The sequence below is a fragment of the Pseudomonas sp. NY15354 genome (assembly GCF_048068075.1).
GTDB lineage: Bacteria > Pseudomonadota > Gammaproteobacteria > Pseudomonadales > Pseudomonadaceae > Aquipseudomonas > Aquipseudomonas guariconensis_C.
On the sequence record NZ_JBLUPV010000003.1, the window covers coordinates 1 to 346,964 of the forward strand.

The window sequence follows — 346,964 nt, forward strand, 5'->3', positions numbered from 1 at the left end:
GGATTAACAATCGGATCAAGGTCATCAAACGGATGGCTTACGGCTACCGGGACAGCGAATTCTTCTTCATGAAGATCAAGAATGACTTTCCCGGCAATCCGTGAAGAACCTTTTTTTTGCATCTATGTTTTCCTCAAGACCCCGCAGGAGTGACGCGATGCAACCGGCCTTGACGCTTCAAACGCCTCACGTAAGCGATTACCCGGAACTGGTGCGGATCTGGGAGGCCTCGGTGCGTGCCACCCACGACTTCATGCCCGATGCCTATATCGTGCTGCTGCGAGAACATGTGCTGCGCCGCTATCTGGACGCCGTGATGCTGGTCTGCTGCAAGGACAGCGCCAGGCGCATCCGTGGCTTTGCCGGCGTCGCCAATGGCCGGGTGGACATGCTCTTCGTCGCCCCCGAGTACCGTGGCCAGGGTGTCGGCAAACGCCTCCTGCGCTATGCGATTGATGAGCTCAATGCCGAGCGCCTGGATGTCAACGAGCAAAACCCGCAGGCGCTGGGGTTCTACCTGCACGAAGGGTTCGAAGTCACTGGGCGTTCGGAAACCGATGGGCTGGGTCAACCCTACCCCTTACTGCACATGAGGCTGATTCGCACAGGCTCTTGAGCTTTATGGGCAGGATGCCGTACGCCGCCCCTGAAATGGCGTAAATGACATAGATTCCCAGCCCCAAGACCGCCCAGACAGGTACAATGGCGGTCTTCCCTGCCTTATTTTGCGAATTGCCTTCATGTCAGAACCCGTGCGCCTGTCCAAACGCCTCACCGAGCAACTCGGTTGCTCCCGCCGCGAGGCCGAGCTGTACATCGAGGGCGGCTGGGTCACGGTGGATGGCGTCGTGGTCGAGCAACCTCAATACAAGGTCGAGGCCCAACAGGTCGCCCTGCTACCGGGCGCACGCGCCGAGCAATTGCCACCGGTGACGCTCCTGCTCAACCAAGCGGCCGGTCAAGATGCCGAGGCAGGTCGCTGCAGCATGACCATGGCCACCCTCAGCGAAGCTCATCCCCCCTCGGTGCGACCGCTGCATGGTCACTTCGCCAGACTGTCCTGTGTCGTACCTCTGGAACCCGGCGCAAGCGGTTTGCAGCTCTACACCCAGGACTGGAGAGTCACCCGCAAGCTCGAGGCCGATCTGCATCGGATGGAGCAGGAATACATTGTCCAGGTCGAAGGCCAGGCATCGGCAGAGGCCCTGCAGCGCCTGGCCCGCGGCATTACCCGCAGCGGCCAGGAACTGCCCAAGGCCAAGGCCAGCTGGCAAAACGAAAGCCACTTGCGCCTGGCTCTGAAGAACCCACGGCCCGGACAGATCGCTGCCCTGTGCGCCAGCCTTGGGCTGAAGGTGCTGGGCATCCGCCGTATCCGCCTGGGCGGGGTGTCCATGGGCAAGCTGCCCGCCGGGCAATGGCGCTACCTGGCCACCAACGAACGCTTCTAAGGTCTGGGCGCAATGTATCCGCCCACGGCCACACTGCCCCACGCATTATCGCCACGCCGCTGGCGTGGCGCCTGAACAGGATTTTTCACCATGAACCACAACGATGTCCTGCGCAGCCTGCGCTACATGCTCAAGGTCAGCGACGCCCAAATGGCCGAGATCATTGGGCTGACCGGCCTCGAAGTTTCCGCCGAAGCGGTCGCCACCTACTTGAAGAAAGAGGATGAAGCCGGCTATGTGCGTTGCCCGGAACGGGTCATGGCGCATTTTCTCGATGGCTTGGTAGTTCATCGTCGAGGCCGCGACGACAGCCGCCCGGCGCAGCCGATCGAAGTACCGGTGAGCAACAACACTATCCTCAAGAAGCTGCGGGTGGCCTTCGAGCTCAAGGAAGAAGACCTGCATGTGATCCTGAAGTCGGTCAACTTCCCGGTGTCCAAGCCCGAGCTCAGTGCATTGTTCCGCAAAGTGGGTCATGACAACTACCGACCTTGTGGCGACCAGTTGCTGCGCAACTTCCTCAAGGGCCTGACCCTGCGTGTGCGTGGCTAAACACGATGCAACATACGGTTTCACCGGTCGGTATCGTGCGCTCCTGCTTCAAGGAGAAGTTCGCCATACCTCGTCAACCGCAGTTGGCACCCGCCGCACGTGGCGTGCTGGAGCTGCTGCCGCCGTTCGATCAGGGTGATGCAGTCGCCGGGCTCGAACAGGTCAGCCATGTCTGGCTGTTGTTTTTGTTCCACCAGGCCCTGGAGGACAAGCCCCGCCTGAAGGTGCGCCCACCGCGCCTGGGTGGCAACAAGAGCATCGGCGTGTTCGCCACCCGTGCCACTCACCGCCCCAATGGCATCGGCCAGTCGGTGGTGCGCCTTGAGGGCGTCGAGGCAGGTCGCCTGTTGCTGTCGGGTATCGATCTGCTCGACGGGACACCGGTGCTGGACATCAAGCCTTATGTACCCTACGCCGACAGCATCGGTGATGCGTCCAACCAGATGGCCAGCGATGCCCCTGAACCTATTGCCGTGGCCTGGAGCGAGACCGCCCTGCCCCAAGCCCATGCCCATGCCCTGCGCCTGGGAGAGCCCTTGGTCGAACTGATCGAGCAGTGCCTGGCGCAGGACCCACGCCCGGCCTACCAGATACCACCAGCTGAGCGGGTGTATGGGGTGAAGTTTTGGGATGTCCAGGTGCGCTGGCACTACCCACAGCCGGACCAAATCCGTGTACTGGAAGTCGTACCGGACGTATAGATCTTCGGCTCCTGGCACCGTTGCGTGCCCAATGACTGACTTCGCCAGCTTCTACAATGTGCAGTGCCGCTTTTCAGGCATAAAAAAACGCAGGCATTGGCCTGCGTTTTTGCGTTGCGCGGTTCGCCTTACTTCTCGACGAAAGCACGCTCGATCAGGTAGTCGCCCGGCTCACGCATGCGCGGGGAGATCTTCAGACCGAAGCTGTCGAGGACCTCGGCGGTTTCGTCGAGCATGCTCGGGCTACCGCAGATCATGGCGCGGTCGTCCTGAGGGTTGATCGGTGGCAGACCGATATCGCTGAACAGCTTGCCGCTGCGCATCAGGTCGGTCAGACGGCCCTGGTTCTCGAACGGCTCGCGGGTCACGGTCGGGTAGTAGATCAGCTTGTCGCGCACCGCCTCGCCGAAGAATTCGTTCTGCGGCAAGTGCTCGGTGATGAATTCGCGGTAGGCCACTTCGTTGACGTAGCGCACGCCGTGAACCAGGATCACTTTTTCGAAGCGCTCGTAGGTTTCCGGGTCCTGGATGACGCTCATGAACGGCGCCAGGCCAGTGCCGGTGCTCAGCAGGTAGAGGTGCTTGCCTGGGTTCAGGTCGTCGAGCACCAGAGTACCAGTGGGCTTCTTGCTGATGATGATCTCGTCACCTTCCTTCAGGTGCTGCAGCTGGGAGGTCAGCGGGCCGTCCGGCACCTTGATGCTGAAGAACTCCAAATGCTCTTCCCAGTTAGGCGAAGCGATGGAATAGGCGCGCATGAGCGGACGGCCGTTGTCCTGTTGCAGGCCGATCATCACGAACTGACCGTTCTCGAAGCGCAGCCCCGGATCACGGGTGCACTTGAAGCTGAACAGGGTGTCGTTCCAGTGGTGCACACTGAGGACACGTTCGTGGTTCATGTTGCTCATCGATGGGGCTCCTGAAGAAAGACGCGGCGCGGACCTAGCGCACTATTGCGCGATATTTTAGGGGCAGCGACAATATCTGTTAAATGGATTATCAAGATATGTCTTATCGGTTATATAGATATGCGATTCACGCTTCGTCAACTGCAAGTCTTCGTCGCCGTCGCCCAGCATCAAAGCGTCTCGCGGGCCGCAAGCCTGCTGGCTTTGTCACAGTCGGCCGCCAGTACCTCGATCACTGAACTCGAGCGTCAATCGAGCTGCCAGTTGTTCGATCGCGCGGGTAAACGGCTGAGCCTCAATGCCCTGGGCCATCAATTACTGCCCCAGGCCGTCGCCCTGCTCGACCAGGCCAAGGAGATCGAGGACCTGCTCAACGGCAAGTCCGGCTTCGGATCGCTCTCGGTAGGTGCCACCCTGACCATCGGCAACTACCTGGCCACCCTACTGATCGGCAGCTTCATGCAGGGCCATCCGGAGAGCCAGGTCAAACTCCATGTGCAGAACACCGTACATATCGTGCAGCAGGTCGCGCACTACGAAATTGACCTGGGTCTAATCGAAGGCGACTGCAATCATCCGGATCTGGAAGTGCAGCCGTGGGTGGAAGATGAACTGGTGGTCTTCTGCGCCCCCCAGCACCCCTTGGCCAAGGTGGGGCGGGCAGATGTGGAGACACTGTCCCACGAGGCCTGGATTCTTCGCGAACAAGGCTCAGGCACGCGACTGACGTTCGACCAAGCCATGCGCCATCACCGTGCCAACCTGAACATCCGCCTGGAGCTGGAACACACCGAGGCGATCAAACGCGCCGTGGAATCAGGCTTGGGCATTGGCTGCATCTCGCGCCTGGCTCTGCGCGACGCGTTCCGCCGCGGCAGCCTGGTGGCGGTGGAAACGCCCGAACTGGACCTGTCGCGGCAGTTCTATTTCATCTGGCACAAGCAGAAGTATCAGACTTCGGCCATGCGCGAATTCCTCGAACTGTGCCGCAACTTCACCGCTGGCGTCAGCCGCAGTGACGAAATCGTCCTGCCGCCGATTGCCTGATCAGAGCAGGATCACGCCCCAGACCAGCGCCACCATGGTCATCGCGACCAGTTGCGCGGCGCTGCCCATGTCCTTGGCGTTCTTGGACAAGGGGTGGCGTTCGAGGGAGATGCGGTCGATGGCCGCCTCCACTGCGGAGTTGAGCAACTCGACGATCAGCCCCAGCAGGCACACCGCGATGAGGATCGCGCGCTCCACACGGGTCACCGGCAGCCAGAAGGCCAACGGAATCAGCACGACGTTGGCCAGCACCAGCTGACGGAATGCCGCCTCGCCTTTGAAAGCGGTACGCAGGCCGTCCAGCGAGTAGCCGGCGGCATTGAAGATACGTTTGAGGCCAGTCTGGCCCTTGAATGGCGACATGAGCGGTTACTTCACCGATTAAAGGGCCGGCAGATTAGTCCAACCCGGGTCAAAAAAGCGTGAATATACGGGAACTTAGTTACCCGAAACCGATTCGAGTTGTTGCAGCAGCAACGCCGCCTGAGTCCGGGTACGGACCCCCAGCTTGCGGAAGATCGCAGTCACGTGAGCCTTGATGGTCGCCTCCGAAACGCTCAGCTCATAGGCGATCTGCTTGTTCAGCAAACCTTCGCAGACCATGGTCAGCACCCTGAACTGCTGCGGTGTCAGGCTGGCCAGTCCTTCGCTCGCGGCCTTGGCCTCGGCCGATACATCGACCTTCTCGAACGCCTGTGGCGGCCACCACACGTCACCGTCCAGTACCTTCTGCACCGCATCCTGGATGACATCCAGGTTGCTCGACTTGGGGATGAAGCCACTGGCGCCGAACTCGCGAGACTTGACCACCACGGCCGCCTCTTCCTGGGCCGAGACCATCACCACCGGAATCTGCGGGTACTGCCCACGCAGCAGGACCAGGCCGGAGAAACCATAGGCCCCGGGCATGTTCAGGTCCAGCAGGACCAGGTCCCAGTCGGCCTTCTCGGACAGGCGGGTTTCCAGCTCGGCGATGCTCGCCACCTCGACCAGACGCACATCCGGCCCCAGGCCGAGGGTAACGGCCTGGCGCAGCGCGCTGCGAAACAGTGGGTGGTCATCGGCAATCAGGATTTCGTATGTGGCCATCGATCTAAGGATCCTGTTCTGTGCCAGGCGCTAGGGGGTGGAGGAACGCCTGGCGGGCAACTCAAGGCGCAAACGGCAGGGCCGCCGGCCGCAATGGCACGGCGAAGTCCGGGATAACAGCATCTTCGTCGTGCCCGAATCGGCGCCAAGAATGCCGAGCACGGTCCGGGTGGTCAAGCCAATTGCCCGGTCGTCCCCGCCTCCCTGGCTGCCAGCTTGGTCATTATGAACCAATCCGCTGCGCCTGCCCCTTGGACTATAGGAAGGTATGCAAACGCCGATGCGCGTCGTCTTCCAGATCCAGCGGCAAGTGCCGCTTGGCACTCAAGTAATGCAGGCTGAACACATCCAGGTAAGCGTCCAGCGCCTCGCTGGCACGTTGGTCACCGGCCAGCTCCAGACACATCGCCGCGACCTCGGCGGTGCAGAAATGATCGTCACGCTTGGAACGACGCAGCTTGTAACGCGACATCTGCTCGGCCTGCAGGCTCAGGACCGGGAAACGGTCCAGGTAAGGGCTCTTGCGGAACATTTTGCGTGCTTCGGTCCAGGTGGCGTCGAGCAGGATGAACAGCGGACGCTTGCCTGGCTCGCGCACCACTTCGCTGACGACCCGCTCTGGCGCCACGAACTCGCCGGGGAAGACGATGTAGGGCTGCCATTGTGGGTCGTCGAGCAATGCGAGCAGGCGCGGGTCGACGTCGGTGCGAAGCCAGCCAAAGGCCGAGGTGTCCTCGACCAGGTCAGCGATCAGCCAGCCGGTATTGGTCGGTTTGAGTGGCTCGGTGTCATGCATCACCAGGCACACGCCGGCATCGGCGGTGACTTTGGGCTTCAAGGCGCACAGACAGTGACTGGCGATCACACGGCATTCCGGGCAACGCACCGCGCGCGAACCACGGGCGATGAAAGGCTTGTTGCTGCGGGCCAGGCGTTCGGTGCGCAGGCGTGCTACGGCGTGGCTCATGGCTGCACACCTCGCAGGAGGAAGGAAACAGGCACTGTTGCGACTCGGCGGGAAAAAGCCGCCAGTCTACCAGAGGCTTCGTCATTTGCCGTGCAGGTGGGTGGACGCCTCCTTTATAATCGCGCTTTTGGCGACCTGGGATACCCCACAGGCGGGTGGTTTCATGGAACGCCGCTCGCCGGCGCAGGTCAAAGTGCCAGTCATCGAACCAGGAGAGATTCATGCTGCGTCTTACCATCCCGACCTTGAGCCTGTTGCTCGCCCTGCCACTGATGGCCCAGGCGGCCTCCAAGCAGGAATACGAGCTGAACCAGATGCTGCAGAAGGTCGCCAAGGAAAGCAGCGTCGGCACTCCACGTGCCATCAACGAAGATATCCTCGACCAAGGCTACACCGTCGAGAAAGGCCGGGCATTGGTCAACCACCTGAGCGTGCGCGAAAGCCATGCCGAGCGGATGCGCGCCAACCCGGAACAGGTTCGCAGCCAGCTGGGCGACAGCGTGTGCCGTAACAACGGCTACCGTCAGTTGATGTCCAAGGGCGCGGTCCTGGTCTATCGTTTCTCGGTCTACAAGACCAACCAGCCGATCATGGACCAAGCCTTCGACGCCTCCAGCTGCGTGGCAGGCAACAAGAAGAAGTAACTCAGGCAACCCTGTCGTTGTCGCTGGCGCGCCGCTGTTCTTCATCGGCGCGCAACTCCGCCAGCAGAGCCTGGAGATAGCGCGAATGCCGCTCTCCGACCTCCAGCCTGCGCAGACATTCGGCTTCAAGGCTCACGTGATGGGCCTGGGCCGCCCGCTCCAGCAGCACATAAAGCTGCCTGTCCACTTCGATGATTAACCGATGCATACCGCAACCTCCTGCATCGAGACGTTGCGTTTCCAGTTAACCAGAGCTGCGTTACAGCTGGCCCCCGCCCGACGAGTGGAAAAAAACTGCTCTGTTGCCTGCCATTGCACTGACTTCAACCGGCGCGATCTAACGCTTGGGTCTAGATTGATAGCAAACACCCCGCCTGTTTCCCGCAACCCAAGGAAAGTGCCCAGGCGCGGCGTTCCTGATCCGTGATAACAACAACGTGATGGACATTTGTCACTGCATCATGGCCTTGAAGGCCCACTGCAATGCTCGGGAGGCATACTCGAGCAACAGCAGCCAGCGACACACGCAGTGTCGCGGCCGGGGTAACCCATCGACTCGGTCAGAGGTTTTGCTGCAGAAGGAGACGTTGAATGCCTTACCAACCGAACGAACTCTTGTTCAATCATTTCAAAGACAACGGCATCGACCTGAGCAAGATTGACCAACAGCTGCAACTGGTTGCGCCCAACAGTCCCAACCTGCCGCTTTATCGCGACATGATGCTGACCATCCTGCGCATGGCACACGACGATTCGAACCGCTGGAACGCCAAGATCACCCTGCAGGCCCTGCGCGAACTCGATCACTCCTTCCGCACCCTGGAACGCTACAAGGGGCGGCGCAAGGTCACCGTATTCGGCTCGGCGCGTACGCCGCTGGAGCACCCGATGTATGCGCTCGCCCGGGAACTGGGGGCTACCCTGGCACGCTCCGACCTGATGGTCATTACAGGGGCCGGCGGAGGCATCATGGCCGCAGCCCATGAAGGCGCCGGCACCGGACACAGCCTGGGATTCAACATCACCCTGCCTTTCGAGCAACATGCCAACGCCACAGTGGACGGCACCGACCAGTTGCTGCCCTTCCACTTCTTCTTCATTCGCAAGCTGTTCTTCGTCAAGGAAGCCGACGCCTTGGTGCTCTGCCCAGGCGGGTTCGGTACTCTCGACGAAGCTCTCGAAGTGCTCACCTTGATCCAGACAGGTAAAAGCCCGCTGGTGCCCGTGGTACTGCTGGACTCGCCGGGCGGGAGCTTCTGGCGCGACGCGCTGGCGTTCATCAGTAAGCAGTTGGAGGAAAACCGATACATTCTGCCCAGCGACATGAAGCTGCTGCGCCTGGTCCACAGTGCCGACGAAGCCGTGGAGGAGATCAATCAGTTCTACAGCAACTACCACTCCAGCCGCTGGTTGAAGAATCAGTTCGTGATCCGCATGCATCACCCCTTGAGTGATGCAGCGCTCTATGACATCCAGGAAGGGTTCGCCGATCTGCGCCTGAGTGGTAAATACCATCAACAGCCAGACAGCGGCCTTGAGCATGAGATAGGCAACTTCAACCACCTGACCCGGTTGACCTTTGCTTTCAATGGCCGTGATCAGGGCCGCCTACGTGAGCTGGTGGACTTCATCAATCTGCCGGAAAACTGGGCCAAGCCCCAGCCAATGCACACGACACAACGAGCAAGGGAAGCCTTGAAGGTCGATTGAAAACAGGTACCGCGAGAGACGGAAGGATCAGTCGTCGAGAGTGCGGCCGCTGAGCAGGCGGCCGATCAGCTCCATGGGGAATCCACGGTAGGCAAGGAATCGGGTCTGCTGGGCACGGCTTCGAGGATCCTGGGGGCGTTGCCCGGCGAACTTGCGTTGCCAGACATCCTGCAACCGAGCCGCCCAGTCCACCCCGCTTTCACGCAGAGCCTGGTCGATATCGCCACGGTTCAGGCCGCGTTGCCCCAGCTCTTCGCGAATACGCGCAGGGCCGTAGCCGGCATTGGAACGATAGGAAATGAAGCTTTCGAGATAGCGGGCTTCACTGAGCAGCCCTTCTTCGGCAAGCCGATCGAGCGCAGGCTCGATCAGCTCATCCGGTGCGCCGCGCTGACGCAGCTTGCGCGTCAGCTCGACACGACCATGCTCGCGGCGTGCGAGCAGGTCCATGGCTGTCCGCCGAACGGCGACGGGGTTGTCGAGTACGACGGACATTAGGCCACTCAATAACCGGCGTCGGCGTCAGCCATATCGTCGGCATCGGCTTCAGCAGCAGCGGCCTTGCCAGCAGCGGCAACGGCACCTGCGTTGAGCAGTTTTTCGCGGATCTGTTTCTCGATCTCAGTGCCCACGGCAGGGTTATCTTGCAGGAACTTGGCAGCGTTGGCCTTGCCCTGACCGATCTTGTTGCCCTGGTAGCTGTACCAAGCACCGGATTTTTCCACCAGGCCTTGGGATACACCCAGGTCGATGATCTCACCGTTGCGATAGATACCCTTGCCATAGAGTATCTGGAACTCGGCCTGGCGGAACGGCGGCGAGACCTTGTTCTTGACGATCTTGACGCGGGTTTCGCTACCGACCACCTCGTCGCCTTCCTTGACCGCGCCGGTGCGACGGATGTCCAGGCGCACGGAGGCGTAGAACTTCAGGGCGTTACCACCGGTGGTGGTTTCCGGGCTGCCGAACATCACGCCGATCTTCATACGAATCTGGTTGATGAAGATGACCAGGCAGTTGGCGTTCTTGATGTTACCGGTGATCTTGCGCAGCGCCTGGGACATCAGGCGAGCCTGCAGGCCCACGTGCATGTCGCCCATTTCACCTTCGATTTCAGCCTTCGGCACCAGCGCGGCCACGGAGTCGACGATGATCACGTCAACTGCGTTGGAACGCACCAGCATGTCGGTGATTTCCAGGGCTTGCTCGCCGGTGTCCGGCTGAGAAACCAGCAGGTCGTCGACGTTGACGCCCAGCTTGCCGGCATACTCGGGATCGAGGGCGTGCTCGGCGTCGACGAAGGCACAGGTGGCGCCGTTCTTCTGGGCTTCGGCAATGACCGACAGAGTCAGCGTGGTCTTACCCGAGGATTCCGGACCGTAGATTTCAACGATACGGCCTTTCGGCAGGCCGCCGATGCCAAGGGCGATGTCCAGGCCTAGGGAGCCGGTGGAGATGGCTGGGATGGCCTGACGCTCGTGGTCGCCCATGCGCATGACCGCGCCCTTGCCGAATTGGCGTTCGATCTGACCCAGGGCCGCAGCCAAGGCGCGCTTTTTGTTGTCGTCCATTGAAATCCTCACGTGTTCGACGGGCGGCCCTGCGGCCGGGAATAACTGTATAAGTAGCCAGTATTATTCCACAGGGATTCGCTTTGGCAAACCCCCGTCGGGTGATTTACTCCCCACCAAGCTGTAACAAGCCGTCTAACGCGGCGATCACCGTCTGTCGGCGCACCGCTTCACGGTCACCGTCGAAGTGTCGGCGCTCGCTAATCACGTGGTCGCCATCGCCCCATGCCAGCCATACCGTGCCCACCGGCTTGGCCGGCGAGCCTCCATCGGGCCCGGCTACGCCACTGACTGCCACAGCAAAGCGCGCCCCGCTGGCAGCCTGGGCGCCACGGACCATGGCTTCCACCACTTCCTGGCTCACCGCGCCCACCTGGCCGAACAACACTTCGGGGACACCCAACTGGCGGGTTTTCTGAGTGTTGGAATAAGTCACGTAACCGGCCTCGAACCAGGCCGAGCTGCCGGGAATTCGAGTGATGGCCTCGGCGATGCCGCCACCGGTGCAGGATTCGGCGGTGCTCACCTGGGCATTGAGTCGCCGCAGGTGCTCCCCCAGGCGGGTGGAAAGAATGGTGATCGGGTCCATGGCAGGGCTCCTTGAAAACTGCGCACTACCCTATCACCCTCGCCTGCCCAGGCAAGTGCTCAGCGCGCCAATGCCCGAATGTAATCCTGGCAGGCTCGCAGGGCGATCAGTCCGCGGTCTCCGGTGTCGGTGATGGCGATAATGCGTCGAGCATCCGCTGGGTCAAGTCGGGCGCGTACGGGGCCATGATCCACGCCGCTGGCGTCGGAGGGGGCAGGCACTGCGGGGCAGTTGGCGTCACGCTCGACCAGGACTGACAACCGCAGGTCAGCAGTAGCCAGACGGTCACGCAGGCGAGCTTGAGTCTGTTGGGCATTGGCGAGCTCCTGAAAATGTCGTGTTTCACTGCCTTGCAGGCGTTGTTCAAGTTGCTGACGCCCCTCGCGCTCGACAAGCAGCGCTCGCGCCGCCTGTTCCGCACGCATCTGCGCCTCATGGGCTTGAGCTTCGGCCTGCTGCGCGAGCAACCGACCGTAGCGCCAGGCCTGGACCTGCCAGGTCAATGCCGAGGACACCAGCACGAGCACCAGACAAAGTGCCAGCCACAGGCGGCTCAACACAGCACCTCCCGCGCCCTTGCCCAGAGGGCCAGGCGATCATCCAGACCATTGAGCCCACCATTGATGTGACGGGTGATGCGATTGAACTCACCCCGGTCCGCCAGCGCATTGAGCCCACGCGAATGCCAGAACCAGGCGGCCGACTCACAGGCCCAACGGGGCTGCTCAAGCATCTGCGGCTGCGCCAGCAGGCGTTCGTCACCGAATAGCGCCCGACTGCAGGCCTGATAGTTGTTGCGACCGGTCACTTGGATCAGGCCACGGCCACGATAGCGCTGGCCGTCACCGTCGGCATCGGGGGTGTTGCCCAGCCGCAGAGCCAGGCTCCCCGTGTCATAACGCGAGAGGTAACGATCATTGCCCAGCTCCTTGAGGTAGCGCAGTTGACCGGACTCATGGCCGACCTGGGCGAGGAACGCTGCGACGCGTTTGGGATTGTCGATTTCCCAGCGCGGCAGGGTGGTGTTCAGGGCTGGCAAAAACACGTCCGCGACAGGGCGGGCATTGGGGAAGATGGCGAGTAGTTGATCTTCCGTAAGCATGAAATATCTCCTTGATCACGCCGGGTTCGGACATAAAAAAGCCCGGCACGAACCCGGGCTTTATCGAGCCGATCGACATTATTGAAAAAGTGTCCGACGGTGTTTCCAGGCGACTCTAAGTGCCACGAAAAATGGCGCAAAAGATACAAACGCTAAAAGCACGACATTTCGCCAGATCGACTCATTGTTCCACTCGATTATTTGTCGATTGAAATCATCATCGAAAACAACCCGCCCTTCCTGAGTCGCCAGTTCACGCAGTACAGTATCCGGCTCGCCGTCTTCCACGGTCAGAAGTACCTTAGAACCAATCCGTAAGCCTGCCTGCTCGTAGATCGCCTGGTTGACATACACCGCCTTGACGTGTCTTGCTCCGTTCAACCTGAAAGTGATCCCCAGTGTTACGATAGCCGGATCATGCTCCCAAGATGAGGCATGGCCGTTAACACGCCCCTCTAAGTTCACAAGCCTAGTTACATCAATCGGTGCATACACTCGCAGCTGCGAGTAGTAGAGCGCAGCAAAAACCCAAAGTCCTACCGCAATAATAAAAAGATTGAAAACCTGTTGTCTTGGGAGCATTTTTAGCATTCAAGCGAATATTTCTATTGAAGATGTGCATCAACCATTGCCTATACATACTCCGTGAAGACTGCGGACTTCCATGAGTTGATATCGACTTACCAGCAGGGAGACGGAGAGAGCGACAGATCATGGGCGCTAAATAAAGCCACCCAACCTCCTCACTCAACCAATGGAGATTCCATATATCGGCTTGCCCCCATAACTATCACCTCCTGCCGCACGAAGCTCCACCAGGCCCAAGAGCTGATCAGCTAACTTGCATTATTGAAAAAGCGTCCTGCGACTTCTCCAAGCAATTCGAAGTGCCACGAACAAAGGGAATACTGCCACCAATACCAATAGACCGGCATTCCGCCAGACCGACTCATTGTTGCGCTCGATTATCTGCCGATGCAACTCATCATTGAACACAACACGTCCCTCTTGAGTTGTTAGCTCCCGCACCTCATTGTATTGCCCCAAGGGCTCTACAGCCAAATGCACCCGGCTACCTACTTGTAACCCCGATTGCTGGTAGATCGATGAGTCAGCATATACAGGCTGAATATATTTTTTACCCTGCACATTGTAAGCAACACCAAACTGGACCACGGTTCGGTCATATACCCAAATTTGTCCCTCACCATGGATCCGGCCCTCTACAAAAAGCAGATGGGTCAAAACAGGTAATGTATATGTCCGCAGCGTACTGTAATACAGTGCAGCGGACGCCAGCAGCACGACTGCAACCAGCAAGACATTAAAAATCTGTAGTTTAGGCGAGACCGTTTTCAGCAGTTCGCGAAACAAAATAATTGAAGACACTTTATGAGAATACCGACTTCTAAATTACCGAGAGGCCGCGGGACTGACTATTTCAATAGGACCAATATCGATTCGCCAATCAGGAAATTCGGAAAGGGGATAAATAATTGGAGGTGGATAGCCTCTATCTTCATCACCTACCCAAGCCCCCCAGTAGCGTTCAGGCTTACCTTCCACCAGGACAATGGATCTCGCCGGACGGCCCTCTCTATTCACTTCAGCACGGGCCGCAAAATGGATACCAAGGTGCGCGAGAGATACCCGTTTAAAATTTGGCGCCACCCAATAACTAGGGAAGCTCTCCTTCAGGCTCGCTCGAAGGTAGTTTTCCCACAACGTCTTAGTGAAGGCCACATGCAACAATTTCGCGGCATCTGACATGACGATACTTACCACGCTCGTCCCCACACCAATCGCAACGAAGGGTAGAGATATTTTTACCGCCCCAGCCAGCAATATCACGCTACCCACAATCCCAGCCACATTCCCAACAATACTGAGAACATCACCGGGATTAAAATTACCATGCTTCCGGTATTGAGCCGTTATCTTGAGGAATACTGTCGTTGCTGCAAACGTATTCATCTTGATATTCAGAAATGGCGTAAATCCAGCCGTCAATCTAACAATCGAAGTCACATTGGCCACCGCAGCCCCCGTCTGCGCGCTCTGGTTCACCAAGGCGAAGCCCGTCTTATCACTGTTGTACTGATCAACCAACGACGCTCCTGCCGCCGCCGCACCGACCGGTTTGTCGACATAACCCAAGATAATTTCAATTGTTCTAGCCATGCGGTACTACACCTCGGTCAACGTTTTGAACGTCGAGGAGCAGCCGATGGGTCTATACAGTTCTTCGCAACTTACTGTTCCACTCACTACCGGATCCCCCGTCATCCTCTGTATTGGACGACGGACAATAAAGGGGCAGTGAAAACCAAGGCGCGTGGAAATACGCCCCCTACCCTTATCTACTCGCTACTGACTCATCACGCCGGTTCGCTTGGACGTTCCTCCTTTTGCCTTTGCCTTCCCCCCATTACCGCCATTGCATTGCACGGTGGTACGCCAGCCCGACGTGGTGAACACCTGCTCGACCGATTCGACCAGATAGTCCCCGTCCAGGCCAGGAAGAAACCCTTGCAGATTGATACGTCGCTCGGCGAAGAGGTCGGTACGCCCTGGCATGTCCAGGCGTACGCTGGCGGTGTCGCGATTGAAGCTGGCCAGGCGGGCCTTGGCCGCTTGTTCGGCTGCGGCACGGTTGGGGTAGAGATGGCGGTCGGTGTACACCGGTTGCAGCCCGTCCGGCGCATCGCCGTTGGCGAGCTCGACCGTCTTGAGCTCACCGCTGGCGGGGTCTTGATGACGGGCGCGTACCGCTTTGTGCGTGGTTTTATCGCCCAGACGGAACTGCCATTGGCTGACATCGGTACGAGCAACGCTCACCGTCCCGAGGGCCTTGCCGCTGGCGCTGTGGCCTCCCTGACGCGGCAACACCAGCAGTTGGCCATTGGCGAGCTTGGCGGTGCAGTCGTGCAGTCGTGCCAGGCGGGTGACGAAATTGAAATCGGACTCACTGTACTGGTCGACGCGCGGCACCTGAACCGTCACCGGGCACACGGCCTGCCAGCCATTGCGCGCGCCGATGTCGGCAACGATGCGCTGCAGGGTGACCTGCTCCCAACTGCCGCTGCGTATGGTCTTGCCGCTGCCACGCAGGTCGCTCGCCTTGCCCCGGATCACCAAGGTGTCCGGTGGGCCGGACAGCTCAACCTCATCGACGGTGTAGCGCCCCAGCAGGTTCAGTGTTTGCCCCGCATAGCCCAGGTGCACTTCGAGCACAGCTCCCCGTGACGGCAGTGCGACCGCGCCGTCACGGGCATCGATGCGCAGTTCGAACTCGTCCGACTCCAGGCCAGGCTTGTCCGTGGTGCGCAGCGATAGCAGACGGTCGTTGATCAGGAGGGTTACGTCGCGCCCGTCGGCAGTAATGCGATATTGCGGTTGCATGGTCTCAGGCTCCTTTGGGAGGAACCGCTGCACGGGCCGGTCGAAACCGGCCGCGCATCAGTCCCACAGTTGCAGGGTGTCGCTCGCCACCACGGGCAGCTCCGGCAGACGAATCCTCACGCCTGCGCGAAACGGCTGAGGCTCATCCGCCAGCCCTTGATTGGCATCCAGCACCGCCTCGACGGTACCCACGAGTTGCCCGTAGTAGTGTTGGCAGAGGGTGTCGAGCAGGTCGCCCTCAGAGGTTGTGCAGGTCCTGGCCATAGCTCACGAACTCCAGTGAAAAACCTTGTTTGCGTGGAATACCACCGGCCAGCAGTTGGCCCTGCTCCTCTTCGATACTGGTCAAGCACCAGGTGCCGAGCACCTCGCCATAACCGGTGGTCAACGACAGCGGCAACAATTGGCGGCCAATACTGCGCAGCGCCTGCAACTGGCCGATCCCCCCCTTGAAGCCCGGGTAGATGGCCCCGCGGATGAAGATGTGCTCCTCGCCCAGGCTGACGGCCTGTTGGGCGTTGTCGCGGCTCAGGCGCTCCTGCCCAACCCAGCGATAGCGCGTCTGACGACGCAATTGATCGAAGGCGGCGGTGTCGAGGTTGAAGTAGTAAGGCGCAGCGCCCGGCTTCAAGGGCTGCAACACCAGCAGGTGGGGGAATGGCTTGACCGCTTCGGCGGCGGGTGTCGACTCGGGCGCGAAGCCCAGGGTCGACAGCACCCCCTCCACCGTCGTGCTCACCGCCCCGACCACTCGACGGATTGCCGCACCGGCCTTGACCGCATGGCCGGCAAAGCTGTCGATGCGATCTCGCACCTGCCGCACCACCGCCACTGTCTGGTCATACTTGGCCACCACTTTGGCCACACTGTCCTGGGCCCGGTTGATCGCGCCCAGGGTGCGCTGGAGTTTGGCACCGATGATCGGGCCGACCATCGGCAACCCCTCCAGATCAGTAACGGCGGCCTTGATATGGTCGATCGCCTCGTCCATCGGATCGAGCATGGCATCGGCACGCCGACGCCCTGCCTCTCCCGCCTTGACCAGGGCGTGCAGCGTAACTTGCAGCTGCTCCAGATAGGTCATGGATAGTCCTCAAAGTACGATATGTGGGGGGTCCGCCAATTGCGCCGGGCGGGCTTGGCGCATCAGCTCTTCCAGCTGACGCCGGGCGATCATCTCCAGTTGCTGGAGGACCGAGGGGTCGTCCAGGCTGTTGTTGAAGGTGACCGGCATGTTGGACGTGAAGGTGAATTGTTGGTTGACGGTGGCGGGAGGTGTCGTCGGCGACATCGCGGCGGGTGGAGCGGGCGACTGCGGCGGCGCGGGAGAAGCGTTCAGCGCTCGCGCCGCCTCACCCACAGCAGGTTTGCCAGCCGCCCCATCCTTGTTCGCACCCAGCGTCCTGCCAAGCCAGCCGCCAATGCTCTCACCTCCCATGCTGCCCAGCACACCCCCAATCAAGCCGCCGATCGCGGTCCCGATCACGGGTACTACCGAACCGATGGCCGCACCGGCGGCGGCACCGGCCAAACCGCCGCCCAAACCACCGACAGCGGTGCCATACCTTTCGAGCTTCTGCTCCTGAGTGGCGTCGCTGTTGAAGGTTTCGGCAAGTTGCTGGCCTGTGTCGAGCAACGCAACGCCCGGTATTCGTCTGAACGCCCGTCGAGCCAAGGGAGTGCCGAGAGAATCACGCCCGGTCTTACCTGCAAGGCCGGTGAAAGCGTTTCTGCCGAGACTCGGCGAGCCCCTTTGCATGGCGGCGGAAGCAGGCTCCTGTGTCTCGGAAAATTCCTCTTCTTCCTCCAGTTGCTCTGCGTTTTCGTCCGACGCCAATTCTTCAGGGACTTGACGTGCATTGCCTGCGGCGGAACGGCCTATGGCACTACCGGACGCCCGGGTGGCAAGGGGATCATTGGCAGCAGGTGTGTCGGAGAACAGCCCGTGGACCGTCTTGCCGATGAAGCCGCCGACGCCTTCACCGATCAATTCGCCGATCTCTGCGCCGTGTTGCTGGATCCGCTTGTTCTTGGTCAGGCCTCCCAACAGCTCTGCGCCGAGGTTCCCCATCGCACCGCCGAACGCGGTGCCGATGGCCTCAGCCTGGTCTTCGCCGTTGTCCTCGAGCAGGGCCAATCCCAAATTGCCGATCAGCTTGGCGCTTGCCTTGCCAGCACTCTTCCGAATACTGCCAGTGAGCTTTTTGCGCCGCTTACGCGGCAGACGCGAATACGCCCTATGCGCCTTTCGCCCCACCATGGCGAGAGCGGCGGCCCCCACGAGGGCCCCACCAACGACCACTCCCCCGTGAATGCCTTCCCGGGGGGCAGCCGCTGCCCCCTGAGGAAGGGGGTCCTGTTCAGGGGATTGCTGCGAGAGGGCCTGCGCCGTCAGCACTGCACTGTCGCCAGGCAGATCGTTCGGCCCCGTCTGGGAAAACCAGCCATGAAAGGTCTTGCCAATAAAGCCGCCAACACCCTCGCCGATCAGCTCACCGATCTCGCCGCCATGCCTCTGGATCTGCTTGTTCTTGGTGAGGCCACCCAACAGTTCCGCGCCCATGTTTCCGAGCGCGCCGCCCAGGGCCACCCCCACCGCTTCGGCCTGGTCCTGGCCACTGTCCTCCAACGTCGCCAGTCCGAGTTTGCTGACCAGCTTGGCGCCAGCCTTGCCAGCGTTTTCCCGGACACCACGGGTGATCTCTCGGCGCCTCTTAGGTGACCGGCGCTGATACATCCTCTGAGCGGCCACCCCAAGCACGGCAGCGGTAACGCTACCGCCGATGGCAGCCGTGCCGATGACGCCGCCCTTCTGAACGGTCGGTGTCGCGTTCGTCGACGTCAGGGGGCCAGTGCCGCCAGGGGGGGCAACGGTATCGCTGACAGCAGCCATCGATTGCTCACGGAGGTTTGCGAGTGACAGGTAGCACTTGCACTGACGCTCGAGCTCGTCGGTCAAGCGCCGCACCCGTTGGATCTGTGCCTCAGAAGCCCATGCCTGGTCACTGACCAATCGTTTTTGGGCCTGAGCCGTCGTGTCCATCTCCAATGCCAGACGGCTGATTTCGTTGATATAGGGCTCGACCGGCTTGCCCTCGAACGGCATGCGCATACGTTCGAATTGAGCACGCAACGTATTGAAGGTACTGCCCAGTGCGCGATCGCTGGTGACGCCAACGGTGAGCACCGATGTGTTCTCCATAGGTTCCTCCTGATCACTCCGCCAGCCACCAGACCATGTCGCTGTACGACATGGTCATGATTTCGCTCGCGGAAAAGTTCAGCTCCTTGGCCAGCCGCCGGGCGGCGGCCTTCTGCCGGGCAGGGTCAAAGCTCGTCGTCCTGCACCAGGCGAAAATAGCCCGTCTGCAGGCGGCTATAGTCCTTCAGGGCCAGGCCTTCGAGGTCCTTGACGCCGACTTCGGCGAGCGAGGCGAACAGGTTCAGTTCACGCTGTTCGTCGTCATTGGCGCCGCCAGCCTGGGCGTTGCGGATGTCGCGCACCGTCGGGGCGCGCAGCGACAGGCTGTCGACCTGCACGCCATTGGCTTCGGTGGGGCGCGACAGGCGCACGGTCACGCGTTCGGCGCTGAGGGTCAGCCATTGCGGAAGCTTTTTCGCTTGAGCCATCGCCAGGCCTCCTTACAAGCCAAGGGCCGCGCGCTGGGCGGCCAGTTGATCGACACCGTTGATCACGCGCTTCATGCCCAGGGCGTCGATTTCATAGACCGGGCGGCCATCGACTTCGAGCTTGTAGAAGGTCACAGCGACGCTGTGCTTGATCTCGGCTTTCTCAGCGGACTTCCAGTCGCCCATCTCGACCTCTTTGAGGGCGCCACGCAGGGTGACGACCACTGGCGTGATCTTGCCCTTCAGGCCTTTGAAGGCCCCGCGGAAAGTACCGTTGAAGGCGCTGGCATCGGCCAGGCCGAAGAACTTCAGCGACTCGCGGCGCACGCCGGTGGTGCTGAAGGCCGCTTCGAGTTTTTCCATGCCCAGGTCCATCTCGACCGGCATGTCCATGCCGCCAGGGCGGTGCTCCTCCATTTTCAGGGTGAGCTTGGGCAGGGTCAGGCTGGGCACATCGCCCTGGAAGCTGACGCCATCGACGAACAGGTTCAGGTTGGCCAGGGTTTCGGGAATCATTGCCATGTAATGCGCTCCTTAAGCAGCGGAATCGAGGACTTCGGTCAGCCACTGGTTGGTGACTTCGACGCGGAAGTTGGGGTTTTCGGCAGGCGGGACGTCGGTGAAGCGGATGTTCCAGTACACCTTGCCCTGCTCCAGCTGGCTGGCGGTATTCAGCTCGGGGTCGGCATAGACCTCGAAGTTGATGATCGCGCCCTGGTTCTTCAGGTCGCGCATGAAGGCCTGCAGGCCTTCGGTGACGTCCTTGACGTAGGTGGCGGTGATGGAGCGATCGACGGCCCATTTGTGGCCGTAGAGGATCGCGTCCATGACGATGTCCATGGTCCGCACGCGGGTGACGAAGGCCCATTTCGGGTCGCTCGACAGGGTGCGGTTACCCCACAGGCGGAAGCCGTCGTCGCGGATGATGGTGGCGACGTTGGCGTTGTTCAGCAGGTTGGCGCGGCAGCTGTCGTCACCGTCGAGGAACTCCACCGGGCGACCGGTGCCCGTGATACCGACGAACTCCTTGTTCGAGGGCGAGGCCCAGAAGCCGTATTCGTTGTCGGTCCAGGCGAACAGGCCGGCGACCCAGGCCGAGCCCGGTGCATCGACGGTGGCTTCGCTGTCGTTGTCCCAGTACCGCACGCCCGGGTCGACCATGTAGGCGCGCTTGGCGCCGAAGTTACCGGCATAGGCGATGGCGGCCTCGTCGGTGCTGTTGGGGCCGTCGATGATAGCGATGCCGCGCAGCTTGTCGGCCAGTGCCACCAGGGCCGTACCGACTGCGTCGGTGGCGCTGTGCTTGGGCGCCACCAGCAGGCGTGGCTGGGCGTTGAAGCGGCTCTTGCCATCGAGCAATGCCTGCAAGCCCGTGCGTTTGCCGTCGGCCTCGACCGCGCCGATGATGGCCGCCGTCTGCTCGGCCGGCGTTGCCACCTTGGCCACGCCGCAGGCGACGATGACCGCTTTGGCACGGGTGTAGATAGCGCGGCAGGCCTTGGTGATCGCCGCGTCCTTGCCGAATGCCGCGACCGCTTCGCGCTCGCTGGTGATCAGCACCAGATCATTGGCCTTGGCGGTGACGCCCGGGCCTTCAGTGAAGGTGTCGACCAGGCCGATGATCGAAGACGACGGCAGCGCGATGCTGCGTGCGCCGGTGTCGACGTTGGTCACGGTGACGCCGTGGAAGAATCCAGTCATTTAGTTCTCCAGATATGCAAAGGCCCCGCGGGGCGGGGCCAAGAGGGGTACAGCAGAAAAGAAAACGCCCCGTCGGTGCGGGGCGTCATTGGGTGTGTTCAGCGATCCAGGGCGGTGCCGGGGGGCGCTGGGTACTGTCGGGGAAGGCCTCGGTTGCAGGCCAGTCGCGTAGGGCTTGGAGGTACTCCAACAGCTCGGTGTATTGCTCGGCTGTCAGGGTGGTTTCGCGGCGCAGGTCGAGTTCGGCGCGATGGCGGGAGATCAGCCATTCGTTGGCGTCGATTTCGCTGTCGCGCCAGGTGCGTTCGGTTGTTGCGGGGTCGTCGGCCGGTAGCGGCCTGAATGCGCCGTCGTCGTAGCGGTTCCCTGGCATTACCTCGGCGCCACATTCAACCCAGTTCAGCGAGGGGTGGAAACGATTGTCGGGATCAATATCGGTGACTTCCAATACGACATCGTTTTCTATACGAGCCCATGTATTCAACATTGACATTGAATGGTTACCTCTCCTGGCATGCCACGCCCTCCGTTGCCGTTTTCATTGCCACCACCGCCACCAGTGCCGGGCAGTACCGCATCGCCTCCAGAACTACCCACAGTGCCAGAGCCATTACCAGCACCTCCACCACCTCCACCTGAGCCGCCACCATAGCTCGACCCCGCTGCCGAGTTATCATGTCGGGTCATATTTGCACCGGCTCCTAGGCTCAGATTGATATCGCCGCCGACACCAACTCCCCCCCTACCGCCAAACCATCTACTACCGCCCATACCACCTGTGGCGCTCAGGTACTCGCCGAATGAGGTAGAACCACCCGTCACGGCGTCACCATCCGATCCCGTGCGACCTGCTCCGCCCGCACCGACCGTCACAACTACGTTAGTTACGCCAGCAAGGCTCATACAGCGCTTTGCTTTTCCACCACCTCCGCCTCCTCCGCCGCCATTGATAAAACGGCCACCGCCTCCACCGCCACCCACAACTTCCACCGAAGCATAAAGACGGCCGGACCGAAACACAGGCGGAACGTCGTAGCTGTATACACCAGCTACAGAGAACTTCGTGATCAGCGAAGTAAGGCTAGGAGGTAACTGCGCCTGACCAACACACCACCATTTACCTGCGCCATCGGCGCGCAAAGTCAGATAGTCGCCATGGAAAATCAGCTCAGTGGCGGCGATGCCATTAGCTTCCCCAGGTAAGACAATCTTATCGGTGCCCGCCGCCTCGATACTTAGGACATTGGTCGTCACATCTTCGCGGCGCAGCGTGACCTCAAGCCCCCGCAGGGCCGCGCTGGAGCCTGGCAGCGTGACAGCCAGATCGCCGGCCGTAGAGTCAACCACGACATGCCCCATCTGGTCAGCGGTCAAAGCAGTGGATGCGGTGATTGGATCAACGCCCATACGCCAGGAACGCAGCAGGACGGTATCCAGCAGCGCCACGATGCTTGCCCGATTCATTGCATGTCCTCCAGGAAGGCCGGCTCCACGGGACGCTGCTCGGTATCAGGGAAGGCCTGGGAGTGGGGCCAGTCGCGCAAAGCCTGGCGGTACACCAGCAGCTCAGTGAACTGCTCTGCGCTCAGAGTGGTGACCAACTGCATGTCTAGCTCGTCACGGTGACGATTCATCAGCCATTCAGTCGAGGCCACAGCTGCATCGCGCCAGACGCGCTCGCTCATGCCCAGAGCCCCGGCCGAGGGCGGTGGCAGCGGCTGTTTAGTGATGACCCCGTCCAATCGGGACCAGACGCCATCTGTCTCCGATACCATCCGCGCCCAGAGTTCCGCTTGAATCTCAATGGCGCCATCAGGAATCACGTTCACAGCACTGTCGAAGCGCAGCAAAAGGCGCCCCTCTTCGTCAAAAGTGGCAAATTTTTTGGCCATGGTTATTTCCCTATTGCCAGGTAGCCGATGGAGGATGCACCAGAAACACTGATGCGCAGATTCACGCCTGTCAGCGTGCCGGGTGGGGAGCCCGTAGCTGCCGGCGTACCGCCGGTACCATGGGTCGCGAAGACCCGGAAGCACTTTTGGTTGAATGGAATAGGAAACGTCGCGTTGACGTTATCCGAGGCAATGGTAGTCGCCACTCCCCACTGCATTAGGAAACCACCGAGCCAACTGGGAAATGCGATGTAGCCGATGTTGTCAAACTGATAAGAGAAGCCCATTCGTAGCTTTTTCGGCGTCACAATCACATCATCTACAAGCCCTTCATCGACCTGGGTCTGAGGCGCGATTTTTGCCGTGCCCAACTTGGTTTCATTCGCCTGTCCCGCCAGAGGCGCAAGTGCGGCAATATCGACCTGCCCCTGACTCACTGGCGCGTTCCAAGCTTTGATGCACCACATTACCGCAAGGTTGCGCGGGCGTGTTTCACTACCGCCAGTCATACCTGTGCGGATGCCGGAAGAATTACCGATGTTATGAGGCGCCGCTGCGCCGGAGGCTCCAAGCGTCGCTGGCGACGAGTATTTATCGATGGAATATGCCAGATGGTCGTGACTCCTGAGCTCGTCAGCCTGGTAACTGCCCACTCCCCGACCAACATCCACCCCCCGTCCATGATCCCAGCCACGCAGAAACTCACCACGATAATCTGGCAATCGGAAGTAACCGGCTGGCTCATTGCCCTTGTTGTAGGCAGTATCAAGGTAAGCTGACAAATCGGGGTAGGCTGCACTACTGTGAACGCTACCATCCAGTTCCAAATACCCCGCAGGCACTTCAGCTCTCGGGAATGGCAAAATGGCGCCGATAGGAGTGGAAGAGCGTAGAGCGGCCAGTTCCTCAACTAGTGCGCCAATGTTGATTTGCCCCTGATTCACTGGCGTGTTCCAAGCTTTAATGCACCACATCACCGCCAGGTTACGTGGGCGGGTTTCAGTAGCTGTCCGAACCGAACGTGATGCATCAAACGACAGGCTGTCGTTTGCTAGCGCGGTAGTTCCCAGACCAACATTTATCCGAGTACCTGCATTACTGGAGGCTTGATCATTATAAAGAACGCCATGTCCTACACCTGAAAGCGACTCGCCACCAGACAACCGCCTAAGGTCGAGCGACCCGGTAATATTCTGCAGCGCATCCAACTGGGTAGAACCTACCGCGCGCCCACTATCCACTCCTCGCCCATGATCCCAACCACGCAAGAACTCGCCACGTGAATCGGGCAAACGAAAATAGCCCGCCCCCTCTCCGCCCTTGTTGAACGCCGCTCCCAGATAGGCTGCCAGGTCAGGGTAAGCCGCCGCACTCTGCACGCTACCATCGACCTCAAGGAAGCCAGGCGGGACAGTGCCTTGGGGAAACGGGAGCATGGTGCCCACCGGCAGCCCCGCCGAGGCGGTCAGCAGTGTGTCGACCTCCGCCTTGGTATAGGTATTCACCGCCTGGAACGAACTGAACGCCAAAACCTGCACCGAATCCCCAAACTCACACGGCTGCTGCAGCGTCACCTTCACGCCGTCCGAGACAAACTCGCTCACCTCCCGGCCGTTGCGCATCACGATGATATTGCCAACAGTATGCGGCACAGCAAACACGCTCTGCCCCACCGAGGCCTCGAACGAGAACCGCTCGAACGCCTTGCCCGCCCCCACGCCGCCACCGAGCTGGAAGTAGGTGCCATCGAAGTTCAGGTCGTACAAGGCGCCGGCACGAATGTCGCCGCCCACCAGGTCTACCAGGCCGTTGCCCTCGGACTTTTTCACCGCCACCGCCGCCAGAGCACCGATCTTGGCGGTGACCGGGCCGGTGTTGCTGGCGGTTGCCTTGAACTGGAAGCGTTGGCCGGCCGCGTAGGCCGTCAGGGTGGCTTCGCTGTGCTTGAGGGTCAGGGCCAGGGCGTTGGCCGTGCCGGCGGCATCGCCCAGCCAGGCCAGGAGACCGGAATCCTTGGCGACCGCAGAGCGCAGCAGATACTGCGGGTGCGGGTTCGCCGCATCGGTGTGGGCCTTGAGCTGGTTGCGGGCGTACAGCTCAGCCGCTTCCCGCGCCTTGTCCACATACTCACGGGTGGCCAGCACGATGCTGGGGTCGATCTTCAAATTGATGTTCGCGACATTGCCGAACACCACATGCATGCGGATCGTCTGCGTGCGGCCCGAGCCTTGGGCGAGCAGCGGCTTGTAGCTGGGCGCAGGCTTGGCCACGGCGACGAAATTGCCGTTGGCGTCTTCCAGCGCCAGCTCGCGAATCCACCAACCGCCGACTTCCGGTGGCAGCACCAGTTCAGCGACCAGCACAGCCGGGTCGGCTGGCGAGGGGTACAACGCATTGAGCTGCGCCCGCAGCACCTGGCGTACCAAGGCCGTCTGTGTCGGTTTCGGGGTGGGTTCTGGTGATTCGGAGGGGTCGCCACCCGCGTCCCCGATGAGCATGTGGGTGATGTTCCACGGTACGCCCAGCGCAGCGCTGTTAGCCTGCTGGGCGATCCCGATGTTGGTCAGGAACCCACCAAATTGCGTGGTTGAGTTAGCCATTGAGATAAACATCCAGTGTGTCTGTGATGTGCTCGTTCACGAGGTGGAAGCTGCCCAGGTACACGTCGATATCCGACGCCTCCCACGGGTACACCTCCATCACCTCGCCATCGATCACGGAAACGGCCTGATAGGCCGGAATAAGGGTTTCAAGGCTGATATCCAGGGCCAGCAAGTGCCGGCTGACGGGCTTGGCGTCGTCGATCAGATGCGTCAGCTCCTGATACGTCTGCTCGCTGATGCCTTCGTCGGCGACCCCGACCTTGAGCGAAAAAGTGCCCGGCGCACCGGGCGGTTGCAGCTCGAACCATTCGTTGATTTCGATCAGATAGCCGAACGGCTCGACCACCCGGCGCAACGCGCCGACGGTGCCTTTGTGGGCATGCACGGAAAACGCCGCGCGGATCACCGAGCGCTTGACCGCTTCGCTCCAACTGTCGTCCCAGCGGTCGACCGACCAGGCCCAGGCCAGTTGGTACAGCAGGTGCGGCGGGCAGGTGTCGGGGTTGTAGAGCGTGCGCAGGGCAGGCTTGAGGTCCTCGGCGCTGGTGCCGTCGAGCGCGCGCTCCAACGCTGTGCTGTTGATCGGCAGAAGGCCTGTCATGTCAGTCCCCCCGCACCACGGTGAACCCTTCGCACCAGGCCGCCTGGGCTTTGTTCGGGCGAACGTCGGTCCAATCGGCCAGTTCCACGCGGCTCACGCCGTTGATGTGCAACTGGGCGTCAATGCCCGAGCGGGATACTTCCATCCCGAGCCTGCGACGCGGGTTGATCCAGGCGGCCAGGCGACGCTCGCACTCGCCCAGCAACGCCTCGTTCTCCGGCCCCGTGCCGGCCATGTGCACCACCGCGTCGATGCGGTACGGCAGGATTTGCGCCGACTGCACGGTCAGCCGATCCGCCACGGGGCGTATGTCGTCATCGTTGAGGTACTGGCGCACCCCCTCCAGCAGGGCCGGGGTGGCTTCGCCATTGCCGTCCAGCGCCAGCACCGTCACCACCACCTCTGCCGGCGCCGGGCTCTCGGCGGTCGCGTCAGCGACCAGCCCCGAAGCGTTGCGGGCATGCAGGATGTAACTGTTGCGCGGGCCCGCGGTGGTCAGGCCCTCGTAGACCAGTTGCACCCGCTCGCGCAGGGCATCGTCGGATTCGAGCACCTGCACCAACGGCGGCACCGCCTGCAGGTCCTCGGCCTGGATCACCAGGCGCTGGAGATTGACGTTGGCCGCCAGTTGGTCGAGGTCACTCCCTTGGGCATAGGCCAGCAGCAGCGCCTTGGCCGCGTCGTTGATGCGGGCACGGTTGAGCAGCTTGCGGTAGGCCCCGACCTCCAGCAGCTTGGTCACCGGGTCGCTTTCCAGTTGGGCCGTCCAGCCGTCGCCCATCTGGGCGCGGAAGGCCTCCAGGTCGGCCTGGTACAGCGCCTCGTAGTCAAGGTCTTCGAGCAACTGGGGCGCGGGCAGTTTCGACAGATCGACCTGGCTCATACGCTCACCTCCACCAGGGCGTCATCGCCCAGGTAGCGGCCGTTCAGAGCAAGGTTGACCTGGCCGTCGAGCACTGACAGCACCCTCACCCGCTCAAGCTGCAGGCGCGGCTCCCAACGCCCCAGGGCGCGGGCGACTTCGGCCTGTACGGCGCTCTTCCAGCCTTCGTTGACGGGCAGATCGATGTAGCGACGTAACTGGCTGCCGTACTCGGGGCGCATGCGCCGGCTGCCGAGCGGGGTGGAAAGGATGTCCTCGATGGACTGGCGAAGGTGGGCGATGCCGGCCAAGGGTTGGCCGGTGCGGCGGTCCATGCCGATCATGGTGCGCCTCCCGTCGAGGGAGGCAAGATCCGTGGGTGGGATCGCATAAGAGTCTCCTGGTAGCAAAGAGCCAAAGACGGCAATACCCGCGAAGCAGACGCCACGAAGCAGAAAATCTGCTTTCCAGCGCCAGCGTTACCGATGCGGTGGGCCTTGATCAGTGCTTGTGGTTGGCGGTGTTGCCAGCGGTGTCGATGATCCGGCCGCCGCCGTTGATGTCGCCGCTGACGGTCAGCGGCCCGTTGATGGCGACCTGGCCGGTCAGGGTGATGGCCGTGGCCTCCAGCTCGATGGCTGCATCGCTGACCCGCAGCGTGCTGGCACCGACCTTGATGCTGGCGTTGCCGGCAGGCAGGTGAATGTCGTAGCGCTTGGCCTGCCAGTCGTAGGCCAGCGAGCCGCCATCCTCGAACCGCCACACCTCCACATGGTCGCGGTTGTCCGGCGCGCTGCCGGCATTGCCGTACAGGCCTGGCACGAAGGTGCCCTGGGCCGGCTCGCCACTGGGGCTGACCAGCACGCCCTGCTCGCCCAGGCTCGGGGCCCGCCAGTGACGCGCCTGGCCCGCGGCCAGGGCATGCCAGCGCAGCCAGGCGCTGGTCCAGGTGCCATCGGATACCCGCACCCGAGCGGCGGCGAGGTCGACCGCCACCACGCGACAAGGGATGACCAGGCTCGCCAGCATTCGGTCATGCATCGCGCTGGCGTAGCTCATGCAAGGTCCTCCGGCGCGATGTAGTCCGCTTCGTTGCCAGGCCCGGTATCGGGATCGGTACCGAACAGCAGAGAGCCCGGCGGCTCGTCGGGCCAATGCCACTGAGGCTCGCCCAACAACACCGGCTGCTCCCAGCGGACGATCCAGTGCCCGCCCTCGAACTGCGCCAGCGCGTTGCGGCTCGCCTCGACGAAGTCCAGGCCCCACAATTGTTGGCGCAGCAGGTCCATCATTTGCGCGGCCAGCAGGCTCCCTTGCAGGCGCGCGTCGGGGTTGCCAAGGTCGGGAGTGATGTCCGCCTCGAAGGTGGTGACCAGCACCGAGCGCCCATCCCGGGGCGTGGCATCCGCGGTCATGCGCACGATGCCATGGCGCAGCGACGGCAAGACGCTGCTGCTGCCGACATCCGAAGCGATGTCGACTGACGCAAGTTCAGGAATCGCCTCACGAATCATTGCGGTCAGTGCCGCATGTAAAGTGGCCAGCTCGCTCATTTCAACGCCTCCTATCGCTCGTCGGCCTGGGACACATCACGCAATCCCAGGCGTTTGGCCGCCCAGCGCTCGTAGAGCCCGATGGCCACGTCGGCACCTGCCATGGCGGTCATGCAGCCAAAGGCGCTGGCGCTCCAGATCGACATGCCGCTGGCGTACAGCAGCATCACCGTCGAGACCCCGCAGACCATGCAGGCCCCGGATCGCAACGCCAGCCGGCGCACCAACGACCATCCTCGCGCCCCTGCCTTGTCGGCACGCCACATCTCACCGCTCAGGCCGCCCAGCAATGCCAGGACGATCACCAGCCAGAGCGGTATCTCCAGCAACGTCTGTTGCTCGTTCGTCACTGTCCTGTCTCCTGTATGAATGCCCGCCAGTGCCACTGGCGGGTCGGTTGTGTATGAACTCGGCATTCCAAAAAGCCCGGGCTGCCAGGCTTTTCAGTAATGCGTTGTCGAACCGCCGGCCACGACTGGTGACGCCTGGCGGCTGCGCTTCAAATTGGTGTCTCCGACCGCGGCCACCTGCCCGCCGGATAACTGATCGTGGTGCTTTACGCTGCACACCCGGGCCAGTTGCCAACCCTCTGAACAGTCGAGGCCTGTTCATCGCTGCCTGTGTAACAACCGGTGTCGACCGGCTTGAGACACAGATTATGCATTAATGCATATGCAGTCAATGCGTTTATTCATATTTCTAGTGAAGAAATTTTGCGCAAATGCATGAGAGCTATGCGCGACGTGGCTTGTAGGGATTTTCTGCAGACGAAAAAAAACCCGCCGAAGCGGGTTTTCTTGAAAAGGGATAGCCTCAGCGCGCGTACATGCCCCACCAGAACACATGGCCCAGCAGGCTGATCTGCTCTTCCTGCATCTGCTGGAAGCTGTAGTCCTCGTCAGGGTGTTCATCGCGGTTAAAGCTGCGCAGACGGATGCCAGTGGGCAGGCGGTAGACCTGCTTCACGCGCAGCTGGCCGTTGTGGTTGATGGCGTAGAGGTCGCCATCGATGATGTCGCCGATCGCGCATTTACCGGTGTTGACCCCGACCGTCGCGCCGTCACGCAGGACCGGCAGCATACTGTTGCCGCGCACCGTCACGCACTTGGCCTGGTCGAACTGCACGCCATTGTGGCGCAGGCTGCGCTTGCCGAAGCGTAGGCGAGCCTTTTCGCTTTCTTCGATGACGAATCTTCCTGATCCTGCTGCCAATTCGACCTCTCGAAGAAAAGGAACGGAAACCTCGTCATCCTCGACAGGGGTTTCGTCGTCCCACAGGCTGATGTCGCTCAGGTCCGCATGGCCATGGGCCGGCTGGGCCGCCTCGCGGGACTCGCCCAGCTCGACGCGACCGCGCAGTTGGTCGGTGCTGACGCCGAAGTACTCGGCGATCTTCGACACGTGCTTGTCGGACGGGTCGACGATCTTCTCGCTGAGGATGCGCGACAACGTGGATTGAGGAACGCCCGTGCGCCGGTGCAGCTCCGTCGGGGACAGGCCGTGGCGGTCGAGCAGTGCTTTGAGTACGGAGGCTACGTTGCGTTTTTGCATACCGTGCATGATGGATGTGCTGCAGCGCAAATGCAATCCATGCATGCGCTTTCTGTCACCCATCACCCTCCAGAGGGTAATTCCCTGTACTCTCATGGGCCCTACACCGTGGGAAGACTCCCCACGATAGCGAGGTAAAAACAACAATGATCGGCTTTACCTTCCGCCAGCTCGAGTACTTCGTGGCCACCGCCGAACAGGGCAGCGTCAGTGCCGCGGCGCGGGCCAAGCACATTTCCCAGCCCTCGGTGTCGCTGGCGATCTCGCAGCTCGAGGCCATCCTGGGCGAAAAACTGTTCTTGCGTCAGGCCAGCCGTGGCCTGGAACTGAGCCCGGCGGGGCGGCAGTTGCTGGAACAGGCGCGCGAGATCCTGGCCATGGCGGCCGGCATTCGTAGCGCAGGAGATGAGCCGGAAGTGCTGCGGGGCAACTTGAGCCTGATCTGCTTCCAGGACCTGGGCCCGTGGTATGCACCGCGCCTGCTCAGTGGCTTTCGCGAGCGTCACCCGGAAGTCGCCATCACCTTGTTCGAGACGGACCTTGCCGGGGTCAACCGACGGCTGAACGAAGGCAAGGCAGAATTGGCGCTGACCTATGACGTGGGCCTAGACCCACAGATCGAGCGGCGAGTGCTGGCGCAGGTGGCACCTTATGCCCTGTTGCCGGCGGACCATCCCTTGGCCCGCCAAGAGCAGGTGTCACTGGCCGATCTGGCCGAAGAGTGTTTGATTCTCGAAGACATCGCCCGAACCCGCGAGTACTTCCTCTCGCTGTTCTGGGCCCATGACCTGCAACCACGCTCCCAGCAACTGACCCAGACCTTCGAGATGCAGCGTGGGCTGGTCGCCCATGGCTACGGCGTGGCGCTGTCCTGCACTCGCCCGGCGGGTGATCAGAGCTACGACGGCCGGCCCTTGGCGTGCCGGCCATTGCGTGAGGCGGTCAGCCCGCAGTCGGTGGTGCTGGCGCAGTCCAGCGCCATGCGCCCCTCCCCTGCGGCCCAGGCATTTCTGCGCTGGGCCAGCGAGCTGTTTTCCGTCTAGCTCAGGCGTTGACCGGCGCCTGGCGTGGCTGGCGCGCCACCCACAGCCAGTAGCCGACCGACAGTAGCGCCAACCAGCCAAGGCCGACGTACATCGCGGTGCGGGTATCGGGGAACCAGCCCAGCACACCGAAGATGAACAGCATGAACACAATGGCCAGGGCCGGCCCGACGGGCCACAGCGGCACCGGGAAGTCCAGCGCGGCAATTTCCTCGCGGCTCATGCCACGGCGCATGGCCACTTGGGACAGCAGGATCATCAGCCACACCCAGACAATCGAGAAGGTCACCACGGCGGCGAGAATCAGGAACAGGTTCTCCGGCGCCAGGTAGTTCAGGACCACACCCAGCAACAGCGCGACGCCCATCACCAGCACGGTCATCCATGGCACTCCGAAACGCGACAGCCGGGAGAAGCCGACCGGCGCCTGGCCGTTCTGGGCCATGCCATACATCATGCGCCCGGCGCTGAAGATGTCGCTGTTGATGGCCGACACGGCCGCCGAAATCACGACGATGTTGAGCAGGGTCGCCGCCGAACTGATGCCCAAACCACTGAAGATCTGCACGAACGGGCTGCCTTGGCTGCCGATGTTGGTCCAAGGGTAGATGGCCATCAGCACCACCAGGGTGAGCACATAGAACAGCAGGATACGCAGCGGCACCGAGTTGATCGCCTTGGGCAGCACGCGCTTGGGGTCCTTGGCTTCGCCGGCAGTGATGCCGATCATTTCGACGCCACCGAAAGCGAACATCACCACGGTGAAGGAGGCGATCATCCCGCCGACGCCATTGGGGAAGAACCCACCATGGCTCCACAGGTTGGACAACCCCGTCACCGTCTCGGCCCCGTTACCCAGCTGGATGCCGAACAGCAGCACCGCGCCCCCGGCCGCGATCATCGCCACGATGGCGGTGACCTTGAGCAACGAAAGCCAGAACTCCATCTCGCCGAACACCTTCACGCTGCACAGGTTCAGCGCACCGATGAAGCAGACGATGCCCAATACCCAGATCCAGCGCGGTGTATCGGGGAACCACAAGCCCATGTACACCCCGAACGCGGTGACGTCCGCCAGGCATACCACCAGCATGGAAAAGGCATAGCTCCAGCCGGTCAGAAAGCCCAGGTAACGCCCCAGGTATTGACTGGTGTACTGCCCGAAGGAACCGGACACGGGGTTGCGTACCGCCATTTCACCGAGGGCGCGCATCATCATATAGATCGCCGCGCCACCGATCAGGTAGGCCAACAGCACCGACGGCCCGGCCAGCTTGATCGCCGACGCCGAGCCATAGAACAGCCCGGTGCCGATCGCCGATCCCAATGCCATGAAGCGGATATGCCGGGTACTTAGGCCCCGTCGCAGGTTGTTGTGATCGTTCATCCCAGGGACTCCTCATTGTTCTTGTTCTTGGCCGGCAGTCACGCTGCCGTTGAAGGGTTCTCGCAAGGCCCGGAAACCGCAGGGCGCAGGGCTATTAACCGGCCAATCGCAGGGCAAGACAACAAGGTGGGGCATACAGAATAGCTATAGTGACGAATAGGAATTCTGTGATTTACCTCGCCCTCGCTGGCCCCCGATGCTGGTGCCACTACAACAACAACGAGAGGGCTGCTCCGATGAATCCCCATATCGAAGATTTCCAGCGAGACGGCGCGGTGATCCTGCGCGGCGTGTTCAAGGACTGGATCGAACGTCTGCGCGAAGGCTTCGAGCAAAACCTGGCCGAACCCAGTGCCTTTGCCATTGAGAACGTTGGCTCCGGCGAGGGCGGACGGTTCTTCGAGGACTACTGCAACTGGCAGCGCATCCCGGCGTTCACCGACTTCGTGCTGAACTCGCCCGCCGCAGGGCTTGCCGGCGAGTTGATGGGCTCGCAGCAGGTGCAGGTGTTCCACGACCACATCCTGGTGAAGGAGCCCGGGACCGCCAAGCCCACCCCCTGGCACCAGGACCTGCCCTACTACTGCGTCCAGGGCCTGCAGACCGCCAGCTACTGGATCCCCCTGGACCCGGTCACCCGCCACAACACCTTGAGCGTGGTGCTCGGCTCGCACCTCTGGCCCAAGCCTGTACGCCCCAAGCGCTGGGCCAGCAACCAGGACTTCTACGGCGCCACCGACGCCGAAGGCCAGAACCTGTTCATGGACATGCCGGACGTGGAGAACGGCGAGTACCAGATCCTCTCCCCTGAGATGGAACCTGGCGATGCCATCGTCTTCGATTTCCGCACCGTGCATGGCGCCGCCGGCAACACGGGCACGAACCGACGCCGCGCCTTTTCCACACGTTTCCTGGGAGACGACGTACGCTATGTGCAGCGCCCGGGGCGCACCTCGCCGCCCTTCCCGGGTATCAACCTGAGCGACGGCGAGCGCATGCGGGAGGACTGGTTCCCAGTGGTCTGGCAGCGCCGTTGATCCACTCCAGACACGACCACGCCCCGCCCCTTGATGCGCGGGGCGTGGCCGTTTCCATGAAGGTCGAAGGGCCAAGGCGGCCTGTGCCCGGCAGGCAAGAACCTGTAGACTTGGGCGTTTCGCATTTTGTCTGAGACAGCTTCAAGGCCTTGAATGTCTGACCTTTCCGCACACACACCAATGATGCAGCAGTAGTGTGGAAAATCGACCTCAGGCCGCGCCAGCAGCGGCCTATGCGTCGACCCTGTCTAATATGCATTGGCGATTTTGGGCGAGTTTCGCCCAGTAAAACCGAGAAGCTGCAGCGCGGTTTTAGACAGTCGAAGCCCCCTCCTCCGGCGTTCTGCCGACGGCCTACCTATCCTTGGGTGGGGCCTTGCCAACTCCCTTGAAGAACTGATTTCCCCATTCAGGCAACGGCTCGTGATGGCCAAATATCCCTAGCTCGTACCACTCATCAACTTCATTCAATCCGAAGTATCGCGCTGCCTCGACGAACTCCAGCATGTCAGACAGCTGATCTGAATCGACCTCTCGGCGCCGGTGAGCAGCGAATGCCATCTCGGCAAGGACGATTGCGCGGCCATCTGGGTCGTTGATCAGTTCGGCTTGGTCGTTGAGCTCATCCAGCCATGCTTGCGGTATCCCGACCATCATTCCTTCCTGCACCACCAGGACTGCGCGTACAGCACGCCGTCGATGTCCTCAACCCCGTTGATGTTCATCCCAAGCTGGGCCATGCCATTAACCTTGGCATCGTGTAGCCGCGGAATGATGTCGGGTCCTGGCGTCGGGTTGAACACCCAGGCCTGTGTGGCGACCCGGCCCAGCGGCTCGCTGTGGTGGTCGCCGATGTGGATGTCGGCGCGCAGGGGCTGGATCTTCCTGAGCTGCTTCGTAGGGATGGCCACGCCATTGACGCGGCGGCGCACGAGGAGGAAGTACATAGGGCACCAATACTGTATATAGATACAGTATCGTATCGTCCTGGCTTAGCCACGGGCAACTGCCGGTCAGCGGTTCAATGCGTAGGCGGCAGTTTCTTCCCGAGGGCGGTGGCCACTGATCGCATCTGGTAATCGGACACGGCCTGGAAGAGAGACTCGGCAATCAGGTGCAAGCGCTCCACTTCCTCCCGCGGCGCGCCGTAATCCTGGGCTTCGTGGTACCGGCGCATTGCGTCAATGGCCTGCTGGATCTGCGGTTCGCCCGCCTCAACCATGTCGCCGAACTTGCGATTTTCCACGGCCCTGCTCCGTCAAGGTAGACGGCCAGTATAGGCCGCTACCGAGACTTCATCCCATCCACCACCGCCTCACACGCCAGCCCCGCTATTCGGCTTCGGCCAAGCGCTTCGCCGAGGCTTCCCGCCATTTGGTCAAGTTCTCCAAGCAGTTGCCCGCACACCATGCTGGTAGTGGGTCTTGCCTCGCGCTGCTGGGCAGAGACGAGATCACAGGTAGCTCCCCTGCCGCGCTGCAGTCGGTCGACTTGCTGCTGCAGCCCGACACCAGCAGCGCGATACCTATCAACGTCATCTTGGAGCGCCAGCTTTTCACGTCTCGCATTCTCGTCCTCCTGATCCTTGATCTTCTGTTGTCGCTGCTCTTCAGTCCTGATCTGGGCCGCGGCGCGCCGGTCGCGCTCGGCCACCTGCAGTCGGTAGTCGGACAGTTCGCTGCGAGCGGTACCGGTCTCGCCCTGGGCAACCACCACCCGGTACTGCTGGCCGCCGGCGACCAGTACCAGGGCGATCAGCCACCAGCACCAGGCAGGCACCGCGCCCAGCCAGCTCATGCCAGCGCCCGCCGAACACCTTCGTCAATGATCGCCGGCGGGTACGGGTTGCCGCCGTTCTCGTGGATGATGATGCTGACCACCATGCCGCGCAGCGTGGCCGGATCCTTGATGTTGATCGGGTCAGTGGTGCGCACGCCCAGCCGCTTGGCCACGGCGCCTGCATAGGCTTGAGTGTCGTTCTCGTTGCTCGGAGCCCAGCGGTTGATGGTCTCCAGCACGGTGTCGATGCCCTTCCCGCCTACGCCAGGCATACCATCCTTGCCTCGGTAGTTGATGAGCAGCTTGCCCAGAGCGCGAATGCCGTTCTCGGCCTCGTCGAAGCGGGCGAACCGCGGCTTGGCCACACCTTCCTCCAGGCCGAGCTGGCCCTGCCATGCGTTGCGCGGGTTGTAATCGATGTTGCCGGGGTTGCAGTTGCGTACGCCGCGCGGTTGCGATTGAGTCATAAGTTTTCTCCAGACGAAAAAAAGCCCGCGCTAGGCGGGCTCAGTTTGAACGTAGCAATCTGCTATCTGCCGATCTTTGTCGCAATCCGATCAATCAGCGAAGGTTTGCTAAACCATCTTTTCGGTAACTGCAGCGGGATCTCGGCCCCGGCAGCGGTACCGATCTGCGGAATCCAGAAAAGAACGTCTCTGCCGACATTGGAATGCTGCTTTCGCTCAACGCCATGCCAGGAATGATCCGTCTTCATAAACACGAGCATGGTATTCGGACGATTTTCAAAGGTTTTAACCAAATTGAAGTCTTCATGCTTCATGTGCGGAGACGGCCAGGAGCTAAGGCTCGCATCTTTAGGCTTGTAGATGCTTGTCCCAAAGTCGCGCAAAGAATCATCTTTAGGTAGATAGAAGGCCCCAACAATAAACTTGCTTTCGCTATCAGTATGAGGACCAAGCGAAAAATGCTGATAATCCCGAACCAGCAGCGATCTTGGGCTCACTCGCACGCACTCGTCAGAAATGGAGTGCTTCTCAAGATCCTTTTCCCGGTACTTGTAGTTTACTTGAAGCCGTCTACCAAACTTCTCAACAAGCACATCAAGAAACTCCTGAGAATGAATCCAGGCCTCAAAATCCCTCCAGAACTGAGATACTGCCTCTGTTAATTTCTCGGTCCTACTTGGAGAAAGCTGAATATAGTGCCTTTGCTCATACGGAGCAGAATAAACATTATAATCGCTATCAGGAGGAAGTTTTAGCAGAAGCTCCGAATAAAAATCATCCGGCAAAACCTTCTCAACATAAATATGCGGGAATGGATCCAGCACAAGCTTTGCATTTTTTATGGACTTATATGCGTATAGCTTAACCTGACTGTCAATCATGAGCAGATCCGTGCTTTTCTCAAAGCCTCCATTGTACCCCTTGAGGCGCAGCCTGCGCCAGTCACAGGTGCGCGACGTAGCGTCATTCTGGCACAACGCCGCGCACCTGCAGGTCACTCATGGGCTTGACCTTCACCTATCCAAGCGCTCCATCAACAGTCTAAACAGCATCTGATTCCCGACCAGGGACAGGTGGTTTGAGTCTGAATACAAGATCGAATCACTTGATATGCTCGTACAATAGCCATCAGTACAAAGAAAATCGTCAGGATCGACGAAAACAACTCCAGGGTTATTTCTCAGAACGTTATCGATAATTTTTCTCGCCGGCACATCCCAGGCTTTAACTGCTGCATAGGGAACCTTCATCAGGGCTTGTCGTTCCTCGTTTGTTTCTGCAACGCCGACGTGCTCAATTCTGTAAAGCCTAGCTAAAGGATCCCAGCCAGGGGGCGCGACGGGGCCGACGATGACAACTCTGTGCCCCATAGCAATTAAATCTGCCACGACAGTAGCGAACGACTCGCCAATCTCAGCTGCCCTTTGCTCCATGCTAGTGCCAAGAGACTTTGCAGCGTAGTATGAAAGGCCGATCTCCTTCCCGCCAACAGTATTATCAAACCCTTGGCCACGAATATAAGAAGTGAATCGCGAAACCAGAAGAATAGTAGATGGCGGAAGCATTCTAAGCTCTGATAGTCGCTTTTCCTGATATCGCGGATCGCAACGATTAAAAACTGCGCCGTTGCTAAAAACGCTCAAGCCCGGCAAGAGTGGGCACCCGCTTGACGTTAAGTCAACCATCCTTGCTTTGTACTGCGCAAGCAGTGGCTCGATTGACTGGGTCATTCCCCTGGCATGCGAATCACCAATAACGACAAGCGTTTTATCGTACGACCCATTATTTATCTTGCACGCCTCCTCGGGATCGCGCCCTGAACAGTCCACCCCGTTTACTGAAACCCCTCTGAGCTTCTGCGGTATGCCTCCGTTCGTGGCCCAGGACATGCTGGGACTGGTTTCAATCGACAGGTTGCCTCGACCATAGATGCCAATCGTGAATATTGCACAAACCCCAGCAGCAGACATGGCGAATATCCAAGACCCGGCGATTTTCCCCTTCGCTCTGAATGGGGCCTCGACATACCGCCAGCTTACGCAAGCAAGCAGCAAGGAAAGGGCCGTCAAACCTATAAAGAGCATGCTCGAGGGCTCGCCTAGGCTTCGGTGCCGAGCGAACGCAAAGATAGGCTGATGCCAGAGGTATGCGCTATAGCTGATCAAGCCTATACCGACAAGCAGTTTCACTGAAAGAGCTTTGCCTACCACTGTATCTGGTCGGGCACACAACACGATTAGCGATGCTCCTAGAGTTGGGACCAGCGCATAGACTCCTGGGAACGGAGTTTCTTTGCTGAAACAAAGTATCGATATCGCAATCATCGAAAGGCCGATGAGGCTACCAATGTTTCTCAAAGAACGAGAAATCTCCTTGGCGCCTGGTGCGGTCAAGTAAATTGCACAGAGAGCTCCAACCAATAGCTCCCAAGCCCGAGTCGGCAGAAGGTAGAATGCTGTGGAAGGGCTATGCGTTGACGCCCACTCTGCACCGACAAAACTTGCCAAGCCTAGCAAGGAGAAGGTTACAGCAAGCCTCTTCCTACTTCTCCACAGAAGACAAATAATTATCGGGATAACGACATAATACTGTTCTTCTACCGCAAGGCTCCACGTATGAAGCAGAGGCTTAAGCTCGGATGCAGTATCGAAATAACCACTTTCCTTCCAAAACAGCAGGTTTGAAGAGAAAACAGAAACCGCCGCAAAGCTTTCGAAAAAGCTCTTCAAGTCAGCTGGCTGGAGCCAAGCCATAGCGAATGGCAGGCTAGCGGCCAGCACAAAATATAAAGCCGGCAGAATTCGTCTTGCCCTACGCTCATAGAATGACGCGAAAGAAAACCTGCCCTGCTGAAGGTCACTACATATAATTGTCGTAATAAGATACCCACTTATTACAAAGAAGATATCAACACCAACAAATCCACCACCAAACAACTCTAATCCTGCGTGAAACAGAATTACCGGAATCACTGCTATCGCTCGCAAACCATCTATTTCACGCCGATATTGCATACTAAACCTATCTATTCCCGCTACCGATATTTTCTATAGACGACTCAAAAATTAATCTTTAAACCGCACTCTATTTACTGCGCCAAAACTCTAAATCCGCCTTAGCGCAGCATTTGAAATCTATTCCAGAATCAATTGCTTTAGTGCCTCTTGACGAATAGGCGCAGCAAATTCATGAGGAATCGGCCAGGACTTAATCGACACATTGATATCGGGTGCGACTGCGTTGATCTGTGCCTTCGCCATATCTGCCTGCACAGGCGGGGACGTTGTATCAAGCGCTCCAACGTTCAGAATGATCGTTGCCGGCCCTTTAATTCCAGGCAAACGAGCGCGAGGGGATCGCGCCAAGTACGCTGGATCATCTGGCCCAGTCGGAGGGGCCCCGAGAACTGTCAGCATGTTGTCTTTCAGCGGCTGATCTTTGGTGGTGTTGTATAGCGATGCGAGATCGTCAATCACCAGCCATAGAGAAGCTAGGTGTACCTTTCCGGGGTACTTGCCCATGTAGTTGAGGGCCGCCATCGTTCCTCCAGAAACCGCCGTAAGGTAGACGCGAGATAGCCCTGTTTTGTACTGGACCTCCTTCAGGACGATATCGATACGGTCCATTGTGTCGTCGGAGCCTAGGGCCTGAGGGGTGTTGTTAGGTCCATTGAAATTTGGAGAGACGACGCAGGCGCGATCCAGGGTGGCAAGCTCCGGGAAAACTTGCTTGATCGTGCGGTAATCGTTTGACCAGGTGTGCAAGAACAAGATAATCCTGTTTGCTTGAGGCGTACACTTGATCAGGTAGGGCTCACCAGCAGCGTTTGCCTCAACGTAGTCAGAGGTCACCATGCTCGCTGGAAACACTGCGCTGGCCGCCATGTCGCTGGCTTTGCGTGCTACCGAAATCGCATCTTCAGAATGTGCATTGGCGGCAAGCGCCAACGCTGGAATCAGCGCGGCAAGCGCCATAAGCTTTTTGAGCTTGATCATCGTTAGTCCTTTTGATTAGTCAGAGGTGTCGGCAGCACCAAAAAGGCTGCATGTTACACAACGCTGATGACTTTGAGCGCCCTATTCAGGCATTGATGGCCAGACAGGGCTAGCCGAGGACAAATCAACAGATTTCAGGCTTCGGGAAAATGACTGCCATTTCCTTGCTTGAGATGTCTCATCTTCGGTGGCGTTGCCGAGCTGGAGCGCTAGAAGAAGTGGTGTAATCGCTTGAGATGCGATGATCTGCAAAGACTCCTGCTGAGCGGTATTTTTCTTGAGCAATTCTTCAACCGACAGGATATGCGGCTTAGGCTCGGAAAATTCCCCATCAGAGTATGACCATCCGGGCTCAGGCAACGGGCTCATCCCCGTCACCTCAACCCAAACGATATCAGGATGCCACATAGGCCTGATATCGCCGTCTGGTGGCAGATCAGCAGTCGGGAAATCTTCGGTAGGGAATTTTTCAATCACCAGGCCACCGTCGATTCTTGCGAAAATTCTCATGCGTACTCCTCAACGATGAAGAAGGCTGGAGCGCCGATCAACCCAGGCAATGCAGCTGACGAAGCAGTAGCGCGGGCACCCGCGCCGCCTACCCCGAAGCCTGATACGACTCCAAGACTATTAGTGGATCCGTACGGACCCTTACCGCCTGCGCCGCCCTCGGTACTATTCGACTGATAAAGCCTGCCAACCATTCCGCAGTCACCGGTTACGCCAAAAACATTAGCCCCCGAAGGGGCTGCACCTGGCCCCCCTCCGATACCTCCTTGCTGAGCAAATGTTGTGGCATTAACACCAACCTTGCCGCCAAGACCGCCAGGAAGTGTAAGCAGCGATCCAAATGTACTTGAGGCTGCATTACCGCCATCGAGACCAGCGGCTGGCGCGCCTGGAGCGCCGATGACTACGGATTGAGTTGTAAAACCGGTCGTGTCATAGATCCCTTCGCCCAAAGCTCCGGCTTGGCCTCCGCCGCCAGCAGCGGATTGACCTGCCGATGTAACCTGCGTTCCCCCGCCGGCACCGCCAGCTGCCTGCCCTCGAACACGAATCTTCGTTGTGCCAGGGGTCTTGGTATAGGTGCCGCTTGCAGTGATTACCTGGATATTGAGCAATCGGCCAGTTGCTTGCCCCAGCGGCATCGCGTGCTGGCTTTGGGTAGCCTGCGGGACCTGAATAGCGCCTCCAGAGCTATCGATCAGCACCCAGGAGCCTGTTCCGATGGAGCTGTTGTATTGCAGCCAGACCTCGCCATTCGCAACGATTTCACCGCCCTGCAGCGCGGCATGGGCGGCACCTACAATCGGCTTTGCCAGCAGGCCGTTCGGGCTAAAGGTACTGACCCCGGTGTTCGCCGTCTTCGCCTTGAACTTGAGCACCATACCATCGACAGGGGCTGACACCGCCGGGGTATAAGCAGCCAGGTAGGTGTTCGCGGTACCCGTATCCAGGGCGTAATTACCCGCTGCTTGCTGGAGCATCAGGCGCAGGGCTGCGGCCATCTGGGTGTTGTCATTCTCATCCGGTGTCAGGCCAGCTGCAGCAATGACCGCCAGAACCTCATCGGTGATGGCGTTGCCCCAGTCAGACGGGATCAGCGATCCTGGCGTGCCAGACCCGGTATCTTCGTCAACGAACTTGCCACCCACCAAACCGGCATTGGGCACACTCTTCGGGTAATCCACTCGTAATTCCTCAGTTGTAATCGGTGAAAACCACCGTGTGCGCAGGCGCGGCGCGGCGGATGACGCATTCCAGGGCGCTGCCTGGGTTGGTGCCGAAGCGCTCCCCCCAGTAGCTGACGCCGAATCGACGACCGACCCGCTGCCGGCCGCCGGTGTGCAACGTCCACATGAACTGAGCACCCCAAGTGCCGAAATGCGCCGCGCCGAAGCGCAGGCGACCCCACCGCGGGGCGCGGAACTCGGTGACACTCGCATTCGGGTACCCCTGGCCGACTGCCAGGGAGATGAAGTAGTTGATGGTCTGCCCGCCGACAGCGACCAGGCGCTGCTGCACCGCGAGGCGCCGATCCTCGAAGGATGGGTTCTGGCCCAGGCAGGAATCCGGCAGGTTCATCACCGCCTCCCAATCCGGCACCAGCTCGCTCACACCACCCAGGTCCATCTCGTTCAGGGCGGCAGCGGCGCGCGCCTCTACTCGGGCGAACTCCTGTGCCACACTCCCCAGCACCAGGTCGATCTCCGGCACGAGCTCCGGATCCCAGGCCGGGCCCAGCGGCAGAAGTGCCCGCAGTTGCTGCTTGTACTGGGCAGCCGTTCTCACGCCAGCCATACGCAGCCCCCGTAGGTCAGCAACTGATTCGCAGCAGGAACGATGTCAGCCGCTGGGCTCACCAGCTCATGATCCCATTCACCCCTGGCGCCACTGATGGCTTCGCGCATGTGGCTGACCAGCAGGGTTTCGCCAAGCCCAGCCTCACGGTCGTGCAGATCCTCCAGCTCTGCTTCAACGGCGCTACGCACAGTCGAAGTGTCAGGATTGAGCCGGACCTGGTAGACCACCGGCACGATTTCAGGGGCTAGCACATACACCTCAGCCGTCACCGGACGCCGCTCCTCGATATAGGCCTTCACCTCTGCCAGTTGGCCAGCATCAGGCACCGGATTGGCGTCTTCGTCGCGCATGAAGAACACGCCGACCGTGCCGGGGCCCATGTAGTTACGCACGCACCAGGCGCGAGTGACGCCAGCGCATTCGAGCGCCCAGGTCTCGTAGTCGTCCTTGTCACCGCCGTGCGGGATCACGCGGTAGGAGCGGATCACCCGGGAGCGCAGCGACTCGACGCTTTCCTGCGCAGTACCGCCAGTCAAACCGGGGTCCAGCACCGTGAAGGTATCGCCTATCCCCTCCACCGGCTGAACCAAGGTCAGAGTTAGCCCGACCTCGGCGTCACCCAGGGTGCCCGCGTCCACTGCCTCCACGGTGGTTTGGTTGACTCCGGCACTGGTCGTTACAGCGGTGGTGACCTTGTAGGATCGGCCGTCCTGGGCCTGCAGCACCGTGTCGACATCCAGCACAGCGCCGGCGGCGGCCTGGAAACTGACCGATCCATCCGCCGGCGCAGCGGCCTTGCGCGGTTGCTGCAAGCGCAGCGAGGCAATGCGCTCGAGGGTTTCTTCGTCGGCGGTGTCGGGCAGGATCTGTTCAATGATCCAGTTCAGGTAGCCATACAAGCCGAACGCCGTACCGGCTTGGGCTCTGGCCAGCACCTGCGAATCGGAGTGGCGCAAGGCGTTGCTGCCCAGGTCGGCCTGGGCCCGGCTGATCAGCGTGGGCAGCGAGGGCGTTTCAAACGGCATAGATCACCTGCCACAGTTGGTCAGAATCGATGATGAGGGTAGCGCCGCTGAGCAGCGTCAGCACCACACGCAGGTTGAGCCGGTCAGCGCCAGCCCGCTCGCTGGTGATGGCGATAGCGAGTACCTGCTCGTCATCGACCAGCCATTGCAGCGCCTCGTTGGCGTAGAACTCGGCATCACGCTGGGTGAGGTCGGTCAGCTTCACCCGGCGCAGCAGATAGAGGCGCGAGCCGATGCGGTCGTCGGCCACCTTCGGGAAGCTGTCGCCCCACCAGCCATAACGCTCCTCGTCGTCGACGGGGTCGTCGGGGCCAGCGCGGCGCCAGGTGAACAGGCTAATGACGACGGTGCGGATCAGGTTCTTCTCGGAGTCAGTCATGGTGCACCACCAACCGGCGCATTGGACTGGGCGCTGCCTCGGGTGATGCCGTCGTGCACGTGTTCCACCTGGCTGATCCCGGCAGCCACCTGGTCGCCGTCGGACTCGATACGCCCCGTGGTTTTGATCAGCGGCGTGTCGAACTCGACCGCCGTGCCCGCCTTGACCTTCAGCGTCATGGTTTCCAGCTCGACCACACGGCCGCGCTTGAACACAAAGGTGTCGCCTTCGTCGGTGTAGATGGCCACCTCTCCTGACTGCAGCCCCTTCAGGCGAAAACGCCGGTCGGCTACACAGACCACCACACCGTGCGAACGATCGCCACCCAGGAACAGCGCCACACCCTCGGCGCCCGGCTTCGGATTGCTGGTGAAACCATAAGGTTCGAAGTGCTCCAGGCCGTCCTTGACCTCGCCTGCGGTCAGGCGCATCTGCAGCGTTTGAAGCATGCTGCCCGCCGTGGCCAGCGCCACGGTGCCGCGGGCAATCATGCGCGTCAGCATGGTCATTTCTTCCCCCAGTCCTCAGGTAACAGGTATTCGAAGTTGTCGCCCTTCTTGCCTTTCTTGAGCTTGCGGCGCTTGAGTGGGTCAGAAGGCTCCGGCTCGTAGCCTTCGGGTGGACCGACCACCAGGGTGGTGATCATCCCGCTGTCGTTCAGGGTGTACGTCACCTCGGCGATGACCATGTCACGATCAAAGCCGATCAGCGGGTCGATCACCCGCACCACGGTGTTGTGCTTCCACAGCGCACCGTTGCTTTGCCGCCAACCCTGCACGGTGTAGGTGGTCTGCAGGGCCTTGCCGATGCGGTTGCCACGTTCCCAGTTGGCCCGGCTTTGAGCCAGTTCATCGGTCATCTGGCCGGTTTGGTGGATGATGTGCACGCGCTTGCGGGTGGTACGGTCATCGCTGACCGTGGCCGACACTTCGGCGGCCTGCTGGCCGAAGGCGCTGTCGGTGCCGCTGCGCTGGCCCAGCACCTGGTACTCGGAAAACACCCCGGAGAAGTCCAGACCTGCGCTGCCAGTCAGCACGTTATTGCCGACCTCGATGTGGTCAAAGGCACGGCCCTGACTGCCCACGCTGGCCAGCACGACCTGGCCCTGGGCGTCATCCGTGGAGAACACCCGGAACAGGGTCAGCAGGCGATCGATGGATTCGAACGCCGTTTCGCCAGGCTCGATGGTGTGGTCCGACAGCTTGCCGGTTGCTGAGATCTCGCTGGTGACGCGCAGACCGTAGGGGGCAGCCAACGCGGTGACGATTGACTGCACGCTTTGGTTCTTCCACTGGCCCGGCTTATTCACGGCAGCGCAATCAACCAGATCGGCGGCCAGCGAACGCCCGGACACCGACAAGGTGATCTGGTTGGCGTCGTGGTTGATCGGTGTGGCGAACACCCAGCCAGTCAGCACCAGGTCGCTTCCGATACGTACCTCGCACTTCGAGCCCTGGCGAATTGGCCGGATTACATCCTGGCCGGGCCAGCACCAGGTGATCCCCAGCCGAAAGTCCCGCGCCTGTCGCTCAAGCCCCGCCGATATCTCCACCTCTTTCCAGCCGCCATAATCCAAGCCATCCACCGACAAGGTGACGGCGTTCTGCTCTTCCATGGGTTACTCCTTGGCGACTTTCAGCGGCAATGGCGGGACGAAGCCCGGGTGCCTGATGCGGTTACGCTGCACCACCTCGTTCTCGCGGGTGGCATCACCGAAGCGGCGATAAGCCAGGACCAGCGCCGGCAGGCTCTGCGCGGGCGTCACCTCAATCAGGCGCACGCCGGACTCGGCCACCGCTGTGAGGTGTGCCGAAACCGCATGCCGGACCTCGGTCAGCGCCTGGTAGTGGTCGTGGTCGGCCTTCAAGGAGGCCTGCCAGATCGCTTCGTTCAGGTCGTCACGCAGTTGCAACACGTCATCCGCCACGGGCACTTCCGCTCGCTCGGTGGGCTGAATGACTTGCTGGTTGATCGCTGGCACGGAAGCCACCGGTTCCACCTTGGGCGCGATGGGCAGCTCGGCCACCAGGCTAGTCACCTGGACCAGCAGCGCGTCCTGAACGAAGTTGGCCGTGGCCTGGGCTGCGGCAGTGGTATCCTCACCGCCAGCCGGCGCGATGGTGTCGATCTCCGTGATGGAGTCCACGTGCTGGCTGGCCAGGCTCAGTGCACTTCGGTAGTTCGAGCCCGACGAGCTACCGCCCGAAGAGCTGCTGCCAAACGAGAACAGGCTGAAAAGCCCGCCGGTCAAGCTGGTGAGGTAGCTGCCGAACAACGACTGCAGCGAGCCCGGCGCATTGACGACCATCTGCACGAAGCCGCTCAAGTCGTTGAAGGCCGTCATCAGCGGTGCAAACTGCTGCTGCACCGCATTGAACACCCCGCTGACGCTGTTGCGCAGGCTGAGCAAGTTGATCCGGGCCGTGTTGACCTTATCCATGGCCGACGAGAACCGCCCCAACGCCGAGTCGAGCAGGCCGCCCGATGCCTTGAGCGCCTGCTGCTTGGTGTTGACCTTGGCGGTCGGGTACTTGCGCGGCAGGTCCGGGTGCATCTCCAGCTCGAACCGGACCATGCCACCTTCGCGAAGTTCGTGGCTGACCTCGCATGGGCCTGCCTTTACCAGCATACGGCCCAGCCAGGGGTGCACCAACTCACCGGCGCCCGGCACTTCCAAGGCCTCCAGAAGCTTGTCACGGCGCTCGAAGCAATCCGGGCCGATGATAAATGCCGTCAGCTTGTGCACCTGGGCGCGCTTGCCCAGTTGCTCGAAGTACGGCTCGTCACGCTGCACGAACTCGTGCAACTGGCCGCGCTGGCCCGCCGGCATCGAGGTGTTCTCGACTTCGAACGCCACGCCGCGGAATGAGGCCTTCAGCAGGCTGTCCCGCCATGTCGTAGTGGTCATGCCGGTGCTGCCCCCATGGTTCGATAGCCAACACTCGGCCTGACCTGCAGGCCCGGCTGATTAGTTTTAGGTTGTTCAACACGGGTGCCGGGTGGCGCGCCGTTGATATTGATGTTGAGCTCGCCGCTGACCTGAGCCTTGTTGTTGGCGGTGCTGTTCATGATCAGGCTGCCGGGCGTCGGCGCCTTGAGGAGCTCTCCGGTTGACGGAATGCCAAGCGTGGCGTTCATCCCCTGCTGCTGCGTCAGCGCTTGAGGTGCCGCATTGGCAGCAAGCAGCGATCCATCACCGCTGCCGACGGCCTCGCCGTTTCGCTGGTTCTGGGCGAATGCGGCACGCTGCACCTTCGCTGTGATGCCCTCCCCGCCCTCGTTCATCCCAAGGAATTTCATGATCCCTTCGATGTACGGGCTAACCGACTCCCACAGGGACTTGAAGAAACCGGCGATGGGCTCCCAGTTTTTCATGATGATTCCGAGCGGCGTCCAGGACGCGAACGCCTTGAACATCTCCCAGGCCGGGACGGTGTAGGCCTTGATCAGTTCCCACATCGCAGAGAAGAACGGCCCGACCGCCTCCCAGTTGGCAATGATCAGCCCAGCCGCCGCGGCGATTCCGACTGCGATCAAGCCGATAGGACTGGTGGCCAAGGCCAAATTCATTAACTTCGTGGCAGTCGTGGCCGCGACGATTGCGATTCGAATCGCGGTAAAAGCGATTCCGGCGCCGACCAGGCCGCGAACCAAGTTGGGGTTTGCAGAAATCAGGGCGCCGACATAGCTGATCATTGGCTGGATAGAGTCAATGGCGAGATTCAACCCTGGAAGCAGGGCCTCACCTAAAGCCTTGGCAACGTTCTCAATCGTGTTCCTCAGCAACTGCAGGTTGTTCGCCGTGGTTGCCGCCCGGGAGGCATACTCCTGGTCCATTGATCCTGCGTACAGGGTCGAGTCGCCGACCTTTGTAAGGTTGCCTTTCAGCAGATCGAGATTGGTTATCAGCGGAGTAATTGCCGCAATCGATTCGCTGCCGAATAAGTTCGTCAGCAGCGCCGGCCGCTTGGCGTCATCTACCTCGGAAATTCGCTTGAGCAAGTCAAGCATTGTGGCCTGCGAATCCTTCTGCATCGCGGCAGCGACATTCTTCGAGTCCAGGCGCAGCGCTTTGAAGGCTTCGGCCTGGGATTTGGTCGCAGCCGATCCCTTGGTCATTGCCAGCATGAAGTTCTTGATGCCCGTGGCAGCAACGTCCTGCTTGACGCCAACACCGGCCATGGTTGCACCAATCGCCGCCACTTGCGCCGAGCTCAGGCCTGCCACCTCGCCCAGTGCGCCCACCTCTGTAATGATTGAAGAGATCTGCTTTGTGTTGGCGGGCCCTGTATTGCCCAAGTAGTTGATCTGGTCGGCCAAGGCCACCACATCGGCCTGGCTCATTTTGAAAGCTGTGCGCCATTTAGCCATCATGTCGCCAGACTCATCAGCCGTCTGGTCAAAGGCCACGCCCATCTTCACCGCGGCTTCGGCGAAGCCCAAGAGCTCATCCTTGGCAATACCGGACTGACCGCCTGCCGCGACGATCTTCGCGATATCGCCAGCAGCCATCGGCAGCCGCTCGGACATGCGACTGATATCGTCGCCCATCTGTTTGAATTGCTGCGGCGTGTCGAAGTCGACCACCTTCCTCACGTCGGCCATCTGCGACTCAAACTCGATAGCCTTGTTGATCCCAGCCACAAACGGCGCAGTGATGGCGCCGCCGGCGATCAGATCGCGAAAGCCGATCTTGCCAAGGCCCGTCTTTTCGAGGTTTTTCTGGAAGGACGACACGTTCTTCCGAATACCAGCGAGCGTTGGCGAGAGCTTGTCGACGCCCGTGATGAGCGCCTTTAGCTGGAACTTGTCAGCCATCACGGCTCCTTCGGGATCGCGTTGATGCGTTGCGCATGCATCAACGATTCAAGGAAAAGATCCAGCGGCTTGGCCATGATCTGGTCAGGGTCTACCTTCCAGAACCAGGCCAAGTCATAGGCAAGTGCAATCAGGCTTCCGAGGTCTTGGAGGCCGCACTCATGAAAAAACCGGCGATGACCCAGCTTGCCGTGTTCAGGTCGGACAGGTCCAACTGGTTGACCGAAGACGGCGGAATGCCAGCGCACACCGCGATGTACTTGGCCGCCACGTCCATATCCAGCGTGACTTCCTCGCTCTTGTCGATGCGATACGGCAGCGCCTTGATGGTCCGTACCTCTTGCACCGTTGGCCGGCGCAAGGTCAGTTCCTGCATGGATTCGCCGTGCGCCTCAATTGGCGCGCTCAACTGAAGAACCTGGGTCATTGCCATACCCCCTTGAGGCCATCGAATTGCAGCTCTACGGTGCCGTCGTCACCGCTCAGTGCTGGCTCATCCACCAGGTAAGCGCCCGAGAGCACGTAGACCTTGCCGTTGTTGAATTCACAGGTGACGGTCATGTCGGTGCCCGTGGTCAGTTGCTTGAGCGGAAAGTCAGGCGTGTGCACCGCTGTGACCTTCACATAGGGCGTCAGCTGCTCTTCCTTGTAGAGGCCCGGCAAAATCGACTCGCGCTTCACATCCATCAAAGGGGCTTCGCAGCCGCCGGTGATGGTCAGCTGGGCACCGTCAACTTTGACGTAGCAGGTGCCCGCAACTCTTTGACCCATGGTCTTGTCTCCGAAAATGAAAAAGCCCGCTCAGGCGGGCTTGGGAAAGTGCGGGCCGGATCAGGCCGCGGCGTCGTACTGCAGGCGGAACTGGTTGAGCATCGCGAAGATGCGCAGGCCGTTGATGTAATCCGGCGGGAACAGCACATTGACTCGGCTCGGATCGTTGCTGTCGCGCTCGACGATCAGGTACTCGGCGAACAACTCGGCGTTCTCGACGTGACCTTCAGTTTCGAGCTTGCCGTACTGCGCGATCAGTTCCCCGCGCATGACGCTCGGCGTCACAATCGGCTGGCCAGGGCCAAAGCGGGTGCCGTCATTGGCCAGCTTGTGGCGGCCGTACTTGCTGGTGATGACGCCCTGCAGGCGGCGGATGATGAACGCCGACTGGTGCATGGTTTCACTGTCCAGGTACGAGTTGTCCGCCTGGCCGTAAGCATTCTTCTGGTAGGTGGTGATCGAGCGCTGGATGCGCATCGAGCCGCCTTCGTAGTAGGCCGTGGCGATGCCGTAGCTGAGCAGCGACTGACGCTCGGTCAGGGTGAAACGCTCGCTGGCCGGTGCCGGGTCGATCCCCGGCATGGTGCCGCTCTGGGTTGGCCGGCTGGCATCGGCAGAGATAAACGCCGAGGTTCGCGCCGCGAGGGCAGCAGCCACCAGCCAAACCGGCTGCGGCACGCCCTGCTCTACCCCTTGCACCGTCACGTGCTGATCGTTGCGAAGCTGACCGGCAGCCACCAACGTGCCGACGGTACCGCGCTTGGCGCTGTAGACGTGGCCAAACAGCTGCTTCGCCCAGGACCAGCGACCGGAACTGTCGTCCATGGCCAGCTTCCACGCATCCAGGCTGGTGGTATCAGTCCACGGCATGCAGATGAACTCGAACGGCTCGTCGCCCAAGGCAGCCAGCGCTTCAACTTGATCGGGTGTACCGGCACCGCTGGCCATTGCCACCACTGCGACGGCCAGCCCGGCCGGGGTAACTTCGCCATTGGTCTTGCCCAGGCGGTTCATCTGCAGGGCGATGTCGTTGCCGCTCTCGCCCTTCCACTTGCAGGTCAGGGTCACGACAGCATCGGCGACGGCGGCAGTTACGGGCAGATCGACCTTGGCATTCACCTGTACAGCCAGGGCCGACGCCACCTGAGCAGCGGTCGCGCCGGAAGTGACAGTCGCCTGAACGCGCACACCGCCCACGTACAGGCTGAGCAGACCAGACTCGGTCGCGGTGCCAGTTACCGTCAGGGTGCCTGTGGCTACGACGCCAGTGGCGGCCTTCAGCGGCAGGCACCAGATCTCGCCGACGGGGTCGGCCTTGCGCCAGATTTCGTACATGGCCGCTAGCATGGAGCCCTGACCACCGATGGACTTGGCCATGCTGACGCTGGGCACCAGGGCCAACTGGCCGATTTCTTCGGCCGTGGCGTCGTCGTTGACCTGGGCAACGATCAGCCGGCGCATGACCGACGACGCGGAGTTGGCCGCCGAGTTGTCCATTTCCGCATAGAACAGCGGAACACGGATATCGGCTGGAATGTTGCTGAATCCGATGGTCATTACTGGGTTACCTCTTTCTTGGCGGCCTTGGCCTGCTTGATGGTGATGTCGCCATCCGCCAGGCGGCGGCGCCACCAGACGCTGTCGGTCACTTCACGGCCCTCGGCGGGCAGCAAGTCGCCCGCCTGCGGGTCCGGCACGGCGCGGCCAACAGCCGGCACCACGGTGATGCGCTGGGTCATGGTTCGGGATCTCCGGAGAATTTCACTTCGATGCGCCCATCAGGGCCTGGGTACTGCAAGTTGCGGTCGGCCGGATCGATGCAGTCCATATCGATGGTGGCCCCGGTGAAGGCCGGCAGTCCGTCGAGCTCATGCTCATGCCAGGTCTCGGCCGGATCGCTCAAAAGGTTGCGTCCCAGCTGGAACGCCGCCGAGAAGCTGAAGCGGTAGACCACCCGGGCGCGGTTGATCAGCACCAGGCCGCCGCCGTCGTAGACGATCGGGTCGTACTCCGCCGCCGGCCGCCAGCCGACCAGTGCACGCCACAACTCCTTGCGGAAGTCGTGCAGCAGGTCGGTGGCCTGCTGGCCGCGTTCGTCCTTGGTATCCATGGCCAGGACCACCTCAAAGCGGTCCTCGATGTCCTGAATCACGGCGTTCTTTGCCTGGTTGTCGCCGGCCTTGTCATCAGCAGCGATCACGTAGGCCGAGGGGTTCTTCAGCAGCGCCGACCCGCTGACGGCATCCAGGTCGATACCGCCCGAGACCCTGTCAGCCAGGCTCGGGCAGTTCTCGCGCAGATGCGCGATGATGGGTGAGATTTTCATGGTCAAGTTCCGGCCCGGCGGGCCTGATGGTCAGCGAAGCGCAGCGGCAAACGCAGCGGCGAGGATCGATTGAACCTGGGCCTTTTCGTCCTGCAGGGCGTCCTCCATGTAGTTGGCCCGCGGCGCGATACGCCAACCACTGGCCGCACGTTGCGCGAGCGCGGCAGCCCGCTCCCCTTTGGCCCGGCGCTTGCCGGTGGCCAGCCCGCGAACACGCCCACCCTGCTTCACCCCGTAGTGCAGGTAAGCCGGGTAGTAATCCTTCATGTCTGGGGTTTTGCGCGGAGCGATCTTCACCAGGAAGCCGGCCCGCGAGACCTTGAACTTGATCGACTCAACAGTTCGACCGGTGCGGCTGACCGGGTAGTTATCCTGGCCGCGCGCCAGGGCGAGGTTCAGTTGTGCGCGGCGGCTGACCACCTGCCCAGCCTTGCGCATGCCTTTGCGGATCTGCTTCTTGTCGAAGATCTCACGTCCAAACTGATCGAAGCCTTCGATGTGCAGGTAACCATCAACCGATGCCGAGTTAGCCATACAGCCATCCGCCCGCCTGCTGCTGCCCGAGCTCCTCCACCTCAATCAGGGTGAAGCGTTTACCAGCGCCCCACGGTGCGCTGCGCTTGACGCGGTAAATCGCGCCGCCGGCGACCACCTCGTGCGAAGTGGTAACGCCATCCAGCAAGCGGACCCAAACACGGTGGGTGATCTTGTCGTCAGTCTGCACACTGTCGGTGTACACCGCCGTGCCGACCGCGCGGATCTTGGCCCAGCGGTGACGAGGCTGGGTGAACACTGCATCCAGATCTGCATCATCAATAGGCAGATCCTCACGCAGTCGAATAGTGATGCGCCGGTCCAGTTCACCAGATTCCGGCTCACGTGTGCCTATTGAACTAGCCATGGTCAGAACCTCGGAGGGACGGTGATATCCGCCAGCAAGTAATCGACAAACCCCGAAGGGATCTCGGTCAACGTTTGGCCAACAATGAGTAGCCCGCGCTGGGTGAATGCTGTTTCAGCAGCCATCAGCAGCCAGCTAAGAACTCCCGGGTGAGCCTCTAGGTCGACACCTGCACGGTAGCGAATCCGGAGGTGTCCTTCTGGACGCCCGCCGGGAAATACCACGTAGCTCTCTTTACCGCTTTGAATGAGCTCTACTGAACCGGTGAATTCCACCGGTGCTCCGGCAGCGCCGAGCATCATGATGGATTCGACGGCGACCGCCTGACCAACATCCAGAGAGTGGCCCGAAGGATAGTGCGCCGGCCAATCTTCCTCGTAGAGCGCTTCTCGAATCGCCGCTCCCGTTCTCGACTCACCTTGTGCAGTAACCCCTGGGATGATGATCTGATTGATCAACTCGGGCTGCAGATCTTCTGGTTCAGCCCGGCACTGAAACGCCACCTGATCCAGCGTCAGCACGGGCGCCCCTGTGTAGGCGATACGGCGCGCCATGGTTACGGCTTGCCTTCGTCATCCGCCGAAGCCGCTGTCCCGCCTTCATTGCCTGCGGCGCTGCCAGACTCATCCTTTTTTGCGGCGCCTGACGTGCTACCAGCGCCGCTCTTGGCGCTCTTCTTGCTGCCCTGCTTGCCGGCTTCTATGGCATAACCACCCTCGATCAAGCCTTGGGCCACAGAGGCTTCGAAGCCTGCAGTTTCGCCAGCGGCATAGCCGCGCCAGTTCTTCTCGAAAGTAACGATTACCTTGGACATGTGGTGCTCCTTGAATCAACAGATGAATCGCCCGGCATGCCGGGCGGATTGGTTACAGGGAGCTACCCCATTTGACATCGGTCATCACTGCAACCGACTCGACGTGACGCGGGCCGAAGTCGTGCTTGGCGATTACGCGGACGAGGGTTTGATCGCGCTGGAAAGCACTGATCACGTTGCCACCGGCGTCCTTGTAAGTCGCCTCCTTGCTGAAGTCGATGACCATGGCATCGTCCTCGCCGATGAAGCAGTCCGCGAAGTCGGCGAAGTGGATTTCCGACGCATCGCCATCAACGCCGAGGTTGATCGGGATCTGCGTGGTCGTGCCGACCGGGAAGCCCTTCAGGAGGTTCAGGTCCAGTTCCGGGTAAGCCTTGTTGCCGTTGCCATCCCGCAGTGCGGACAGCCAGCGCTTGGTGCGAGGGGCCATGGCAAAGCCTGGTGCCGTCATGTTGGAGTTGGCGTTCTCCAGGCGCAGGATCAGTGCGGAGAGCGCGTTCTCCACGGCTTGCAGGGTCACCTCTGCCGGCGCGGCAAAGACGTTGAAGGCCGGCGCCCAGAAACGTAGGCCCTTGGGAAGGTTGCCAGTACCGGCGCCACGCAGGAAGGACAAGTCTTCCGCTGTCGCCACCGAGGCGACCAGGTCATTCACAACGAGGCGATCGACACTCGGATTGGTGCCGGAGTAAGCCAGCAAGTCGTTGCTGATCGGCACCAGGGCAGCCAGCTTTTTTGACGACAGCTTCAGGTCGTCGAACTGCATGTCGGTGGTCGGCATATCTTCTTCGGTGCCGATGTAGCCGACGACTGCGCCACCTTTGATACGCGGTACGGTGAGGTTGCCGTTCTGCAGCGGCAACGAGACGGCACCGAGGCTGCGCACCACCGACTTGGGACGCAGCAGCTCAATGACTTCGCTGGAGAAACTCTGCGGCACCAGAACCCCGCCAGCACCTGGCGTCACGGTGCTGAGCGCCATGGCGATTTCAGGGTTGTAGCCCGAGTCGGCGGCCATCTTTGCGGCGGCCTGCTGGTCACCGCGAGAGGCCGCCAGGACGCGTACCATCTGCGCCATGTTGGCACCCGGTACCGGCTTGGCGGTGAACGGACCGCTAATGCTGCCGGGAGGGCCGTTCAGGCCTTGGGCACCTTCGTTCACGGGTACCGCGCTAGCGGTCGCCATGCGCTCGGCCGCTTCGGCCCGCGCGAGCTTCTCCGTCAGCTCGTTGAACTGGGTGCTGAGCTGCTCGAACTGAGCGAGCTGTTCGGCAGTGAGCGAGGTGCCGGCCGCTTCGAGCTGAGCCAGTGCCTGGATCTGGCCATTGATCGTGGCGCGTTCGCTACGCAATTGAGTTACGAGGGACATGCTGCCTCCTGGGCGAAAAAAAACCGCCGATAGGCGGTTGTGGTCACTGCCGCGAACGCGGTCAGAGTTGAGACTGAATGGCGAAGGCCGAAGCCCTCACGCTGATACGCTGTTGTGGCTGTGCGCCTTGGCGCTGCGCGCGACTGAGTGCGACTGCCCGCGAGAGGTTGTCTACCGCAAGCTGCGGCGACTCCAAGCGGTCTGCCAAGCCAATTGCGATGGCTGATGTACCGCGATAGCAGGCAGCCTCAGTGGCGATGATCTCGGCGACATCGCGGTCGCGGTATTCGGCAACGTGGGTCGTGAACAGCTGATAGCTCTCTTGCACGACTTCATTGAGCACTTGCAGAGATTGCTCGGTAATTGGCTCGTTCGGGCTCAAGTCATTCTTGTGCGCCCCGGCAAAGACCGTCGTGACCTTAACCCCCATGCCTTCGATCATCTTCGAGCGATCCATGTGGCTGGCCACCACGCCGATGGACCCCACGCCCGAGGTCAAACTGACCACGACCTCGGTGCAAGCGGACGCGATCAGGTAGCCCCCTGAGTACGCCATGAAGTTGACCAGGCCGGTGATTGGCTTGATCTTGGTCGCGGCGCGAATGTCTGCCGCCAGTTCGAAAGCACCGACCGCACTGCCACCTGGGCTGTCGATGTCGAGCACGATATGCTCGACCATGGGGTCAGCGATGGCCTTGTTCAGTGCTGCTCGCAGCCCTTCGTAGCTGGTCATGGTCTCGCAGGCGTTCAAGTGACTGCCGCGACTGACAAGAACGCCATGGACGGGAATCACCTCAACACCCGTCTGAGCAATGGCGGCACGGCGCTTTTCTTCGCGACGATCCTGCTCGGCCTGGTAGTCCTCATCGTCATAGAACATCGATGGGTTAGCAGCGGCGCCACTCATGTTCAGATTTACGATGTTCAGGCTCATGGTCTGGTTCGCCCAGCGCAATGCCAGGTCCAGCATGTCGGGTGTCGTCAGCAGCGGCTGGTTGAACAGCAAGCTGGCTGCACGCAGATGTCGTTTCATGCGGCAAGCATCCTCTGGATGTCGTCGCGCTGCTGCTCCAGCTGAGCGCGGACGTTGGGGTTGTTCATGTCGGGCAAGCCGTGCGCCACATCCGTCATGTTCAGCGGCTGCAAGTAGCTATCGCCATTAGCAACGGGCGGCATGTTTTCCAGGCGACGGATGTCGTTGATCGACAGCCACCCCCACTGCCTGCCGATTGCATAGGCGTCATAGCGGCTTTTCTGGTCGCCGCGCAGCAGGCCGGACAGGTTGAACTCGATGAAGTAGTCCCGCCGCTCAGATGGCAACAGGAAGTCGCGCATCATGGCCTGCTCGTGGCGCTTCACCCAAGGCATCAGGGCGAAGATCACGTATTGGATCAGTAGCTGTTCAAGGCTGTTGTAGCTGGCCTTCTCCAGCTCGTTGATCATGTGCGGAGGGATCTTGTAGATCCGGGCGATATCAAGCCCAGTGGCCTTGAGGATGCCGAGCAGCTCGGCGTCGACGTTGTTCATCGACACCGGCTTGAAGGTCATACCTTCCTGCAGCATCGCCACCTTCTTCGCGTTATCGATGCCCGAGAACTTGTTACCCCACTGATCAAGGATGCGATCGATACTGCCCTGCTCCTTGATCGGCGGAGCGTCCCGAGGCCGCTCGATGACGCCGCTGACAGCAGTGCCGTTGGCAAACGACTTGCCTGCGTACTGCCTCACCGCATGCGCAAGCCCAACGGCATCGGCATGCAGCTCAACGGGTGAAAGACCGGTGTAGTGATTCTTCGTGTGCCAGCGCACATGATGAATCAGGCGCATAGGCAGAGGATCGTGCCCGCCAACACGGTACACAGGCCGCAGATCGCCGCCCTTGAGGACCGTCACCTTGTCGTTTCGCAGCGGGTAAAGGGCTTTCACCGAACCATCGTCGTTGCGTTCGATGAAGCTGTAGCAGTTCCCTCGAAGCCCCAGGGCGAGCTGGCCGGATTCACGGTACTCATAGGGCGTCTGCCAGGGGTTCGGCTGGTAGCGCAGGACATCGTAGAGTGGATGGGCCGTCGCGGACTCACGCTTGCCATCGCCAAGCCGACGGTACAACTCAAGCGGCAGCTGGCCCACGCTCTCCGCCAGCAGCGTGACGCACGTCTGTAAAACGGTGATAGCCAGTGCGGTATCCGGCGTTACTGTTACCCCTGCTGCCGAACGACTGGAGCCGATCAGGCCTCTCCAGAAGCCCCCGCCGCTATCCGAAACCAGCCCTTCATTTCCGCCGAGAAGATTGCTGAAGAACATGATCAGCCTCCCTCTGGACTGCGTTTAAGTTGGATGCGTGCAGCTGCTTTGTCAGCCAGCCAGGCCCAGCCAATCAGGCCAAGCCCAGCAGCAATGAATGCAGCAGGCACATGGATGAGGGCGATCCCCGCGACCAGCAAACCGAAGCCCAGCAGGCCGGCAACCCACGCAGCGATTGCGATGGTGTTCAAACCCCTACTCCTTCGTCGTAAATGGAACTGCCGCTGCTGCCAGAAGACACAGCGCCGCTGATACCGGTGGCCATGATCGCGGCGATGATGCCGTCGATGCGGCCTGTGGCTTTCGCCTTGTCGGCCTTGCGATTGTTCGCGGGGTCAGAAACGATCACCGCGTTACCGGCGCACCAAGTCATTACCGGGTTGCCATCGTGTCGCAACGACTCCACAGCGGTGGCTGGCAGGCCATCGTCGAAGAACTCTGCCGAACCGCCCTCTTCCTCCGAAGGCAACTCGAGCATGCCAAGTAGGCGCCGCTCGAACTCGTCAACCGCGGGGCCCATGTCTTTGAAGCCTTGCCCAAACTCCACCAGCTCCGGCAGCGTGATGTCGTACTCGCTCATCAACTGCCGCATGTCCTCGATGCGCCAACGGTCATAGGCAATCTTGTCCACCTGGAAGTAGCTGCAGATGGTCTGCATCCGGCGGAGCACATGCAGCTTGCTGATGGCCCGGCCGGGTGTCGTTTCGAGATCCCGCGATTTGATCCATGCCGCGTAAGGCACCTTGTCGCGGGCTTCCCGTTTGTCCAGCTCGTGATCAGGAATCCAGAAATAAGGGAGTAGTCGCCAATGCGGATCCTCATAGGTCGGGTAGAACAACAAGACGAACGACGTCAGGTCTGTTGTGCTGGACAGGTCCAGGCCCCCAACACAGGGGCGATTGCGCAGCAGGGACATCGGGACGCGCTCTTCGGCCTGGCTCCAGACATCCCAGGAAATCCACGGCGATTCAGCACCGGTCCATTCGCAGAAGTTGAGCCGGCGTACCATCGCCTCCTTGCTCGGCATGCCTCGGGCCTCTGTGACCTGCTCACGCAGGTACTTCATACCCGGCAGATCGGCGTCCTGTAGCGATGGATTAGATTTGAACCAGCAGCTTTCGTCCTGGATCGGATCATCGCCCTCGTCCAGCGAGCAGATATAGGCAAAAAAGCCGTCATCAATGAGCGCTCCCGATGCCACCCGAGAGCCGTACTCGTGATATTCCCAGCAAGGCCCGCGCTTGTTCGAGCCGCTGTTGGTGATCATGAAAATGAGCGCCTGCTTACGACTCTTGGTGCCGGCGCGCATCATCTCCACGACCATGTTGGTCTTGTGCTCGTGTACCTCGTCGATCAGCGCCATGTGTGGCCTCGGGCCGGACTGGCCATCGTCCGAGCTAATCGGTCGGAAAAATGACCCCGACTTGAGATAGGCCAAGTTCCAGATGTTCTGGCCGGTGCCGCTACAGACCAAGCGCTTCGTCAGCTCTGGCGATTGCTGCACCATCGCGACGGCATCCCGGAATAGGATCATGGCCTGGTCTTTTTTAGTCGCAGCAGCGTAGATCTCAGCGCGCGCCTCGTTATCCGCGATCAGTCCAGTCAGTCCCACCCCCGCAGCCAAGGGCGACTTGCCCGAGCCCTTGCCACTCTCAACGTAGACAACACGGAAGCGGCGATACCCATCACTGGCTTTCCACCCGAAGATGCTACCAACGATAAATTTCTGCCATGGCAAGAGTTCGAACGGCAGCCCTTCAAACTCACCACCGTTGAGCTTGAGCACGGTGCGATAAAAGCGGATAGCCTTGTTAGCGGCTGCCAAATCCCAAGTCAGGCCGCGCTTTGGCCCTTCCTTCAAATCCCGGAGGTGGCGAGCGCATGCATTTCGAATGTCTGGCCCGGCTACCCGCTCACCAGAATGCACCTCCCTGGCGTACTGAGTCGCTGGGTCTTCAACCGAAGAACTCCGCGAACTGGTCTTCTTTTGGCTCATCGTCTTTTACTTGAACCTTGGATCGAGCGGCCGGTGTGAGGCCGAATTCGACCAGGTAACTTTTGAAGCGGCGGTCAACGTCGGCAAGCATGGCGACCGCAGGGTTTGCCTTGAGCACCAACTCACCCTGCGTGCTGGTGGTTTCGTAGGTGCGCCCCTGCGTCTCGACCAAGTCTCGGAGGGCAAGAATCTCGGCATAGCAATCGCAGAGTCGTTCGAGTGCAAAGCCATCGGCTTCTGTCAGAACGCCCATCCGATCAAGCAGAACAGTGAGACGGCCCCAAGCCACCTGACCTTCGGTGCTCAGATGGTCCGGGGCGCTTGGAATGCGCTTAGCTGGCTGGGGTTCGTTCTTGTTGATCGGACGCTTACCGGGGTTCCCTCTGACAAGCTTCAGCTCCGTCGGTGTGGGTCGTCTCCCGGCCATAATTTGCTTCCAAAAAAAATCATTTCATTTCGCGGCTTTGCACACGAAGGAGGGCGATCGGTCAGGAAACATTTCCGGAAAAACATTTTCACCCCCCCTACCCATTTCATGGGGCCCCGGCGCGCCCTGAGGCTTTCAGGAGCGTCGATTCCAGTGGTGCCGGGGGTCCAGCGGCCGGCCGCTCACGTCGCAGCCAGCCTCGCGCCCTGACTTCTCCAGGCGCTGCTTGTAGGAGTTGTGGCAGTTGGTGCACAGCGACTGCCAGTTGGTCCGAGCCCAGAACAGAGTCATGTCGCCGCGGTGCGGCTGAATGTGATCGACGACAGTGGCGGGCTTGCTCAGGCCTGACTGGAGGCAGCGAACACAGAGCGGGTTCTTGCGCAGCCATCCTTCACGAGCCTGCTGCCAGCGGTAACCGTATGGACTTGGCTTCTTTGCTGATCCGGGCAGAGGCATGAGTCACCCCTGCGCTTTACGAGACAAGAACAGGTCGGAGTAGCCACGCAGCTTTTCTACTCCCATGAACCCGACAGCACCGCCCGCGAAGGTGGCCATGCCCTGCGGCAGGCCCATCCATTCGAGCAGCGGGACCAAGGCCAGGGTGATGAGGCCGCAGAGCGCGCCCTCCAACATCATCTGCCGCCTGGTTCCACCGCCATACACCACCCGAAGAGCAGCGATCGCGACCGACAGGCCAGCGGCATACAGCTGAGGCTGGTGAGCCAGCACCCAGGCGAGCACAGCGGCCCACAGGCCAGGATCCTTCTCGGGCATGTTCGGCATCTCGGTTCCTCCCATCGTAGGGAGCGCAAAAGTGAAGCCCCAGAATTTGCCGGGGGCTCAGAAACGAACAGCCCCGCGCAAGAGGCGGGGCTGTTCTCAGTCGGAGGTCGCAATCATTGGGCCGCGTATGTATGCCCAGACCAAGTCATTTCAACTTTGTCGTACTTTCTATTTTCTGAGGAAGGAGAAACTTTGACGTATCCAGCAGTTGCAAGGAGGTGAATATGGTAGTCGACCACATTTTCAACTGGACCATGGATACTCTGTCCACTCCGGCTCACATAGCTGGAAAATTGGCTACGGATGTCGGACCTGTAGAGCCCAACACCAAATTCATCTTTGGCGATGATTGTTTCGATAATCTGCCGTGCCCATTTTTCGTTTCTGCGCATTCTTGTCCCTCCGCGCCATGTCAATTTGCTAGCACAGAGTACCTTAAGCCACCGGTCATAAAAAGGCGGGGCTCTCAGGGCCCAGAAACGACGAAGCCCGACACGATGGCCGGGCTTTCGATGGTCACTCCTCAACACGCGCAGAAATGACAGGATGGGATTAATTTCGCTCAGTCGCTCACTGATGTCAACAGGCAATCATGCGGCCTCTTTCATCAGCAACCCTTCTGCCTCCAAAATCACCCGAACCTCTGCCAGTGCGTCGTCGATCATACCGTCCAACTTCTCGTTGATCTCCAGCCTCCAACGGCGCCGAGTTGACTCCGGCGTAGCATCGTTGTCCCAGGTGTTCATGTCGTAGAAGCTGTCGGGCAGGATGATCACGCCCTCCTCAAGCGCCTCGATGCGCTTCTTCGCGGCCTGCCCTGCGGCGACAGCAGCATTCACGGTGGCTTCTCGGCGCCACGACGACGCATCCAGCGGGATATCGACCGAAACAGATCGCGGCGCCTTGCGACGAGCGCCCTTCAGCTTCGGAATGGCCCAGGCGGTAACCGCCTTGTAGATGAACAGCGCCGGCGCAGGGCTCGCGATCAACGGCCGCACCAGTGTGATGGCCTGCACCTTCTTGGCCTTGTTGGTGCTGTACTTGGCGACCAAGGCATCCCAGTGCCGCCCCTTGAGCATGTGATGCAGGCGCGCCGACAGCCAGTAATCTACCTGGGTTCGATCAATGCCGTCCGACCCACCACCCAGCGAGGCCAGACACCCACCCTCCTCTTCAGCCGATTTGTACAGCTTCTGCCAGGCCTGGGCCTTCGCCGATCCCTTCTCGCCCGCCGCTAGAGCGGCAACTACTGCACCCGATACGCTGCTGTAAACCATGTCCTTCCCCTCAATCCCCGGTGTAGTTGGTGCCGCCGGCGCCGAGCCGGTTGCCGTCCTGATATCCAGCCTCTGGCCCGCCGGCCCGAGGTCTTTTTAACTGCTCGATCTGCCGTGTCGCGGCCTGCAGCCTCATGCTGAGCTGGGTCACCAGTTCATCCAGAGCCAGGGCCTCGCCAGTTGCAGCCACTACCCAGCCCGAGGCGTTGCAGTGGTCGCACGGCAGTTCGTGAAACAGGCCCTGAGTGACCGCTCTCCCGCGGCACAAAGGGCACTCGTCCAACTCGATCACGGCCTTCTTGAAGGCTGGGCCGTGCTTCTTCATCAACCGATCACCCTCAAGCCTTGGTCCCGCAGCGACTTTTCGGCCACCTCTCGCGCCCAATCCCCATCCGGATCACCCATCTGGACGGGGAACGGGTTGGTGACCCGGAGTGTTTCGAGAGAGGTCTGCCAGCCCCACCAGGCGGACTGAACTTGCGGGATCACGTACTCGTCGTCACCGCCACGGGTGAGCACCGCCCTGTCAAAACGGCCGTTCCGCTCAAAGCTCCTGGCCTCATATGCCGCCTCGAACTGGACGCGCATCTTGTCGCTGTTCTTCATTTCGAATCCTCGCCTATTACTAATTCGTTAAGGTCGCCCGAGGCCTCGCCGCCAGTGGCTTGTGGCGATTTCTGCGGGATTTCAAATAAGGCCTCTTTAAGGCCGTGGATGGCTGCGAAACCGATCCGATCAAGCCACGCATGCCACTTCTCCAGCGCCAACTTGCGCTGCTCCATGGCCTGCGTGTGGATGTAGGTGCTGGCGATCTTGCCCAGCGTGTGGTTCAGCAGCATCTCGCCGATGTGGCCGTCGATCCCGAGATCGGTCCAGGTGGTGCGGGAGACCTTGCGCAGGTCGTGGCTGGTCCACTCGCCCTGCCCCAGGCGCGTGAACACCTGACTGGCCTGGGCCTCGCTCAGGCAGTGACCACGGCGGTTCGGGAACAGGTAAACGCCCTCGTACCCTTGCGCCTGCTGAATCGCCCGGTACCGAGTCAGCAGCGCCTTGAGCTGAGCGGTCAGTGGCAGGCGGTGCTCGGTGCGGGTCTTTGTGTGGGCGGCTGGAATGAACCATTCGGCAGCGGCCAGGGTGATGTCACTCCAGCGGGCCATGCGGGTCTCACCGATTCGGGTACCGTGAGCCAGCATCATCAGGGCCAGCAGGGCGTCATTTGGGGTGGAGTCGAAGGCCACGGTCAGCTGCTGCATCAGATCAGGCAGGTGGACACCACGTAACCGGGCAGCCTTGGGGGCGATTCGTGCCTTGGTGAAGTCACTGAAGCGCACTCCGGCCAGAGGATTGCTGTCGACCATTTCCAGCTTCAGGGCTTGGCGGAAGGCAGTCAGCAGCATGCCGAACATCTGCCGCAGGTAGGACAGCGATATCTTCGCCTGGGCCGGCCAGATCAGGTGCTTGTCGATCAGCTCGGCGGTGACGTACTTGACTGGCAGATCACCCAGACATGGGCGCAGGTGCTGCACGATGGCGGAGCGAGCGGCAGCCTTGCGCTTTGCAGACAGCGATCGATCACGCCCCATCCGGTCGACGTACCAGTCGAGCATCTGGCCCACGGTAGCCATGCCCGAAACCACAGGCGCCGTGCCGGGGTCACGCAGCAGGCGTTGCCGCAGCGCGGGCAACTCGGCGATCACCGCCGACGCGCTTAGGTCGGGCCAGCGGGCGATCGGCACCCAGCGCTTGCCGCGCACCAGGTGCCAGGTGCCACGGTCGCGAGTGCTCCAGAAGCGCAGGTACAGGCCGGGGTGACGCGGGTCGCGCAAGTCGCGTACCGACTTGTCGGCAGCCTGCCGGCGGACCTCGGCCTCGCTGAACTTCACTTCCCGGGTCGCGCTCATGCGGCCACCGTGGCTGGCTGCAGCAGGTAGGCGCGGATGGCCTCCACCGCGTCAATGCTGCCCCGGCACACAATGGCCAGGTAGCCCTGGCGGTGCAGGGCCTGCAAGTAGGCATCCTGGCTTGGCGAGACCGGTGCGTCGAACGGGGGCTGGGCCTTGAACTCGATGTACAGGCCGAACCAACCGCCGCGCGCCATCGGCAGAACCAAGTCAGGCACGCCGGCCTTGACGCCCTGCCCCTTCAACTTTGCGGCCACTGCCTTGACCCGGTGCCCGCCGTTCGGGACGTGATAGATCAGCGCGTAGGCCTCCGGGTAGCGCAGCTGCAGCTCCTGCATCAGGGCTGCTTGCTCCTGACCCTCGCGGTCGACGGGCTTGGCGCGGGCGGCCTTGGCCTTGAACGGTCGAAAGGCTGGGGCACTCATGCGACCAATACCCCCTCGCCGATCAGGATGGCCTGGGTGCGCATCACGCCCTCGGCGTGGTACTGCCGGGCGGTGTCGCGATCAATGATGCCGCTGCGACCGTCGCACGCGTCGTGGCAGGCGCTGCAGGCCCAGGCGCCCTGCATGTCGTGCGGCTTGATGCCCACGCCGCAGGTCCCGGCCATGCGGTAGTGGACCAGGACGGTGGTTTCGGGGTTGCCGTTGCACACGCCTGGGATACGTACCTGGCAGTCACGGCCACGGGCGGCCTTGGTCAGTTTGGATTGGCGCATGGATCGCCTCCTTGCAGATCGATGACGGTGAAGGCGCCGGGCCACATCCGGGCGCCGTGCGCCTGGGCCAACGCCTCTTCGCGGTACAGCGCCACGGGCTGCCGGGCGCCATAGGAAATGTCGAGCTGGTCGCTGCGGCAGTAGAGCGCGTAGCGGTACTCGGCGGGATTCGGGGTGAGCAGCGTGCTCATACAGCGACCTCCTTGCGGCGATAGCGGTCCGACAGCGGGCGGTCGCTGGCCGGCTGCGCCTTCACAGGCGGCTGCCAGCTGGGGGACAGGTTCTCGAAGCGGTTGTACTGGCCCAGGAAGGCTGCGCGGACGGTGCCGGTCTCGATGTCGCGGCCCTTGCCGATGATGATCTCGGCCACGCCCTTGTACTCGCTGTTCTCGTGGTAGACCTCGTCGCGGTACACGAACAGGATCACGTCGGCGTCCTGCTCGATTGCCCCCGATTCGCGCAGGTCGGAAGGCACCGGTCGCTTGTTCGGGCGTTTTTCGCACTCGCGGGACAGCTGGCTGAGCAGCACAACAGGAATGCCCAGCTCGCGGGCGAGTAGCTTGCAACCGCGGCTGATGCTACTGACTTCCTCGGTGCGGTTGCCGCCTTCACCGTCCATCAGCTGCAGGTAATCGATCACCAGCAAGTCCAAGCCGTAGCGCAGCTTGTGGCGGCGTGCCAGGGATCGGATGCGCCCCACAGTTCCGCCCGCGCGGTCAGCGATGAACAGATTCGCCTGTTGCACCTTACGCGCACCAATCCCCAGCTCGTTCGCATGGGACTGGCAGGCGGAGCCGTTCTTGATCAGGTTGAGCGGGACACGCCCTTCCGAAGCCACAGCGCGGTCGATCAGCTGGCTTTTGCTCATCTCCAGGCTGACCACCAAGGCCGACTTCTTCTGGCGCACTGCGGCATCGAGGGCAAACCCCATGGCCAGAGTGGTTTTGCCCATGGCAGGGCGGCCGGCAACGATGATCAACTGCTCCGGCTGCAGGCCGCCCAACTTCGCATCCAGGTCATCCAGCCCCGTGGACAGGCCGATCAAGGTCTCGCCGCGGCAATGGCGATCGTGCCGCTCCTGCCAAACTTCCACCTGATCAGCCATCAAGTCAGCAGCCTTCACGACCTCCTCGCCATCGCAGCCCGAATCGATGGCCATGGCGGCGGCCTGTACCGCTGCGATCTTGTCCTGGATGTTCCCGCCGCTCTGGACGATTTCCAGGGTCTTGTCGCTCAGGTCGTACAGGGCGCGCTCAATGGCACGCTCACGAACGATGCCCGCATAGGTGCCTGCGTTGGCCACGCTGGGGGTGTTGGCGACCAGGGAGGCGCAGTGACCCAAGGCCTTGTCGCCGTTGTCGAGCATGCCGATGTGATCCGCGACAGTCAGCAGGTCAACGGCCTTGCCAGCAGCGCGCAGCGCCATGATTCCGCGAAACACCTCGGCGTTCTCGGCGAAGTAGAAAGACTCAGGCGTCAGGTCGTCGGACAGGGTGTCGATCAGCTCCGGGCGCTGGAGCATGGCACCCAGCAGGCCGTGCTCGGCTTCGGCGTTGTAGGGCTCACGCATGGTAATTGCCCTCCACCACCTTGACGAAGTTGGACGGGGCGATCAGCCAGTCGAAGGTGGCGCGGAAAGGCTTGGAGCCGTTGCGGCCAGGAACCTGGCCCATCAGGAACTGGGAGGCCTTGACCTGGCAGAAGTAGTCAGCCCAGAAGCTCAGGTCACGGTGGACCTCGCTCTCACGCCAACGCGCCTGCAGGGCACGTTTGCGGCCGTCGTTCAGGATGGCCACGGCTGGAAGCTCAGGCAGCGCCTTGTGATACAGGTCGACAATGTCCTGGTACGGGCAGGCTTCCATCGCTGGCTTTTGCCGAGCCGGTTTCGCTTGGGCTGGTTGACGCTCGGCGTAGACGACTACTCCGTCAGGAGTAGTATTTGTATTTCTTTCTTTATTGTGTGGTAGAAACGCCACATTGGACGTGTTGGAAACGCCACACTGTGGCACTTCTTTTGGCTTGTTCGGATGAGTGTTTTTCTTGTCGATCTTCCACTCGCCGATCGGGGCAAAACCGATTGGGCTACGGCTACCGCCGTCCCGGTAAATCACACCCTGGCGGATCAGCTCGCAGATCGCACGGGACACGTCTTCGCGGCGAATGCCGGACATCTCAGCGATGTACGACGCCGCAATGCAGGCGCTCTCAAGGTTGTAACCAGCGGTTTGGCGATGGATTGCCAGGGCGACACGAAGCTCGCGGCCTGACAGCTCAGCCCCTATCAGGGCCTCGTACAGGTCGTTGTCCATTCGGGTGAATCCGCTTTTCGATTGGATGGGGGTGACGATGCTCATGCCCCACCTCCGCACAGCGATGCCCGCAGGTGCTCGACGCACTCGCGCCGGAGCGCGGCTTTCGAGGTGGCTGCGTACTGGAAGCGAATCATTCGCGCGGCATGGAGTGCGGCGGACTGGTGGTAGGCTTTCTGGTGCGAAACGGCCAAGGGTGCGGTGTTGCTTGCATCCATTGCAGAGTGCATAATCGACCTCGTTTTGAAGCTGTTGAAGAAGCCGGGCTGCCACCCGGTTTTTTTATGCCTGCGATTCAGGTACTGGACGGATGAACAGCAGGACGGTCTCACTACTGGCGCAAGGCCAGGTCACGCATAATTCACATCACAGCCACTCGATGCCTCGGGCTTATCCGGATAAATGTCGGGCCGCAGTTCGGACCGATGAACCCCGGTTAGCCTTTCGATATCCAGCACCCGCTCGGCAGGCACGCGTCCGGTAGCGCACATTTTCTGCACTGCCTGGGGCGTAACCTTGAGAGACCGCGCAAGCGCTGACTGGCCGCCGGCTGCAGATGCAGCCTTCTGGATTGCAGTCTGATTCATACCAACCTCAAAGTTACAGCTACAACCAAAGGTTACCCCATGCACGCGCCTAGCTACAACCAATATTCGCAATTACACCTACAACCATTGTTTGTATGATTGACACATGGAAAATATTGGTGAGCGCATAGCGCAGAAACGCGAAGAGGCAGGCCTGAGCCAATCCGAGCTCGGCAGGCGCCTAGGTCTAAGCGCCCAGGCAGTCCAGAAGTGGGAATCTGGAAAATCGACACCGAGAAACTCCAAGCTCGCTAGCATTGCGAGCATTCTCGGAACGACTGTCGGATTTCTGCTCCAGGCTGAGGACGGCGGCTCGGAAGGATCGGCTGTTCATGGTCTAGGCGAAATTGAGCCGTGGGATGAAACCACCCCTCTTGATGATGATGAGGTGGAGATCTCCTTTCTTAGAGAGGTTGAGCTCGCGGCCGGGTCAGGCAGATTTGTCATCCAGGAAGACGACGCTGACACCCTGAGGTTTCCGAAAAGGAAGCTTCGCGAGAATCACGTCCAGGCCGGCCAAGCCAAATGCGTCACAGTCCGTGGCAACAGCATGACCCCGGTTCTGCGTGATGGGGCGACCGTTGGGATTGATCTGGGAAAGACCAGGCTCGCAGACATTGTCGACGGCGACCTGTATGCGGTTAACCATGGTGGCCAGTTGCGGGTGAAGCAGCTTTTCCGCCTTCCTACCGGAATTCGACTCAGAAGCTTCAACCGAGATGATCATCCCGATGAGGATTACACCTTTGAGCAGATGCACGACTCGGAACTCCAGATCATCGGCCACGTATTCTGGTGGGCTATGTACGCAAGATAGCCATTCTAAGCACTGAAAAACCCCTCCCCTCCATCCCGCCTCTCTGGCGGGATTTTTTTTGCCCAATCAAACACCTACAACTTTCCCCGGCCTGTCGCCTGCATACCTATGCACGAACCTACAACTTTTATGCTTGCATAACACAACCATTGGTTGTAACTTTGCTTCAGCGCCGGATCAACACCGGCCAGAAGCAAGGCAGCGATGGACTGGCCTCAACAGTCCAGAGGGTTGGCAACTGACCCGGGCGTGCAGCGTAAAGCGCCAATGCAGTTATCCAGCGGGCGAGTGCCGCGGCTGGAAGAACAACCAGAAGATTGCCGCGCAACTGACGCCAGTAGCGGGTCGCGGCAGGTTTCACTGGCTGGCCTTCCAGCGAGGGCCAGACGGGAAATCAACCGGAGGGCAACCGATGCGAAAGATTTTTTGGAAGGGAGTTTTCTGGCTGATCGAGCCGATGCTCGATCAGCTTGACGCGAGAAAGTTAGCCGAGGCGCAAAAACGTCATGCGGCTACCCAGATCAAGGCCTCGGGAAATTGAATGATGGCGGAGTTGGCGAGTTAACAATCTTGGGAAATACGCCGTATACGTGGCCGCATACTCCGCAGAATGCAACTTCAAACCACGGATCACCACCCTTGCTCTCGAGGGTACTTGGTTTGCAGTGGATATGTTCAATTCCCGAAGTGTGACAGCCAGGGCATTTCGGTTCAGCGTGTTCTGACGACATCAGTATTGCCTCAATGGTTGTAGGGACTTGAGAGGCTACCACGGCCCGGCGTGGCTAAACATCCGGGCACCATCAATTTGCCACCACAACCAAGCAGCCCGATTCACCTGGTTCCCCATCACCAGGCTGCATCGGCCGTGACGCTCGCCCTCCCCTGGTCCGGGAGGTTCACGGCAGCGAGCGTCACGACCAATGCAGCCCCATCCCGAGAACACATCATGGACACGATCACCATCGGCGCATGGATAGGCCACCTCGGCCGTGGCCTGGCGCCTCGCGAATTGCAGTGCCTGCTGGACGTTGCCCAGGGCTTCACCACCAAGGAAATCGCCAGGCACTTCGGCATCAGCGAAAGCGGTGTCGAGAAGCGTATCGGCGACGCCATGCTCAAGCTGGGCGTTGCCCGCCGGGCCGCAGCAGTGGCCGAAGCCATGCGCCGCCAGATCATCAGCCCGATCTGCATCGCCATGGCCGCCCTCATCACCATGCACGCGGTGATCGACGACAGCGACCCCATGCGCCGCGACCGCCGCGCACCTGAGCGCCGCACCGCCCAAGTTCGAATCGTTCGCAAGGCCGAGGCCTTCGAGCTCCACGCCTGACCCACTGAGGACCAACTCATGCAAACAGCCGTGCATAAAGCTTTCGAGGACAAGCGGATGGTGCTCGCTGCCTTGCTTGAACGAAGCCAAGAAGCGCGCAACGAAGCTTTCGCCCGAATAGCCCAGGGAACGCCGCGCTACCAAGCCTCCGGCAAAGGCGGCACTTGGGATGTGGTGGAGATTGCCACTGGCACTGTCCAGGGGTTCGCCTTCAGCTATCGAGCCGCGCTGCGATTCGTGGATGCAATGGAAGCCGGGGCGGCGAGCAAGACAGGCACCCGGCAATGAGCAAGCGCAAGCCACACAACATGCGCTCCCGACTAGAGCGGACCTGCCGGGCTTTGGTCTCGGCCAACCACGCGGCCGTCGTGAACATTGACCCCAGCGGACAGCAGGTGTTGATCAACTGGAAAAACCTCAAGCAGATCTGCGTTCGCCAGGTGGTTGATGCCGTGTGCGACATCCCGCACCGATGGACCATCTACTTGAGCGTGCTGTGCCGGACAGAGCTCGGCGAGCGGTACCACAAGTCGATTGAGGTCGCGCCACAGGGCAACTACCGGGCCGACCACCTGACCGACGTAATCGAGACTACCTACACCGACCTGCGGGCCACGGCCAACCCTAACCACTTGGTCGCGGCCGGCTGGATCGCCATACCCACGGACACAACGCTCGACGAAGCAGAGGCCGCAAAGATCTTTGCCGCTGTCGGGGCCTGGAATCAGCAGAAAGCAGCATGAACCGCACCACCGCACGCGCCCGCCACGGCCGGCGCCAGCAACACATCAATCTGCCGCCCAGCGGCTTGAGAGGTATCGGCCATGGCGAAGACGCCAGCCCAGCGCAAGAAAGAGCAGCGCGAGCGGGACAAGCTGACGGCAGAGGAGCGCGAAGCTCGATTGCTGTCACGCCGCATTGTCACGGACCTGTATCACAACACGGACAGCGCGCTTAAGCGCTCGATGGCTCGCGCCGGGATCGAGGAAGAGCAGGATCTTATTTCCCGCCTCATCCACGGCGCCGACCGCCTCACGGACAAGCAATTCGAAAAGCTGATTCGCATAGCGTGACATCCCGCCGTGACAGGCGGACCCACAACACCTGACCCATTGCCACCATGCCGCCCACCGGCCACGGAGGAACACCCATGCCCATTCGCCACGCAGTGATGCACTTCATCGACAAGAAGCCAGACGGCAGCCCAGCAGCCCTGCACATGGCCAGCGCCAGCCTGCCAGAGAGCGGCGCCATCGAGAACCTGGTGAACGATGTCAACGACGGCTACAACGCCAAGACCGGCAAGGCCTGGGGATTCTTCCACAGCGAGTCCGGCGCCTACCCTCTCAGCGGCTGGCTGGCCAAGACGATCAGCGGCGACATGCAGTTCATCGAATTCACCCGCACAGCGGTTGAGCACCTGACGCGCCTCATGGAGGAATCCAATCTGGCAGTCGGCGGGCACGTCCTGTTCGCGCTGTATCAGCAGGGCCTGACTGACTTCCTGACCATCGCCATCCTGCGCGAAGCCGAGACGATCTCGGTTGCCGATGACCTCACCGTTTCGGTATCGCGTCACCTCGATACCAGCGCTCTGCACTTCGCCGCCCGGATCAACCTGAGCGAGTGGAAGCACAACCCGGGGTCTCGGCAGTACATTTCGTTCATCAAGAGCAAGAACGGGCGGAAGGCTTCGGACTACTTCCGCGACTTCATCGGCTGCCAAGAGGGCATCGACAGCCCGGGCGAAACACGCACCCTGCTCAAGGCATTCGCCGACTTCGTGAAGGCCGAAGACCTGCCCGACGACACCGCCAGCGAGAAGAGCCACCACCTGGTGGCCTATGCCCAGGCGCAAGACAAGCTTGGCGAGCCGGTCCGCCTGGACGAGATTTCCGAGGTGCTGGACCACGATCAGCCAAAGACGTTCGCTGAGTTCATCCAGGCAGGCGACTACGGGATCTCCGAGAGCTTCGCCGCTGACAAGCGAACCCTCAATCAGTACCGCCGATACACCGGCCGGGCCGAGGGAATGTCGATCAGCTTCGAAGCCCACCTGCTCGGCAAGCGCGTCGAGTTCGACCAGGACAGCGCCAGCCTGACCATCAAGAACCTGCCGACGCAGCTGGTCGATCAGCTCAAGCGCACTGCAGCAGCCTGATACCCACTGGCCATGCCGCCCAGCCACGGAGGGCGGCGTATGCATGGAGAAAGCCATGATCGAAGCGACCGAGAAGCAGCTTGAGCTGCTCTGGCATACGCTGGGCCTGCATCCAGAATGCCGACTCAGCAGCCGAAACCACTTCCTGACCAGCCCCGGCTATGACGACGCCAACAACCTCGATGTGCTGGTCGAGGCCGGCCTGATGACGCGCGGCAAGGCACCGGCCTTCTGTGAGCCTGGCGATGTCGTGTACCGGGCAACGCCAGAAGGGAAGCAGTTTGCGCGGGAAAAGCTGCCACCGGCTCCCCCGCCTCGGAAGTACACCAAGTTTGATGCCTACCTTGACGAGTGCGAGTGTTACGACGGCTTCGCTCACTTCCTCGGCATCAACATGCCGCAGTACCAAATGCGCGGCGAGTGGCGGAATCGGGAATATCGAATGGTCCGCTACCCCCGAGGAAGCGCCTACCAGCAGCATCGACGCCGTTACAGCTTCGACAGCTGGTCGCCCTACCAAGAACTTGAGGTTGCCGGCGAGTGGGCCCCGACCATGAAGGAAGCAAAGGCAACCTACAAGGCCGCACTCAAGGAGTTCCGGGCTCGTCCCAAGCTGCCGGCCAATGACTTCGAGCGCCTCTACTCCGCCTGACCCGCGCTGCCCGCCAGCGCCTTCCCCTATTCAACGATAACGCCTCCCCGGCGAGGGCGGCGCCTGCAATGGAGATTGCCGTGAGCATCCCTGTGAATGCCCTGAAAGAAGATGAGCTTCTGCACTACGCCGCGCTCGAGCCGGGCGCAGCAGCGGAGCTCGCACGACGTATCACCGAGCAAGGCCTTGACCCAAGCGCAGCTGCAGAAGAGCTGCGTGAGGAAATCCGCCGCCTGGAAGACCAGCTCGACGAAGAATCACGCGATGCCGATGAGCTGCGAGACAACGCCGAGGACGCCTGCCGCTGGATACGGAGCGCACTTGACCCCGATGATCACGAGCTTTCAGTAGAGCAGTTGCTGCAGAAAGCCCTGGACTGCCTGGAGTGAGCCATGAGCACGTTCGCAGTTTTTGGCATGACCGCCGCTCAGGCGCTTGCCGACGCCCGAAAAAGCACCAAGAACACCAGGCCCAGCGGCAAGCCTGGGGTTCCGCCAGTGGAGATCACGCTTGAAGAGTGGGTTGAGGCCGTTCAGCGCAACGCCGACGCCATCATGGCCGGCGTGAAGGTGAAGCAGCTCAGTGCCCTGTTCGACACGCCGCAGCACGCCAGGCAGTTCATCGAACTGGCTAAGAAGGCCGGCGCATGCCGCGACCTGAAGATTCGCTGCAAGGCCGCCCTGCTCGACGAGAAGGGAAAGAAGATCCTCAGCCCCAAGACCAGAATGCCAGTTATCGGCTGGGCCGACTGGACACCCGAAAGCCACAAGGCCGCCTGACACGGAGTTACCCATGCCCACAGAAAACCGATCCAGCAACACCGAGATGGTCAGCGACAAGCTGCCGCCCTGCGCAGATGACGTGTTCAAGAATGGCGTCAGCGCCTGCCTGGTTGGCGACGTGCCAAAGCATGCGGCAGAAACTATTTGCCAGAGCCTTTCCGCTGTCACCGGCTGGAAGATCGACTGGCACTACTTTGGCGGCCGGACGCACATCAAGGTGCTCGCGCCAGCCCCGCAGCCCCACCCCGAGCCAATAGCCTGGATGGTTGGTACTGCCTTCTGGTGGACCAAAGAAGAGGCAGATAGGGATGCGGCGACTAGCGGCAAGACCATCACGCCATTCGGGCCAATGTTCGACACCGGCGAGGTTGAGCGACTGAAGCAGGAGCTGCTGGTTGCCAGGGCGCAAGGCCGCGCAGAGGTAGTCGAGATGATCGCCCAGCTGGATGCCGAGACCGGCCTGGACGAATTCATCGGCAGCCACGCCATTGCCGATACCGGCGACTACGGCAGCCATTGGAATGAGGACGAGCTTCGCCAGCACTTCAATGCAGACCCAGCGGCAGCCAGCGAACTGGAGATGTGCCGGTACAGCGCACACCAGATCATCCAGCTTGAGGAAGAGGTCAAGCAACTCCAGGAAGAGCTTGGGGAGGCGAAGGGCGAATACGACCGATCCGCCAACAAGGTGGCGGCCATGGCCGCCCGGATGGCCGCGGGCGATGCGCTGCTGCACAAGCTGAAGGAGACACTTCAGCGCGAATACTGGGATGAGTACGCCGGCCTGGACGAGACGCGAGAGCTTATCGACGCAGCTCTATCCGCCAGCGCAGAGCCAATAAAGCCTGCTGCCCCATACCCGAATCGCCTTTGCCATATCGACTACACCGCCAACCCATACCTGTGCGGCTGCCTGAAAGGTGACGACGAGGCGCAACGGATATACGACGAGCATTGCCGCGCCGCCCTGGAACGCCAGCCATGAGCTGGGAACAGTGGTGGGCCGAGCTGGTGGCATTGGCCGCAAAGCACGGTCACACGCCCGGCATGCCAGAGCTGTGGAAGGAATACAACTGGGCGCGTGGACAGACCCCGCAAGAAGCCTACCAGGCTGAATACTCTCTCGATTTCTAACCCCTCTCCCCTCTATTCACTGCCGCGATATGGCGGCCAAGGAATCATCGTGCCCGAAGAAAAGATCTCCTTCGTCAATGGCAAGCCAGCGCAGTGCGGGTGCCGAATCGAGTACAGCTGCGGTGGCGGCGAGTACAGCGACGTGCACTACGTGACCCTTTGCTCCGCGCACAAGACGAAGCCGTTTGGCCCTGTAGAGGTCAAACGCGACAAGGAAGGCTGGTGGCGCCATCCAGGCATCCCGGATTTTGGCGGAACTGAAGACCCCGGCCCATTCAAAGCCTGGGCAGCCGAGCAGGGCCTTGAGCTGAAGACGAGCGACATGGATGGTGACCTGCTTCGCCACCCCTACTGGGACGGCGAAGCCCACTGCAACGGCTGGGATCCTCAGTCGCCTGGACCGGAGTGGTTCCTGATGGGCATCTTCGACACAGAAGACGGCCCGCATGTGCAGTGGGCACGCCGCAAGGATCAATGCGGGGCATGCGGGGGCTGCAACAACGGCTGCCAGCTTGACAAGGACAGCCCGGCGGTGCAGCCATGACCCGCCTCGCCCTCTGCCTCCTGCTGCTTGCCACCGGCGCCAGCGCAACCGAGAACGTCATCGACGTGCAGCACGACAGCCAGCGCGGCGTCACCTGCTACCTGCTCAATGGGGTCGGCATCAGCTGCATCCCCGACAGCCAGCTGCAGGCCGGCAACCAGCGCCAGCTCTCCCCGCACGAAACACAACCCGAACCTACACCCGCTATGGCGCCTGGGCGCTGGATTGATGAGAGGTATCAGCTGTGAGCAAGTATCGCAAAGGTCAGCTTTACACCCGTCGCATGCGCCCGTCCGACGACAGCGACAGTTGGCGCCTGGCAATGCGCCTGGCGTTCTACACAACGATGCTGCGCAGTGGCGATTACAAGAGTGCATACGTGCTCTGCCGCCATGGTGTGAAAGGGGTGATGGAAGTTGGTCGGAGTCGTAAGGACCTGACCTCCACCCTATTCATGTCCGGTTGCCGCAACTTCAAGGATATCCAGCGCAAGAGCAAGTTCTGCAACATCGAGCGCACCAAAGCGGCCAAGGCAAAGCAGGTGGCGCAATGACCGACCTGATCGAAGTGAAGACGGCAGACCTGCAGGGCTGGCAGTTGGCCTGGGCGGTAGCCGTTGCCGAAGAACTGGATCCCTACCTGGTTGGCCCGCATTACGGAAACCCGTGGCGCGTTTTTCGGATTCAGCACGGTGAAGCGCTCAAGTGGGAGCGACTGTACAACCCGCACGAGGACTGGGCGCTGGCCGGGCCGCTGATCGACAAGCATCACCCAACCTTCAGCTTTTCGGATGGGCTGATTCGTGCAGAGGTGATCGTAGCCTCAGGCGAGCCATTTTCGGCAATCGGGCCTGACTACCTTGTCGCCGCATGTCGTGCCATCGTCGCCGCCAAGCTTGGCGATACCGTCCAGGTGCCGAAGGAGCTGATGCCGTGACCGCCGCCGCAAAAGTGCTCGACCCTTGCAGCGCCAGCCGCATGATGTGGTTCGACAAACAGGACCAGCGGGCACTGTTCGGTGACATCCGCGACGAGGAACACCTGCTCTGCGATGGCAGGGTGTTGAAGGTTGAGCCCGACGTGCTGATGGACTTCCGTAGCCTGCCCTTCGAGGCCTCAACCTTCCGCCTGGTAGTGTTCGATCCACCCCACCTCACCCGCGCCGGCGTAGATAGCTGGATGCGCGCCAAGTACGGAGTGCTCACCAGCGACTGGCGAGAGGACATCCGACAAGGCTTTGCTGAGTGTTTCCGCGTGCTGGAACCCGAAGGAATCCTGATCTTCAAGTGGAACGAAACCCAGGTGCTGGTCAGCGAGCTGCTGGCCCTGACCGATGAGAAACCCCTGTTTGGCCACAAGTCCGGCAAGCGCGAAAAAACGCACTGGATCACCTTCATGAAGCGCCCAGCTTCAGCCTAACCCCTCCCACAACTACTCAAGCCCGCCGACATGCGCGGGCATGGAGAGCTATTGCCATGACGAAAGAAGAGCTGGCCGCCCAACTGAACGGCCTTGAGTATCCCGTCCGCATCCCTGGTGCACTGATCGTCGCCGCGCAGAGCTCCGGCTTGGTGATCCTCTGCGGCGCCAGCGACGACCTGATGGAATTCTACGGCGCCCGCCGTGAGGAGATCGGCTGCTACGACGGGGGCTATGCCTACGTCGACCAGGACGGCCCGCTTCCCGACCCAGATTGCCTCGACGATCGCGACAGCGATGGGGCCATGAAGTATTACCAGCGCAAGGCAAATGCCATGCCTATCGAAGCCCTGTGGTGCAAGGAGGATGGCTACTCCTGGACCTACAAGACCGACATTCCGCACGCGACCTTCGAAGTCGTAGAGGACGAAGCGCCCTACTGCCGCGGGATCGTGTTCGCCCTGGCTGATCTGGCCTGACCACCAACCTGCCGCCACCGGCGGCGTGGAGAAGAAACCATGTTCATGACACCGGATGAGGTAGCCGACATGACTGGCTACCTCCGCCCGAAGGACCAGGTCCGCTGGCTGCGGGATGAGAAATTTGGATTCGTGATTGGCGCCGACGGCAAGCCGAAGGTGTTGAGACAGGTCGTGCTCGCCCGTTTAGGCGGCATGGCCGAGAAGAAAGGGCCGGAACTCCGGTTTTGACAGAAGGGACGACCGATGAGGCCGCGAAAGAAGGACAGGCATCTACCGCCGTGCATGTACATGAAGCACGGAGCGTACTACCTGGTCAGGAAGGGAAAGTGGGAGCGTCTGGATAGCGACTATCAAGGCGCCCTTCTGGCCTATGCAAAACTCATGGGCGGGAAGGGCCAGGGCGGCATGCCCAAGTTGATCGATGACGCCCTCGACTCGATGCGGGGCCGACTGGCTGAAAACACCATCAAGCAATATGAGGCGGCGGCGGAGCGGCTCAAGAAGAACTTGGCAGAGTTCGAGCCGCGCCAGGTGCTACCGAGGCATGTTGCTGCACTCAAGCTACACATGTCGGATACGCCGAACATGGCAAACCGGGTTATCTCCTTCCTGCGCATGGTGTTCGCCTACGCCCTGGAGCAGCAGATCGTCGACTCGAACCCATGCACCGGCATCAAGCGACACGCCGAGAAGAAGCGGGATCGGTACATCACCGATGAAGAGTTCTCGGCCATTTGCGGCGCTGCATCGCCCTACATCCGCTCCATCCTAGAGATGTGCTATCTCACCGGTCAGCGGATCGGCGACGTGCTGGCCATCAAGCTGGCGGATATCAGCGACAAGGGTATCGCCTTCGACCAGCAGAAGACCGGAGCGAAGCTCATTGTAGGAATGACACCGGACCTGGAGGCGTTGATTGCCAGGGCGAAGGCGCTGCCCAGGAAGGTTCGCGGCCTGACGCTTTTCTGCACCCGCGGTGGCGGGAAGCCTGTCTCCTACGAAACCGTGAAACAGGCGTTCAAGAAAGCTTGCGAACAAGCCAATGTCTCCGGCGCCACCATTCATGACCTGCGAGCCAAGTCGCTGACTGACACCGATAAGCAGGGTAACGACGCCCAAAAGCTCGGCGGACACGCCGATGCCAGGATGACCAAGCGCTACCTTCGCCTGCGCGAAATTGACGTAGCACAGCCTCCAGCAATGCCGAAAAAAAGCCTGTAGTATTAGACGTTTCGCAATTGTCTAATAGACGCATCGCTTCAAGGCCTTGAATGTCCAGTCTTTCCGATCATACCCCGATGATGCAGCAGTACTGGAAGCTGAAAAACCAGCACCCAGACCAGCTGATGTTCTACCGCATGGGCGATTTCTACGAGATCTTCTACGAAGACGCGAAGAAAGCCGCCAAACTGCTTGATATCACCCTGACCGCCCGTGGCCAGTCCGCCGGCCAGTCGATCCCCATGTGCGGGATCCCCTTCCACTCGCTGGAAGGCTACCTGGCCAAGCTGGTCAAGTTGGGCGAGTCGGTGGTGATCTGCGAGCAGATCGGCGATCCGGCCACCAGCAAGGGCCCGGTGGAACGCCAGGTGGTGCGGATCATCACCCCTGGCACGGTCAGCGATGAAGCGCTGCTCGACGAGCGCCGCGACAATCTCATCGCTGCCCTGCTCGGTGACGAGCGCCTGTTCGGCCTGGCCGTACTGGACATCACCAGCGGCAACTTCACCGTGCAGGAGATCAAAGGCTGGGAAAACCTCTTGGCCGAGCTCGAACGCATCAACCCGGTCGAGCTGTTGATCCCCGACGACTGGCCCCAGGGCCTGCCAGCCGAGAAACGCCCAGGCTGCCGCCGCCGCGCGCCCTGGGACTTCGACCGAGACTCGGCGCGCAAGAGCCTGTGCCAGCAGTTCGCGACCCAGGACCTCAAGGGCTTTGGCTGCGACAAGCTGACCCTGGCCATCGGCGCCGCCGGCTGCCTGCTGACCTACGCCAAGGAAACCCAGCGCACCACCCTGCCTCACCTGCGCAGCCTGCGCCATGAGCGCATGGATGACACCGTGATCCTCGATGGCGCCAGCCGGCGCAACCTGGAGCTGGACATCAACCTGGCCGGTGGTCGCGACAACACCCTGCAATCGGTCATCGACCGTTGCCAGACCGCCATGGCCAGCCGCCTGCTGACCCGCTGGCTGAACCGCCCGTTGCGCGACCTCAAGGTACTCAAGGCCCGCCAGGACTCGATCCGCTGCCTGCTGGACAGCTACCGCTTCGAGAAGCTGCAACCGCAGCTCAAGGAAATCGGCGATATCGAGCGGATCCTCGCGCGTATCGGCCTGCGCAACGCCCGTCCGCGAGACCTCGCGCGCCTGCGCGATGCCCTCAGCGCCCTGCCCGAGCTGCAGAACGCCATGGCCGAGCTCGAAGCACCGCACCTTGCACGCCTGGCCGCCATCACCGGCACCTATCCGGAGCTGGCCAGCTTGCTGGAGCGCGCGATTCTGGACAATCCGCCAGCGGTCATCCGCGACGGCGGTGTACTCAAGACCGGCTACGACGCTGAGCTGGACGAACTGCTGGCCATGAGCGAGAACGCCGGCCAGTTCCTGATCGATCTGGAAGCCCGCGAAAAGGCCCGCACAGGCCTGGCCAACCTCAAGGTCGGCTACAACCGGGTGCACGGCTATTTCATCGAGCTGCCGACCAAGCAAGCCGAACAGGCGCCAGCCGACTACATCCGGCGCCAGACCCTCAAGGGCGCCGAGCGCTTCATCACCCCCGAGCTCAAGGCCTTCGAGGACAAGGCGCTGTCGGCCAAGAGCCGCGCCCTGGCCCGGGAAAAGATGCTCTATGACGCCTTGCTCGAGACCCTGATCGGCCACCTGGCACCGTTGCAGGACAGCGCCGCGGCCCTGGCCGAACTGGACGTGCTGAGCAACCTGGCCGAACGGGCCCTGAACCTGGACCTGAACTGCCCAAGCTTTGTCGACGAGCCTTGCCTGCGCATCGATCAAGGTCGCCACCCGGTCGTCGAGCAGGTGCTGACCACGCCGTTCGTGGCCAACGACCTGGCGCTGGACAACAGCACGCGCATGCTGATCATCACCGGCCCGAACATGGGTGGTAAATCCACCTATATGCGCCAGACCGCCTTGATCGTACTGATGGCGCACATCGGCAGCTTCGTGCCGGCGGCGCGCTGCGAACTGTCGCTGGTAGACCGCATCTTCACCCGTATTGGCTCGAGCGACGATTTGGCCGGTGGCCGCTCGACGTTCATGGTCGAGATGAGCGAAACCGCGAACATCCTGCACAACGCCACCGACCGCAGCCTGGTGCTGATGGACGAAGTGGGCCGTGGCACCAGCACCTTCGATGGCTTGTCCCTGGCCTGGGCCGCGGCCGAACGTCTGGCCCACTTACGCGCCTACACCCTGTTCGCCACGCACTACTTCGAGCTGACCGTGCTGCCGGAGAGCGAGCCGCTGGTGGCCAACGTGCACCTGAACGCCACCGAGCACAACGAGCGGATCGTCTTCCTGCACCACGTCCTGCCGGGCCCTGCCAGCCAGAGCTATGGCCTGGCCGTGGCGCAACTGGCTGGCGTGCCCTCGCCGGTGATCCAGCGAGCCCGCGAACACCTGGGCCGTCTGGAGACCACCAGCTTGCCCCATGAACAGCCGATCCAGGCTGCCAAGGGCGAGCCGCAGGTGCCGCACCAGAGCGATCTGTTCGCCAGCCTGCCACATCCAGCCATCGAGAAGCTGGGCAAGCTGGACCTGGACAACATGACGCCACGCCAAGCTATCGAAACGCTATATCAACTGAAAAACCTGTTATAACGGCGTCCATTACAAACTGGTAGAATCCGCCGCGGTTTGCTGGTGCTGCAGGTTATTAGCCTGGCCTGCAGCCAATGCCTGTAAACCGCGCGGCCCTGATGAGGAAGGGCCGCCGCCGTCGCCTGAGGAGAAAATTAGAAATGACCTTCGTCGTCACCGACAACTGCATCAAATGCAAGTACACCGACTGCGTGGAAGTCTGTCCGGTGGACTGCTTCTACGAAGGCCCGAACTTCCTGGTCATCCACCCGGACGAGTGCATCGACTGCGCCCTGTGCGAACCGGAATGCCCAGCCCAAGCCATTTTCTCGGAAGACGAAGTGCCTGCCGGCATGGAGAACTTCATCGAGCTCAACGCCGAACTGGCGGAGATCTGGCCGAACATCACCGAGCGTAAGGATGCCCTGCCTGACGCTGAAGAGTGGGATGGCAAGCCTGGCAAGATTGCAGATCTGGAACGCTGATAGCGTCTGGATACGAAAAGGCCCCAATTGGGGCCTTTTTCATTTGTGTGTATTCACTCGAAAGTACGCCCGTTTTTGTAGGGGCTGGCGAACTGGCGATGGGGCTGCAACGCAGCCTCAAGGGCCGAGATGACTTCATTCGAAGCCAAGCGGGGAATCGATCGGTTCGTGGGCGCTTCCACAAACCCGAGGGGTGGCCCCTGCCACTAAATTCAAGGCAAAAAAAGGGGCGGTTTGACCCGCCCACATTTTTTCCGTAGTCCCTGCTTGTCCTAAACATCATCCTGATGAATCGCATCTTGCGATGTCCTTGACCTTCATCCTTGAAGGCTGTGTCAGTCCGTCGACACAGTTCGAATACTAGCCATTCCTGCCTGGTGAGCAAGGGCTAAACCTCTCAAAACGCTACAGCCGACACATCTTTTAATATCAAAAAAGCCGTTATATTTCAGTTGTTTACCTAAATAGATCGCTTAGAAACGACAATGATTTACTGATCCTTACGGGGAAGTCTTACACCATGAGTAAGCGATCTCTTACACGCAAAGCAACGTAGGTAGCAAAGTAAACAATCCTTGCAGATACAAAAACGCCCCGAGATCGGGGCGTTGGGCGTTGCACTCGCGTTTACTGGAACAGCGACTCGCTCGAGAGACCGTTCTTTTCGAGGATCTCGCGCAGACGCTTGAGCCCCTCGACCTGGATCTGCCGCACTCGCTCCCGGGTCAGGCCGATTTCCAGCCCTACATCCTCAAGGGTACTGCTCTCGTGGCCACGCAGGCCGAATCGACGCACCACCACCTCACGCTGCTTGTCGGTCAGCTCGCCCAGCCATTGATCGATGCTCTGGGAGAGGTCGTCATCTTGCAGCAGCTCGCATGGGTCCGTCGGGCGATCGTCCGTCAGGGTATCGAGCAGGGTCTTATCGGAGTCCGGGCCGAGCGAAACGTCCACCGAAGAGACACGCTCGTTGAGCCCAAGCATGCGCTTGACCTCGGCTACCGGTTTTTCCAGCAGCCCGGCGATTTCCTCCGGGGATGGCTCATGGTCGAGCTTCTGGGTCAGCTCCCGCGCGGCACGCAGGTAGACGTTGAGTTCCTTGACCACGTGGATCGGCAGGCGGATGGTGCGGGTCTGGTTCATGATCGCCCGCTCGATCGTCTGGCGAATCCACCAGGTCGCATAGGTCGAGAATCGGAAACCACGCTCCGGGTCGAACTTCTCCACCGCGCGGATCAGGCCGAGGTTGCCCTCTTCGATCAGGTCGAGCAGCGACAGGCCACGATTGACGTAGCGACGCGCGATCTTGACCACCAGGCGCAGGTTGCTCTCGATCATGCGCTTACGGCCAGCCGGATCGCCTTTTTGCGACAGGCGTGCGTAGTGCACTTCCTCTTCGGGGGAGAGCAGTGGAGAGAAGCCGATTTCGTTGAGATACAGCTGGGTGGCGTCGAGCGCCCGGCTGTAATCGATGTACTTGTGCTGTTTGAGCGATGAGCCTTGTTTGGCCTTGGTCCGAACCGAAGGTACAGCAGGTTCGTCTGACACCACATCCGTTTCCAAAACGATGCCCGTCTCCATCAACAGGAGGTCATCGTCGATGTCAAACTCCGGCACTTCTTTGCTGAGAGCCATTGTTATAGTCCTTTGCTGAGTTCGAACTCAGACTCGAGCGGCACCTGTTTCCCTGGCAGCGCTGGAGCCTGTCCCCTCTACGTCAGCAGGAACAGGCCGGGTGCAAAGATCAACGACGTGGCAAGAACTGGAGCGGATCGACGGGTTTACCCTGGCGGCGAATCTCGAAATGCAGCTTCACCCGATCAGTGCCCGTGGACCCCATTTCAGCGATCGTCTGCCCTGCCTTGACCTGCTGCCCCTCCCGAACCAAAAGCCTGCGGTTATGACCGTAGGCACTGACGTAGGTATCGTTGTGCTTGATGATGATCAGCTCGCCGTAGCCCCTCAAGCCACTCCCGGCGTACACCACTGAACCACCAGACGCAGCAAAAACAGGCTGTCCCAAATCACCGGCGATATCAATGCCTTTATTCAAACTACCGTTTGAAGCGAATTTTCCAATCAGCACACCGTTGGCAGGCCAGGTCCAGCCCCCCACGGAACGCTCGGCGGCGGGCACCTGCGTGACCACTGGGGCGGTGGTCGTTGCGGGTGGTGTGACCGGTTTGCTGCTGTTGCTGGCAGGCGGCGTGGAGGTGCTTCCCACTGGGCGGCGGATGACCGTGGTCTTGCTCGAGGAGGATGGGCTGGACACCACCGTGGTGCTGCCACCGCTGCCGCTGCTGAAGCGGATCGGCTGGCCGGGGCGAATGGTATAGGGCGCCGGAATGCCGTTGCGCGCGGCCAGCTCCTTGTAGTCCCAGCCGTAGCGGAAGGCGATGGAGTACAGGGTGTCGCCAGGCTTGACCACATACTGCCCGGAGGTGACGGTCGGGCGCTTGGGTACCGTGTTATTGCGATCTACCACACGGGCGCCACTCGAACCGGTGCTGGAGCAGCCCGCCAGCGATGTCGCCATGGCCAGCGCAATCACCAGAAGCTTGAAAACCGACCGATCCTTGCGTTGCCGCATGATTGTGTGACCCACCCGCGCTCCCCTCATGGTGCCGAAAAACGATATGACGATACGAAATGCAATATTGTTGCAATTATAAACGAGACAGACCGGCTTGGGTGGCTGGCTCAGGCGCCGCGAAAAGCGCGACGAAACCCCGCACGATAGACAGGTTCGCGGCACAAGAATTCGTCGACGACGCAAATATTCAGCGCACCCTCACGCCACCGGGCCATTGAGCAATGGCACGAAACGCACGGCGCCCAGTACGCGGCGGGAGAACCCATGCTCCTCGCGCACGATCAACATCAACTGCTGGGACTCCCCGGCAGCGCCCACCGGGATCACCATGCGCCCGCCCGGTGCCAGCTGGTCCAGCAAGGCCTGGGGAACTTCCGGTGCCACGGCGGTCACGATGATGCCATTGTAGGGCGCCAGCGCAGGCCATCCCTCGCAGCCATCGCCCCAGCGAAACACCACGTTGCGCAGATTGAGCTCGACCAGACGCTCCTTGGCCCGATCCTGCAGAACCTTGATCCGCTCCACCGAAAACACCCGTTCCACCAACTGCGCCAGAATGGCGGTCTGGTAGCCCGAACCCGTACCGATCTCCAGGACCTTGTCCAACGGCCCCGCCTCCAGCAACAGCTCGCTCATGTGCGCCACCATGAACGGCTGAGAGATGGTCTGGTTGTGCCCGATCGGCAGCGCGGTGTCCTCATAGGCCCGGTGCGCCAGTGCCTCATCGACGAACAGATGGCGCGGGGTACGACGGATGACATCGAGCACCTGGGTGTTCGAGACGCCTTCTTCATACAGACGCTGGATCAATCGCTCCCGCGTACGCTGGGAGGTCATGCCGATACCTCGGCGCAGCAGATCGTCCTGTTCGCGCATCAGAGCAGTCCCTCCAGCCAGCCGTCGAGACGCTCGAAGGCTTCGTTGAAGGTGCGGTCCAGTTGCAGCGGGGTGATCGACACATACCCCTGCATCACCGCGTGGAAGTCGGTCCCAGGCCCGCCGTCCTCGGCGTCACCGGCCACGGCGATCCAGTAGCCTTCCTTGCCGCGCGGGTTGACCACCTTGGTCGGCGCCGCCGCCCGTGCCCGATGGCCGAGACGGGTGAGCTGGATGCCACGAATGTGTTCCAGGGGCAGGTTGGGGATGTTCACATTGAGCACGGTGCGAGGAGGCAGCTCCAGACGCGACTGCGCCTCCACCAGACGGCGGGCGATATAGGCCGCCGTCGGCAGGTTGTCCGGCAGGCGCGACAACAGCGAGAACGCCAGCGACGTACCGCCCAGGAAGCGCCCCTCCAATGCCGCGGCGACCGTGCCGGAATAGAGCACGTCGTCCCCCAGGTTGGCCCCCAGGTTGATACCGGACACGACCATCTCGGGCGTCTCGGGCAGCAACCCATTGAGCCCCAGGTGTACGCAGTCGGTCGGCGTGCCGTTGAGGCTGATGAAGCCGTTGGCCAGGGTCTGCGGATGCAGCGGTCGGTCCAGCGTCAGCGAACTGCTCGCACCGCTCTTGTCTTGATCCGGGGCAATCACCACGCACTCGGCATAGTCCACCAACGCAGCATGCAGCGCGGCAAGGCCGGGTGCGGTAACACCGTCGTCATTCGAAATCAGAATACGCATGGGCTGTCCGTCTGCCCTGCCGGCACCAGATCGACGAGCTCGCGCACCACTACGGTGGCGAAGCATCCGGCCGGAAGGACGAATTCCAGTTGCAGGATATCAGGCTCGGGATAATGCCACGTCAGCCCGCCAATAGGGAGCCGCAGGATGCGTCGTTCGTGACTCATGCCTGCCTGTGCCAACCACTGGCACAGCGCCAGATGCTGATCGCCGATGGCTGTCTCCAGCATAGACGTCTCGCCGCTGGCCGGTGAGGCGCCTTCGCCCCAGAGCGGTCCGGTGGGGTGCAGGTCGAGGATCGCCAGCCGTGGATCGGCACACTCCTGCTCGCCCGCTGCAAAGAAACTGCGGCTGTCGGTGAAGGCCAGCAAGTCGCCGACCTGCGCGGCGTTCCAGCTACGATCGGCGACACGCGCAGCCAGCACCTGGTTGAACACGTAGCTGCGCGCGGCGGACAACAGCCGCGAGCGGATATTACGCTGCTCTGGCAGGGCCTTGCGCTCGGCCCACTGACGGGCGTCATGCACGTTGCCGCCGTCATGGCCAAAGCGCTGGCTACCGAAATAGTTGGGCACCCCGTGCTGCTTGAGGTGCTCCAGACGTGCGTCGAGCGCCTGGTGATCGGCCGCAAGGGCCGTGAGGCGCAAGGTGAAGCCATTGGCCGAATGAGCGCCGCGCTGAAGCTTGCGCTGGTGACGCACCTGCTTGAGCACCCGCAGGCTGGCATCCTCGGCACGGGACAGGTCCGGGTCGGCCTTGCCCGGCAGGTGCAGGCTGAACCACTGGCGGGTCAGGGCCTGTCGGTCCTTGAGCCCGGCATAGCTGATCGAGCGCACCGGCACGCCGGCGGCGCGCGCCAGTCGACGGGCGGCTTCTTCGGTGTTCAGGTCACGTTTTTCGACCCACAGCCAGAGGTGCTCGCCCTGACCGGAGAGGGGAATATCCAGTACTTCATCGACCTGGAAGTCTTCGGCCACCGCCTTGAGCACGGCGTGCCCCAGCGACTCGCCCGAGGCACGCGGGCCCAGCAGATCCAGTTCGGTCATGCGGGCAGCAACAGGGCCACCGCATGCACGGCGATGCCCTCCTCACGGCCGGTGAAGCCCAGCTTCTCGGTGGTGGTGGCCTTGACGTTGACCTGATCGAGTTCGACCTGCAGGTCTTCGGCGATCAACTGGCGCATGGTCTGGATATGCGGTGCCATCTTGGGTGCCTGGGCAATGATGGTGGTGTCGACGTTGCCGACCTTCCAGCCCTTGGCCTGGACGATGCCGACCACATGGCGCAGCAGCACGCGGCTGTCAGCCCCTTTGAACTGAGGGTCGGTATCGGGGAAATGCTTGCCGATGTCGCCCAACGCCGCAGCGCCAAGCAAGGCATCGCTCAGCGCGTGCAGCAGCACATCGCCGTCGGAATGGGCCAGCAGGCCGTATTTGTGGGGGATACGCACCCCACCCAGGGTAATGAAATCACCGTCGCAGAAACGGTGCACATCGTAGCCGTGGCCAATACGCATAAGAAAAAGCCCTGAATGAGTCAGGGCTGGATTCTACCTGCTTTGCTGGATATTGGGGCTGCTTTGCAACCCCTTTCCCCACAGTGCCCTAAGCCGCGAAAGGGCCGCAAAGCGGCCCCCCCGGTTCAGACCCTGCCCAACGCCACCGCGTGATGACGCAGGTGTTCATCGATGAAGCTGGCGATGAAGTAATAGCTGTGGTCGTAGCCAGGCTGTAGACGTAGGGTCAGCTCATGCCCCCCCTTGCGCGCAGCTTGCTCCAGCGCCTGCGGCTTGAGCTGCTTCTCGAGAAAGTCATCCCGGTCACCCTGGTCGACCAGCAGCGGCGGACATTGCCCGGCGGCTGTCTCGGCCAGCAGCACGCTGGCATCCCATTCGCGCCAGCGCGCCCGGTCGTCCCCCAGGTAACGGGAGAAGGCTTTCTCGCCCCACGGGCAATCCATCGGATTGCTGATTGGCGAAAATGCCGACACCGAACGGTAGCGCCCGGGGTTGCGCAAAGCGCACACCAGGGCCCCATGGCCACCCATGGAGTGACCGCTGATGCTGCGAAGGCCAGAAGCCGGGAAATGCGCCTCGACCAAGGCGGGCAGCTCCTGCACCACATAGTCGTGCATGCGGTAATGCTGAGCCCAGGGCTGCTGGGTGGCGTTGAGGTAGAAGCCTGCGCCCAGGCCAAAGTCCCAGGCGCCATCCGGGTCTCCCGGCACCTGCTCGCCCCGCGGGCTGGTGTCGGGCGCGACGATGATCAGGCCAAGCTCTGCGGCCAGGCGCTGGGCGCCGGCCTTCTGCATGAAGTTCTCGTCCGTGCAAGTCAGACCGCTGAGCCAGTACAGCACCGGCAGCTTCTCGCCCTGCTCGGCCTGCGGCGGCAGGTACACGGCGAACACCATGTCGCAGCCCAGCACCTTGGAGTGGTGGCGGTAGCGCTTGTGCCAGCCGCCGAAGCTCTTCTGGCAGGAGATGTTTTCCAGGCTCATGACAGACCTCAGAAGTGGATGACGCTACGGATGCTCTTGCCTTCATGCATCAGGTCGAAGGCTTTGTTGATGTCCTCCAGGCCCATGGTGTGGGTGATGAAGGTATCCAGCGGGATTTCGCCTTTCTGCGACATTTCCACGTAGCTCGGCAGCTCGCTGCGACCACGCACGCCGCCGAATGCCGAACCACGCCAGACGCGGCCGGTCACCAGCTGGAACGGACGGGTGGAAATTTCCTGGCCGGCACCGGCCACGCCGATGATCACCGACTCGCCCCAGCCCTTGTGGCAGCACTCCAGCGCGGCACGCATCAGTTGCACATTGCCGATACATTCGAAGGAGAAGTCCACACCACCGTCGGTGAGATCGACGATCACTTCCTGGATAGGGCGGTCGTAGTCTTTCGGGTTGACGCAGTCGGTGGCGCCCAGTTGACGAGCGATCTCGAATTTGGCCGGGTTGATGTCGATGGCGATGATGCGCGAGGCTTTGGCCTTCACCGCGCCGATCACTGCCGACAGGCCGATGCCGCCCAGCCCGAAGATGGCCACGGTGTCGCCAGCCTTGACCTTGGCGGTGTTGAGCACGGCGCCGATACCGGTGGTGACGCCGCAACCGAGCAGGCAGACCTTCTCCAGCGGCGCATCCTTGGCGATCTTGGCCACGGAGATTTCCGGCAACACGGTGTACTCGGAGAAGGTCGAGGTGCCCATGTAGTGGAACAGTTGCTGGCCTTTGTAGGAGAAACGGGTGGTGCCGTCAGGCATCAGGCCCTTGCCTTGGGTGGCGCGAATGGCCTGGCACAGGTTGGTCTTGCCCGAGCGGCAGAATTTGCACTGTCCGCATTCGGGGGTGTACAGCGGGATCACATGGTCGCCGACGGCGACCGATGTAACGCCCTCGCCCACTGCTTCGACGATCGCACCGCCCTCGTGACCGAGAATCGACGGGAAGATGCCTTCCGGGTCAGCGCCCGACAGGGTGTAGGCATCGGTGTGGCAGACACCGCTGGCCACCACACGCAGGAGCACTTCGCCGGCCTTGGGCATGGCCACGTCGACTTCGACGATTTCCAGGGGTTTCTTGGCCTCGAAGGCAACAGCGGCGCGGGACTTGATCATCAACGGGACTCCAGACAAGGGATGGTTGCTGCGTGCCAGTGTAATTCAGGCGCTTTTGATGAATAATCCGACTGAAGTAAAAACATTATTGCCATACAGGGATAATCAATGAGCAGTCGCTGGGAAGGCATCGATGAATTCGTCGCGGTGGCCGAGTCAGGTCAGTTCACCGCCGCCGCCGAACGCCTGGGTGTTTCGTCCTCGCACATCAGCCGGCAGATCGCCCGCCTGGAAGAGCGCCTGCAAACACGGCTTCTGTACCGCAGTACCCGGCGGGTGACCTTGAGCGAGGCCGGCCAGACCTTCCTGCAACACTGCCAGCGCTTGCAGGACGGGCGCGAAGAAGCCCTGCGCGCCATGGGCGATCTGGCCAGCGAACCCAAAGGCCTGTTGCGCATGACCTGTGCGGTGGCTTACGGCGAACGCTTCATCGTGCCCCTGGTGACGCGCTTCATGGCCCTGTATCCGCAATTGCGCGTCGAAGTGGAACTGAGCAACCGCACATTGGACCTGGTGCATGAAGGGATGGACCTGGCCATACGCCTCGGGCGCTTGCAGGACTCACGCCTTGTGGCCACCCGCCTCGCCCCACGGCGCATGTACCTGTGCGCCTCCCCTGCCTACCTGGAGCGCTATGGACGGCCCCACAGTCTGTCGGAACTGGCGCGGCACAACTGCCTGATCGGCAGCTCCGACCTTTGGGTGTTGCAACAGGATGGGCGGGAGTTGAGCCAGCGGGTGCAAGGCAACTGGCGCTGCAACAGCGGGCAGGCGGTGCTGGATGCGGCGTTGCTGGGCATGGGGTTGTGCCAGTTGCCGGATTACTACGTGCTCGAGCACCTCAACAGCGGTGCGCTGGTGTCGTTGCTCGAAGCGCATCAGCCACCGAACACGGCGGTGTGGGCGCTGTACCCTCAGCAACGGCACTTGTCACCGAAAGTACGGCGGCTGGTGGATTATTTAAGGGAAGGGCTGGCGGGGCTGCCCGAGTATCGGCAAGGCTGAGAGATTCGGGCGACCTCTTCGCGGGTAACCCCCACAGGGATTGCGCAAGGCTTGAGCGCAGCGTCGTGGGAGCCGGTTTACCCGCGAAGAATCCGACGCAGGCGTCAAGCCTTCAGCGCCGCGTCGCCCAACGCTGGCGCAACCATTCCAGGTCTTCCGGGCGGGTGACCTTGATGTTGTCGCTGCGCCCTTCGATCAAGCGTGGTGCCTGCCCGGACCATTCGATGGCCGAGGCCTCGTCCGTGACCACCACATCGGAGACCAGGCACTCGGCCAGGGCCCGGTGCAAGGCGCCCAGACGGAACATCTGCGGTGTGTAGGCCTGCCAGATAGTGCTGCGATCCACCGTGACACTGACCCGCCCACTGGCATCGGCACGCTTGAGCGTGTCACGCGCGGGCACTGCCAGCAAACCACCAACAGGGTCATCGGCCAACTCCGAAAGCAGTCGGTCCAGGTCACTGCGCGCGAGGTTCGGCCGCGCCGCGTCATGCACCAGCACCCAGTCGTTGTCAGCCGCACCTTGGGCATGCAGCAGCAGCAATGCATTGAGCACCGAGTCAGCCCGCTCGCGACCACCGGCCGCCCGTTGGATGCGCGGGTCGCTGGCACAGCGCAGGCCGGGCCAATAGGGGTCATCAGGGGCAATGCTGACCACCACACCCTTGAGCGCGGGGTGGTCGAGAAAACAGTCGAGGCTATGCTCGAGAAGGGTCTGCCCGCCCAGCTGCAAGTACTGCTTGGGGCGATCGGCAGCCATGCGGGCACCAATGCCCGCAGCGGGAATCACGGCCCAGAAAGCCGGTAGCGTCTGCGTCATTTCTGCGGCAACTGGTAGAGGGTTTCGCCCTCCTTGACCATCCCCAACTCGTGACGAGCCCGCTCTTCCACGGTCTCCATACCTTTTTTCAACTCCAGAACTTCAGCATCCAGCACGCGATTGCGCTCGAGCAGCCGCTCGTTCTCCGCATGCTGTTCGGCGATCTGCTGCTTGAGCTCGGCCACTTGCGCCAGGCTGCCGTTACCCACCCAAAGGCGGTACTGCAGGCCGCCGAGCAGCAGGAGCAGGACGAGGAACAACCAATAGGGACTGCGCATCAAGATATCCAGAGGTAAAAGGCCGCCGCAGCGAGCTTCCGATAGCACGAAGCCTGGCCGAGGCCAGGCTTCGTCGACAGAAACCCGTAAGAGGCGTCTGACGGTTCAGTACGAACGTTCAGACGGCCTCGGCTGCTGCCTTTTTACCATCTCTTGCTCAGCCGCGAAACTCGGCGCGACCGCGGTACACGGCTTTGGCGCCCAGTTGCTCTTCGATACGCAGCAGCTGGTTGTACTTCGAGACGCGGTCGGAACGGCACAGCGAACCGGTCTTGATCTGACCAGCTGCGGTACCCACGGCCAGGTCGGCGATGGTGGAGTCCTCGGTTTCACCCGAACGGTGGGAGATCACCGCGGTGTAGCCGGCGGCCTTGGCCATTTGGATGGCTTCCAGGGTTTCGGTCAGCGAGCCGATCTGGTTGAACTTGATCAGGATCGAGTTACCGATGCCCTTCTCGATGCCTTCCTTGAGGATCTTGGTGTTGGTCACGAACAGGTCGTCGCCAACCAGCTGCACCTTGGCGCCGATCTTGTCGGTGAGGATCTTCCAGCCAGCCCAGTCGGACTCGTCCAGGCCGTCTTCGATCGAGATGATCGGGAAGCGCTCGGTCAGGCCCTTGAGGTAGTCGGCAAAGCCTTCGGCGTCGAACGACTTGCCTTCGCCGGACAGGTTGTACTTGCCGTCTTCATAGAACTCGGAAGCCGCGCAGTCCAGGGCCAGGGTCACGTCGGTGCCCAGCGTGTAGCCGGCCTTCTCGACAGCCTCGGCGATAGCGCCCAGGGCGTCTTCGTTGGAGGCCAGGTTAGGCGCGAAGCCACCTTCGTCACCCACGGCGGTGTTCAGGCCACGGGCCTTGAGCACGGATTTGAGGTGATGGAAGATTTCGGTACCCATACGCAGGGCATCGGAGAAGGTCTTGGCGCCAACCGGCTGAACCATGAACTCCTGGATGTCGACGTTGTTGTCAGCGTGCTCGCCGCCGTTGATGATGTTCATCATCGGAACCGGCATGGAGTACTGGCCTGGGGTGCCATTGAGGTTGGCGATGTGTGCGTACAGCGGCAGGTCCTGGTCCTGGGCAGCGGCCTTGGCGGCAGCCAGGGAGACGGCCAGGATGGCGTTGGCGCCCAGCTTGGCCTTGTTCTCGGTACCGTCCAGTTCGATCATGGCGCGGTCCAGGGCCTTCTGGTCGGCCGGGTCCTTGCCCAGCAGCAGGTCGCGGATCGGGCCATTGATGTTGGCGACAGCCTTCAGCACGCCCTTGCCCAGGTAACGGCTCTTGTCGCCATCACGCAGCTCCAGCGCTTCACGCGAGCCGGTGGAAGCACCGGACGGCGCGCAGGCGCTGCCGATGATGCCGTTGTCGAGCAGAACATCGGCTTCCACGGTGGGGTTGCCACGCGAATCGAGAACTTCACGACCTTTGATGTCGACGATTTTTGCCATTGTTGTAAGCACTCCAGAATTGACGAAAACAACGCAGCTAAGGAAATCCGGGCGTTCGCCAGGCAGTTCGAGAACGGGCAGGCCTGGCGAAGGCGGCCCCTGACCGTTCGGTCAGGGGTGAGGGCGGTACTTTACCGGAGAAATGAGCTTTACGCGGTCTCTACCGTCGGAAAACTTTTCACCAGGTCGTCCAGTTGCTTGAGCTGGGCCAGGAACGGCTCCAGCTTGTCCAGGCGCAGGGCGCAAGGACCGTCGCACTTGGCGTTGTCCGGGTCCGGGTGGGCTTCCAGGAACAGCCCGGCCAGGCCTTGGCTCATGCCGGCCTTGGCCAGGTCGGTGACCTGGGCACGGCGACCACCGGCGGAATCGGAGCGACCGCCTGGCATCTGCAGGGCATGGGTCACATCGAAGAACACCGGGTACTCGAACTGCTTCATGATGCCGAAGCCGAGCATATCCACGACGAGGTTGTTGTAGCCGAAGCTCGAACCACGCTCGCAGAGGATCAACTGGTCGTTACCGGCTTCCTCGCACTTGGTCAGGATGTGTTTCATTTCCTGGGGTGCGAGGAACTGGGCCTTCTTGATGTTGATCACAGCGCCGGTCTTGGCCATCGCCACGACCAGATCGGTCTGGCGCGACAGGAAGGCCGGCAGCTGGATGATGTCACACACCTTGGCGACGGGCTCGGCCTGGTAGGGCTCGTGCACGTCGGTGATCACCGGCACCTTGAAGGTCTGCTTGATCTCTTCGAAGATCTTGAGCCCTTCTTCCATGCCTGGGCCACGGTAGGAGTTGATCGACGAGCGGTTCGCCTTGTCGAAGCTGGCCTTGAACACGTACGGGATACCGAGTTTCTCGGTGACCCGCACGTACTCTTCGCAGACCTTCAGGGCCAGGTCACGGGACTCCAGGACGTTCATGCCGCCGAACAGGACGAACGGCTTGTCGTTGGCGATCTCGATGTTACCGACGCGAATGATCTTCTGGGTCATGGATCAGGCCTTGTTCTTCTGAGCCAGGGCCGCCTTGACGAAACCACTGAACAGCGGGTGGCCGTCACGCGGGGTCGAGGTGAACTCGGGGTGGAACTGGCAGGCGACAAACCATGGGTGCTCCTTGGACTCGACCACTTCGACCAGTGCACCGTCTTCAGAACGACCGGAAACCACCAGGCCGGCTTCGACCAGCTGTGGCAGCAGGTTGTTGTTCACTTCGTAGCGGTGACGGTGGCGCTCGGTGATCACGTCCTTGCCGTAGCAGTCATGAACCTTGGAGCCGGCCGCCAGCTGGCAGTCCTGCGCACCCAGACGCATGGTGCCGCCCAGGTCGGAAGCCTCGGAGCGGGTCTCGACCGCACCGGTGGCGTCAGCCCACTCGGTGATCAGGCCCACGACCGGGTGGCCGCTGTTGCGATCGAACTCGGTGGAGTTGGCGTCTTTCCAGCCCATCACGTTACGTGCGAACTCGATGACCGCGACCTGCATGCCCAGGCAGATGCCCAGGTACGGCACCTTGTTTTCGCGGGCGTACTGGACAGCGGTGATCTTGCCTTCCACGCCACGCAGGCCGAAACCGCCCGGCACGAGGATGGCGTCGGCGCCTTCGAGCAGGCTGGTGCCTTGGTTCTCGATGTCCTCGGAGTCGATGTAGCGCAGGTTGACCTTGGTGCGATTCTTGATGCCGGCGTGGCTCATCGCCTCGATCAGCGACTTGTACGCATCCAGCAGTTCCATGTACTTGCCGACCATGGCGATGGTGACTTCGTGCTCAGGGTTGAGCTTGGCGTCGACCACCTGGTCCCACTCGGACAGGTCAGCGCTGTTGCACTGCAGACCGAAGCGCTCGACGACGAAGTCGTCCAGGCCCTGGGCGTGCAATACACCAGGGATCTTGTAGATGGTGTCGACGTCCTGCAGGGAAATCACCGCACGCTCTTCGACGTTGGTGAACAGGGCGATCTTGCGGCGCGACGAGGCGTCGACCGGGTGGTCGGAACGGCAGATCAGCACATCTGGCTGCAGGCCGATGGAGCGCAGTTCCTTGACCGAGTGCTGGGTCGGTTTGGTCTTGGTCTCGCCGGCAGTGGCGATGTACGGGACCAGGGTCAGGTGCATCAGCATGGCGCGCTTGGAGCCCACTTCGACGCGCAGTTGGCGGATCGCCTCGAGGAACGGCTGCGACTCGATGTCGCCGACGGTGCCGCCGATCTCGACCAGGGCCACGTCGGCATCGCCGGCGCCCTTGATGATGCGGCGCTTGATCTCATCGGTGATGTGCGGGATGACCTGGATGGTTGCGCCCAGGTAGTCACCACGGCGCTCTTTGCGCAGCACGTGCTCGTAGATACGGCCGGTGGTGAAGTTGTTGTTCTGGGTCATGGTCGTGCGGATGAACCGCTCGTAGTGGCCCAGGTCGAGGTCGGTCTCGGCGCCATCGTGGGTGACGAACACCTCACCATGCTGGAACGGGCTCATGGTGCCGGGGTCGACGTTGATGTACGGATCCAGCTTGAGCATGGTGACCTTGAGCCCCCGCGCCTCCAGGATGGCCGCCAAGGAAGCCGAGGCAATGCCTTTCCCCAATGAAGAAACAACACCGCCCGTGACGAATATGTAGCGCGTCATGAAAAACCCTAGAAGTCTGCGTTAAAGCGGTCAGCGCCGCCGGAGAAAGCGAAGGAAGGCCGAAGCCCCCGATCACCTGCGTCAATCACAGTGCATCTCGAACAACTGCCGCGTCTGTACAAACCAGGGGTATCCCCGGCATGGAGCTCGCTCGTCATTTTAAGAATCAGCCCAGCAAAAAACTGCTTGGTAATCGGCAACTGCTGTGTTTTCGAGGAACCCACAGAAGCTGTATCAAGAAGGGAGGGTAGTCTACCCGAATGTACCCTTCAGCTCAAACCTTGCACGCTCGTCGGCGGCCGCCAGTGCAACTGGATACCGCCCTGCCCTGCCAGCGGCAGGTTGGCCACCGCCAGCAGGCGCTCGCCCTGCCACAGCAGCGGTAGACGCGAGCGCACGAAATGCGGGACCTGCAGCTCATTGAGCAGGCGCTTGAGGTCACGACGGCCTCGTCCTGGCACCTCGAGCACCTCGCCGCCCATGCGGTAGCGCACCTGCACCTCACCTGGCGGACAATCACCCAGCACGGACACGCAACCATTACCCGGCAGCGCCAACGGCTCGCCTGGGTCCAACCAGTGCAGCACGCCTTCGACCGGCGTCAGCCATGGGCCACTCAACCACCAGATGCGTCCGTGACTGCGCTGTAGCATGCCATCGCCCAACTGCCATACAGGCTGCGCATCGATGGCTGCATCACGCAGGCTGTCCCAGCCGGCCCAATGACGGGCGTCGGGTAATCGGGTCCGACTGCTCAACCAATACTGCAGGGCATTTCGCTGACGCGCGGGCGACAACGCCTCAAGCGTGGCCAGGTCAAGAGAATCCAGCCCGAGCCAGGCAAACGGCGCCCCTTGGACGGCACTCGCTAAGTCATCTGCCGCCACCTCATCCAGCAGGCCCAGCGCCTCACCCAGATGCCCGGCACTGCGCGCCAGGTTGCCCGCGGCCTGGGGCCAACGCTGATTCAGCACAGGGAACACTTCGCCACGCAGGTAGTTTCGGGCATAGGTGGTATCGGCGTTGGAGGGATCCTCGATCCAGCGAAGCCCCTGGGCATTGGCCTGCGCGAGCAACTGCGCCCGACCGACCGTCAGCAATGGCCGGGCCAGCCACCCTTGCCCCAAAGTCCGCACGCTCGGCATGGCCGCCAACCCGCGCAAGCCGGCACCACGCAACAGGCGAAAGAGCAAGGTCTCGGCCTGGTCCTCCCGATGCTGCCCCGTGAACAGCACCTCCCCGGCCCCGAGCATCTGCGTGAACGCCGCGTAGCGGGCATCGCGGGCCGCCTGTTCCAAGCTTGCACCAGGCGAGACCTGAACATGGATGACCTGGAGTTCAAGACCCAGCCCATCGCAGATCGACTGGCAATGTTGCGGCCAATCATCCGCAGCCGCTTGCAGGCCATGGTGAATGTGCACAGCGCGCAATGGCGGGGTCTCATGACGACGAGCGTAATCGGCCAGCAGGTGCAGGAGGACGGTGGAGTCGAGGCCGCCGGAGAAGGCGACGTGCCAGGCGGGGGCATTGAGCCAGGGGGAAAGCTGGGGGGTGAGGTTGATCATCTGGACCTCACATGACGGAGGATCATCGGGGTGCTTCACGCCCCTTTCGCGGGTAAACACGCTCCCACAACGACGGCATTGCTCCTGATGGCAGCGCTGTACCTGGGGGAGCGGGTTTACCCGCGAATGGGCCGCGATGCGGCCCCGGATGGATCAGACGCCGTAGCTCATCAGGCGGTCGTAACGACGGGCCAGCAGCGCATCGCTGTCGAACTTGCCCAGCATCTCCAACTGCTCGACCAGGTCGGCACGGATGCTTTCGGACATCTTTGCAGGGTCACGGTGGGCGCCGCCCAGAGGCTCGCCGATGACTTTGTCGACGATGTTCAGGCTCTTCAGGCGCTCGGCGGTGATGCCCATGGCCTCGGCAGCATCGGCAGCCTTGTCGGCGGTCTTCCACAGGATCGAGGCGCAGCCTTCCGGCGAGATCACCGAGTAGGTGGAGTACTGCAGCATGTTCAGCTGGTCGCATACACCGATGGCCAGCGCACCACCGGAACCACCCTCACCGATGACGGTGGCGATGATCGGGGTTTTCAGGCGCGCCATCACACGCAGGTTCCAGGCGATGGCCTCGCTCTGGTTGCGCTCTTCGGCGTCGATCCCAGGGTAGGCACCCGGGGTGTCGATGAAGGTCAGGATCGGCATCTTGAAGCGCTCGGCCATTTCCATCAGGCGGCAGGCCTTGCGGTAGCCTTCCGGACGCGGCATGCCGAAGTTGCGACGGACTTTCTCGCGCACTTCACGGCCCTTCTGGTGACCGATGACCATCACAGGCTTGCCGTCCAGACGCGCGGTACCGCCGACGATCGCGGCGTCGTCAGCGAAGTGACGGTCGCCGTGCAGCTCTTCGAACTCGGTGAAGATGTGGTCGATGTAGTCCAGGGTGTAGGGACGACGAGGATGACGGGCCAGGCGGGCGATCTGCCAGCTGGTCAGGTTGCCGAAGATGCTTTCGGTCAGGGTATTGCTCTTGTCTTGCAGACGGGCAATTTCATCGCTGATGTTCAGCGAATTGTCGTTGCCCACCAGGCGCAGCCCTTCGATCTTGGCTTGCAGGTCGGCAATCGGCTGTTCGAAATCGAGGAAATTCGGGTTCATAGGCATCCGTCTTGGGTCTACGGCCAGGCGGCCGGCCGGTTGATCCGTTTGGCGCCCTACCTTAAGGGATCAGGCGCATTCAGGTCGAGATTAAAATTCGTCGGTTCAGCGGTATTGCAGGAAGACGTTCTCACGTCCGAACTGGTCACGCAGCGCTTGAATCAGGCCGTCGGCAGGGTCGATCGACCACTCGTCGCCAAACTGCAGCATCGCCCGCGCATCGCTACCGGTGTACTCCAGGGTGATCGGACAGCCGCCGCGGTGACGTGTGATCAGCTCGCCCAGCCACGCCAGTCGGTCGCCCTTGAGGGCCTCATGGGCCACCTTCAGGCGCAGGCTTTCGGCCAGCTTGGTGCGGGCGTCCTCCATGGTCATCACCTGCTTGACCCGCAGGCGCAGGCCGCCGGAGAAGTCGTCATTGCTGACCTCCCCTTCCACCACCACCATCGCGTCGGTCTGCAGCAGGGCCTGTGCCGCCATGAACGCATCGGCGAACAGCGAGGCCTCGATACGCCCAGAGCGGTCGTCGAGGGTGACGAAGCCCATCTTGTCGCCCTTCTTGTTCTTCATCACCCGCAGCGCAATGATCATGCCGGCCACGGTCTGAGTGTCGCGGGACGGCTTGAGGTCGATGATGCGCTGGCGCGCGAAGCGGCGGATCTCGGTCTCATATTCATCGATCGGGTGACCGGTCAGGTACAAGCCCAGGGTGTCCTTCTCGCCCCGCAGACGCTCCTTGAGGGTCAGCTCGCGTACTTTGCGGTGATTGGCGTAGACATCGGAATCCTCTTCCACGAACAGGCCCCCGAACAGGTCCACGTGGCCGCTGTCGGCGGTACGGGCGATCTGCTCGGCTGCCTTGATCGCCTCTTCCAAGGCCGAGAGCAGCACTGCCCGGTTGCGGTCGATGTTGGCCTGGTAAGCCTTGATTTCATCGTGGAAGTACGGGCCCAGGCGGTCCAGCGCGCCACTGCGGATCAAGGCATCGAGTGTTCGCTTGTTGATGCGTTTGAGGTCGACACGTTCACAGAAGTCGAACAGGTCCTTGAACGGCCCGCCCTCGGCACGCGCCTCGACGATAGCCTCCACCGGCCCTTCGCCGACGCCCTTGATCGCACCCAGGCCATAGACGATGCGGCCGTCGTTGTTGACGGTGAACTTGAAGTCCGAGAAGTTCACATCCGGCGCATCGAGGCGCAGCTTCATGCTGCGCACTTCCTCGACCAGCACTACCACCTTATCGGTGTTGTGCATATCCGCCGACAGCACCGCGGCCATGAACGGCGCCGGGTGGTGGGTCTTGAGCCAGGCCGTCTGGTAGCTCACCAGACCATAAGCGGCGGAGTGGGATTTGTTGAAACCGTAACCTGCGAACTTTTCCACCAGGTCGAAGATGTTACCGGCCAGGTCCGCATCGATGCCGTTGTTGGCGCAGCCTTCGATGAAACCGCCGCGCTGCTTGGCCATTTCTTCGGGTTTCTTCTTACCCATGGCGCGGCGCAGCATGTCAGCGCCACCGAGGGTATAGCCGGCCATGACCTGGGCGATCTGCATCACCTGTTCCTGATACAGGATGATGCCGTAGGTCGGTGCCAGCACCGGCTTCAAGCCGTCGTACTGGTAGTCCGGGTGCGGATAGGCCAGCTCGGCGCGGCCGTGCTTGCGGTTGATGAAGTCGTCCACCATGCCCGATTGCAGCGGGCCTGGACGGAACAGCGCCACCAGTGCGATGAGGTCTTCCAGGCAGTCGGGCTTGAGCTTCTTGATCAGCTCTTTCATGCCGCGCGATTCGAGCTGGAACACCGCCGTGGTCTCGGCCTTCTGCAGCAGCTCGTAGGTCTTGCGGTCATCCAGCGGGATGAAGTCGATATTGACGTCGGGAAGGTTCTTCTTGGCCTGCTCGCGGTTGATGATTTCCATCGCCCACTTGATGATCGTCAAGGTACGCAGGCCGAGGAAGTCGAACTTCACCAGGCCTGCGGCCTCGACGTCGTCCTTGTCGAACTGGGTCACCAGGCCACCGCCCTCTTCGTCACAGGCGATTGGCGAGAAGTCGGTGAGCTTGGTCGGCGCGATCACCACGCCACCTGCGTGCTTGCCGGTACCCCGGGTGACGCCTTCGAGCTTCAGGGCCATGTCCCAGATCTCGCGGGCATCCTCGTCGCCCTTGAGGAAGTCGCGCAGGATCTCTTCCTGCTCGTAGGCCTTCTCCAGCGTCATGCCCACTTCGAACGGGATCATCTTCGACAGGCGGTCGGCCAGGCCGTAGGACTTGCCCTGGACCCGTGCCACGTCCCGCACCACCGCCTTGGCCGCCATGGTGCCGAAGGTGATGATCTGGCTCACCGCATTGCGCCCGTAGGCCTCAGCCACGTAGTCGATCACCCGGTCACGGCCATCCATGCAGAAGTCGACGTCGAAGTCGGGCATGGAAATACGTTCAGGGTTGAGGAAGCGCTCGAACAGCAGGTCATAGGCCAACGGGTCGAGGTCGGTGATCTTCAATACATAGGCGACCAGCGAGCCCGCACCCGACCCCCGGCCTGGCCCCACCGGCACGCCGTTGTTCTTGGCCCACTTGATGAAGTCCATAACGATCAGGAAGTAACCGGGGAAGCCCATCTGGATGATGATGTCCAGCTCGAACTTCAGGCGGTCCAGGTAGACCTGGCGCTTCTCTTCGTAATTGGGCGTGGTCTCCTTGGGCCAGAGCACCGCCAGGCGCTCTTCCAGGCCTTCGTGGGAGACATGGCGCAGGTAGTCGTCGATGCCCATGCCGTTGGGCGTCGGGAAATCGGGGAGGAAGTACTTGCCCAGCTGCACGGTGATGTTGCAGCGCTTGGCGATTTCCACGGTATTGGCGATGGCGTCCGGCAGGTCGCTGAACAGCTCGGTCATTTCCTCGGCGGACTTGAGGTACTGCTGATCGCTGTAGGACCGTGGCCGACGCGGATCGTCGAGGGTCCAGCCTTCGCCGATGCAGACCCGGGTCTCGTGGGCGTCGAAGTCGGATTGCTTGATGAAGCGCACATCGTTGGTCGCCACCAGCGGCGCGCCGAACTGGTCGGCCAGGGCCACGGCGGCGTGCACGTATTCTTCGTCCCCGGCGCGATTGGTACGTTGCACCTCGACGTAGAACCGGTCAGGGAACATGCCCATCCAATCGCTGAGCAGCGCCTGGGCCTCGTCCTGGCGCCCCGCCATCAGCGCCACGCCGATATCGCCCTCCTTGCCCGCCGACAGGGCGATCAAACCTTCACTCGCCGGGGCGATCCAGTCGCGCTGAATGATCACCAGGCCATTGCGCTGGCCGTCGGTCCAGCCGCGCGAGATCAATTCTGTGAGGTTGCGATAACCCTTGGGGTTCATGGCCAGGAAGCAAATACGCGAGAGCGGCGCTTCGGGATCGCTGCCAGCCAGCCACAGGTCGGCACCGCAGATCGGCTTGATGCCAGCGCCCATGGCGGTCTTGTAGAACTTCACCAGCGAGCACATGTTGCTCTGGTCGGTAATCGCCACCGCCGGCATGTTCATTCCGGCCAGCGCCTTGGCCAGCGGCTTGATCCGCACCAGGCCGTCGACCAGCGAGAATTCGGAGTGCACGCGAAGGTGAACGAAGGAAACCGACATGGAAAATCCTATAGCAGTGCCAGACAACAAGAGCGGGATTGTAGCGTAAAAGCCATGAAAGTTTTGGGGCCGCTGCGCGCCCCTTCGCAGCTAAACCCACCCCCTCAAAACGTCACAGCCCTCGAACGCGGCGCGACACCTGTGGGAGCGGGTTTACCCGCGAAGGGCCGCAAAGCGGCCCCAATGGATCAGATCAAAGAATCGGTAATGCCCTCACGGGCCTCCCACGCCGCACGTACCGGTGCAAAGGAACGCCGATGAATCGGCGTCGGCCCCAGACGCGCCAACGCCTCAAGGTGAACAGGCGTTGGATACCCCTTGTGCCCACCGATCCCATAGCCGGGATAGATCAACTCGAACGCGCTCATCTCCCGATCACGGGTGACCTTGGCCAGAATCGAGGCAGCGGCAATGGCCGGCACCTTGGCGTCTCCCTGAACAACTGGCGCCGCTGGCACCGCCAGCTTGGGGCAGCGGTTGCCGTCGATCAGGGCGAGCTTGGGCGTGATGCTCAACCCTTCCACGGCACGCTGCATGGCCAGCATGGTGGCCTGAAGAATATTCAGCCGGTCGATTTCCTCGACCTCAGCCCGGGCAATGCAGAAGCTCAAGGCTTTTTCGCAGATCTCGTCGAACAGTGCTTCACGCTTGGCTTCGGTGAGCTTCTTCGAATCATTGAGCCCCAGGATCGGACGCTGCGGATCGAGGATCACCGCGGCGGTGACCACAGCCCCGCACAGAGGGCCGCGGCCGACTTCATCGACGCCGGCGACCAATTCCTCGACCAGGTTGAAATCCAGCCCCATTTGCATCCTATCGGTCTCCCAGCAAGGCCAATACCGCCTCGGCCGCCTGGTTGGAGGCGTCACGGCGTAGGGTGCGGTGAATCTGGTCGAAGCTTTCGGTCTGCTGCGCACCATTGCTGATCAGCGGCGCCACGGTCTGGGCCAAGGCTTCGCTGGTGGCGGCATCCTGCAGCAACTCCGGCACCAGCAGGCGCTGGGCCAGCAGGTTAGGCAGCGACACGTAGGGGCTCTTCACCATGCGCTTGAGAATCCAGTAGGTCAGCGGCGCCAGGCGATAGGCGACCACCATGGGCCGCTTGTACAGCAGCGCCTCCAGGGTCGCGGTGCCCGATGCGATGAGCACGGCGTCACAGGCCGCCAGGGCCTGGTGTGAGCGACCATCGAGCAGGGTTACCGGCAGGTCGCGCCCTTGCAGCATCTGTTCGAGCTGAGCACGTCGCGCCGGGTTGGCGCAGGGCGAGACGAAACGCACGCCCGGCACCAGTTCGCGCAGGCGCTGGGCTGTATCGAGGAACAACTCGCCCAGACGACCGACTTCGCCGCCGCGACTGCCCGGCATCAAAGCCACCAATGGCCCATCGCCCGCACCTATCGCCTCACGAGCCGCCTGGCGGTCGGCCTCGAGAGGGATGGTGTCTGCCAGCGGATGGCCGACGAAGCGCACCGGCACGCCCTGCTCTTCGTAGAACTTCGCTTCGAAGGGGAACAGGGTGAGCATCAGGTCGCAGCCTTCGCGGATCTTGAGCACACGCTTCTGCCGCCAGGCCCATACCGAAGGGCTCACATAATGCACGGTCTTGATCCCGGCCTGACGCAGCTTCAGTTCGATATTGAGGGTGAAATCCGGCGCATCGATGCCGATGAACACGTCGGGCTTTTCGGCGATCAGGGTGCTGATCAGTTCCTTTCGGCGCTTGAGCAGCTCGCGCAGGCGCCCGAGCACTTCGACCAAGCCCATGACCGCCAGGCGCTCCATGGGGAAATAGGACACCAGGCCCTCGGCTTCCATCAAGGGGCCGCCGACACCAATGAAACGCACATCGGGATGGCGCGCCTTGAGGGCGCGCATCAGACCGGAGCCAAGAATATCGCCGCTGGCCTCACCTGCGACCAGCGCCACGCAAAGCTGGGCCATGTCAGCGGGTGATGCCGCGGGCGGAACTGAGAATCGACTGACGGAACAGCTCGACCTCGGGGAACTGGGAGGCAAGCTCGCCCAGCTCGTTGATCGCATCTTCCACGGTCAGGCCGTGGCGATAGACGATCTTGTAGGCGCGGCGCAGGGCGTGGATGACCTCGTCACTGAAGCCCCGACGACGCATGCCCTCGAAGTTCATGCTGCGGGCTTCGGCAGGGCTGCCGAATACCGTGACGAAGGCTGGCACGTCCTTGCCGATGGCCGTTCCCATGCCGGAGAAGGCGTGGGCGCCGATATGGCAGTACTGGTGCACCAGGGTATAGCCGGACAGGATCGCCCAGTCGCCCACATGCACATGACCGGCCAACGCGGTGTTGTTGACCAGGATGCAGTGGTTACCGATGACGCTGTCATGCCCGATATGGGCATAGGCCATGATCAGGTTGTGGTCGCCCAACGTGGTTTCCGAGCGATCCTGGATGGTGCCACGGTGAATGGTCACGCCTTCGCGGATCACATTGTGGTCCCCGATCACCAGACGCGTGGGCTCACCCTTGTACTTGAGGTCAGGGGTGTCCTCGCCGATGGAGGAGAACTGGAAGATACGGTTGTGCTTGCCGATGCGGGTCGGCCCTTTGAGCACCACATGAGGGCCGATGACGGTGCCCTCGCCAATTTCCACGCCTGGGCCTACGATCGACCAGGGGCCTACCTCGACACCGTCGGCAATCTTGGCCGACGGATCGATGATCGCCCGAGGATCAATCGAACTCATAGGGAGCGTTCCGCGCAAGTGATCTCCGCCGAGCAGACCGGCTTGCCGTCGACCAGGGCGCGGCACTCGAACTTCCAGATCATGCTCTTGCGGCTGAGGAACTTGGCTTCCAGCACCAACTGGTCACCTGGCAGCACCGGCTGGCGGAAGCGCAGCTTGTCGGAGCCGACGAAGTAGTAAAGGGTGCCGTCCGCCGGTTTGGCATCGAGCATCTTGAATCCGAGAATCCCGGCCGCCTGGGCCATCGCCTCGATGATCAGCACGCCCGGCATGATTGGATGCGCCGGGAAGTGGCCATTGAAGAACGGCTCGTTGATGCTGACATTCTTGTAGGCACGAATGCTCTGGGCCTCGAAATCCAGATCCGTCACCCGGTCCACCAGCAGGAACGGGTAACGGTGAGGCAGGTATTCGCGAATCTCGTTGATGTCCATCATTTCGGGGGGAAGCCTGTAATAAGAATAGGGAGCGCAGGTGCTGACCACACGCTCCTTTTGCAATCCAAAGAGGAGCCAGCTAGCGTCTGTTCACTCTTGCTCAGGGAATGGTATCAGCCTTCTGATGTCGGCTGGCCACCTGAGGTCACGGTATCGACGCGTTTTTCCAACTGCTGAAGACGCTTGGACATTTCATCCAGTTGGCGGATACGCGCGGCGCTCTTGCGCCATTCGGCCAAGGGTTGCATGGCCGTGCCGGAAGAATAGCCGCCCGGTTCGGTGATCGAACGGGTGACCATGGTCATACCGGAAACGAATACGTTGTCGCAGACATCAATGTGACCCACCATGCCAACGCCACCGGCGATCATGCAATGCTTGCCGATGCGCGTACTGCCGGAAATCCCGACACAGGCCGCCATCGCCGTGTGGTCACCGACCTGCACGTTGTGGGCGATCTGGATCTGGTTGTCGAGCTTGACGCCATTGCCGATCCGGGTGTCCGACAGGGCGCCGCGGTCAACGGCGGTGTTCACGCCGATCTCAACGTCGTCACCCAGGGTCACGCCGCCGATCTGGGCGATCTTCTGCCACACGCCCTTCTCGTTGGCAAAGCCAAAGCCTTCGCCACCGATCACGGCACCGGACTGGATCACCACGCGCTTACCGATGGTCACGTCGTGATACAACGTGACACGCGGTGCAAGCCAGCCGCCCTCACCGATCACGCAACGGGCGCCAATGAAGCAGTGGGCACCGATCGTCACGTTCGCGCCGATCCGCGCGCCGCTTTCGATCACCGCGAACGGGCCAATGCTGGCGCTGGCATCGACCTGCGCGTCCTCATGCACCACGGCGCTGGGATGGACTCCCGCCACAGCCTTGGGCTTGGGATCGAACAGGTGCGAAATGCGGGCGTACGCAAGGTAGGGGTCCGCCACGACCAGTGCGTTTCCGGCGAAGCCTTCGGCGTCCTCGGCCTTGAGCAGCACCGCGCCTGCCTGGGAATCGTCCAGGTATTTACGATACTGCTTGTTGGCAAGAAAGCTCAACTGCCCGGCGGTGGCCTCCTGCAAGGTGGCCAATCCGGTGATCTGCAGAGTCTCGGGGCCTTTGAGCTGCGCCCCGAGGGCCTCGGCCAGCTGGCCGAGCGTCATGGTCACGGTCATATCAACGGGCTTGGTTCATGCGCTCGATGACTTGGCGGGTGATGTCGTACTGCGGCTTGACATCGATTACCGCGCCGCGCTCGAGCACCAGGTCGTAGCCGCCTTTCTTGATCACTTCCTCGACAGCACCGTCCAGCTTGGGCTTGAGCTGCTTGAGCATGTCACGGTCAGCAACGGCCTTGGCTTCGTTCAGCTCCTTGGACTGGAACTGGAAGTCGCGAGCCTTTTGCTTGAACTCGAGCTCCAGACGCTCACGCTCTTGCTGCTGCATCTTGTCGCCACCTTTGATCAGGCGGTCCTGGATGCCTTTGGCGCTGCTTTCCAGGTTCTTGAGCTTGGTCAGCTGCGGTCCGAACTTTTTCTCGGCATCGACGGCGTATTTCTTGGCCGCGTCGGATTCGAGCAGTGCCATCTGATAGTTCAGCACGGCGACCTTCATTTCGGCGAAAGCCGGGGTGGCGACCAGCGCCGCGGCCATCACGGCCAGTTGGGTCAACTTACGCACGATGCACTCCTGGATAAACCGTTGTCGTTAAGCAAGGGCCGACCTTAGAAGGTCTGGCCCAGAGAGAATTGGAACACCTGGGTATCGGCGTCGTCCGGCTTCTTCACCGGCATCGCCAGGCTGAAGCTCAGCGGACCCAGCGCAGTGATCCAGGTGACGCCCAGACCGACAGAGCTTGCCATGCCCGAGAAACCGACCTTTTCGCAATCAGGCTTGTTGCCGCAATTGGTGTCGAACACGTTACCCACATCCCAGAACACGGAAGTGCGCAGGGAGCGCTGGTCCTTGACGAACGGCAGCGGGAACAGCAACTCGGCACCGCCCTGGACGAGGACGTTACCACCGAACGGCAGCGGGTCCTGATCCGGGTCCTTGATGGTGCCCGGCTTGTTGCCCTGGCTCGGAGTACTGCGTGGGCCCAGGCTGCTGTCCTTGAAGCCACGCACCGAGTTGAAGCCACCTGCGAAGTAGTTCTCGTAGAACGGCAGACCGTCGGTGGAACCGAAGCCATCACCATAGCCCAATTCGGTGTGCAGACGCAGGGTGTAGTCGTTGGTGATTGGCTTGAACAGCTGGCCGCGGTAGTCGATCTTGAAGAACGAAAGGTCGCTGCCCGGAGTGGTCACTTCGGCGCTCAGGCTCTGAGAGTGGCCACGGGTCGCCAGAACACCTTTGTTGAGGGTCGATTCCGACCAGCCGGCCGAGGCCTTGAAGTTCAGGAAGCTGTCATCGCCTTCCTTCTCCAGGAAGTCGAAGATCTCGTCGACGGTGTACTTGCCGGTCTTGATCTTGTCCTGCTGTACGTTCAGGCCGAAGGTCAGGCGCGAGGTTTCGCTGATCGGATAGCCCACGCTGACGCCAGCACCCAGGCTGTCCACCGCATAGCTGGCCACGTCGACGTCGAGGTCGTCGTAGTCGGTGCTGCGGTAGAAGGCGTTGTAACCCAGGCTGACGCCATCGGCGGTCCAGTAGGGGTCCACGAAGCCGAAGTTGTAGCGGGTCTGATATTCCGAACGGGTCAGGCCGACGGAGACCTTGTTACCGGTACCCAGGAAGTTGCTCTGGCTGATCGAACCACCCAGGATCAGGCCCGCGCTCTGTGCGAAACCGACGCTGGCGGTGATCGAACCGGAAGCCTGTTCCTCGACGCTGTAGTTGACGTCGACCTGGTCGTCGGTGCCTGGCACCGGCGGGGTCTCGACGTTGACTTCCTTGAAGAAGCCCAGACGCTCCAGACGGGTCTTGGACTGGTCGATCAGGTAGGTCGAAGCCCAGCCGCCTTCCATCTGACGCATTTCGCGGCGCAGCACTTCGTCTTCGGTCTTGGTGTTGCCGCGGTAGTTGATACGGTTGACGTAGGCACGCTTGCCCGGATCGACCACGAACATGATATCGACGGTGTGGTCTTCGTCGTGGGGCTGCGGTACGCCGTTGACGTTGGCGAAGGTGTAGCCTTCGTTGCCCAGGCGACGGGTGATCAGGTCGGAGGTGGTGGTCATCACCTTGCGCGAGAACACCTGGCCCGGCTGCACCAGCAGCAGAGACTTGACCTGGTCTTCCGGCACTTTGAGATCACCGGAGAGCTTCACGTCACGGACAGTGTACTTCTCGCCTTCATTGATGTTGACGGTGATGTAGACGTGCTTCTTGTCCGGGGTGATGGACACCTGGGTGGAGGCGATGTCCATGTTGATGTAGCCGCGGTCCAGGTAGTAGGAGCGCAGGCGCTCCAGGTCACCGGAGAGCTTCTCGCGGGCGTACTTGTCGTCGTTCTTGAAGAAGGACAGCCAGTTGGTGGTCTTGAGCTCGAACAGCTGGCCCAGCTCCTCGTCATCGAAGACGTTGTTGCCAACGATGTTGATGTGCTGGATGGCAGCGACGGTGCCTTCGTTGATCTTGATCTTCAGGCCGACACGGTTGCGTGGCTGCGGCACCACTTCGGCATCGACTTCGGCCGAGTAGCGGCCCTGGGCCACGTACTGGCGTTGCAGTTCGTTACGCACGCCTTCGAGGGTGGCGCGCTGGAAGATTTCACCTTCGGCCAGGCCGGACTGTTTCAGGCCCTTCATCAGGTCTTCGGTGCTGATCGCCTTGTTGCCTTCGATCTCGATGCTCGAAACCGATGGGCGCTCGACCACATTGATGATCAGGACATTGCCGTCGCGGTTCAGCTGGATGTCCTGGAAGAAGCCGGTCTTGAACAGGGAACGCGTGGATTCGACCAGGCGACGATCATCGGCCTGATCACCCACGTTCAAGGGCAAGGCACCGAACACGCTGCCCGCGGAGACCCGCTGCAGACCATTGACGCGAATATCGGAGATGGTGAAGGACTCGGCGTGAACTTCAGCGATCATCAGTGCGGAGAGGACCGCAGTTAGCAGCAGACGTTTCATGAAGTCCTTTTATTCCAACTGGCAATAAACAACCCGCCGCGATAAGGCGGCAGGTTCGTTCGCAATTGAGCGAAGCTTTTTATAGTCGACCCAGATCGTTGATCAGGGCGAGCAACATCACCCCAATGACCAAACTGATACCGATCTGGACCCCCCAACCTTGCACCCGATCCGAGAGCGGACGACCGCGCGCCAGCTCGATCAGGTAAAACAGCAAATGCCCCCCATCCAGTACTGGAATGGGCAGCAGGTTAAGAACCCCCAGGCTTATGCTCAGGTAGGCCAGGAAATTCAGGAAATCCCCCATGCCCGACTGGGCTGAAGCGCCCGCCACTTTAGCAATGGTTATCGGTCCGCTCAAGTTTTTTACCGAGAGCTCCCCGAACAGCATTTTCTTCAACGATTCAAGGGTCAGGACGCTCATGTTCCAGGTCCGGGAAAGGCTCTCGCCCACCGCATCCATCGGCCCGTAGCTGATTTCGCGCAGCATTTCGGCAGGCCATTCGACCGCCTTCACACCTGCTCCGAGATACCCCCCGGACGCCTGCCCTTCCCCGCGGCGAGCGAGGGTTACCGGGACCTCCAGCCGTGCGCCATCACGCTCGACGCTCAGCCGCACTTTGGCCTCGGGGCGTGCGCGAACGCTGTCCACGACTTGCTGCCAATCCTTGAGGGCGATACCGTCAAGAGCGAGCAATGTGTCGCCGGTCTTGAGCCCTGCAGCGGCCGCCGGCCCCTTGGGATCGATCTCGGCGAGCACCGGGTTTATGGCTGGACGCCAGGGGCGCAGACCGAGGGACTGGATCGGATCCGGCTCGTCGACACCCTTGAGCCAATGGTCCAGATTGATTTCGTGCTGGCGCTCGACGGTAGCGCCCTCATCGCGCACACCGACCTGCAAGGTGCCGCTCTCACCGAGGCGGCGTACCAGCTGCAGATTGACTGCAGACCAGCCGTTGGTCGGTTTGCCGTCGATCGATACCACTTCCTGACCTGCGACCAGGCCAGCGGAGGCCGCCAGGCTGCCCGACTCGACCGCACCGATAACCGGACGAACCTGCTGAGACCCGAGCAGAGCCACGACCCAGAAGAACAGGATCGCCAGGAGGAAGTTGGCAACAGGCCCCGCCGCGACGATAGCGATGCGCTGACCTACCGGCTTGCGGTTGAAGGACTGACCGAGCAGCGCAGGCGGCACTTCGCCTTCGCGCTCGTCCAGCATCTTGACGTAACCACCCAGGGGAATGGCCGCCACCACGAATTCGGTGCCATGGCGGTCATGCCAGCGCACCAGCGGCGTGCCGAAGCCCACGGAGAACCGCAGCACCTTCACACCACAGCGGCGGGCGACCCAAAAGTGGCCGAACTCATGGAAAGTGACCAGTACACCCAGGGCTACCAGGGTGCCGATTATCATGTAGAGCGCTGTCATAACCATCTCCGAATGACGTTCAGCCCATCCCTGGAACTCGTGGCCTGCGAGGTTCGAGCCTGCAGGCCACCAGCATCAGTAACCGCGACGCCTCAACCATTCCCGGGAAAGCTCCCGGGCCCGCTGATCGGCGGCGAACACCGCCTCCAGCGTCGGCAGCGCCACCACCGGTTCCTGGTCAAGCACCTGTTCGATCATACCCGCGATCTCGGGGAAGCGGATACGCCGCTGAAGAAATGCCTCCACAGCCACTTCGTTGGCGGCATTGAGCACGGCAGGCGCGCTGTTTCCGGCCTCGGCAGCCTGCCGCGCCAGGCGCAGACAAGGGAAGCGCGTTTCGTCGGGGGCCTGGAAATCCAGACGAGCGATCGCGAACAGATCCAGCGGCGCGACACCGGAATCGATGCGCTCCGGCCAGGCCAGGGCATTGGCGATCGGTGTGCGCATGTCCGGATTGCCCAACTGGGCGAGCACCGAACCGTCGATGTAATCCACCAGCGAGTGGATGACGCTCTGTGGATGCACCACCACTTCCACTTTGGCCGGCGCCGCATCGAACAGCCAGCAGGCCTCGATGAGCTCCAGCCCCTTGTTCATCATGCTGGCCGAATCGACCGAGATCTTGCGCCCCATGGACCAGTTGGGATGGGCGCAGGCCTGTTCGGGCGTCACATCCGCCAGCGCGGCCACAGGGGTCTCGCGGAACGGTCCGCCAGAAGCGGTCAGCAGGATACGGCGCACCCCCACCTGGGCCAGGCCCCGGGCATGGTCGGTCGGCAAGCACTGGAAGATCGCGTTGTGCTCACTGTCGATCGGCAGCAGCACGGCACCACTGCGCCGCACCGCATCCATGAACAGGGCACCGGACATCACCAGCGCTTCCTTGTTGGCCAGCAACACCTTCTTGCCCGCCTCGACGGCAGCCAAGGTCGGACGCAGGCCCGCAGCACCGACGATGGCCGCCATCACGGCGTCCACTTCGGATGCCGAGGCGACCTGGCACAGGCCAGCCTCCCCTTCCAGCACCTCGGTGACGCAACCCGCTGCGGCCAGGCCATCACGCAGACGCGCAGCGGCATCGGCACTCGGCACCACCGCATAGGCCGGGCGGTGCCGCACACATAGGGCAAGCAGGTCATCGAGGCGGGAGTAACCGCTCAGGGCAAATACCTGATAGCGCTCCGGATGGCGCGCGATGACATCCAAGGTGCTGAGGCCGATCGAACCGGTGGCACCCAGCACTGTGATGCGTTGCGGGCGACTCACATGACACCCCATTCGGCCGCCCAGAGCAGCACGGCGAACATCGGGATCGCCGCAGTCAGGCTATCGATGCGATCAAGCACGCCACCATGCCCTGGCAATAGATTGCTGCTGTCCTTGATGCCTTCGCGGCGCTTGAACATGCTCTCGGTCAGGTCACCGATCACCGAGGACATGACCACGACCACGGCCCCCAGCAGACCAAGCAGCACCTGCCCGAAGCTCCAGTCACGGGCCAGGCCCACGCCCAGGGCGATCAACAGGCTGACGGTCATGCCGCCATAGACGCCTTCCCAGCTCTTGCCCGGACTCACCTGTGGCGCCAGCTTGCGCTTACCGAAGGCACGCCCGGCAAAATAGGCACCGATGTCAGCCGCCCAGACCAGCACCATCACCGCCAGAATCAGCCAGTTGCCCAACTGCCAGTGCTTGAGCAGCACCAGGCCTTGCCAGGCCGGCAGCAACACCAGCAGCCCGATCAGCAGACGGCAAGCGGCACTGGCCCACAGGTCGCTGGTACGCGGATAGGTGAGTACCAGCCAAGTGGCAAGTGCCCACCAGATCACCGACGCCCCCAAGACCCAGGGCGCCAGATCCGGCATCAGGTAGAGCAGCATCAACGCCCCGGCCACCACGGCGGCGTAGGCCAAGCGCAGCGGCTGGGCCACCAGCCCTGCCAGCCGCGCCCACTCCCAGGCACCGATGGTCACCACGAGGCCGATGAACAAGGCGAACTCCCCACCGTTGAGCAGGAAGAAACCACCCAGCGCGATCGGCAGCAGGATCAGCGCGGTAATGATGCGTTGTTTAAGCATTAAGCACGAGCTCCAGCCTCGACCTGCTCGCTGGTCTTACCGAAGCGGCGCTGGCGCGAAGCGAAATCGGCCAGGGCATTGCGCATGGCCTCGTGTTTGAAGTCCGGCCAGTACAGGTCGGAGAAGTACAGCTCGGCATAGGCCAGCTGCCACAGCAGGAAGTTGCTGATGCGGTGCTCGCCCCCGGTGCGGATGCACAGGTCTGGCAGCGGCAGGTCACCGGTGGCCAGGCACGTCTGCAGCAGGTCAGGGGTGATGTCCTCGGGGCGCAAGTGGCCTGCCTGGACTTCACGCGCCAGTCGCTGTGCGGCCTGGGCGATATCCCACTGCCCACCGTAGTTGGCGGCGACCTGCAAGATGAAGCGGTCGTTGCCAGCAGTCAGGGCTTCGGCTTCGCGCATTGCAGCCTGCAACTCAGGATGAAAGCGCGAGCGATCGCCAATGATCCGCAGGCTGATCTTGTTCTCGTTGAGGCGCCTGGCTTCACGGCGCAGGGCCGTGAAGAACAGCTCCATCAGCGCACCGACCTCATCGGCCGGACGCTGCCAGTTCTCGCTGGAGAAAGCGAACAAGGTCAGCACCTCGACCCCGGCCTCGGCACAGACTTCGATCACCGCACGCACGGCATCGACGCCCGCCTTGTGCCCGGCAACGCCGGGCAGCAGGCGCCGCTTGGCCCAGCGATTGTTGCCATCCATGATGATCGCGACGTGACGCGGCACCGAAGGCGATGCCGCTGACTTGGTCTTTTCCATGAGAGAAACCCCCGGCCTCAAACGGCCATCAGGTCCTTCTCCTTGGCTTCCAGAGCCTTGTCGACTTCAGCGATGAACTTGTCGGTCAGCTTCTGCAGCTCGTCGGCGGCGCGACGCTCTTCGTCTTCGCTGATTTCCTTGTCCTTGGCCAGCTTCTTGAGGTCGGCCAGAGCATCGCGACGCACATTGCGCACCGAAACCTTGGCGTCTTCGGCAACGCCACGGGCCTGCTTGGTGTAACCCTTGCGGGTTTCCTCGGTCAGGGCTGGCATCGGCACACGAATGGTGGTGCCGGCGCTCGACGGGTTCAGGCCCAGGTCGGAGGTCAGGATGGCCTTCTCGATGGCAGCGCTGAGGTTTTTGTCGTGCGCCACGATCTTCAGGGTACGGGCGTCTTCAACGGTGATAGCAGCCACCTGGTTCAGCGGCATCTCGCTACCCCAAGCCGGCACCTTGACGCTGTCCAGGATGCTCGGGTGGGCGCGACCGGTGCGGATCGCCGCCAGGTTGCGACCCAGGGCCTCGATGGACTTGCCCATGCGCTCCTGAGCGTCTTTCTTGATGTCGTTGATCATGCTTCGCCTTCCTCGATCAGAGTACCTTCAGCGCCACCCACCACGATGTTCAGCAGGGCGCCAGGCTTGTTCATGTTGAATACCCGCAATGGCATCTTGTGGTCGCGGCACAGGCAGATTGCGGTCAGGTCCATGACACCGAGCTTGCGATCCAGAACCTCGTCGTAGGTCAGGTGATCGAACTTCTCGGCATGAGGATCCTTGAATGGATCGGCAGTGTAGACACCGTCGACCTTGGTCGCCTTCAGCACCACATCGGCATCGATTTCGATGGCACGCAGGCAGGCTGCGGAGTCGGTGGTGAAGAACGGGTTGCCGGTACCGGCGGAGAAAATTACCACATCCCCGGAGTTGAGGTGACGAATAGCTTTGCGACGATCGTAATGATCGGTGACGCCGACCATGGAAATGGCGGACATGACCAGGGCCGGGATATTCGAGCGCTCCAGGGCGTCACGCATGGCCAGGGCATTCATCACGGTCGCCAGCATCCCCATGTGGTCGCCAGTGACGCGGTCCATGCCGGCTGCGCTGAGCGCTGCGCCGCGGAACAGGTTGCCCCCACCGATCACCAGGCCGACCTGGACACCGATGCCGACCAGTTGGCCGACTTCCAGGGCCATGCGATCAAGTACTTTCGGGTCGATCCCGAACTCTTCCGAGCCCATCAGGGCCTCGCCGCTAAGTTTGAGCAAAATGCGTTTATAGCGAGGTTGGCGACCACTCACCTGCTGGGCCATTGCGAGTCTCTCCTGCGGCGTCTTAAGTAAATTCTGCGCGGGCTGGGTAACAGCCTGCTAACTGTAGCGTGGCGCTGCTTCAGCGCCAGCGGAGCCTGGCCGGATAAACCCGGCTCCGGTTTGACAAAGAGGCTGCGCGCGTGAGCGGGCAGCCTCTTTGGGGCGACAGACGAGTCCGTCTTACTGCTTGGCGGCAGCTACCTGGGCGGCAACTTCTTCAGCGAAGTTGTCGACAGGCTTCTCGATGCCTTCGCCGACCTTGAAGTAGGTGAAGGAAACGATTTCAGCACCGGCTTTCTTGGCCAGGTCGCCGACTTTGACTTCCGGGTTCATGACGAAAGCCTGCTCGACCAGGGAGGCTTCGGCCAGGAACTTCGAGATACGACCTTTGATCATGTTCTCGACGATGTTTTCTGGCTTGCCAGCGATCTTGTCAGCGTTCAGCTGCAGGAAGACGCCCTTCTCGCGCTCGATGGCTTCGGCCGAGACTTCCGATGGCAGCAGGAACTCTGGGTTCGAAGCTGCAACGTGCATGGCGATGTTCTTGGCCAGCTCGACGTCGCCGCCTTTCAGGACGACAGCGGCACCGATCTTGTTGCCGTGCAGGTAGGCACCGACAACGTCACCTTCAACGCGCGCCAGACGACGGATGTTGACGTTCTCGCCGCACTTGGCAACCAGGGCTTCACGAGCGGCTTCGCGCGAGGCGATCAGCGGGGCTGCGTCGGTCAGCTTCTGGGCGAAGGCTTCTTCGATGCTTTCAGCAACGAAGTTCTTGAAGTCGTCTTGCAGAGCCAGGAAGTCGGTCTGCGAGTTCACTTCCAGCAGGACGGCGGATTTGCCGTCGGTCTTGACGGCGATGGCGCCTTCAGCGGCAACGTTGCCGGCTTTCTTGGCAGCCTTGATGGCGCCCGAAGCGCGCATGTCATCAATGGCTTTTTCGATGTCGCCGCCGGCCTTTTCCAGGGCCTTCTTGCAATCCATCATGCCTTCGCCAGTACGCTCACGCAGTTCTTTTACCAGCGCTGCAGTAATTGCTGCCATTTCAAAATCCTCTTGGAAAGTTTTTCAACCATTCCACCCGCTCAATCACGGGCGTTCAATTCTGGAAATCCACTGTCTTGATGTCAGCGCCCTACAGGATGCGACGTGATGCTGACAGGAGGATTTCAGGTGGCAAAAAGGGGGCCAAGCCCCCTTTTTGCGTGCCAAGTAGACGCAGGCGTCAATTACTCGGCAGCTGGTGCCGCCGCTTCTTCAGCGTAAACTTCAGTGCCGCCAGCAACGTTGTTGCGGCCGCGGATGACGGCGTCAGCCATCGAAGTCATGTACAGCTCGATGGCGCGGATGGCGTCGTCGTTGCCTGGGATGATGTAATCAACACCTTCCGGGCTGCTGTTGGTATCGACAACGCCGATGACCGGGATGCCCAGCTTGTTGGCTTCGGTGATCGCGATGCGCTCGTGATCAACGTCGATGACGAACAGTGCGTCAGGCAGACCGCCCATGTCCTTGATGCCGCCCAGGCTGCGATCCAGTTTTTCCAGGTCGCGGGAGCGCATCAGGGCTTCTTTCTTGGTCAGCTTGGCGAAAGTGCCGTCTTCGGCCTGGGTTTCCAGGTCGCGCAGACGCTTGATCGAAGCGCGGATGGTCTTGTAGTTGGTCAGCATGCCGCCCAACCAGCGGTGATCAACGTATGGCGAACCGCAACGAGCAGCTTGCTCGGCGACGATCTTGCCAGCGGAACGCTTGGTGCCGACGAACAGGATCTTGTTCTTGCCCTGGGCCAGGCGCTCTACGAACGACAGAGCGTCGTTGAACATCGGCAGGGTTTTTTCCAGGTTGATGATGTGAATCTTGTTACGCGCGCCGAAAATGAACTTGCCCATTTTCGGGTTCCAGTAACGGGTCTGGTGGCCGAAGTGCACACCGGCCTTCAGCATATCGCGCATGTTGACTTGGGACATGATAGTTCCTTGATAAGTCGGGTTGGGCCTCCACGCATCCCAATGACCAACCCGCGAGCCCATCGGACTCGGAGCACCCAGGTCATCGTGTCGACACGTGTGTGGGTTTAAGCTTCCGGAGGACCTCCCCCGAAAGCGGCGCATTTTATACCACAGACCGCGAGCGAACGGAACCCGGTTGATGTCTCGTCCGTCAGCGGCTTTTGCAGCAGGCTGGCAATCGCGCCAGAATGCCTTCGATAGACAGCAGAACCTGCGCCTTTATCCCGACAGATTGCCGCCCTGCTCTGCTAGAATCCGGCCTTTCCCGTTTGTTCGCGCCCCCGTGGCGCCGTAGAGAGCCTGTAATGACCGTCACCATCAAGACCGCAGAAGACATCGAGAAGATGCGCATCGCCGGCCGCCTGGCCGCCGAAGTCCTCGAGATGATCGAGGAACACGTCAAGCCCGGTGTCACCACCGAAGAGCTGGACCGCATCTGCCACGACTACATCGTCAACGTCCAGCAGGCCATTCCGGCGCCGCTCAACTACAAAGGCTTCCCCAAGTCGATCTGCACCTCGATCAACCATGTGGTCTGCCACGGCATCCCCAACGAGAAGCCGCTCAAGGATGGCGACACCATCAACATCGACATCACCGTGATCAAGGATGGCTACCACGGCGATACCAGCCGCATGTTCCATGTCGGCACCGTCGCCCCGTGGGCCGAGCGCCTGTCCAAGGTGACCCAGGAGTGCATGTACAAGGCCATCGAACTGGTCAAGCCGGGTTGCCGCCTGGGCGATATCGGCGAAGTCATCCAGAAGCACGCCGAGAAGAACGGCTTCTCCGTGGTTCGCGAGTTCTGCGGCCATGGCATCGGCAAGGTGTTCCACGAGGAGCCGCAGGTGCTGCACTACGGCCGTGCTGGCACCGGCATGGAGCTCAAGGAAGGCATGACCTTCACCATCGAGCCGATGATCAACCAGGGCAAGGCCGACACCAAGGTGCTGGGCGACGGCTGGACCGCCATCACCAAGGACCGCAAGCTCTCGGCCCAGTGGGAACACACTATCCTGGTGACCGCCACCGGCTACGAGATCTTCACCCTGCGCAAGGACGACACCCTCCCGCGCACCTCGGCCTGACCCTGGGCCAACCACACAGGAACGCGACTCGATGACCCAGGTGGATCCCGAGCTGTTCGACCGGGGCCAGTTCCAAGCGGAACTGGCCCTCAAGGCAAGCCCCACCGCGGCCTTCAAGAAGGCCATCCGCCAGGCGGGCACGGTGCTCGACCGGCGTTTTCGGGAAGGCTGCGAGATCCGCCCCCTCATCGAGGCCCGTGCCTGGTTCGTCGATAACATCCTGCAACAGGCCTGGAACCAGTTCGATTGGCGCGACCAGGCCGGCATTGCCCTGGTGGCCGTCGGCGGCTACGGCCGTGGCGAGTTGCACCCCTGGTCGGACATTGACCTGCTGATCCTGCTCGACAGCGCCGAGCATGAGCAGTACCGCGATGCCATCGAGCGCTTCCTCACACTGCTCTGGGACATCGGCCTGGAAGTCGGCCAGAGCGTGCGCACGGTCGATGAATGCGCCGAACAGGCCCGTGCCGACTTGACCGTCATCACCAACCTGATGGAAAGCCGCACCATCGCCGGCCCCGAAGCCCTGCGCCAGCGCATGCTGGATGTGACCAGCACCGCGCACATGTGGCCGAGCAAGGAGTTCTTCCTGGCCAAGCGCGCCGAACTCAAGGCCCGCCACCACAAGTACAACGACACCGAATACAACCTGGAGCCCAACGTCAAAGGCTCCCCGGGCGGCCTGCGCGACATCCAGACCGTCCTCTGGGTGGCGCGCCGCCAGTACGGCACGCTGAACCTCCACGCCCTGGCCGGTGAAGACTTCCTGCTCGAAAGCGAGAACGAACTGCTGGCCTCCTCCCAGGCCTTTCTGTGGCGTGTGCGCTATGCCCTGCACATGCTTGCCGGACGCGCCGAGGACCGCCTGCTGTTCGACCATCAGCGCAGCATCGCCGCGTTGCTCGGCTACAGCGACGAGAACCCCAAGCGGGCCATCGAGCAGTTCATGCAGCAGTACTACCGGGTGGTGATGAGCATCAGCCAGCTGTGTGACCTGATCATCCAGCACTTCGAGGAAGTCATCCTCGCTGACGAGGACAGCGGCACCACCCAGCCGCTCAATGCACGCTTCCGCCTGCACGATGGCTACATCGAAGCGGTCAACCCGACCGTCTTCAAGCGCACACCATTCGCCATGCTGGAAATCTTCGTGCTGATGGCTCAGCATCCGGAGATCAAGGGCGTGCGCGCCGACACCGTGCGTCAGTTGCGCGAACACCGTCACCTGATCAACGACAAGTTCCGCAACGATATCCGCAACACCAGCCTGTTCATCGAGCTGTTCAAGTGCGAGATCGGTATCCATCGCAACCTGCGCCGAATGAACCGCTACGGCATCCTGGGCCGCTACCTGCCGGAATTCGGCCTGATCGTCGGGCAGATGCAGCACGACCTGTTCCACATCTATACGGTCGATGCCCACACCCTCAACCTGATCAAGCACCTGCGCAAACTTCAGTACACCCCGGTGTCGGAGAAATTCCCGCTGGCCAGCAAGCTCATGGGCCGCCTGCCCAAACCCGAGCTGATCTACCTTGCCGGCCTTTATCACGACATCGGCAAGGGTCGCCAAGGCGACCACTCCGAGCTGGGCGCGGTGGATGCCCAGGCGTTCTGCGAGCGCCATCAGTTACCGGCATGGGACAGCAAACTGATCGTCTGGTTGGTGCAGCAGCACCTGGTGATGTCCACCACTGCCCAGCGCAAGGACCTCTCCGATCCGCAGGTGATCAACGACTTCGCCCTGCTGGTGGGCGACGAGACACGCCTGGACTACCTCTACGTGCTGACCGTAGCCGACATCAACGCCACCAACCCCAGCCTGTGGAACTCCTGGCGCGCCAGCCTGCTGCGCCAACTCTATACCGAGACCAAGCGCGCCCTGCGCCGTGGCCTGGAAAACCCGCTGGACCGCGAGGAGCAGATCCGTCAGACGCAGACCGCGGCACTGGACATCCTGGTCCGCGAGGGCACCGACCCGGACGATGTGGAGCAGCTCTGGGCCCAGCTGGGCGATGATTACTTCCTGCGCCACACCGCCGCCGACGTGGCCTGGCACAGCGATGCGATCCTCCAGCAACCGGCCGATGGCGGCCCGCTGGTACTGATCAAGGAAACCACCCAGCGCGAGTTCGAAGGCGGCACGCAGATCTTCATCTATGCGCCGGACCAGCACGACTTCTTCGCCGTGACCGTGGCCGCGATGTCCCAGCTCAACCTGAACATCCATGATGCGCGGATCATCACCTCCAGCAGCCAGTTCACCCTCGATACCTATATCGTCCTGGACAACGACGGCGGCTCGATCGGCGACAACCCGCAGCGGGTCAAGCAGATCCGCGACGGCCTGACCGAAGCGCTGCGCACCCCCGAGGACTACCCGACCATCATCCAGCGCCGGGTGCCGCGCCAGCTCAAGCACTTCACCTTCGCCCCGCAGGTGACCATCCACAACGACGCCCAGCGGCCGGTGACCATCCTCGAGATCACCGCGCCCGACCGCCCTGGCCTGCTGGCCCGGATCGGCAGGATCTTCCTGGAGTTCGACCTGTCGCTGCAGAACGCCAAGATCGCCACCTTGGGCGAGCGCGTGGAAGACGTGTTCTTCATCACCGATGCCCACAATCAGCCGCTGTCCGACCCACAACTGTGCCTTCGCCTGCAGGAAGCCATCATCAAGCAGTTGCAGGCTGGCCAGGCCAGCGACGCCAGCCCGACCCGCGTGACCTTTTAACGATTAGACGATTGACGAGACCTTGCGCCGATGAACCATGCCCTGACCCAGCTTCAGCCCTACCCGTTCGAAAAACTCCGCGCCCTGCTGGGCAGCGTGAAGCCTGCGGCGGACAAGCGCGCCATCGCCCTGTCGATCGGCGAGCCGAAGCACGAATCGCCGGCGTTCGTCGCCCAGGCCATGGCCGACAACCTCGACAAGCTGGCGGTGTACCCGAGCACCATCGGCCTGCCGGCCCTGCGCCAGGCCATCGGCCAATGGTGCGAACGACGCTTCGGCGTACCGGCCGGCTGGCTCGACGCCGACCGCCATATCCTGCCGGTCAACGGTACCCGTGAGGCGCTGTTCGCCTTCACCCAGGCCGTGGTCAACCGCGCCGATGACGGCCTGGTGGTCAGCCCAAACCCGTTCTACCAGATCTACGAAGGCGCGGCCCTGCTGGCGGGCGCCACCCCGCACTACCTGCCGTGCCTGGAAAGCAATGGCTTCAACCCTGATTTCGACGCCGTACCGGCCGAGGTCTGGAAGCGTTGCCAGATACTCTTCCTGTGCTCCCCCGGCAACCCCACCGGCGCCCTGGTGCCGATGGAAACCCTGAAGAAGCTGATCGCCGTGGCCGATGAGCACGACTTCGTGATCGCCGCCGACGAGTGCTACAGCGAGCTGTACTTCGACGAAGACGCCCCGCCGCCTGGCCTGCTCAGCGCCTGCGCCGAGCTGGGCCGCAGCGACTTCGCGCGTTGCGTGGTGTTCCACAGCCTGTCCAAGCGCTCCAACTTGCCAGGCCTGCGCTCCGGCTTCGTGGCCGGCGATGCCAAGATCATCAAGCCATTCCTGCTCTATCGCACCTACCACGGCTGCGCCATGCCGGTGCAGACTCAACTGGCAAGCGTCGCGGCCTGGCAGGACGAAGCCCATGTGCGCGAGAACCGCGACCAGTACCGGGCCAAATACGACGCCGTGCTGGACATTCTCCAGCCCGTGATGGACGTGCAGCGTCCCGACGGCAGCTTCTACCTGTGGGCCAAGGTACCTGGCAGCGATGCCGACTTCACCCGCGACCTGTTCGAAGCCGAGCATGTGACCGTGGTGCCGGGCTCGTATCTGTCTCGTGAAGTGGATGGGGTCAACCCAGGCGCTGGCCGCGTGCGCATGGCGCTGGTCGCACCACTGGCCGAGTGCATCGAGGCGGCGGAACGGATCCGCGCATTCCTGACGCGCTGAAATAGCGACTCGCGCTTGAGCAATATGTACCGCACCTAGCCATTGGCGACAGGCAAAGCTCCGCAAACCTTTTCTCATTGCGGAGCTTTTCCCTTGAACTCACTGATCTTTCCTCGTCGACGCGCGCCCCTGGACATGCGACAAGCGCACGCCCTGGCCATCGCTGAAAACCCTCGCAACGCCGGCCCCGCGCCGCAGGCCAATCGCCGCAAACGCGCCCTTGCCGTGCATGGCAAGCTATGGCGCCCGGGCCGTACGATCTGGGTCTCATTCCTGGGCTCGCCTGACCGGCGCTTGAAGACCGATATCTTCGACCTGGCCAGCCAATGGCTGGACCAATCCGACGCCAACCTGTCGCTCGAGCTTGCACTGGATGACAACCCACGCGCACAGATCCGGGTACGTGCCCACCCGTCGCTGGTGCACAACGAGTCCCTGGTTGGCACCGACGCGCTGACGGCGAGGGGTGAAACCATGAACCTGAACGTCGTACCTACCCATCCCAGCTTCGAACATGTGGTGCTGCATGAATTCGGCCACGCCCTGGGCGCGGAGCACGAACATCAACACCCTGGGGCAAACATCCCCTGGAACCTGCCCGAGGTGCTGAAAAGCGTCACCGCGATGCCGGGCTGGACCTACCAGCAGGTGATGGAGGAAATGATCAGTACCCGGGATGACGTCGGCCTGGTCAAGACCGACTACGACCCCGGCTCGGTCATGCACTATCCGGTTCCCCAGACCTTCACCTTAGGCGACTGGGAAATTGGGCTGAACAGTCAACTGAGCGAAAAAGACCTGGCGTTCATGCGCCTGGCCTATCCCCATGACTGATGGGCTCAGCGCACCTGCCCGAGGTTCGCCTCGCTGAGGTCAAGTTCGCCCAGCACCTGGCGCACCACCTCATCGCCCACCAGATGCTGGCGATGCAGGTTATACAGTTCAAGGCGCTGGGCGCGCAGCGCACGCAGGCGTAGGCGACGTTCCAACAGGTCCATCTGCTCGGCCAGGGCTCGGGCCTCCGCCGAGTCGTTGTAGCTGTCCAGCTCATCGCGGTACTCGGCCATCAGACGCGCCTTCAACTCGGTGGCCAAGGTGGCCTGGGTTGCGTCCTGCGGGGCGCTGGTATCAATCACCTCCTCCGCTTCCAGCGCATGGATCGCTGCTTCTGCCGTGCGTCGCCAGGCCTCCTGGACTTCCTGGCGCAAGCGATCATCCGGGCTGCGGGTAACGCCGCGCAGCAGGAACGGCAAGGTGATCACGGCGCAGATCAGCGACAACAAGATCACCCCTGCGGCAATGAAGATGAGCAAGTCGCGCTCGGGGAAGGCCTTGCCGGCCCCCATCAGCAAAGGTATCGACATCACACCAGCCAGGGTCACGGCACCGCGCACCCCGCCCAAGGTCAGCAACCAGCACGAGCGCGCAGTCGGCAACAGCACCAGTTCCGGCTTGCCGCGCCAGCGCCGCACCACACCGATCGCCCGCCAGATGCTCTGCACCCAGATGAAACGCAACAGGATCAACGCCGCGAAGATGGCCACCACGTCCAGGCAGCGCCAGGCCAGGGTCGGCCACACCGCGGCTTCATCGGTGACCACGGCCTTGACGATGTCCGGCAACTGCAACCCCAGCAACAGGAAGATCAAGCCGTTGAAGGCAAATTCCAGCAGCGACCAGACACTGCGGTTGAGCAGGCGTGTGCTGGTCTGGCGCGGCAACAGGTCGAGCCAGCTCTGCATCATCCCCGCTGCCACCGCCGAGAGGATGCCCGACACCCCCAGGCGCTCGGCCAGCACATAGGCGGCGAACGGCAGCAGCAACATGAACACCACATGGGTCGCAGGATCGTCCCAGCCCCGGGCGATCATCCACATACGCAGGCGCCCGACCAACCAGCTCAATACCACACCCACACCCAGGCCACCCAGGGCGACAAGCACGAAGGTAAGGCTGGCATCGGCCAACGAAAACACGCCGGTAATGGCTGCGGCCAAAGCGAACTTGAAGGTCACCAGGCCCGAGGCATCGTTCATCAGCGCCTCACCCTGGAGCATGTGCATCAGCGGCGTGGGCAGGCGGTCCTGGGTGATGGCCGACACCGCCACCGCATCGGTAGGCGACAACACTGCCGCCAGGGCGAAGGCCACCGCCAGGGGAATGCTTGGCAGTAGCCAGTGAATGAAATACCCGGCACCGACGACGGTGAACAGCACCAGCCCCACTGCCAGCGCCACCACCGGACCGCGGATGCGCCAGAGTTCACGCTTGGGCATGCGCCAGCCGTCGGCGAACAGCAAGGGAGGCAGGAACAGAAACAGGAACAACTCCGGATCCAGCGCGACATGCAGCCCGAGGGTGGGCCAGGCCAACAGCGCCCCGGCGCCAATCTGCACCAGCGGCAGTGGCAGCGGAATCACCCGCCCCACCAACTTCGACAAGCTCACCAGCATCAGCAGGATTAGAACGGTATAGGCTGACTGCATCGGCAAAGCTTCCTCTATGAACGGACAAACGACAGCGCAGGCGAGACATCGTCTTTGAAACAATATGTTAGCGGTGGTCCGCTACCTTGAGCCGCTGCACGATAGTCGCAGCCGCCCGTCCAATATGTAACACAATGCTACCCACCTCGATGCGACAAGCCTGCGCGACCACAGCCGTGGCGCTCGATGGAACGATGCCGCATAATCCGGCGACTTACTTTCGGGAGAACATGGGGAGGATTGGGGAAGCCAATGATCCCCGATGAATTCAATGGCTTACACTCTCTACGGCATCAAAGCCTGCGACACCATGAAGAAGGCCCGTACCTGGCTTGACGAAAAAGCCGTCGGCTACGCCTTTCACGATTACAAGACCCAGGGCATCGACCGCGACAGCCTGAACCGCTGGTGCGACGAACATGGCTGGGAAGTGGTCCTCAACCGCGCCGGCACCACCTTCCGCAAGCTGGACGACGCCAGCAAGGCCGATCTCGACCAGGCCAAGGCCGTCGAACTGATGCTGGCCCAGCCTTCGATGATCAAACGCCCCGTGCTCGATCTCGGTGACCGCACCCTGGTTGGCTTCAAGCCCGACCTGTACGCCGCGGCACTGGCCTGAACCGCCTTCGCTTCAACCCCTTATTCGCATGAGGTAATTGCATGTCCACTACCCTGTTCAGCCTGGCCTTCGGTGTCGGCACCCAGAACCGCCAGGGCACCTGGCTGGAAGTCTTCTACGCTCAGCCCGTCCTCGCCCCGAGCGCCGAGTTGGTCGCAGCCATCGCGCCGATCCTCGGCTACGAAGGTGGCAACCAGGCCATTGCCTTCAGCAACGCCCAGGCCGCCCAGTTGGCTGAAGCCGTCAAGGGCGTGGACGCCGCCCAGGCCGCGCTGCTGACTCGCCTGGCCGAAAGCCAAAAGCCGCTGGTCGCCACCGTGCTGGCCGAAGACGGCGCACTGGCCTCCACCCCAGAGGCGTACCTGAAGCTGCACCTGCTGTCGCACCGTCTGGTCAAGCCGCACGGCGTGAGCCTGGCCGGCATCTTCCCGCTGCTGCCGAACGTCGCCTGGACCAACCAGGGCGCGGTGGACCTGAGCGAGCTGGCCGAGCTGCAACTGGAGGCGCGCCTGAAGGGCGAGCTGCTGGAAGTGTTCTCGGTGGACAAGTTCCCGAAGATGACCGACTACGTGGTTCCGGCCGGCGTGCGTATCGCCGACACCGCACGCGTACGCCTGGGCGCCTACATCGGCGAAGGCACTACCATCATGCACGAAGGCTTCGTCAACTTTAACGCCGGCACCGAAGGCCCAGGCATGATCGAAGGCCGCGTCTCCGCAGGCGTCTTCGTCGGCAAGGGTTCGGACCTGGGCGGCGGTTGCTCGACCATGGGTACCCTGTCCGGTGGCGGCAACATCGTGATCAAGGTCGGTGAAGGCTGCCTGATCGGCGCCAACGCCGGTATCGGCATCCCGTTGGGCGATCGCAACACTGTGGAAGCCGGCCTGTACATCACCGCCGGTACCAAGGTGAACCTGCTGGACGAAAACAACCAGCTGGTCAAAGTCGTCAAGGCGCGCGACCTGGCCGGCCAGACCGACCTGCTGTTCCGTCGCAACTCGCTCAATGGCGCGGTGGAATGCAAGACCCACAAGTCGGCCATCGAGCTGAACGAGGCGCTGCACGCCCACAACTGAGAACCTGCCCGGGTTTGAAGTGATAAGATCGGGGCTGACGTCGTGTCAGTCCCGATTTTTCATTCCAGGCCCCGCGATCATGTTCCAGCCCTCCCCCTGGCGTGCCGACTTCCCCGCCATCGCCGCCCTGCAACGCCAGCACCAGACCTACCTGGACAGCGCCGCCACCACCCAGAAGCCCCAGGCCTTGCTCGATGCCCTGAGCCACTACTACGGTCATGGCGCGGCCAATGTGCATCGTGCCCAGCATTTACCCGGCGCACTGGCGACCCAGGCCTTCGAGGCCAGCCGCGATAAAGTTGCCGCCTGGCTCAACGCCGCCGATTCCCGGCAGATCGTGTTCACCCATGGCGCCACCTCGGCCCTCAATCTGCTTGCCTATGGCCTGGAATACCGCTTCGAAGCGGGCGACGAGATCGCCATCAGCGCCCTTGAACACCACGCCAACCTGCTGCCCTGGCAACAATTGGCGCGTCGCCGCAACCTGCGCCTGGTGGTGCTGCCACTGGATGAACACGGCCGCATCGACCTGGACCAGGCCCTGCAACTGATCGGCCCACGCACCCGCCTGCTGGCAGTCAGCCAGCTGTCTAACGTGCTTGGCACCTGGCAGCCATTGCCGGCGCTGCTCGCCCATGCGCGTGCCCAAGGCGCGCTGACCGTGGTCGACGGAGCCCAGGGCGTGGTGCATGGCCGCCATGATGTGCAGCAGCTGGGCTGCGACTTCTACGTGTTCTCCAGCCACAAGCTCTATGGCCCTGAAGGTGTCGGCGTACTCTATGGCCGCCAGCAGGCGCTGGAGCAACTGCGCCATTGGCAGTTTGGGGGTGAGATGGTGCAACTGGCCGACTACCACAGCGCCAGCTTCCGTCCCGCGCCGCTGGGCTTTGAGGCCGGCACGCCGCCGATCGCGAGCGTCATCGGGCTTGGGGCGACACTCGATTACCTGGCCAGCCTCGATGCCACGGTCGTGACCCACCACGAAACCAGCCTGCATCAATACCTGCTGCGTGGCCTGGGCGATCGCGAAGGCGTCCGCATCCTGGGCACGCCACAAGCGGCCTTGGTGAGCTTTGTGGTGGAAGGTGTGCACAATGCCGATATCGCCCACCTGCTCACGGAGCAAGGCATCGCCGTACGAGCTGGCCATCACTGCGCCATGCCGCTGCTCAAAGGGCTGGGCCTGGAGGGGGCAATCCGCGTCTCCCTGGCTTTGTACAACGACAGCGACGACCTGCAGCGATTCTTCGACGCCTTGGATCAAGGCCTGGAGCTGCTGCGATGAGCCTGCCCATCGCCGCCAGCCAAGCGCTGGAGCACTTCGAGCAAGCCCGGGGCTGGGAGCAACGGGCGCGGTTGTTGATGCAGTGGGGCGATCGCCTGGAGCCGCTGACAGAGGCACAGAAGACCGAAGAGCATCGTGTGCACGGCTGCGAAAGCCTGGTGTGGCTGGTGGCCGAGCACAACGATGGCCAATGGCACTTCAAGGCCAGCAGCGACGCGCGCCTGCTGCGCGGGCTGTTGGCACTGTTGCTGGTGCGGGTGCAAGGCTTGCCCAATGAACAATTGGCGCAGGTCGATCTGCGTGGCTGGTTTACCCAGCTGGGGCTGGAACGTCAGCTCTCGCCGTCACGCAGCAATGGCTTGCATGCGGTGTTGCAGCGGATGGCTGAGTTGGCGGCTTGCCCGTGATTCGGCGCTACGCTCTTCGCGGGTGAACCCGCTCGCCCACAGGTTCTGTATTGCTCTCAAACATACCGCTGTGCCTGTAAGAGCCGGCTTACCCACGAAGGGTGCCTGAGGCCACCATCATCCGTCGCCCTTCGCGCCCACGAGGCAGTCGGCGAACGATCACCGGCTCACTCGGCCTTGATCCGCTCCGACGGCCGCCGGGCACCGCCCACCAGTTTTTCCACCGCCTTGCTCGCCGCGACCATGCCAAAGGTCGCGGTGACCATCATCACGGCCCCGAACCCGCCCGAACAGTCCAGCCGGACGCCCTCGCCCACGAAGCTCTTCTGCAGGCACACGCTGCCATCGCCCTTGGGGTAACGCAGTTGCTCGCTGGAGAACACACAGGGCACCCCGTAGTTGCGCGACACGTTGCGCGAGAAGTTGTAGTCACGCCGCAGGGTCGAGCGTACCCGCGAGGCCAGCGGGTCATTGAAGGTCTTGTTGAGATCGCCGATCTGGATCTGGGTCGGGTCGATCTGCCCGCCCGCGCCACCAGTGGTGACGATGGCGATCTTGCGACGCCGGCACCAGGCGATCAACGCGGCCTTGGCCATCACACTGTCGATGCAGTCGATGACGCAATCGAGTTGCTCGGTGATGTACTCGATCATGGTGTCGCGAGTGACGAAGTCGGCCACCGCATGCACGGTGCACGCCGGGTTGATCGCCCGCAGGCGCTCGGCCATGACCTCGACCTTGGGCCGTCCGACCTGCCCTTCCAGGGCATGGGCCTGCCGGTTGGTGTTGCTCACGCAGACATCGTCCAGATCGAACAGGGTGATCTCGCCTACACCACTGCGGACCATGGCTTCTGCGGCCCAGGACCCGACCCCGCCGATACCGACGATCGCCACGTGGGCCTGGCGCAGGCGCTCCAAGCCTTGCTCGCCATACAGCCGGGCAACGCCGGCGAAGCGTGGATCTTCTGTGCTCATGCTCACCCCCTGAAAAAACGGCGCGCATTATATGCCAACGGGCTCGTCCCGGGGCTGTCGCGCTGCCCGATCGTGGCACCAAGTTGCCCTCAGCCGGGGGCTGGTTAGTAAAGCCCCTACAAATCCTGCTTTAATATCCCACTAATCGCAGTGGTCCTGAGCAATAGCCGAGCGGCTTCAGAACTTCATCTCCAGCGGGAAATCCAAGCCATTGCCCGCCCCGCTCTCCTTCGGAATCTGAAACACCTATGTCATCACGCAAATTCGGTCTCAACCTGGTGGTGGTCCTGGCTATTGCCGCACTGTTCACTGGTTTCTGGGCACTGATCAACCGCCCGGTGTCCGCCCCCGCCTGGCCGGAACAGATCTCTGGTTTTTCCTATTCGCCGTTCCGCCTGGGGCAAAGCCCGCAAAAGGGGCAGTACCCCAGCGACGAGGAGATCCGCCAGGACCTGGAGCAGATGAGCAAGCTGACCGACAGCATCCGCATCTACACCGTCGAGGGCACCCAGGCCGACATCCCGCGTCTGGCTGAAGAACTGGGTCTGCGCGTCACCCTGGGCATTTGGATCAGCCCCGATCTGGAGCGCAACGAACGCGAAATTGCCAAGGCGATCGAATTGGCCAATACCTCCCGCAGCGTAGTCCGGGTCGTGGTAGGGAACGAGGCGCTGTTCCGTAAAGAGGTGACGCCCGAGGCGCTGATTGCCTACCTGGACCGGGTGCGCGCGGCGGTCAAAGTGCCGGTCACCACCAGCGAGCAATGGCATATCTGGAAGGAAACACCGGAACTGGCCAAGCATGTCGACCTGATCGCCGCGCACATCCTGCCCTATTGGGAATTCGTGCCGATGAAGGATTCGCTGCAGTTCGTTCTCGACCGTGCCCGCGAACTCAAGCATCAATTCCCACGCAAGCCATTGCTGCTTTCTGAAGTCGGCTGGCCAAGCAATGGCCGCATGCGCGGCGGTGCCGACGCCACCCAGGCCGATCAGGCCATCTACCTGCGCACGCTGGTCAATACACTCAACCGGCGCGGCTACAACTACTTTGTCATCGAGGCTTACGACCAACCCTGGAAAGCCAGCGACGAAGGTTCGGTGGGCGCGTACTGGGGCGTGCACAACGCCGCGCGCCAGCAGAAGTTCAACTTCGAGGGGCCGGTCGTGGCCATTCCGCAGTGGCGCGCCCTGGCGGTGGCATCGGTAGTACTGGCGATGATCGCCCTGACCGTGCTGCTGATCGATGGCTCGGCGCTGCGCCAGCGCGGTCGAACCTTCCTCACGTTCATCACCTTCCTGTGCGGGTCGGTGCTGGTGTGGATCGCCTATGACTACAGCCAGCAATACAGCACCTGGTTCAGCCTGACCGTGGGCGTGCTTCTGGCCCTGGGCGCACTGGGCGTGTTCATCGTGCTGCTGACCGAAGCCCACGAACTGGCCGAAGCGGTCTGGATCCACAAGCGTCGGCGCGAGTTTCTACCGGTGCAAGGCGATTCGGCCTACCGGCCCAAGGTGTCGATCCATGTGCCGTGCTACAACGAGCCGCCGGAGATGGTGAAGCAGACCCTGGACGCCCTCGCGGCACTGGACTACCCGGACTACGAAGTCCTGGTGATCGACAACAACACCAAGGACCCGGCCGTCTGGGAGCCGCTCAAAGCGCACTGCGAGCGCCTGGGCGAGCGCTTCCGCTTCTTCCACGTCGCGCCGCTTGCCGGCTTCAAGGGCGGCGCACTGAACTACCTGATCCCTCATACGGCCAAGGACGCCGAAGTGATCGCGGTGATCGACTCGGACTACTGCGTCGACCGCAACTGGCTCAAGCACATGGTGCCGCACTTCGCCGACCCGAAGATCGCCGTGGTGCAGTCGCCCCAGGACTACCGCGACCAGCACGAAAGCGCCTTCAAGAAGCTGTGCTACAGCGAATACAAAGGTTTCTTCCACATCGGCATGGTCACCCGCAACGACCGTGACGCGATCATCCAGCACGGCACCATGACCATGACCCGTCGCTCGGTCCTGGAAGAGCTGGGCTGGGCCGAATGGTGCATCTGCGAGGACGCCGAGTTGGGGCTGCGGGTGTTCGAGAAGGGGCTGTCGGCCGCCTATGCCCACAACAGCTACGGCAAGGGCCTGATGCCCGACACCTTCATCGACTTCAAGAAGCAGCGTTTCCGCTGGGCCTACGGCGCGATTCAGATCATCAAGCACCACGCCGCCGCCCTGCTGCGCGGCAAGGGCAGCGAACTGACCCGCGGCCAGCGCTACCACTTCCTGGCCGGCTGGCTGCCGTGGATCGCCGACGGCATGAACATCTTCTTCACGGTCGGCGCCCTGCTCTGGTCGGCGGCGATGATCATCGTTCCGCAGCGGGTCGACCCGCCGCTGATGATCTTCGCCATCCCGCCGCTGGCGCTGTTCTTCTTCAAGGTTGGCAAGATCATCTTCCTCTATCGCCGCGCGGTGGGCGTGAACCTCAAGGACGCCTTCGCCGCGGCCCTGGCGGGGCTTGCGCTGTCGCACACCATCGCCAAGGCCGTGTTGTATGGGTTCTTCACCAGCAGCATGCCGTTCTTCCGCACCCCGAAGAATGCCGACAGCCATGGCTTGCTGGTGGCGCTTTCGGAGGCGCGCGAGGAGTTGTTCATCATGCTGCTGCTCTGGGGCGCGGCGCTGGGCATCTATCTGGTCCAAGGCTTGCCGGGGGCGGACATGCGCTTCTGGGTGGCCATGCTGCTGGTGCAATCGCTGCCCTACCTGGCGGCCTTGGTGATGGCGATGCTGTCGTCCTTGCCAAAGCCCGGCGATGAGGCCGTCGAGGCCAAGGCAACCTGACCCCGGTGACTGGCCAGGGCTGCGCCCTGCTTCGCGGGTAAACACGCTCCTGCACGGTTGGCGGTGATCTCTGCAGGAGCGGCCTTGTGTCGCGAAAGGGCCGTTCAGCGGCCCCATTCCCAGTGCCCGTCGTACTCGTTTGATATAAGATAACGCCCCTGTTTCCCGCCCGCCTTGCCCCCGGAGTCCTTCATGACGGCCCCAGCCGAGCTTTCGCCCACCCTTCAACTGGCCTGCGACCTGATCCGTCGCCCCTCGGTCACTCCCGTCGATGCCGATTGCCAGGCCCAGATGATGCAGCGCCTGGGCGCCGTCGGCTTCGAGCTCGAACCGATGCGTATCGAGGACGTGGACAACTTCTGGGCCACCCACGGCAACCAGGAAGGCCCGGTGCTGTGCTTTGCCGGCCACACCGACGTGGTCCCCACCGGCCCCGTGCAAGCCTGGCAACATGAGCCCTTCGAAGCCCTGATCAATGCCGATGGCATGCTCTGCGGCCGTGGCGCCGCGGACATGAAAGGCAGCCTGGCCTCGATGGTGGTGGCCAGCGAACGCTTCGTGCGGGACTACCCGGACCACCGCGGCAAGGTCGCCTTCCTGATCACCAGCGACGAGGAAGGCCCGGCGCACCATGGCACCAAGGCCGTCGTCGAGCACCTGAAGGCACGCAACGAGCGCCTGGACTGGTGCATCGTGGGCGAACCTTCCAGCACCAGCCTGCTGGGCGATGTCGTGAAGAACGGCCGTCGCGGCTCGCTCGGCGCCAAGCTGACCGTGCGCGGCAAGCAGGGCCACGTGGCCTACCCACACCTGGCGCGCAACCCGATCCACCTGGCCGCACCGGCCCTGGCAGAACTGGCCGCCGAGCACTGGGACGAAGGCAATGCGTTCTTCCCGCCGACCAGTTTCCAGATCTCCAACCTCAACGCCGGTACCGGCGCCACCAACGTGGTGCCAGGCGAGCTGACAGCGTTGTTCAACTTCCGCTTCTCCACCGAATCCACGGTCGAAGGCCTCCAGGCGCGTGTGGCGGCGATCCTCGACAAGCATCAGCTCGAGTGGAGCATCGACTGGGCATTGTCGGGCCTGCCCTTCCTGACCGAACCGGGCGAGCTGCTCGACGCGGTGTCTTCGAGCATCAAGGCCGTCACCGGCCGCGAGACCCAGCCGTCGACCAGCGGCGGCACCTCCGATGGCCGCTTCATCGCCACCATGGGCACCCAAGTGGTCGAGCTGGGCCCGGTCAATGCGACCATCCACCAGGTAGACGAACGCATCCTGGCCAGTGACCTGGACCTGCTGACCGAGATCTACTACCAGACCCTGGTACGGTTGCTCGCCTGATGCTCGCCTGCCCCCTCTGCCAGGCCGTCTTGACGCGGCTCGACAATGGCGTCGCGTGCCCCGCCGGGCACCGCTTCGACCGCGCCCGTCAGGGTTACCTGAACCTGCTGCCGGTGCAGCACAAGAACAGCCGCGACCCAGGCGACAACCAGGCAATGGTCGAAGCCCGCCGCGATTTCCTCGACGCCGGCCACTACGCGCCGGTCGCCCGGCGCCTGGCTGAACTGGCCTCCGAACGCCAGCCTGGCGCCTGGCTCGACATCGGTTGCGGCGAAGGCTATTACACCGCGCAGATCGCCCAGGCACTGCCACAGGCCCAAGGCTATGCGCTGGATATCTCCCGCGAGGCAGTCAAGCGCGCCTGCCGCCGCGCCCCCCAGGTGACCTGGATGGTCGCGAGCATGGCCCGCGTGCCCCTGCTCGATGCCAGTTGCCAGTTCATCGCCAGCGTGTTCAGCCCGCTGGACTGGCAAGAGGCCAAGCGCCTGCTCAGCCCCGGCGGCGGCCTGATGCGGGTGGGGCCGACCAGCGGCCACCTGATGGAGCTGCGCCAGGTGCTCTACGATGAAGTGCGCCCTTACGCCGATGACAAGCATTTGGCCCTGATCCCCGACGGCATGCATCACGCCCATGGCGAAGTACTGGAGTTTCGCCTGAGCCTGGCCGAGCCCAAGGCCCGCGCCGACCTGCTGGCCATGACCCCGCATGGCTGGCGCGCCAGCGCCGAAAGACGCGCGCGGGTGATCGAGCAGCCCGAGCCGTTCGACGTGACGGTTTCCATGCGTTATGACTATTTCGTGCGCCAAGACTGAGCACACCCGGAGCCTTTTTATGCGCCAACCCGATATCGAGATCTACCTCAAGGACACTGACGTCGACCACAAGCAAGTGGCCGAATGGCTCAGCCAGGCATTGGGCGTTTGCAGCGAATGGCAGCAACGTGGCCAGACCTGGAAATGCATGGCCGGTAACATTCCGGTCACCTGGGTACCCAAGGCTGTGGGGAAATGGAACAGCCTGTTCCTCGAAAGCGACCAGACGCCATGGGACGACGACATCGCCTGTGCTCGCGCCGCCTACGCCGCACTGGGCGTCGAAGTGCGCTGCGCGCCGGGCAGTTGGGCCGAGGAAGATGGTGAAGAAGATGCCGATCGCTGGATCCGCATCAGCGCCGACGGTGAACAGGAAATCACCTGGCGCACCCACTGATGTTTCTGGCGACAAGCTGCAAGCTCCACGGACAGCTTGCAGCTTGAAGCTTATCGCTTCAGACGGCGGTCACAGACCGACGACGTCCTCAGCCTGCAGGCCTTTCTGGCCCTGCACGAGTGCATATTCCACTTGCTGTCCCTCGACCAGGGTGCGATGCCCCTCACCGCGGATAGCACGATAGTGGACGAAGACATCCGCACCACCTTCGCGCTGAATGAAGCCATAACCCTTGGCATCGTTGAACCACTTCACATTCCCAGTCTCACGAGACGACATCTGAACTACTCCGGATTTTTATTTTGAAGATCGCCTTGCAAGCACGGGGTCACCACCCCGTGCCGACGCAGCTCGCAGAAATATCTTGCAAGCTGCGGACCGAGTATATGACACCGAACAAAAAAATTTCATGACTGGGCGTCGAATTGGCGAATTTTGCCGAACTTGCACAGATACGGCAGACTTACTGGCTGGAATGTCACTTAAAAATCTCACCCAGGGCACACACCCATGACCCGTTCCCCCCTGCGCCGAATGATCTTCGGCGCCTTGCGTCGCCTGTTGTACCTGTGGGTGCGCTCCGAGACCATCAACCAGTCGTCCCTGTCCCTCAAGCTCGACCGCAGTCGCCCGGTGTTCTACGCATTGCCTTCGCCCTCGCTGACGGACCTTGCCGTCGTCGATCGCGAATGCACCAAGGCGGGGCTGCCACGTCCCGTGCTGCCTGTCACCGTCGGCTCGCTGCAAGAGCCTGCGGCCTTCTTCTACCTGACGCCTGACCCGGACTGGCTCGGCCGCCACGACAAACGCGGCGCGCCTCCAACCCTGGAGCGTCTGGTCGGCGCCGTGAGCCAGCACCCCGAGGAAGACGCACAGATCATTCCGGTCAGCGTGTTCTGGGGCCAGTCGCCGGCCAGCGAGTCCAGCCCCTGGAAACTGCTGTTCGCCGACAGCTGGGCGGTCACCGGGCGCTTGCGCCGTTTGCTCACGGTGCTGATCCTGGGGCGCAAGACCCGTGTGCAGTTTTCCGCGCCGATCCACCTGCGCGAGCTGGTCCAGCACAACAAAGGCCACGAGCGCACCGTGCGCATGGCCCAGCGCATCCTGCGCGTGCACTTTCGCAACCTCAAAACCGCCGTCATCGGCCCGGATATTTCCCACCGACGTAACCTGGTCAAGGGCTTGGTCCATGACCCGTTGGTGCGCCAGGCGATCACCGACGAAGCCGAGCGAGAGAAGATTCCCTACGCCAAGGCAGAAGCCCAGGCCCTGCGGTACGGCAATGAAATCGCCTCGGACTACACCTACACGGCGATCCGCTTCCTCGAGGTGGTGCTCAGCTGGTTCTGGAACAAGATCTACGACGGCATCAAGGTCAACCACATCGAGCAGGTGCAAGGCATCGCACCGGGACACGAGGTGATCTACGTCCCCTGTCACCGCAGCCACATCGACTACCTGCTGCTGTCGTACCTGTTGTTCCGCAACGGCCTCACGCCCCCGCACATCGCCGCCGGCATCAACCTCAACATGCCGGTGATCGGCGGTCTGCTGCGCCGTGGCGGCGCCTTCTTCATGCGCCGGACCTTCAAGGGCAACCCGCTGTACACAGCGGTGTTCAACGAGTACCTGCACACCTTGTTCACCAAGGGCTTCCCAGTGGAGTACTTCGTCGAAGGCGGGCGCTCGCGCACCGGGCGCATGCTGCAGCCGCGCACCGGAATGCTGGCCATCACCTTGCGCAGCTTCCTGCGCTCATCGCGCACGCCGATCGTCTTCGTGCCGGTGTACATTGGCTACGAACGCGTGCTCGAAGGCCGTACCTACCTGGGCGAACTGCGCGGGGCGAGCAAGAAGAAGGAGTCTATCTTCGACATCTTCAAGGTCATTGGCGCCCTCAAGCAGCGTTTCGGCCAGGTCTACGTCAACTTCGGTGAGCCGATCCGGCTCAACGCCTTCCTCGACCAGCAGCAACCCGGCTGGCGCGAGCAGGCCCTGGGCCCCCAGTTCCGCCCGGACTGGTTGAACGAAACCACCACCCGTCTAGGCGAAACCGTGGCCCGCCACCTGAACGAGGCGGCGGCGATCAACCCGGTCAACCTGGTGGCCCTGGCGCTGCTGTCCACCAGCCGTCTGGCCCTGGACGAACGCGCCCTGACCCGAGTGCTGGACCTGTACCTGGCCTTGCTTCGCCAGGTGCCCTACTCGCCACACACCACCCTGCCGGAGGGTGACGGCTCGGCCCTGATCGAACATGTCAGGGGCATGGACCTGCTCTCGGAGCAAAAGGACGCCCTGGGCCGCATCCTTTACCTGGATGAAGCCAATGCGGTGTTGATGACCTACTACCGCAACAATGTCCTGCACATCTTCGCCCTGCCGGCCTTGCTGGCGAGCTTCTTCCTGAGCAGCTCGCGCATGAGCCGCGAACTGGTCGGCCAGTACGTCAGGGCGCTGTATCCCTACCTGCAGGCCGAACTGTTCCTGCGCTGGACACCCGAGCAACTGGACGACGTCATCGACCAGTGGCTCGATGCGCTGGTGGAGCAAGGGCTGCTGCGCCTGGAGAACGGCGTCTACCTGCGCCCGGCACCCAGTTCGCGGCAGTTCGTGCTGTTGACCCTGCTGGCGCGGACCATCACCCAAACGTTGCAGCGCTTCTACATGGCCACGTCCCTGCTGCTCAACAGCGGCCAGAACACCCTGAGCGCCGAGGAGCTGGAAGACCTGTGTGTGATGATGGCCCAACGCCTGTCGATCCTGCATGGCCTGAACGCCCCGGAGTTCTTCGACAAGACGCTGTTCCGCCATTTCATCCAGACCTTGATCAGCCAGGATGTGCTGCGCCCCGACAGTCAGGGCAAGCTGGGCTATCACGACAAGCTCGGCGAACTGGCCGAGGGCGTGGCCAAGCGTGTGCTGTCGGCCGAGCTGCGCCTGTCGATCCGCCAGGTGGCACTGCATCGCGATGAATCGGTGGAATTGGCCTCCGCCTGAGGCCGAATCAAGTCATGGGCCGTTGCGCGGCCCTTTCGCGATACAAGGCCGCTCCTACACGCTGCGCTGTAGCTACAGCTGCCTGGCGGCGCCAACGCTGAATCCTGCGGAAAAATCCGCTAAAGTCCTTGAGGTTGGCCAAAAGCCAACGCCAAGGACACCGGAGATTCCATGAAAAAACGCTTCATGCTGTGTGGCGTATCCCTGCTCGCAGCCTGCACCAGCAACACCCCCTCCCACCAGGCGAGCCTGGATGGCGAAGTCTTCTATCTGCAGCGCATGGCCCTGCCGCCTGCGGCCACCCTGAGCGTGAGCCTGCAGGACGTGTCGCTGATGGACGCCCCCGCGGTTACCCTGGCCAACCAGGCCGGCCCAGTGAAGGGCAATGTCCCGCTGCCGTTCCACCTCACCTACGACCCGAGCCAGATCAAAGCCGGCCACCGCTATGCGGTCAGCGCGCGCATCGAGCTGGACGGCAAGCTGCTGTTCATCAATACCGAACACCATGGCGTGAACCTCGACGGCAGCGACCCGCAGCCTGTGCGCATCAAGGTCGACCCGGTGCGCTGAGCCCGCCCTCTCCCAGCTATAAGGAAATACCCAGCATGATTCGCACCTCCCTGCGCTTCACCACCCTGTGCGCCGGCCTGCTGCTGTCGGCCAGCGCACTGGCCCTGTCGCTCGGCGACCTGAGCCAGAAAGATGCCACCGGCGGCCTGAAGGACGCCCTGACCCAAGGCGCCCAGATCGCCGTCAAGCAACTGAGCACCCCTGGCGGCTTCAGCAACAACCCGGATGTGCGCATCGAGTTGCCAGGCAACCTCGGCAAGGCCGCCAAGGCCATGAAGATGTTCGGCAAGGGCGAGCAGGTCGAAGCCCTGGAAAACAGCATGAACAAGGCGGCCGAAGCGGCAGTGCCGCAGGCCCAGGCGATCCTGGTCGATGCGGTCAAGAAGATGACCGTCACCGACGCCAAGGACATCTTGAACGGCGGCCAGGACTCAGCCACCCAGTACCTGAACAAGAGCAGCCGTGAAGAGATCCGCGCCAAGTTCCTGCCAATCGTCAAGCAAGCCACCGACAAGGTTGGCCTGGCGCAGCAGTACAACAACTTCGCCGGCCAGGCCGTGGCCCTGGGCGTGGTGGACGCCAAGAGCGCGAGCATCGAGAACTACGTGACCGAGAAAGCGCTCGATGGCCTGTTCGAGATGATCGGCAAGCAGGAGCAGAGCATTCGCCAGAACCCGGCGCAGGCCGCGACCAGCCTGGCCAAGAAGGTCTTCGGCGCCCTCTGACCGTGCAGCCCCTTCGCGAGTAAACCCGCCCCACAGGGTCAGCGTCGATCCCTGTGACCGCGTGAGGGCTTGGGGCTGCTCACAGGGATTGCGCCGCTCTAAAGACTTGCGCAACCCCTGTGGGGTTTACCCGCGAATGGAGGGCAAAGCCCTCCCCGTTGATCTTCAGCCCTTCCTGACCCTGAACCACGCCGCATACAGCGCCGGCAGGAACAACAGCGTCAGCGCGGTCGCCACGATCAATCCGCCCATGATCGCCACCGCCATCGGCCCGTAGAACACGCTGCGCGACAGTGGAATCATCGCCAGCACCGCCGCCAGGGCCGTGAGCACGATCGGTCGGAAGCGTCGCACTGTGGCTTCGATGATCGCCTGCCAGCGATCCAGCCCCGCCGCGATGTCTTGTTCGATCTGGTCCACCAGGATCACCGAGTTGCGCATGATCATCCCCGCCAGGGCGATGGTGCCGAGCATGGCAACGAAGCCAAAGGGCTGGCGGAACACCAACAGGAACAGGGTCACGCCGATCAGCCCCAAGGGCGCGGTGAGGAACACCATCACCGTGCGCGAGAAACTGCGCAACTGCACCATCAGCAACGTCAGCACCACCACGATGAACAGCGGCATGCCGGCGTTCACCGAACGCTGTCCGCGCTCGGAGTCCTCGACCGCACCACCGACTTCCAGCAGGTAACCCTCTGGCAAGACATCACGCACCGGTTGCAAGGTCGGCAGGATCTGCTTTACCAGCGTCGCCGGCTGCTCCTTGTCGTAGATGTCGGCGCGCACGGTCACCGTGGGCAGACGGTTGCGGTGCCAGATCACCCCTTCTTCAAAGCCGTATTCCAAGGTCGCCACCTGGGAAAGCGCCACGCTCTGGCCATTGTCGGTGGGCAGCGCCAGACTGCCGAGGTTGCCCAGCTCGCGGCGTTCCTGGTCGGTGCCGCGCAGCAGGATCTCGATCAGTTCGTTGTCTTCGCGGTACTGGCTGACCGTCGTGCCGGTCAGTGAGCTGCGCAGGAAGCTCGACAGGTGCGCGGTGCTCACCCCCAGGGCGCGGGCACGGTCCTGGTCGATCTCGAGGAACACCGCCTTGCTCGGCTCCTCCCAATCCAGGTGCACGTTCACCACATGGGGGTTCTCGCGCACCTTGACCGCCACCTCCCGTGCCAAGGCACGGACCTTCTCGATATGCTCGCCCGTCACCCGGAACTGCACCGGGTAGCCCACCGGCGGTCCGTTCTCCAGACGAGTGACCCGCCCCCGCAGCTCAGGGAACCGTGCATCCAGCGTTGCGATCAGCCAACTGCGCAGGGCTTCCCGCGCTTGCAGGTTCTCGGCCAGGACCACGAACTGGGCAAAGCTCGCCGCGGGCAGTTGCTGGTCCAACGGCAGGTAGAAACGCGGCGAACCTGTGCCGATATAGGCCACATAGTTGGCGATGCCATCTTGCTGCTTGAGCAGCGTCTCCAGGCGCTTGACCTGCTCGGTCGTGTTGGCCAGCGATGCACCTTCGGTGAGCTTGAGATCGACCATCAGCTCAGGCCGGCCCGAAGCCGGGAAGAACTGCTGGGGCACGAAGCGGAACAGCAGGATGCTGCCGACGAAGGCCGCGCCCGTCAGCACGATCACCGTCTTGCGTCGGCGTACGCACCACTCCACCACGCGGCGCACGCGTTGGTAGAACGGCGTGCCATACGGGTCCGGGCCATGCCCGCCGTCGGCGTGACGCTTGGCCAGGTCTGGTAGCAGACGGTCGCCCAGGTAGGGCACGAAGACCACAGCGGCCACCCAGGACGTCAGCAAGGCGATGGTCACCACCTGGAAGATCGAACGGGTGTATTCGCCGGTACTGGAGGCCGCCGTGGCGATCGGTAGAAAGCCCGCCGCCGTGATCAAGGTGCCGGTGAGCATCGGGAACGCCGTGCTCGACCAGGCATAGCTCGCGGCCTTGAGCCGGTCGAAGCCCTGCTCCATCTTGATGGCCATCATCTCCACGGCAATGATCGCGTCATCCACCAATAGCCCCAATGCCAGCACCAGTGCCCCGAGAGAGATCTTGTGCAGGCCGATACCGAAGTAGTGCATCGTGGCGAAGGTCATGGCCAGCACCAGCGGAATGGCCAGGGCCACCACCAGCCCGGTGCGCAGGCCCAGGGAGAAGAAACTCACCAGCAGCACGATGGCCAGGGCCTCGACCAGCACTTGGACGAACTCCCCCACCCCGGCCTTCACCGCGGCAGGCTGATCCGACACCTTGCGCAGCTCCATGCCCGCCGGCAGGTTGCGCGCCAGGCGGGCGAACTCACCCTCCAGGGCCTTGCCCAGCACCAGGATATCGCCACCGTCCTTCATCGAGACTGCCAGGCCGATAGCGTCCTCGCCCATGAAGCGCATGCGTGGCGCAGGAGGGTCGTTGAAGCCGCGATGCACCTCGGCCACATCCCCGATGCGGAAGGTGCGATCACCCACACGGATCGGGAACTGACGAATCTGCTCGACGCTGTCGAAACGCCCGCTGACGCGCAGTTGCAGGCGCTCGCTCGGGGTCTCGAAGAAGCCTGCGGTACTCACTGCGTTCTGCTCGCTCAGCGCCTGCTGCACCGCCTGCAATGGCACGCCTAGGGTGGCCAGCTTGAGGTTTGACAGCTCGATCCAGATCTTTTCGTCCTGCAGGCCGATCAGCTCGACCTTGCCCACATCCTTGACCCGCTGCAGCTGGATCTGGATTCGGTCGGCGTAGTCCTTGAGCACCGCATAGTCGAAGCCTGGGCCTGTCAGGGCATAGATGTTGCCGAAGGTGGTACCGAATTCATCGTTGAAGAACGGCCCCTGAACCTCCGGTGGCAAGGTATGGCGAATGTCCGCGACCTTCTTGCGGATCTGGTACCACAGCTCGGGGATGGCATCGGAGTGCATGGAGTCCCGGGCCATGAACGTCACCTGGGACTCGCCTGGACGCGAGAACGACACGATCCGCTCGTACTCGCCGGTTTCCATCAGTTTCTTCTCGATGCGCTCGGTGACCTGCCGGGAGACCTCCTCAGCAGTGGCACCGGGCCAGATCGTACGGATGACCATGGCCTTGAACGTGAAGGGTGGATCCTCGCTTTGCCCCAGCTTTGTGTAGGACATCACGCCAATAGCGGCCAGGAGGATCATCAGGAACAGCACGATCTGCCGGTTGCGCAAGGCCCAGGCGGAAAGGTTGAAACCCATCGGGACTTACTCCTTGGTCACCAGGTTCACATCACGGTTGGAGCGGTCCACGGGCCGGACTTGCTGGCCCTCACGCAACACATGCCCCCCTGCGGCCACCAACCAGTCATCCGCCTCCAGGCCTTCGAGCACCGGCACGCTGTCATCGCCATAGGGGCCCAAGCGCACCACCGCGCGCTCGAGGCGGTTGTCCTTGCCGATGCGCCAGACGTAGGCCTGGCCCTGTTCGGCCGTGACCGCCGAAAGCGGTACCGACAGCGGCGCGCGTTCGGCGTGGGCGATGAACACACGAGCACTCTGCCCCAGCTCGGCCGGTGTGCCGGAGGTGGTGAAGGCAATCCGCGCGGCATAGGTGCGTGAGCGAGGGTCGGCCGCCGGAGACAGCTCACGGAGGCGCCCCGGATAGCGCGCGTTCGGGTGCGACCACAGCTCCACGCTCACCGCTTGCCCCACGCCAAAGCGGGCAAACTGCTGCTCCGGCAGGCCAATGAGCACTTCCCGCTCACCATCGGCGGCCAGGGTGAACACCGTCTGACCGGGCGCAACCACCTGGCCCACCTCGACCTGACGCTTGGCGATCACACCGGCCTGGGGAGCCCGTAACACGGCGTACTCGGCCTGGTTGCCGGCCACATCGAATTCCGCCTTGGCCTGCTTGAGACGCGCCTGACCTGCACGGTAGAGGTTCTCGGCGTTGTCGTACTGCGAACGGCTGACCATCTGTCGCTCCAGCAGCTTCTGGTAGCGATCGCGCTCGGCCCGCACCAGGGCCAGGTTGGCTTCGGCGGCGGCGAGCTGGGCGCGGTTGGCCTCCAGTTGCAGGCGGACGTCCTGTGGGTCGAGCTCGGCCAGCGGCTGGTCGGCCTTGACCCGCTGTCCCTCCTCCACCAGACGCTTGCTCACCTTGCCGCCAATACGAAAGGCCAGCTCCGGTTCGAAGCGGGCTCGCACCTCGCCGGGATAACTGTCGGCCGAAGCGACTGCTGGCTGAGGCTGGACCACCAGAGCCGGACGCGGCGCCGCTGGGGCCGCGGTTTCCTGACCACAGGCGACCAGCAGCAGCGCCAGAGTAGCGGGCAAAACGATGGGCAAGGTATGACGCAACATGATGGATGTCCTTTCGCGAAGCGCGTCTCGAATATTTATACTGGCGAGTATATTAAATCAGGACCTCGTGGTCGGGAAGCGGGCAGCGCAGAGAAAACGTATCGACGACATGACGCCCGTAGCAGCCGGATGGGTCGCGACCCGTTAAGATGGGGCTCTTTTCATCACGATGCGGATTCCCATGTCCAACGACGCACCCACTGGCCCTGGCCGACCCAAGGACCTGGCCAAGCGCGAGGCTATCCTCGAAGCCGCCAAGACCCTGTTTCTGAGTCTTGGCTATGCCAACACCAGCATGGATGCGGTCGCTGCGGCGGCAGGTGTTTCAAAACTCACGGTCTACAGCCATTTCAACGACAAGCAGACCCTGTTCGGTTCGGCGGTCATGGCGACGTGCCAGACCCAACTGCCCGACCTGATCTTCGAGTTGCCCGAGGACGTGCCGCTGGAACAGGTGCTGCTGAACATCGCGCGGGGGTTCCAGGCGTTGATCAGCAGTGACGAGTCGGTGAAGTTGAGTCGGTTGATCATTGCCCTGGGGAACCAGGACCCTGGGTTCGGTGAATACTTCTGGGAGGCGGGGCCCAAGCGGGTGCTGGCGGGGATGGAAGCGCTGCTGCGTGGTGTCGCGCAGCGGGGGTTGTTGGCGATCGACAATCCGTTGCGGGCGGCGGAGCATTTCTTCTGTCTGGTGAAGGGCGCGCCGGATTATCGGTTGCTGTTGGGGTGCGCGCCGGCGTTGACGGGGGATGAGGCGGAGGCGCATGTGCGGGAGGTGGTTGGGTTGTTCATGCGGGGGTATCGGGTTTAAGGGCTTGGGCTTGGGCTTGGGCTTGGGCTTGGGCTTGGGCTTGGGCTTGGGCTTGGGCTTGGGCTTGGGCTTGGGCTTGGGCTTGGGCTTGGGCTTGGGCTTGGGCTTGGGCTTTCAGATTGTGTGAATATCCGGTGTTGGTGGTGGCGCCACTGGCGCTTTTCGCCTTTACGGCGACCTACTTTTGCTCTTGGGCAAAAGTAGGCAAAAACCGCAGGCTCCCACATACGGCCCGGCGCTTCGCACCGGGTTCCCTCGTTGCGGTGTCTTGCGGGGCTTCGCGGCCTCCGGCTGGCTACGCCAGCCTCCATCTCGCGACTTCGGCTCCCGCCGAAGGGCGCTGCGCGCCTGCCCCTACAGACACCTACACTCGGCCTCCTGAGGTCGCGATTGGTGGCGCCTGGACTACCGCGCATCAAAAGCAACAGCAACGGCAAACAAGCTGATTAATTTGTTGTTTGTGCCGGTCTTTTCGCGGGTAAACCCGCTCCCACAGGTACAGCGCCGCTCTCATGGGCAGCGGTGAACCTGTGGGAGATTCTCTGGTGCCGGACAAGCTTGAATCGCCTTCAGTTGCTATTCCTTGACACTTTTCAGCCGTGCAAATACCAGCTCTGGCGCAGTTCCCACAGACACAGCGGTGTTGTTGAGAACACCGGAGAACCTGTGGGAGCGGGTTTACCCGCGAATGGGCGGAACATACCCCACAAAAACCACTGAATGAAACAACGCCAGCCCAGACGCCACCCGTAACTTGCGCCCCATCAGCAGGCCGAGCGGAGGTGTCTGTAGGGGCAGGCGCGTAGCGCCCTTCGGCATGCGAGATGGAGGCTGGCGCAGCCAGCCGGAGGCCGCGAGGCCCCGTAAGGCACCGCAGCGAGGGAACCCGGTGCGAAGCGCCGGGCCGTATGCGGGGGCGCAGCGGCTTTGGTTACTTTGGCCACCAAGACCAAAGTGACCCGCCGTAAGGGCGCAAAGGTGACTAAGCGTCACCCCAAAAAACGGATAAGCCCACAAACCTCAAAACCACAACCCAGCCCCAGCCCCAGCCCCAGCCCCAAACCTAATCAAGCCTTGAGCGCCTTCTTGGGATAAATGTCATACCGACTCGATTTCCCCTCCAAACTGTGACTCGGCTTGGGCCCGTCGATTATGGGCGCCTTGCGCGGTCGCTTGACCACCACCCGGTGTGAGGCCAACGCCAACGCCGCCTCCAGCAACGCCGGCGCATCCAGGTCATCGCCGACCAAGGGCCGGAACACTCGCATTTCCTTCTTCACCAGCGCGCTCTTGTCCCGATGCGGGAACATCGGATCCAGGTAGATCACCTGCGGAGGCTCTCCTTCCCACCCCCGCATGCGTTCGATGGCATTGCCGGTCAGCAGACGCATGCGCTCGACGATCGCACCCACTTCTTCATCCCCACGCGCTCGCGCCAGCCCATCCTCGAGCAAGGCAGCAATCAACGGCTGGCGCTCGATCAGGGTCATCTGACAACCCAGGCTGGCCAACACGAAGGCATCCTTGCCCAACCCAGCCGTGGCATCGAGCACCTGGGGGCGTACGCCCTGGGCGATGCCGACGGCCTTGGCGATCATCTGCCCGTTGCCCCCACCATAGAGCCGCCGATGCGCCGCCTGTCCCTCGACGAAGTCGACCCGCACCGGCCCTGGTGCCTGCGGCCCCAACTGCTGGATCTGCAACCCCTCGGGCCCGACCTGCACGGCAAATCCCGCCTCATCATCCACAAGCGGCACGCCCAGGCGCTCGGCCCACGCCTCTGCCTGGGCCTGGAACTCAGCCGACAACGCCTCGACCCTGATACCCATGCCCTGCTCTAGCTCCACCATCGGTTCCCGCACTCGAAAAAATTAATGAAATCCCGGCCACCGCCGATACACGCAGTATCCGCTATTCTGCCAGAGCACAACGCGCGCGACTGCCATGTCAGAAACCCTTCCCATCGGCTTGACCTACCTGTCGCCTGTCGGCAACTACGGTCGAAAGAACACCCAGGCACTCGGGGGCGTCAGCCACCTGTGGCAGGACTTCTTCGCCCGCGCGTTGGCTGAGCAGCAAGGAGCAGAGTCGGACCCGGTCAGCCAGGCCATTGCCCAGCAGATCGACAAGGACAGCGGTGAACCGCTGGGCGGCGTGCGCACCTTGGCGCAGATCCACGTCCAGCGCAGTTGCGATGTCCATGACAGCGAGATCAAGCCGCCCGAGCCGTTGTTCCTGCCCAAGGCCGAGTTCGAGACAGAGCTGCTGGAAAACGCGCCCGAGCCCTTCAGCACCGCCGAACTGATCGAACAACAGCGCCAGCTCGACTTGAGCAACAGCTGGTTGCGTCCAGTGGTCATGAGCCAGGGCCATCCGCTGCCCGAGCCTGGCCCGGCACCGTCGCCGCGGGCGTTGTTCCTGCCCATCGCCGAGTTCGAAACGGACCTGCTGGACAAGGCCCCCGAGCCCTACGACGAACCCACCCTGACCAAGCAGCAGAACGACCTGGAGTTCGACCTGCACTGGGCGCGCCCGGTGGTGCTGAACAACGTGCGCACGCACGCCTGAGTTCAGCGACAGACCTGCCAGAACCCCATATCCAGATGAAAGTGGTTGTGGTGCGCCGCGTTGTAATCCGGCCCCAGCACTGTACTGAAACTGTTGCAGGCCGCTTCATGGACCTCCCGTAGAAACGCCGCTTTCTGCCCACTGCCCTGCCAATCCTGCGCCAACACGATGCGTCGCCCATCCTTGAGGCGAAAGCCCGTGATATCCAGTGCATTGGCGCTGGCATGCTGGCTGAGCCGCCCCTGCTTGCGGTGATAGACATTGCGGCAGGCAAAGCTGCCCAAATGCTCGACCTGGGCCACAGGCTGGCCAAAAAACCGCTGCGCCGCGGGCTGCAGGCCATGGTTTTCGAACAGGGCATAGGCCACCGCCAATGGACAGGACGCCAGGAAGCTGCTGCTCAGACGCGCCTCGCCCGCTTCGATACGCCATACGTTGCGCAGCGGGCAGTTGGCGGTGGGGGCGCTGTCGGCCTGTTGGCGGTAGCGCAAGGCCGACGTCTGCAAGGCCTCCTGACACAAGCCAGGGTTCTCCCGCAGGCGCGCAAGCTTGTAAGGCGTCAACAGGTTGGGCGGCTGCCTCACATCCAGCACCGCCCAAGGGTTCCACGCCGCAGGTGGGCGCCAGCCCAGGTACCAGGCCAAACCCGCCATCAGTAGCAGGCAGGCACTGGACAGTACGGCAGCGCGCATGGCGGCTCAGCGACGGAACAGGTCGTTGAGCTCGGCGAACGGCAAGGCCTGCGCGCTGTAGTCGAACGTGCCTTGATCGCGGATCTCCAGCGCCGCCCGCTGAAACGCACCCAAGGCGGCACGCGCGAGCGAGGAGCCTACGCTGATGCGCTTCACGCCCAGATCCTGCAACTGGTTAACACTCAGCGGCACACCCGCCAGGCCCATCAGTACATTGACAGGCTTGGGCGCGACCGCCTGCACCACCGCGCGGATTTCATCGACATTGCGAAGGCCAGGGGCGTACAGCACATCCGCCCCGGCCTCGGCATAGGCCTGAAGGCGGCGGATGGTGTCATCCAGATCCAGGCGGCCATGCAGCAGGTTTTCCGCGCGAGCGCAGAGAGTGAAGGGAAAGGGCAATGCACGGGCCGCCTGCACCGCAGCGCGCACGCGCTCCACGGACAGGCCGAAGTCATAGATGGGGTCATCGGGGCGGCCGCTGGCGTCTTCGATCGAACCACCCACCAGCCCTGCCTCGGCCGCCCGCTGGATCGTCTCGGCGCACGCCTGCGGCAGATCACCGAAGCCGTTCTCGAGGTCAGCGGCCACGGGCAATGGCGTGGCGTCGACGATCGACTGGGCATTGCCCAGGGTTTCCTCCAGGCTCAAGGCACCTTCGGCATCCGGTCGCCCCAGGCTGAACGCAAAACCTGCGCTGGTGGTCGCCAAGGCCTCGAAGCCGAGGCTTGCCAGCAGTCGAGCGGAACCTGCGTCCCAGGGATTGGGAATGACGAAAGCGCCCTCGCGTTCATGCAAGGCCTTGAAGGCTTCGGCTCGCAGGGTTTGCACATCCATGATCACAACCTCCGGCAGCTAGTCAGGAGTCGTCAGAGTAGTCCCAGTTGTTCGACCTCGGGAGCACGCGGCAATTCCCGCAAAGGGGCAAGCCCCGGCAAACGCGCCATCAGGCGCTCATGAAAACGCTGGGCCAGTGCTGCAGCCTGAAGGTTGTCGGCGGTATGCAAAAAGACGTAGGGGCTGCGCCCTTCTTCGATCCAGTCGCCGACCTTTTCCACCCAGGGCGTGAGAAAGGTCTCGTTAGCCTCCAGCAGCGGATGCCCGATGAACCGAACCTGAGGGTGCTGGCTGAAAGCAGCCGGGCGTGGCGGAACCCGCGGCTTCTTGGACTGGGCATGCAATACGCCCGGCTCGCGCGAGGTGCAACTGAACAGCGCCCGGGGGTCCAGGCAGATGCGTTCGACACCCCGCTCGTGCAACAGCCGATTGAGCAGGCGCTCTTCTTCTCCACGGGCGAAAAACGCCTCGTTGCGCACCTCGACCGCCACCGGCACGCCGATCTGATCGAGAAACTGGCACAACTCGCCGAGCCGCGAAGGGCCGAACTGGGCCGATAGCTGTACCCAGTACGGCGAAACACGCTCGCCCAACGGCGCCATCAGGCGAGTGAACGCGAGCGCGGACTCCAGATGCTCACGCAGGTCACCCTCATGGGTCACATCGCCCGGAAACTTGGCCGTGAAGCGAAAATGCGCGGGCATGACCTGCGCCCAGCGCTCCACCGTGGCAGGCGCGGGGCGGGCATAGAAGGTGGTGTTGCCTTCGACGGCATTGAAGACCTGACTGTACAGGCCAAGGAATTCAGCAGGACGGGCGTCGGCGGGATAGAGGTAGTCGCGCCAGGCGTTTTCGCTCCAGGACGGACAACCGAGAAAATAAGGCAGGGGCGATGGATTCATCCATCAAATGTACAGGTCCAGCCCCAGCACTTCCATCTCCCAGTCGGTGAAGCCAGCGGTGGCCAGGTAGCTGGCCAGCGCGGTTGCGGTGCGCCGATCACGGGCACGGGGGAAGATCAGGTCCTGCTGGCGGGCCGGCAGACCACCGGAGCGGCGGTTGGTGCGAGCCTCCTGAGGGACTTCGACGTCTTCGACCAGTTCGGCGTCGTCGATGTTCTCGTCGCGCACCGGTGCCTTGCGCGGGGTGCGCTTGATCGGATAGGACTGCGAAGAGAAACCGTCGATACGCATGGACAGAGTACTCAGGATCAATGATGGCAATTTAGCAGCATCAGAGATCCCTCGCTAATGCCCAATTGATAACTGGACCACAGTTCGTACAAAAGGTTGCGACGTCGGTGCCTCGGACGACGAGAGGCTTCAGCGCGCCTTGGGTGTCGCTACATTATCGCGCAGATACACAGGTTGCGCCTGCTCGGCAGGAATCGCCTCACCGCGCGCCCAGGCGAAGCGGGCCAGTTCGAGGATATCCAGGGCATTGGGCAGCAGGCTGGCGTCGCTTGCGTTCACCGCCACCGTCAGACGCTCGCCATAACCCCATCCGGTGCCGGCGCCGAACCACTCCCCGGTGCTGGCGTCTGGCAGTTGTGCACGCTCCGGCGGCAGCACTGCCTCACGTCCTACCAGGCGCATTTCACCTTCGTGGGCCTGGTAGCAGCCCCAGTACACCTCATCCATGCGCGCATCGATGGCGGCGGCGACGTGCTGGACGCCGCGTTCGCGCAGCGCGCCCTGGGCCAGTGCAGCCAGGTTGGAGACCGGCAGCACCGGACGCTCGAGGGCGAAGGCCAGGCCCTGGACCACACCGATGGCGATCCGTACCCCGGTGAACGCCCCTGGGCCACGACCGAACGCAATGGCTTCCACGTCGCTGAGCGCCACGCCCGACTCGGCCAGCAACTGCTTGATCATCGGCAGCAGCTTTTGCGCATGCATGCGCGGGATCACCTCGTAATGGCTGGTCACCTTGCCGTCATGCAGCAGAGCGACGGAACAGGCTTCGGTAGCGGTATCCAGGGCCAGCAGGGTGGTCATCGAACGAGGTATCCAGGCAGCAGGGAAAAGAGCGGCAGTATAAACGACAACGGCCCGCAAGCGGGCCGTCGTGACACACGGTGGTGGATCAGCTCAGGGCTGCCAGCACCTTGGCGGTGATCGCCTCGACCGAGCCGACACCTTCGATGTGGCTGTACTTCGGCTTGCCATTGTTGGCGGCCGAGAGCTTCTGGTAGAAGTCCACCAGCGGCTTGGTCTGGCTGTGGTAAACCGACAGGCGATGACGCACGGTCTCTTCCTTGTCGTCATCACGCTGGATCAGGTCTTCACCGGTGACGTCGTCCTTGCCTTCCACTTTCGGCGGGTTGTGCTGAATGTGGTAGGTGCGGCCCGAAGCCAGGTGCACACGGCGACCGGCCATGCGGCCGACGATCTCTTCGTCGTCAACGGCGATCTCGATCACCGCGTCGATGTCGACACCTGCGGCGACCATGGCTTCGGCCTGGGGAATGGTGCGCGGGAAGCCGTCGAACAGGCAGCCCTTGGCGCAATCCGGCTGGGCGATGCGCTCCTTGACCAGGCTGATGATCAGCTCGTCGGAAACCAGCTGGCCGGCGTCCATGACTTTCTTGAGTTCCAGGCCCAGCGGAGTGCCGGCCTTGACGGCGGCACGCAGCATGTCACCGGTGGAGATCTGTGGAATACCGAACTTCTCGGTGATGAACTTTGCCTGAGTACCTTTACCGGCCCCGGGAGCTCCCAGCAGAATTACGCGCATCTTGTGCTCCTCATATTTTTCTATGTAAATCAGCGGATTCGGCGCAGAAGGCCAAGTCCGAAAAATCGGGTGAGACCGAAAATCGGTCAAAAGGCTGCTCAAGATACACAGCGCCCGGCAACCAGACAAGCGTCCCAAAGTTGCAGGAAATCGCCACTTGGGCCCGTTTCAAGGCACGGTTGCGCTCGGCGCAACCTGCCTGCGCAACCTGGGCCGAGGGGCCTGTGCCGCCCGGCCAAGGTCAGCCACCGGACGCCTCAACCGGTGTTGCGAAGGCCCGCGGCGATACCCGCCACCGTGACCAGCAGGGCCTGCTCCAATGGGCTGTCCAGAGCGGCTTCCCGGCTGCGCGAGCGCGCCAGCAACTCGGCCTGCAGGCGGTGCAACGGGTCCAGGTAGGTGTTGCGCAGGCTGATGAACTCCAGGGTTTCGGGGCTGTGCGCGAGTAGCACCGATTGGCCGGTCAGCCCCAGCACCACCTGGCACGACTGCGACAATAGGTCGCGCAGATGCGCCCCCAAGGAAAGCAAGTGCGGTTGCACCAGACGTTCGTCGTAGGCCTTGGCGATCTCGGCATCGGCCTTGGCCAGCACCATTTCCAGCATGTCGATGCGGGTGCGGAAGAACGGCCACTGTTCACGCATCTGCCCCAACAACTCGCCCTGGCCACGCGCCAGGGCATTGCTCAGGGCCGTCTCCCAGCCCAACCAGGCCGGCAGCATCAGGCGCGTCTGGGTCCAGCCGAAGATCCACGGAATGGCGCGCAGGCTCTCGATACCGCCAGCGCGGCGCTTGGCCGGGCGGCTGCCCAATGGCAGGCGGCCGAGTTCCTGCTCCGGCGTGGACTGGCGGAAGTACTCGACGAAGTCGGGGTTCTCCCGCACCACGGCGCGGTACGCCTTGACGCCGTCGGCGGCAAGCTGGTCCATCAGTTCGCGCCAGGCGGGCTGCGGGGGTGGCGGCGGCAGCAAGGTCGCCTCGAGCACCGCGGCCAAATAAAGATTGAGGTTCTGCTCGGCGATGCCCGGCAGGCCGAACTTGAAGCGGATCATCTCGCCCTGTTCGGTGGTGCGGAACCGCCCGCCCACCGAACCTGGAGGCTGCGACAGAATCGCCGCATGGGCCGGGCCACCGCCACGGCCGACCGTGCCGCCACGGCCATGGAACAGCAGCAGTTCGACCTGGTGCTCGCGGCAGATGCGCACGAGGTTTTCCTGGGCCCGGTACTGGGCCCAGGCCGCAGCGGTGGTGCCCGCATCCTTGGCCGAGTCGGAATAACCGATCATCACCTCCTGGGGCCCATGCAAGCTGGCACGATAGCCGGGCAGTCCAAGCAGGCGCTCCATTACCGGCCCTGCGTTGTCCAGGTCGGCCAGGGTCTCGAACAGCGGCACCACGCGCATGGGGCGGGTCAGGCCGGCTTCCTTGAGCAGCAACTGCACGGCCAGCACGTCGGATGCGGCCCCGGCCATGGAGATGACATAGGACCCCAGCGAGGCCGCCGGAGCGGCGGCGATCTCGCGGCAGGTAGCGAGCACCTCAGCGGTCTCGGCATCGGGCTTGAAGTGCGCGGGCAACAACGGCCTGCGGTTTTTCAGCTCCGCCTGCAGAAACGCGATGCGCTGCTCCTCGTCCCAGTCGGCATAGCGCCCCAGGCCCAGGTAGTCGGTGATTTCGGTCAGCGCATCGCGGTGCCGGGCGGCGTCCTGGCGCACGTCCAGACGCACCAGGAACAAGCCGAAAGTCACGGCCCGGCGCAGGGTGTCCAGCAAAGGGCCGTCGGCAATGACGCCCATGCCGCATTCATGCAGCGACTGGTAGCACAACTCAAGCGGCTCGATCAGCTCGCGGTTGCTGACCAGCACGTCGGGCCCGGGTGCCTGGGCGCTGGTGAGCGCAGCGTGAGCCCAGGCGCGGGTGGCGCGTAGCCGCTCACGCAGTTGCTTGAGCACGGTGCGATAGGGTTCGGCACTGTCGCCCACGCATTCGCGCAGCGCACTGCTGGCCTGCTGCATCGACAGTTCGGCAGCCAGGTAGTCGATGTCGCGCAGGAACAGGTCTGCCGCCATCCAACGGGCCAACAACAATACCTCGCGGGTCACCGTCGCAGTGACATTGGGGTTGCCATCGCGGTCACCGCCCATCCAGGAGGCGAAACGGATCGGCGCACACGTCAGCGGCAGGCGCAGGCCGGTCGCGTCGAACAACGCGTGATCGACCTTGCGCAGGTGGTTGGGAATCGCCTGCCACAAGGAATGCTCGATCACCGCGAAGCCCCACTTGGCCTCGTCCACCGGGGTTGGCCGGGTGCGACGGATTTCCTCGGTATGCCAGGCCTCGGCGATCAGACGACGTAGGCGCTCGCGCACCTGTTGGCGCTCGGCGGGGGTCAAGTCGCGGTGATCCTGGGCCGCCAGTTGTGCAGCAATGGCGTCGTATTTCTGGATCAGCGTGCGGCGGGCCACTTCGGTAGGGTGGGCGGTCAGTACCAACTGGATATCCAGCTTGGCCAATTGCCTGGCCAGAGCGTCGTTGGAATGCCCAGCCTGTTTCAGGCGGGCCAGCAACTCCGGCAGCACCTGCGCTTCGAACGGTTCGGGTTGGCCGGCATCGCGACGGCGGATCAACTGGTATTGCTCGGCGATGTTGGCCAGGTTGAGAAATTGGTTGAAGGCTCGCGCCACCGGCAGCAGGTCGTCATCGGCAAGGTCGCCCAGGGTCGAGCTCAGTTGCTCGGCGGCGCCACGGCGATCGGCCTTGGCACTGTGACGGATGTCCTCGATCTTCTGCAGGAACGCCTCGCCATGCTGCTGGCGAATGGTCTCGCCCAGCAGTTCCCCCAACAGATGGACATCCTCACGCAAGCGTACATCGATATCGGTCATCGGCCTTCTCTCCGGCGCGGCTCACCGCGCATCCGCTCAGGAACATTGCCCAAGAGTGCCTATGGCAAGGCCGTACTGGCAAGCCGGTTCGGCACCGAGCAACTAAAGTGAATGCAAGGCATCGGAAGTCATGCCGACTTCAGATTTCGAGCGAGGAGTTTTCCATGGACACCTTCAGGCACATGTTGGACAACTGGGAATCCAAGGCCCGCGAGCACTGCGAACGCGTCGAGTACACCCTTACCTTGCACAAGCAGGACCTGGTCAAGATCAAGGCATTCGCGCAGGCCTACGGGCTGGACGAAGCCTTCGTCACGGAGAGTTTGCTGCAATCGGCCATAAAGGAAGCGGAAAAGGCCATCCCCTATGTCAAAGGCTCGCAAGTGATCCGCGTCGAGGAAGGCGAGGAGATCTACGCCGATATCGGCAAGACACCGGCCTATGTCCAGGCCGAGCAGGCGCTCTCTAAAAGCCTTTCGGGTTGACGATTTCCGCCGCCGGTGGGGCAAAGGGCTGATGCCCTGCCCCGCCCGAACACCTGACTTCCCTGCTCGCTGCACATCTGGATCCCTGCCGGTTCTCTCCAATGACGCCCGCGCACCTGCGCATTCTCGGCATTTTTTCTGAACTATCGGAAAAACGCCCAAGTCACAGCCTGTAGCCATCACGCTAAAACCCTGCACACAGGCTGTTGTGCACAGTTCGGCTGAAATGCGCGCAGATGACAGGGAAAAAGCGATGGACTGCTATGGATACCGTCGTAAACAGGAGTGACCCCATGGAGCTGACCATCATGAAGACCCGCACATCCCACCCCTCCTCCACGCCGCTGCGCGGGCTCAAGCTCGTCGCGCTGGCGCTGGGCGGCAGCCTGGTGCTGGCCGGTTGTGCAGGAAAACCGCCCTCCGAGCAATATGCCGTCACCCAGTCCGCGGTCGATTCCGCGGTCAGCGCAGGTGGCACCGAGTTCGCGGCCGTGGAAATGAAGGCTGCCCAGGACAAGTTCAAGCAGGCCGAGATTGCCATGCATGACAAGCAGTACGACGAAGCCAAGCGCTTGGCCGAACAGGCCGAGTGGGACGCCCGTGTGGCCGAGCGCAAGGCTCAGGCCGCCAAGGCGCAGAAGGCCCTGCAGGACAGCCACGAGGGTGTCCAGGACCTGCGCGAGGAAGGCCTGCGCAGCGCCGAATGAGCGCTGCCATGCCCACTTGAGCCTTCGTCATTGATCAAAGGATGAACACTATGCGCAATTACCTACTCATTCCCACCCTGCTGGCCCTGAGCGTAGGCCTGACCGCCTGCTCCCACGACCCGAACCCCAACCTCGAGTCGGCCCGCACCAACTTCTCCAGCCTGCAGAGCGATCCGCAGGCCAGCAAACTGGCCGCCCTCGAGACCAAGGACGCACAGGACTGGCTGAACAAAGCCGACAAGGCGTTCATGGAGCGCGAGAACGACAAGACGGTCGACCAGTTGGCCTACCTGACCAACCAACGTGTGGAAGTGGCCAAGCAGACCATCGCCCTGCGCTCGGCCGAGAACGAGTTGAAGAACGCCTCCGCGCAACGTGCCCAGGCCCGACTGGACGCCCGTGATGCACAGATCCGCAAACTGCAGGAGAGCCTCAACGCCAAGCAGACCGACCGAGGCACCCTGGTGACCTTCGGTGACGTGCTGTTCGACTTCAACAAGGCCGAGCTCAAGAGCAGCGCCTATCCCAACATCACCAAGCTGGCGCAGTTCCTCCAGGAAAACCCTGAACGCAAGGTGATCGTCGAGGGCTACACCGACAGCGTCGGTTCGGCGAGCTACAACCAGGGTCTGTCGGAGCGTCGCGCCAACAGTGTGCGCATGGCGCTGGTACGCGCAGGCGTCGATCCGGCGCGCATCGTCGCCCAGGGCTACGGCAAGGAGTACCCGGTCGCCGACAACAGCAACAACACCGGCCGCGCCCAGAACCGCCGGGTGGAGGTGACCATCTCCAATGACAACCAGCCGGTGCAGCCGCGTTCGGTAAGCCAAGTCCAGCAGTAAGGCTGACAGCTGAAACAAGAAAGCCCCGCGATCATCGCGGGGCTTTCTTTTTCCTGCCAATGCAGGCGGTACAGCACCCAGGTCACTGCACCTGCTGCGGGGTCTCCTGCCCCATACAACGAATGGCGCGCTTGCGGTTGTCCACCAGCACACCGGTCAGGCCCTTCTGCTGGGTATCGAACAGCACCAGCACGCCATCGACGCACTGCGCCACTTGGGGCGCGGGGTCGAGGGAGACCTTGTAGTCCTCGCCGGGGAGGGTCTTGAGCATGGTGTAGTCCTGCAGCAACAGGGCGTCCTCGGGCTTGGCGAAATGCACGTAGCCGTAGTACCACAGGGTCCCGACCGTCACGATGATGGTGCCGACGGCCGTCAGGATCATCGGGATGGCGTTGCGTTCTTCACTCATTGCTCGTTCTTCTCATCAGGGTAGTTGGGCACTTCGGCCAGGCGCCGAAGGCCATTGAAATGGCTGGGGTCGTCGAGAAAGCGCAGCATCACCTGGCGCCAGGTCGGGTCGGCGAAGGTTTGCACATGCGCCCCCCGGGTCAATTGCAGCACCCGCGGCGGCGGGGCGTGCTGGTACAAGCGGATGCCGCTGTCCATGGGCACCAGATCGTCGTCGATGCTGTGGAAAAACAGCTTGGGCGGGGTGTCCAGGCGCTCGATCGAACGGATCGCGCTGTCGCCGTCCGGCACCAGCCAGGACAACGGCACCTGCAATGGCCAGGTCAGCCATGAGGTGCTCAGGGCAAAGCGCCCCACTTCCCGGTAGCTGGCGGGCACCCCATCGAAGACCAGGGCACTGAAGCGCTGGCGTTGCTCAGGATGGGCGGCCAGGTAGTGAATGGCCATGGCCCCACCGAGGCTCTGGCCCAGCAGCACCAAGGGCTTGTCCTTGACCTGCGGGGCCTTGTCCAGCCAATCCATGGCCGCCTGGATGTCCTGGTAGACCGCCGGCAGGCTCGCCTTGCCCTGGGACAGGCCATAGCCGCGATAGTCGATCATCAGCACCTGATAGCCCTGCTCCGGCAGCCAGTAGCTACCGCCCAGGTGCCAGGCCAGATTGCCGCCATTACCATGCAGGTGCAGCACCGTGCCCTTGACCTGAACCCCAGGCTTGGCGGGCATCCACCAGCCATGAAGACGCGTACCGTCGGCGGCGGTGAGGGTCACGTCACTAAACGCCAGCTTGGCCTTTTCCGGAGTGAACGGCTGGCCCGGCTCGGGGAAGAACAAGAGACTGCTGCACCCGGACAAGCCCAGCACTAGCAAGCCCAGGATCAGCTGGCGACAGGCGTCAGAGAATGTTCGCGTAGTCGGCTTCAATACGATCCAGGCTCAGGTGGTTGAGGAAGTTGGAGAAGCACATCCAGGCGGACAAGGCGTTGAGGTCGCGGAACTGTTCCGGCAGGTACTTGGGCGGCTCCACCAGGCCCTCCTCGACCAATTGGCGCAAGGTGCGCATATCTTCCAGGGTGGTCTTGCCGCAGAACAGCAGCGGGATTTGCTCGAGCTTGCCTTTCTTCACGGCCAACTGAATGTAGTTGTAAACCATGATGAAACCCTTGAGATAGGACAAGTCCTTGGTAAATGGCAGGCCATTGGGCACCGATCCCCGGAACACCCGGCTGGCATTGCTGTAGCTCTGGGCCATTTCGAAGCCCTGGCCGCGGAAGAACTCGTACACCTGCAAGAAGTCCGCGCCCTCCTCCACCATGTGGATGGCCCGGGTGCGGTTGGTGAGCTTGCGCAGGCGGCTGGGGTAGGAAGCGAATGCGATCACCTCCATGAGGATGGCCAGCCCCTCCTGGGTCACGTTCGACGAGGGCGGCCCCTTGGCCAGGAACGTGCAGATCGGCTGGTTGAGGCCGTTGAGCGTGGTGCCCACATGCACCAGCCCTTCATGGACCTCCAGCGCGCGCACGTCACGGCTGTTGAACATCGCGTCGGCCCGCACCTTGATGTAGTCGGCACCGGCCGCGGCGTCGGCGACGATCCCGTCGGATTCGAACACGCGGATGGTCTCCTCGGCCTCGCCGAACACCTTGTTCAAGCGCCGCTGAAGGATCGCCACGGCTTCCTTGGCGGTGAGGTTCTTCGGCTCGTCCTTCAGGTCACCCCGGCCGTCGATGTTGTTCAGGTAATCGGACAGCATCAGGCCAAGATCGGCCAGGGTCGGGTCGCCGGCATGGAAGGCGTCGGACGCCGCGCCATACAGCTCCTGGGAGATCAGGCCGAAGTCCTCGGTGCCGCGGGCTTCGAGCATGCGCACCACCATGCGGTACTCCTTGCACATGCGCCGCATGATCTGCCCGACCGGATTGAACTGGCCCAGCTGACGGGTGATGTCACGCTCGATGCTTTGGAACTCGGCCTTCACCGAGTTGGAATCGAACGACAGCGGCCGCCCCTGGTAATAGGCACGGTCCACAGCCGGAGGTTCTTTGCCCTTGGCCTTGAGAAAGCCGTTGCGGATGTTGTCGTCCCACTTCACCGCATCGAGCACGCGGATGGGCGTCTGCGCCGCGACGATGCGGTCGGAGAGCGCGCGTATGGTCTGCTGGTACTCGTCCACCCCGGACTCCTTACTGAATCAAGATCGTGGTCGGCCCCTTCGCGGGTAAACCCGCGCCCACAGGTACAGTGCGATCTCAGCGACCACGCTTCACCTGCGAAAAGGCCAGCCAGGCCAGCGATAGTGCGCTATTTGCCACTGCGCTGGAAGCGCGCCACTTCGACGAACAGATCGGAGTTGGCCGGATCATCCAGGTACGCCAGCACCCGCGCGGACGGGCTGTCGATCAGCACACCCTCGCCGTTGTCCTCCGGCACCTCGGTGCTGCGCCCGGTCAGTTCCTTCTTCTTGACCGCCTGCTGCACCTGTTCGACATCGAGGTTGTAGACCACCAACTCCTTGCCATCGACGACCTCGAAGCCACCGATCAGGAAATTGCCGCCCAGGCGCTTGGGCACACCCGCCGACAGGTACCAGCGGTTGCCGTGCCGGGAAACGGTGAAAACATACTCTTCAGGGGCCTTGCCCTTGGCCATGGCCACCGCTTTGTAGGCATCCCCGCCCACACGGCTGATGCTGAGCTTGAGCGGATCGCCCCAGGCGTCCTTGCTGCTCCATTTGCCAAGCAGCGCCTTGGGCGCGGCCTGGTTGCTGGGCAGGGGCTCATGGAAGGTCACCAGACAACCACCGAGCAGAAGGAATGACAGAGTCAACAACACCAGACGCCAGGCTTTCATCAGGTTCTCCTTGAAAGGGTCGGTCGCTCCTCAGGCCGATCGTGGCCTAGGCCGATGCCAGCACCAGGTGCAGGTATCGGGTAAGGATAGCGAGCATCTGCCCATCGGCTTGCGCATTCGCATCCTTGAGCAGGCCCTGATATTCCATCTGCTCGATTATGGCCGTCAACATCTGGGCGTCCTGCTCGGGCTGGCGCGACCCCACCACCTGCAGCATCTGCCGCGCGCCGTGCAAGAGAATCTGCTCGTGGGCGCTCACCAGCTCAGCCAGGCGGGGGCACAGCAAGGCCTCCTGGCGGAACGCTTGCTCGGCCATGATGAAGTCACGCCGGGTGTGCAACTGGCGGCTGACATAGTCGGCCATCATCCGTGCCACCTCGTCCGCCAGACGCGCCCGGGCTTCGGCACTGCCGTCGCCTTGGGCGAGCAACTGGCGCAGCACCACTTCGGAGCTGGCCCAGAGCTTGGCCATGTAGGCGGCGCTGCGCTCGACGTACTGGGCGAAGGTGTCGGTCAGCAGGTCTTCGATGTCCTTGAAGTAATAGGTGGTCGCCGACAGAGGAACGCCGGCCTCGGCGGCCACCGCTCGGTGGCGTACACCACGCACACCGTCGCGCACGATGATGCGCATGGCCGCATCTAGGATCTGCTGGCGGCGCTGTTCACTGCCCTGACGGGCGGTTTTGCGCCCCTGGTATTGCACGCTTTCAGCGACGGCGCTTGCCACGCCGGCTGCGCCTTGTTGGGCCATTGCGGGAGTCACGATGAGTACCTCATTGAATCTCGGTGAGGGAAAACCCCTCTTTTCCAGTAAAGGCTCGTAAATTATGACCGACTAGTCACGAATGAATGACAGGCAAGAAAAAACCGCCTGAGTGGCGGATGACATGATGCGCTGGTGCTCTTCGGTTTGCGGGGGCCGCTACGCGGCTCTTTCGCGGCACGAGGCCGCGCCTACAGGAACAGCGCATGACCTGCAGGAGCGGCCTCGTACCGCGAAAGGGCTGCGCAGCAGCCCTGTCAGGCGTTTTTTCAGGCCTGTGGACGCATGTGCGGGAACAGGATCACATCACGGATCGACGGCGAGTTGGTCAGCAGCATCACCAGGCGGTCGATGCCGATACCTTCACCGGCGGTGGGCGGCATGCCGTATTCCAGGGCACGGACGAAGTCGGCGTCGTAGTGCATGGCCTCGTCGTCACCGGCGTCCTTCTCGGCCACCTGGGCCAGGAAGCGCTCGGCCTGATCTTCGGCGTCATTGAGCTCGGAGTAGGCGTTGGCGATCTCGCGGCCACCGATGAACAACTCGAAGCGGTCGGTGACGGCCGGGTTGTCGTCGTTGCGACGGGCCAGCGGCGAAACTTCGAACGGGTATTCGGTGATGAAGTGCGGCTGTTCCAGCTTGTGCTCGACCAACTCTTCGAAAATCATTACCTGCAGCTTACCCAGGCCTTCATGGCCGAGGACCTTGGCGCCGGCCTTCTTGGCGATCTCGCGGGCGCGGTCGACGTCCTGCAGGTCGGCGGCGGTGAGCTCGGGGTTGTACTTGAGGATCGACTCGAACACCGACAGGCGGGCGAACGGCTCGCCGAAGTGGAACACCTTGTCGCCATAGGGCACGTCGGTGGTACCCAGTACCAGTTGCGCCAGCTCCCGGAACAGTTCCTCGGTGAGGTCCATGTTGTCGCGATAATCGGCGTAGGCCTGGTAGAACTCGAGCATGGTGAACTCGGGGTTGTGCCGGGTCGAGACGCCTTCGTTACGGAAGTTGCGGTTGATCTCGAACACTTTCTCGAAGCCGCCCACAACCAGACGCTTGAGGTAAAGCTCCGGCGCGATACGCAGGAACATGGCCATGTCCAGGGCGTTGTGGTGGGTTTCGAACGGCTTGGCCGCGGCGCCCCCTGGGATGGTCTGCAGCATCGGCGTCTCGACTTCGAGGAAGTCGCGCTCGATCAGGAACTTGCGGATGTGCGAGATGACCTGGGAGCGAACGCGGAAGGTGTGACGGGTTTCCTCGTTGACCATCAGGTCGACGTAGCGCTGGCGGTAGCGCTGCTCGGTGTCGGTCAGGCCGTGGTGCTTGTCCGGCAGCGGGCGCAGCGACTTGGTCAGCAGGCGCACGTTGGTCATCTCGACGTACAGGTCGCCCTTGCCCGAGCGGGCCAGGGTGCCTTCGGCGCTGATGATGTCGCCCAGGTCCCAGGTCTTGACCGCGGCCAGGGTCTCTTCGGGCAGGGTCTTGCGGTTGACGTAGACCTGGATGCGGCCGGTCATGTCCTGAATGACCATGAACGAGCCACGGTTGAGCATGATGCGACCGGCTACCTTGACCGGGATCGCGGCTGCTTCCAGCTCTTCCTTGGTCTTGTCCGCGTACTGTTTCTGCAGGTCGTTGCAGTAGCTGTCGCGACGGAAGTCGTTGGGGAAGGCGTTGCCCTTGGCACGCTCGGCGGCAAGTTTTTCCTTGCGCAGCGCGATCAGGGCGTTTTCTTCCTGTTGCAGGTCTTGCGATTCGGTCTTGAGGTCGCTCATGTCGTCATTGTTTCCATCAGGTGTTCGGTGCCCCTGTCGGGCAGGGCACGCGATACGGGCCTGTGGCCTCGTATCGCGGCGGTGGTGTGCGGTTTACAGCCCCTGCTTGAGGCTCGCTTCCAGGTACTGGTCGAGGTCGCCGTCCAGGACCTTCTGGCAGTCGCTGCGCTCGACGCCGGTCCGCAGGTCCTTGATGCGCGAGTCATCAAGCACGTAGGAGCGGATCTGGTGACCCCAGCCGATGTCCGACTTGCTGTCTTCCAGGGCTTGGGAAGCGGCGTTGCGCTTCTGCATCTCCAGCTCGTACAACTTGGCCCGCAGCATCTTCATGGCGGTGTCCTTGTTGGCGTGCTGGGAACGTTCGTTCTGGCAGGCCACCACGGTGTTGGTCGGCACGTGGGTGATACGGACCGCCGAGTCGGTGGTGTTCACGTGCTGGCCACCGGCACCGGAGGAGCGGTAGGTGTCGATGCGAAGGTCAGCCGGGTTGATCTCGATTTCGACCTTATCGTCGATCTCGGGCGAGACGAACACCGCCGAGAACGAGGTGTGGCGACGGGCGCCGGAGTCGAACGGGCTCTTGCGCACCAGGCGGTGCACGCCGATCTCGGTACGCAGCCAGCCGAATGCGTATTCGCCCTTGATGTGCACGGTGGCGCCCTTGATGCCGGCGACTTCACCTTCGGAGAGCTCGATGATGGTGGCATCGAAACCGCGCTTGTCGGCCCAGCGCAGGTACATGCGCAGCAGGATGTTGGCCCAGTCCTGCGCCTCGGTGCCGCCGGAACCGGCCTGGATGTCCAGGTAGGCGTTGTTCATGTCCATCTCGCCGCTGAACATGCGACGGAACTCAAGCTGGGCCAGGTTTTCTTCCAGGCCTTCCAGCTCGGTCACAACGTCGTTGACGGCGCTTTCGTCGTTTTCCTCGACGGCCATGTCGAGCAGGTCCTTGCAGTCGGAGAGACCGTTGGACAGTTTGTCCAGGGTTTCTACGACCTGCGCCAGCATGGCGCGCTCGCGGCCCAGGCCCTGAGCGTACTCGGGCTTGTTCCAGACAGCAGGGTCTTCCAGCTCGCGGTTGACTTCGATCAGGCGGTCAGCTTTTTGATCGTAGTCAAAGATACCCCCGAATGGACTGGGAGCGTTCGGAGAGGTCCTTGATGGTGTTCAGGATCGGTTGGATTTCCATGGGCGGGCTACTCGTGCGAATTCGGTGAAAAGCCCGCGAGTATAACGCAGTCCTCGCCCTGACGGCAGACCCGCCGGGCGGTAACCGCAAGGTCCGCCGCTGATCGTGTGGGAGCCGGCGACAGCCTGCGACGGGCTGCACAGCAGCCCCGCAGAGCGTCAGGCAACGCCTACCTGGTTGCGACCATTGTTCTTGGCCAGATACAGCCCTTTGTCCGCAGCCGAGATCAACTGCCGGCTGTGGCTACCGACGCCCGGCGTGAGAGTCGCCAGGCCGATGCTCACCGTCAGGCACGCGTCAGCCTCGGGCGCGGTGTGGGGGATGTTCAGGGCCAGAACGGTCTGACGCAGCTTCTCGGCGATCAGCCGCGCACCGCCGGGCGAAGTGTTGGGCAGCACCAGGGAGAACTCCTCGCCGCCATAGCGAGCCGGCAGGTCGGTCGGGCGCGAGCAAGAACCGCGAATGGCCTCGGCGACCTGACGCAGGGCCTCATCGCCCGCCAGATGGCCGAAGCTGTCGTTGTAGGCCTTGAAGTAGTCGACATCGATCATCAGTAGCGACAACTGCTGCTGCTCGCGCATCGCGCGTCGCCACTCAAGCTCCAGGTACTCGTCGAAATGGCGGCGATTGGACAGACCGGTGAGGCCGTCGGAGTTCATCAACCGCTGCAGCATCAGGTTGGTGTCCAGCAACTGCTGCTGGCTGACCCGCAGCGCGCGATAGGCTTCGTCACGTTGCAGCAGGGTCAGGTAGGAGCGGGAGTGATAGCGGATCCGCGCCACCAGCTCGATGGTGTCCGGCAGCTTGACCAGGTAGTCGTTGGCCCCGGCGGCGAACGCCGCACTCTTGACCAGCGGGTCCTCCTTGGTCGACAGGACGATGATCGGAATATCCTGCGTGGCCGGGTTGTTGCGGTATTCGCGCACCAACGTCAGCCCGTCCAATCCCGGCATGATCAGGTCCTGGAGGATCACCGTAGGCTTGATCCGCATGGCCTGGGCCACCGCCTGGTGGGGATCGGCGCAGAAATGGAAGTCGATGTTCTCCTCGTGGGCCAACCCACGGCGCACCGCCTCGCCGATCATTGCCTGATCGTCGACCAGCAGGACCATCGCCGCACTTTCGTTGATGGTCGTGAAACCTTCGATCGGTAGATCATTCATGCCTATTCACCAGGTCACTGCCGGTCAGGCGGCGTGACTCAATACATATCGTCATTTCGAAAAGATTTCCATCAGTCGGCCCGCGATGCGTTCCAGCGGCCGTATCTCCACGGCGGCCTCGATCGCCGCGGCAGCCTTGGGCATGCCATAGACCGCCGAACTCTGCTGGTCCTGGGCGATGGTCAGGAAGCCACGCTGACGCATCTGTTTCAGGCCCTGGGCGCCGTCGCGCCCCATGCCGGTGAGCAATACCCCTACGGCATCGCCGGTCCAGAAACGCGCCACGCTCTCGAAGAACACGTTGATCGAGGGGCGGTAGATTTCGCCGACAGGTTCGGCCGTATAGCTGAGCTGGCCGCCCTGCAGCAGGCGGATGTGGTGGTTGGTGCCGGCCAGCAGCACTTGCCCTGGCTGAGGCGGCTCGCCCTCCCGCGCCAGGCGCACAGGCAAGCCTGAAACCCCGCTGAGCCATTCGGCCATGCCACTGGCGAAGACCTGATCGACATGCTGCACCAGCACGATCGACGCCGGAAACTCCCGCGGCAACCCTTTGAGCAGGATTTCCAGCGCCGCAGGTCCACCCGCCGACGAACCGATGGCCACCAGGCCACGACGCTGGGACGCCCCCACCAGCGGAGCGGACACAGCCCGGGGCGCTGCGGGGCGTTGCTGGCCGATGAGCCAGCCGATGTTGAGGATCTTGCGCAATAGAGGGGCTGCTGCTTCACGTGCATCCCCTGCGCCCAGCGACGGTGTGTCCACCACGTCCAGGGCACCGTGGCCCATGGCTTCGAACACCCGATGCACATTCTGCTTGCGATCGACCGTGACAATGACGATAGCGCAGGGCGTTTCGGCCATGATCCGCCGGGTGGCCTCGACACCATCCATCACCGGCATGATCAGGTCCATGAGAATCAGGTCGGGCGTGAACTCGGCGCAGCGCGCCACGGCTTCGGCGCCATTGCTCGCGACCCAGACGACCTGGTGGTCGGGCTCGAAGGCCAATGCCCGGCGCAGGGCTTCCACAGCCATGGGCATATCGTTGACGATGGCGATCTTCATCCCTGGGCACCCCCGATCAACTCCACTACGGCGTCCAGCAACGCGTCGTCATGGAAACTGGCCTTAGCCAAATAGTAGTCGGCACCGGCGTCCAGTCCACGTCGCCGGTCTTCTTCACGATCCTTGTAGGACACCACCATGACCGGCAGCGATTGCAGGCGCTGGTCGCGGCGCACGAGGGTAACCAGCTCGATGCCGTCCATGCGTGGCATGTCGATATCGGTGATCAGCAGGTCGAAATCCTCGGCGCGCAGGGCATTCCAGCCATCCATGCCATCCACCGCCACGGCCACGTCGTAACCCTGGTTGCCCAACAGCTTGCGCTGCAGTTCACGTACGGTGAGCGAATCGTCGACCACCAGTACGCGTTTGCGCACCATGGCGCGCCCACCCCTGGCGCCACGTTCGATGCGCTCCAGCCGGCCGGTGCTGAGCAATTTCTCGACCGAGCGCAGCAAATCCTCGACGTCGATGATCAGCACCACCGAACCATCGTCGAGCAAGGCCCCCGCAGAAATGTCCTGGACCTTGCCCAGCCGTGCGTCCAGCGGCATCACCACCAGCACCCGCTCGCCAATCAAGCGCTCGACGGCCACGCCATACAGTTGGTCGCGTTCACGGATCACCACCACCGGCAGGCTGCGCTCGTCGTCCTGCCCGGCTGGGCGGTTAAGCAACTGGCTGGCCGACACCAGCCCGATGTGCCGCCCTTCATGCCAGAAATGCTGGCGCCCTTCGATCTGCACGATGTCCTCGGCTGACACCGCCAGGGTGCGCTCGATGTGCGCCAGCGGGAAGGCATAGGCCTCGCCCCCCACCTCCACCACCAGGCTGCGCACCACCGACAGCGTCAGCGGCACCTCCAGATGGAAGCAGCAGCCCTGGCCCGAAACCTGGGTCAGCTCGATCGAGCCGCGCAGTTCACGGACCATGTGCTGCACCGCATCCAGGCCGACGCCACGGCCCGACACCTCGGTGACCTTGTCGCGTAGGCTGAAGCCTGGAAGGAACAGGAATGTGAGCAGTTCCGCCTCGCTCATCTGCGCCACGGTCTCGGCCGGCGACAATGCCCGATCGACGATGCTGCGCTGCAGCCGCTCGAGGTCGATGCCGGCGCCATCGTCGCTCAGCTCGAGGATCAGCAGGCCCGCCTGATGGGAGGCGCGCAGTCGGATGGTACCGTCGACGGGTTTGCCCGCCAGCAGACGCCGCTCGGGTAGCTCGATACCGTGATCGACGGCATTGCGCAGCAGGTGGGTCAGGGGCGCTTCGAGCTTTTCCAGCACGTCACGGTCGACCTGGGTCTTCTCGCCCTCGATCTGCAATTGCACCTGTTTGCCCAGCGAACGCCCAAGGTCACGGACCATGCGGCTCTGTCCGGTCAGGACATCGGCGAAAGGCCGCATGCGGCAGGCCAGCGCGGTGTCGTAGAGATTCTGGGCGCGTTGGCTGGCCTGCCAGCCGAATTCGTCGATATCGGCCGCCTGCTGCTGCAGGATCTGCTGGGTTTCACCCAGCAGGCGTTGAGTCTGGGCCAAGGCCTCGAGCACCTCGTGGCTCTGGCCGCTGCCTTCGAGCTGTTGCTTCAGGCCATCGAGGGCCCGCATACCCTGGCCGTGCATGCGCTTGAGCCGCTGCAGGCTGGCCAGATAGGGCTTGAGCCGCTGGGTTTCCACCAGCGACTTGCTGGAGAGGTCGAGCAGGCTGTTCAGACGATCGGCGGTGACCCTGAGTACCCGTTCGGCACCCTCGCCACCGCGCTTGCCGACCTTGCGTGGCAGGCTGGGCTCGGGATCAGGCTCGGTTTCGGCCTCCGGTTCGGATTCGACCACCACCGGCTCTGCCTGCGCCGGTGCCGGCTCGACCGGAATGGCGGGAGCAGGGGCAGGCGCTGCCGTGGGGTCGAGCAAATTGGCCATCTGAACCAGAAACGCCGGTACCGCCGCTTCGCTGTCACGATCCTGGGGGGTTGCGATACGCATCAGCAGGTCGGTGCCGTGGAGCAAGGCATCGATGTGCTCGGGGCGCAATCGCAGGCGCCCTTCCTGGGCCGCCACCAGGCAATCTTCCATGACGTGGGCGACACTGACACCGGCATCGATGCCGACGATCCGCGCAGCGCCTTTCAGGGAATGGGCCGCGCGCATGCAGGCTTCGAGCTGGTCGGCCTGGGTCGGGTTGCGCTCCAATGCCATAAGGCCAGCGCTGAGCACCTGGGTCTGGGCCTCGGCCTCCAGGCTGAACAGCTCGAGCAGCGACGCGTCGCGCATTTGCTCAGGGGTCATGACAGGCTCCGCTTCACGGCCGACAGTACATGTTGTTCATCCAGCACCCGCACGCTGCGACCTCGCCATTGCAGCACCGCTGCGGTGAAGTGCGCGGCATCCTGGCCATCGACCAGACGTGCCGGGTCCAGCCGGTGGATACCGTCGATCTCGTCCACCGTCATCACCACCGGGCCACCCTCGGCAGCAAGGATCAGCATGCGCGGCATCACGCGCCCCATGCGCTCCTGGGCCGGCAGCACTTCCACGCCCAGAAGGCCCGCCAGCGACAGGCTCGGCACCAGCGCACCACGCACATTGGCCACCCCCTGCAACACCCCGGAACGCTGGTGCGGCAGCGAGTGCACCGACTGCAGCGGCGCGATCTCGGCCAGGCAGGCACAGGCCAGCGCCAGCCACTCCTCGCCCAGGCGGAACAGCAGCATCGAGCGCCCGACACTGTCTTCGTCCGGCGGCGGCGCCTCGACGTGCTCGTCCTGCAATAGTGCATAGCGATCGAGCAGCCGAGTGGCCGCGCTGGCATAGACCTGGCAGTTGCGGCAATGAATATGACGTTCGAGCAGCGGGCACTGTTTGTCGCCGTGCACGCCAATGCGGTTCCAGCAATCGTCGATGAGCTCATCGTCCCGTGCGATCAAGTGCATGGTTTCACTCATCGTTCAGACTCCCGTCCCACGCGCGCCGCCCGCGCCTGCATGCGCCGCGCGCCCGCCTCGTCGCCTTGGGAGGCCAGCAACGCCGCCAGGTGGATCAAGGTCTCACCATGTTGCGGCTCCAGATACAGCGCCTTGCGATACTGGCTGATGGCCTCCTGGGTGTCGCCTTCGGTGTCGGCCAGCAGACCGAGCCAGTAGAACACCTGCGCTTTGGGCGCGAACTGCTGCAGGTAACGCTGACAACTGGCGCGGGCCTGTGCGCTGTCGCCGGTATTGGCCTGACGGGCAATGGTGGCCAGCAACTCGCTCTCGCCCTGAGCGTGCGAGGGCGCGCTCACTGGCGACGGTATCGGACGCGGCATGCGCGCTGGACGGCTGACAGGCCGTGGGGCCAAGGGAGGCAGGGTCTGGGAGCGGTTGATCGGCGCGGCCTGAGCGACGGGCGCCGGTGCGGGTGCCGGTGCCGGTGCCTCCTGGCGTACATAGGCGAACGACTGGGCGATGCCCAACGGGCGCATGCCCAGCCGTGCCAGCAGGCTGCCCTCAGCCGGGCCAATGAAGAGCACGCCTTGGGCATGGGTCAGGGACTTGAGCACTTCGAACACCCGACGCTGGGTCGGCACGTCGAAGTAGATCAGCAAGTTGCGGCAGAACACGAAGTCGTACAGCCCTTGCTGGCTCTTGAGCGCGGGATCGAGCACGTTGCCGACCCGCAGATCGACCTGGCGTCGTACCCGCTCATCCAGCCGGTGGCCTTCGTCGGTTTCACTGAAATGCCGGTCACGGAAAGTCAGCTCGCTGCCCCGGAATGAGTTGCGCCCATAGACGGCCTGCTCTGCGCGGGCGATGGAGCTGGGGCTGATGTCCATGGCGTCGATTCGAAACGCCGCCGGGTCCAGGCCACCCTCGAGCAGCGCCATGGCGATCGAATAGGGCTCTTCGCCCGTGGAGCACGGTAGGCTGAGGATTCGCAGCGGCCGGATGCCGGCGAGCTCCACCTGGCGCTTCTGGGCCAGCCCCACAAGTGCGGTGAAGGATTCGGGATAGCGGAAGAACCACGTCTCCGGGACGATCACGGCCTCGATCAAGGCCTGCTGCTCGCTGGCCGATTGCTGCAGGCGAGACCAGTAGTCGTCCAGATCGCCGGCCTGCACCGCAGCGCAGCGCTGGCGCAAGGCACGCTCGACCATGGGAGCGCCGACCGACTCGACGTCCAGGCCGATACGCTCCTGCAGAAAACGGAAAAAGTGTTGTTCGATCATGCCGGCACCTGCCCTGGCGGCTCGGGGAACAGCAGGTCGCGGACATCGTCCGGCAGCAGGTCGTCCACTTGGATGCGCTGCAGCAGGCCGTGGGCATCCTGGCGCACTGGTCCCAGGTAAGGGGCCTCGGCGTTGTCCAGGCCATAGGGCTGGAACTCATCAGGGCTACAGCGCAAGGTGTCGGTGGCCTGCTCCAGGATCAACCCCAATTGCCGGTCGCCGCCATAGTGCACCAGTACCAGCCGCGTACTGGTACGCCGCGGCGCCGGGGTGGAGAAGCTCAGCGCCGACAGGTCGATCACCGGCACCAGGGCGCCGCGATGGGCCAGAATGCCGGCGACCCACGCGGGCGCCTGGGCGATGGGCTTGAGCGTCCGCCGCGGCAATACTTCGATCACCTCGCGCACATCCAGGGCAAAGCGCTGCTCGCCGATGCAGAACTGCAGGTACAGCACCGCCTTGGCGCCGTCGGCCTGCTCCTGATGGGGTTGCACGTCGTTCATCGTCGTCAGACTTTGAAGCGCGACACACCGCCGCGCAATCCGGCGGCTACCTGGCTCAACTCATCGATGGCGAAGCTGGCCTGGCGCAACGACTCCACGGTCTGGGTGCTGGCGTCGCTGAGCTGGGCCAGGGCCTGGTTGATCTGCTCGGCCCCCGTAGCCTGGGCCTGCATGCCTTCGTTGACCATCAGCACCCGCGGTGCCAGTGCCTGGACCTGGTGGATGATCTGGGTGAGCTGCTCGCCCACCTGCTGGACCTCGAACATGCCCCGTCGCACTTCCTCGGAGAACTTGTCCATGCCCATGACGCCGGCCGAGACGGCGGACTGGATCTCCCGCACCATCTGCTCGATATCGTAGGTGGCCACGGCGGTCTGATCGGCCAGGCGACGCACCTCGGTGGCCACCACAGCGAAACCACGGCCGTACTCCCCGGCCTTCTCCGCCTCAATGGCGGCGTTGAGCGACAGCAGGTTGGTCTGGTCGGCCACCTTGACGATGGTCACGACCACTTGGTTGATGTTGCTGGCCTTCTCGTTGAGGATCGCCAGCTTGGCGTTGACCAGATCGGCGGCGCCCATGACTTGGTGCATGGTCTCTTCCATACGCGCCAGGCCCTGCTGGCCAGAGCCTGCGAGCACCGAAGCCTGGTCGGCGGCGGAGGTCACCTCGGTCATGGTACGGACCAGGTCACGGGAGGTAGCGGCGATTTCCCGCGAGGTGGCACCGATCTCGGTGGTGGTGGCGGCGGTTTCGGTGGCAGTTGCTTGTTGCTGCTTGGACGTGGCGGCGATTTCAGTGACCGAGGTGGTCACCTGCACCGACGAACGCTGGGCCTGGGCGACCAGGTCGGCCAGTGCCACGGCCATTTCGTTGAAGCCGGTTTCGATGCTGCCGAACTCATCCTTGCGGGCCAGGCTCAGACGCATGCTCAGGTCACCCGAGCGCAGTTTGTCCAGGGCGTGCACGACGTGCTGCACGGGCGCGGTGATGGCACGTAGCAACAATAGGCCGCAAATACCGGCCGCCAGGATCGCCAGCAGCAACGATACGATCATGCTGCCCTTGGCCGTGGCAACCGCACTGACGATGTCATTGGTCGCCGCTTCGGCGGATGCGCGATTGCTTTCGATGACACGGTTCAGGTGCTGGCGGCCGTTGATCCAGGCCGGTGTGAGGGATTCGTTGATCAGACGCTCGGCTTCGGCATAGTGCTTCTGCCGGTACGCATCCAGCACCTGGTCGACGATCTTCATGTAGTCGGCTTCGAGCACCCTGAATGCGTCGAGTGCGGCCTGATCGTCCGGGTTATGGATAGTCGCCTGGTAACTGGCCATTTCCTGTTTGAGGCGCTCATCGAAGCCCTTGAAGTCCGCCAGGTCAGCCGGGGTGATGTCCCGCCGCCCGGACAACCCCACCAATTGCTGGCTGGTCACGTAGCTGTCGACCCAGGCGCTGCGAAGCATCGAGCTGTAGTAGAAGCCGGGAATGCTGTCCGAGCCCACTGCCTCTTCACTGGCCTCGATCGCCACGAGCCGCGAGTAGGCGGCGACGATCATCAGCAGCATGATGGCGATGATCACGGCGAAACTTGCCAGGATCCGTTGGCGCAAGGTCCAGTTCTTCACATTCAGCCCTCAGGAATTCATTACGAGCGGGGAAAAATCGCCAGAGTATAGCCTAGGCGCCCCGCCCGTTCGCGGCTGATTTTGCAGGCTGTCGAGGCCTCCCTGGCCCCCGGTGGAACAACGCCGCGCGGCCTACCCGGCAGCGAGGCGGACCTGGTCTTCCAGTTCTTGTCGCAGGCCGGGCTCCAGACGCAGTTGGCGAGCCAGTTCATCCAGGTAGGCGCGCTCCATGAAGTTCTCCTGATCGACCATCATCACGCTGGCCAGGTACATTTCCGCCGCCATCTCGGGCGTCTGCGCGGCGGCGGCCACTTCGGCAGGGTCGAGCGGTTTGTTCAGTTCGGCGTGCAGCCAATGCTGAAGCTCGCGGTCGTTGTCCAGGCGTACGAACTCGCCTTCGATCAAGGCGCGCTCGCGCTCATCGATGTGCCCGTCCGATTTGGCCGCCGCCACCAGAGCGCGCAGCACCGCCTGGCTATGCTGCTCGGCTTGGGCCGCAGGCACGCGGTCGAGGGTGCGCGGCTCGTGGGCCTGCGTCTCGCCCTGGCGCGCCTGCCAGTTGCCATAGGCCTTGTACGCCAGCACGCCGAGCGCCGCCAGGCCGCCGTAGGTGAGCACCTTGCCGCCATACTTGCGGGCCTTCTTGTTGCCCAGCAGCAGGCCCATGGCACCTGCTGCCAGGGCGCCGCCTCCGGCGCCGGAGAGCAGGCTGCCCAGCCCTCCCTTGCCTGACTGGCCGCCCAGCAAGTCACCACCCTTGCCTTGCTGGTTTTGCAGCAGCTGCTGGCCGGATTTGAGCAGTTGATCGAGCAAGCCACGGGTGTTCATCTGGCATTACCTCTTGCTGAAAAAGGAAAGGCCCAGATTAGGCCTGTGGACTGAACTCACGCTTAATGCATTTGCATCCGGATGTTGCGTAACCACCGGCCCAAAAGGAACTAGACTCGACATCGCATGCGCCTGCCCAACCGGGCCGCAGGTCCGCGACAAGCGCACTACGCTTATCCCATCGCTTCGCTGCTTTCTTGATGACTGCCCCGATCATAAAGTCCAAAAGAGGGAACACCATGTCAGTGCACAAGACCGCATTGTCCAGCGCCGTGATCGGCGCCCTGCTGGCCAGCGCCAACCTGCAGGCCGCAGGGCTGCCCCAGAACGTCGGCGATGGCGAAGGGCGCCTGGATATCGTCGCCTGGCCCGGCTACATCGAGCGCGGCGAAAGCGACAAGGCCTACGACTGGGTCACTGGGTTCGAGAAACAGACCGGCTGCAAGGTCAGCGTCAAGACCGCCGCGACCTCCGACGAGATGGTCAGCCTGATGACCAAGGGCGGCTATGACCTGGTGACTGCCTCGGGCGACGCCTCGCTGCGGCTGATCGCCGGCAAGCGGGTGCAGCCGATCAACACGGCGTTGATCCCCAACTGGAAGAACATCGACCCACGCCTGCAGAACGGCGGCTGGTACGTGGTCGACAAACAGGTCTATGGCACGCCTTACCAATGGGGCCCGAACGTGCTGCTCTACAGCACCGCGGTGTTCAAACAACCGCCCACCAGCTGGAGCGTGGTCTTCGAGCCTCAGAACCTGCCGGACGGCAAGCCGAACAAAGGGCGCGTCCAAGCCTACGATGGCCCGATCTACATCGCCGACGCTGCGCTCTACCTGAAATCGACCAAGCCTGAGCTGGGTATCCAGGACCCGTACGAGCTGAACGAAACCCAGTACAAGGCCGTCCTCGACCTGCTGCGCCAGCAACAGCCGCTGATTCACCGGTACTGGCACGATGCGACAGTGCAGATGAGCGATGTGAAGAACGAAGGCGTGGCGGCCTCCAGTTCCTGGGGCTACATGGTCAATGGCCTCAAGGCCGACAACCAGCCGGTCGCCTCGACCATACCGAAAGAAGGCGCCACTGGCTGGGCCGACACCACCATGCTGCACAGCGAAGCCAAGCACCCCAATTGCGCCTACAAGTGGATGGACTGGTCGCTGCAGCCGAAGGTCCAGGGCGACGTCGCGGCCTGGTTCGGCTCTGTGCCTGCGGTGCCTGCCGCCTGCACCGCCAGCGAGCTGCTGGGCGCCGAGGGCTGCAAGGTCAACGGGATCGACAACTTCGACAAGATCGCGTTCTGGAAAACCCCACAGTCCAGTGGCGGCAAGTTCGTGCCCTACAGCCGCTGGACCCAAGACTATATTGCGATCATGGGTGGGCGCTGACCGAGGTTGACGGGTTGTTGTTCCGGCTTCTTCGCGGTTGAACCCTCTCCCTCGGCGCCATAACCGTGGGATCGGGTTTAACCGCGAAAGGGGCCAGGCGGTAGACAAAATGCACGGAGTCAGCGCAATGCCCCTAGCTGTCCAGCTCACCGAGGTATCCCGCACGTTCGGCGACGTCAGGGCCGTCGATCGGGTCAGTATCGATATCCAGGAGGGCGAGTTCTTTTCCATGCTCGGCCCTTCGGGTTCGGGCAAGACCACCTGCCTACGCCTGATCGCAGGCTTCGAACAACCCAGCAGCGGCTCGATTCGCCTGCATGATGTGGAGGCTGCCGGCCTACCCCCTTACCAGCGTGACGTGAACACGGTATTCCAGGACTACGCCCTGTTTCCGCACATGAACGTGCGCGACAACATTGCCTATGGCCTGAAGGTCAAGGGTGTCGCCAAGACCGAACGCTATACCCGTGCCGACGAGGCCTTGGCGATGGTGGCCCTGGCCGGCTACGCCGAGCGCAAACCGGCGCAGCTCTCCGGTGGGCAGCGCCAGCGCGTGGCCCTGGCCCGCGCCCTGGTCAATCGGCCACGGGTACTGTTGCTCGACGAGCCACTCGGAGCCCTGGACCTCAAGCTGCGCGAACAAATGCAAGGCGAGCTGAAGAAACTCCAGCGCCAACTGGGCATCACCTTCATCTTCGTCACCCACGACCAGACCGAGGCCTTGTCGATGTCCGACCGCGTCGCGGTGTTCAATCGGGGTCGGATCGAACAGGTCGATACCCCACGCAATCTGTACATGAAACCGGCGACCACCTTCGTCGCCGAATTCGTCGGGACCTCCAACGTGATCCGGGGCGAGCTGGCCCAGCAACTCACCGGAGACGTCTCGCCTTTTTCCATCCGTCCTGAACACATCCGCCTGGCGGAGCACGCGGCAATCGCCGAGGACATCCAGGTCAGCGGCCTGCTGCACGACATTCAATACCAGGGCAGTGCCACGCGCTACGAAGTGCGGTTGGACAACGGCCTGCTGCTGACCGTCAGCCAGGCCAATGACCGCTGGCAGGAACGACCCCAGCCCTGGCAACCTGGCCAGCGTGTCCAGGCCCACTGGCCCCGCGCGGCAATGAGGGGTTTGCGCGAAACCGTCCTGGACGAGGGCCAGGCGCGATGACCCTGGCGATGGAAAAACCGTCGCTGATCAGACGGCTTGGCACCGTGCTCTACCGGCGACCGAACCTGTACCTGTCGCTGCTGTTGATCCCGCCATTGACCTGGTTCGGCGCAATCTACCTGGGTTCGCTGCTGAACCTGCTCTGGCAGGGTTTCTACACCTTCGACGACTTCACCATGGCGGTGACGCCGGAGCTGACGCTGGCCAACTTCACGGCCCTGTTCGCCCCGGCGAACTTCGACATCATCCTGCGCACCCTGGCCATGGCGCTCGCCGTGTCGGTGGCCAGCGCGGTACTGGCCTTTCCGATCGCCTACTACATGGCCCGCTACACCTCGGGGCGAACCAAAGCCTTTTTCTACATCGCCGTCATGATGCCGATGTGGGCCAGCTACATCGTCAAGACCTATGCCTGGACCCTGTTGCTGGCCAAGGGCGGGGTGGCCCAGTGGTTCATCCAGCAACTGCATCTGCAGCCCCTGCTGCAGGCAGTTCTCGCGGTGCCCGGCATCGGCGGCAGTACTCTGTCCACCTCGCACCTTGGGCGGTTCATGGTGTTTGTCTACATCTGGCTGCCGTTCATGATCCTGCCGGTCCAGGCCTCGCTGGAGCGCTTGCCGCCATCGCTGCTGCAAGCTTCGGCCGACCTGGGCGCCCGGCCGAGTCAGACCTTCCTGCTGGTGGTGCTGCCACTGGCCATACCCGGTATCGCGGCGGGGTCGATCTTCACCTTCTCCCTGACCCTGGGCGACTTCATCGTGCCGCAATTGATCGGGCCACCTGGCTACTTCATCGGCAGCATGGTGTATGCCCAGCAAGGGGCGATCGGCAACATGCCGATGGCGGCGGCGTTCACCCTGGTGCCCATCGTGCTGATCGCTGTCTACCTGTCGATCGTCAAACGGTTGGGGGCCTTCGATGCACTCTGAAAAAGCCTCGCTGGGCCTGCGCCTGGCGGCCTGGGGCGGGTTGGTGTTCCTGCACTTTCCGATCCTGATCATCCTGCTCTATGCCTTCAACACCGAAGACGCGGCCTTCAGCTTTCCCCCGCGCGGGTTCACCCTCAAGTGGTTCGCCGTGACCTTCGCCCGGCAGGATGTGCTGGAGGCGATCAAGCTGTCGCTACAAGTCGCCTGCCTGGCCACGGTGATTGCCCTGGTGCTCGGCACCCTGGCCGCCGCGGCGCTGTACCGACGCAGCTTCTTTGGCAAGGAGAGCATCTCGCTGATGTTGATCCTGCCCATCGCCCTGCCCGGCATCATCACCGGCATCGCCCTGCTCTCGGCCTTCAAGAGCCTGGGCATCGAGCCCGGGCTGTTCACCATCGTGGTGGGCCACGCCACGTTCTGCGTGGTGATCGTCTACAACAACGTCATCGCCCGCCTGCGCCGTACCTCCCAGAGCCTGATCGAAGCCTCGATGGACTTGGGCGCCGATGGCTGGCAGACCTTCCGTTACATCATCCTGCCCAATCTCGGCTCGGCGCTGCTCGCTGGCGGTATGCTGGCCTTTGCCTTGTCGTTCGACGAGATCATCGTCACCACCTTCACCGCCGGCCACGAGCGCACGCTGCCGATCTGGTTGCTCAACCAGCTCAGCCGCCCGCGCGATGTGCCGGTCACCAACGTGGTCGCCATGCTGGTGATGCTGGTGACCATGCTGCCGATACTCGGCGCCTATTACCTGACCCGTGGCGGCGAAAGCGTCGCGGGCAGCGGCAAATGACCTAGGAGGAGTCCTCATGCAAACCCGAATGCTGATAAACGGTCGCCTGGTCGCAGGCGAAGGCCCCGCCTGGACCGTATTGAACCCGGCCCTTGGCAGTGCCCTGGCACAGATCAACGAGGCGACCGCCGCCCAGGTCGATGCTGCCGTGCGCGCTGCCGACCTGGCCTTCGATACCTGGTCGCAGACCACCCCGAAAGAGCGCTCGCAGGTGTTGCTGGCCCTGGCCGACACCATCGAACAACATGGCGAGGAGCTGGCCAGGCTCGAATCGCAGAACTGCGGCAAGCCCTATGCCGCCGCACTGGGTGACGAGATTCCGGCCATCGCCGATGTATTGCGCTACTTCGCCGGCGCCGCGCGCTGTCTGGGCGGGTCTGCGGCGGGCGAGTACCTGCCGGGACACACCTCGATGATCCGCCGTGACCCCCTGGGCGTGATCGCGTCCATCGCGCCGTGGAACTACCCGCTGATGATGCTGGCCTGGAAGATCGCCCCGGCACTGGCGGCCGGCAATACCGTGGTGCTCAAACCCTCGGAGATGACCCCGCTCACAGCCCTGCGCCTGGCCGAGCTGGCCAAGGACCTGCTCCCGGCAGGCGTGCTCAATATCGTCTTCGGCCGCGGCCAGACGGTCGGCACACCCTTGGTCACTCATCCCAAGGTGCGCATGGTCTCGCTGACCGGCTCCATCCCCACCGGCGCCCACATCATCGGCGCCACCGCCGACAGCGTGAAACGCATGCACATGGAGCTAGGCGGCAAGGCACCGGTCCTGGTGTTCGACGACGCCGACCTGGACGCGGCCATCGAAGGGATCCGCACCTTCGGCTTCTACAACGCCGGCCAGGACTGCACCGCCGCCTGCCGCCTCTACGTACAGGACGGCATCTACGAACGCTTCGTCGAACGCCTGGGCGAGGCAGTGGCAAGCATCAAACCTGGCCTGCAGAATGCGTCCGACACCGAGCTGGGCCCCCTGATCAGTGCCCAGCACCGCGACAAGGTCGCAGGCATGGTCGAGCGTGCCATCGCCCAGCCGCACATCCGCTTGGTCACTGGCGGCAAGGTCATCCCGGGAGAAGGGTTCTTCTTCGAACCGACGGTGCTGGCCGATGCCCTGCAAGACGATGAAATCGTGCGCCATGAAGTCTTCGGGCCGGTGGTATCGGTGACACGCTTCAGCGACGAGGCCCAGGCCCTGGAGTGGGCCAACGACTCGGACTACGGGCTCGCCTCATCGGTCTGGACCCGCGACACCGGCCGCGCCCACCGCCTGGCCGCACGCCTGCAGTACGGCTGCACCTGGGTCAACACCCACTTCATGCTGGTCAGCGAAATGCCCCATGGCGGCCAGAAGCATTCGGGGTATGGCAAGGACATGTCGATGTATGGACTCGAGGACTACACCTGCGTGCGGCATGTGATGATCAAGCACTGAGTCCAAAACGGGCTGATCGAGGCGGTTTACCGTCTCGATTCTGGTTGCGCATGACGTTCTTGCTTGGCGCTCTCTTCGCGGGTAAACCCGCTCCTACAAGGCGTACACGGACTATGTGGGAGTGGGTTTACCCGCGAATACGTCAGCGAGATGGCCGTCGCATTCGCGGATAAACACGCCACACGCGTGGCTGTTAGATACATCCGGTGATGTGGTGCATCTGGAAATAAGCGGCGTTCAATCCCTCAAGTCCGACTCATGGATCGGGTTGGCCCGGCTGGTCGCGCGCTGGTATTGGGCCGGCCAAGTGGCTTTGTTGCCGCCCAGGTCATCGTCGGCATGCAGAGGCCAGTAGGGATCACGCAGCAGTTCGCGGGCGAGGAAGATGATGTCCGCCTGACCGGTTCGTAAAATATGCTCGGCCTGGGCCGGTTCGGTGATCATGCCGACCGTGCCGGTGGCGATTTCCGACTCCTTGCGCACTCGCTCGGCGAAACGGGTCTGATAACCAGGGCCAGTGGGGATCTCGGCGTTGACCGAGGTGCCGCCGGAGGACACGTCGATCAGGTCCACGCCAATCGCCCTCAACCGCCGGGCCAGTTCGACGGTCTCATCCGGGTTCCAGCCGTCCTCGACCCAATCGGTGGCCGACACCCGCACGAACAGCGGCAACTCCTGTGGCCAGACGCTGCGCACCGCCTCGGTCACCTCCAGGGTGAGGCGGATGCGGTTTTCGAAACAGCTGCCATAACGGTCCCGACGCTGGTTGCTCAACGGCGAAAGGAACTGGTGCAGCAGATACCCGTGGGCGGCATGGACCTCGACCACCTTGAAGCCCGCGGCCAGCGCCCGACGAGCGGCATCGGCAAAGGATTGGACGATACCGGCGATCTCCTCCTCGGAGAGTTCGCGGGGCACGGTGTGTTCTGGGTCGAAGGCAATTCGTGACGGGCCGACCGGCTGCCATCCGCCCTCCTCGACCGTGACGCTGCCATGTTTGCCCAGCCAGGGGCGATGGGTACTGGCCTTGCGCCCGGCGTGGGCAAGCTGGATGCCCGGCACGGCGCCTTGGGCGGTGATAAAACGGGTGATGCGCTGCAAGGGTGGGATCTGTGCGTCGCTCCACAGGCCCAGGTCCTCGGCGCTGATGCGACCGTCGGGGGTCACCGCCGTCGCTTCGGTGATCACCAGGCCAGCGCCGCCAACGGCACGGCTGCCCAGGTGCACCAGGTGCCAGTCATTGGCCAGACCATCGACAGCGGAGTACTGGCACATGGGGGAAACGGCGATGCGGTTGGGCAGGGTCAACTGACGCAGGGTGTAAGGCTCGAGCAGCAGGCTCATGAGGGCACCTCCCAGGGACTCCAATGGTTTGGCCGGTCCGGGCACTTGTGTGGGACCTTGGTCCGGTATCGGTCTTTTTCAGACTAGACCAGATAGGGGGTGGTGGTTTTTTTGTGTTGGTTTGGGGGCTTGGGCTTGGGCTTGGGCTTGGGCTTGGGCTTGGGCTTGGGCTTGGGCTTGGGCTTGGGCTTGGGCTTGGGCTTGGGCTTGGGCTTGGGCTTGGGCTTTCAGATTGTGTGAATATCCGGTGTTGGTGGTGGCACCACTGGCGCTTTTCGCCTTTACGGCGACCTACTTTTGCTCTTGGGCAAAAGTAGGCAAAAACCGCTGGCTCCCACATACGGCCCGGCGCTTCGCACCGGGTTCCCTCGCTGCGGTGTCTTGCGGGGCTTCGCGGCCTCCGGCTGGCTGCGCCAGCCTCCATCTCGCGACTTCGGCTCTCGCCGAAGGGCGCTGCGCGCCTGCCCCTACAGACACCTCCACTCGGCCTCCTGAGGTCGCGATTGGTGGCGCCTGGACTATCGCGCATCAAAAGCAACGGCAAACAGGCTAATTATTTGTTGTTTGTGCCGACCTATTCGCGGGTAAACCCGCACAGGTACAGCGCCGCTCTCATGGGCAGCGGTGAACCTGTGGGAGCGGGTTTACCCGCGAATGGGCGGAACATACCCCACAAAAACCACTGAATGAAACAACGCCAGCCCAGACGCCACCCGTAACTTGCGCCCCATCAGCAGGCCGAGCGGAGGTGTCTGTAGGGGCAGGCGCGCAGCGCCCTTCGGCGAGAGCCGAAGTCGCGAGATGGAGGCTGGCGCAGCCAGCCGGAGGCCGCGAAGCCCCGTAAGGCACCGCAGCGAGGGAACCCGGTGCGAAGCGCCGGGCCGTATGCGGGGGCGCAGCGGCTTTGGTTACTTTGGCCAAAGTGACCCACCAAGACCAAAGTGACCCGCCGTAAGGGCGGAAAGGTGACTAAGCGTCACCCCAAAAAACGGATAAGCCCACAAACCTCAAACTAACAACTAATCAGCTCACCGCGGCTCCATGTGCGCAATCATCAACTGCACACTCTCATTCCCCCGAAACTCATTCACATCCAACTTGTACGCCAACTCCACCCAGCGCACCGTCGGATTCGGCCAGACATCCCGATCGATACCAAAAGCAATGCCATCGAGCTTGACCGACCCACACTCGCTCTTGAGCACTACCTTCAAATGCCGCTCTCCCACCACCCGTTGCTCGACCAACTGGAACACGCCATGGAACAGCGGCTCGGGAAAGTGCTGCCCCCAAGGCCCCGCATGACGCAAGGCACGCGCCAGGTCCAAGTGGAACTCCTCGACCGCAAGGGTACCGTCAGAGAGCAATCGCCCGGTCAGGTCCTCTTCCACCAGATGCCGACGAACCTCCTCATCGAAAGCCGCGGCAAACGCCGGGAAGTTTTCCGCAGGCAAGGACAGCCCAGCCGCCATCGCGTGCCCGCCGAACTTGCTGATCAAGTGCGGCTGACGCGCCGCCACCGCATCCAGCGCATCGCGGATATGAAACCCCGGTACCGACCGTGCAGAGCCTTTGAGCATGCCCTCGCCGACATCGGCGAAGGCGATGGTCGGGCGGTGATAGCGTTCTTTCATACGCGAGGCAAGGATGCCGATCACGCCCTGGTGCCAGTCGGCCTCGAACAGGCACAGACCATACGGCATGGATTCGACCGGCAGGTCCTTGAGCTGAGCCAGCGCTTCACGCTGCATGCCTTGCTCGATGGACTTGCGGTCCTGGTTCAGGCTATCCAGCTCTTGGGCCATGTCCAACGCAACGGCCGGGTCGTCGCAGAGCAGGCATTCAATGCCCAGGCTCATGTCGTCCAGGCGACCGGCGGCATTCAGGCGCGGCCCCAGGATGAAGCCCAGGTCGGTGGAGGTGATACGCCGGTGATCGCGCCGGGCGACTTCCAGGATGGCCTTCAGGCCAGGGCGGGCGCGGCCGGCACGGATGCGCTCCAGCCCCTGGTGCACCAGAATGCGGTTGTTGGCGTCCAGCGGGACGACGTCAGCGACACTGCCCAGGGCGACCAGGTCGAGCAGTTCGCCGATATTAGGCTGCGGCTGTTGATCGTAGCGCCCTAGGGCGCGCAGGCGAGCCCGCAGCGCCATGAGGACGTAAAAGATCACCCCTACGCCGGCCAGCGCCTTGCTGGGGAAGTCGCACCCCGGCTGGTTCGGATTGACGATGGCATCGGCATCGGGCAATTGCGCGCCCGGCAGGTGGTGGTCGGTCACCAATACCTTGAGCCCGGCGGCCTTGGCTGCCGCCACACCCTCGACACTGGAGATACCGTTGTCCACCGTGATCAGCAGCTGTGGCTCACCCTGCAGAGCCACGTCGACGATCTCCGGTGTCAGGCCGTAGCCGTACTTGAAACGGTTGGGCACTAGATAATCGACTTGAGCCGCGCCCAACAGGCGTAGCCCCAGCACACCGACGGTACTGGCCGTGGCCCCGTCGGCATCGAAGTCGCCGACGATGACGATACGCTGGCGCTGATCCAGCGCCTCCAGCAGCAGGTCCACCGCCGCATCGATGCCCTTGAGCTGTTGATACGGCAGCAAGCGCGCCAGGCTCTTGTCCAGTTCGGCCTCGGACTGCACGCCACGGGCGGCGTACAGGCGGGTCAGCAAAGGGGGCAGGTTACCGAGGAACGGCAGGCTCGGCGGCAGGGGGCGGGGTTCGATACGCATGGGGCCTTCGACAATCAGGTTGGGAACAGGTCAGCCACGCTCACCGAGCAGCCACTCGAGCTGCACTTCGTGCTGGCCGCGGTCGTCGGTCACGAATACGGTGCCTTCGCTGATCATCACGTCCCACTTGATCGAGCGGGGCATGTCGGTGGCCAGGACCTCCAGCACCTCCTGGGGAACCGCGGCGATGCTGAGGTTCTTCAGGCCCTTGACTGCATCGACGACTTTGTTCTGCCAGACCCGCAGGCTGCCGTAGGCCAGCAGGCTGGTACGCTCGGTGCGACGCGAGCACCAGGTCAGGCGCTCGGCGTCCGGCTGGCCGACTTCGATCCAGTGCAGGATGCGGTCGTCCAGGCTCTTTTCCCACAGGGCCGCTTCATCCACGTCGGACAGGCCACGGCCAAACGACAGGTTCTCGTTGTACCAGAGCGCGTAGGCCAACAGGCGTACAGCCATGCGTTCCTCGGTTTCCGACGGGTGACGGGCGATGGTCTGACGGATGTTCTCGTACACACCGCGGTCGAGGTCGGTCAGATTCAGTTCGAACTTGTAAGTGGTGGACGGCTGGGCCATGGGCGGGGGCTTCTTGCGAAAATAAAAGTCACACAGTCTAACCGATCCCGCTCATCGTTGCGCCGCGGCAGTACCTGCCGTCGACGACCTATGATAAAACCACGGGCTAAGCCCAGCTGCCACGGATGCCCCATGCCCACGCCAAGCAAACCCCTCGCCGGCCTGAAAGTGATCGAGCTCGGCACCCTGATCGCCGGCCCCTTCGCCTCGCGTATCTGCGCCGAATTCGGTGCCGAGGTGATCAAGGTCGAGTCGCCCGATGGCGGCGACCCCCTGCGCAAATGGCGCAAGCTGTACGAGGGCACTTCGCTGTGGTGGTTCGTCCAGGCGCGCAACAAGCAATCGCTGACCCTCAACCTCAAGCACCCCGAAGGCCGTGAAGTGCTCAAGCGCCTGCTGGCAGAGGCAGACATCCTGATCGAGAACTTCCGCCCCGGTGTACTGGAAAAACTCGGCCTGGGCTGGGACGTGCTGCACGCGCTCAACCCACGCCTGGTGATGGTGCGCCTGTCCGGCTTCGGCCAGACCGGGCCGATGAAAGACCAGCCCGGTTTCGGCGCGGTAGGCGAGTCCATGGGTGGCCTGCGTTACATCACAGGCTTCGAGGACCGACCGCCGGTACGCACGGGCATCTCCATCGGCGACTCGATCGCCGCCCTGTGGGGCGTGATCGGTGCCTTGATGGCCCTGCGCCATCGCGAGGTCAATGGAGGCCAAGGGCAAGTGGTGGACGTGGCCCTGTACGAGGCTATCTTCGCGATGATGGAAAGCATGGTGCCGGAGTTCGACGTGTTCGGCTTCATCCGCGAGCGCACCGGCAACATCATGCCCGGTATCACGCCCTCCTCCATCCACACCAGCGCCGACGGCAAGCATGTGCAGATCGGCGCCAATGGCGATGCCATTTTCAAGCGTTTCATGCAGGCCATCGGCCGCGACGACCTGGCCAATGACCCAAGCCTGGCCACCAACGACGGCCGAGACCTGCGCCGCGACGAGCTATATGGCGTCATCGACCGTTGGGTCAACAGCCTGCCACTGGAAGAGGTCATGCAGGCCCTCACCCAGGCCGAGGTGCCGGCCAGCCGCATCTATTCGGCCGAGGACATGTTCAGCGACCCGCAGTACCTGGCTCGCGAAATGTTCCTCCAGGCCAAATTGCCCGATGGCAAACCATTCAAGATGCCTGGCATCGTCCCCAAGCTTTCGGATACGCCGGGCTCCAGCGAGTGGGTCGGCCCGACCCTGGGCGAACACACCGAATCGGTGTTGACGCGTCTGGGCTACGACGCTGCTGCCATCAGTCGGCTGCGCGAAACCGGTGCAGTCTGATCGCCTACCGATGCGCGGCCTTGTCAGGCGCCTGCTCGGGCTGCTGATCATCCTGTGCGGGATGCTGCCGGCCCTGGGACAAGCCAAGGAGCGCCTGATCTGGCTGGTGCGCGATCTGCCGCCGTTCACCATCTTCGAAGGTGCGGGCAAAGGCCAGGGCGTCGTTGACAACCTGCTGCCCCGATTGATCGCGCAGATGCCCGAGTACGATCACAGCATCGTCAGGGTCAACCGTGCGCGGGGCATCCAGATGCTCCAGGAGCCCAGCTTTACCTGCGATCCGACACTGCTCTGGACGCCGGAGCGGGCCAAGTTCGTGCATTACTCCATCCCATCGCTGGGTGTGCTGAGCAGTGGAGTGGTGATACGCAAGCAGGACCAGGCGCTCCTGGCGCCGTTTCTAGACAACCAACAGGTCGACCTCAAGCGCCTGCTGGGCCAGACTCGTCTCAAGCTTGGCATCGTCGCCGAACGCAGCTATAGCGTTCAAATCGACGAAATCCTCCGCCAGCTACCCGACACAGCCTTGAGCCGCCATTACGGCAATGACGCTACCGCCAATTTGCTACAAATGCAGCGCTTGGGCCGACTGCAGCTGGTATTGGGCTACTGGCCGGAAATGCGCTATCTGATCCAAGCCCAAGGCAATAACCCCGACGAGTATGCCTTTCACCCGATCCAAGGTGTGAACCGCTATCAGTTTCTGCACGTGGGCTGCTCCGATACGCCCTTGGGGCGTGAAGCCATCAGTCATATCAATCGCCTGCTGCCTACCCTGCGTCGCGAGACATTGCCAGGATTCTATGCCCGCTGGCTGGCCCCTGAAGAGCACGAGCGGTACCTCGCCGACAGTCTGCACTTTTTCGATACCCAGGCCGACAGCCCCGAGGAACACTGAGCTGGGCGATTGGCTGTAAAAAAAGAAACCCCGGGCGCAGGAAGGAACGCCGGGGGTCGAACGAAAGTCAGGGGACTTTCAGGAGCAGTCTTCAGCACCGGAGCAAAGCACTGTCGACCTGCTCTTACCGATTCCGATGAAACCTTCAGACAAAGGTTCCGGAAAATGCGCGCTGATGCTGCAAGGCAGCGATCACACAAGGTTGCAGACGCCCTTCGGCGATCTGAAGGTCTCGGTGCAGGCCATCGACCAGGTCAATCAGCAAGCGCTGGTCCTCCAGCTGGCGCAGGCTGACCGAACGCCTAAGTGTCACATCACCCTGCTGATCGATCACACTGAGTTGGCGGTTGCCGCTGGCGTCTGTTTCGCCGAGCTGGGCGTGGTAGGGGGTCAAGGCATCGTTGAGCAGTTTGCAGATTCTTTCCATCCGGCGTACTCGCTGTTCGAGGAAGCTATCGGAACTGACCACCAGACGCCGTGCAAAGTTCGCTATGCCGCGCCGGTATCAGTGAGCATGCGCGGGGTACATGACAGTTTGAATATGCCCCTCGGACCCTTGATGGATACGCTCCAACGCCCGTTGCAGGCTCGGCATCACCAATGGCCAGGACAGCTCGCCGACAACCCGAACACCCTGGCGCCGGGCCTCACGAACCAGGCCTTCGCCATGGTCGGTTGATTGTCCGACGAACAATAACGCACAAGGCCGCTGCGCCTGCGCCACCTGCCGGAGCAGGGTTCGGCCACAATGCACCGGCAAGCCATGATCGAGGATCAGCAGATCAACGACGCCCCGCTGGGACAGGCAGCCCTTTGCCTCGGCCAGGTCCTGGGCCACACGCACATTGAAGACGCCTTGGGCATTGCAGGCCTGGTGCAGCGAGATATCGTGGGAAGGTCGTGCGTGAATCAGTACGTTGAGCCAATGCATGAACCGCTCCTGGAGTAGCACTACGCCCTTGTGGATAGGCGAGCCACTCTAAAAGGCCCCATGCAGCGGCAGGAATAGGAAATTACTTAAGCTTCTGAAGAAAGATCTGACTCATCACTGGGGGGATGAGTAGGACGCCGCCCGGGGCCACTGCGCGCCCCCGGGCGGGTTGAGTCTTAGAGCGGTTTGCCGCGGTTGCCGTGCTGGGCGACGAAGGCCTGAACGGCCTTCAGGTCGTTGGCCAGGACTGTGCAACGCTCGTCACGGCTGAACAGGTCACTCAGGTGCGCGGGTAGCTCGAGGGCTTTGCCGACGCCTGCCTTTTCCACCGCGTCCGGGAACTTGACCGGATGCGCGGTACCCAGGACGACCATCGGCGTATCCAGGCTGCGACGGCACTCACGGGCGGCCTTGACCCCAATCGCAGTGTGCGGATCGAGCACCTCGCCGGTACTGGCAAACACTTCGGCGATGGTCTCGCAGGTCTGCTCGTCAGTCACGGCCAGCGAATCGAACAGCTTGCGCGCTTCGGTCCAGCGGTCCTGTTCGACGCTGAAGCCTCCGCCCTGCTTGAAGCGCTCCATCAGCTCGGCGATGGCGGCACCACTGCGCCCGTGCAGGTCGAACAGCAAGCGCTCGAAGTTGGAGGAGACCATGATGTCCATCGAGGGCGACAGGGTCGGATGCAGGGTGTCCTTGACGTACTGATTGCCGCTCATGAAGCGGTGCAGGATGTCGTTGCGGTTGGTCGCCACGATCAGTTGGCTGATCGGCAGGCCCATGTTGCGCGCCAGGTAACCGGCAAAGATGTCGCCGAAGTTGCCGGTCGGGACCGAGAAGGCCACCGAGCGGGCTGGGCCGCCCAGCTGCAGCGCTGCATGGAAGTAGTAGACGATCTGGGCCATGATCCGCGCCCAGTTGATCGAGTTCACGGCGACCAGGCGGGTGCCCTTGAGGAACGACTGGTCGGCGAAGCTGGCCTTGACCATTTCCTGGCAGTCGTCGAAGTTGCCTTCGATGGCGATGTTGTGGATGTTGTCGCCGAAGATGGTCGTCATCTGGCGACGCTGCACTTCCGAGACACGCTGGTGAGGATGCAGGATGAAGATGTCGACGTTGTCGCAGCGGCGGCAACCTTCGATGGCGGCGGAGCCGGTGTCACCGCTGGTGGCCCCGATGATCACCACGCGCTCGCCGCGCTTGGCCAGGACGTGGTCGAGCAGGCGGCCGAGCAGTTGCAGGGCGAAGTCCTTGAACGCCAGGGTCGGGCCGTGGAACAGCTCCATCACCCACTCGTTGCCCGCCAACTGGCGCAGCGGCGCGACGGCGGCATGGGCGAACTCGCCGTAGGTTTCTTCGAGGATCTTCTTGAAATCGGCGTCAGCGATGCTGCCATCGACGAACGGGCGCATCACCCGGAAAGCCAGCTCGTGATACGGCAGGCCAGCCCAGGAAGCGATCTCTTCCTGGGTGAAGCGTGGCAGGTTCTCCGGCACGTACAGACCGCCATCGCTGGCGAGGCCCGCCAGCAGGACGTCTTCGAAATTCAGGGCCGGTGCCTGGCCGCGGGTACTGATATAGCGCATGGGTGCAAACCTTCGGTTCTGGGCGCGGGCCGCCATCGCGGCCCGCCACTGACATTAATTGAGCTGTTCGACGCGGATGCGCACGACCTTGCCGACCACGTCCTGCAGAGCTTCGAGGGCGACGATGGCGTCGTTGATGCGCTGCTCCACCACGCGGTGGGTCAGGAGGATCATCGGCACCAGGCCGTCCTGCTCCTCGGCTTCCTTCTGCATGATCGACTCGATGTTGATGCCACGCTCGGAGAGGATGCTCGCCACCTGGGCCAGTACGCCTGGATGGTCCTTGGCCTGGATGCGCAGGTAGTAGGCGCTTTCACAGGCTTCGATCGGCAGGATCGGATGAGCCGACAGCGAATCGGGCTGGAAGGCCAGGTGCGGCACGCGGTTTTCAGGATCGGAAGTCATGGCGCGGACCACATCGACCAGGTCGGCGACCACCGACGAGGCGGTCGGCTCCATGCCGGCACCGGCGCCGTAGTACAGGGTGGAGCCGGCAGCATCACCGTTGACCATGACAGCGTTCATCACGCCGTTGACGTTGGCGATCAGGCGATCATTGGGGATCAGGGTCGGGTGGACGCGCAGCTCGATGCCGGCGTCAGTGCTGCGGGCCACGCCCAGGTGCTTGATGCGATAGCCCAGGGCCTCGGCGTAGTTGACGTCGGCGGTGGTCAGCTGGGTGATGCCTTCGGTGTAGGCCTTGTCGAACTGCAGCGGAATGCCGAAGGCGATGGAAGCGAGGATGGTCAGCTTGTGGGCGGCATCGATGCCTTCGACGTCGAAGGTCGGGTCGGCTTCGGCGTAACCCAGGGCCTGGGCTTCGGCCAGTACGTCAGGGAAGGCACGGCCCTTGTCGCGCATCTCGGTGAGGATGAAGTTGCCGGTACCGTTGATGATGCCCGCCAGCCAGTTGATACGGTTGGCCGACAGGCCTTCGCGGATTGCCTTGATCACCGGGATGCCGCCGGCCACGGCCGCTTCGAAGGCGACAATGACGCCCTTCTCGCGGGCCTTGGCGAAGATCTCGTTGCCGTGCACGGCAATCAGCGCCTTGTTGGCGGTGACCACGTGCTTGCCGTTCTCGATGGCCTTGAGGACCAGATCACGGGCGATGGTGTAGCCACCGATCAGTTCGATGACGATGTCGATCTCAGGGTTGCTCGCGACTTCGAACACATCAGCGGTAATGGGGGTACCGGTAATCTGGCAGTTCGGGTTCTGCGAGCGCATGGCGATCTGTGCCACTTCAATACCGCGCCCGGCACGGCGGGCAATCTCCTCGGCGTTGCGCTGAAGTACATTGAAGGTTCCGCCACCGACGGTCCCCAACCCACAGATGCCTACTTTGACCGGTTTCACTGTGAACTCCCCATTGAACGGCCGGCGCCTGCGCCGACCGTGAAACATGCCGTCTCCCCATGGCGACGGCGTAGTGATTGAATTACTTGGCGGCCTTTGCGTCGCTGGCCAGGGCCAGCTTGGCGACCTGCGGTGCCGGCTGGTAGCCCGGAATCACCTGGCCGCTCTGCAGGACGATCGCCGGCGTGCCATTGACACCGATCGACTGCCCCAGCTCGAACTGCTTGCTGACCGGGTTGGCGCACTTGGCGGCCTTGATTTCCTTGCCGTCGATCATCTTGTCCAGCGCCGCGCGGCGGTCGCTGGAGCACCAGACGGCCTGCAACTGCTCGTCACCCGGCGAGCCGAGGCCCTGGCGCGGGAAGGCGACATAGCGCACTTCGATACCGCGGCGATTGAGCTCAGGGACTTCGGCGTGCAGCTTGTGGCAATACGGGCAGGTGGTGTCGGTAAACACGGTGATGTGCGACTTGGTCTCGCCCTTGGCAGGATAAACCACCATTTCGGCGGCTGGAATGCCGTTGATGAGCTTGGCGATGCCCTGGCGCTCAGTCTTCTCGGTGAGGTTGACTGGCTTGCCATCCTGGATCTGGTACAGGTACCCCTGCATCACGAACTGGCCATCGCCACTGGCGTACAGCACACGACCACCTTGCAGCTTGACTTCATACAGGCCGTTGACCGGGCTGCTGGCGACGCTTTCGACCGGCACTTCCAGCGCGAGGGTCTTGAGGGTGTTGCGGATGGCCTGCTCGGCACCGGCGCTGGCATCGGTGGCCGCAGCGACGGCAAAGGTACTGGCCAACGCCAGGGCGGCGGCGGCGAAAATCTGGGTCACGCGCATGGGGTACTCCTGAAGGCGGACGGGGCCGGAGGATGTCGATCCGCGGCAAAAACGCGGCGAGCGGACGGCCCTTGGTGCAAACCGTCCAAGCCTACCACAACAGGCTGGCGCTAAATGCCCCCTCAACCTCCATAGGTCGGAACATGAAAATGATTCATCCACGCGGATGGTGCTGGGCGTGCAGTTGCTGCAAACGCGCCTTGGCCACATGGGTGTAGATCTGGGTAGTGGACAAGTCACTGTGCCCCAGCAGCATCTGCACCACCCGCAGGTCGGCCCCGTGATTGAGCAAGTGCGTGGCGAAGGCGTGGCGCAGGGTATGGGGCGACAGGGGCTTGTCGATCCCGGCGACCCGCGCCTGGTGCTTGATGCGGTGCCAGAAGGTCTGGCGGGTCATCTGCTCGCCACGCTGGCTGGGGAACAGCACATCGCTGGGACGCCCGTTCAACAGCTCATTGCGACCATCGCGCAGGTAGCGCTCGATCCACAGCACCGCCTCTTCGCCCATCGGCACCAGGCGTTCCTTGCTGCCCTTGCCCATCACCCGCAGAACCCCCTGTCGCAGGTTGACCTGATCGAGGGTCAGGCTGACCAGTTCGGTCACCCGCAGGCCACAGGCGTAGAGCACTTCGAGCATGGCTCGGTCGCGCTGACCGATGGCTTCGGCCAGGTCCGGCGCCTGCAACAAGGCCTCGACATCATCCTCCGACAAGGATTTGGGCAACGGCCGTCCCAATAGCGGCATTTCCACTTGCAGGGTCGGATCGACGCCTACGAGCTTTTCTCGCAGCAAATAACGAAAGAAGCCACGCAAACCCGAGAGAAAGCGTGCCGTGGAGCGCGGCTTGTAGCCTTGCTCCAGGCGCCAGGCCAGATGGTCCAGGATCAGGTCACGCCCGGCGTCAGGCAGCGCCACGTCGTGCTCCTGCAGCCAACCATTGAATAGCGCCAGGTCGCTGCGATAGGAGGCGCGGGTATTGTCGGACAGGCCTTTTTCCAGCCAGAGGGCATCAAGAAACTGGTCGATCAGGGGATGGTCGAGAGCGGGCATGAAAACTCGGTGGCAAACGGTGCAATGACGCTTAGTCTTTCATAACAACGTTGGCATAGGGAGTCCATATGAGCGAACAGCAGATTCTTCTGAGTTTCGGTGGCATCGGCGCAGCCGCTCTTGCCTGCCAATGGCTGGCCTGGCGCCTGAAACTGCCAGCGATACTCTTTCTGCTGCTGTGCGGCATTCTGGCCGGACCTGTGCTGGGCTGGCTATCGCCGCAGCAATTGTTCGGCCCGCTGCTGATGCCACTGGTGTCCCTGGCTGTGGCCCTGATCCTGTTCGAGGGCAGCCTGACCCTGCATTTGTCCCAATGGCGCGAGATCGGTAGCGTGGTGCATCGACTGGTGACAGTGGGCGCCTTGAGCACCTGGCTGGTGATCGCTCTCGCCACCCACTGGCTACTGGGCTTCGAGTGGCCCCTGGCGATCCTCTTCGGCACCCTCACCCTGGTGACAGGCCCGACCGTGATCGTGCCAATGCTGCGGGTGGTGCGCCCCAAGACCGCGATCGCCAACATCCTGCGCTGGGAGGGGATCGTCATCGATCCGATCGGTGCGCTGCTGGCCGTGGTGGTCTACAGCTTCATCATCGCCCGCACCGACGGCGACGGGCTGAGTCAGAGCCTGGTGACCTTTGCTGGCGTGATCTTCTGCGGCAGCGCCTTGGGCGCCGCGGGCGGTTGGCTGCTGGGCCAGATCATGCGCGCGCAATGGCTGCCAGAGTACCTGCACAACCTGGCGTCGCTGGCAGCGGTACTGGGCATCTTCATCGCCGCCAACCAGATCGTCCATGAGTCGGGTCTGCTGGCCGTGACGGTCATGGGCATGTGGTTGGCCAACATGCCCGGTGTGGATGTGCGGCAGATCCTGCACTTCAAGGAAAACCTCAGCGTGCTGTTGATCTCCGGGCTGTTCATTCTGCTGGCCGCCCGCCTCGACCTGCATGCCCTGCTGGCACTGGGCCCGGCGGTGTTGGCATTGCTGCTGGTCATTCAGTTGCTGGCGCGGCCGCTCAATGTCTTGTTGTCCACCTGGGGCTCGAACCTGAACTGGCGCGAGCGGCTGCTGCTGGCCTGGATCGCGCCAAGAGGCATCGTCGCCGCAGCGGTTTCGGCGATCTTCGCCATTCGCCTGGATGAAGCCGGCCACGAGGGGGCGCTGTTGCTGGTGCCTTTGACCTTCGCGGTCATCATCGGCACAGTGGTGTTGCAAAGCGCCACCGCCAGACCACTGGCCCGCCTGCTCAAAGTGGCCGAACCCGCCCCCAGCGGCTTTCTCATCGTCGGCGCCAATCCACCGGCCCGCGCCATCGCAAAAGCCTTGCAGCAATTGGGCAGCCGGGTACTGCTGACCGATTCGAGCTGGGAGAACATCCGCGCCGCGCGCATGGATGGACTGCCGACCTACTTCGGTAACCCGGCCTCTCAGCACGCCGACGCCCACCTGGACCTGGTGGGCCTGGGCCATCTACTTGGCCTTTCCCCCGCCGGTGAGCTCAACGCCCTGGCCTGCGCACGCTTTCGCCATGACTTCGGCCACAATCGACTGTTTGTATTGGCCAGCGGCCTGGAAAAGCAGCGCAGTGACAAGCACCGTGCCAGCGAAGAGCATCGCGGCCAACTGCTCGGTTCAAGCACGATGACCTACGGGCAACTGGCCAATCGTCTGCATCAAGGCGCTGAGCTGTACAGCACCCACCTCACCGATGGTTTCAACTGGCAGGACTACCAAGCGCTGCACGGCGAGCGCGCAACCTTGCTTTTTGCCCGCGATGGCAACGGCTGGGTCCATGTCGCCAGCCCGGACGCCCCCCTCAAGCCCCAGCCAGGCTGGACACTGGTGGCGCTGGTGGAGGCCGACCTGGAAACTAGCACCCAGGCCGAGGTACAGACCGCGAATCAGTGAGCGGGGAGCACCGGTACCGGGCGCTTGTCTTCGTCGATGGCGACGAAGCTGAACACACCATGGATGGCCCGTTCGCGGCCATCCAAGTACATGTTCTCGACAAAGACATCCACCTGCACCTGCAAGCTGGTGTTGCCCACCTTGACCACCGTCCCCACCAACTCGACGATCGAGCCCGCAGGAATCGGGTGCTTGAAGTCGATACGGTCGGTCGACACGGTCACCAGCGGCAAACGACAGAATCGGGTGGCGGCGATGAACGAGACCTCGTCCATCCAGGCCAAGGCGGTGCCGCCGAACAGGGTGTTGTGGTGGTTGGTGGTGCTGGGGAAGACAGCCTTCGTCACGCGGGTCACCGACAGTTCGGTGCGGCGCTGGATTTCCTGATCTCGAGGGGTGGTCATGAAGTGCTCTTGTCGCAACGGCTTGAAAGCGGTGCCGTCTGATTCGCGGGTAGACCCGTTCCAAAGCATTGGCGTGATTGTGGGTTTACCCGCAAAAAGCCTGCACCGCCGATACAGAAATACAAAAAGCAAAAAAGCAGCCCGAAGGCTGCTTTTTTCCTCGCAAGGTGGCCTCGAAGGCCACCAGGCAAACGGCACTTAGGCCAGTTTTTCCTTGATGCGAGCGGCTTTGCCGGACAGGTCGCGCAGGTAGTACAGCTTGGCCTTACGCACGTCACCACGACGTTTCACGGACAGGCTGTCGATCTGCGGGCTGTAGGTCTGGAAGGTACGCTCTACGCCAACGCCGCTGGAGATCTTGCGCACGGTGAAAGCGCTGTTCAGACCGCGGTTGCGCTTGGCGATAACGACACCTTCGAACGCCTGCAGACGGGAACGGTCACCTTCCTTCACTTTAACCTGGACGACAATGGTGTCGCCTGGTGCGAAGGCTGGGATTTCCTTGTTCATCTGCTCGGCTTCGAGCTGCTGGATGATCTTGTTGGTCATGCTGTGCTCCTAAGGCGGATAACTTGATCCACCATCGATACGTTAACTATCGTCCCGCTCGCGGAGATATTCCTCGAGCAGCTTCTTCTCTTCTCCAGAAAGCGAGCGACTTTCCAGAAGATCGGCGCGTCGTTCGAAGGTCCTACCAAGGGACTGCTTCAACCGCCAACGCCGGATGTGTGCATGGTTGCCACTAAGCAACACGTCGGGAACGCGCTGATCCGCATACACCTCCGGTCGGGTGTAGTGCGGGCAGTCGAGCAGACCGTCGGTAAAGGAATCTTCCTCCGCCGAGTCCACATGCCCTAAAGCTCCGGGCAGCAGTCGCGTAACCGCATCGATCAGCACCATGGCCGGCAGCTCGCCACCGGAAAGCACATAGTCACCAATCGACCACTCTTCATCGACATGAGCCTCGATAAAACGCTCGTCGATGCCTTCGTAACGACCGGCGATCAGGATCAACGATTCCTGTTGCGCCAAGTCTTTGACCGCCTGCTGAGTCAGCTTGCGGCCTTGTGGCGAGAGGTAGATCACCTTCGCCGATGCTCCGGTCGCTTGCCTGGCACTGGCCAGGGCGTCTTCCAGAGGCTTGATCTTCATCACCATGCCCGGACCACCGCCAAACGGCCGATCATCCACCGTATGGTGACGATCAGTGGTGTAGTCCCGCGGGTTCCAGCAGGTCACTTGCAGCAACCCCTGTTTCACCGCGCGGCTGGTAATGCCGTACTCCGTGATGGCCGAGAACATCTCGGGGAACAACGTGACGACTTCTACTCGAAGGTTACCCATCGTTTAGAAATCCGCGTCCCACTCGACCCGCATCACGCCTGCTTCCAGGTCGACTGCCAGCACACATTGCTCCGTATAGGGCAACAGTCGCTCGCGATCATCCAGGCTGCCTGCGCAAGGCTTGACCACCATTACATCGTTCGCACCGGTCTCCAACAGGTGATCGATCTTGCCGAACAGGTGTTCGTCCTGATTGATGACCTTCAGACCTACCAACTGGTACCAGTAGTACTCGTCAGCGGCCAGGTTGGGCAAAAGGCTCCGCGGAATGCAGATTTCATAACCGCTCAGAAGACGAGCTTCATCACGATCATCGAGGCCTTTCAGTTTCACGACCAGGCCCTTTTGGGAGCCACGACCGTTGACCAGCTCGACCTGTTTTACCTTGCCTTCGTGCCGAAGCGTCCAGCGTGGATAATCCAACAGGTTTTCAATCGGATCGGTAAAGGAATACACCTTCACCTCGCCGCGAACGCCGTGAACCGAAAAAATCTTGCCGACGACAATGAGGGCGTCAGCGTTTTCTGGCGTCGCGTTCATACTGCTCAGGCAGCGGCCTTGGCAGCGTCCTTCAGCAGCTGAGCAACGCGCTCAGACGGCTGTGCGCCCTGGCTCAGCCAGTAGTTGACGCGTTCCTGATTGACCGACAGCTTGACTTCAGCGCCGGAAGCAACCGGGTTGAAGAAGCCAACGCGCTCAACGAAACGGCCGTCACGGGCGTTACGGCTGTTGGTCACGGTCAGGTGATAGAAAGGGCGCTTCTTGGAGCCGCCACGGGCAAGACGGATGGTTACCATGTGAACATCGTTCCTATAGTCGGTGCTGCAAATCTGAATGCCCAAATGGGCACAGGGTGCCCAAAAGGCCGCATATTCTCGGGGAATACACGGACATTTGCAAATGCCTTTTTCGGCGTGGGGCTACCACACCGTTCAGATCTGCCGGTTAAGCCGCGAATTTCGCGACATCGTTCCCGCCGGAGCGGGATTTCGGGAGGGCTGCCTTATAAAAGGCAACCTCCCAGAATCGAATTAGATCTTCGGCATGCCGCCACCTGGCAGCATCCCGCCCAGGCCACGCATCATCTTGGCCATGCCGCCCTTGGCGGAGAATTTCTTCATCATCTTCTGCATCTGCTTGTGCTGCTTGATCAGCCGACCGACATCCTGCACCTGGGTGCCAGAGCCGAGGGCGATGCGGCGTTTGCGCGAACCGCTGATGATTTCCGGGTCGCGACGCTCGGCAGGCGTCATGGAGTCGATGATCGCCTCCATCTGCTTGAACTGCTTCTCGGCTGCGCCCTGGGCATTGCCCATCTGCGACAGGTTGACCCCACCGATGCTCGGCAACTTGTCCATCAGGCCGCCCAAGCCGCCCATGTTCTTCATCTGCTGCAGCTGGTCGCGGAAGTCTTCGAGGTCGAACCCCTTGCCCTTCTTGAGCTTCTTGGCGAGCTTGTCGGCCTTGGCCTTGTCGATGTTCTGCTCGGCCTGCTCGATCAGGCTGAGCACGTCACCCATGCCCAGAATGCGCGAGGCAATGCGGTCTGGGTGGAAGGGCTCGAGCGCTTCGGTCTTCTCGCCCATACCGATGAACTTGATCGGCTTGCCGGTAATGGCGCGAACCGACAGGGCAGCACCGCCACGGGCATCACCGTCGACCTTGGTCAGCACCACGCCGGTCAGCGGCAGGGCGTCGCCGAAGGCCTTGGCGGTATTGGCGGCGTCCTGACCGGTCATGGCGTCGACCACGAACAGCGTCTCGACCGGCTTGACCGCGGCGTGCAGCGCCTTGATCTCGTCCATCATGTCGGCATCGATGTGCAGACGGCCGGCGGTGTCGACGATGACCACATCGATGTATTTGAGCTTGGCCTCGCGGATCGCTGCTTCAGCGATGGCCACAGGCTTCTGGCTGATGTCGGACGGGAAGAAGGTCACGCCGATATCGTTGGCCAGGGTTTCGAGCTGCTTGATCGCCGCCGGACGATAGACGTCGGCCGACACCACCATCACGCTCTTTTTCTTGCGCTCTTTAAGGAAGCGCGCCAGCTTGCCGGCGGTCGTGGTCTTACCTGCACCCTGCAAGCCCGCCATCAGCACCACGGCCGGTGGCGCGGCATTGAGCGCCAGGTCTTCGTTGGCCGCGCCCATCAGCCCTTCGAGTTCAGCCTGGACGATCTTCACGAACGCCTGGCCTGGGGTCAGGCTGCGCGACACCTCGGTGCCGACCGCACGCTCCTTGACGCTGTTGACGAAATCCTTGACCACCGGCAGGGCAACGTCGGCCTCGAGCAGGGCCATGCGCACTTCGCGCAACGTGTCCTTGATGTTGTCTTCGGTCAGCTTGGCCTTGCCGGTGACATGGCGCAGCGTCTGTGACAGGCGGTCGGTCAGGTTTTCGAACATGGTGATCCTTTCAGGCCCTAATGAAAGCCGAGGTTTTTCAGGCGCCCAGGTGAATATGTACACGCGCTGGACGCAGCAAGGCGGCGATTATAGCGAAGAGCGAGGGCGGCGCACACCTTGGTGCTGACCACCGGGGGCGATGGTGGTCTATTGGCGGGTAAACCACGCTCACCAGGATCACCGCCAGGCCTGTGTGTTGGTTTGCCCGTGAATGAGCCCGTACACGCAATCAAGGCGGTTACCCCACAGATCTTGCCCATGGGTCAGGCCCTACTGCTCTGCGGTCTTCCTAGAGCGGCGGGATCTATGCCAAACTCCGTCCCTTTAGGGCTTGCCTACCAGGACTTATGCTCTCTTCCCCCAGCCTCATCCCCAACCTGCTCGCCGCCGGGCTCTACATCGCCGCCGCCCTCTATCAAGGCAGTCGCCTGGCCCAGGGCAGCCGCGCCGACAAACGGCTACTCGGCCTACTCGGCGCCCTCGCGGTCATCGCCCAGGGCAGCGCCCTGTTCTTCCAGCTGATTACACCGCTGGGCCTGAGCCTCGATTTCTTCAGCGCCGCCAGCCTGATCGCCGTCGCGGTCATCTCGCTGACTTTGCTGGCCTGCCTGCGCATCCCGGTCGAGAACCTGCTGATGCTGCTGTTCCCACTCGGTGCGGTGACCGCCCTGCTGGCCCAGTTCGCCCCGCCCGGCACCGTACCGCTGGTCAACGAAGAGCCTGGGATCCTGGCGCATATCCTGCTCTCGATCCTGGCCTATGGCTTGTTCACCATCGCCGTGTTCCAGGCCCTGCTCCTGTTACTGCAGGACCATCAGCTCAAGCACAAGCACCCGTCCGGCCTGATCCGTAACTTCCCGCCTCTGCAAACCATGGAGAGCCTGTTGTTCGGCTTCCTCTGGGCAGGTTGGGGCCTGCTGTCGCTGTCGCTGGTGTCCGGCTGGCTGTTCCTGGACAACCTGTTCGCCCAGCACCTGGTGCACAAGACGCTGCTATCCTGTGTGGCCTGGGTGGTGTTCGGCCTGCTGCTGTGGGGGCGCACCCGCCTGGGCTGGCGCGGTCACAAAGCGATCCGCTGGACCCTCGCCGGTTTCTGCCTGCTGATGCTGGCCTATTTCGGCAGCAAGCTGGTACGTGAATTCATCCTGCATATCTGACGACCGCCCATGGACACCCTGCCGTACGCTCCGCTATTCGGCACCCTGGCACTGGCGCTGCTCTGGTCGGCGCTGTTTACCGCCGTCGATGCGGCCCGCCAGCAACTGAACGGCCATCAGCGCCCCGCTGACAGCGCCGAACCCGCCCTGCCCGCCCAAGCCGTGGTGCTCTGCGCCAGCCTGGGCAAGCTGCTGGTGCTGGGTCTGGCCTGCCTGATCGGCCAGCGCTACAACGGCGAACACGGTTTCTGGATGGCAGGCCTGGCCGCCACCCTCACGCTACTGGTCCTGGCCGAATACCTGCCCAGGCGCGCCGCCCGGCGCAACCCGCACGCCTTCCTCGGCGTGGGCAGCCTGCTCAGATGGCCTCTGGTCGCGCTGCAACCACTGGCATGCCTGCTCGACGGCTGCGCCAAGCTGATCCTTCGCCCATTGCGCGCACAACCTGCCGCCGTGGCGCTGCACCCACAGGAACACGACGATTTCGACGAAGGCGAGCCTTTCGACGCGCCACGCCATGGCCTGCTCGAAGGCCTGCAATCGCTGGACAAGATCACTGTCAACGACATCCTGGTGCCCCGCAACGAGGTGGACGGCATCAACCTGGACGACTCGCTCGAGCAGATCGCCGAACAACTGATCGTCAGCCGCCATACCCGCCTGCCGGTCTACCACAGCGATATCAACCAGGTCGAAGCCATCCTCAACACCAAGCTGATCAGCCACTTGCTGCCCCGTGGCGAGTTGACCCTCCAGGCGCTGCGCGCGGCCTGCTACGAACCCTACTTCGTTCCCGAAAGCACCCCACTGCAACGACAATTGCTGAACTTCCACAAGCAGCAGCGGCGCCTGGGCGTGGTGGTGGATGAATATGGCGAGGTCCAGGGCATCGTCACCCTGGAAGACATCCTCGAGGAGATCGTCGGCGAGTTCGAGGATGAGCAATCGCTCGAAAACCCGCACGTCCACCCCCTGGCCGATGGCCGCTTCGTGATCGAAGGCACGGCCTCGCTGCGCGAAATCAACCGCAGCCTGGGGTGGCACCTGCCCTGCGACGGCGGCCCGAAAACCCTCAACGGGCTGGTCACCGAGGCGCTGGAAAGCATTCCGGAAAGCGCCGTATGCCTGAAGATCGGCCGCTATCGCCTGGAAATCCTCGAAACAGAGGACAATTGCGCCAGCAAGGTACTGGTCTGGACCGTGACCCGATAGCTATACTCCAGTCACGCTTACCCAGCCCTGCCGTCCCGCCTGCTACCCGCTCCCGGCGCCATACGGCCGGTGCGCTCCACTGACACGCCCCGCGGTCCTGCTTCAACACCCAGAACAGCCCGCTCCCGTCCCTACCCTTGGGCTATCGTCGGTCGAGCGACTCACACTATGACGCTCCGGCGCCCGCACGCCCATGCCTGCCCGGCAGGGTGCGGCCCGCCCATAGGGAGCAATGACTGTCAGGGACCTACACGATGACTACCAGCAGTACCTGCGCCGACGCCTCGGCAGCCCCCGTCAATTCCCCCGCCCGCGTGGCCACCGCCAGCTTCATCGGCACCGCCATCGAGTTCTACGACTTCTATGTCTACGCCACTGCCGCCGCGCTGGTGATCGGCCCGGTGTTCTTCCCGTCGGGATCAGGCACCGCGCAGATGCTCGCGGCCTTTCTGACCTTCGGTATCGCCTTCCTCGCCCGCCCACTGGGCTCGGCCCTGTTCGGCCACTTCGGTGACCGTATCGGCCGTAAATCCACCCTGGTCGCCTCATTGCTGCTGATGGGCGTGTCGACGACCCTGATCGGTGTACTTCCCGGGTATGACAGCATCGGCGTCTGGGCGCCGATCATCCTTTGCCTGCTGCGCTTTGGCCAAGGCCTCGGCTTGGGCGGCGAATGGGGCGGCGCGGCGCTGCTGGCCACCGAAAACGCCCCCGAAGGCAAGCGCGCCTGGTTCGGCATGTTCCCGCAGTTGGGCCCCTCCATTGGCTTTTTGGCGGCCAATGGGCTGTTCCTGACCCTGGCATTGACGCTCAGCGACGAGCAGTTCCGTGACTGGGGCTGGCGCATTCCGTTCCTGCTCAGCGCCGCGCTGGTGATCGTCGGCCTGTACGTGCGCCTGAAGCTCGAGGAAAGCCCGGTGTTCGCCAAGGCCGTGGCACGCCATGAGCGGGTGAAGCTGCCGGTGGTGGATCTGTTCGCCAAGTACTGGCTGCCGACCCTGCTGGGCGCTGCGGCAATGGTGGTGTGCTACGCGCTGTTCTACATCTCCACGGTGTTCTCCCTGAGCTACGGAGTATCGACTCTGGGCTACAGCCGCGAAAGCTTCCTGGGCATGCTGTGCTTTGCCGTGGTCTTCATGGCCTTGGCGACGCCGCTGTCGGCCTGGCTGAGCGACCGCTACGGGCGCAAGCCGGTGCTGATCGTCGGCGGCCTGCTGGCGGTGGCATCAGGCTTTACCATGGAGCCGCTGCTGACCTCGGGTTCGACCACCGGCGTTGCGCTGTTCCTGGCCATCGAGCTGTTCCTGATGGGCGTGACTTTCGCGCCGATGGGGGCATTGTTGCCTGAGCTGTTCCCGACCCATGTGCGCTACACCGGCGCCTCGGCGGCCTACAACCTGGGCGGTATCGTCGGCGCCTCGGCGGCCCCGTTCTTCGCCCAGCAGTTGGTGAGCATGGGGGGATTGAGCTGGGTGGGCGGGTATGTGTCGGTGGCGGCGGTGATCAGCCTGATTGCCGTCTTGTGCCTGAAAGAAACACGTAACACGGCACTCTGATACCAGAGGCGGCCAGGCGGCCCATTCGCGGGTAAACCGCTCCTACAGATCGAGCGATTCCCTGTGGGAGGGGTTACCCGCGAACAGGCTGCCAGGCAGTCTTCGCGTCAGATCAGAACTCGACCTTGACCGCCTGCGAAGCGCGGGTCGCCTTGGCCCGCGCCGCTTCGATCGACTCGTCTCGCGCCAGGCATACGCCCATGCGACGCTGGCCGTTGATTTCCGGCTTGCCGAACAGGCGAATGGCAGTGTCCGGCTCGCTCAGGGCCGCGCCCAGATTGGCGAAGGAGGTCTGCTGCGACTGGCCTTCAGGCAAGATCACCGCCGAGGCCGACGGACCGAACTGACGCACCACCGGGATCGGCAGGCCCAGGATCGCACGGGCATGCAGGGCGAACTGCGAAAGGTCCTGGGAAATCAGGGTCACCAGCCCGGTATCGTGGGGGCGCGGCGAGACTTCGCTGAACCACACCTGATCGCCCTTGACGAACAGCTCCACGCCGAACAGGCCACGCCCACCCAGGGCATCGGTGACCGCCTGGGCCACCCGCTGGGACTCGGCCAAAGCCTTCGGGCTCATGGCCTGCGGCTGCCAGGACTCCTGATAGTCGCCCTTCTCCTGGCGGTGACCAACCGGCGCGAGGAAGGTGGTGCCGCCCACATGGCGCACGGTCAACAGGGTGATTTCATACTCGAAATCGATGAAGCCCTCGATGATCACCCGGCCCTTGCCAGCGCGGCCACCTTCTTGCGCGTAGTCCCAGGCCTTCTGCAGGTCTGCTTCGCTGCGCAGCAGGCTTTGCCCCTTGCCCGAGGAACTCATCACCGGCTTGACCACACAGGGGTAGCCCAGGTCGGCGACGGCCTTGGTGTAGTCATCGAAGGTATCGGCGAAGTGGTATGGCGAGGTCGGCAGGTCCAGCTCTTCGGCGGCCAGACGACGGATGCCTTCGCGGTTCATGGTCAGCTGGGTGGCGCGGGCGGTGGGGACGACATTGAAGCCTTCGTTCTCCAGCTCCACCAGGGTCGCGGTGGCGATGGCTTCGATTTCCGGGACGATGTAGTGCGGCTTCTCGGCTTCGATCACCGCACGCAGGGCAACGCCATCGAGCATGTTGATGACATGGCTGCGGTGTGCAACCTGCATGGCGGGGGCATTGGCATAGCGGTCCACGGCGATGACTTCGACACCCAGGCGCTGCAGCTCGATCACCACTTCCTTGCCCAGCTCGCCGCAGCCACACAGCAGTACACGGGTCGCGGTGGGCGACAATGGGGTTCCGATACGGGTCATTTCAGGTCCTCGAAGGCGTCCGGGGCCGCGCCAGGTTGGCTGCCGCCCGCTGAAAAAGGACCGATATTCTACACCTGGCGAAGCGTTCCGGGGCCGCCGCGACCCCCCTCACATCACCCCGCGACGACCTCGCGCCGGGCGCGCCAGGTCATGGCCAGCCATACGGCGGTGACCCCGGCGAACTTGGAAGCCAGGGCCGTGCCGATGACCGCCGGAGTCAGAGCGCCAATCATGCCGAAGAAGATGAAAGTGTCCACCGGAATGCTCAGGGCCGAGCTGAGCCACAGACGGTCACGCAGCGGCCGACGGGTGATGCTGAACACCAGCCAGTCGATCAGCTCGGACACGAAGAACGCAGTGGCACTGGCCAGGGCAATGGCGGGCTCCGAGGTGACATAGGACAGCACCAACGCCGCCAGCATGGCCAGCAGCGCGCCATGACCATAGCGGGTCTGCACCATGTCGCGCAGGATGAACACCAGACCGCCCCAGGCAGACCAGATCACATCCAGGTGCGGGGCACTGGAGAAGGCGTAGTTGATCAGCACTACGCTACTGATATAGGCAATGAGATAGAACATGGGATCACACGTTGGGCAAGCGACACAGAATACTTGATTTTCGAGTCAACTACAGCCCCGACCCGATGACCAACCCCGCCGCCACCGCCCGCTCATGGCACAGCACCAACACCTGACGGCGCTCGTCGTTGCTCATGCGCGACCACCGGGTGATCTCGCTCACCGTGCGCTGGCAGCCGACGCAGATATCCTGCTCGTCCAGCGCACAGACGTTGACGCACGGTGAGGCGACCGGGCGTTCGGCGTTGTGCATGTCAGTCATCCTGGAGCGCCAGCTCGCGCGCGTAGCGCTCGGCATTGTGCACATAATGCGCGGCGCTGGCTTCGAGCATGCGCTTTTGTGCCTCGGTCAGCTCGCGCACCACCTTGCCTGGCGAGCCCATGACCAATGAGCCATCCGGGATCTCCTTGCCCTCCGGGATCAGTGCGTTGGCGCCGATGATGCAATGCTTGCCGATGCGCACGTTGTTGAGGATCACGGCATTGATACCGATCAGGCTGTAGTCGCCCACCGTGCAACCATGGAGCATGGCGTTATGGCCGACGGTTACCCCCTTGCCGAGGGTCAGCGGCGAGCCCATGTCGGTATGCATCACCGTGCCATCCTGGACATTGCTGCCTTCGCCGATATCGATCAGTTCGTTGTCGCCGCGCAGCACCGCGCCGAACCAGACACTGGCCCCGGCCTGCAGGCGCACCTTGCCGATCAAGGTGGCGTTGGGGGCGGCCCAACTGGTGGGGTGGGTTTCGACCCGCAGGTCGCCCAGGCGGTATTTCATGTCTCGCTCCTCACGGTTGAAGGCAGATGGCGGAGTGGGCCCCGCTCAGATCTGGGTATAGCGCTCTGGGGGCTGGTGCAGGCTGATGCCGGCGTCGAACAGCACATTGACCAGTTCGACGATCATGATCGCCGACAACCCCCAGATCTTGTATTCGCCGTAGCGATAGGCCGGCACGTACCAGCTGCGCCCTTGGTAGTCGATACGGTGGGTGTGATCGCGCGGATCCTGGCGGAAGAACGCCAACGGAACCGTGAACACCGCGGCAATCTCGGCGTCGTTGGCACGGTACTCGACGTAATCGGGGATGATCCCGACGAATGGCGTCACTTTAAGGCCATGCAGGGAAATCACCGGGCTCAACGGACCGATGACCTCCACCAGACCAGGCGGCAAGCCGATTTCCTCCTCGGCCTCGCGCAGGGCGGTGAACACCAGGTCCGGGTCCTCTGGGTCGCGCCGCCCGCCAGGAAAAGCTACCTCGCCCCCATGGGTGGAAAGCCCCTTGGCCCGCAGGGTCAGCACCAGCTCGGGCTCTTCGCTGCGAGTGATGGGCAAGAGTACCGCCGCCTCGGGGAAACGTCGGTCGGTTTCCAGTGACGCGGGGGTGTGATTGCTCATTCGGCGAAGAAGCTCGTCCAGCATTGCACTCTCTCGATTCCAAGGCCTGCCCAGCATGATGCACCAAAGCCGCGAAGCACCCAAGCCCCGCCCGAGGGCGGCTTGCGCAGCGCAGGCCGGCCACGCCAAGATAGCTGTATCTATAAGGAACCACAGCATGAAATTCTGCAGCGCGTGCGGCCAGGCGGTCATTCAGCGAATCCCCGAAGGCGAAAGCCGCCTGCGGTATGTCTGCGATCATTGCCATACCGTCCATTACCAGAACCCCAATATCGTCGCCGGCGTGCTCCCCACCTGGGGCAGCCAGGTATTACTGTGCCGGCGGGCGATCGAGCCGCGCCGAGGGTTCTGGACCTTGCCTGCCGGCTTCATGGAAAACGGCGAAACCCTCGATGCAGCCGCCCGGCGCGAAACCGTCGAGGAAGCCTGCGCCCGGGTTGGCCAGATGAGCCTGTACCAGCTCTTCGACCTGCCGCACATCGACCAGGTGCATGTGTTCTTCCGCGCAGAGTTGGCCGACCTGGATTTTGCCGTGGGCGTGGAGAGCCTGGAGGTGCGATTGTTCGAGGAACATGAAATTCCCTGGGACGAGCTGGCTTTCCGCACCGTCGCACGCACACTAGAATGCTATTATCGCGACCGCGTCGGGCAGCACTACCCCGTAGGCCATGAGTACCTGCCACCGATGAACGTCTCGTCGTCCACCACTTAGCTTTCAGGGATACGGTTTCATGCGTTGGTTGCTCGCCCTTTTCTGCCTTTCCATTGCCTCGGTGTCCCAGGCCGCCTTCACCGAGACCATCATCCGCAAGCCTGTCGACCAATCCGCTGTCGCCAACCAGCCGCTGATCGACAAGGTCCTGGTGCTCAAGTCCGAACGCCGCCTGCAACTGATCAGCCGTGGCGAACCGCTCAAGACCTACCGTATCTCCCTGGGCAAACAGCCCAAAGGCAGCAAAGAGCGCGAAGGCGACAGCAAAACGCCCGAAGGTCTGTACTGGCTGGACTGGCGCAAGGTCAGCGACCGCTTCAACCTGGCCATGCACATTTCCTACCCCAACATCAGCGATGCCGCCCGCGCCCGCCGCGAGGGCGTGAGCCCAGGCGGCATGATCATGATCCATGGCACGCCGATCAACGACGACTACCCGGAGTGGTACTTCCACACCCTGGACTGGACCGAAGGCTGCATCGCCATGCGCAACAATGACATGCGCGAGGTCTGGGACATGGTCAAGGACGGGACCCTGATCGAGATCCGTCCCTAATTCCTACATTTCGATTGGTTTTGTAGGAAATTACACACATTAAACCCACACCCACCTGACGCCCAGTTGGGTACGGGACCGCATCCAAACGGTAAGTCGGATTCTTAGAATCCACGCAAAAAAGCACATACGTGCAGACCTTGCGGGGCTTCTCCATGCCGACTTCCTTGCGTCGCATCGCCAGGCACATGCTTGCCAGCCTGGCCCTTGCCTTGATCGCCCACCCACCGGCGTGGGCCAACGATCCCGCCACTTCACAACTGCGCGAGCAACAGCGCGCCCTGCAACTCCAAGAGCGACGACAACGCCTCGAGCGTTGGCAACGCCGCCGTCAGCCAGGCCCGGCACCGGACGACCCCACCCCAGCCCCTTCAGACTCACGCTGCTGGCCCACCCCCGGGTTACGCCTGAGCGGCAACCACGTGGTGCCGAGCCCGGACCTGGAAGCCACCCTGCGTCCCCTGTGGCGCCCTTGCCTGAGCGTCGACGACGTCAACAGGCTGCTCAGGTCCATCACCGACACCTACGTACAAGCCGGGTACCCGGCCAGCCGCCCTTACCTGGCGCGCCCGCCCCAGGCAGGCGTGCCCTTGGATATCGTCATCGTCGAAGGCTTCGTCGAGTCCATCGAGCTGGCCGACGCCAGCCTGCCCCTTTCCTTGCGAGGCGCCTTTCCCGACCTGCTCGGCCAGCCCTTGTACCTCCCCGCGCTCGAGCAGGGCCTGGACCAGCTCAACCGCCTGCGTGCCTATGACCTGAACGCCGACCTGCTACCCGGCGAGCTGCAAAGCGGCACCCGCGTGATCATCCAGCCGCGCCGCACCAGCTCTCGCTGGCACCTGGACAGCCGCCTGGACAACCGTGGCAGCGACCTGACCGGCCGACATCGCCTGAACCTTGGGTTGGGGCTGGACAGCCCGTTGGGCGTGAACGACGACCTGCGCCTGGGCCTGGTCTCGACGGTCTTCGATGCACCTGGCCAAAGCCAAGGTGCGAACCTGTACTACAGCGTGCCCTACGGCCCATGGAGCCTGGCCCTGAACGCCAGCTGGATGCGCTATCGCGCGCCCCTGCCACAACGGCGTCAGGTCAGCTCCGGCGAGAGCAATCTCCAGGGCTTGAGCGTGGAGCGCCTGCTCTGGCGCAACAACCAAGGGATGTTGAGCGCCCTCGCCCGGCTGGACCGCAAGCAACTGGTCAATCGCATTCAAGGCACCCCGATCGCGCAGCAGAGCCCGACCCTGACCACCTGGGAAGCCGGCCTCAACCTGCTGTGGCTCGAAGGGGGCCTGTGGAACACCTATGTGGGCGTATCCCAGAACCTGGACTGGTTTGGCGCCGAGCATCCACTGCAGACCCGCGAGCGTGGTGCGCAAGCGCATTGGCGCAAGTACCGCGCCAGCTTCGTGCATTTGCGCCAGGGCCCTGCGCAATGGCCATGGCGCTGGCAGAGCGAGTTGAACCTGCAATACAGCGAGCAACCGCTTCCGGCGATCGAGCAACTGCTGCTAAGCGACGATGCCGCCGTCCGCGGCTGGCGTCGGGACACGGTCGCCGGTGCCAGCGGCGTGGTCTGGCGCAATACCTTCAGCCAGCCCCTGCCCTTCTCCCGCGCACTGGAGATACGCCCTCACCTGGGCCTGGACCTGGGCTGGACCCGCTTCACCCCTGCCAGCGCGCCCCAGCGGATCGCAGGTGGCGCACTGGGTGTGGAGATCGGGCCTGCGACCCATCGCCTGCGCCTGGACTACCAACGAGCCCTGTACGCCAGCGAACGCAGTCGGCGCGCGCTGGAGCCTGGCATCTGGGTCCTGGAGTGGACCCTGAGCCTCTGATCACCACAACAATAGAGAAAAGTGACTATGACTACCCACACCCCATCGGTACGCCCGGATGTCTTGCGCTGGGCCATTTTCATCGCCCTGGTGACATGCTCCTGCGCGGTGGTCGCAGAAGGCCTGCAACCGACCCTCGGGCCCGGCGGTACGCCAGTCGTCAACAACGGCCACGGCGTTCCGGTGATCGACATCGTCGCCCCCAACGCCAGCGGCCTATCCCATAACCAGTTTCTCGACTACAACGTCGCCAAGCCCGGCGTGGTGCTCAACAACGCCTTGCAGCCTGGCCAATCACAACTGGCCGGCGCCCTGAGCGCCAACCCACAATTCCAGGGCCAGGCCGCATCGACCATCTTGAACGAAGTCGTCAGTCGCAACGCCTCCCTCATCGAGGGGCCGCAGGAGATCTTCGGGCGCGCCGCCGACTACATCCTGGCCAACCCCAACGGCATCACCCTCAACGGCGGCAGTTTCATCAACACCACACGCGCCGGTTTGCTGGTCGGCACGCCGGAAATCCAGGACCAACAGATCCGCTTTCTCGACACGCTGAACGCCAGCGGCACGTTGCAGGTGCTCGAAGGTGGGCAGGCCAACCGCGAGGCGGCCCTGGAGCTGATCGCTCCACGCATCGACCAACAGGGCCCGCTCGAAGCCCGTACTGACCTGACCCTGACCGCCGGGCGCAATCGCATCGATGCCCAGGACGGGCAGATCGTTCAACACCTGCCCAGCGCCCCGGCCAGCATCGATGCCAGCCTGTTCGGCGCCATGCGTGCCGGACGGATCCGGGTGGTGAGCACCGCCGAAGGCGCAGGCGTACGCGTGGGCCCGTCCCAGTTGGACGCCGACAATGGCATCAGCGTCCGTTCAGCAGGCGCCCTGCAGGTCAGCGGCAGCGCCGCCGAACGTGCCCGCCTGCGTACCGAGCAAGGGGACCTGGCGCTGACCGCCGCAGACGACCTGACGCTCGAAGCCGTCGAGGCCAAGGCTGGGCGTATCGAATTCACTGCCGGCAACAAACTGACCCTGGACGCCAAGACCCGGGAAAGCCTTCAACGCGATCACGAACAGTGGGACAAGAAGTTCCTGTTCGTCACCACCGAGACCTACAACCGCCAGCGCACCACCACCGATCGCCAGCAGCAGGGATCGCTGCTGCAAGCCGACGAGGGGATCGCATTGCGATCAGGCAATGACATGCACCTGGTGGCCGCGGATCTTCGCACCCCAGGCGAGCTGACGCTCGACAGCGCGGCCAAGCTCGATGTCGAAGCCGGCATCGACAGTCAACGGATCGAGGAGCAGGTGCGCCACCGCAAGCATCTGTGGCGCGGCGACAGCGATACCGAGCGCTACAAAGAGACTGCCAACGCCAGCCACCTGGAAGGCGGACGCGTGGTGATGACGGCCGGCGATACGCTCAAGGTGCAGGGCAGCCGCCTGCAAAGCCAGGGCGACACAGTGTTCAAGGCACGTCAGGTGAGCGTGACCACGACCACCCTGGAGGACACAGGCACGCAGCGCGACTATCGGGGGGATCTGGTCTCCGGGGCCTTCTTCGGCTCACGCGACGGCAACGAGCGCCAAGGCCAGACCGTGGCCGGCAGCGACCTCGAGGCAGGTGGCGATCTCAACATCATCGCCGACCAAGTCACGATCAAGGGCAGTCGCCTGAGCAGCCAGGGCGATTCGATCCTGTTCAGCGAAAAGGGCCTGCTGGCCATCGAGGCCGACCGCGACCGCATCACCACGACCGAACACGCGCGCGACAGCACGCTGTTTGGCCTGTTCGGCAGCGACCAGACACGCACCACACGCCAGGACCAAGTGATCGTCAGCGACCTGAACGCCACCAGCGACCTGCGTCTGGCCAGTGCCGAAGAGATGCGCCTTATCGGTGCCAAGGCCACGGCAGGCAAAGCGCTGCAGGTGCAGGCCAAGGGCGACCTGCTGATCGCCAGCGCGCAAGCCCAGACCCACAGCGAGACCCAGCAGCAACAGCGCGGCCTCACAGCCGGCGCCCGCCAGACCCAGGATGCCCAGGACGGCAAGGCGCAGTCGCGCCAGTTCGAAGCGAGCCTGGGCTACCAGGTAACCAACACCCAACAGCAGGTCGATCAGACAGTGCAGACACCCAGTGAACTCAAAGGGGCAACGGTGGCCCTCGACAGCGGCACTCATCTACAGGTCAACGGATCCAAGGTCCAGGCCACTGAGGGCGCGCTCACGGCCCAGGCCCCGAAGATCACTCTCGGCGCAACGCACGATACCTTGCGTTCGGCCACCGAAAAGACCCGCATCGAAGGCGGCCTCACGGTCTCGGGCGGCATCGATCGGCTGGGCAGCGCCACCACCGGCCAATATCGCCAGGACACCACCGTCGAAAACGACGGCACGGCCGTGCGCAGCGAACTGCTGGCCAAGGGCGACCTGACGCTCGCCACCACAACCCTTGCCAGCGACGCCGCCCGGGTGCAGGCAAGCGGGACCTTGCAGGTGCAGGCCGAGCAGATCGACAACCGGGCCGTTGAAGACCTAAAAGCGCGCAAACAGGACACCACTGGCTGGCGCGCCGGCCTTGGCGCCAGCCTGGAATACCGCGACCTGACCCGTCCAGTCGAACGCCTGGTCCAGGGTGAGGAGGCTGCGCGCTTTCAACAAGCCTCGATCGAAGATGCCCTGGCCGCGCCCAGCATCGGCGGCGACATGACCGTCGAGCACATCAAACGCCTGGAGAACCAGCGTCGTGGGTATGCCCAGGTCAGCGAGTTCTCCGGGGCCTCGGTCCAGGTCAATGCCGACCGGATCGAGGATCAAGGCACCCAATGGCGCGCCACGGCAGGTACGTTGAAAATCGACGCCGGACACCATCAGCTGAACGCAGCGGCCGATACCCAGACCGATACCCTCCAGCGCCTGGATGCAGGCGGCGACCTGCGCGTGGACACCAGTACCGGGCAAGACATCAATGCCCGCGCCGCAGGCAAGGGCGGCTCACTGGACAAAACACAGCACCTGCTCACCGCCCGCCCCGGCGCACTGATCGGCCAACAGGGCATCCAGATCCAGCTCACAGGCCAGGGCCTTTATGAAGGCACACACATAGACGCAGGCGACGGCGATCTCTCCCTGGAGAGTACCGGCAGCCTGACCTTGACGCCGGCCACCGACAGCACGACCGAGCAGACGCTCCAGCTCGCAGGCAATGCCTGGGCCAAGGGTGGCAATCGCCCCGGCAGCACCGGCGTCGAAGGGCGGGGCTATCTCGATCACGCGCGTGAACAACGTCGGTCGAGCACCGTCCAGGTCGCGCAGATCGACGCCAAAGGCGACGTCACCCTCAAAAGCGGCGGCGACCTGCTGCTCGAAGGCACCCGTATCGGCAGCCGCGAGGCGCCCACAGGAGAAGTGACCCTAGACAGTGACGGCCTGCTGCTGGTCAAGGCCGCCCGCAATACCCAAGAGGCGAGCGGCGGCAAACTGGGTGGCGGCGTGGAACTGGCCGCCAAGACGGGTAACAGCAAGGGAGGTGCCGTGGGCGGCCATTTCACCCACGGCAAACTGGACGAAGACGCCAGCCAAGCGGTCGATGCCCGTATCGATACCCGCGCAGCGGTGCACATGAGCAGTCGCGCCCGAGAGGATGTCGCGCTGCATGCGCAAGGTCTGCAGGTCTCGGCCACACAGCTCGATCTGCAGACACCCAATGGCGGTTTGCTGCTGGAGGCCTCAGACAATCGGGACAAGCGCAATAGCCTGGACATCACCGCAGGCGCAGGCCTGAACCTCAGCCGAGGCGAACTTGACAGCCGCGGCCTGTATGGCCGGATCAAGGTCGACCTCGATAAACGCGACAACCAGACCTGGAATGCCAATACCCTGCGCGCCGAGCGCATCAACCTGTACACCCAGGGCGATGCCCGCATCGAAGGCACCAGCCTCGAGACCGGGCGCATAGCGGGCACCGTCGGCGGCGATCTGTTGGTGACCAGCCGCAAGGACCGCATCGACACCTTGACTGTCGGGGCAGACGCACGCTTGAGCCAGGAGAAAAACCCGCAGAGCTATACCAACGCAGCCAAGGCCCTGGCAGGCCCGGCAGGTGGCAAAGTCGGCGAGAAGGCCGGATCCGCACTGAGCCAGGCCGAACCCGGCCTCTCCCCTACCTTCAAGCTGGACCTGTCCCATCAGCAACGCGACACCGTGGCCCACCAGGCCACCCTCAAGGGCAGCGACGGCATCACCCTCAAGGTCGGTGGCGATGCGAAGCTGGTGGGTGCGCGCGTGTTATCGGCCAATGGCCCCGTCGAGCTGGATGCCGCCTCGGTCACCCGTCAAACCTTGTCAGGTAGCGACTATCGCCGGGATGTCTCGATCGATGCCTCCAACTCGCCGGTCGACCTGGGGACGGCCATCGCCGAATTGACCAAGGACAAGGGCGCGGCCCAGGGCGACAACCCGCTGGATCTGGGGCTGGTGCGCACCAGTGGGCACAACCGCAATGAACAATGGGCCTCTCAGATCGAGCAGAAGCGCCGCTAGGCCTCATGGCGGCCAGGCCACGCTGGCCGCCACACATTCTGAAAACCAATCCAGGCCCTGGAGAACGGCTTATGGCCCTCCTTTCATGTTTTTGCCAAAAAATCGTCATACTTTGCGTTCTAAAGTCGCGGTCTTCCTTTAACTCAGCAATGCAAGGACACCCTGATGAGTCGAGAAAGCGGCGATAACCTTGACCGCAACCACAGCGGCAACCTGCCAATGGCCAGTGTCATGGACGCCTACCTGAGCCGGCGCAGTGTCATGCGCGGCAGTTTGGGTGCGGCCATCGCCCTGATTGCAGGGGCAGGCCTGTCTGGCTGCCTTGGCAGCGGCGCCAATCGAGGCACGCCCGCTCCGGCTCGTCCCGCAACGCCCAGGCTCAAACTGGGGTTCCAATCCATCCCCGGTTCGCGCACCGATGGCTGCGCCGTGGCTGCCGGCTACAGTGCCTATGTCCTGGCGCCCTGGGGCACACCACTGAACAGCAAGGCCACCCCCTGGAAACCCGACGGCAGCAACAGCTCCACGGACCAGGCCAACGCCATGGGCATGCACCACGACGGCATGCACTTCTTCCCCATCGGTGGGCGTTCCGACGATGGCCTGCTGGCAATCAACTTCGAATACATCGACCCCGCCGCGCTGCATCCGAACGGCCCGACCACCACTGCCAATGGCAAGCGCCCGGCCGAAGAAGTGCGCAAGGAGATCAACGCCCACGGCGCCGGTGTGGTGCGCCTGCGCAAGCTCAACGGGCGCTGGCAGGTGGTGGATAACGATCCGCTCAACCGCCGCTTCACCACCGCCTCGTTGATGGACATCGCCGGCCCTCTGCGCGGCAGCGATCACGTCAAGACCCGATTCTCGCCCGCCGGCACCCAATGCCGAGGCACCAACAACAACTGCGGCAATGGCTACACCCCTTGGGGCACCTACCTCACGTGCGAGGAAAACTGGCCTGGCATCTTCGTCAATAAAGGCACACGCCCTGCCGACCAAGTGCGCATCGGCGTCGCCACCTCGAGCGGCCAGTACGGTTGGGAAAGCGCCGCAGGTGACCGCAGCGAGGCCCATGACGAGTTCGCCCGTTTCGACATCACGCCACGCGGCGCCAGCGCCACCGACGACTACCGCAACGAAGCCAGCACCTATGGCTACATCATCGAGATCGACCCCTACGATGCCCGCACGCGAGCGGTCAAACGCACTGCGTTGGGCCGGTTCCGCCATGAGGGCTGTTGCCCTGGGCTGCCGGTCGCCGGCAAGCCGCTGGTCTGGTACATGGGCGACGACTCCAACAACGAGTACCTGTACAAGTTCGTCTCCGATGCCGTCTGGGATCCTGCCGACGCCACCCCCAGCGACCGACTGGCCACCGGCGCCAAGTACCTTGACCACGGCAAGCTCTATGTGGCGCGCTTCGATGCTGATGGCACCGGGCACTGGTTGCTGCTGGCACCCAGCACTGCCACGACCGCCAGCAGCACCCTGGGCGCGCTGTATGGCGACCTGGCCGGGATCATCCTCAACACCCGCGGGGCTGGCGATGCAGTGGGGGCAACGCCCATGGACCGTCCGGAGTGGACAGCCGTCAACCCACTCAATGGCGACGCCTATGTCACCTTGACCAACAACAGCGAGCGCACAGCCGCAAAAGTCGATGCCGCCAACCCACGCGGGCCGAACCGCCACGGCCATATCATCCGCTGGCATGACAGTGACGATCAGCGCAGCTTCACCTGGGACATCTTCGTCTTTGGTGGCAATGCCGACGGTGGTACCGACATCAATCGTTCGGGCCTGACCGAACTGAACCAGTTCGCCAGCCCCGACGGGATGAGCTTCGATAGCCGTGGTGTGCTGTGGTTCGAGACCGATAACGGCGAATCGAGCGTGACCCGCTATACCAACGACCAGTTGCTCGCGGTGATTCCCACCGACCTGGTGGATGCCAACGGCAGGCAGGTGCCGATCGATGCCCGCAACCAGGCAGACCTGCGCCGCTTCTTCGTGGGCCCGAACGGCTGCGAAGTGACCGGCATCACCTTCACGCCGGACAACAAGACCTTGTTCGTCAACATCCAGCACCCGGCCAACTGGCCGCACAGCGACATCGCCACCGAGGCCACGCCTACGGGCAGCCGCGTTCGGCCCCGGTCATCGACCGTGGTGATTCAGCGTAAGGATGGGGGAGAAATCGGCATCGCCTGATGCCATGAAAAGAAAGGGGCCGCTACGCAGCCCCTCTCGATATCACGCGCGGGTGATCAGAACTCGGCGAGGCGCCAGACCTCATAGGCTGGCGTCTCGTACGGGTGGCTCGCCTTGAGCGCGGCGACAACCTGGGCGACCAGTTCGTCAGCCACCACCAACTCGACCTTCCACTCCTCCACCTGCTCGACTTGACCGGTCTGCCCAAGGTACGGCTGGCTGCCGTCCAACGGCCGGAACTGGCCCAGGCCCTGCGTCTGCCAGGCGCAGTGGTCATAGTCGCCGATGCGTCCGCCGCCTGCGGCGAACACAGCGGCCTTGACCACTTCCACATGGCTCGGCGGCACGAAGAAGGCGAGCTTGTACACGCTTAGTTCACCCAGACGCGCGCATTGCGGAACATGCGCATCCAGGCACCGTCTTCCTGCCACTCGTCCGGACGCCAGGAGTTCTGCACGGCACGGAACACACGCTCAGGGTGCGGCATCATGATGGTCACGCGACCGTCGCGGCTGGTGAGACCGGTGATACCACGCGGCGAGCCGTTCGGGTTGGCCGGATAGGCCTCGGTGACCTTGCCGTGGTTGTCGACGAAGCGCAGGGCCACGCAACCAGACAGGTCGGCTTCCAGCAGGGCTTCTTCGCTGGCGAACTCGGCATGGCCTTCACCGTGGGCGATAGCGATCGGCATGTGCGAACCGGCCATGCCCTGCAGGAAGATCGAGTTGGACTTCTGCACCTCGACCATCGCCACGCGCGCCTCGAACTGCTCCGAGCGGTTGCGCACGAAGTGCGGCCAGTACTCGGTGCCCGGGATCAGCTCGTGCAGGTTGGACATCATCTGGCAACCGTTGCACACGCCCAGGGCGAAGCTGTCGTTGCGCTCGAAGAATGCCTGGAAGGCTTCACGGGCGCGGCTGTTGAACAGCGCTGACTTGGCCCAGCCCTCACCGGCGCCCAGTACGTCACCGTAGGAGAAGCCGCCGCAGGCCACCAGGCCCTTGAAGGCTTCGAAGTCGACGCGACCGGCGAGAATATCGCTCATGTGCACGTCGATGGCGGCAAAGCCTGCGCGGTCGAAGGCGGCAGCCATCTCGACCTGGCCGTTGACGCCCTGCTCACGCAGGATGGCCACTTGCGGGCGCACACCCTTCTTGATGTAGGGCGCAGCGATGTCGTCGTTGACATCGAAGCCCAGCTTGACCGACAGGCCTGGGTTCTCTTCTTCCAGCAGAACGTCGAATTCCTGATCGGCGCAGTCGGCGTTGTCGCGCAGACGCTGGATCTGGTAGCTGGTCTCGGCCCACTGACGCTGCAGCAGACGACGCTGGTCGTCGAACAGCACTTCGCCGTTCAGGCTGATGGACACTTCGCCGTTGTTGACCGGCTTGCCGATCACCGCGACGCAGTCGTCCAGGCCTGCGGCACTGAACTGTGCCAGCACGTCCGGGGTGGCGTCCTGGCGAACCTGGATCACCGCACCGAGCTCTTCGTTGAAGAGGATGGCCGGCACTTCACCGCGGCTGTCGGTCAGCGGGTCGAGGTGCAGGTCCAGGCCACAGTGGCCGGCAAAGGCCATTTCCAGCACGCTGACCAGCAGGCCGCCGTCGGAACGGTCGTGGTAGGCCAGCAGGTGGCCGTCGGCGTTCAGGCCCTGGATGACCGCGAAGAAGGCCTTGAGGTCTTCGGCATCATCGACGTCCGGCGCCTGGGCGCCGAGCTTGCCGAAGGTCTGTGCCAGGATCGAGGCGCCCATGCGGTTCTTGCCGCGGCCCAGGTCGATCAGGATCAGATCAGTCTCGCCCTTGTCCATGCGCAGTTGCGGGGTCAGGGTGTCACGGATGTCGACCACCGGGGCGAAGCCGCTGACGATCAGCGACATCGGGGCGGTGACGCTCTTCTCGACGCCGTCCTCGCTCCACTTGGTCTTCATCGACATGGAGTCCTTGCCGACCGGAATGGTCAGGCCCAACTCAGGGCACAGCTCCATGCCGACCGCCTTGACGGTGTCGTACAGACGCGCGTCTTCACCTGGGTGACCGGCTGCGGACATCCAGTTGGCCGACAGTTTGATGTCGGACAGCTTCTCGATACGGGCACCGGCCAGGTTGGTCAGCACCTCGCCGATGGCCATGCGACCGGAGGCCGGGGCATCGAGCAGTGCCAGCGGGGTGCGCTCGCCCATGGCCATGGCTTCACCGGTGTAGACGTCGAAGCTGGTGGCGGTGACGGCGCAGTCGGCCACCGGAACCTGCCACGGACCGACCATTTGGTCGCGGGCGACCAGGCCGGTGATGGTGCGATCACCGATGGTGATCAGGAAACTCTTGCTGGCGACAGCCGGGTGATGCAGGACGCGCTCGACGGCGTTGTCCAGATCCAGCGCGCTCGGGTCGAAGTCATCGCCCAGCTCGGCTTCGCGGGTGACCGACCGGTGCATGCGCGGCGGCTTGCCCAACAGCACGTCCAGCGGCATGTCCACCGGGGTGTTGTCGAAATGGCTGTCGGTGACGGTGAGGTGTTTTTCCTCGGTGGCTTCGCCAACCACGGCGAACGGGCAACGCTCGCGCTCGCAGATGGCCTTGAAGCGCTCGAAGTCCTCGGCGCTGACCGCCAGCACGTAACGCTCCTGGGACTCGTTGCTCCAGATCTCGTGCGGGGCCATGCCCGGCTCGTCGTTGGGCACGTTGCGCAGTTCGAAACGGCCACCACGACCACCGTCGTTGACCAGCTCGGGGAAGGCGTTGGAAATACCGCCGGCGCCAACGTCGTGAATGAAAGCGATCGGGTTCTTGTCGCCCAGCTGCCAGCAGCGGTCGATGACCTCCTGGCAACGGCGTTCCATTTCAGGGTTTTCGCGCTGTACCGAGGCGAAGTCCAGGTCCGCGGAGCTGGCGCCGGTGGCAACCGACGAAGCCGCGCCGCCGCCCAGGCCGATCAGCATGGCTGGGCCACCGAGCACGATCAGCTTGGCGCCGACCGTGATCTCGCCCTTCTGCACGTGATCTTCACGGATATTGCCCATGCCGCCAGCGAGCATGATCGGCTTGTGGTAGCCACGCACTTCTTCACCACGCGGGGTGTCGATGGCCTGCTCGAAGGTACGGAAGTAGCCGGTCAGGGCCGGACGGCCGAACTCGTTGTTGAACGCGGCGCCGCCCAGGGGGCCTTCGACCATGATATCGAGGGCGTCGACGATGCGGCCCGGCTTGCCATAGGCCTGCTCCCACGGCTGTTCGAAGCCCGGGATGCGCAGGTTGGAAACGGTGAAGCCGGTCAGGCCGGCCTTGGGCTTGGCGCCACGACCGGTCGCGCCTTCGTCGCGGATCTCGCCGCCGGAGCCGGTGGAGGCGCCGGAGAACGGGGCGATGGCGGTCGGGTGGTTGTGGGTCTCGACCTTCATCAGGATGTGCACCGGCTCCTGCACCGCGCCGTACTGACGGGTTTCAGGGTTCGGGAAGAAGCGGCCCGCCACGTTGCCTACGATGACCGAGGCGTTGTCCTTGTATGCGGACAGCACGCCTTCGCTGTGCATCTGGTAGGTGTTCTTGATCATGCCGAACAGGCTCTTTTCCTGAGCCTGGCCGTCGATGTCCCAACTGGCGTTGAAGATCTTGTGGCGGCAGTGTTCGGAGTTGGCCTGGGCGAACATCATCAGTTCGATGTCGTTCGGGTTGCGCTTGAGGCCCTGGAAGGCATTGACCAGGTAGTCGATCTCGTCTTCGGCCAGGGCCAGGCCCAGGTCGATGTTGGCCTGGGCCAGCGCGGCGCGGCCACCACCGAGGATGTCCACGGAGGTCATCGGCTTGGGCTGGGCATGGCTGAACAGGTCCGCGGCGTCTTCCAGACGGGCCAGCACGCGCTGGGTCATGCGGTCGTGCAGCTCGGCGGCGATCAGCGCGGCGTCGGCATCGGAGAGCTCACCGGCGACGTAGTAGGCGATACCGCGCTCCAGGCGCTGGATGCTCTGCAGGCCGCAGTTGTGAGCGATGTCGCTGGCCTTGCTGGCCCAGGGCGAAATGGTGCCCAGGCGCGGGACCACCAGGAACAGGCGACCGGCCGGCTCCTGGACCGGAACGCTCGGACCGTATTTGAGCAGACGCCCCAGCACCTGCTGCTGGTCGGCGGTCAGCTCGCCATCGACATCGGCGAAGTGGGCGAATTCGGCATACAAACCAGTAACAGCGGGGACTTTCTGGCTCAGTTGCTCGAGTAACTTACCGTGGCGGAAGGCAGAAAGGGCAGGAGCGCCGCGCAGGATCAACATCGTCGGGACAGCCTCAGGAAGGGGTGTGCTTAGAGGCCGTGCATTCTAGCCTAATTCGCAGACTTTCGGCACCCGCTCTAAGCCAATGCTGCCGGGCGGCGGAACCGGACTTCGGGGTCAGAAATGCAGCTTCGAGCTGCAAGCCTCGAGCACAAAGAAAATGCAGGCCGCCACGGTCTGCTTTTCGCTTATCGCTTGCCGCTTGAATCAACTAGCAGACCTGCCAACCATTGTCGAGATATGGCGGGGCCGGTCCTTTGCGTATACTGCAACCTATGTTCGCCCTCACTGCTTTGCGCCAGCGCTGCGCCAGATGGCTCTTCGCAACCGGACTCTTCCTGCTGCTCGGTGCCTGTGTTGAAAAACCCAGCACCCTCGAGCGCGTCAAGGAGGACGGTGTGCTGCGCGTGATAACCCGCAACAGTCCGGCCACCTATTTCCAGGACCGCAACGGTGAAACCGGCTTCGAATACGAGCTGGTCAAGCGTTTCGCCGACGACCTGGGCGTGAAGCTCGAGATCGAGACCGCCGACAGCCTCGATGAACTGTTCGACCAGTTGGGCAAGCCGTCCGGCCCGGTGCTGGCCGCCGCCGGGTTGGTCAGCAGCGAAAAACGCAAGACCCAGGCGAGATTCTCCCACCCCTATCTGGAGGTGACCCCGCAGGTCATCTACCGCAATGGCCGCTCACGCCCCACCAACGTCAAGGGGCTCATCGGCAAGAAGATCATGGTGCTCAAGGGCAGCAGCCACGCCGATCAACTGGCCGAACTGAAAAAGCAGAACCCTGCCCTGGAATACGAAGAGTCCGACGCGGTCGAGGTCGTTGACCTCCTGCGCATGGTCGATGAAGGTCAGATCGACCTGACCCTGGTGGATTCCAACGAACTGGCCATGAACCAGGTCTACTTCCCCAATGTCCGGGTGGCCTTCGACCTCGGCGATTCCCGCGATCAACGCTGGGCGGTCGCCGCTGGCGAGGACAACAGCCTGCTCAACGAGGTCAACGAGTTTCTCGACAAGTCGCAGAAGAACGGCACCCTTCAGCGCCTGAAGGATCGCTACTACGGCCATGTCGACGTCCTCGGCTATGTGGGCGCCTACACGTTCGCCCAGCACCTGCAGCAGCGCCTGCCCAAGTACGAGAAGCACTTTCGCGCCACCGCCAAGACCGAGCAGGTGGACTGGCGCCTGCTGGCCGCGATCGGTTATCAGGAGTCCATGTGGCAGCCGGAGGTCACCTCCAAGACCGGCGTACGCGGCCTGATGATGCTGACCCAACGCACTGCCCAGGCCATGGGCGTGTCCAATCGCCTGGACCCGAAACAGAGCATCCAGGGCGGTGCCAAGTACTTCATGGTGGTCAAGGACCAGCTCGACGAGAGCATCAAAGAGCCCGATCGCACCTGGTTCGCCCTGGCCGCCTACAACGTCGGCAGCGGCCACTTGGACGATGCCCGCATGCTGGCCAAGCGCGAAGGCCTGAACCCGAACAAATGGCTTGACGTGAAGAAGATGCTGCCGCGCCTGTCGCAAAAGCAGTGGTACCGCAAGACGCGCTACGGCTACGCCCGCGGCGGCGAGCCGGTGCACTTCGTGGCCAACATCCGCCGCTACTACGACATCCTCACCTGGGTGACCCAGCCGCAGCTCGAAGGCCAGGTGGCCGAAGGCAATCTGCACGTGCCGGGGGTCAACAAGGACAAGCCGGCCGAACAGCCATCACCGATGTAATCAAAAGCACACCGCAGTACCTGAGCGGCCTTGCACCGCGATCGGATGCGAAGCGGCCGTAAATCGGTGCCCCACACCGACCAGAGCATCACCCCTTGGCCCGTCTGGCCTTGAAGAAGTCGCTCAGGATCTGCCCACACGCCTCGGCCAGCACCCCTCCTTCGAACATCACCCGGTGGTTCAGGAAACCCTGGGTAAAGAACTGCCCTTGGCTCTGCACGATCCCGGCCTTGGGCTCCAGCGCGCCATAAACCACCCGGGCAATGCGCGAATGCACGATCAGCCCCGCACACATGCTGCATGGCTCCAACGTCACGTACAGCGTGCTGCCGGGCAGCCGGTAGTTGCTGGCGGCCTTCGCGGCAGCACGAATGGCCACCATTTCGGCGTGCGCACTGGGATCGCTGTCGGTGATCGGACGGTTGAAGCCCTGCCCGATGACCTGGCCATGCTGCACCAGCACCGCGCCAACCGGCACCTCGCCCATGGCCGCCCCCTGTGCGGCGAGGACCAGGGCCATTTGCATGAATTCCTGATCGCGGCTGCGATCGATGATTTGCGGACGCATCAGACCACCGCGATCGCGGCCATCAGGCCGGTTTCCATGTGATCGATCACATGGCAATGGAACATCCAGGTACCCGGGTTATCGGCCACCAGCGCCACCTGGGCACGTTCGTTCTTGCCCAGCAGGTAGGTGTCGGTGAACCAAGGCTCGACGATCTTCCGGCGATTTGAAGCGATCACCTTGAAACTCATGCCATGCAGGTGAATCGGGTGCTGGTACTGGGTCATGTTCTTGAATTCGAAGATGTAGCTCTTGCCCTTCTTGAGCGTGGCGATCGGGCGATCGGCACAAGTCTTGTCGGTGATGTCCCAAGCTTGGCCATTGATCTGCCACAGGCTTGGCGGTCGACCATTCTCGGTACCCACCGACACTTTGCCAGCCCATTCGAAATTGAAGTTGAGCTTCTCGGCATTCTCCATGTCCGGTTCGGCGATGGGATTGGCCGGCAGCGCCTTGGGCCAGTCGCCCGGCGCCTCGTTGCTGGCGACCGAACGCAAGGTCCCCAACCGCACGAAGCCGTCACGCAAGGAAACCTCCTCGCCCGCCTCGGGAATGCGGATCGCCAGGCAGATACGCATGCCTGGGCCGAGCCAGTAGTCGTCCTCCAGCACCCGCGGCGTGACGGGGTTGCCATCGAGTGCATACACCCGCGCCTCACAGTTGCCTTTGAGGTTGATGCGGTAGGTCCAGGTGTTGTCCAGGTTCAGCAGGCGTACCCGCACCACCTGGCCCGCCGGCAGTTCCGTGACCGAGTCGGCCTGGCCATTGATGGTGATCAAGCGCCCGGCCGTACCATTACGTGCAGCTTCGCGGGGAATGCTGAACGGCAACCAGGCGCCCTGCTCGTCCACATGCCAGTTTTTCAGGCTCAAGGTGCGCTCATGCCGGAAACCCGTAGGCTCGCGCTCCTCGACGATCAGCGGGCCGACCAAGCCACGCCCCAGCTCTTCAGAGCTGCTGACGTGCGGGTGATACCAGTAGCTGCCGGCATCGGGCACGCGGAACTTGTAGTCGAAGAACTCGCCTGGCTTGACCGGCAATTGCGAGACGAAGGGCACGCCGTCCATTTCCAGCGGCAGGCGAATGCCATGCCAGTGGATGGTCGTCTCCACCGGCAGGTGGTTGATGAAACGCACCCGCAGCCAGGTCCCCTGGCGCACCCGCAACTCAGTCCCTGGCGCCGATGGGCCAAAGGCCCAAGCCTCGGTCTTGAACCCCGGCACCAGCTCGACCTCCAGCGGGGCGGCGATCAGCTCATAGTCGTGTCCGGCGTTCTCGTCCTCGACTTTGCCCAGCCAGTAACGTGCCGCGCCCCCGGCGCCCAGACCAACCACCACCAGGCCGGTCAGGCCCTTGAGCATTTGTCGACGGGTAAAGGACATCGGTGCGGGTACCTCGTTTCTGCGCAATCAGTCTGCCAGCAGTGCTGGCAATGAAGGGCGAATACGATACACCCGCAATTGAGAAAGATTAAGTGAAGTCTTGTGCCGGCGGCTGGATCACCTTGTCGCAGCGTCGAACGCGCAGAAGGGCATCCAGCCGAAGCCCCCTCCTCAGTGGCTCGCCTGCACCGCCGTCGAAGTCCAGGAGTTCTCCGCCCCAGCACGGATTTTCAACCGTCTGCCGAAGGGGGCGTAGAAGTCGATAGCCGCATCTCGAAATTCGAGATACGTCAGAGAGCGCATCCCGGCTCTAGGCTTCAAGACATCGTCCAGCAGGTCGGCGTAATCCGGACGCAAGCGCTTGAGCGTGTCGAGGAACATTTGCGGACCACTGATTGCAAAGATCTTGCGCATATAGGGATTGGTCCCGTCAGCGCCGACTGTACGCGAACCTTCCAACTCACGTAGCGCGTCGATCTCATTAATCCAGCGTCGATAGGCCGCCTGCTGGATCTCCTGCAGGACAGGGTTCCCGGCGTGACTTGCAAAGTGGCTGTTGCCTGGGCCGTAAAAGCCCATTCTCGGTGACGAAACCGCCCCGCCCGTCAAAACGTCATCCGGGCCAGCGTTGAGCTCGGCCGCTTCAAACGACTCCACCATGACGTCGTCACAATCCATGTAGATGCCGCCGTATTCGTGAATCAGGCGATACCTCAAGATATCCGAGGCGGCCGCCAGGTTTTGCCCCTGGCCACTGCGAAAGTAACGATAAGGCACCACCGTCTCATCATCGGTGAGAAACCTGGAGAAAAAAGGCTCGTCCCCCAGCTCTGAAACCGCCATGTTGGGAAACTCAGCGAACGCTTGCTTCAATCGATCCAATTCACCGGTGAAGGCTGCGTTGTCGACGTCCAGATGCAAGGTGAACTTCAAGCTGGGATTTGCACGAATGTTCGCCTTCATCGTTTCAATCAATCCGGCCCTGGGCCCCTGCGCCCCCAACCAGATCTGATGAACTTCCCGGTTGATTGCCCGAGCTTCCTGCGAGATGCCTGGGATACGCGGAAAGGTGTAGATCTCATAACGTACGCCGTACCGAAGCGATGACCTGGCCGCTAGAAACGACTTCACACTGCCCTGCTTCCAGACGCCTTTATTGTTCAACCAGTGGACCTTCCCATCGTAGGATTTCCACCCCCCGATATCGGCATCGAAGGTGACACGCGTGCCCTTGGCGGTGTTCATGGCGTAGTACGTGTCTATCTGCTGTTCCTCTTCGAAGGCGGGACGTATTTCAATACCGTCCATGGGCACTTCGATCTGCACCGGAGGGTGTGCTCGCACTAAGGTGATGCCCGGTTTGACAACGTCCGGCATGGGCTCAGCTTCCGGCACGACGTCGATAAAACTCTCGCCACCGCGCAGGCCAGGTTTGACATCGATATCAGAGTAAAACCCCTTCAGTCGCTTGAGGTAAGGGCCTTCGATATTCGCCTCGTTTGCAGAAATGATTCTGTACTGCCCTGCGCGCTCGATACGTTCGACACGGTACAACTTGGCATGCACCCGCGCGTACCGCGTGATTGCGCCAGAGGCTTCGTCGGTTTCCTGATAGACAGCACCGAAATCATCCACCACCCATTTGCCGCCATCGCCCAGCGGCGCGTTGTACTCGAACTTGGCAAGTTCCTCACGCAATTGGGGTGACAGCGAGCGAAGGCCGTCAGGCTCGATACCAAAGGCTTTCACACGGTCAAAGGTTTGGGCGTGGAGCTTCGCACGCGCCTGCCTTTGCGCCTCCTCATGTTCGCGACGCACCCTTCGCTCATCGGTCGACTCACTGGCATGCTCTTCCCGCTGACTGGCAAGCTCTTGCTCCAGCTGTTCCGTGGTGGCGGCATTTTCCAGCTGTTGCTGGGGGGTGAGCGTACTTGCCTTTTGTCCGATTTCGTCCGCCGCGCCTGGAGCGACCGTCTCTCCTACCCGCGCCGCAGCGCCTGCCGACTTGGCAATCTCAAGGGTGGCTGGCACGGCGTTGAGAATGCCAAAGATGATGCGACGTTTGCCTTGCGCCTGATCCTCGACGGTACCGTTGGCGACTTCATCGGCTCCCAAGCCGATCAGCGCAGCAGACATCGCTGCTACAGGCAGCCAGAGAGCCGGTACTGCCATCGCGACAATACTCGTGACGGTCAAGGCAGTAGACAACACCTCCCCGGCGAGCGCTTGATTGTAAGCAGCACGGCTTCGAATCAGCCGCAAGGCATCGGACTGCAGGCGGCTTTTCAGATTGTTTTTGAAGTGCGTGAACGGCCAAGGACGAATAGCGGGGCCCAGGGTAATTTCATCGTGCGGATTCCAGCGGGAGTAATTGCCCACATGCCAAGAGGGAAAAGCCCCCAGCCCCAACAGCACGGTCTTGAGGCCCGACACGAATATCCCGTCCGGGTCGTCTTCAGCCTTGAAATGCCCTTCCAGGACCGTGCGCCGCTGAGTGAACCTGCACTGCAGGGCAAACCAGTCGCAAAACGCCGGCATGTCCTCAAAGCCGTGCAGCGGGGAGGAATTCCCGGGGATATACACCACTAGCCGGCCAGACTGTTCATCCTTGAAAACGACGATGTCGCTGGCTGTATAGCGATAAACCAGCAGTTCACGAATGCTGACGACCTGTTGATCCAGAGCACCTTGCTCGAAGACCTGGTAAGTCAGCGTTTCCCAAGCGCTGGATGCGGGCAGCCCCATAGCCTTGAGCACCATTTGCTTGTCACCGAGCGTCAGCGACCCTTCTTCATACTGGACAAAGGCGGCCCTTAGAATGGAGGCTTTGATCAGCAGGTTGTAGCCACGCTCGTGAGCGCGCCAGAAGTTCTTCAAATGCCTCTGGTATTTCGCCTGCAGATCCACCTGCCAGGCGAAGTGCTTGAATGACTTCGGGTCCAGGCGGACCTGGGTATCGCTTGAAAAGCGCTGAGGCGTGGTTTTGCGATAGATGGCTTCGTAGGCGAAACAATCATCCAGTGCAAGCGGCTCTTCGGCGATGACCGTGGGATAACCTTCGAGCCTGAAGTCCTCCAGTGTTCCAAGATGGCTGAAGAGGCTGCCATCACCCTGTTGCTGCCAATTGCGCATCAGAGCGTCGGTCAACGTCATGGACGATGCGATGTTCGCGCGTTGATCGCCCTGATCCCAGGCATCGATATACAAGGTGGTAATGAACAGCTCGTCTGGGTCGATATCCAACGCCAGCATTTGCAGCACATAGGCCTTGGCCACATCGTGGGCAAATTTGCGAGGCGACGGGTAGTCCACTGCCTGCTGACTCACAAAGTCCTTCAACAAAAAGGGCTCGCCCGCCTCGCGCCTGGAGGCTGTTACTTCGTTAGAGAAATCCTGAAAAATACGTCGTTCGGTCATTTCGGCAGTTCCTTCGCAAGGGGAGCCATAGCATGCGAAGTCTGCCGATTCTGAAAAATCCAACTATTTACCACCTGGCGAGAACTCGCCATCCACCGCGGCGCACCCAACAAAAAGCCCGCAGATATGCGGGCTTTTTGTTGGTGCTTCAGGTGCCAGGTTGCCCTGGCAGTCCGATCATTCCCACTCGATGGTGGCTGGCGGCTTGCTCGATACGTCGTAGGTGACGCGGGAGATGCCGTCGATTTCGTTGATGATACGGCCGCTGACAGTCTCCAGCAGCTCGTAAGGCAGGTGCGCCCAGCGAGCGGTCATGAAGTCCACGGTCTCGACGGCGCGCAGGGCGACGACCCAGGCGTAGCGACGGCCATCACCAACGACACCAACCGACTTGACCGGCTGGAACACCACGAATGCCTGGCTGGTCTTGTGGTACCAGTCGGCCTTGCGCAGCTCTTCGATGAAGATGTGGTCGGCGCGACGCAGGATGTCGGCGTATTCCTTCTTCACTTCACCCAGGATGCGCACGCCCAGGCCTGGGCCCGGGAACGGGTGGCGGTAGACCATGTCGTACGGCAGGCCCAGCTCCAGGCCGATCTTGCGCACTTCGTCCTTGAACAGCTCACGCAATGGCTCGACCAGCTTGAGGTTCATTTCCTCAGGCAGGCCACCGACGTTGTGGTGCGACTTGATCACGTGGGCCTTGCCGCTCTTGGCGCCAGCCGATTCGATCACGTCCGGGTAGATGGTGCCTTGGGCGAGGAACTGGATGTTTTCCAGCTTGCTGGCTTCGGCATCGAACACGTCGATGAAGGTGCGGCCGATGATCTTGCGCTTCTTCTCCGGGTCCGACTCGCCAGCCAGGTTGTCGAGGAACTGCTGCTCAGCATCGGCACGGATCACCTTGACGCCCATGTTCTCTTTGAACATGGCCATGACTTGGTCGCCTTCGTGCAAACGCAGCAGGCCGTTGTCGACGAAGACGCAGGTCAGTTGGTCGCCGATGGCGCGGTGCAGCAGCGCGGCGACCACCGAGGAGTCGACACCGCCGGACAGGCCCAGCAGCACGTTGGCCGAACCGACCTGCTCGCGAACCTGGGCGATGGCGTCTTCAACGATGTTGGACGGGGTCCACAGGGCTTCACAGCCGCAGATGTCCTGAACGAAGCGGGACAGGATGCGACCGCCCTGCTTGGTGTGGGTCACTTCCGGGTGGAACTGCACGCCGTAGTAGCCACGGGTGTCGTCGAACATGCCGGCGATCGGGCAGCTCGGGGTGCTGGCCAGCACGTGGAAGTTGCCTGGCATCTGGGTGACCTTGTCGCCGTGGCTCATCCACACGTCCAGGCCCAGTACGCCGTCATCATCGACGTGGTCTTCGATGCCGTCGAGCAGGCGGCTCTTGCCGACTACGTCAACGCGGGCATAGCCGAACTCGCGCAGGTCGGAACCTTCGACCTTGCCGCCCATCTGCTCGGCCATGGTCTGCATGCCGTAGCAGATGCCCAGCAGCGGAACGTTCAGGTCGAAGACCGCTTGCGGTGCGCGCGGGCTGTTGGCTTCGTGGACCGACTCGGGGCCGCCAGCGAGGATGATGCCGCGCGGATTGAATTCGCGGATCGCTTCATCGTCCATGTCGAACGGGTGCAGTTCGCAGTAGACACCGATCTCGCGCACGCGGCGGGCGATCAACTGGGTGTACTGGGAACCGAAATCGAGGATCAGGATGCGGTGAGCGTGAATGTCGAGGGCCATGACTCAATCTCGTCAGTGGAAATCGGAAACGACGCGGGGCTGTCGTGACAGCCCCGCTAACAGGTATTGCTGGAAGCCTCAGCCTACGCGGTAGTTAGGGGCTTCTTTGGTGATCTGCACGTCATGCACGTGGGACTCGGCCATGCCGGCACCGGTGATGCGCACGAACTCAGGCTTGGTGCGCATCTCTTCGATGGTCGCGCTGCCGGTGTAGCCCATGGAAGAACGCAGGCCACCCATCAGTTGGTGGATGATCGCAGCCAGGGCGCCCTTGTACGGCACACGGCCTTCGATGCCTTCCGGAACCAGCTTCTCGGCGCCGGCCGAGGAGTCCTGGAAGTAACGGTCCGAGGAGCCCTGGGCCTGTGCCATGGCGCCCAACGAGCCCATGCCGCGGTAAGCCTTGTAGGAGCGGCCCTGGAACAGCTCGACCTCACCCGGCGCCTCTTCGGTGCCGGCGAACATCGAACCCATCATGACGCAGGAGGCGCCAGCGACGATGGCCTTGGACAGGTCACCGGAGAAGCGGATGCCACCGTCGGCGATCAGCGGGACGCCAGTGCCTTCCAGAGCGGCGGCGACGTTGGCGATGGCGCTGATCTGCGGCACACCGACGCCGGCGACGATACGGGTGGTGCAAATAGAGCCTGGGCCGATACCGACCTTGACCGCGTCGGCGCCGGCTTCAGCCAGGGCCTTGGCAGCGGCGCCGGTGGCGATGTTGCCGCCGATCACCTGCACTTGCGGGTAGGTCTCCTTGACCCAGCGAACGCGATCGATCACGCCTTTGCTGTGGCCGTGGGCGGTGTCGACCACCACCACGTCAACGCCGGCGGCCACCAGGGCGGCAACGCGCTCGCCGGTGTCCTTGCCAGTACCGACCGCGGCGCCGACACGCAGGCGACCTTGGTCGTCCTTGCTGGCCAGCGGGTAGGCCTTGGCTTTTTCGATGTCCTTGACGGTCATCATGCCCTTGAGGCTGAACTTGTCGTCGACGATCAGGACTTTTTCCAGGCGGTGCTTGTGCAGCAGCTCGCGGACTTCGTTCTTGTTGGCGCCTTCACGCACAGTGACCAGACGCTCTTTGGGCGTCATCACTTCACGTACCTTGGCGTCCAGGCGGCTCTCGAAACGCACGTCACGGGAGGTGACGATACCGACCAGGTCGCCGTTCTCCAGCACCGGAACACCGGAGATGTTGTTCAGGCGGGTCAGGTCGAACAGGTCGCGTACGGTGGCGTCGGCGTCGATGGTGATCGGGTCCTTGACCACGCCGGCCTCGAACTTCTTGACCTTGCGCACTTCGGCAGCCTGCTGCTCGATGGTCATGTTCTTGTGGATGATGCCGATGCCGCCTTCCTGGGCCATGGCGATGGCCAGGCGCGCTTCGGTCACGGTATCCATGGCGGCGGAAACCAGAGGAATGTTCAGCTCGATGCCGCGGGTCAAACGGGTCTTGAGACTGACTTCATTGGGCAGTACCTCGGAATAGCCAGGTACAAGGAGGATATCGTCGAAGGTCAGGGCTTCTTGGCTGATACGCAGCATCGCGGGGGCTCCCGGGCGGGAAAAATGGAAGCGCGCCATTATACTCATCCACGGCGCGCCGCTCAATGCAAAATAAGGGCCTTCGGTCAGCCTTGCGGCAGTTTTACCTGCACCACCGCCACCGGCTGGTCCAGCCAGTCGGCGAAGCTGTCGAGGAAGGCCTGGGTGAACCCGGCCTCGCCCCAGTTGTTGAAGATGAAGCCCAGGTTGGAAAAGGCACACGGCTGCAGGAAGAGAAACCCGTTGATGTCGTCCTCGAAACCACACAGCGGGCATGTGAAGTTGTCGCTCACCCCAGGCATCCACTCCTCCAGGCTCTCGAACAGCGGCTCGCCGACTTCGCGCCGGCACTCTGGGCAGCCTGCCTCTTCGAGAAATCCTTCGGTGGGCGTATAGATGCAGCGCTTGAGCATCACCTCCAGGCCGTTGACCTGCTCACCGAAGGGGAGTCGTTCCGGGTGCAGCGCCACCTTGCGCGCGCCTTTGGCCAAGGCGTAGCCCATGCGATTGCCGGTGCGGCCACAGGTGCTGAGCTGCTCCTCGACGATCTTCTCGCGCACCAGCCAGCGCAGGATCGCCCGAGCGCGGGCTTCGTGAACCGGGACAGTGGAGAGTTTGGGAACGATGATGCTCTGGGTGTTCATGAACGAAACGGGCCTGCGGACTGCGGTAGTGATGAGATTCTACCGCTCAACCACCGAGGTAGCGACCGATCAGCGCCAGCCCGCTGGCCAGCACCAGCCAGGTGACCAAGCGCACGAAGGCCTCCCGGGACAGCTTCACGCTCAAGTGCCGACCTAGCCAGAGCCCGACGGCCATCACTGGTAGCAGGCATGCCGCAAGCCACAACAGATGGGCATCGGCATACGCCCCGGCGATGAGAAACAGCGACAGGCGCACCACCGTGCTACAACTGATCAGCGCACTCTGGGTCGCACGCGCCTGCTCGGTGGAGTCCAGCCGCGCATTGAGGTAGATCGCATAAAGAAAGCCCCCGCTGCCGAACAAGGCGCCGAACAGCCCGCCCGCCGTGCCCATCGGCACGGCCCAGACGCCTGCCAGCCGCGCGGGTCGCACTTTTATCGCCAGGCCATACACGGCATACCCCGTCACGAACAGCCCCATCAGCAGCAACAGAAGGTCTGACTTCAATTGCAGTAGGAAGACCACGCCCAAGGTGCAGCCCACCGCCATGCACGGCAGCAACCTCAACAGCTCGCTACGCGCCACCGCCCTGCGCGAGGGTAACCAGTTGCCGAAGGCTGCCACGAAATCCAGTAGCACCAGCAGCGGGATGATCCGCGACAACGGCATGAAATGAATCAGTATCGGCCCCGCCACCAAGGCCGTGCCGAAGCCGGCAATGCCAAAGACGATGTAGGCGATGCCAACCCCTAGCAGGATGGGCAACCAATCAAGACCGGAAAACGGCAGTTGGGCAAACATGGGCGTGATTCCTGACAAGACGCAGACAGGTTAGCCAGCCATGAGCCATGCCGACTAATATGCCTTTTCGCCCTCAGTCATCTCGAAAAGGCATGCCATGACCTCCATCCGCCAATTGCGCTACTTCGTGGAAATTGCCGAGAACGGCAGCTTCAGCGCGGCTGCCGAGCGGCTGTACATTGCCCAATCGGCCTTGAGCCGCCAGATCAAGGAACTGGAACAGCAGCTTGGCACGCCGCTGTTCGAGCGCACTGCCCGCCAGCCACGCTTGACCGCTGCCGGTCTGGCGTTTCTCGACCGCGCCCGGCACCTGCTGGCTGATCTGGACAAAGCCGAACGCCTGGCCCGGGAGATTGGCCAGGGCTTGCGCGGCAGCCTGCGCCTGAATCACTCCAGCACCGTTCCGTTGACCGGACGGCTGCTCGAGCGTCTGGCCGGCTATCTGGAGGCCAACCCCGGCGTTTCCCTGGAGATCGCTCAGCAATCGTCGGAAGCGCAGTTGGAAGACATCGCCCAAGGACGTCTGGAGATCGGCCTGCTTCGCCTGCCTGTATTGCGCCAACATCAGGACGTGGAGACCCATACCCTGTTCAGCGAACCCTTGCTGCTGGCCGTGGCGGCCGGCCATCCATTGGCAAACGCCACGCAGGTGGACCTGAAGCGATTGCGTGACGAGCGCTTTATCTCCATTCCCCATCGGCAGCGAGGGGGCTTGAGCTATCTGTCCGCTTCGTTGTGCATGAAGGCGGGGTTCTTTCCCCGCGCCGCACAGGTCGTTTCTCGCAAGACCACCCAACTGCAACTGATCCAGGCCGGTTTCGGGGTGGCGCTGTTGCCGGCCTGCATGCGCGACATTGCGCCGGTCTCGGTGCATTTCGTACCGCTGGATGAGCCTTGCCAGAGCACCGTGGCCCTGGCATGTCGACGAGATGCGGGGGACCTGGTGCGCCAGTTCGTCTCGGCGATGCAAGGCTCGAGCGCCAACACAGACAACCAGGCGTGATGTCCTTTATGATGCCCGCCATGATCAGAGACCCCTTCGAACGACTCGGCCTGGACCGCGAAGTCCTCACCGTCAGCCAGCTCAACGGCCGCGCCCGCGTGCTGCTCGAGGACGTGTTCCGCAGCGTCTGGGTGGAAGGCGAGATATCCAACCTCGCCCGCCCAGCCTCCGGGCACATGTATTTCACTCTCAAGGACAGCGGCGCCCAGGTGCGCTGCGCGCTGTTCCGGCAAAACGCCGCGCGTGTGCGCCAGGCCCTGCGCGATGGCCTGGCGGTAAGGGTGCGTGGCAAGGTCTCGCTGTTCGAAGGGCGCGGCGACTACCAACTGATCCTCGACACCGTCGAGCCCGCCGGTGATGGCGCCCTGCGCCTGGCCTTCGAAGCATTGAAGGAAAAGCTCGGCGCCGAAGGCCTGTTCAGCGCCGAACGCAAGCAGCCCCTGCCGGCTCACCCGCGTCGCATCGGCATCATCACCTCCCCCACCGGCGCGGTGATCCGCGACATTATCAGCGTATTCCGCCGCCGGGCCCCGCAGGTGGAACTGAACCTGATCCCCACCGCCGTACAGGGCCGGGAAGCCATCACCCAGATCGTGCGCGCCCTGCGCCTGGCCGACAGCATGGGCTTCGATGCGTTGATCCTGGCACGCGGCGGGGGCTCACTGGAGGACCTCTGGTGCTTCAACGAAGAGGACGTCGCGCGCGCCGTGGCCGCCTGCGTGACGCCCATCGTCAGCGCGGTGGGCCATGAAACCGACGTGTCGATCAGCGACTTCGTCGCCGACGTTCGCGCACCGACGCCGTCGGCGGCCGCCGAACTGCTGGCACCGGACAGCAGCGGCCTGCAGCAGCGCCTGGACGGCCTGCAGCGGCGCCTGTTACTGCGCATGAAAAACCGCCTGGCCCACGATCACCTGCGTCTGGATGGCCTGGCTCGCCGCCTGCGCCATCCCGGCGAGCGCCTACGCCAGCAGGCCCAGCGCCTGGACGACCTGGACATGCGCCTGCGCCGCGCCTTCATGCTCAACATGAACCAGCGCCACGAGCGCCTGGGCCGGCTCGACACACGCCTGGCCGCGCAACATCCGGGTCGCGCGCTCAAGCTGCTTGGCCAGCGCCTGGACAGCCTTGCCGAGCGCCTCCCACGGGCGATGCGTGAAATCCTCAAGGATCGTCGCCAACGCTTCCAGGCCCAGTTGCAGACGCTGCAAGTGGTCAGCCCCCTGGCGACCCTGGCCCGCGGCTACAGCATCCTGCTCGACGAGCGCGGCCAGGCCATCCGCAGCGCCGCCCAGACCCACAACGGCCAACGCCTGACCGCCCGCCTGAACGAAGGCGAGCTCAAGGTGCGGGTCGAGGACAACCACCAGACTCCGGTCACCCTTTCGCTACTGGACTGACACATGCCCCGCCTGCTTGCTCCTCTGCTTGCCCTCTCCCTGCTGTTGCTCGGCACCCACGCCCAGGCCAGCTACATCACCCGCCAACTGAACAAACCGGTGCCTGGCGGTGTGGCAGTGGTCGACCTGGGCCCATCGGCCTCGGCACCCAGCGCCCGCTTCGATGGCAAGCCGGTGCTGGTGGTGCAGGAGCAAGGCAACTGGCTGGCCATCGTCGGCATCCCACTGACGCAAAAGCCTGGGACCGCCGTGCTGTCCCAGGGCTCGCGCAGCCTCCCTTTCACCGTCGGCAGCAAGAAGTACCCCGAGCAGCACATCACCCTGAAGAACAAGCGCCAGGTCAATCCAGAGCCCTCCGACCTCAAGCGCATCGAGCGCGAGCTTGCCGAGCAGATCAAGGCCTATCGCAGCTTCAGCCCAGCTCTGCCGAGCAACCTGATCCTGGACAAACCGGTCAGCGGGCCACTGTCGAGCAAGTTCGGCGTGCGTCGCTTCTTCAACGGCGAGGAGCGCAATCCCCATGCGGGCCTGGACTTCGCCGTGCCAGCCGGCACGCCCATCAAGACCCCGGCCAATGGCAAGGTGATTCTGGTGGGCGACTACTTCTTCAATGGCCGTACTGTGTTCGTCGATCACGGCCAGGGCTTCATCAGCATGTTCTGCCACATGTCGAAGATCGACGTGAAACCTGGGCAGACGCTGCGCCGTGGCGAGGTGGTCGGCCGCGTGGGCGCCACGGGGCGGGCGACCGGGCCGCACATGCACTGGAATGTCAGCCTCAATGATGCGCGGGTGGACCCGGCGATCTTCATCGGGGCATTCCAGCCCTGAGGATCGGTGGAGTCTGTTTCGCGCGTACCCCTCCCACAGGACTGGCGCTGTCTTGGAAGCCTTCACAAAACCCTGCGGGCTCCGAGTTGCGCCATCGAAAAATACAGCGCAAAAATACCGAAGACATCTTCACATATGAGCCATAAAATCTCGCACAACCGCTTTTTTTAAGCATTCCTCTCAATTTTTTCCGAATGCTTGCCATCCCTCCAGCCACTGGTTAGGGTTGAGGCATGAAAACCTTCAGCACCCTCATCCTGCTCCGACAACATCGCAGCCTCTGCCTGGTCAGCGCCCGACTACCAGGCTGATCGTGTCGCCTCGCCTCCTCATCTCGTTATCGCTCGGCAGGCCCGATCTCGGCCGCACATAAAAGGATTGCTTCCATGACCATGCTCAAAGACCCTTCGAAGAAATACCGCGCCTTCCCGACCATCGACCTGCCTGACCGTACCTGGCCGTCGAAGACCATCACCCAGGCGCCGATCTGGTGCAGCTCCGACCTGCGTGACGGCAACCAGTCGCTGATCGAGCCGATGGATTCGGAGAAGAAGCTGCGTTTCTGGAAGACCTTGGTGCAGGTCGGCGTGAAGGAAATCGAAGCCTCGTTCCCTTCCGCTTCGCAAACCGACTTCGACTTCGTGCGTACCCTGATCGAAGACGGCCACATCCCGGACGACACCACCATCCAGGTGCTCACCCAGGCCCGTGAAGACTTGATCGCGCGTACTTTCGAATCCCTGCGCGGCGCCAAAAAAGCCATCGTTCACCTGTACAACGCCACTTCGCCGTCGTTCCGTCGCATCGTCTTCAACCAGGACAAGCAAGGTGTGAAGGACATCGCAGTGAACGCCGCCAAGCTGTTCGTCAAATATGCCGCGCAGCAGCCGGAAACCCAGTGGACGTTCCAGTACTCGCCGGAAACTTTCAGCGCAACCGAGATGGAGTTCGCCAAGGAAGTCTGCGACGCAGTGATCGAGGTATGGAACCCGACTCCTGAGCACAAGATCATCCTCAACCTGCCGGCCACCGTCGAAGTCTCGACGCCGAACGTCTATGCCGACCAGATCGAATGGTTCTGCCGCAACGTCAACCGCCGCGACAGCGTGATCATCAGCCTGCACTGCCACAACGACCGTGGCACCGGTATCGCCGCCACCGAGCTGGGCCTGATGGCCGGCGCCGACCGTGCCGAAGGCTGCCTGTTCGGCAACGGCGAGCGTACCGGTAACGTCGACCTGGTGACCTTGGCCCTGAACCTCTACACCCAGGGTATCGACCCTCTGCTGGACTTCTCCGACATCGACGGCGTACGCAAGGTCGTCGAGGAATGCAACCAGCTGCCTGTGCACCCTCGTCACCCGTACGTGGGCGACCTGGTTCACACCGCGTTCTCCGGCTCGCACCAGGACGCCATCCGCAAGGGCTTCGCCAAGCAGAAGGACGACACGCTCTGGGAAGTGCCGTACCTGCCGATCGACCCGGCCGACATCGGCCGCAGCTACGAGGCGGTGATCCGCGTCAACAGCCAATCCGGCAAAGGCGGCATCACCTACCTGCTCGAGCAGGAGTACGGCATCAGCCTGCCACGCCGCATGCAGATCGAGTTCAGCCAGGTGGTACAGGGCGAGACCGACCGTCTGGGCCTCGAGATGACCGCTCAGCAGATCTACAGCTTGCTGCACAAAGAGTACCTGCAAGCCAACACGCCGTACGCGCTGGTCAGCCATCGCCTGCAGGAAGAGAACGGCCACAGCGCCGTGGAAGTTGAAGTCGCCGGCGAAGGCGAAACCACCCTGCACTGGCGCGGCAAAGGCAACGGCGCGCTGGAAGCGCTGGTCGCCGGCTTGCCAGTCAGCGTGGAGATCATGGACTACAACGAACACGCGATCGGTGCCGGCACCAACGCCAAGGCCGCAGCCTACATCGAACTGCGTGTGGCCGGTGGTCGCCCGGTGCATGGTGTGGGGATCGACGAGAACATCACCACCGCCAGCTTCAAGGCACTGTTCAGCGCCCTGAACCGCTCGCTGAGCCAGCAGGAAGCCAAGGCGGCGTAAACTTCAGTCGTCCCTGAAAAGGGCCCGTATCCACCGATACGGGCCCTTTTTTTTCGCAAGATCGCTCGGCCACACACAGAAAGCACATAGCCATCACTTTGCTCAAAATGCTGGGTATACTCGCTCCATCTTCCACCGCTTCGATCAAGGATGACGGCCCGTGGACCCGTCCGCCATCACTCGATCACCGGCATACGGACCATGGACGCTGCTTCTGATGACTCCCGTCACCCTCATGGCACTGGCTGACCAAAATAGCCACGACTACTTGAGTCGTCTAATCGACTGCCTGCGCAGTTGCTCCCACCTGCACACAGAGCACCTGCAATTACAAGTACACATTCTCAGTGATCTGTACGACATCGCCGATGACAGCTTCGAAGCCTGTCAGATCCAGCACGCGCTCGAGCAACGTCAGCAGCGGCAAGATCAGTGCTATGCGCAACTGGAAAAGGCACGCCAAGACATTGCCGAATTGACCCAGACGCTGCGCGAACATCAAGCCAAACTGGACCAGGGTCTGCAACAGGCGCTAGGCGAATCCAGCCAGAGCCCCGCGATGCGTGAGTGCCAGTACGAACTGCAACAGGCTCGCAACGCACGCGAGCCCGTGAAGCGCGACCACCTGCTGCTCAGCCAGGAGTGCACGCAGAAGCTTGCGACCTATGTCCGCCATCCGCTGTATCGGTACCTGCGCCAGCAAGGCTTTGCCAGCCCGACCTATCGACGCAACGCACTGAACCGGCTTCTGGACGAGTGGCTCGCCAAGCACTGCAATTTCAGCCAGAACCTGCGCAATGAACAGTTGCTCAACGCCATGCAACAACACAGCGCCGCACAACTGGCCGAGCATGACAAACACATAGGCGCGCTGGAGCAGCGCTTTGAGGATTTACGCAAGGCATTGAGTCAACAGCCCGCCCAGGCCAAGCAAGTGCAACGCATCGAAGCGCTGGCCGATCAGGTCATCGCTTGCTGGATCCAAGCCGAGCCCCTTCATCTCGAAGCCTTTCGGTATGCGCGGTGCGAGGACGAGGACGGCCAGGATGCCCTGCGCTGGCTGAAATACGAACTCAAGGCCGACTCGCTGGAGGAGGCACTTGCGCAATGGGCAGCCATCGGCTCGCCCCAGCCCGAGCGCTATAGCCGGGAATTGCTCGCACTGCGCCAGCGACTGGACCTCGCCACCGAACAGATCAACAAGGCATTGGATGCCCTTCGACACGCCGAGGCACTGGAGTTCGCCTTGCGCGCCAGCATGAGCCCATTCGCTTGCACGTGCGGCGCCCAGTCCAAGGAACCCGTACGGTGCACCTGTCATCTGCTGTTGCCCACAGGCGAGCGCTATGCGCCGCGCCCGGACTATGCGTCACTGATCGACAGCTACATGAATCGCACGTTGCTGCTGGGTTCCCTGATCAATACGATCAAGGCCGCACGCCTGGCACCGGCCACAGCACCGGAACACAGCGTCAGCGGCACCCTCTCCCCAGCCCCACAACTCATGCAAGGACACCCATGAGCCAATATCTGGAACGAGCCCTCAATGGCCTGCAACAACTCGGTATCAGCTTCGGCCAGCCCGCCGCTCAGCCCACCCCGGTGTTAGTGCTGCTGGATAAAGTCGCGCATTACGACAACGACCGTGTCACGGCCATCGCCGCTGTATTGCAGCAAGCCACCCTGTTCAACCAGATCGTGCGCGAGCAGATCGAGGGGATGGACATCGCCAACCGCTACCTGGACATCACCGAAAGCTTCACCTCGATCCGCGAAGACGCCGCGAACATGGCCTCGTGGATGGACGATGGTCGCCTGGACACCCTCGAACGCCTGAAACTGGGTTGGATGAACATGGCCCGCGGCTCGATTCCCAGCCGTTTCGGCGACATTCGCAAGCACTACCTGGAGGTGAGCAAGGCCGCCAGCGACCAGATCACACGGGAAAACCTCATCCTGGAAGCCTATATGGATTTCCGCCTGGCGATGAAGACCGCCGAGGTCGAGGCCCAGCAGGTGCTGGCCATCGCCGCCCAGGCGCTCAAGGCGCGCACCCAGGCCCTGGATGCGGCCAGCGCCCAGGTGACCGCAGCCGAGCAGCAGGACCCCGCCCGGCGCGCGGCGCTGGAACTGGCCCGCGACGAAGCCGTGCGCGCACTGCAAAACGAAGACAAGAGCTACCAGATCATCAAGGACATCGCCGATGACCTGAGGGTTGGCTACAACACCGCCGAAATGGTCTTCGCCCGTATCAGCCAAGTCCACGTGGTCAAGGAACGCCAGTACCAACGCATGGTTTCGTTCTTCTCCACCAACGAAGTGGTGCTGACCAGCCTGGCCGTTTCGTTCACCGCCAACCAGGGCATGAACGAGGCCACCCACACGCTCAATGCCACCACCGATGGCATCAGCAAGGGGCTCGAAGCCCTTGGCCAACTGGGCAACCAACAGCTGGACGCCGCGCTCAAGGCCAGCTATGGCTCGACCGTCCGCGTCGATTCGGTACGCGCCCTGGCCCAGGCCACCCTGGACTTCCAGAATGACATGAAAGGCCTGACCGACACCTACCGTGCCGAATCCAGCAAGGCTGCACAGGAAATCGCCAACGCCGTGGAAGACGCCAAGCGTGCCTTCTCCGCCCTGCTGACCAAAGCCGCGCAATGAGCAACGGCACATTCCGCGAACAGATGGGGGCCATGGCCCTGGTCGACGAGCTACGCCTTCAGCAACGCCAGATGCAGGAACACCTGGACCTGCCGCGGCGCCGCGAGGAAGTCGCCGAACGCATCCGTGGCTACTATCAACGCCAGGGCATCGCCTGTGATGACGCGCTGATCGAACAAGGCGTGCACGAGTTCTTCGCCCGCCGCCTGGTGTTCGAAGCGCCCGCGCTGAGCTGGCCGCGCCGATTGCTGGCCGGACTTCTCCTGCGCCGCGCGCTGATAGCGTGGTTACTGGTAGGCGTTGCCCTGCTCGGCGGCACGCTGCTGGCGACCAAGCAGCGCCCATCTCCGGCGCCCTCCCAACCGAGCAAAGCCAGCGTCGCCAACGCCAGCAATGGCCTGGCGGTGCCCGCGCCACAGTGGTCGTCAAAAGCGGAACGGGCCGCCTACCAGGCACGCCTGGAGCAATACACGCAGCTGATGGCCCGTATCGAAGCCATGCCGCTGTCGAGCGACACGCGCGCCAGGCTGATGCCGTATGCCCTTTCAACCGGCCCGGTGGTAACCAACCATCCACCGGCCGCATCCAGCAAAGCGCTTCGCGAATTGCAGTTGTTCACAGACTTCGTCGAGTCGAAACTGCAACTGGTGATTCCCGACGGCACGGACGAGGTGTCCGGTTACGAACGCTGCCTGATGGGCGACACGTGCCGGCGAGGCAGTAAAGACGGCAAGGCATGGTTCCTGGTCTTCCAAGGGCACGACCCTCAGGGGCGGGTGGTGACAATGCCGGTGCTCAGCAACGGCTTAACCACCTTCACCGACACCGTGGGCGTGCAGGTCAGCCGTGCGCAATACCTCAAGTCACGCAAAAGCAAGAGAACCACGGGCCACATCGACAAGCCGATCTTCGGCAAGAAGGACGCTTACAGCCTTGGCCGAGGTTTTGACGCTCGCATCATTCCCGGTGGCAGATTCGACAATCCATCCGAAGACCCACAGTCCATCACCGCCCGCTTCTGACCCGGACCGACCGCAGGCACGTGCGGAGCCTCTATTGAGGACCGCGCCCCCGGGCAGCGCTCACACATCGTCTTCATGGCAGGCAAAAAAGGGGCGCCAATTCGGCGCCCCACAAGCGTTGTAGCACACAACAAATCAGGTTCAGTCCAGCAGCGCCATCGCCTCGGCACTGCAAGCCTCGATCCGCGCCCAGTCGCCGTTCTTGATCCAGCTGCTGTCGAGCATCCAGGTCCCGCCCACGCACATCACGTTGGGCTGGGCCATGTAGTTGCGCACGTTGGCCGGGTTGACGCCACCGGTGGGGCAGAAGCGGATGTCGCCGAACGGGCCGGCGAAGGCTTTGATCGCCGCTACGCCGCCGCTGATTTCGGCGGGGAACAGTTTGAAGCGACGGTAGCCCAGGGCGTAGCCCATCATGATTTCAGACGGCGTACTGATGCCGGGCAGCAGCGGGATGTCGCTTTCGACGCCCGCCTGGAGGATGTCCTGAGTTACCCCAGGGGTCACCACGAACTGTGCGCCAGCGGCTTCGACGGCAGTGAACATGGTGCGATCCAGGACGGTGCCGGCACCGACGCACAGCTCCGGGCGCTGCTCACGCAGCACGCGAATGGCCTTGAGGCCATGCTCGGAACGCAGGGTCACCTCCAGGGTGCGGATGCCACCGGCGGCCAGGGCGTCGGCCAGGGGCAGGATGTCTTGCTCACGGGCGATGGTGATCACCGGCAGAATCCGCGCCTTAGCGCAGATCGCGTCGATCCGGGCGGCTTTCTCGGCCATCGAGAGCAGAGGCTGTTGGCGTTCGAGCGTGGTCATGAGAGTGGATCCTTGGCTCATGGGCACCAGTAGATGTCCAGGGGGTCGTGAAGAAAGGCGCGAATCGGCATTTCGGTTGGGTCAGCGGCCGCCAATGCGGCGCGCAGGGTAGCGAGTTTGCCCGAGCCTTGCACAGACAGGGCGGTGAAGCCGGCGCTGGCCAACAGGGCACGGGTCATGCTCAGGCGCTGGCGCGGCACACTCGGTGCCAACATCGGCAGGCAGCGGCGGGCGCTGCGCACATCCAGGCCTTCATCCAGATTGGGGCTGGCCGGGAACAACGAGGCCGTATGACCGTCATCGCCCATGCCCAACACCAGCACATCGATCGCAGGCAGCGCAGCCAGGGCTTGGTCAGCCAGGACAGCGGCGGCCTCGAGATTCTCGGCGTAGTGATACAGGCCCACGAAGCGGGCCTTGGCAGCCGGCCCCTTGAACAGGTGACGTGCGAGCAAGCCGGCGTTGCTGTCGGCGTGCGCGACCGGCACCCAGCGCTCGTCGGCCAGGCTGACCGTGACGTTCGACCAGTCCAGCGCTTCGCCTGCGAGCTTCTCCAGGAACGGCACCGGGCTGCGGCCACCCGACAGCACCAGACACGCCGCGCCTTTGCGGGCAATGGCCTGACGCAGCTTTTCGGCCACGTCATGGGCCAGCGTCGCCGCCAAGGCTTTGCTGTCAGCCAGCGAATGCATCGTTACGCTTGCCGGCAGTTGCAGTTCAGATATCGCCATACCACGCCCTCCCGTCACGTGTGATCAGTGCGATGGAGCTCATCGGCCCCCAGGACCCCGCCGCGTAGGGCTTGGGTGCATCGCCGGCGTTCTTCCAGCCGGCGATCAACTGGTCGCACCAGGTCCAGGCATATTCGATTTCATCTTTGCGCACGAACAGGTTCTGGTTGCCGCGCATCACTTCCAGCAACAGACGCTCGTAGGCATCCGGGATACGCGTACTGCGCCAGGTATCGGAAAAATTCAGCTGCAAGGGCCCGCTGCGCAGTTGCATGCCTTTGTCCAGGCCTTGCTCCTTGGTCATCACCCGCAAAGAAATGCCTTCGTCCGGTTGCAGGCGGATGATCAGTTTGTTACCGATCTGCAAACGCTGCTCGGGGGCAAAGATGTAGTGCGGTGTTTCCTTGAAGTGGATGACGATCTGCGACAGCTTTTGCGGCATGCGCTTGCCGGTACGCAGGTAGAACGGCACACCAGACCAACGCCAGTTGCGGATGTCCGCGCGCAGGGCGACGAATGTCTCGGTATCACTCTGGGCGTTGGCGTTGTCTTCTTCCAGGTAGCCTGGCACCGGCGCGCCATCGCTGTAGCCAGCAATGTACTGCCCGCGTACCACACGGGTGCTCAGGGCCTCGCCAGTGATCGGCGCCAGGGCCTTGAGCACCTTGACCTTCTCGTCGCGAATGCTGTCGGCGGACAGGTCGCTCGGCGGGTCCATGGCGATCAGGCAGAGCAACTGCAGCAGATGGTTCTGGATCATGTCGCGCAACTGCCCGGCCTTGTCGAAGTAGCCCCAGCGCCCCTCGATCCCCACTTTCTCGGCCACGGTGATTTCCACGTGGGAGATGGAGTTCTGGTTCCACTGGGTTTCGAACAAGCTGTTGGCAAAGCGCAGGGCAATGAGGTTCTGCACCGTCTCCTTGCCCAGGTAGTGGTCGATGCGATAGACCCGGTTCTCCGGGAAGAACCGCGCCACCGCATCGTTGACCCGACGGGACGACTCCAGGTCATGACCGATGGGCTTTTCCAGCACGACGCGAGTACGGGCGGCCAGGCCGGCTTTGTCCAGGTTCTCGCAGATCGCGCCGTACACCGAGGCGGGAGTGGCGAAATAGGCAATCAATGGCAGGTCTGCTGCGACCTGCTCGGCCAGCGTCTGGTAGCCGTCGGCCTGGAGAAAATCCAGGCGCAGATAGTTCAGACGGCCGAGGAAGCGCCCCAGCACGCCGGGTTCGATGTCAGCCTCTGGCACGAAGCGGCGCAGGTGCGCCTCGATGGTCGCCAGATGCTGCTCGCCGTCACCGGCTTCACGAGCCAGGGCCAGCAGGCGTGAATCGGCATGCAGCAAGCCGGCTCGGTCGAGCTGATAGAGCGCGGGAAACAGCTTGCGCAGTGCCAGGTCGCCCAGGGCGCCAAACAAGGCAAAGGTGCAAGGTTCTACACTGATCGCAGCCATGATGTTGGTTCTTTCCTAAAGTTGGCCTAGGAATATCGTTTTCAACCGCGGTTTTCAAGGGGTAATGTAGTAAAAACCACAACATTACCGACAACTGTGACAGACAAGTGGTACGGCAACCTCGCCGACAGTACGATAGACACCGTGCAAAAAGCCCGCTGTTCCCTCAGCCGGCTGTCTTCCCGACCCAAGGACATACCATGGACCGCGTGAGAAACCTCCTGGAACAGATCCAGGGACGCCTCGACGAGCTGAACAAGGCCGAACGCAAAGTCGCCGAAGTCATCCTGCTCAACCCGCAACAAGCTACCCGATTCAGCATTGCCGCGCTGGCCCAGGCCGCCAAGGTCAGCGAGCCGACGGTCAACCGCTTCTGCCGCTCCTTCGGTGTCAGCGGCTACCCCGAACTCAAGCTGCAACTGGCCCAGAGCCTGGCCAGCGGCGCCGCTTACGTCAGCCGTGCGGTGGAAGCCGACGACGACCCAGCCGCCTACACCCAGAAAATCTTCGGCAGCGCCATCGCCTCGCTCGACAGCGCCTGCCAGGCACTCGACCCACACCAGGTCAGCCGCGCCGTGGACATGATGATCCAGGCCCGGCAGATCCACTTCTTCGGCCTGGGCGCCTCGGCCCCCGTGGCCCTTGACGCCCAGCACAAGTTCTTCCGCTTCAACCTCGCGGTGTCGGCCCATGCCGACGTGCTCATGCAGCGCATGCTGGCTTCGGTCGCCCACACCGGCGATCTGTTCGTGATCATCTCCTACACCGGTCGCACCCGCGAACTGGTGGAGGTGGCCCGCGTGGCGCGTGAAAACGGCGCCTCGGTGCTTGGCCTGACCGCCGCTGGCTCGCCCCTGGCCAAGGCCTGCAGCCTGAGCCTGAACATCCCGTTGCCGGAAGACACCGACATCTACATGCCGATGACCTCGCGGATCATCCAACTCACCGTGCTCGATGTGCTGGCCACCGGCATGACCCTGCGCCGCGGCGTGGATTTCCAGCCGCACCTGCGCAAGATCAAGGAAAGCCTCAACGCCAGCCGCTACCCGATCGAGGACGACGAGCTCAACTGAGCCGGTGCGCCTGCAGGCTCAGATGAGCCTGCTGCCCCGGCGCCAGGCTCAGGCCCTCGCCACTGCCACTGGCGATCTCGACGCAGACGAACCGCTGACACTCCCGTCCGCTGACGCCCACCAAGGGGCGCTTGCCGGGGTGCCAGACCACGGTGTCATCGGAATCGCCACTGTCGATGCACAGCTCACGCTCCCAGGCGGGATCCTGCAACTGCACCCGGGGCGTACCCGGGTAGACCTTCTGGCAGCCGCCCTTGACCTTGAGCGCACCGTCCTCGCGGCAGGCCTGGCGATTGAGGCGGTCGTAGCCTTCGATGTCCTCAAGCCCAGACAGCGCTATCTCCGAGACGTCACTGATACGCCAATAGGCCAGCAGCGCATGGCTCAACTGGCACGGTTCGCTGTCTTGGTGCTCGGTGGTCAAGCTCAGTTCCATACCACTGCCCAATCGCGCGCGCAGGTCCACTTGCCAGTCGCACAGCTGCAGGCGCCAAGTCAAGGTCACGCCCTCTTCGTCCTCCTGGCTCTCGACCAGCTTCCAGTCGAGCAGGCGCGCCCAGCCATGGGACGGCCACAGGTCTTCGCTGGGATGACGCCCATACCAGGGCCAGCACACCGGTACGCCACCTCGGATCGCCCCAGCCAGCGGCCACTGTTCGGCGCACCACAACCAAGGCCGTTCACCGGCAGGCTGAAAATGCACCAGTTGCGCCCCCTGGCGACTGAATACCGCCTGGCAACGGGGGTGATCGATGATCAACACATCGCGCTGCTGATAACGCTCCCACTCGAACGTCGGCCTGGGCCTCTGCGCGCAAAAGAAGCGATGTAGCGGATGTTCGGGCATGGTTCCAAGCTCTTGTTGTTTGAGATAGCGCTGTCTCGGCGCGGGCTTCATTTCCACTGAGCTCCAGTGGAAATGAAGTGGCCGGGAATGGATGGCGTAAATTTACAACAATTTTTCTCAGAATGACGACTGAATCTTCAATCCCGCGACCAGCGCGTTGTCGACCTCATCCACCGCGCCTGGGCTCTTGATGTACTGCAGGTTGGGCCGCACGGTCAGCCAATTGGTGACATGAAAGCCATAGTAGAGCTCGGCGTTGTACTCGGTGCGCTGCAGCGGCACGAAGCCTGGATTGTCGTAGTCGTCGATGCCGCTGGCGGCGTTGAGCTGCTCGGCGCGCTTCTTGACGTCGTCATTGACGTGGATCCGCGCGATGCCAAAACCAATGTCGTCCTTGGGCCGGGCATCGAAGGGGCCTTTGTAGACCATGCCCACTTGCTGGTAGTTGTCGATGACGTTGGTGGCCTTGTCATGCACGGTGAAGTTGGCGAACAGGCTCAGGCCCCGGTTGACGTCACCGTTGTGCGCCGTCACCTGCTGCTGGGCCACGACCCACCAGCCGTGCTTGCTGGACTGGGATTTGAAGTCGTTGCCGGTGATGCCTTGGGGTTGGCCGTTGACGTCCTCATAGACATCGTCGGCGTTGGCGGTGCTGTAGTAGTAGCCCAACCGGTACTCGCCCGGCAGGCCGTTGACCTTGGGCGACCAGACCATCTCCACCGGCAGGATCGCACCTTTGGTGCCGCTGCCGCTGAGCTTGAAGCCGTTGCCGGTCTCAAGGTTCGACGGATTCTGTTCGAAGGCCCCCACCTGCACGAAGAATTCCGGGTTGATGTTGTACTTGACCCGCAGCGCCCATTGGCTGACCGGCCAGTTGTACCAGATGCCACCGACCCAGTTGCCCACCTGGGAGCCGCAGAAGGCCAGGTTCTGGAAGTCGCACGGGAAGCTGTTGAAGTCCTCGCCCTCGCCGAAGCGGCCGAATTTCACGTCCAGGGCGCCATCGAAGTATTTCTGCTTGATCCACATCTGGGTCAAGCGCCAGGTCTGGCCCCGCCCCCAGACCTCCTGGACCGAGCTCAACTGCCCAGCGCGTGGGTCGCTGATGCGGTCGTTGGACAAGTTACGACCGCTGCGCTCGGTGATGGCCAGCTTGAACTCGGCGTCATGCCAGCCCAGGATCTTCTCAAGGTCCAGATGCGCGCCCAGGGCGAACTGGTCGCTGTAGCGGGCGGTCTTGTCGTCGTTGTAGCCGCCGTGCAGGTTCCCGGCCACCTCGCCGACATAGTCGAGGGTGAAGTCGTAGCCTTTTTCCAGCAGCTCGGTGCGGGTACCGCCCCAATCGCCGGTCATCCATTTCGAATCCGCCGAGAAGGCCTCGGCCGCGTGCGCCCCGCCGCTGCCAACGAGGGTCAGCATGGCCAGCGAGCCCAGCGTCCTGATGCGTTTGCGATGGTCCATCCCTTGTTCCTCACTTTTCTTGTTATTGAAGGTTTAGATGACTCAGCGCCCTTTGAAGCGCGCAACATTGCCTGTGGCGATCTGCTCGGGCGCGACCTGCCCCAGGCGCTCGCCACTGGCGGCGTCGAACAGCAGCACCCGCGCGGGGTCGAACTGCAGATTCAGACTGTCCCCCACACGGCAGGCGACATCCGGCGCCAAACGGCAGCACACCTTGACTTGATTGAGGGTGACGAACACCAACAGGTCCGGCCCGGTGGGCTCGGTCACCTGCACCTCGGCGCGAATGCCATGCACGCCATCGCCCTCTCCCACGCCAATCTGCTCGGGGCGAATGCCCAGCAGCACCTCGCCCCCTTCAAGCTCATCCGACAGGCCAGCCACAGGTAGCTCGCAACGGGCCTGCCCACTGTCGAGCAACGCCACCAGGCGTCCTTGCTGTTTCGTCAGGCGCGCCGGAATGAAGTTCATTGGCGGTGAGCCGATGAAGCTGGCGACGAACTGATTGGCCGGGTCGTTGTAGATCTGCTGGGGCGTGCCGAACTGCTGGATGACGCCGTCCTTCATCACCGCCACTTTGTCACCGAGGGTCATGGCCTCGATCTGGTCATGGGTGACGTACACGGTGGTGGTCTTCAAGCGTTGGTGCATCAGTTTGATCTCGGTGCGCATCTCCACCCGCAGCTTGGCATCGAGGTTCGACAACGGCTCGTCGAACAGGTAGATCTTCGGCCGCCGCGCCAAGGCCCGGCCCATGGCCACCCGCTGCTGCTGACCGCCAGAAAGCTGGCCTGGCTTACGCGTGAGCAGATGCTCGATCTGCAGCAGCTTGGCCACCCGCGCCACCTCCTCGTCGATCGCCGCCTGAGGCATCTTGCGAATCTTCAAGCCGAAGGCGATGTTGTCGCGCACGTTCATGGTCGGGTACAGCGCATAGGACTGAAACACCATGGCGATGTCCCGATCCTTGGGGCTCATGCCACTGATGTCGGCGCCATCGACCAGGATTTCGCCGCCGCTGATGTCCTCCAGCCCGGCGATGCAGTTCATCAAGGTCGACTTGCCGCACCCGGAGGGGCCGACCAGGATCAGGAACTCGCCAGACTCGATGCCCAGATCGATGGCCTTGAGGGTATCCGGCAGGCCGCTGCCGTAGCGCTTGTTGACGTTGCGAAGTTCGAGCCGTGCCATGTGTCACCCCTTGACCGCGCCGGCGGTCAGGCCGCGCAGGAAATATTTGCCGGCCAGCACATAGACCAGCAGGGTCGGAAGCCCCGCGATCATCGCCGCCGCCATGTCGACGTTGTATTCCTTGACCCCGGTGCTGGTGTTGACCAGGTTGTTCAGGGCCACGGTGATGGGCTGGGCGTCGCCGCTGGCGAACACCACGCCGAAGAGAAAGTCGTTCCAGATCTGGGTGAACTGCCAGATCAGGCAGACCATGATGATCGGCACCGACATCGGCAGCAGGATCCGCCCGAAGATGGTGAAGAACCCCGCCCCGTCCAGCCGCGCCGCGCGCACCAAGGCCTCGGGCACGCTGCAGTAGTAGTTGCGAAAGAACAGCGTGGTAAAGGCCAGCCCATACACGATGTGCACCAGCACCAGCCCCGTGGTGGTGCTGGCCAGCCCCAGCTTGCCGAGGGTGAACGAGGCCGGCAGCAGCACCGTCTGGAACGGCAGGAAGCAACCGAACAGCAACAGGCCGAAGAACAGCTGCGAGCCTCTAAAGCGCCACATCGACAGCACATAACCGTTCAAGGCGCCCACCAAGGTGGAGATGAGCACGGCCGGTACGGTGATCTTCACCGAGTTCCAGAAGTAGCCACCGACCGTGTCCCAGGCCTTGATCCAGCCGATCCCGGTGACTACTTCCGGCCAGCTCAGCAGGTTGCCGGCGCGGATGTCCTCCGGCGATTTGAAGCTGGTCAGCAGCATCACCACCAGGGGTATCAGGTACAGCGCACAGGCGATCAGCAACGTGGCATGGATGGCCAGGCGGCTGGGGGCAAACCAACGCGGACTAGTCATGGCGCTTGGTCCTCAGTTCCGAATACAAGTAGGGCACCAGGATCGCCAGGATGGCGCCGAGCATGAGGATCGCGCTGGCCGACCCCATGCCCATCTGCCCACGGCTGAAGGTGAAGTTGTACATGAACATCGCCGGCAGGTCGGAGGCGTAGCCCGGGCCGCCAGCGGTCATCGCTGCCACCAGGTCGAAGCTCTTGATGGCGATGTGCGCAAGGATCATCAAGGCACTGAAGAACACCGGCCGCAGGCTTGGCAGCACGATGCGCAGGTAGATCTTCGGCAGGCTCGCGCCATCGACCTGGGCGGCGCGGATGATCGAGGGGTCGACCCCACGCAGGCCCGCCAGGAACAACGCCATGACAAAGCCTGAGGCCTGCCACACCGCGGCGATCACCAGGCAATAGACCACCCGGTCCGGGTCCACCAGCCAGTCGAAGCGAAAGCCTTCCCAGCCCCAGTCGCGCAGCAGTTTGTCCAGGCCAAGGCCAGGGTTGAGCAGCCATTTCCAGGCGGTGCCGGTGACGATCATCGACAGCGCCATCGGGTATAGGTAGATCGTGCGGATGACGCCTTCACGGCGGATGCGCTGGTCGAGCAGCACCGCCAGCAATACCCCCACCACAAGGCTGATGGCGATGAACAGGCCGCCGAACACCAGCAGGTTCTTGCTGGCGACCCACCAGCGGTCGTTGGCCAGCAGCTTGAGGTACTGGCTCAGCCCGGCCCACTGATAGCTGGGCATGAAGCTGGAGCGGGTGAAGGACAGCACGAAGGTCCAGAGGATGTAGCCATAGAAGCCCACCAGGACTATCAGCATGCTGGGCGCCAGCACCAGTTTCGGGAGCCAGCGTTGCAGGGCGTCCAGGGGAGAGGCCCGCAGGGTTGCGATTGCTGTGTTCATGTGAGGTACCGGAGAACCTGCATCGAGCGCGAGTCCTGTGGAGCGGGAGGCGTCGAACCGCCGCAAACACCGGCGAAGCGGGTGCCATGCACCGTGTCGCATGCTTCGCGGGTGAGCCCGCTCCCACAGGGGCCTGTAACGTCAGGGAGAGGCGGCAGTACTACTGCGCTGCCTTGATCGCTGCGCCCAGTTGCTTGGCCGCCTTGGCAGGGTCTGCCTTGGGGTCGTTGAGGAAGTTGGTGACCACATCGAAGATGGCCCCCTGCACCGCCAGTGACGAGGCCATGTTGTGCGCCATGCTCGGTTGCAGCCCCTGGCCTTTCTCGGCCTCCTGGAAGTCCTTCTGCGACTGCTGGGTGCAGGCGTCGAACGCACTCATGTCCATGCCCTGGCGCACCGGCAGCGAGCCCTTGGCCTGGTTGAAGGCGGTCTGGAAGGCCGGCTCCAACGCGACCTTGGCCAGGTCGTTCTGGGCCTTGATGTCGCTCTCGTTCTTGAGCTTGAACATCGCCAGGGAGTCGATGTTGTAGGTGAAGCTGCCCTGGGTGCCGGGGAATGGCACGCACTGGTAGTCCTTGCCGGCCACCTTGTGGGCGGCGGTCCATTCGCTCTTGGCCCAGTCGCCCATGATCTGCATCCCGGCCTTGCCGTTGATGACTTCGGCGGCCGCAATGTTCCAGTCGCGGCCGGCGCGGTTGGCGTCCATGTAGGTGCCCAGGCGCTGCAAGGTCTTGAAGGTCTCGACCATCTTGTCGCCGGTGAGCGTCTGCTCGTCCAGCTCGACGAAGGCCTTGTGGTAACCCTCCGGGCCCAGGATGCTCAGGACCAGGCTTTCGAACACCGTGCTGTCCTGCCAGGGCTGGCCACCATGGGCCAGCGGCTGAAAGCCTGCGGCCTTGAGCTTGTCGGCGGCGACGAACAGCTCATCGAGCGTACGCGGCACTTTGGCGCCCGCCTTCTCGAACACCACTGGGTTGACCCACAGCCAGTTGACCCGGTGGATGTTCACCGGAACGGCCACATAGTGGTCATCGTACTTCCAGATGTGCGTGAGCTTGGCCGGCAGCAGTGTGTCCCACTGGTTGGCGTTGGCCACCTCGTCGAGTTCGGCGAGCAGACCCAAAGCGCCCCACTCCTGGATGTCGGGGCCCTTGATCTGCGCGGCGGCAGGTGGGTTACCCGCCACGGCGCGGCTCTTGAGCACGGTCATGGCGGCGGCGCCACCACCACCGGCCACGGCATTGTCCTTCCAGGTGAAACCGTCTTTTTCGACCTGCTGCTTGAGGGTATTGACGGCGGCGGCCTCGCCGCCGGAGGTCCACCAATGCAGGACTTCGACAGTCCCGTTATCGGCGGCCAAGGCCGTCAGCGGCAGGCATGAGGCGAGGGAAACGACAGCGGCGAGGCGAGTGATCACATTCATCGTGGAGAACCTTTCTTGTTGTTATGCGAAGGCAAGTCATGGGTGCTTGCGCTTGCCTTGGAGTCTAAACAGCCGGCAAAGGCCGCCAGGTAACGAAGGGATGCGCGAATGTCACCAAGCGGTGACATTCGCCACTCAATCGATGCTGCGCGGCAGGCTCAAGGTGACCCGCAAGCCGCCCTGGCGCAGGTTCAGCAAGCTGACCTCTCCGCCATGGCTGTGGGCGATATTGCGCGCGATGCCTAGCCCCAGCCCGTAGCCCTGCTGCTGACCGGCCAGCCGGAAATGCGGCTCGAACACCTGTTCCAGGCGTTGTTCCGGCACCCCAGGCCCTTGGTCATCCACTTGCAGGACAAACCCCGTGGCGCTGTCGAGAATGCGCAGATGCGCCCGCTCGCCATACTTGATGGCATTGTCGATCAGGTTGCCGATGCACCGGCGCAGGGCCAGGGGCTTGCCCGCATACGGCGCCAGGGCACGCCCTTCGAGGGTGATGCGGCCGTCGCCCAGGTAAGGCTCGGCGAGTATCTCCAGCACTTGGTTGAGGTCCACCGGCTCGATGTTCTCGTGGATGTCGGTGTCTTTCACGCACTGCAACGCCCCTTTGACCAGCAGCTCCAATTCATCGAGGTCACGGCTGAACTTGGCCTGCATTTGCTCGTCCTCGAGCAGTTCGACCCGCAGGCGCAAGCGCGTGATGGGCGTGCGCAGGTCGTGGGACACCGCACTGAACAGCTGCGCACGCTCGGTCAGGTAGCGGCTGATGCGCTCGCGCATGCTGTTGAATGCCCGCCCCACTTCAGCCACCTCACTGCCGCCGCCTTCGGTCACCGGCGCGACATCGGCCCCCAGGGACATCTCCCGCGCCGCCCGCGCCAGGCGCTTGAGCGGGCGGCTCTGCCAGTGCACGAGCAAACCGATGAACAGCAACAACAAGGCGGTGGTCAACGCGATGAAGCCGATCTGCTGACGCGGCAGGCGCTCGGCCTCAAGGCTGGTGTAGGGCTCTGGCAGCAGCGAGGCGATGTACAACCACTCGCCTTCGTCCAGGCGGATCTGGGTGACCAGCACCGGCGGGTTGAGCGGTTCCAGGGTGAGGGAATAATGCGCCCAGGAGCGCGGCAGCTCGTCGAGCTTCAAGCCGCTGTTGAAAATGCGCAGCTCCTGGGGGCTGACGAATTCCACGGAGATTTCCATCTGCGGCCCCAACCGCTCGTGCAGCACCGACTGGAACACGTCGATCACCGCCTGCTTGCGTGGCGTGATCGGCAGCACGGGCATGTCCAGCGGCTTGTCGTTGAGCGAGACGAAAAACCGCGTGCCGCCCATGCTGCGCAACTGGTCCAGGACCATGGGCCGATAGGCGACCGGCAACGAACGGAAGTAACTGACGCTGGCGCTCATCGAATGGGCCAGGCTGCGGGCACTGGCCTGCAGGCCCTGGAGCTGGCTGGCGCGCAACTGGGAGACCCAGATCAGGCTAGACAGCCCTTGGGCCAACAGCACCACCAGCAACGTCAACGACAGCATGCGCCCGAGCAGTGAGCGCGGCAGCAGGCGCCAGCGCCGCTCAGCAGGCAGGGCAGACATGGGCCGCCAGCAGGTAACCACTGCCGCGCACAGTGCGGATCAACCGTGGCGGTTTGTCGGTGTCCCGCAGGCGTTGGCGCAGGCGGCTGACCGCCATGTCGACGATGCGGTCCAGCGGCATCGGCTCACGGCCTCGGGTGGCATTACCGATGGTGTCGCGATCGAGGATCTGCTGCGGATGGTCAAGAAACAGCTTGAGCAGGGCGAAGTCGGCGCCGGAGAGAATCACCTCTTCGCCATCGCGATGGAACAAGCGATGACTGATGGTATCCAGGCGCCATTCGTCGAAGGCCAGCACCGCCTGGCTGGGTGCCGCCTGACCGAACTCGGCGCGGCGCAGCAACGCCTTGATCCGCGCTTGCAACTCACGGGGGCTGAACGGTTTGCCCAGGTAGTCGTCGGCGCCCAGTTCCAGACCAATGACCCGGTCGGTCTCGTCGGAGCTGGCGGTCAGCATGATGATCGGCACCCGCGCCAGACGCGGGTGCTGGCGCACCCAGCGACACAGGCTGAAGCCATCCTCATCAGGCAGCATCACATCGAGAATCGCCAGGTCACAGGGCACGGACTCCAGCGCCTGGCGAAAGCCCCTGCCATCGGCCTCGGCATGCACCTGGAAGCCCGAGCGGCTCAGGTAGGTCTGCAGCAGTTCACGGATTTCCTGGTCGTCGTCGACCATCAGGATCGATTTACCGGCGGTGGTCACTGAACCTTCCTCTGGTGGTGATAACGGATGGGCACCCAGGGCCCGGCGATCAATGATCCAACGCCTGCTGCAGCGCCACCCCTGCCCCCAGCAAGCCGGAGAACTCCGCCGTCACCAGCCACACCGGCACCCCTTCGAAATAGCCGCTCATGCAGCCCTTGTCGGCAAAGCTCGTGGCAAAACCGCTCTGCAGAAACAGCTCGGCAAAGCGCGGAATCACGCCGCCGACAATATAGACCCCACCCCGTGCCCCCAGGGTCAGGACATTGTTACCGGCCACACGCCCAAGGAAACGGCAGAACTGCTCGACCACCGCCAGGGCTCGCGGCTCGCCGCCCAGCGCGGCATCGGTGATGTGCGCGGGCGTCTTGTGCCGGGGTACGTCGCCATCGAGCGCGCACATTGCCTGGTACAAGCGCACCAGCCCGCCGCCGCTCAATACCGTCTCGGCGCTGACATGACCGATCTGCCGATGGATCTGCTGATGGATCGCCGTCTCGCGCTCGTTGCCCACCGGCAGGTCGACATGCCCGCCCTCCCCTGGCAAGGCCAGCCAGTGCTGGTTGTCCAGGCGCAACAGGCTGCCTACGCCCAGGCCGGTGCCGGGGCCGATGACCAGGGCCGGGCGCGCAGGGTCGGCGGCGCCCGGACACACCTGGCGATACTCGCCAGGCTGCAGACGCGTCATGCCCAGGGCCATGGCGCTGAAGTCGTTGATCAACAGCAGGTGCTCGACCTGCAAGGCTTGGCAGAAAGCGCGGCGGCTCAGCCGCCAGTGATTGTTGGTGAAGCGGAACGCATCGCCGCTTACCGGTCCGGCGACCGCCAGGCACACCGCCGCCAGCCCACCATGGGCAATGCCTTGCCCCGTCAGATAAGCCTCGATGGCCTGCTCAGGGCTCGTGTAGTCGGCAGTCGCCAGGACTTGCACCGCCTGTAACTGGTTGTCGTGCCACAGGGCAAAGCGGGCGTTGGTGCCGCCGATATCGCCAACCAGCAGTGCTTTCATTTCAGTCGCTCCAGGGCCGAGGTGAAGGCGCTGGCACCCTGCTCGGCTGGGCTGAACGCCACACGCATGAAGCCAAACAGCTCGCGTCCCATGCCCAGGTCATTGCCCTGGGGAGGCGCCGGCTGGTCACGGGTGGCCAGTTCCTCGGCCGATACCATCAGTTGCAACGTGCCCTCGATGCCATCGACCCGCACGATATCGCCATCGCGCACCCGCGCCAGCGGCCCCCCGTCGTAGGCCTCGGGGCACACGTGGATGGCTGCCGGGATCTTGCCCGAGGCGCCGGACATCCGCCCGTCGGTGACCAGCGCCACCTTGTAGCCACGGTCCTGCAGCACGCCCAGGAAGGGGGTCAGCTTGTGCAGCTCGGGCATGCCGTTGCAACGCGGCCCCTGGAAGCGCACCACTGCGACGAAGTCCCGCTCCAGCTCGCCGGCCTTGAACGCATCGGCCAGAGACTGCTGGTCATGGAACACCCGGGCCGGCGCTTCCACCACCTGATGCTCGGGCGCTACCGCCGACACCTTCATGACGCCACGCCCGAGGTTGCCGTTCATCACTCGCAAGCCGCCTTCGGCCGAGAACGGTCGCGCCACCGGGCGCAGGATGCTCTCGTCCAGGCTCTGGCGCGGCCCTTCACGCCAGACCAGCTTGCCCTCCTCGAGGAACGGCTCCTGGGTGTAGCGGCGCAGGCCGTGGCCAGCCACGGTATTGACGTCCTCGTGCAGGAGCCCGGCATCGAGCAGTTCACGAATGAGGAAGGCCATGCCACCCGCTGCCTGGAAGTGGTTGATGTCGGCCTTGCCGTTGGGATAGACGTGGGACAGGGTCGGCACCACCTCGGAAAGGTCCGCCATGTCCTGCCAGGTCAGCTGGATGCCGGCAGCCTGGGCGATGGCCGGGATGTGCAGGGTATGGTTGGTGGAGCCGCCGGTGGCATGCAGGGCGACGATCGAGTTGACCAGCGCCTTCTCATCGACGATCTCGCCCAGGGGCATGAAACTGCCGCTGGCCTTGGTCATGCGCGTGACCTGCTGCGCCGCCTCGGCGGTCAGGGCGTCACGCAACGGCGTGTACGGATTGACGAACGAAGCCCCCGGCAGGTGCAGCCCCATGACTTCCATCACCAGTTGGTTGGTGTTGGCCGTGCCATAGAAGGTACAGGTGCCGGGGCTGTGATAGGACTTCATCTCCGACTCCAGCAGCTCTTCGCGACTGGCCTTGCCTTCGGCGTAGCGCTGGCGCACGTCGGCCTTTTCCTTGTTGGAGATGCCCGAAGGCATCGGGCCGCCGGGGACGAAGATGGTCGGCAGATGACCAAAGCGCAGAGCACCCATCATCAGGCCCGGCACGATCTTGTCGCAGATGCCGAGCATCAATGCGGCGTCGAACATGTTGTGGGACAGGGCGATGGCGGTGGACATGGCGATCACTTCACGGCTGGCGATGGCCAGCTCCATACCTGGCTCGCCCTGGGTGACGCCATCGCACATGGCCGGTACGCCACCGGCGAACTGGCCGACCGAGCCGATCTCGCGCAGCGCCTGTTTGATCTGTTCCGGGAAGTGCTGGTACGGCTGGTGCGCCGACAGCATGTCGTTGTAGGCCGAGACGATGGCCACGTTGGCGGCGTTCATCATCCGCAGGCTGTGTTTGTCCTCGGCGCCGCAGCCGGCCACGCCGTGGGCGAAGTTGGCACATTGCAGGCTGGCGCGCATGGGGCCATCGCTGGCCGCGCCGCGAATCAGCTCCAGGTAGCGTTCACGGGTGGCACGGCTGCGTTCGACCAACCGTGCGGTGACCTCAAGGATGCGCGGATGCATGTACTGGACTCCAGGCTGACTGTAAGGGTGGCGTCGATGGGCATTTCCCCTTCAAACGATTGCGGCCTAGGCTCAAGGGAAGGGGGCCTGACGCGATCTGGGGGTGGTCTGCCCGACCACTCGTTGTAGGTTTAACAAAATACTGCCATCAAAAAGGCTTGTTTTCTATCCAGCAGTGAATAATCTTGTAATTCCAATAACAAAACCGTTTCAGTGAAGTGACCTTTTTGCCACAAGCTTCACTCGGACTGCCAGAGGTAATGCCATGACCCTTCGCATCGCCATCAATGGATTTGGCCGCATCGGACGCAACGTCCTGCGCGCACTCTATACCCAAGGCTACCGCCAGGACCTGCAGGTCGTCGCCATCAACGACCTGGGCGACAGTGCAATGAACGCCCACCTGCTCAAGTACGACAGCGTGCACGGCACGTTCGATGCACAAGTGGAGTCCGACCAGGAGAGCCTGACGGTCAATGGCGACCGTATCGCGGTCAGTGCCATCCGCAATCCTGCGGAGCTACCCTGGAAGGCCGAAGCGGTGGACGTGGTGTTCGAATGCACGGGCTTGTTCACCGACCGCGCCAAGGCTGCCGCCCACCTGAGCGCCGGTGCGGGCAAGGTGATCATCTCGGCGCCCGCCAAGGGCGCTGACGCCACGGTGGTGTATGGGGTCAACCACGACACCCTGCGCGCCTCGCACCAGATCATCTCCAATGCCTCCTGCACCACCAACTGCCTGGCGCCGATCGCCCAGGTGCTGCACCGCGAGTTCGGCATCGAGCAAGGGCTGATGACCACCATCCACGCCTACACCAACGATCAGGTGCTCACCGACGTCTACCACACCGACCCCTACCGCGCACGCTCGGCCACCCAATCGATGATCCCGAGCAAGACCGGCGCCGCCGAGGCCGTGGGCCTGGTGCTGCCGGAGCTGGCCGGCAAGCTCACCGGCATGGCGGTGCGGGTGCCGGTGATCAATGTGTCGCTGGTGGACCTGACCGTCAACCTCAAGCGCGAAGCCCGCGCCGAGGAGGTCAACCAACTGTTCCTCGAAGCCAGCCGACATTCGCGCATCCTGGGCTACAACGCCCTGCCGCTGGTCTCCTGCGACTTCAACCACAACCCGCTGTCGTCGATTTTCGATGCCAACCACACCCGCGCCAATGGCCGGATGCTCAAGGTGCTGGCGTGGTACGACAACGAATGGGGCTTCTCCAACCGCATGCTCGACAACTGCCTGGCGCTGTGCAACGCGAATTGATCGGGCAGCCCATCGCAGGCTTTGTCAGTTCGTTTTTAGGACGGGTGAAGCCTGCCATGGGCCCCGGTGCCTCTGCCGCAAGGTCGCCGCACAGCGATACTTACCCATTCTTTACTTCGATGAGACTTGACCAATACAACAGATGATAAGCATTATCATTTGCCTTTCATCGGTCAGGTTTCCTCGTGAGTCAGTCCCGGTTCAACACAGTGTTCCTCACCCAGCGCCTCCCTTTGCTGCGCACCTTGCAGCGCATGGTGGGCAACCCCAGCACGGCCGAGGACCTGCTCCAGGAGACCTACCTGCGGGTCACCCGTGCCCTGGGCGAACGCCCCATCGAGCACCTGGAACCGTTCGTGTTCCAGACCGCGCGCAACCTCGCGCTCGATCACCTGCGCGCCCGCCGGGTGCAGGCCCGCACGCTGGTGGACGATGTTCCTGACGAGGTGCTGCACAATGTCGCCGCGCCGACCAGCAGCAGCGAAGATGCCGCCCATGCGGAGCAATTGCTCGAGCACCTGAGCGTCAGCCTTGACCAACTCACCCCACGCCAGCAGCGCATCTTCATCCTCAGCCGCCTGCAGGGCGCCAGCTACCTGGAGATCGCCGAGCAATTGCAGGTATCGGCCAGCACGGTACAGAAGGAGCTGAAACTGATCATGGCCATCTGCATGGGCGTGGCCGACCGCCTCAAGTGAGCCGACCATCCGCCGGCCGGCAAAGGCAAAGCCCTTGCCACGCTCCCTCGCAGCCATGATCATTCGCGAAAAACCCACAGCAAGGATTCTCCGTGACAGACAGCCCCGCTCCTCGCCCGTCACCCGACGCGCCTGATGCCCGTGCGCGTGCCATGGACGAAGCGTTGGACTGGCTGGTACGTCTGCAATGCGCCAGCGAGCAAGACACCCGGGATTTCGAAGCCTGGCTGGGCGCCGCCGCGGAAAACGCCGAAGCCTACGTCGAAGCCGAAGCCCTGTGGAACGGCGCGCCGCTGCATCAGGCCGCGGTGCAATTGAATCACCGTCGCCGCACCACGTTGGGCGGTCGTCTGCGTACCCATTGGAAACCCTTGGCCACTGCCGCCGTGCTGCTGGTCGGGCTGTTCACTTTCGGCAACCTGCCCATGCGCCTGCAGGCCGACCACCTGACCGTGGTCGGCGAACGCCAACGCCTGCAACTGGACGACGGCGCCCGGGTGTTGCTCAACACCAACTCAGCGCTCGCCAACGACCTGCGTGACGGCCGTCCGGTCGCACGCCTGTTGCAGGGCGAGGCGTACTTCCAGGTACCCGGCAACAGCCCTGCTCCGCTGGAACTGGAAGCAGGCCCGCTGCGCGCGCAGGCACAAGACACCGACTTCGCCGTGCGCTACCTCGATGGCGAAGCGCAAGTCAGGGTGCAGCGGGGCGATATCGACCTGCAAAGCGCCCGCGACCAGCGCATCCGGCTGTCGGCCGGCGACAGCATCAGCGTCGGTCCGCAGGGATTCGGCCAGCGCCAGCGCCGGGACATGCACAAGGACCTGGCCTGGGTCGAAGGCCGCCTGGTGTTCGAGAACTGCCCGCTCAGCCAAGTGCTGGCCGAGGTTCGCCGCTACTACCCTGGCTGGATCATCAGCCGCAACCCACAGCTCGAACAGGTAGCGGTAACCGGCAACTACCGCCTGGACCAACCCCTGGAAACCCTGCGCGCCCTGGCCCACATCACCTCCGCGCAGTTGCACGAGTATCCGGCTCTGGTGATCCTCAACTGACGCCCTGAAGTTTTTTTACGCGATCGCGCCCAGCCGTCCGTCTCGTTATAGCCAATGCAACTGATTCTTGTTTGAAAACAAGAACGGTCATCACCTATAACAGTTCGCGCGTCAGGGAGCGCCTTCGATGTCCACAGGTCCAACTCGCCCGTCCCCCCCTTCTCGCCGCATGGGGCAATTGTCCCTGCTGACCCTGGCCCTGCTCGCCAGCGGCGCCTGTAGCTTGCCCACCCTGGCCGCAGAGCCGGCCAAGGCCAGTAGCCCACGCCTGGGCGACTACCGCTTTGCCATCGAGCAGCAGCCATTGGTTTCGGCGATCAACGCGTTCAGCCAAGTCACCGGCTGGCAGGTTGGCTTCAGCGCCGAACTGGCCGAAGGCGTATCGTCGCCAGGTGTACGGGGCTCGCTGCCAGCGGAGGCCGCCCTGCGCCGCCTGCTGCAAGGCACGGGGTTGAGCCTGCGCAAGATCGGCAATGCCAATGTGGTGCTGGAACGCCAGCAGGCCGGTAATACCATCGCCCTGCAGCAACTGACCGTCAGCGCCACCCGCAGTGCCCAGGACGTCAGCCAGGTACCGAGCACCGTGAGCGTGCAGACCCGCGAGCAACTCGATCGCCAGAACGTCAACGACATCAAGGAGCTGGTCCGTTACGAGCCGGGCGTCTCCGTCGGCGGCGTCGGCCAGCGCAGCGGCCTGAACGGCTACAACATCCGTGGCATCGATGGCGAGCGGATCCTCACCCAGGTCGACGGCGTCTCGGTTCCGGATGGTTTCTTCTACGGCCCCTACGCCCAGACCCAGCGCAACTACGTCGACCCCGAGATCGTCAAGCGCGTGGAGATCCTCCGCGGCCCAGCCTCAGTGCTCTATGGCAGCAATGCCATCGGCGGGGCGGTGAGCTACTTCACCCTCGATCCGGACGACATCATCAAACCCGGCAAGGACGTGGGCGCCCGCCTGAAGACCGGCTACAGCTCGGCCGATGAAAGCTGGCTGACCTCCGCCACCGTCGCCGGCCGCCAAGGCGACTTCGACAGCTTGCTGCACCTGAGCCAGCGCAACGGTCACGAGACCGAATCCTACGGCGAGCACGGCGGCACAGGCCTTGACCGTACCAAAGCCAACCCCGAGGACGTGCGCACCACCAACGTACTGGCCAAGCTGGGCTGGAACTACGCCGACGATGCGCGATTGGGCTTTACCTATGAGCGCTACAAGGACGATCGCGACCAGAATGTACTGAGCGCCGTGGGTGGGCCGTTCATCCCCGGCATGGGCGCTTCGAACCTGTATCGCGCTCGCGGTACCGACGACACCATCACCCGTGAGCGCTTCGGCATCAACCATGAGTTCGGCCTCGACAGCGCACTGGCCGATCACCTGAAATGGAGCTTGAACTACCAGATCGCCAAGACCGATCAACGCACCGAGGAGCTGTACTTCGCCCGCGGCCGTGAAGTGCTCCGTGATCGCCAGACGACCTACAAGGACCGCCAATGGGTGCTGGATGCACAGCTCGACAAAGCCTTCACGGTTGGCGCCACCGACCATCTGCTGACCTACGGCACAACGCTCAAGCAGGAAAAAGTCACCGGTGCTCGTAGCGGCACTGGCGTCTGCCTGAATGTAGGGGGCACCTGCACAGCCATCGGCCAGATCAGTCCTGCCGACAGCCTGGCCCGGGTCAGCGACTTCCCCGACCCGACCATCAACACCTACAGCCTGTTCGCCCAGGACGAGATCCGTTGGAACAACTGGACCTTCCTGCCAGGCGCGCGCTACGACTACACCCAGCTCAAGCCGCACCTGACCGATGAGTTCCTGGCCACCCTGCCGACCTCGGGCAACACCATCGTCAGCGACAAACAGAAGAACTGGCACCGCGTTTCACCCAAGCTGGGCGTGACCTATGCCTTCAACGACCATTACACCTGGTACGGGCAGTACGCCGAAGGCTTCCGCACGCCGACAGCCAAGGCGTTGTATGGCCGCTTCGAGAACCCGGCCGGCGGCTATGTGGTCCAGCCGAATCCGAATCTTGAGCCGGAAAAGAGCAAAAGCTATGAAACCGGCCTGCGCGGCAACTTCGATGCGGGCAACTTCGATGTCGCCGTCTTCTATAACAAGTACCGCGACTTCATCAATGAAGACGCCCTGCTCAACGGCGACGATGCGCTCGATTTCCAGGCGCAGAACATCAAGCACGCGACCATCAAAGGCGCCGAGGTCAGGGGTCGCTTGAACCTTGATCACTTTGGTGCGCCGCAGGGCCTGTACACACAAGGCTCGGTGGCCTATGCCTATGGCCGCAACGACGATACCGGCCAACCGCTGAACAGCGTCAACCCACTCACCGGCGTGTTTGGCCTAGGGTATGAACAGGACAGCTATGGCGGCCTTTTGAGCTGGACACTGGTCAAGCGCAAGAACCGCGTCGACGACACCACGTTCTTCTCCCCCGATGGCAGCACTTCGCGCTGGCGTACCCCCGGCTATGGCGTGCTCGACCTGAGTGGCTTCTACAAGATCACCGACGACCTGACCGTCAATGCCGGCCTGTACAACCTGACCGACAAGAAGTACTGGCAGTGGGATGACGTACGCAGCTACGCCACCGTCGGTCGGAACGGCCAGAGCGAAGCCGCCGTCACCCAGCCGGCCAACCTCGACCGTCTGACTGCACCAGGGCGCAACTTCGCCATCAATTTGATCTGGGATATCTGAACACGCGCCATAACCGGGGCCGCTTCACGGCCCTTTCGCCACGCAAGGCCGCTCCTGCAGCAACCACGCTGTAGGAGCGGCCTTGTGCCGCGATCGGCTGCAAAGCAGCCGTAGACCCGGCCACCACGGTATACCTGATGCACCGAAGCGGCAGGTTTTACAGCCGCTTCGCGCCTGATCGCGGCACAAGGCCGCTCCTACAGCGACAGCACCATACGTGTAGGAACAGGCTTGCGTCGTGAAAGGGGCGCGCTCCCAGTCATTCCGTCGTCGCACATTTTTTACTGCCGAACCCGATCTGATTCGTCTCGTCTAGAGCCCTCATATCCCAAGGACCCGCCATGACCGCCATCCCAACCCTGCGCTCCCAACGCCTGAACCAGGCCACCCATGCGCCGCACACCGAGCTGGACGCCTTGGTCAAATCGCACAAGCCCTTCGACAGCCGCGAAAGCTTCACCCGTTTCGTGGTCGCCCAATACCTGTTCCAGTCCGAACTGCAGGCCCTGTACAACGACCCGCAACTGATCGCCATCGTGCCGGACCTGCCCCAGCGCTGCCGCGCCGAGCAGGCGCGCCTGGACCTGGCTGACCTGGACACCGACATCCCCGCCCCGTTGCCCGGCACGTTGCAACACCCAAGCCTGGGGCAGGCCTTGGGCTGGATCTTCGTCTCCGAAGGCTCCAAACTGGGCGCCGCGTTCCTGATCAAGCGTGCCGTGGCGCTGGAGCTGTCCGACAGCTTCGGTGCCCGTCATCTGGGCGAGCCGGCCGGTGGCCGTGCCGAAGGCTGGAAGCAGTTCACCCGAATCCTCGACAGCCTCGAGCTGTCGGCCGAGGAGGATGCCGCCGCCGAACGTGGCGCAGTCGCCGCCTTCGAGCGCTTCACCGAACTGCTCAAGCATGCCTATGCCGCGGATGCCGCATTGGCCTGACAAGCTTCAACCGGCCACCACTTGGATGGCCGGACCGTTTTTTCGCAGTGAGACCATGACCCGACCCGCCCGCTCGAAACTCGCCCGCCTGCTTTACGCGATCCTGGCCTATGTCAGCTTGGGTATCGGCCTGGTCGCGATCGTCATCCCTGGCCTGCCGACCACCGAATTCATTCTCCTGGCCGCCTGGGCCGCGACCCGCAGCTCACCGCGCCTGAGCGCATGGCTGGAGCAACATCGGTTGTTCGGGCCGATCCTGTACAACTGGCGCAATGGCAAGGTGATCCAGCGTCGCGCCAAGGTCAGCGCCACGCTCAGCATGCTGCTGTGCGCGGGGCTGATGCTGACGTTCTTCGAGCATCGCTGGCCGGTGTTCCTTGCCATTGGTGGCATGGCCTTGGGCAACCTGTGGATCTGGTCACGGCCGGAGCGACCTGTCCCGCCCTGCCCCTCACAAGCTCAACACCCCTGAATACAAGCCATAGGCCGCCAGCCCCGCGCCAGCCAGAACCGCCGCGAAGATCAACTTCTCCCAACCGGTGAACAGCGGCTTGCCCTGCTCATGCTTGGCCCGCGCGAACAGGATGACGCCTGGCGCATAGAGCAGCGCCGACAGCAGCAGGTACTTGAGCCCGCCGGCATACAACAACCAGACGGCGTAGACCAGCGCCACCAGGGCGACCACCAGGTCCTTGCGACGCAGCTGCGGCTGGTCGGCATAACCTTCGCCACGAAGAGCCAGCAACACCGCGTAGGCCGCCGACCAGAAGTACGGCACCAGGATCATCGACGACGCCAGGTAAATCAGGCTGGTGTAGGTGCCCGCCGAGAACAATGTGATCAGCAGGAAGCCCTGGATCATCACGTTGGTCAGCCACAGGGCATTGGCCGGCACATGATTGGCGTTCTCCCGCGCCAGAAAACGCGGCATGGTCTGGTCCCGCGCCGTGGCGAATAGGATCTCTGCGCACAGCAGCGCCCAGGACAACAGCGCACCCAGCAGTGATATCGCCAGGCCAATGCTGATCAACAAAGCCCCCCAGGGCCCGACGATGTGCTCCAGCACCGAGGCCAGCGAGGGGTTCTGCAGATTGGCCAGCTCAGGCTGTGTCATCACCCCCAACGACAGCACGTTGACCAGTACCAACAGCGCCAGCACCCCGAGAAAGCCGATCACCGTGGCCTTGCCCACGTCCGAGCGATGCAGTGCCCGCCCCGAATACACACTGGCGCCTTCGATGCCGATGAACACGAATACGGTCACCAGCATCATGTTGCGCACTTGATCCAGTACGTTGCCGAACTTGGGATTGCTCAGGCCCCAGATGTCGCGGGTGAAGATATCGGCCCGGAACGCGAATGCGGCAATGACAATGAAGATCAGCAGCGGCACCACCTTGGCCACGGTGGTCACCTGGTTGATGAAGGCCGCTTCCTTGATGCCGCGCAGCACCAGGAAATGCACCGCCCACAGCAGCAACGACGCACACGCGATGGCCACCGGCGTGTTGCCCTCGCCAAACACCGGGTAATAAAAGCCCAGGGTGCTGAACAACAGCACGAAATAACCCACGTTGCCCAGCCATGCACTGATCCAGTAGCCCCAGGCCGAGGAAAAGCCCATGTACTCGCCAAAACCGGCCTTGGCATAGGCATACACCCCCGAATCCAGTTCCGGCTTGCGGTTGGCCAGGGTCTGGAACACGAAGGCCAGTGCCAGCATCCCCACGGCGGTGATGCCCCAGCCGATCAGCACCGCGCCCACATCGGCCCGCGCCGCCATGTTCTGCGGCAACGAAAAGATCCCGCCGCCGATCATCGAGCCGACCACCAGCGCGATCAACGCACCCAAGCGCAGCTTCTGTCCCGGTTCACTCATAGGGCTCCCCTTTGGGCTGTTGTCATACGCATGAAACACCATGTTGATTCTTATAAAGCAGCAGCCAACTTATATTAGACCAAGCGATCAAGGCTAAAGCGTTAATAACGAGTCCGTCTATATACTTGGCATTAATACTGCGTCTTCCATGAGGCAGGTCAGTGACAAATATAGTGAAGACGGAATTTTCACGAAAATTTGCTTATTGCCCAAAAGCGGCTAGCTTGAAACCTCGCAGGCCACACGGAGTTTTTGCTCTAGAAGGACATGGAGGTGCCAGCGCACAAGGCCTGCAGTAGAAGCTGTCGGCACTCTCCAGGAGTCACGTGTGAAGGAATTTTCCTACTTCACATCGCCATGAACTGACCCATGTCAGCACATGGTACAGGCGTCGGATTTACTCTGAGGTCAACTTTCTCCTGGCATGGAGTTGTTAAATGTCTGATTCTCCCGGAAAACTAAAACTGGGTGCACTTGTTGCACTTGTCGTCGGTTCCATGATTGGCGGCGGGATCTTCTCGTTACCGCAAAACATGGCCGCCAGCGCCGGTGTCGGCGCTGTATTGATCGGCTGGGCCATCACGGCGGTGGGCATGTTGACCCTCGCCTTCGTGTTCCAGACCCTGGCCAACCGCAAACCGGATCTGGACGGCGGGGTGTATGCCTACGCCAAGGCCGGGTTCGGTGACTACATGGGCTTTTCCTCAGCCTGGGGCTACTGGATCAGCGCATGGCTGGGCAACGTCGGCTACTTCGTGCTGTTGTTCAGCACCTTGGGCTACTTCTTCCCGATCTTCGGCGAGGGCAACACGCCGGCTGCGGTGATCGGCGCCTCGGTCCTGCTGTGGGCGGTGCACTTCCTGGTGCTGCGCGGCATCAAGGAAGCGGCGTTCATCAACCTGGTCACCACCGTGGCCAAGGTCGTGCCGCTGGCGCTGTTCGCGCTGATCTGCCTGTTCGCCTTCAAGCTGGACATCTTCACCGCCGACATCTGGGGCGAAGGCTCCCCTGATCTGGGCAGTGTGATGGACCAGGTGCGCAACATGATGCTGGTCACCGTATGGGTGTTCATCGGCATCGAAGGCGCGAGCATCTTCTCCTCCCGGGCGGAAAAACGCTCCGACGTGGGCAAGGCCACGGTCATCGGCTTCGTCACCGTGCTGCTGTTCCTGGTACTGGTCAACGTGCTGTCGCTGGGCGTGATGACCCAACCGGAACTGGCCAAGCTGCAGAACCCATCGATGGCCGCTGTGCTCGAGCACGTGGTCGGTCACTGGGGCGCGGTACTGATCAGCGTCGGTCTGATCATCTCGCTGCTCGGCGCCCTGCTGTCCTGGGTACTGCTGTGCGCCGAGATCATGTTCGCTGCGGCCAAGGACCACACCATGCCGGAGTTCCTGCGCCGCGAGAACGCCAACCATGTACCGGCCAACGCCCTGTGGCTGACCAACGCCATGGTGCAGATCTTCCTGATCATCACCCTGTTCTCCAACAGCACCTACCTGTCGCTGATCTACCTCGCCACCTCGATGATCCTGGTGCCCTACCTGTGGTCGGCGGCCTATGCGGTGCTGCTGGCGGTACGCAGTGAAACCTACGAGCAGGCCCTGGCCGAACGGCAGAAAGACCTGATCATCGGCGGCATCGCCCTGTTGTACGCCATCTGGCTGCTGTATGCCGGCGGCGTGAAATACCTGCTGCTCTCGGCCCTGCTCTACGCCCCTGGCGCGATCCTGTTCGCCAAGGCCAAGCGCGAGGTCGGCCAACCGGTCTTCACCTCGATTGAAAAACTGATCTTCGCCGCTGTCGTGGTGGGCGCCCTGGTGGCCGCCTACGGACTCTACGACGGCTTCCTGACGCTTTGATCCACGTCTTCGCATTCTTGGAGGAATGAACATGTCCACGGAAAAACAGAAGTACGGTGTCCACTCCGAAGCCGGCAAACTGCGCAAAGTGATGGTTTGCGCCCCAGGCCTTGCACACAAGCGCCTGACCCCGAGCAACTGCGACGAACTGCTGTTCGATGACGTGATCTGGGTCGACCAGGCCAAGCGCGACCACTTCGATTTCGTCACCAAGATGCGCGAGCGCGGTGTGGATGTGCTGGAGATGCACAACCTGCTCACCGACATCGTGCAGATCCCTGAGGCCCTCAAATGGATCCTCGATCGCAAGATCACCCCTGACACTGTCGGTGTCGGCCTGACCAACGAAGTGCGCAGCTGGCTGGAAGGCCTTGAGCCACGTCGCCTGGCGGAGTTCCTGATCGGCGGCGTAGCCGGCCAGGACCTGCCCGAAAGCGAAGGCGCCAGCGTGGTCAAGATGTACAACGACTACCTGGGCCACTCCAGCTTCATCCTGCCGCCGCTGCCCAACACCCAGTTCACCCGCGACACCACGTGCTGGATCTACGGCGGTGTGACCCTCAACCCCATGTACTGGCCGGCGCGACGCCAGGAAACCCTGCTGACCACCGCCATCTACAAGTTCCACCCCGAGTTCACCAAGGCCGACTTCCAGGTCTGGTATGGCGACCCGGACAAAGACCACGGCCAGGCCACCCTCGAAGGCGGCGACGTGATGCCGATCGGCAAGGGCATCGTGTTGATCGGCATGGGCGAACGCACCTCGCGTCAGGCCATCGGTCAACTGGCGCAGAACCTGTTCGCCAAGGGCGCGGTGGAGAAAGTCATCGTCGCCGGGCTGCCGAAATCCCGCGCAGCCATGCACCTGGACACCGTGTTCAGCTTCTGCGACCGCGACCTGGTCACGGTCTTCCCGGAGGTGGTGCGCGAGATCGTGCCGTTCATCATTCGCCCAGACGAAAGCAAGCCCTACGGCATGGACGTGCGCCGCGAGAACAAGTCGTTCATCGAAGTGGTCGGCGAGCAGCTGGGCGTCAAGCTGCGGGTGGTCGAGACTGGTGGCAACAGCTTCGCCGCCGAACGCGAACAGTGGGATGACGGCAACAACGTGGTGGCAGTCGAGCCTGGCGTGGTCATCGGCTACGACCGCAACACCTACACCAATACCCTGCTGCGCAAAGCCGGGATTGAAGTCATCACCATCAGCGCCGGCGAGCTGGGCCGGGGCCGTGGCGGCGGTCACTGCATGACCTGCCCGATCGTGCGCGACCCAATCGACTACTAACGACCATTCCCCGGCCGTCCTCACAAGGCGACGGCCGGGCCGCCCCGAATTCAAGGAGAACCGTCATGGCGTTCAATATTCACAACCGCAACCTGCTCAGCCTCGAACACCACACTACCCGTGAGCTCAAGTACCTGCTGGACCTGTCCCGCGACCTCAAGCGCGCCAAATACACCGGCACCGAGCAGCAGCACCTCAAAGGCAACAACATCGCCCTGATCTTCGAAAAGACCTCGACCCGCACCCGCTGCGCCTTCGAAGTCGCCGCCTATGACCAAGGCGCCAACGTCACCTACATCGACCCGAACTCCTCGCAGATCGGCCACAAAGAGAGCATGAAGGACACCGCCCGCGTGCTCGGCCGCATGTACGACGCCATCGAGTACCGGGGTTTCAAACAGGAAATCGTCGAGGAGCTGGCCAAGTTCGCCGGCGTGCCGGTGTTCAACGGCCTCACCGACGAATATCACCCGACCCAGATGATCGCCGACGTGCTGACCATGCGTGAGCACAGCGACAAGCCTATGCACGACATCAGCTATGCCTACCTGGGCGACGCCCGCAACAACATGGGCAACTCGCTGCTGCTGATCGGCGCCAAGCTCGGCATGGACGTACGCATCGCCGCGCCCAAGGAGCTGTGGCCCCATGACGACCTCGTGCAGCGCTGCAAGCAGTACGCCGAGGAAAGCGGCGCGCGCATCACCCTGACCGAGGACGCCAAGGCTGCCGTCAAGGACGTCGACTTCATCCACACCGACGTCTGGGTGTCGATGGGCGAGCCGGTCGAAGCCTGGGGCGAGCGCATCAAGCTGCTGCTGCCCTATCAGGTGAACAAGGAGCTGATGAAAGCCACCGGCAACCCACGCACCAAGTTCATGCACTGCCTGCCGGCGTTCCACAACTCCGAGACCAAGGTCGGCAAGCAGATCGCCGAACAGTACCCGCACCTGGCCAACGGCATCGAAGTCACCGATGACGTGTTCGAGTCGCCGGCGTGCATCGCCTTCGAGCAGGCGGAAAACCGCATGCACACGATCAAGGCGATCCTGGTGTCGACCCTGGCTGACCTGTAAAGGCTGACTCGGCAAGCCGGATCCCTGTAGGAGCGGATTTACCCGCGAATGCGTCAGTAGCACCAGCCGCGTTGCATGGGCTGACGCTTTCGCGGGTAAACCCGCTCCCACAAGGGGCGGCGATACCGGTCGAGAGCAGCGCACCCTTCTTTCGCTTAAAGGACACTCACCATGCGTATCGTTGTTGCATTGGGCGGCAACGCCCTGCTGCGTCGCGGCGAGCCCATGACCGCTGAGAACCAGCGCGCCAATATCCGCACCGCCACCGAGCAGATCGCCAAGATCCATCCTGGCAACGAACTGGTCATCGCCCACGGCAACGGCCCGCAAGTCGGCCTGCTGTCGCTGCAGGGCCTGTCCTACAAACCCGACGAGGCCTATCCGCTGGATGTGCTGGGTGCCGAGACCGAAGGCATGATCGGGTACATGATCGAACAGGAACTGGGCAACCTGCTGGCCTTCGAAGTACCGTTCGCCACCTTGCTGACCCAGGTGGAAGTGGACGCCAACGACCCGGCCTTCCAGGACCCGACCAAATTCATCGGCCCGGTCTACAGCAAGGAAGAGGCCGAGCGCCTGGCCAAGGAGAAAGGCTGGGTGGTCAAGGCCGACGGCGACAAGTACCGCCGTGTCGTGGCCAGCCCCAAACCCAAGCGCATCTTCGAAATCCGCCCGATCAAGTGGCTGCTGGAAAAGAGCAGCATCGTGATCTGCGCAGGCGGGGGCGGCATCCCCACCATGTACGATGAAAACCGCAAGCTCAAAGGCATCGAGGCCGTCATCGACAAGGACCTGTGCTCGGCTTTGCTGGCCGAACAGCTGGACGCCGACCTGCTGGTGATCGCCACCGACGTCAACGCCGCGTACATCGATTTCAACAAGCCGACCCAGAAAGCCATCGCTCAGGCCCACCCCGACGAACTGGAACGCCTAGGCTTTGCCGCCGGCTCCATGGGGCCCAAGGTGCAAGCGGCCTGCGACTTCGCCCGCCACACCGGCAAGGTGGCTGTGATCGGCTCGCTGTCGGACATCGAAGAGATCGTCAAGGGCACCGCCGGCACCCGCGTTTCCACCGCCAAGCCAGGTATCAGCTACCGTTGAATGCAGTAGGCGGGCGTTCGACGCCCGCTGTTTTCGACCTTCCAGAGGAGCGTGCCAATGGCCCAATACCACCCCGGTCATGTCCACATCGAGCGCACGGCGCTGAACAAGAATGACCACAGCTATGACTTGAACATCGAATACGAGGCCGCATCGGACCCCAGGGAAGGCAGAGGCATCCAGTTCCACATGCACGGCATCATCGAGGGCAAGACGGTCGAGGAAAAATTCTTCCTGGCCAAGGACCAGGTGCTGCCCAGTTTTCTCATGCAGCTGTCCCGTCGGGCCCAGTCCTACCTGGCGCCGCCCAAGAAGTTCGAGAACCTCGGTTCGCCGCACAAGATCTACGACTGGATGTTCAAGGACATTCGCGAAAAACTGGACGTGAAATCGGGCGACCCGATCAAGCCTGAACATCTGGAGTGACTTCGATATCCGGGGGCTGCTGCGCAGCCCTCCGCGGGACAAGCCCGCTCCTACAACGCCCGCGCAGTCCTTGCAGGAGCGGGCTTGTCCTGCGATGGGGCGCGCAGCGGCCCCTTTGAGGCATACTAGCGCCCTCCCCCGGCCGCAGCCCGCTCAACTCCATGCGCATCCACGTCAGCTTCATCGACCGCGTCGGCATCACCCAGGAAGTCCTGGCCCTGCTCGGTGCCCGCAACCTCAACCTGGACGCCGTGGAGATGGTGCCGCCGAACGTCTACATCGACGCCCCCACCCTCAGCCCCGCCGTGCTCGAGGAGCTCCACGACGCGCTGTTCGAAGTCCAGGGCGTGCAATCGGTCGAAGTAGTCGACATCCTGCCCGGCCAACGCCGCCACCTGCAGCTCGACGCCCTGCTCGCCGCCATGAGCGACCCGGTGCTGGCGGTGGACAGCGCGGGCAAGGTACTGCTGGCCAACCCGGCGTTGATCGCCCTGTGCGGGCGCGAGTCGGCCGGGCGCTCGGTGGGCGAGCTGTTCAATGATCCGGGGCTGCTGCAGACCCTGCTGGACAACAACTTCCACCTGCCGATGCGCGAGATGCAGCTCAACGGCCAGAGCCTGCTGCTCGATGCCACGCCGATCACCCATGCCGGGGGCCTGCTGACGCTCTATCCGCCCAACCGCATGGGCGAGCGCCTGTCGGCCCTGCACCATGACCATGCCGAAGGTTTCGATGCCCTGCTCGGCGACTCCCCGGCGATCCGCACCCTCAAGGCCCGCGCCCTGCGCGTCGCGGCCCTTGACGCGCCACTGCTGGTGCACGGCGAGACCGGCACCGGCAAGGAGCTGGTGGCCCGTGCCTGCCACGCCATCAGCAGTCGCCATGCCGCGCCTTTCTTGGCCCTGAACTGTGCGGCCCTGCCCGAGAGCCTGGCCGAAAGCGAGCTGTTCGGCTATGCCCCTGGGGCGTTCACCGGCGCACAGCGCGGGGGTAAACCGGGGCTGATGGAACTGGCCAACCAGGGCACGGTGTTCCTGGACGAGATTGGCGAAATGTCACCTTATCTTCAGGCCAAGCTGCTGCGTTTTCTAAGTGACGGCAGCTTTCGCAGGGTCGGCGGAGACCGGGAAATCAAAGTGGACGTGCGCATCATCAGCGCCACCCACCGCGACCTGGAGCGCATGGTGGCCGAGGGAAGCTTTCGTGAGGATCTGTTCTACCGCCTCAACGTACTCAACCTGCAGGTTCCCCCTCTACGCGAACGTGGCCAGGACATCCTGCTGCTGGCGCACTTCTTCATGCAGCAGGCCTGCACGCAGATCCAACGACCGCCGTGCCGCCTGGCCCCGGCCACCCATTCGGCGCTGCTGGCCAACCCCTGGCCCGGCAATGTGCGCCAACTGCAGAACGTGATCTTCCGCGCCGCGGCCATCAGCGAACAGAGCCTGGTGGACATCGACGATCTGGACATTGCCGGCACCGCCGTGGCCCGTGGCCAGGACGGCGAAGTGGCCAGCCTCGAGCAGGCAGTGCAGGCCTTCGAACGCGATCTGCTGCAGCGCCTGTACCTGAGCTATCCCTCCACCCGCCAATTGGCCAGCCGCCTGCAAACCTCCCACACCGCGATTGCCCAACGACTGCGCAAATACGGGATTCCAAACAAGGCCTGAACACGACTTGCGCCACGCCCCAACAGCGCGTTGCCAACGCCGGGGTGGCGCATAGAACGACAAAAATAACCGCAATAAGCCGGTAACTTTCAGAATAAACCTACGTACTCGCGTAATGGTCGTCCCTAGAATGGCGCGCCCAAGTAAATATTCTTCTGAATTTACAAAGAGTACGCATCAAATGCTTGAGCTCGATTTCTATGGGACACTCGTCGCCGCCTCTTTGGTGCTGTTGCTAGGACGAGGCCTCGTTGCACGCATCACTTTTCTGCGCACCTACAATATTCCCGAACCTGTCGCCGGTGGTCTGTTGGTGGCCATGGTGCTATTGGGATTGCGCAGCTTCGACATCCAGGTCCAATTCGATACGTCACTGCAGACACCATTGATGCTGGCGTTCTTCGCCACCATCGGTTTGAGTGCCGATTTCGCCAGCCTGAAGACAGGTGGCCGTGTCGTCGGCATCTTCCTGTTGGTGGTCACCGGGTTGCTCGTGGTCCAGAACGCCATGGGCATCGGGCTTGCCACGGCGCTTGGGCTGGACCCGCTGATGGGCTTGCTGGCAGGTTCGATCACCTTGTCGGGCGGTCACGGTACAGGCGCTGCGTGGGGTGCGACCTTCAGCGAGAAGTTCGGCCTGGCCTCGGCTTCCGAACTGGCACTGGCCTCCGCGACGTTCGGCCTGGTCTTGGGCGGTTTGATTGGTGGTCCGGTCGCACGCCTCCTCATTGGCCGTGTTCAGACACCCGGCGTCGAACAAGAAACACCCCGTTTGCCACGGGGGTTCGAACAACCTAACAAAGAGCGCCTGATCACGCCCTTTTCCCTGATCGAGACCATCGCACTGATTTCGGTCAGCTTACTGGCCGGCTCCCTGTTGAATAAGTTTCTCCACGGAACGGCCTTCGAGTTACCGACCTTCGTGTGCGTCTTGTTCGTGGGTGTACTGCTACGAAACGGGCTTTCGATGTTTGGCTTGTATCAAGTATTCGAACGCGAAGTTTCGGTCATGGGCAATGTCAGCTTGTCGCTGTTTCTGGCCATTGCACTGATGTCGCTGAAGTTATGGGATCTGGCGGCCCTGGCATTGCCGTTCTTCATTCTCCTGGCCGCACAAGCATTGGTGATGGCCCTCTTTGCGATCTTCGTGACGTTCAGAATCATGGGCCGCAACTATGATGCCGCTGTTCTTGCCGCCGGCCATTGCGGTTTTGGCCTGGGCGCCACGCCCACGGCGATTGCCAACATGCAAGCGGTGACGCAACGCTTTGGACCGTCGCAGATCGCCTTTTTGGTGGTACCGATGGTGGGGGCATTCTTCATCGACATCATCAATGCCATCGTCATCAAACTGTACCTGGCACTGCCGTTCTTTGCGGCTGTGTGACGGCGAATGATGTATTCAGGTAGCCCTTGCCAAGGCGGCAATTTTTACGCTCTTTTTACGCCCGCCCCGGGCACTTGAAACGATACTGGCTGCGCTTGCTGCCTGAACGGTCGATGCCGGCATTACGCCTACGCGTAACGCCGGCATCGACCGTTCAGGCGTCAGGCAAGCGCGCAGCACAGGGAAGGCACGCGCTCTCGACCCGCCCGTCCAGAGAAGTCATCCGTGAGCCAGACCGCGACCACTGCACCTCATACCCTTCCCAGCAAAACCTCAGGCATCGGCATGCTCGTCGCCGCTGTCGGTGTGGTGTATGGCGACATCGGCACCAGCCCGCTGTACACCCTCAAAGAAGTCTTCTCAGGCCATTACGGCGTCCAGGCCAATGCAGCAGGCGTTCTCGGCGTGCTGTCGCTGGTGTTCTGGTCGTTGATCTGGGTTGTCTCGATCAAATACGTGTTGTTCGTCCTGCGGGCCGACAACCAAGGCGAAGGCGGCATCATGGCCCTGACGGCACTGGCGCACCGGGCCGCGGCGCCTTATGCGCGGCTGGGGCGGGTGCTGGTCTTGCTCGGTCTGTTCGGCGCCGCCTTGTTCTATGGCGACAGCATGATCACGCCGGCGATTTCCGTACTGTCGGCGGTCGAAGGGCTGCAACTGGCGTTCGATGGCATCGAGCATTGGGTGGTGCCGCTTTCGGTGGTGGTGCTGGTCGCGCTGTTCATGATCCAGCGACACGGCACCGCGCGGATCGGCATCCTGTTCGGGCCGATCATGGTGCTGTGGTTCGTGGTGCTCGGGGCGCTTGGCGTGCATGGCATCGTGCAGCGCCCCGAGGTGCTGCAGGCGCTCAACCCCAGCTGGGCGGTGCAGTTCTTCGTTGTCCACCCGGGCATGGGTATCGCCATTCTGGGTGCGGTGGTACTGGCGTTGACCGGCGCGGAGGCGCTCTACGCCGATATGGGGCACTTTGGCCGCAAACCCATCGCGCGGGCCTGGTTCCTGTTGGTGCTGCCGGGGTTGGTGCTGAACTACTTCGGTCAAGGCGCATTGATCCTGGGTAACCCTGAGGCCGTGCGCAACCCGTTCTATCTGCTGGCGCCCGGCTGGGGCTTGCTGCCAATGGTCGGGCTGGCCACACTCGCCACCATCATTGCCTCGCAAGCGGTGATTTCCGGCGCCTTCTCCCTCACCCGCCAGGCGATCCAGCTGGGCTATGTACCGCGCATGTTCGTCCAACACACCTCCAGCGAGGAACAAGGGCAGATCTACATCGGCATGGTGAACTGGGCACTGATGGTCGGCGTTGTGCTGCTGGTGATCGGATTCGAATCCTCCAGCGCCCTGGCCGCCGCGTATGGCGTGGCGGTAACCGGGACCATGCTGATCACTACGTTGCTGTCCTCGGCAGTAGTGCTGTTGCTGTGGAAAGCGCCACGTTGGCTGGCCGTTCCCTTGTTGCTGGGCTTCTTGCTGGTCGACAGCCTGTACTTTGCTGCCAATGCCCCGAAAATCCTGCAAGGCGGGGCCTTCCCGGTCATCGCCGGTGTTGCCCTGTTCGTGCTGATGACGACCTGGAAACGCGGCCGCCGGATCATCGTCGAGCGACTGGACGAAAGTGCCCTGCCGCTGGATCTGTTCATCGCCAGCCTGCAGTTCCAGCCTCCTCATCGGGTACAGGGCACGGCGGTGTTTCTCACTGCCAGGGCCGATGCGGTGCCCCACGCCCTACTGCACAACTTGCTGCACAACCAGGTCCTGCATGAGCAAGTGGTCCTGTTGACCGTAGTGTCCGAAGACGAGCCGCGTGTCAGCCCCAGCAAACGATTCGAGGTCGAGGCCTTCGGCGAAGGCTTCTTCCGCGTGACCCTGCACTTTGGCTTCATGGAAGAGCCGGACGTGCCGAGGGCACTGAGCCGATGCCAGCGCGATGACCTGGATTTCGGCCCCATGCGAACCACCTATTTCCTCAGCCGCGAGACGGTCATCGCGACCAAGCGAATCGGCATGGCGCGGTGGCGCGAACACCTGTTCGCCTTCTTGCTTAAAAACGCCAACAGCAACCTGAAGTACTTCAAGTTGCCGCTGAACAGGGTGATCGAGCTCGGTACACAGGTTGAAATGTGAGGTCATGGCATCAGGTGCGCAGCACGTGCACAGCCAACCCCGCCAAAGCACAGGCCAGCAGCACCTGTATGACCCCACGCTTGAAGCGAAACAGCGCGATGGCCGCCGCCAGGGCGATCAGTGCCGACGGCCAGTCGAACGCGCCACTGAAACCCTTTGGCCAAAGCACGTGGTAGCCGAAGAACAGCGCCAGATTCAAGATGACGCCCACCACCGCGGCGGTGATTCCAGTCAGCGGCGCCGTGAATTTCATCTCGTTGTGCGTCGACTCCACCACAGGGCCGCCGGCGAGAATGAACAGGAATGACGGCAAAAAGGTGAACCAAGTGACCAGGCTCGCGGCCACGGCCCCGGCCAGGAGCGGGTGCTCGACGCCAAACATCGGATACACGTACCCGCCGATGAAGCCGACAAAGGCAACCACCATGATCAGCGGGCCTGGCGTGGTTTCGCCCAACGCCAGTCCATCGATCATTTGTGTGGGCGAGAGCCAACCGTAGTGCCCCACGGCGCCTTGATAGACGTACGGCAGCACAGCATAGGCGCCACCAAACGTCATCAACGCGGCCTTGGTGAAGAACCAGCCCATCTGCGTGAGGGTCCCGCTCCAGCCAAACGAGAGCGTCAGCAATCCCATGGGCAGCGTCCAGAGCACGGCGCCGATCACCACCAGGCGCAACACATGCTTCCAGTGAAAACGCGCATGCTCAGGGGTGGGCGTATCGTCGTCGATCAACGCCGGTCCAAAGTGGCTCTTGGCCGCGCCATGCCCCCCTCCGATCACGAACTTGCTCGGCGCGAATCGCCCGCCCATGTAGCCGACGATCCCAGCCACCAGCACGATCAGCGGGAACGGCAGATTGAGCGCGAAGATGGCCACGAATGACGCCGCTGCCATGGCCCACAGCCAGCCGTTCTTCAGTGCGCGCGAGCCGATCCGGTGAGCCGCGTGCACGACGATCGCCGTCACCGCAGGCTTGATGCCGTAGAAGATCCCCGCCACCACCGGCACTTCACCGAAGGCGATATAGACCCAGGACAAACCGATCAGGATGAACAATGAAGGCAGCACGAACAGTGCGCCGGCGATCACCCCACCCCAGGAGCGGTGCATCAGCCAACCGATATAGGTGGCCAATTGCTGCGCCTCGGGGCCTGGCAACAACATGCAGTAGTTCAGCGCGTGCAAAAAGCGTTTCTCGCTGATCCAGCGCCGCCGCTCCACCAGTTCTTGGTGCATGATCGAGATCTGCCCAGCTGGCCCGCCAAAGCTGATGAACCCCAGCTTGAGCCAGAACAGAAAGGCTTCGAACAAGCCTATCGGCTGCCGGACAGCATGCGGCGCAGACCGTTCGCTGACGGCGCTGGGTCTATCGACCATTGGGGATTTCCTGGATTGAGCGCGTCGCCAGATCCCTCGGCGAGCTGCGCGCCGATCGGCTCGCCGCCGCTCTGAAGTCATCCATCGAGGCGTTTGAATGGTTGGATTACCTTAATCTGTAGCGGGCAAAAATCAACAGACAACACCCTCGCCACCACCAGTCGTATCGTTTTCGACACACCGTATCGAAATCACTACACGACGCCTCGATACCGTCTACGCAACGGTTTGATCCCACAAGCCTTTTCAATCGCAGAAACTGTGTAGCGATTTCATTACAGGCAAAGGACAAACGTCCCCGCCTATTTGAGCCCATGCCTTGATTTACAAGGCCCGAAACGACTTGGCCGCATTATTGCTAAGGGAATAGCAACCAAGAGCGCGGAATCACCGTGCCCATTTCCCTGCTTCGCGAGGATCCCCCATGAGCGAGTTGCGTTTCACCGAAGATCACGAATGGCTGCGCGTCGAAGCTGACGGCAGCGTCACCGTGGGCATCACCGCCTACGCCCAGAATGCCCTCGGCGATGTGGTTTTCGTGCAACTGCCGGAGCTGCAGCACTACGACAAAGGCGCCGAAGCCTCCACCGTGGAATCGGTGAAAGCCGCCAGCGGCGTGTACATGCCACTGGCCGGTGAAGTGGTCGCGGTCAACGACCAGCTCGACGCAAGCCCTGAACTGGTCAACGAAGACCCAATGGGCGAAGGCTGGTTCTTCCGCTTCATTCCCGCCGACGCCAGCGCCGTCAGCGGCCTGCTCGACCAAGGCGCCTATGATCGCCTGCTCAACGCCAACGACGACGCCTGAGGACTTGCCATGACCATCAACCTCAGCACCGCCAACGAATTCATCGCCCGCCACATCGGCCCACGCAGCGCCGATGAGCAGGCCATGCTCGCCGCCCTGGGCTTCGAGTCGCTGGAAGCCATGACCGCAGCGGTCATCCCTGACAGCATCAAAGGTACCAGCGTGCTCGGTGGCCACGACGGTCAGAGCGAGGCCGACGCCCTCGCCGACCTCAAAGCCATCGCCGGCAAGAACCAGCTGTTCAAGAGCTACATCGGCCAGGGCTACTACAACACCCACACCCCGGCACCGATCCTGCGCAACCTGCTGGAAAACCCGGCCTGGTACACCGCCTACACCCCCTACCAGCCAGAGATCTCCCAAGGTCGCCTGGAAGCGCTGCTCAACTTCCAGACCCTGATCAGCGACCTGACCGGCCTGCCGATCGCCAACGCCTCCCTGCTCGACGAAGCCACTGCCGCCGCCGAGGCCATGACCTTCTGTAAGCGCCTGTCGAAGAACAAGACCGGCCATGCCTTCTTCGCCTCCCGCCATTGCCACCCACAGACCCTCGATGTACTGCGCACCCGCGCCGAACCGCTGGGCATCGAAGTGGTCGTTGGCGACGAGCGTGAACTGACCGATGTCAGCAGCTTCTTCGGCGCCCTGCTGCAATACCCCGCCAGCAATGGCGACGTGTTCGACTACCGCGAACTGGTACAGCGCTTCCATGGCGCCAACGCCCTGGTGGCCGTAGCCGCCGACCTGCTGGCCCTGACCCTGCTCACCCCGCCCGGTGAATTCGACGCCGACGTGGCCATCGGCAGCGCCCAGCGCTTCGGTGTACCGCTGGGCTTCGGTGGCCCGCATGCCGCGTACTTCGCTACCCGCGATGCCTTCAAGCGCGACATGCCAGGACGCCTGGTGGGCGTTTCGATCGACCGTTTCGGCAAGACTGCCCTGCGTCTGGCCATGCAGACCCGCGAACAGCACATCCGCCGCGAGAAGGCCACCAGCAACATCTGCACCGCGCAGGTATTGCTGGCCAACATCGCCAGCATGTTCGCCGTGTACCACGGCCCGGCTGGCCTCAAGCGCATCGCCGAACGCACCCATGCCCTGACCGCCATCCTGGCCGCCGGCCTCGAGCAACTGGGCGTCAAGGTCGTCACCAGCGCTTACTTCGACACCCTGACCCTGGCCACCGGTGACGCTACCGCCCGCCTGCACGAGCAGGCCCGCGCCCAGCGCATCAACCTGCGCCAGATCGACGCCGCCCACTTGGGCCTGTCCCTGGACGAGACCAGCACCCAGGCCGACATCGAGGCCCTGTGGCAACTGTTCGCCGAAGGCAAGGCCGTGCCGGCCTTCGACAGCCTGGCGGCCAGCACCGTCTCGCGTCTGCCGGCCGCCCTGCTGCGCCAGTCGGCGATCCTCGAACACCCGGTGTTCAACCGTTATCACAGCGAAACCGAGCTGATGCGTTACCTGCGCCGCCTGGCCGACAAGGACCTGGCGCTGGACCGCAGCATGATCCCGCTGGGCTCGTGCACCATGAAGCTCAACGCCGCCAGCGAAATGATCCCGGTGACCTGGGCCGAGTTCGGCAACCTGCACCCGTTCGCACCGGCCGAGCAGAGCCAGGGCTACCTGCAGATGACCAGCGAGCTGGAAGCCATGCTCTGCGCCGCCACCGGCTATGACGCCGTGTCGCTGCAACCGAACGCCGGTTCCCAGGGCGAGTACGCAGGTCTCTTGGCGATCCGCGCCTATCACCGCAGCCGCGGCGAAGGCCATCGCGACATCTGCCTGATCCCCTCCTCGGCCCACGGCACCAACCCTGCCACCGCGCACATGGCCGGCATGCGCGTGGTGGTCACCGCCTGCGACGCGCGCGGCAACGTCGATGTCGAGGACTTGCGCGCCAAGGCCATCGAACACCGTGACCGCCTCGCCGCGATCATGATCACTTACCCATCGACCCACGGCGTGTTCGAGGAAGCGATCGGCGAAATCTGCGCGATCATCCACGACAACGGCGGCCAGGTGTACATCGACGGCGCCAACATGAACGCCATGGTGGGCCTGTGCGCCCCGGGCAAGTTTGGTGGCGACGTCTCGCACCTGAACCTGCACAAGACCTTCTGCATCCCTCACGGCGGTGGCGGCCCGGGCGTCGGCCCGATCGGTGTCAAGTCGCACCTGGCGCCGTTCCTACCAGGCCATGCGACCCTGGAAAACACCGAAGGCGCGGTCTGTGCCGCACCGTTCGGCAGCGCCAGCATCCTGCCAATCACCTGGATGTACATTCGCATGATGGGCGGCGCGGGCCTCAAGCGCGCCTCGCAGATGGCAATCCTCAATGCCAACTACATCGCCCGTCGCCTGGAAGAGCACTATCCTGTCCTCTATACCGGCGGCAATGGCCTGGTGGCGCACGAGTGCATCCTGGACCTGCGCCCGCTCAAGGACACCAGCGGTATCAGTGTCGACGACGTGGCCAAGCGCCTGATCGACTTCGGCTTCCACGCGCCGACCATGTCCTTCCCGGTGGCCGGCACCCTGATGATCGAACCGACCGAAAGCGAGTCCAAGGAAGAACTGGACCGCTTCTGTGACGCGATGATCCAGATCCGCGAGGAAATCCGCGCGGTCGAGAACGGCACCGTGGACAAGGACGACAACCCGCTGAAGAACGCTCCGCACACCGCGGCGGAGCTGGTCGGCGAGTGGACCCACGGCTACAGCCGTGAGCAGGCGGTGTACCCGCTGCCGAGCCTGGTGGAGGCCAAGTACTGGCCGCCAGTGGGCCGGGTCGACAACGTGTTCGGCGACCGCAACCTGGTCTGCGCGTGCCCGTCGATCGAGAGCTATCAGGACGTCTGATAGCCCTTCCCCCGCCACCTGGCTTGGGTGGCGGCCTCTGGGAACGGGTTTACCCGCTCCCAGAGGGCTCACCGTCCGCCCAATCAACCTGGCAGGAGGTCACCATGTCTTTGAGCGTCTTCGACCTGTTCAAGATCGGCATCGGCCCCTCCAGCTCTCACACGGTCGGCCCCATGCGGGCAGCCGCGCGCTTTGCCGAAGGGCTGCGCCGCGATGGCCTGCTGGCCCGCACCGACAGCGTCAAAGCCGAGCTGTATGGCTCGCTGGGCGCCACCGGCAAGGGCCATGGCAGCGACAAGGCCGTGCTGTTGGGCCTTGAAGGCGAGCATCCAGACACCATCGACACCGAATCGATTCCCGCACGTCTGCAGGCGATCCGCGACAGCGGTCGGTTGCGTCTGCTCGGTGAGCACGAGATCGGCTTCGTCGAAAAACAGCACCTGGCGATGATTCGCAAACCCCTGCCCTACCACCCCAACGGCATGATCTTCCGCGCCTTCGATGAAGCCGGATTGCAAATCCGTAGCCGGGAGTACTACTCGGTGGGCGGTGGTTTCGTGGTCGACGAGGACGCTGCCGGTCACGACCGGATCGTCGAGGACAGCACCGTACTGCCCTACCCGTTCCGCACGGCCAAGGAACTACTCGCCCATTGCAGCGAGCAGCACCTGTCGATCAGCCAGGTGATGCTGGCTAACGAAGCGGCCTGGCGCCCCGAGACCGAGACACGCGAAGGCCTGCTGCGTATCTGGCAGGTCATGCAAGACTGCGTCGAGGCCGGTTGCCGTCACGAAGGCATCCTGCCGGGCGGGCTGAAGGTCAAGCGACGGGCCCCGGCGCTGTACCGCCAGCTCAGCCGGCATCCCGAGGCCAGTCTGCGCGACGCGTTGTCGGTGCTCGACTGGGTCAACCTCTATGCCCTGGCGGTCAATGAAGAAAACGCCTACGGCGGACGGGTGGTCACCGCGCCCACCAACGGAGCGGCAGGTATCGTCCCGGCCGTCCTTCACTACTACATGCGCTTCGTTCCAGGGGCCAGCGAGGACGGGGTGGTGCGTTTTCTGCTCACCGCCGCCGCGATCGGCATCCTCTATAAGGAAAACGCCTCGATCTCCGGCGCCGAAGTTGGCTGCCAGGGGGAAGTCGGTGTGGCCTGCTCCATGGCAGCCGGCGCATTGTGCGAAGTGATGGGCGGTACCCCGCAGCAAGTGGAGAACGCCGCCGAAATCGGCATGGAACACAACCTCGGCCTGACCTGCGACCCAATCGGTGGGCTGGTCCAGGTGCCCTGCATCGAGCGCAACGCCATGGGCTCGGTCAAGGCGATCAATGCGGTACGCATGGCCTTGCGGGGCGACGGGCAGCACTACGTATCGCTCGACAAGGTCATCCGCACCATGCGCCAGACCGGCGCAGACATGAAAAGCAAATACAAGGAGACCGCCCGCGGCGGTCTGGCCGTCAACATCATCGAATGTTGACCCGAACAAAAAACGAGGAGTCACCGATGTCCGAAACACTGCAAAAGACCCCCTTGCACGCCCTGCACCTGGAACTGGGCGCACGCATGGTGCCGTTCGCCGGCTATGACATGCCGGTGCAGTACCCGCTGGGCGTGCTCAAGGAGCACCTGCACACCCGCGAGCAGGCTGGCCTGTTCGACGTCTCGCACATGGGCCAGATCCGTCTGCGCGGCAACGATGCGGCCAAGGCCCTGGAATCCCTGGTGCCAGTGGACATCATCGACCTGCCGGTGGGCATGCAGCGCTACGCGATGTTCACCAACGAGCAAGGCGGCATCCTCGACGATCTGATGGTCGCCAACCTGGGCGACGACGAACTCTTCCTGGTGGTCAACGCCGCCTGCAAGGATCAGGACCTGGCGCACCTGCAAAAGCACATCGGTACCCGCTGCCAGATCCAGCCGCTGTTCGAAGAACGCGCCCTGCTCGCCCTGCAAGGCCCGGCGGCGGTCAAGGTGCTCGAGCGCCTGGCGCCGGAAGTGGCCAGCATGACGTTCATGCAGTTCCGCCCCGTCACCCTGCTCGGTGCCGAATGCTATGTCAGCCGCTCGGGCTACACCGGTGAAGACGGCTACGAGATCTCGGTCCCGGTCGCCGATGCCGAAGCCTTGGCCCGCCGACTGCTGGCCGAGCCCGAAGTACAACCGATCGGCCTGGGCGCCCGTGACTCGCTGCGCCTGGAAGCCGGCCTGTGCCTGTATGGCCACGACATGAACACCACCACCACGCCAGTGGAAGCCAGCCTGCTGTGGGCCATCTCCAAGGTCCGCCGCGCCGATGGCGAGCGCGCCGGTGGTTTCCCTGGCGCCCATGCCATCTTCGAACAACAACGCCAAAGTGTTGCCCGCAAGCGTGTTGGCCTGCTGCCGCAGGAACGCACGCCGGTTCGCGAAGGCGCACAAATCGTCGATGCCGATGGCCAGCCGGTCGGCGAAGTCTGCAGCGGTGGTTTCGGACCGACCCTCGGCGCACCGGTCGCGATGGGTTATGTCGAGACCGAACATGCCGCGCTCGATACCGCATTGTTTGCTGTTGTGCGTGGCAAGCAGGTTGCCCTGAAGGTCAGCAAAATGCCTTTCGTTGCGCAACGTTACTATCGCGGTTGATTGCACTGGAGGCAGGTTCGTCATATTCGTTTTCGAACCTGCCCAATAACTTTTGAACATAGCGCCAGGCCAGGCGCCACGCCGTTTCCGACAAATTTGTCGGTTATCGGAAAAAGCCTGAATTCCGGCGGTCTGGAGGGCTTGTTTTTGTCGGCGGAGTTAGCGTAGAGTCACTGCACTGTGTTTGCATGGGTCGCAACAGTTCGTGACCTGGGCCAGTAGCTGAATCTGCTACAACCCGTTCGACGTCTCTTACTTTCCTGCAACCCAGCCCGGTAATCTTTTATATCGATAGATATGAAAGTAACTGTCATCAAAAATTAAGCTTCATAGGAAACAAGACAATGGCTGAGCGTCAGAACGGTACCGTCAAGTGGTTCAATGACGAGAAAGGTTACGGCTTCATCACCCCAGAAAGCGGTCCGGATCTGTTCGTGCACTTCCGTGCCATCGAAGGCAACGGCTTCAAGAGCCTGAAAGAAGGCCAGAAAGTCTCCTTCGAAGCCGTGCAAGGCCAAAAAGGCATGCAAGCTGACAAGGTTCAGGTCATCGCCTAAGCGAGATCCAGACTTCCAAAAGCCCCTGCCAAGTGCAGGGGCTTTTTTTTGCCCGTAGAATAGCGGCTTCGTCACACGGAGCGTCTTGCATGTCCAAGCCCCTGCTCACCCCTCAGGGTGACTTCCCCCCGGTCGGCCTGGGCCGTCGACTGGCCGCCATGTTCTATGACTTCCTGCTGTGTACCGCCCTGCTGATCGTGACGGCAGGCGCCTATAAGATGGTGCAGATGTGGATCATCGGCGAAGCGCGCATGCGCGAGCTGACCGAGGCTGGCGCCTTGGACGGCGATCCACTGTTATCGACCCTGCTGCTGTTCGCCCTGTTCGGCTTCTTCGCCAAGTTCTGGACTCACGGCGGTCAGACCCTGGGGATGCAAGTATGGGGTGTGCGAGTGCAGAACGCCGATGGCAGCGCGATCAGCCTGTGGCAGGCGCTGCTGCGCTTTGTCGTTTCCATCGCCTCCTGGCTGTGCCTGGGGCTCGGATTCTTCTGGGCGTTGGTCGACAAGCGCAAGCGTGGCTGGCATGACATCTATTCGGACACACAGCTGGTGCGGGTACCCAAGCGCAGGCCGTAATTCTCTGGGGCTGCTGCGCGACCCAGCGCAGGCTTCGCCAGCGCCTACAGGATCGCCACAATCCTGCCGGCCACAAAAAAGCCGACCCTAGGGTCGGCTTTTTCATGTCGCTCAGGCCATCAACCTGCCCGGCGCAACAACCACACGCCAGCCAGCGCACAGATGCCGGCCGGAATCACCACCGCCAGCAGCGGTGGGAAGCCGAACACCTGGCTGGAAGGGCCCAGCAGGTCCTGGCCAATACGGAATACGAAGCCCACCAGCACACCGGTGAACACACGCTGCCCAAGGGTCACGGAGCGTAGCGGGCCGAAGATGAAGGAGATCGCCATCAGCACCAGGGCCGCAGTCACCATCGGTTGCAGCACCTTGGTCCAGAATGCCAGCCAGTAGCGGGCGTTGTTCAGGCCCTGGTCGGACAAGTAGTGAATGTAGTCCCACAGGCCAGTGATCGACAGGGACTCAGGCGCCAGGATCACGGTGTTGAGCAGTTGCGGCGTTACCGACACGTCCCAGCGCTCCTGCGGCGCCTTCACCACCTCGGTGTGGTCGCCACGGAAGTAGGTGGTGGCGACATCGCTCAGGACCCAGTGGTCCTCGTTGTACTGCGCACGGCGTGCAAAGCTGGAAGTCACGATGTGACGCTCGGCGTCGAAGCGGTAGCGGGTCACCCCCAGCAGCAAGCCGTTGGGCTGCACCGAGTTGATGTGCACGAACTCTTCGCCCTGACGGTGCCACATGCCGCGCTTGGAGCTCTGCGCATCACCACCGCCCTGGGCCAGGGACCGCTCGGCCTGAGCCTTGTTTTCGGTGACAGGCGCCACGTATTCACCGATCAGCAGGCCGACCAGCATCAGCACCAGCATGGGCTTCATCACCGCCCAGACGATACGCCCGATGGACACGCCAGCGGCGCGCATGATGGTCAGCTCGCTGCTGCTGGCCAGACTGCCCAGGCCGATCAGGCAGCCGATCAGTGCAGCCATTGGCAACATCTCATACAACCGGCGCGGTGCGGTGAGCAATACGAAACTGCCAGCATCCATCACGGTGTAGGTATCGCTCAGGTCGCTCATCTCATCGATGAAGGCGAACAGCGAAGCCAGGCCCAGGATGATGCCCAGCACCGCCAGAATGGCCAGGAGCACGCTCTGGCCGATGTAGCGATCCAGCTTAGCCATGGGCCACCTCCGTACGACGGGCGGCACGCTTGAGCTGCATCGGCTCCCAGTACATCAGGCCCAGGCCGATCAGCAGGAACAGGCCATGAACCCACCACATGCCCAGGGCGATCGGGATCTTGCCCTTCTCCAGGGCGCCGCGTACGGAAATGAGCATCGTCAGGTAAGCCATGTAAAGAAGAATGGCCGGCAGCAGCTTGAGGAAGCGGCCCTGGCGCGGGTTGACCCGGGACAGCGGAACTGCCAGCAGTGTCACGATGAACACCAGCAGCGGCAGGGACAGGCGCCATTGCAGCTCAGCTTGCTCGCGCAGGGTGTTCTTGCCGAACAGTTCGGAAGTCGGGATGGCTTCACGCTCGGTCACTTCCTCGCTGACTTCCGGCTTGGGCAGCAACACGCCGTAGGTGTCGTACTTGATCGCGCGGTAGTCGGCCTGGCCGGGGTTACCGTCGTAGCGATAGCCGTTTTCGAGGATCAGGTAGCGGTTGCCGTCAGCCTGCACCTCCTGGTGGCCCTTCTCCGCGACCAGTACCGAAGGCGCACGGTCCTTGGTCTTGTCCTGGTTGAAGCGTTTCTCGGAGATGAACACACCGCTGAGATTGACGCGATCGTCCGACAGCTGCTCGGTATAGGTCACCCGAGAGCCGTCGCGCAGGGTCTGGAAACGCCCTGGCACCAGGGTGTCGAACTCGGTGAGGGCATCCTGCTGGTTGATGATCTGCTGCACCTGGGCAACGCCCTGGGGCGCCAGGCTCAGGCTCAGCCACGCCACCAACAGGGCGACCAGTGCGGCCGGCGCCATGGTCAAGGCCAGCAGGCGCTGCTGGCTCATGCCGGTGGCCGAGAGCACGGTCATCTCGCTTTCCAGATAAAGCCGGCCATAGGCCAGCAGGATGCCGAGGAACAGGCCCAAGGGCAGGATCAGCTGCAAGAAGCCCGGCAGACGGAAACCCATGATCAGGAACAGTACGCTCGGATCGAGCACACCCTGGGCGGCCTGGGCCAGGTACTTGATGAAGCGCCCGCTCATGATGATCACCAGCAGCACGGCGCTGACGGCGCTCAAGGTCACCAGGACCTCGCGGGACAGATAACGAAAGACGATCAAACCAGACACTCCTGGGTTGTCAGGGGCGCAGAGCCAAACAATGACTTGCCGGTTCGCCGACGGCGAACCTCCATATAAAGTGCGCGCATTATCCTGTGATTGACCGCGCCTGTCACTTGGCCGCGCATGACGGCACATGTCGGGGTTGTCATCGAGGTTCTCCCAGGCTCAAACTGGCAGCTTTTCAAGTGGCACGCGACCTTGCGGCCACGCCTGTTTCGAGCGCTTGCACGAGACTGCGCCAACTGACAGATCATTCGGGGACCCTGACATGGAACTGGTTGTAAAAAGTGTAGCCGCCGCCTCCTTGAAAACCGCCACCTTGGTGCTGGCCGTCGGTGAAGGGCGCAAGCTCGGCGACATCGCCAAGGCCGTCGACCAGGCCAGCAATGGCGCCATCAGCGCTGTGCTCAAGCGCGGCGACCTGGCCGGCAAGCCTGGCCAGACCCTGCTGCTGCACAGCCTGCCGGGCCTGAAGGCCGAACGCGTGCTGTTGGTCGGCAGCGGCAAGGAAGCCCTGGGCGATCGCAGCTGGCGCAAGCTGGTCGCCAGCGTCGCCGGTGTGCTCAAGGGACTGAACGGCAGCGACGCGGTGCTGGCCCTGGATGACGTCAGCGTCACCGGCCGCGACGCCCACTACGCCAAATACCGCCTGCTGGCCGAGACCCTGCTCGATGGCGAATACGTCTTCGACCGCTTCAAGAGCCAGAAGGCCGAACCCCGTGCCCTCAAGAAAGTCACCCTGCTGGCCGACAAAGCCGGCCTGGCCGAAGTCGAGCGCGCCGTAAAACACGCCAGCGCCATCGCCTCTGGCATGTCCTTCACCCGCGACCTGGGCAACCTGCCGCCAAACCTGTGCCACCCGACGTTCCTCGCCGAACAGGCCAAGGAGCTGGGCAAGGCTCACAAGAACCTCAAGGTCGAAGTACTGGACGAGAAAAAGATCAAGGACCTGGGCATGGGCGCGTTCTACGCCGTGGGCCAGGGCAGCGACCAGCCGCCACGGCTGATCGTGCTCAACTATCAGGGCGGCAAGAAGAGCGAAAAACCGTTCGTGCTGGTCGGCAAGGGGATCACCTTCGACACCGGCGGCATCAGCCTCAAGCCCGGTGCCGGCATGGATGAGATGAAGTACGACATGTGTGGCGCGGCCAGCGTGTTCGGCACCCTGCGTGCTGTCCTGCAGCTGCAACTGCCGATCAATCTGGTGTGCCTGCTGGCCTGCGCCGAGAACATGCCCAGCGGCGGCGCCACGCGCCCGGGCGACATCGTCACCACCATGAGCGGCCAGACCGTCGAGATCCTCAACACCGACGCCGAAGGCCGCCTGGTGCTGTGCGACACCCTGACCTACGCCGAGCGCTTCAAGCCCCAGGCCGTGATCGACATCGCCACCCTGACCGGCGCCTGCATCGTCGCCCTGGGCAGCCACACCTCGGGCCTGATGGGCAACAACGACGAACTGGTCGGCCAACTGCTCGATGCCGGCAAGCGCGCCGACGACCGTGCCTGGCAGTTGCCGCTGTTCGACGAGTACCAGGAACAGTTGGACAGCCCCTTCGCCGACATCGCCAACATCGGTGGCCCGAAGGCCGGCACCATTACCGCAGGTTGCTTCCTGTCGCGCTTCGCCAAGGCCTACAACTGGGCGCACTTGGACGTTGCCGGCACCGCGTGGATCAGCGGTGGCAAGGACAAAGGCGCCTCGGGCCGCCCGGTCCCGCTGCTGACCCAGTACCTGCTCGACCGCGCCAACGCGTGATGCCACAAGGCCGGTAGCGCTCGTGCGCTACCGGCCGGCAGACCGAACATGAGCAAAGTCGATTTCTACATCCTGCCCACCGATTCGTTGTCAGCTCGCCTGGATTTCGCCTGCAAGCTGTGCGAAAAGGCCTGGCGTCTGGGCCATCGGGTCTACCTGCACTGCCAGGACGCCGAGCAGCGCAATGCGCTGGACGAGCGCCTGTGGCACTTCAAGGGCGAAGCCTTCATTCCGCACGACCCTGCCGAGGCCAACGCCGAGGCTGCGGTAGCGCTGGGGCTGGGTGACGACGCCGGCGCCCACCGCGACCTGCTGATCAACCTGGGCGCCGACGTGCCGGGGTTCGTCGGCCAATTCGAGCGGGTAGCGGAGATCGTCGTCGAGGAGCCGGGCATTCGCCAGGCTGCGCGAGAACGATTCCGTTTCTACCGCGAACAGGGCTATGCTCTGCAAGACCACCGCTTACAGCGACTTTGACGACGATGGACAAGCACTCCTCCCTGCCCGATTCCGCTCATCTGCTCGACGACCTGGAGTCGATCCGACAGTTACTGGGCGATGCCGATCTGCAACCCCCACTGCTGACCGAAACGGTCGAGCAAATCCCCCTGCTGCTCGACGAGCCCGCCGGTAATACCTCGGCAGCAGCCGAGCCCCTGCCGGTCGAAGCCCCCGAGGACGATCCGCAGACCCGCCGCCAGGACACCCTGCTGCACCTGGAAGCCGACCTGCGCGCCGCCGCCCAACAGATCATGCAAGACGTGATCAACGACTTCACCCCGCACATCGAGAACGAGATCAAGCGCCGCCTCGACGCGCGCATGGAACGGCTGATCAAGCGCTCTGAATAACATCCCAGGCCTGCCCAGCGGTCCTTTCGCGGCACCAAGGCCGCTTCTAGAGGCGCCACGGTCCCTGTAGAAGCAGTCTTGTGCCGCGAAAAGGGCTGCAAAGCAGCCCCTGCCCCTGTCGCCTCGAACCCCCACCTTGGTTATACTTCTCGGCTTTCCCGAATTAATGCCATAGGGTCCCGCCGCGCATGGATAAGACCTACCAGCCGCACGCCATCGAAACTTCCTGGTACAACACCTGGGAGTCCGAGAACTATTTCGCCCCGCAAGGTGCAGGCGAGTCCTACACCATCATGATCCCGCCGCCGAACGTGACCGGTAGCCTGCACATGGGCCACGGCTTCAACAACGCGATCATGGACGCGCTGATCCGCTTCCGCCGCATGCAGGGCCGCAACACCCTGTGGCAGCCAGGCACCGACCACGCCGGTATCGCCACCCAGATGCTGGTGGAACGCCAGCTCGAGGCAAAAGGCCAGAACCGTCATGACCTGGGCCGCGAGAAGTTCCTGGAGAAGGTCTGGGAGTGGAAGGATCAGTCCGGCGGCAACATCAGCCGTCAAATCCGTCGCCTGGGCTCGTCGGTAGATTGGACCCGCGAGCGCTTCACCATGGACGACGGCCTGTCCGAAGCGGTCAAGGAAGCCTTCGTACGCCTGCACGAAGATGGCCTGATCTACCGCGGCAAGCGCCTGGTCAACTGGGATACCAAGCTGCACACCGCCATCTCCGACCTCGAAGTGGAAAACCACGACGAGAAGGGCCACCTGTGGAACCTGCGCTACCCACTGGCCGATGGCGCCAAGACCGCCGAAGGCAAGGATCACCTGGTCGTCGCCACCACCCGTCCGGAAACCCTGCTCGGCGATGCCGCCGTCGCGGTCAATCCGAACGACGAGCGCTACCACGCCCTGATCGGCAAGTTCGTCGAGCTGCCGCTGGTCGGCCGCCGCATCCCGATCATCGCCGATGACTATTGCGACCCGGAATTCGGCACCGGCTGCGTGAAGATCACCCCGGCCCACGACTTCAACGACTACGAAGTCGGCAAGCGTCACGACCTGCCACTGCTTAACATCTTCGACAAGAACGCCTTGGTGCTGGCAAGCGCCCAGGCCTTCAACCTCGACGGCAGCGTCAACGAGCAGATCGATACCCGTCTGCCGGCCCAATATGCAGGTCTGGACCGCTTCGTCGCGCGCAAGCAGATCGTCGCCGACCTGGACGCCCAGGGCCTGCTGGTCAGCATCGACGACCACGCACTGAAGGTGCCCAAAGGTGACCGTTCGGGCACGATCATCGAGCCGTGGCTGACCGACCAGTGGTACGTCTCCACCAAGCCACTGGCAGAACCTGCCATCGCCGCCGTGGAAGACGGCCGCATCCAGTTCGTGCCCAAGCAGTACGAAAACATGTACTTCTCCTGGATGCGTGATATCCAGGACTGGTGCATCAGCCGCCAGCTGTGGTGGGGTCACCGCATTCCGGCCTGGTACGACGAGGCCGGCCAGGTCTATGTTGGCCGCAATGAGGAAGAAGTCCGCGCCAAGCACAACCTGGGCGCCGACGTGTCCCTGCGACAGGACGACGACGTCCTCGACACCTGGTTCAGTTCGGGCCTGTGGACCTTCTCCACCCTGGGCTGGCCGGAGCAGACCGAGTTCCTCAAGAAATTCCACTCCACCGACGTGCTGGTCACCGGTTTCGACATCATCTTCTTCTGGGTTGCGCGCATGATCATGCTGACCATGCACCTGATCAAGAACGAAGACGGCACCCCGCAGGTGCCGTTCAAGACCGTGTACGTCCACGGCCTGGTGCGTGACGGTCAGGGTCAGAAGATGTCCAAGTCCAAGGGCAACGTCCTCGACCCGCTGGACATCGTCGACGGCATCACCCTCGATGCCCTGCTGGAAAAACGCACCAGCGGCATGATGCAGCCCAAGCTTGCCGAGAAGATCGCCAAGCAGACCAAAGCCGAGTTCCCCGAGGGTATCTCCAGCTACGGCACCGACGCCCTGCGCTTCACCTTCTGCTCGCTGGCCTCCACCGGCCGCGACATCAAGTTCGACATGGGCCGCGTCGAGGGTTACCGCAACTTCTGCAACAAGATCTGGAACGCCGCCCGCTACGTGCTGGACAAGGGCGAGGACTGCGGTCAGAACGGCGAAGCCTACGAACTGTCGCTGGCCGATCGCTGGATCATCTCGCAGCTGCAGCGCACCGAAGCCGAGGTGACCCGCCAGCTCGAGCAGTTCCGCTTCGACCTGGCCAGCCAGGCCCTGTACGAGTTCATCTGGAACCAGTACTGCGACTGGTACCTGGAGCTGTCCAAGCCGGTCCTGTGGGACGAAAACGCTCCGGTCGAGCGCGCCCGCGGCACCCGCCGCACCCTGGTGCGCGTGCTGGAAGTCGCCCTGCGCCTGGCCCATCCGTTCATGCCGTTCATCACCGAAGAAATCTGGCAGCGCATCGCGCCGCTGGCCGGTATCCAGGGCAAGACCATCATGTTGCAACCTTGGCCGGTGGCCAACGAAAGCCGCATCGATACCGCCGCCGAAGGCGATATCGAATGGCTGCAGCAACTGATGGTCGGCCTGCGCAACATCCGCGCCGAGATGAACATCGGCCCAGGCAAGCCGCTGCCGCTGTTCCTCAAGAACGCCAACGCGGACGACCAGCGTCGCCTGCAAGAGAACGAGGCCCTGCTCAAGAAGCTGGCCAAGGTCGAGTCGTTCACCGTACTCGGCGAGCAGGACGAGGCGCCGCTGTCGGCTACCGCGCTGGTGGGCGACCTGCAGGTACTGGTGCCGATGGCTGGCCTGATCGACAAGGATGCGGAGCTGGCGCGCCTGAGCAAGGAAATCCAGCGCCTGCAAGGCGAAGTCCAGCGCGTGGGCGGCAAGCTGTCCAACGCTGCGTTCGTCGACAAGGCCCCGCCTGCCGTGATCGAGAAGGAGCGCGCCAAGCTGGCAGAGTCCGAACAGGCCCTGGCCAACTTCACCGAGCAGCATGCACGGATCGCGGCGCTGTAACAGCCGCAGACCTCAGTGATGCCATCGCGGGACAAGCCCGCTCCCATAGGTCAACGAAGACCGTGTGGGAGTGGGCTTGTCCCGCGATGCTTTTGAGACTTCACCCCATGAATCAAAAACCCACCCTGCACCCGCGCAACCGCCACCAGGGCCGCTACGACTTCCCCAGCCTGATCAAGGCCCATCCAGAGCTGGCCGGCTTCACCATCACCAACCCCTATGGCAAGCCGAGCATCGACTTCGCCAACCCCGAAGCGGTACGGGTCTTCAATCGCGCCCTGCTCAAGGCCCAATACGGCATCCAGCACTGGGACATCCCCGCCGACTACCTGTGCCCGCCCATTCCTGGGCGGGCCGATTACATCCACGTGCTGGCTGACTTGCTGGCCGAGGACGGCAACGGTGAGATTCCCCGAGGCGCGCAGGTACGTGCGCTGGATATCGGCGTCGGTGCCAACTGCATCTATCCACTGCTCGGGCACAGTGACTACCGCTGGCGTTTCGTCGGATCGGACATCGATCCCGTGGCCTTGGCCTCGGCCAGGACCATCGTCCAGGCCAACGGCCTGAGCAAGGCCATTGCCTTGCGCCAGCAAGCCAACCGCAAGCACATCCTCACCGGCCTGCTGCAGGACGACGAGCGTTTCGACGTCACCCTGTGCAACCCGCCGTTCCATGCCTCCCGCGACGAAGCCACCCGCGGCAGCCAGCGCAAATGGAAGAACCTTGGCAAGCAAGATCCCAAGCGCAAGCTGCCAGTGCTCAATTTCGGCGGGCAGAACAACGAGCTATGGTGCGAGGGTGGAGAGATCCGCTTCGTCACCCAGTTGGTGGAAGAGAGTGCGCAGTACGGTGCTCAGGTGCTGTGGTTCACCAGCCTGGTATCCAAGGCCAGCAACCTGCCCGGCATCGAGGCAGCGCTGAAGAAGGCAGGCGTGAAGGCTCAGCGGGTCGTGGCCATGGGCCAAGGTCAGAAACAGAGCCGCATGGTCGCCTGGAGCTTCCAGGACGATGCCGCGCGCCAGGCCTGGCATAGCTCACGCTGATGAGCATGCCTGGATAAATCTCACAGGCGCTACGGTGCTTTCGCTAAAACAGCTGCAGCTATGAGGGCGGGCTTGCCCGCGAAGGGGCCGCAAGCGCAGCCCCAAATCGCAGGCATGAAAAAACCGCGTCCGGACATGCCGGGCGCGGCTTCTTCAACGCTTCAACAATTACTTGTTGACGGCGTCGTTCAGGACCTTGGCAGGTACGAACTTGACGACTTTCTTGGCAGCGATTTCGATGGCAGCGCCAGTCGAAGGGTTGCGGCCGGTACGGGCAGGACGCTCGGAGACTTTCAGCTTGCCGATGCCTGGCAGGGTGATTTCAGCGCCGTTTTCCAGTTGGTCGGCGACGATCTGGCCCAGTTGCTCCAGGGCGTTACGCGCGGTGGTTTTCGGTGCGTCGATAGCTTCGGCGATATCGGCAATCAGTTGGTCTTTGGTCAATGCCATGGTGGTGTTCCTTCCCTATCAAATTCAGAGTTATGCAGCGTGCCAGGTCGGTAATCGGGCCAGCCCCTGAAAAATCCGGCGGGCCGCGCCAATCGCGTATGTAGATACGAAAATCGGCGTTTGGTTCGACACGACCCAAGCGATCTGCCAGCAATGCGCCACCCAAGGGGCGCAAGACCGCGCAAAGCTACCACAGGAATAGATAAATATCCGCTGCCGACTTCGATTTTATGCAGGTTTTTCGGGGGTTTTATCGTAAAACGCAAAAAATTGAACAAAAAACGAACAACAGGCATTTACGCCACGATCTGACCACTGCATCGCCCTCTGCCTGAGTTAAACTGCACGACTTTGCAGCGCGGCCTAGCACCGCCCAACCCGCTCGAGATTTCCATGCCAATCCGTCATTGCATCGTTCACCTGATCGACAAGAAACCCGATGGCAGCCCGGCAGTCCTGCATGCCCGAGACTCCGAGCTCGGCGCTTCCGATGCCATCGAAAACCTACTGGCCGATCTCAACGACAGTTACAACGCCAAGCAAGGCAAAGCCTGGGGCTTCTTCCACGGCGAATCCGGCGCCTACCCGTTCAGCGGCTGGCTCAAGCAGTACCTGGATGAAGAAAAGGATTTCACCGCCTTCAGCCGCATCGCTGTAGAGCACCTGCAAAAACTGATGGAAGAATCCAATCTCTCCACCGGTGGCCATATCCTTTTCGCCCATTATCAACAAGGCATGACCGAGTACCTGGCCATCGCCCTGCTGCACCACAGCGAAGGCGTGGCCGTGAACGCCGAGCTCGACGTCACGCCGTCGCGTCACCTGGATCTTGGCCAGTTGCACCTGGCGGCGCGGGTCAACCTGTCGGAGTGGAAGAACAACCACAACTCCAAGCAGTACATCTCGTTCATCAAGGGCAAGAATGGCAAGAAGGTGTCGGACTACTTCCGCGACTTCATCGGCTGCCAGGAAGGCGTCGACGGCCCAGGTGAGACCCGCACCCTGCTCAAGGCCTTCAGTGACTTCGTCGAAAGCGAGGACCTGCCCGAGGAGGCCGCCCGCGAAAAGACCCAGACGCTGGTCGACTATGCCACCACCCAGACCAAGCTGGGCGAGCCTGTGACCCTGGAAGAGCTGTCCAGCTTGATCGATGAAGACCGCCCCAAGGCCTTCTACGACCATATTCGCAACAAGGATTACGGCCTGTCGCCGGAGATCCCCGCGGACAAACGCACCCTCAACCAGTTCCGCCGCTTCACCGGCCGTGCCGAAGGCCTGTCGATCAGCTTCGAGGCACACCTGCTGGGGTCGAAGGTGGAATACGACGAGGAGGCCGGCACCCTGATCATCAAGGGCCTGCCGACCCAGCTGGTCGATCAGCTCAAGCGCCGCAAGGACTGAGCATTGCCCGGGGCTGCAACGCAGCCCCAGCTACTCCACGGTACCTACATAAGCTGCCACCAGCGCCTCCTTGGCCGACTTGCGCAGCTTTTTCACCAAGCGCTCCTGACGCAGCGCCTCGCCTTTGTCCGGCCACTGCTCCACATACACCAGTGCCTGGGCCGGGCTGGTCTTGAAATAACGCGCGCCCTGCCCCTTCTGGTGCTTCAGGAACCGCCGCTGCGGGTCGTCACTGATACCGCAGTACAGCGAACCGTTGGCAGCCCGCACCAAGTAGACATACCAGGGTTTCACGTCCCCGCCTGGAAGGTTTTCACTCAAGGCGCTCACTCTTTCACATCATTCATTTGAAACCCAAAGGCCCACTTCAGCTACCACGAAAAGAGGCTGTGGCTATACCGCGCTCTGCTGGTATGCCCGCAACCCCTTGAACGCTTGCTGGCGCACCTTGCTCTGCAGCTGCGGTGACCAGCCCAGCAACAACCCCGGCAGGCCCAGGGCCTGACGTGACCAGCGCCACAAGTTGAAACTGTCGTCATGCTGACAAATCAGGCCATCACGGATCACGAAGCGGGCCTGAATGTCGTTGACCACGGAACGCCCCGTCTGGCTGAACAGGTAGCGCGCCACCCAATGCGCGCTACCGCCGTCCTGGTTGGCGTGGACGTTATCGAAGGTCAGGGAGAAATCCTTGGCACGGGTGGTCAGCATCCGCCACATATCTCCCACGTCACGGCCTCGCAAGGTCCCGAAGACCGGGTCACTGAAAGTGATGTCGTCGCTGTAGCAGGCCACCATGGCCTCGGCGTCCAGGCGCTGGAAGGCTTGGTAGAAACGTGTGATCAGCTCACGATTGGCGTCGCTCATGGGGCGGATCCCTCCGGGGGGCAAACTTCAACGATAATGTGCCACGCACATGAGCGCCATGCTCATTCGCGCCATGAATGGGGCTTCTCACACCTTCTCGCTGACCACCTGCACATGCAACGCCCGCCCGGCCCCCAGGCCGAACAGAATCGCACCGATGCCCAGCGCCGCGAAAATCCAGCCCACTGCTGCCCAGCCTCCGGTCAGGTCGTGCACCAGGCCCACCGCAAATGGCCCTGCGGACGCCAACGTATAGCCAACGCCTTGCGCCATGCTTGAAAGATTCGCGGCCACATGGGAGTCCTTCGAGCGCAGCACGATCAACGTCAGCGCCAGGGCGAACGTACCGCCCTGCCCCAGCCCGAGCACGACGGCCCAGCCCCACAACCCCGAAATCGGTGCATACAGGCAACCGAACAGCCCTGCCAGGGTGACCAGCATGACGATCACGATAGCCAGGCGCTGGTCCTTGCCGCGCGTGGCCAGCCAAGGCGTGCTAAGAGAGCTGACCAGCTGCACGATCACCGACCCGGACAACACCAGCCCCGCTTCCGTAGGGCTCAGCCCACGACCGATGAGAATCGAAGGGAGCCAGCCGAACACGATGTACGCCAGCGAAGACTGCAAGCCCATGTACAGCGTGACCTGCCAGGCCAGCGGATCGCGCCACAGGCCGCGAACCTTGTAGGCCACCTTGTGCAGGCCGTGCCCCTGGCGCGCCTGGGGCAACCACACCAGCATCGCGATCAACGCAGGCACCAGCCAAAAGCCCAGGCCCCGGGCCCAGCTGTCATCGAAGCGGCGTGCCAGAGGTACCGTGGCACCGGCGGCCAGGGCCGCGCCCAGGCACAAGGCCATGGTATAGACACCGGTCAGGGTACCGGCATGCTGTGGGAAGTCCCGCTTGACGATACCTGGAAGCAGCACACCGATGATGCCGATGCTCGCGCCGGCCATGACACTGCCCAGAAACACGCCCGTCACCCCCAGGACACTGCGCAGCAGAATACCCAGGGCCAAGGTCAGCAAGATGCCCAGCACAACCCGTTCGCTGCCAAAGCGTCGAGCCAAGACCGGTGCCAACGGGGCGAAAAGGCCAAGGCACAGCACCGGCAAGGTCGTCAGCAAGCCCGCCTGTGAAGCGTTCAGCCCGAGGCCCTCGGACACCTGGCCCAGTACCGGTGCCATGCTTGACAGCGCTGGACGCAGATTCAGTGCCACCAGTACCAGGCCCAGCAGCAACAGCCAGGGCCGCTGCAGCATCACCGGTTGCTGCTGGACCTGTTCGTCGTCGGCTTCGGCGTCGATCAGCAGTTCTTCGAATTCCTGCTGTTGGGGAGCGGTTTCATGAATCGTGGGGTCGGCCATGGGCGTCTCGTTATCAGGACTCGATGAGGGTCCGGCTCAGGTGCTTGGCACGCTCCGGATCACGTTGTTCGATGGCATCCACGATCTGCCCATGCAGGTCGAAGACTGTTTGGCAGCGGGGGGCGCTGGTCATATTCAGTTCAAGTGCGGTCGCCACCACGCCGGAAAAATAGCGATAGAGCTCGCTCAACGCCGGGTTGTGGGCGGCGTCGACCAATTGCTGGTGAAAGAGCAGGTCGCATTCGACGTAGGTTTTTACATCGCCATGGAAGTGGGCGGCGCTGTTCTGCAGGGCTTGGCGCAGGTCGCGCAGATCCGCGTCGGTGCGGCGCTGGGCGGCCAGGCCGATGGCTTCGGTTTCGAGGATACGGCGGGTTTCGCGAGCCTGATCCGGCGAGCAGCGCGTCATGGCTTGGACGGCCTGTAGTGGGTCCTGGACGGTGCGCAGGTAGCTGCCATCGCCTTGGCGGATCTCGACCAGGCCGCTGAAGGCGAGCACGCGCATGGCTTCGCGGACGGTGTTGCGGCTGATGCCCAGCTCTTGAGCGAGCTCAGGTTCGGTGGGGAGGCGTTGGCCAATGGACCAGGTGCCGCTGGTGATGCGGGTGCGGAGTTGGTCGACGGCTTGTTCTACTAGGGAACGTTTGATGAGTAGGGTCATAGGTAGATCCGGTCATCGGATGAATTGTGGTGACGATAGCCGGGAGGTTGGGGGTAGGGCAAGGGTTGGGCCTTCAGATCGTGTGAATATCCGGTGTTGGTGGTGGCGCCACCGGCGCTTTTCGCCTTTACGGCGACCTACTTTTGCTCTTGGGCAAAAGTAGGCAAAAGCCGCTGACTCCCACATACGGCCCGGCGCTTCGCACCGGGTCCCCTCGCTGCGGTGTCTTGCGGGGCTTCGCGGCCTCCGGCTGGCTGCGCCAGCCTCCATCTCGCGACTTCGGCTACGCCGAAGGGCGCTGCGCGCCTGCCCCTACAGACACCTCCACTCGGCCTTCTGAGGTCGCGATTGGTGGTGCCTGGACTATCGCGCATCAAAAGCAACGGCAACGGCAACGGCAACGGCAACGGCAACGGCAACGGCAACGGCAACGGCAACGGCAAACAAGCTAATTATCTGTTGTTTGTGCCGGCCCATTCGCGGGTAAACCCGCTCCTACAGGCACTGCGCCGTTCTCAAGAGCTGCGGTGAGCCTGTAGGAGCGGCGGTTCGGCGCTCCGATTCACCCGCGAATGGCCGGAAAACTCAACACCCACCTCATTGAAAAAACAACGCCAGTTCAGGCGCCGCCTGTAACTTGCGCCCCATCAGCAGGCCGAGCGAAGGTGTCTGGAGGGGCAGGCGCGTAGCGCCCTTCGGCGGTAGCCGAAGACGCGAGATGGAGGCTGGCGTAGCCAGCCGGAGGCCGCGAAGCCCCGTAAGACACCGCAGCGAGGGAACCCGGTGCGAAGCGCCGGGCCATATGCGGGGGCGCAGCGGCTTTGGTCACTTTGGCCAAGACCAAAGTGACCCGCCGTAAGGGCGGAAAGGTGACTAACCGTCGACAAATCAAACGGATAAGCCCACAAACCTCAAAACCAACAACCAACAACCAACAACCAACAACCAACAAAAGAGCGGAAAGGTGAATCAGCGTCAGCACATCAAACGGACAAGTCCACGCCCGTCGAACCACTAACCACCCATCCACCTACTCACTCACAGCGCATCAAGCAACGCCTGGTTCTGCTCCGGCGTGCCGATGGTAATCCGCAAGAACTGCGCAATCCGCTCTTGCTTGAAGTGTCGCACGATCACTCCCTGCTCCCGCAGGCGTGCCGCCACCTCGGCAGCATCACGCTCAGGGTGCCGGGCAAAGATGAAGTTGGCCGCCGAAGGCAATACGTCAAACCCTCGGGCCACCAACTGCTCGACCAACGCCTCACGACTTTCGATCACCTTGCGGCAGGTCTCGTCAAAATACGTACGGTCATCGAACGCCGCGGCCGCACCAACGATCGCCATGCGATCGAGCGGGTAGGAGTTGAAGCTGTTCTTGATCCGCTCCAACGCCTCGATCAACGCCGGATGCCCCACCGCCAGGCCCACCCGCAGGCCGGCCAGGGAGCGCGATTTGGAAAGTGTCTGGGTCACGAGCAGGTTGTCGTAGCGGTCCACCAGACTGATGGCCGTCTCACCGCCAAAGTCGATGTAGGCCTCATCCACCACCACCACCGAGTCTCGGTTGGCCTGCAGCAATTGCTCGATCGCTTGCAGCGGCAACAAGCAACCGGTCGGAGCATTGGGGTTGGGGAAGATGATCCCGGCGTTGGGCTTTTTATAGTCCTCGATGCGGATCTGGAACTGCTCATCCAATGCCACCTGCTCGAACGCGATGCCGTACAAGCCGCAGTAAACCGGGTAGAAGCTGTAGCTGATGTCCGGGAACAACAGCGGCGCATCGTGCTGGAACAGGCCGTGGAAGATGTGCGCCAACACTTCATCCGAGCCGTTGCCGACGAAGACTTGCTGGGCTGTGACGCCGTAATAGTCGGCCACCGCCTGTTTGAGCCGGTCCCCATTCGGGTCCGGGTACAGGCGTAGGTTGTCGTTCAATTCGCCCTGCATGGCCTCGAGCGCCTTGGGCGACGGGCCGTAGGGGTTCTCGTTGGTGTTCAGCTTGACCAGGCGGGTCAGCTTGGGTTGCTCACCCGGTACGTAAGGCACCAGGTCCTTGACGAAGGGGCTCCAGAAACGGCTCATGTTCAGTTCCCCTTGGTCTGGGTGAGGATGCGGTATTCAGCACTGCGGGCATGAGCGGTCAGCGACTCGCCACGGGCCAGAACCGATGCGGTGTGCCCAAGCTCCGAGGCCGCCTGCTCGGAGCAGAAGATGATCGACGAACGCTTCTGGAAGTCATACACCCCCAGCGGCGAGGAGAAACGCGCGGTGCCGGAGGTCGGCAGCACATGGTTGGGGCCGGCGCAGTAGTCACCCAAGGCTTCGCTGGTGTGACGGCCCATGAAGATCGCGCCCGCATGACGGATCTGCGGCAGCCACGCCTGCGGATCGGCGACCGACAACTCCAGGTGCTCGGGAGCAATGCGGTTGGCGACGTCCATTGCCTGCTGCATGTCGCGCACTTGGATCAGCGCACCACGGCCGTTGATGGACTTCTCGATGATCTCGGCACGCTCCATGGTCGGCAGCAGCTTGGCGATGCTGGCGGCCACGCGATCGAGGAAGGCGGCATCAGGGCTGACGAGGATCGCCTGGGCATCTTCGTCGTGCTCGGCCTGGGAGAACAGGTCCATGGCGATCCAGTCCGGGTCGGTCTGGCCGTCGCAAACGACGAGGATTTCCGAGGGGCCGGCGATCATGTCGATACCGACCTGGCCGAATACATGGCGCTTGGCAGTGGCCACGTAGATATTGCCCGGACCGACGATCTTGTCCACCTGGGGCACGCTTTCGGTCCCATAGGCCAGGGCCGCAACGGCTTGGGCGCCACCAATGGTGAAGACGCGATCGACGCCGGCGATGCACGCAGCGGCCAGCACCAGTTCGTTGACCTCACCGCGCGGGGTCGGCACCACCATCACCACTTCGGATACACCGGCGACCTTGGCCGGGATGGCGTTCATCAGCACGGACGAAGGGTACGAAGCCTTGCCGCCCGGCACGTAAAGGCCGGCACGGTCCAGCGGCGTGACTTTCTGGCCCAGCACGGTGCCATCCGCCTCGGTGTATTGCCAGGAATCCTGCTTCTGCCGCTCGTGGTAGCTGCGCACGCGGCTGGCGGCCGTCTCCAACGCTTCGCGCTGGGTGGGGGTGATACGGGTCAGGGCCAGCTCCAGGCGTTCGCGCCCCAGGATCAGGTCATCGATGCTCTTGGCCTCGACGCCATCGAAACGCTGGGTGAACTCAACCAACGCGGCATCGCCTCGCTCGCGAATAGCCTTGATGATGTCGAGCACGCGCTGATTGACCGCGTCATCGGACACGCTTTCCCAGCTCAGCAGATGATCCAGATGTCGGGCGAAATCCGGATCAGCGGCGTTGAGACGGGCAATTGCAGTGGACACGGTCATGACGAGGGCCTCGTTTTATTAGCGAATGCTCAGGCGCCCTAGGCTACCAGTCCATCCGCGCGGGCACCCGAGAAAAATGGCTATGACGCGGATAGACGGGCGCGACAGAAAGTCGCGCGCAAAGGTCAGCCGCGATGTCGCGATTCGACGGCCTGGCGCAGGGTGTCGATCAGGCTCTGGATGCGGGCGTGCTGCATTTTCATGGAGGCTTTGTTGACCACCAGACGCGAGCTGATGGTCGCGATCAGTTCCTGCGGCTCCAGACCGTTGGCACGCAGGGTATTGCCGGTGTCGACCACATCGATGATCTTGTCGGCCAGACCGATCAGCGGGGCCAGCTCCATGGAGCCGTACAGCTTGATGATGTCGACCTGACGGCCCTGCTCGGCGTAATAGCGTTTGGCTACGTTGACGAATTTGGTGGCCACACGCAGACGCCCCTTGGGCTCCGGCGCACCGACCGCGCCGGCGGTCATCAGCTTGCAGCGGGCGATCTGCAGGTCCAGCGGCTCATACAAGCCCTGGCCGCCGTACTCCATCAACACGTCCTTACCGGCCACACCGAGGTCAGCGGCACCATGCTCGACATAGGTCGGCACGTCGGTGGCGCGCACGATCAGCAGGCGCACATCGTCCTGGGTCGTGGGGATGATCAGCTTGCGGCTCTTGTCCGGATTCTCGGTCGGCACGATACCGGCCTCGGCCAGCAATGGCAGGGTATCGTCGAGGATTCGGCCCTTGGATAGCGCGATGGTCAACATGGGAAACGTCGGTCCTTAAGCGGCTACAGCCGACCGGGCAAACGCCCGGCCGCATGGAATTCGGTGGGCGCATCCTTGCGCCGAACAGACTAGCCCGGTACGCGGCGGATCTTCGCCCCGAGCATCTGCAGTTTTTCCTCGATGCACTCATAACCACGGTCGATGTGGTAGATGCGGTCGATCAGGGTATCGCCATCGGCGACCAGGGCCGACAGCACCAGGCTGGCCGAAGCCCGCAGGTCGGTAGCCATGACCGGCGCACCCTTGAGCGCCTTGACCCCGGTCACGATGGCGGTGTTGCCTTCGACCTGGATCTGCGCACCCATGCGGTGCATTTCATAGACGTGCATGAAGCGGTTTTCGAAGATGGTCTCGATCACTGCGCCAGTACCTTCGGCAATGGCGTTGAGCGAGATGAACTGCGCCTGCATGTCGGTCGGGAAGGCCGGGTACGGGGCGGTACGCAGGTTGACGGCCTTGGGCCGCTTGCCGTGCATGTCCAGCTCGATCCAGTCTTCGCCGGCGGTGACTTCGGCACCAGCTTCCTTGAGTTTTTCCAGCACCGCTTCAAGGATGGTCGGATCGGTGTCCTTGACCTTCACGCGACCGCCGGTGACGGCAGCGGCGACCAGGTAGGTACCGGTCTCGATACGGTCGGGCATCACGCGGTAGGTGGCCGAGTGCAGGCGCTCGACACCATCGATGGTGACGGTGTCGGTACCGGCGCCCTGGATCTTGGCACCCATGGCGATCAGGAAGTTGGCCAGGTCGACCACTTCAGGCTCGCGAGCGGCGTTCTGCAGCACGCTGCGGCCCTTGGCCAGGGCAGCGGCCATCATGATGTTCTCGGTACCGGTCACACTGACGGTATCGAAGAAGAAGTGCGCGCCACGCAGGCCGCCTTCTGGTGCCTTGGCCTTGATGTAGCCGCCTTCGACTTCGATCTTCGCACCCATGGCCTCGAGGCCGCGGATGTGCAGGTCGACAGGACGCGAACCGATGGCGCAACCACCAGGCAGCGCGACTTCGGCTTCGCCGAAACGGGCGACCATCGGGCCGAGCACGAGGATCGAGGCGCGCATGGTCTTGACCAGCTCGTACGGTGCGACCAGGGTCTTGATGGTGCGCGGGTCGATCTCCACCGAGAGCTTCTCGTCGATCACAGGCTCGATGCCCATGCGACCGAACAGCTCGATCATGGTGGTGATGTCGTGCAGGTGTGGCAGGTTGCCCACGGTGACCGGGCCGTCAGCCAGCAAGGTCGCCGAGAGAATCGGCAGGGCGGCGTTCTTCGCCCCGGAAATGCGGATCTCGCCATCGAGACGCGCGCCGCCAGTGATAATCAGTTTGTCCATTGCAATCTCGCCGCCAACGTTGGCTCAGGTGCGCTCAGCCCAGGCTGCGCTGCTGAAAAATTTCATGGTTACCGCATGGATGCTGCCATCGGCGATCCACGGATTCAGGTGAGCATAGATCGCCTGCTGGCGCTTGACCGGGCTCTGGCCGGCCAGCTCGTCGCTGATCACGTTCAACTGGAAGTTGCAGCCTTCGCCTTCAACTTCGACCCGGGTTCCCGGCAATTTCTCTTCAAGGAAGCTTTTAACTTCTACGGCCTGCATGCTCAACCTCAATCGGCGCCCAGTGCGCGCGGGTCGGCCATCATACAAAAAAGCCCCTCGCCTGCGAAGCCCATGGAGGGGCGCGCTGACCGAGGGGCTATCCCAGGGTGGCGAACCATCAGCCCGCCAGCACTTCATCGAGGTCATAGACCCCGGCGATATCGCGCATGTCGTCGGGCATGCCCCGCAGTTCCCAGCCCTTGCCTGCGGCCTGGGCATCACGGATGAAGCCCAGCAGCAGGGAGAGACCGACACTGCTGGACTTGGCCACGGACGAGCAATCGAGCACCAGCTTCGACTCACGACAGGCCGCGATCAATGCCTTGCCCTCTTTGCGCAGAGCCGGACCGCTGCGGTAGTCCAGCACACCGGCCAGGCACAGGACGCCCGGCTCGGTCATGCTCACGCCAGCTTCGCTCATTTCACTTCCTTGTCTGGCGAGTTGTCGGCAGCTTCCTTGGCCTTGGCCACTTCGCCAGCCCAACCATCGATGGTCTTGTCCAGGTTGTTGCCGTTGCGCTGCATGGCATCGGCGAACTGATCGCGGAACAGCTTGCCGATGTTGATGCCATTGACGATCACGTTACGCACCTTCCACTCGTCGCCGAGCTTCTGCATGGTGTACTGGACCGGATAGACCGCACCGTTGTTGCCGGTGACCTTCATGCCGACGCTGGCGCGATCGCCATTTTCAGCCTTGGCCGGGTCGACGGTGATGCCCTGGTTGTTGTACTCCAGCAACGCATTGCCATAGAACTGCATCAGGCTGCGCTTGAAATTTTCCTGGAAGCGCTGCATCTGCTCAGGCGTTGCCTTGCGCGAGTACTTCACGGTCATGATGCTCTTGGAGATGCCATCGGCATCGACCACGGGGCCGAGAATACGGTTGAGCGCATCGTAGAAGGCCTGTGGGTTGGTCTTGTACTGCTCTTTATTGGCCTTGAGGTCGCTCAACAGGGCATCGGTGGTGCCTTGCACCACATCACGAGGGGCTTGGCCAGGCACCGCCAGGGCAAACAATGGGAAGGCCGCCAAAAGGACCAGCAGGCCGCGTCGCAGGATCGAAATCATGGAAACTCCTTAATTAGCGGGTTGAGCTTCTTTGGGTTCCTTGCCCACGGAATTGAGCAGGAACTTGCCAATCAGATCTTCCAGCACCAGGGCCGACTGGGTGTCATGGATGGTAGAGCCATCCTTGAGCATGTCCTCTTCACCGCCCACGCTGATGCCGATGTACTTCTCGCCGAGCAACCCGGCGGTCAGGATCGAGGCAGTGGAGTCGGTCGGCAGGTTGTCGACGCTCTTGTCCAGCTGCAAGGTCACCCGACCGGTATAGGAGTCGCGATCCAGATCGATGGCCGTGACCTTGCCGATGGTCACACCGGCCATGGTCACTTTAGCTCTGACCGTCAAACCAGCGATATTGTCGAAGTACGCATAAACTTTATAGGTGTCGCTGCTGGGGCTTGCGGACAAGCCGCTGACGCGCAGGGCCAGCAGCAGCAACGCCAGAATCCCGGCCAGCAGGAACAGGCCGACACCGATTTCCAGGGTGCGGTTTTGCATCAGAAATCTCCAAACATCAAGGCGGTCAGAATAAAGTCCAGACCCAGGACTGCCAACGAGGCGTAGACCACGGTCTTGGTAGTGGCACGGCTGATCCCTTCCGAGGTGGGCTCGCAGTCATACCCCTGGAACACGGCGATCCAGGTCACGACGAAGGCGAACACAACGCTTTTGATCAACCCGTTGAGCACGTCGTCGGTGAAGGAAACACTGTTTTGCATGTTGGCCCAGAAAGAGCCCTCGTAGACGCCCAGCCAGTCCACCGCCACCCAGGACCCACCCCAGATACCGACCACGCTGAAAATCAGCGCCAGCAACGGCAGCGAGATGAAGCCGGCCCACAGACGTGGGGCGACGATGTACTTGAGTGGGTCGACGCCGATCATCTCCAGGCTGGACAGCTGCTCGGTCGACTTCATGTTGCCGATTTCGGCGGTCAGGGCCGAGCCCGCGCGCCCGGCGAACAGCAAGGCGGTCACGACCGGCCCCAGCTCACGCAGCAAGGTCAGGGCGATCATCTGGCCCACGGCCTGCTCCGAGCCGTACTTGGTGAGAATGCTGTAGCCCTGCAGCGACAGCACCATGCCGATGAACACGCCAGAAACCACGATGATCGCCAGCGACAGCACGCCCACCGAATAGAGCTGCTTGACCAGCAACTGGAAGCCGCCACCGATCCCGCCACGTCCACCCATGGCGTGCCCGAGGAACAGGCAGGAGCGGCCGAGCACAGCCAGGACGTCGATGGCCGACCGGCCGAACAGACGAATGCGTTCGAGTATGGATTTTCTGCGCATCACCGCGCCCCCAGCAGATCGGCGCGATAGTCAGGCGCGGGAAAGTGAAATGGCACCGGGCCATCCGGATCACCCTTCATGAACTGACGGATACGCGGATTGTCCGACCCCATCAGTTCGTCGGGCGTACCCTGCCCCAACACCTGGCCATCACCGACCACGTAGATATAGTCGGCGATGCTCGCGGTCTCGGCCAGGTCATGGGAGACGACGATGCTGGTAATCCCCAGGGCGTCGTTGAGCAGCCGGATCAGGCGCACGAGCACCCCCATGGCGATGGGGTCCTGGCCGACGAAAGGCTCGTCGTACATGAGGATCTGTGGATCCAGCGCGATCGCCCGGGCCAGCGCCACCCGGCGCTTCATGCCACCGGACAGCTCGTCCGGCATCAGGTCGATGGCACCCCGCAGGCCCACGGCCTGCAGTTTCATCAGGACGATGTCACGGATCATCTCGTCCGACAGTTGGGTATGCACCCGCAACGGGAAGGCGACGTTCTCGAACACGTCGAGATCGGTGAACAGGGCACCGCTCTGGAACAGAACACCCATCTGCTTGCGCGCATCGAACAGATCGCTGCGCGACAGGCTCGGCAGGTTCTGCCCGGCGACCCATACCTCGCCGCTGGAGGGGCGCAACTGCGCGCCCATCAGGCGCAACAGGGTTGTCTTGCCGCACCCGGAAGGCCCCATGATGCCGGTGACCTTGCCCCGTGGGATGCGTATGTCGACATTGCTGAAAATGCTGCGCGAACCGCGCTTGAAGGTAACCCCCTTCAACTCGACCGCGTAGGCGCTATCCACACTCATCTAGACTCCTTGCGATGCAGCCTCGTCTGCAATGGACGCCTACCCTCTTCATGAAGGCACACGCATCCCTGCCGGGCTGAATAGCGGCGAACTATAGCACCGCAGCAACGCCGCCCCCAAGGCCATTGCAGGGGCTGTTCAGCCCTGCGACAGCAACCCAGACAAACGAAAGATGAGGCTTTTGCACATTGCCGTTATAATCGGCACCTTTTTTACCAGACATTGCTTTCCGACATGAGCCAATCCAGCGAGCTGATCCAATCCGCCCAGCGCACCCTGCGCCTGGAACTCGAAGCCGTAGAGGGCCTTCTGCCCCGTATCGACGGCAATTTCGTCAAGGCTTGTGAGCTGATTCTGAACAGCAAAGGCCGAGTCGTCGTGCTCGGCATGGGCAAGTCGGGCCATATCGGCAACAAGATCGCCGCGACCCTTGCCAGCACCGGCACCCCAGCGTTTTTCGTGCACCCGGCCGAGGCCAGCCACGGCGACATGGGCATGATCACCCGCGACGATGTCATCCTGGCCCTGTCCAACTCCGGCAGCACCGCCGAAATCGTCACCCTGCTGCCGCTGATCAAGCGTCTGGGCATCCAGATGATCAGCCTTACCGGCAATCCGGACTCGCCCCTGGCCCAGGCCGCCGAGGTCAACCTCGACGCCAGCGTCGCCCAGGAGGCCTGCCCGCTCAACCTTGCGCCCACCTCCTCCACCACCGCTGCGCTGGTGCTGGGTGACGCCCTGGCCATCGCCCTGCTCGAGGCACGCGGCTTCACGGCCGAGGACTTCGCCTTCTCCCACCCGGGCGGTGCGCTGGGTCGTCGCCTGCTGCTGAAGGTGGAAAACGTCATGCACACCGGCGAAGCCCTGCCGATCGTGCAGCGCGGCACCTTGCTCAAGGACGCCTTGGTAGAGATGTCGCGCAAGAGCCTGGTAGGCATGACCGTGGTCCTGGAGGCCGACGGGCGACTGGCCGGTGTGTTCACCGACGGCGACCTGCGCCGCGCCCTGGAGCGCAACATCGATGTACACAAGACCATCATCGACCAGGTGATGACTGTCCACGGCAAGACCGCCCGCGCCGAGATGCTCGCCGCCGAGGCCTTGCGCATCATGGAAGACAACAAGATCAACGCGCTGGTGGTGGTCGACCAGAACGATCGCCCCACCGGGGCCTTGAACATGCACGACCTGCTGCGCGCAGGAGTGATGTGATGGAGTGCAATGCAATGAACCCGGATCTTCTGCAACGCGGCAAGGCCATCAAGCTGGCCGTGTTCGATGTCGACGGCGTGCTGACCGACGGTCGCCTGTATTTCCTCGAGGACGGCAGCGAATTCAAGACCTTCAACACCCTGGACGGCCACGGCATCAAGATGCTCATGGCGTCGGGCGTGACCACGGCGATCATCAGCGGGCGCAAGACCCCGGTGGTCGAGCGCCGCGCGAAGAACCTCGGCATCCCGCACCTGTTCCAGGGCCGCGAGGACAAACTGGTGGTGCTCGACGGCCTGCTCGCCGAACTGGGCCTAAGCTATGAACAGGTCGCCTACCTGGGCGACGACCTGCCAGACCTGCCGGTGATCCGCCGTGTAGGTCTTGGCATGGCGGTGGCCAGCGCCGCCCCGTTCGTTCGACAGCACGCCCACGGCGTGACCCAGGCCCGCGGCGGTGAAGGCGCCGCACGCGAGTTCTGTGAACTGATCATGCAGGCCCAGGGAACCCTGGACGCTGCCAACGCCAACTACCTCTAAGGCCAGACATGTTCAGCAAGAAAGCCAGAAATATCGTGCTGCTCGGTGCGATCGCCGCACTGCTGGTGGCCGTCGGCTATTGGAACATCAGCCCCGAGAGCTTCCTCGAAAAGCCGGCGGCCCAGGTCGATGAAAACGCCATCGACTACTATGCGATCAACGCCCACAGCGTGCAGTACCTGCCTGATGGCAAGGTGCAATACGAAATGACCGCCGACAAGGTCGAGCACCTCAAGGCCAGCGAGATCACCTTGGTGACCACGCCGGACCTGCACATGTACCGGGGCACCCAGTATCCCTGGCACGTGCAGAGCGTGCGCGCCGAGGTCAACCCGGACGGCAGCGAGGTCGAGCTGATCGACAAGGTCCGGGTCGCCCGCACCGATGAAAAACAGCGCGAAACGATCATCACCACCACCCGCATGACCGTCTTCCCGCAGAAGCAATATGCGCAGACCGAGCAAGCCGTTAGAATCGACGGCGCCGGTGGGACGACTACGGGCAAAGGAATGAAAGCGTATTTGAAAGACGGCAGGATGGACCTGCTGTCCAACGTAAGAGGACAGTATGAGGCTCGTTAACACCCTCCCCTTTTTGCTCAGCCTGAGCGCGGCACTGGGAAGCGCGAGCGCCTTGGCCCTGCCGAACGATCGTGACCAGCCTATCCGCATCCAGGCTGACAACGCTCACCTGGACGACAAGCAAGGCGTCGCCACCTATACCGGCGACGTGATCATCACCCAGGGCTCGATGATGATCAAAGGCAACACCGTCACCATTACCCGTGCCGCCTCCGGCGACATCGATGTGGTCACCTCGGTGGGCAACCTGGCCTATTTCGAGCAGCAGCAGAGCGCCGCCAAGCCCGACAAGATGAAGGGCTGGGGCGTGACCATCCAGTACCAGGCGCAGAAAGACATGGTGATCCTCACCGATCGCGCCAAGGTCGAAAACGAAGGCAACACCACCGAAGGCGAGAAGATCGTCTACAACACCAAGACCCAGGTGGCTACCGCCGGTCGTGGTGGCAATGTGACTTCGCCACGTCAGCGTATCGACATGGTGATCCAGCCGAAGAAGAAGGCCGAGTAAATGGCAACCCTCAAAGCCCAGCACTTGGCCAAGAGCTACAAGAGCCGCCAGGTTGTCCGCGACGTCAGCCTGTCGATCGACAGCGGTCAGATCGTCGGCCTGCTCGGCCCCAACGGCGCCGGCAAGACCACCTGCTTCTACATGATCGTAGGCCTGGTCCGCGCCGACCAGGGGCGCGTGCTGATCGACAACCTGGACGTCAGCCACCAGCCCATGCACGGTCGCGCCCGCGCCGGCATCGGTTACCTGCCCCAGGAAGCCTCGATCTTCCGCAAGCTGTCGGTGGCCGACAACATCATGGCGATCCTCGAGACCCGCAAGGAACTCGATCGTGACGGCCGGAGAAAGGAGCTGGAAAGCCTGCTGCAGGAGTTCCACATCAGCCACATCCGCGACAACCTCGGCATGAGCCTTTCCGGTGGTGAACGCCGCCGGGTCGAGATCGCCCGCGCCCTGGCCACCGCACCGAAGTTCATCCTGCTGGACGAACCCTTTGCCGGTGTCGACCCAATCTCCGTGGGCGACATCAAGCAGATCATTCACCACCTCAAGGCCAAGGGCATCGGTGTACTGATCACCGACCACAACGTCCGCGAAACCCTTGATATCTGTGAAACCGCCTACATCGTCAATGATGGTCAGCTGATCGCCGAGGGCGACGCCGAGACCATCCTGGCCAACGATCTGGTCAAGGAGGTTTACCTGGGCCACGAGTTCCGACTCTAACGGCCCGGAGTCTGCCTGGGGCACTGAAGGAAGTGATACAGTGCTCTAGGCAAACGCTACAATTTCAGGCATATAACTTGCTTAAAATTGGCGCCTCGGCGCCCTACGTGTAGTGGATGGCGCATGCGCGCCGGCGAACAAGGTATTAAGCCCCAGCCATGAAACCATCGCTCGTCCTAAAAATGGGCCAGCAACTGACGATGACCCCGCAGTTGCAACAGGCCATCCGTCTGCTCCAGCTCTCCACCCTGGACCTGCAACAGGAAATCCAGGAAGCGCTGGAGTCCAATCCGATGCTCGAACGTCAGGAAGACGGCGACGACTTCGACAACAGCGACCCGATGGCCGACAACGCCGAGAGCAAGCCCGTTGCCGAAACCCAAGAGAGCAGCTTCCAGGAGAGCACCAGCAGTGCCGAGAACCTGGAAGAAGGCGAATGGAACGAGCGCATCCCCAACGAGCTGCCCGTGGACACGGCCTGGGAAGACATCTACCAGACCAGCGCCAGCAACCTGCCCGCCAGCGATGATGACGAGTGGGACTTCACCACTCGCACCTCCATCGGCGAGAGCTTGCAGAGCCATCTTCTGTGGCAACTCAACCTGGCGCCGATGTCCGATACCGACCGGCTGATCGCCGTGACCTTGATCGACAGCATCAACGAACAGGGTTACCTGGAGGACAGCCTCGAGGAAATCTGCGCAGGCTTCGACCCCGAACTGGATATCGAACTCGACGAAGTCGAAGCGGTACTGCACCGCATTCAGCAGTTCGAACCCGCCGGCATCGGCGCCCGCAGCCTGGGTGAATGCCTGCTGCTGCAGTTGCGCCAGCTACCCGCGAACACCCCATGGATGGCCGAGGCCCAGCGCCTGGTCACCGACTTCATCGACCTGCTCGGCAGCCGCGACTACAGCCAGCTGATGCGCCGCATGAAGATCAAGGAGGACGAACTTCGCCAGGTCATCGAACTGGTGCAGAGCCTCAACCCCCGCCCCGGCTCGCAGATCGAATCCAGCGAGCCTGAATACGTGGTACCAGATGTCATCGTGCGCAAGGACAGCGACCGCTGGCTGGTCGAGCTGAACCAGGAAGCGATACCACGCCTGCGGGTCAACCCACAGTACGCCGGTTTCGTCCGCCGCGCCGACACCAGTGCCGACAACACCTTCATGCGCAACCAGTTGCAAGAGGCTCGCTGGTTCATCAAGAGCCTGCAAAGCCGCAACGAGACGCTGATGAAGGTCGCCACCCAGATCGTCGAGCACCAGCGAGGCTTCCTGGACCATGGTGACGAGGCGATGAAGCCCCTGGTGCTACACGACATCGCCGAAGCCGTGGGCATGCACGAGTCGACCATTTCCCGGGTCACCACGCAGAAATACATGCACACCCCACGTGGCATCTACGAACTGAAATACTTTTTCTCGAGCCATGTGAGCACCTCCGAAGGCGGTGAATGCTCGTCTACGGCGATCCGCGCGATCATCAAGAAACTGGTTGCGGCGGAAAATCAGAAAAAGCCATTGAGTGACAGCAAGATCGCTGGTTTACTGGAGGCACAAGGCATCCAGGTAGCCCGTCGCACCGTCGCCAAGTACCGCGAGTCCCTCGGCATCGCACCGTCGAGTGAGCGCAAGCGACTGATGTAGCCCCTGGCAGAGCCATAGCGTTTCAGTGGCAGGTGCAATACCTGCCCTTTATGCACGGGCAACAAAGGAGAAGCTGTATGCAAGTCAACATCAGTGGACAGCATGTAGAAGTCACCCAACCACTGCGCGAGTATGTCCTTGAAAAGCTCGCCCGCGTGGAGGGGCATTTCGACAAGATCACCAACGTGACGGTGATCATGAAGGTCGAAAAACTGCAGCAGAAGGTGGAGGCCACACTCCAGATTCCCGGCGGTGAAGTGGTCGCCAATGCCGAACACCAAGACATGTATGCAGCGATCGACGCCCTGGCTGACAAGCTCGACCGCCAATTGAAAAAACATAAGGAAAAACAGCAAAGCCTGCTGCAAGGTGCAGCCGCCCGCTGACCCCTCTCATCCATGATCCGACTTGAAACCATCCTGACCCCCGGCCGTTCCCTCGTGAACGTGCCGGGCGGCAGTAAAAAGCGCGTGCTCCAGGAAATCGCCACCCTGATCGCCAGGGAAGTGCCCGAACTGGAGATGGAAGACGTATTCGAAAAACTGGTTGGCCGTGAAAAGCTCGGCTCCACCGGTTTCGGCAACGGCATCGCCATCCCTCATTGCCGCCTCGAAGGTTGCACCGCACCGGTCAGCGCGCTGCTGCACCTGGATGCCCCCATCGACTATGACGCCATTGATGGCGCGCCGGTGGACCTGCTGTTCGTCCTGCTTGTGCCAGAGGCCGCCACCGACGCCCACCTTGAACTGCTGCGCCAGATCGCCAGCATGCTCGATCGCAAGGAGGTCCGCGATCGCCTGCGTGCCGCCGACAGCAGCGAGGCCCTGTACCAGGTAGTCCTGGACGCACAGAACGAGCACTGAAACATGCGCCTGATCATCGTCAGCGGCCGGTCCGGCTCCGGCAAAAGCACCGCCCTCGATGTACTGGAAGACAACGGTTACTACTGCATCGACAACCTGCCCGCCGGGCTGTTACCCCAGTTGGCAGAAAACGCACTGATCAATACCGAGCTGCTGCAACCGAAGGTGGCCGTCTCCATCGACGCCCGCAACCTGCCCAGTCATCTGACACGCTTCCCCGAACTGCTCGAGGACGCCAGGAGCCGGCACATCCAATGTGACGTGCTGTACCTGGATGCCGACGAGGAGACCCTGCTCAAGCGCTTCTCCGAAACCCGTCGTCGCCACCCGCTGACCAACGCCAATCGCTCCCTTGCTGAAGCGATTCGCGTCGAAAGCGAGCTGCTGGGCCCGATCGCCGACCTGGCCGACCTCAAGATCGACACCACCAACCTCAATCTTTACCAGTTGCGCGACGCGATCAAGCTTCGCCTGCTCAATCAACCCGAGCCCGGCACGGCGTTTCTGGTGGAGTCCTTCGGCTTCAAGCGCGGCATGCCCGTGGACGCCGACCTGGTGTTCGATGTGCGCTGCCTGCCAAACCCGTATTGGAAGCCCGAGCTGCGTGAGCACTCCGGGCTGGACCAACCCGTAATCGATTACCTGGCCGCCCAACCGGATGTCGAAGAGATGTTCCAAGACATCTCCAGCTATCTGCTCAAATGGCTGCCACGTTTCGCCGCCAGCAATCGCGCCTATGTCACCATCGCGATTGGCTGCACTGGCGGTCACCACCGCTCTGTCTACCTGACCGAGCGCCTGGGCCAGCTTTTGCAACAATCCCTGAAAAACGTCCAGGTCCGCCATCGCGACCTCTAGCCCACAGGATCCGCACCCCAATGCCCGCCCGCGAAATCACCATCATCAACAAGTTGGGCCTGCACGCCCGGGCGGCAGCCAAGTTCGTTGGCGTGGCCGGGCGCTTTCCCTGCCAGGTCAGGGTGGGACGAGCACCCGACAAAATGGTGGACGGCAAGAGCATCATGGCGGTGATGATGCTTGCAGCGGGCAAGGGCACCCAAGTGCATTTGATGACCGAGGGCGAGCAGGACAACGAGGCCATGGATGCCTTGGTCGAGTTGATCAACAACTATTTCGACGAAGGCGAGTAACCCCAGGCCAGCCGTACCTGCATAGCTCCTCCCCCAGTCATTCGACTGCAGGATCGGGCTTGCTCCGAGATGGGCCGCATAGCGGCCCAAGCGTCAGGAACATCAGCTATCAAGCCTCAGCTCCCCGCCACAGTCATCCTCTCGATCAGCACCGAGCCACTGTGAATATTGCTCCGGGTTTCGATATCGCTACCGATCGCGACGATCTGCTGGAACATATCCTTCATGTTGCCAGCAATCGTCACTTCCTGGACCGGGAACTGGATCTCGCCGTTCTCTACCCAGAAGCCCGCCGCGCCGCGGGAGTAATCGCCCGTCACCATGTTCAGGCCATGCCCCATCAGCTCGGTCACCAGTAAGCCGCGCCCCATACGACGGATCAACGCGGCCTGGTCTTCCACACCGTGGGTGACGAACAGGTTATGCACGCCGCCGGCGTTGGCAGTGCTCGGCAGGCCCAGCTTGCGTCCGGAGTAGGTGCCCAGCAGGTAGGACACCAGTTCGCCCTTTTCCACGAACGGCTTTGCATAGGTCGCCAGGCCATCGCCGTCGAAGGCCGCGCTGCCCAGGGCTCGCGGCAGGTGAGGACGCTCATCAAGGGTCAGCCAGGTGGGGAACAGGCGCTGGCCGATAGCGCCATCGAGGAAGGATGATTTGCGATACAGGTTGCCGCCGGAGATAGCCGACAGGAAGCTGCCGAACAAGCCGCCGGCCAGCTCCGCGGAGAACAGCACCGGCACCTCGCAGGTCGGTACCGGGCGTGCACCCAGGCGGCTGGCCGCGCGCTGTGCGGCGCGCTGACCGATGCTGCGCGGATCGGCCAGCAATTGTCCCTGGCGATTGACGTCGTACCAGTAGTCGCGCTGCATCTGCCCTTCGCCCTCGGCGATCATCACGCAGCTCAGGCTGTGACGCGTGGAGGCATAGCTGCCGATGAAACCATGGCTGTTGCCATAGACCCGGCAGCCTTGATGGGTGTTCAGGGTGGTGCCGTCGGCGTTGAGGATGCGTGGGTCGGCGTCGAAAGCCGCCGCCTCACAGGCCAACGCCATCTCGACAGCCTTTTCCGGCTCCAGGGCCCAGTCATGATAAAGGTCGAGATCGGGAATCTCGCGGGCCATCAGCGCCGCATCGGCCAGGCCTGCACATTCATCCTCGGAGGTATGCTGGGCAATGGCCAGGGCGGCCGCCACGGTCTCGCGAATCGCTTCGGGGCCGCTGGCTGAGGTACTGGCCGAGCCTTTGCGCTGGCCAACATAGAGGGTGATGCCAAAACCTTGATCGCGGTTGAACTCGACGGTCTCGACCTCGCGCTGCCGCACCGTGGTGGACAAGCCCTGCTCCAGCGACACCGCCACTTCGCAGGCGCTGGCGCCTTGGCGACGTGCTTCGGCGATGATCGCCTCGACCTGCTCCTGCAACGCCGGCAGGTCCTTGGGGCCTACGCTCTGGACTGCACTCATGGTTCTCTCCACTCGAAATTCTGCGTACGGCTAGGGTCATTCTACGACCGGGCCGGACAAGCGGCCCCCGACTGGTTATCATGGCGGCGATTTCTAGCGGACTGCCACCATGGTTGATTCTTACGACGACGCCTTCGACGGCGAAAAAAGCAAAACCCAGATCAAGCGCGAGCTGCATGCGCTGGTCGAGCTCGGTGAACGCCTCACCACCCTCAAGGCCGACACCCTGGCTCGCCTGCCACTGACCGACGAACTGCGCCGGGCACTGGCCGAAGCCCACAAACACACTGCTCACGGCGCTCGCAAACGCCATATGTCGTTCGTCGGCAAGCTGATGCGCGACCAGGACATCGATGCCATTCATGCCCTGCTCGAACAGATCGACAGTTCGAGCCGCCAGTACAACGAACGCTTCCACAATCTGGAGCGTTGGCGCGATCGTCTGGTGGACGGCAATGACGAGGACCTCGAGCGTTTCGTCAACGAGTATCCCGACACCGATCGCCAGCACCTGCGCTCCCTGATCCGTCATGCCCAGCACGAGAAGGCCCGGAACAAGCCGCCGGCCGCCGCGCGCAAGGTCTTCAAATACATCCGCGACCTCGACGAAACCCAGCGCGGCCTGCGCTGAGGCCTGCCCCCTCGGGCTGCCACGCAGCCCCGACGGGGGCGCCCCTGGGTCGCCACAGGACCGCACCGCGGTCCTGCAAGCCCATCACGCGCCCGTACCGCCTACGGTAATGGCATCCAGCTTCAGGGTCGGCTGGCCAACGCCCACCGGCACCGACTGCCCATCCTTGCCGCACGTCCCGACGCCGCTGTCCAACGCCAGGTCGTTGCCGACCATCGATACCCGGCTCATTGCCTCCGGACCATTGCCGATCAGGGTCGCGCCCTTGACCGGTGCCGTGATCTTGCCGTCCTCGATGAGGTAGGCCTCGCTGGTCGAGAACACGAACTTGCCGCTGGTGATGTCAACCTGACCGCCGCCGAGGTTGGCGCAGTAGATACCCTTTTTCACCGAGGCGATGATTTCCTGCGGGTCGCTTTCGCCAGCACGCATGTAGGTGTTGGTCATGCGTGGCATCGGCAGGTGGGCATAGGATTCGCGCCGCCCGTTGCCGGTGACCGCCATGCCCATCAGACGCGCATTGAGCTTGTCCTGCATGTAGCCTTTGAGAATGCCGTTCTCGATCAGCGTGGTGCACTCGGTCGGGGTTCCTTCGTCGTCCACGCTCAGCGAGCCACGACGTCCTTCCAGGGTGCCGTCGTCGACGATGGTGCAGAGCGTCGAGGCGACCTGCTCGCCGATACGCCCGCTGTAGGCCGAACTACCCTTGCGGTTGAAGTCGCCTTCCAGGCCATGGCCTACCGCTTCGTGCAGCAGCACCCCGGACCAGCCAGGACCGAGCACGACCGGCAAGGTACCCGCCGGTGCCGGCTTGGCTTCGAGGTTGACCAGCGCCTGGCGCAGCGCCTCACGGGCATAACCCATGACCCGCTCCTCGGTGAAGTAGCGGTAATCGGTACGCCCGCCTCCGCCCTGGCCGCCGCGTTCGCGACGACCGTTCTGCTCGACAATCACACTGACGTTGAAGCGCACCAGTGGGCGCACATCAGCCGCCAGGCTGCCATCGACCGCGGCCACCAAAATCCGCTCCCAGACACCGGCCATGCTCACGGTGACCTGCTGGATGCGCGGATCCAGGGCGCGCGTAGCGGCGTCCACACGCTTGAGCAGCTCGACTTTTTCGGCGCGACTGAGCACGTCCAGCGGGTTGTCCGGTGCGTACAGGGCCGTCACATCCTGGCTGCGGAAGGCCTGTACACGGCCCTCCTGCCCTGCGCGAGAAATCGATCGGGCAGCGCGCGCCGCCGAGGTCAGGGCCTCGAGGTTGATGGCGTTACTGTAGGCAAAGCCCGTCTTCTCACCGGACTGGGCACGTACACCCACGCCTTGGTCGAGGTTGAAGCTGCCTTCCTTGACGATGCCGTCCTCCAACGCCCAGGTTTCCGAAATCTGCCCTTGGAAATACAGGTCGGCAGCATCGATGCCGGGGCCCGCCAACTCGCCGAGCACAGCCTGCAGGCTGTCCAGGGTCAGTCCGCCCGGGGCCAGGAGCTGTTCGCTGACGGTGGATAACATCTGGCTCATAGTCACTCCGAGGTGTGCGCAGGCCGCAAAGCGTCCTGCGAGAAAAAGCGCCGGTGCAAGGCAACCGGCATTCGCGCCCGGATGGACGCCTGTTCTTCGCTGTCGCGCTCGGCCAGCAATACGCCTTCGCCGCGCGCCTGTTCGGCGATGATCCGCCCCCAAGGGTCGATGATCGCCGCATGACCATGGGTTTCCCGTGGTCCCGGGTGGGTGCCGCCCTGGGCTGCGGCCAGCAGGTAGCACTGTGTTTCGATGGCCCGCGCACGAATCAGTACTTCCCAATGGGCTGCGCCGGTCACTGCGGTAAAGGCCGCCGGTGCGCTGATCAGCTCCGCTCCGGCCATGCGCAAGGCGCTGTACAGTTCGGGAAAGCGCAGGTCGTAGCACACGGTGAGCCCCAGGCGACCCACCGGCGTGTCGGCGATCACCACCTGGCTGCCGTGGGCATAGTCATCGGACTCGCGATAGCGCCCGCGGTTGTCGGCCACATCCACATCGAACAGGTGCAACTTGTCGTAACGTGCCGCGACCTCGCCCTGCTCGTCGATCAGCAACGAGCAGGCGTGGGCCTTGGCGTCAGGCTGGTCGACCGGAGGCAGCGGCAAAGTGCCGGCCACAATCCATAACCTGAGGTCGCGGGCCGTGCGTTTCAACCAGGGCAGGATCGGGCCCTGACCAAGGGCTTCGGCGCGGCCGATCGCCGCCGCATCGCGCCGCCCCATGGCGGCGAAGTTCTCTGGCAGCACGGCCAGGCGGGCGCCGCCGTCGGCGGCCTGTTCCAACAGGGCCCTGGCACGCTGCAGGTTGGCCAGCACATCGTCCTGACTGACCATCTGAATGACCGCTGACTTCATTAGCGTTTCTCGAAAGGTTTCACAAAGGTCATTTTAGGCTCTTTCCAGGGCCCCTCGATGCGGTAGTTCACGCTGGCAAAGCGCGACACGCGATCGCCAATCAACCGATCCACCAGGAACAACGCGCCGCCAACAGCCGGCGCCCCGACGATCAAGGCGGCCAACGGCAGGTTGTTGGTGACTGGCAAGGTGACCTGCAGGTTGGCATCGACACGGTCGCGCACCAGGTCCAGCGTGCCATCGAGTTCGAAGTTGCTCGAAGGCCCCTTGATGGTGATCGGCTCGCGGGTCACATAGACCCCCTGGCTTGCCACCAGCAGACCCTTGACCCGGTCGTAGGCCAGGCCCTTGTCGAATAGGTCGGAGAAGTCCAGGCGCAGACGCCGGCCAATGGAGTTGAAGTTGAGCAGGCCGAATACCCGCAGCGCCTGGGCGCTGCCTTCGACTTCGACGAACTGCCCGGAGCGCAAGGCGGCATCAAGACTGCCGGAGAAGCGCTTTAGCGCCACCCACGCCGGCGAGCCGGGCCAGCGGCCATCCACATCCAGGCGGAAGTCACGACTGGTGGCAGTGGGCGCGAAGCCCCAGGCCTTGAGGACATCGGCCAGGTTCTTGCCCTCCAGGCGCCCCTTGTACCAACTGCCGGTGCTCCCCGGCTCGCCCTCCCAGCCACCGCTGCCATCGATACGCAGCCCTTTGAGGTCCAGGTCGACGTCATCGAAAGTCATGCCGCGCGGCGTGGGTCGCAGCTTCACCGCCAGGCTGCCAAACAGATCGTCGCCGCGGTACAGCTTGTCGACCGTGACATCCAGGGCCGGCACTTTGCGCGGGTCGAAATCGGCCAACGGGTCCGGGGCATCCTCGGGCTGCTTGCCCGCAGGATCCCCAGGCGGCAGGCGCAGGGTCTGCAGCCTGACCACCATCGGCGCGGCCTTGGCATCGGGCAGACGCGCGTTGCCTATGACCTCGCGGCTGTCCAGGCGCACATCCCAGGCAGCGCTGCCACGCACCAGGCGCACGACGGCTTGGTTCAGATCGAGGCCGAACGCCTTGAGCTGCCCGATGCTCAGGTCCACACCCTGCAGATTCTGCCGCGCATTGCCGCCTGGGTCCTGCCCTGCGAAGCGCTCCATTTGCGCTTGCCAGGGCGCAATGTCCAGCGACTCGATCCGGCCCCGCACTCGCAGCCCCTGGCCAGACGGCACCTGGGCAGTGCCACTGCCCAGCAGCAACTCGCCGCGCCCTTGGGCAAGGGTGGCAGCAGGCGCTGCATAGGCGAAGCGGGCAAGCTCGCCATAGCTCGCATCGATACGCCGCTCAGGCCCTTTCAGCGTCATGCTGAAGCGACTGTCGCGGGCATCCTGCGCGGCCTTGCCGAACGGGGCTGGCAAATCGATCGCCAAGCCTTTGAGCGAGGAGTTGACGCTCAGCCGGTTATCGCGACTGCCCAGGCTGACCTGCAACTGGTAAGGGAGATCGCCCGAGACGGGCAGCGGCTGGGTGAATTTCAGCCAGTCGGTCAGCGCCTTGGGGGTCAGCTGGCCGCTGGCGTCGATGCGGGTCTGGATCTGACCGGGCTGGCCCTCGGCGAAGATCTGCGCCGTGACCGGCTTGCCGAATGCCTGCAGGCTGATGCCCTTGCCGCTGAGGCCCTTGTCCAGGTCAAAGCTGAAGTCGCCCTTCAAGCGGCTCAACTCCAGGCTCGGCGGGGCAACCTTAAGTCGCGCATCGGCGGTGGCGAAATCGACCTGTACCTTCGGATGCTCGCCATGCGCCAGAGGAATATCGAGTTTGACCTTGCCCTTGAGCGGCCCTTCGCCCTCCCAACCGGCAAAGATCTCGCCGGTACCGATCGGAGCCTCCTGAAGAATCTTCAGGCCATCGCCCAGGCGACCATCAAAATCACCATCGAGGAACAGATGGCTGTGCTCGCCGGCGTCGACATGCGGAATATCGACGCTGACATCACTGACCTGGGTGTCGAGCAGCAGGCCATGCCGGGCCTTGATGCGCACGCCACTGTCCTCGATCAGCACATCGCCCTCGACCTGCTGCACTTGCGGCCAGCCGGGCTGGAAGTCCAGCGCCGCATCGTGCACCTTGAAGAACAGGCTGATACTGCGCGCCTCAGGTGATGCGCCATGGTTCAGCGAACCTTGGTACTGGAAGTAGCCCTCATCGACGTTGCCTTTGACGATGGCGCTGCGCAGCCACTCGTCCAAGGCCGGGCTGAGCACTTCGGGCAGGTACTTGGCGGTGTAGCGCCCGTCACCTTCAGTCAGGCCGACGCGCAGGTCCATGTAGTCCTCGCGCCCTTCTTCGAAGAGCAAGCGGATGAGGAAGTCCGCAGCGATCTTGCCTTCTTCGCCCAGCACCTTGATGTAAGGCGCGATCAGGGTGAAGCCTTCCTGGTCCAGACGCCAGGTGAGCCGCGCATTGGCCTTCTGGTAGTGCCAGGGTTTGGCGAAGATAGGATACAGATGCAGCATGAAGGCGTCGGTATCCAGGCGCAGCTCCCCTTGCCCCAGGTCCCCGCTGATACTGCCGCTCACATTCCCGGCCGCTGGCGCGCCGTGATAGGCATCGAAGCCAACCTTCTCGAGATTGGCGGCGAACTGCAGGCGCTGGTTTCCCTCGGCCTTCGGGCGCACGTCCAAACGCACATTGCGCAGCGCGCCGGTGACCTTGAGCGCGTCCACCACGGCCATCAGCTTGTCTGGCAATGGCGCCAGCGCCTGGACCAACGGCGTCAGCGGCGTCAGGTCAAGCCGGTCGGCCTGGATCTGCCAGTTTTCCTGAGTCGGCTCCTGGCCAGTCTGCTGCTTGAGCTGGACGCGAGTTTCCCAGCGCCGCTCGCCGATGCTGACTGCCAGCGAATCGACCACGCCTTCGATGCCGTCCTTGCCGCGCTGGACCCAGGCGGTCAACGCCAGGTTATCGAGGGTCACCGCCTTGCGCTCGCTGTAGGCACCGCGCAGTTGCGGTGCATTGAGGCGCACCACCGCGCGTTGCAGCTGACCTTGGCGCCAGTCGATCCAGAACTCTCCGCCCGCCCGCAAGGTATGAGCCTTCCACTGCCCCAACAGCCGGGGCGGCAACCAGCGGGCCCAATCGCTTTGCGGCAGGCTCAGGTAGGCCTCGACCTCACCGTCGCGCCAGGCCTTGGCGCTGGCGCGGGCATGCAGACTGACGGCCAAGGGCTGGCCATCGGGCAAGGTCGCGCGCAGATCCAGCGCCTGACGAGACGCACCGGCCTGCAAGCCCAGGCTCACATAGGTGAGGGTGAGGGGGTCGCGTTGCCAAGGGTGGAGGGTCACTTGGCTGTCGAAGACATCGACCCTGCCCAGTTGTCGCAGGCGCTGCAGCACTTGGGCGGGGTCCAGTGGCGTATCGTCCTTGCGCGGCAGACCTTCGAGCGCCCAGGCGCCTTGCTCGTCCTCGCGCAGGATCAGTTGCAGCCCGCCCAGCTGGATACGCGCCAAACGCAGCTCGCGGGCCTTGAGACTGGCCCATAGGTCAGGGACGGCCTTGACTTCATCCAGGCGCAACGCCGAGGCGCCCTCGCCCACTTGCAGGTCGCGCACCCGCAGTACCGGTGCCAGGCCGCTCCAGCGCCCTTCGAGGGCACCGACATGTACCGGCAGCCCCAGGGCTTGCTCAGCCTTGCTTTGCACTTCGGCACGGTACTCGGCCACCAAGGGGACCAGCTCCCGACCGAGGCTGACATACAGCGCCACCAGCACCGCCAGCAGGGCGCAGAATCCCAGCCCCCAGCGGGTCAAGGCGCCTAGAACGTGGGTCAGACGTCCCATGGCCATGGCCCTCCAAGTCGTCCCTTAACTATGGCTGGGTACCGTGGCTTTGCCAGCAGGGTCGGCCACATAAAGGTTTCAGAACGAGTCAGAGCAGCACCACATCATATTGTTCCTGGGAATACATGGATTCGACCTGGAAGCGAATGGTCCGGCCAATGAAGGCCTCCAGCTCGGCAACGTTGCCGGACTCCTCGTCGAGCAGACGATCGACGACTTTCTGGTTGGCCAAGACCCGGTAGCCCTCGGCCTGGTATGCCCGGGCCTCACGGAGGATCTCCCGGAAAATTTCGTAACATACCGTCTCGGGCGTCTTCAGCTTGCCGCGCCCCTGGCACGCAATGCAGGGTTCGCACAGCACCTGCTCGAGGCTTTCACGGGTGCGCTTGCGGGTCATCTGCACCAGGCCCAGCTCGGTGATGCCAATGATGTTGGTCTTGGCGTGGTCCCGCTCAAGCTGCTTCTCCAGGGTGCGCAACACCTGGCGCTGATGCTCCTCGTCTTCCATGTCGATGAAGTCGATGATGATGATCCCACCGATGTTGCGCAGTCGCAGTTGCCGGGCAATGGCGGTGGCCGCTTCGAGGTTGGTCTTGAAGATGGTCTCTTCGAGGTTGCGATGGCCGACGAAGGCACCGGTGTTGACGTCGATAGTGGTCATCGCCTCGGCAGGATCGACCACCAGGTAGCCGCCGGACTTGAGCGGTACCTTGCGCTCCAAGGCACGCTGGATCTCGTCCTCGACGCCATACAGGTCGAAGATCGGCCGCTCGCCCGGGTAATGCTCGAGGCGATCGGCGATTTCAGGCATCAGCTCGGCGACGAACTGCGTGGTTTTCTGGAAGGTTTCCCGAGAATCGATGCGGATCTTCTCGATCTTCGGGTTGACCAGATCACGCAGGGTGCGCAAGGCCAGCCCCAGGTCCTCGTAGATGACCAACGGGGCGCCGCACGTCAGGATCTGGCTGCCGATCTGCTCCCACAGGCGACGCAGGTAGCGGATGTCCTGGAGGATTTCGTCGCTGCGGGCGCCCTCGGCGGCGGTGCGCAGGATGAAGCCACCAGCGTCCTTGATATCTTCTTTTTCCACGCAATCGCTGACCACTTGCTTGAGGCGCTCGCGCTCTGCTTCGTCCTCGATCTTCAGCGAAATACCCACGTGGCTGCTGCGTGGCATGTACACCAGATAGCGCGATGGGATCGACAATTGGGTGGTCAGGCGGGCGCCCTTGGTGCCGATCGGATCCTTCGTCACCTGGACCACCAGCGCCTGGCCCTCATGGACCAGGGCAGTGATGTTCTCCACCGCCGAACCTTCGCGCTGGGAGATTTCCGAGGCATGGATGAAGGCCGCACGTTCCAGACCGATGTCGACGAAGGCCGCCTGCATGCCCGGCAGGACCCGCACCACCTTGCCCTTGTAGATGTTGCCGACGATGCCACGACGCTGGGTGCGCTCGACATGCACCTCTTGCAGGACACCGTTTTCCACCACTGCCACGCGTGATTCCATCGGGGTGATGTTGATCAGGATCTCTTCACTCATGGCAGGCTCTCGTCAAAGGTCTTCGGTAATGATGGATCGCAGTCAGGTAGCTGGCTAGCGCGGCGCTGGAACCTCGTGCTGTTGCCAGCAGGCAATGGCGAACTGACCAAGCAGATCGGCGGTTTCGCTCAAGGGAAGGCCGACCACGGCTGAGTAGCTGCCGACAAGGCCAGTGACGAAGACCGCGCCAAGGCCCTGGATGGCATAGCCACCGGCCTTGTCCTGCGGCTCGCCGCTGGCCCAGTAGCGCTCGGCCTCGCTTGCGCTGATCGCTCGAAAACGCACGGTGCTCGCCACGCAGGCACTCAGGCAACGCCGGCCGTCGCTCAAAGCGACGGCAGTGAGCACCTGATGTTCGCGATCGGAAAGGTCGGCCAGCATGGCCAAGGCATGTTCACGGCTTTCGGGCTTGCCGAGGATACGCCCCTTGAGCACCACGGCGGTGTCGGCGCCCAGCACCACTCCTGGGCTTTGGACCTGGGCAAGACCTGCGGCCGCCTTGGCCCGAGCCAGACGCTCGACATAGTCGGCGGCGCCTTCGCCAGGCAGCGGTGTTTCATCGATGGGGGCGGCGACCTGAGTGAACGGCACGCCGATCTGGGCCAGCAGTTCACGACGGCGCGGGGAGCCTGAGGCCAGGTACAGCGGGGTCATCGACATCTCCCTGTCAGATTCGGCATCGCGGTCAGTTGATATGCAAGCGTCGACGCAAATCGCGCAGGGCAAAGCTGATCCATGGCCAGAGCAAGGCACTGATGACCGCCGACCAGACCAACGCCAGGGTGGGTAGGCGATTGCCGGTCAGCGCACTCAGCCAGAGCTGGATCAGCTGGGCAATGCCGAAGATCACCAGAATCACCAGACTCTGCTGCCACATGGGATACATACGCAGGCGCTGCTGCAAGGACAGCACCAGGAAGGTGATCAGCGTCAGAATCAGGGCGTTCTGCCCTAGCAGGGTGCCATACAACACGTCCTCGGCCAGGCCGAGCATGAATGCGGTGGTCATGCCGACCTTGTTAGGCACCGCCAAGGTCCAGAAGGATACCAGCATGGCCAGCCACATAGGCCGGAACACTTCCATGAACTGGGGCATGGGCGAGACACTGAGCAACAGGCCGATGATGAATGTCAGCCAGATCACCCAGCCGTTCTTGCTGCGGGAGCGAGCCATCATTGTCTCCGGGAGGGGGGCGGTGCCGCGGGAGCCGCTGCCGGCGTGGCAGGGGCAGCAGCGGGTGCGGGGACGACGGGTGCGACAGGTGCGGTCGCGGGGGCCGGTGTCGCGGCAGGCGCACCCTCGCCGGCACCCTGGCCGCTGTTGCCCGTCGCGCCTTTGCGGTCGGCCTCTTCCTGGGCAATCCCGGCATCGGTGGCGCGCTGCTCGGCCGTACGACGATCGCTGAACACCAGCAGCATGTAGCGGCTGCGGTTGAGCGCGGCGGTGGGGATGGCGCGCACGATTGCAAACGGCTGGCCGGAATCGTGGATCACTTCATTGACCGTCGCCACCGGATAACCTGCAGGGAAGCGCTGGCCCATCCCGGAGCTGACCAGCAGGTCGCCTTCCTTGATGTCGGCGGTGTCAGCCACATGACGCAGTTCCAGGCGCTCCGGATTACCGGTGCCGCTGGCGATGGCCCGCAGGCCGTTGCGGTTGACCTGGACCGGAATGCTGTGGGTGGTATCGGTGAGCAGCAACACGCGCGAGGTGTAGGGCATCAGCTCGACCACCTGCCCCATCAGGCCACGCGCATCGAGCACCGGCTGACCGAGGAACACGCCGTCACGCTCGCCCTTGTTGATGAGGATGCGGTGGGTGAACGGGTTGGGGTCCACGCCGATGAGCTCGGCCACTTCGACCTTCTCGTTGACCAGCGCCGAGGAGTTCAGCAGTTCGCGCAGCCGCACGTTCTGCTCGGTCAGGGCCGCCAATTTCTGCAGGCGCCCCTGCAGCAACAGGGCCTCGGTCTTGAGCTTTTCGTTTTCCGCGATCAGCTCGGTACGGCTGCCGAACTGGCTGGCCACACCCTGCCACAAGCGCTGTGGCAAGTCGGTGACCCAGTAGGACTCCATCAGTACCAGCCCCATCTGGCTGCGCACCGGTTTGAGCACCGCGAAGCGCGAATCGACCACCATCAGCGCGACCGACAGCACCACCAGTACCAGGAGACGAACGCCCAGCGAGGGGCCCTTGGAGAAAAGCGGTTTAATGGGCCGTTCCTCGTGGACGACGATTCAGGAGGTCATTGGACATGAAGCAATGCACCAGCCTGCTTGCGGGTTGACGGAAACGACGCCCGGACGGACGCCAGCCCAGCGCATACAGGTAGCACTGTGCGTGCTACCTGTAAACCGGGCGAACACAATCCATGCGTGCATGGACCGCGCGGGATCACTCGCTGGAGAGCAGGTCCATGGCGTGCTTGTCCATCATCTCCAGCGCACGACCACCACCGCGGGCGACGCAGGTCAGAGGGTCTTCGGCGACGATCACCGGCAGGCCGGTTTCCTGGGCCAGCAGCTTGTCGAGGTCGCGCAGCAACGCGCCACCGCCGGTCAGCACCAGGCCACGCTCGGCGATGTCGGAGGCCAGCTCTGGTGGCGACTGCTCCAAAGCGCTCTTGACCGCCTGGACGATGGTTGCCAGCGATTCCTGCAGGGCTTCGAGCACCTCATTGGAGTTGAGGGTGAAGGCACGCGGTACACCCTCGGCCAGGTTGCGGCCACGGACGTCGACTTCGCGCACTTCGCCGCCCGGATAGGCGGTGCCGATTTCCTGCTTGATGCGCTCGGCGGTGGATTCACCGATCAGGCTGCCGTAGTTGCGGCGCACATAGGTCACGATGGCTTCGTCGAAGCGATCACCGCCTACCCGTACGGATTCGGCGTAGACCACACCGTTCAGGGAAATCAGGGCGATCTCGGTGGTACCACCGCCGATATCCACGACCATCGAGCCGCGGGCTTCTTCTACCGGCAGGCCGGCACCGATGGCTGCAGCCATCGGCTCTTCGATCAGGAACACCTCACGGGCACCGGCCCCCAGGGCGGACTCGCGAATGGCGCGGCGCTCTACCTGGGTCGATTTGCACGGCACGCAGATAAGCACGCGCGGGCTGGGCTGCAGGAAGCTGTTTTCGTGAACCTTGTTGATGAAATACTGCAGCATTTTTTCACAAACGCTGAAATCGGCGATCACGCCGTCCTTCATCGGACGAATGGCAGCGATGTTGCCAGGCGTACGGCCCAGCATGCGCTTGGCCTCGGTACCGACCGCGACGACGCTTTTCTGGTTGCCGTGGGTACGAATGGCAACAACCGAGGGTTCATTCAGGACGATACCGCGCTCACGCACGTAGATAAGGGTGTTGGCAGTACCCAGGTCGATGGACAGATCGCTGGAAAACATGCCACGCAGTTTCTTGAACATGGGAAAGTGACCCTAGGCAAAGCGTGGGTAAAAAAGTGCGGCAAACTCTAACAATGGCGGGGATTTTGGGCAAGGAGCCAATATGTTAAATTGGCAGTTTTTCCGAGCACGCCAGCAGATGATCGCGGCCGTATGACCATCAATAGGCTGGCATGTTCCTCACCACGGACCCTATCCGTTCCGTTTTTCCTGGAGATCCCCATGGCGCTTCAACGCTGCGACGTGGAAAAGATCGCCCATCTGGCCCGCCTGGGCCTGAATGAAGGCGAACTGCCACGCATTACCGATGCCTTGAACAGTATTCTCGGGCTGGTCGACCAGATGCAAGCCGTCGACACCAACGGCATCGAACCCCTGGCCCACCCTCTGGAGGCCAGCCAGCGTCTGCGCCCCGACCAGGTTACCGAAAGCAATCAGCGTGAACACTACCAGGCCATCGCCCCGGCGACCGAAAACGGCCTGTACCTGGTTCCTAAAGTCATCGAGTAAGGGAAAGAGCCTGCCATGCATCAATTGACCCTGGCCGAGATCACCCGTGGACTCGCCGACAAGTCGTTTTCCTCCGAAGAGCTGACCGGCGCCCTGCTGGCGCGCATCAAGCAGCTCGACCCACAGATCAACAGCTTCATCAGCATCACCGAAGAGCAGGCCCTGCAGCAGGCCCGCGCCGCCGACGCCCGCCGCGCCGCCGGCGAGAACAGCCCTCTGCTCGGCGCGCCCATCGCCCACAAGGACCTGTTCTGCACCAACGGCATCCGCACCAGCTGCGGCTCGAAGATGCTCGACAACTTCAAGGCGCCCTATGACGCCACGGTAGTCGCCAAACTGGCCGAAGCCGGCATGGTCACCCTGGGCAAGACCAACATGGACGAGTTCGCCATGGGCTCGGCCAACGAATCCAGCCACTATGGCGCGGTCAAGAACCCCTGGAACCTCGAGCACGTGCCCGGCGGTTCGTCGGGTGGCTCCGCCGCCGCAGTGGCCGCACGCCTGCTGCCGGCCGCCACCGGCACCGACACCGGCGGCTCGATCCGCCAGCCAGCCGCGCTAACCAACCTCACCGGCCTCAAGCCGACCTACGGCCGCGTCTCGCGCTGGGGCATGATCGCCTACGCCTCGAGCCTCGACCAGGGCGGTCCGATGGCTCGCACCGCCGAAGACTGCGCCCTGCTCCTTCAAGGCATGGCCGGCTTCGACGCCAAGGACTCCACCAGCATCGACGAACCGGTGCCGGACTACAGCGCCAGCCTGAACGCACCGCTTGAAGGCCTGCGCATCGGCCTGCCCAAGGAGTACTTCGGCGCCGGCCTCGATCCACGCATCGCCGACCTGATCCAGGCCAGCGTCAAGGAGCTCGAAAAGCTCGGCGCGGTGATCAAGGAAATCAGCCTGCCGAACATGCAGCACGCCATCCCGGCGTACTACGTGATCGCGCCGGCCGAGGCCTCCTCCAACCTGTCGCGTTTCGACGGTGTGCGCTTCGGCTACCGCTGCGAGGAGCCCAAGGACCTCACCGACCTGTACAAGCGCTCCCGTGGCGAAGGCTTCGGCATCGAAGTGCAACGACGCATCATGGTCGGCACCTACGCCCTGTCGGCTGGCTACTATGATGCCTACTACGTCAAGGCGCAGCAGATCCGCCGCCTGATCAAGAACGACTTCATGGCCGCCTTCGAGCAGGTCGATCTGATCCTCGGCCCCACCACGCCAAACCCGGCCTGGAAGCTCGGCGCCAAGAGCAGCGACCCGGTCGCCGCCTACCTGGAAGACGTCTACACCATCACCGCCAACTTGGCCGGTCTGCCGGGCCTGTCGATGCCGGCGGGCTTCGTCGAAGGCCTGCCGGTCGGCGTGCAACTGCTGGCCCCGTACTTCCAGGAAGGCCGCCTGCTCAACGTCGCGCACCGCTACCAGCAAGTCACCGACTGGCACACCCGCGCCCCTAACGGCTTCTGAGGAATTCACACATGCAATGGGAAGTTGTGATCGGGCTGGAGATTCATACCCAGCTCGCCACCCAGTCGAAGATCTTCTCCGGCAGCGCCACCACCTTCGGCTCGGAGCCGAACACCCAGGCCAGCCTGGTCGACCTCGGCATGCCCGGCGTACTGCCGGTGCTGAACCAGGAAGCCGTACGCATGGCCTGCATGTTCGGCCTGGCGATCGACGCCGAGATCGGCAAGCGCAACGTGTTCGCGCGCAAGAACTACTTCTACCCGGACCTGCCCAAGGGCTACCAGATCAGCCAGATGGACCTGCCGATCGTCGGCAAGGGCCACCTGGACATCGCCCTGGAAGACGGCACCATCAAGCGCATCGGCATCACCCGTGCGCACTTGGAAGAAGACGCCGGCAAGAGCCTGCATGAGGACTTCAGCGGCTCCACCGGCATCGACCTGAACCGCGCCGGCACACCACTGCTGGAAATCGTCTCCGAACCAGACATGCGCAACGCCAAGGAAGCCGTGGCCTACGTCAAGGCGATCCACGCCCTGGTGCGTTACCTGGGCATCTGCGATGGCAACATGGCCGAAGGCTCGCTGCGCTGCGACTGCAACGTCTCAGTCCGCCCGAAAGGCCAGGTCGAATTCGGCACCCGCTGCGAGATCAAGAACGTCAACTCGTTCCGCTTCATCGAGCGCGCGATCAACAGCGAGATCCAGCGTCAGATCGACCTCATTGAGGACGGCGGCAAGGTCATTCAGGAAACCCGTCTGTACGACCCGAACAAAGACGAAACGCGCTCGATGCGCAGTAAAGAAGAAGCCAACGACTACCGTTACTTCCCCGACCCGGATCTGCTGCCGGTGGTGATCGAGGACGCCTTCCTCGAGGCTACCCGCGCCAGCCTGCCGGAGCTGCCACAGCAGAAGGTGGAGCGCTTCCAGAGCCAGTACGGCCTGTCGGCCTACGACGCCAACGTGCTGGCCGCCAGCCGCGAGCAAGCTGACTATTTCGAGGACGTCACCCGCATCGGTGGCGACGCCAAGCTTGCCGCCAACTGGGTCATGGTCGAGCTGGGCAGCCTGCTCAACAAGCTGGGCGTGGAGATCGACCAGGCGCCGGTCACCGCCGAACAGCTTGGCGGCATGCTGCTGCGCATCCGCGACAACACCATCAGCGGCAAGATCGCCAAGACCGTGTTCGAGGCCATGGCCGCCGGTGAAGGCGACGCGGACAGCATCATCGAAAGCAAAGGCCTCAAGCAGGTCACCGACACCGGCGCGATCGACAAGATGCTCGACGAGATGCTCGCCGCCAACGCCGAGCAGGTCGAACAGTACCGCGCCGCCGATGAGGCCAAGCGCGGCAAGATGTTCGGCTTCTTCGTCGGCCAGGCGATGAAGGCGTCCAAGGGCAAGGCCAACCCTGGGCAAGTGAACCAATTGCTCAAAGCCAAGCTCGAAGGGTGATTCCGTTCTGGGGCTGCTAGGCAGCCCATCGCCGGCTTCGCCAGTTTCCGCAGGAGGCACAGCCGCTATCCTGTAGGATCTGGCGAAGACTGCGATGGGGCGCGTAGCGCCTCAACACCGCAGTCCTGGAGCTTTCGACTTGATCAAGCGTTCCCTCGGCACCTTCGCTCTCCTCTCCTTGCTGGCCGGCTGCGCCAGCCACGACATCGACTCCCGCGGTTACGACCAGACCGGCACCGCTTCCTATTACGGTTCCCGCCACCACGGCAAACGCACCGCCAGCGGCGAACCCTTCAACCAGCATGGCCTGACCGCCGCCCACCGCAGCCTGCCCTTCGGCAGCCGCGTGCTGGTGACCAACCTGGCCAACAAGCGCAGCGTCGTCGTACGCATCAACGACCGCGGCCCGCACACCCGGGGCCGACTGATCGACCTGTCACGCGCTGCAGCAGAAAAAATCGGGATGATCCGTAGCGGAACGGCGCGAGTCCGGGTACAAGGGCTGAGCGACTGATCTGACAGGAGTCTCCACCATTTTCGACCTGGCCACCCTCCCCACCTTCAGCCTCCTGCAATTGGGGCTGGGCCTGGTATTGCTCATTCTCGGCGCCGAGCTGCTGGTACGCGCAGCCCTGCGGCTGGCCTCGCGTTTGCACGTTCGGCCACTGATCATCGGCCTGAGCCTGGTGGCCTTCGGCAGTACCGCGCCGCAACTGACCGTGAGCCTGCAAGCGGCCTATCAGGGCGCCCCGGACGTTGCGCTAGGCAGCGTGGTCGGCAGCAATATCTTCAATGTGCTGGTGATTCTTGGCCTGGCCGCGCTGATCATACCGCTGCGCGTTTCCCGGCAACTGGTCCGCCTGGATATCCCGCTGATGATCGCCGCCAGCGCGCTGGTCTACCTGCTGGCGAACAACGGGCAGCTGGGACGGTTCGAAGGCCTGCTGCTGTTGCTTGGACTGCTGGGCTACTTGGCCATGCTCTGGCACCAGTCACGCCACTATGCCCGCACCTATCCCGCTCCGGAGGCCGTTCACAGTAGCGCTCCGCGCTTCTGGAGCGGCGCGGCGCTACAGGTGCTTTTCGGCCTGGGCCTGCTGAGCCTGGGCGGGCACCTGCTGCTGGAGGCGGCGGTCGAGGTCGCCACCGACCTGGGCCTTTCCGAGCGGATCATCGGCCTGACGGTCGTCGCGGTCTGCACATCGCTGCCTGAACTGGCGGCAGCACTGATCGCTGCCCTACGAGGTGAACGAGAGATCGCCGTGGGCACGGTGATCGGCAGCAACCTGTTCAACCTGCTGGCGGTGCTGGGCCTGACCGCCCTGGTCACGCCCACGCCTCTTTCCATCTCGCCCAATGCCCTGGACTTCGACTTGCCCGTGATGCTGGGCGTCGCGGCGCTGAGCCTCCCGGTGTTCTACTCCGGCTACCGGGTCACCCGCGCCGAAGGCCTGGTGTTCCTTTGCCTGTATCTGGCCTATGGCCTGCACGTAGTGGCGTTCACCACTGGCATGCCGCTGGCGGGTCGCCTGGAACAGCTCATGCTTTTCTACGTAATGCCGGTGCTCGGCCTGGTGCTGTTGTACACCACGGTGCGTGCCTGGCGCCGTCAACACTAGCCCTCAAGGAAAACAAGATGGCCGATCATGAAAAATCCGGCGAGCAGATCCGCCGCCAGGTCATGGGCGATGCCTTCGTCGACCGCGCGCTGAACAACGCCACCGACTTCACCCAACCGCTCCAGGACTTCGTCAACGAACACGCCTGGGGTAGCGTCTGGGCTCGCGACGGGTTGCCGCTCAAGACCCGCAGCCTGATCACCCTGGCAGCATTGACGGCTTTGAAATGCCCTCAGGAGCTCAAAGGCCATGTGCGCGGCGCGCTGAACAATGGCTGTACCGTGGAGGAGATTCGCGAAGCGCTGTTGCACTGCGCCGTCTACGCGGGCGTGCCGGCGGCGATCGATGCGTTCCGCGCGGCACAGGAAGTGATCGACAGCTACGAAGGCTGAACCTGCCTTTCCACATCCAGCCTTTTCGCGGATAGACCCGGCCCCACCGGTATGACGCAGCCTTCACTGAAGGCGCAATACGGTGGGAACGGGTTCATCCGCAAAAAGGCCGCCGACGCGCTTATCTGGCCTGACGAGCTTTCTTTAGTTTGAAGGCCACCCACAACACCGCGATCCATAGCGGGATCAACATCACGGAAATGCGGATCGGTGGCGTCAGGTACATCACCACCAGGATCAACACGATGAACGCCAGGCACAGGTAGTTGGACAGCGGGTGCCCCAGGCTGCGGTAGAACGGTGTGATCCCCGCCGCCAGCTTGGCCTTGCGGAACTTCAAGTGGGTGATACTGATGCTCGCCCAGTTGATCACCAGTGCCGAGACCGCCAGCGCCATCAGCAAACCGAACGCCTCGCCCGGCATCAGGTAGTTGATCAGCACGCACAGCCCCGTTGCCAGCGCAGAGACACCCAGCGCGGTCAACGGTACACCACGGCGACTGACCTTCAGCAGTTGGCGCGGCGCATCGCCCTGGCTGGCCAGGCCGAACAACATGCGGCTGTTTGCATACACGCAGCTGTTGTACACCGAGAGCGCCGCGGTCAGTACCACCACGTTGAGGATGGTCGCGACCAGATCGCTGTCCAGCTCATGGAAGATCATCACGAACGGGCTGCCGCCCTGCACGACTTTCTGCCAAGGGTAGAGCGACAACAGCACCGCCAAGGCGCCGATGTAGAAGATCAGGATGCGATAGACCACCTGGTTGGTGGCCTTCGGGATGCTTTCGCGCGGGTTGTCCGCTTCCGCGGCGGTGATCCCCACCAATTCCAGGCCGCCGAAAGAGAACATGATCACCGCCAAGGCCATGATCAACCCGGTGACACCATTGGGGAAGAACCCGCCGTACTGCCACAGGTTGGCCACACTCGCGTCCGGCCCACCATGACCACTGCCCAGCAGCCACGCGCCAAAGCCGATCATGCTGACGATGGCTACCACTTTGACCAGGGCGAACCAGAACTCCAGTTCACCGTAGACCTTCACCTGGGTCAGGTTGATGGCGTTGATCACCACGAAGAAGATCGCCGCCGTGGCCCAGGTGGGGAAATCCGGCCACCAATACTGCACGTAGATGCCCACCGCAGTGAGCTCGGCCATACCGACCAGGACATAGACCACCCAGTAGTTCCAGCCGGAGACGAAGCCTGCGAATTCGCTCCAATACTGGTGGGCGAAGTGACTGAAGCTGCCGGCGACAGGCTCTTCGACCACCATCTCGCCCAGTTGGCGCATGATCAGGAAAGCCATCAGGCCGGCGATGGCGTAGCCCAGCAGTACGGACGGGCCGGCCAACTGGATGGTCTGGGCGATTCCCAGGAAAAGCCCGGTGCCGATGGCCCCGCCCAGCGCGATGAGCTGGATATGGCGATTCTTCAGCCCGCGCTGCAACCGCTCGGGCGTGCTCTGGTCTTGCATGAAGTGTCCTCAGTTCGGGAGGCAGTGTTGTTGGTGTTGTTTGCAGTCAAGGATCTAGATCCATCCGCCCCACTGCAAGATGAAAATGCCGATATTGGTGGTGATCGCAGCAAGTAGCGTGGTGATCACGATGATCGAGGCCGCCAGTTCATGATTGCCATTGGCAGCTCGTGCCATCACGTAGCTGGCTGCGGCGGTCGGGCTACCGATGTAGAGGAACAGGATGCCCAGTTCCGCGCCTCGGAAGCCCCACAACCAGGCGCCCAGGGTGCCGAGCAATGGCAGCCAGACGACTTTGACCAGGCTGGCATCGATGGCCAGCTTGCCGCTGTCACGCAACGCCGCGAGGGACAAGGTGCCGCCGATGCAAATCAGCGCCAGCGGTAGGGTCATCTGCGCCAGGTAGTCGCTGGAGGTGAGCAACCAATTGGGCAATGGAACCTGGGCGTAGGCCATCGGTGCGGCGAGCAGCACGCTGATAATCAGCGGGTTGCTCAGGATGCTCTTGCAGATACTCCAGGGGTCAGATTTAAGGTCTGGGCTGTACACCGCCAGGACCACCACCGACAGTGAGTTGTACAGAAGGATCACCAACCCTGCGAGTACCGCCCCCAGGGAGATGCCGTAGTCGCCATACAGACTTGCAGCCAGGGCCAGGCCGATCACACCGTTGTTGCCGCGAAAGGCACCCTGGGTATAGATGCCGCGGTCGGCTGGCGGACAGCGCCAGATGGCCAGGCCCCAGGCCATGGCGAAGCCTGCCAGGGTGGCGATGATGAAATACACCAGAACCCCGGGTTTGACGGCTGTGGCGAGGTCGGCGTGATAGATGCCCAGGAACAGCAGGGCTGGCATGCAGACGTTGAAGACCAGGGTCGAGGCGACTTTGATGAAGTTGTCGTCGATCAGACGGATGCGTTTGAGGAGCACGCCCATGAACAGCATGGCGAACACCGGGGCCGTAATGTTCAGCGTCTGGATGAGGAGGGCGAGCATTGCGGGTCCTGGGGGGGGGTTGCCGTTAGGTGGCTAATGATACGCGAGTGGTGGAATTTGCGGGGAATTGGCGGTGATTTAGGAAGCTTCCTGCATGTTGGGCTTTCAGGCTGTGTGAATATCCAGGTTTGGTGGGGGCGCCACCGGCGCTTTTCGCCTTTACGGCGACCTACTTTTGCTCTTGGGCAAAAGTAGGCAAAAGCCGCTGGCTCCCACATCCGGCCCGGCGCTTCGCACCGGGTTCCCTCGCTGCGGTGTCTTGCGGGGCTTCGCGGCCTCCGGCTGGCTGCGCCAGCCTCCATCTCGCGACTTCGGCTCCCGCCGAAGGGCGCTGCGCGCCTGCCCCTACAGACACCTACACTCGGCCTCCTGAGGTCGCGATTGATGGTGTCTGGTCCATTGCGCATCAACGGCAACGGCAAACAAGCTAATTATTTGTTGTTTGTGCCGGCCCATTCGCGGGTAAACCCGCTCCCACAGGTTCACCGCTGCCCATGAGAGCGGCGCTGTACCTGTGGGAGCGGGTTCACCCGCGAATGGCCGGAAAACTCAACACCCACCTCACTGAAAAACAACGCCAGCCCAGGCGCCGCCTGTAACTTGCGCCCCATCAGCAGGCCGAGCGGAGGTGTCTGTAGGGGCAGGTGCGCAGCGCCCTTCGGCGTAGCCGAAGTCGCGAGATGGAGGCTGGCGCAGCCAGCCGGAGGCCGCGAGGCCCCGCAAGACACCGCAGCGAGGGGACCCGGTGCGAAGCGCCGGGCCGTATGCGGGGGCGCAGCGGCTTTGGTTACTTTGGCCAAGACCAAAGTGACCCGCCGTAAGGGCGGAAAGGTGACTAACCGTCGACAAATCAAACGGATAAGCCCACAAACCTCAAAACCAACAAACCACAAAGAATCACCGCCGCACAGGCCGCTTCTGCAACTTGCGCTGCAACGTCCGCCGATGCATCCCAAGCGCCCGCGCCGTCGCGGAAATGTTCCCGTCATGTTCGGCCAACACCCGCTGGATATGCTCCCACTGCAGGCGATCCACCGACATCGGATTCTCCGGCACCAACGAATCCAGGTCCGCATGCTCGGACAACAACGCCGCCAACACATCATCAGCGTCCGCCGGCTTGCACAGGTAGTTGCAGGCACCGCGCTTGATGGCCTCGACCGCGGTGGCAATGCTCGAATAGCCCGTCAGGATCAACACCCGCATCTCCGGGTCCAGCTCCAGCAACTTGGGCAGCAACGCCAGCCCCGAGTCGCCGTCCATCTTCAGATCCAGGGTCGCGTAGTCAGGCACGTCCTGCTTGGCCAGCACCAACCCCTCCTCGGCAGAGGATGCGGTACTTACACGAAATCCGCGGCGGCTCATTGCCCGCGCCATGACGCGGGTGAAGGTGGCGTCGTCATCCACCAGCAACAGGTGCGGCAGCTCTTCGCCTTCGACCAGGTTTTCTTCGCTCATCGTTCATCTCCTCGCTTGCCATGGGGCAGGCGCAGCTCGGTGAGGGTGCCGCCCTGTTCATGACTATAGAGTTTCACCGAGCCGCCAGCACGGGTCACGCTGGCCTTGCTCAGGAAGAGGCCCAGGCCGAAACCTTTGCCCTTGGTGGTAAAGAAGGGTTTGCCGATCGCCTCGGCGATGGCGATGGGGACGCCAGGGCCATGATCGCGGATCGTGATGATGATGTCCTGGGCATTCCAGTCCAAGCGAACTTCCAGATCCTCGGGGCAAGCATCGGCAGCGTTGTTCAGCAGGTTCAACAGGGCCTGGGTCAGGTCCGGGGGAGGCGTCAGGCACGGAACCTGGCCATCGCGCAGGCGCTGGAAGCGGTAGGTGGCCTCCGGACGCATGAGGTGCCAGCGGTTGAGCGCTTCATCCAGCCAGGCGGTCACCTCCTGCTCGACCACGCTCAGGCGGCGGTTGGCTTCGGCGGCGCGGACCAGTTGCTGCAAGGTCTCCTTGCACAGCTTGACCTGGTCCTGAAGGATCTCCAGGTCTTCCTGCAATTGCGGGTCGGCGTGGTCCTGACGCATTTCGTTGAGCAGCACGCTCATGGTCGCCAGGGGGGTGCCCAGCTCGTGGGCGGCGCCAGCGGCCTGGGTGGCCACGGCCAGCAACTGCTCGTCTCGCAGGCTCTCCTCGCGGCGATCGGCGCGCAGTTTCTCCTGGCGACGAAGCTCCTCGGCCATGCGTGCGGCGAAGAAGGTGATCACACCGGCTGCCAAGGCAATGCTCAGCCACATGCCGTAGACCTGCATCTTCTCCCGCGCCATGGGCAGGGTCTCGAGCGGGTAGAACTGCACCAGCAACAGGCTATAAGCCACCAGCGCGATACCGGACAGCACCAGCGAATAGATCCACGGCAAGGTCACCGCGGCGATCGCCAGCGGCACCAGGTAGTAGGATACGAACGGATTGGTCGAGCCGCCGGAGTAATACAGCAGAGCACTGTGGATCAGCAGGTCACAAGCCAGTTGCAGGGCATATTCGAGTTCGGTGACCGGCAGCGACAGGCGCAGGCGCAAGGCGGTGAAGGCACACAGCAACGACGACAGGGCCAGGGTCACGGCCAGCGACAGCCAGGGCAGCGGCACCAGCTCGGTCCAGTAGGCCACGCCCACGGAACCGGCCTGGGCGGCCAGGACCAGGATACGAATGAAGGTCAGACGCCAGAGATTCTGGCGGGTAGCGGACAGCGGATGGACGGCAGCGAGCATGAGCTCTCCTGATGAGTGCTCCAGGAAAATCGTCCGGAGTATACCGAAGCCAGACGCCCCGCTGCAGCGATGCGGCAAAGCGCCACACTTTGTCACAGGTTCATGATGGCATTTAGGAACCCACTACACTGTTCCCGGTCTGATGGGCCATGCGCGGGATGGACAACGCCCGCGCCTTCATTTGCAAAGGAGTCCTACATGCACATCCCTCGTCGTGGCACCGCGCTGATCCTGTCCTGTGGCCTGCTGGCCAGCCTGCCGGCGTTGGCGGACGATGCGCCGCGCTACAACCAGGTTTCGCTGCGCGCCGAAGTCACCAAGGAAGTGGCGCGCGACCTGATGGTCGTCACCCTGTACAGCGAAGCCCAGAACAACGACCCGGGCAAGCTGGCCAAGGAAATCACCGAGACCATGAACAAGGCCGTACAGCAGGCACGCCAGGTGAAGGACGTGAAGATCAGCCAGGGCAGCCGCAACAGCTACCCGGTCTATGACAGCAAAGGCCAGAAGATCACCGGCTGGCGCGAACGCGCCGAGCTGCGCCTGGAGAGCGCCGATTTCCCGGCCCTGTCCAAGCTCACCGGCGAACTGCTGCAGGACCTGAAGATGGGCGGCATGGACTTCTCCATCGCCCAGGCCACCCGCAAGAGCAACGAGGACGCCTTGCTCAAGGAAGCGGTCGACGCCTTCAAGGCACGCGCCCAACTGGCCACTGAAGCCCTCGGCGGCAAGGGCTACAAAGTGGTCAGCCTGAACCTCAACAGCAGCGGCTACCCCCGCCCGTACCTGCGCAGCGCGCCGATGGCGATGAAAGCCATGGCGGCCGATGAAGCCGCCCCCGCGCCGGACATCGAAGCCGGTACAAGCGAAGTCAGCATGAACGCCGATGGCCTGATCGAAGTCCAGATGCCCTGATCGATCACCATGAACCGAAGCGATGGGTGCAATGCCCGTCGCTTCGATGTTGATGCGTTAACTGGAACTGACAGTTCCAAAATCTCATTCCTACAGCGTTCCGGCCACTTTCCTATTGACTTCAAAGTTTGAAAATATCTGGCAAATTGCCTTCTAAAATCCCGCGCAAACGTTCAACTTTCATGAAAATTATATGGATGCGACATCCATGTACGTCAGTCCCACTATTTTGACGTCAACTATCCCTCTGCCTGTTGCATTGGCAATCTACCCTGCATAAGTATCCGCAGGTCGGCTCACGAGGCCGCCTCAATCGAAAAATGACAACAATGAGGCCACCATGCTTAAACACGCAGTCATTCCGTTCCTGGTCGGCGCAGGCTTGCTCGCCGGCGCACCCTCCGCGCTCGCCGCAACCAACCTGGTGTTCTGCTCCGAAGGCAGCCCCGCAGGCTTCGACCCTGGCCAATACACCACAGGAACCGACTTCGACGCCTCGGCCGAAACCATCTTCAACCGCCTGACCCAGTTCGAGCGCGGCGGCACCGCCGTCATCCCAGGCCTGGCGACCAAATGGGAAGTCTCCGACGACGGCAAGACCTACACCTTCCATCTACGCGAAGGCGTCAAATTCCACACCACCGACTTCTTCAAGCCGACCCGCGAGTTCAATGCCGACGACGTGTTGTTCACCTTCAACCGCATGCTCGACAAGAACCATCCATTCCGCAAAGCCTACCCCACCGAATTCCCCTACTTCACCGACATGGGCATGGACAAGAACATCGCCCGTCTCGAGAAGATCGACGATCACACCGTGCGCTTCACCCTCAACGAAGTGGACGCTGCTTTCATTCAGAACCTGGCGATGAGCTTCGCCTCGATCCAGTCCGCCGAATATGCCGACCAGTTGCTCAAGCAGGGTAAGGCGGCCGACATCAACCAGAAGCCGATCGGCACCGGTCCGTTCGTGTTCAGCAAGTACCAGAAGGACGCCCAGATCCGCTTCAAGGGCAACAAGGACTACTGGAACCCCGATGACGTGAAGATCGACAACCTGATCTTCGCCATCAGCACCGACGCCTCGGTGCGCATGCAGAAGCTCAAGAAGAACGAGTGCCAGGTCACCCTGTTCCCACGCCCGGCGGACATCGAGCCGCTGAAGAAGGATCCGAAGCTGCAGATGCCTGAACAGGCCGGCTTCAACCTCGGCTACATCGCCTACAACGTGATGGACAAGATCAAGGGCAGCAGCGAAGCCAACCCGCTGTCCCAGCTCAAAGTCCGCCAGGCGCTGGACATGGCGGTGAACAAGCAGCAGATCATCGAATCGGTGTACCAGGGCGCCGGCCAGCTGGCGGTCAACGCCATGCCGCCGACCCAGTGGTCCTACGACACCACCATCAAGGACGCCAAGTACGACCCGGAAAAAGCCAAGCAACTGCTCAAGGAAGCCGGCGTCAAGGAAGGCACCGAGATCACCCTGTGGGCCATGCCGGTACAGCGCCCCTACAACCCCAATGCCAAGCTGATGGCCGAAATGCTTCAGTCCGACTGGGCCAAGATCGGCATCAAGGCCAAGATCGTCAGCTACGAGTGGGGCGAGTACATCAAGCGTTCCAAAGGCGGCGAGCAAGGCGCCATGTTGATCGGCTGGAGCGGAGACAACGGTGACCCCGACAACTGGCTGGGCACCCTCTACGGCTGCGATGCCATGGACGGGAACAACTTCTCCAAGTGGTGCTACAAGCCCTACGACGACCTGATCAAGCAGGCCAAGGCGACGTCCGACCAGGCCAAGCGCACCGAGCTGTATCAAAAGGCCCAGCACATCCTCAAGGAGCAGGTGCCGATCACGCCGATCGCCCACTCCACCGTCTACCAGCCGATGAGCGACAAGGTGAAGGGCTTCAAGATCAGCCCCTTCGCACTGAACTCCTTCTACGGCGTCAGCGTGGAGAAATAGGGCCAGCCCCTGTGCCGTGGGCCTGAGCGCCCACGGTGACATTCCGCGCCACGAGCGCCACCCAAACACCAAGCGCCCTCCCGCTGCCACCCGCAACGGGATCGGACTCCTGTTGCCGCGATTCCTACCCGGTCGAGGCACGACAGACGCAAAAGGACTAGCCATGCGCCCCATCACCCTCTTCGGCACTTTGCTCGGCCTCGGCCTGATGACCCAGGCCCCAGACCTGCTCGCAAAGAGCCTGGTGTTCTGCTCCGAAGGCAGCCCTGCCGGCTTCGACACGGCCCAGTACACCAGCGCCACCGACAACGATGCCGCCGAACCGATCTACAACCGCCTGGTTGAATTCGAGCGAGGCGGCACCGCCGTGCACCCGGCGCTGGCGACCTTCTGGGAGATCTCCGAGGATGGCATGCGCTACACCTTCCACCTGCGCGAAGGCGTCAAGTTCCATGGCAACAAGGACTTCACGCCAAGCCGTGATTTCAACGCCGATGACGTGCTGTTCACCTTCAACCGCATGCTCGACAAACGACACCCCTTCCGCCAGGCCTATCCCACCGAGTTCCCCTATTTCATCAGCATGGGCCTGGACAAGAACATCGCCAAAGTCGACAAGACCGGCCCCCTGACCGTGGTGTTCACCCTCAACAGCGTCGATGCCGCGTTCATCCAGAACCTGGCCATGAGCTTCGCCTCGATTCTCTCCGCCGAGTACGCCGACCACCTGCTAGCCAAGGGCCGCCCCAGCGACATCAACCAGAAGCCGATCGGCACCGGCCCGTTCGTGTTCCAGCGTTACCAGAAGGACTCGCAGATCCGCTACAAGGGCAACCCGGCCTATTGGGCGCCGGAGCAGGTCAAGCTCGACAACCTGGTGTTCTCCATCAACATCGACCCGTCGGTACGTATCCAGAAACTGCGCCGCAACGAATGCCAGGTCACCCTGCACCCACGCCCGGCCGACTTGCCCGCGATCAAAGCAGACAGCAAGCTGACCGTCCTGCAGAAGCCAGGCTTCAACCTCGGCTACATCGCCTACAACACCCAGCATCCCCCCTTCGACCGCCTCGACGTGCGCCAGGCCATGGACATGGCCGTGAACAAGCAGGCGATCATCCAGGCCGTGTACCAGGACTCGGGCCAGGCCGCCGTCAATGCCATGCCGCCGACCCAGTGGTCCTATGACGACACCATCAAGGACGCAGGCTTCGACCCCGACAAAGCCCGCGAAATGCTCAAGGCCGCCGGCGTCAAGGAAGGCACCGAGGTCACCCTGTGGGCCATGCCCGTGCAACGGCCCTACAACCCCAATGCCAAGCTGATGGCCGAAATGCTCCAGGCCGACTGGGCCAAGATCGGCATCAAGGCCAAGATCGTCAGCTACGAATGGGGCGAGTACCTCAAGCGCATGAAAAGCGGCGAGCATGACATCGCCCTAATCGGCTGGACTGGTGACAACGGCGACCCGGACAACTGGCTGGGCACCCTGTACAGCTGCGATGCGATCGGCAGCAACAACTATTCCCTGTGGTGCGACCGTCAGTACGACACGCTGGTCAAGCAGGCCAAGCAAGTCACCGACCGCGAGCAGCGCACCCGGCTTTATCAGCAAGCCCAGCAACGTCTCAAGCAACAGGTGCCGATCACCCCGGTGGCCCATTCCACGGTCAACCAGCCGATCAGCGCCAAGGTCTCGGATTTTCGCGTCAGCCCCTTTGGACGCAACGACTTTTCCGGTGTGAGTGTTGACTGATTGCCAGCCCTCTTCGCGGGTTCACCCGCGAAGAGGGCGGTAGCGGCAACACAATTCCCCCGAATTTGCCCGGCGATCCCGCGGCAACCCTGGCAACACCGCAGCAAAACACCCGGCCCACAAGGCTTGGGAATAACTAGAAAATAGAAAGGGAGCTTCACCTTGAGACGTACAACCTTTACCGCACTGGCCCTGTCGATAGGCGCATTGTCCGCCACGGCCCAGGCCGAACCCGTCAGCCAGGACTTCATCCCGGTCACTGTCAAATCAAGCAGCGAGCAGGCCGAGGCCACAGGCTTTCTTGAAGGCCAGAGCCTGACCGGCAGCACGCGCAACTGGTACGCCCGCGAACGCGCCACCCGCGCGCCGCTGTTCAAGTACTACAAGAGCGACGGCACCCAGCATCGGACCCACAGCCGTGACAACTGGGTGCAGGGCACCATCCTCAACTACAGCTCTGGCTTCACCGAGGGCACCGTGGGCTTCGCCGTCGAGGCCGCCGGCTACAACGCCATCGCCCTTGAACGCGGCCGCGCCGCGGTCGCCGGGCCGAACAACCGCACGCTGACCCACAGCGATGGCGACGTGATCGGCCAGTGGAGCAAGATGGGCCTGGGCAACGTCAAGGCGCGTGTCTCCAACAGCACCCTTACCGTGGGCCGCCAGTCGGTGGACACGCCGATGATCTCCTACATCGGCAACCGCGCCTTGCCGTCGAGCTTCCAGGGTGCGTTCCTGCACAGCGCCGAATTCGACAACCTGTCGTTCGACCTGGGGACCTTCGACCGCGTCTCGCCACGTACCGAGCAGAGCCTGAGCAAATTCCGCAGCGAGTACGGCAATGGCGTCGAAACCGACCGCGCCAGCACCGCGGGGATCAATTACCAGCCGTTCAAGAGTCTCTCCACCAGCCTCTACACCACCAAGGTCGACGACTTCTGGAACCAATACTACTTCGGTGCCAACCATGTGCTGGGCGACAGCGCGGTGCTGAGCCTGACCACGGGCCTGAACTACTACAAGACCGTGGATACCGGCAGCAAGAAGATGGGCGAGATCGACAACGACACCTACAGTCTGTCGTTCGGCCTCACCCATCAGGCCCACACGCTGAGCGCCTCCTGGCAGCAGGTCAACGGCAACGAGTACTTCGACTACCTGCACGAAACCAACGGCATCTATCTCGCCAACTCGCTGCTGTCGGACTTCAACGGCCCCAACGAGAAATCCCTGCAGATCTCCTACGTGCTGAACATGGCCCCGTATGGAGTGCCGGGCTTGAAGTTCAACGTCTACAACGCCCGTGGCTGGGGCATCGACGGCACCCACTACCGAGGGGATGCCTACGACGTCAAAGGCATGGACGGCGAGACCCACTACGAGTGGGGCATCGGCACCAGCTATGCCGTGCAGAGCGGGCCGCTGAAGGACACCAGCATCCGCGCCACCTACACCGCCCACCGTGCCAGCAAGGCCCAGGCCGACGGTAGCCTGGACGAGCTGCGCATCGTCACCACCATTCCATTCAACATTCTCTGACCCAAGTGCCCGGCCCGCCGTGTGCGGGCCGAAGCGCTACGCTGGAACAATCTGCAGGGAGGTTTCATGACATCGCTACCACTGCGTGCCGCCCTGGCGGCCGTCCTTCTCGGCGCCGCGACCCAGCTCGCGGCCAAGCCGCTGGTGGTGTGCACCGAGGCGAGCCCGGAAGGCTTCGACATCGTCCAGTACACCACCGCGGTCACCGCCGATGCCTCGGCCGAGACCCTTTTCAACCGCCTGGTCGACTTCAAGCCCGGCACCACCGATATCCAGCCGGCGCTGGCCAAAAGCTGGGATATCAGCCCGGATGGGCTGACCTACACCTTCCACCTGCGCGAAGGCGTCAAGTTCCACACCACCCCTTACTTCACGCCCACCCGTACGTTCAACGCCGATGACGTGCTATGGAGCCTCAACCGCCAACTGGACCCGAACCATCCCTGGCACGACAAGACCAGCGTCGGCTACCCCTACTTCGAGAGCATGGCTTTCAAGGACTTGCTCAAGTCCGTGGAAAAGACCGATGACCACACCGTGGTGATCACCCTGACCCGCCCGGAAGCCCCCTTCCTGCGTGACATGGCCATGGCCTTCACCTCGATCTACTCGGCCGAGTACGGCGACCAGTTGCTCAAGGCCGGCAAGACCGGCGATCTGAACAGCAAGCCGATCGGCACCGGGCCGTTCATCTTCCAGCGCTACAACAAAGATGCCCAGGTCCGCTACAAACCCAACCCGGATTACTTCCGTGGCAAGCCACCGGCGGACGCGCTGATCTTCGCCATCGCCACCGACAGCAACGTGCGCCTGCAAAAGCTGCGCGCCAACGAGTGCCAGATTGCCCTGTACCCCAAGCCGGACGATGTGCCGGCGATCAAGGCCGATCCCAAGCTCAAGGTCGCCGAGGTCGAAGCGCTGGTCACCGGCTACATCGCCATGAACACACAGCACAAATACCTGAGCGATGTTCGTGTGCGTAAAGCCATCAACATGGCCTTCGACCGCCAACACCATATCGACCAGCTGTTCGGCAAGGGCAACGCGACCGAAGCGATCAACCCTTACCCATACACCATGCTGGGCAACAACGTGGGGATCCGGAATCCACCGCGGGATCTCGACAAGGCCCGGGCGCTATTGAAAGAAGCGGGCGTGCCGGACGGGACCGTGATGACCCTCTTCACACGCAACGGCGGTGGGCCGACCAACCCCAATCCGCGGCTTTCCGCCGAGATGCTCCAGGCCGATCTGGCCCAGATCGGCATCAAGCTCGATATCCGCGTCATGGAATGGGCCGAAATGCTGCGCCGTGCCAAGGCCGGTGAAGCCGACATGGTCTCCACCGGGTGGGCCAGCGACAACGGTGACCCAGACAACTTCCTCGGCCCGTTGCTCAGTTGCGAGGCCGCGAAGAACGGCGAGAACTATGCCCGCTGGTGCAACCCGAAATTCCAGGACCTGATCACCCGAGCGCGCACCATCAGCAGCGACGATGAGCGTCGGTGGGTCTATGCCGAAGCGATGACGGTGTACGATGAGGACCAACCGTGGATCAACATGGCCCATCCGAAGATGTTCACCGCCATGCGCCAGAACGTGGAGGGCTACGTGATCAACCCACTGACCAACAACAACTTCGCCACCACCAAGGTGAAGTGACACAACAACAACGACCGCCGGCGACCCACACGGGAACCGGCGGCACCGCCTGACCGGCTTAATGAGGTACACCCGACGATGTTGAGTTTTATTGCCCGGCGCCTCGGCTTGCTGATTCCGACCTTCTTCGGCATCACCCTGCTGACCTTCGCGCTCATACGCCTGATCCCCGGCGACCCGGTGGAAGTCATGATGGGCGAACGCAGGGTCGACCCTGAGATGCATGCCCAGGCCATGGAGCGCCTGGGCCTGAACAAGCCGCTGCCGGTCCAGTACCTGGATTACATCGGCAAGCTGGCCCAGGGCGACCTGGGCGAGTCTCTGCGCACGCGCGAGAGCGTGTGGAACGAGTTCCTCACGCTGTTCCCCGCGACCCTTGAACTGGCCTTCGCCGCCTTGCTGTTCGCGGGCATTGTCGGCCTCCTGGCCGGGGTGATCGCCGCGCTCAAGCGCGGTTCGCTGTTCGATCACGGGGTCATGGGCGTGTCGCTGGCCGGCTACTCCATGCCGATCTTCTGGTGGGGCCTGATCCTGATCATGTTCTTCTCGGTGAGCCTGGGCTGGACGCCGGTTTCCGGGCGCATCGACTTGCTCTATGACATCGAGCCGAAAACCGGCTTCATGTTGATCGACACATTGCTCAGCGACGAGGAAGGCGCCTTCAAGGACGCCGTCATGCACCTGATCCTGCCGGCCATCGTGCTGGGTACCATCCCCCTGGCGGTGATCGCCCGCATGACCCGTTCCTCCATGCTCGAAGTCCTGCGCGAAGACTACATCCGCACTGCCCGCGCCAAGGGCCTGTCGCCCGCCCGCGTGGTGTTCATCCATGGCCTGCGCAACGCGCTGATTCCGGTGCTGACCGTGTTCGGCCTGCAGGTCGGCACCCTGCTCGCCGGCGCTGTGCTCACCGAAACCATCTTCTCCTGGCCGGGCATCGGCAAATGGCTGATCGAAGCCATCGGTGCCCGTGACTACCCCGTGGTCCAGAACGGCATCCTGCTCATCGCCTGCCTGGTGATCCTGGTCAACTTCGTCGTGGACATCCTCTACGGCCTGGCCAACCCACGCATCCGTCATCAGCGCTGAGGCCCAAGCCATGACAAGCTCTATTCCAAAATCCGTCACACCGGCCAGCCCAGTGGACCAAAGCCTGCTCTACCCCTCCCCGTACAAGGAGTTCTGGCAAGCCTTCTCGCGCAACAAAGGCGCCGTGGCCGGCCTTGCCTTCATGTGCCTGATCGTGTTCTGCGCGCTGTTCGCCCCCTGGATCGCACCGCACAACCCGAGCGAGCAATACCGCGACTTCCTGCTCACCCCGCCGGTGTGGCTCGAAGGCGGCACCTGGCAGTTCATCCTCGGCACCGACGAGCTGGGCCGCGACCTGCTCTCGCGCCTGATCCAGGGCGCGCGGCTGTCGTTGTTGATCGGTCTGTCCTCGGTGGTGATGTCGCTGATTCCAGGCATCTTGCTCGGCCTTCTGGCGGGGTTCTTCCCGCAGATCCTCGGCCCTTCGATCATGCGCCTGATGGACGTGATGCTGGCCCTGCCCTCGCTGCTGCTGGCCGTGGCCATTGTCGCCATCCTCGGCCCTGGCCTGATCAACACCGTGATCGCCATCGCCATCGTCTCGCTGCCTTCCTACGTGCGCCTGACCCGCGCCGCGGTGATGGGCGAGCTGAACCGCGACTACGTCACCGCCGCGCGCCTGGCTGGCGCCGGTCTGCCGCGCCTGATGTTCGTCACCGTGCTGCCCAACTGCATGGCACCGTTGATCGTCCAGGCCACCTTGAGCTTCTCCTCGGCGATCCTCGACGCCGCCGCCCTGGGCTTCCTGGGCCTGGGGGTGCAGCCGCCGACCCCTGAGTGGGGCACCATGCTGGCCTCGGCCCGTGACTACATCGAGCGCGCCTGGTGGGTGGTGAGCCTGCCGGGCCTGACGATCCTGCTCAGTGTCTTGGCAATCAACCTGATGGGCGACGGCCTGCGCGATGCGCTGGACCCGAAACTCAAGAACGCCGCCTGAGGAGAACGCCATGTCACTGTTGCAGATCAACAACCTGAACGTGCGCTTCGGCGACGCCAATGCCGTGCCCGTGGTGGACGGCCTGGACCTGGCGGTGCAAGCCGGTGAAATCCTCGCCATCGTCGGCGAGTCCGGCTCCGGCAAGTCAGTCACCATGATGGCCCTGATGGGCCTGATCGACGCCCCCGGGCGCATCACCGCCGACGTGCTCAATTTCGATGGCACCGACATGCTCCGGCTCAGCGGCCGGCAACGGCGCAAGGTGGTGGGCAAGGACATCGCCATGGTCTTCCAGGACCCGATGACCGCGCTGAACCCCAGCTACACCGTGGGCTACCAGATCGAGGAGGTCCTGCGCCAACACCTGGGCCTGAAGGGCAAGGCCGCGCGCCAGCGGGCCCTGGAGCTGCTCAAGAAAGTCGAGATCCCGGCCGCCGAAAGCCGCCTGGACGCTTACCCGCATCAGCTCTCCGGCGGCATGAGCCAACGCGTGGCGATCGCCATGGCGATTGCTGGCGAACCCAAGCTGCTGATCGCCGACGAACCGACCACGGCGCTGGACGTGACCATCCAGGCCCAGATCATGGAGCTGCTGGTGAACCTGCAGAAAGAGCGCAACATGGCGCTCATTCTGATCACCCACGACCTGGCCGTGGTCGCCGAGACCGCCAAGCGCGTGTGCGTGATGTATGCCGGCCAGGCCGTGGAAGTAGGCCAGGTACCGGAGCTGTTCGACGTCCCCGCCCACCCCTACAGCGAAGCCTTGCTGGCGGCCATTCCCGAACACAGCATAGGTGCCGAGCGTCTGGCCACCTTGCCAGGGATCGTGCCCGGGCGTTACGACCGCCCCAAAGGCTGCCTGCTGTCACCGCGCTGCCCGTACGTACAGGACAACTGCCGCCAGCAGCGTCCACCTCTCGATCCCCAGGCTCATAGCCTGGTGCGTTGCTTCTATCCGCTGAACCAGGAGGTGGCGTGATGACCGTCGTTCTGTCCGCCCGTGAGCTGACCCGCCACTACGAAGTGTCTCGCGGCCTGTTCAAGGGCCATGCGCTGGTACGCGCCCTCAACGGCGTATCGTTCGAGCTGGAGGCCGGCAAGACCCTCGCCGTGGTGGGCGAGTCTGGCTGCGGCAAGTCCACCCTGGCCCGGGCCCTGACGCTGATCGAGGAGCCCTCCTCCGGTTCCCTGCAGATCGCCGGGACCGAGGTCAAAGGCGCCAGCAAGGCCGAGCGCAAGCAACTGCGCCGCGACGTGCAGATGGTCTTCCAGAGCCCCTACGCCTCGCTCAACCCGCGGCAGAAGATCGGCGACCAGCTCGCCGAGCCCCTGCTGATCAATACCGCATTGAGCAAGACCGAACGGCGCGAGAAAGTGCAGAAGATGATGGAGCAGGTCGGCCTGCGCCCGGAGCACTATCAGCGATACCCACACATGTTCTCCGGCGGTCAGCGCCAGCGCATCGCCCTGGCCCGGGCGATGATGCTGCAACCCAAGGTGTTGGTGGCGGACGAGCCAACATCGGCCCTGGATGTGTCGATCCAGGCACAGGTACTGAACCTGTTCATGGACCTGCAGAAGGAGTTCAACACCGCCTACGTGTTCATCTCCCACAACCTCGCGGTGGTGCGCCACGTGGCCGACCAGGTGCTGGTGATGTACCTGGGCCGTCCGGCGGAGATGGGACCCAAAGAGGACATTTACGAAAAGCCCCTGCACCCCTACACCCAGGCACTGCTGTCGGCGACTCCGGCGATCCACCCCGACCCGCTCAAGCCGAAGATCCGCATCGCCGGTGAGCTGCCCAACCCGCTCAACCCACCGGACGGCTGTGCGTTCCACAAACGCTGCCCGTATGCCACCGAACGTTGTGCCAAGGAGGTGCCAGCGCTGCGCCAGGTAAGTACGCGGCAGGTGGCGTGCCACTACGCCGAGCAGTTCCTGTAGATAACGGGGGCGGCTTCGCAGCCCTTTCGCGGGGCCCCGCCCCGCCCACCCCCCCCGGGAGGGGCGGGCCGGGGGGGCGCCACGGGCGCCCAGCCGCCCCCCGCAACCGCCCAGCCAGGCGAACCCCCA

General features: G+C 62.7%; 341 protein-coding genes. 131 read left to right on the plus strand and 210 right to left on the minus strand.

All coding sequences use genetic code 11. The features are described 5' to 3' along the window. From ACNFCH_RS03555 to tsaA, 5 genes are all read left to right on the plus strand, one after another. Nucleotides 1-104 (plus strand): transposase (locus tag ACNFCH_RS03555; RefSeq protein ID WP_416742387.1); only part of this gene is annotated, 104 nt, incomplete at its 5' end. Between the two features lie 53 nt (nucleotides 105-157). Next, complete coding sequence (locus ACNFCH_RS03560) at nucleotides 158-616, plus strand: GNAT family N-acetyltransferase (RefSeq protein ID WP_337158083.1); 459 nt, start codon at nucleotides 158-160, stop codon at nucleotides 614-616. A 124-nt stretch (nucleotides 617-740) separates the two neighbouring features. Next, a complete protein-coding gene (locus tag ACNFCH_RS03565) occupies nucleotides 741-1,451 on the plus strand; it encodes an rRNA pseudouridine synthase (RefSeq protein ID WP_337158084.1) in 711 nt (236 codons plus the stop codon). Between the two features lie 90 nt (nucleotides 1,452-1,541). Next, nucleotides 1,542-2,003, plus strand: a complete 462-nt coding sequence (locus tag ACNFCH_RS03570) for a DUF1456 family protein (protein ID WP_416742246.1) — start codon at nucleotides 1,542-1,544, stop codon at nucleotides 2,001-2,003. A 5-nt stretch (nucleotides 2,004-2,008) separates the two neighbouring features. Continuing rightward, nucleotides 2,009-2,704, plus strand: coding sequence for a tRNA (N6-threonylcarbamoyladenosine(37)-N6)-methyltransferase TrmO (gene tsaA, locus ACNFCH_RS03575; RefSeq protein WP_337158086.1), 696 nt, complete (start codon nucleotides 2,009-2,011; stop codon nucleotides 2,702-2,704). Nucleotides 2,705-2,832: 128 nt separating this feature from the next. Here the strand turns inward: tsaA and fpr are convergent, their stop codons facing one another. Then, nucleotides 2,833-3,612: a ferredoxin-NADP reductase gene (fpr, locus tag ACNFCH_RS03580; RefSeq protein ID WP_043208743.1), complete on the minus strand. Its 780-nt coding sequence runs from the start codon at nucleotides 3,610-3,612 to the stop codon at nucleotides 2,833-2,835. Between the two features lie 120 nt (nucleotides 3,613-3,732). Here fpr and finR point away from each other — a divergent pair, with 120 nt between their 5' ends. Then, nucleotides 3,733-4,659: a LysR family transcriptional regulator FinR gene (gene finR, locus ACNFCH_RS03585; RefSeq protein ID WP_043208745.1), complete on the plus strand. Its 927-nt coding sequence runs from the start codon at nucleotides 3,733-3,735 to the stop codon at nucleotides 4,657-4,659. Here finR and ACNFCH_RS03590 read toward each other — a convergent pair whose 3' ends face one another. The 3 genes from ACNFCH_RS03590 to ACNFCH_RS03600 form a co-directional block, all read right to left on the minus strand. After that, nucleotides 4,660-5,022 (minus strand): diacylglycerol kinase, encoded by a 363-nt coding sequence (locus ACNFCH_RS03590; RefSeq protein ID WP_043208747.1) that lies wholly within the window; start codon nucleotides 5,020-5,022, stop codon nucleotides 4,660-4,662. Between the two features lie 75 nt (nucleotides 5,023-5,097). Further along, nucleotides 5,098-5,748: a response regulator transcription factor ErdR gene (erdR, locus tag ACNFCH_RS03595; RefSeq protein WP_070094227.1), complete on the minus strand. Its 651-nt coding sequence runs from the start codon at nucleotides 5,746-5,748 to the stop codon at nucleotides 5,098-5,100. Between the two features lie 256 nt (nucleotides 5,749-6,004). Beyond that, nucleotides 6,005-6,715, minus strand: coding sequence for a tRNA-uridine aminocarboxypropyltransferase (locus ACNFCH_RS03600; RefSeq protein WP_196162728.1), 711 nt, complete (start codon nucleotides 6,713-6,715; stop codon nucleotides 6,005-6,007). Nucleotides 6,716-6,936: 221 nt separating this feature from the next. On the opposite strand from ACNFCH_RS03600, the gene ACNFCH_RS03605 reads away from it, so the two are divergent. Beyond that, the gene (locus ACNFCH_RS03605; protein WP_337158091.1) at nucleotides 6,937-7,359 is read left to right on the plus strand and encodes a quorum-sensing-regulated virulence factor family protein; all 423 of its coding nucleotides are present in this window, start codon (nucleotides 6,937-6,939) and stop codon (nucleotides 7,357-7,359) included. Between the two features lies 1 nt (nucleotide 7,360). On the opposite strand, the gene ACNFCH_RS03610 is transcribed toward ACNFCH_RS03605, so the two are convergent. After that, nucleotides 7,361-7,567, minus strand: coding sequence for a hypothetical protein (locus ACNFCH_RS03610; RefSeq protein WP_070094229.1), 207 nt, complete (start codon nucleotides 7,565-7,567; stop codon nucleotides 7,361-7,363). Between the two features lie 383 nt (nucleotides 7,568-7,950). Here ACNFCH_RS03610 and ACNFCH_RS03615 point away from each other — a divergent pair, with 383 nt between their 5' ends. Next, nucleotides 7,951-9,069 (plus strand): TIGR00730 family Rossman fold protein, encoded by a 1,119-nt coding sequence (locus ACNFCH_RS03615; protein ID WP_337158094.1) that lies wholly within the window; start codon nucleotides 7,951-7,953, stop codon nucleotides 9,067-9,069. 27 nt (nucleotides 9,070-9,096) lie between these two features. Here the strand turns inward: ACNFCH_RS03615 and recX are convergent, their stop codons facing one another. The 26 genes from recX to ACNFCH_RS03745 form a co-directional block, all read right to left on the minus strand. Further along, nucleotides 9,097-9,564: a recombination regulator RecX gene (recX, locus tag ACNFCH_RS03620; RefSeq protein WP_337158096.1), complete on the minus strand. Its 468-nt coding sequence runs from the start codon at nucleotides 9,562-9,564 to the stop codon at nucleotides 9,097-9,099. A gap of 8 nt (nucleotides 9,565-9,572) precedes the next feature. Continuing rightward, entirely contained in the window at nucleotides 9,573-10,640 is a 1,068-nt protein-coding gene (recA, locus tag ACNFCH_RS03625) for a recombinase RecA (RefSeq protein ID WP_099593818.1), read from the minus strand. A gap of 106 nt (nucleotides 10,641-10,746) precedes the next feature. Further along, a complete protein-coding gene (locus ACNFCH_RS03630; protein ID WP_337158098.1) occupies nucleotides 10,747-11,229 on the minus strand; it encodes a CinA family protein in 483 nt (160 codons plus the stop codon). Between the two features lie 59 nt (nucleotides 11,230-11,288). Next, entirely contained in the window at nucleotides 11,289-11,786 is a 498-nt protein-coding gene (locus ACNFCH_RS03635) for a lysis system i-spanin subunit Rz (protein WP_337158100.1), read from the minus strand. Further along, on the minus strand, nucleotides 11,783-12,331 hold the full coding sequence (locus ACNFCH_RS03640) for a glycoside hydrolase family 19 protein (protein WP_337158102.1): 549 nt from the start codon (nucleotides 12,329-12,331) through the stop codon (nucleotides 11,783-11,785). The genes ACNFCH_RS03635 and ACNFCH_RS03640 overlap by 4 nt, the downstream gene beginning before the upstream one ends. A gap of 78 nt (nucleotides 12,332-12,409) precedes the next feature. Beyond that, on the minus strand, nucleotides 12,410-12,922 hold the full coding sequence (locus tag ACNFCH_RS03645; RefSeq protein WP_416742247.1) for a hypothetical protein: 513 nt from the start codon (nucleotides 12,920-12,922) through the stop codon (nucleotides 12,410-12,412). A 255-nt stretch (nucleotides 12,923-13,177) separates the two neighbouring features. Further along, nucleotides 13,178-13,720, minus strand: coding sequence for a hypothetical protein (locus tag ACNFCH_RS03650; protein WP_416742248.1), 543 nt, complete (start codon nucleotides 13,718-13,720; stop codon nucleotides 13,178-13,180). Nucleotides 13,721-13,744: 24 nt separating this feature from the next. Further along, nucleotides 13,745-14,512 (minus strand): hypothetical protein, encoded by a 768-nt coding sequence (locus tag ACNFCH_RS03655; RefSeq protein WP_416742249.1) that lies wholly within the window; start codon nucleotides 14,510-14,512, stop codon nucleotides 13,745-13,747. A 186-nt stretch (nucleotides 14,513-14,698) separates the two neighbouring features. Beyond that, nucleotides 14,699-15,733, minus strand: a complete 1,035-nt coding sequence (locus tag ACNFCH_RS03660) for a phage late control D family protein (protein WP_416742250.1) — start codon at nucleotides 15,731-15,733, stop codon at nucleotides 14,699-14,701. Between the two features lie 57 nt (nucleotides 15,734-15,790). After that, nucleotides 15,791-15,997: a tail protein X gene (locus ACNFCH_RS03665; protein ID WP_196162738.1), complete on the minus strand. Its 207-nt coding sequence runs from the start codon at nucleotides 15,995-15,997 to the stop codon at nucleotides 15,791-15,793. Continuing rightward, a complete protein-coding gene (locus ACNFCH_RS03670) occupies nucleotides 15,972-16,817 on the minus strand; it encodes a phage tail protein (RefSeq protein WP_416742251.1) in 846 nt (281 codons plus the stop codon). The genes ACNFCH_RS03665 and ACNFCH_RS03670 overlap by 26 nt, the downstream gene beginning before the upstream one ends. 9 nt (nucleotides 16,818-16,826) lie before the next feature. Then, nucleotides 16,827-18,935, minus strand: a complete 2,109-nt coding sequence (locus ACNFCH_RS03675; protein ID WP_416742252.1) for a hypothetical protein — start codon at nucleotides 18,933-18,935, stop codon at nucleotides 16,827-16,829. A gap of 125 nt (nucleotides 18,936-19,060) precedes the next feature. Further along, nucleotides 19,061-19,363, minus strand: coding sequence for a phage tail assembly protein (locus ACNFCH_RS03680; protein ID WP_337158118.1), 303 nt, complete (start codon nucleotides 19,361-19,363; stop codon nucleotides 19,061-19,063). Nucleotides 19,364-19,375: 12 nt separating this feature from the next. Then, nucleotides 19,376-19,885, minus strand: a complete 510-nt coding sequence (locus tag ACNFCH_RS03685; protein ID WP_070094583.1) for a phage major tail tube protein — start codon at nucleotides 19,883-19,885, stop codon at nucleotides 19,376-19,378. A 12-nt stretch (nucleotides 19,886-19,897) separates the two neighbouring features. After that, nucleotides 19,898-21,064 carry a phage tail sheath family protein gene (locus ACNFCH_RS03690; RefSeq protein WP_196162740.1) on the minus strand — a complete coding sequence of 389 codons (1,167 nt, stop codon included), beginning with the start codon at nucleotides 21,062-21,064 and terminating at the stop codon, nucleotides 19,898-19,900. An 85-nt stretch (nucleotides 21,065-21,149) separates the two neighbouring features. Beyond that, entirely contained in the window at nucleotides 21,150-21,512 is a 363-nt protein-coding gene (locus ACNFCH_RS03695) for a phage tail assembly chaperone (RefSeq protein ID WP_416742253.1), read from the minus strand. A gap of 32 nt (nucleotides 21,513-21,544) precedes the next feature. Beyond that, on the minus strand, nucleotides 21,545-22,528 hold the full coding sequence (locus tag ACNFCH_RS03700) for a hypothetical protein (protein WP_416742254.1): 984 nt from the start codon (nucleotides 22,526-22,528) through the stop codon (nucleotides 21,545-21,547). Beyond that, a complete protein-coding gene (locus ACNFCH_RS03705) occupies nucleotides 22,525-22,956 on the minus strand; it encodes a phage tail assembly chaperone (protein ID WP_416742255.1) in 432 nt (143 codons plus the stop codon). The genes ACNFCH_RS03700 and ACNFCH_RS03705 overlap by 4 nt, the downstream gene beginning before the upstream one ends. 2 nt (nucleotides 22,957-22,958) lie before the next feature. After that, complete coding sequence (locus ACNFCH_RS03710; protein ID WP_416742256.1) at nucleotides 22,959-25,556, minus strand: phage tail protein; 2,598 nt, start codon at nucleotides 25,554-25,556, stop codon at nucleotides 22,959-22,961. Next, nucleotides 25,549-26,160: a phage tail protein I gene (locus ACNFCH_RS03715; RefSeq protein WP_196162745.1), complete on the minus strand. Its 612-nt coding sequence runs from the start codon at nucleotides 26,158-26,160 to the stop codon at nucleotides 25,549-25,551. Before ACNFCH_RS03715 ends, ACNFCH_RS03710 begins: the two co-directional genes overlap by 8 nt. Nucleotide 26,161: 1 nt before the next feature. Continuing rightward, nucleotides 26,162-27,043, minus strand: coding sequence for a baseplate J/gp47 family protein (locus ACNFCH_RS03720; RefSeq protein ID WP_416742257.1), 882 nt, complete (start codon nucleotides 27,041-27,043; stop codon nucleotides 26,162-26,164). After that, the gene (locus ACNFCH_RS03725; RefSeq protein WP_416742258.1) at nucleotides 27,040-27,366 is read right to left on the minus strand and encodes a GPW/gp25 family protein; all 327 of its coding nucleotides are present in this window, start codon (nucleotides 27,364-27,366) and stop codon (nucleotides 27,040-27,042) included. The genes ACNFCH_RS03720 and ACNFCH_RS03725 overlap by 4 nt, the downstream gene beginning before the upstream one ends. A gap of 157 nt (nucleotides 27,367-27,523) precedes the next feature. Continuing rightward, nucleotides 27,524-28,081: a phage baseplate assembly protein V gene (locus ACNFCH_RS03730; protein ID WP_337158125.1), complete on the minus strand. Its 558-nt coding sequence runs from the start codon at nucleotides 28,079-28,081 to the stop codon at nucleotides 27,524-27,526. Then, on the minus strand, nucleotides 28,078-28,575 hold the full coding sequence (locus ACNFCH_RS03735) for a hypothetical protein (RefSeq protein WP_416742259.1): 498 nt from the start codon (nucleotides 28,573-28,575) through the stop codon (nucleotides 28,078-28,080). Before ACNFCH_RS03735 ends, ACNFCH_RS03730 begins: the two co-directional genes overlap by 4 nt. Before the next feature lie 11 nt (nucleotides 28,576-28,586). After that, nucleotides 28,587-28,925 carry a phage holin family protein gene (locus tag ACNFCH_RS03740; protein ID WP_070094591.1) on the minus strand — a complete coding sequence of 113 codons (339 nt, stop codon included), beginning with the start codon at nucleotides 28,923-28,925 and terminating at the stop codon, nucleotides 28,587-28,589. A 463-nt stretch (nucleotides 28,926-29,388) separates the two neighbouring features. Continuing rightward, nucleotides 29,389-30,135 carry a LexA family transcriptional regulator gene (locus tag ACNFCH_RS03745; protein ID WP_337158127.1) on the minus strand — a complete coding sequence of 249 codons (747 nt, stop codon included), beginning with the start codon at nucleotides 30,133-30,135 and terminating at the stop codon, nucleotides 29,389-29,391. 137 nt (nucleotides 30,136-30,272) lie between these two features. On the opposite strand from ACNFCH_RS03745, the gene ACNFCH_RS03750 reads away from it, so the two are divergent. Then, on the plus strand, nucleotides 30,273-31,169 hold the full coding sequence (locus tag ACNFCH_RS03750; protein ID WP_196162751.1) for a LysR substrate-binding domain-containing protein: 897 nt from the start codon (nucleotides 30,273-30,275) through the stop codon (nucleotides 31,167-31,169). Nucleotide 31,170: 1 nt separating this feature from the next. On the opposite strand, the gene ACNFCH_RS03755 is transcribed toward ACNFCH_RS03750, so the two are convergent. Then, nucleotides 31,171-32,556: an amino acid permease gene (locus tag ACNFCH_RS03755; protein WP_337158128.1), complete on the minus strand. Its 1,386-nt coding sequence runs from the start codon at nucleotides 32,554-32,556 to the stop codon at nucleotides 31,171-31,173. Nucleotides 32,557-32,792: 236 nt separating this feature from the next. On the opposite strand from ACNFCH_RS03755, the gene ACNFCH_RS03760 reads away from it, so the two are divergent. After that, nucleotides 32,793-33,593 carry a phytanoyl-CoA dioxygenase family protein gene (locus ACNFCH_RS03760; RefSeq protein ID WP_337158129.1) on the plus strand — a complete coding sequence of 267 codons (801 nt, stop codon included), beginning with the start codon at nucleotides 32,793-32,795 and terminating at the stop codon, nucleotides 33,591-33,593. Between the two features lie 354 nt (nucleotides 33,594-33,947). Here the strand turns inward: ACNFCH_RS03760 and ACNFCH_RS03765 are convergent, their stop codons facing one another. The 45 genes from ACNFCH_RS03765 to ACNFCH_RS03985 all read right to left on the minus strand — a co-directional run bounded on the left by ACNFCH_RS03765 (nucleotide 33,948) and on the right by ACNFCH_RS03985 (nucleotide 66,840). Beyond that, nucleotides 33,948-34,250 carry a hypothetical protein gene (locus ACNFCH_RS03765; RefSeq protein ID WP_416742260.1) on the minus strand — a complete coding sequence of 101 codons (303 nt, stop codon included), beginning with the start codon at nucleotides 34,248-34,250 and terminating at the stop codon, nucleotides 33,948-33,950. Then, a complete protein-coding gene (locus tag ACNFCH_RS03770; protein WP_416742261.1) occupies nucleotides 34,247-34,540 on the minus strand; it encodes a hypothetical protein in 294 nt (97 codons plus the stop codon). Before ACNFCH_RS03770 ends, ACNFCH_RS03765 begins: the two co-directional genes overlap by 4 nt. A 74-nt stretch (nucleotides 34,541-34,614) precedes the next feature. After that, entirely contained in the window at nucleotides 34,615-34,815 is a 201-nt protein-coding gene (locus tag ACNFCH_RS03775; protein ID WP_416742388.1) for a hypothetical protein, read from the minus strand. A gap of 62 nt (nucleotides 34,816-34,877) precedes the next feature. After that, entirely contained in the window at nucleotides 34,878-35,390 is a 513-nt protein-coding gene (locus ACNFCH_RS03780; protein WP_416742262.1) for a DUF2514 family protein, read from the minus strand. After that, on the minus strand, nucleotides 35,387-35,839 hold the full coding sequence (locus ACNFCH_RS03785; protein ID WP_416742263.1) for a structural protein P5: 453 nt from the start codon (nucleotides 35,837-35,839) through the stop codon (nucleotides 35,387-35,389). The genes ACNFCH_RS03780 and ACNFCH_RS03785 overlap by 4 nt, the downstream gene beginning before the upstream one ends. A 62-nt stretch (nucleotides 35,840-35,901) precedes the next feature. Then, nucleotides 35,902-36,720, minus strand: coding sequence for a hypothetical protein (locus ACNFCH_RS03790; RefSeq protein WP_416742264.1), 819 nt, complete (start codon nucleotides 36,718-36,720; stop codon nucleotides 35,902-35,904). 132 nt (nucleotides 36,721-36,852) lie between these two features. Then, nucleotides 36,853-38,853, minus strand: coding sequence for an acyltransferase family protein (locus ACNFCH_RS03795; protein WP_416742265.1), 2,001 nt, complete (start codon nucleotides 38,851-38,853; stop codon nucleotides 36,853-36,855). A gap of 120 nt (nucleotides 38,854-38,973) precedes the next feature. Next, on the minus strand, nucleotides 38,974-39,834 hold the full coding sequence (locus ACNFCH_RS03800) for an alpha/beta hydrolase family protein (RefSeq protein WP_416742266.1): 861 nt from the start codon (nucleotides 39,832-39,834) through the stop codon (nucleotides 38,974-38,976). A gap of 81 nt (nucleotides 39,835-39,915) precedes the next feature. Beyond that, the gene (locus tag ACNFCH_RS03805) at nucleotides 39,916-40,344 is read right to left on the minus strand and encodes a tail fiber assembly protein (RefSeq protein ID WP_416742267.1); all 429 of its coding nucleotides are present in this window, start codon (nucleotides 40,342-40,344) and stop codon (nucleotides 39,916-39,918) included. Continuing rightward, on the minus strand, nucleotides 40,341-41,528 hold the full coding sequence (locus tag ACNFCH_RS03810; RefSeq protein WP_416742268.1) for a hypothetical protein: 1,188 nt from the start codon (nucleotides 41,526-41,528) through the stop codon (nucleotides 40,341-40,343). The genes ACNFCH_RS03805 and ACNFCH_RS03810 overlap by 4 nt, the downstream gene beginning before the upstream one ends. A gap of 10 nt (nucleotides 41,529-41,538) precedes the next feature. After that, a complete protein-coding gene (locus ACNFCH_RS03815; RefSeq protein ID WP_416742269.1) occupies nucleotides 41,539-42,138 on the minus strand; it encodes a YmfQ family protein in 600 nt (199 codons plus the stop codon). Beyond that, a complete protein-coding gene (locus ACNFCH_RS03820) occupies nucleotides 42,126-43,166 on the minus strand; it encodes a baseplate J/gp47 family protein (protein WP_416742270.1) in 1,041 nt (346 codons plus the stop codon). The genes ACNFCH_RS03815 and ACNFCH_RS03820 overlap by 13 nt, the downstream gene beginning before the upstream one ends. Beyond that, nucleotides 43,156-43,545 carry a phage GP46 family protein gene (locus ACNFCH_RS03825; protein ID WP_416742271.1) on the minus strand — a complete coding sequence of 130 codons (390 nt, stop codon included), beginning with the start codon at nucleotides 43,543-43,545 and terminating at the stop codon, nucleotides 43,156-43,158. The genes ACNFCH_RS03820 and ACNFCH_RS03825 overlap by 11 nt, the downstream gene beginning before the upstream one ends. Continuing rightward, on the minus strand, nucleotides 43,542-44,054 hold the full coding sequence (locus ACNFCH_RS03830; protein ID WP_416742272.1) for a phage baseplate assembly protein V: 513 nt from the start codon (nucleotides 44,052-44,054) through the stop codon (nucleotides 43,542-43,544). Before ACNFCH_RS03830 ends, ACNFCH_RS03825 begins: the two co-directional genes overlap by 4 nt. Beyond that, nucleotides 44,051-45,160, minus strand: a complete 1,110-nt coding sequence (locus ACNFCH_RS03835; RefSeq protein ID WP_416742273.1) for a phage baseplate assembly protein — start codon at nucleotides 45,158-45,160, stop codon at nucleotides 44,051-44,053. The genes ACNFCH_RS03830 and ACNFCH_RS03835 overlap by 4 nt, the downstream gene beginning before the upstream one ends. Before the next feature lie 3 nt (nucleotides 45,161-45,163). Then, nucleotides 45,164-46,453, minus strand: a complete 1,290-nt coding sequence (locus ACNFCH_RS03840; RefSeq protein ID WP_416742274.1) for a DNA circularization protein — start codon at nucleotides 46,451-46,453, stop codon at nucleotides 45,164-45,166. Next, nucleotides 46,450-48,363: a phage tail tape measure protein gene (locus ACNFCH_RS03845; RefSeq protein WP_416742275.1), complete on the minus strand. Its 1,914-nt coding sequence runs from the start codon at nucleotides 48,361-48,363 to the stop codon at nucleotides 46,450-46,452. Before ACNFCH_RS03845 ends, ACNFCH_RS03840 begins: the two co-directional genes overlap by 4 nt. Before the next feature lie 130 nt (nucleotides 48,364-48,493). Then, on the minus strand, nucleotides 48,494-48,790 hold the full coding sequence (locus ACNFCH_RS03850; RefSeq protein ID WP_392524932.1) for a phage tail assembly protein: 297 nt from the start codon (nucleotides 48,788-48,790) through the stop codon (nucleotides 48,494-48,496). Continuing rightward, complete coding sequence (locus ACNFCH_RS03855; protein WP_416742277.1) at nucleotides 48,787-49,134, minus strand: phage tail tube protein; 348 nt, start codon at nucleotides 49,132-49,134, stop codon at nucleotides 48,787-48,789. Before ACNFCH_RS03855 ends, ACNFCH_RS03850 begins: the two co-directional genes overlap by 4 nt. Nucleotides 49,135-49,194: 60 nt before the next feature. Beyond that, nucleotides 49,195-50,691: a phage tail sheath subtilisin-like domain-containing protein gene (locus ACNFCH_RS03860; RefSeq protein ID WP_416742278.1), complete on the minus strand. Its 1,497-nt coding sequence runs from the start codon at nucleotides 50,689-50,691 to the stop codon at nucleotides 49,195-49,197. After that, nucleotides 50,691-50,873, minus strand: coding sequence for a DUF2635 domain-containing protein (locus ACNFCH_RS03865; protein WP_416742279.1), 183 nt, complete (start codon nucleotides 50,871-50,873; stop codon nucleotides 50,691-50,693). Before ACNFCH_RS03865 ends, ACNFCH_RS03860 begins: the two co-directional genes overlap by 1 nt. Beyond that, the gene (locus tag ACNFCH_RS03870; protein ID WP_416742280.1) at nucleotides 50,870-51,460 is read right to left on the minus strand and encodes a hypothetical protein; all 591 of its coding nucleotides are present in this window, start codon (nucleotides 51,458-51,460) and stop codon (nucleotides 50,870-50,872) included. Before ACNFCH_RS03870 ends, ACNFCH_RS03865 begins: the two co-directional genes overlap by 4 nt. A 30-nt stretch (nucleotides 51,461-51,490) precedes the next feature. Further along, entirely contained in the window at nucleotides 51,491-51,994 is a 504-nt protein-coding gene (locus tag ACNFCH_RS03875) for a hypothetical protein (RefSeq protein ID WP_416742281.1), read from the minus strand. Next, a complete protein-coding gene (locus ACNFCH_RS03880; protein ID WP_416742282.1) occupies nucleotides 51,987-52,361 on the minus strand; it encodes a head-tail adaptor protein in 375 nt (124 codons plus the stop codon). The genes ACNFCH_RS03875 and ACNFCH_RS03880 overlap by 8 nt, the downstream gene beginning before the upstream one ends. Nucleotides 52,362-52,363: 2 nt before the next feature. After that, nucleotides 52,364-52,915, minus strand: a complete 552-nt coding sequence (locus ACNFCH_RS03885) for a hypothetical protein (RefSeq protein WP_416742283.1) — start codon at nucleotides 52,913-52,915, stop codon at nucleotides 52,364-52,366. 2 nt (nucleotides 52,916-52,917) lie between these two features. Further along, the gene (locus tag ACNFCH_RS03890) at nucleotides 52,918-53,175 is read right to left on the minus strand and encodes a hypothetical protein (RefSeq protein WP_416742284.1); all 258 of its coding nucleotides are present in this window, start codon (nucleotides 53,173-53,175) and stop codon (nucleotides 52,918-52,920) included. A gap of 52 nt (nucleotides 53,176-53,227) precedes the next feature. Then, nucleotides 53,228-54,541, minus strand: a complete 1,314-nt coding sequence (locus ACNFCH_RS03895; RefSeq protein WP_416742285.1) for a phage major capsid protein — start codon at nucleotides 54,539-54,541, stop codon at nucleotides 53,228-53,230. 61 nt (nucleotides 54,542-54,602) lie between these two features. Further along, entirely contained in the window at nucleotides 54,603-55,574 is a 972-nt protein-coding gene (locus ACNFCH_RS03900) for a S49 family peptidase (protein WP_416742286.1), read from the minus strand. After that, nucleotides 55,571-56,842, minus strand: coding sequence for a phage portal protein (locus ACNFCH_RS03905; RefSeq protein ID WP_416742287.1), 1,272 nt, complete (start codon nucleotides 56,840-56,842; stop codon nucleotides 55,571-55,573). The genes ACNFCH_RS03900 and ACNFCH_RS03905 overlap by 4 nt, the downstream gene beginning before the upstream one ends. Before the next feature lie 2 nt (nucleotides 56,843-56,844). After that, complete coding sequence (locus tag ACNFCH_RS03910) at nucleotides 56,845-57,033, minus strand: hypothetical protein (RefSeq protein ID WP_186617551.1); 189 nt, start codon at nucleotides 57,031-57,033, stop codon at nucleotides 56,845-56,847. Continuing rightward, nucleotides 57,030-58,838: a terminase large subunit gene (locus ACNFCH_RS03915; protein WP_416742288.1), complete on the minus strand. Its 1,809-nt coding sequence runs from the start codon at nucleotides 58,836-58,838 to the stop codon at nucleotides 57,030-57,032. The genes ACNFCH_RS03910 and ACNFCH_RS03915 overlap by 4 nt, the downstream gene beginning before the upstream one ends. Continuing rightward, nucleotides 58,798-59,265, minus strand: coding sequence for a phage terminase small subunit P27 family (locus ACNFCH_RS03920; RefSeq protein ID WP_416742289.1), 468 nt, complete (start codon nucleotides 59,263-59,265; stop codon nucleotides 58,798-58,800). The genes ACNFCH_RS03915 and ACNFCH_RS03920 overlap by 41 nt, the downstream gene beginning before the upstream one ends. Before the next feature lie 135 nt (nucleotides 59,266-59,400). Further along, entirely contained in the window at nucleotides 59,401-59,721 is a 321-nt protein-coding gene (locus ACNFCH_RS03925) for an HNH endonuclease (protein WP_416742290.1), read from the minus strand. A 3-nt stretch (nucleotides 59,722-59,724) separates the two neighbouring features. Further along, nucleotides 59,725-60,048, minus strand: coding sequence for a phage holin, lambda family (locus ACNFCH_RS03930; protein ID WP_010954710.1), 324 nt, complete (start codon nucleotides 60,046-60,048; stop codon nucleotides 59,725-59,727). Nucleotides 60,049-60,161: 113 nt separating this feature from the next. Then, a complete protein-coding gene (locus ACNFCH_RS03935) occupies nucleotides 60,162-60,440 on the minus strand; it encodes a hypothetical protein (protein ID WP_416742291.1) in 279 nt (92 codons plus the stop codon). Nucleotides 60,441-60,638: 198 nt separating this feature from the next. After that, nucleotides 60,639-61,325 (minus strand): hypothetical protein, encoded by a 687-nt coding sequence (locus ACNFCH_RS03940; RefSeq protein WP_416742292.1) that lies wholly within the window; start codon nucleotides 61,323-61,325, stop codon nucleotides 60,639-60,641. 10 nt (nucleotides 61,326-61,335) lie between these two features. Further along, complete coding sequence (locus ACNFCH_RS03945; protein WP_416742293.1) at nucleotides 61,336-61,653, minus strand: hypothetical protein; 318 nt, start codon at nucleotides 61,651-61,653, stop codon at nucleotides 61,336-61,338. After that, a complete protein-coding gene (locus ACNFCH_RS03950; protein WP_416742294.1) occupies nucleotides 61,650-61,931 on the minus strand; it encodes a hypothetical protein in 282 nt (93 codons plus the stop codon). Before ACNFCH_RS03950 ends, ACNFCH_RS03945 begins: the two co-directional genes overlap by 4 nt. Then, entirely contained in the window at nucleotides 61,928-63,226 is a 1,299-nt protein-coding gene (locus tag ACNFCH_RS03955) for a tyrosine-type recombinase/integrase (RefSeq protein WP_416742295.1), read from the minus strand. The genes ACNFCH_RS03950 and ACNFCH_RS03955 overlap by 4 nt, the downstream gene beginning before the upstream one ends. Continuing rightward, complete coding sequence (locus ACNFCH_RS03960) at nucleotides 63,223-63,651, minus strand: VRR-NUC domain-containing protein (RefSeq protein ID WP_416742296.1); 429 nt, start codon at nucleotides 63,649-63,651, stop codon at nucleotides 63,223-63,225. The genes ACNFCH_RS03955 and ACNFCH_RS03960 overlap by 4 nt, the downstream gene beginning before the upstream one ends. After that, nucleotides 63,648-63,944: a DUF1364 domain-containing protein gene (locus tag ACNFCH_RS03965; RefSeq protein ID WP_416742297.1), complete on the minus strand. Its 297-nt coding sequence runs from the start codon at nucleotides 63,942-63,944 to the stop codon at nucleotides 63,648-63,650. The genes ACNFCH_RS03960 and ACNFCH_RS03965 overlap by 4 nt, the downstream gene beginning before the upstream one ends. Further along, on the minus strand, nucleotides 63,926-64,135 hold the full coding sequence (locus ACNFCH_RS03970; protein ID WP_182816100.1) for a hypothetical protein: 210 nt from the start codon (nucleotides 64,133-64,135) through the stop codon (nucleotides 63,926-63,928). Before ACNFCH_RS03970 ends, ACNFCH_RS03965 begins: the two co-directional genes overlap by 19 nt. Next, entirely contained in the window at nucleotides 64,132-65,514 is a 1,383-nt protein-coding gene (gene dnaB, locus ACNFCH_RS03975) for a replicative DNA helicase (RefSeq protein ID WP_416742298.1), read from the minus strand. The genes ACNFCH_RS03970 and dnaB overlap by 4 nt, the downstream gene beginning before the upstream one ends. After that, on the minus strand, nucleotides 65,507-66,298 hold the full coding sequence (locus ACNFCH_RS03980; protein ID WP_416742299.1) for a replication protein: 792 nt from the start codon (nucleotides 66,296-66,298) through the stop codon (nucleotides 65,507-65,509). The genes dnaB and ACNFCH_RS03980 overlap by 8 nt, the downstream gene beginning before the upstream one ends. A 305-nt stretch (nucleotides 66,299-66,603) precedes the next feature. Then, nucleotides 66,604-66,840, minus strand: coding sequence for a transcriptional regulator (locus tag ACNFCH_RS03985; protein WP_416742300.1), 237 nt, complete (start codon nucleotides 66,838-66,840; stop codon nucleotides 66,604-66,606). Between the two features lie 106 nt (nucleotides 66,841-66,946). Between ACNFCH_RS03985 and ACNFCH_RS03990 the strand changes: the two genes are divergently transcribed. The 22 genes from ACNFCH_RS03990 to fdxA all read left to right on the plus strand — a co-directional run bounded on the left by ACNFCH_RS03990 (nucleotide 66,947) and on the right by fdxA (nucleotide 80,469). Continuing rightward, complete coding sequence (locus tag ACNFCH_RS03990) at nucleotides 66,947-67,657, plus strand: XRE family transcriptional regulator (protein ID WP_416742301.1); 711 nt, start codon at nucleotides 66,947-66,949, stop codon at nucleotides 67,655-67,657. Between the two features lie 412 nt (nucleotides 67,658-68,069). Beyond that, nucleotides 68,070-68,198 (plus strand): hypothetical protein, encoded by a 129-nt coding sequence (locus tag ACNFCH_RS03995; RefSeq protein ID WP_416742302.1) that lies wholly within the window; start codon nucleotides 68,070-68,072, stop codon nucleotides 68,196-68,198. Between the two features lie 408 nt (nucleotides 68,199-68,606). Continuing rightward, nucleotides 68,607-68,990: a LuxR C-terminal-related transcriptional regulator gene (locus ACNFCH_RS04000; RefSeq protein ID WP_416742303.1), complete on the plus strand. Its 384-nt coding sequence runs from the start codon at nucleotides 68,607-68,609 to the stop codon at nucleotides 68,988-68,990. Between the two features lie 18 nt (nucleotides 68,991-69,008). Beyond that, a complete protein-coding gene (locus ACNFCH_RS04005) occupies nucleotides 69,009-69,278 on the plus strand; it encodes a hypothetical protein (RefSeq protein ID WP_060515181.1) in 270 nt (89 codons plus the stop codon). Continuing rightward, entirely contained in the window at nucleotides 69,275-69,733 is a 459-nt protein-coding gene (locus ACNFCH_RS04010; RefSeq protein WP_016712891.1) for a hypothetical protein, read from the plus strand. Before ACNFCH_RS04005 ends, ACNFCH_RS04010 begins: the two co-directional genes overlap by 4 nt. Before the next feature lie 81 nt (nucleotides 69,734-69,814). After that, on the plus strand, nucleotides 69,815-70,063 hold the full coding sequence (locus tag ACNFCH_RS04015; protein WP_416742304.1) for a hypothetical protein: 249 nt from the start codon (nucleotides 69,815-69,817) through the stop codon (nucleotides 70,061-70,063). 77 nt (nucleotides 70,064-70,140) lie between these two features. Continuing rightward, nucleotides 70,141-71,151 carry a nucleoid-associated protein YejK gene (gene yejK / locus ACNFCH_RS04020; RefSeq protein ID WP_416742305.1) on the plus strand — a complete coding sequence of 337 codons (1,011 nt, stop codon included), beginning with the start codon at nucleotides 70,141-70,143 and terminating at the stop codon, nucleotides 71,149-71,151. A 55-nt stretch (nucleotides 71,152-71,206) separates the two neighbouring features. After that, nucleotides 71,207-71,803: a hypothetical protein gene (locus tag ACNFCH_RS04025; protein WP_416742306.1), complete on the plus strand. Its 597-nt coding sequence runs from the start codon at nucleotides 71,207-71,209 to the stop codon at nucleotides 71,801-71,803. Between the two features lie 80 nt (nucleotides 71,804-71,883). Further along, nucleotides 71,884-72,192 (plus strand): hypothetical protein, encoded by a 309-nt coding sequence (locus tag ACNFCH_RS04030; protein ID WP_416742307.1) that lies wholly within the window; start codon nucleotides 71,884-71,886, stop codon nucleotides 72,190-72,192. 3 nt (nucleotides 72,193-72,195) lie between these two features. After that, nucleotides 72,196-72,582 carry a hypothetical protein gene (locus ACNFCH_RS04035; RefSeq protein ID WP_416742308.1) on the plus strand — a complete coding sequence of 129 codons (387 nt, stop codon included), beginning with the start codon at nucleotides 72,196-72,198 and terminating at the stop codon, nucleotides 72,580-72,582. 13 nt (nucleotides 72,583-72,595) lie between these two features. Continuing rightward, entirely contained in the window at nucleotides 72,596-73,570 is a 975-nt protein-coding gene (locus ACNFCH_RS04040; RefSeq protein ID WP_416742309.1) for a hypothetical protein, read from the plus strand. Then, the gene (locus tag ACNFCH_RS04045) at nucleotides 73,567-73,719 is read left to right on the plus strand and encodes a hypothetical protein (protein ID WP_169775113.1); all 153 of its coding nucleotides are present in this window, start codon (nucleotides 73,567-73,569) and stop codon (nucleotides 73,717-73,719) included. The genes ACNFCH_RS04040 and ACNFCH_RS04045 overlap by 4 nt, the downstream gene beginning before the upstream one ends. Before the next feature lie 49 nt (nucleotides 73,720-73,768). Continuing rightward, the gene (locus tag ACNFCH_RS04050; RefSeq protein ID WP_416742310.1) at nucleotides 73,769-74,263 is read left to right on the plus strand and encodes a hypothetical protein; all 495 of its coding nucleotides are present in this window, start codon (nucleotides 73,769-73,771) and stop codon (nucleotides 74,261-74,263) included. Continuing rightward, a complete protein-coding gene (locus ACNFCH_RS04055) occupies nucleotides 74,260-74,511 on the plus strand; it encodes a hypothetical protein (RefSeq protein WP_250033714.1) in 252 nt (83 codons plus the stop codon). Before ACNFCH_RS04050 ends, ACNFCH_RS04055 begins: the two co-directional genes overlap by 4 nt. Continuing rightward, nucleotides 74,508-74,816 (plus strand): hypothetical protein, encoded by a 309-nt coding sequence (locus ACNFCH_RS04060; RefSeq protein WP_416742311.1) that lies wholly within the window; start codon nucleotides 74,508-74,510, stop codon nucleotides 74,814-74,816. The genes ACNFCH_RS04055 and ACNFCH_RS04060 overlap by 4 nt, the downstream gene beginning before the upstream one ends. Then, nucleotides 74,813-75,199, plus strand: a complete 387-nt coding sequence (locus ACNFCH_RS04065) for a phage protein NinX family protein (RefSeq protein WP_416742312.1) — start codon at nucleotides 74,813-74,815, stop codon at nucleotides 75,197-75,199. Before ACNFCH_RS04060 ends, ACNFCH_RS04065 begins: the two co-directional genes overlap by 4 nt. Then, the gene (locus tag ACNFCH_RS04070; RefSeq protein WP_416742313.1) at nucleotides 75,196-75,681 is read left to right on the plus strand and encodes a class I SAM-dependent methyltransferase; all 486 of its coding nucleotides are present in this window, start codon (nucleotides 75,196-75,198) and stop codon (nucleotides 75,679-75,681) included. The genes ACNFCH_RS04065 and ACNFCH_RS04070 overlap by 4 nt, the downstream gene beginning before the upstream one ends. Nucleotides 75,682-75,737: 56 nt before the next feature. Continuing rightward, a complete protein-coding gene (locus tag ACNFCH_RS04075; RefSeq protein WP_416742314.1) occupies nucleotides 75,738-76,160 on the plus strand; it encodes a hypothetical protein in 423 nt (140 codons plus the stop codon). A 39-nt stretch (nucleotides 76,161-76,199) separates the two neighbouring features. After that, a complete protein-coding gene (locus ACNFCH_RS04080) occupies nucleotides 76,200-76,391 on the plus strand; it encodes a DUF4224 domain-containing protein (RefSeq protein ID WP_323115328.1) in 192 nt (63 codons plus the stop codon). Between the two features lie 15 nt (nucleotides 76,392-76,406). Further along, nucleotides 76,407-77,384 (plus strand): tyrosine-type recombinase/integrase, encoded by a 978-nt coding sequence (locus ACNFCH_RS04085; protein WP_416742315.1) that lies wholly within the window; start codon nucleotides 76,407-76,409, stop codon nucleotides 77,382-77,384. A gap of 50 nt (nucleotides 77,385-77,434) precedes the next feature. Beyond that, nucleotides 77,435-80,005, plus strand: coding sequence for a DNA mismatch repair protein MutS (gene mutS / locus ACNFCH_RS04090; protein ID WP_337158172.1), 2,571 nt, complete (start codon nucleotides 77,435-77,437; stop codon nucleotides 80,003-80,005). A gap of 140 nt (nucleotides 80,006-80,145) precedes the next feature. Next, a complete protein-coding gene (gene fdxA, locus ACNFCH_RS04095) occupies nucleotides 80,146-80,469 on the plus strand; it encodes a ferredoxin FdxA (protein ID WP_016392282.1) in 324 nt (107 codons plus the stop codon). Between the two features lie 627 nt (nucleotides 80,470-81,096). Here the strand turns inward: fdxA and rpoS are convergent. The 8 genes from rpoS to ACNFCH_RS04135 all read right to left on the minus strand — a co-directional run bounded on the left by rpoS (nucleotide 81,097) and on the right by ACNFCH_RS04135 (nucleotide 88,304). Then, entirely contained in the window at nucleotides 81,097-82,104 is a 1,008-nt protein-coding gene (gene rpoS / locus ACNFCH_RS04100) for an RNA polymerase sigma factor RpoS (protein WP_043208809.1), read from the minus strand. A gap of 109 nt (nucleotides 82,105-82,213) precedes the next feature. Beyond that, nucleotides 82,214-83,074, minus strand: a complete 861-nt coding sequence (locus ACNFCH_RS04105) for a peptidoglycan DD-metalloendopeptidase family protein (protein WP_196167580.1) — start codon at nucleotides 83,072-83,074, stop codon at nucleotides 82,214-82,216. A 186-nt stretch (nucleotides 83,075-83,260) separates the two neighbouring features. Continuing rightward, a complete protein-coding gene (locus ACNFCH_RS04110) occupies nucleotides 83,261-83,899 on the minus strand; it encodes a protein-L-isoaspartate(D-aspartate) O-methyltransferase (RefSeq protein ID WP_196162926.1) in 639 nt (212 codons plus the stop codon). A gap of 38 nt (nucleotides 83,900-83,937) precedes the next feature. Further along, complete coding sequence (gene surE, locus ACNFCH_RS04115) at nucleotides 83,938-84,687, minus strand: 5'/3'-nucleotidase SurE (protein WP_070094105.1); 750 nt, start codon at nucleotides 84,685-84,687, stop codon at nucleotides 83,938-83,940. Then, entirely contained in the window at nucleotides 84,675-85,733 is a 1,059-nt protein-coding gene (truD, locus tag ACNFCH_RS04120; protein WP_416742316.1) for a tRNA pseudouridine(13) synthase TruD, read from the minus strand. Before truD ends, surE begins: the two co-directional genes overlap by 13 nt. Next, a complete protein-coding gene (gene ispF, locus ACNFCH_RS04125; protein ID WP_337158175.1) occupies nucleotides 85,730-86,203 on the minus strand; it encodes a 2-C-methyl-D-erythritol 2,4-cyclodiphosphate synthase in 474 nt (157 codons plus the stop codon). Before ispF ends, truD begins: the two co-directional genes overlap by 4 nt. 125 nt (nucleotides 86,204-86,328) lie before the next feature. Beyond that, on the minus strand, nucleotides 86,329-87,183 hold the full coding sequence (fghA, locus tag ACNFCH_RS04130; protein WP_337158176.1) for an S-formylglutathione hydrolase: 855 nt from the start codon (nucleotides 87,181-87,183) through the stop codon (nucleotides 86,329-86,331). An 8-nt stretch (nucleotides 87,184-87,191) separates the two neighbouring features. Then, nucleotides 87,192-88,304: an S-(hydroxymethyl)glutathione dehydrogenase/class III alcohol dehydrogenase gene (locus ACNFCH_RS04135; protein ID WP_196162759.1), complete on the minus strand. Its 1,113-nt coding sequence runs from the start codon at nucleotides 88,302-88,304 to the stop codon at nucleotides 87,192-87,194. Between the two features lie 108 nt (nucleotides 88,305-88,412). Between ACNFCH_RS04135 and ACNFCH_RS04140 the strand changes: the two genes are divergently transcribed. Continuing rightward, entirely contained in the window at nucleotides 88,413-89,309 is an 897-nt protein-coding gene (locus ACNFCH_RS04140; protein WP_416742317.1) for a LysR substrate-binding domain-containing protein, read from the plus strand. A gap of 112 nt (nucleotides 89,310-89,421) precedes the next feature. On the opposite strand, the gene ispD is transcribed toward ACNFCH_RS04140, so the two are convergent. From ispD to rpsB, 23 genes are all read right to left on the minus strand, one after another. Beyond that, entirely contained in the window at nucleotides 89,422-90,129 is a 708-nt protein-coding gene (gene ispD / locus ACNFCH_RS04145; protein WP_416742318.1) for a 2-C-methyl-D-erythritol 4-phosphate cytidylyltransferase, read from the minus strand. After that, on the minus strand, nucleotides 90,126-90,407 hold the full coding sequence (ftsB, locus tag ACNFCH_RS04150) for a cell division protein FtsB (RefSeq protein WP_043208829.1): 282 nt from the start codon (nucleotides 90,405-90,407) through the stop codon (nucleotides 90,126-90,128). Before ftsB ends, ispD begins: the two co-directional genes overlap by 4 nt. 157 nt (nucleotides 90,408-90,564) lie before the next feature. Then, complete coding sequence (gene eno, locus ACNFCH_RS04155; protein WP_416742319.1) at nucleotides 90,565-91,854, minus strand: phosphopyruvate hydratase; 1,290 nt, start codon at nucleotides 91,852-91,854, stop codon at nucleotides 90,565-90,567. Between the two features lie 149 nt (nucleotides 91,855-92,003). Then, nucleotides 92,004-92,849: a 3-deoxy-8-phosphooctulonate synthase gene (gene kdsA, locus ACNFCH_RS04160; protein WP_196162762.1), complete on the minus strand. Its 846-nt coding sequence runs from the start codon at nucleotides 92,847-92,849 to the stop codon at nucleotides 92,004-92,006. Nucleotides 92,850-92,852: 3 nt separating this feature from the next. Beyond that, nucleotides 92,853-94,481, minus strand: a complete 1,629-nt coding sequence (locus ACNFCH_RS04165; RefSeq protein ID WP_337158179.1) for a CTP synthase — start codon at nucleotides 94,479-94,481, stop codon at nucleotides 92,853-92,855. A gap of 269 nt (nucleotides 94,482-94,750) precedes the next feature. After that, nucleotides 94,751-96,046, minus strand: a complete 1,296-nt coding sequence (gene tilS / locus ACNFCH_RS04170) for a tRNA lysidine(34) synthetase TilS (RefSeq protein WP_337158180.1) — start codon at nucleotides 96,044-96,046, stop codon at nucleotides 94,751-94,753. A gap of 153 nt (nucleotides 96,047-96,199) precedes the next feature. After that, nucleotides 96,200-97,147: an acetyl-CoA carboxylase carboxyltransferase subunit alpha gene (locus ACNFCH_RS04175; protein WP_070094117.1), complete on the minus strand. Its 948-nt coding sequence runs from the start codon at nucleotides 97,145-97,147 to the stop codon at nucleotides 96,200-96,202. Between the two features lie 105 nt (nucleotides 97,148-97,252). Then, nucleotides 97,253-100,777 carry a DNA polymerase III subunit alpha gene (dnaE, locus tag ACNFCH_RS04180; protein WP_337158181.1) on the minus strand — a complete coding sequence of 1,175 codons (3,525 nt, stop codon included), beginning with the start codon at nucleotides 100,775-100,777 and terminating at the stop codon, nucleotides 97,253-97,255. Nucleotides 100,778-100,965: 188 nt separating this feature from the next. Then, on the minus strand, nucleotides 100,966-101,589 hold the full coding sequence (rnhB, locus tag ACNFCH_RS04185; protein ID WP_070094119.1) for a ribonuclease HII: 624 nt from the start codon (nucleotides 101,587-101,589) through the stop codon (nucleotides 100,966-100,968). A gap of 1 nt (nucleotide 101,590) precedes the next feature. Next, nucleotides 101,591-102,718, minus strand: a complete 1,128-nt coding sequence (gene lpxB / locus ACNFCH_RS04190; protein ID WP_416742320.1) for a lipid-A-disaccharide synthase — start codon at nucleotides 102,716-102,718, stop codon at nucleotides 101,591-101,593. Between the two features lies 1 nt (nucleotide 102,719). Further along, nucleotides 102,720-103,496 carry an acyl-ACP--UDP-N-acetylglucosamine O-acyltransferase gene (gene lpxA, locus ACNFCH_RS04195; protein WP_196167591.1) on the minus strand — a complete coding sequence of 259 codons (777 nt, stop codon included), beginning with the start codon at nucleotides 103,494-103,496 and terminating at the stop codon, nucleotides 102,720-102,722. Continuing rightward, nucleotides 103,493-103,933 carry a 3-hydroxyacyl-ACP dehydratase FabZ gene (gene fabZ / locus ACNFCH_RS04200; RefSeq protein ID WP_003252314.1) on the minus strand — a complete coding sequence of 147 codons (441 nt, stop codon included), beginning with the start codon at nucleotides 103,931-103,933 and terminating at the stop codon, nucleotides 103,493-103,495. The genes lpxA and fabZ overlap by 4 nt, the downstream gene beginning before the upstream one ends. 113 nt (nucleotides 103,934-104,046) lie before the next feature. After that, the gene (gene lpxD, locus ACNFCH_RS04205; protein WP_416742321.1) at nucleotides 104,047-105,102 is read right to left on the minus strand and encodes a UDP-3-O-(3-hydroxymyristoyl)glucosamine N-acyltransferase; all 1,056 of its coding nucleotides are present in this window, start codon (nucleotides 105,100-105,102) and stop codon (nucleotides 104,047-104,049) included. A gap of 1 nt (nucleotide 105,103) precedes the next feature. Continuing rightward, nucleotides 105,104-105,607, minus strand: coding sequence for an OmpH family outer membrane protein (locus ACNFCH_RS04210; RefSeq protein WP_043208855.1), 504 nt, complete (start codon nucleotides 105,605-105,607; stop codon nucleotides 105,104-105,106). Nucleotides 105,608-105,651: 44 nt separating this feature from the next. After that, nucleotides 105,652-108,003 carry an outer membrane protein assembly factor BamA gene (bamA, locus tag ACNFCH_RS04215; protein ID WP_416742322.1) on the minus strand — a complete coding sequence of 784 codons (2,352 nt, stop codon included), beginning with the start codon at nucleotides 108,001-108,003 and terminating at the stop codon, nucleotides 105,652-105,654. A 79-nt stretch (nucleotides 108,004-108,082) separates the two neighbouring features. Next, nucleotides 108,083-109,435, minus strand: a complete 1,353-nt coding sequence (gene rseP, locus ACNFCH_RS04220) for an RIP metalloprotease RseP (RefSeq protein WP_337158186.1) — start codon at nucleotides 109,433-109,435, stop codon at nucleotides 108,083-108,085. A gap of 75 nt (nucleotides 109,436-109,510) precedes the next feature. Then, nucleotides 109,511-110,701: a 1-deoxy-D-xylulose-5-phosphate reductoisomerase gene (gene ispC, locus ACNFCH_RS04225; protein WP_337158187.1), complete on the minus strand. Its 1,191-nt coding sequence runs from the start codon at nucleotides 110,699-110,701 to the stop codon at nucleotides 109,511-109,513. Next, nucleotides 110,698-111,513, minus strand: coding sequence for a phosphatidate cytidylyltransferase (locus ACNFCH_RS04230; protein ID WP_337158188.1), 816 nt, complete (start codon nucleotides 111,511-111,513; stop codon nucleotides 110,698-110,700). The genes ispC and ACNFCH_RS04230 overlap by 4 nt, the downstream gene beginning before the upstream one ends. Next, nucleotides 111,513-112,268, minus strand: coding sequence for a polyprenyl diphosphate synthase (gene uppS, locus ACNFCH_RS04235; protein WP_196162772.1), 756 nt, complete (start codon nucleotides 112,266-112,268; stop codon nucleotides 111,513-111,515). Before uppS ends, ACNFCH_RS04230 begins: the two co-directional genes overlap by 1 nt. 17 nt (nucleotides 112,269-112,285) lie before the next feature. Then, nucleotides 112,286-112,843 (minus strand): ribosome recycling factor, encoded by a 558-nt coding sequence (gene frr, locus ACNFCH_RS04240; protein ID WP_070094128.1) that lies wholly within the window; start codon nucleotides 112,841-112,843, stop codon nucleotides 112,286-112,288. Beyond that, a complete protein-coding gene (pyrH, locus tag ACNFCH_RS04245; protein WP_043208871.1) occupies nucleotides 112,840-113,583 on the minus strand; it encodes a UMP kinase in 744 nt (247 codons plus the stop codon). The genes frr and pyrH overlap by 4 nt, the downstream gene beginning before the upstream one ends. 180 nt (nucleotides 113,584-113,763) lie before the next feature. Beyond that, nucleotides 113,764-114,627 (minus strand): translation elongation factor Ts, encoded by an 864-nt coding sequence (gene tsf / locus ACNFCH_RS04250; protein WP_196162773.1) that lies wholly within the window; start codon nucleotides 114,625-114,627, stop codon nucleotides 113,764-113,766. A gap of 185 nt (nucleotides 114,628-114,812) precedes the next feature. After that, entirely contained in the window at nucleotides 114,813-115,550 is a 738-nt protein-coding gene (gene rpsB, locus ACNFCH_RS04255) for a 30S ribosomal protein S2 (protein WP_043208878.1), read from the minus strand. A 347-nt stretch (nucleotides 115,551-115,897) separates the two neighbouring features. Between rpsB and map the strand changes: the two genes are divergently transcribed. The 4 genes from map to ACNFCH_RS04275 all read left to right on the plus strand — a co-directional run bounded on the left by map (nucleotide 115,898) and on the right by ACNFCH_RS04275 (nucleotide 121,472). Beyond that, the gene (gene map, locus ACNFCH_RS04260) at nucleotides 115,898-116,680 is read left to right on the plus strand and encodes a type I methionyl aminopeptidase (RefSeq protein WP_070094130.1); all 783 of its coding nucleotides are present in this window, start codon (nucleotides 115,898-115,900) and stop codon (nucleotides 116,678-116,680) included. A 31-nt stretch (nucleotides 116,681-116,711) separates the two neighbouring features. Next, nucleotides 116,712-119,414: a [protein-PII] uridylyltransferase gene (locus tag ACNFCH_RS04265; RefSeq protein ID WP_416742323.1), complete on the plus strand. Its 2,703-nt coding sequence runs from the start codon at nucleotides 116,712-116,714 to the stop codon at nucleotides 119,412-119,414. A 30-nt stretch (nucleotides 119,415-119,444) separates the two neighbouring features. Then, nucleotides 119,445-120,638 (plus strand): succinyldiaminopimelate transaminase, encoded by a 1,194-nt coding sequence (gene dapC, locus ACNFCH_RS04270; RefSeq protein WP_416742324.1) that lies wholly within the window; start codon nucleotides 119,445-119,447, stop codon nucleotides 120,636-120,638. Between the two features lie 93 nt (nucleotides 120,639-120,731). Beyond that, nucleotides 120,732-121,472, plus strand: a complete 741-nt coding sequence (locus ACNFCH_RS04275) for a peptidase M12 (RefSeq protein WP_416742325.1) — start codon at nucleotides 120,732-120,734, stop codon at nucleotides 121,470-121,472. A 5-nt stretch (nucleotides 121,473-121,477) separates the two neighbouring features. Here ACNFCH_RS04275 and ACNFCH_RS04280 read toward each other — a convergent pair whose 3' ends face one another. Next, nucleotides 121,478-123,124, minus strand: a complete 1,647-nt coding sequence (locus ACNFCH_RS04280) for a Na+/H+ antiporter (RefSeq protein ID WP_416742326.1) — start codon at nucleotides 123,122-123,124, stop codon at nucleotides 121,478-121,480. A 271-nt stretch (nucleotides 123,125-123,395) separates the two neighbouring features. Between ACNFCH_RS04280 and ACNFCH_RS04285 the strand changes: the two genes are divergently transcribed. The 4 genes from ACNFCH_RS04285 (at nucleotide 123,396) to ACNFCH_RS04300 (ending at nucleotide 126,511) form a co-directional block, all read left to right on the plus strand. After that, on the plus strand, nucleotides 123,396-123,743 hold the full coding sequence (locus ACNFCH_RS04285; protein WP_337158193.1) for an ArsC family reductase: 348 nt from the start codon (nucleotides 123,396-123,398) through the stop codon (nucleotides 123,741-123,743). Nucleotides 123,744-123,784: 41 nt separating this feature from the next. After that, nucleotides 123,785-124,819, plus strand: a complete 1,035-nt coding sequence (dapD, locus tag ACNFCH_RS04290) for a 2,3,4,5-tetrahydropyridine-2,6-dicarboxylate N-succinyltransferase (RefSeq protein WP_337158194.1) — start codon at nucleotides 123,785-123,787, stop codon at nucleotides 124,817-124,819. 79 nt (nucleotides 124,820-124,898) lie between these two features. Continuing rightward, nucleotides 124,899-126,104, plus strand: a complete 1,206-nt coding sequence (locus ACNFCH_RS04295; protein WP_337158195.1) for a cysteine desulfurase — start codon at nucleotides 124,899-124,901, stop codon at nucleotides 126,102-126,104. Beyond that, nucleotides 126,101-126,511, plus strand: coding sequence for a SufE family protein (locus ACNFCH_RS04300; RefSeq protein WP_337158196.1), 411 nt, complete (start codon nucleotides 126,101-126,103; stop codon nucleotides 126,509-126,511). Before ACNFCH_RS04295 ends, ACNFCH_RS04300 begins: the two co-directional genes overlap by 4 nt. A 167-nt stretch (nucleotides 126,512-126,678) precedes the next feature. Here ACNFCH_RS04300 and tcdA read toward each other — a convergent pair whose 3' ends face one another. Continuing rightward, on the minus strand, nucleotides 126,679-127,488 hold the full coding sequence (gene tcdA, locus ACNFCH_RS04305; protein WP_337158197.1) for a tRNA cyclic N6-threonylcarbamoyladenosine(37) synthase TcdA: 810 nt from the start codon (nucleotides 127,486-127,488) through the stop codon (nucleotides 126,679-126,681). 248 nt (nucleotides 127,489-127,736) lie between these two features. Here tcdA and ACNFCH_RS04310 point away from each other — a divergent pair, with 248 nt between their 5' ends. The 4 genes from ACNFCH_RS04310 to ACNFCH_RS04325 all read left to right on the plus strand — a co-directional run bounded on the left by ACNFCH_RS04310 (nucleotide 127,737) and on the right by ACNFCH_RS04325 (nucleotide 132,881). Then, nucleotides 127,737-130,328 (plus strand): glycosyltransferase, encoded by a 2,592-nt coding sequence (locus ACNFCH_RS04310; protein WP_416742327.1) that lies wholly within the window; start codon nucleotides 127,737-127,739, stop codon nucleotides 130,326-130,328. Nucleotides 130,329-130,520: 192 nt separating this feature from the next. Then, a complete protein-coding gene (dapE, locus tag ACNFCH_RS04315; RefSeq protein WP_337158199.1) occupies nucleotides 130,521-131,672 on the plus strand; it encodes a succinyl-diaminopimelate desuccinylase in 1,152 nt (383 codons plus the stop codon). Continuing rightward, nucleotides 131,672-132,484 (plus strand): putative RNA methyltransferase, encoded by an 813-nt coding sequence (locus ACNFCH_RS04320; RefSeq protein WP_337158200.1) that lies wholly within the window; start codon nucleotides 131,672-131,674, stop codon nucleotides 132,482-132,484. The genes dapE and ACNFCH_RS04320 overlap by 1 nt, the downstream gene beginning before the upstream one ends. A gap of 19 nt (nucleotides 132,485-132,503) precedes the next feature. Then, nucleotides 132,504-132,881, plus strand: a complete 378-nt coding sequence (locus ACNFCH_RS04325) for a hypothetical protein (protein ID WP_416742328.1) — start codon at nucleotides 132,504-132,506, stop codon at nucleotides 132,879-132,881. A 69-nt stretch (nucleotides 132,882-132,950) separates the two neighbouring features. On the opposite strand, the gene ACNFCH_RS04330 is transcribed toward ACNFCH_RS04325, so the two are convergent. Continuing rightward, nucleotides 132,951-133,160 carry a cold-shock protein gene (locus ACNFCH_RS04330; protein ID WP_011535295.1) on the minus strand — a complete coding sequence of 70 codons (210 nt, stop codon included), beginning with the start codon at nucleotides 133,158-133,160 and terminating at the stop codon, nucleotides 132,951-132,953. Nucleotides 133,161-133,391: 231 nt separating this feature from the next. Here ACNFCH_RS04330 and plsB point away from each other — a divergent pair, with 231 nt between their 5' ends. The 3 genes from plsB to ACNFCH_RS04345 all read left to right on the plus strand — a co-directional run bounded on the left by plsB (nucleotide 133,392) and on the right by ACNFCH_RS04345 (nucleotide 137,173). Further along, on the plus strand, nucleotides 133,392-135,878 hold the full coding sequence (gene plsB, locus ACNFCH_RS04335; RefSeq protein WP_416742329.1) for a glycerol-3-phosphate 1-O-acyltransferase PlsB: 2,487 nt from the start codon (nucleotides 133,392-133,394) through the stop codon (nucleotides 135,876-135,878). 171 nt (nucleotides 135,879-136,049) lie between these two features. Further along, a complete protein-coding gene (locus tag ACNFCH_RS04340; RefSeq protein WP_337158202.1) occupies nucleotides 136,050-136,448 on the plus strand; it encodes a YbaY family lipoprotein in 399 nt (132 codons plus the stop codon). A gap of 35 nt (nucleotides 136,449-136,483) precedes the next feature. Then, on the plus strand, nucleotides 136,484-137,173 hold the full coding sequence (locus tag ACNFCH_RS04345) for a DUF4197 domain-containing protein (protein WP_416742330.1): 690 nt from the start codon (nucleotides 136,484-136,486) through the stop codon (nucleotides 137,171-137,173). Between the two features lie 165 nt (nucleotides 137,174-137,338). Here ACNFCH_RS04345 and ACNFCH_RS04350 read toward each other — a convergent pair whose 3' ends face one another. Together ACNFCH_RS04350 and ACNFCH_RS04355 are read right to left on the minus strand one after the other, a co-directional pair. Next, a complete protein-coding gene (locus ACNFCH_RS04350; protein ID WP_416742331.1) occupies nucleotides 137,339-140,392 on the minus strand; it encodes an efflux RND transporter permease subunit in 3,054 nt (1,017 codons plus the stop codon). Nucleotides 140,393-140,398: 6 nt separating this feature from the next. After that, complete coding sequence (locus ACNFCH_RS04355; protein ID WP_416742332.1) at nucleotides 140,399-141,499, minus strand: efflux RND transporter periplasmic adaptor subunit; 1,101 nt, start codon at nucleotides 141,497-141,499, stop codon at nucleotides 140,399-140,401. Between the two features lie 169 nt (nucleotides 141,500-141,668). Between ACNFCH_RS04355 and ACNFCH_RS04360 the strand changes: the two genes are divergently transcribed. Further along, complete coding sequence (locus tag ACNFCH_RS04360; RefSeq protein ID WP_323114584.1) at nucleotides 141,669-142,310, plus strand: TetR/AcrR family transcriptional regulator; 642 nt, start codon at nucleotides 141,669-141,671, stop codon at nucleotides 142,308-142,310. A gap of 1,067 nt (nucleotides 142,311-143,377) precedes the next feature. Here the strand turns inward: ACNFCH_RS04360 and ACNFCH_RS04365 are convergent. Then, on the minus strand, nucleotides 143,378-144,139 hold the full coding sequence (locus ACNFCH_RS04365; protein WP_416742333.1) for a class I SAM-dependent methyltransferase: 762 nt from the start codon (nucleotides 144,137-144,139) through the stop codon (nucleotides 143,378-143,380). A gap of 115 nt (nucleotides 144,140-144,254) precedes the next feature. Between ACNFCH_RS04365 and ACNFCH_RS04370 the strand changes: the two genes are divergently transcribed. Further along, entirely contained in the window at nucleotides 144,255-144,878 is a 624-nt protein-coding gene (locus tag ACNFCH_RS04370) for an energy transducer TonB (protein ID WP_416742334.1), read from the plus strand. A 2-nt stretch (nucleotides 144,879-144,880) separates the two neighbouring features. On the opposite strand, the gene ACNFCH_RS04375 is transcribed toward ACNFCH_RS04370, so the two are convergent. From ACNFCH_RS04375 to ppc, 7 genes are all read right to left on the minus strand, one after another. Continuing rightward, nucleotides 144,881-145,570: an extensin family protein gene (locus ACNFCH_RS04375; protein WP_416742335.1), complete on the minus strand. Its 690-nt coding sequence runs from the start codon at nucleotides 145,568-145,570 to the stop codon at nucleotides 144,881-144,883. A gap of 6 nt (nucleotides 145,571-145,576) precedes the next feature. Next, nucleotides 145,577-146,407, minus strand: coding sequence for an isocitrate lyase/phosphoenolpyruvate mutase family protein (locus ACNFCH_RS04380; protein ID WP_337158209.1), 831 nt, complete (start codon nucleotides 146,405-146,407; stop codon nucleotides 145,577-145,579). A 32-nt stretch (nucleotides 146,408-146,439) separates the two neighbouring features. After that, a complete protein-coding gene (locus ACNFCH_RS04385; RefSeq protein WP_337158210.1) occupies nucleotides 146,440-147,309 on the minus strand; it encodes a DUF72 domain-containing protein in 870 nt (289 codons plus the stop codon). A gap of 3 nt (nucleotides 147,310-147,312) precedes the next feature. Next, a complete protein-coding gene (locus ACNFCH_RS04390) occupies nucleotides 147,313-147,600 on the minus strand; it encodes a hypothetical protein (RefSeq protein ID WP_196162799.1) in 288 nt (95 codons plus the stop codon). Between the two features lie 129 nt (nucleotides 147,601-147,729). After that, nucleotides 147,730-148,404, minus strand: coding sequence for a tRNA (adenosine(37)-N6)-threonylcarbamoyltransferase complex dimerization subunit type 1 TsaB (gene tsaB / locus ACNFCH_RS04395; RefSeq protein ID WP_337158211.1), 675 nt, complete (start codon nucleotides 148,402-148,404; stop codon nucleotides 147,730-147,732). Between the two features lie 88 nt (nucleotides 148,405-148,492). After that, nucleotides 148,493-149,143, minus strand: coding sequence for an adenylate kinase (adk, locus tag ACNFCH_RS04400; RefSeq protein ID WP_043213782.1), 651 nt, complete (start codon nucleotides 149,141-149,143; stop codon nucleotides 148,493-148,495). Between the two features lie 257 nt (nucleotides 149,144-149,400). Further along, on the minus strand, nucleotides 149,401-152,028 hold the full coding sequence (gene ppc / locus ACNFCH_RS04405; protein ID WP_337158212.1) for a phosphoenolpyruvate carboxylase: 2,628 nt from the start codon (nucleotides 152,026-152,028) through the stop codon (nucleotides 149,401-149,403). A 164-nt stretch (nucleotides 152,029-152,192) separates the two neighbouring features. Between ppc and ACNFCH_RS04410 the strand changes: the two genes are divergently transcribed. The 3 genes from ACNFCH_RS04410 to ACNFCH_RS04420 all read left to right on the plus strand — a co-directional run bounded on the left by ACNFCH_RS04410 (nucleotide 152,193) and on the right by ACNFCH_RS04420 (nucleotide 154,062). Beyond that, the gene (locus ACNFCH_RS04410) at nucleotides 152,193-152,513 is read left to right on the plus strand and encodes a hypothetical protein (protein ID WP_337158213.1); all 321 of its coding nucleotides are present in this window, start codon (nucleotides 152,193-152,195) and stop codon (nucleotides 152,511-152,513) included. A gap of 293 nt (nucleotides 152,514-152,806) precedes the next feature. Next, nucleotides 152,807-153,220 (plus strand): DUF4398 domain-containing protein, encoded by a 414-nt coding sequence (locus tag ACNFCH_RS04415; protein WP_337158214.1) that lies wholly within the window; start codon nucleotides 152,807-152,809, stop codon nucleotides 153,218-153,220. 50 nt (nucleotides 153,221-153,270) lie between these two features. Further along, on the plus strand, nucleotides 153,271-154,062 hold the full coding sequence (locus tag ACNFCH_RS04420; RefSeq protein ID WP_196162804.1) for an OmpA family protein: 792 nt from the start codon (nucleotides 153,271-153,273) through the stop codon (nucleotides 154,060-154,062). Between the two features lie 82 nt (nucleotides 154,063-154,144). Here ACNFCH_RS04420 and ACNFCH_RS04425 read toward each other — a convergent pair whose 3' ends face one another. From ACNFCH_RS04425 to ACNFCH_RS04495, 15 genes are all read right to left on the minus strand, one after another. Next, nucleotides 154,145-154,471, minus strand: a complete 327-nt coding sequence (locus ACNFCH_RS04425) for a hypothetical protein (RefSeq protein ID WP_196162805.1) — start codon at nucleotides 154,469-154,471, stop codon at nucleotides 154,145-154,147. Continuing rightward, on the minus strand, nucleotides 154,468-155,391 hold the full coding sequence (locus ACNFCH_RS04430) for an alpha/beta hydrolase (RefSeq protein WP_196162806.1): 924 nt from the start codon (nucleotides 155,389-155,391) through the stop codon (nucleotides 154,468-154,470). Before ACNFCH_RS04430 ends, ACNFCH_RS04425 begins: the two co-directional genes overlap by 4 nt. After that, the gene (locus ACNFCH_RS04435) at nucleotides 155,363-156,640 is read right to left on the minus strand and encodes a flavohemoglobin expression-modulating QEGLA motif protein (protein WP_416742336.1); all 1,278 of its coding nucleotides are present in this window, start codon (nucleotides 156,638-156,640) and stop codon (nucleotides 155,363-155,365) included. Before ACNFCH_RS04435 ends, ACNFCH_RS04430 begins: the two co-directional genes overlap by 29 nt. A gap of 128 nt (nucleotides 156,641-156,768) precedes the next feature. Next, a complete protein-coding gene (locus ACNFCH_RS04440; protein WP_416742337.1) occupies nucleotides 156,769-157,317 on the minus strand; it encodes a hypothetical protein in 549 nt (182 codons plus the stop codon). Between the two features lie 46 nt (nucleotides 157,318-157,363). After that, nucleotides 157,364-158,068, minus strand: a complete 705-nt coding sequence (locus ACNFCH_RS04445; RefSeq protein ID WP_337158232.1) for a TetR/AcrR family transcriptional regulator — start codon at nucleotides 158,066-158,068, stop codon at nucleotides 157,364-157,366. A gap of 281 nt (nucleotides 158,069-158,349) precedes the next feature. Further along, nucleotides 158,350-159,852, minus strand: a complete 1,503-nt coding sequence (lysS, locus tag ACNFCH_RS04450; RefSeq protein ID WP_070094406.1) for a lysine--tRNA ligase — start codon at nucleotides 159,850-159,852, stop codon at nucleotides 158,350-158,352. A 93-nt stretch (nucleotides 159,853-159,945) separates the two neighbouring features. Beyond that, nucleotides 159,946-161,041, minus strand: a protein-coding gene (prfB, locus tag ACNFCH_RS04455; RefSeq protein WP_099593827.1) for a peptide chain release factor 2 whose coding sequence is annotated in 2 segments (ribosomal slippage) — nucleotides 159,946-160,968 and nucleotides 160,970-161,041 — 1,095 coding nt in all. Because the reading frame shifts where the segments join, the coding sequence is not laid out codon by codon here. 158 nt (nucleotides 161,042-161,199) lie between these two features. Beyond that, entirely contained in the window at nucleotides 161,200-162,204 is a 1,005-nt protein-coding gene (locus ACNFCH_RS04460; RefSeq protein ID WP_337158216.1) for a PleD family two-component system response regulator, read from the minus strand. A gap of 51 nt (nucleotides 162,205-162,255) precedes the next feature. Further along, nucleotides 162,256-163,269 carry a chemotaxis response regulator protein-glutamate methylesterase gene (locus ACNFCH_RS04465; RefSeq protein WP_416742338.1) on the minus strand — a complete coding sequence of 338 codons (1,014 nt, stop codon included), beginning with the start codon at nucleotides 163,267-163,269 and terminating at the stop codon, nucleotides 162,256-162,258. Beyond that, a complete protein-coding gene (locus ACNFCH_RS04470) occupies nucleotides 163,266-165,554 on the minus strand; it encodes a hybrid sensor histidine kinase/response regulator (protein ID WP_416742339.1) in 2,289 nt (762 codons plus the stop codon). The genes ACNFCH_RS04465 and ACNFCH_RS04470 overlap by 4 nt, the downstream gene beginning before the upstream one ends. Then, the gene (locus ACNFCH_RS04475) at nucleotides 165,551-166,210 is read right to left on the minus strand and encodes a chemotaxis protein CheW (protein ID WP_416742340.1); all 660 of its coding nucleotides are present in this window, start codon (nucleotides 166,208-166,210) and stop codon (nucleotides 165,551-165,553) included. The genes ACNFCH_RS04470 and ACNFCH_RS04475 overlap by 4 nt, the downstream gene beginning before the upstream one ends. Then, nucleotides 166,207-167,472, minus strand: a complete 1,266-nt coding sequence (locus ACNFCH_RS04480; protein WP_416742341.1) for a CheR family methyltransferase — start codon at nucleotides 167,470-167,472, stop codon at nucleotides 166,207-166,209. The genes ACNFCH_RS04475 and ACNFCH_RS04480 overlap by 4 nt, the downstream gene beginning before the upstream one ends. After that, nucleotides 167,469-167,975: a chemotaxis protein CheW gene (locus ACNFCH_RS04485; protein ID WP_337158220.1), complete on the minus strand. Its 507-nt coding sequence runs from the start codon at nucleotides 167,973-167,975 to the stop codon at nucleotides 167,469-167,471. Before ACNFCH_RS04485 ends, ACNFCH_RS04480 begins: the two co-directional genes overlap by 4 nt. 5 nt (nucleotides 167,976-167,980) lie before the next feature. Next, on the minus strand, nucleotides 167,981-169,603 hold the full coding sequence (locus ACNFCH_RS04490) for a methyl-accepting chemotaxis protein (RefSeq protein ID WP_337158221.1): 1,623 nt from the start codon (nucleotides 169,601-169,603) through the stop codon (nucleotides 167,981-167,983). 132 nt (nucleotides 169,604-169,735) lie between these two features. Further along, nucleotides 169,736-170,431 (minus strand): tellurite resistance TerB family protein, encoded by a 696-nt coding sequence (locus tag ACNFCH_RS04495; RefSeq protein WP_416742342.1) that lies wholly within the window; start codon nucleotides 170,429-170,431, stop codon nucleotides 169,736-169,738. 239 nt (nucleotides 170,432-170,670) lie between these two features. On the opposite strand from ACNFCH_RS04495, the gene ydcS reads away from it, so the two are divergent. The 5 genes from ydcS to ACNFCH_RS04520 all read left to right on the plus strand — a co-directional run bounded on the left by ydcS (nucleotide 170,671) and on the right by ACNFCH_RS04520 (nucleotide 176,162). Then, nucleotides 170,671-171,822, plus strand: a complete 1,152-nt coding sequence (ydcS, locus tag ACNFCH_RS04500) for a putative ABC transporter substrate-binding protein YdcS (protein WP_337158223.1) — start codon at nucleotides 170,671-170,673, stop codon at nucleotides 171,820-171,822. A gap of 127 nt (nucleotides 171,823-171,949) precedes the next feature. Beyond that, complete coding sequence (locus ACNFCH_RS04505) at nucleotides 171,950-172,996, plus strand: ABC transporter ATP-binding protein (protein WP_337158224.1); 1,047 nt, start codon at nucleotides 171,950-171,952, stop codon at nucleotides 172,994-172,996. Next, nucleotides 172,993-173,925 carry an ABC transporter permease gene (locus ACNFCH_RS04510; RefSeq protein ID WP_337158225.1) on the plus strand — a complete coding sequence of 311 codons (933 nt, stop codon included), beginning with the start codon at nucleotides 172,993-172,995 and terminating at the stop codon, nucleotides 173,923-173,925. Before ACNFCH_RS04505 ends, ACNFCH_RS04510 begins: the two co-directional genes overlap by 4 nt. Then, nucleotides 173,915-174,721 (plus strand): ABC transporter permease, encoded by an 807-nt coding sequence (locus ACNFCH_RS04515; RefSeq protein ID WP_337158226.1) that lies wholly within the window; start codon nucleotides 173,915-173,917, stop codon nucleotides 174,719-174,721. The genes ACNFCH_RS04510 and ACNFCH_RS04515 overlap by 11 nt, the downstream gene beginning before the upstream one ends. Nucleotides 174,722-174,737: 16 nt before the next feature. Then, complete coding sequence (locus tag ACNFCH_RS04520; protein WP_416742343.1) at nucleotides 174,738-176,162, plus strand: gamma-aminobutyraldehyde dehydrogenase; 1,425 nt, start codon at nucleotides 174,738-174,740, stop codon at nucleotides 176,160-176,162. A gap of 237 nt (nucleotides 176,163-176,399) precedes the next feature. On the opposite strand, the gene ACNFCH_RS04525 is transcribed toward ACNFCH_RS04520, so the two are convergent. From ACNFCH_RS04525 to ACNFCH_RS04535, 3 genes are all read right to left on the minus strand, one after another. Beyond that, nucleotides 176,400-177,506, minus strand: a complete 1,107-nt coding sequence (locus ACNFCH_RS04525; RefSeq protein WP_416742344.1) for an NADH:flavin oxidoreductase/NADH oxidase — start codon at nucleotides 177,504-177,506, stop codon at nucleotides 176,400-176,402. A 1,028-nt stretch (nucleotides 177,507-178,534) separates the two neighbouring features. Next, nucleotides 178,535-180,244, minus strand: coding sequence for a single-stranded-DNA-specific exonuclease RecJ (gene recJ, locus ACNFCH_RS04530; RefSeq protein ID WP_416742345.1), 1,710 nt, complete (start codon nucleotides 180,242-180,244; stop codon nucleotides 178,535-178,537). A 30-nt stretch (nucleotides 180,245-180,274) separates the two neighbouring features. Then, nucleotides 180,275-180,817 carry a YaeQ family protein gene (locus tag ACNFCH_RS04535; RefSeq protein ID WP_416742346.1) on the minus strand — a complete coding sequence of 181 codons (543 nt, stop codon included), beginning with the start codon at nucleotides 180,815-180,817 and terminating at the stop codon, nucleotides 180,275-180,277. Between the two features lie 132 nt (nucleotides 180,818-180,949). On the opposite strand from ACNFCH_RS04535, the gene ACNFCH_RS04540 reads away from it, so the two are divergent. Further along, nucleotides 180,950-182,149 carry a CaiB/BaiF CoA-transferase family protein gene (locus ACNFCH_RS04540; protein ID WP_337158888.1) on the plus strand — a complete coding sequence of 400 codons (1,200 nt, stop codon included), beginning with the start codon at nucleotides 180,950-180,952 and terminating at the stop codon, nucleotides 182,147-182,149. A 10-nt stretch (nucleotides 182,150-182,159) separates the two neighbouring features. Then, nucleotides 182,160-183,047, plus strand: a complete 888-nt coding sequence (locus ACNFCH_RS04545) for a TIGR02285 family protein (RefSeq protein WP_416742347.1) — start codon at nucleotides 182,160-182,162, stop codon at nucleotides 183,045-183,047. Between the two features lie 145 nt (nucleotides 183,048-183,192). Here the strand turns inward: ACNFCH_RS04545 and ACNFCH_RS04550 are convergent, their stop codons facing one another. The 6 genes from ACNFCH_RS04550 to xerD form a co-directional block, all read right to left on the minus strand. Beyond that, on the minus strand, nucleotides 183,193-183,474 hold the full coding sequence (locus ACNFCH_RS04550; RefSeq protein ID WP_337158886.1) for a DUF3509 domain-containing protein: 282 nt from the start codon (nucleotides 183,472-183,474) through the stop codon (nucleotides 183,193-183,195). A gap of 78 nt (nucleotides 183,475-183,552) precedes the next feature. Beyond that, a complete protein-coding gene (locus ACNFCH_RS04555; RefSeq protein ID WP_337158885.1) occupies nucleotides 183,553-183,978 on the minus strand; it encodes a histidine kinase in 426 nt (141 codons plus the stop codon). A gap of 176 nt (nucleotides 183,979-184,154) precedes the next feature. After that, nucleotides 184,155-185,564, minus strand: a complete 1,410-nt coding sequence (gene thrC / locus ACNFCH_RS04560; RefSeq protein WP_196162824.1) for a threonine synthase — start codon at nucleotides 185,562-185,564, stop codon at nucleotides 184,155-184,157. A 54-nt stretch (nucleotides 185,565-185,618) separates the two neighbouring features. Further along, complete coding sequence (locus ACNFCH_RS04565; RefSeq protein WP_070094676.1) at nucleotides 185,619-186,923, minus strand: homoserine dehydrogenase; 1,305 nt, start codon at nucleotides 186,921-186,923, stop codon at nucleotides 185,619-185,621. Between the two features lie 82 nt (nucleotides 186,924-187,005). Next, nucleotides 187,006-187,767, minus strand: a complete 762-nt coding sequence (locus tag ACNFCH_RS04570) for a DsbC family protein (RefSeq protein ID WP_196162825.1) — start codon at nucleotides 187,765-187,767, stop codon at nucleotides 187,006-187,008. Between the two features lie 154 nt (nucleotides 187,768-187,921). Next, entirely contained in the window at nucleotides 187,922-188,818 is an 897-nt protein-coding gene (gene xerD, locus ACNFCH_RS04575; protein ID WP_337158883.1) for a site-specific tyrosine recombinase XerD, read from the minus strand. Nucleotides 188,819-188,886: 68 nt separating this feature from the next. Between xerD and ACNFCH_RS04580 the strand changes: the two genes are divergently transcribed. Beyond that, complete coding sequence (locus ACNFCH_RS04580; protein ID WP_337158882.1) at nucleotides 188,887-190,725, plus strand: sodium:proton antiporter; 1,839 nt, start codon at nucleotides 188,887-188,889, stop codon at nucleotides 190,723-190,725. On the opposite strand, the gene ACNFCH_RS04585 is transcribed toward ACNFCH_RS04580, so the two are convergent. The 6 genes from ACNFCH_RS04585 to ffh all read right to left on the minus strand — a co-directional run bounded on the left by ACNFCH_RS04585 (nucleotide 190,719) and on the right by ffh (nucleotide 194,881). Then, the gene (locus ACNFCH_RS04585; RefSeq protein WP_337158881.1) at nucleotides 190,719-191,129 is read right to left on the minus strand and encodes an acyl-CoA thioesterase; all 411 of its coding nucleotides are present in this window, start codon (nucleotides 191,127-191,129) and stop codon (nucleotides 190,719-190,721) included. The genes ACNFCH_RS04580 and ACNFCH_RS04585 overlap by 7 nt on opposite strands. Before the next feature lie 198 nt (nucleotides 191,130-191,327). Beyond that, complete coding sequence (gene rplS / locus ACNFCH_RS04590) at nucleotides 191,328-191,678, minus strand: 50S ribosomal protein L19 (RefSeq protein ID WP_196162828.1); 351 nt, start codon at nucleotides 191,676-191,678, stop codon at nucleotides 191,328-191,330. Between the two features lie 42 nt (nucleotides 191,679-191,720). Further along, nucleotides 191,721-192,473, minus strand: a complete 753-nt coding sequence (gene trmD / locus ACNFCH_RS04595; protein WP_070093151.1) for a tRNA (guanosine(37)-N1)-methyltransferase TrmD — start codon at nucleotides 192,471-192,473, stop codon at nucleotides 191,721-191,723. A gap of 3 nt (nucleotides 192,474-192,476) precedes the next feature. After that, a complete protein-coding gene (gene rimM, locus ACNFCH_RS04600; RefSeq protein WP_070093152.1) occupies nucleotides 192,477-193,013 on the minus strand; it encodes a ribosome maturation factor RimM in 537 nt (178 codons plus the stop codon). Between the two features lie 5 nt (nucleotides 193,014-193,018). Then, nucleotides 193,019-193,270, minus strand: a complete 252-nt coding sequence (gene rpsP, locus ACNFCH_RS04605) for a 30S ribosomal protein S16 (protein WP_043212455.1) — start codon at nucleotides 193,268-193,270, stop codon at nucleotides 193,019-193,021. Nucleotides 193,271-193,504: 234 nt separating this feature from the next. Then, nucleotides 193,505-194,881: a signal recognition particle protein gene (gene ffh / locus ACNFCH_RS04610; protein ID WP_070093153.1), complete on the minus strand. Its 1,377-nt coding sequence runs from the start codon at nucleotides 194,879-194,881 to the stop codon at nucleotides 193,505-193,507. 347 nt (nucleotides 194,882-195,228) lie between these two features. Between ffh and ACNFCH_RS04615 the strand changes: the two genes are divergently transcribed. The 3 genes from ACNFCH_RS04615 to ACNFCH_RS04625 all read left to right on the plus strand — a co-directional run bounded on the left by ACNFCH_RS04615 (nucleotide 195,229) and on the right by ACNFCH_RS04625 (nucleotide 198,806). Then, nucleotides 195,229-196,038: a cytochrome C assembly family protein gene (locus ACNFCH_RS04615; RefSeq protein WP_337158880.1), complete on the plus strand. Its 810-nt coding sequence runs from the start codon at nucleotides 195,229-195,231 to the stop codon at nucleotides 196,036-196,038. A gap of 9 nt (nucleotides 196,039-196,047) precedes the next feature. Continuing rightward, nucleotides 196,048-197,250 (plus strand): transporter associated domain-containing protein, encoded by a 1,203-nt coding sequence (locus tag ACNFCH_RS04620; RefSeq protein ID WP_337158879.1) that lies wholly within the window; start codon nucleotides 196,048-196,050, stop codon nucleotides 197,248-197,250. 254 nt (nucleotides 197,251-197,504) lie between these two features. After that, nucleotides 197,505-198,806, plus strand: a complete 1,302-nt coding sequence (locus tag ACNFCH_RS04625) for an MFS transporter (protein ID WP_337158878.1) — start codon at nucleotides 197,505-197,507, stop codon at nucleotides 198,804-198,806. Nucleotides 198,807-198,918: 112 nt separating this feature from the next. Here ACNFCH_RS04625 and purT read toward each other — a convergent pair whose 3' ends face one another. The 5 genes from purT to ACNFCH_RS04650 all read right to left on the minus strand — a co-directional run bounded on the left by purT (nucleotide 198,919) and on the right by ACNFCH_RS04650 (nucleotide 202,105). Beyond that, entirely contained in the window at nucleotides 198,919-200,100 is a 1,182-nt protein-coding gene (purT, locus tag ACNFCH_RS04630) for a formate-dependent phosphoribosylglycinamide formyltransferase (RefSeq protein ID WP_416742349.1), read from the minus strand. Between the two features lie 113 nt (nucleotides 200,101-200,213). Continuing rightward, nucleotides 200,214-200,681 carry a VUT family protein gene (locus tag ACNFCH_RS04635; protein WP_070093158.1) on the minus strand — a complete coding sequence of 156 codons (468 nt, stop codon included), beginning with the start codon at nucleotides 200,679-200,681 and terminating at the stop codon, nucleotides 200,214-200,216. A gap of 49 nt (nucleotides 200,682-200,730) precedes the next feature. After that, the gene (locus ACNFCH_RS04640; protein WP_196162834.1) at nucleotides 200,731-200,934 is read right to left on the minus strand and encodes a DUF1289 domain-containing protein; all 204 of its coding nucleotides are present in this window, start codon (nucleotides 200,932-200,934) and stop codon (nucleotides 200,731-200,733) included. 1 nt (nucleotide 200,935) lies between these two features. After that, nucleotides 200,936-201,460 carry a gamma carbonic anhydrase family protein gene (locus ACNFCH_RS04645; protein ID WP_337158876.1) on the minus strand — a complete coding sequence of 175 codons (525 nt, stop codon included), beginning with the start codon at nucleotides 201,458-201,460 and terminating at the stop codon, nucleotides 200,936-200,938. 45 nt (nucleotides 201,461-201,505) lie between these two features. Continuing rightward, entirely contained in the window at nucleotides 201,506-202,105 is a 600-nt protein-coding gene (locus ACNFCH_RS04650) for a CoA pyrophosphatase (protein ID WP_070093161.1), read from the minus strand. 133 nt (nucleotides 202,106-202,238) lie between these two features. Between ACNFCH_RS04650 and ACNFCH_RS04655 the strand changes: the two genes are divergently transcribed. The 5 genes from ACNFCH_RS04655 to ACNFCH_RS04675 all read left to right on the plus strand — a co-directional run bounded on the left by ACNFCH_RS04655 (nucleotide 202,239) and on the right by ACNFCH_RS04675 (nucleotide 211,943). Next, on the plus strand, nucleotides 202,239-202,793 hold the full coding sequence (locus ACNFCH_RS04655) for an NUDIX hydrolase (RefSeq protein WP_416742350.1): 555 nt from the start codon (nucleotides 202,239-202,241) through the stop codon (nucleotides 202,791-202,793). Between the two features lie 19 nt (nucleotides 202,794-202,812). Further along, entirely contained in the window at nucleotides 202,813-203,349 is a 537-nt protein-coding gene (locus ACNFCH_RS04660) for a L,D-transpeptidase family protein (RefSeq protein ID WP_337158874.1), read from the plus strand. A gap of 155 nt (nucleotides 203,350-203,504) precedes the next feature. Further along, a complete protein-coding gene (locus tag ACNFCH_RS04665) occupies nucleotides 203,505-205,184 on the plus strand; it encodes a ShlB/FhaC/HecB family hemolysin secretion/activation protein (RefSeq protein ID WP_337158873.1) in 1,680 nt (559 codons plus the stop codon). Nucleotides 205,185-205,205: 21 nt separating this feature from the next. Beyond that, nucleotides 205,206-209,732 (plus strand): hemagglutinin repeat-containing protein, encoded by a 4,527-nt coding sequence (locus ACNFCH_RS04670; protein ID WP_416742351.1) that lies wholly within the window; start codon nucleotides 205,206-205,208, stop codon nucleotides 209,730-209,732. 165 nt (nucleotides 209,733-209,897) lie between these two features. Further along, the gene (locus ACNFCH_RS04675) at nucleotides 209,898-211,943 is read left to right on the plus strand and encodes a PhoX family protein (RefSeq protein ID WP_416742352.1); all 2,046 of its coding nucleotides are present in this window, start codon (nucleotides 209,898-209,900) and stop codon (nucleotides 211,941-211,943) included. A gap of 56 nt (nucleotides 211,944-211,999) precedes the next feature. On the opposite strand, the gene cutA is transcribed toward ACNFCH_RS04675, so the two are convergent. After that, a complete protein-coding gene (cutA, locus tag ACNFCH_RS04680) occupies nucleotides 212,000-212,311 on the minus strand; it encodes a divalent cation tolerance protein CutA (protein WP_416742353.1) in 312 nt (103 codons plus the stop codon). A gap of 2 nt (nucleotides 212,312-212,313) precedes the next feature. Next, nucleotides 212,314-216,210: a phosphoribosylformylglycinamidine synthase gene (gene purL, locus ACNFCH_RS04685; RefSeq protein WP_337158869.1), complete on the minus strand. Its 3,897-nt coding sequence runs from the start codon at nucleotides 216,208-216,210 to the stop codon at nucleotides 212,314-212,316. A gap of 275 nt (nucleotides 216,211-216,485) precedes the next feature. Here purL and mltF point away from each other — a divergent pair, with 275 nt between their 5' ends. Then, on the plus strand, nucleotides 216,486-217,943 hold the full coding sequence (mltF, locus tag ACNFCH_RS04690; protein ID WP_196162842.1) for a membrane-bound lytic murein transglycosylase MltF: 1,458 nt from the start codon (nucleotides 216,486-216,488) through the stop codon (nucleotides 217,941-217,943). An 88-nt stretch (nucleotides 217,944-218,031) separates the two neighbouring features. On the opposite strand, the gene tadA is transcribed toward mltF, so the two are convergent. The 7 genes from tadA to ACNFCH_RS04725 form a co-directional block, all read right to left on the minus strand. Further along, on the minus strand, nucleotides 218,032-218,511 hold the full coding sequence (gene tadA / locus ACNFCH_RS04695) for a tRNA adenosine(34) deaminase TadA (RefSeq protein WP_337158868.1): 480 nt from the start codon (nucleotides 218,509-218,511) through the stop codon (nucleotides 218,032-218,034). Further along, nucleotides 218,511-219,893 (minus strand): multicopper oxidase family protein, encoded by a 1,383-nt coding sequence (locus ACNFCH_RS04700; protein WP_337158867.1) that lies wholly within the window; start codon nucleotides 219,891-219,893, stop codon nucleotides 218,511-218,513. Before ACNFCH_RS04700 ends, tadA begins: the two co-directional genes overlap by 1 nt. A 171-nt stretch (nucleotides 219,894-220,064) precedes the next feature. After that, entirely contained in the window at nucleotides 220,065-223,310 is a 3,246-nt protein-coding gene (locus ACNFCH_RS04705) for a dermonecrotic toxin domain-containing protein (protein WP_416742354.1), read from the minus strand. Between the two features lie 177 nt (nucleotides 223,311-223,487). After that, entirely contained in the window at nucleotides 223,488-225,065 is a 1,578-nt protein-coding gene (guaA, locus tag ACNFCH_RS04710; RefSeq protein WP_337158865.1) for a glutamine-hydrolyzing GMP synthase, read from the minus strand. Between the two features lie 78 nt (nucleotides 225,066-225,143). Then, entirely contained in the window at nucleotides 225,144-226,613 is a 1,470-nt protein-coding gene (guaB, locus tag ACNFCH_RS04715; protein ID WP_070093173.1) for an IMP dehydrogenase, read from the minus strand. Between the two features lie 86 nt (nucleotides 226,614-226,699). Beyond that, complete coding sequence (locus ACNFCH_RS04720) at nucleotides 226,700-227,257, minus strand: sugar ABC transporter ATPase (RefSeq protein ID WP_416742355.1); 558 nt, start codon at nucleotides 227,255-227,257, stop codon at nucleotides 226,700-226,702. Nucleotides 227,258-227,303: 46 nt separating this feature from the next. Next, on the minus strand, nucleotides 227,304-228,059 hold the full coding sequence (locus ACNFCH_RS04725) for a sulfite exporter TauE/SafE family protein (protein ID WP_416742356.1): 756 nt from the start codon (nucleotides 228,057-228,059) through the stop codon (nucleotides 227,304-227,306). 97 nt (nucleotides 228,060-228,156) lie between these two features. On the opposite strand from ACNFCH_RS04725, the gene ACNFCH_RS04730 reads away from it, so the two are divergent. From ACNFCH_RS04730 to ACNFCH_RS04760, 7 genes are all read left to right on the plus strand, one after another. After that, nucleotides 228,157-229,062, plus strand: coding sequence for a LysR family transcriptional regulator (locus ACNFCH_RS04730; RefSeq protein WP_337158863.1), 906 nt, complete (start codon nucleotides 228,157-228,159; stop codon nucleotides 229,060-229,062). A 20-nt stretch (nucleotides 229,063-229,082) separates the two neighbouring features. Next, nucleotides 229,083-230,462, plus strand: a complete 1,380-nt coding sequence (gene xseA, locus ACNFCH_RS04735; RefSeq protein WP_337158862.1) for an exodeoxyribonuclease VII large subunit — start codon at nucleotides 229,083-229,085, stop codon at nucleotides 230,460-230,462. 3 nt (nucleotides 230,463-230,465) lie between these two features. Then, the gene (locus tag ACNFCH_RS04740) at nucleotides 230,466-231,293 is read left to right on the plus strand and encodes a peptidoglycan DD-metalloendopeptidase family protein (RefSeq protein ID WP_337158861.1); all 828 of its coding nucleotides are present in this window, start codon (nucleotides 230,466-230,468) and stop codon (nucleotides 231,291-231,293) included. 386 nt (nucleotides 231,294-231,679) lie between these two features. Then, nucleotides 231,680-233,353, plus strand: a complete 1,674-nt coding sequence (leuA, locus tag ACNFCH_RS04745; RefSeq protein ID WP_337158860.1) for a 2-isopropylmalate synthase — start codon at nucleotides 231,680-231,682, stop codon at nucleotides 233,351-233,353. A 217-nt stretch (nucleotides 233,354-233,570) separates the two neighbouring features. Next, nucleotides 233,571-234,875 carry a hypothetical protein gene (locus tag ACNFCH_RS04750; protein ID WP_416742357.1) on the plus strand — a complete coding sequence of 435 codons (1,305 nt, stop codon included), beginning with the start codon at nucleotides 233,571-233,573 and terminating at the stop codon, nucleotides 234,873-234,875. Continuing rightward, nucleotides 234,872-236,017 (plus strand): merozoite surface protein 3b, encoded by a 1,146-nt coding sequence (locus ACNFCH_RS04755; RefSeq protein WP_337158858.1) that lies wholly within the window; start codon nucleotides 234,872-234,874, stop codon nucleotides 236,015-236,017. The genes ACNFCH_RS04750 and ACNFCH_RS04755 overlap by 4 nt, the downstream gene beginning before the upstream one ends. Next, a complete protein-coding gene (locus ACNFCH_RS04760) occupies nucleotides 236,014-237,039 on the plus strand; it encodes a DUF6384 family protein (RefSeq protein ID WP_337158857.1) in 1,026 nt (341 codons plus the stop codon). Before ACNFCH_RS04755 ends, ACNFCH_RS04760 begins: the two co-directional genes overlap by 4 nt. A 141-nt stretch (nucleotides 237,040-237,180) precedes the next feature. Here the strand turns inward: ACNFCH_RS04760 and ACNFCH_RS04765 are convergent, their stop codons facing one another. Genes ACNFCH_RS04765 through zwf form a run of 3 tightly spaced genes read right to left on the minus strand, consistent with a single transcriptional unit; the run spans nucleotide 237,181 to nucleotide 240,042 of the window. Then, nucleotides 237,181-237,855, minus strand: coding sequence for a bifunctional 4-hydroxy-2-oxoglutarate aldolase/2-dehydro-3-deoxy-phosphogluconate aldolase (locus ACNFCH_RS04765; RefSeq protein WP_196162852.1), 675 nt, complete (start codon nucleotides 237,853-237,855; stop codon nucleotides 237,181-237,183). A 17-nt stretch (nucleotides 237,856-237,872) separates the two neighbouring features. Then, nucleotides 237,873-238,586: a 6-phosphogluconolactonase gene (gene pgl, locus ACNFCH_RS04770; protein WP_337158856.1), complete on the minus strand. Its 714-nt coding sequence runs from the start codon at nucleotides 238,584-238,586 to the stop codon at nucleotides 237,873-237,875. Continuing rightward, on the minus strand, nucleotides 238,573-240,042 hold the full coding sequence (gene zwf, locus ACNFCH_RS04775) for a glucose-6-phosphate dehydrogenase (protein WP_337158855.1): 1,470 nt from the start codon (nucleotides 240,040-240,042) through the stop codon (nucleotides 238,573-238,575). Before zwf ends, pgl begins: the two co-directional genes overlap by 14 nt. A gap of 209 nt (nucleotides 240,043-240,251) precedes the next feature. Between zwf and hexR the strand changes: the two genes are divergently transcribed. Further along, entirely contained in the window at nucleotides 240,252-241,115 is an 864-nt protein-coding gene (gene hexR, locus ACNFCH_RS04780; RefSeq protein WP_170831788.1) for a DNA-binding transcriptional regulator HexR, read from the plus strand. On the opposite strand, the gene ACNFCH_RS04785 is transcribed toward hexR, so the two are convergent. The 10 genes from ACNFCH_RS04785 to edd all read right to left on the minus strand — a co-directional run bounded on the left by ACNFCH_RS04785 (nucleotide 241,108) and on the right by edd (nucleotide 252,906). Beyond that, the gene (locus tag ACNFCH_RS04785; RefSeq protein WP_416742358.1) at nucleotides 241,108-241,962 is read right to left on the minus strand and encodes a D-hexose-6-phosphate mutarotase; all 855 of its coding nucleotides are present in this window, start codon (nucleotides 241,960-241,962) and stop codon (nucleotides 241,108-241,110) included. The two genes, hexR and ACNFCH_RS04785, sit on opposite strands and share 8 nt — an antisense overlap. A 117-nt stretch (nucleotides 241,963-242,079) precedes the next feature. Continuing rightward, nucleotides 242,080-243,381: a carbohydrate porin gene (locus ACNFCH_RS04790; protein ID WP_416742389.1), complete on the minus strand. Its 1,302-nt coding sequence runs from the start codon at nucleotides 243,379-243,381 to the stop codon at nucleotides 242,080-242,082. An 84-nt stretch (nucleotides 243,382-243,465) separates the two neighbouring features. Continuing rightward, nucleotides 243,466-244,614 (minus strand): ABC transporter ATP-binding protein, encoded by a 1,149-nt coding sequence (locus ACNFCH_RS04795; RefSeq protein ID WP_337158853.1) that lies wholly within the window; start codon nucleotides 244,612-244,614, stop codon nucleotides 243,466-243,468. 3 nt (nucleotides 244,615-244,617) lie between these two features. After that, nucleotides 244,618-245,454, minus strand: coding sequence for a carbohydrate ABC transporter permease (locus ACNFCH_RS04800; protein ID WP_416742359.1), 837 nt, complete (start codon nucleotides 245,452-245,454; stop codon nucleotides 244,618-244,620). Then, entirely contained in the window at nucleotides 245,447-246,355 is a 909-nt protein-coding gene (locus ACNFCH_RS04805) for a carbohydrate ABC transporter permease (RefSeq protein WP_070093187.1), read from the minus strand. Before ACNFCH_RS04805 ends, ACNFCH_RS04800 begins: the two co-directional genes overlap by 8 nt. 160 nt (nucleotides 246,356-246,515) lie before the next feature. Continuing rightward, nucleotides 246,516-247,778: an ABC transporter substrate-binding protein gene (locus tag ACNFCH_RS04810; RefSeq protein WP_416742360.1), complete on the minus strand. Its 1,263-nt coding sequence runs from the start codon at nucleotides 247,776-247,778 to the stop codon at nucleotides 246,516-246,518. 135 nt (nucleotides 247,779-247,913) lie between these two features. Continuing rightward, a complete protein-coding gene (locus ACNFCH_RS04815; RefSeq protein WP_337158851.1) occupies nucleotides 247,914-249,368 on the minus strand; it encodes an ATP-binding protein in 1,455 nt (484 codons plus the stop codon). Beyond that, nucleotides 249,349-250,047, minus strand: a complete 699-nt coding sequence (locus ACNFCH_RS04820) for a response regulator (protein ID WP_416742390.1) — start codon at nucleotides 250,045-250,047, stop codon at nucleotides 249,349-249,351. Before ACNFCH_RS04820 ends, ACNFCH_RS04815 begins: the two co-directional genes overlap by 20 nt. Before the next feature lie 76 nt (nucleotides 250,048-250,123). After that, nucleotides 250,124-251,083 carry a glucokinase gene (locus ACNFCH_RS04825; protein ID WP_337158849.1) on the minus strand — a complete coding sequence of 320 codons (960 nt, stop codon included), beginning with the start codon at nucleotides 251,081-251,083 and terminating at the stop codon, nucleotides 250,124-250,126. After that, nucleotides 251,080-252,906 (minus strand): phosphogluconate dehydratase, encoded by a 1,827-nt coding sequence (gene edd / locus ACNFCH_RS04830; protein WP_337158848.1) that lies wholly within the window; start codon nucleotides 252,904-252,906, stop codon nucleotides 251,080-251,082. The genes ACNFCH_RS04825 and edd overlap by 4 nt, the downstream gene beginning before the upstream one ends. A 265-nt stretch (nucleotides 252,907-253,171) precedes the next feature. Between edd and gap the strand changes: the two genes are divergently transcribed. The 6 genes from gap to ACNFCH_RS04860 all read left to right on the plus strand — a co-directional run bounded on the left by gap (nucleotide 253,172) and on the right by ACNFCH_RS04860 (nucleotide 260,058). Further along, nucleotides 253,172-254,173, plus strand: coding sequence for a type I glyceraldehyde-3-phosphate dehydrogenase (gap, locus tag ACNFCH_RS04835; RefSeq protein ID WP_416742361.1), 1,002 nt, complete (start codon nucleotides 253,172-253,174; stop codon nucleotides 254,171-254,173). Between the two features lie 185 nt (nucleotides 254,174-254,358). Further along, on the plus strand, nucleotides 254,359-254,871 hold the full coding sequence (locus ACNFCH_RS04840) for an RNA polymerase sigma factor (RefSeq protein WP_416742362.1): 513 nt from the start codon (nucleotides 254,359-254,361) through the stop codon (nucleotides 254,869-254,871). Nucleotides 254,872-254,963: 92 nt separating this feature from the next. Beyond that, nucleotides 254,964-255,926: a FecR family protein gene (locus ACNFCH_RS04845; RefSeq protein ID WP_416742363.1), complete on the plus strand. Its 963-nt coding sequence runs from the start codon at nucleotides 254,964-254,966 to the stop codon at nucleotides 255,924-255,926. A gap of 127 nt (nucleotides 255,927-256,053) precedes the next feature. Next, nucleotides 256,054-258,651: a TonB-dependent receptor gene (locus tag ACNFCH_RS04850; protein ID WP_337158844.1), complete on the plus strand. Its 2,598-nt coding sequence runs from the start codon at nucleotides 256,054-256,056 to the stop codon at nucleotides 258,649-258,651. A 341-nt stretch (nucleotides 258,652-258,992) separates the two neighbouring features. Continuing rightward, nucleotides 258,993-259,586: a biliverdin-producing heme oxygenase gene (locus tag ACNFCH_RS04855; protein WP_416742364.1), complete on the plus strand. Its 594-nt coding sequence runs from the start codon at nucleotides 258,993-258,995 to the stop codon at nucleotides 259,584-259,586. Nucleotides 259,587-259,641: 55 nt separating this feature from the next. Further along, nucleotides 259,642-260,058, plus strand: a complete 417-nt coding sequence (locus tag ACNFCH_RS04860; RefSeq protein WP_337158842.1) for a YbaN family protein — start codon at nucleotides 259,642-259,644, stop codon at nucleotides 260,056-260,058. On the opposite strand, the gene arcD (ACNFCH_RS04865) is transcribed toward ACNFCH_RS04860, so the two are convergent. Further along, nucleotides 260,038-261,465 carry an arginine-ornithine antiporter gene (arcD, locus tag ACNFCH_RS04865; protein WP_337158841.1) on the minus strand — a complete coding sequence of 476 codons (1,428 nt, stop codon included), beginning with the start codon at nucleotides 261,463-261,465 and terminating at the stop codon, nucleotides 260,038-260,040. The genes ACNFCH_RS04860 and arcD (ACNFCH_RS04865) overlap by 21 nt on opposite strands. Nucleotides 261,466-261,902: 437 nt before the next feature. Between arcD (ACNFCH_RS04865) and arcD (ACNFCH_RS04870) the strand changes: the two genes are divergently transcribed. From arcD (ACNFCH_RS04870) to ACNFCH_RS04905, 8 genes are all read left to right on the plus strand, one after another. Next, nucleotides 261,903-263,330: an arginine-ornithine antiporter gene (gene arcD, locus ACNFCH_RS04870; protein ID WP_337158840.1), complete on the plus strand. Its 1,428-nt coding sequence runs from the start codon at nucleotides 261,903-261,905 to the stop codon at nucleotides 263,328-263,330. Between the two features lie 31 nt (nucleotides 263,331-263,361). Continuing rightward, a complete protein-coding gene (gene arcA, locus ACNFCH_RS04875; protein WP_196162872.1) occupies nucleotides 263,362-264,615 on the plus strand; it encodes an arginine deiminase in 1,254 nt (417 codons plus the stop codon). A 65-nt stretch (nucleotides 264,616-264,680) separates the two neighbouring features. Then, a complete protein-coding gene (locus ACNFCH_RS04880; protein ID WP_416742365.1) occupies nucleotides 264,681-265,691 on the plus strand; it encodes an ornithine carbamoyltransferase in 1,011 nt (336 codons plus the stop codon). A gap of 171 nt (nucleotides 265,692-265,862) precedes the next feature. Next, the gene (gene arcC / locus ACNFCH_RS04885; protein WP_070093202.1) at nucleotides 265,863-266,792 is read left to right on the plus strand and encodes a carbamate kinase; all 930 of its coding nucleotides are present in this window, start codon (nucleotides 265,863-265,865) and stop codon (nucleotides 266,790-266,792) included. 57 nt (nucleotides 266,793-266,849) lie between these two features. After that, nucleotides 266,850-267,218, plus strand: a complete 369-nt coding sequence (locus tag ACNFCH_RS04890) for a DUF5064 family protein (RefSeq protein ID WP_196162873.1) — start codon at nucleotides 266,850-266,852, stop codon at nucleotides 267,216-267,218. Between the two features lie 161 nt (nucleotides 267,219-267,379). Continuing rightward, nucleotides 267,380-268,888, plus strand: coding sequence for a sigma-54-dependent transcriptional regulator (locus ACNFCH_RS04895; protein ID WP_070093204.1), 1,509 nt, complete (start codon nucleotides 267,380-267,382; stop codon nucleotides 268,886-268,888). 181 nt (nucleotides 268,889-269,069) lie between these two features. After that, nucleotides 269,070-270,275 (plus strand): sodium/glutamate symporter, encoded by a 1,206-nt coding sequence (gene gltS / locus ACNFCH_RS04900; RefSeq protein ID WP_337158839.1) that lies wholly within the window; start codon nucleotides 269,070-269,072, stop codon nucleotides 270,273-270,275. A gap of 225 nt (nucleotides 270,276-270,500) precedes the next feature. Continuing rightward, nucleotides 270,501-272,402, plus strand: a complete 1,902-nt coding sequence (locus ACNFCH_RS04905) for a potassium transporter Kup (protein ID WP_416742366.1) — start codon at nucleotides 270,501-270,503, stop codon at nucleotides 272,400-272,402. Between the two features lie 10 nt (nucleotides 272,403-272,412). Here the strand turns inward: ACNFCH_RS04905 and chrA are convergent, their stop codons facing one another. Next, the gene (gene chrA / locus ACNFCH_RS04910; RefSeq protein WP_337158838.1) at nucleotides 272,413-273,783 is read right to left on the minus strand and encodes a chromate efflux transporter; all 1,371 of its coding nucleotides are present in this window, start codon (nucleotides 273,781-273,783) and stop codon (nucleotides 272,413-272,415) included. Nucleotides 273,784-274,207: 424 nt separating this feature from the next. Between chrA and gcvH the strand changes: the two genes are divergently transcribed. From gcvH to ACNFCH_RS04940, 6 genes are all read left to right on the plus strand, one after another. Continuing rightward, the gene (gene gcvH / locus ACNFCH_RS04915; RefSeq protein ID WP_070093208.1) at nucleotides 274,208-274,591 is read left to right on the plus strand and encodes a glycine cleavage system protein GcvH; all 384 of its coding nucleotides are present in this window, start codon (nucleotides 274,208-274,210) and stop codon (nucleotides 274,589-274,591) included. 9 nt (nucleotides 274,592-274,600) lie between these two features. Next, nucleotides 274,601-277,456: an aminomethyl-transferring glycine dehydrogenase gene (gene gcvP / locus ACNFCH_RS04920; protein ID WP_416742367.1), complete on the plus strand. Its 2,856-nt coding sequence runs from the start codon at nucleotides 274,601-274,603 to the stop codon at nucleotides 277,454-277,456. A gap of 104 nt (nucleotides 277,457-277,560) precedes the next feature. After that, a complete protein-coding gene (locus ACNFCH_RS04925) occupies nucleotides 277,561-278,937 on the plus strand; it encodes an L-serine ammonia-lyase (protein ID WP_416742368.1) in 1,377 nt (458 codons plus the stop codon). 26 nt (nucleotides 278,938-278,963) lie between these two features. After that, nucleotides 278,964-280,085 (plus strand): glycine cleavage system aminomethyltransferase GcvT, encoded by a 1,122-nt coding sequence (gcvT, locus tag ACNFCH_RS04930; protein ID WP_416742369.1) that lies wholly within the window; start codon nucleotides 278,964-278,966, stop codon nucleotides 280,083-280,085. A 344-nt stretch (nucleotides 280,086-280,429) separates the two neighbouring features. Further along, the gene (locus tag ACNFCH_RS04935; RefSeq protein WP_043210709.1) at nucleotides 280,430-280,642 is read left to right on the plus strand and encodes a cold-shock protein; all 213 of its coding nucleotides are present in this window, start codon (nucleotides 280,430-280,432) and stop codon (nucleotides 280,640-280,642) included. A gap of 89 nt (nucleotides 280,643-280,731) precedes the next feature. Beyond that, a complete protein-coding gene (locus ACNFCH_RS04940; RefSeq protein ID WP_416742370.1) occupies nucleotides 280,732-281,220 on the plus strand; it encodes an RDD family protein in 489 nt (162 codons plus the stop codon). Nucleotides 281,221-281,339: 119 nt separating this feature from the next. On the opposite strand, the gene lptG is transcribed toward ACNFCH_RS04940, so the two are convergent. Next, a complete protein-coding gene (gene lptG, locus ACNFCH_RS04945) occupies nucleotides 281,340-282,401 on the minus strand; it encodes an LPS export ABC transporter permease LptG (RefSeq protein ID WP_043210713.1) in 1,062 nt (353 codons plus the stop codon). Next, nucleotides 282,394-283,509: an LPS export ABC transporter permease LptF gene (gene lptF / locus ACNFCH_RS04950; protein WP_337158833.1), complete on the minus strand. Its 1,116-nt coding sequence runs from the start codon at nucleotides 283,507-283,509 to the stop codon at nucleotides 282,394-282,396. The genes lptG and lptF overlap by 8 nt, the downstream gene beginning before the upstream one ends. Nucleotides 283,510-283,780: 271 nt before the next feature. On the opposite strand from lptF, the gene ACNFCH_RS04955 reads away from it, so the two are divergent. The 5 genes from ACNFCH_RS04955 to rlmF all read left to right on the plus strand — a co-directional run bounded on the left by ACNFCH_RS04955 (nucleotide 283,781) and on the right by rlmF (nucleotide 290,203). After that, entirely contained in the window at nucleotides 283,781-285,271 is a 1,491-nt protein-coding gene (locus tag ACNFCH_RS04955) for a leucyl aminopeptidase (RefSeq protein WP_196162880.1), read from the plus strand. 48 nt (nucleotides 285,272-285,319) lie between these two features. After that, on the plus strand, nucleotides 285,320-285,748 hold the full coding sequence (locus ACNFCH_RS04960) for a DNA polymerase III subunit chi (protein WP_337158831.1): 429 nt from the start codon (nucleotides 285,320-285,322) through the stop codon (nucleotides 285,746-285,748). A 5-nt stretch (nucleotides 285,749-285,753) separates the two neighbouring features. Then, a complete protein-coding gene (locus tag ACNFCH_RS04965) occupies nucleotides 285,754-286,122 on the plus strand; it encodes a DNA polymerase III subunit chi (protein WP_337158830.1) in 369 nt (122 codons plus the stop codon). 188 nt (nucleotides 286,123-286,310) lie between these two features. After that, nucleotides 286,311-289,157 (plus strand): valine--tRNA ligase, encoded by a 2,847-nt coding sequence (locus ACNFCH_RS04970; RefSeq protein WP_416742371.1) that lies wholly within the window; start codon nucleotides 286,311-286,313, stop codon nucleotides 289,155-289,157. A 107-nt stretch (nucleotides 289,158-289,264) separates the two neighbouring features. Next, nucleotides 289,265-290,203, plus strand: a complete 939-nt coding sequence (rlmF, locus tag ACNFCH_RS04975) for a 23S rRNA (adenine(1618)-N(6))-methyltransferase RlmF (protein WP_337158828.1) — start codon at nucleotides 289,265-289,267, stop codon at nucleotides 290,201-290,203. Nucleotides 290,204-290,371: 168 nt separating this feature from the next. Here the strand turns inward: rlmF and ACNFCH_RS04980 are convergent, their stop codons facing one another. Beyond that, the gene (locus tag ACNFCH_RS04980; protein ID WP_043210728.1) at nucleotides 290,372-290,653 is read right to left on the minus strand and encodes an HU family DNA-binding protein; all 282 of its coding nucleotides are present in this window, start codon (nucleotides 290,651-290,653) and stop codon (nucleotides 290,372-290,374) included. Between the two features lie 393 nt (nucleotides 290,654-291,046). Between ACNFCH_RS04980 and yejK (ACNFCH_RS04985) the strand changes: the two genes are divergently transcribed. After that, nucleotides 291,047-292,054, plus strand: coding sequence for a nucleoid-associated protein YejK (yejK, locus tag ACNFCH_RS04985; protein ID WP_337158827.1), 1,008 nt, complete (start codon nucleotides 291,047-291,049; stop codon nucleotides 292,052-292,054). Between the two features lie 30 nt (nucleotides 292,055-292,084). On the opposite strand, the gene ACNFCH_RS04990 is transcribed toward yejK (ACNFCH_RS04985), so the two are convergent. From ACNFCH_RS04990 to ACNFCH_RS05005, 4 genes are all read right to left on the minus strand, one after another. Further along, nucleotides 292,085-292,348 (minus strand): GIY-YIG nuclease family protein, encoded by a 264-nt coding sequence (locus ACNFCH_RS04990; RefSeq protein ID WP_416742372.1) that lies wholly within the window; start codon nucleotides 292,346-292,348, stop codon nucleotides 292,085-292,087. Nucleotides 292,349-292,447: 99 nt separating this feature from the next. Then, nucleotides 292,448-292,921 carry a nuclear transport factor 2 family protein gene (locus ACNFCH_RS04995; protein WP_416742373.1) on the minus strand — a complete coding sequence of 158 codons (474 nt, stop codon included), beginning with the start codon at nucleotides 292,919-292,921 and terminating at the stop codon, nucleotides 292,448-292,450. Nucleotides 292,922-293,008: 87 nt separating this feature from the next. Next, on the minus strand, nucleotides 293,009-294,289 hold the full coding sequence (locus tag ACNFCH_RS05000) for a CynX/NimT family MFS transporter (protein ID WP_337158824.1): 1,281 nt from the start codon (nucleotides 294,287-294,289) through the stop codon (nucleotides 293,009-293,011). 13 nt (nucleotides 294,290-294,302) lie between these two features. After that, complete coding sequence (locus ACNFCH_RS05005) at nucleotides 294,303-294,950, minus strand: FadR/GntR family transcriptional regulator (protein WP_416742374.1); 648 nt, start codon at nucleotides 294,948-294,950, stop codon at nucleotides 294,303-294,305. A 354-nt stretch (nucleotides 294,951-295,304) separates the two neighbouring features. On the opposite strand from ACNFCH_RS05005, the gene ACNFCH_RS05010 reads away from it, so the two are divergent. Beyond that, nucleotides 295,305-295,481 carry a hypothetical protein gene (locus tag ACNFCH_RS05010; RefSeq protein ID WP_416742375.1) on the plus strand — a complete coding sequence of 59 codons (177 nt, stop codon included), beginning with the start codon at nucleotides 295,305-295,307 and terminating at the stop codon, nucleotides 295,479-295,481. 507 nt (nucleotides 295,482-295,988) lie between these two features. On the opposite strand, the gene hisC is transcribed toward ACNFCH_RS05010, so the two are convergent. From hisC to ACNFCH_RS05060, 10 genes are all read right to left on the minus strand, one after another. Then, entirely contained in the window at nucleotides 295,989-297,032 is a 1,044-nt protein-coding gene (gene hisC / locus ACNFCH_RS05015; protein ID WP_337158822.1) for a histidinol-phosphate transaminase, read from the minus strand. Nucleotides 297,033-297,034: 2 nt separating this feature from the next. Next, nucleotides 297,035-298,360: a histidinol dehydrogenase gene (gene hisD / locus ACNFCH_RS05020; protein WP_196162891.1), complete on the minus strand. Its 1,326-nt coding sequence runs from the start codon at nucleotides 298,358-298,360 to the stop codon at nucleotides 297,035-297,037. 125 nt (nucleotides 298,361-298,485) lie between these two features. Next, a complete protein-coding gene (hisG, locus tag ACNFCH_RS05025) occupies nucleotides 298,486-299,121 on the minus strand; it encodes an ATP phosphoribosyltransferase (RefSeq protein WP_043213301.1) in 636 nt (211 codons plus the stop codon). 89 nt (nucleotides 299,122-299,210) lie between these two features. Then, nucleotides 299,211-300,476, minus strand: coding sequence for a UDP-N-acetylglucosamine 1-carboxyvinyltransferase (murA, locus tag ACNFCH_RS05030; RefSeq protein WP_337158821.1), 1,266 nt, complete (start codon nucleotides 300,474-300,476; stop codon nucleotides 299,211-299,213). Between the two features lie 24 nt (nucleotides 300,477-300,500). Beyond that, nucleotides 300,501-300,740 carry a BolA family protein gene (locus tag ACNFCH_RS05035; protein ID WP_029613593.1) on the minus strand — a complete coding sequence of 80 codons (240 nt, stop codon included), beginning with the start codon at nucleotides 300,738-300,740 and terminating at the stop codon, nucleotides 300,501-300,503. Between the two features lie 118 nt (nucleotides 300,741-300,858). Then, nucleotides 300,859-301,161, minus strand: a complete 303-nt coding sequence (locus tag ACNFCH_RS05040; RefSeq protein ID WP_337158820.1) for an STAS domain-containing protein — start codon at nucleotides 301,159-301,161, stop codon at nucleotides 300,859-300,861. Beyond that, nucleotides 301,158-301,811, minus strand: a complete 654-nt coding sequence (locus ACNFCH_RS05045; protein ID WP_070093002.1) for an MlaC/ttg2D family ABC transporter substrate-binding protein — start codon at nucleotides 301,809-301,811, stop codon at nucleotides 301,158-301,160. Before ACNFCH_RS05045 ends, ACNFCH_RS05040 begins: the two co-directional genes overlap by 4 nt. Nucleotides 301,812-301,820: 9 nt before the next feature. Next, the gene (gene mlaD, locus ACNFCH_RS05050) at nucleotides 301,821-302,306 is read right to left on the minus strand and encodes an outer membrane lipid asymmetry maintenance protein MlaD (RefSeq protein ID WP_070093003.1); all 486 of its coding nucleotides are present in this window, start codon (nucleotides 302,304-302,306) and stop codon (nucleotides 301,821-301,823) included. Continuing rightward, nucleotides 302,306-303,103, minus strand: a complete 798-nt coding sequence (gene mlaE, locus ACNFCH_RS05055) for a lipid asymmetry maintenance ABC transporter permease subunit MlaE (protein WP_196162893.1) — start codon at nucleotides 303,101-303,103, stop codon at nucleotides 302,306-302,308. Before mlaE ends, mlaD begins: the two co-directional genes overlap by 1 nt. After that, nucleotides 303,103-303,912 (minus strand): ATP-binding cassette domain-containing protein, encoded by an 810-nt coding sequence (locus ACNFCH_RS05060; protein WP_043213285.1) that lies wholly within the window; start codon nucleotides 303,910-303,912, stop codon nucleotides 303,103-303,105. The genes mlaE and ACNFCH_RS05060 overlap by 1 nt, the downstream gene beginning before the upstream one ends. Before the next feature lie 234 nt (nucleotides 303,913-304,146). On the opposite strand from ACNFCH_RS05060, the gene ACNFCH_RS05065 reads away from it, so the two are divergent. From ACNFCH_RS05065 to ACNFCH_RS05110, 10 genes are all read left to right on the plus strand, one after another. Next, nucleotides 304,147-305,124 (plus strand): KpsF/GutQ family sugar-phosphate isomerase, encoded by a 978-nt coding sequence (locus ACNFCH_RS05065; RefSeq protein ID WP_070093004.1) that lies wholly within the window; start codon nucleotides 304,147-304,149, stop codon nucleotides 305,122-305,124. A 14-nt stretch (nucleotides 305,125-305,138) separates the two neighbouring features. After that, on the plus strand, nucleotides 305,139-305,663 hold the full coding sequence (locus tag ACNFCH_RS05070) for a KdsC family phosphatase (RefSeq protein WP_196162894.1): 525 nt from the start codon (nucleotides 305,139-305,141) through the stop codon (nucleotides 305,661-305,663). 8 nt (nucleotides 305,664-305,671) lie between these two features. Further along, the gene (gene lptC, locus ACNFCH_RS05075) at nucleotides 305,672-306,244 is read left to right on the plus strand and encodes an LPS export ABC transporter periplasmic protein LptC (protein WP_416742376.1); all 573 of its coding nucleotides are present in this window, start codon (nucleotides 305,672-305,674) and stop codon (nucleotides 306,242-306,244) included. After that, the gene (gene lptA / locus ACNFCH_RS05080; RefSeq protein WP_043213272.1) at nucleotides 306,231-306,755 is read left to right on the plus strand and encodes a lipopolysaccharide transport periplasmic protein LptA; all 525 of its coding nucleotides are present in this window, start codon (nucleotides 306,231-306,233) and stop codon (nucleotides 306,753-306,755) included. Before lptC ends, lptA begins: the two co-directional genes overlap by 14 nt. Beyond that, a complete protein-coding gene (gene lptB / locus ACNFCH_RS05085) occupies nucleotides 306,756-307,481 on the plus strand; it encodes an LPS export ABC transporter ATP-binding protein (RefSeq protein WP_043213270.1) in 726 nt (241 codons plus the stop codon). 158 nt (nucleotides 307,482-307,639) lie between these two features. Continuing rightward, entirely contained in the window at nucleotides 307,640-309,133 is a 1,494-nt protein-coding gene (locus tag ACNFCH_RS05090) for an RNA polymerase factor sigma-54 (protein WP_337158819.1), read from the plus strand. A gap of 77 nt (nucleotides 309,134-309,210) precedes the next feature. Next, the gene (gene hpf / locus ACNFCH_RS05095; protein ID WP_043213265.1) at nucleotides 309,211-309,519 is read left to right on the plus strand and encodes a ribosome hibernation-promoting factor, HPF/YfiA family; all 309 of its coding nucleotides are present in this window, start codon (nucleotides 309,211-309,213) and stop codon (nucleotides 309,517-309,519) included. A gap of 12 nt (nucleotides 309,520-309,531) precedes the next feature. Next, entirely contained in the window at nucleotides 309,532-309,996 is a 465-nt protein-coding gene (gene ptsN / locus ACNFCH_RS05100) for a PTS IIA-like nitrogen regulatory protein PtsN (RefSeq protein ID WP_070093008.1), read from the plus strand. 3 nt (nucleotides 309,997-309,999) lie between these two features. After that, nucleotides 310,000-310,854, plus strand: coding sequence for an RNase adapter RapZ (gene rapZ / locus ACNFCH_RS05105; RefSeq protein ID WP_070093009.1), 855 nt, complete (start codon nucleotides 310,000-310,002; stop codon nucleotides 310,852-310,854). A gap of 20 nt (nucleotides 310,855-310,874) precedes the next feature. Next, nucleotides 310,875-311,147: an HPr family phosphocarrier protein gene (locus ACNFCH_RS05110; RefSeq protein ID WP_043213258.1), complete on the plus strand. Its 273-nt coding sequence runs from the start codon at nucleotides 310,875-310,877 to the stop codon at nucleotides 311,145-311,147. A gap of 116 nt (nucleotides 311,148-311,263) precedes the next feature. On the opposite strand, the gene pmbA is transcribed toward ACNFCH_RS05110, so the two are convergent. Then, nucleotides 311,264-312,610 (minus strand): metalloprotease PmbA, encoded by a 1,347-nt coding sequence (gene pmbA / locus ACNFCH_RS05115; RefSeq protein ID WP_196162898.1) that lies wholly within the window; start codon nucleotides 312,608-312,610, stop codon nucleotides 311,264-311,266. 109 nt (nucleotides 312,611-312,719) lie between these two features. On the opposite strand from pmbA, the gene yjgA reads away from it, so the two are divergent. Continuing rightward, nucleotides 312,720-313,241, plus strand: a complete 522-nt coding sequence (yjgA, locus tag ACNFCH_RS05120; protein WP_043213253.1) for a ribosome biogenesis factor YjgA — start codon at nucleotides 312,720-312,722, stop codon at nucleotides 313,239-313,241. Between the two features lie 84 nt (nucleotides 313,242-313,325). Here the strand turns inward: yjgA and tldD are convergent, their stop codons facing one another. From tldD to mreB, 8 genes are all read right to left on the minus strand, one after another. Continuing rightward, nucleotides 313,326-314,765: a metalloprotease TldD gene (gene tldD, locus ACNFCH_RS05125; RefSeq protein ID WP_337158818.1), complete on the minus strand. Its 1,440-nt coding sequence runs from the start codon at nucleotides 314,763-314,765 to the stop codon at nucleotides 313,326-313,328. Nucleotides 314,766-314,767: 2 nt separating this feature from the next. After that, nucleotides 314,768-315,619, minus strand: a complete 852-nt coding sequence (locus tag ACNFCH_RS05130) for a carbon-nitrogen hydrolase family protein (RefSeq protein ID WP_416742377.1) — start codon at nucleotides 315,617-315,619, stop codon at nucleotides 314,768-314,770. After that, a complete protein-coding gene (locus ACNFCH_RS05135) occupies nucleotides 315,619-319,437 on the minus strand; it encodes a YhdP family protein (protein ID WP_416742378.1) in 3,819 nt (1,272 codons plus the stop codon). Before ACNFCH_RS05135 ends, ACNFCH_RS05130 begins: the two co-directional genes overlap by 1 nt. A gap of 82 nt (nucleotides 319,438-319,519) precedes the next feature. After that, nucleotides 319,520-320,977: a ribonuclease G gene (gene rng / locus ACNFCH_RS05140; RefSeq protein WP_416742379.1), complete on the minus strand. Its 1,458-nt coding sequence runs from the start codon at nucleotides 320,975-320,977 to the stop codon at nucleotides 319,520-319,522. Nucleotides 320,978-321,031: 54 nt separating this feature from the next. Then, entirely contained in the window at nucleotides 321,032-321,631 is a 600-nt protein-coding gene (locus ACNFCH_RS05145) for a Maf family protein (protein ID WP_416742380.1), read from the minus strand. A gap of 31 nt (nucleotides 321,632-321,662) precedes the next feature. Next, nucleotides 321,663-322,151, minus strand: coding sequence for a rod shape-determining protein MreD (gene mreD / locus ACNFCH_RS05150; protein ID WP_196162903.1), 489 nt, complete (start codon nucleotides 322,149-322,151; stop codon nucleotides 321,663-321,665). Further along, nucleotides 322,151-323,161, minus strand: a complete 1,011-nt coding sequence (gene mreC / locus ACNFCH_RS05155; protein WP_416742391.1) for a rod shape-determining protein MreC — start codon at nucleotides 323,159-323,161, stop codon at nucleotides 322,151-322,153. The genes mreD and mreC overlap by 1 nt, the downstream gene beginning before the upstream one ends. 211 nt (nucleotides 323,162-323,372) lie before the next feature. Beyond that, entirely contained in the window at nucleotides 323,373-324,410 is a 1,038-nt protein-coding gene (gene mreB / locus ACNFCH_RS05160; RefSeq protein WP_003255163.1) for a rod shape-determining protein MreB, read from the minus strand. A gap of 201 nt (nucleotides 324,411-324,611) precedes the next feature. On the opposite strand from mreB, the gene gatC reads away from it, so the two are divergent. The 6 genes from gatC to ACNFCH_RS05190 all read left to right on the plus strand — a co-directional run bounded on the left by gatC (nucleotide 324,612) and on the right by ACNFCH_RS05190 (nucleotide 329,834). Next, nucleotides 324,612-324,899, plus strand: a complete 288-nt coding sequence (gene gatC, locus ACNFCH_RS05165) for an Asp-tRNA(Asn)/Glu-tRNA(Gln) amidotransferase subunit GatC (RefSeq protein ID WP_416742381.1) — start codon at nucleotides 324,612-324,614, stop codon at nucleotides 324,897-324,899. 15 nt (nucleotides 324,900-324,914) lie between these two features. After that, a complete protein-coding gene (gene gatA / locus ACNFCH_RS05170) occupies nucleotides 324,915-326,366 on the plus strand; it encodes an Asp-tRNA(Asn)/Glu-tRNA(Gln) amidotransferase subunit GatA (RefSeq protein ID WP_323114509.1) in 1,452 nt (483 codons plus the stop codon). 11 nt (nucleotides 326,367-326,377) lie between these two features. Beyond that, entirely contained in the window at nucleotides 326,378-327,823 is a 1,446-nt protein-coding gene (gene gatB, locus ACNFCH_RS05175) for an Asp-tRNA(Asn)/Glu-tRNA(Gln) amidotransferase subunit GatB (RefSeq protein WP_337158813.1), read from the plus strand. Nucleotides 327,824-327,962: 139 nt separating this feature from the next. Beyond that, nucleotides 327,963-328,337, plus strand: a complete 375-nt coding sequence (locus ACNFCH_RS05180; RefSeq protein WP_337158812.1) for a septal ring lytic transglycosylase RlpA family protein — start codon at nucleotides 327,963-327,965, stop codon at nucleotides 328,335-328,337. A 61-nt stretch (nucleotides 328,338-328,398) separates the two neighbouring features. Continuing rightward, nucleotides 328,399-329,442, plus strand: a complete 1,044-nt coding sequence (locus ACNFCH_RS05185; RefSeq protein WP_416742382.1) for a calcium/sodium antiporter — start codon at nucleotides 328,399-328,401, stop codon at nucleotides 329,440-329,442. A gap of 17 nt (nucleotides 329,443-329,459) precedes the next feature. Next, the gene (locus ACNFCH_RS05190) at nucleotides 329,460-329,834 is read left to right on the plus strand and encodes a carboxymuconolactone decarboxylase family protein (protein ID WP_070093023.1); all 375 of its coding nucleotides are present in this window, start codon (nucleotides 329,460-329,462) and stop codon (nucleotides 329,832-329,834) included. A 121-nt stretch (nucleotides 329,835-329,955) separates the two neighbouring features. Here the strand turns inward: ACNFCH_RS05190 and ACNFCH_RS05195 are convergent, their stop codons facing one another. The 4 genes from ACNFCH_RS05195 to ACNFCH_RS05210 all read right to left on the minus strand — a co-directional run bounded on the left by ACNFCH_RS05195 (nucleotide 329,956) and on the right by ACNFCH_RS05210 (nucleotide 335,024). Beyond that, the gene (locus ACNFCH_RS05195; protein WP_337158810.1) at nucleotides 329,956-331,314 is read right to left on the minus strand and encodes an amino acid permease; all 1,359 of its coding nucleotides are present in this window, start codon (nucleotides 331,312-331,314) and stop codon (nucleotides 329,956-329,958) included. Between the two features lie 54 nt (nucleotides 331,315-331,368). Continuing rightward, nucleotides 331,369-332,310, minus strand: coding sequence for an AEC family transporter (locus ACNFCH_RS05200; protein ID WP_416742383.1), 942 nt, complete (start codon nucleotides 332,308-332,310; stop codon nucleotides 331,369-331,371). A gap of 897 nt (nucleotides 332,311-333,207) precedes the next feature. Then, nucleotides 333,208-333,768, minus strand: a complete 561-nt coding sequence (locus ACNFCH_RS05205) for a response regulator transcription factor (RefSeq protein ID WP_070093026.1) — start codon at nucleotides 333,766-333,768, stop codon at nucleotides 333,208-333,210. Next, a complete protein-coding gene (locus ACNFCH_RS05210; protein ID WP_196162910.1) occupies nucleotides 333,765-335,024 on the minus strand; it encodes an ATP-binding protein in 1,260 nt (419 codons plus the stop codon). Before ACNFCH_RS05210 ends, ACNFCH_RS05205 begins: the two co-directional genes overlap by 4 nt. Nucleotides 335,025-335,222: 198 nt before the next feature. On the opposite strand from ACNFCH_RS05210, the gene ACNFCH_RS05215 reads away from it, so the two are divergent. The 9 genes from ACNFCH_RS05215 to ACNFCH_RS05255 all read left to right on the plus strand — a co-directional run bounded on the left by ACNFCH_RS05215 (nucleotide 335,223) and on the right by ACNFCH_RS05255 (nucleotide 346,835). Next, nucleotides 335,223-335,939, plus strand: a complete 717-nt coding sequence (locus tag ACNFCH_RS05215) for an SIMPL domain-containing protein (protein ID WP_043208170.1) — start codon at nucleotides 335,223-335,225, stop codon at nucleotides 335,937-335,939. Between the two features lie 340 nt (nucleotides 335,940-336,279). Further along, nucleotides 336,280-337,905 carry an ABC transporter substrate-binding protein gene (locus ACNFCH_RS05220; protein ID WP_416742384.1) on the plus strand — a complete coding sequence of 542 codons (1,626 nt, stop codon included), beginning with the start codon at nucleotides 336,280-336,282 and terminating at the stop codon, nucleotides 337,903-337,905. A gap of 163 nt (nucleotides 337,906-338,068) precedes the next feature. Then, complete coding sequence (locus ACNFCH_RS05225; protein ID WP_416742385.1) at nucleotides 338,069-339,661, plus strand: ABC transporter substrate-binding protein; 1,593 nt, start codon at nucleotides 338,069-338,071, stop codon at nucleotides 339,659-339,661. 162 nt (nucleotides 339,662-339,823) lie between these two features. Next, entirely contained in the window at nucleotides 339,824-341,200 is a 1,377-nt protein-coding gene (locus ACNFCH_RS05230; RefSeq protein WP_337158022.1) for an OprD family porin, read from the plus strand. A 66-nt stretch (nucleotides 341,201-341,266) separates the two neighbouring features. Then, nucleotides 341,267-342,862, plus strand: coding sequence for an ABC transporter substrate-binding protein (locus tag ACNFCH_RS05235; RefSeq protein WP_416742386.1), 1,596 nt, complete (start codon nucleotides 341,267-341,269; stop codon nucleotides 342,860-342,862). A 78-nt stretch (nucleotides 342,863-342,940) separates the two neighbouring features. Then, entirely contained in the window at nucleotides 342,941-343,951 is a 1,011-nt protein-coding gene (locus tag ACNFCH_RS05240) for an ABC transporter permease subunit (protein WP_196162915.1), read from the plus strand. A 10-nt stretch (nucleotides 343,952-343,961) separates the two neighbouring features. Then, a complete protein-coding gene (locus tag ACNFCH_RS05245) occupies nucleotides 343,962-344,888 on the plus strand; it encodes an ABC transporter permease subunit (protein WP_196162916.1) in 927 nt (308 codons plus the stop codon). Between the two features lie 10 nt (nucleotides 344,889-344,898). Then, nucleotides 344,899-345,867 carry an ABC transporter ATP-binding protein gene (locus tag ACNFCH_RS05250; RefSeq protein ID WP_196162917.1) on the plus strand — a complete coding sequence of 323 codons (969 nt, stop codon included), beginning with the start codon at nucleotides 344,899-344,901 and terminating at the stop codon, nucleotides 345,865-345,867. Continuing rightward, entirely contained in the window at nucleotides 345,867-346,835 is a 969-nt protein-coding gene (locus ACNFCH_RS05255) for a peptide ABC transporter ATP-binding protein (RefSeq protein ID WP_070093035.1), read from the plus strand. Before ACNFCH_RS05250 ends, ACNFCH_RS05255 begins: the two co-directional genes overlap by 1 nt. Nucleotides 346,836-346,964: the final 129 nt, after the last annotated feature.

Bases quoted from the DNA above. Each gene is read 5' to 3' on its own strand.
- ACNFCH_RS05190 (WP_070093023.1), top strand. From the start codon at position 329,460: ATGGCCGATCATGAAAAATCCGGCGAGCAGATCCGCCGCCAGGTCATG.
- ACNFCH_RS05240 (WP_196162915.1), top strand. From the start codon at position 342,941: ATGTTGAGTTTTATTGCCCGGCGCCTCGGCTTGCTGATTCCGACCTTC.
- ACNFCH_RS03565 (WP_337158084.1), top strand. From the start codon at position 741: ATGTCAGAACCCGTGCGCCTGTCCAAACGCCTCACCGAGCAACTCGGT.
- lptC (WP_416742376.1), top strand. From the start codon at position 305,672: ATGTTCAGCAAGAAAGCCAGAAATATCGTGCTGCTCGGTGCGATCGCC.
- surE (WP_070094105.1), bottom strand. From the start codon at position 84,687: ATGCGTATTCTGATTTCGAATGACGACGGTGTTACCGCACCCGGCCTT.
- gcvP (WP_416742367.1), top strand. From the start codon at position 274,601: ATGACCATCAACCTCAGCACCGCCAACGAATTCATCGCCCGCCACATC.
- trmD (WP_070093151.1), bottom strand. From the start codon at position 192,473: ATGGGTAACCTTCGAGTAGAAGTCGTCACGTTGTTCCCCGAGATGTTC.
- ACNFCH_RS04445 (WP_337158232.1), bottom strand. From the start codon at position 158,068: ATGGCCCAACAAGGCGCAGCCGGCGTGGCAAGCGCCGTCGCTGAAAGC.
- tsaB (WP_337158211.1), bottom strand. From the start codon at position 148,404: ATGACCACCCTGCTGGCCCTGGATACCGCTACCGAAGCCTGTTCCGTC.
- ACNFCH_RS03915 (WP_416742288.1), bottom strand. From the start codon at position 58,838: ATGAGCCAAAAGAAGACCAGTTCGCGGAGTTCTTCGGTTGAAGACCCA.
- lpxA (WP_196167591.1), bottom strand. From the start codon at position 103,496: ATGAGTTCGATTGATCCTCGGGCGATCATCGATCCGTCGGCCAAGATT.
- ACNFCH_RS04365 (WP_416742333.1), bottom strand. From the start codon at position 144,139: ATGGGTATCAGGGTCGAGGCGTTGTCGGCTGAGTTCCAGGCCCAGGCA.
- tsaA (WP_337158086.1), top strand. From the start codon at position 2,009: ATGCAACATACGGTTTCACCGGTCGGTATCGTGCGCTCCTGCTTCAAG.
- rpoS (WP_043208809.1), bottom strand. From the start codon at position 82,104: ATGGCTCTCAGCAAAGAAGTGCCGGAGTTTGACATCGACGATGACCTC.
- ACNFCH_RS03935 (WP_416742291.1), bottom strand. From the start codon at position 60,440: ATGCGCAGAAACGAAAAATGGGCACGGCAGATTATCGAAACAATCATC.
- ACNFCH_RS04785 (WP_416742358.1), bottom strand. From the start codon at position 241,962: ATGCCCGAACATCCGCTACATCGCTTCTTTTGCGCGCAGAGGCCCAGG.
- ACNFCH_RS04765 (WP_196162852.1), bottom strand. From the start codon at position 237,855: ATGACCACGCTCGAACGCCAACAGCCTCTGCTCTCGATGGCCGAGAAA.
- ACNFCH_RS05000 (WP_337158824.1), bottom strand. From the start codon at position 294,289: ATGGCCGACCCCACGATTCATGAAACCGCTCCCCAACAGCAGGAATTC.
- ACNFCH_RS03790 (WP_416742264.1), bottom strand. From the start codon at position 36,720: ATGATTGACAGTCAGGTTAAGCTATACGCATATAAGTCCATAAAAAAT.
- ACNFCH_RS03895 (WP_416742285.1), bottom strand. From the start codon at position 54,541: ATGTCCCTCGTAACTCAATTGCGTAGCGAACGCGCCACGATCAATGGC.
- ACNFCH_RS05040 (WP_337158820.1), bottom strand. From the start codon at position 301,161: ATGAGCGAAGCTGGCGTGAGCATGACCGAGCCGGGCGTCCTGTGCCTG.
- ACNFCH_RS05090 (WP_337158819.1), top strand. From the start codon at position 307,640: ATGAAACCATCGCTCGTCCTAAAAATGGGCCAGCAACTGACGATGACC.
- pyrH (WP_043208871.1), bottom strand. From the start codon at position 113,583: ATGGCCCAGCAGGTGAGTGGTCGCCAACCTCGCTATAAACGCATTTTG.
- ACNFCH_RS03770 (WP_416742261.1), bottom strand. From the start codon at position 34,540: ATGTACTTCCTCCTCGTGCGCCGCCGCGTCAATGGCGTGGCCATCCCT.
- ACNFCH_RS04010 (WP_016712891.1), top strand. From the start codon at position 69,275: ATGAGCAAGCGCAAGCCACACAACATGCGCTCCCGACTAGAGCGGACC.
- ACNFCH_RS04380 (WP_337158209.1), bottom strand. From the start codon at position 146,407: ATGGATGTGCAAACCCTGCGAGCCGAAGCCTTCAAGGCCTTGCATGAA.
- ACNFCH_RS03985 (WP_416742300.1), bottom strand. From the start codon at position 66,840: ATGAATCAGACTGCAATCCAGAAGGCTGCATCTGCAGCCGGCGGCCAG.
- ppc (WP_337158212.1), bottom strand. From the start codon at position 152,028: ATGACCGATATCGATGTACGCTTGCGTGAGGATGTCCATCTGTTGGGG.
- ACNFCH_RS05060 (WP_043213285.1), bottom strand. From the start codon at position 303,912: ATGAGTGTGGATAGCGCCTACGCGGTCGAGTTGAAGGGGGTTACCTTC.
- ACNFCH_RS04585 (WP_337158881.1), bottom strand. From the start codon at position 191,129: ATGACCACCCCTCGAGATCAGGAAATCCAGCGCCGCACCGAACTGTCG.
- murA (WP_337158821.1), bottom strand. From the start codon at position 300,476: ATGGACAAACTGATTATCACTGGCGGCGCGCGTCTCGATGGCGAGATC.
- ACNFCH_RS03835 (WP_416742273.1), bottom strand. From the start codon at position 45,160: ATGGAAGAGCAGAACGCCGTCACCTTGTCGGTGGATGGCTTGGATTAT.
- ACNFCH_RS03840 (WP_416742274.1), bottom strand. From the start codon at position 46,453: ATGACCACTACGACATGGCGGGACAGCCTGCTGAAGGCCTCATTCCGC.
- truD (WP_416742316.1), bottom strand. From the start codon at position 85,733: ATGACCGAACTGGATCTGCTGGGCCCGCGTGCCTCGGGCGAGTCGCTG.
- ACNFCH_RS04790 (WP_416742389.1), bottom strand. From the start codon at position 243,381: ATGCTGACCCTCGTTGGCAGCGGCGGGGCGCACGCGGCCGAGGCCTTC.
- ACNFCH_RS04760 (WP_337158857.1), top strand. From the start codon at position 236,014: ATGAGCAACGGCACATTCCGCGAACAGATGGGGGCCATGGCCCTGGTC.
- ACNFCH_RS03605 (WP_337158091.1), top strand. From the start codon at position 6,937: ATGCTGCGTCTTACCATCCCGACCTTGAGCCTGTTGCTCGCCCTGCCA.
- ACNFCH_RS05005 (WP_416742374.1), bottom strand. From the start codon at position 294,950: ATGACCCTACTCATCAAACGTTCCCTAGTAGAACAAGCCGTCGACCAA.
- ACNFCH_RS04165 (WP_337158179.1), bottom strand. From the start codon at position 94,481: ATGACGCGCTACATATTCGTCACGGGCGGTGTTGTTTCTTCATTGGGG.
- ACNFCH_RS03940 (WP_416742292.1), bottom strand. From the start codon at position 61,325: ATGGTTTACAGCAGCGTATCGGGTGCAGTAGTTGCCGCTCTAGCGGCG.
- ACNFCH_RS04440 (WP_416742337.1), bottom strand. From the start codon at position 157,317: ATGAAAGCCTGGCGTCTGGTGTTGTTGACTCTGTCATTCCTTCTGCTC.
- ACNFCH_RS04355 (WP_416742332.1), bottom strand. From the start codon at position 141,499: ATGTTGCGTCATACCTTGCCCATCGTTTTGCCCGCTACTCTGGCGCTG.
- ACNFCH_RS03950 (WP_416742294.1), bottom strand. From the start codon at position 61,931: ATGAAGAACAGCGACAAGATGCGCGTCCAGTTCGAGGCGGCATATGAG.
- ACNFCH_RS03990 (WP_416742301.1), top strand. From the start codon at position 66,947: ATGGAAAATATTGGTGAGCGCATAGCGCAGAAACGCGAAGAGGCAGGC.
- lptA (WP_043213272.1), top strand. From the start codon at position 306,231: ATGAGGCTCGTTAACACCCTCCCCTTTTTGCTCAGCCTGAGCGCGGCA.
- ACNFCH_RS03785 (WP_416742263.1), bottom strand. From the start codon at position 35,839: ATGACTCAATCGCAACCGCGCGGCGTACGCAACTGCAACCCCGGCAAC.
- ACNFCH_RS03690 (WP_196162740.1), bottom strand. From the start codon at position 21,064: ATGACTGGATTCTTCCACGGCGTCACCGTGACCAACGTCGACACCGGC.
- ACNFCH_RS03860 (WP_416742278.1), bottom strand. From the start codon at position 50,691: ATGACCATCGGATTCAGCAACATTCCAGCCGATATCCGTGTTCCGCTG.
- ACNFCH_RS03880 (WP_416742282.1), bottom strand. From the start codon at position 52,361: ATGGCTAGTTCAATAGGCACACGTGAGCCGGAATCTGGTGAACTGGAC.
- ACNFCH_RS03560 (WP_337158083.1), top strand. From the start codon at position 158: ATGCAACCGGCCTTGACGCTTCAAACGCCTCACGTAAGCGATTACCCG.
- ACNFCH_RS04015 (WP_416742304.1), top strand. From the start codon at position 69,815: ATGGCGAAGACGCCAGCCCAGCGCAAGAAAGAGCAGCGCGAGCGGGAC.
- ACNFCH_RS04750 (WP_416742357.1), top strand. From the start codon at position 233,571: ATGACTCCCGTCACCCTCATGGCACTGGCTGACCAAAATAGCCACGAC.
- hisC (WP_337158822.1), bottom strand. From the start codon at position 297,032: ATGAGCCGTTTCTGGAGCCCCTTCGTCAAGGACCTGGTGCCTTACGTA.
- ACNFCH_RS04425 (WP_196162805.1), bottom strand. From the start codon at position 154,471: ATGAGTGAAGAACGCAACGCCATCCCGATGATCCTGACGGCCGTCGGC.
- ACNFCH_RS04645 (WP_337158876.1), bottom strand. From the start codon at position 201,460: ATGAAATACCGCCTGGGCGACCTGCGGGTCGAAACCCACCCCACCAGT.
- ACNFCH_RS04895 (WP_070093204.1), top strand. From the start codon at position 267,380: ATGCGCATCCACGTCAGCTTCATCGACCGCGTCGGCATCACCCAGGAA.
- finR (WP_043208745.1), top strand. From the start codon at position 3,733: ATGCGATTCACGCTTCGTCAACTGCAAGTCTTCGTCGCCGTCGCCCAG.
- ACNFCH_RS04045 (WP_169775113.1), top strand. From the start codon at position 73,567: ATGAGCTGGGAACAGTGGTGGGCCGAGCTGGTGGCATTGGCCGCAAAG.
- tadA (WP_337158868.1), bottom strand. From the start codon at position 218,511: ATGCGTCCGCAAATCATCGATCGCAGCCGCGATCAGGAATTCATGCAA.
- rpsB (WP_043208878.1), bottom strand. From the start codon at position 115,550: ATGTCCCAAGTCAACATGCGCGATATGCTGAAGGCCGGTGTGCACTTC.
- ACNFCH_RS04810 (WP_416742360.1), bottom strand. From the start codon at position 247,778: ATGAATGTGATCACTCGCCTCGCCGCTGTCGTTTCCCTCGCCTCATGC.
- lptB (WP_043213270.1), top strand. From the start codon at position 306,756: ATGGCAACCCTCAAAGCCCAGCACTTGGCCAAGAGCTACAAGAGCCGC.
- ACNFCH_RS03920 (WP_416742289.1), bottom strand. From the start codon at position 59,265: ATGGCCGGGAGACGACCCACACCGACGGAGCTGAAGCTTGTCAGAGGG.
- mltF (WP_196162842.1), top strand. From the start codon at position 216,486: ATGTTCGCCCTCACTGCTTTGCGCCAGCGCTGCGCCAGATGGCTCTTC.
- ACNFCH_RS04720 (WP_416742355.1), bottom strand. From the start codon at position 227,257: ATGAACACCCAGAGCATCATCGTTCCCAAACTCTCCACTGTCCCGGTT.
- gap (WP_416742361.1), top strand. From the start codon at position 253,172: ATGACCCTTCGCATCGCCATCAATGGATTTGGCCGCATCGGACGCAAC.
- ACNFCH_RS03570 (WP_416742246.1), top strand. From the start codon at position 1,542: ATGAACCACAACGATGTCCTGCGCAGCCTGCGCTACATGCTCAAGGTC.
- pmbA (WP_196162898.1), bottom strand. From the start codon at position 312,610: ATGAGTGCAGTCCAGAGCGTAGGCCCCAAGGACCTGCCGGCGTTGCAG.
- ACNFCH_RS04420 (WP_196162804.1), top strand. From the start codon at position 153,271: ATGCGCAATTACCTACTCATTCCCACCCTGCTGGCCCTGAGCGTAGGC.
- ACNFCH_RS05070 (WP_196162894.1), top strand. From the start codon at position 305,139: ATGAACCCGGATCTTCTGCAACGCGGCAAGGCCATCAAGCTGGCCGTG.
- arcD (WP_337158841.1), bottom strand. From the start codon at position 261,465: ATGAGTGAACCGGGACAGAAGCTGCGCTTGGGTGCGTTGATCGCGCTG.
- gatB (WP_337158813.1), top strand. From the start codon at position 326,378: ATGCAATGGGAAGTTGTGATCGGGCTGGAGATTCATACCCAGCTCGCC.
- ACNFCH_RS04410 (WP_337158213.1), top strand. From the start codon at position 152,193: ATGGACACCTTCAGGCACATGTTGGACAACTGGGAATCCAAGGCCCGC.
- erdR (WP_070094227.1), bottom strand. From the start codon at position 5,748: ATGGCCACATACGAAATCCTGATTGCCGATGACCACCCACTGTTTCGC.
- ACNFCH_RS03955 (WP_416742295.1), bottom strand. From the start codon at position 63,226: ATGAGCGCGACCCGGGAAGTGAAGTTCAGCGAGGCCGAGGTCCGCCGG.
- rapZ (WP_070093009.1), top strand. From the start codon at position 310,000: ATGCGCCTGATCATCGTCAGCGGCCGGTCCGGCTCCGGCAAAAGCACC.
- edd (WP_337158848.1), bottom strand. From the start codon at position 252,906: ATGCATCCGCGCATCCTTGAGGTCACCGCACGGTTGGTCGAACGCAGC.
- guaB (WP_070093173.1), bottom strand. From the start codon at position 226,613: ATGCTGCGTATCAGCCAAGAAGCCCTGACCTTCGACGATATCCTCCTT.
- ACNFCH_RS03890 (WP_416742284.1), bottom strand. From the start codon at position 53,175: ATGTCCAAGGTAATCGTTACTTTCGAGAAGAACTGGCGCGGCTATGCC.
- ACNFCH_RS03805 (WP_416742267.1), bottom strand. From the start codon at position 40,344: ATGAGAATTTTCGCAAGAATCGACGGTGGCCTGGTGATTGAAAAATTC.
- ACNFCH_RS05045 (WP_070093002.1), bottom strand. From the start codon at position 301,811: ATGATTTCGATCCTGCGACGCGGCCTGCTGGTCCTTTTGGCGGCCTTC.
- ACNFCH_RS03930 (WP_010954710.1), bottom strand. From the start codon at position 60,048: ATGCCGAACATGCCCGAGAAGGATCCTGGCCTGTGGGCCGCTGTGCTC.
- ACNFCH_RS03745 (WP_337158127.1), bottom strand. From the start codon at position 30,135: ATGCACGGTATGCAAAAACGCAACGTAGCCTCCGTACTCAAAGCACTG.
- yjgA (WP_043213253.1), top strand. From the start codon at position 312,720: ATGGTTGATTCTTACGACGACGCCTTCGACGGCGAAAAAAGCAAAACC.
- ACNFCH_RS04925 (WP_416742368.1), top strand. From the start codon at position 277,561: ATGTCTTTGAGCGTCTTCGACCTGTTCAAGATCGGCATCGGCCCCTCC.
- ACNFCH_RS04390 (WP_196162799.1), bottom strand. From the start codon at position 147,600: ATGCGTATCGACGGTTTCTCTTCGCAGTCCTATCCGATCAAGCGCACC.
- ACNFCH_RS04300 (WP_337158196.1), top strand. From the start codon at position 126,101: ATGAGCCTGCCCATCGCCGCCAGCCAAGCGCTGGAGCACTTCGAGCAA.
- ACNFCH_RS03685 (WP_070094583.1), bottom strand. From the start codon at position 19,885: ATGGCAATGATTCCCGAAACCCTGGCCAACCTGAACCTGTTCGTCGAT.
- ACNFCH_RS04085 (WP_416742315.1), top strand. From the start codon at position 76,407: ATGAGGCCGCGAAAGAAGGACAGGCATCTACCGCCGTGCATGTACATG.
- yejK (WP_416742305.1), top strand. From the start codon at position 70,141: ATGCCCATTCGCCACGCAGTGATGCACTTCATCGACAAGAAGCCAGAC.
- ACNFCH_RS03865 (WP_416742279.1), bottom strand. From the start codon at position 50,873: ATGACCCAGCGCATCACCGTGGTGCCGGCTGTTGGCCGCGCCGTGCCG.
- ACNFCH_RS04820 (WP_416742390.1), bottom strand. From the start codon at position 250,047: ATGGTCGACGACGACCAGGAAATCCGTGAACTGCTGCAGACCTACCTG.
- ACNFCH_RS03875 (WP_416742281.1), bottom strand. From the start codon at position 51,994: ATGGCTAACTCGGCATCGGTTGATGGTTACCTGCACATCGAAGGCTTC.
- ACNFCH_RS03845 (WP_416742275.1), bottom strand. From the start codon at position 48,363: ATGGCTGACAAGTTCCAGCTAAAGGCGCTCATCACGGGCGTCGACAAG.
- ACNFCH_RS03970 (WP_182816100.1), bottom strand. From the start codon at position 64,135: ATGAGCACGCTGCTCACCCCGAATCCCGCCGAGTACCGCTACGCGCTC.
- gatC (WP_416742381.1), top strand. From the start codon at position 324,612: ATGGCGCTTCAACGCTGCGACGTGGAAAAGATCGCCCATCTGGCCCGC.
- dapC (WP_416742324.1), top strand. From the start codon at position 119,445: ATGAACCATGCCCTGACCCAGCTTCAGCCCTACCCGTTCGAAAAACTC.
- ACNFCH_RS04415 (WP_337158214.1), top strand. From the start codon at position 152,807: ATGGAGCTGACCATCATGAAGACCCGCACATCCCACCCCTCCTCCACG.
- ACNFCH_RS03735 (WP_416742259.1), bottom strand. From the start codon at position 28,575: ATGAGCGAGCTGGCCACTTTACATGCGGCACTGACCGCAATGATTCGT.
- tldD (WP_337158818.1), bottom strand. From the start codon at position 314,765: ATGAGCCAGATGTTATCCACCGTCAGCGAACAGCTCCTGGCCCCGGGC.
- ACNFCH_RS04795 (WP_337158853.1), bottom strand. From the start codon at position 244,614: ATGGCACGGCTCGAACTTCGCAACGTCAACAAGCGCTACGGCAGCGGC.
- ACNFCH_RS04705 (WP_416742354.1), bottom strand. From the start codon at position 223,310: ATGACCGAACGACGTATTTTTCAGGATTTCTCTAACGAAGTAACAGCC.
- ACNFCH_RS04805 (WP_070093187.1), bottom strand. From the start codon at position 246,355: ATGAACACAGCAATCGCAACCCTGCGGGCCTCTCCCCTGGACGCCCTG.
- rplS (WP_196162828.1), bottom strand. From the start codon at position 191,678: ATGACCAACAAGATCATCCAGCAGCTCGAAGCCGAGCAGATGAACAAG.
- ACNFCH_RS04110 (WP_196162926.1), bottom strand. From the start codon at position 83,899: ATGACCTCCCAGCGTACGCGGGAGCGATTGATCCAGCGTCTGTATGAA.
- ACNFCH_RS03700 (WP_416742254.1), bottom strand. From the start codon at position 22,528: ATGAATCGGGCAAGCATCGTGGCGCTGCTGGATACCGTCCTGCTGCGT.
- ACNFCH_RS04330 (WP_011535295.1), bottom strand. From the start codon at position 133,160: ATGTCGTCTCGTGAGACTGGGAATGTGAAGTGGTTCAACGATGCCAAG.
- ACNFCH_RS04035 (WP_416742308.1), top strand. From the start codon at position 72,196: ATGAGCACGTTCGCAGTTTTTGGCATGACCGCCGCTCAGGCGCTTGCC.
- ACNFCH_RS03665 (WP_196162738.1), bottom strand. From the start codon at position 15,997: ATGGCCAGGACCTGCACAACCTCTGAGGGCGACCTGCTCGACACCCTC.
- ACNFCH_RS03610 (WP_070094229.1), bottom strand. From the start codon at position 7,567: ATGCATCGGTTAATCATCGAAGTGGACAGGCAGCTTTATGTGCTGCTG.
- ACNFCH_RS04825 (WP_337158849.1), bottom strand. From the start codon at position 251,083: ATGAAAGCACTGCTGGTTGGCGATATCGGCGGCACCAACGCCCGCTTT.
- ACNFCH_RS04055 (WP_250033714.1), top strand. From the start codon at position 74,260: ATGACCCGCCTCGCCCTCTGCCTCCTGCTGCTTGCCACCGGCGCCAGC.
- fabZ (WP_003252314.1), bottom strand. From the start codon at position 103,933: ATGATGGACATCAACGAGATTCGCGAATACCTGCCTCACCGTTACCCG.
- mreD (WP_196162903.1), bottom strand. From the start codon at position 322,151: ATGGCTCGCTCCCGCAGCAAGAACGGCTGGGTGATCTGGCTGACATTC.
- ACNFCH_RS03760 (WP_337158129.1), top strand. From the start codon at position 32,793: ATGAATCCCCATATCGAAGATTTCCAGCGAGACGGCGCGGTGATCCTG.
- ACNFCH_RS04320 (WP_337158200.1), top strand. From the start codon at position 131,672: ATGCTCGCCTGCCCCCTCTGCCAGGCCGTCTTGACGCGGCTCGACAAT.
- ACNFCH_RS03655 (WP_416742249.1), bottom strand. From the start codon at position 14,512: ATGGCTAGAACAATTGAAATTATCTTGGGTTATGTCGACAAACCGGTC.
- ACNFCH_RS04175 (WP_070094117.1), bottom strand. From the start codon at position 97,147: ATGAACCCGAATTTCCTCGATTTCGAACAGCCGATTGCCGACCTGCAA.
- ACNFCH_RS03980 (WP_416742299.1), bottom strand. From the start codon at position 66,298: ATGAGCATCGTCACCCCCATCCAATCGAAAAGCGGATTCACCCGAATG.
- ACNFCH_RS04265 (WP_416742323.1), top strand. From the start codon at position 116,712: ATGACCCAGGTGGATCCCGAGCTGTTCGACCGGGGCCAGTTCCAAGCG.
- ACNFCH_RS03825 (WP_416742271.1), bottom strand. From the start codon at position 43,545: ATGACTGACTCCGAGAAGAACCTGATCCGCACCGTCGTCATTAGCCTG.
- bamA (WP_416742322.1), bottom strand. From the start codon at position 108,003: ATGAAACGTCTGCTGCTAACTGCGGTCCTCTCCGCACTGATGATCGCT.
- guaA (WP_337158865.1), bottom strand. From the start codon at position 225,065: ATGGCCCTCGACATTCACGCTCACCGCATCCTGATCCTCGATTTCGGT.
- ACNFCH_RS04740 (WP_337158861.1), top strand. From the start codon at position 230,466: ATGCCCCGCCTGCTTGCTCCTCTGCTTGCCCTCTCCCTGCTGTTGCTC.
- ACNFCH_RS04725 (WP_416742356.1), bottom strand. From the start codon at position 228,059: ATGTTTGCCCAACTGCCGTTTTCCGGTCTTGATTGGTTGCCCATCCTG.
- ACNFCH_RS04615 (WP_337158880.1), top strand. From the start codon at position 195,229: ATGCTCTCTTCCCCCAGCCTCATCCCCAACCTGCTCGCCGCCGGGCTC.
- ACNFCH_RS04360 (WP_323114584.1), top strand. From the start codon at position 141,669: ATGCGGATTCCCATGTCCAACGACGCACCCACTGGCCCTGGCCGACCC.
- ftsB (WP_043208829.1), bottom strand. From the start codon at position 90,407: ATGCGCAGTCCCTATTGGTTGTTCCTCGTCCTGCTCCTGCTGCTCGGC.
- ptsN (WP_070093008.1), top strand. From the start codon at position 309,532: ATGATCCGACTTGAAACCATCCTGACCCCCGGCCGTTCCCTCGTGAAC.
- rseP (WP_337158186.1), bottom strand. From the start codon at position 109,435: ATGACAGCGCTCTACATGATAATCGGCACCCTGGTAGCCCTGGGTGTA.
- chrA (WP_337158838.1), bottom strand. From the start codon at position 273,783: ATGGTCGATAGACCCAGCGCCGTCAGCGAACGGTCTGCGCCGCATGCT.
- ACNFCH_RS04625 (WP_337158878.1), top strand. From the start codon at position 197,505: ATGACTACCAGCAGTACCTGCGCCGACGCCTCGGCAGCCCCCGTCAAT.
- ACNFCH_RS04000 (WP_416742303.1), top strand. From the start codon at position 68,607: ATGGACACGATCACCATCGGCGCATGGATAGGCCACCTCGGCCGTGGC.
- dnaE (WP_337158181.1), bottom strand. From the start codon at position 100,777: ATGTCGGTTTCCTTCGTTCACCTTCGCGTGCACTCCGAATTCTCGCTG.
- ACNFCH_RS03965 (WP_416742297.1), bottom strand. From the start codon at position 63,944: ATGCGCCAATCCAAACTGACCAAGGCCGCCCGTGGCCGTGACTGCCAG.
- plsB (WP_416742329.1), top strand. From the start codon at position 133,392: ATGACCCGTTCCCCCCTGCGCCGAATGATCTTCGGCGCCTTGCGTCGC.
- ACNFCH_RS05145 (WP_416742380.1), bottom strand. From the start codon at position 321,631: ATGACCCCGCTGTACCTGGCCTCAGGCTCCCCGCGCCGTCGTGAACTG.
- ACNFCH_RS04640 (WP_196162834.1), bottom strand. From the start codon at position 200,934: ATGCACAACGCCGAACGCCCGGTCGCCTCACCGTGCGTCAACGTCTGT.
- gcvH (WP_070093208.1), top strand. From the start codon at position 274,208: ATGAGCGAGTTGCGTTTCACCGAAGATCACGAATGGCTGCGCGTCGAA.
- ACNFCH_RS05235 (WP_416742386.1), top strand. From the start codon at position 341,267: ATGACATCGCTACCACTGCGTGCCGCCCTGGCGGCCGTCCTTCTCGGC.
- purL (WP_337158869.1), bottom strand. From the start codon at position 216,210: ATGTTGATCCTGCGCGGCGCTCCTGCCCTTTCTGCCTTCCGCCACGGT.
- fpr (WP_043208743.1), bottom strand. From the start codon at position 3,612: ATGAGCAACATGAACCACGAACGTGTCCTCAGTGTGCACCACTGGAAC.
- ACNFCH_RS03800 (WP_416742266.1), bottom strand. From the start codon at position 39,834: ATGATCAAGCTCAAAAAGCTTATGGCGCTTGCCGCGCTGATTCCAGCG.
- ACNFCH_RS05035 (WP_029613593.1), bottom strand. From the start codon at position 300,740: ATGCAGGCCGTAGAAGTTAAAAGCTTCCTTGAAGAGAAATTGCCGGGA.
- recX (WP_337158096.1), bottom strand. From the start codon at position 9,564: ATGTCCGTCGTACTCGACAACCCCGTCGCCGTTCGGCGGACAGCCATG.
- purT (WP_416742349.1), bottom strand. From the start codon at position 200,100: ATGACCCGTATCGGAACCCCATTGTCGCCCACCGCGACCCGTGTACTG.
- ACNFCH_RS04325 (WP_416742328.1), top strand. From the start codon at position 132,504: ATGCGCCAACCCGATATCGAGATCTACCTCAAGGACACTGACGTCGAC.
- ACNFCH_RS03995 (WP_416742302.1), top strand. From the start codon at position 68,070: ATGCGAAAGATTTTTTGGAAGGGAGTTTTCTGGCTGATCGAGCCGATG.
- ACNFCH_RS04655 (WP_416742350.1), top strand. From the start codon at position 202,239: ATGAAATTCTGCAGCGCGTGCGGCCAGGCGGTCATTCAGCGAATCCCC.
- ACNFCH_RS03675 (WP_416742252.1), bottom strand. From the start codon at position 18,935: ATGGAGAACACATCGGTGCTCACCGTTGGCGTCACCAGCGATCGCGCA.
- ACNFCH_RS04515 (WP_337158226.1), top strand. From the start codon at position 173,915: ATGCACTCTGAAAAAGCCTCGCTGGGCCTGCGCCTGGCGGCCTGGGGC.
- ACNFCH_RS03925 (WP_416742290.1), bottom strand. From the start codon at position 59,721: ATGCCTCTGCCCGGATCAGCAAAGAAGCCAAGTCCATACGGTTACCGC.
- ACNFCH_RS04230 (WP_337158188.1), bottom strand. From the start codon at position 111,513: ATGCTTAAACAACGCATCATTACCGCGCTGATCCTGCTGCCGATCGCG.
- leuA (WP_337158860.1), top strand. From the start codon at position 231,680: ATGACCATGCTCAAAGACCCTTCGAAGAAATACCGCGCCTTCCCGACC.
- ACNFCH_RS04850 (WP_337158844.1), top strand. From the start codon at position 256,054: ATGTCCACAGGTCCAACTCGCCCGTCCCCCCCTTCTCGCCGCATGGGG.
- ACNFCH_RS04620 (WP_337158879.1), top strand. From the start codon at position 196,048: ATGGACACCCTGCCGTACGCTCCGCTATTCGGCACCCTGGCACTGGCG.
- uppS (WP_196162772.1), bottom strand. From the start codon at position 112,268: ATGGAAAAGACCAAGTCAGCGGCATCGCCTTCGGTGCCGCGTCACGTC.
- mreB (WP_003255163.1), bottom strand. From the start codon at position 324,410: ATGTTCAAGAAACTGCGTGGCATGTTTTCCAGCGATCTGTCCATCGAC.
- ACNFCH_RS04580 (WP_337158882.1), top strand. From the start codon at position 188,887: ATGAGCGAACAGCAGATTCTTCTGAGTTTCGGTGGCATCGGCGCAGCC.
- ACNFCH_RS04005 (WP_060515181.1), top strand. From the start codon at position 69,009: ATGCAAACAGCCGTGCATAAAGCTTTCGAGGACAAGCGGATGGTGCTC.
- ACNFCH_RS04860 (WP_337158842.1), top strand. From the start codon at position 259,642: ATGACCCGACCCGCCCGCTCGAAACTCGCCCGCCTGCTTTACGCGATC.
- dapE (WP_337158199.1), top strand. From the start codon at position 130,521: ATGACGGCCCCAGCCGAGCTTTCGCCCACCCTTCAACTGGCCTGCGAC.
- ACNFCH_RS04550 (WP_337158886.1), bottom strand. From the start codon at position 183,474: ATGGAAAGAATCTGCAAACTGCTCAACGATGCCTTGACCCCCTACCAC.
- ACNFCH_RS04470 (WP_416742339.1), bottom strand. From the start codon at position 165,554: ATGACCCCTGAGCAAATGCGCGACGCGTCGCTGCTCGAGCTGTTCAGC.
- recA (WP_099593818.1), bottom strand. From the start codon at position 10,640: ATGGACGACAACAAAAAGCGCGCCTTGGCTGCGGCCCTGGGTCAGATC.
- ACNFCH_RS04025 (WP_416742306.1), top strand. From the start codon at position 71,207: ATGATCGAAGCGACCGAGAAGCAGCTTGAGCTGCTCTGGCATACGCTG.
- ACNFCH_RS05215 (WP_043208170.1), top strand. From the start codon at position 335,223: ATGCACATCCCTCGTCGTGGCACCGCGCTGATCCTGTCCTGTGGCCTG.
- ACNFCH_RS04080 (WP_323115328.1), top strand. From the start codon at position 76,200: ATGTTCATGACACCGGATGAGGTAGCCGACATGACTGGCTACCTCCGC.
- ACNFCH_RS04555 (WP_337158885.1), bottom strand. From the start codon at position 183,978: ATGCATTGGCTCAACGTACTGATTCACGCACGACCTTCCCACGATATC.
- ACNFCH_RS03680 (WP_337158118.1), bottom strand. From the start codon at position 19,363: ATGGCTCAAGCGAAAAAGCTTCCGCAATGGCTGACCCTCAGCGCCGAA.
- ACNFCH_RS04525 (WP_416742344.1), bottom strand. From the start codon at position 177,506: ATGAGCCTGCTGCTCGAGCCTTACACCCTGCGTCAGTTGACCCTGCCC.
- ACNFCH_RS04375 (WP_416742335.1), bottom strand. From the start codon at position 145,570: ATGCGCGCTGCCGTACTGTCCAGTGCCTGCCTGCTACTGATGGCGGGT.
- yejK (WP_337158827.1), top strand. From the start codon at position 291,047: ATGCCAATCCGTCATTGCATCGTTCACCTGATCGACAAGAAACCCGAT.
- xerD (WP_337158883.1), bottom strand. From the start codon at position 188,818: ATGCCCGCTCTCGACCATCCCCTGATCGACCAGTTTCTTGATGCCCTC.
- ACNFCH_RS04480 (WP_416742341.1), bottom strand. From the start codon at position 167,472: ATGATCGAACAACACTTTTTCCGTTTTCTGCAGGAGCGTATCGGCCTG.
- ACNFCH_RS03855 (WP_416742277.1), bottom strand. From the start codon at position 49,134: ATGGGTCAAAGAGTTGCGGGCACCTGCTACGTCAAAGTTGACGGTGCC.
- ACNFCH_RS04280 (WP_416742326.1), bottom strand. From the start codon at position 123,124: ATGCAGTCAGCCTATACCGTTCTAATCCTGCTGATGCTGGTGAGCTTG.
- ACNFCH_RS03630 (WP_337158098.1), bottom strand. From the start codon at position 11,229: ATGGACCCGATCACCATTCTTTCCACCCGCCTGGGGGAGCACCTGCGG.
- ACNFCH_RS03670 (WP_416742251.1), bottom strand. From the start codon at position 16,817: ATGACCTATCTGGAGCAGCTGCAAGTTACGCTGCACGCCCTGGTCAAG.
- ACNFCH_RS03640 (WP_337158102.1), bottom strand. From the start codon at position 12,331: ATGCTTACGGAAGATCAACTACTCGCCATCTTCCCCAATGCCCGCCCT.
- ACNFCH_RS05065 (WP_070093004.1), top strand. From the start codon at position 304,147: ATGAGCCAATCCAGCGAGCTGATCCAATCCGCCCAGCGCACCCTGCGC.
- ACNFCH_RS03775 (WP_416742388.1), bottom strand. From the start codon at position 34,815: ATGGTTGAGGCGGGCGAACCGCAGATCCAGCAGGCCATTGACGCAATG.
- rimM (WP_070093152.1), bottom strand. From the start codon at position 193,013: ATGAACGCGACGCCAGAAAACGCTGACGCCCTCATTGTCGTCGGCAAG.
- ACNFCH_RS05220 (WP_416742384.1), top strand. From the start codon at position 336,280: ATGCTTAAACACGCAGTCATTCCGTTCCTGGTCGGCGCAGGCTTGCTC.
- gatA (WP_323114509.1), top strand. From the start codon at position 324,915: ATGCATCAATTGACCCTGGCCGAGATCACCCGTGGACTCGCCGACAAG.
- ACNFCH_RS03815 (WP_416742269.1), bottom strand. From the start codon at position 42,138: ATGGCTGGCGTGAGAACGGCTGCCCAGTACAAGCAGCAACTGCGGGCA.
- ACNFCH_RS04755 (WP_337158858.1), top strand. From the start codon at position 234,872: ATGAGCCAATATCTGGAACGAGCCCTCAATGGCCTGCAACAACTCGGT.
- ACNFCH_RS04940 (WP_416742370.1), top strand. From the start codon at position 280,732: ATGTCCAAGCCCCTGCTCACCCCTCAGGGTGACTTCCCCCCGGTCGGC.
- ACNFCH_RS04995 (WP_416742373.1), bottom strand. From the start codon at position 292,921: ATGAGCGACGCCAATCGTGAGCTGATCACACGTTTCTACCAAGCCTTC.
- ACNFCH_RS04495 (WP_416742342.1), bottom strand. From the start codon at position 170,431: ATGAACACCCGTGGCTTGCTCGATCAACTGCTCAAATCCGGCCAGCAG.
- ACNFCH_RS04635 (WP_070093158.1), bottom strand. From the start codon at position 200,681: ATGTTCTATCTCATTGCCTATATCAGTAGCGTAGTGCTGATCAACTAC.
- dnaB (WP_416742298.1), bottom strand. From the start codon at position 65,514: ATGCGTGAGCCCTACAACGCCGAAGCCGAGCACGGCCTGCTGGGTGCC.
- hisG (WP_043213301.1), bottom strand. From the start codon at position 299,121: ATGTTGACCATCGCGCTATCCAAGGGCCGAATCCTCGACGATACCCTG.
- ACNFCH_RS03590 (WP_043208747.1), bottom strand. From the start codon at position 5,022: ATGTCGCCATTCAAGGGCCAGACTGGCCTCAAACGTATCTTCAATGCC.
- ACNFCH_RS03615 (WP_337158094.1), top strand. From the start codon at position 7,951: ATGCCTTACCAACCGAACGAACTCTTGTTCAATCATTTCAAAGACAAC.
- ACNFCH_RS03645 (WP_416742247.1), bottom strand. From the start codon at position 12,922: ATGCTAAAAATGCTCCCAAGACAACAGGTTTTCAATCTTTTTATTATT.
- ACNFCH_RS03765 (WP_416742260.1), bottom strand. From the start codon at position 34,250: ATGATGGTCGGGATACCGCAAGCATGGCTGGATGAGCTCAACGACCAA.
- tcdA (WP_337158197.1), bottom strand. From the start codon at position 127,488: ATGAGCACAGAAGATCCACGCTTCGCCGGCGTTGCCCGGCTGTATGGC.
- ACNFCH_RS05205 (WP_070093026.1), bottom strand. From the start codon at position 333,768: ATGAGCGAAGAAAACCTGGTCGAAGGCGAAGAGCTGCCGCACCTGTTG.
- ACNFCH_RS03660 (WP_416742250.1), bottom strand. From the start codon at position 15,733: ATGCAACCGCAATATCGCATTACTGCCGACGGGCGCGACGTAACCCTC.
- ACNFCH_RS04540 (WP_337158888.1), top strand. From the start codon at position 180,950: ATGCCCACGCCAAGCAAACCCCTCGCCGGCCTGAAAGTGATCGAGCTC.
- ACNFCH_RS04040 (WP_416742309.1), top strand. From the start codon at position 72,596: ATGCCCACAGAAAACCGATCCAGCAACACCGAGATGGTCAGCGACAAG.
- ACNFCH_RS04970 (WP_416742371.1), top strand. From the start codon at position 286,311: ATGGATAAGACCTACCAGCCGCACGCCATCGAAACTTCCTGGTACAAC.
- ACNFCH_RS04485 (WP_337158220.1), bottom strand. From the start codon at position 167,975: ATGAACGACGTGCAACCCCATCAGGAGCAGGCCGACGGCGCCAAGGCG.
- ACNFCH_RS05210 (WP_196162910.1), bottom strand. From the start codon at position 335,024: ATGCTCGCTGCCGTCCATCCGCTGTCCGCTACCCGCCAGAATCTCTGG.
- ACNFCH_RS04350 (WP_416742331.1), bottom strand. From the start codon at position 140,392: ATGGGTTTCAACCTTTCCGCCTGGGCCTTGCGCAACCGGCAGATCGTG.
- ACNFCH_RS03780 (WP_416742262.1), bottom strand. From the start codon at position 35,390: ATGAGCTGGCTGGGCGCGGTGCCTGCCTGGTGCTGGTGGCTGATCGCC.
- ACNFCH_RS04135 (WP_196162759.1), bottom strand. From the start codon at position 88,304: ATGATCAAGTCCCGCGCCGCTGTTGCCTTCGAGGCCAAGAAACCCCTG.
- ACNFCH_RS04965 (WP_337158830.1), top strand. From the start codon at position 285,754: ATGGACAAGCACTCCTCCCTGCCCGATTCCGCTCATCTGCTCGACGAC.
- ACNFCH_RS04370 (WP_416742334.1), top strand. From the start codon at position 144,255: ATGTCAGAAACCCTTCCCATCGGCTTGACCTACCTGTCGCCTGTCGGC.
- recJ (WP_416742345.1), bottom strand. From the start codon at position 180,244: ATGCGTATCGAACCCCGCCCCCTGCCGCCGAGCCTGCCGTTCCTCGGT.
- ACNFCH_RS04385 (WP_337158210.1), bottom strand. From the start codon at position 147,309: ATGAATCCATCGCCCCTGCCTTATTTTCTCGGTTGTCCGTCCTGGAGC.
- gcvT (WP_416742369.1), top strand. From the start codon at position 278,964: ATGTCCGAAACACTGCAAAAGACCCCCTTGCACGCCCTGCACCTGGAA.
- ACNFCH_RS05255 (WP_070093035.1), top strand. From the start codon at position 345,867: ATGACCGTCGTTCTGTCCGCCCGTGAGCTGACCCGCCACTACGAAGTG.
- ACNFCH_RS04535 (WP_416742346.1), bottom strand. From the start codon at position 180,817: ATGGCCCAGCCGTCCACCACTTACAAGTTCGAACTGAATCTGACCGAC.
- ACNFCH_RS04510 (WP_337158225.1), top strand. From the start codon at position 172,993: ATGACCCTGGCGATGGAAAAACCGTCGCTGATCAGACGGCTTGGCACC.
- ACNFCH_RS03960 (WP_416742296.1), bottom strand. From the start codon at position 63,651: ATGAGTGCCCCAGCCTTTCGACCGTTCAAGGCCAAGGCCGCCCGCGCC.
- ACNFCH_RS05225 (WP_416742385.1), top strand. From the start codon at position 338,069: ATGCGCCCCATCACCCTCTTCGGCACTTTGCTCGGCCTCGGCCTGATG.
- ACNFCH_RS04520 (WP_416742343.1), top strand. From the start codon at position 174,738: ATGCAAACCCGAATGCTGATAAACGGTCGCCTGGTCGCAGGCGAAGGC.
- ACNFCH_RS04345 (WP_416742330.1), top strand. From the start codon at position 136,484: ATGATTCGCACCTCCCTGCGCTTCACCACCCTGTGCGCCGGCCTGCTG.
- rng (WP_416742379.1), bottom strand. From the start codon at position 320,977: ATGAGTGAAGAGATCCTGATCAACATCACCCCGATGGAATCACGCGTG.
- ACNFCH_RS03900 (WP_416742286.1), bottom strand. From the start codon at position 55,574: ATGAAACGACATCTGCGTGCAGCCAGCTTGCTGTTCAACCAGCCGCTG.
- lpxD (WP_416742321.1), bottom strand. From the start codon at position 105,102: ATGACCGTGACCATGACGCTCGGCCAGCTGGCCGAGGCCCTCGGGGCG.
- ACNFCH_RS04960 (WP_337158831.1), top strand. From the start codon at position 285,320: ATGAGCAAAGTCGATTTCTACATCCTGCCCACCGATTCGTTGTCAGCT.
- ACNFCH_RS03710 (WP_416742256.1), bottom strand. From the start codon at position 25,556: ATGGCTAACTCAACCACGCAATTTGGTGGGTTCCTGACCAACATCGGG.
- ydcS (WP_337158223.1), top strand. From the start codon at position 170,671: ATGTCAGTGCACAAGACCGCATTGTCCAGCGCCGTGATCGGCGCCCTG.
- ACNFCH_RS05135 (WP_416742378.1), bottom strand. From the start codon at position 319,437: ATGGCCATGGGACGTCTGACCCACGTTCTAGGCGCCTTGACCCGCTGG.
- ACNFCH_RS03720 (WP_416742257.1), bottom strand. From the start codon at position 27,043: ATGAGCCAGGTCGATCTGTCGAAACTGCCCGCGCCCCAGTTGCTCGAA.
- ACNFCH_RS03725 (WP_416742258.1), bottom strand. From the start codon at position 27,366: ATGATCGGCATGGACCGCCGCACCGGCCAACCCTTGGCCGGCATCGCC.
- ffh (WP_070093153.1), bottom strand. From the start codon at position 194,881: ATGTTCGAAAACCTGACCGACCGCCTGTCACAGACGCTGCGCCATGTC.
- ACNFCH_RS04660 (WP_337158874.1), top strand. From the start codon at position 202,813: ATGCGTTGGTTGCTCGCCCTTTTCTGCCTTTCCATTGCCTCGGTGTCC.
- gltS (WP_337158839.1), top strand. From the start codon at position 269,070: ATGCTTGAGCTCGATTTCTATGGGACACTCGTCGCCGCCTCTTTGGTG.
- tsf (WP_196162773.1), bottom strand. From the start codon at position 114,627: ATGGCAGCAATTACTGCAGCGCTGGTAAAAGAACTGCGTGAGCGTACT.
- ACNFCH_RS04465 (WP_416742338.1), bottom strand. From the start codon at position 163,269: ATGAAGATCGCCATCGTCAACGATATGCCCATGGCTGTGGAAGCCCTG.
- ACNFCH_RS04295 (WP_337158195.1), top strand. From the start codon at position 124,899: ATGTTCCAGCCCTCCCCCTGGCGTGCCGACTTCCCCGCCATCGCCGCC.
- ACNFCH_RS05200 (WP_416742383.1), bottom strand. From the start codon at position 332,310: ATGCTCGCCCTCCTCATCCAGACGCTGAACATTACGGCCCCGGTGTTC.
- ACNFCH_RS04140 (WP_416742317.1), top strand. From the start codon at position 88,413: ATGAGCAGTCGCTGGGAAGGCATCGATGAATTCGTCGCGGTGGCCGAG.
- ACNFCH_RS04700 (WP_337158867.1), bottom strand. From the start codon at position 219,893: ATGTCCTTTACCCGTCGACAAATGCTCAAGGGCCTGACCGGCCTGGTG.
- ACNFCH_RS04075 (WP_416742314.1), top strand. From the start codon at position 75,738: ATGACGAAAGAAGAGCTGGCCGCCCAACTGAACGGCCTTGAGTATCCC.
- mlaE (WP_196162893.1), bottom strand. From the start codon at position 303,103: ATGCGCAGAAAATCCATACTCGAACGCATTCGTCTGTTCGGCCGGTCG.
- ACNFCH_RS04505 (WP_337158224.1), top strand. From the start codon at position 171,950: ATGCCCCTAGCTGTCCAGCTCACCGAGGTATCCCGCACGTTCGGCGAC.
- ACNFCH_RS03870 (WP_416742280.1), bottom strand. From the start codon at position 51,460: ATGAAAATCTCACCCATCATCGCGCATCTGCGCGAGAACTGCCCGAGC.
- lpxB (WP_416742320.1), bottom strand. From the start codon at position 102,718: ATGGCCCAGCTTTGCGTGGCGCTGGTCGCAGGTGAGGCCAGCGGCGAT.
- ACNFCH_RS03830 (WP_416742272.1), bottom strand. From the start codon at position 44,054: ATGACCATGCTGACGCGCATGATTGCCCGCGGCACCGTGGCGCTGGCC.
- ACNFCH_RS04980 (WP_043210728.1), bottom strand. From the start codon at position 290,653: ATGGCATTGACCAAAGACCAACTGATTGCCGATATCGCCGAAGCTATC.
- ACNFCH_RS04340 (WP_337158202.1), top strand. From the start codon at position 136,050: ATGAAAAAACGCTTCATGCTGTGTGGCGTATCCCTGCTCGCAGCCTGC.
- ACNFCH_RS04545 (WP_416742347.1), top strand. From the start codon at position 182,160: ATGCGCGGCCTTGTCAGGCGCCTGCTCGGGCTGCTGATCATCCTGTGC.
- ACNFCH_RS04815 (WP_337158851.1), bottom strand. From the start codon at position 249,368: ATGTCTGCCCTGCCTGCTGAGCGGCGCTGGCGCCTGCTGCCGCGCTCA.
- ACNFCH_RS04675 (WP_416742352.1), top strand. From the start codon at position 209,898: ATGAGTCGAGAAAGCGGCGATAACCTTGACCGCAACCACAGCGGCAAC.
- ACNFCH_RS04065 (WP_416742312.1), top strand. From the start codon at position 74,813: ATGACCGACCTGATCGAAGTGAAGACGGCAGACCTGCAGGGCTGGCAG.
- hpf (WP_043213265.1), top strand. From the start codon at position 309,211: ATGCAAGTCAACATCAGTGGACAGCATGTAGAAGTCACCCAACCACTG.
- arcD (WP_337158840.1), top strand. From the start codon at position 261,903: ATGTCTGATTCTCCCGGAAAACTAAAACTGGGTGCACTTGTTGCACTT.
- ACNFCH_RS03885 (WP_416742283.1), bottom strand. From the start codon at position 52,915: ATGGCGCGCCGTATCGCCTACACAGGGGCGCCCGTGCTGACGCTGGAT.
- rpsP (WP_043212455.1), bottom strand. From the start codon at position 193,270: ATGGTAACCATCCGTCTTGCCCGTGGCGGCTCCAAGAAGCGCCCTTTC.
- ACNFCH_RS04475 (WP_416742340.1), bottom strand. From the start codon at position 166,210: ATGAGTGAAACCATGCACTTGATCGCACGGGACGATGAGCTCATCGAC.
- ACNFCH_RS04730 (WP_337158863.1), top strand. From the start codon at position 228,157: ATGACCTCCATCCGCCAATTGCGCTACTTCGTGGAAATTGCCGAGAAC.
- ACNFCH_RS03715 (WP_196162745.1), bottom strand. From the start codon at position 26,160: ATGACAGGCCTTCTGCCGATCAACAGCACAGCGTTGGAGCGCGCGCTC.
- ACNFCH_RS04570 (WP_196162825.1), bottom strand. From the start codon at position 187,767: ATGCGCGTGACCCAGATTTTCGCCGCCGCCGCCCTGGCGTTGGCCAGT.
- ispD (WP_416742318.1), bottom strand. From the start codon at position 90,129: ATGACGCAGACGCTACCGGCTTTCTGGGCCGTGATTCCCGCTGCGGGC.
- ACNFCH_RS03820 (WP_416742270.1), bottom strand. From the start codon at position 43,166: ATGCCGTTTGAAACGCCCTCGCTGCCCACGCTGATCAGCCGGGCCCAG.
- pgl (WP_337158856.1), bottom strand. From the start codon at position 238,586: ATGGCGATATCTGAACTGCAACTGCCGGCAAGCGTAACGATGCATTCG.
- thrC (WP_196162824.1), bottom strand. From the start codon at position 185,564: ATGCGCTATATCAGTACCCGCGGCCAGGCACCGGCCCTGAATTTCGAA.
- zwf (WP_337158855.1), bottom strand. From the start codon at position 240,042: ATGGCTGCGATCAGTGTAGAACCTTGCACCTTTGCCTTGTTTGGCGCC.
- mutS (WP_337158172.1), top strand. From the start codon at position 77,435: ATGTCCAGTCTTTCCGATCATACCCCGATGATGCAGCAGTACTGGAAG.
- ACNFCH_RS04460 (WP_337158216.1), bottom strand. From the start codon at position 162,204: ATGAATGATCTACCGATCGAAGGTTTCACGACCATCAACGAAAGTGCG.
- ACNFCH_RS05245 (WP_196162916.1), top strand. From the start codon at position 343,962: ATGACAAGCTCTATTCCAAAATCCGTCACACCGGCCAGCCCAGTGGAC.
- lptG (WP_043210713.1), bottom strand. From the start codon at position 282,401: ATGGCTAAGCTGGATCGCTACATCGGCCAGAGCGTGCTCCTGGCCATT.
- tilS (WP_337158180.1), bottom strand. From the start codon at position 96,046: ATGATCAACCTCACCCCCCAGCTTTCCCCCTGGCTCAATGCCCCCGCC.
- fdxA (WP_016392282.1), top strand. From the start codon at position 80,146: ATGACCTTCGTCGTCACCGACAACTGCATCAAATGCAAGTACACCGAC.
- ACNFCH_RS04935 (WP_043210709.1), top strand. From the start codon at position 280,430: ATGGCTGAGCGTCAGAACGGTACCGTCAAGTGGTTCAATGACGAGAAA.
- map (WP_070094130.1), top strand. From the start codon at position 115,898: ATGACCGTCACCATCAAGACCGCAGAAGACATCGAGAAGATGCGCATC.
- ACNFCH_RS03730 (WP_337158125.1), bottom strand. From the start codon at position 28,081: ATGAGCTACGCCAGCGCGATGCATGACCGAATGCTGGCGAGCCTGGTC.
- xseA (WP_337158862.1), top strand. From the start codon at position 229,083: ATGATCAGAGACCCCTTCGAACGACTCGGCCTGGACCGCGAAGTCCTC.
- ACNFCH_RS05130 (WP_416742377.1), bottom strand. From the start codon at position 315,619: ATGAAGTCAGCGGTCATTCAGATGGTCAGTCAGGACGATGTGCTGGCC.
- ACNFCH_RS04880 (WP_416742365.1), top strand. From the start codon at position 264,681: ATGGCGTTCAATATTCACAACCGCAACCTGCTCAGCCTCGAACACCAC.
- ACNFCH_RS04800 (WP_416742359.1), bottom strand. From the start codon at position 245,454: ATGACTAGTCCGCGTTGGTTTGCCCCCAGCCGCCTGGCCATCCATGCC.
- ACNFCH_RS04285 (WP_337158193.1), top strand. From the start codon at position 123,396: ATGGCTTACACTCTCTACGGCATCAAAGCCTGCGACACCATGAAGAAG.
- rlmF (WP_337158828.1), top strand. From the start codon at position 289,265: ATGAATCAAAAACCCACCCTGCACCCGCGCAACCGCCACCAGGGCCGC.
- frr (WP_070094128.1), bottom strand. From the start codon at position 112,843: ATGATCAACGACATCAAGAAAGACGCTCAGGAGCGCATGGGCAAGTCC.
- ACNFCH_RS03600 (WP_196162728.1), bottom strand. From the start codon at position 6,715: ATGAGCCACGCCGTAGCACGCCTGCGCACCGAACGCCTGGCCCGCAGC.
- ACNFCH_RS03850 (WP_392524932.1), bottom strand. From the start codon at position 48,790: ATGACCCAGGTTCTTCAGTTGAGCGCGCCAATTGAGGCGCACGGCGAA.
- ACNFCH_RS05110 (WP_043213258.1), top strand. From the start codon at position 310,875: ATGCCCGCCCGCGAAATCACCATCATCAACAAGTTGGGCCTGCACGCC.
- kdsA (WP_196162762.1), bottom strand. From the start codon at position 92,849: ATGACCCAGAAGATCATTCGCGTCGGTAACATCGAGATCGCCAACGAC.
- dapD (WP_337158194.1), top strand. From the start codon at position 123,785: ATGTCCACTACCCTGTTCAGCCTGGCCTTCGGTGTCGGCACCCAGAAC.
- fghA (WP_337158176.1), bottom strand. From the start codon at position 87,183: ATGAGCCTGGAAAACATCTCCTGCCAGAAGAGCTTCGGCGGCTGGCAC.
- ispF (WP_337158175.1), bottom strand. From the start codon at position 86,203: ATGCGTATTGGCCACGGCTACGATGTGCACCGTTTCTGCGACGGTGAT.
- ACNFCH_RS03705 (WP_416742255.1), bottom strand. From the start codon at position 22,956: ATGGCCAAAAAATTTGCCACTTTTGACGAAGAGGGGCGCCTTTTGCTG.
- ACNFCH_RS04310 (WP_416742327.1), top strand. From the start codon at position 127,737: ATGTCATCACGCAAATTCGGTCTCAACCTGGTGGTGGTCCTGGCTATT.
- mlaD (WP_070093003.1), bottom strand. From the start codon at position 302,306: ATGCAAAACCGCACCCTGGAAATCGGTGTCGGCCTGTTCCTGCTGGCC.
- arcC (WP_070093202.1), top strand. From the start codon at position 265,863: ATGCGTATCGTTGTTGCATTGGGCGGCAACGCCCTGCTGCGTCGCGGC.
- ACNFCH_RS04665 (WP_337158873.1), top strand. From the start codon at position 203,505: ATGCCGACTTCCTTGCGTCGCATCGCCAGGCACATGCTTGCCAGCCTG.
- ACNFCH_RS03795 (WP_416742265.1), bottom strand. From the start codon at position 38,853: ATGCAATATCGGCGTGAAATAGATGGTTTGCGAGCGATAGCAGTGATT.
- ACNFCH_RS04650 (WP_070093161.1), bottom strand. From the start codon at position 202,105: ATGCTGGACGAGCTTCTTCGCCGAATGAGCAATCACACCCCCGCGTCA.
- hisD (WP_196162891.1), bottom strand. From the start codon at position 298,360: ATGACCGTGTCCACTGCAATTGCCCGTCTCAACGCCGCTGATCCGGAT.
- ACNFCH_RS03750 (WP_196162751.1), top strand. From the start codon at position 30,273: ATGATCGGCTTTACCTTCCGCCAGCTCGAGTACTTCGTGGCCACCGCC.
- arcA (WP_196162872.1), top strand. From the start codon at position 263,362: ATGTCCACGGAAAAACAGAAGTACGGTGTCCACTCCGAAGCCGGCAAA.
- lysS (WP_070094406.1), bottom strand. From the start codon at position 159,852: ATGAGCGACCTCAAGACCGAATCGCAAGACCTGCAACAGGAAGAAAAC.
- adk (WP_043213782.1), bottom strand. From the start codon at position 149,143: ATGCGCGTAATTCTGCTGGGAGCTCCCGGGGCCGGTAAAGGTACTCAG.
- ACNFCH_RS04890 (WP_196162873.1), top strand. From the start codon at position 266,850: ATGGCCCAATACCACCCCGGTCATGTCCACATCGAGCGCACGGCGCTG.
- ACNFCH_RS05250 (WP_196162917.1), top strand. From the start codon at position 344,899: ATGTCACTGTTGCAGATCAACAACCTGAACGTGCGCTTCGGCGACGCC.
- ACNFCH_RS03905 (WP_416742287.1), bottom strand. From the start codon at position 56,842: ATGTTCTTCAGCAATCTTCTCGGCGGAAATGAAGGGCTGGTTTCGGAT.
- ACNFCH_RS04955 (WP_196162880.1), top strand. From the start codon at position 283,781: ATGGAACTGGTTGTAAAAAGTGTAGCCGCCGCCTCCTTGAAAACCGCC.
- eno (WP_416742319.1), bottom strand. From the start codon at position 91,854: ATGGCAAAAATCGTCGACATCAAAGGTCGTGAAGTTCTCGATTCGCGT.
- ACNFCH_RS03755 (WP_337158128.1), bottom strand. From the start codon at position 32,556: ATGAACGATCACAACAACCTGCGACGGGGCCTAAGTACCCGGCATATC.
- rnhB (WP_070094119.1), bottom strand. From the start codon at position 101,589: ATGCAAATGGGGCTGGATTTCAACCTGGTCGAGGAATTGGTCGCCGGC.
- ACNFCH_RS05195 (WP_337158810.1), bottom strand. From the start codon at position 331,314: ATGCAAGACCAGAGCACGCCCGAGCGGTTGCAGCGCGGGCTGAAGAAT.
- ACNFCH_RS04855 (WP_416742364.1), top strand. From the start codon at position 258,993: ATGACCGCCATCCCAACCCTGCGCTCCCAACGCCTGAACCAGGCCACC.